This is a genomic window from Wukongibacter baidiensis, assembly GCF_050888315.1.
In the GTDB taxonomy this organism is placed as follows: domain Bacteria; phylum Bacillota; class Clostridia; order Peptostreptococcales; family Caminicellaceae; genus Wukongibacter; species Wukongibacter baidiensis.
Window position 1 is genome coordinate 6055499 of sequence record NZ_CP138202.1, and the last position, 328137, is coordinate 6383635.

The 328137-nt window shown below is 32.3% G+C and carries 310 protein-coding genes, 1 tRNA gene, 1 other RNA gene, 3 pseudogenes and 1 other annotated feature (1 of these 316 running past the window's edge); of the genes and pseudogenes, 262 read left to right on the plus strand and 53 right to left on the minus strand.

The annotated features are described in order from the left end of the window. Positions 1-293, plus strand: the 3' end of a protein-coding gene (locus R9X47_RS27735; protein WP_432664298.1) for a winged helix-turn-helix domain-containing protein. 928 nt of this gene lie to the left of the window's left edge; only the last 293 of its 1221 coding nucleotides appear in the window; its start codon lies beyond the left edge, outside the window; it ends in the stop codon at positions 291-293. 353 nt (positions 294-646) lie between these two features. Here R9X47_RS27735 and R9X47_RS27740 read toward each other — a convergent pair whose 3' ends face one another. The 3 genes from R9X47_RS27740 to R9X47_RS27750 form a co-directional block, all read right to left on the minus strand. After that, positions 647-1018 (minus strand): VOC family protein, encoded by a 372-nt coding sequence (locus tag R9X47_RS27740; RefSeq protein WP_432664299.1) that lies wholly within the window; start codon positions 1016-1018, stop codon positions 647-649. A gap of 94 nt (positions 1019-1112) precedes the next feature. Continuing rightward, the gene (locus R9X47_RS27745) at positions 1113-2291 is read right to left on the minus strand and encodes a DEAD/DEAH box helicase (protein WP_432664300.1); all 1179 of its coding nucleotides are present in this window, start codon (positions 2289-2291) and stop codon (positions 1113-1115) included. Positions 2292-2586: 295 nt separating this feature from the next. Continuing rightward, a complete protein-coding gene (locus R9X47_RS27750) occupies positions 2587-3069 on the minus strand; it encodes a hypothetical protein (protein WP_432664301.1) in 483 nt (160 codons plus the stop codon). Between the two features lie 217 nt (positions 3070-3286). Here R9X47_RS27750 and R9X47_RS27755 point away from each other — a divergent pair, with 217 nt between their 5' ends. The 10 genes from R9X47_RS27755 to R9X47_RS27800 all read left to right on the plus strand — a co-directional run bounded on the left by R9X47_RS27755 (position 3287) and on the right by R9X47_RS27800 (position 16073). Further along, positions 3287-5197 (plus strand): ABC-F family ATP-binding cassette domain-containing protein, encoded by a 1911-nt coding sequence (locus R9X47_RS27755; RefSeq protein WP_432664302.1) that lies wholly within the window; start codon positions 3287-3289, stop codon positions 5195-5197. A gap of 193 nt (positions 5198-5390) precedes the next feature. Further along, positions 5391-6401 (plus strand): hypothetical protein, encoded by a 1011-nt coding sequence (locus R9X47_RS27760; RefSeq protein ID WP_432664303.1) that lies wholly within the window; start codon positions 5391-5393, stop codon positions 6399-6401. A gap of 181 nt (positions 6402-6582) precedes the next feature. Then, positions 6583-7176, plus strand: coding sequence for a DUF4230 domain-containing protein (locus tag R9X47_RS27765; RefSeq protein ID WP_432664304.1), 594 nt, complete (start codon positions 6583-6585; stop codon positions 7174-7176). 131 nt (positions 7177-7307) lie between these two features. Continuing rightward, on the plus strand, positions 7308-7808 hold the full coding sequence (locus R9X47_RS27770; protein WP_432664305.1) for a hypothetical protein: 501 nt from the start codon (positions 7308-7310) through the stop codon (positions 7806-7808). Positions 7809-8073: 265 nt separating this feature from the next. Next, a complete protein-coding gene (locus R9X47_RS27775; RefSeq protein WP_432664306.1) occupies positions 8074-9537 on the plus strand; it encodes an ABC transporter permease in 1464 nt (487 codons plus the stop codon). Between the two features lie 11 nt (positions 9538-9548). Then, on the plus strand, positions 9549-11063 hold the full coding sequence (locus R9X47_RS27780) for an ABC transporter permease (protein WP_432664307.1): 1515 nt from the start codon (positions 9549-9551) through the stop codon (positions 11061-11063). A 10-nt stretch (positions 11064-11073) separates the two neighbouring features. Then, a complete protein-coding gene (locus R9X47_RS27785; RefSeq protein WP_432664308.1) occupies positions 11074-12033 on the plus strand; it encodes an ABC transporter ATP-binding protein in 960 nt (319 codons plus the stop codon). 12 nt (positions 12034-12045) lie between these two features. Further along, positions 12046-13026: an ABC transporter ATP-binding protein gene (locus R9X47_RS27790; RefSeq protein ID WP_432664309.1), complete on the plus strand. Its 981-nt coding sequence runs from the start codon at positions 12046-12048 to the stop codon at positions 13024-13026. Between the two features lie 57 nt (positions 13027-13083). Further along, positions 13084-14895, plus strand: coding sequence for an ABC transporter substrate-binding protein (locus tag R9X47_RS27795; protein ID WP_432664310.1), 1812 nt, complete (start codon positions 13084-13086; stop codon positions 14893-14895). Between the two features lie 206 nt (positions 14896-15101). Further along, positions 15102-16073, plus strand: a complete 972-nt coding sequence (locus R9X47_RS27800) for a M23 family metallopeptidase (protein WP_432664311.1) — start codon at positions 15102-15104, stop codon at positions 16071-16073. 33 nt (positions 16074-16106) lie between these two features. Here the strand turns inward: R9X47_RS27800 and R9X47_RS27805 are convergent, their stop codons facing one another. Further along, positions 16107-17012: a LysR family transcriptional regulator gene (locus R9X47_RS27805; RefSeq protein ID WP_432664312.1), complete on the minus strand. Its 906-nt coding sequence runs from the start codon at positions 17010-17012 to the stop codon at positions 16107-16109. A gap of 604 nt (positions 17013-17616) precedes the next feature. Here R9X47_RS27805 and R9X47_RS27810 point away from each other — a divergent pair. Genes R9X47_RS27810 through R9X47_RS27825 form a run of 4 tightly spaced genes read left to right on the plus strand, consistent with a single transcriptional unit; the run spans position 17617 to position 20204 of the window. After that, positions 17617-17820, plus strand: a complete 204-nt coding sequence (locus R9X47_RS27810) for an indolepyruvate ferredoxin oxidoreductase subunit alpha (RefSeq protein ID WP_432664313.1) — start codon at positions 17617-17619, stop codon at positions 17818-17820. 24 nt (positions 17821-17844) lie between these two features. Continuing rightward, positions 17845-18915, plus strand: a complete 1071-nt coding sequence (gene vorB, locus R9X47_RS27815) for a 3-methyl-2-oxobutanoate dehydrogenase subunit VorB (RefSeq protein WP_432664314.1) — start codon at positions 17845-17847, stop codon at positions 18913-18915. Between the two features lie 3 nt (positions 18916-18918). After that, the gene (locus R9X47_RS27820; RefSeq protein WP_432664315.1) at positions 18919-19671 is read left to right on the plus strand and encodes a thiamine pyrophosphate-dependent enzyme; all 753 of its coding nucleotides are present in this window, start codon (positions 18919-18921) and stop codon (positions 19669-19671) included. Beyond that, complete coding sequence (locus tag R9X47_RS27825) at positions 19668-20204, plus strand: 2-oxoacid:acceptor oxidoreductase family protein (RefSeq protein WP_432664316.1); 537 nt, start codon at positions 19668-19670, stop codon at positions 20202-20204. Before R9X47_RS27820 ends, R9X47_RS27825 begins: the two co-directional genes overlap by 4 nt. Before the next feature lie 231 nt (positions 20205-20435). Here the strand turns inward: R9X47_RS27825 and R9X47_RS27830 are convergent, their stop codons facing one another. Together R9X47_RS27830 and R9X47_RS27835 are read right to left on the minus strand one after the other, a co-directional pair. Continuing rightward, entirely contained in the window at positions 20436-20597 is a 162-nt protein-coding gene (locus R9X47_RS27830; RefSeq protein ID WP_432664317.1) for a hypothetical protein, read from the minus strand. A 114-nt stretch (positions 20598-20711) separates the two neighbouring features. Then, positions 20712-21362: a LysE family transporter gene (locus tag R9X47_RS27835; RefSeq protein WP_432664318.1), complete on the minus strand. Its 651-nt coding sequence runs from the start codon at positions 21360-21362 to the stop codon at positions 20712-20714. 107 nt (positions 21363-21469) lie between these two features. Here R9X47_RS27835 and R9X47_RS27840 point away from each other — a divergent pair, with 107 nt between their 5' ends. The 5 genes from R9X47_RS27840 to R9X47_RS27860 all read left to right on the plus strand — a co-directional run bounded on the left by R9X47_RS27840 (position 21470) and on the right by R9X47_RS27860 (position 25373). Continuing rightward, a complete protein-coding gene (locus R9X47_RS27840; protein ID WP_432664319.1) occupies positions 21470-22033 on the plus strand; it encodes a helix-turn-helix domain-containing protein in 564 nt (187 codons plus the stop codon). Positions 22034-22341: 308 nt separating this feature from the next. Beyond that, positions 22342-22833 (plus strand): GNAT family N-acetyltransferase, encoded by a 492-nt coding sequence (locus R9X47_RS27845; protein WP_432664320.1) that lies wholly within the window; start codon positions 22342-22344, stop codon positions 22831-22833. Positions 22834-23225: 392 nt separating this feature from the next. After that, positions 23226-23789, plus strand: coding sequence for a LemA family protein (locus R9X47_RS27850; protein WP_432664321.1), 564 nt, complete (start codon positions 23226-23228; stop codon positions 23787-23789). 51 nt (positions 23790-23840) lie between these two features. Then, entirely contained in the window at positions 23841-24632 is a 792-nt protein-coding gene (locus R9X47_RS27855; RefSeq protein WP_432664322.1) for a TPM domain-containing protein, read from the plus strand. Between the two features lie 258 nt (positions 24633-24890). Further along, positions 24891-25373 (plus strand): GNAT family N-acetyltransferase, encoded by a 483-nt coding sequence (locus tag R9X47_RS27860; protein ID WP_432664323.1) that lies wholly within the window; start codon positions 24891-24893, stop codon positions 25371-25373. Positions 25374-25513: 140 nt separating this feature from the next. Here the strand turns inward: R9X47_RS27860 and R9X47_RS27865 are convergent, their stop codons facing one another. Next, complete coding sequence (locus R9X47_RS27865) at positions 25514-26452, minus strand: AEC family transporter (protein WP_432664324.1); 939 nt, start codon at positions 26450-26452, stop codon at positions 25514-25516. A 299-nt stretch (positions 26453-26751) separates the two neighbouring features. Between R9X47_RS27865 and rluF the strand changes: the two genes are divergently transcribed. Further along, on the plus strand, positions 26752-27585 hold the full coding sequence (gene rluF, locus R9X47_RS27870) for a 23S rRNA pseudouridine(2604) synthase RluF (protein WP_432664325.1): 834 nt from the start codon (positions 26752-26754) through the stop codon (positions 27583-27585). Between the two features lie 82 nt (positions 27586-27667). Here rluF and R9X47_RS27875 read toward each other — a convergent pair whose 3' ends face one another. Next, the gene (locus tag R9X47_RS27875) at positions 27668-28117 is read right to left on the minus strand and encodes a MarR family winged helix-turn-helix transcriptional regulator (RefSeq protein WP_432664326.1); all 450 of its coding nucleotides are present in this window, start codon (positions 28115-28117) and stop codon (positions 27668-27670) included. 306 nt (positions 28118-28423) lie between these two features. On the opposite strand from R9X47_RS27875, the gene kynU reads away from it, so the two are divergent. The 3 genes from kynU to R9X47_RS27890 all read left to right on the plus strand — a co-directional run bounded on the left by kynU (position 28424) and on the right by R9X47_RS27890 (position 31334). Beyond that, positions 28424-29707, plus strand: coding sequence for a kynureninase (kynU, locus tag R9X47_RS27880; protein ID WP_432664327.1), 1284 nt, complete (start codon positions 28424-28426; stop codon positions 29705-29707). Positions 29708-29995: 288 nt separating this feature from the next. Beyond that, positions 29996-30265 (plus strand): CD3324 family protein, encoded by a 270-nt coding sequence (locus tag R9X47_RS27885; protein ID WP_432664328.1) that lies wholly within the window; start codon positions 29996-29998, stop codon positions 30263-30265. Between the two features lie 157 nt (positions 30266-30422). Further along, positions 30423-31334 (plus strand): GNAT family N-acetyltransferase, encoded by a 912-nt coding sequence (locus R9X47_RS27890; RefSeq protein WP_432667704.1) that lies wholly within the window; start codon positions 30423-30425, stop codon positions 31332-31334. A gap of 209 nt (positions 31335-31543) precedes the next feature. On the opposite strand, the gene R9X47_RS27895 is transcribed toward R9X47_RS27890, so the two are convergent. Beyond that, complete coding sequence (locus tag R9X47_RS27895; protein WP_432664329.1) at positions 31544-32647, minus strand: GerAB/ArcD/ProY family transporter; 1104 nt, start codon at positions 32645-32647, stop codon at positions 31544-31546. Positions 32648-33499: 852 nt separating this feature from the next. Here R9X47_RS27895 and R9X47_RS27900 point away from each other — a divergent pair. From R9X47_RS27900 to R9X47_RS27925, 6 genes are all read left to right on the plus strand, one after another. After that, a complete protein-coding gene (locus R9X47_RS27900) occupies positions 33500-35152 on the plus strand; it encodes a sensor histidine kinase (protein WP_432664330.1) in 1653 nt (550 codons plus the stop codon). Further along, positions 35142-36515 carry a sigma-54-dependent transcriptional regulator gene (locus R9X47_RS27905; RefSeq protein WP_432664331.1) on the plus strand — a complete coding sequence of 458 codons (1374 nt, stop codon included), beginning with the start codon at positions 35142-35144 and terminating at the stop codon, positions 36513-36515. Before R9X47_RS27900 ends, R9X47_RS27905 begins: the two co-directional genes overlap by 11 nt. Positions 36516-36543: 28 nt before the next feature. After that, entirely contained in the window at positions 36544-38061 is a 1518-nt protein-coding gene (locus tag R9X47_RS27910) for a sodium/proline symporter (protein ID WP_432664332.1), read from the plus strand. A 554-nt stretch (positions 38062-38615) separates the two neighbouring features. After that, positions 38616-39428 (plus strand): nitrilase-related carbon-nitrogen hydrolase, encoded by an 813-nt coding sequence (locus tag R9X47_RS27915; protein WP_432664333.1) that lies wholly within the window; start codon positions 38616-38618, stop codon positions 39426-39428. A 70-nt stretch (positions 39429-39498) separates the two neighbouring features. Further along, a complete protein-coding gene (locus tag R9X47_RS27920; protein ID WP_432664334.1) occupies positions 39499-40740 on the plus strand; it encodes an aromatic amino acid transport family protein in 1242 nt (413 codons plus the stop codon). A gap of 173 nt (positions 40741-40913) precedes the next feature. Continuing rightward, positions 40914-41010, plus strand: a tRNA-Sec gene (locus tag R9X47_RS27925). 101 nt (positions 41011-41111) lie between these two features. On the opposite strand, the gene plsY is transcribed toward R9X47_RS27925, so the two are convergent. Together plsY and R9X47_RS27935 are read right to left on the minus strand one after the other, a co-directional pair. Beyond that, positions 41112-41714, minus strand: coding sequence for a glycerol-3-phosphate 1-O-acyltransferase PlsY (gene plsY, locus R9X47_RS27930; protein WP_432664335.1), 603 nt, complete (start codon positions 41712-41714; stop codon positions 41112-41114). A gap of 279 nt (positions 41715-41993) precedes the next feature. After that, positions 41994-42983, minus strand: a complete 990-nt coding sequence (locus tag R9X47_RS27935) for a hypothetical protein (RefSeq protein ID WP_432664336.1) — start codon at positions 42981-42983, stop codon at positions 41994-41996. Positions 42984-43152: 169 nt separating this feature from the next. Here R9X47_RS27935 and R9X47_RS27940 point away from each other — a divergent pair, with 169 nt between their 5' ends. The 9 genes from R9X47_RS27940 (at position 43153) to R9X47_RS27980 (ending at position 53305) form a co-directional block, all read left to right on the plus strand. Beyond that, positions 43153-44118 carry a 2-hydroxyacid dehydrogenase gene (locus tag R9X47_RS27940; protein ID WP_432664337.1) on the plus strand — a complete coding sequence of 322 codons (966 nt, stop codon included), beginning with the start codon at positions 43153-43155 and terminating at the stop codon, positions 44116-44118. A 48-nt stretch (positions 44119-44166) separates the two neighbouring features. After that, entirely contained in the window at positions 44167-44784 is a 618-nt protein-coding gene (locus R9X47_RS27945; RefSeq protein ID WP_432664338.1) for a metallophosphoesterase, read from the plus strand. Positions 44785-44800: 16 nt separating this feature from the next. Then, positions 44801-45802: a hypothetical protein gene (locus R9X47_RS27950; RefSeq protein WP_432664339.1), complete on the plus strand. Its 1002-nt coding sequence runs from the start codon at positions 44801-44803 to the stop codon at positions 45800-45802. A 213-nt stretch (positions 45803-46015) separates the two neighbouring features. Next, a complete protein-coding gene (locus tag R9X47_RS27955) occupies positions 46016-47380 on the plus strand; it encodes a PepSY1/2 domain-containing protein (RefSeq protein ID WP_432664340.1) in 1365 nt (454 codons plus the stop codon). A gap of 10 nt (positions 47381-47390) precedes the next feature. Then, entirely contained in the window at positions 47391-48230 is an 840-nt protein-coding gene (locus tag R9X47_RS27960) for a hypothetical protein (protein WP_432664341.1), read from the plus strand. 128 nt (positions 48231-48358) lie between these two features. Next, positions 48359-48580: a hypothetical protein gene (locus tag R9X47_RS27965; protein ID WP_432664342.1), complete on the plus strand. Its 222-nt coding sequence runs from the start codon at positions 48359-48361 to the stop codon at positions 48578-48580. A gap of 351 nt (positions 48581-48931) precedes the next feature. Beyond that, a complete protein-coding gene (locus R9X47_RS27970; RefSeq protein WP_432664343.1) occupies positions 48932-50695 on the plus strand; it encodes an ABC transporter ATP-binding protein in 1764 nt (587 codons plus the stop codon). Continuing rightward, positions 50688-52475 carry an ABC transporter ATP-binding protein gene (locus R9X47_RS27975; RefSeq protein ID WP_432664344.1) on the plus strand — a complete coding sequence of 596 codons (1788 nt, stop codon included), beginning with the start codon at positions 50688-50690 and terminating at the stop codon, positions 52473-52475. Before R9X47_RS27970 ends, R9X47_RS27975 begins: the two co-directional genes overlap by 8 nt. Before the next feature lie 326 nt (positions 52476-52801). Continuing rightward, positions 52802-53305 (plus strand): hypothetical protein, encoded by a 504-nt coding sequence (locus tag R9X47_RS27980; RefSeq protein WP_432664345.1) that lies wholly within the window; start codon positions 52802-52804, stop codon positions 53303-53305. Between the two features lie 162 nt (positions 53306-53467). Here the strand turns inward: R9X47_RS27980 and R9X47_RS27985 are convergent, their stop codons facing one another. After that, positions 53468-53665: a hypothetical protein gene (locus R9X47_RS27985; protein WP_432664346.1), complete on the minus strand. Its 198-nt coding sequence runs from the start codon at positions 53663-53665 to the stop codon at positions 53468-53470. A 240-nt stretch (positions 53666-53905) separates the two neighbouring features. Between R9X47_RS27985 and R9X47_RS27990 the strand changes: the two genes are divergently transcribed. From R9X47_RS27990 to R9X47_RS28005, 4 genes are all read left to right on the plus strand, one after another. Continuing rightward, on the plus strand, positions 53906-54769 hold the full coding sequence (locus tag R9X47_RS27990) for a tyrosine-type recombinase/integrase (RefSeq protein WP_432664347.1): 864 nt from the start codon (positions 53906-53908) through the stop codon (positions 54767-54769). 32 nt (positions 54770-54801) lie between these two features. Continuing rightward, positions 54802-55725: a hypothetical protein gene (locus tag R9X47_RS27995; protein ID WP_432664348.1), complete on the plus strand. Its 924-nt coding sequence runs from the start codon at positions 54802-54804 to the stop codon at positions 55723-55725. A 454-nt stretch (positions 55726-56179) separates the two neighbouring features. Then, positions 56180-57319, plus strand: a complete 1140-nt coding sequence (locus R9X47_RS28000) for a glycerate kinase family protein (protein ID WP_432664349.1) — start codon at positions 56180-56182, stop codon at positions 57317-57319. Between the two features lie 38 nt (positions 57320-57357). Next, the gene (locus R9X47_RS28005) at positions 57358-58257 is read left to right on the plus strand and encodes a GNAT family N-acetyltransferase (protein ID WP_432664350.1); all 900 of its coding nucleotides are present in this window, start codon (positions 57358-57360) and stop codon (positions 58255-58257) included. A 58-nt stretch (positions 58258-58315) separates the two neighbouring features. Here R9X47_RS28005 and R9X47_RS28010 read toward each other — a convergent pair whose 3' ends face one another. After that, positions 58316-59104, minus strand: coding sequence for an alpha/beta fold hydrolase (locus R9X47_RS28010; RefSeq protein WP_432664351.1), 789 nt, complete (start codon positions 59102-59104; stop codon positions 58316-58318). 462 nt (positions 59105-59566) lie between these two features. Here R9X47_RS28010 and R9X47_RS28015 point away from each other — a divergent pair, with 462 nt between their 5' ends. The 15 genes from R9X47_RS28015 (at position 59567) to R9X47_RS28085 (ending at position 76092) form a co-directional block, all read left to right on the plus strand. Beyond that, positions 59567-60133 carry an exonuclease domain-containing protein gene (locus tag R9X47_RS28015; protein WP_432664352.1) on the plus strand — a complete coding sequence of 189 codons (567 nt, stop codon included), beginning with the start codon at positions 59567-59569 and terminating at the stop codon, positions 60131-60133. A 46-nt stretch (positions 60134-60179) separates the two neighbouring features. Further along, complete coding sequence (locus R9X47_RS28020) at positions 60180-60926, plus strand: metallophosphoesterase family protein (RefSeq protein ID WP_432664353.1); 747 nt, start codon at positions 60180-60182, stop codon at positions 60924-60926. Between the two features lie 462 nt (positions 60927-61388). Continuing rightward, positions 61389-61598: a hypothetical protein gene (locus R9X47_RS28025; protein ID WP_432664354.1), complete on the plus strand. Its 210-nt coding sequence runs from the start codon at positions 61389-61391 to the stop codon at positions 61596-61598. A gap of 360 nt (positions 61599-61958) precedes the next feature. After that, on the plus strand, positions 61959-63932 hold the full coding sequence (locus R9X47_RS28030) for a methyl-accepting chemotaxis protein (RefSeq protein WP_432664355.1): 1974 nt from the start codon (positions 61959-61961) through the stop codon (positions 63930-63932). Between the two features lie 140 nt (positions 63933-64072). Then, entirely contained in the window at positions 64073-65164 is a 1092-nt protein-coding gene (locus R9X47_RS28035; protein ID WP_432664356.1) for a GerAB/ArcD/ProY family transporter, read from the plus strand. Between the two features lie 170 nt (positions 65165-65334). After that, the gene (locus R9X47_RS28040; RefSeq protein ID WP_432664357.1) at positions 65335-65745 is read left to right on the plus strand and encodes a hypothetical protein; all 411 of its coding nucleotides are present in this window, start codon (positions 65335-65337) and stop codon (positions 65743-65745) included. 309 nt (positions 65746-66054) lie between these two features. Beyond that, positions 66055-67566, plus strand: a complete 1512-nt coding sequence (locus R9X47_RS28045; RefSeq protein WP_432664358.1) for a DUF4489 domain-containing protein — start codon at positions 66055-66057, stop codon at positions 67564-67566. Positions 67567-67817: 251 nt separating this feature from the next. After that, positions 67818-68570, plus strand: coding sequence for an IclR family transcriptional regulator (locus R9X47_RS28050; RefSeq protein ID WP_432664359.1), 753 nt, complete (start codon positions 67818-67820; stop codon positions 68568-68570). Positions 68571-68620: 50 nt separating this feature from the next. Then, positions 68621-70048: a YfcC family protein gene (locus R9X47_RS28055; RefSeq protein ID WP_432664360.1), complete on the plus strand. Its 1428-nt coding sequence runs from the start codon at positions 68621-68623 to the stop codon at positions 70046-70048. Positions 70049-70387: 339 nt separating this feature from the next. After that, entirely contained in the window at positions 70388-71746 is a 1359-nt protein-coding gene (locus R9X47_RS28060; RefSeq protein ID WP_432664361.1) for an amidohydrolase family protein, read from the plus strand. A 270-nt stretch (positions 71747-72016) separates the two neighbouring features. After that, positions 72017-72898: a helix-turn-helix transcriptional regulator gene (locus tag R9X47_RS28065; protein WP_432664362.1), complete on the plus strand. Its 882-nt coding sequence runs from the start codon at positions 72017-72019 to the stop codon at positions 72896-72898. Between the two features lie 112 nt (positions 72899-73010). Next, positions 73011-73445 carry a pyridoxamine 5'-phosphate oxidase family protein gene (locus tag R9X47_RS28070; protein ID WP_432664363.1) on the plus strand — a complete coding sequence of 145 codons (435 nt, stop codon included), beginning with the start codon at positions 73011-73013 and terminating at the stop codon, positions 73443-73445. Between the two features lie 297 nt (positions 73446-73742). Continuing rightward, entirely contained in the window at positions 73743-74396 is a 654-nt protein-coding gene (locus R9X47_RS28075) for a helix-turn-helix transcriptional regulator (RefSeq protein ID WP_432664364.1), read from the plus strand. Then, positions 74393-75601 carry a threonine synthase gene (thrC, locus tag R9X47_RS28080; protein ID WP_432664365.1) on the plus strand — a complete coding sequence of 403 codons (1209 nt, stop codon included), beginning with the start codon at positions 74393-74395 and terminating at the stop codon, positions 75599-75601. The genes R9X47_RS28075 and thrC overlap by 4 nt, the downstream gene beginning before the upstream one ends. A 20-nt stretch (positions 75602-75621) precedes the next feature. After that, on the plus strand, positions 75622-76092 hold the full coding sequence (locus R9X47_RS28085; RefSeq protein WP_432664366.1) for a RidA family protein: 471 nt from the start codon (positions 75622-75624) through the stop codon (positions 76090-76092). A 127-nt stretch (positions 76093-76219) separates the two neighbouring features. On the opposite strand, the gene R9X47_RS28090 is transcribed toward R9X47_RS28085, so the two are convergent. Further along, on the minus strand, positions 76220-77464 hold the full coding sequence (locus R9X47_RS28090) for a DEAD/DEAH box helicase (protein ID WP_432664367.1): 1245 nt from the start codon (positions 77462-77464) through the stop codon (positions 76220-76222). 651 nt (positions 77465-78115) lie between these two features. On the opposite strand from R9X47_RS28090, the gene R9X47_RS28095 reads away from it, so the two are divergent. Both R9X47_RS28095 and R9X47_RS28100 read left to right on the plus strand, forming a co-directional pair. Continuing rightward, positions 78116-79348 carry a LysM peptidoglycan-binding domain-containing protein gene (locus R9X47_RS28095; RefSeq protein WP_432664368.1) on the plus strand — a complete coding sequence of 411 codons (1233 nt, stop codon included), beginning with the start codon at positions 78116-78118 and terminating at the stop codon, positions 79346-79348. Between the two features lie 308 nt (positions 79349-79656). Then, complete coding sequence (locus tag R9X47_RS28100) at positions 79657-80376, plus strand: EcsC family protein (protein ID WP_432664369.1); 720 nt, start codon at positions 79657-79659, stop codon at positions 80374-80376. Positions 80377-80385: 9 nt separating this feature from the next. On the opposite strand, the gene R9X47_RS28105 is transcribed toward R9X47_RS28100, so the two are convergent. Next, positions 80386-81108 (minus strand): DUF421 domain-containing protein, encoded by a 723-nt coding sequence (locus R9X47_RS28105; protein ID WP_432664370.1) that lies wholly within the window; start codon positions 81106-81108, stop codon positions 80386-80388. A 237-nt stretch (positions 81109-81345) separates the two neighbouring features. Between R9X47_RS28105 and R9X47_RS28110 the strand changes: the two genes are divergently transcribed. After that, positions 81346-81660: a hypothetical protein gene (locus R9X47_RS28110; protein WP_432664371.1), complete on the plus strand. Its 315-nt coding sequence runs from the start codon at positions 81346-81348 to the stop codon at positions 81658-81660. A gap of 127 nt (positions 81661-81787) precedes the next feature. On the opposite strand, the gene R9X47_RS28115 is transcribed toward R9X47_RS28110, so the two are convergent. Together R9X47_RS28115 and ffs are read right to left on the minus strand one after the other, a co-directional pair. Continuing rightward, entirely contained in the window at positions 81788-82879 is a 1092-nt protein-coding gene (locus R9X47_RS28115; RefSeq protein WP_432664372.1) for a GerAB/ArcD/ProY family transporter, read from the minus strand. A 297-nt stretch (positions 82880-83176) separates the two neighbouring features. Beyond that, positions 83177-83442: signal recognition particle sRNA large type (gene ffs / locus R9X47_RS28120), an RNA gene on the minus strand. Positions 83443-83620: 178 nt separating this feature from the next. Between ffs and R9X47_RS28125 the strand changes: the two genes are divergently transcribed. Continuing rightward, complete coding sequence (locus tag R9X47_RS28125) at positions 83621-84586, plus strand: adenosine deaminase (protein ID WP_432664373.1); 966 nt, start codon at positions 83621-83623, stop codon at positions 84584-84586. Positions 84587-84761: 175 nt separating this feature from the next. Here the strand turns inward: R9X47_RS28125 and R9X47_RS28130 are convergent, their stop codons facing one another. Next, positions 84762-85655, minus strand: coding sequence for a LysR family transcriptional regulator (locus tag R9X47_RS28130; RefSeq protein WP_432664374.1), 894 nt, complete (start codon positions 85653-85655; stop codon positions 84762-84764). Between the two features lie 180 nt (positions 85656-85835). Here R9X47_RS28130 and R9X47_RS28135 point away from each other — a divergent pair, with 180 nt between their 5' ends. The 3 genes from R9X47_RS28135 to R9X47_RS28145 all read left to right on the plus strand — a co-directional run bounded on the left by R9X47_RS28135 (position 85836) and on the right by R9X47_RS28145 (position 88099). After that, positions 85836-86735: a DMT family transporter gene (locus tag R9X47_RS28135; RefSeq protein ID WP_432664375.1), complete on the plus strand. Its 900-nt coding sequence runs from the start codon at positions 85836-85838 to the stop codon at positions 86733-86735. A 38-nt stretch (positions 86736-86773) separates the two neighbouring features. After that, entirely contained in the window at positions 86774-87355 is a 582-nt protein-coding gene (locus tag R9X47_RS28140) for a GNAT family acetyltransferase (RefSeq protein ID WP_432664376.1), read from the plus strand. Positions 87356-87601: 246 nt separating this feature from the next. Further along, positions 87602-88099, plus strand: coding sequence for an isochorismatase family protein (locus tag R9X47_RS28145; RefSeq protein WP_432664377.1), 498 nt, complete (start codon positions 87602-87604; stop codon positions 88097-88099). A gap of 89 nt (positions 88100-88188) precedes the next feature. Here R9X47_RS28145 and R9X47_RS28150 read toward each other — a convergent pair whose 3' ends face one another. Together R9X47_RS28150 and R9X47_RS28155 are read right to left on the minus strand one after the other, a co-directional pair. Next, complete coding sequence (locus R9X47_RS28150; protein WP_432664378.1) at positions 88189-88371, minus strand: hypothetical protein; 183 nt, start codon at positions 88369-88371, stop codon at positions 88189-88191. A 206-nt stretch (positions 88372-88577) separates the two neighbouring features. Beyond that, positions 88578-89024 (minus strand): DUF6144 family protein, encoded by a 447-nt coding sequence (locus R9X47_RS28155; protein WP_432664379.1) that lies wholly within the window; start codon positions 89022-89024, stop codon positions 88578-88580. 130 nt (positions 89025-89154) lie between these two features. On the opposite strand from R9X47_RS28155, the gene R9X47_RS28160 reads away from it, so the two are divergent. Then, positions 89155-89700 (plus strand): CGNR zinc finger domain-containing protein, encoded by a 546-nt coding sequence (locus R9X47_RS28160; protein ID WP_432664380.1) that lies wholly within the window; start codon positions 89155-89157, stop codon positions 89698-89700. A 158-nt stretch (positions 89701-89858) separates the two neighbouring features. Here R9X47_RS28160 and R9X47_RS28165 read toward each other — a convergent pair whose 3' ends face one another. After that, complete coding sequence (locus tag R9X47_RS28165) at positions 89859-91106, minus strand: YncE family protein (protein ID WP_432664381.1); 1248 nt, start codon at positions 91104-91106, stop codon at positions 89859-89861. A gap of 249 nt (positions 91107-91355) precedes the next feature. Here R9X47_RS28165 and R9X47_RS28170 point away from each other — a divergent pair, with 249 nt between their 5' ends. From R9X47_RS28170 to R9X47_RS28185, 4 genes are all read left to right on the plus strand, one after another. After that, positions 91356-92897 (plus strand): DUF4489 domain-containing protein, encoded by a 1542-nt coding sequence (locus tag R9X47_RS28170; protein WP_432664382.1) that lies wholly within the window; start codon positions 91356-91358, stop codon positions 92895-92897. A 130-nt stretch (positions 92898-93027) separates the two neighbouring features. Then, positions 93028-93435 carry an ArsR/SmtB family transcription factor gene (locus tag R9X47_RS28175; RefSeq protein ID WP_432664383.1) on the plus strand — a complete coding sequence of 136 codons (408 nt, stop codon included), beginning with the start codon at positions 93028-93030 and terminating at the stop codon, positions 93433-93435. Positions 93436-93803: 368 nt separating this feature from the next. Beyond that, entirely contained in the window at positions 93804-94133 is a 330-nt protein-coding gene (locus R9X47_RS28180) for a PadR family transcriptional regulator (RefSeq protein ID WP_432664384.1), read from the plus strand. Between the two features lies 1 nt (position 94134). Next, a complete protein-coding gene (locus R9X47_RS28185; protein WP_432664385.1) occupies positions 94135-95100 on the plus strand; it encodes a permease prefix domain 1-containing protein in 966 nt (321 codons plus the stop codon). 90 nt (positions 95101-95190) lie between these two features. Here R9X47_RS28185 and R9X47_RS28190 read toward each other — a convergent pair whose 3' ends face one another. Then, positions 95191-96093, minus strand: coding sequence for a hypothetical protein (locus R9X47_RS28190; RefSeq protein WP_432664387.1), 903 nt, complete (start codon positions 96091-96093; stop codon positions 95191-95193). Positions 96094-96273: 180 nt separating this feature from the next. Here R9X47_RS28190 and R9X47_RS28195 point away from each other — a divergent pair, with 180 nt between their 5' ends. The 7 genes from R9X47_RS28195 (at position 96274) to R9X47_RS28225 (ending at position 100851) form a co-directional block, all read left to right on the plus strand. Beyond that, a complete protein-coding gene (locus R9X47_RS28195; protein WP_432664388.1) occupies positions 96274-96741 on the plus strand; it encodes a GNAT family N-acetyltransferase in 468 nt (155 codons plus the stop codon). Between the two features lie 135 nt (positions 96742-96876). Then, positions 96877-98130: an MFS transporter gene (locus tag R9X47_RS28200; RefSeq protein ID WP_432664389.1), complete on the plus strand. Its 1254-nt coding sequence runs from the start codon at positions 96877-96879 to the stop codon at positions 98128-98130. A gap of 95 nt (positions 98131-98225) precedes the next feature. Next, positions 98226-98645 carry a MarR family winged helix-turn-helix transcriptional regulator gene (locus R9X47_RS28205; protein ID WP_432664390.1) on the plus strand — a complete coding sequence of 140 codons (420 nt, stop codon included), beginning with the start codon at positions 98226-98228 and terminating at the stop codon, positions 98643-98645. A gap of 6 nt (positions 98646-98651) precedes the next feature. Further along, complete coding sequence (locus tag R9X47_RS28210; RefSeq protein ID WP_432664391.1) at positions 98652-98885, plus strand: PF20097 family protein; 234 nt, start codon at positions 98652-98654, stop codon at positions 98883-98885. Positions 98886-98983: 98 nt separating this feature from the next. Continuing rightward, positions 98984-99469, plus strand: coding sequence for a GyrI-like domain-containing protein (locus R9X47_RS28215; protein ID WP_432664392.1), 486 nt, complete (start codon positions 98984-98986; stop codon positions 99467-99469). Positions 99470-99501: 32 nt separating this feature from the next. Further along, positions 99502-99825 carry a DUF3795 domain-containing protein gene (locus tag R9X47_RS28220; protein WP_432664393.1) on the plus strand — a complete coding sequence of 108 codons (324 nt, stop codon included), beginning with the start codon at positions 99502-99504 and terminating at the stop codon, positions 99823-99825. 33 nt (positions 99826-99858) lie between these two features. Then, positions 99859-100851, plus strand: a complete 993-nt coding sequence (locus R9X47_RS28225) for a Gfo/Idh/MocA family protein (protein WP_432664394.1) — start codon at positions 99859-99861, stop codon at positions 100849-100851. Positions 100852-100999: 148 nt separating this feature from the next. On the opposite strand, the gene R9X47_RS28230 is transcribed toward R9X47_RS28225, so the two are convergent. Then, positions 101000-102175 (minus strand): adenosylhomocysteinase, encoded by a 1176-nt coding sequence (locus R9X47_RS28230; RefSeq protein WP_432664395.1) that lies wholly within the window; start codon positions 102173-102175, stop codon positions 101000-101002. Between the two features lie 200 nt (positions 102176-102375). On the opposite strand from R9X47_RS28230, the gene R9X47_RS28235 reads away from it, so the two are divergent. The 6 genes and pseudogenes from R9X47_RS28235 (at position 102376) to R9X47_RS28260 (ending at position 105399) form a co-directional block, all read left to right on the plus strand. Then, positions 102376-103047: a Crp/Fnr family transcriptional regulator gene (locus R9X47_RS28235; protein ID WP_432664396.1), complete on the plus strand. Its 672-nt coding sequence runs from the start codon at positions 102376-102378 to the stop codon at positions 103045-103047. 351 nt (positions 103048-103398) lie between these two features. Next, positions 103399-104400 (plus strand): permease, encoded by a 1002-nt coding sequence (locus R9X47_RS28240; protein ID WP_432667705.1) that lies wholly within the window; start codon positions 103399-103401, stop codon positions 104398-104400. A gap of 43 nt (positions 104401-104443) precedes the next feature. Beyond that, positions 104444-104677: a thioredoxin family protein gene (locus tag R9X47_RS28245; protein ID WP_432664397.1), complete on the plus strand. Its 234-nt coding sequence runs from the start codon at positions 104444-104446 to the stop codon at positions 104675-104677. A 108-nt stretch (positions 104678-104785) separates the two neighbouring features. Further along, positions 104786-104941: pseudogene (locus R9X47_RS28250) on the plus strand (arsenical-resistance protein); the annotation flags it as partial. A gap of 36 nt (positions 104942-104977) precedes the next feature. After that, positions 104978-105136 (plus strand): hypothetical protein, encoded by a 159-nt coding sequence (locus R9X47_RS28255; RefSeq protein WP_432664398.1) that lies wholly within the window; start codon positions 104978-104980, stop codon positions 105134-105136. Positions 105137-105168: 32 nt separating this feature from the next. After that, positions 105169-105399, plus strand: a complete 231-nt coding sequence (locus tag R9X47_RS28260; protein ID WP_432664399.1) for a hypothetical protein — start codon at positions 105169-105171, stop codon at positions 105397-105399. A gap of 154 nt (positions 105400-105553) precedes the next feature. Here R9X47_RS28260 and R9X47_RS28265 read toward each other — a convergent pair whose 3' ends face one another. Beyond that, positions 105554-107833, minus strand: a complete 2280-nt coding sequence (locus R9X47_RS28265; protein WP_432664400.1) for an ATP-binding cassette domain-containing protein — start codon at positions 107831-107833, stop codon at positions 105554-105556. A 326-nt stretch (positions 107834-108159) separates the two neighbouring features. On the opposite strand from R9X47_RS28265, the gene R9X47_RS28270 reads away from it, so the two are divergent. Continuing rightward, positions 108160-108930 carry a GNAT family N-acetyltransferase gene (locus R9X47_RS28270; RefSeq protein ID WP_432664401.1) on the plus strand — a complete coding sequence of 257 codons (771 nt, stop codon included), beginning with the start codon at positions 108160-108162 and terminating at the stop codon, positions 108928-108930. Here R9X47_RS28270 and R9X47_RS28275 read toward each other — a convergent pair. After that, complete coding sequence (locus R9X47_RS28275) at positions 108891-109154, minus strand: hypothetical protein (RefSeq protein ID WP_432664402.1); 264 nt, start codon at positions 109152-109154, stop codon at positions 108891-108893. The two genes, R9X47_RS28270 and R9X47_RS28275, sit on opposite strands and share 40 nt — an antisense overlap. A 297-nt stretch (positions 109155-109451) precedes the next feature. On the opposite strand from R9X47_RS28275, the gene R9X47_RS28280 reads away from it, so the two are divergent. Continuing rightward, positions 109452-110381, plus strand: a complete 930-nt coding sequence (locus tag R9X47_RS28280; RefSeq protein ID WP_432664403.1) for a sulfurtransferase — start codon at positions 109452-109454, stop codon at positions 110379-110381. Between the two features lie 172 nt (positions 110382-110553). Here the strand turns inward: R9X47_RS28280 and R9X47_RS28285 are convergent, their stop codons facing one another. Beyond that, the gene (locus tag R9X47_RS28285) at positions 110554-112002 is read right to left on the minus strand and encodes an NAD(P)/FAD-dependent oxidoreductase (protein WP_432664404.1); all 1449 of its coding nucleotides are present in this window, start codon (positions 112000-112002) and stop codon (positions 110554-110556) included. A gap of 241 nt (positions 112003-112243) precedes the next feature. Continuing rightward, complete coding sequence (locus R9X47_RS28290) at positions 112244-113626, minus strand: hypothetical protein (RefSeq protein ID WP_432664405.1); 1383 nt, start codon at positions 113624-113626, stop codon at positions 112244-112246. A gap of 289 nt (positions 113627-113915) precedes the next feature. Between R9X47_RS28290 and R9X47_RS28295 the strand changes: the two genes are divergently transcribed. The 16 genes from R9X47_RS28295 to R9X47_RS28370 all read left to right on the plus strand — a co-directional run bounded on the left by R9X47_RS28295 (position 113916) and on the right by R9X47_RS28370 (position 130714). Next, complete coding sequence (locus R9X47_RS28295) at positions 113916-114839, plus strand: DUF1848 domain-containing protein (protein ID WP_432664406.1); 924 nt, start codon at positions 113916-113918, stop codon at positions 114837-114839. A gap of 50 nt (positions 114840-114889) precedes the next feature. Continuing rightward, the gene (locus tag R9X47_RS28300; RefSeq protein ID WP_432664407.1) at positions 114890-115759 is read left to right on the plus strand and encodes an NADAR family protein; all 870 of its coding nucleotides are present in this window, start codon (positions 114890-114892) and stop codon (positions 115757-115759) included. Positions 115760-116427: 668 nt separating this feature from the next. Further along, positions 116428-116976, plus strand: a complete 549-nt coding sequence (locus tag R9X47_RS28305) for a GNAT family N-acetyltransferase (RefSeq protein ID WP_432664408.1) — start codon at positions 116428-116430, stop codon at positions 116974-116976. Positions 116977-117236: 260 nt separating this feature from the next. Further along, the gene (locus R9X47_RS28310) at positions 117237-117845 is read left to right on the plus strand and encodes a DMP19 family protein (protein WP_432664409.1); all 609 of its coding nucleotides are present in this window, start codon (positions 117237-117239) and stop codon (positions 117843-117845) included. Between the two features lie 129 nt (positions 117846-117974). Further along, positions 117975-118430 carry a DUF2691 family protein gene (locus tag R9X47_RS28315; protein WP_432664410.1) on the plus strand — a complete coding sequence of 152 codons (456 nt, stop codon included), beginning with the start codon at positions 117975-117977 and terminating at the stop codon, positions 118428-118430. A gap of 262 nt (positions 118431-118692) precedes the next feature. Continuing rightward, positions 118693-119313 carry a TetR/AcrR family transcriptional regulator gene (locus R9X47_RS28320; RefSeq protein ID WP_432664411.1) on the plus strand — a complete coding sequence of 207 codons (621 nt, stop codon included), beginning with the start codon at positions 118693-118695 and terminating at the stop codon, positions 119311-119313. 44 nt (positions 119314-119357) lie between these two features. Beyond that, positions 119358-120659: an MFS transporter gene (locus R9X47_RS28325; protein ID WP_432664412.1), complete on the plus strand. Its 1302-nt coding sequence runs from the start codon at positions 119358-119360 to the stop codon at positions 120657-120659. 20 nt (positions 120660-120679) lie between these two features. After that, positions 120680-123244, plus strand: a complete 2565-nt coding sequence (locus R9X47_RS28330; RefSeq protein WP_432664413.1) for a PEP/pyruvate-binding domain-containing protein — start codon at positions 120680-120682, stop codon at positions 123242-123244. A gap of 269 nt (positions 123245-123513) precedes the next feature. Further along, complete coding sequence (locus R9X47_RS28335) at positions 123514-124548, plus strand: hypothetical protein (protein WP_432664414.1); 1035 nt, start codon at positions 123514-123516, stop codon at positions 124546-124548. A 262-nt stretch (positions 124549-124810) separates the two neighbouring features. Further along, positions 124811-125170 carry a GntR family transcriptional regulator gene (locus R9X47_RS28340; protein WP_432664415.1) on the plus strand — a complete coding sequence of 120 codons (360 nt, stop codon included), beginning with the start codon at positions 124811-124813 and terminating at the stop codon, positions 125168-125170. Positions 125171-125185: 15 nt separating this feature from the next. Next, positions 125186-125878: an ABC transporter ATP-binding protein gene (locus R9X47_RS28345; protein WP_432664416.1), complete on the plus strand. Its 693-nt coding sequence runs from the start codon at positions 125186-125188 to the stop codon at positions 125876-125878. A gap of 2 nt (positions 125879-125880) precedes the next feature. Beyond that, entirely contained in the window at positions 125881-126630 is a 750-nt protein-coding gene (locus R9X47_RS28350; protein ID WP_432664417.1) for a hypothetical protein, read from the plus strand. A gap of 107 nt (positions 126631-126737) precedes the next feature. After that, the gene (locus tag R9X47_RS28355; protein WP_432664418.1) at positions 126738-127073 is read left to right on the plus strand and encodes a hypothetical protein; all 336 of its coding nucleotides are present in this window, start codon (positions 126738-126740) and stop codon (positions 127071-127073) included. Between the two features lie 297 nt (positions 127074-127370). Beyond that, positions 127371-128039, plus strand: a complete 669-nt coding sequence (locus R9X47_RS28360) for a cysteine hydrolase family protein (protein ID WP_432664419.1) — start codon at positions 127371-127373, stop codon at positions 128037-128039. A 69-nt stretch (positions 128040-128108) separates the two neighbouring features. Then, positions 128109-128723 carry a nicotinate (nicotinamide) nucleotide adenylyltransferase gene (gene nadD, locus R9X47_RS28365; protein ID WP_432664420.1) on the plus strand — a complete coding sequence of 205 codons (615 nt, stop codon included), beginning with the start codon at positions 128109-128111 and terminating at the stop codon, positions 128721-128723. A 461-nt stretch (positions 128724-129184) separates the two neighbouring features. After that, a complete protein-coding gene (locus R9X47_RS28370) occupies positions 129185-130714 on the plus strand; it encodes a DUF4489 domain-containing protein (RefSeq protein WP_432664421.1) in 1530 nt (509 codons plus the stop codon). A 350-nt stretch (positions 130715-131064) separates the two neighbouring features. Here R9X47_RS28370 and R9X47_RS28375 read toward each other — a convergent pair whose 3' ends face one another. Further along, positions 131065-131922, minus strand: coding sequence for a DUF2268 domain-containing protein (locus R9X47_RS28375; RefSeq protein ID WP_432664422.1), 858 nt, complete (start codon positions 131920-131922; stop codon positions 131065-131067). Positions 131923-132317: 395 nt separating this feature from the next. Between R9X47_RS28375 and R9X47_RS28380 the strand changes: the two are divergent. Together R9X47_RS28380 and R9X47_RS28385 are read left to right on the plus strand one after the other, a co-directional pair. Continuing rightward, positions 132318-132878: pseudogene (locus R9X47_RS28380) on the plus strand (class I SAM-dependent methyltransferase); the annotation flags it as partial. Positions 132879-133141: 263 nt separating this feature from the next. After that, positions 133142-133738: a DUF4386 domain-containing protein gene (locus R9X47_RS28385; protein ID WP_432664423.1), complete on the plus strand. Its 597-nt coding sequence runs from the start codon at positions 133142-133144 to the stop codon at positions 133736-133738. 283 nt (positions 133739-134021) lie between these two features. On the opposite strand, the gene R9X47_RS28390 is transcribed toward R9X47_RS28385, so the two are convergent. Beyond that, complete coding sequence (locus tag R9X47_RS28390; protein WP_432664424.1) at positions 134022-134672, minus strand: TetR family transcriptional regulator; 651 nt, start codon at positions 134670-134672, stop codon at positions 134022-134024. 201 nt (positions 134673-134873) lie between these two features. Here R9X47_RS28390 and R9X47_RS28395 point away from each other — a divergent pair, with 201 nt between their 5' ends. The 3 genes from R9X47_RS28395 (at position 134874) to R9X47_RS28405 (ending at position 138899) form a co-directional block, all read left to right on the plus strand. After that, positions 134874-135698: an SDR family oxidoreductase gene (locus R9X47_RS28395; RefSeq protein WP_432664425.1), complete on the plus strand. Its 825-nt coding sequence runs from the start codon at positions 134874-134876 to the stop codon at positions 135696-135698. A 243-nt stretch (positions 135699-135941) separates the two neighbouring features. Beyond that, positions 135942-137906 carry a DUF5050 domain-containing protein gene (locus R9X47_RS28400; RefSeq protein WP_432664426.1) on the plus strand — a complete coding sequence of 655 codons (1965 nt, stop codon included), beginning with the start codon at positions 135942-135944 and terminating at the stop codon, positions 137904-137906. A 189-nt stretch (positions 137907-138095) separates the two neighbouring features. Continuing rightward, positions 138096-138899 (plus strand): patatin-like phospholipase family protein, encoded by an 804-nt coding sequence (locus R9X47_RS28405; protein ID WP_432664427.1) that lies wholly within the window; start codon positions 138096-138098, stop codon positions 138897-138899. A gap of 147 nt (positions 138900-139046) precedes the next feature. Here the strand turns inward: R9X47_RS28405 and R9X47_RS28410 are convergent, their stop codons facing one another. Further along, positions 139047-139760 carry a hypothetical protein gene (locus R9X47_RS28410; protein WP_432664428.1) on the minus strand — a complete coding sequence of 238 codons (714 nt, stop codon included), beginning with the start codon at positions 139758-139760 and terminating at the stop codon, positions 139047-139049. Positions 139761-140017: 257 nt separating this feature from the next. On the opposite strand from R9X47_RS28410, the gene R9X47_RS28415 reads away from it, so the two are divergent. The 4 genes from R9X47_RS28415 (at position 140018) to R9X47_RS28430 (ending at position 143563) form a co-directional block, all read left to right on the plus strand. Further along, positions 140018-141334, plus strand: coding sequence for a hypothetical protein (locus tag R9X47_RS28415; RefSeq protein WP_432664429.1), 1317 nt, complete (start codon positions 140018-140020; stop codon positions 141332-141334). A 77-nt stretch (positions 141335-141411) separates the two neighbouring features. Then, positions 141412-142101: a hypothetical protein gene (locus tag R9X47_RS28420; RefSeq protein WP_432664430.1), complete on the plus strand. Its 690-nt coding sequence runs from the start codon at positions 141412-141414 to the stop codon at positions 142099-142101. Positions 142102-142196: 95 nt separating this feature from the next. Beyond that, complete coding sequence (locus R9X47_RS28425) at positions 142197-142724, plus strand: histidine phosphatase family protein (protein ID WP_432664431.1); 528 nt, start codon at positions 142197-142199, stop codon at positions 142722-142724. A 23-nt stretch (positions 142725-142747) separates the two neighbouring features. After that, the gene (locus R9X47_RS28430) at positions 142748-143563 is read left to right on the plus strand and encodes an EFR1 family ferrodoxin (protein WP_432664432.1); all 816 of its coding nucleotides are present in this window, start codon (positions 142748-142750) and stop codon (positions 143561-143563) included. A gap of 147 nt (positions 143564-143710) precedes the next feature. On the opposite strand, the gene R9X47_RS28435 is transcribed toward R9X47_RS28430, so the two are convergent. Next, positions 143711-144292: a hypothetical protein gene (locus R9X47_RS28435; protein ID WP_432664433.1), complete on the minus strand. Its 582-nt coding sequence runs from the start codon at positions 144290-144292 to the stop codon at positions 143711-143713. 271 nt (positions 144293-144563) lie between these two features. On the opposite strand from R9X47_RS28435, the gene R9X47_RS28440 reads away from it, so the two are divergent. Further along, on the plus strand, positions 144564-146618 hold the full coding sequence (locus tag R9X47_RS28440) for a hypothetical protein (protein ID WP_432664434.1): 2055 nt from the start codon (positions 144564-144566) through the stop codon (positions 146616-146618). 192 nt (positions 146619-146810) lie between these two features. On the opposite strand, the gene R9X47_RS28445 is transcribed toward R9X47_RS28440, so the two are convergent. After that, on the minus strand, positions 146811-146999 hold the full coding sequence (locus R9X47_RS28445; protein ID WP_432667706.1) for a DUF4489 domain-containing protein: 189 nt from the start codon (positions 146997-146999) through the stop codon (positions 146811-146813). Between the two features lie 324 nt (positions 147000-147323). Here R9X47_RS28445 and R9X47_RS28450 point away from each other — a divergent pair, with 324 nt between their 5' ends. The 3 genes from R9X47_RS28450 to R9X47_RS28460 all read left to right on the plus strand — a co-directional run bounded on the left by R9X47_RS28450 (position 147324) and on the right by R9X47_RS28460 (position 150104). Further along, a complete protein-coding gene (locus R9X47_RS28450) occupies positions 147324-147881 on the plus strand; it encodes a DUF4489 domain-containing protein (RefSeq protein ID WP_432664435.1) in 558 nt (185 codons plus the stop codon). Positions 147882-147891: 10 nt separating this feature from the next. Continuing rightward, positions 147892-148755, plus strand: coding sequence for a phosphotransferase (locus R9X47_RS28455; RefSeq protein ID WP_432664436.1), 864 nt, complete (start codon positions 147892-147894; stop codon positions 148753-148755). A 239-nt stretch (positions 148756-148994) separates the two neighbouring features. Beyond that, a complete protein-coding gene (locus R9X47_RS28460; protein ID WP_432664437.1) occupies positions 148995-150104 on the plus strand; it encodes a hypothetical protein in 1110 nt (369 codons plus the stop codon). A gap of 194 nt (positions 150105-150298) precedes the next feature. On the opposite strand, the gene R9X47_RS28465 is transcribed toward R9X47_RS28460, so the two are convergent. Further along, complete coding sequence (locus tag R9X47_RS28465; RefSeq protein ID WP_432664438.1) at positions 150299-150904, minus strand: GNAT family N-acetyltransferase; 606 nt, start codon at positions 150902-150904, stop codon at positions 150299-150301. A 237-nt stretch (positions 150905-151141) separates the two neighbouring features. On the opposite strand from R9X47_RS28465, the gene R9X47_RS28470 reads away from it, so the two are divergent. The 17 genes from R9X47_RS28470 (at position 151142) to R9X47_RS28550 (ending at position 168091) form a co-directional block, all read left to right on the plus strand. Beyond that, on the plus strand, positions 151142-151327 hold the full coding sequence (locus R9X47_RS28470; RefSeq protein ID WP_432664439.1) for a hypothetical protein: 186 nt from the start codon (positions 151142-151144) through the stop codon (positions 151325-151327). A 277-nt stretch (positions 151328-151604) separates the two neighbouring features. Continuing rightward, positions 151605-152987, plus strand: a complete 1383-nt coding sequence (gene rlmD, locus R9X47_RS28475; protein ID WP_432664440.1) for a 23S rRNA (uracil(1939)-C(5))-methyltransferase RlmD — start codon at positions 151605-151607, stop codon at positions 152985-152987. A gap of 65 nt (positions 152988-153052) precedes the next feature. Beyond that, positions 153053-154498, plus strand: coding sequence for a DEAD/DEAH box helicase (locus R9X47_RS28480; RefSeq protein ID WP_432664441.1), 1446 nt, complete (start codon positions 153053-153055; stop codon positions 154496-154498). Between the two features lie 307 nt (positions 154499-154805). Further along, positions 154806-155669, plus strand: coding sequence for a nucleoside monophosphate kinase (locus tag R9X47_RS28485; protein WP_432664442.1), 864 nt, complete (start codon positions 154806-154808; stop codon positions 155667-155669). 119 nt (positions 155670-155788) lie between these two features. Continuing rightward, positions 155789-156310: a cysteine hydrolase family protein gene (locus R9X47_RS28490; RefSeq protein WP_432667707.1), complete on the plus strand. Its 522-nt coding sequence runs from the start codon at positions 155789-155791 to the stop codon at positions 156308-156310. A 74-nt stretch (positions 156311-156384) separates the two neighbouring features. Further along, positions 156385-157212, plus strand: coding sequence for a hypothetical protein (locus tag R9X47_RS28495; RefSeq protein WP_432664443.1), 828 nt, complete (start codon positions 156385-156387; stop codon positions 157210-157212). A 575-nt stretch (positions 157213-157787) separates the two neighbouring features. Beyond that, positions 157788-159797 carry a BglG family transcription antiterminator gene (locus tag R9X47_RS28500; protein WP_432664444.1) on the plus strand — a complete coding sequence of 670 codons (2010 nt, stop codon included), beginning with the start codon at positions 157788-157790 and terminating at the stop codon, positions 159795-159797. Positions 159798-159812: 15 nt separating this feature from the next. Then, positions 159813-161237: a PTS ascorbate transporter subunit IIC gene (locus R9X47_RS28505; RefSeq protein ID WP_432664445.1), complete on the plus strand. Its 1425-nt coding sequence runs from the start codon at positions 159813-159815 to the stop codon at positions 161235-161237. 25 nt (positions 161238-161262) lie between these two features. Next, positions 161263-161544: a PTS sugar transporter subunit IIB gene (locus R9X47_RS28510; RefSeq protein ID WP_432664446.1), complete on the plus strand. Its 282-nt coding sequence runs from the start codon at positions 161263-161265 to the stop codon at positions 161542-161544. 56 nt (positions 161545-161600) lie between these two features. Next, positions 161601-162053 carry a PTS sugar transporter subunit IIA gene (locus R9X47_RS28515; RefSeq protein ID WP_432664447.1) on the plus strand — a complete coding sequence of 151 codons (453 nt, stop codon included), beginning with the start codon at positions 161601-161603 and terminating at the stop codon, positions 162051-162053. A 28-nt stretch (positions 162054-162081) separates the two neighbouring features. Continuing rightward, entirely contained in the window at positions 162082-163104 is a 1023-nt protein-coding gene (locus R9X47_RS28520) for a uroporphyrinogen decarboxylase family protein (protein WP_432664448.1), read from the plus strand. Positions 163105-163139: 35 nt separating this feature from the next. Next, entirely contained in the window at positions 163140-163400 is a 261-nt protein-coding gene (locus tag R9X47_RS28525; RefSeq protein WP_432664449.1) for an HPr family phosphocarrier protein, read from the plus strand. A 57-nt stretch (positions 163401-163457) separates the two neighbouring features. After that, positions 163458-164522, plus strand: coding sequence for an L-ascorbate 6-phosphate lactonase (gene ulaG, locus R9X47_RS28530; RefSeq protein WP_432664450.1), 1065 nt, complete (start codon positions 163458-163460; stop codon positions 164520-164522). A gap of 13 nt (positions 164523-164535) precedes the next feature. Beyond that, complete coding sequence (locus tag R9X47_RS28535; protein ID WP_432664451.1) at positions 164536-165579, plus strand: hypothetical protein; 1044 nt, start codon at positions 164536-164538, stop codon at positions 165577-165579. Between the two features lie 13 nt (positions 165580-165592). Next, positions 165593-166309 carry an L-ribulose-5-phosphate 4-epimerase gene (locus tag R9X47_RS28540; RefSeq protein ID WP_432664452.1) on the plus strand — a complete coding sequence of 239 codons (717 nt, stop codon included), beginning with the start codon at positions 165593-165595 and terminating at the stop codon, positions 166307-166309. Positions 166310-166315: 6 nt separating this feature from the next. Then, complete coding sequence (locus tag R9X47_RS28545; RefSeq protein WP_432664453.1) at positions 166316-167158, plus strand: L-ribulose-5-phosphate 3-epimerase; 843 nt, start codon at positions 166316-166318, stop codon at positions 167156-167158. A 402-nt stretch (positions 167159-167560) separates the two neighbouring features. Further along, positions 167561-168091: a DUF6512 family protein gene (locus R9X47_RS28550; RefSeq protein ID WP_432664454.1), complete on the plus strand. Its 531-nt coding sequence runs from the start codon at positions 167561-167563 to the stop codon at positions 168089-168091. Between the two features lie 146 nt (positions 168092-168237). Here R9X47_RS28550 and R9X47_RS28555 read toward each other — a convergent pair whose 3' ends face one another. Together R9X47_RS28555 and R9X47_RS28560 are read right to left on the minus strand one after the other, a co-directional pair. Next, positions 168238-168864 carry a DJ-1/PfpI family protein gene (locus R9X47_RS28555; protein ID WP_432664455.1) on the minus strand — a complete coding sequence of 209 codons (627 nt, stop codon included), beginning with the start codon at positions 168862-168864 and terminating at the stop codon, positions 168238-168240. A gap of 53 nt (positions 168865-168917) precedes the next feature. Then, on the minus strand, positions 168918-169847 hold the full coding sequence (locus R9X47_RS28560) for a helix-turn-helix transcriptional regulator (protein ID WP_432664456.1): 930 nt from the start codon (positions 169845-169847) through the stop codon (positions 168918-168920). Between the two features lie 489 nt (positions 169848-170336). On the opposite strand from R9X47_RS28560, the gene R9X47_RS28565 reads away from it, so the two are divergent. The 12 genes from R9X47_RS28565 (at position 170337) to R9X47_RS28620 (ending at position 182420) form a co-directional block, all read left to right on the plus strand. Further along, positions 170337-171224 carry a foldase protein PrsA gene (locus R9X47_RS28565; RefSeq protein WP_432667708.1) on the plus strand — a complete coding sequence of 296 codons (888 nt, stop codon included), beginning with the start codon at positions 170337-170339 and terminating at the stop codon, positions 171222-171224. 392 nt (positions 171225-171616) lie between these two features. Beyond that, complete coding sequence (locus R9X47_RS28570) at positions 171617-172774, plus strand: serine hydrolase domain-containing protein (RefSeq protein WP_432664457.1); 1158 nt, start codon at positions 171617-171619, stop codon at positions 172772-172774. Positions 172775-173089: 315 nt separating this feature from the next. Beyond that, positions 173090-173869, plus strand: a complete 780-nt coding sequence (locus R9X47_RS28575) for an aminoglycoside adenylyltransferase domain-containing protein (protein WP_432664458.1) — start codon at positions 173090-173092, stop codon at positions 173867-173869. Between the two features lie 132 nt (positions 173870-174001). Continuing rightward, entirely contained in the window at positions 174002-174853 is an 852-nt protein-coding gene (locus R9X47_RS28580) for a hypothetical protein (RefSeq protein ID WP_432664459.1), read from the plus strand. A gap of 51 nt (positions 174854-174904) precedes the next feature. Continuing rightward, complete coding sequence (locus tag R9X47_RS28585; protein ID WP_432664460.1) at positions 174905-175351, plus strand: hypothetical protein; 447 nt, start codon at positions 174905-174907, stop codon at positions 175349-175351. Between the two features lie 168 nt (positions 175352-175519). Then, positions 175520-176161, plus strand: coding sequence for a HEAT repeat domain-containing protein (locus R9X47_RS28590; protein WP_432664461.1), 642 nt, complete (start codon positions 175520-175522; stop codon positions 176159-176161). Between the two features lie 273 nt (positions 176162-176434). After that, on the plus strand, positions 176435-179128 hold the full coding sequence (locus R9X47_RS28595) for a leucine-rich repeat domain-containing protein (RefSeq protein WP_432664462.1): 2694 nt from the start codon (positions 176435-176437) through the stop codon (positions 179126-179128). Positions 179129-179208: 80 nt separating this feature from the next. Further along, a complete protein-coding gene (locus R9X47_RS28600) occupies positions 179209-179916 on the plus strand; it encodes an endonuclease V (protein ID WP_432664463.1) in 708 nt (235 codons plus the stop codon). 322 nt (positions 179917-180238) lie between these two features. Continuing rightward, positions 180239-180736 carry an AAA family ATPase gene (locus R9X47_RS28605; protein WP_432664464.1) on the plus strand — a complete coding sequence of 166 codons (498 nt, stop codon included), beginning with the start codon at positions 180239-180241 and terminating at the stop codon, positions 180734-180736. 66 nt (positions 180737-180802) lie between these two features. Beyond that, on the plus strand, positions 180803-181303 hold the full coding sequence (locus R9X47_RS28610) for a hypothetical protein (protein WP_432664465.1): 501 nt from the start codon (positions 180803-180805) through the stop codon (positions 181301-181303). After that, on the plus strand, positions 181296-181718 hold the full coding sequence (locus R9X47_RS28615; RefSeq protein ID WP_432664466.1) for a hypothetical protein: 423 nt from the start codon (positions 181296-181298) through the stop codon (positions 181716-181718). The genes R9X47_RS28610 and R9X47_RS28615 overlap by 8 nt, the downstream gene beginning before the upstream one ends. 177 nt (positions 181719-181895) lie before the next feature. Beyond that, complete coding sequence (locus tag R9X47_RS28620) at positions 181896-182420, plus strand: GNAT family N-acetyltransferase (protein ID WP_432664467.1); 525 nt, start codon at positions 181896-181898, stop codon at positions 182418-182420. Positions 182421-182532: 112 nt separating this feature from the next. On the opposite strand, the gene R9X47_RS28625 is transcribed toward R9X47_RS28620, so the two are convergent. The 3 genes from R9X47_RS28625 to R9X47_RS28635 all read right to left on the minus strand — a co-directional run bounded on the left by R9X47_RS28625 (position 182533) and on the right by R9X47_RS28635 (position 184975). After that, complete coding sequence (locus R9X47_RS28625; RefSeq protein ID WP_432664468.1) at positions 182533-183330, minus strand: EFR1 family ferrodoxin; 798 nt, start codon at positions 183328-183330, stop codon at positions 182533-182535. A 49-nt stretch (positions 183331-183379) separates the two neighbouring features. Next, the gene (locus R9X47_RS28630) at positions 183380-184327 is read right to left on the minus strand and encodes a hypothetical protein (RefSeq protein ID WP_432664469.1); all 948 of its coding nucleotides are present in this window, start codon (positions 184325-184327) and stop codon (positions 183380-183382) included. Between the two features lie 69 nt (positions 184328-184396). Next, the gene (locus R9X47_RS28635; protein ID WP_432664470.1) at positions 184397-184975 is read right to left on the minus strand and encodes a TetR/AcrR family transcriptional regulator; all 579 of its coding nucleotides are present in this window, start codon (positions 184973-184975) and stop codon (positions 184397-184399) included. Between the two features lie 320 nt (positions 184976-185295). On the opposite strand from R9X47_RS28635, the gene R9X47_RS28640 reads away from it, so the two are divergent. From R9X47_RS28640 to R9X47_RS28675, 8 genes are all read left to right on the plus strand, one after another. Next, positions 185296-185745 (plus strand): pyridoxamine 5'-phosphate oxidase family protein, encoded by a 450-nt coding sequence (locus R9X47_RS28640; protein ID WP_432664471.1) that lies wholly within the window; start codon positions 185296-185298, stop codon positions 185743-185745. A gap of 94 nt (positions 185746-185839) precedes the next feature. Next, the gene (locus R9X47_RS28645) at positions 185840-186001 is read left to right on the plus strand and encodes a hypothetical protein (RefSeq protein WP_432664472.1); all 162 of its coding nucleotides are present in this window, start codon (positions 185840-185842) and stop codon (positions 185999-186001) included. A 71-nt stretch (positions 186002-186072) separates the two neighbouring features. Next, positions 186073-187170 carry a hypothetical protein gene (locus R9X47_RS28650; RefSeq protein WP_432664473.1) on the plus strand — a complete coding sequence of 366 codons (1098 nt, stop codon included), beginning with the start codon at positions 186073-186075 and terminating at the stop codon, positions 187168-187170. A 347-nt stretch (positions 187171-187517) separates the two neighbouring features. After that, positions 187518-188183 carry a hypothetical protein gene (locus tag R9X47_RS28655; protein WP_432664474.1) on the plus strand — a complete coding sequence of 222 codons (666 nt, stop codon included), beginning with the start codon at positions 187518-187520 and terminating at the stop codon, positions 188181-188183. A gap of 101 nt (positions 188184-188284) precedes the next feature. Beyond that, positions 188285-188752, plus strand: coding sequence for an NUDIX hydrolase (locus R9X47_RS28660; protein ID WP_432664475.1), 468 nt, complete (start codon positions 188285-188287; stop codon positions 188750-188752). Positions 188753-188778: 26 nt separating this feature from the next. Beyond that, complete coding sequence (locus R9X47_RS28665) at positions 188779-189003, plus strand: PF20097 family protein (RefSeq protein WP_432664476.1); 225 nt, start codon at positions 188779-188781, stop codon at positions 189001-189003. Positions 189004-189044: 41 nt separating this feature from the next. After that, entirely contained in the window at positions 189045-189440 is a 396-nt protein-coding gene (locus tag R9X47_RS28670; RefSeq protein ID WP_432664477.1) for a GNAT family N-acetyltransferase, read from the plus strand. A 208-nt stretch (positions 189441-189648) separates the two neighbouring features. Then, a complete protein-coding gene (locus tag R9X47_RS28675) occupies positions 189649-189873 on the plus strand; it encodes a PF20097 family protein (RefSeq protein ID WP_432664478.1) in 225 nt (74 codons plus the stop codon). 128 nt (positions 189874-190001) lie between these two features. Here the strand turns inward: R9X47_RS28675 and R9X47_RS28680 are convergent, their stop codons facing one another. Then, positions 190002-191138 (minus strand): DUF6348 family protein, encoded by a 1137-nt coding sequence (locus R9X47_RS28680; RefSeq protein WP_432664479.1) that lies wholly within the window; start codon positions 191136-191138, stop codon positions 190002-190004. Between the two features lie 500 nt (positions 191139-191638). Here R9X47_RS28680 and R9X47_RS28685 point away from each other — a divergent pair, with 500 nt between their 5' ends. The 12 genes from R9X47_RS28685 to R9X47_RS28740 all read left to right on the plus strand — a co-directional run bounded on the left by R9X47_RS28685 (position 191639) and on the right by R9X47_RS28740 (position 203230). Continuing rightward, positions 191639-192760 (plus strand): hypothetical protein, encoded by a 1122-nt coding sequence (locus R9X47_RS28685; protein ID WP_432664480.1) that lies wholly within the window; start codon positions 191639-191641, stop codon positions 192758-192760. 425 nt (positions 192761-193185) lie between these two features. Further along, positions 193186-194730, plus strand: a complete 1545-nt coding sequence (locus R9X47_RS28690) for a hypothetical protein (protein ID WP_432664481.1) — start codon at positions 193186-193188, stop codon at positions 194728-194730. 826 nt (positions 194731-195556) lie between these two features. Beyond that, positions 195557-196654, plus strand: a complete 1098-nt coding sequence (locus tag R9X47_RS28695) for a radical SAM/SPASM domain-containing protein (RefSeq protein ID WP_432664482.1) — start codon at positions 195557-195559, stop codon at positions 196652-196654. Between the two features lie 39 nt (positions 196655-196693). Then, entirely contained in the window at positions 196694-197797 is a 1104-nt protein-coding gene (locus R9X47_RS28700) for a DegT/DnrJ/EryC1/StrS family aminotransferase (protein WP_432664483.1), read from the plus strand. Positions 197798-198181: 384 nt separating this feature from the next. Further along, positions 198182-198397, plus strand: coding sequence for a GNAT family N-acetyltransferase (locus R9X47_RS28705; RefSeq protein ID WP_432664485.1), 216 nt, complete (start codon positions 198182-198184; stop codon positions 198395-198397). A 258-nt stretch (positions 198398-198655) separates the two neighbouring features. Further along, positions 198656-198904 (plus strand): hypothetical protein, encoded by a 249-nt coding sequence (locus R9X47_RS28710; RefSeq protein WP_432664486.1) that lies wholly within the window; start codon positions 198656-198658, stop codon positions 198902-198904. Positions 198905-199007: 103 nt separating this feature from the next. Beyond that, the gene (locus R9X47_RS28715; protein WP_432664487.1) at positions 199008-199739 is read left to right on the plus strand and encodes a hypothetical protein; all 732 of its coding nucleotides are present in this window, start codon (positions 199008-199010) and stop codon (positions 199737-199739) included. 356 nt (positions 199740-200095) lie between these two features. Continuing rightward, positions 200096-200446 carry a hypothetical protein gene (locus R9X47_RS28720; RefSeq protein WP_432664489.1) on the plus strand — a complete coding sequence of 117 codons (351 nt, stop codon included), beginning with the start codon at positions 200096-200098 and terminating at the stop codon, positions 200444-200446. A gap of 91 nt (positions 200447-200537) precedes the next feature. After that, complete coding sequence (locus tag R9X47_RS28725; RefSeq protein ID WP_432664490.1) at positions 200538-201536, plus strand: hypothetical protein; 999 nt, start codon at positions 200538-200540, stop codon at positions 201534-201536. Between the two features lie 213 nt (positions 201537-201749). Further along, a complete protein-coding gene (locus tag R9X47_RS28730; protein ID WP_432664491.1) occupies positions 201750-201983 on the plus strand; it encodes a hypothetical protein in 234 nt (77 codons plus the stop codon). Positions 201984-202187: 204 nt separating this feature from the next. Beyond that, positions 202188-202736, plus strand: a complete 549-nt coding sequence (locus R9X47_RS28735; RefSeq protein WP_432664492.1) for a hypothetical protein — start codon at positions 202188-202190, stop codon at positions 202734-202736. 95 nt (positions 202737-202831) lie between these two features. Continuing rightward, positions 202832-203230, plus strand: a complete 399-nt coding sequence (locus R9X47_RS28740) for a DUF4279 domain-containing protein (protein WP_432664493.1) — start codon at positions 202832-202834, stop codon at positions 203228-203230. A gap of 376 nt (positions 203231-203606) precedes the next feature. On the opposite strand, the gene R9X47_RS28745 is transcribed toward R9X47_RS28740, so the two are convergent. Genes R9X47_RS28745 through R9X47_RS28765 form a run of 5 tightly spaced genes read right to left on the minus strand, consistent with a single transcriptional unit; the run spans position 203607 to position 208836 of the window. Further along, a complete protein-coding gene (locus R9X47_RS28745) occupies positions 203607-204809 on the minus strand; it encodes an aldo/keto reductase (protein WP_432664494.1) in 1203 nt (400 codons plus the stop codon). A 4-nt stretch (positions 204810-204813) separates the two neighbouring features. After that, complete coding sequence (locus R9X47_RS28750) at positions 204814-205353, minus strand: Pycsar system effector family protein (protein ID WP_432664495.1); 540 nt, start codon at positions 205351-205353, stop codon at positions 204814-204816. 22 nt (positions 205354-205375) lie between these two features. Beyond that, complete coding sequence (locus R9X47_RS28755) at positions 205376-206053, minus strand: YjjG family noncanonical pyrimidine nucleotidase (RefSeq protein ID WP_432664496.1); 678 nt, start codon at positions 206051-206053, stop codon at positions 205376-205378. Further along, positions 206050-206697, minus strand: coding sequence for a thymidylate synthase (locus R9X47_RS28760; protein WP_432664497.1), 648 nt, complete (start codon positions 206695-206697; stop codon positions 206050-206052). Before R9X47_RS28760 ends, R9X47_RS28755 begins: the two co-directional genes overlap by 4 nt. 12 nt (positions 206698-206709) lie before the next feature. After that, positions 206710-208836, minus strand: coding sequence for a hypothetical protein (locus R9X47_RS28765; RefSeq protein ID WP_432664498.1), 2127 nt, complete (start codon positions 208834-208836; stop codon positions 206710-206712). A gap of 874 nt (positions 208837-209710) precedes the next feature. Here R9X47_RS28765 and R9X47_RS28770 point away from each other — a divergent pair. Then, positions 209711-209935, plus strand: a complete 225-nt coding sequence (locus tag R9X47_RS28770; protein WP_432664499.1) for a hypothetical protein — start codon at positions 209711-209713, stop codon at positions 209933-209935. Between the two features lie 460 nt (positions 209936-210395). Here the strand turns inward: R9X47_RS28770 and R9X47_RS28775 are convergent, their stop codons facing one another. Further along, positions 210396-210803 (minus strand): hypothetical protein, encoded by a 408-nt coding sequence (locus R9X47_RS28775; protein WP_432664500.1) that lies wholly within the window; start codon positions 210801-210803, stop codon positions 210396-210398. A 476-nt stretch (positions 210804-211279) separates the two neighbouring features. On the opposite strand from R9X47_RS28775, the gene R9X47_RS28780 reads away from it, so the two are divergent. The 4 genes from R9X47_RS28780 (at position 211280) to R9X47_RS28795 (ending at position 214927) form a co-directional block, all read left to right on the plus strand. Next, entirely contained in the window at positions 211280-211960 is a 681-nt protein-coding gene (locus R9X47_RS28780; RefSeq protein WP_432664501.1) for a hypothetical protein, read from the plus strand. A 969-nt stretch (positions 211961-212929) separates the two neighbouring features. Beyond that, the gene (locus R9X47_RS28785) at positions 212930-213463 is read left to right on the plus strand and encodes a hypothetical protein (RefSeq protein WP_432664502.1); all 534 of its coding nucleotides are present in this window, start codon (positions 212930-212932) and stop codon (positions 213461-213463) included. A 243-nt stretch (positions 213464-213706) separates the two neighbouring features. Beyond that, a complete protein-coding gene (locus R9X47_RS28790; protein ID WP_432664503.1) occupies positions 213707-213946 on the plus strand; it encodes a hypothetical protein in 240 nt (79 codons plus the stop codon). Between the two features lie 63 nt (positions 213947-214009). After that, positions 214010-214927: a hypothetical protein gene (locus R9X47_RS28795; RefSeq protein WP_432664504.1), complete on the plus strand. Its 918-nt coding sequence runs from the start codon at positions 214010-214012 to the stop codon at positions 214925-214927. Between the two features lie 403 nt (positions 214928-215330). Here R9X47_RS28795 and R9X47_RS28800 read toward each other — a convergent pair whose 3' ends face one another. Next, complete coding sequence (locus R9X47_RS28800; RefSeq protein WP_432664505.1) at positions 215331-216122, minus strand: aminoglycoside phosphotransferase family protein; 792 nt, start codon at positions 216120-216122, stop codon at positions 215331-215333. Between the two features lie 355 nt (positions 216123-216477). Between R9X47_RS28800 and R9X47_RS28805 the strand changes: the two genes are divergently transcribed. The 13 genes from R9X47_RS28805 (at position 216478) to R9X47_RS28865 (ending at position 233119) form a co-directional block, all read left to right on the plus strand. Then, on the plus strand, positions 216478-216924 hold the full coding sequence (locus R9X47_RS28805; protein ID WP_432664506.1) for a GyrI-like domain-containing protein: 447 nt from the start codon (positions 216478-216480) through the stop codon (positions 216922-216924). A 265-nt stretch (positions 216925-217189) separates the two neighbouring features. Further along, positions 217190-218443 (plus strand): hypothetical protein, encoded by a 1254-nt coding sequence (locus R9X47_RS28810; RefSeq protein ID WP_432664507.1) that lies wholly within the window; start codon positions 217190-217192, stop codon positions 218441-218443. Between the two features lie 24 nt (positions 218444-218467). Further along, a complete protein-coding gene (locus tag R9X47_RS28815; protein ID WP_432664508.1) occupies positions 218468-219646 on the plus strand; it encodes an SPL family radical SAM protein in 1179 nt (392 codons plus the stop codon). Between the two features lie 130 nt (positions 219647-219776). Continuing rightward, a complete protein-coding gene (locus tag R9X47_RS28820) occupies positions 219777-220289 on the plus strand; it encodes a hypothetical protein (RefSeq protein ID WP_432664509.1) in 513 nt (170 codons plus the stop codon). Between the two features lie 411 nt (positions 220290-220700). Further along, complete coding sequence (locus tag R9X47_RS28825) at positions 220701-221225, plus strand: DUF5946 family protein (protein ID WP_432664510.1); 525 nt, start codon at positions 220701-220703, stop codon at positions 221223-221225. A gap of 280 nt (positions 221226-221505) precedes the next feature. After that, positions 221506-222186 carry an HIT domain-containing protein gene (locus R9X47_RS28830; protein ID WP_432664511.1) on the plus strand — a complete coding sequence of 227 codons (681 nt, stop codon included), beginning with the start codon at positions 221506-221508 and terminating at the stop codon, positions 222184-222186. A 242-nt stretch (positions 222187-222428) separates the two neighbouring features. Further along, a complete protein-coding gene (locus R9X47_RS28835; protein WP_432664512.1) occupies positions 222429-222836 on the plus strand; it encodes a hypothetical protein in 408 nt (135 codons plus the stop codon). Between the two features lie 212 nt (positions 222837-223048). Continuing rightward, positions 223049-226393, plus strand: a complete 3345-nt coding sequence (locus tag R9X47_RS28840; RefSeq protein WP_432664513.1) for a DUF6612 family protein — start codon at positions 223049-223051, stop codon at positions 226391-226393. Between the two features lie 108 nt (positions 226394-226501). Further along, positions 226502-227173, plus strand: a complete 672-nt coding sequence (locus R9X47_RS28845) for a UDP-N-acetylglucosamine pyrophosphorylase (RefSeq protein ID WP_432664514.1) — start codon at positions 226502-226504, stop codon at positions 227171-227173. A 242-nt stretch (positions 227174-227415) separates the two neighbouring features. Beyond that, positions 227416-228210: an inositol monophosphatase family protein gene (locus R9X47_RS28850; RefSeq protein WP_432664515.1), complete on the plus strand. Its 795-nt coding sequence runs from the start codon at positions 227416-227418 to the stop codon at positions 228208-228210. Positions 228211-228433: 223 nt separating this feature from the next. Next, on the plus strand, positions 228434-229462 hold the full coding sequence (locus R9X47_RS28855) for an alpha/beta fold hydrolase (protein ID WP_432664516.1): 1029 nt from the start codon (positions 228434-228436) through the stop codon (positions 229460-229462). 248 nt (positions 229463-229710) lie between these two features. Beyond that, a complete protein-coding gene (locus R9X47_RS28860; protein WP_432664517.1) occupies positions 229711-230622 on the plus strand; it encodes an aminoglycoside phosphotransferase family protein in 912 nt (303 codons plus the stop codon). 844 nt (positions 230623-231466) lie between these two features. Further along, positions 231467-233119, plus strand: coding sequence for a MutS-related protein (locus tag R9X47_RS28865; protein ID WP_432664518.1), 1653 nt, complete (start codon positions 231467-231469; stop codon positions 233117-233119). Positions 233120-233899: 780 nt separating this feature from the next. Here R9X47_RS28865 and R9X47_RS28870 read toward each other — a convergent pair. Both R9X47_RS28870 and R9X47_RS28875 read right to left on the minus strand, forming a co-directional pair. Then, the gene (locus R9X47_RS28870) at positions 233900-234601 is read right to left on the minus strand and encodes a DUF421 domain-containing protein (protein ID WP_432664519.1); all 702 of its coding nucleotides are present in this window, start codon (positions 234599-234601) and stop codon (positions 233900-233902) included. A 433-nt stretch (positions 234602-235034) separates the two neighbouring features. Next, positions 235035-236414, minus strand: a complete 1380-nt coding sequence (locus tag R9X47_RS28875; protein ID WP_432664520.1) for an IS110 family transposase — start codon at positions 236412-236414, stop codon at positions 235035-235037. 656 nt (positions 236415-237070) lie between these two features. On the opposite strand from R9X47_RS28875, the gene R9X47_RS28880 reads away from it, so the two are divergent. The 7 genes and pseudogenes from R9X47_RS28880 (at position 237071) to R9X47_RS28910 (ending at position 243373) form a co-directional block, all read left to right on the plus strand. Continuing rightward, positions 237071-237907: a helix-turn-helix domain-containing protein gene (locus R9X47_RS28880; RefSeq protein WP_432664521.1), complete on the plus strand. Its 837-nt coding sequence runs from the start codon at positions 237071-237073 to the stop codon at positions 237905-237907. Between the two features lie 35 nt (positions 237908-237942). Next, on the plus strand, positions 237943-238398 hold the full coding sequence (locus R9X47_RS28885; protein WP_432664522.1) for a VOC family protein: 456 nt from the start codon (positions 237943-237945) through the stop codon (positions 238396-238398). Between the two features lie 21 nt (positions 238399-238419). Then, complete coding sequence (locus R9X47_RS28890) at positions 238420-239142, plus strand: DUF5131 family protein (RefSeq protein WP_432664523.1); 723 nt, start codon at positions 238420-238422, stop codon at positions 239140-239142. A gap of 416 nt (positions 239143-239558) precedes the next feature. After that, positions 239559-239810, plus strand: a pseudogene (locus tag R9X47_RS28895) (IS110 family transposase); the annotation flags it as partial. 323 nt (positions 239811-240133) lie between these two features. Continuing rightward, positions 240134-241603, plus strand: coding sequence for a DNA methyltransferase (locus R9X47_RS28900; RefSeq protein ID WP_432664524.1), 1470 nt, complete (start codon positions 240134-240136; stop codon positions 241601-241603). A 185-nt stretch (positions 241604-241788) separates the two neighbouring features. Further along, positions 241789-242433 (plus strand): hypothetical protein, encoded by a 645-nt coding sequence (locus R9X47_RS28905; protein WP_432664526.1) that lies wholly within the window; start codon positions 241789-241791, stop codon positions 242431-242433. A 97-nt stretch (positions 242434-242530) separates the two neighbouring features. Beyond that, positions 242531-243373: a DUF5677 domain-containing protein gene (locus tag R9X47_RS28910; RefSeq protein ID WP_432664527.1), complete on the plus strand. Its 843-nt coding sequence runs from the start codon at positions 242531-242533 to the stop codon at positions 243371-243373. A 538-nt stretch (positions 243374-243911) separates the two neighbouring features. Here R9X47_RS28910 and R9X47_RS28915 read toward each other — a convergent pair. Then, positions 243912-244244 (minus strand): helix-turn-helix domain-containing protein, encoded by a 333-nt coding sequence (locus R9X47_RS28915; protein WP_432664528.1) that lies wholly within the window; start codon positions 244242-244244, stop codon positions 243912-243914. Between the two features lie 160 nt (positions 244245-244404). On the opposite strand from R9X47_RS28915, the gene R9X47_RS28920 reads away from it, so the two are divergent. The 27 genes from R9X47_RS28920 to gdhA all read left to right on the plus strand — a co-directional run bounded on the left by R9X47_RS28920 (position 244405) and on the right by gdhA (position 273571). Further along, positions 244405-244605 (plus strand): helix-turn-helix transcriptional regulator, encoded by a 201-nt coding sequence (locus R9X47_RS28920; RefSeq protein WP_432664529.1) that lies wholly within the window; start codon positions 244405-244407, stop codon positions 244603-244605. Positions 244606-244689: 84 nt separating this feature from the next. Then, the gene (locus R9X47_RS28925) at positions 244690-244863 is read left to right on the plus strand and encodes a hypothetical protein (protein ID WP_432664530.1); all 174 of its coding nucleotides are present in this window, start codon (positions 244690-244692) and stop codon (positions 244861-244863) included. Positions 244864-244991: 128 nt separating this feature from the next. After that, on the plus strand, positions 244992-246083 hold the full coding sequence (locus R9X47_RS28930; RefSeq protein WP_432664531.1) for a PRK06851 family protein: 1092 nt from the start codon (positions 244992-244994) through the stop codon (positions 246081-246083). Between the two features lie 136 nt (positions 246084-246219). Then, positions 246220-246444, plus strand: coding sequence for a hypothetical protein (locus R9X47_RS28935; RefSeq protein ID WP_432664532.1), 225 nt, complete (start codon positions 246220-246222; stop codon positions 246442-246444). Positions 246445-246690: 246 nt separating this feature from the next. Further along, positions 246691-248619: a heavy metal translocating P-type ATPase gene (locus R9X47_RS28940; protein WP_432664533.1), complete on the plus strand. Its 1929-nt coding sequence runs from the start codon at positions 246691-246693 to the stop codon at positions 248617-248619. Between the two features lie 17 nt (positions 248620-248636). After that, positions 248637-249824 (plus strand): M20/M25/M40 family metallo-hydrolase, encoded by a 1188-nt coding sequence (locus R9X47_RS28945; RefSeq protein WP_432664534.1) that lies wholly within the window; start codon positions 248637-248639, stop codon positions 249822-249824. A 205-nt stretch (positions 249825-250029) separates the two neighbouring features. Further along, positions 250030-250779 (plus strand): PIG-L deacetylase family protein, encoded by a 750-nt coding sequence (locus R9X47_RS28950; protein ID WP_432664535.1) that lies wholly within the window; start codon positions 250030-250032, stop codon positions 250777-250779. 128 nt (positions 250780-250907) lie between these two features. Further along, positions 250908-252713: an ABC transporter substrate-binding protein gene (locus R9X47_RS28955; RefSeq protein ID WP_432664536.1), complete on the plus strand. Its 1806-nt coding sequence runs from the start codon at positions 250908-250910 to the stop codon at positions 252711-252713. 29 nt (positions 252714-252742) lie between these two features. Beyond that, positions 252743-253708, plus strand: a complete 966-nt coding sequence (locus tag R9X47_RS28960; RefSeq protein ID WP_432664537.1) for an ABC transporter permease — start codon at positions 252743-252745, stop codon at positions 253706-253708. Positions 253709-253710: 2 nt separating this feature from the next. Beyond that, positions 253711-254559, plus strand: coding sequence for an ABC transporter permease (locus tag R9X47_RS28965; RefSeq protein ID WP_432664538.1), 849 nt, complete (start codon positions 253711-253713; stop codon positions 254557-254559). A 1-nt stretch (position 254560) separates the two neighbouring features. Continuing rightward, on the plus strand, positions 254561-255526 hold the full coding sequence (locus R9X47_RS28970) for an ABC transporter ATP-binding protein (RefSeq protein WP_432664539.1): 966 nt from the start codon (positions 254561-254563) through the stop codon (positions 255524-255526). Continuing rightward, positions 255526-256524: an ABC transporter ATP-binding protein gene (locus R9X47_RS28975; RefSeq protein WP_432664540.1), complete on the plus strand. Its 999-nt coding sequence runs from the start codon at positions 255526-255528 to the stop codon at positions 256522-256524. The genes R9X47_RS28970 and R9X47_RS28975 overlap by 1 nt, the downstream gene beginning before the upstream one ends. Before the next feature lie 59 nt (positions 256525-256583). After that, a complete protein-coding gene (locus R9X47_RS28980) occupies positions 256584-256865 on the plus strand; it encodes a metal-sensing transcriptional repressor (RefSeq protein ID WP_432664541.1) in 282 nt (93 codons plus the stop codon). A 381-nt stretch (positions 256866-257246) separates the two neighbouring features. Next, entirely contained in the window at positions 257247-258605 is a 1359-nt protein-coding gene (locus tag R9X47_RS28985; protein WP_432664542.1) for an aspartate aminotransferase family protein, read from the plus strand. Between the two features lie 47 nt (positions 258606-258652). Further along, a complete protein-coding gene (locus R9X47_RS28990; protein WP_432664543.1) occupies positions 258653-259468 on the plus strand; it encodes a 3-keto-5-aminohexanoate cleavage protein in 816 nt (271 codons plus the stop codon). A gap of 303 nt (positions 259469-259771) precedes the next feature. Then, a complete protein-coding gene (locus R9X47_RS28995) occupies positions 259772-261409 on the plus strand; it encodes a sensor histidine kinase (protein ID WP_432664544.1) in 1638 nt (545 codons plus the stop codon). A 309-nt stretch (positions 261410-261718) separates the two neighbouring features. Then, positions 261719-262285 (plus strand): glycerol-3-phosphate responsive antiterminator, encoded by a 567-nt coding sequence (locus tag R9X47_RS29000; protein WP_432664545.1) that lies wholly within the window; start codon positions 261719-261721, stop codon positions 262283-262285. A 356-nt stretch (positions 262286-262641) separates the two neighbouring features. Next, complete coding sequence (locus R9X47_RS29005; RefSeq protein ID WP_432664546.1) at positions 262642-263004, plus strand: Lin0368 family putative glycerol transporter subunit; 363 nt, start codon at positions 262642-262644, stop codon at positions 263002-263004. 50 nt (positions 263005-263054) lie between these two features. Continuing rightward, positions 263055-263390: a Lin0368 family putative glycerol transporter subunit gene (locus R9X47_RS29010; RefSeq protein WP_432664547.1), complete on the plus strand. Its 336-nt coding sequence runs from the start codon at positions 263055-263057 to the stop codon at positions 263388-263390. Between the two features lie 375 nt (positions 263391-263765). Further along, the gene (gene glpK / locus R9X47_RS29015) at positions 263766-265268 is read left to right on the plus strand and encodes a glycerol kinase GlpK (RefSeq protein WP_432664548.1); all 1503 of its coding nucleotides are present in this window, start codon (positions 263766-263768) and stop codon (positions 265266-265268) included. Between the two features lie 375 nt (positions 265269-265643). Continuing rightward, on the plus strand, positions 265644-267125 hold the full coding sequence (locus R9X47_RS29020) for an NAD(P)/FAD-dependent oxidoreductase (RefSeq protein ID WP_432664549.1): 1482 nt from the start codon (positions 265644-265646) through the stop codon (positions 267123-267125). A gap of 17 nt (positions 267126-267142) precedes the next feature. Next, positions 267143-268405 (plus strand): NAD(P)/FAD-dependent oxidoreductase, encoded by a 1263-nt coding sequence (locus R9X47_RS29025; protein WP_432667709.1) that lies wholly within the window; start codon positions 267143-267145, stop codon positions 268403-268405. Between the two features lie 2 nt (positions 268406-268407). Beyond that, on the plus strand, positions 268408-268770 hold the full coding sequence (locus R9X47_RS29030; RefSeq protein ID WP_432664550.1) for a DUF1667 domain-containing protein: 363 nt from the start codon (positions 268408-268410) through the stop codon (positions 268768-268770). Positions 268771-268783: 13 nt separating this feature from the next. Next, positions 268784-270199 carry a sigma-54 interaction domain-containing protein gene (locus R9X47_RS29035; protein WP_432664551.1) on the plus strand — a complete coding sequence of 472 codons (1416 nt, stop codon included), beginning with the start codon at positions 268784-268786 and terminating at the stop codon, positions 270197-270199. A gap of 219 nt (positions 270200-270418) precedes the next feature. Then, a complete protein-coding gene (locus R9X47_RS29040) occupies positions 270419-270979 on the plus strand; it encodes a GNAT family N-acetyltransferase (protein ID WP_432664552.1) in 561 nt (186 codons plus the stop codon). A 163-nt stretch (positions 270980-271142) separates the two neighbouring features. After that, positions 271143-271547: a GNAT family N-acetyltransferase gene (locus tag R9X47_RS29045; RefSeq protein WP_432664553.1), complete on the plus strand. Its 405-nt coding sequence runs from the start codon at positions 271143-271145 to the stop codon at positions 271545-271547. A 686-nt stretch (positions 271548-272233) separates the two neighbouring features. Then, positions 272234-273571 carry an NADP-specific glutamate dehydrogenase gene (gdhA, locus tag R9X47_RS29050; RefSeq protein WP_432664555.1) on the plus strand — a complete coding sequence of 446 codons (1338 nt, stop codon included), beginning with the start codon at positions 272234-272236 and terminating at the stop codon, positions 273569-273571. A gap of 64 nt (positions 273572-273635) precedes the next feature. Here the strand turns inward: gdhA and R9X47_RS29055 are convergent, their stop codons facing one another. From R9X47_RS29055 to R9X47_RS29065, 3 genes are all read right to left on the minus strand, one after another. Continuing rightward, on the minus strand, positions 273636-274019 hold the full coding sequence (locus R9X47_RS29055; protein ID WP_432664556.1) for a hypothetical protein: 384 nt from the start codon (positions 274017-274019) through the stop codon (positions 273636-273638). Between the two features lie 217 nt (positions 274020-274236). Beyond that, on the minus strand, positions 274237-275436 hold the full coding sequence (locus R9X47_RS29060) for an alanyl-tRNA editing protein (RefSeq protein ID WP_432664557.1): 1200 nt from the start codon (positions 275434-275436) through the stop codon (positions 274237-274239). Positions 275437-275462: 26 nt separating this feature from the next. After that, positions 275463-276455, minus strand: a complete 993-nt coding sequence (locus R9X47_RS29065; RefSeq protein ID WP_432664558.1) for a hypothetical protein — start codon at positions 276453-276455, stop codon at positions 275463-275465. 143 nt (positions 276456-276598) lie between these two features. Between R9X47_RS29065 and R9X47_RS29070 the strand changes: the two genes are divergently transcribed. The 13 genes from R9X47_RS29070 to holA all read left to right on the plus strand — a co-directional run bounded on the left by R9X47_RS29070 (position 276599) and on the right by holA (position 291503). Beyond that, a complete protein-coding gene (locus R9X47_RS29070) occupies positions 276599-277180 on the plus strand; it encodes a hypothetical protein (RefSeq protein ID WP_432664559.1) in 582 nt (193 codons plus the stop codon). A gap of 244 nt (positions 277181-277424) precedes the next feature. Next, the gene (locus tag R9X47_RS29075) at positions 277425-278369 is read left to right on the plus strand and encodes a hypothetical protein (protein WP_432664560.1); all 945 of its coding nucleotides are present in this window, start codon (positions 277425-277427) and stop codon (positions 278367-278369) included. Positions 278370-278577: 208 nt separating this feature from the next. Continuing rightward, positions 278578-279015: a hypothetical protein gene (locus tag R9X47_RS29080; RefSeq protein WP_432664561.1), complete on the plus strand. Its 438-nt coding sequence runs from the start codon at positions 278578-278580 to the stop codon at positions 279013-279015. A 259-nt stretch (positions 279016-279274) separates the two neighbouring features. Continuing rightward, positions 279275-281494 carry an Eco57I restriction-modification methylase domain-containing protein gene (locus R9X47_RS29085; protein WP_432664562.1) on the plus strand — a complete coding sequence of 740 codons (2220 nt, stop codon included), beginning with the start codon at positions 279275-279277 and terminating at the stop codon, positions 281492-281494. A 141-nt stretch (positions 281495-281635) separates the two neighbouring features. Further along, positions 281636-282265, plus strand: a complete 630-nt coding sequence (locus tag R9X47_RS29090) for a hypothetical protein (protein ID WP_432664563.1) — start codon at positions 281636-281638, stop codon at positions 282263-282265. After that, positions 282255-283712 (plus strand): hypothetical protein, encoded by a 1458-nt coding sequence (locus R9X47_RS29095; protein ID WP_432664564.1) that lies wholly within the window; start codon positions 282255-282257, stop codon positions 283710-283712. Before R9X47_RS29090 ends, R9X47_RS29095 begins: the two co-directional genes overlap by 11 nt. A gap of 66 nt (positions 283713-283778) precedes the next feature. Next, on the plus strand, positions 283779-284456 hold the full coding sequence (locus R9X47_RS29100; protein WP_432664565.1) for a Crp/Fnr family transcriptional regulator: 678 nt from the start codon (positions 283779-283781) through the stop codon (positions 284454-284456). Positions 284457-284708: 252 nt separating this feature from the next. Next, positions 284709-285230, plus strand: a complete 522-nt coding sequence (locus R9X47_RS29105) for an ECF transporter S component (RefSeq protein ID WP_432664566.1) — start codon at positions 284709-284711, stop codon at positions 285228-285230. A gap of 173 nt (positions 285231-285403) precedes the next feature. Continuing rightward, positions 285404-286141, plus strand: coding sequence for an MBL fold metallo-hydrolase (locus R9X47_RS29110; protein ID WP_432664567.1), 738 nt, complete (start codon positions 285404-285406; stop codon positions 286139-286141). A gap of 104 nt (positions 286142-286245) precedes the next feature. Further along, positions 286246-286536 (plus strand): hypothetical protein, encoded by a 291-nt coding sequence (locus tag R9X47_RS29115; protein WP_432664568.1) that lies wholly within the window; start codon positions 286246-286248, stop codon positions 286534-286536. A gap of 149 nt (positions 286537-286685) precedes the next feature. Then, complete coding sequence (locus R9X47_RS29120) at positions 286686-287792, plus strand: YibE/F family protein (protein ID WP_432664569.1); 1107 nt, start codon at positions 286686-286688, stop codon at positions 287790-287792. 329 nt (positions 287793-288121) lie between these two features. Next, positions 288122-290443, plus strand: coding sequence for a DNA internalization-related competence protein ComEC/Rec2 (locus tag R9X47_RS29125; protein ID WP_432664570.1), 2322 nt, complete (start codon positions 288122-288124; stop codon positions 290441-290443). 22 nt (positions 290444-290465) lie between these two features. Beyond that, entirely contained in the window at positions 290466-291503 is a 1038-nt protein-coding gene (gene holA / locus R9X47_RS29130; protein ID WP_432664571.1) for a DNA polymerase III subunit delta, read from the plus strand. A 266-nt stretch (positions 291504-291769) separates the two neighbouring features. On the opposite strand, the gene rpsT is transcribed toward holA, so the two are convergent. Beyond that, entirely contained in the window at positions 291770-292045 is a 276-nt protein-coding gene (rpsT, locus tag R9X47_RS29135) for a 30S ribosomal protein S20 (RefSeq protein WP_432664572.1), read from the minus strand. A 394-nt stretch (positions 292046-292439) separates the two neighbouring features. On the opposite strand from rpsT, the gene gpr reads away from it, so the two are divergent. From gpr to R9X47_RS29305, 34 genes are all read left to right on the plus strand, one after another. Further along, on the plus strand, positions 292440-293417 hold the full coding sequence (gene gpr / locus R9X47_RS29140) for a GPR endopeptidase (protein ID WP_432664573.1): 978 nt from the start codon (positions 292440-292442) through the stop codon (positions 293415-293417). A 192-nt stretch (positions 293418-293609) separates the two neighbouring features. Next, entirely contained in the window at positions 293610-294872 is a 1263-nt protein-coding gene (spoIIP, locus tag R9X47_RS29145; protein ID WP_432664574.1) for a stage II sporulation protein P, read from the plus strand. 104 nt (positions 294873-294976) lie between these two features. Continuing rightward, the gene (locus tag R9X47_RS29150) at positions 294977-295342 is read left to right on the plus strand and encodes a hypothetical protein (protein WP_432664575.1); all 366 of its coding nucleotides are present in this window, start codon (positions 294977-294979) and stop codon (positions 295340-295342) included. A 258-nt stretch (positions 295343-295600) separates the two neighbouring features. After that, on the plus strand, positions 295601-297409 hold the full coding sequence (gene lepA, locus R9X47_RS29155) for a translation elongation factor 4 (RefSeq protein WP_432664576.1): 1809 nt from the start codon (positions 295601-295603) through the stop codon (positions 297407-297409). A gap of 92 nt (positions 297410-297501) precedes the next feature. After that, a complete protein-coding gene (gene hemW, locus R9X47_RS29160; RefSeq protein WP_432664577.1) occupies positions 297502-298635 on the plus strand; it encodes a radical SAM family heme chaperone HemW in 1134 nt (377 codons plus the stop codon). 151 nt (positions 298636-298786) lie between these two features. Then, entirely contained in the window at positions 298787-299824 is a 1038-nt protein-coding gene (hrcA, locus tag R9X47_RS29165) for a heat-inducible transcriptional repressor HrcA (protein WP_432664578.1), read from the plus strand. 19 nt (positions 299825-299843) lie between these two features. Then, positions 299844-301370, plus strand: a complete 1527-nt coding sequence (locus tag R9X47_RS29170) for a TCP-1/cpn60 chaperonin family protein (protein ID WP_432664579.1) — start codon at positions 299844-299846, stop codon at positions 301368-301370. A 28-nt stretch (positions 301371-301398) separates the two neighbouring features. Then, complete coding sequence (grpE, locus tag R9X47_RS29175) at positions 301399-301971, plus strand: nucleotide exchange factor GrpE (protein WP_432664580.1); 573 nt, start codon at positions 301399-301401, stop codon at positions 301969-301971. A gap of 68 nt (positions 301972-302039) precedes the next feature. After that, positions 302040-303878, plus strand: coding sequence for a molecular chaperone DnaK (dnaK, locus tag R9X47_RS29180; RefSeq protein WP_432664581.1), 1839 nt, complete (start codon positions 302040-302042; stop codon positions 303876-303878). 225 nt (positions 303879-304103) lie between these two features. Continuing rightward, entirely contained in the window at positions 304104-305252 is a 1149-nt protein-coding gene (gene dnaJ, locus R9X47_RS29185; RefSeq protein WP_432664582.1) for a molecular chaperone DnaJ, read from the plus strand. A 128-nt stretch (positions 305253-305380) separates the two neighbouring features. After that, entirely contained in the window at positions 305381-306334 is a 954-nt protein-coding gene (gene prmA, locus R9X47_RS29190) for a 50S ribosomal protein L11 methyltransferase (protein WP_432664583.1), read from the plus strand. Continuing rightward, complete coding sequence (locus R9X47_RS29195; RefSeq protein ID WP_432664584.1) at positions 306327-307085, plus strand: 16S rRNA (uracil(1498)-N(3))-methyltransferase; 759 nt, start codon at positions 306327-306329, stop codon at positions 307083-307085. The genes prmA and R9X47_RS29195 overlap by 8 nt, the downstream gene beginning before the upstream one ends. After that, positions 307086-308396 (plus strand): tRNA (N(6)-L-threonylcarbamoyladenosine(37)-C(2))-methylthiotransferase MtaB, encoded by a 1311-nt coding sequence (gene mtaB, locus R9X47_RS29200; RefSeq protein WP_432664585.1) that lies wholly within the window; start codon positions 307086-307088, stop codon positions 308394-308396. Between the two features lie 119 nt (positions 308397-308515). Next, positions 308516-308857 carry a histidine triad nucleotide-binding protein gene (locus R9X47_RS29205; RefSeq protein WP_432664586.1) on the plus strand — a complete coding sequence of 114 codons (342 nt, stop codon included), beginning with the start codon at positions 308516-308518 and terminating at the stop codon, positions 308855-308857. Positions 308858-309162: 305 nt separating this feature from the next. After that, positions 309163-309345, plus strand: coding sequence for a 30S ribosomal protein S21 (gene rpsU, locus R9X47_RS29210; protein WP_432409277.1), 183 nt, complete (start codon positions 309163-309165; stop codon positions 309343-309345). A gap of 22 nt (positions 309346-309367) precedes the next feature. Beyond that, positions 309368-309808 carry a GatB/YqeY domain-containing protein gene (locus R9X47_RS29215; protein WP_432664587.1) on the plus strand — a complete coding sequence of 147 codons (441 nt, stop codon included), beginning with the start codon at positions 309368-309370 and terminating at the stop codon, positions 309806-309808. A gap of 145 nt (positions 309809-309953) precedes the next feature. After that, positions 309954-311069, plus strand: coding sequence for an amidase domain-containing protein (locus tag R9X47_RS29220; RefSeq protein WP_432664588.1), 1116 nt, complete (start codon positions 309954-309956; stop codon positions 311067-311069). A 382-nt stretch (positions 311070-311451) separates the two neighbouring features. Beyond that, positions 311452-311733 (plus strand): sporulation protein YqfC, encoded by a 282-nt coding sequence (gene yqfC / locus R9X47_RS29225; RefSeq protein ID WP_432664589.1) that lies wholly within the window; start codon positions 311452-311454, stop codon positions 311731-311733. A gap of 17 nt (positions 311734-311750) precedes the next feature. Next, a complete protein-coding gene (yqfD, locus tag R9X47_RS29230; protein WP_432664590.1) occupies positions 311751-312947 on the plus strand; it encodes a sporulation protein YqfD in 1197 nt (398 codons plus the stop codon). Positions 312948-312949: 2 nt separating this feature from the next. Further along, the gene (locus tag R9X47_RS29235) at positions 312950-313930 is read left to right on the plus strand and encodes a PhoH family protein (protein WP_432664591.1); all 981 of its coding nucleotides are present in this window, start codon (positions 312950-312952) and stop codon (positions 313928-313930) included. A gap of 386 nt (positions 313931-314316) precedes the next feature. Beyond that, positions 314317-316425 (plus strand): HD family phosphohydrolase, encoded by a 2109-nt coding sequence (locus R9X47_RS29240; RefSeq protein ID WP_432664592.1) that lies wholly within the window; start codon positions 314317-314319, stop codon positions 316423-316425. Then, positions 316422-316892 (plus strand): rRNA maturation RNase YbeY, encoded by a 471-nt coding sequence (gene ybeY / locus R9X47_RS29245; RefSeq protein WP_432664593.1) that lies wholly within the window; start codon positions 316422-316424, stop codon positions 316890-316892. The genes R9X47_RS29240 and ybeY overlap by 4 nt, the downstream gene beginning before the upstream one ends. A 37-nt stretch (positions 316893-316929) precedes the next feature. Continuing rightward, positions 316930-317628, plus strand: coding sequence for a diacylglycerol kinase (locus tag R9X47_RS29250; protein WP_432664594.1), 699 nt, complete (start codon positions 316930-316932; stop codon positions 317626-317628). Positions 317629-317787: 159 nt separating this feature from the next. Beyond that, positions 317788-319053, plus strand: a complete 1266-nt coding sequence (locus tag R9X47_RS29255) for a hemolysin family protein (protein ID WP_432664595.1) — start codon at positions 317788-317790, stop codon at positions 319051-319053. A gap of 22 nt (positions 319054-319075) precedes the next feature. Next, positions 319076-320188 (plus strand): DUF3048 domain-containing protein, encoded by a 1113-nt coding sequence (locus tag R9X47_RS29260; protein WP_432664596.1) that lies wholly within the window; start codon positions 319076-319078, stop codon positions 320186-320188. A gap of 123 nt (positions 320189-320311) precedes the next feature. Next, the gene (gene era, locus R9X47_RS29265) at positions 320312-321199 is read left to right on the plus strand and encodes a GTPase Era (RefSeq protein WP_432664597.1); all 888 of its coding nucleotides are present in this window, start codon (positions 320312-320314) and stop codon (positions 321197-321199) included. A 32-nt stretch (positions 321200-321231) separates the two neighbouring features. Continuing rightward, positions 321232-322617 (plus strand): magnesium transporter, encoded by a 1386-nt coding sequence (gene mgtE, locus R9X47_RS29270; protein WP_432664598.1) that lies wholly within the window; start codon positions 321232-321234, stop codon positions 322615-322617. A gap of 91 nt (positions 322618-322708) precedes the next feature. Continuing rightward, positions 322709-322861 (plus strand): hypothetical protein, encoded by a 153-nt coding sequence (locus R9X47_RS29275; protein WP_432664599.1) that lies wholly within the window; start codon positions 322709-322711, stop codon positions 322859-322861. 4 nt (positions 322862-322865) lie between these two features. Next, positions 322866-323621 (plus strand): DNA repair protein RecO, encoded by a 756-nt coding sequence (gene recO / locus R9X47_RS29280; protein WP_432664600.1) that lies wholly within the window; start codon positions 322866-322868, stop codon positions 323619-323621. A 61-nt stretch (positions 323622-323682) separates the two neighbouring features. Further along, positions 323683-324207 (plus strand): DUF4342 domain-containing protein, encoded by a 525-nt coding sequence (locus R9X47_RS29285; RefSeq protein ID WP_432664601.1) that lies wholly within the window; start codon positions 323683-323685, stop codon positions 324205-324207. Positions 324208-324305: 98 nt separating this feature from the next. Further along, positions 324306-324477: a binding site (T-box leader), on the plus strand. A 124-nt stretch (positions 324478-324601) separates the two neighbouring features. Continuing rightward, entirely contained in the window at positions 324602-325999 is a 1398-nt protein-coding gene (locus R9X47_RS29290; RefSeq protein WP_432664602.1) for a glycine--tRNA ligase, read from the plus strand. Positions 326000-326234: 235 nt separating this feature from the next. After that, on the plus strand, positions 326235-326864 hold the full coding sequence (locus tag R9X47_RS29295; protein ID WP_432667710.1) for a helix-turn-helix transcriptional regulator: 630 nt from the start codon (positions 326235-326237) through the stop codon (positions 326862-326864). A 36-nt stretch (positions 326865-326900) separates the two neighbouring features. After that, positions 326901-327716 carry a pyruvate, water dikinase regulatory protein gene (locus R9X47_RS29300; RefSeq protein ID WP_432664603.1) on the plus strand — a complete coding sequence of 272 codons (816 nt, stop codon included), beginning with the start codon at positions 326901-326903 and terminating at the stop codon, positions 327714-327716. Positions 327717-327771: 55 nt separating this feature from the next. Then, positions 327772-328137, plus strand: a 366-nt coding sequence (locus R9X47_RS29305) for a PEP/pyruvate-binding domain-containing protein (protein WP_432664604.1), incomplete at its 3' end; no start/stop codon positions are given.

Genomic DNA, 328137 nt, shown 5'->3' on the forward strand with positions numbered 1-328137 from the left:
GGGAAGTATATAAGCCTATTGATAAGCGTGAATTTGGATACTATGTATTGCCTGTTTTATATGGAGATAGATTTGTCGCACGATTTGAGCCTAGATTTAATAGAAAAACTGGAAAGCTAGAGTTGATTAACTGGTGGTGGGAGTCGGATGTTGTAGTTACAGCTCAGATGAAAAAAGCTTTAAATAAATGTTTTGAACATTTTATGAACTATTTAGGTACTAGTGAGTTTGTTATAGATAGTGACAGTAAAACTACAAAAGACTTAAGATTGATAGAGGAAATAATTAATTGAAAAGCATCTAAATAGTAACATAATCTAACCTCCTGGAATACTATACTACTGAAAAAAGACAAACTATAGAAGGAGAAGGAGGTGAGATATATGTTTGGTTGCTTATTCCCATTTGGAGGATTGCTTCCGTTACTTTTTTTATTAGATGGAGGTCGTGGTTGTCGTAGAAGATGTTATCCTAGAAGACGCTGTTATTGGTAATAGAAAAGGTTAAAGAAGTGGTTTTTGCTCCGAAAATTGTAAATGATTATTTTATAAACTAAATTCTCTTTTTCTTTCATTTGAAGCTGTTACAGTTTCAAATGTTTTTTTGTACAATAAAAACCACCAGAAGGTGGTTTTAAATTATATAACTATCCAATTCTCTCAACAAATTCAAATTTTTCATTATTAGGGCCTCTAAAGAACAAGATTCTCGCTTTTCCAACAATCCTTGGATCTCTTAAAATTTCTATATTGTTCTCATTAAGCTTTTCAATAAGAGAATCAAGATCAGGGACTTTAAACGCTAAGTGATCTATTGGAGAAGGATTTTCGCTTTTAGTTTTTTCAATATTTTTTTTATATATAAGCTCAATATATGTACCGCCACCATCTAAGAAAACTAATGTCATTTCAGGATAATCATATTCCTTTACTATCTTACATTCAAGTATCTCTGTATAAAATTTCTTAGATTCTTCTAAATCCGTTACAGGGATTCCTATATGACCAAATTTAAACATGTTATATACCTCCTTAGATTTTACTATAAACAACATAAACGGTTGTTTGTCTCTAACATTATACAATCTTCAACTAAGAAAGTAAAATAAGCATTTAGTTCTTTTTATTCTTCTTAGGATAAGCTTTCTTAACCTTACCTAGATCTAAGATAGATCCTTTATATATTTCCTTTGGCCAAATTTTTATATTGAAATGTTTTGCAAACCTTCTAATTGAAGGGATTTCTTTTTCTGTAACTATAGAAATGGCAGTGCCTGATTTTCCAGCTCTTCCAGTTCTACCGACTCTATGTAGGTACTCCTTTGAATCCTTTGGTAGATCTAAATTAATTATATGAGTTACATCCTTTACATCAAGTCCTCTTGCCGCTATATCAGATGCAATCAGAAGCTTGTATTTTCCGGTTCTAAACCCGTTTAAAGCTTTCTTTCGCTCTTCCTTAGAAGCATTACCATATATTCCGAATGCATTAATATGATGAAATTGAAGCTTTGCTGTAAGCTCTTGAATTTGAGAGTCCTTATTGATAAATACTATGGCTTTCTTAGGTTTTATTGAGGCTACTAGCTTTCTTAAGATCTTAATTTTATCTCGTCTCTCAGCAACAAAGTACATATGGTTTATATTTGGGTTAACTTTCTTTTCTTCGATCTTTATAATTTCTGGATCCTTCATCAAATCCTTTGCAATATTAATAGTAGGATCATTAATTGTAGCTGAAAAAACCATTAATTGTCGATCCTTTAAAGTAGTCTTAATAACATCCTGTACTCCTAATAGATTGTTTTTGTCAAGTAATCTATCGCCTTCATCTATAATAATGGTTTTAACAGTATGGGCTTTTATCTTTTTCTTCTTTATAAGTTCCAATATTCTTCCTGTAGAGCCTACAATTATATGGGGTTTTGTCTTTAGCTTTTCAATTTGTCTGTTTATATTAGCCTTGCCAATTATAGGTGTAGACGTAACAGGGATTTCTGAGTTTTGCGATAAAAGCTTAATTTGTTTATCTATTTGCAAGACTAGTTCATGGGTAGGTGCAAGTATGATAGCTTGCATTTCCTTAATAGAGCTATCTATCTTTTCATATAAAGGTAGTAAATAAGCCAGTGTTTTTCCACTTCCTGTTATAGACTGTCCGATTATATCCTTATTTTCTAGTGCTAAAGGTATCGCTTTGGATTGAATATCTGTTGGTTTAGTTATACCTTGTTTTTTCAAGCCTTCTATTAGATTTGGGTTTAAATTTAACTTATCAAATGAAGTTGTCATATGTATCTCCTTTATATTTTAATAGGTTTATGAGCAATTTTTAAAGCGAAAAACTTCTCTAATTCTATACCTAGAGCTTAGATTTGTCAATAATATAGAAGAATTTATATTTAGTATACCCTAATATAGAGAGTTCCAAGTAAATCTTAAATTATACATATCAAAATATCCGATGCTTATATGAAATTGTGAATCAAAAAAACAATCAAAGCATCTTCCTAGTAAGGAATACTCTGATTGTCTTTTGGTTTTAAATCACTAATTTACTTCATATATGTTTAGAAGTATTTGCTTATTACTTTTGACTGTCTGCAGTACCCATTTCAATTGGATCAATTTGAATAACTTGATCCTTTTCAACTGAGCTTAATACCTTTGCAGTAATTGTTGTCATCTCACCAGTTTTGCCCTCTTTTAAATCTTCATGGTCATAAAAGATGCTTATTAAATAATCCTTTGGAAAGCCTATTGTTTCATCGTTTTCTAATTCAGTGTCTTTATCAATGATAATATCTACTAAACCATTGGTTCCAAAGATACCTTCTGCTTTAACTATGCGAACTTCTTTCCCGTCCTCACCTTTTTTAATTTCAGAAGAAATAATTTTACCTATAAATAGTTCTCCCTCATTAACATCTTCTACAACTTGACCTGAATCAGCTAACATTGTAGTTTCTTGAACACTAGATTTTTTGATTTCCTCAGCACCTGAAGTTGCACACCCAATCATACTTATTGCCATTCCACCGATCAATAATGTTGCAATTAATTTTTTCATTTATAATTACCTCCTAAGTCAAAATAAATTTTTATTATGTTCCATTTTATTGGTTACACTTTTTTAGACGACGGTGTAAAAATTTTAGTTCCATTTTTTGATTATTTTTTTTTAGAAAACTACTATTAATTTTTTCTTTCATTATAATGTGATAAAATATATAGCATAGCTAATTTTGTAATCAGGTTTAAATAATTTTGTAAAAAGGATGATAGGAATGAACATTGTATCAATTGAGAATGTATCTAAACACTATGGAGATAAAGCACTTTTTGATGAAGTTTCCTTTAATATAAATGATATTGATAAGATGGGGCTAATAGGAATAAACGGAACAGGGAAATCGACTCTTTTGAAAATTATAGCTGGGGTTGAGACTCCTGACTCTGGAAGTATAACTATACCAAGGGGAATGAGGATAGAGTACCTTCCTCAAAATCCTGAGTTTGATCCAGATGTAACTGTTTTAGAACAGGTATTTAAAGGTGATTCACCATCTATGAAGGTTATAAGAGAATATGAGAAGACAGTTGAAGATATCTCTAGAGGATCAGATGATTCTGCATTGCAAGAGAAACTAATAAAGCTTTCTCAGGATATGGACTCTCAAAACGCTTGGGAACTTGAAAGTCAAGTAAAAATGGTTCTTACAAAGCTTGGAATATCAAATTTTGATTCAAAGATTGGCACTCTGTCAGGTGGGCAGAGAAAAAGAGTCGCCCTTGCTGGCGCTTTAATAACCCCATGCGACCTGCTAATTCTTGATGAGCCTACAAACCATATGGATAATTCTACGATAGAATGGTTGGAGGAATATCTTAAAAATAGAAAGGGAGCTCTCCTATTAATAACCCATGATAGATACTTTTTAGATAGAGTTGTTAATAGAACAATAGAGCTTGATAAGGGCAGATTATACACGTATACTGGTAATTACTCTGAGTTTTTAGAGAAGAAGATGGAGAGAAAAAATTTAGAAACCGCAATGGAAAAAAAGCGCCAAAACCTTTATAGGAAAGAGCTCGAGTGGATAAGAACTGGTGCAAAGGCAAGAACTACAAAACAGAAGGCCAGAATTCAAAGGTTTGAAGAAATTAAAGAGTCTAAGATTGATATAGATGATTCAAATGTAGAAATATCAGTGGGACATTCAAGACTTGGTAAGAAGATAATTGAAATTAAGGATATATCTAAAAGTTTTGGTGAAAACCACTTGATAAAAAACTTCAATTATACCTTGCTAAGAGATGATCGTATAGGAATAATTGGAGACAATGGAATTGGGAAATCGACATTATTAAATGTGATAACTGGAAAGCTGAAAATAGATAGTGGAAGTATTGATGTAGGTACTACAGTAAAAATAGGTTATTTCTCTCAGGAGTCTGAAGGTATGGATGAAAGCTTAAGGGCCATAGAGTATATTAGAGAGGGAGCTGAGTATATTACTACATCCGATGGGAGTAAGATAAGTGCATCTCAGATGATGGAAAGATTCCTCTTTAACCAGGATATGCAGTGGGTTTATATATCAAGGTTATCGGGGGGTGAGAAAAGGAGATTACATCTTTTGAGGGTACTTATGGAGGCTCCAAATGTACTTATACTAGATGAGCCGACGAACGATCTCGATATAGATACCTTGAAGGTCCTTGAAAGCTATATAGATGAGTTTAAAGGAGCTGTAATAACTGTATCACATGATAGATATTTCTTAGATCGAATATGTACTAGGATATTCTCCTTTGAAGGTAATGGAAAAATTGTAGAGCATACTGGAAATTACTCCGACTTTGTAGTATATAAGAAGAAATATATGAGGAATGAAGTGGAGGAGCAAAAATCAGAAAAGAAGAAAGATACAGGGGCTAAGAGAAAGAAAGAGCCTCAATTAAAGTTTTCCTATAAGGAAAAGCTTGAATACGAAACTATAGAGGCTGATATAGAGGCTCTAGAAAACAAAATATCTGAACTTGAAAATGAAATTGCCATAAATTCAAGTAACTTCTTAACTCTTCAAGAACTTACAGAGGAAAAGGAAAAGATAGAAGAGAAACTTACCCTTAAGATGGAGCGTTGGGAGTATTTAAGTGAACTAGCTGAAAAAATAGAAAGTTCAAAGATATAGGTGTTTCCAATTTAAGTAAAATCACAAATATACGCTAATGTTATCATATAAATAATGGACAAGTACGTTGGAAATACAAGTTTATAGCTAAGTTATTAATATTTTATGAATAATGGAGACCATACATTGTAGTTTTCATTTAACAGTGTTATACTGTTATAGATTTAAAAAAATACAGCAGGGGGAAAAGAACGTGAAAAAAATATTATCTTTATTATTAGTTTTTGTTGTAGCAATGTCTCTTTTTACTGGATGTAAAAAGGAAACACCGAAGGAAGCCCTTAAAAAAGGTTTTGAGAATTCATTAAATCTCAAAACAGCTAAGTCAAATTTTGATATGACAGTTAATTTTGAACTTGATGAAGCAGAGGCTTCTAACGAAGCATTTTTACTACAGATGATAAATGGTTCTAAGATAAGTGGTGAATTTACAAGTGATGTAGAAAAAATAGCATCTTCAGGTGAATTAGTTTTAGACATGAATGGAATGGCATATAAGGCTGATTTCTATTCAACACCTGAAAAGCTTGCATTCAAAATGCCTATGATTAACAAATATATAGTTATGGATCAAACGGCATTAAACAATGATCCTGCTAAGCAAAAAGAGGAAATGAAAAAGCTTAATACTGAGGTTATGGATGTACTTTTAAAGAACATAAAAGACGAGAGTATAAAGGTACTTGAAAAAGAAAAGATTTCTACACCAGAAGGAGATGTGGAGATAACTGGATACGAAATAGCCTTCAACAATGATGAAGCAATGAAGATTGCAGAAGAACTATTTTCTTTCATTTTCAAAAACGAAACGTTTAAAAACAGTATGAAAACTAATTTAAAAAACCAAGCAAAGCTTGAAGGCAAAGAAGAGTTAAGCGATGAAGAGATTGAAGCTAAGCTAGAAGAAGCTCAAAAAGAGATGGACGAAGCTATAGTAAAAATGAAGGAAAATTTAGCATTTGATAGCTTAGTAGTGACATATGGATTAGATAAGAACTACAATATTGTAAGCTCTAAAGCAAATGTAGCAGTTACTGCAAAGATTAGTGAAACTGAAGAAAAGACTATATCTTTTAGCTTTGACATTAATAGCAAGGTTTGGGATATAAATAAGCCAGTTACAATAGAAATGCCAGAATTAAACGAGGAAAATTCAGTTAAGTTTGAAGACTTAGCTAATGAATTTCCACTTGGAATGCAGTAATAGAAGTAATAACTGAATAAGCTATGATTTTTTAGGAGAATCCTTAATTAAAAGGGTTCTCCTTATTTATTAGTCATATTAATCAAAAAAGAATTAGAAATCGACAAAAATCAACACAACATCCTCTATTAAATATGTATAATTAAGAAAAACATTAATAAGATTTTATTGAGGTGATAATTTGAAGACCATAAAGACAGTACTAATTACAATTTTAATAATGGGTGTTATTATTATAGGTGTAGTGAGTTATAAAAATTTTAGTATTGAACATCAAGAAAAAATAGGGACCTCTACAATTGAAGAAAAAATTGCTGGGATTTCTGAGTTGGCAGTTGTCAAATATAATTATAAGGATATAGCAACATTTAAAGATGCAAAGAAAGTAAATGGATTGAACGTGCCTTTTGGTGAAAAATCTTTTATTATAGTGTTTTCAGGTTATGTAAAAGCTGGGGTAGACTTAAATAACATCGACATTGAAATAGATGAAGAGAATAATAAAAATGTAATTGTAAGAATTGATAATGCGAAGATAATTGATAATGTTATTAATGAAGAGGATGCTAAGGTATATGATGAGAAATCAAATGTATTTAATAGCCTGAGCTTAGAGGATCTATTAAAGGTACTCGCGCAAAAGAAGGTCGATGTAGAAGAAGAGTTACAGGAGAATGGATTTATGGAAGAAGCAAATAAACGCTGTGAAAGGCTTATAGAAGGATTGTTAATTGGTATGGGATTTGAAGAAGTGAAGGTAGAGTTTAGAAATTAATCAACAGAGTTTAAGATTAGGATTCCTCATCGGTCAGGTGAGGTTACAGAGCCTTACACCTGTATTAAAGGTGCGAAACTAACTGCAAATATATTTTGAAAATTCTAGAAAGGGGTTTTGATAATATTACTATGGAAAGAGGAAAAGTCTATTTTACAGAAAGAAAAGAGAAATTTAAGAGTATTTCAATAAACTTAAGCATTGTTTTTGGTAGTTTAATGTTTATTGTTGGAGCACATTTTAATGATCTAGATCTAAATGACCTAAATCTAGCACTTATCATTCCTAGTATTGTCTATTTATTTATTATGACTATGATATTCTTCACCACATCTCCGACATTAAGAGTCACAAAAATTGTCCTGAATGAAGAGAAGATAATGATTAAACCATTTTTAGATTCGGAATCATATGAGATTAAATGGAGCGAAATAGAATTAGTTCTATTAGGAGATATGCAATTAAAGAATGATAGATTTGGGAGAGTGGTTTATGGTTTTGAGTTTAGAGGTTATAGAACATCAGATGTAGTTAAAATATCCCATATAGAGTATAAGGAGCAATTAATATCTGATGTTATAAACTATTGCGAAATGAAGAACATAGATTTTAAAGATTTAAGTGAAAGATAGAAAGATTTTTCAGAATTGGAGAGTAGAAGTGCTAATAGGAGAGGTCTTATGATATATGTCGTAAGACCTCTCTTAACTTATTTTTGATAAGTAATTCAAGATATATAGGTTTGGTAATGTAAGCACTATTTAAGGGATTAAAATTTTTGGAACCATATGGAATAAGTTGTCTCAAAAATCATATTATTCTATATACCTATAAAATAGCAATATAATAGGAAAGATATATCATTATGTAAATCACTACTAATAAGGAGGTGGATTTTTGATAAAAGAATTACATGATTCTGATGGTGCATATCTTAATGGGTTTCAAAGTCTATTTACTGGATTTGATAGGGCTTTTGCTAAAGCTATGAGATATCCTCTATATAAATACTTGGCACTTATATTGGGATTACCAGTTACAGTGATTGTATTGATTAAATACTATCTAAATCAAAGGCATAGCTATCAGGCTGTATTAAGAAGAGAGATAATACAGGAATTTGATAAGAAAAAAACATATGAAAAATTGAAGGAAGAAACCCAATTCCGATTAGAAAGAAAATATGAGTATTTTTATAGGAAAATTGAAAAAGATGGTTTTCAAAAAGAGCTGGAACAAATTGTTAAAAAGGATTACGAGAGGATGCTTAATAATAAAGTGATTGAAAGAATGGCTAAAATGAATAAGAAGTCTAATTCTTTAGCTAATACCTTTATCCAGCTATATCAAAACAATATTTTTAGGTATCTATCCTATGTGTTAGGATTTTTTATGTACATAGTACTATTCATTTTTAAGAACCCATATCTAAAATATATCTTTGAAAGAATTCTAATGTTACTTTTCGTAATCTTTGGTGTTACATTCGTTGTATTCACAATCTTATATTTTTCACCGATGGATCCAGCCAGAAACATACTAGGCAAACTTGCAACTGAGGAACAGGTTATGGCATGGAAAGAATTATATGGCTTAAATGCTCCCTATCATGTTAGGTTATTTAACGCCTTTAAGAATGTTCTAACCTTTGATTTTGGAAATTCCTATGTAGGAAACGAACCTGTTATGGAAGGTATACTTAGAAAATTTCCAATAACCTTAAAGGTTACATCGGCTTCACTTCTACTATCAATTATTATTGCTGTGCCTGCAGGGATAATATCTTCAATAAAGCAATATTCGGCTTTTGACTTTGCTTCTATGATAATCGCACTTATTGGTATATCGATACCAAACTTTTGGTTAGGTCTAATGCTTATACTATTATTTTCGGTAAAACTAGGATGGCTAAATGTAATATATTCTAATACAGAGTGGACATCACTAATCATGCCTGCAATTGTTCTTGGGACGGCGCTTGCGGCTTCCTGCGCACGTATGACACGTTCATCTATGCTTGAGGTTATAAAATCGGACTACATAATTACTGCTAGGGCTAAGGGTCTGAAAGAAAGTGCAGTTATCTTAAAGCATGGACTTAGAAATGCAATAATTCCAATCATCACAATTATTGGATTACAATTTGGAGGTATGCTTGGAGGCTCAGCAGTTACAGAAAAAGTATTTACGATACCTGGCCTCGGATCACATATAGTTTCTAAGCAAATGATACCCGATGTACCGGTAGTTTTAGCTGGAGTGGTATACATTGCAATTATAATTAGTTTAGCTAATCTATTTGTAGATATCCTATATGCATTTTTCGATCCTCGAATAAAAGCAAAACTAAAAAAATATTAGGGGCTTTTACTATGATTGATATAAAAAAAAGAAATAAAAGATTGATAAAAAAGTCTGGTGAGCGTAGCATAAGTCGTTTTACCATATGGTTTTCCTTAGCCTTTGCAGGATTTTTTTCGGTAATATATATATTAAATGCATCAAAGGAAGAGGTAAATTCTATATTTCTAGGTACAACATTAGCTCTGGCGATAGTATATTATCTAACGTCAATTTACTGTATTGTTTTAAAAAAAAGAGTTGAAAGTGACATAGAATGCTTTGGACATATTAGCGGCAAAACTAGAAAATTAAGTTTACTCTTATTCATTTGTGGAGCCTTTGGAAATATCTTTGCAGTCATTACTGCGCTAAATTTTATTAAGGAAGAGAAATCCTTAGAGTATAAGCTATCATATTTTACAGCATTAATTACATCTTTTTTGTTGTTAATTTCTGTACTAAACCTATTTAAAGAAAGTCCTTCCAGCATTCAACATATGGGGGTTGTATTACTAGCTATCATATCCATTACTCAATGGATATGTGTTTTCCTTGTAGGAAAATACTCTACCATAAAAACATTGAATCCTAGATTAAAGTATATAGGTTACATTTTCATAGTCCTGACAATAAGCGGCAATGTACTATCTTTGATTACAGGAATAGTAATAATTGTTAAGGTTAGAAATGTTGGTTCAAGCAGAAATATTATGTGGATTGATATATTGAGAAGATTGTTTAGAAATCCAACAGCTGTAGCTGGTCTATTCTATATAGTATTTCTAATTGCAGTGTCTATATATAGCTTCTTCATTTTTGATTACAGCCTAGCAGTAGAAAATGACTATTCTCATCTTTTTGAAAAACCTAGCTTAGCATATCCCTTTGGAACAGATGAGTTTGGCCGTGATGTTTTTGTAAGAATAATCTTTGGCGCAAGAATATCACTTGCAGTCGGTTTTGTTGCAACTATGATTCCAATAATCTTCGGTGGCTGTTTTGGCGCCATAGCCGGATATTATGGGAAGGATGTAGACAATATAATCATGCGTCTTTTAGATGTTTTATATGCCATACCAGGTATTTTACTTGCAATAGCAATCGTTGCCTCTTTTGGAGCTAATACATTTAATCTAATTATGGCTCTGAGTATTGGAGGAATTCCAGGATATGCAAGAACCGTTAGAGCACAGGTGATGCAGCTAGCCGATGCAGAGTTTATAGAAGCTGCAAGGGCCTGTGGTACTAGTAATATCAGAATCATATTTGAAGATATTATTCCAAATTCTTTGTCGCCGGTTATTGTTCGTGCAACCCTTAGTATAGGTTTTGCAGTTCTTTCTACCTCTGCTTTAAGCTTTTTAGGTTTAGGTGTGCAGCCGCCGACGCCCGAGTGGGGAAACGTCCTGAAAGCGGGTAGCGAATATTTAGAGTTTTATCCACATTTAGCTATCTTTCCAGGATTAGCTATTGTTTCTGTCGTGCTATCATTTAACTTCTTTGGTGATGGACTACGTGATGCATTAGATCCGAAATTAAAATAGGAGTAATGATATGGAAAAAATATTAGAAGTGAAAAACTTACATATACATTATGTAACTGAGGATGAAATCGTAAAGGCCGTGAACGGGCTAAACTTTACTCTAAATAAGGGAGAAAGTCTGGGGTTAGTTGGTGAAACCGGTGCGGGAAAAACTACGACGGCCCTGTCAATATTACAACTTATACCTAATCCACCGGGTGAGATTATTGATGGTGAAATAATTTATAGAGGGAAAGATATTAATAAAATATCAGAATCCCAGAAAAGAAAAATAAGAGGAAATGAGATTTCTATGATTTTTCAAGACCCAATGACTGCTTTAAATCCCGTTTTTACAGTGGGAAGTCAGATTGCTGAGACTATAAAAAATCATCAGAGTGTCTCTAATGTTGATGCTAGTAAAAGAGCAAAGGATATGCTGAAGGTAGTTGGGATTGAGGAATCAAGATTTTATGATTATCCACATCAATTTTCAGGAGGCATGAAACAAAGAGTAATAATAGCAATGGCACTAGCTTGTAATCCTGCTCTGTTGATTGCTGATGAGCCTACCACAGCACTTGATGTAACAATTCAAGCACAGGTTCTAGAATTAATAGAGGAGCTAAGGGAAAAATACCAAACCTCTTTAATATTGATTACCCATGATTTAGGAGTTGTGGCTGAAACCTGCGATAAGGTAGCTATAATGTATGCAGGAGAAATTGTTGAATATGGACCAATTGAAGACTTATATACAAAGACAAAGCATCCATATACCCAGGGCCTTTTCAATTCTATTCCTTCACTGGATGAAGATATTGAAAGATTATCGCCAATCAAAGGCCTTACACCGGATCCAACAAATTTACCAGTTGGGTGTTCATTCCATCCAAGATGTCCGTGGGTAAGTGAAGTATGCAGGAAGGAAGAACCTAATTTAGTTGGTAAAATACATATTGTGAAATGTCACCATCCATTAAACAAATAAGGAGAAGGATCTATGGGAGATAAGGTGATTTTAGAAGTAAAAAATCTTAAGAAATACTTTACTTCACCATTTGGACTACTACATGCTGTTGACGATGTCTCCTTTAAAATCGAAGAGGGGAAGACACTTGGAATAGTCGGAGAAAGCGGATGTGGTAAATCCACATGTGGTAAAGCCATTATAAGATTGCACGAACCAACTGCAGGGAAGATTTACTACGATGGGGTTGATATTACCAGTCTTAATAAAGATGAGATGAGGATTATGCGTAGAGAGCTGCAGATTATTTTTCAAGATCCATACGCATCCCTAAATCCACGTAAGACTATGGCTCAGATCATAGAAGGACCCCTTGTGGTACATAGGATGTATAAAAATAAGGGAGATAGGATGAAAAAGGTTAAAAAACTTATGGAGCTAGTTGGTTTATCAAAGCGTCTTTACAATACATATCCCCACGAGCTTGATGGAGGCAGAAGGCAAAGAGCAGTAATTGCTAGGGCCCTTGCAGTTGATCCAAAATTTATTGTATGTGATGAACCTGTAAGTGCCCTTGATGTATCGATTCAAGCTCAAATATTGAATCTATTACAGGATTTACAAGAGCAAATTGGACTAACATATATGTTTATTACCCATGATTTATCGGTGGTTAAGCATATTTCAAATGAAATTGGAGTAATGTATTTAGGTAAACTTATTGAAAAAGCACCTAAAAAAGCTATCTTTGAAAAACCTCTTCACCCATATACTAAAGCTTTATTATCTGCAATTCCAGCTCCGAATATAGGCAAGAAAAAGAAAAGAATAATATTAAAGGGGGAGATTACTTCTCCAATAAATCCTAAACCGGGATGTAGGTTTGCAGCACGATGTAGATTCAAAAATGACCTATGTATAAGTCAAGATCCAGAACTAATAGAAGTACAAGAACAGCATTTTGTGGCGTGTCATAGGATTGATGAAATAATAACTGGATCCTTATGTTATTAATTGTTAACTCTCATCAATCTAACCAATATTACAATAGAAATTTTAAGGGGGGTATTTATGAAAATCAAAAAGATTCTGACACTGTTTTTAGTTTTAGTTCTTCTTATGGCTGGCTGTAGTAGCAATCAAGAAGAGCCAAAGGAAGTTGCTAAAGAAAATGAAAAGGAAACTACACCATTAGATGTGGAACTTGATATTGTTTTTATGACAGGTTGGGGGGATAAAGATTGTACAATAGTAAAGGATCAATTAGAAAAACTTGGTTTAAAGGTTAACCTAGTTCAAACACCTGACTATGCTACATATTTAGAAAGAGTTTCTAGCGGGAATTTTGACTTAGCATTCACTAGCTGGACTACAGTTACAGGTAATCCAGATTATGCAGTACGTTCACTGTTTACGTCAGGAGGAGATTATAATAATTCAGGTTTAGCCGATCAAAGGGTCGAAGAACTTATATTAAAGGCTGGAACTGAAACTCCAGAACAGTATGTCAAGACCTATGGTGAATTTGAGAAGCATATGATGGAAAATGCCTATAATGTTCCCCTATATTCAAAAAATAAAATACAGGCCTATAATAAAGCAGTTTTAAAGCCCGGTCGTGAGAATGTAAGATTGTCAAAGTCTCGATCAATGGTTTGGGAAAAGTTAGATTTTAATGATGTTTCAAAACGAAAAACAGATCCTATAATAACGCAGCAGCGTTTAGGAAACTTAACATCATTTGATCCAATTAAGGGTAATGACGGTTCTATTAATATGCTTAATACAAACATGTATGTAAGATTAGTTAATTTAACCGATGATGATGTCGTAACTTCGGAAGGATCGTTGAGCTACGAACATGCAATTGCAGAAGGAAATACTTACTATTACTTTATTTTAAGAGATGATATTAATTTTGCTAAGGTTCAAAATGGTAATGTAGTTGATTCTGGTGAATTAGTAGGTGGGGAAGATGTAGTTTACCATCTTGGTCGTGCAAAGGACAAAAACTCAGTTCCTGAACACAGAACCTATACTCTACATGGAAATATGAAGGAAATATCTATTGTAACAGATTTAAATGAACTTGAGAGTACTAAGATTGCTTCAGGAAAGACAATTAAAGAAGTACTGGAAAGCAAAGTTCCAAGTGGTTCAATATCGGAGCTTGTTGAGTCTAAAGAAGATGTTGACAATTCTAATGGAAAATATCAAGTTGTACGTGTTGAAACGAAGGAAGCATTTCCACAGGTACTAAATTTCTTAGCCCATCAATCTGCAGGTATTACTAGTAAAGCTCAGGTATCAAAGATTAACGATAATGGTGGAATGTATGGAGATCAAAATGAATCCCTAAAGGACGATCACCTACGCACAAGTGGTCCATATTGCATGTACTACAAGGATGATCAAGTAGTTAAGTTCAAGAAGAATCCGGCGTATATGGTTGGTACTGATCATGAACCTAGGGCAGAGGAGATTCATGTTAAGATAATTCCCGACGCCAATGCAGCTGTTCAAGCCTTATTCAGCGGTGAGATCCATGTTTTATATGCTGTTTCTTCACTTCACTATGATAAGGTAAAGAATGATCCAAATCTAGATATTATTGAGATAGAGTCAAATAGTGCATATTATTTGATATTTAACCTAGATGAAAAATATCAAAGTAAAGTATTAGATAAGAATTTACGTAAAGCAATTTTAAATGCCATAGACCCTAAAGCCTATATCACGATTGTTCAATCTGGTAGAGCAGTGGGAATTACATCAACTGTTACTCCTCTTATAAAGAATATAGACGGGTATACAAGGGTTGAAAAGCCTACCAGTATTGAAAAGGCGAAGGAATATCTTAAGGCTTATGGTGAAAGCAAATAGTTATATTGTGAGAATCTATCTAGAAGCAAACTTTTGTTTCTAGATAGATTTTTTATAGCATTAGATGAAAAAAATCGTATTTGCAAAAGTAAAAAATCCTTGTTCTTTATTTCTGTATTTATGCATATAACAGATAATAAGTAAAGTCCTTTGATGAATCTATAAAGAGGTGAAGTTGTTTAACTGACAGAAAAAGGAGGACAAAGATGACAAGTAGACAAAGGTACTTAATGAGAGCTAGATTAAAGGGGATATTAATTAAGAGAAGGAAAAGGAAGATGAGGAAAAGGTCTTCGGAGCTAAAAGCTCTAATGATCTTTTTCCTATTTATATTTATATTAGTATTTGTAGCTCCCGTAGTGATTATTATGCTAGTAGACTCCGATGTGGAAGAAAAGGATTTGTCTAAGGAAATATATGTACCCTATAAGTACTTAAAAAGCGCTTATATAAAAGCTAATAAAGAGGAAATATCATTTTCAAAGCTTCTTACTTACTCAGCTTGTGAGGCAGGATTCCTTGCAGATGGGTATTCGCATAGTGTATTGAGGAGAGCAGTGAAAGCTGCTAAGGAAAATCAAGAGATGACCGAGTATCAGAAAAAACTTTTTAGGATTTACTCTAAAGTCTTCGATGACATAAAGGTAGGTCCAATACCTGAGAAGAGTGATATATATATATGGGATGTCAAGAAGGGAAAGTGGAAGAAGCAAGAGAGTAAGAGTTATAGCTATACATCTACAAACGATTTTGGTGCTGCTAGAACCTATGGAGGAGATAGAAAGCATGAGGGAAATGATATAATTGCCGACATGAGTACTCCGATTGTTACCATGACCGATGGAGAAATAACTAGACTAGGATGGAACGAGTACGGAGGACAGAGGGTAGGTATTACCTCGAGTAAAGGCACATATTTTTATTATGCACATATGTCGAGGTATGCCGATGGAATAGTGAAGGGAAAAAGGGTTAAAGCTGGCGATGTAATAGGATACGTAGGAGATACAGGTTATGGCCCTCCAGGTACTAGGGGACAAATTATACCACATCTACATGTACAGATAGGCTATAAGCTTGAAAATTCATCTAAAGGATATACGTGGTTTAATCCTTACGATGTAGTAAAATTCTTAGATGATTATAGAGTGACTTTAATTGAAAAAATAGAGGAATAAAAATAGCTACTAAGAGTATCTTAGTAGCTAACATCACTTTAACAAGTAATGCTGTGATTTTGCCAATTCAAGCTCATTTAGAAATAGGGAAATAGATGGATTCGTATTACTCTTTTTCCAGGCTACTACTAGCTCATTATCATCTTTCTCTCCTTCGATATCCACAAAACGAAGACTAGGGCTTGAATTAAGTTGTAGACTTTTCGGTAAAATTGCTATTCCCATTCCTGCATCAACTAACATCAATACTGTACTTAGAAGTCTAGGTTCACTAACTATATTTGGCGAAAAACCATTATTAGCACAGATTAATAATGTTTGGTTGAAACCCTGGGGAGATTCTTTTCGATTAAGTACTATAAAACTCTCATCAGTTAGATCTGAGATTTTTATACTAGATTTATCTGCTAAAGGATGATCACAATACATAACTATTGAAAGTTTTTCTGTGAGAATACTTTTTCTTTCAAGCCCACCAATTTTATCAACACCAAATCCAAGGGTAAATACCATGTCTAGTTCACCTGTATTAAGTGCTTCGATTAGCATACCATGATTGTATTGATCTATATGCAAATCAATTTTGGGATAGTTACTACGAAAACGTCTGATTAAATAAGGTAAAAAAATCTTTTCTGTATAACCTAAAAATCCAATGCTGAGATTTCCTATTATGCCCAATTCAGCTTGACGGGTTTTTTTTATTGCTTCTTCAGACCTGCTTATTAAGTGGATAGCTTCCTGCAAAAGTACATTACCAGCATTTGTTAATTGAACAGAACGCTTATTACGAATGAATAACTGTACACCTAACTTTTTCTCTAGATCTGCAATTTGTTGACTAACAGCTGATTGTGCTATATATAACTCCTTAGCTGCTTCAGTAAAATTTAAATGTTCTGCAACTGCAATAAAATAGCGTAATTGTCGTAAATCCATATGTATCCCTCCGCCTCACGGTGTACCAACAAGTATATATAAAAAACGAAATAAAGCAATTACCTTTTTATTAACGCGATAAGTAAAGACTTTAATTTATAATTGTCCAAAACTCCAACTAAGGATTAATAATTGTACATGTATAAATTAAGTTTTACTATGTAAATCATATATATAGAAATCGCAAAAGATCTTTTACATTTTGATTCCTCAAATAGCCATAAAGCGTTGGCTATTTAAGAAATAGAAATGTAGATTTATAAGTTGGTTCTATATATGAATAATAACATTTATATCTTTTTAATTCAATATAAATAAGTTTTACTTATTACTGATATAGAAATATTATGTTTCACAATACACGAAATATTCAGTATTCTATAATTAGAATGGAATTGTTAAAAAAATGTTGAAAAGTTTAAAAAAGTAGAAAAGTTCTGAACTATTAAAAGAGAAAAGAATTGAGATGGTTGACGAGAATGATGTTAAGGCAAAAATCACGTTTTTAGTATATTGATGTGGTGGATTGTCAGTAGATCAGTTAGGAAGTATACATCTAAACCTATTCTAGTCTTAGAAAAAAATAGAAAAAGGAGGGACTATTATGGCAAAGGTTGATGTGATAGAGAAATACTGTAAAAGTTGTGGTCTGTGTATCGAGGTATGTCCTAAAAAGATATTAGCAATAGGGGATAAAACAAACGAAAAGGGATACTTTACAGTGGTATGTACAGATCAAGACAAATGTATAGGTTGCACCCTATGTGCAAAAATGTGTCCTGATGTAGCGATTGAAGTATACAAATAGATAATAGGAAGGGAGATGATTTATTTGGAAAGAAAATTAATGAAGGGTAATGAAATAATTGGCGAAGCTGCTATTCGTTCGGGTTGCAAATTATTTTTTGGTTATCCTATTACCCCATCAACAGAAGTTATAGAATATTTATCAGCGAATTTCCCTAAGGTTGGTGGAACAGTACTACAGGCTGAAGATGAAATTGGAGCTATTAATATGTGTTACGGTGCTGCCTGTACAGGAACAAGAGTTATGACTGCATCATCAAGTCCTGGAATCAGTTTAAAACAAGAGGGGATTTCTTATAGTGCGGCCGTAGAATTACCTATGGTTATTGTTAATGTTAACCGTTGTGGTCCAGGTCTAGGCGGATTAGGACCTGCTCAATCTGACTATTTCCAATCTACCAAGGGCGGAGGTCACGGAGATTACCGTGTCATAACTCTTGCACCTTCTACTGCTCAGGAACTTTATGACTTTACGATGAAAGCGTTTGACTTAGCGGATAAACATCGTAATCCTGTATTGATATTATCAGACGGTTTCTTAGGTCAGACTATGGAGCCTGTAATCTTAAAAGAAAGACCTGAAGCACCTGAATACGACAAAAGTTGGATTGTAAATGGCGCAAAGGGCAGAGAAAAACGTATTCTTGCAAGTTATTCATTAACTAATGAAATTGGTGAAAAGAATAATCTATATTGGGAAAAGAAATATAATGGCATTCAAGAGACGGAGCAGCAATGGGAGGAATTCCATACAGAGGATGCAGAATATCTACTAGTGAGTTACGGTACAACGGGAAGAATATGTAAGAGTACTGTACTAAATGCTAGAAAAAAAGGTATTAAGTTAGGCTTAATCCGTCCAATAACTCTATGGCCATTCCCTGATAAGGCATTTATTCCTTACAAAGAGAAAGTAAAAGGAATGGTAACTGTTGAGTTAAATACTGGTCAGATGATCGAAGATGTTAAGCTAGCTGTTGAGTGTAAGATGCCAGTACATCTTTATAGGAGACAGGGCGGTATGCTACCAACAGAAAATGAAATATTAAAATATGTTGAAGATAAATTCGGTTTATCTGAAGTAGGGGAGGCGTAGGTTATGGAAAAAGTTTTTGCTAGATCTAAAGGACTAACAGATGTACCTTTTTCATTCTGTCCGGGCTGTACCCATGGAATTATTATGAGATTAATTGCAGAGGTACTTGAAGAATTAGATATTATTGATGAAACTATTGGAGTTTCTCCTGTAGGATGTGCAGGATTCTGTCAGGACTTTTTTAGCTGTGACTTTATAGGGGCTGCCCATGGTAGAGCACAAGCTGTAGGAATAGGAGCAAAGAGAGCATTACCAGATAAGATGGTATTTACTTATCAAGGTGATGGGGATATTGCTGCCATAGGAACGCAACATGCGATTCATGCTGCTGCTAGGGGTGAAAAAATCACTTCTATTATGGTTAATAACGCTATTTTTGGAATGACTGGTGGACAAATGGCACCTACTACACTTGAAGGAATGAAGACAGTAACGAGTCCTTATGGTAAGGATGTTTCAACTACTGGTTATCCTATAGATATGCCATCACTTGTAGCTAATCTTCCAGGTGCAGTATATGTAGCTTCTGTGTCTGTAGATTCACCTAAAAATATTGCTGAGGCTAAAAAAGCAATTAAGAAAGCCTTCAAGGTTCAACAGGCTGGACTGGGCTTTGCACTAGTAAGTGTATTATCTACATGTCCAACTAACTGGAACATGTCACCTGCGGATAGTTTAAAGTGGCTTAGAGAAAACATGATGCCTGTTTATAAAATGGGTGAACTAAAGGTGGCTGAGGAGGTAAAGAGCTTATGATGGATAAAATAATAATTGCGGGATTTGGTGGTCAAGGTGTAATGTTTTTAGGTAAGGTTTTAGCATATGCTGGAATGGGTTCTGATTTAGAGCTTCTTTGGATTCCGTCATATGGACCTGAAATGCGTGGAGGTACGGCAAACTGTTCTGTTATTCTGTCGGATGAAGAAATCAATTCTCCCGTTATTGACTATTCAGATGCAGCTATTGTACTAAATAAACCAGCATATGATAAATTTGCTCCTCGCGTAAAACCAGGAGGGATATTAATTGTAAATTCTTCATTAGCTAAATTAGAGGAGGTTAGGGATGATATAACCATAATTGAGATTCCTGCTACTGATATTGCTAATGAATTAGGTAATACAAGTATTGCCAATATGGTTTGTCTAGGAGCTTTGCTTCCAAGTCTAGAGTTAGTTGATTATGATAAAGTATCGAAAACTATGGAAAAACTAACAAAGAAAAGACCTCAACTACTTGAAGTGAATTTAACTGCAATAGAAAAAGGAATGTCTTTTGTTAATGATTAATAGATAAATTTAGGAGACGGATAATAATCTGTCTCCTGAGACTGCCCGGAAACCCGAATTTCTTCGTTGTTGTTTCAAGCAAGAACCCTTACGTATGTCTATATACGCTGCGGTCTCTTGCTTTCATCACGCCTCGAACTTCAGCTTTCCGGGCAGTCTGTCATCTTGTTGACTTTGTCAACAATCTGAGGAGACGGGTAATAATCTGTCTCCTTTTTTATTTGAGTATTTTTATGGTTTTTGCTCTTTACTATCAGATTTTTTTTCTTTATACTCAGGCCTATAGACCTCAGCGGCCTTCTTTATTATGTCATAAGATTTGTCAAAAATAGTTGATGTAGAATACTCACTCTTTTCAAATATATTTCCTGACTTTTTCTTTTCCTTATTCAAATCAGTTACCCCCTTCATATAATATATATTATTGCAAACTAAGGATATTGAGCATTCTTTTTAGGAATTTGTACAAAACAATACAAGGACTCATTTTCAAAGAGTAGTGTTCGACTAATGAAACAAATTCATGATGCCAGATATAGATAGTGCACTATAAATTAAAAGTAGTCCCATAGCTATATTAAATTGCTTTCTATATTTTGAAAGAAATTTCTTAAATAAAGAACCGAATATTGCCCAACATGAAGTTGCTATAAAAGCCACAAATGCTAAAAAAACTGAGAAAAAAACTAGAGTGATATTAGATTGGTAGTAAGGTATGACAAAATTAGAAATTACAGTTATACCATAAAGTATTACCTTGGGATTAACAAACTGCATTGTCATGCCTGTGAAAAATGAGTTTAAATCTTTTCTACCTTTGCTAGGCTCATTGTCTTTGTTCTCATCAGCAACATCTTCATCACAAAAATCATTAATATCTTCTTTAATTTTCATGACCTTAATAGCTAGGTATATCATATATACCGACCCTAATATACCCATAAAAATTTTGATTCTAGGAATTACATTAAAAAGCAAAAGATTGAAATAACTACAGAGAAGCATAATTATGAAAAAGCCTGTAGAAACACCTGAAATAAATTTTAATGTTTTTTTATAACCAAATCTACTAGCATTTGATATAGACATAATGTTATTTGGTCCAGGTGTAAAGGTTACTACAAAAACATAAGATAAGAATGCACCCAAATTAAACATGAAATATCTCCCCTTTTCAACTTGTATGTTATAATATACAAAACGTACATTATAAAAGTTATGATTATATTATACAATATGTGCTGTATAACGCACAAGAGGATGAGGTGATCTTTTTGGAAAATTTAAATCTGCTTATTTCGATGAATTTAAGACGTATTCGTGAAGAGAAGAAACTGAGCCTTGATAAAGTAGCGAAAATGACAGGAGTTAGCAAAAGTATGTTAGGCCAGATCGAAAGAGGGGAATCAAATCCAACTATTACAACGGTATGGAAAATAGCAAATGGTCTTAAAGTATCCTTTACATCACTTTTAAGTCAGCCGCAATCCGATACCGTTATAGTCACTGAAGATGATGTGGAACCTTTGATTGCAGACAATGGAAAGTATAAACTATACCCATTTTTCCCTTATGAAGATGGAAGAAGATTTGAAATGTATAAAGTAGAAATAGAAAGAGGCGGGTATTTAAGCGCTGAACCCCATGGACAAGAAACCTATGAGTTTATTACTGTATTTCAAGGTGAGATTACGATAAGAGTAGATGATGAGGAATACACAGTAAAACAAGGAGATTCAATAAGGTTTAGAGCAGATAAACCCCATGCATATCATAATTCGGGTAAGGAATTGACAAGGGTGAGTATGGTCATATATTATCCAGAATAAAGTTGGTGGATAAAAAAAAGAATCTATAGCAATGATCAAAATATGATTGACAATATTTTGATGTCCAAGTATAATTGTTTTATGCAAATTTACTTTGATGTCCAATCAAAATAGAAATAGTAACTATGTTCTTAAGTAATTATTTCTAGATAAATAAAACTCTACTTTATGAGAAAGTAATTAAAATCGAATAAAAGAAATTTAAAGAGGGTATAAGAAAAAAGAATCTGAAAAGATCTAGAATGTTTACTACTTGGAATGATACAGTAAAATACAAAATTTTAGGATGAAGGGAGTGATGTTTAGCAATGATTAGGATAGCCACATCACAAGATTTAAACGATATTATGATTATCGTAGATGAGATAAAGGAAGAAGTGAAGATAACGGATATCTTAAAATGGGATGATGAATACCCAACTAGGGAAGACTTTCAAAGAGATATGGATAAAAAAACTCTATATATAACAGAAGAGGAAGTATTAAAGGGATTTATGTGTGCAAACAAACATGAGCATGAAGAATTCAAAGATGTTAAATGGAGTAATAATGATGGTATTATTGTACATCGATTAGGGATTGGAACGAAGTATAGGAACTTAAAAAGGGCACTTGAGTTATTAGAATATGCCGATGAATTAGCTATAAAAGATGGCTGTAGATATTTAAAAACATGTATTTATGAAAAAAATTACAAGTCACAAAATCTATTTAAAAAAGCGGGATATACCTATGTAGGAGACATATCATTAGAAGAATACGAAGGTAAATTCTATTGTTATGAAAAATTTGTAAAGTAAATATTATAAATTTAATTTCTAAGAAAATGATATGAACATATGATATATAAGAATGTAATCTCTATAAGAACAAACCTAGGATTTATTAATAAAGTAAGTATAAACAGAAAACAAAATCATTTAAAACGACATGATGAAAGCAGAAAGAAATTGCTATCATACATGTCTTTTTTATTCTTCTTAACACAACAAATTAATTACTATCATCAACAGTTTCTAGCTGTATGATTTCCAGATATTAAAAGTTTGATGTAGATATGCTAGAATTGTAAATTGATGAACTGACTAATGAATGTATTATTGTAAATACTAACAATAGAGAAATTATTTTTGGGAATATAGAAATAATTGAGGAAATCTAATAATACCTATAATACATAAGGAGGTAGATTATGAGTAGAGCTTTGATAGTAGTTATTGCAATAGTTGCAATAATTGGACTAGTAGGGATGTACTTTGTGGGAATTTACAACGGTATGGTGACCATGTCTGAGAATGTAGATGCACAATGGGCTGTTGTTGAAAGTAAGCTTCAAAGAAGATATGATCTTATCCCGAATCTAGTTAACTCCGTTAAAGGGATAATGAGTCAAGAAAAGGAAGTATTTAAGAATATTGCCGATGCGAGAGCTAAATTAGCAGGTGCTGCAACTACATCCGAGGAGGTTGCTGCTTCAAGTGAACTGGAGGGTGCTTTAAGTAGACTGTTGGTTGTGATGGAAAATTATCCAGAGCTCAGGTCTGTGGAAAGTGTAAATAATCTTATGGACGAACTAGCTGGAACAGAGAATAGGATATCCGTTGAAAGGGATAGATACAATGGGGTAGTTAGAGAGTATAACAGCTCCATTAAACGATTTCCAAGGAGCATACTAGCGGGAATGTTTGGTTTTGCGGCTAAACCATATTTTGAGGCCACAGAAGGAGCTGAAACAGCGCCAGAAGTACAGCTATAATATTTGTAAGGTAGTAGCGTATTATTCAAGTGTCGATTAGAGGGTGATTTTATGGTTAAAAGGAACGCCTGGTCTGTATTCATACTAATAGCTATATTGCTATGTCCCGTTTTTGCTTTTGCACAGCCAGAGCTGCCAGAGCCAACTCGAGAGTTCTATGTGGCTGATTATGCTAGAGTACTGTCGCAGGACGTAAAAAACATAATAATAAGTGTAAATAAAAACTATGAAAAAACCGAGGAGTCTCCCCAACTTGTGGTGGCTACCGTTCCAAATATGCAAGGAATGGATATAGTAGATTATTCAGTTAGACTTTTTGAAAAATGGGAAATAGGTAAGAAGAAGTATGATAACGGAATACTATTACTACTCAGTACTGAGGAGAGAAGAGTTAGGATTGAGGTAGGTTATGGTCTTGAAGGTGCTATAACCGACAGCAAGGCAGGAGATATACTAGATAATGTACTTCCACAATTATCTGAGGAGAATTATTCAGAAGGACTTTTAAATGCTTTTTATCAGATAGTTCAAGAGGTAAATAGTGAATATGGCTACGATGATTCCACTATAATGCAAAACTTTCAGGAATATAACTTTACTCCTAGTACAAATAGAAATACTAGGACTCCCCTTTTCACAGTTAGAAGGATTATTATAGCTATTGGAGTGATATTTTTAATATGGTTTGATAGTAGATTTCTTGGAGGTTTTATATTTAGAACGATTTTATGGATGCTTTTCTTTGGCCGAGGCGGTGGCCGTGGTGGCGGAGGTGGCTACGGTGGGGGAAGCTTTGGAGGTGGAGGTAGCTCTGGAGGCGGAGGTGCCGATAGAGGATTTTAAAGTCCATTCATGATACAATTAAAAAGGAAGAAGATGCATAAAAGTATAGAGTTGCGTCATAAAGATTTATTATGAGTTAAGCCGAGGGGTATTTTAGAATGAGTGAAATTCACTATTTTGAAATCCTCTTTTATTTTGCGATTATTTTAATGTTGAATTATACGTCAATTATGTAAAAAAATTTATTATATGGTAATAGTCATAGATGCTATACTGTAATAGAGGAAATTTATTAAATAAAAACTTGGAGGTAAATCATTGCAAGATAAAAATATTAGGATCATAGAGTATAGTCCCAAATATGCTACTGATACAGTTAAAATGTGGAGAGAAAGTAAGGAAAGAGCTATAGGACAAAAGGAAATGCATTCCTTCGAAGATCATGTATATTTCTTAAATCATATATTGAATAAAGACAACAAGATATATATTGCTATTGACGTATATAATAATAAAGTTGCGGGTATATTAGCCTTTAATGAGAATGAAATAAATCAATTATACATTAACAATGACTATCAAGGAAAGGGTTTAGGCAAAAGGTTCCTTGAGATTGCTAAAAATAATTCAAAAGGGAGACTAACATTATACACCTTTGAAGTCAATGAAAAGGCACAACGGTTCTATGAGAATAATGGATTTAAAATAATCGGTAGGGGAAATGACAACGAAGAGAACCTTAATGATATTAAGTATGAATGGGTTAGATGTGAGGAGAGTATGCATATAAAAAATATTTAGAATTTGCAGGCAAAAAATATGAATGTAGTAAATAGCTTGTTCTATGGCTATTAGAAATGATAAAGCTCCTAAAAATTAGGGGCTTTTGATGCGTACTTTTTATCTGATTATATTAATTATGATTAAGAAAGTTAGCTATATTATAGTATCCATATAAAAAAGGGAATAGTTACAATAGAAAATAATGTACTTATAAAAACTACTTTAGAAGCTAAGTAATAGTCATTTCCATATTTTGCGGCTACAATTGATGAGCCAACGGCTACAGGTAATGCAGTGGCAAGCACTGGTACACTGAATAATAGCCCATTAATATTAAAAAACTTGAGAATACCTAGGACAATTAATGGTAAGACAATCAACCTTATTAAAGTACATTGAAGTACCTTAGTATCAGCAATAATATCCTTAAACTCTAGATCCCCAAGCATAGATCCAATAAAAATCATAGCTAAAGGAGTTGTAACACCTCCGACTAATTCTAATGAATTATGAATAGGGAGAGGTAATTTAACTGAAGTCAAAAATAGTACAATCCCAATTAAGACAGCAACAATACATGGATTCATCAATTGCTTCAATAAAGAGGTACTTTGGACACTTAAATCCTCTTTGTTAGATGTCCTAAGTGGCCTACTCATAACTTTAACTCCGAATGTCCACAGAAATATGTCACTCAGCATATTAAATATAGCAATATAAAACACTCCTATTTCACCGAAAACAACATAGGCAATAGGAAATCCCATAAAACCTGCATTTGTAAATACTAGTGCAAATTGTAATACATCCTTAGTAGTATCTTTCACTCCCAGTATTTTGGTAAAAATATAAGACATTATAATATATAAGATGTTTAAAACTAAACATATTATGAAAAGCCTACTACCATCTTTTAGCATTGCATCCGAGAATTCAAAACTACTAAAGGAGACTATAATTAGAGCAGGTAGTGATACGTATACGAGCAAATTACTTACGTCATTATTCATATTATTACTAATAATTTTCAGCTTTTTACAGATATATCCTACCCCTACTAATGAAAATAGGATCACAACTTGGATTAGTGCCTTCATAATAATCCCCCACAATTAAAATAACTATATCTGTTTCTTTATCCCTGTAATTAGTTCCTGATTATTAAATATATTTAATATTTTCTTTATAGTAAAATTATAATCTTTTAGTGAGAATATGTAAATAAACAGCAAGAAGTCGTTATGGAAACCTAAGGAAAAATGACAGCTTAAAAATTTTGAACTTAATGTTTAACTGTGGTATTATTTAGGGAAGAATATAATAAATCCATAAGTTATAATTAAAATACTATATAAATCAGCAGACTAAAAATTCACAGTTATAGAAGAGGTGCGTTTTGAAAAGAAAGAGGAATTTAAAGAAGAACAACTTAAAGAAGAGGAGTAGTAGCTTAAAGAAAAATGACCCAAAGAAAAGTCAGAAATTAGAAGGTTCTCAAAATCATAATGAACAAGTAAGATTAAATAAATTTATAAGCAGTACTGGGTTTTGCTCTAGGAGAGAAGCCGATAAATTCATAGAACAAGGTAGAGTTACAGTTAATGGTATGAAGGCGGAAGTCGGTACCAAAGTTAGTTCTATGGATAATATTAAAATCAACGGAAAATCTTTGAAGTCTAAGGATAAGTCTATTTATATGGCTTTTAATAAGCCAGTAGGGATTACTTGTACTACTGAACACAAAGTTAAGGATAATATAATTGATTATATTAATTATCCAAAGAGGATTTTTCCTATTGGACGTTTAGATAAGCCCTCTGAGGGGCTAATATTTTTAACTAACGATGGAGATATAGTAAACAAAATTTTAAGGGCAGGCAATAATCATGAAAAAGAATACATAGTTAGAGTAGACAAGCCTATAACCCATGAATTTATAAAGAAAATGCAAAATGGGATTCCAATTTTGAATACCGTAACGAAAAAATGTTTTGTAAGAAAAGAAAGCAAATTTGTATTTACAATAATTTTGACTCAAGGGTTAAATAGACAGATAAGAAGAATGTGCGAGTATCTAGGCTATAATGTTGTAAAGCTTAAGCGTGTAAGGATTATGAATATAAATCTTGGAAATTTACCAGTTGGAAAATGGCGACATTTTACCAAAGAAGAAATAAAAATAATTAATAGATTAGTTTCAGATTCAATCAAAACTGAAGATGCATTTTAATGATATAATCCCCTATCCAAAGGTATTTCTGGCAGGGGATTGTTTTATATGATATACGATATATTTATTTATACCCTCTGGCTTAAAGATTCTTAATTAATTTATCAAGACACTTTAAGGTTGTACTATACTCATCATCTGTAAGGATTTTTCTGATTCTATTATCAAAACCATCGATAATATGCCATGCTTCTTTTTCAATTGCCTTTGATTTATCAGTTAATACTATTTTTCTAACTCTAGCATCATCAATATCAAATTTTCTTACTACAAGTCCCTTTTTTATTAGGACATTTAATAAACTTGTAAGGGAAGAGGGTTTTATTTGTATTAATTCATGAATCTCTTTTTGAGAAAGCTCACCTTTTCTCCATAACCAATTTAACACCCTAAATTGAGAAAGGGTTATACCTATTTTTTCGAATTCCGCATTCAAAATTTTCTTTTCAATTTTTTCTAACTGATCTATATAATAGCCTAGCTTTGTTTTTGACATATCACTTCCTAAATTTTTCTCAAATTCTTTTGTCATAGTTCTTTTCTCCTTATTAGGTTCTTGATATATTATCTTTTAATATCAAAATATTTTTTCCGATAGAAGCTGAGTCATTGGTTTGTTTTGGTCTTTAATGTTTAGTATATACTTTAATAATACAATGTTCAAGGTTTGATAGCATTGGCCTATCCTATTTATAGTCTTAAATAGCTTTGGAGATTGAATAAGTGTTGACAATATTCAGAAAATATAATAATACTTAGATATCTAATAATTAGATACCTAAGTATTATTGCGATTAAAGTAAAGTCATTTAGTATTTAAAGATAAAGGGGAGATATTATGAATTATGATTTTAAGAATGGAAGGGAGTCTGCACAAGAGCTTGATAAAGCCGACAAGATGAGGATGTATAGGGAGAGATTTTACTTAAACGAAGGTGAAATCTACATGGATGGTAATTCATTAGGACTGTGCTCTAAAGACGCTGAGAAAACTTTACTTAGGGTGTTAGATGAATGGAAGAAGTATGGTATAGGATGTTGGTCAGAACCCGATATAAAGCTATTTTTATATCAAGATTATTTAGGAGAGCTTCTAGCTCCTCTGATTGGAGCTGAACCAAAAGAGGTTACAGTTCATACAAATACTACTATGAATATTCATACCTCCATTGGAACTTTTTATAAACCAACGAAAAAAAGATACAAAATCTTAGTAGATGATCTCAATTTTCCAACAGATAGGCATGCTATTGATGGTCAGATAAAACTTAAGGGGTTAGATCCTGAAAAGTGTGTTAAGGTTGTAAAGAGCAGAGATGGTAAGATGATCTATGAAGAAGATGTAGTAGAAGCCATGACAGATGATGTATGTATAGTGTTCTTGCCGTCCGTTCTATATAGAAGTGGTCAATTAGTGGATATGGAATATATCACCAAAGAAGCTCATAAGAGAGATATTATTGTAGGCTGGGATTTGTGTCACTCAATTGGCGCAGTTCCCCATGACTTCAAAAGGATAGACCCAGATTTTGCTGTCTGGTGTAACTATAAATACTTAAATGGTGGACCTGGTGCAGTTGCAGGACTCTTTATTAATAAGAAGCACTTCGATAAAGAAGCAGGACTTCCAGGTTGGCATGCTAATGTAAAAGAAACACAATTTGAGTTAAACCATAGGCTAGACAAAGCTAAATATGCTGGAGGATGGCAGTCTGGAACTCAATCTATTTTAAGTATGGCTCCTCTCGAAGGATCGCTAAAAATGTATGCAGAGGCAGGTATAGACAACCTAAGGGAAAAGTCACTAAAGATAACAGAATACTTAATGTATTTGATAGAGATTAAACTGGTGAAATATGGTTTTAGTATTGGAAACCCAAGAGAAGATAGTAAAAGGGGAGGACACGTTGCCTTGGAGCATGATGATGCTATAAGAATTAACGAAGCATTAAAATCAGAAAAAGTTATACCTGATTTTAGATATCCTAATGTTATAAGACTAGCTCCTGTACCTCTATACGTATCTTATGGGGATGTATATGAATTAGTGGAAAGAATTGTTGATATTATGGAAAATAAAAAATATGATAATTTCGAGAACAAGATAGGGGCTATTGCATAATAAAGAATGCTTCGGACAACTCCGTTTTGGAAATTGATCATTTGATAGCATAGGTAAGATTTGATATAATTAAAATTAACAAAGTTTACTAGGAGTGTGAGAATATGAGATTTAATCTCAAAAAGCGAGAATTACTCAGAATACTCTGTGCAAAGTCTGTTGGTATGGCTAATGGCGACAATTTGCACAGAGGAAACGATATTCTCTAGTCGCCTGCACTAATAAAATTCATACCTTGACAGGCTTTGCTTCCTTAATTTGATATTTTAATTTAAGGAGCTGAGCTTAGTGAGATATGTAAAAGCAGAAACAATACTACCGGATAATCTAGTAAAAGAAATTCAAAAGTATGTACAAGGTCAATATATATATGTTTCATCTCAACAATCAACGCGAAAGAAATGGGGAGAAAAATCCGGGAGTAGAGAGTTTATACGAAATAGAAATCAAGATATACGTAAAAAGCATAAAAGCGGATATACAATAGCAGAGTTGGCGGAAGAATTTTTTCTATCAATTCACAGCATAAAAAAAATTGTATATACAAAAAGCAAGTAAGTTAGGGGGTGTCTCATAAAATTTTCTTATGAGACATCCCATTTTTACGTGTAAAGAACATTACAGAAATGTCTTTTACATACTATTCTAGTATAAATCTATATTAAAATTATATTATAATTATAAGAATTTATCATTATAGGAGAGTGTGATTAGAATGAAAACAATTTGCAGACCATTTAATTTGCATAATAATGATTTTGAAAAAATGTGGAGGTTATTAAAAGATGATTATTCACAGAAGCAAGATGCATTTATCTGGCTTTTTAGCAGGCTTGAATATTGGCGCTTTGGAATTTGGCATGAAAAGAAATATGTTCCTACTTTTTGGGAGAAAAATGTTCAACTATGGTTAAACTCTTTCGGGGATCTTCTAGGTTTTGCTATAAGTGAAGAAGGTGATGAGACATTTACGATTATTGTTAAGCCATCTTATGAATACTTATATGATGACATCTTAAATTGGGTTAAAGAAAACTGGGGTGACAGAGGAAAATTAAATATAGAGATTAATTCTTTGGAATTGTGGAAAAGTGATATTTTGGAAAAAAACGGATTTGATCAAAAAAAGTTAACTTGTACTACTAGAAGATATGATCTCCAAAAAGCGATGAAAGGAGAGGTTGCAATGAAACCAAACTTTAAGATATTTGACATGGCAACTAATCCCGATTATGCTGGTAAGTTAAGGTGCACTAGAAATGCCTTTAAAAATAGGGAAGTTATAGATTTTGATTTTTTAGTTAATGAATACTTCATTCAATCCCCTAGTTATAATCCATACCTTGATATTTCAGTAGTTAGTGAAGAAGGAACTCATGTTTCTTCATGTATAGGATGGGCTGACTATGAAAATGGTGTTGCTGAAATAGAAACAATATGTACCCACAGCGATTACCGGCGTATGGGATTTGCAGAAGCTGTTATTAGAGAATGTATGAGGAGATTATATTCTTTAGGTATTAAATATGCTTATATAACAGGGTGGAATGAGATTACAAATGGATTATATGGAAAAATTGGCTCAGAGAGTAAAACTGAGTGGTATAGATACGAGATAAACAAATAGTGAAAGAAATTTTTGAATAGTTTTAGTAGTGACGATTAATTATAAATGACATCAAGAAATGGCCACTTGAGGCAGGTTAGAGTTTCAAGTGGTTTTAGTTGTGTTTTGATAGTTTTATGTATTATAACTATATGGCGGCCGAGAGGACGTTGGTGACAGCGAGGATAATATTGATATAAAAGTAAAAACTGCTTGTGGTGAAAGAGTTGTTAGAATTTTTGCATTAAACTGTTCTTTAAAGTCCTCATTTTTATCTCAGCTACGATAAGAATAATGATAGGAAAAATTGCCTGCAATAGAAAAGCAAAGGGTGGCCATATATCTATACCCCATTCAAGCCATCCCATTACACTTTCATGTAAAAAATAGGATAAATTAAGCATTAGTAAAGAAATAGGTACTACTATAAACCTATATTCATCAAAATTAAATATTTTACTAATACCTATGCATGTTGCCAATAGGCATATACAAAACTTTGCAAAGGTCCCAATACTGAACAGAATAATTACAACTGCTTCTGCTCTTTGGAGCAATTTCCCAATGGATATCCTTGAAGCAGCAAGATGAGCAGGAAAATACTGGGTTGAAGCTGTATTGATCCCGAGAACTAGAATATATGCCATTCCCAATATAAGCAGTAAAACTCCAGAAATTAGTAATCCTATAGTGTATATCTTATAAGGAGACTTTCTAGTTTCAAAACTATTAAATACCATTGTAAAAATTACGATTTCTGCAAAGGGGAAAGAAAATGCTGAAAAAGCACCCTTAATAATTGGACCAATTTCACTTGAGAATGTGGGACGGATATTAGCAATTTTCATCTCTGGAATTGAGAGCAATACAAAAATAGTAATTATAAATACAAGTATATGAAGGAAGAGTTTTCCCCAACGTGCTAATACCTCAATGCCTAATTTTACAGCATATGTTCCTATTACGACACAAAGAGTATTAAAGGCTATTCCAGGTGTTTCAGGAAATGTAACAGTTGTAAAGACAAAATCAATGTATGTTAGTATCAGAGCATTTAGGTGAAAGGCAAACCATATATATAGTAGACCTATTATCTTTCCAATAAGCTTTCCAAAACAAATTTCAAGAATATCAAACAAATCCTTGTGCGGGAAAAGATAGTGAAGCCTAGCGAATACAAGACATACTGCTAATGTCATAAGCACTGCTAAAATAATAGATAACCATAAATCCTGTTTAGCTTCAATTCCACGTATTAAAATAGTAGCTGTACCTACAATGAACATAATTATGAGATAGATACTTTGCTTATCGGTAATAATTTCCTTGTTCACTAGCAAGTCCTCCAAGCATTTTGATAAATAGAACTGGTATAATTACTATAGTTTAACCAAATATTTCTTTTCTAATAAATTTTGTCACAGTACTTATTATGCTAAAGGATAAGGGGGTGCAGGTGATCTGTCGAACTAGTTCATTTTATCTTACCGCTTCATCGCCGTTATAAGGCGTCGAAAATTGAAAAAAATCTTTTTAAACTCTAAATATGTTACAATGTTCCAAGGATAAGGAACTATATGGAAGTATATAGGTGTTGATGAGCCCAATTGCCTTCAAAGTTTGAATATGACTTTGAAAGCTCTCTCTTTTTTATTCGTATGAAGAATGATGCAGTAGCTATGAAAATAATTTCATAGTTACTGCATCATTCTTATCTAGAGGCTTAATAAAAGTTGATCATATCCTTACTTGATGCACTATGAAATTATTTTCATAGAAAAGGATTATTGATAAATGCTATTTACAACAAGCGAAACATGTAACGTGTTTTTTAATAAGTGAATATGGTTCATGTTTTAATATGAATATTTCAAACAGTTGAAACGGAGCCAGAAGGAGAATTATAAGTAATTAAATAAATCCTCTTGAGATTAACATCAGGAATATTTAGAGAAAACTTAAAGTTTTGGCTTGAAATTTGCTATTATTAAAAGTGGATGACTATTTATATTTTCTTATACTAATTTATATTGCAGACAATATTAGTGATGAAGTTTGAACTCTGCTGAATAAATCAGAAAGATAAAATAGTTGTTGTAAATTGCTTGTAGATTAATTTTATTTTTATTAATATTAAGTTTAAAGAGTATAATACATAAAGATGACATATAAAAAAGGATAAAAAAATGTACAAAGAAGATAGAGAACTAAAGAAAGAATTAACTCGGCATATTTCTATTATTATGATTGGGATATTATGTATTCCGGTAATCGTGATTTTTCTTTTGATTCAGCAATCTATATACTACAATAGTTTGTATAAAGAAAACATTGGTAAAGATACGGAGCGGGTTGCAGCTGCAGTGTCTGCTGAAATACAAGAAAGTTTAGAGAAATATACTCAATTGATGAGCATATGGCCTTCATCTAAAGAGAAATCGAAAGATAGTGATTTTTATAATCTAATGAACGTTGAAGATGTTTATTTTTTCAAAAATAAAGTGGACGAGAAAAATCAATTGAGTAAACTTTGTGATGACATTAAATACAAAAAATCATTCAAAGAAGGAATCAATCTCATTACTTCTGATTTAGGTGGTAAAATCATTATAAAACAATCATTTAATACTCAAAAGACTGGATCTATAAGTGTATTAGGTGAATCCTATTTCAAAACTCTAGATAAAAATAAAAAATTCCAAATATATATTTTTAATGAAGATAAAGAGTTGATCTATAATAACAATTCCTTAGAAAAAGATAGAATAATACAAAATATTATTAACAAAGATAAATTTGATAATTATTTCAATGAAAAGATCTTAGGAAAACAGGGCTATTCATATTATGACAGTTATGGAAAATATGGAAGGCAAACGATTATAAGTTATGCGCCTTTAAAAAATCATATTTCTTCATCTATCATAGGAAGCGTTGTGGTTTTCAGAGAAACTTCAAAGCTAATTCCAGAAGAAAAAAATGTAAAGATAGCCTTGTTTATTGCTATGTTCGTTGGAGGGACGATTTTAATAAAATTAATTTTCAAATTTTCGGAGATTATTATAGTACAATTTATCAAAATAACTGAACGATTCAATCAAGCATCTAAAGAAAAGGAAGCTATTCGTAAAAAATTACTGATTTCAGAGAAGTTGGCATCACTAGGGCGTATTACCTCTGGTATTGCTCATGAAATTGGAAACCCATTATCATCAATATTAAGTATTACACAAATTTTGATGAGTTACGATCTTTCGAAAGAAAAGAGTAGAGAATTTATAGCAAGGATTCAAAAGGATGTTCTTAGGATTGACAGTTTGATCAAAGAATTTCTTTATTTTCATAGGAATAGAAAAGAAAATTATGAACTCTTAAATATGAATGAGTTATTAGAAAGTGCTATTGTATCAATTCCTGATAATAGAAAAGATGAAAATGTTAAGTTGTACAAAGATTTTTCAAAGAACTTACCAGATATTTTAGGGAGTAAGAAAAAACTTGAAATTGCGCTTACAAATGTTATTCTAAATGCTTTCCAGGCAACTGAAAGAGGAGGAATGATCTATTTAAGAACTACTAAACAAAACGCTATGGTTTGCATAAGGATCAAAGACACTGGGAGCGGAATAGGAGAGCAGGAAATTAACAAGATATTTGATCCATTCTATACAACAAAAGAAGTAGGTCAGGGCTTTGGATTGGGGTTATTTATATGTCAACAAATCATTGAGGCACATAATGGAAATATTGAAGTACTTAGTGAAGAGGGAAAAGGAACGGAATTTATTATTCGGTTACCTTTTGCAGAAAATGGAGGAGAGGGAATCAATGATGGCTAAAATTCTTGTAATAGAGGATGAAATTAACTTAAGAGATAGTCTAGAATTTCTTTTAGAGCAGGAAAGCTATGCTGTTGACACTGTGTCAGATGGAAATGAAGCTATGAAAATGTTAGAAGCAGATATCTATGATGTTGTTATTTGTGATATTAGGTTACCAGGAAAAGATGGATATTCTCTATTGGCCCTTAAAGAAGAAATGAAACTAAAAGCTGACTTTATAATGATTACCGCTTATGGTAGCGTTGAATCTGCTGTTGAGGCAATTAAAAAAGGAGCGGAAGAATATATTATAAAGCCATTTTTAAATGAAGACTTGTTGAGAACTGTAAAAAAGATAATAAAATTTAGACATATTCAAAAAGAAAATGAAGTTTTTAGAAAAGAAGTTGCAGAAAAATATAGTTTTTCCAACAAAATTATTGGAAAAAGTATATTGATGCAGGAATTATTTGGGTTGGTGGAAAAAATTTCAAAATACGATTCACCAGTACTAATTACTGGTGATAGTGGAACAGGAAAAGAATTGATTGCAAAAGCTATTCACTTTCATAGTTCAAGAAATAATTATCCTTTTGTACCGATAAATTGTGGAGCCATACCTGAAGGTCTTATTGAGTCAGAATTTTTTGGACATGCTAAAGGAGCTTTTACTGGCTCGAATGGTGTGAAAAAAGGATTGCTTGAGCAGGGAGAAGGAGGAACAATCTTTCTTGATGAAGTTGGCGAAATGAGCTTGAACGTACAGGTGAAATTGTTGAGAGCACTTCAGGAAAAAGAGATTCGAAGAGTTGGAGATGTTCAACCGAGAAAAATAAATGTTAGAGTCATTGCCGCAACCAATAAAGATTTAGAACAAGAGATTCAAAATGGTACGTTTCGAGAAGATTTATACTATCGCTTAAATGTTATTGAAATTAAAAATCCTTCATTGACAGAAAGGAAAGAAGATATTCCATTATTGGTTGAACATTTTATTCAGCAATATAATAAAAACTTTGGAAGAAATGTTCAAGGAATAGAGAAGGAGGCCCTTGAAAGTTTAATGAATTATTATTGGCCTGGAAATGTGAGAGAACTTGAACATGTTATACAAAGAGCCATTATATTGTGCGATGGATTTAAAATTAAACTACGGGATTTAGAAAATAAAATAAGAAAAAATGAAAAAGATCTAGAGGTTCATTTACCAGAAGATGTTTATGATTTAAAAATGATCCTAAGCAAAGCAAAAACAATAATTGAAAAAGAGTTAATTCAAAAATCCCTTCAACAGAAAAATAATAACCGTACTGCAGCAGCAAAACTTTTAGGAATTAGTCATCGTTCATTAATGTATAAAATGAATGAATATGATTTGTAATTAAATCTAAAGACTGGGTGAAGATAATATGGAAATTCATTATATGATCATTGGGATGTTGCTATTATACTTTTTTGTTCTAATTATTGTTGGACTTATTACATCAAAGAATTTTAATAGCTTGGAAGAATATTTTCTCGGGGGCAGAAAACTATCGTCCTATATTATGGCATTATCTTTCAGTTCAACAGGTATGAGCGGCTGGCTAACTTTAGGATTTGCTGGATACACTTATGAAAATGGTTTTCAGAGTTTATGGATAATGATTCCTAGTATAACCGTAGGGATCATTATCTGCTATAAGATGGTGAGTAAAAGACTGAGATATTATTCAGAACAAATTGGGGCAATTACTGTAATTGAGTTAATCAAGAAAAGATTTTATGACAATACAAATATTCTAACTATTATTACAGAAATTATGATCTGTGCAGCTACTATTGCTTACGTAAGTGGTCAATTAATTGCATCAGGAAAACTCTTGAACATTATCTTGCATTGGAATTATCAAGTATCAGTTTTTGTTACTGCGATTGTCATGGTGGTGTATACTGTTTTAGGTGGATTTATTGCTGTGTGTTGGACAGACGTAATTCAAGGAATATTAATGATTGTTGGAAGTTTTCTTGCTGGAATATTTGCTTGGATGTATTCTGGCGGATTTGAAAAACTTTCTTATGAATTAATTCAAACTAGTCATTCAAATCCAGACTTTCTTATTACACCTTTTGCAGGAGTAGGAGCAATTGTTATGGGGATGAGCTTGTTTATTGGAGATGGGATTTTCAATTGGGTTGGACAGCCTACACTCATGGTAAAATATATGGCAGCAAAAGATTCAAAGACTTTATCACAGGCAGCTATAATCAATATAATCATTCAATTTGTTTTATTTGGAGGAGTGTTTTTAGCCTCTGTATATATGAGAACACAATTTCCTGATGCCTCTACCCTTCCATATAGTGGAGATACTGAAACAGTCCTTATTCAATTTTTTATCACAATGACGCATCCAATGATTGTAGGAATTATAATTGCAGCTATTATAGCAGCCATCATGTCTACCTCAGATTCCCTTTTAATGATGGCAACATCTGTTTTAGTTAATGATATTTATAATACATTATATCCAAAAGCATCTCAGAAGCATCTTATATTTGTTAGTAGAATAACAACAATACTATTAGGAATTATATCAGTGATTATTTCTTTAAATAAGAGCTCGGTTCTTTGGAGCTCATGGTTTGGGTGGACAACTCTGGGAATTGTCGGAGCACCTATTGTAATTGGTTTATATTGGAAAAGGGCGACGAAGGAAGGAGCAATTGTAGGGATTTTAAGTGGATTTATTGTATTAATTGTATGGAATGTCTTTGGATTGACACAGATATTAAATATCTTCCATGGTCTATCCGCGTGTGGAACGGCTTATATTATGACAATACTCGTAAGCTTGTTCACGCCAAAACCTCCTGCACATTTGATGCGAGAGATAGATGACTTGAAAAATAGGAGAAATAATCTAAACAAGGTGGAGTTAGATTAAGTTTCATAGTAAATCCAAGTTATTAAGTAATTTATTGATGTAAAGGAGACGGTTAAGTAATCTTGTTATAGAATAATTTAAATTACATACACGTATGAATCAAATTGCATGAGCTATGAATTTTCTTTCTAAGCTCATGCAATTATTCTTTTTGCAAAATAAGTTCTATATTTCAGTTTTTGGCTATGAATCAATTTTCATAAAAACATACCAGATTAGCATTAAATTACTAGAGAATCAAAAAAAAATTTTGACTAAAAATAAAATGTCTACTCATTTTGCCTATCCATGCTTGAAAGTTAAAACTCTAGATATAGGTCATAACAAAGTATTAAAAGCAAATGGAGCGCTTTCTTATTTAAATTACTATAATGTTTTAAATTTTGGCATAAGTTTTGCGAAATAAAATTGGTGTAATTCATTGCATAATGCTTCATCAAAAAAATAGTGAGGAGGATGAGAACCATAAGAAATTAGTGCCAAGACTAGAGAAAAACTAAATTTTGATGAATCAAGAACGATTTAAAACTATTAAAAAGTAAAGGAAGGTGCTTATGAAAAAAGAGAGAACTATCAAAATGGCTCTTGTACAGATGCGTTCAATACAAGGTGATACAGTTAAAAACTTATCTAAAGCAGTAGAGTATATATCACAGGCTGCAGAAAAGGGCGCAGATATTGTATGTTTTCCAGAACTATTTTACTCTGGATATCACCTATCATCTTTTGAGCTACAGTCACTAGCTGAACCAATAGACGGGCCAATGGTGCAAAAACTAAGTAAAGTTGCAAAAGAAAAAAACGTTTTCATTATAGCTGGTTTTGCAGAATCAACTGAAATAATTGGGAGAATGTACAATTCTGCTGTATTGATAAATAATAGTGGTGAAGTTGTTGGAAGTACAAGGAAAGTTTACGCATGGGGAGATGAGAAATTTAAATTTAGAGAAGGAGACAAATTTAAAGTTTTTGATACTCCACTTGGTAAGATTGGCATTATGATCTGTTATGACATGGAATTTCCTGAGCCCATGAGAATTATGGCTTTAAAAGGAGCTGAAATAGTCTTTGTGCCTTCTGTATGGAGTTTTGAAGCTGAAAGAAGATGGCATGTTGATCTTGCCGGAGGTGCTTTATATAATCTAATGTATACAGCAGGGATTAATCCTTGGGGAGACGGTGCTTGTGGATCGACAATGGTTGTAGGTCCAGATGGTGAGGTAATAGATATGGCACCACGTGAGGAAGAGCATGTACTATATTGTGAGGTAGATCTAAATAGAATTATTGAAATGAGGAGTAAGATTCCATATCTAAATGATTTCAAAGAGAGTACATTTTCTATGGATGCAATTCATAAATACTAATCTAAATTAATTCATAAAGAAGATAAATATAGGCATGGAAAAAAACTTATTTTAAAGGAGGAAAATTGTAATGACTTTAGCAGATAAAGTTACAAACAATGAAAGTGTATATAAAGAAGGTGCACTTAAGATAACGAAAATGACTCCAGCAGAAGTAACGTTTACTGTTATCGGCGCTGTTATTGGGTCAGGTTGTCTTGGTACGGCTTATGCATCAAGACTAGCGGGTTGGCCTGTTATTGCACTTTGGTTCATTTTAGCTGGATTTTTAACTGTTTGCTCAATGCTGTATGTAGCAGAGACTTCTTTAAGAACTAAAAATCTTGTTCAATTACCTGGGCTTGCTGAAAGATATGTTGGCAAAGTTGGTTCGATAATAATTTTTGCTTCTGTTGCTGTCAACTCTATAGGCTGCCTAATAGCTTATTTTAATGGTAGTGGTGATATTTTGGCTCAAATGCTAGGTGTATCTAGAGAAATTGGAATGATTATTTTCTTAATACCAGCAGTTGGAGTTTCTTGGTTTGGTCTTAAAGCTACTGGTGCAGGTGCTAAATTACTTAGCATAGGCATGATTACATTACTTGTAGTATTATGCATAGCATCATTCTTATCAGATAAGGTTGATGTTAACAATGTAGTATTCGTAAACTGGAGATTTGCAGTACCTCTATTTAGTGTTGCAGCATTTAGTTATATCGGGCAATATTTAGTACCTGATCTTGTTAGGGGGATGTCACATGATCCTAAGAAACTTGCTCCGGCAATAGTAAAAGGTATGGTTATTTCTGCTGTTCTTCTTATTATGATTCCACTAAGTGTAATGCTTATTAATAAACCAGATGAGATTACTCAGGTTGCAACATTGTCTTGGGGTCAAGCACTGGGAGATTGGGCATTTTTTACCTCTAATATATTTGCACTTATAGCAATGTTAACATCATATTGGGCCATCAAGACCACCTTTGTTACTAATGTTGTTGATGTACTCAAGCTTAAATCGGAATGGGATATAAAGACAAGAGTAGTTATAACTGCAGTAATTGTAGCAATACCACTTTACCTTTCTATGGGAGGCCTTGTAGGATTCGTTGACGCCATATGGGCAGCAGGTACATTTGGTGGTGTAGTAATGGCAATTATTCCAGTTATGATGCTAAGAAGCTCAAGAAAAACTGGGGATATTGATCCTGAGTGGAAATGTGGCTGGTACTCACATGCATTCTTCCAATGGGCGTTAATAATTATTTACTCTAGTGTAGCAGTATATGCAGTATTTGGCATGTTAGGGTACCTGCCTGCGGGATGGTAAAATCAAATGCTGTGTCAAAGGGATATTTTGATTGATGAGATTGGATCGAGCTTATGAATTACATATATTTCCATTTTGCGATTATATAACGTCGAAAAATGTAAAAATTATCCCTTGACAGAAATTGCAGATATGCTATAATGTAGTAGTGCCAAAGAGAAAGGGCACTACATGGGAGTAGATGGGTGCTGGTGTGCCCTCTGGTCTTCAAAACCAGTTTGAGGGGTTAGGAGCCTCTTAGGTGGGTTCGATTCCCACATACTCCCGCCAGTCTCCAAGTATTTAAAATAGGGTAGATTAGAATTAGAGAATCCCATCGATAGGATTCTCTTTTTTTAGTTTTAATAAAAGGAAGACCGACTAAACTGCTTTTAGTCGGTCTTCTTTTTATTAAAATTAATCTTTGATTCATTACCGGATAGTAGTCTTCTGATGTTGGATTTATGTCTATAAATAACGAACAGACCAATAAAAATAGAAAAAATTAAGAAATACTCATGGGTATTCATGAAATACGAAAGTATTGGGAATAGCACAGCTGCTGTAATAGAAGCCAAAGAAACAATACGAGATATTGCAACTATCAAAATAACAGTACTAAGTAGTATTATTCCGACTAATGGATAAAGGGCAAAAACTGTACCTCCAGCTGTGGCAACACCCTTTCCACCTCTAAATCTTAGGAAGATTGGATAACAATGTCCTAATATAGCAAAAACAGAGCAAATTACTGCTACATCAATTCCAATAAGATTTTTAACCATAATTGCTACTATAAAGCCCTTTAGGAAATCTCCTGTGAAGGCAACGGCACCAGCTTTTTTCCCAAGGGTACGGAGAACGTTTGTAGCACCGGTATTACCGCTCCCATAATCTCGAATATCAATTCCGCCTAAATATTTTCCTGTAAGTAATGAGAAAGGAATACTACCAATTAAATAACTAATAATAGCGGGTATTAAATACTCACTCATTAAAACTCCCCTTTCAAAGAAATCATATTAATTTAATAATACGGGTTTAATTATAATTATAAAGAAGGTATCGAATTGAAGCAATACAATTAGAGCATTTATTTATAGTATATTCATAGAAATTATAGCTAGAAGATATTATTATAGTCATGTGGTACTGAAACTTGATAAACGAAAGTATCTGTGAGAGTTTCGTCCAAAATTTTTATAACACATAGGAAATTATAGGATTATCAACTTAATTGATAAATATAATTTCCTATGTGTTATAAAAGAGTTTTACTTAGCAACTTCTTCCTTAATGGCCTCTATATTACTCATAAGTACACTTGCTTTAATTTTAATAATATTTAAATCCTGCAACTTTAATGCCGCCTCAAGATCCTTGACAGAAGTATTTAATTTATTAGCTAGTTCTGTCAACTTCTTTTCTACTAATTGAGACACCAAAGCATCCTTATATATTACCAATTTACTATAGTTTTTTCCTGCCTTTTCATAATCTTTGATTCTACAGTCTAAAATTATCTGTCTAAGGTGATACTTCATGAAATATATTGGACTCGGAACCTTTTTCTTAAAATTATTAATTAAATCAGGAATATAGGATGTCAATTTATTAGCATAAAAAAGACTATCCAAATAATTATATTGAGAAGCGGAAATAGTTAAATTATTTAGTGTGTTCTCAAATCCTTTTATTGCCTCTGGAGAGGCTCCAGATTTAGTAACATGAGATTCAAGCATGTTCCATTTTTTATGTAGCCCTGTTACCTTAGTATTAATACCATGCCAAATAAATACAATATCAGTAGGTATTTCCTTAGAGCCATTTTCCTTTTTATCGGTGGCTTCCGCCTTCAGAACCTCAGATAATAATATATCATTAATAGTTATAGGATCCGGTTCGAACTTTATCAACGAGTCCACTTGACTAGTTGAAGCTTCTTTTTCCTTCTCCTTACCCTCTTCTTCTTTTCCTTGACTACTCTCCTGTGCCCCAGTACCTAACTTAATAGCAAGGTCTTTCTTTTCTTTTTCCTTTTCTTTCTGCATATCGATTTGTCTTCTGTAATAGGAAACCATATCTATTTCAGACATAATGCTAATAATTTCGCCTTCAATTTCATCGACTACTGGAGGCATTTGTTTTGGTTCATTTTCAGATTTAGGAGCTGGTTTCTCCTGTTTTTTTGCACAGGAAGACATCAACATAACAGACAAAAGAATTATTAAAGCATATATTAATAAGATTTTTATTTTTTTCATAATATCACCTCAAAAATATTATTTCCATAGTCTATTTAAACGATACTTTTAAAATGACTTTTTTAAGATTTTTAGGTTATAATTATTTTAGGGACATTTAGTTTTGAATATACATTGAATCTTTATAGCAAAATTAAGAATATATTATATATACATTTGGAGGGTAAATATGGAACAAAAAAAGGTTTTAATTACTAGAATGATACCTGAGGAAGGAATAAACAAGCTTAGAGAATATTTTGAAGTTGAAGTAAATGAACTTGATAGAGCTTATACATATGAAGAATTGAAGGAAAAGGTTAAAGGAAAAGATGGAGTTTTATGTCTGCTATCGGACCAAATTGATGGAGAAATAATGGATGTTGAAGATAGAGTAAAAATCTTTGCTAACTATGCAGTGGGATACAATAACATGGATGTTGAAGCTGCAAAGGCTAGGGATATATACCTTAGCAATACACCAGGTGTTTTAACTGATGCTACAGCTGATATTGCATGGGCTTTACTATTTGCTACGGCAAGGAGAGTAGTTGAAGGGGATAGGTATATTCGAGATGGAAAATTTCTAGGATGGTCTCCTAAATTACTTTTAGGTAGAGACGTAAGCGGTAAAACCATTGGAATTATTGGAGCTGGGAGAATTGGAAGAGCAGTGGCTTTAAGGGCGATGGCATTTAATATGAAAATTCTATACTATAATAGGTCAAGGAAAGAGAACTTTGAAAAAGAGACAGGTGCGGAGTACGTTACTTTTAAGGAACTTCTAGAAAAATCCGACTATGTATCTATACATACACCACTTACTAAGGAAACCACCCATATGATTAGCGATAAGGAATTTGATATGATGAAGGATACAGCAATATTGATTAATACTTCAAGAGGACCAGTAGTAGATGAAAAAGCATTGGTAAGAGCATTGAAAGATAAGAAGATATGGGGTGCTGGATTGGATGTATACGAAAAGGAGCCAGAGGTTGAAGAAGGACTTAAAGATTTGAGTAATGTGGTACTTTGTCCCCACCTAGGTAGCGCCACAGATGAAACAAGGATTAAAATGGCAGTTATGGCAGCAGATAATATTATAGCCGTTTTAAGAGATGGAAAAGTACCTCATAACTGCGTTAGTCTATAGGAGAAAAGATGGTTTTCCACACAATAATATTTAGGGGTTAGAATGAATATGAAAAACATTAGAAGAGGTTTATATTATTTCTTTGGGAAAGTATATATTCCAGAAGAAATAATGAACTGTAAGGAAGAGAAATTATTGCATATCTCAGATACACCATCTAGTTTTTATTCGGGGTTAAACCAATTAATACAGAAGTTGAATCCCAAATATATAGTACATACTGGAGATATGGTTGACAATATAAAGCTAGAGTTGTATCCATCGAAACGAAAGCTATATAGAGATAAGGTTAAGATACTGATAGATATGTTGGAGGATTCTTCTGCCGATAGAATATATATAGTGATGGGTAACCACGATGACTATGAGATTGTTAGCGATTATGCTAAAAGAAGTACTATTATTAAGGAAAGTAGTATTATTGATATCGATAACATACAATATAAGGTCAGTCATTTCTCAAAGGATGTAGCTAACACATCAGCTAAATATAATTTATTTGGACATGATCTGGCAATGATTTCAAGAATAGAGAAAGATAAAGTATACTTGAATGGAATTACTGGGATAAATATAATAGCCCTTAAAAGTGGAAAAATTTTCGTTTTGCCTTATCCTTACGGTACAAACGATGATAGAATGTGTAAATCAAATATAGGGTTATAAAATCGGAGGGATTCATATGCTGTCAATTTTCCGTAGTGGTCCAAAGATTATTATTTTAGAAGGTCCAGCAATTTCTAAAATAAGAGAATATATAATAGAGAATTTTAAGGCAAAGGATTATGATATACATACGGCCTTTGAGAAATCAACAGAAAATACGACGATTATATTTATGACTAATAAGAAAAAGGATCTGATAAAGGATAAAGATATAGGTAAGGTTTTGTTCCTTGAGAATCAAGCTGAGGATGTGCTATGTAGAATAATAAATGATAAGAAATGTGATGTGATTTCCTATTCAAGGATGGCACCGCGAATAATAATTATGAAGACCTTTGGAAATACGGATAAGGTCATAGATCAACTTGTAAAAGATTATGGGGGAGAAGCAGGAGATTTCAACGAGATGCTGGAAAACACTAATAAAGGTACGGTTATAACCTTTACTCAAAAGAAAATTGGTGAGCCAATAAGCATTTCAGATTTGCATGGAAGATCTGTCCATATTAATAGTGATTATCCAAGGGTAATGAGACAACTAAAAATTCATGACTTAAAGTATCTAAACATGGGATTTGATAATAAAGACTGGTATGAGTTAGTTATAAAAATCTATGATAGCTATGGAGAATATATGCTTCACTATCAAAGGCTACTTAAAGTACTTGAACATTTGGAGGTTGGTTTTATACTGGGAGAAGCTTGGGGGAAGGATGCAGCAACAGTATTTTTATCTGTAGGTGTATATCGAATTAGATTCTTTACATATCATGAGCCTAAATATATAAAGAAAATACTACTAGGCCTTGAATACCTTGATGATGGCACTAGAATAGTTGACCTGGATCTATATCATAAAAGAAGAAAGATATACTGGACTGACATTATGCAAAAGGGTTTAAGGGATAAAGAAGAATTAAGTAAAATATATAGAGATGAAGTTTTTTCCCAGCTTAATAAGACTACAAAGGAAGAAATAATTGAAATGGAAAAGGAGATTCTTAATACAAGATCATAGAAAAAGAATAGACTTTAAAGATATATTTTTATATTATTACCGGGGAAATGAACAAGTAATGACACTAATACCTAATATTAGTGTTATTTTTCTTTTGAATATGAAAGATAAATGTTAAAATATTAGATGAATTAACTAATTTTGGAAGAGAAATTTAAGGGAGTAACAAAACAGTTATGTTTTATATAATTATTTACCAGGGGGATTGTGGATATGAAAATTGAAGATGGATATAAGAAAAAAATTATTTCAATATTATTGATTGTAGCACTTTCTTTTTCAGCCATATGGGCATATAGGCAATGGAGGCTCTTGCAAAACTTTATTGAAGAAAAAAGCGGGTATATGTTGAAGCGATATCAGCAACAAAATAGATGCTTAAGAGAGCTAGAAAAGATTACTACCGAGATAATTTTATTAAATGAGATTTCAGAAGAAGTAATAGAAGATATCCAATATTTTAAGGACGAATATTTTAGATACGAAGCATTACCAGATTATTATAGACATGGATATTCAAAAAACAGAATAGATGATTCTGAGTTGGAAACGCTTATTTGGGAGACAAACAGATTTCTACGGTATGCATCTAGTGGCAAGGTAAAGCTTACAGAAAAGAATAAAGAATTTTTAAGAAAGATAAACAATAAGGTCCAAGAGATAAACTCAATTAAAGAAAAATATGAGTTTGCAATTGAGGCAGAAGAATATGAAAGATTATTTTATAGTAAGGTTTTAGCAGATGCTATTAATGAAATGAACGATTCGATTGATATAGCTTGGTTAAGAGAATTAGATTATGAAACAGAATATAGGAAAAAAAGTAATACTAAGAAACCTAACCCAGAAAAGGTTTATGGCGAAAAAGTTTTTTCGGAGGATGAAGCGAAGGAAGTTGCCCAAAGGTTCTTAGGTGATTTAGGTAATATTGAGAGAAAATCTGGTGGCGGTGAAAGCCGATACGATGATGAAAAGATGATAGAGCGTGTTAGGTTTAGGTCTGACAATGGCTATGCAGTAGAAGTGTATATTCAAGGAGGAAAGATAAAAAGTATATCAGATAGGGAATGGGATGATTTCATTGAAGAGAATGGAAAAGAATTTAATGAGTCGAAAATTAATATTTCTGAGGAAGAAGCAATAAATAAGCTTATGGACTTTCTTAAGCAACGAGGCTTTAACTCATTAGAAGTAATTGAAGTAGATAAGTATGGTCCTGAACTAGAGGTTCGGTTTGCAGAGAATAACGGAAGATATATTAATATGGTTGCAGATATCGATAGTAAAGTTAACCTTATAGACGAAGGAAGGCTATTGGAGTTATCCTTTTATGGATATTGGGAAGGATTAGCCTATGATGACTCTGGGTATGATGAGGCTCTAAAGGGCTATGAGACGGCAAAGAGTGAGTTAGATACTGAAACAGCTATTATTGATGAAAAGCTTGTTGGACGAAGGGGAGAAGGGTTTGCGTTAGACTTCTATTGGAGGTTCACAATAGAAGACGAAGGTGAGCAATACCATATATATATTAATCCTGAGACGGGAAAGAAAGATGTTAGAAAGATAAAAAGATAGTGGGGTGCCAATGATTAAATCTATATATAAAGTAGCGATATTTATAGTTACAATAACTTTGTTGATAGCCACCACAGCGGGATGTAAATCAGAACCAAAGCATTTCAGTGCAAACTTTCCAGAAAAAGAAATAGACTTTACTGAAAAGGACGTGTACGATAATAAATTTATTAGAGTTGAACCAATTAAAGTCAATACGAAAGATGATGAAATCAAAATTCTATTAAGGATGGGACCATCTGAAAAGCTTTTAAGTATGGGATTTGATGAGTTCAAGCTTCCAAACCTTTTATTAAAGATTAGTAAAGATGGAGAGAACTTTGAAGATATACAGACCTCGGAAATTAAAGAGGAAACGGGAAACGATGAAAAAGGAGATTATAGGATTATAACCTATAAAGTTCAAGACTTCGTATATGATAAGAAAACAAAATTTAGAATGTGTCTAAGTGGAGGAAGTGCTTGGAGGAGTGAAGATAGATACTACTCCTATGATAAGGACGATAGCATGGTATTAAAGAAATACGATGATTTAGGCATTTTTAAGCTTCGAAGTATAGAAGAAGTGAATAGGAAAAAGAAAAATATTGTAGTTAAGGTCGAATTCATTACAAAGCATAGATATCCCATTATACCCTATTTTAATCTAGTAAAAGAGAGTGGTGAAGAGCTAGAGATGCAAAGTTATAGTGGATATTCAACATATGAACAGGGTATGATAGAAGGTAGGACATATTATTTTGAATCTGAATCAGGCCTTGCTGATGGACGTGAAGTGAAGCTGCATATGTATAAGCTGTTTATGTACTTTGTACATTCAAGTTCGAGGTATTTAGAATTTGAAATATAGAGGCTGATTTTGAGAAAATGATTAATTCCTATATCAAAAATCTATATCAACTATTAAAATCCTTTATGCATGTTCAAAAACTAAATATGCTATAATGACAAATAAAAAGGCTTATTAGGAGGACTAGCATGTTTAAGTTTGTTGACAGCCTATCATTTACAATGCTTATTTTTATATCTATATTGATGTTATTAGCGCCATTTAAACCAATGCCCCATGTCGTTGAGAAAATAATTATGCTTAAAAATGGTGAATTAAAAAAAGGTATAGACATTCTTGATTTATTTTACCATTTTGTACCGACTTTTTTACTTATTATAAAAACTTATAGGTTTTATAAAGCTAATTAAGAAATAAATATTTTGAGATTATACTTAAGAGAACTGATGAAGAGAGAGTAATAAACAAGACTTTATCATAGTAGATTTAAAATCTATTATGATAAAGTCTTGTTTATTTTTATCAGATTAAAATCTAGTCCTATAAGCCTTTCATAATATGTTCCTTGTGAAATAGCATGTAACAATAGGATTTGAAAGGAAAATCTTTGAAATCATTTTTTCACAACCTACAGGAAAGACTAAAAATGAATATATTTCAGCCTTTGTAGAAATTACCAAACTCATCATCATAAAAATCTATGGAACAAATCAAGGCATAAGAGAATATTTAGTATATATCAGAAAGTTAGGGAGGAAGAAATGAAAAATCTATTAAGATTATCTAACTATATTAAGAAGTACTCCATGTATTCACTACTAGCTATCATATCTATGTTTGTTGAGGTTGTAGCGGGACTTTATATTCCTTTTTTGATGACGAAGATTATTGATGAGGCTTTACCGTCAGGAGATTTGAATTTGCTAAGAAATACAGCATTGATGATGATTTTTATGGCGTTAGGAACGATAATAGCTGGCCTTATAAACAACTATTGTGCTCAATATATTGCACAATATGCAACTGCAAATTTGCGACTAGATTTGTTTAAAAAAATTCAAACACTATCCTTTGTAAATGTTGATAAGTTTAAAACAGGTAGGTTAATTACATCATCAACAAACGACATGCTACAAATAAAAACATTGTTTATGCTCATGTTTAGGTCAATTATTAGAGGACCATTAATGTTAATAGGTGGTTTGATTCTAGCTATTAGGACATCGATGAATTTGTCAGGCATATATTTAATTATCATTCCTGCTCTGATAATTGGGATTGGTATTATTATGGCAAAGGCACTTCCTAAGTTCACCCAGGTACAGAAGGAATTAGATGATGTTAATAATATTGTATTGGAGAGTGTTAACGCACCTAGAGTAATTAAGTCTTTCGTAAATATGGAGTATGAAAATAAACGTTTTACTGAGAAAAATGAAAACTATAGAAAAATTTCCACAAGTGCAAATAAGATCATAGCATTCGCAATGCCCGTTATAACAATTGTAGTTAATCTAGGAATAGCAAGTATTTTGTTTTTAAGTGCAAGCCTTATTGAGAAAGGGATCTTAGTATCAAATGGAGTTGCAGATGCAGGTATAATAATGGCTTTTTTCAATTATACAATGCAGATCCTTATGGGGCTTCTTATGCTTGCCATGATGCTAATATTTGTTTCTCGTGCAGAAGTTAGTGCAAAGCGTGTTAATGAGATATTTGATGAAATAAGCGACCTCACTAATAGTCCATGGGCCATTAAAGACTTTAAATTAACCGGAAAAGTAGAATTCAGAAATGTTGACTTTTCATATTCACGTGACGGAAACAATGTTTTGAGTGATATTTCCTTTAAAGTGGAACCAGGAGAAACTATAGGAATCATTGGTTCAACAGGTACAGGTAAATCAACACTAGTACAATTACTCCCAAGGCTATATGATGCTAAAAATGGAGAAGTATTACTTGATGGACATAATGTTAAAGATTTAGATATCGAATCACTAAGAGAGCAAGTTAGTATGGCGTCCCAAAAACCGATTATATTTTCTGGGAGCATAAAGAGTAATATCTTGCAGGGCAACGAAAATGCAAGCTATGAAGAAATAAGAGAAGCATCAAAAAGAGCTGCGGCCTTAGAATTTATTGAAAAACTTGAGAAGCAATTTGACTCAGAGGTTCATCAAAAAGGAGCGAATCTTTCAGGAGGGCAAAAACAAAGATTATCACTTACAAGGGCATTTATTAGAAAACCAGCAATTATGATTTTAGATGATGTAACCAGCGCAGTAGATGCTAAAAGTGAAGAGCAGATAAAAAGTAATATAGAGAAACTAAGTAAAAACATGACAACCTTTATTATTTCACAGAAAATATCTACAATAATTGATGCAGATAAGATAATTGTACTAAACAATTATGGTAAGCTTGATGGGTTTGGAACTCACGATGAAATGCTAAAGTCCAGTAAAGTATATCAAGAAATTTATAACTCTCAATTTGGAATTGGAGGTTCTGTAAATGAGTAGAGGACCAGGACGGGGACAAGATGTTTATACAGGAAAGGGTGCCAAGGATTTTAAAGGGACTCTTGTAAGAATTCTCTCGTACCTACTAAAATATAAGGTTGGCTTGATTGTCGTATTTTTTTCAACCATAGCAGGGGCTTTATTTAATCTTGCTATTCCATATATATTTAGTATCACAATTGATCGATACATACTTAAACTCGATTATGATGGCATTTTAAGGATGTCTATAATACTAGTGGTCATTGGAATATTTGGAGGCTTTTTCAGCTGGCTTCAATCCTATATGATGGCAGTAATTTCACAAAAAACCGTTAGGGATATTAGACAGGATGCCTTTGATCAATTACAAGTATTACCCCTTAAATATTATGATATGAACCAAAGCGGTGCCATTATGAGTCGATTGACCAATGACATGGAGCTTATTAGCTCAGCACTTAGCCAAACCGTCGTACAACTTGTAACAAGTGTGATTACAGTTATTGGCTCTGTAATAATGATGTTTATTGCAAGCTGGCAATTGGCAATAATCACAATAATATTTATACCACCGATGATTATATTTACAATTATAATTGCTAAAAGAACCTTTAAAAACTTTAAGGAGCAACAGAAGCATTTAGCATCTATAAATGGAATAGTCGAAGAGTCTATAGGCGGTCTAAATGCAGTCAAACTTTATAATCAAGAAGAAAATGTAATTAAAGAGTTTGAGAAGAAAAACGAAGCCCTTAAAAAAGCCGGCTTTAAGGCACAACTTTACTCGGGAGTTGTAATGCCAGTTATTAATTTTATTAATAATTTTGTTTATGTCGTTATAGTTGTTGCAGGTGGCTATATGGCGATCAGGTTTAACACTGTATCGGTTGGACAAATAGCTGCTGTGTCTGCATATGCAAGACAATTTACGAGACCAATCAGTCAACTTGCCCAATTATTCAATACATTACAGCAAGCTGTTGCTGGAGCTGAAAGAGTTTTTGAAATCATTGATGAGAAGAATGAATATATTAATGACACTGGTATTAGGATAGAGGAAATAGAGGGAAACGTTGAATTTAGAAATGTTTATTTCGGATACGCTAAGGAGAAAAAAGTATTAAAGGACATAACCTTTGAAGCAAGTGCAGGAGAAACCATTGCAATTGTTGGACCCACAGGAAGTGGAAAGACTACGATAATCAATTTGATCAATCGATTTTATGATGTCGACGAAGGCGAGATATTTGTGGATGGTCGCAATATCAATGATATCAAGAAGGATAACTTAAGATCTAAGGTCGGAGTAGTTTTACAAGATACAAACCTTTTTAGTGGAACTGTCTATGATAATATAAAGTACGGGAAAATGGATGCTACCGATGAGGAAATAATGGAGGCAGCACGTCTTGCTAATGCAGATGGATTTATTTCAAGATTACCTGAAGGTTATAAAACCGATGTATATGAAGGCGGTCAGAATTTTTCACAGGGTGAAAGGCAATTAATCTCTATTGCAAGAACGATCCTCTCTAATCCAGATATATTGATTCTTGATGAGGCAACATCAAATGTTGATACTAGAACAGAATCTAAGATTCAAGAGAGTATGGACTATCTAATGGAGGGAAGAACAAGCTTTGTAATTGCCCATAGACTTCAAACAATTAGAAATGCAGATAAGATACTAGTTATAAAGGACGGTAGAATTATTGAGAAAGGAAGTCATAAAGAGTTGTTAAGTCAAAAAGGTTTTTACTATGATTTATACACAACGCAATTTAAGGATGCGGGTTAATAAAGCATCTGTCATATAGAAGATGGATTTATAAATAAAAGTCGATTATGATTCCGTTCTATGGGTGTTTCAGATATTTGTTATTCTGATGCACTCCTATTTTTTATAAATTGCTAGGTAAATCAGCGTAATGATATGTTAAAATAATGAATCAACCACACGAAAAATAGAGGAAATTTAAAATATTGGTAGAATTCTCTAAAGATGTCGCTTTTTTCATAGGGATTAGTACTTATGTTGAAATAAATAGAACAGATTATTAAGCAAGTCGAATTTATTATGGAACTATACAACAGAATATTTTATAGATTTTAAGGGGGCTAACAATGGATCCAGTAAACAAGCAAATAGTAGAAAGTGTTTTTTTAGCTAATAGAACTGAAATATTAAATAGTACTAAAAAAACTGCAATTATAGCAATGGCATGTATGTTGTTTTTCCTATTTACCGAGAGGATATTTTCATTCGCATCGATAATTTATATTTCTATAGTTAGTATAATCATAGCAGTAATACAATTTTTAGTTATGAAAAGATATAAAGCTAGCATATTTGAAAACAAAATTGTATTTGAAAAGTATGGTGAATACGAATATAGTTACGATAATATCAGCATGATAATAGTTGGAGATGTTGAAGTAAAAGGTTCAAGATTTGCTCATAGAGTTTTTGGAATAGAAGTATTTTATTCAGAGCAGGGATATGATGGGAAACAGATTAGTTCAGATGTGTTTAAGTTAAAATATTTTAAGAACTATGATGCTTTGATAGATGAGATTAAGAAAAAGTGTGATATACACAATATAAAGCTTGAAGATACAAGAGAGTAAAATTTGTGATCGTTTAACTAAGATGGTGTTTTTAGCAGAAGCACCATCTTTTTTATATTCCAAATATAACCATGTCTCTAATCATTGACAGAAATATTAAATAGAAATATAATAGACTTACAAGTCTAGACTTTGAGGTCTAGACTCTGGAGTCGAAAAAAGCTACATTTTTTTATTATTTGATTCTTCCTTTGGTGTTTGAACTACGCCTTTATTGATGAGACTTGCGTCATAGTGTGACAAATAGCCACCAAAGTCGTCGTCATCATCAGCTGTACCTAGTTTGTGAGCGATTTTAGACTCAACTTCATCTAAGGCAACTTTCTTTCTAAAAGCATGTAACCTTTTTTCTTTAGACATGAAATCAACTCCTTACATTAAGGTGTATTTATAGTATATCTAGATTAAATAAATTTATGAGCCAATTAAAAAGATATGAGACTAAACATTTAAAATATAGAAAGTTTTATTTGAAAATTATTTAAAGATTGACTTTAACTATTTTGCAAATAATTAGAGAATCATTAAAAGTGAGAAGCCAGGCAGTAATTCAGTAATATTATTGAGGTTAGGAATAATAGGGGAGAAAGGTGAGAGAAAATGTTGCTTCATGAAGCCATAGAAAAATTCAAACAATACCTAATTACGATGGATAAAAGTACAGAAACTATAAGGAGTTACATGTCAGATCTATGCTCTTTTGAATATTTCCTTGAAAAAAAACACAACTGCCCCTTATATATAGATGAAATACAAACTGAAGATATAGAAGACTATCTCTACTGGCTAAAGGAGAAAAGAGCTTTAAAAGCAGTTAGTAGAAGCAGAAATCTTTATACCATTAGATCATTTTGGAAATATACACATAACAAAGGACTTTGCCCTAGAAATATAACTGTATCATTAGAACCAATTAGATCACAGAAGAAAGAAAGAACTTATTTATCGATAGATGAAGCAGATCAATTTATAGGAGCCATAAAACACTCGTTAATCAAAGTAGTTGCGCAGACTTTGTACTATACAGGTATGAGAATTAGTGAATGTCTTAATCTAAAGTTAATGGATGTGGATATTGATAATCAAATAATCCATGTAATCAATGGAAAGGGGAAAAAGGATAGACAAATACCTATTAGTAAAAACTTACTTACAATATTTAAAAATTACTTAGACAATCTACGTCCTAAGGTTGACAGCAATAACTTTTTTGCTACGAAAAAAACTGGACGTTTAAGTTCCACGTACGTAAATAGAGTATTCCAGGAGATTACCTTAGAACTTGGCTGGAAAAAGCGTGTTACTGCTCATATATTGCGTCACAGCTTTGCTTCAAACCTAATTAAAAATGGGGTGAATCTGGTTCACGTGCAAAAGCTATTAGGTCATTCTAACCTAAAAGTAACCTCTGTATATACCCATGCAAACATGGATGACTTAAGTGAGGCTATAAATGTATTGTAAAGGATCAATTTAAATCGAAAGGTGGTTTTTTTATGTCTACAGACTTTCAAAAAAATGGCTATCCTGAAGAGGAGCTATACAATGATGATGCTGGTTATGCCGACGAAGTATATACATCGAAAGATCTGACAAGAGACATATCATCAGAAGAAATATCTGCTGCTTTACAAAACGGTAGAGCAGCTGATTATGATGACAAATATATACTAAAAAAATTAATGGAAGGCTTATCTAGAGAAGAATTGGCTCTTAAACTTGATCATAAAAGCTATAGAACCTTGGATATGTATATGCGACGCCGAGGTTATAAATGGGATGGCATCAGGCAGATATATGTATTAAGGCCAGAAACGAATGTAACGTCGCCATCATCTTTTGGTACTGCTAAGGCAGAGCGAGTGGTATCCTTATTTAAGGCAGGTATTGATCCAAGAGAAATAGCTAAGAGAGTTGGTATGAAAGATCATAGGGCAATGGCAATGTATATGAAATCTAAGGGATATATATGGTCAAGCGAAAAACAGACATATGTATTGCTGAAAGGTGAGATCTCTACAACAAACAATAATAAGAATACCGAAGTAATGGCTACAGAAAAAGCATTTATACTAGAATCTGAGCAATATACTGAAGAAAATAGAAATATTTCTCTTGAAGAAAAATTTAAGGGTGAAAGATGGGAAAAACTTGTCCCAATGCTGGAAATGCTCGACCGAAACAAAGATAAGCTAATTCAGCTTCTTGCTATTAACGAAGGTGGAACTATTCCACGCTATGTTGTAGGTGGAATAACTATAACTAAATCTCTCTGTATTTCCCATTCTTTAGGAGAGTTAATCAAGGATTTCAGTAAAGAGAAGAATATCAGTCAGAAAGAAATCTTTGAAGTTGCAATTATTGAATTTCTAAAAAAATATGGCTATGAAAATGAAATCAATGCTCTTTTTGTACCTTAAACATTAATATCACGTCATGTGAAGATTTGGCAGTTTTTCTATCTTACTAAAAAATAATGATATAGATTTTGAGAACAGATCTTTATGATCCTATTATCTGAATAATAGAATCATAAAGATCTGATTTTTTTTATGTAAGAGAAAATTCTTTGAAATGATATCACGACTACTATAGTGGGAGAAGAAGGAATAATATTTAATTATGATTATATAAAGTAGCGAAGCCAAAATAGGCATATACATTACAAAAATAGAGGAATGAAGAAATAATAGTAGAATTATCAATCGTATACAACTAAATGGAAACACATTTATATATTATAAAGGCTACAGGATTATTGTATATGAACTTAATGGAGATAAAATAGAGACTGTAATATTAAATGCTGATGGAGTATAGGGGAATTATTAACTATATAGTAAAAAATAATTTTCAGAAAAGGAGCATAATTCAATGAACATTCTGGTGGCACCGGATTCTTTTAAAGGAAGCTTAAGTGCTAAAGAGTTTTGTGATATTGCTGAAAGGGCAATAAAGAGAATTCTACCTAATGCCAATGTTATCAAGGTACCCTTGGCAGATGGTGGAGAAGGAACTGTGGAAGCCCTTGTGCTTAATACTTGCGGAAAGATTATTAATAAAACTGTGACGGGTCCATTGGGAGAAAAGGTCGAGGCAGTGTTTGGTGTCTTAGGAGATGGAAAAACTGCGGTTTTAGAAATGGCAAGTGCTTCTGGTCTCCCCTTAGTACCGAAGGATAAAAGAAACCCGATGATTACTACAACCTTTGGAACGGGCGAGCTTGTCCAGGAAGCACTAGACATGGGCTGTGATAAAATCATTCTAGGAATAGGAGGAAGCGCAACAAATGATGGTGGTGCAGGAATGCTTCAAGCATTGGGATATAAACTATTAAATGATAAAGGAGACCCGATACATAAAGGAGCTCGGGGTCTTTTAGAACTTAATTATATAGATATGTATGGATTAGATTCAAGAATTGAAGATATAGACTTTTTAGTAGCATGTGATGTAGAGAATCCTCTCTATGGTAAGAATGGAGCAGCTTATGTATATGGTCCCCAAAAGGGAGCTGAAGAAGAGATGGTTCCTATTCTAGATGAAGCATTAAAGAATTTTGATAAGATTATACAAAAAGATCTTAAAAAGCAAGTAGCTTATGTTCCTGGGGCGGGAGCTGCAGGAGGCTTTGGAGCAGGACTATTGGCATTTTTAGATGCAGAACTGAAACCAGGACTTGAAATCATTATGAATACTATCAACTTGGAAGAAATCTTTTATAAAAATAAGATTGATCTCGTTATAACTGGAGAAGGAGAAATTAATTACCAGACAATCAATGGGAAACTTCCTGTGGGCATAGCTAAACTTGCAAAAAAATATGATGTACCTGTTGTTGCAATTGTAGGATCTATTGGAGAAGGTTTTGAAAAAGTATATGAAAAGGGAATAGATAGTGTGATTAGCATCATAAATCGTCCTATGAGTTTAGATAAAGCTATGGAGAAGGCTCCAGAACTTTTAGAAGATGTAATATCTAGGATAATGAAGTTGCTAACAATATTAAACTAAGCTAAGTAGAATGTTATGCTTTCTAAGGGGGAAAGTACATGAAGATATATCCATTTACAGACTTAAAAGAGGAACAAACAAAAGAACTATACGATTTTATTATGAGCTTTGGTTCAAACTCCTATTTTGACAGTTACGATGAAATGATTAGGGATTATAATGGCCCCGTATTTAATAAGGGAACAACTTACTTTTCTTTATGGGATGGGAATTTATTAAAGGGTACAATTGGCATCATAACTAAGGATGTAGAAGAAAAAGGAGAAGTTTTTATTACATCAATAAACGTATTAGAGGAAGATAAAATAGTCTTCAAAAAACTTTTGAAGAAGGGGATAGAAGAATCTATAAAGATAAGTCCTCAAAAGATGAAAATTGGAATTCATTCAAATAAGAAGTACTTAATACCTTTTGTAGAAGAATCAGACTTCAAAGGTGTATATGAAGCTGTTATTTTAAGATTAAAATCATATGATGATTTGAATGAGATTGAAACACATGATGAAATTTCCTTTGAAAATCTTTCTGAAAAAAATAAAATGCATTTCAAAGATGTACATAATGAAGGTTTTTTAAATTCTCCTAATGGTGCGATGCTAACTGATGAGCAAATTGATGAAATGCTACAAAAGAATGGCGAGAAGCCTAATATAGTAAAAATATGCTATATGAATGACGAACCTGTAGGGATATATGAGTTGATACTTAAAAGGCATGTGGGCTGGATTGAAGCAATAGCTATATCATCAAAATGGCAAGGAAAAGGCCTTGGTAAGTTATTGCTAAAAGAAGCTGTGGACAATTTACTTAATATTGGAGCAACGGAAATAAAGTTATTTGTAATTAGCTCGAATGAAAAAGCTTATAAATTATATTTAAAGTATGGATTTGAAATAGAAAAGATTACAAGTCATTGGTTTGAAAAAGATATAAAATAATATATATGAGACTAAAAAGGAGGATTCTTTAGAACAAAGAGTTCTCCTTTCTATATGGCTAATTTGTGGCACTTAACTCCTCAAATAGTATTTCAAAAAACTTGTCTTTAGCATATTTTTCGTTCCAAGGGCTATGGCCACAATTCTCCAATAGTATGAACTTAAAATCTGCAATAACCTCTGATAAAGGCTCTTTTACTCCCTGATAAGGATGTGAATCATGATCACCATGAATTGCAATAACTGGACATTTTATATCTCGTCCCATCTCTAAAAGCTCAAAGCTTTTTCTTAGCTCATTTACTTCAGACATTATTTTACTAAAGGTGTCAGGCTGAAATTCAATTGTGCCATCATCATAGGATATTGGTTCATAGGAATCGGCTTTAATTATTAATTTTAGGAAATCACGTAAAACTTTATCAGAGCACTGTTCTTTATCACGTAATTGATTCCACAGACCTTCTATTTTTCTATTTTCTTCTTCATTAAGACGACTATCTCTAGTACTATTTAATAGTTTAAGGTATTTTGTGTCATATGATCCACTACCTATTAATATTATTCTCTTAACGTAGCTAGGAAACTTAGCCGCAAACATATAGGATAGCCATGCGCCCCAAGAATGTCCAATCAGAGTGATTGGTAGGGCAGCGGACTCATCTAAGAGATTGGCTAATTCAGAAAGCTGTCCCTCTATAGTATCCTTTGATTGTAAGGGCTCTAATACACCACAATCTTTTGATAATACCTCTGCTACTGGTGCCATGCTGCCAGGACCACCTGGGCCACCATGAATAACAGCTATATTATAAGGCGCCTTACCGTATATTCGTAGGTTTTTCATAACATGTATCCTCCTAAATCTTTATTTGAAATCTTATAACTTTGATATTTATGGTGCGACTTATATTAACTTATCTTATTTAGTTTATCACTTACATATAATAAACCAAACTGAAGGGTATGTTTATGGATTTTTTTACCATATACTTATCATCTATTTTAACTCAAATGGAAACAATATACCAAGAACATTTTTATGGAAAGAATCTTCAGATTTTCTCTTATGCATTGCGATATTTCTATTATATTGATATTATATTATCATGTAAGCTTTAGTAATAAGGGGATAAAAAGAATAAAAATTTTTATTGATACTAAAAGCCATATGAAAAGCCAGTAGAAAAATAGGAACTCTTTTGGATATCAGGACCGATTAAGGGGGATATTGTATATGAATAAATAGTTGCTATTTTGGTCGTATACAGAATAAGATGTATTGTTGATATAAGGAAAGGAAGTTAATATGAATTATATAGTATTGGATACTGAATTTAATCAGCCATCACCTCAATTATTTAATCCTAAAACAAAATTCAAGCCTAATAAAATATGTCCCTTCGAGCTCATCGAAATTGGTGCTGTGAAGCTAAATGAGAGATTTGAGCAAATAGATACCTTCAAGATATTTATTAAGCCAGTAATCTACTATAGCCTATGTCCAATAATTAAAAGAAAAACAAAGATTTCATCGAAAGATTTAAAAAACGGAATACCATTTGAAATTGCGGTAAAGAATTTTAGAACATGGATTGGTGATGAGGATTATGTACTATCTGTATGGTCAAACCATGACATCATAGAATTAAAACGTAACTGTAATTACCACAATTTAAAGAATGACTGGTTGAACAACTATTTAGATGTTCAGGCCGAAGCAGGGAAATTTTTTGATTTACCTAAGGGTCAGCAAATTGGATTAAAAAATGCAATAAAAAAACTTAACATTGAAATAGATATGAAGTTTCACAGAGCTTTAAATGATGCTATTTATACTGCCGAAGTATTTAAACTTATTAGACAGGATAAATAAGATTATACTATAGAGAAATATTGAACAAAAGTAAAGGGGAACTGTAATGGAGAAAGTAGCTATTATTTCAGATATTCATGGAAATATACCGGCATTAGAAGCAGTTTTAAAGGATATAAAGGATCGATCTTGCGATAAAATTATCTGTCTAGGTGATATTGTAGGTAAGGGCCCTAATTCGTCAGAAGCCTTAGATATTTGTAAAGAGGAATGTGATGTTATAGTATTAGGTAACTGGGATAAATATGTAGCGAATAACGATGTGGCAGGGAATATTGGATGGTATAGAGAAGAAATTGGTAAAGAAAGATTAGAATATTTAAAGGGCTTACCTGAAGCCGTAGGTTTTTATTTGAGTGGAAGGTATGTAAGACTTTTTCATGCACATCCCCATGATGTATTTAGCAGGCTATGGCCAAATAGTCCAAGGGAAGAGAAGCTTAAAATGTTTGAGGTACCTAAAATCATTAGCTTGGATAATGAAATATGTGAATCAGATATAGTAGGATATGGAGACATCCATGGTGCATTTATGGAACCCTTATTTGGTGGAAAATTATTATTCAACGTGGGTAGCATTGGTAACCCATGCGATCATATTACGATGGCTTCATATGCAATACTGGAGGGAGATCTAGAGAGTAGGGAAATATCTAATTTTTCAGTCCAATTTCAAAGGGTGATATATGATATTGAAGAGGCTGTTCAGTTGGCTAAGAACAGCAGCTTACCTACAATAGAAACATACATAAAAGAATTAACCACAGCAATTTATAGTGGGAATAGAGAATAATATATTGGTGGTACGTCGTGACCATTAAGTACAAGAAAAAGTCGCATGTAGAATTGGGGCTTTTCTTTTGTAGGAGAACAAGGTTTGTGAAATTATATCTTAAACTGATAATATAGATAAGGCTATTGATTGTTTCCATAGACTAGGAACTAAAATTGCAGCTACTACTTTAGGAAAAGAAGAATAGCAGTTATGATAATTCGTTTTCTTATATCCTAAGGTATAAATGAATATGAATAGTACAAATGGGGTGTTTCATAAAAGTATATTATGAGATAATCCTATTTTTTATTAATGTCACTAGACTTCAATATATGGGTATATAGCAATATCTCACATGTTTGCAAATTATGGTATAATTGATATGCGATTGAAATTGACACTTGAATCATTTAAAATGTATTGATTTAATATAAAATAGAAGATACTATTTATTGAAGAGCTAAAGATGGAGGAATAGATATGAAATGGTATGCAGTTGCAGTATGCAATATGCTTAATGATGAAAATGAAGTGAAAATTGTACATGCCCAAAATGAGATTGATGCTATGATTATTGCTGTACAGGGTGAGGATTCATGTAAAATAAGTGTTAGTACTATGGATGAGTTAAAGCAATATTATCTTGATTTAGATTTTTCCGTATCAAAACCTGTAGAGATTAAGAAATAGAAAAACATATTAAGTGAGACTCTTTTGCCCTTAACATAACACCGTGATATAAAGCACGGTGTTTTTTGAACAAAAAACGACAAAACAATTAAAAAACTCACAAAATATTACGAAAATGTAACAAAATTATGATATAATTATTAGTAATAAACAATTCAATCTATAAATTGTCAGGTGTAAACACTCCTTGAAACTATTGTATTTATTCTAATACTAAAGTTCCTTTATTATATAACCATAACAGTAACAAACGAATTAACTACAAAAAGCTAAATAAAAGAAGATCGATGATAAAAAAGTTATGCAATCTTAGTTGTATGATTTTTTTGTTATAATCAAAAAAATACTGGAGGGAAGCTAATGAGATTAAAGACAAAAATAGTACTAATTCTCCTATGTTCTACCATACTCTCTATTCTTAGTGTTTCTGCAATAGGATTTGTGAACGTGAGAAAAGAAATTAGTAACTCTATTGATTCAGAAATGGCAGTTACTGTAGATGGAATAAGGGACGAGTTTGAACAATGGCTAAATGCAAAAGCAAAAATTGTGGATACTACAAGATTGTTAATAGAGAACAATGTAAATAAGCAAGATATACGGAAGCAACATTTACAAGGTTGGAAGACAGATGATAGTTTGTTTGACATTTACATAGGTTATGAAGAAAGTGGAAAAATTCTTGATGGAAATAAATGGACACCTTCGCCTGGATTTGATGCTAGAGTAAGGCCTTGGTATAAAAAGGCCATGAGTGAAAATGGAATTATATTTACAAATCCTTATATCGATGACGGAACAGGAGAGTATGTTGTATCTGTTGCTACGCCAATTAAAAATCCCTCGAGTAGTGGCAAGCTAGGAGTTATTTCAGGCGATCTATTTATAACAAGTTTAAAGGATAAAGTTCTAGATATGAATATTAAAGGTTTAGGTTATGGATTCCTAATTGATAGTACAGGTGTTATTGTCGCCCACCCTAATGAGGAAGTTATGGGTAAGAATGGTCTTGATATACCTGGAAGAGAATCTATGACGAAAGAAATGCTTACGAACAGAAATGGGAAAATGACTAAAACAGTAGATGGATCAGAAGTTTTGACAGTATACAGAGAAATTCCTCTTACTAGTTGGATACTAGGTATTTCAGTGCCTGAAAAGGATATCTATGCACCGATATGGAATGTAGCAAAATTATTTATTATTATTGGTTTAATTGTTGCAGTGATTTTATCGATGGTTGCATGGACGTTTGCTAATAAGATGACAAAATCTTTAAAGATACTTTCAATAGATGCTGAAAAAATTGGAAATGGTGATTTAACTGTTGTTTCAGAAGTCAAAAGTAAAGATGAGATTGGTATGCTAGGTAAGGTTTTGAAGAAAATGACTCAAAATATAAGAAATATAGTCATGAAGAATCAAAGTACTGCTGAACTAGTTCATACTACATCTGAACAAATGAATGAGATGATAAATGAAATTTCAATAGCCAGCGACGAAGTATCAAGAACTGTTCAAGAATTGGCATTAGGAGCAAGTGATCAGGCTGCAGAAGCTGGAAAATGTAAGGATAAAACAATGGAATTAGATGAGAAGATAAACAATATGACAACAGTTCTTGACAATGTTGTTGAAAGCACATTGTTTGTGAAAAATAAAAACCAAAATGGAATAGAAGCAATTAAAAACTTAAATCATAAGTTTACGGAAAGTACAAACTCATCAATGAAGGTAGCCGAAAATATAAAGGAATTAGAAGAAAAATCAAACTCTATCAGTACAATTATTGAGACAATAAAATCAATTGCTGACCAAACCAATCTTTTAGCACTGAATGCTGCCATTGAAGCAGCTCGAGCAGGCGAGATGGGAAAAGGGTTTGCAGTTGTAGCTGATGAAGTTAGGGTATTGGCTGAGCAATCAACTAAGGCAACAGAAGATATTAATAATATTATAGAAGAGATTATTAACGTTATTAACTATACTAATGAATCTATGGAAGAATCTACTGCAATTGTGAAAAATGCAAATGAATATTTACAAGATACAACTAAAGAATTTATGGATATAGGGAATTTAGTAGATGATGTTGCAAATCAAATGCAAAATATTGATAGAGAAATTAAACAAGTGAGGCTCGTTAAAGAAGAGGTAATGAGTGCTACTGAAAACATTTCTTCAATTACAGAAGAGTCTGCTGCAGCTACTGAGCAAATAAGTGCATCGGTTGAAGAACAGACAGCTTCGATGATAGAAGTAAGATCTTTCATAGAACATCTAAATGAAATGATTCAAGAGTTGTCAGATTCAATGAAGATATTTAAAGTGTAAATACTAGTAATAGTTAAGCTAACCTACGCTCAATAGTATATTGCTCATAAAAAAGATTTGAAGTAAATACTTGGATTTATTAGTATGAATATAGCAATAAGTACAAAACCTAATAGAAAATAACTTTGGAGGATCAAAGTGTGAATAAAGGAGCTATTTCTGATAGAGAAGGTATATCTCTTATTGTTCTTTTTCTAATAGGCTCATCTTCTGTATTTGTCATGGGGCTAGAAGCAAAAAAAGATTTATGGCTAGCCGATATAATTGCTATGTTAATGGCCCTTGCAATGGCCTATATATATGCTAGACTTCATTATTTATTTCCAAAGAAAGACTTGTATGATATTTTAGAATTATGTTTTGGCAAACTTATTGGAAGAGCTATACAACTAATTCTTATTTTTTTCTTTTACTATTGGACCGCTGATGTTATGGTGAACTATGGAAGCTTCATCAATGCAGTTAGTCTTGATGAAACACCGAAAATTATTCCAATGATGGTGTTAGCAGTTTTATGTGCATGGGGAATAAGTAATGGGATTAAGGTGATGGGGAGATGGAGTGAGCTTTTTTTAATAATGCCTTGCTTTATTTTACTTATTCTCACATTGTCTCTAATACCTAAAATGAATTATAGAAACCTTTTACCGATAATGGGTGAAGGAATAAAACCTGTTTTGGCAGGTGCCTTCGATGCATTTTCCTTTCCTTTTGGACAGATATTTGCTTTCTCAATAGTATTCACAAATTTTAAGTCAAGGAAATCACCATATAAGGTATATTTCTCAGGATTAATATTTGCAGGTATAATTCTATTAATAACAGCTCTAATTGGCATTTTGGTATTAGGAGCAGAAGATGCTGGAAGTACCCATTATCCAACTTATGCTACAGCTTCAAGGGTAGAAATAGGCGATCTTTTTCAAAGGATAGAAGTTTTAGTTGCCATTAGTTTTGTTTTAGGAGGATTTATAAAAGTAGGAATATTGCTGCAATGTACATGTGTAGGAATAAGTAAAGCATTTGATTTTAATGATTATAAATTTCTTATAATTCCTATCATGCTATTAGTAATTAATCTATCATATTTTCAATATGATAGCATAATACATTATAATAGGTTTCAAGCTGATACTTGGTTGTACTTTACATTTCCATTTCAAGTAATTCTTCCTATTATTATATGGATAGCTGCTGAAATAAGGAAAAAAAGAATAGTTGAGGTGAAGTAAATATAAAGGTTTTAATAAAAATAAACTGCCGAGACATAGTTCTCGGTGGTTTGTTTTTGCATATTTTACCTGATTACGAAATTCGGAGTTAGTGATATGATTATCTAGATAAAAGATCAAGGTTTAGCTATCTTAAGAGGGATTTTGAAAAACAAGGAGAGTGTTATTTAGTGAAGAAAGCTTCTAATATTATAATAGTTTCGGCAATATTATTGGTTCTCATTATTACAGATAGAATGTATATAGATCTGTTTGAGTGGTTCTTTATTTTATTTTCATGCTTAACTTTAACATCAATCTTGGGTCGGAGAATTGCTAAGAATAAAAATAAAATTTCATGGGGATTACTTACAATAGTAGCATTTTGCCTATATATAGGACTTACATTATTCGATATAGTTGGTGATTATGTAATTTCTAAACTGACACTAGTTGGACCTCAAGATGGAATTGCTCCCCCTTTGTCCTATGTAATAAAAGAAACCTATGATGATTTTATGTTATTAAATCTAATTGCTCCTATTTTGATAGGTCTTGTTGCAGCATCTATTTCTGAAATCAAAGTACGTAAATCAGTTTAAATCAATATACTGACAAATATATAAATCATATTATTTATTAAAAGTCTACTTTTTCATATGTAGGCTTTTTATTGTACTTATAGGAATATAGGTTTTTGAAGATGACAAAAACGTGTGAAACGATGGCATATAAATACTCTAGGACAAAATCTATCACGGGTTTGATAAAAGAACATATGATGTAGTGAAAATAGAAATGAAATAAGTATAAATTTTATTTGGCCTCGCAAAATTAATGCTTAGTTCCTGATGTTTTATCCTTATGTTAAAGGAATAAAAGTTTATTAAAATGATAGGAGGTAATACTTAGTGACCTATAAAGTCTGTAAACCAGATAGTGAGTCTATTAAGTGTAAAACAAAGTACAAAAAAGCCAAGAAAATACTATTAGAGTGTGGCGAGGGAACTGGAAGTAGAACCTTTACTTCATTTAATGATGCCCCGTTTCAGTTAGCTAATGTTATTATCGATAAAACCTGTTTAAATAGATCGGAAATGCTAATAAAGTTTTCTAGTCTAGTTAGAGTGGAAAGATTAGATGATGGAGCAACGGCAAGGTTACAATATGAATTATCAAGGATATGTGAAGATGGCGCCCTTGCATCTTTAGGAATCTGGAGGTTTGAGAAGATTAATATTGCGCTAAGAGAATTTAGCCGTGTTGCAGAGGAGTCTTTTAATTTCATTTTCTGTGATTCGAATGCATGCAAAGGCTGTTGTGAATATTTAGTAACGATTATGCCACTGGAAATAACTAATGCAAGAGCAACGATTAGTAATGGAAAAATGGCAACACTAAATCAGTCTTTAGATTATAGAAGAGAAATGTATGACTCAAAATCAGATCCTGCTAACTTGGCACAAAACTGTCCTAAGGAAAAAGAAATAATTTTGGAAAGCGGACAAGAAACTGGAAGTATTACTTTCGTTAGAGGGAATGAACTACCAGTGCAAATAGCTGATGTTACAATTGATGCTTCGTGCTTATGCAAATCTGAAGTTTTAGTTGAATTTTCCAGTATTGTCAGTTATGCATCAGCTTTTAGTCCAGCAAGTACTATTCAATTACAATTTGAACTCTTTAGAATATGTGCTAAGGGAGAGCCAGTCTCACGAGGAATTTGGACATTTGAAGTGGATTCTGTAGAAGGTGTATTATCTTCAAAATCATTCAGCTTTATTTCCTGTGACTTGGCTACTTTCTCAGGATGCTGTGAATACTTTGTAATAGTAACGCCTATTGAAGTATTTGAAGGAACTCAAGGATTTGGTGAAAGTATAACGATTTCAGACTCAAGAGTAAGTGCAGTTGTCCAATCAGATGGAGTCGGTGACAAAAAAACTGATATATTAGACGATAATCGAAAGAATCCTAAGCCTAAATGGCTATTATTAGAATGTGGCCAGGGAACGGGAAGCAGTACTTTTACTACATCAAATAATGAGGGATTTCAACTAACACAGCTTACGATAGACATCAAAGGTTTATGTAAGCCTAAGGTGAATATTGAGTTTTCAAGCATTGTAAGTTTGGAACCAGGTTTTACTGGTTATGATGCTCTACTAAGATATGAATTGCTTAGGATTTGCGATGATGGTATGCTTGAATCCCGAGGAATCTGGACATTTAGAAGAGGAAATGGAGATGATGCTCCTGCTACTACGACCACAGAATCCTTTGATTTCACTTTCTGTGAAACTATAAAATGCAAGTCAGACTGCTGTACTTATATTGTAAAGGTTACACCGATTGGAATAATAGGGAGTCAAGTAACAGTTAGTAATGGAAGAATGGCTGCATTGGTTCAAGGAGGTTATTAGAATAGCGGAAATTTTGAGTTTAGTAATAATAAGGCGACTTTGGTCGTCTTTTTTTTATGAGTAATTTTTATAATTTCATTTATAATACTACTGTATATCCAGGCTGCTTTACAAAGAATTTGATGAATAAGGAGTAAATCTCTTGAAAGGCATATTTACCATTGACATTTTCAGAAAATTATAATATATTCTATATAAGTCCATAATATGATTATGTAGTCCATAATATGGACTGGACGAGGAGGTATAATATGTCAACAAATCCTAATGCAATAGAAAAAACACTTTTGATAATGAAGGCCTTTACAGAAGAGCCATTTGAATATACGGCTAAAGAATTAAGCGATAAGCTTAAGATAAGTAAACCGACTGTGCATAGAATTTTGAACATTTTAGAAAAAGACAAATTTGTTAAAAGAACACTGGACATGACCAAGTATACAGTTGGTTATGCGAGTTATATAGTGGGAATGCAATATGCCAAAAGACAGGACGTTTATTCAGAAGTTAGAAGAGTAGTAGATAAGGTTGCTAAATCCACAGGACAGCAGGTAGGCTATACAGTTATGGAGGGAGAAAATGTTATTAGTATTTATGAATCAGAATTCTTCAATAGAAGAATAAATTATATGCCGGGAGAGATTTATACTGTCAATTGTGGAGTATATGGAAAAGTTCTTATGTCCTATTCTCATTCAATTAAAGAACTAGAAAAATTAGTTTATGAAATAGAGTTAAAGCAAGTTACCCCCAATGCAATTATGGAGCCAGAAAAACTACTTGAGGAATACAAAAAAGTTAGGATAAATGGATACGCCGAGAGTGATGGAGAACATATAGAAGGTACTCTTGGAATAGGGGCACCAACATTTTACTCCAATGGAAAGATACATGGATGTATCGGTCTGTCAGGAATTAAGTCAGAGACATTTAAGTTAAACAAACCCAATTATATAAAAGAGGTGTTAAAAGGAGCTGAAGAAATAAGTAGGCTCTTGATATAGAGAAAGGAGGGCAGGGTTAATTACTTTAAAAACTATATAGGGGGGAAAAAATGAGTGAATTGAATGAAAAGAAAGCTAACAATGCTCAAAACAAATCTAAGCTAAAGGTACCGCATGTTTATGTAATACTACTCACTGTAGTGGCAATTTGTGCTATTCTGACGTATATTGTTCCGGCAGGACGATATGAAATGATGGAAAGCGCTAGTGGTAGAATGGTAGTAAACCCAGAATCATTTCAATTTACGGAAAACACTCCAGTAGGTCTTCTGGACTTTTTGAAGGCTGTTCCCGATGGAATGGTTGAGACTGCATCGATTATATTCTTTATTTTTATGGTAGGAGGGGCTTTTGCGGTAGTTGAAGCTACTGGTGCTATTGAAGCAGGTATAGGAAGAATAACCTTTATGATGAAGGGGAAGGAAAGAGCTATAATTCCAATTATTGTTATCGTTTTTTCTCTTGGTGGAGCAGTATTTGGAATGGCTGAGGAAACTCTTCCATTTATTCCAATAATGGTAACCTTGGCAATTGCACTTGGCTTTGACTCTCTTACTGGAATAGGAATGGTATTGGCAGGAGCAGGAGCCGGATTTGCGGGAGCATTCATGAATCCATTTACAGTTGGTGTAGCACAGGGGATAGCAGAACTTCCGATGTTTTCAGGTATGGGATTAAGAATTGTTGGATATGTAGTAATGGTAAGCCTCGTAATAGTATTTTTATACAGATATGCAGGTAAAGTTAAGAAGAATCCAAGACTTAGTTCAATGTATGAAGTTGATATTAATAGAGATGATGTTCTTGATTTAGACTCTCTCAAAGAATTAACAAATAGTAGAAAACTTGTTTTAATAACTGTAGCAGGAACAATTGCTTTACTGATATTTGGAGTTATCAAATATGGATGGTATATACAGGAGATAGCAGCACTATTTATGGGAATGGCAATAGTTACTGCCATAGTGGGAAAGCTTGGATTCAATGGATTTGCAGAGAATCTAGTAAAAGGATTTGCCAATCTTGCAGGTGGTGCATTAGTTGTAGGATTTGCTAGAGCAATACTAGTAGTACTTACAAAAGGACAAATACTTGATACGATATTGTATTCATCGTCAAATGTACTTTTACAGCTCCCTTCAGCTGTATCGGCCTTTGGAATGTATGCCTTCCAGTGTCTATTGAACTTTATTGTACCTTCGGGAAGTGGGCAGGCTGCAGTTTCAATACCAATACTGGCTCCTCTATCTGACTTGGTTGGAGTAACAAGACAAACGGCAGTCCTTGCCTATCAGTTTGGTGATGGGATATCAAATATCTTTACACCTACTTCTGGGTACTTTATGGCTGGTTTAGCACTAGCTAAAATACCATGGCAAAAATGGGCTAAATGGATATTACCACTTATATTATTGGAGTATCTATTTGCAGGAATACTTGTACTTGTAGCTCATATGATTAATTATGGACCATTTTAAAAAGTTACAGTTATTAAAACAAAGACAAGGATCAAATATCTAAGGAAAAATCGCGAAATAAAACCAAAGATAAAGACCCTTAATAGAAGTATATAAACAAAGCAATAAAAAGTCAAACATATAAGGCAGTCGAAATGACTGCCTGAGGCTGTTAACAAACCCGAATTTCTTCGTTGTTGATTCACTCAAGAACCCTTACGTATGTCTATATACGCTGCGGTCTCTTGATTTCAGAACGCCTCGAACTTCGACTTTCTTAACAGCCTGTCATCTTGTTAACTTTGTTAACAATCTGAGGCAGTCAAAATGACTGCCTTATAATTTAGGAGGCACTATTCAATGTACGATATAAAAATACTCAATGCAAAGTTCCCAGATTATGATTCGAATGAATTTAAAGTCAGTGATATATGTATAAAGAATGGTAAAATCGATTATATAGGAATGAATTCCAAGGAAGCAAAACTTGAAATAGACGCAGAAAACTATATAACATCACCAGGGTTCATTGATATTCACATGCATGAAGAAGAACTTGAAAAATATCCGTCAATTGGAAGGTTCTATATAGCTGAAAGAATGCTGAAAATGGGAGTAACAACAGCCCTTGGAGGCAATTGTGGTATAAATTATCAAGCTCCAGAAACATTTATAAACTACATCAAGAAGTACAACTCTCCAATAAATTATATGTTAAAAATAGGATATAATACTTTTAGAAAAAAGATTGGTCTGAACTCTCCATATGATAGAATATCAGATCATGAATTAGATATTATGGAAAAAGAAATTGTTGAAAATATACCTTTAGGAATAAAAGGTATATCCTTCGGCATAGAATATTCACCGGGAATTGAGTATAAGGAAATGCTTAGGGCTTCTCGCCTGCTCAATCCAGAAAAACATTTAATTTCAGCACATTATAGAAATGATGGAGAGGAAAGTATATCTTCAATTGAAGAAATGATCTCACTTTCAGAAGAATCATCAGTACCTATGCAGATTTCACATATAGGAAGCTGCAGCGCCTATGGCTATATGGATAAGGCTCTGGTTAAGATAAGAGAGGCAAGGGAGAAGAACTTATCAATAATGGCTGACTGTTATCCATATAATGCTTTTTGTACCTATATAGGTTCTACCGTATTTGATGATGGATGTCTTGAGAGATGGAATGTAGATTATTCAAGCATAATGTTAACGCAAGAACCTTATAAAAATATTCGTTGTACAAAAGAAATCTTTGAAGATGCAAGAAAAAATCATCCCAATATGCTTGCCGTGGCATTTGTGATGAATGATACGGAGATAATAGAGGCAATGAAGTCTCCTTTCATAATGATTGGTAGTGATGAAATCTATAATGGTAATCAGGGTCATCCTAGAGGAGCAGGAACCTTTCCAAGGGTTCTAGGAAAATACGTAAGAGAAGAGAAACATCTTGAGCTAATAGAAGCATTATATAAAATGACAAAGATGCCTGGAGAAAGGCTTATGCTCAGTCAAAAAGGGCAGATCAAAGAAGGATATGATGCTGATATTACAATCTTTGATGAAAGAAGTATCATTGATAGGGCAGATTTTATTAATGACCCTATTGCTCCGCCTTGCGGAATTAAGTATGTAATGATAAATGGAAAGCTTGTATTAAAAAATAATATTATCCTAAGCGATAACTTGGGAGTGTTTATAAAGTAAAAAGAAGCTGTGCTGATTAAGCACAGCTTCATCTTGTTGACAAAGTCAACAAGATGATAGGCTGCCTGAAAATCTGAAGTTCGAGGCGTGCTGAAATCAAGAGACCGCAGCGTATACAGATATACGTAAGGGTTCTTGATTGAAGCAACAGCGAAGAAATTCGGATTTTCGGGCAGTCTCAAGCTGTGCTGATTAAGCACAGCTTCGTTTATAGATTCTCGCTTTTATGCTATAATTAGTAAAATCATTTAAGCACCTGAGGTGGGAATAATGAAAATAGATGATAAAGTTCTTTTGATGATCAGAAACCTTGTAGGAGAAATAAATGAGAATGACCTTAAATATGTAGATTACTACGTTACTGAAAACTTTGGTATTTTTATACCTACTGTGGGCTTTTGCGAGTGTGCAATTAGACCACAGCATACACACCCTTCCTATTCATTCGCTATGTTTTTTTCAGAGGATCAAAGTATTTTTCCTGTAGAAATTGAGATGAAACCAAATCATTATTTAGCTGTGGCGATCTCTCCAGAAGTGACACATGAAGAAGAGAGAACAGATATGTTCACACGATACATTGCTATATTTATTTCAACGGAATACTATGAAAAGCAACACGCTGTGTACAATAATAGAAGACCCGATGAATATTTGCTAAACCAGTTTCTTATTGAACAAGATATCATGCTTTATATAAAAAAATATATAAGTGAGTATGAAAATAATATTCCAGGTAGAGAAAGTTTGCTTGAGGCGTTTGTTCTAATTATCTCAAATTATATAATTAGAAGCATCTTAGATGTAAGTAACAAAGGGGATATAACATCTGAACGGTTTGAAATAGAAGAGATTGTAGGATATATGCATCAACATTTTGGGAAGAAATTATCGAATCTAGAGTTAGCAAAGGCCATCAACATGTCTGAATCACACTTCATTCGTATTTTCAAAAAGGAAACCGGAATGACCCCGATGCAGTACTTAACAAATGTGAGGATTGAAAAGGCGAAGAAATTACTTAAGATTGATAGGAAGAATATTACTGAGATTTCTTTGATATGTGGATTCAACAGTACCTCGCACTTTTCATCGAGCTTTACGAAATATGTTGGAATGACTCCATCAAACTATAGAAATATATATTTATAACTAATAATGAGAGCAGAATTCTTAAAAGAAATGATTATAAGTTGAAAGCAATTGATATGAAATCCATTTATACTGGTGATACAGATATAAAAGTATGAATGGAGGAGAGAACATGACTAAACAAGAAATATTTGAATTAATGAATAATAATCCCGTTTTCTTTTTAGCAACAATTGAAGAAAATGAGCCGAGAGTCAGAGGGATGTTACTTTATAAAGCAGATGAAGAAGGAGTTATTTTTCATACTGGGACAATGAAAGATGTATATCAGCAGATCACTAAAAACTCCAAAGTGGAGATGTGCTTTAACGATCTTAAACTTGGTGTTCAGGTTCGTGTAAAGGGTGAATTAGAGTCCATTGATGATAATAGTATGAAGGATGAAATTTCTGAGCATCCTACTCGCGAGTTTTTAAAGCCTTGGAAACATAGTGTATCATCGGAAGACTTCTATAAAACATTTGTAGTATTTAAGATGAGAAATGGAATAGCTAATGTTTGGACTTTTGAGAAAAACCTATTGCCTAAGGAACAGATTAAACTTTAAGAGAGGAAAAATTACCAATTTTTAATAAGTACAAAAAGCTGGTTAATCAATGGAACTTCATTAGTTATATTGATTAACCAGCTTTTTTTTATTTATTAGCTGGTATATAACTGGAAGAGATTTAAGTCCAAAATGATTCCGCATAGTGAATTAGTTTACCTCATTTTCATTAAGTCTAAGAATACTTGTGTGTTTATAGATTTCTTGAAAAAGTATTGATAATGTATAAAAATATATATATAATACAAAATATAAGCAAAATATATAAAAAATTATATAAATGGAGCTGTTTTTTTCATGAAGGTTAACAAAGATTTAAAAAGATATTTTCCCATAGCAAACTTGGTTGCTAAAACTTTCGGTAAGAATTGTGAAGTAGTAATACATGATCTAACCCATCCACAGAATTCAGTAGTTTATGTAGTCAATAATCATGTAACAGGGAGGGAAGTTGGGGAGACCTTTAACATCTTAATTAAGCAAGTATTGCTATCTAAGGATTTTGATAGAGATATCACTGCAAATTACAAAACAATAACAAAGGATGGAAGAGAGATAAAATCTTCAACTGCTTTTATAAGAAACTCTAAAAATGAAGTAATCGGTGCAATATGCATAAATTATGATTTAGAAAAAATGAAGGACATGAAGGATTTCTTAGATGATTTTATGAAGGTAAAAGAAGAAACGATTGAAGATGAAGTAGAACCTATTAGTAGTGTGATGGATATAGCTGATGATATTATCAATAAAATTATTGGTGATGTAAATACACACAATTTAAAAAGAACAAAAAAGATAGAATTAATTGAATTCATGGAAAAGAAAGGGATTTTCTTAATAAAAGGAGGCGTTGAGAAAGTAGCTGAAAAATTAAATATTTCAAAGGTAACGGTATATAGTTATATAGATGAAATAAGAAAAAATAAAGCTAGGGGGAATAAACAATGAGCGATGTAAAGTTATTTTGTACGAAATGTAATAAGGAATTTTCAGCAGATAAGGTTCATATTCTTTGTGATGTTTGTAATGAAGCCCTAGAGGTAGAAACAATAAAACGAGGAAAAATCTGTGATGGAAATGCGCTTGAGCAAAGTATTATGGAGAGATATAGGGAATTCTATCCTTTCCTACCTATAGATAAAGATACTTCTCTTGGAGAGGGATTTACCCCTTTAGTAGAATCAAAAAAACTTGCAGAAGAGTTGGGAGTAAGGAAACTATATTTTAAAAATGAAACTCAAAATCCTACATGGTCCTTTAAAGATAGAGGGACCTTAACTGGTGTCTTACATGCAATAAAGCTGGGATATAAAAAAATAGGTACAGTATCTACGGGGAATATGGCTGTATCTGTAGCTGCATATGGAAGTAAAGCTAATTTAGAGACCTTTATATTTGTAAAGAAGACCATGGCATCTGAAAAGTTAAATCCTGTGGCTATTTACGGACCTCATCTTATAAAAGTAGATGGTGATTATGGGAATCTATATTTTGAAAGTTTAAAAATAGGAAAAGAAAATGATATATACTTTATTAATTCAGATGTTCCCTTTAGGGTTGAGGGATACAAAACCTTAGCCTATGAAATTTGTGAGCAGTTAAACTTTGAGATTCCAGATTATGTAGTTGTACCAACTAGTGCAGGTGGAAATATAAGGGGCATAGAAAAGGGATTTGAGGAATTTAAGAATAGTGGATACATAGATAAAGTTCCTAAGATGATTTGTGCTCAAGCAAGTGGCTGTTCTCCAATTGATAGAGCATACCATAATGACGAAGAAAATATATCGAGATTTGAAAATCCCAATACTATTGCCCATGCTATTGAAAACCCATTTCCCCCAAGTGGAAACCAAGTACTAAGAAAACTAAGGCAAAAGGATGGCGTATTTATATCTGTCTCAGATGAGGAAATAGTGAAAGCTCAGGATATACTTGCAAGGGAAGGAATATTTGCACAGCCAGCTTCTGCAGTACCCTTAGCAGCCGTAAAGAAATTAAAGGAAGAAAATAAATTAAATGGCGATGAAAAAATTGCTTGTGTAGTAACGGGAAGTGGACTTAAATACACTGCTGCATTTGAAAAACATGATCTAAAATCTAAGGAGTGTAAATTAGAAGAGCTGGGGAATTTTATAGCAAAGAATTATTAATCTTCTGGGGGAATGAAGGCATGAATATTGAAAAAAGACTAAAAGAATTAAATATAAGGCTGCCTGAATGTCCGAAACCTGCAGCAATATATGTACCTGTAGTTTTATCAGACAAATTCATCTTTGTATCGGGTCAAACTCCTAAGGATGGGAGTACTTTACTCTATAAAGGAAAACTAGGAAGAGATTTAACTGTAGAAGAGGGATATGAAGCTTCAAGGATATGTGCACTGAGGTGTATTAGCGCATTAAAATCTGAGGCTGGTGATCTAGATAATATTGAAGGAATAGTTAAGTTAACTGGATATGTAAATAGCAGTGATGACTTTTATAATCAATCACAGGTAATCAATGGAGCATCGGAGCTCATTGAAAAAATATTTGGGTATAAAGGAAAGCATGCAAGGGTAGCTGTAGGTGTAAATACGTTACCTGGTAATGCAGCAGTAGAAATTGAAGTTATAGCTAAGGTTAAGGAATTAACTGCCTGACAAAAGTACCTTTTGAGTTCAACTAATACGGTGTTTCACAATGAATGAAGTTCAAATAACATGAAATTCATCATTGTGAGACTTACACCTTTAAATGTTTTCACCTTACTATTTAAAGCATTTTTTTCTATTTTGGAAACTTATTTTTTCTTCTACGAGAGTTTTTATTTTGGCTATATTTTTTAGTAGAAGTATTTTTAACAGTTTTTTTCTTCACTATTGGTGTAGTACCAGGGATCATTTTGTGAGGATGTTCTTCTATTGCTGGTATTGTCTTACGGATAAGTTTTTCAATATTAGTAAGGTAAGCATTTTCTTCCTCATCACAGAAGGAAAGTGCAACTCCTTTAGATCCAGCTCTTCCAGTACGTCCAATTCTATGAACATAAGTTTCTGGTACTTCAGGCAAATCAAAATTAATTACATGAGATAATTCATTCACATCAATACCTCTTGCTGCTATATCCGTTGCTACCAAAACCTTTGTCTTTCCTTCTTTAAAATTATTTAAGGCACGTTGTCGTGCATTCTGTGATTTATTTCCATGAATGGCTTCAGCATCTATCCCTGCTTTAATAAGACCATTTGTAATTGCATTTGCACCACGTTTTGTTCTTGAAAACACCAAAACAGAATCTATAGATTCGTTTTTCAATAAATGCTTTAGTAAAGACTTTTTATGTCTTTTACGAACAAAATATACTTTTTGTGAAATAGCATCTACCGTAGATGAAACAGGTGTAACTTTTATTTTTACCGGATTTTTAACAACAGAATTTACTAGTTTTGTGATTTCTGCTGGCATAGTTGCAGAGAATAACATAGTTTGTCTAACTCTGGGTAGTTGTGCTATTATTCTTTTTACATCATGAATCATTCCCATGTCCAACATGCGATCTGCCTCATCAAGTACAAAATATTTTACATTACGTAAGTCAATATATTTCTGATTAAATAGATCAAGCATTCTTCCTGGCGTTGCAACTAGTATATCCACTCCTGCTTTGAGTGCATTTGTTTGAGGTCTTTGTGATACTCCACCAAAAATAACCACATTTTTAAGGTTCGTGTATTTACCATACGTAGTAAAACTTTCTCCTATCTGAATGGCCAATTCTCTAGTAGGAGCTAATACCAAAGCTCTAATAGGTCTAGGACCTTTTGCAACTCTTTTCTCAATAAAAAGATTTTGTAATACTGGAATAGCAAAAGCTGCTGTTTTTCCAGTACCAGTCTGCGCACAACCCACAAAATCCTTTCTACTTAGTATAGTTGGAATAGACTTTTCTTGTATTGGAGTAGTTTCTGTATATCCTTGTTCTTTTAATGCCTTTTGAATGGGTTTGATTATATCTAAGTTTTCAAATAACATTTTTTCTCCTTTTTGATTTCAAATTTTAGTTTATTCTTTCTATTTTATAAGAAAAATATAACAAGAAGCTTCCTACTAAAAATATACTCAACCTTCGTATATGTTTGTTGAAACGGTAGCTTGCGATATTAACACTCATGGTTCTAAAAGAATAAAAAGACATTTCCTTGTTCAGCATAATCTAATCACTACAAAACAACAAGCAACAAAGGAATGCTCTTCATGAGTACAATTATAACAAAGAAAGATACGAAAAAACAGTTTAAATCAATCATAGGTAATCTTTTTTAAGAGCCATCTAAAAGTAAACCCTTAGAAACAGACCTCTAACTTTTAACAGCCTCAGCATCTACTATTTAATGGTAGGTGCTTTTTACTCTATAAAAGAAAATACTGAAGAAACTTATCAGGTGATGATTTTCTATTGGATTTGTGAATTGAGTCATCTATATAGTAGGTTAGCATGATAATTTAATAAAACTATAGAAACCTATCCCAACATTTCTGAATTGCTATTCTAAATCCATATTTTACATAAAGGAAATACGACAAAAATATCTAATTAAGCATTTATAGAAAATTTATGTAAACTAATGTATGCTTTTGAAGTAGCAGATACCTAAAGAACAAAAGAAGAAAAGGAGAAGATGTATGCGATTAAAAAAGTTATTACTTTCAACAGCAATAGGGATAGGCATGATCTCTGGTGGCCTAATGGTGGGCCATGCACAAAATCTGAATTATACAGTAAAGGCAGGAGAGACATTCTGGATAATTAGTCAGAGTCATAATGTAGATTTAAATGAATTAATGGCAATCAATAATGCCGATGAAAATACAGTGTTATATGTTGGACAAAACATACTAATACCACAGGAGAATAGCGAAAGTAAAATACATATTGTAAAGTCAGGAGATACATTTTGGATAATTAGCGAAAAATATGGAGTAGATATATACGAACTGATGAAGATAAATAACGCAACAGAAAATACAGTTTTGAACATAGGAGATGAAGTAATAATCCCTAATAGTTCATCAAATGAAGATCCTCAAAAATATACAGTTCAATCTGGAGATACATATTGGATTATAAGTCAGAAGCTCGGAGTATCCTTAGATGATTTATTGGAAGTTAATAATGCTAATGAAAACTCTATGCTATTGATAGGACAAGAGATTATAATTCCTAATTCCGCAGATAACGGCGACCCTGACAAACCATACATAAGCTACGAGTCGTATACAGTACAAAAAGGAGATGACCCATGGAAGATTGCACTCAAGTTTGGAATTCCCTACAGTGAGTTGCTTAAGGTGAATAATATAAATGAAAATACAATGCTTAACATTGGAGATACTTTGAAAATACCAGTTTATAATATTCCTGTAAAGGAAACACCAGGTCCTGAGTATGGAGAGTATCTAGACTGGTGGAATGAAGCTCAATATGTACTTCCTACTAATGCGGTATTTAAAGTAATTGACTTTTATACCGGAAAATCCTTTATGGTTAAAAGGACAACAGGAGCAAATCATGCAGATGCAGAAACCTTGACGGTAGAAGAGACAAATAAGATGAAGGAAATCTGGGGTGGGAGTTTAAGTTGGGTACGCAGACCAGTAATTATTGAATACAATGGAAGAAGAATTGCAGCCAGTGTTTCAAGTATGCCCCATGCAGGAAATGATAATGCTCCTGGAGGATTATATACTACATGGAGAAGTGATGATTATGGACCAGGGTATAATTTGGATTGGGTAAAAGGTAATGGAATTGATGGTGTGTTTGATATTCACTTTTTAAATAGCACAAGACATAAGGATGGACAAATAGACAGCGAACATCAGGAAAACATTAAAATAGCTGCTGGAATTAAATAATATTTCACTCTTAAAATAATACTTACATAAATTATTTTTAAGGCAAAATTATGAGAGCATCTACTATTTACTTAATGGTAGGTGCTTTAAATGTTGCATCCATTCTATGTTAAAGAGCATATCTAAATAAAGCTTACTATTTTATCATATAATTAGGGAGTAGAATAGTGATTATCTTTGACTAGACTCTTATGAGTGTCATATTGTTATAAGAACAAATTTTACTAATAATGGGCTTGTTTTAAATACACAATGGCATTATTATAAGAAGAAAGGAATACTAGAAACAATATAGATAGGTGGTTATAATGGATTACTATAATGAAATGGCTATGAAAGAACTGAATAGATGGAAGAGAAAAATGAGGAGAAAACCTTCATTACCTGGAAAAATATCGAAGGGTGTTCAGAATAAAATTAATGGAATATTACCTGAAAAATATCATGAAATAGTTACTGCGGCTATAAAAAACATGACTAAAGCAGTTCTATTTGGTTCTAAATATATTACTAAGACACCTTATGCAAATTTAACCTTGAGGGAAAGAGAAAAATTAGTCGCGAAAAAAGTTAAGATATATAAGGCAACTGCTTTAATAGAAGGTGCAGGAACTGGCGCTGGTGGAATAATTCTAGGTCTCACTGACTTACCTTTACTTTTAGGTATTAAAATCAAGTTACTTTATGATATTGCTGCTATATATGGCTTTGATGTTAACGACTATAAAGAAAGAATTTATATACTAAATATATTCCAACTTGCTTTTTCAAGCAAAAGCAATGTAAATAAGGTATTTGCCAAAATGGAAAACATTGAAGAATATTTTTCCACATTACCTGATGACATCAACGCTTTTGATTGGAGAACCTTTCAACTGGAGTATAGGGACTATATTGATTTGGCAAAACTATTGCAGATGATTCCTGGAATTGGCGCTTTTGTAGGTGCCTATGTCAATTCTAAGCTTGTAAAAAGGCTTAGTAAAACTGCTGTACAGGCCTATAGAATGAGATTGTTGAATACTTAAATTAGATTCTTATCTGATAGGAGGGATCACTATGTCACTATCATCCTTTAAAGAAACGTGTAAGTTAAGATCTGAATTTATAGAGGCATAAAAAACTCTTTCTATGTTACTAATTCCTTGGTGTGATAATTCTTGATATAACCATGCTTCATTCAAATTGAATTTTTTTAAAACATTTGAATAAATTGTTCCGTCCATAATGATAGGAAAAGCAATAGGCGAAGATGCCCTTAGAATTCCCATATCTTCTAATGTAACTGGATTTTTCTGCGCTTTCTTTAAAACACTCAAATTTCCAGTTGCTTCTATAATTGCTGTTTCCACTTCACTAATGTCAAATATATCTTTTTCTCTAAGCTTATTAAGTATATTATCAATAGAATAGCGATTTTTTTTCAGATTTTTATTAATGAATTTACCATCTTGTATAACTACAGTAGGCTCGAACGTTATCAAATGGCCAATCTTACGATTAGAAATTTTTAAATTTGCAACTAAACGTTGAAGAAGACCAATAGATATTATTGCTACTATAGTAGGTATCTGCTTAACATCAGGATCTGCAATGTCTGCTCCAGTAACCGATCCTAAAGTAATAATAATTAGGTAATCAAATACTGGCAATTCACCTATTGCACGTTTTCCCATGAATAATGTGACGAATAATAACAAGGGCAGTATAGTAACTATTCTTATTAGAACGATTGATATCTCTTTCATTATTTCAGTCATTTTATCTTCTCCTCACAATTATTTATATAGTATTTTCATTTAGAATATATTTTAGTAAAAATCTCAAGCAAAAAATTTAGGGTATTATGGTAGTATGAATAAAGGTATATTTGATATAGAGGTAAAGAGCGAGCTTAATAGTAAAATGTTTGAATAAAGAAAAAACTATAGAACTAATAATATATATAGGGTTTTATCATGACTCATTAAATTATTATATGGGGTGAGATTTTCAGAATGGATAATGAGAAGGTACGCATTTCTAAACTAAGTATTATTGCCTTTTGCTTATTTTTACTTGGCACAATAAGCTTTTTTGGTGGCGCAAGTCTATTCAATACCGGATTTATTCCTGAAGACAAAGGATTCCTCATTTCCGGTACTTCAATACTATTGCAATTATCAGCATTTACTTTGGGGATAATAGATCTATTTAAGAAGAATAGAAAGAAAATACTATCAGTCATAACTGTTATTTTTAGTGGATTACCAACTATAGTTTTTCTTTTAATCCTTATAATAGTTCAATTATATGCCAAAACGCCAAAGTAACGTATTCTTTTATTAGTAGAGAATAAAGTGTTTAAGAGCTGAACCATAGGTTTATGGAGTTTGTTGAAAATAGGATAAAATTTTTTACAACCCCTTTTGAAATATTTTTGTTTTTGAGAAGGGGTTTTTATAATTCGGTCACCAATTTCTTTTTCTTTATTTCAGCAACAATTAGAATAATAATAGGGAGAATTACTTGGAAAGGAAACTTATAATATGGGGATACTGTAGAAGCAAATTCTATAACTTCCATGGTACTATCATATATAATAACAGATAAATTATTCATTAGTAAAGCAATGGGTGCCACTATAAAACGGTAATCAGCGCAACCAAAAATTTTAGCAATTCCCTTACAAGCTGCTAATAAAGATATACTCATCTTCACAAAGCCTCCTAATATAAATATAATAGCTGAAATTATTTCTATCCTTTGAAAAAAAACTCCAATGTTTATCCTTGTTGCGATAGAATGAGTAGGAAAATAAAGACTCAATGATGTATTTATGCCTAAGACAAGAAGAATTGTTAAATTAAGAGAAACTAAAATAAATCCTCCTAATAATAGACCAACTAGATAAATCTTATAAGGAGATCTTTTTGATTGAAAATCTGAAAAAAACATAGTAAGGATTACTGTCTCAGCAAAAGGAAATGCAAAGGAATAAAACGCTCCCTTTATAACAGGCCTTATACCATTACTTAACACAGGACGAATATTATTTATGTTCATATGAGGAATTAATAATAAGATAATTGTAAATATAAATAACATAATAAAAGGAGCAAAAAGTGTTGTCCATCTACCTAATAATTCGACTCCTTTCTTGACTGCCCAAATTCCCAGAACTATAATAACCAACATGAGTGTAAATTCAGGAGTTTCAGGTAAAGAAACTGAAGTTATAAAGGTTCCAAAATCGTGTGTTATTAAGGCTCCTATATGAAATGTAAACCAAATATACAATATACTAATCACTGTACCAAAGAGTTTTCCAAAACAAATAAAAAGTATATCAAATAAATCCTTGCCTGTAAAAATATGATGTAAACGAGCATATATGGTCACCAGAGGTAATGCCATGAATATTGATAGAATATTGGCTATCCATAAATCTTTTTTAGCACTCAATCCCATTACGATTATCACAGAGGTTCCTATTATTGCTAGGATTGTAAGAAATATTCCTTGCTTATCCGAGATAACTTCCTTTTTCACTATTTTTTCCTCCAGAATAATATAACAGTCGATAAAAATGTTAGCTGAATGTTCAAATTAAATGAAATATTATATAGTTTATCCATATAATGCAAATTTATATAAGAACCTATTTAAAATATTAGCAAAAAAGCAAAACTTAGGGGGATAAAGACAAATCTTATTAAGACTTACGAAGAGGATTAAATTTATTAGAGGCAAGTAGATCAAGGTTTGCATCAAGAAATTTGAGAAGTTTTAAGCAATTAAAAAAGCACATGGACTTTATAAGCCACGTGCTTAAATATCAATATGTAGTCGCGCACCCATCCTTGACAAGCTGCCACAGACGTTACCTAAACAGTTAGCTCAAACCAGGCTACCTCACGGCACACGAGAGGGCTTACTTACCGTTGCTTCCTTCCGGACCTGGCGGGGTTCACAAGTTCCCGTTGCGTAAGACCCAATTATCCTCACCACTTATTCAGGGCAGACTCTACAAACATCATGCCTAAGATAGGAATTCAATCCTGCTATAGCGGATTGCAGGTTACAGGACACCGCTACCTCCCCATCTAGTGCGACATATATTATGTTAACATAAAAATCACATTAAAACAAGGTTGAAATAATGCTATATGTGGTAAAATTATGTAAGATTGGAGCTGATGTAAGATTTTTAGAACTCTATTAACATATAATCTAGTAAAGAGTGTTATTTCCTTGATTAAGTTAGTACTTAAAAGAATAGGGGGAAGAAGTATGAATTATAGTGAGAAGTTTATTAATGCGTTGAAAATGAATGATATAGAATCCTTAAGAAAAATACCAAAGGCTGATCTACACAATCACTTTTACCTTGGCGGGAATAGAGAATACATATTTGAAAGGACAGGAATAAAGATTCCTTTCTTGAATCATAAACTTAATAATATGGATGAAATGCACAGTTGGGTTAATAAGCATTTAGGAAAAGCATTTGAAGGGAAGAAAGGTCGGAGATTAGCATTAGAAGCTAGCTTAGCTCAAGCTAAATATGATGGAGTTACGATTTTAGAAGTAGGGGAAGATATTTGGGCTAATAGCTACTTTTATAATAACAATGTTGAAGAATTATTGAGTATTTTCGACTCTGCACATAATATGATTGCACCTGATATGGAGTTAAGGTTACAAATAGGGTTATCACGGCATTGTGAAGTTAGAAAATTGGAAGAATGGATAGGGCCATTCTGGGATTACGAATGTTTTTATTCCATTGATCTATATGGAGATGAACTGGCTCAACCCATTGAGAATTTTAAAGGGATTTATCGTAGGGCTAAAGAAAAAGGACTGATATTGAAAGCTCATGTTGGCGAATGGGGAGATGCGGACTCTGTGAAAAGAGCTGTTTCGGAATTAGAGCTTAATGAAGTTCAGCATGGAATAGCTGCTAGTCAATCACTTCAGGTTATGAACTGGTTATCTGAGAACAACATACAACTTAACATTTGTCCTACAAGTAATGTAATGCTAGGTAGGGTGGAGTCAATTAAGAATCATCCTATTCGAAGGTTATTCGATAATGGTATTAAGGTGACTGTAAATTCAGATGATGTCTTAATATTTGATAGTCCTGTTTCAGGAGAATATTTAAAACTATTTAATGAGGGGGTATTTGATGCTAAAGAATTAGATACTATTCGTAAGAATGGACTAGTTAATAGTAAGAAGGAACTTATATAATAGCGAAATATTTAATAAACCTTTTATTTAATCAAAAAAAACACTCCTATAGAGTAAAATATGTCAGGTCTATATAGGATTGGTTTTGTATAATATTCCTATGCAAGTTGAAATTTAGATAATAGTTTTTGCTATATATTAATTAATGAACGATGATAAATAAGCCAGTCTTTTGCTATATATTTGGAGCTGTCCATTGCTTAGAGTGTTGTAATGTAAGTTCAATAAATTTTTTTAATGCTGGTGAAATCCACTTATTTTTATGATATGCAATTTGAGATATCATTTTCTTTTGCTCAAGCTCTAATAGAGAGACAGAAACATTATTGGCTTTTAAATCATCAATAATTGTAATCAAAGGCAATAAAGATATGGCTATACCGTTCATTGCGCACTTCTTTATTGTTTCTATACTCCAGGTTTCCATAACATTTTCTGTAGATATGGCATTACTTTGTAAATATTCTTCGAAAATATACCTATAACTACATCCTTTTTCAGTAAAGAAGGCTGCAAGGTTTTCGGAAATAGAATCCTTGTCATCTAAAGAGTAATCTGGAGGAAGTACAAGACACATTTTCTCTTCTATTAATTCTTCAATTATCAAATCGGAATCAGAAATTTTACTATCCAAAATAAAAGCCAAATCTAATTCCCCTTTATGAAGAGCTTCCCTTAATTTAGCATGAGATACATCTTTTATAATTATCTTTACCTGCGGGAATTCCTTTTTATATTGTTTGAAGATAGAGTTTAGCCTATATATCAATAAAGTTTCTGGTGCACCTATTTTGATGGTGCCACTAGGGTTATTCTGATCATATTTCATGTGCTCGATTTTTTCATAGGTACTTAGAAGCTCATTCGTATACTTTAACAATTGATTTCCAGTATCAGTTAAGGATATGTTTTTTCCGACTCTATCAAATAGCTGTGCTCCTAAGTTAGACTCTAGTGCCTGAATATGTGAAGTGATACTTGATTGAGCATATCCCAAATGCTCAGAAGCTCGAGTAAAGCTCCCTAGCTCAACTATCGTTCTAAATGTAATGAAATGTCTGATTTCCACTTTACTCCTCCTCGATATGAATATATAGTATAAGATTAGTATATCAAAAAAACTGATAGATGCATTCAGTTATTTCAATTTTACAGATGATAAAATCGCATGTATAATTCTTTCTAACAAAGACTTATTGGATTTTAAGATTTTAGAATTCAAAGGAACTTGATAGGAGGAGTAAAAAGTATGAAGGGTAGAATTAAAATAGTAATTGCCATGCTCATATATGGAAGCATAGGAGTTTTTGTTAGAAATATTAATCTTTCTCCGATAGAAATAGCTTTTTTAAGAGCTTTTATAGGAAGTATGTTCTTGTTAGTTGCTGGCTTTTTTATAAAAGAGAAATACTCTATTCAAGCACTGAAGCAAAACATTCTTTTGCTAATAATTTCAGGATCGGCACTTGGGATCAATTGGGTATTATTATTCAGAGCCTATGAATATGTTTCTGTGTCTAGTGCTACTTTAGTCTATTATTTGGCTCCGGTATTCGTGATTCTTCTATCACCAGTAGTTCTAAAGGAAAGATTAAATATTGTTAAGTTGATTTGTGTTATTGTTGCTATGATTGGATTAGTACTAATCATTAACGATAAGTCTGTTGTTTTACAAAATTCTAAGAATTATGCAAAAGGAATAATTTATAGTCTATCAGCTGCTGTATTTTACTCAAGTGTAATCTTAATGAATAAGAAAATAAAGAATTTGACAGGATTCCAGACAACATTGATTCAACTGATATTTTCTTTAATTGTATTACTTCCAGTTATTCTGTATCAAAGCAATATCCAGATAGCAAAATTAAATCCTATATCAATAATCTTTATCCTTGTTCTTGGGATAGTTCATACAGGAGTAGCATATCTATTGTATTTTTCCTCAATGAAAGAGTTAGAAGCCCAATCAATTGCAATATTCTGTTATGTTGATCCTATTTCCGCTATATTCTTTGCCTCAATCTTTTTAAAGGAGAATATAAGTGTTTATGAGATAATTGGAGGTATTCTAATTTTAGGTTCTACCTTTTTAAGTGAAAGAGAATTTCAATCATTAAAAGGAATAAAAGAAGGAAAAATAAAAAATTAATAGAACAACTAACTAAGAAATAAAAAGGAGGAATATAAATGCAGTTAAAAATTGCTGAACTTACTGATATAGATGGAATCTTAGAACTCCATAGCAAATATCAAGTCGATACAATCGCTGAAGAAGATAAGAAAGATGGATTCGTAACAACTTCTTTTACGAAGGAACTGTTATCAGATTTAATTAACGAAGAAAAAGGTATAGCCATAGCAAAAATAGATAAGAAAGTTATAGCCTATGCTATGTCAGCATCTTGGCAGTTTTGGTCTAAGTGGCCAATGTTCCAACACATGATAGCGGATTTACCTAACTTAGAATATCTTGGGAGAAAACTTAGCGTCGATAATTCATACCAATATGGACCAGTGTGTGTAGATAAAAGTGTCAGAGGAACTGGCGTGCTAGAAAAAGTTTTTGATTTTGCCATTGAGCAAATGTCAGAAAGGTATCCAATTATGGTTACATTTATAAACAAAATAAATCCAAGGTCATATGAAGCACATACAAGAAAGTTGGGACTTGAGGTTATACAAGAATTTGAATATAACAATAATAACTATTATGAATTAGTTTATGATACATCAAAGAATCCAAAGAGATATTTATCTCATCATGGATAGAGTTGCATAGAGATGTTTTAACATTGACAGAGTTTACTAGATGTTATGAAAATCTAATTTTACATGTTATAATATCTTTAGATTATAATTACTATTTATGAGTATCATCAATAACAATTATAATCTAATCATTACAGAGGAGGTGGCTTCTATGAAAAATAAACTTAGTAACGCGCAATTAGAAACCAAGGCTGGTGGTTTCTTCTAGAGAAGCGACCCGGCCGAAAATATGAAAGGTGATGTGTAATGAGTATAGCGTTATTAATTATTGATATGCAAAAGGCATTTAAGAATGTTGAGAAATGTAGAGAATCTATAGATGATGCTCTAGAGTATATCAATGAAACCAGCAATATTTTTCGAAATGCGGGAAAACCAGTGATTATTATTCAGGATGAGGAAGTTTCAGAAGGTCCTGGTTCTGATGATTATGACCTAATGGAAGACTTAATAGTAGAAGATTCAGATTATAGAATATCTAAGTTCTATTCTAATGCTTTTTGGAAAACGGACTTAGAGAAGATTTTGAGAGACTTAGATGTTGAATTTGTAGTTATAAGTGGATTTGCAGCAGAACATTGTGTGTTATTTACATACAATGGAGCATTGGAAAGGGGTATAGGTGCCTCTCTTTTACAGCATGGTATAGCGGGATTTGATAAAAATCAAATCAAAGAAACTCAAAATTTAAGAGCAGTTATTAGTATTGAAGCAATTGATTATTTATTAAGGAAGCTAACATAGTAACTAATAAATTTAAGTTGTAAATACTTAAATCCAAAAGTTTAGGGGTGTCTCATAAAACCATATTATGAGACACTCCTATTTTATTATTACATCAATTCTTTACATATCCCATCTTCACAGTAAGGAACACAAAGAATCACATTTAGAAAACTTGCAGTTTCTTCAGTTATGCGAACCTCAGCTTCAGTATCACCACGTTTTACTCTAGCTAAAAATATAGTTTCTTCGCCACATTCCATTTTATTAATACAAACATGTTCTAGATTCATTAATTTATCTATCCTTTCATTTCTCAATCTATACTTTTTGCTTTACAGTATGCAACAGTATATATAAATGTGTCCAGATAGAAAGTTATGATAGAAATGAAAGGCTATTTCTTAAATAGGTTAAAAAAGGTGACAGGAAACTATATTAGCTGTCACCTTATCAGTTATTAAAAAAATCAGACCGCTAACTATGTAATGTAAAGTATCTAACGAACTTTGATTGTCAGCTTACATATTTCATCTCCATTTAATATGGATTTTAGTATTTGAACATCAACTGGTTTATCAAACAATGTTTCAAATATAGCCTTAGAGTATCCTTTCGTGCAATTACATAGGAATGGATCAATATTTTTCATAGTCTCAACCATAGAACACCCACAACGGTGATATTCAAGGTAAATGATATCATTTTCTTTATAAAGTAGTGGAGAGTTATTATATACTTCCTTTTTATAAGTTTCAAATAGAAGATCGATATTATCTTTTTCCGCTATATTATCCCTGATTTCCTTAGCTGACTGGCGAGAACCAGTTAAGTTTGAACATGATCTTCCGCATTTTTCTAATATTTTTTCTCCCTGACTCTCATTTAGATTGCTAATTTCAGATAAAACAGTATTAATCCAATTTCTTGTTTCGTTTGCATCCAAATCAATCACCTCACACATTATTATCCTTAAATTTGTAACCATCAAGTTGACTAAAAGTGGTTACGCAATTACAATTAAAGTATAACATAGCGTGGTGTAATGGTCAATTGATTTTATGGAGGTTACGTATATGGAATTTTTATGTATCGATTTTGTGAATAGCCAATGGTACAATACGCATAAAACATATGTAGAGCCATTAAAGGATCACAAATGGATGGATGAATTTTTGAGGCAATGGAATTTGGAGACTGAACTTGAATTAACTGAAGATACGATTAATGTACTTTTAGATTTACGTTTGAAACTAACAAATTACTTTGAAAAAATATTTTACAATAGAGAAATAGATCAAAAAGATGTTGATCAAATAAATGATTACCTTGCTTTATCTAAGGTCAAGCGCAAATTATTGTATAGTAGCGGAGAATATTTAAGCCAATTAACAACTGTAACAAAGGATTTAAACTGGATTGTTTCTGAAATAGTAGCATCTTTCGTTATGTTACTCACTGAATACGATGATGAACGAATAAAAATTTGTGAGAATCCAGAATGTAAATGGGTTTTCTACGATGAGAGTAGAAGTAGGACAAGGCGATGGTGTGATTCTAAATGTGGAAATCTTATGAAAGTACGTAGGTTTAGAGAAAAGCAAAAAAACAAAAAAGACTAGAATAGTAAGTTTGTACGATATTTGAAATTTAGGGAGCTCGACATGTACGTCAATACTAGCTAAAACACCGGCATTTCAAAATACTGAGGTGCATTCGTATAAAGTATCCAGGAGCTGAACTCATGAGAGATCTTTATGAGACAGCTCCAACTAAAGGATTAGTTATTATCATCGTAGTCATCTGATAAATTATCTATCTTGTCGTTCTCAACTATTTGCACTTCTGAAATAGATTTTAGTGGTTGTATGTGGGAACTATCAACAACTAAAAGCGTATCAGGATATTTTCTTAATCTTATTATCCCTTCGGATTTGAATGACTCAGCATCAACATAACTAATACTATTTCTATATGGATTAGCAGTTACTATATATTTGCTATCATGGGTCATTGCAAAGAAACCGTTAAATTCATTAGAGAATTCTCGAGAATTTTTAAGTATAAAGCTATTAACATGTATATCTCTAACTATCTTATAGAGATATACTTTTTTATGACTGTATTCTGCTGAAACAAATATAGAGGTAAAGTCATCATCATTCTTACACTCTATAATCATCCGTGGATCAGTACTTTTATCGTTAAGAGTCATGACACGAACAAAACGAAAGCCATTAGAAATATCATATATTCTTAGTTCTGTCTTATCTTGACCTTTATCTGAGGTACTTCTTTTTCCGCACACATACAACAATGTTCCATCCATTGATATAGCAAGACAATGAGTTTTTGCCTTGTTGCTATAAATACTCTTTATGACGCTATCCGTTTGTATATCTCCGACATGAAGTTTACCACTGGATTTGTAACCAATAATGAAATATTTATTATCAGGAGTTATGGTTAAATTTTGTGGCTCATCTAGTGATAAGAAAAAAGATTTAAGAACCTCTTCGTTGGATGTATCTATGATAGATAAAGAATGAGCCCCCTTGCTAATTACATATAACTTTTCGGTACCTTCATATTCACCATGGGTTAGTGAAAGACCTATAGGGTTTCCTTTTACTTGGATAGAGTTTTTTAGGGTATGCTGCCTAATGTCAATAACTGATATCCATCCTCCAGTTCCTGAATCAGGATTGGAATTGGCTACATAGAGGGTAGATTGATTGTGACTTAAGGCAATGTTATGGTTATTATGATTATCTAATAAGCCAGGTAACTTAATGGTTCCATGAATTTGATTATCTTCTACGTTGATGATATATATAATACTGTCTTTACTGAATACGTATATAAAATTGCCAGATTCGTTGTTAATCTGTACCATGCCAATGGGAACCATTTCAATTGTAATGTTATTCTCTACTGAATCATTGTGAATATGTGAAACAATGTTCATTCTTGAACTACCTACATAGACGTCATAGTTATCTAACAATTCACTTTTGTTATTACTCAATATAAACATTCCTTTCCAATAATTATCTTTTTTGCTGTACAATATGCAAGTGTTTTTATGAATGTGCGTTTATAAAAAGTAATCGGAATATGAGAAATCTAGTTAGTGTGGGTGTCGCATAAAGAGTGTATGATATTTTGGACAAAATTTATCACAGATGTTAATAAAAAACATATGATGTAGTGAGAACGGAGCATAATTCTGAAAAAATTTTGCATTTAAAGCTTCATATTGTTAGGAGGTATGACAGTGAACAATGATCAAGGCTGTCAAGATTGTAAATCCTGTGAGCCTGTGAATAAATTTGCCAAGTGTAAAGCAAAACACCCAAATCATCAAAAAATATTACTAGAATGTGGAGAAGGAACGGGAAGTAGAGTCTTCACATCAACTAACGATGCTCCATTTCAATTAGCCTATGTTACCCTTGATACGACCTGTCTGAATAGACCTGAAGTTTTAGTCAAGTTCTCTAGCATAGTTGATATTGTGGGACTATCTAGCATTGGAAGTGTTAGGTTACAATACGAATTGTTTAGAGTATGTGGAGATGCTGAACCAAAATTATTAGGAGTTTGGAGGTTTGAAAAAGTTAATTTCAGATCAGCAGCATTTGATCGTCTAGAAGAATCATTTAGTTTTATCTTTTGTGAGTGTACAAATTGTCCAAGATGCTGTGAATATTTTGTGACTGTTACACCAATCGAAATAACAGAAGCAACGGCAACAGTTAGTAATGGAAGAATGTCAGCATTATCCCAACCTTTATGTGATTCTTTAAAGGGTGAAAATAAGACCTATTTGCCAAACTATGATGACACTAAATTCAAACTAAAACATCCCAGGCCTAAAGAAGTATTGCTTGCATGTGGTCAAGGAAATGGAAGCGTAACTTTTAGAGCAGAACAACCATCAGTTAATATAGCCCATGTTACCATTGATACTAGTTGTTTAAGTAAGCCTAAAGTTCTAATTGAGTTTTCAAGTATTATAAAAATTGATGAAGATGTGAGAGATGTCAGTTTACAATTTGAATTGCTTAGAGTCTGTGGTGACAAGGAACCACTATCACTTGGTATTTGGAACTTCAAGAGAATAGATAATAATGACGCTTCGGAAGTAAATAAAACCTTCGATTTCACTTTTTGTGAATGTAAAGCCCCTGAAGGATGCTGTGAATACTTTGTAATGATTACCCCCCTTGAAGTAAATATTGATGATGCTAGAGCGGATGTAGTAGTGGATAATGTTAGAATGGTTGCACTTGCCCAGTTATCAGGTGGATCGAATGATTGTAAAATCCTTGATAGAGAAATCGAATGTATTGATTGCGTACCAAAGCATCCTACAGCGAAAAAAATATTACTTGAATGCGGTGAGGGGACCGGAAGTAAAACCTTTACGTCATCAAATGACCCAGCATTTCTATTAGCATGGGTTACCATAGATACCACTTGTTTGTGTAAGCCAATGATAAATATTGAGTTTTCAAGTCTTGTAAGTTTTGAAGTACTTGTTGACAATGCTGTTGATGGTATAATTCTTTACGAATTGTTCAGAGTTTGTGACAATAGAAAAGCTATATCAATAGGGACCTGGGTATTGGAAAGAATAGAATTTGAGACCATTGGAAGATCAACAAACATATTTAATTTTACCTTTTGCGATTGTATAACCTGTCCTGGTTGTTGTGAGTATTTTGTAACCGCTAAGCCTATTGAAATATCGGCAGAAGGCATTACAGCAACGGTCTCTAATGGTAGAATGGCTGCATTGGCTCAGGAAGGATAGTGAATGATTAAAATATTGAAGCTTAAGGACGACTTTAGTCGTCTTTGTTTTTGATTAAATATTGACAAATTCTCAAGAATAAATTATTATATGATCAAATAGTAATATGATTAAGCGGTAGGAGGTTGCTATGGAACTTATTGATATTTTTAAAGCTCTTGGAGATGAGAATAGACTTAGAATATTTAATCTATTATCCAGACAAAAACTTTGTGTTTGTGAATTAGAAGTGTTACTGCAGATTAAACAGTCAAATTTATCTAGGCATTTAAACAAGTTAAAAACAGAAAAAATTATAATTAGTGAAAAAGTTTCGCAATGGGTGTATTATAGTATTGATGAGAGGTTTATGAATGAAAAAAGAGCCTTCTATGATTGGGTTCTGTTAGAAATCAAAGGGCAGAATAAACATTCAGAAGATGTCAAAAGGCTTAATAGGTATAAAGCAAATAATTTTAACTGCAATGAAATAAAGAATAATCTAGATAAAGTTTTGCAAAAACTAGGAAAAGATAGAGATTTTGAAATGTTATTCTAAAAATAGAGACATTATATGATTATATTACTATATAATCATATAATGTCTACGATTGATAATTTCATTCCTATTGTGAGAAGAATCTACTAAAATAGTTCTTTCTTTAATCTGAAAAAACTATCCAAATATTGGAAATAACAATCTAGTAATCTTATAAAAGCCTCTAAACATCAAATAATGAGGCTTTTTTATTTATGTACATAAATATATTCGTTTGGCAAAAAATAAAATTATTACTACACCTGTCGTAGTAATTGTGCTATAATAAAATTACTACGACAGATGTAGTACGACTGACGGAGTAAAACTAATATAACTATCATTTTAAATCTAAAGTAGTGGTAAGAATGAGAGGAGGGAGAATATATTTGATTAGCAGTGATGTTATTCGAGGGTATAATGATACGATTATTCTGTATATGCTATTAGACAATGATTCCTATGGATATGAGATATCAAAGAATATCAAAGAACTTTCAGATGAAAAATACATCATGAAGGAGACAACATTATATTCTGCTTTCAATCGTTTGATGAAAAACGGATATATTGAATCATTTTTTAAGGAAGAAACCCATGGGAAAAGGCGTAAGTATTATAGTATAACTGAAGCAGGGATAAACTATTACAAGGAAAAGTGCAAAGAATGGGAGGTAACAAAGGAAGTTATTAATCGATTTATAAAGGAGGAGTTGTAAAATGGATACAATTATTAATTACTTAGATAATATGTTTGCAACTTTACCAAAAACAAAACAAATAAAAGACTTGAGAGAAGACATATTATCCAATATGGAAGAGAAATACAATGAGCTTAAAAGAGATGGTAAGTCAGAAAATGAAGCAATAGGTATTGTAATTTCAGAATTTGGGAATATTGATGAATTAATAAAAGAATTTGACATAGAGATTAAAGACGAAAAAGAAGAACTTCCTATTCTAACTGAAGATGAAGTGAATGAATACTTGAGAGTAAACAAAAAAATTAGTAACTTCATTGGAATTGGTGTGTTTTTATGCTTGCTTGGAGCATCTCTACTAATTCTAGTTCCACAATTAATAGAGGATGGCTTCATAACTGGTTTTTCAGAGGGTTCAGTAAGGATGATTAGTCTCATTCCTTTCTTTTCACTTATTGCGATAGCTGTTGGTATGTTTGTATATGCTGGACTGACCATTGATAAATATAAGCATATAGGTAATGGCTTTGAACTACAAGCTCATGTAAGAAAGTCTATTGAGTACAAAAAAGATTCTTCTCATTCGACCTATATACTATCAGTAATTATTGGTGTAATGATGTGTATTCTATCACCAGTGGCATTATTTATAACATCGGTGATAAACGACAATGCATCAAGTTATGGAGTAGTTCTCCTGTTGCTTATCATTTCTGTAGCAGTATATATTTTCATATACTTTGGATGGATTCAAATAAGCTATAAAAAATTATTAAAAATTGAGGACTATCCAAATCTCAGCAAGGAAAACAACAAAGTAATTAGTGCTGTTGCTGCAATTGTGTGGCCACTTGCTGTTATCATCTTTTTGATTACTGGTTTGATTTTTAATCAATGGCATATTAATTGGATTGTGTTCCCAATTACAGGGCTATTGTTTGCAATGTTTAGTGGCGCATATACCAGTATCAAAGAAAAAAATTGATAGATAGCCACAGGGTGTCTCAGAAATTCATCATTCTGTGACACCCTTTATACTATCTAGAAAATCCAATTAATAGATCGTGAAGGAACATTAATTCTGTATATAGTTAGATAGAAACTTATGTTCCATCCAGTTCACATCAATCCAGCCTTTATCTTCATCTTTACCATTATAATATACATATTCTTGATAGATATTTTTTGAAGCTTCAAATTGTAGTACTATCCCTAGATATTGAGAATTAGTACCATACTTATCAAGGGTTTCTTTTTCTAAGGCCGGTGCTAGGTCATTTTCTATTTTTTCTTTCATTTTATTTATATACCTATCGCTGTACATTTTATTATTCTTTACATTTACTATAATAACTCCATCATTTTTAAAGGTTTTTCTAATATTGATAGTACTACGCAGGTCTCCATTTTTCTTAATAAAGTCTTCAACAGACTTACTTTTAAGGGTTTTGAAGGTATAGTTATTATAAACATTTTCCCAATATTTGCACGATGTTAGCTTTAAATCTTTAAATGTGTAGTCATATCTAAAGGCCTTAACATCATTAATATATACTCTTAAGCTCAATTTTTCAAAAGGTTTATCCTCGGACTTAAGTATGTCCGTTAATTGAGACTGATAAGGAGATGTTCCTATTGGAGCTGGATGCATGCTAATAAATGAGTTAGAAAAGTATGACATGAATTCATCAATTTCTAAGCTAGTTACTGAGCTATCGAAATTAACCACAAAATTATATTGTCCTGGGGAGTAATATAGTATATGGCTAGTTAGACTTTTTAGCTTAAACACTTTTTTGAAAATAGCATCAGCAGATTCAGGGTCTCCAATAACATCAGTATATGAAAGTGCATCCTCTTGAAAATATGGATCTATTTGTGAAGAGGTTTCGTTAGTCCCGTTTGTATAGGTGGTACAACTACATAAGAATAAGCTAAGGGAAAATATGATTATGAAACGAATTAATCTTTCTTTCATCTATAAAACCTCCTATTATAACAAGAATAAATTTAAAATATTTATAAAAATAATAATATACATCAGCAGTGTGTTTGTTAGGTACTATTTTACAATTATGTAATTATTATAACATAATGAGTTGAATAGTGAATGATTAGGGCGACTAAAGTAGTTAAAAAATTTCTAGGGGGTCAAATAATGTTTATACGTGAAGCTGTTTTAGAAGATATGGAAAGTATAAAAATTCTACTCGATGAACTAAACCACTCAAGTGCAGAACTTTTACCCAGCTTTTTTAAGATTGCTGAGACTACCAATGAAGAAATTAAAAAATTAATAAATAATGAAAGTTGTGAACTGATAATAGCAGAAGAATATAGGAAAATCGTTGGATTGATTGAAATTCATTTAAATGAGACAAAAAATATACCAGTTTTAATTAAAAAGAGATACATATACATTCAGAACTTAATAGTTCAAGAATCTTTTCAAAGAAAAGGAGTAGGAAAAGCTTTAATTGATGCTGCTAAGAAATGGGGCTCTGAGCGTGGGATTAAGTATTACAGATTATCGGTAATACCAAGCAATAATTCCGCTATATCATTTTATATCAATGAAGGCTTTGAGCCAATTATGTATAATATGGAAATGGAGATAAAAGATTAAATAAGTATAACAAGTACAGAGTTTGAACAATAAAATTGACAAAATTATTACCCTGTTATAGAATATAGCCATATAATTAGTTAGCTATAACTAACTAATTATATGGCTATTATTTTTTTATAAGGTGGGGTATTTATGAAAGGTATATTTAGAAACAAGAATATAATGTTACTTATTTTTGGAAGAAGTACTTCAATTTTTGGAGATGTAATGCTTATGACAGCCCTAGCTTTACACGTGTTAAAGATTACAAATTCACCGAAAGCTTTTGGTACAATTATGGCAATCGCTTATATTCCAAGATTAATTTTCAGTTCTTTTTCAGGAGCAATAGTAGATAGAATTCCCAAAAAGAAATTAATGATACTTTTGGATTTTGCAAGGGGTGTAGCCCTGATAGGAATATTAATATTCAATAATTACAGTCTTCCGATTATATATTTAGTTATTCTTACATTTGCAATAGCCGATACTTTTTTTATACCAGCTTCAGTGTCAGTCATCCCCAAAATTGTTCCTCTGGAGGATAGAAAGGATGTCAACTCCATTGATCAGACTATAGACAACTCACTTAACGTTATTTCACCGCTAATAGCCAGTGCGTTGTATGTATCTGGTGGGCTTTTTGTTATCGTTTTAGTTGACGCTATAACTTTTATTGTCTCAGCAATTTCTGAAATGCTATTGACGTTTGATGATACCATATCTGAGAAAAAAGGAAAAATTGCTAAAGATATGCTAAGTGTATTCAAGTTATTAAAAGAAGATATAAGAGTTGGTTCCTTGGTGGTAAATGGAGCATTAACACATCTTTTTTTAATACCATTTATAGAAGTTGGGATCATTTCTTTACTTCTAGTAACCTTTAAATCTCCAGAGATACATTATGGAATAGTTAGAGCAACAATATCTGTTGCAACAATCCTTGCTGGATTCTTGGCATTTGCAATCAAAGATAAGGATGTATCAAAAAATATTAATATAGGGATTCTAGGAATATTGACATCGGTATTTTTCTTCGCTATTGTGATTTTTACTCCAGTTGTAGACCTTATGAGTAGATCAGTAAATCTGCCAGTAATATACCTTTCAATGGCATGTTTTGTAATGTTTCTTTCATTTGGTTTTTATGCAGTTTTTTTCAGAACCTTTTATCAGACAGAAGTTCCAGAAAATATGTTAGGACGATTTATTTCCGTATTTATTATCTTTATTTCTCTCTCAAGAATTATTGGGATGTATGTCTATGGAATCCTTTTCGAAAGTTATCCAGTATGGATACCAATACTGATTCTAGGTGTAGGTATGCTATTGAAGTTGATAGTTCATATCCCATTTTTAAAAGAAGAGCAGAGGATTAATAGAGGCAATATAGATTTGAATATATGATAGTTCAATTCTATTACTCTCAAACCTCCTTGAGTCATTGGATGTTCAATGATAAAATTACAATAATAAAGACTAAGACACAATGAGGTGTTAGAATGGAACTATATGAGATAATTGATAAGTTAACCGATAAAATGAGTGAAATGGTAAGAGATGAAAAGATAAAACTTATTGGTCAAGAAGAGCTCGAAAAAATAAGTTACGGAAGTTTTAGAGTATTAGAAGTTGTAGCAAATTCTGAGGATGCAACCATAAGCTCAATTGCCAAGGCCCTAAATATAACTAAGGCATCTACTTCAGTTGCCGTACGAAAAATGGAGTCAGAGGGACTTGTATACAAAGAACAGTCATCAGAAGATAAAAGAGTGTATTTTATTAGATTAAGCGAAAAGGGGAAGGCGATCAAGAAAGGTGAAATTAATTCACTCAAGAGAATGGGAATGTATGTGGAAAGCAAACTATCAGAAGAAGAAGCAAAAAAGTTTAAAGAATATATGATAAAGCTGCTGAGGTGATTAGATATGAAATGTCCTTATTGTAATAAACCTATGGCTTATGGAACTATAAAGGGAGATAGAGGAGATCTGAGATGGTATAGCTCAGAAGAGAAGGGTAATAAGTTTATTGAGTTTCTGGGTTATGGTGGAGAGGTTGTAAGTACAAGACCTGGCTTTAGACCAGTTATTGAAGGTTTTAGATGTAATGATTGTAGTAAGATTATAATAGAAGTTTATGATGAGGAAAAAGATACGTAAGTGATATTAAGAAGAATTATATATATGCTTATTTAATAAGATGATCCGGAAAGAACGTGTAGAGTCGATCAGTATATACCTATAAAGGAGAAAGAAGAATGGTAAGAATAGAAAATTTACAAGAAAAAAAGCTTATAGGAATGAGTAAAGAGATGAGTTTCATGAACGATAAAACATTTGAGTTGTGGAATGGTTTTATGAAGAAACATAGTAACATAAAAAATAGAGTAGATTCTAATTTCATATCTATGAATGTATACGGTAAGAAGCATACTCCCGATACTGAGTTTGAAAAGTGGGCAGTTGTGGAAGTCACAGATTTCGATGATGTGCCTAATGAAATGCTAACCTACGTCTTACAAGGCGGTTTGTATGCAGTTTTCATACATAAAGGACCTGCAAATGCCTTTCACTTAACTCAGCAATATATATTTGAAAAATGGTTGCCAAGTTCACAGTATGAACTAGATCATAGAGAACATTTTGAAGTTCTAAAGAAGAATTATAGGCCTGATGATCCAAATGCGGAAGAGGAGGTTTGGATACCTATAAAGCCGAAGAATAATGAGTCAAAAAATAGGTAGCCTGTATCTATATGAAGGGAATTGGGGGATATATGAGAAAGTATGATGGGTATATACCACCATGTGGTATTTACTGCGGTGGATGTCCAAACTATGTAAGAGAAAAAAATCCTTGTTTAGGCGCAGGAGAGCATTGTAAGAAAAGAAGATGTAAAGGTATTTATGTATGTTGCGTAGAAAAAAAGGGATATAGATATTGCTACGAATGCAAATCATTTCCCTGTAGTCGATTCAAGAAATTTTCTGAGACCTGGTTAAAGCTAGATCAGGATCTAATTCTAAATCAGGAGAAGCTAAAGGAGTTAGGTGAAAAGAAATGGCTGCAAATGTGGCAAGATTATATAACAACTGACTAAGTAGAAAATGTAATACTTAAGGAGGTAACTCACATGAGACCTATAGACTTATGCTTTATTGGGGCAGGTTTTCACGCTTCAACAAATATTTATCCATCAGCAATTGAAGCGGGAATAAAAATCAAAGCTATCGCAACGCGAAATATAGAAAACTCCAGGAAAGCTTTGATTAGATTTGGGAGCGAAGGCAATCCATATGATGACTATAAGAAAATGCTTGCATCTGAACCATGTGACGGTGTTATTATTGTGGCTCAGCCTAAAGATCAGTTTCAAATTGCACAGGAATGTATAAAATTAGGGAAAAATATATTTGTCGATAAGCCATTAGGATGGACTGAAGAAGAAGCTAGAATCATACATGAACTAGCCAAAGAAAATGGAGTTTTTGCCATGGTTGGATTTATGAAGAGATTTGCTCCATGCTATGAAAAAGTAAAAGAAATGATTGCATCCAAAGAGTTAGGTGAAGTACGTTCTTTTACTGTTAATTTTGCAGTGGATGGTACACCTTTTTGCAAAGATGAAGAAAGCTTTATTAAACTTGCAGCAATTCACATCATCGATTTAGTAAGGTATTTGTTTGGTGAAGTTAAGGATGTTACTGGATTTAGTAACAGTCATAATGAAAATATATCCCAGTGTTTTTCTATAAAATTTGAGTCAGGCGTAGTGGGTAGTTTTTACTTTTCTAGTATGACGGCTTGGTCAAGGGAGAGTGAAAACTTAACAGTAACGTTTGATGATGGTTTTGTACAAACTGAGGAGATTAATAAGGTTATTATACATAAAAGCAAGCAAAATGATAAAGTATCTTATGCAGCCCATACTGAAGAAGATCGCATATTTACCCCATCCATGACACCAATGTCAGGTACTTTGCGGGACATATATCTTAGAGGGTTTGTTGGAGAAATGAATCATTTATCTACATGCTTAAGGGATGGAGTAATACCATCTTCTAATGATAAGGATAATGTAGAAACCATGAGACTCTGTGATCTCATTTTAAATGCTTTGAAGTAGAGGAAATTAATGTACATATGAAAGTGATTTACCTGAACTGTATATAATATTGAAATTGGATGCAATAAAAGAAGCTTTTTTTCCTTAATTGCATCCAATAAGAATGATGCTGTACAACTTATGATAAATTTAATCAATGTCAGTAATCTTAAATACTTTTAAGGGATATTTCACTAATGGCTTGATTAATGTCATCTGGTACCGTTTGCATTCCATTAACTAAGGTATCATGATTGTTAATTATTTTAGCAGCAGATGCTGACTGAAGTCCTAGTCCTAAGTCCATAATTTCTATTGGATTGCCATCTCCTGCTGATAGATTAATAGGGCTGGCATTCTCCAATATATAAAGTGTTTTAGAGTCAACAGTAAGTTTTGTAATGCCTTTTTTTACATCTAACACTTCAGAAGAAGCTTCTTTCAAGCCTTGTACATCTATTTCAAAGCCATAATGACCCGAATTAGCAAGAATTACTCCATCTTTTATTAATGCAACGTGTTCAGGTCTAATAACATCAAATCTACCTGTTACAGTAATAATGACATCAGCCATAGGAATAAGTTCTTCTAGTTCTCCAACGAAGTGACCTTCAGCCTTTGCTTTAAGACTATATAAAGGGTCAATATCATAAACCATTGTCGTAGCACCCATTCCTTTAAACTTAGTTGCAACACCACTGCCGCACCAACCGTAACCTATAACTAACACTTTTTTTCCACCTAGTAGTAAACTGGTACATCTCATAAAGCCATCTACTACCGACTGGCCAACACCAATTGCATTCTCTAACATTTTTTTTAGAGGAGAATCATCGATAACAATGATTGGAAAATCTATATCTAACTTTGCATCTTCAATAAGAAGCTTGCCGGAACGAGTTTCCTCATTGGCTCCAAGCGGTTTCCAGTTTGGCTTGGCTTCATAGTATGCAAGGGTCAAGCTACCTCCGTTGTCTAAGAAAAGATCACATTTATGTTTCATTACTTCCTTAAGATATTTTTTATGATCTTCTAAGGTATCGTTTTCCTTTGCTAAAACAATTACTTTATCTAAAGTAGCTAAATAAGCTGCCGTATCCTTTTTGGTAGTTCCAAGACAACCAACTAGATAAATATGCTCAGCACCACCCTTTAATAGACCCTCTATCCAAAATGCAGTTTTAGGTTCTACATGCATACATATTGCTAGAGTTGTTCCTTTAAAAGTTTGTTCCTTAACAAATGTTTCTTCAAGACTCCTTAAAATAGGCATTTGAGCTCTAAACCATTCAATACGATCTTTACCAGATTCTGATAAGTTAATATCATCAATAATTGACTTCATATATCGAGTCCACCTTTCTTTTTACTTTCAATATTTAATAACAGTATAAATTAATATTTTTTCATTAAGTGAGGACAATTGTCCGGGGAAGTATAAAAAAAATTTGGTAAAATAAAATTAGAGTCACATAGTAATAATGAAAAGAAAGATGTTAATAGAAAAGTTTTATAAAAGACTTTTTTATTCTAGAGGTGATAGCTTTGGAAAAAGTAGGTAGGATAGAGGTATTAAAAAAATATATAGATAAATACTCCCTGAGCAATATATTTGATGATCATAGTATCGAAGAAATTGAACTACATCGGTATGAGGCAGATGAAATGATTCTAATAGAAAATAGCGAGCGGAATTATTTTTATATATTAGTAGAGGGAAGAGCTAGAGTTTCTCCTTCATCAGAAGAGGGGAAATTTGTGTTGCTAGATTATTTGCAGCCAATTGATATACTTGGTGATATTGAATATATATTTAATGACAAATATTATCATAACGTAAAAGCTTTAGTTAAAACTACCCTAATTGCAATTCCTATTAAAACACTTGAATCGTATCTTAGCAATAACATTTACTTTTACAAATTTATATGTGAAAGAATGGCTTGCAAAATTAGAAGTACTTCTATTAAGTATTCTAGAGCATTGCTGTATCCATTAAAAAGTAGATTAGCTAAGTATTTTTATGATTTGGCCGATGGTACTAATGGAGCTATTAAGGTAAAGTTTAAACAAACAGCTGAGTACTTTGGTATTTCACCACGTCATTTGAGAAGAATTGTTGTTGAACTAGAGGAAACAGGTATTATTAAGCGTTCCAATGGCAAAATCATAGTGTTAGATAGTGAGAGGTTAAAAGATGAAGCCTCTTATTTATAAGAAAAAATAAAATTGAATATATTTGGCTACCAAGGTATCATTGGTAGCTTTTTTTTGTGAAAAAAGCAAATATCATTTGGTTTTGATTCTGTAAAGCCATAAAAAAACATGCTTCCGTGTATTAACTCGTTTTTATTAAAGTTGTTTTTCTGGGAGAAATTTTACTTTAATTATTGACAAATAGAAAAAACAGGAATATTATATTAGTAAATTAGTATATTAGAATTTTATAATATACTAACTTTAATATAGAAAATTTATACAAAGGGGTGGTTTGAGAATTATCATAATATCAAAAATAAAAAAGTTATACAAAGAAATAAACAAGTTAACTTGGAAGATAAGGAGTTGATTAAATTGATAGAATGGCTAAATAATATATTGCAATTTAAATGGCTTTACAATATAGTAGAGAGTCTAGTTGAGAATGTATTTGGTATATCCATGGCTACAAAGTTAGGTTCGAGTATACATTTTTTTATCTATGATACGATCAAAATACTTATTTTACTTGGTTTCATGATTTTTACAATTTCCTATATAAGAAGTTATTTTCCACCGGAAAGAACTAAAAAGATATTAAGTAGATTCAGTGGCATTACAGGAAATATTATGGCATCACTCTTAGGATTAGTAACTCCGTTTTGCTCATGTTCATCGGTTCCGATTTTTATCGGTTTTGTTGAAGCCGGTGTACCTCTTGGAGTAACTTTTTCATTTCTAATAACATCACCTATAGCAAATGAAGCAGCTTTTGCGATACTTCTAGCATCCTTTGGATGGAAGATAGCTGTAGCATATATTATAACAGCAGTTATAGTAGGTGTAGCAGGAGGTTTATTAATAGGAGCATTAGGATTAGAAAAGGAAGTCGAGGAATATGTATATGAGATACAAATGGGTGAAGTAGCAATTGAAGATCTGAGTAATCAGGATAGAGTTAAATTCGCATTAGACAATGTCAAAGAGATTATTAAGAGAATATGGTTATATCTAGTAGCCGGGATTGCTATTGGAGCAACTATTCACGGATGGGCTCCAGCTCCGGTATTAGCTAAGTATGCAGGGCCAAATAATCCTCTAGCAGTACTTGTAGGAGTTTTAGTTGGAATTCCACTATATTCAAATGCATTAGGTACTATACCAATTGCGGAGGCACTAATTAACAAAGGTGTAGGAATAGGAACTGCTCTATCATTTATGATGGCAACCACTGCACTATCTCTTCCAGAGATGATACTTTTGAGGAAGGTTATAAAACCTAAACTTATAACTACTTTTGTAATTATTACTGGTATTGGTATTATTGGAGTCGGATATTTATTTAATGGAGTAGCTCACTTGTTAATTTAATTTAGAAGACTCAAAACATATATTAATTAAAGGAGGAGTTTAAATGATAATCAAGGTTTTAGGCTCAGGATGCACAAACTGTAAAAAACTTGAGGAAAATGCTAAGAAGGCTGTAGAAGGATTAGGTGTTAATGCAACTATCGAAAAAATTCAAGATTTTAAGGAAATAATGAAGTATGGTGTAATGAAGACACCGGCATTAGTAGTTGATGAAAAGGTAGTAGTTATGGGAAAGGTGGCCAAGGTTGATGAAATAAGGAAACATCTTAGTAAATGATAGATGTTATTAAGAAAAAATTTTTTTTGCTCTTCACATAGATGAATATCGATGTGTTTAATGAAAAAGGCGATTGAGGATAAATGAGTAGATAAAGGAGAAATAATACTTGACGTTGCTGTAGCAATATCATTGTTTGGGCTTAAATCAGGTGCAACCCTAGCCACTGTAGTTGGTGTATTAGTAGAAGTGCCATTAATGCTTACACTTGTTAAAATAGCAAATAATATAAGACATTGGTTTGTAGATGATTGTTGGGATTAGTTATCAATAAAAATCATATTAAAAGGGGGATAAGTTATGAGCTATTATAACAATCCATATGGTATAGACCGTATGAAGGAGAAAGAAAAACTGGAGAATGAAAGAATGAAGAAAATGGAAAGTGCAATGATGGAAATAGTGGCTCAACTAAGGAATATTGGAGAACGTCTAGAAAAAATTGAGAAGAAAATATAAAGAAGGCGTAAAAAAACTAAAAAAGTGAAGTTTTGGCTGGTTTTACTAACCAGCTATTTTTTTCTTTAAGAAAAATTAGTGTTTATCTTATGGAGGCTACTGCATTTGCTTTAACTGGTGGAGAACTAGACCACTCTTTTGAAAAATGGGTGGCCAGTAAAACATTATTTGAAGTTGCTTCAAAAGCAGTACGTAAAGATAGAAAAGAACGATTTCAATCAATCGATGAATTTATCTTAGCTTGGAGCGCTACTAAAAGGTAGGTAAATATAGAAAGGCTTACAGTTAGACAAGCTAGTAAAGACCTATGCAACTAGACTAGCTTGTCTTGCCTGAATAAAATCCAAGTCATATAAACACTGTTAGATAGTAGGGAAGTTATATCTAGCAAAAATATTTAAAGAATTATAAAAGCTTCTATTGTGACTTTAACATATCTGGCAAACTATCAATTAAATAAGGACGTGTTATTGATACTTCTGAATTTAGCATTTCTCCAGGCTTTCCTGAAAAGAGTATACTACCGCCAGTCATTCCACCACTAGGACCAAGCTCTATAATATAATCAGCATCTTTCATTACATTAATGTTGTGTGAAATAAGAAAAAGGCTATTTCCTTCATCCACAAGCTGATTAAAGAGCTTCATGAGTTTTTTAACGTCGTTGAGATGGAGTCCATCAGTTGGCTCATCAAGTATAAATACTGTTCCTCTTTGATTAAGCTGACTTGCGAGCTTAACTCGTTGGAGTTCACCTCCTGATAAAGTTGTAATTGACTGATTAAGATGAAGGTAGCCAAGGCCTACCCTTTCAAGAGAATGTAGTTTCTCAGTAAAATCTTCCCCTTTGAAAAATTCAATAGCCTCATCAACAGTAAGATTCATTACCTCTGCAATGTTTTTACCATGATAGGTATATTTAAGAACTTCCATAGAGAAGCGATTTCCGTGGCAAACATCACACACTGTTTCAATCGAATCCATAAAGGACATATCAGAAATGATAATTCCTTTACCACCACATGCGGGACAGCCTCCCTTTGAGTTGAAACTAAACAATGTATGGCTTACTTTGTTTGACTTTGAAAAAAGCTGTCTTATAGGATCTGAAATATCTAGGTATGTAGCAGGCGTTGACCGAGAACTTTTTCCGATATTTTTTTGATTTATAGAAACTATCTCTTTATGATAAACACTTTGAAAAAAATCCATGAGAGAACTTTTTCCTGAACCTGCCACGCCTGCAATAACCGTTAAAACCCCCAAAGGAAGCTTGAGAGAGAGATTTTTTAAATTGTGATAATTAGCATTACTAATTGAGAACCAATCAGTAGGCTTCCTAAGGTACGTTTTAAAGGATTTTCTGTGTTTTAATGATTTTCCAGTAAGATTATCGGAATCTATAAGATCCTCGTAGGAACCTGTAAAGATTATTTCTCCTCCCTTAGAACCTGACTTTGGTCCCATATCAATAATAAAGTCTGCCATTTTTATGATTTCTTTGTGATGCTCAACGATCAAAATCGTGTTTCCGTTATTTCTCAGCTTAATCAGAGATTCTTTTAAAAGCTTTATGTCGTGGGGATGGAGTCCAGCACTAGGTTCATCAAGGACATAAACTACATCAGTTAAGGCCGAGTTTATATATTTTGCAATTTTTATCCTTTGTGCTTCGCCTCCTGATAGGGTTCCAATGCCCCTATTTAGAGAAAGGTAGCCAAGGCCTATTTCAGTCAATGCAGTAAGACGCTTTATGAGCTCTCTTTTTAAATCCTGTGCTAAATGATGATCAATGGATTTAATAAATTTTATTGCTTCAGGTATATGCATATCCGTAACATCGGCTATATTTTTATGGTTTATTCTACAGCTCCTTATTTTGTCGTTTACCCTTGAGCCGCTACACTCTGGACAAATAGAGGTTGTTATCATCTTATCAAGTATTTTTTGATGCCTCTTTCCTTCTTTTTTGTGTATTATGCTTCTGTACATTCTTGGGTATATACCTTCAAACTTAGCAGATTTTGGCCAGTGAGGAGGCGGGTTTTTTAGCTTTATCTGAGGCGAATAAAGGAACAAATCAAGTTCGTCTTTAGAATAATCCTTGATTTTTTTATCAAGGTCAAATAGACCACTGTAAGCATATCTTTTCCATCGCCACGCACCTGTTGTAAAAGCAGGAAAACTTATAACACCTTCATCGTTTAAGGATTTATTAAAATCCACAAGTTTATGGATGTTTAGATCGGTTACAACTCCTAATCCATCGCAGCGAAGGCATTTTCCCGATGGGTGATTGAAAGAAAAGCTATCGGAATATCCCACAAAGGGTTCACCTACTCTTGAAAACAAAAGCCTTAAAAGAGAATAAATGTCTGTATATGTACCTACAGTAGAACGGGAATTAGCTGTTGGCTTTTTTTGATCTAAAACTATAGCAATAGGAAGGTTTTCTATTCTTTCAACATCAGGCCTCCCGTATTTAGGAAGATATTGCTGAACGAAGCTTGGAAAAGTTTCATTTAGCTCTCTTCTTGATTCCGCAGCTATTGTATCAATACATAGAGAGGATTTTCCAGAGCCTGAAACACCTGTAAAGACTGTTATCTGTTTTTTAGGGATCTTCACTGATACATTTTTTAAATTATTTTCATAGGCATTTATTATATGTATAACTTCGGTTTCAACTATTGACACCAAATCACCCCATTAAAGTAAATAAAATGACTATATAAGATTTTGCTAATGATAAATAAAGAATCTATAGTTATTCTAATAAAATATATCATAAAATTCAATTTTTTCAACCATTTTACTTAGAATATAATTGAAAATAGATAAAACTAGTTAAAGGAATTTCACAAAATTTGCTTAAGTAGTATAGTTGTCGATGAATTTATCTTAGCATGGAGCTATGCAAACAAAATTCGCATAGCTAATATAGTTGACTATAAACTGTAATTAAATAAAAAGGTGATAGTAATTATATACTTATACATCTTATATATTAAGGAGGTTCTAACTTGATAGAGCTATTAAATAAGGAGATGTACTATCTTCGTCCTCTGTGCAAAGGAAAGAAGAATATTGACCTTTGGTCTTGTATTGAAGGAAAAATGGGAAAAGCGTGGGTTGATAGTAAGAAAGACCCTACAATTGCAATAGTTGTTGTTGCTGATTTCTGTCACTTGCTTGGGTCTATTAAAGATAAGAGGGATGAAACTAAAATATCAGGTTTACTTGATAAGTGTAAAAGAAAAATCATCGTAGCCGATGACGTCTCCTGGGTTTCAATTCTTGAAAAGTACTATCCCAATAGTTTTAAAAGATTCAGTCGATTTTCTATCAAAAGGGAACCAGATATATTTCAAAAAAATATTCTCAATGATTTTATTTCTGCTGTAGAGCAAGAGTTTAAAATACAAAGAATTGACGAAGTCCTGTACTATAAGGTTATAGAGGACAAATTCATGGCAGACTGCTGTTCGAATTTTTCGTCACTAAAAGAATTCTTAAAGTATGGAATGGGATATGTAATAGTACACAATGAAGAGATAATTTCAGGAGCATCTTCATACAGCTCTTGTGAAGGCTTCATTGATATTACTATCGGAACGAAGGAAGAATATAGACAAAAGGGACTAGCGTTGGCCTGTGCTTCAAAGTTGATACTAGAATGCCTAGAAAAAAATATATACCCTGTTTGGGATGCTGTAGATTTAAGGTCTGTGGCTCTTGCAGAAAAATTAGGGTATCACCTTGATAAAGAGTATGAGGTATATTCTATTTCATAGGGAATAGATTTAGGATTTGTGATTATACCTTGTATAATATTTGTTAGTCCTCCTGAAATAGCTCCATAAAAAGGTCCTAGAACCACTGCTACAAAAATAGTACCGATAGTATCTAGAAATAATAGCGGGATTTTCAACATTGATACTATGGTGCCAAATACAATATTAATCACAATACCCATAGAAGCAAAGATTAGTGCATATGTAGTCTTGTTGCTATTCATTCATATAACCTCCTCAGATTTCTTTATTCGCATAAAGTATATTAATTAATTTCTTTAAAGTACAATAGTAATTTTCAATGAAAGAACTGCGGCTATAGAAAAAAATAATAAATTGCATCTAAATATATAAATTACTTCTTTAAGCAAATTAAAGAGGTAGAACTATAGACAATATTTATAATGAACCTGAAACCATTAAATATTTCAATTAGTTTTTCAAATACAAATATAATAATATAGATAGTGTTGAACTTGGTTATATATTTATCAATCTTATTATCACAGAGGAGGAAAAGAATGAATAAGAAGGTTTTAAAGGTTCTACTAATTTCAGTAATATCATTATTTATGTTGGTCGGATGTGCTAAAGGAGCTAACAATACTAGTCAAATAAGTAATGGAACCTACGCTGATCCGAGCTACATAGAAGGTGTTGATTGGCTTAATGAGAATATAGGAAAAGATAATATACTTATTCTTGATGCAAGGGGAGAAAAGGAGTATGAAAAGGGACATATACCAGGGGCTGTTAACGTTGCTTGGCAAAGCTTTGCTAATATGGATGGGAAGCCAGGAGATAAAGGCTGGGGAGTAGTGTTAGATGCACAAAGGTTATCTAAAGCCCTTTCTAATATCGGTGTTGATAAGGAGAGAACTATAATAGTTTATAGTGATACAAAGAACGGTTGGGGAGAAGATGGTAGATTTGTATGGCTGATGAGAATGGCTGGCCTTGAAAACTCCAAAATTTTAAATGGTGGATTTAATCTATGGAAAGAGAAAGGATATGAAGTTTCAAAGGAAAGAACTAACCCTAAAGCAAGTGATTTTACAGTAGAAGAGTTAAATTTAGATTATACAGCTGATACTGACTGGGTTAAAAGTAATATAGAAACAGCTAAAGTATTAGATAGTAGAAGTAAAGAGGAGTATAATGGAGCAACTAAATTTGGTGAAGCCAGAGGCGGTCATCTCTCAGGGGCTATTCACATGCCATATACTAGTTTACTCAATGAAGATGGAACACTTAAGTCTCAAAAGGAATTAGACTCCATGTTTAGCGAAGCTGGAATCAATAAGGATGATGAGATTGCTACATACTGTACAGCCGGGATTAGATCAGCTCATTTAGCCATTGTATTAAGAATGGTTGGATATGTAAAAGCTAGAAATTATGACGAGTCATTCTATACTTGGGCTGCAGAGAAAAGCTTAGATTTGGAGTAGCTTGGAGAAACTTTTCTAATAATATTATCAAAAAAAATAGGATTTAAGATTGAGAGTAGGACGGTTTGAAGTATTTATCGATAGATACCTCAAACCGTCCTAATATATTACCAGTACAATATTCCTTTTATTAACATAATATATCTTCTAAGTTCTAATTCACTAAACTATCTTACTGTTCATTATAAAAATTCCTTTTAACTCTTTGACCTAATATAGAAGAACCTGGTCCTCTTTCAGTTACGAACTCTTCAGGCATATGATTCTCTCTAGCTATTATTTTTTTTACTCTCTTTCCACAAAATGCCCCTTGGCATTTTCCCATACCAGCTCTTGTTCTCTTTTTTATACCATCAATTGAGGTGATTTTTATTCCTCGATTTAATGCATCTACAATCTCACCCTCTGTAACTTGCTCACATCTACATATTATTTTTTCTGGACTAGATTCTATGTTTATCAGCTTATTTACTTCTTCGTTATTTAACTCCTTTTTCTTAATAATGGCTTTTCTGTAGGGATTAAAATTATCTTTCAGATTTAAATCTAATCCTGCGTTTTTTAAGATTTCAACTACCTTGAGGGCAATGGCTGGTGATGAAGTAAGACCCGGTGAATCAATTCCGGATACATTTATGAAACCATCTACTTTACTTTCTTCTATTATAAAATCCCTAGTGCTACTTGTTGATCTAATCCCAGAAAATGAAGTTATAATCTTTTTCATATCAAATTCTTCTATAGATTTTTTAGCAGTGTCTATTATATAATTAAGAACTTCCTTATTTGTACTCACATCATCTTTATCACCGATCTCTTCTGCATTAGGGCCTATCATTAAGTTTCCGTGATAAGTACTTGTTACTAAAACTCCTTTTCCTTTTTTTGTTGGAACCTGGAAGATTACTCTATTTACAAGCTTACCATAGCCTTTTTCAAATAAAACATATTGTCCTTTTCTAGGAATAATATGAAAATCATATATGCCGACCATATTAGCAATTTTATCACTGTATACTCCAGCTGCATTAATTATATATTTGGATTTCACATGTTCTTTAGTAGTTATTATTGTAAAATGGTTATCATCAATTAAAATATCTTTTACTTCATTTTCTAATCTAAGTTCTACTCCATTTTCACAAGCATTTTCTGCAAGGGCTATAACCATTTCATAAGGGGATGTAATACCCGTATGTTCACTCAAAAGAGCACAGGTGACTTTAGAACTTATATTAGGTTCGATCTTCCTTACTTCTTCTCCATCAATTATCTTTAGGTCATTAACACCGTTCTTAAGGCCATTTTCAATAAGCTCTTCTAATACGATTCTGTCTTCTTCAGAGAAGCCCAATACTAATGATCCCGTTTCTTTATATCCAAAATTTAATTCATCATTTAACTTCTTAAACATGCGATTACCCTTATAAGAAAGCTCACCCTTTAAAGTTCCATGCTTAGCCGTATATCCTCCGTGGACAATGCCACTATTAGCCTTAGATGCTCCATTACTTACATCATCGCTTTTTTCTAATAAGACAATACTTTTGTCGTATTTAGATAATTCTCTAGCTATAGAACATCCTACTACACCTGATCCAATGATGCATACATCGTACATTTGAACTCCACCTTTTCAACAGGATTAATTACTTTTAAAATACCCATACTTACTAAATTTAAATCAGTAAAAAAGACGTACTCAACTGTTGTTACAGTTTAAAACTTGATATTTTAAACAGTTAGCCCAGGAAGGATAAAAACTCTAAAGAAGTAAGGTGATTGAAGAACATAAAGAATGAACAGTCCTTGTATAGCTTGGCAAGGGCTGTTCATAGTTGTTTTGTCGATTTCAAGCATCATCAAGGTGTAACACTTATTGCTACACCACCATTTCCTCCTGCATTTACAGAGGTTACAAGCGTATTGTCAGAGGTCTGAATGACTTCTACGATATCAGGATTTGAGTTGGACACATAAACTCTGCTTCCGTCGGTATTAATCGCCAGTCTCTGAGGTGAATTAGCAAGGCTTAATTGTTTAATGACCTTATTGCTTGCTACATCAATGACATTTAGAGCGCCGAAGGCCTCAAAGACTTGATTAGAAGTTACATAGACGAAATCTGATGATGGAGAGATGACAATATCAGTTTCAAAGTTAGCACGGGTTAGTTCTATATTTGCAAAATTTGAATTATCCGATGTTCTGATAACATTTATAAACTGTGTGTTTCCAATTACATAAACAAATGCTCCATCTGGAGTAATGGCTAAATTCTGAGGGTTTAGCCCTAAATTTACGGTATCACTTATTGTTTGGTCCGATGTTCGTATAACGTTTACTGCGCCAAATGCAGTTACAACATATACAAAAGCACTATCAGGTGTGCTGGCGACAGAAAGTGGGGAAGTATCTACATCGATGGTCTTGATAACTGTATTGTCTGAAGTTCGGATGACGGAGACCGTACTATCGCTTGTATTCGTGACATAAACAAATTGACCATTCGGGGTAATGGTGATATTCCTATACACATTGGCCCTATTACCTTTACCCATACCAATTGTTTCAATAACAGTGTTATCAGACACACGTATAACAGAAACAGTGCGAGCATCAATATTGTAGACATAAACAAATTGACTGTCTGGAGTGATGACTAGATTCTGCGATCCTCCCTGTACATTTACAGTATCTATGACTGTATTATCGGATACACGAACTACAGTAACCGATGCGCTGTTAAAATTGGCTATATAAACAAAGTTTCCATCAGGGGTAATGGCTAAGTTAAGGGGAAAACGCTGAACAGGAAAAGATGTGATCAGCGTGTTGCTCTGACCATCTATTGCCGATGCATTATCTGAACCTTGATTAGCGACATAAATTGTTTCGGGTATAGCCGTGCATCCTGCAACTGTGAATTGTGTATCAGAAATTGGCGTGTTATTAACTTCTGTACTGGCCACGAAAGTGACAACTGTGGCAACTGTAGATGTGGTCACAGTAACACTTGATGTATACTCTCCATTCTCATTTGTTACTGCTGGGTTAGGATCAAAACTTATACTATTAGGTTCTGAACTAGCAAAACTTACCTGAGCTCCTTCAACTGGAGATACTCCATCGGAGGTTACTAATCCACTGATAGAACCTTGGCAATTGATTTCCATGGGAACTTCCAAAGAAATCGTTGGGGTTGGACAAATTTTAGAGGGTTCTATCAGTAAGGTTTTATACATAAAATCAACTCCTTTTAAGTAGTTGGAAGTAGTAAAAGACATATCCTATTTCCAGTACATACTATTCAAGTGTCCAATATATGTTACTAGAAACGCAGACTGCCAGGACAGTAATATCTGAGAAATGATATAGATCCACCAGATAAGAATCCGTATACAAATTAAAATTGCTACAGGTAAGTTGAGTGGATAAAAGAAGAATGATATATTGATATAGAAGTGATAAAAAAGAAAGTTTTTTTATAGGTTGCTAAAGAGATAAATATAGAAACTATTGGAGAGTGATTTAATGATTATAAGTGCCAGTAGAAGAACTGACATTCCAGCATACTATTCAGACTGGTTTATAAGGAGACTTAAAGAAAAATATGTACTGGTAAGAAATCCAATGAATTATAACCAAGTAAGTGAAGTTTCACTAGACAGAGAGACTTTGGAGTGCATAGTTTTTTGGACAAAAAATCCTTATCCAATATTAAAATATATTGATCTATTAGAAGATTATAATTATTACTTTCAATTCACTCTAACCTCATATGATCATCAGATAGAAAGAGGGTTACCGCCAAAAAGTAAACTAGTACCTATATTCAAAAAGCTATCTAGTATGATAGGTAAAGAGAAGGTTATATGGAGGTATGATCCAATACTGCTATCGGATAATATTTGCCTTGAGGATCATTTTGAGAAATTTAATCTACTAGCTAGTAAATTAAAGAATAGTACTCAGAAATGTGTTATTAGCTTTCTAGATATATATCCAAAGATTAGTAAAGGAATTCAGTCAGAAAATACTAGAGCCTTAGAACATCATGAGATGATAAGCATTGCAAAAACATTCTCTGAAATTGCAAAGAGCTATAGCCTTGATATTGAGACTTGTTCAGAAAAAATAAATCTTGAAGAATTTGGGATAAAGCATAGCAAGTGTATTGATGATGGTTTGATTAAAAGACTATTTAATTACAGCGGAATGGGACCTAAAGATTCAAATCAAAGGTCTGAATGTGGCTGTGTAAAGAGTGTTGATATTGGGGCATATAACACATGTAGCAATGGATGTGTGTATTGCTATGCAAATTCTCAAAAGAATATTAAAAGTAAGCAGCATATTGATTCACCGTTTATAACAGGAGAATTGGATCAAAATGATAAAGTTATAAAGAGGAAGATCGACATGGTGTTTTCAAATCAAATTGAGTTAATGATCTAATAAAAAAGCTAGAGATCGTTAATTTGTATATAGGAAAGGAATAAAAACAGATGAAAAAAACATATAGTTTAAGTAAGCCAATGCCACCTTTATGGCTGATGTATCCAAGTATTACTAGGTATAGTATTGGTTGGAGAATGGGATATGGAGAAGGATATGCTAATGAATATTTTAGATGGTATTCTAGTTTAAGTACGGAGGAAAAACAGAAATACCAACAAATGTTCCCAGAACCGAAGGGATGGCTCGGTTGGTATAAGGATACAGATGAAGATATTTATGATGATGGGACATTATTTTGGAGTAAAGATCATAAATTGAAATATTCTCTTGATAGCCTACAAAAGGATTTTAGGAAGGGTAAAAAGACAAAATATATATTTTTCTGGGGTCATCAACCATCTAGTGATGGAAAGATTACAAAGAGTTGCATGAGCCAATGGTGGAAATCAAAGTTTACAATTGATACTAGTCATTATTGCTGTATGGAACAGTATATGATGGCTGAGAAGGCAAGAATATTTAATGATCAAGATATGTTAGATGCTATATTAAAAAGTAATAGCCCTAAGCAAATAAAGGAATTTGGAAGAAAAGTTAGGCATTTTGATGAGGAGATATGGAGGAGAAAACGTAGTGCAATTATACTCAATGGTAATTTCGCAAAATTTCTACAGGATAATGAGCTAAAGCAATACTTAATACAGACAAAGGGTAAAGTGCTTGTTGAAGCAAGTCCATTTGATAAGATATGGGGAATAGGACTATCAGTAGATGATGAAAATATAAAAAATCCTCTATTGTGGAAGGGTCAGAACCTTTTAGGATTTGCTTTAATGGAAGTGAGAGATGAACTTATAAAAATTTGTGAGAATGAGAATAGAATAGATTATGAAAGTCTATATAAACAATATGGATAACATTAGCTTGCTAGCAAGAGTCTTACATAATTTCACATAATCCTATGACAATTCTTACACATTTCATATATATACTAAACCCATAGTTAAGATTCTAACTGACCTATAATTTATAAGTGATTACATAGGTAAATAAGAAGAAGTAAAGTTAAAGAACAATATGGAGGTTATAGTATGTCAATGAAAAAAATAGTACCATTGGGATTAAGTCTTGTATTATCGGTGGGCTTGTTAATACTTGTTAATGATCGAGTGCCGTTAAAACGTATCAAACTGAATTAAAGGAGTAAGTAAAAGAAAGAATGATCTGATATAATCATGACAGATATTTATAAATCAAAGGAGGCGTAGGATAAAAAAGAAACAATCTAGGGAAAGAAAGTTAATGGCTTATTGCATTAGCATTAAGAGCTTTTGTACCAGCCTTTGCTTTAGAAGGAAAGGCTGAGAATAAAGCAAATAACAGAGTTTAAAGAAGAAAAAGGGCTATTAAAGTAGCTCTTTTTCTATCTAAAAGATCAAAATGATTGTCGACAAAATTAGACAAAGGGATTTCTTTAAATTTAAATAACTAATATACTTGAGTGTAAATTGATTAAATAATAAGGTGACAGTAAATAAAGAAATGTTCCATAACATACATTATAATACTGTGGGGGTAATATAATATGATTATTGAAAACAAAACAATAGAAGGTAAAAGTCTAACATGGGTACTTCGCTCTCCAACAAAACAAGATGCAATTGAGTTATCTAAATTAAGAGTTAAAATTGATGGTGAAACAGAAAATCTTGACAGAGAACCTGGTGAAGGTCTATTGACGCCAGAGGATTTTGAGAAACTAATTTATGAAGATTCAATAGATGAAAGAACCATATTTTTAGTTGCAGATATAGACGGAAAAATTGTTGGCTTTACTCGTTGTGAAGGAAGTAAACTAAGTAGATTTAGACATAAAGCAGAGTTTGGAATATGCGTGTCAAAGGAATACTGGGGTCATGGAATTGGTAGAGTACTACTAGAAAATGTATTAAAGTGGGCAGATACTGTGGGAATTGAGAAGATTTCATTAAATGTGGTACAAACCAATTCAAAAGCAATCCAATTATATGAAAAATATGGATTTGTAGAAGAAGGAGTATTAATAAAGGACCGCCTTCATAAAGATGGAAAATATTACAATACAGTTGTAATGGGAAGACTATTGAAGAAATAGATATTAACAATCCAAATGCAATATTCTTATATTTTAATTAAGAGCCTAGGTATAAAACTGTAGGTTCTTTTGTTGCTTGTTTTTTAGTATAGTTCTTTCATATTTTACCTGAATACTAACTTAGAAAATAGTGCTATGATTAAAGTATACATAAAAGATGAACTGATACTATAATATGAGAGAAAATAGTGTTAGGGAAGGTACTATATTGTGTAACTGCAGAATATGCAACTTTACAAAAAATTTGGAGAGATAATTAAATGAAAAGTGTAATTTATATATTAATTGTTTTAGGGCTTCAAATGCTATTATTTTCAGGTTGTAAAAATGTTGGACTAGAGGAGAATGAAATGACTAAAAAAGAGTTGGTTGAAATAACAATCGATGATGAAGTTATAAATTCTAATGATGTATTTAGAATTATTGAACCTTTATGGTGGAATGTTAGTATTTATGATGGAGAAGAACAATACTTTAGGGATTTACAACCGTTTACAGATTCTCAAAGATATGTTTTTGCAATAATATGGTATTTAAGTGAAGTTAATAATGGAGGACATGACCAATTCTATTTTAATTCAACAGGCATTGTTTGGGAAGATGCTATGAAAGGATTTGAAGTTATCGGATTGAAAAAAAACTACGAGATTATTAAAGAATCTACAATGCGGTTAGGAGGCTATCCTAGTAAAGATAGAATTGAAAGAAATAATCAATTAGAAAAACTTGAACCTGAGTTTGATGATTTAGATGATAGACTTTATAAATTGGAAAAAGACATTGATGAAGAGTTATTGGAATATATCAAGAATAATAGAGAAGAATTCTATTTTAAAGGTGATGTTGAAAAGCCAAGTGATTTTGACTAATTAACTAAAATGAAAGGCAATAAATATTATGTTTGAAAATGCAGAAATGATTGTGAATGGAACGATAGAATTTGTGAACTAATACAGAAGAGATTAATAGATTGCAAAAAGTTGTGAGGATGATGATTTATGGAAAAAAGAGGAGTAAGATTTAGAATTCATAATGAACTTAATATAATAGATGCTTTAAAACCTGTGAATATTGAAGAATATGTTTGGCATTTGGAGAATATTGAATTTGTTGAGATGGACGATAATAAAAAATACTGGAATATTGAGCAACCATTTATTGAAAGAGGATCTAGCTTTAAAGAGAGATTAGATAACAGTGAGTATTATGCAATCTTTGGTGAGATTATCGCTTTTCCATTAAAATCTAAACCTTGTAAGGTACATAGCTATGAAGAATTTCTATCAAGTGATGCAGAGCTAGTTTTACTAATCGTTGACGTAACTTATATTGATATTTATTGTAAGGATTTAAGACTAGTTGAACTACTTTATCAAAATGCAGAAAGAAATTCTTATGAAAAAGTTGAATTTATTGACGAAAATGACCCCAGATATAAGTTATCCGTGTGGTAAGTTATTGATACAGGCGAACTATAGAATGAGGTCTTCTTTTCAGCTTATGTAAATGAATAAAAAAAGTTCGAAAAGCCAATAAGATAATTAGATCTTGTTGGTTTTTTTGAGCTCATTTATCGAAGATAAATCTGACCAAAATGAAAGGATTTGATGCTGTTAAGGCGTTATTGTGCAAAAAATGGAATTGACAACTTCTGCCGGTTTGATGTATAATTAAAACAGACAGAAGTTGTCGGTCGGAAGAAAGGGCGCGAAATGAATGGAGAAAACATATGACCATATAGATATAAACAATGAAAAGGTGAATAAAATAATAAACGCTGCTTTTGAAGTATTTACCAAGAATGATTTAGAAAAGGCTTCTACAAACAGTGTTGTTAAACTAGCCGGTGTCTCTAGAGGGCTGCTGTATCATTATTTTAAAGATAAGCAAGATCTATTTGAGTTTCTAATTTATTTTTCTATAAAAGCTATTGCTATTGATATGGAGAAGAGAGTCGACTGGGAAGATTCTGATCTCATGAATCGTATGCGACAAGCCATTTTTTTGAAATTTGAAATAATGAGCAAGTATCCATATGTCATTGATTTTTTCGATAAATATTCTTACCAAGTAACTCGTACAGACATAAGAAAGCAAACAGAAGAAATTGCTCCAGGAATAAGAGCAAAATTCTATAAGCACAACTTAGATTTCAGTTTGGTAAAAGAAGGCATTGATATTAAAAAAATGATTAATGTTGTCAAATTGACTTTAGGAGGAATAGTAAGAGAGCACTTGGATAAAGCAAAAATAAATAATGAACCATTTGAATTAAACAAATTAATTGAGGAATGTGATGAATATATCAAATTCTTCAGAAATCAGTTTTATAAATAGAAGAAATTAACTTAGGGCAGATGTAAGCATAGTGAGGTGATGAGATGAAAATTAAAGGCCAAAAATTAAACATGAATCTTATCCTATTGCTTATGGGACGAATGGTATCTGATATAGGATCAAGTATACAAATGTTGATTATGCCTCTATACATCATTGACATAGGCGGATCAGCAGCGACAATAGGACTATTTTCATTTCTTTCATTGATTCCAGTAATCCTTGCTTATCCATTTGCAGGAGTTATCGGTGATCGGTTGAACAGAAAAAAGATTATGGTGATTGCAGATTTTTCAAGTGCAGTTATTGTGTTGACTCTAGCCTATGTATCTTATCTAGACAGGATGAATCTTAGCCTATTGTTGATCACTCAAGTATTTGTATCACTGTTATATGGTTTCTTTGATCCAGCTACTAAAGGAATGATACCTAGACTTGTAGCAGAGGATGAACTTAATAAGACCAATTCAAGAGTTGCTACCTTACGGATTCTATCAGGGGTGGTTGCCCCTTTAATAGCAGTTGCATTATACACGAAGTATGGTATTACCTTGCTCTTTCTGATTAACGGAATCTCCTTCCTGATTTCTGGATGTAGCGAGATGCTCATCAAATACAAGCATATTAAAAAAGAATCTATTAAAGGCTTCAAAGGAGTATTGCATGATATGTCAGAAGGGGCTCACTTCATTAAGGAGAGTCCACTTATTAGACGATTAAGCGTTTATTTCTTGATAGTATTCGCATTTATTCAGCCAGTGTTCAGCGTTATTCTGCCTTTGTTTTTTAGAACAAAGCTCAATTATTCTGATACTCAATATGGGTATATACAAGTAGTATTGCTCATGGGGGCATTGCTGGGCAGCATACTTGTAGGAGTAATTGGTAAAGATAAAGATAAAGATTTAAAGAGGCCGATGATTATAGGTATTATATCGATGGTTATCACGATGTTTGCCTTCACAGGATTATTGTTTCCTGGCGTAGTTTCTTACTTGGGGAATGATAGTCTATTCTACTTCATTCTATTTTCGGCGGTGATGTTCATGTTATATAACGCTATCATGTTCATCAGTATTCCAGTACAGACAATTATTCAGAAGAAAACCCCCAACGATTATATGTCCCGAGTATTTTCTATAGTGGGATTGATTAGCAAAGGGGGTATGCCACTTGGGGCATTGCTATATGGAATGGTTCTTAATAAGATAGAGATACACATAACTATAATTATTACAGCAATGATGGTCATGATTGTATCTATAATGTTTTTGAAGTCGATGAATAAAATAAATGATTTTAAGTCTAAAGAAGTTAATTTTAAAAGTAATTCAATTACAAACTAAACCAAAGGGAGGGTTCTTGTATGATTTACGGATTTAAAACAAAAAAAGTACCATCACTGTCTCAAGTAGGTGGGAAAGCAAAAGCACTGATTGAAACAACTAAGGCAGGATTCGAAGTACCCGAAGGCTTTGTATTGTCAGTTGAGTTTTTTGATTCGTGGATACAAGAAATTAAATCAACTGACCAATGGAAAGGGTTTTTAACTTCGCCGACAAAGCAAATGTGTGATGAGCTCAAGAGACGAGCAAGTAAGCTTGAATTTAACGAGGTACAAAGGAAAGCTCTCCAAAAAGAATTTGCTGCTTTATCAGAAAAAACAGTTTTTGCAGTACGTTCTTCATCACCGGAGGAAGATCTAGAAGATACCAGCTTTGCTGGGCAATATGAGACTATTTTAGGCGTTACCCACGGTAAGCTTGAAAGTGCAATTGTTGAGGCTTTTACTTCGATGTTGGATACAAGAGTTGTTGAATATAAAAAACTAAATGATATACCTCTGGATAATCCGAGGATTGCTATTATCGTGCAAAAACAAATTGCTTCAGATGTAAGTGGTATTGCTTTTTCTCTAAATCCTTCAAACAATTGCTATGATGAAGCGATGATCAATGCTAGTTTTGGACTTGGTGAGACCATTGTATCTGGCCAGGTGACTCCGGACACATATATTGTAGAAAAGGTAAAAAGACAGATTCTTGATAAAAAGGTTATGGAAAAATCCTTTGGTCTATGGTTAAAAGATGATGGAGGAACTATAAAAAGAGTTAATAAGAAGCCAAAAGAACAGGCACTAACGAATAAACAGATTCTAATGGTGGCAGAACTTGCGTCAAGATGTGAAGCACACTACGGTAAGCCAATGGATATCGAGTGGGCAATAGAAGATGGGAAGCTTTATCTTTTACAATCAAGGCCCATAACTACCTATTTGCCGCTATTTCCAGAATTGATAACAAAACCCGAAGAAGAAAAGTACCTATATATAGATATCATGGGACTAACCCAAGGCTTTACCGAATCTATGTCGGTACTTGGTCTGGATATATGGGAGAAAATGCTGGAGATAGCTAAGGCAGGAACTATGCCGACGGGATTCGATGGTGCTGTTGTTGCCATTCATGGACGACAATACATGCATATATCAAACTTACTCAAAGGACTGGGTTTCAAATCAGTTAATAAAATCTTCCAAGGTTATGATGCGCCAACTAGACGTGCTCTTGAGTCTGTGGACTTAAATGACTATCTGCCTACTAAAAAAACAGATAAGATGAAGAAAGTTTATGGTTCAATGCTAAAAATGGCATTAAATATTGGACCTGGAGCTATTAAGGCTACATTTTCAGATCATAGGAAAATAAGAGATGAATATATCAAAATATCTGACAAATCAAAAGCTGAGTTAAGATTGGAGTTGAGCACGTGTACACCCTTTGACCAATCTATACGCAAAGGGCTGAGTCATTTCGAGAAGATGATGGGTTCAATTGGTATCCTAATAGCGGGAATGACTTCCTTGGCTAAGATAAAGAAATTATTTAAAGGTCAAGATATAGAAGATTTGGTTATTAGCCTTGGTATGGATTTAGATGGAAACCCCACAAGTGCTATGGGGCATTATATGTATAAACTGGCATGTTATGACGAAATAAAGAAAACTAAGTCTGGTGAAGAGTTCGCGAGAAGAATAGCAGATAGAAATTATTCAAAGGAGTTCTTGGAGGATTACGACAGCTACATGGAGCTTTATGGCAGTCGAGGATTCAAAGAAATTGATATTGCATCACCAAGAACCTATGATGACCCAGAGTCATTTTTTAATCAACTTGCCCATATTAACACTGAGAAGAATCATCTACAAGGTGTAAAAGAAAGAAGAAAAAAAGCATATAATCAATTATTAGAGAAGGCAATAGAAGGGGGATTTGAGAAAAAGTTTATCAAATATGCTACAAAGTATCAGGAGACCTTCGGTTTCAGGGAAGATCCAAAGTTTGTGTACGTAATGGTGGTAGATCAACTTAGGAGACTGGCACTCCAGATAGGGGATCAATTTGTTAGAGAAGGTAGACTGGAAACTAAAGAGCAGGTATTTGACTTAACTTCAGCTCAAATAGTTAATGCTCAAAAGAATAAATCTTTTGACCTTATGAAGTCCAGAGAAGAAAACGTGAAGCCATATAAATTAGTTGAACATATTAAGAACTGGCCAAATATTATCGATAGTAGAGGAAAGATTATAAGACCAATAAGTACCGGTGAAGAGGGAGATATTATTGGTGATCCTATTGCACCAGGTATCGTTAGAGGAAAAGCTAAGGTTCTTCATGGACCGTACGAAAAGCCCCTTGAGCCAGGTGAAATCCTAGTTACAAAAGCAACTGAGCCAGCTTGGACACCGATATTTGTGAACGCTGCCGGTGTTGTCCTAGAAGTAGGAGGACCCCTTCAGCATGGAGCGATTATCGCTAGGGAATATGGTATTCCTTGTGTGAGTGGAATATATAATGCTCAGAGCATCATCAAGGATGGTGATATGCTAGAAGTTGACGGTTCTAGTGGAATAGTGAGAATAATTGGATAGGAAAGATAGATATACATTTTAAAATTAATAAAACACACAGATAGACCCATGGGTTGTCTGTGTATTTTTATTGAGGTCATTTTTGAAGAAAAATCTGACTAAAACTCTAGGACGCGATGTCCAAGCGTTCAAGACACAAGTTTAAAATTGATTTTACGAAATACTTACCATACCTGATATTACCAAATTAATGATATAATATGTAATGAAGTATTAGCATTTAATTAAACTTGGGGGAACTAACTTTTTAAAAGGGATGGAAGACAAAAATGTTATTAAAAAATTTAAAACAGCAAATGTTGTTGCCAAAGGAAGAATATATTATCAACCAACGTGTAAATATCCGTGGGTTAGATGTCTTGTTGTTGAGTTTTACAATAGATAAGGACAAAAATCGTATGTGGATGATGTATGAGAATAAGGAACTGCTTAAGGATAATTTCGATAATGAATACCGGAAGGAGTTTATGACTAATCGCGAGAGATTATTGCATAGCCTTGAGTGGAATAGTAGGGATAAAAATTTCTATATAAGAGAGATGGAAATACAGGGACAAACTGTTAGATTTGGCTCATCAATTAGTGGCCCGATTGATGATATGAACAAGGAAAGACTAATGCAGTTACAGCATTTTACTGAAAACGGTTTAATTTTTGATGAATGGGATGATGCTAAATTAGAAAGCCTTGTAATTGCCGAATATACACAAAGGGATGGTGACGTAGCGCCTAGTATAAGTAGTGCTGAGGAGCTATCAGTTGTGTTACATATTAGCAAAAGCTCAAGAGAAGTAGCGATTCAACGTCCTTTTAAAGTGAAGTTTGGTAAACAAAAAGTTGGAACAAAAGTTACCTATTATGATGATACACTTGGAACGGACAATTATTTCTTTATAAACGAAATTTGTTCTTATGATATCTATGAGGACGTTGTAAAAAAGGCAGAACAAATTGAAGATACTAATACTAGGGAAAAAATGCTTAAGCATTTTAATGAGGCAATGGAAAGTATATGTCCTAGAGATAAGAAGCTGCTCGTTATAAGATACGAAACTGTAGATAATATTCAGCTCAAATTTATGATGAGAAATTACCTAGAAGCAAAGCCAGTATATAATAGCTCTGCTTCTGCAATTGGATTTATCGGTAAATCTGACGAAACCGGAATCAATGGCTACAAGCTGAGGGAATGTATGTTACGGCCAGTGGATAAAGATTTTGACGGAGAATTAGAGGTTGAGTTGTTTACACGGTTTCTTGAGATCCCGGAGGAAATTGTGGGGAGTTTTGTGAGGAAAGAATAAGACTATAAAAAATAATGCAAGTCAAAGGAGTACAGTCAGAGGTATTTCAGAATGAAAGATTTCAAATAACTTTGAAATTTTTCATTCTGAAGTACCTCTATTTTTATATACCAGATACATTAAGGGTGTAAACATAAGCCTTTAATACAAAATATGATATGTTTTACTTAAGTTAAAAATTGGAAACAATAAAATCTCTTTACAAACTCATAGACATAGTGTACTATATAACTAGTTCACTATATGAATGCGAGGTGAGGCGATGAATTTTAACAATAATATTCCGATTTACTTACAAGTAATCAATAAAATAAAGTCAGATATTATAACTGGTAAACTGAACCCTGGAGATAAGATGCCATCAACTAGAGATTTAGCGAAAGAACTTGGTATTAATCCTAATACAGCATCAAGGGTATATAAAGAGATGGAATCGTTAGGTCTGTGTTTTAAAAAGAGGGGCTTGGGGACATTTATTACAGAGTCCGGTGAGATTGTTGAAACAATAAAAGATGATATGGCTGAGCAATTGGTAGGAAATTTTGTAGAAGGCATGAAAAAATTAGGATTTTCATTTGATGAGATGGTAGACATGATCTTAATAAAGAAAGAGAAAAAATAATTAGGAGGTAAAGTAATGGAGCATATTTTAAAAATTGATGGACTTACTAAGAAGTATTTTAATAAAGTGGCTTTGGATGAGATATCCATTTCTTTTGATAAGGGAAAAATTTATGGTTTATTAGGCCCAAACGGTAGTGGTAAAACAACATTTATGAAGATAGTAGCTGGCTTACACAAACAAACATCAGGAAATGTATTGGTTAAAGGCAGACCTTTATCATATAGAACAAAAAGTGATGTAGTGTTTATGCCAACAGAAGACTTTTTATATCCTTGGATGAAGATCAAAACACTGATCAAATATTTCAGTGACATGTATTCAGATTTTGATAGTAAAAGGGCTAATGAACTTATTAAAGAGTTTGAGCTAAATCAAGACAGCAAGATCTCAGAGCTGTCTACAGGATTAAAAGGAAGAGTGAAGGTGGCATTGACTATCTCCAGAAATGCATCTATATATATGTTTGATGAACCATTAAATGGTCTTGATCCTATATCGAGGGAAATGATACTACGTTTAATTTCTGAAACATTTAATGAGAATAAAGTAATTATTGTTTCCAGTCACTTGGTTAGTGAGCTAGAAACATGTTTAGACGAAGTTATATTCTTGAAAAATGGAGTGATTGAACTTCAAGGAGATGCTGAAGAGATACGCTTAGAAAAGCAAAAATCTATTGAAGCCTTATATAAGGAGGTGTATTAAAAATGCTAAATTTAATCAAGTATGAATTTATAAAAAAATATAGAATGTTTATAGCAGTTATAGTTACAACCATTTTAGCAAGTGTATTTATGAGCTCCAAATTTGGAGAATCAGGCTTACCTGTGTTTGCTATAATACTTTCCATTGGACTGTTTATACTTTATGCAGTAGATGTTGTTCAGATGTACAGTCAAGATATTAATAGAAAAACAGGTTACATGATTTTTATGACACCAAATAGTGGTTATACAGTTGTTGGGTCTAAAGTTATAACGGCATTATTGGAAGGACTGGGTATGTTAATATTCTTTATATTAATTGTTACTTTAAATAGTGCAATTATTTATGGACCGAGCAATCTTTTGGAAATGGGCTTTTTAAATGGTGGCCTTGCGTTTAATAAGGTTATGCTCAATATATTCATAGTCTTGACGGCGGTCTTATTGTTCGCCATCCAATTTCTATTGACTATTTACTCATCTATTACAATAAGAAAAAGTGTTTTAGCTAATGTAAAGCTAAAAGGTTTAATCAGCTTCGGTATTTTTATTCTGCTCAATTATATTGTCGGAAAGGCATCTGATATTCCATATAATGTGTTAGATTATTCTGTCGATATAACTGTTATTAATATACCTATGGCCAGTGAGACACTTAAAATGTTAGCACCAGCAATGATAACATCGATTATCATATGTGGATTACTAACTTTTTTATCAGGATATTTGTTGGAAAAGAAAATCAACTTATAAAAAGAAAATTTCTTAGCCTCTTAAAACTCAGGGATTCGATGATTCCCTGAGTTTTTATTATAAAAAACAGTAAATCTGTAAATAAAACAATGAAGTGGGCTTTATATTTGGAATATTACGATGTTATAGATTGTAAAATTAGGGAGAAGAAAACTTTACTTGCATGTGGTGAAGGAAATGGAAACAGGACATTTACTCCATTATCGCGGGGAGTTTGGATGTTTCAAAAATTTGTTAATGCGAGTGATAGCGAAATAGCTCGTATTGAAACTAGTTCCTTTGGGTTTGATTTTTGCGAATGTTTTACTTGTTGTTCTGGATACCTTGAATATTTTGTTTTAGTAAAACCAGTTCAAGTTGAAGTGTTAGTTGCTCCTAGCGATTCTGAAATTAAAGCAACTGTTAGTGACGGTAGAATTGCTGTATTATTTCAAGAATTGTAGCAGAATGTCTAAAATATTGAACTATAATGACGACTTTGGTCGTCTTATTTTTTTTATATAAAGATTAAACAACATTGAAAAAAAATAATCTTGGCATTATACTATAAGAAACTATTAGTTAATAACTTGTAATTGGTCAAAAATAAACAAAATATCTACTTAATTGCTGGGAAGGTTAAAAATAGATCACGAGGTGGGAAACCATGACTAAGAAAATAAGGAATGGTCCAAGGTCTGCAAAACTCTACAAATTAAACATTCATTGGGAGGACCATGAAGATTAGAGGAGGTAATAAAATGAAAAAGGATTTCGTTATAAACGCAGATACAACAAAGGCTCTAATGAAGATAGGGGAAATGATAAATAATGTGCCTAACATTAATCTAAATAATTTAATTGCTGATGAAACCATATTGATTATTGTAGACTTAATAAATGGGTTTGCTATTAAGGGAGCTCTAAGTAGTCCAAGGGTTGGTGAGTTAATAAATCCAATAGCAAATTTTATTTTAAAAGCAAAGGAAGCTGGAATTAAAACAATGGCCTTTAAGGATGCTCATACGAAAAACTCCAAAGAGTTTGATTCTTTTCCAGAGCATTGCCTAGATGGAACATATGAAAGTGAGATAGTGGAAGAGGTTAATAAATTAGGAATTGATATTATAGTTCCTAAGAATTCAACCAATGGATTTGTAGCCAGAGATTTTGAAGAATTAAAAGAAGAGATACTCTCAAAGTATAAAAACTTCATAATAGTTGGTGATTGTACAGATATTTGCGTAATACAGTTCGCGCAAACACTTAAAGCCTATTTCAATGAATATGATTTCGAAAAAAGAATTATAGTTCCTACTACATTAGTTGATACCTTTGAATTTGATATGCATGATGCAACCCTTACGAATGTAATGTCACTATATTTGATGAAGAGCATGGGAATCGAGATCGTGAAAGAAATAGTTTAATAGATGAGAGCTAATAAAAATGAGTATATTTGATAACTAAATAGACTAAAATCTAGGAGGCTTTAAGCTATGAAATCAATAGTTGTCTTTGGAGGAGCATTTAATCCTGTAACAAATGCTCATCTACAGGTAGCAGAGCAGATTGTAAATGAATACGAGATTGATATGATGCTTTTTCTTCCGGTTGGAAATATGTATGAAAAAAAGGGGTTGCTAGATGCATCTATAAGAGTTGATATGCTTAAAGCCACCTGTATAAATAATATAAAATTTGAGGTTTCTACAATAGAAGTATCCTCAGATAAACGTCTATATACCGTAGATACTTTAAGTATATTAAAAAATCAATATCCAGGAGACGATATATACTTTCTGATGGGTACCGACAATTTAAAAGAAATTCACACATGGAAGGGTGCAGATGAAATACTAAAGAACTTTAAAATTATGAGTATTTCGAGAAATGGCGACAGCGTAAATGAAATAATTGAAAATGACCATCTACTATCTAGTAATAAAGATAGTATTATAGAGGTCAAAGAAAAAATAAGGAACGATAATAGCTCTACCTATGTTAGAGAACTCAGAAAACAAGGGAAAAGTATACGTTACTTAGTGCCTGAAGAAGTAAGAAAATATATTGAAAAGTATGACTTGTATAAAGATGATGATAGTAATGAGTAGAAATTGGAATGATGAACTAATAATAGAGTAAAACTGAATTTGACAAAGGATAGGGAGCTATTAAAAATAGTTCCTTTTTATATTCTAAAAAATTTAACTAAATATCGGCAAAACTAGTAAAACGAATTTTACTAAATGTGCACAGCTAATATGGTTATTTATTAATTAGAAGAAATGATGACGGTAAACTACCCAGAGGTATCAAGAAAATGGGACATAAAACTAACGTCTTAAATTCTGGAAGTAAGGAAGGGGAAGACGCAATTTTTTTCTTCTGTTGAGAAAATAAGATTTGTAGGACAAAATATGTCACGTATTTAATAAAACAACATATGATGTAGTGAAAATGGAGTATATGTGCTTTTAGAGTATTACAGATATAGAGCATATATTTCAAAAGTATACTCTAGATCTAGTAGTATAAAACGAAAAACTACTGAAATATAGATGGAGGTATATAAATGACTAATAATCATGGTTACGGAGATAATAAAGTCTGTGAACCGGATATAGATTGTGCTAAATGTGAATCAAAGCATCCTAAACCAAAGAAAATATTATTAGAATGTGGTGAAGGAGCCGGAAGTAGAACCTTTATATCGTCGAATGATGCACCATTCCAATTAGCTCATGTTACCATAGATACAACCTGTTTAAACAGATCTGAAGTTTTAACAAAATTTTCTAGTCTTGTTAGAGTGGAAAGATTAGGTGGTGGAGCAACGGTAAGGTTGCAATACGAATTATCAAGAGCATGTGAAGATGGATCACCCATATCATTAGGAACTTGGATATTTGAAAAAGTTAATATTTCTACTGCTGATTTTGACCGAGCTGCCGAGGAATCCTTCAATTTCATCTTCTGTGAATGTTCAGCTTGTCCTGGGTGTTGTGATTATTTTGTGACAGTTACACCTATGGAAATTACTAATGCTACTGCAACGATTAGCAATGGGAGAATGGCAGCCTTGAGCCAATCTGTAAAGGATAGTTCAAAGGATAAATGCAAAATATATGAGACCAAAGATGAGTATGGTAAATCTAGAACTAAGCTATTTGAATCAAAAAAGACAGTTTTAGAGTGTGGAACAGGAGATGGGAGTGTTATTTTCAGAACAGAGAACCAGCCACCCGTGAGAATAGCAAATGTTATAATTGATACATCACGTTTACGTAAACCTAAAGTTTTAATTGAGTTCTCTACCATTGTTGATTACTTTGAAGGGTCAACACCTGATTCTACTGTTCGCTTTCAATTTGAATTGTTTAAAGTGTGCGATGGTGAAGAAGCAATATCTCGAGGTGTGTGGAATTATGAGGTTGGAGTTATACAGGGATTAATTAAAGCTACACAAGGATTCGGATTTACATTCTGTGAATGTTTGGATTTTTCAGGTTGCTGTGAGTATTTTGTAACAGTAACAGCTATTGAAGTACCGATGGGAGGGTTGGATAATTCGACGATTAATAATTCAAGAATGACTGCACTTGCCCAATCATCTAAAACCGGTGATAAGATATGTAACACAACAGATTGTAAACTAAAGAACTCAGGGACTAATGAAGTGTTATTAGAATGTGGTAGTGGAACTGGAAGTAGAACCTTTACTTCACCTAATGACTCTGCCTTTCAACTTGCACAGGTTACGGTAGATACCAAAGGTCTATGCAAGCCTACAGTGAATATTGAGTTTTCTAGCATTGTGAGCTTTGAGGAATTAGATGGTGATTTGAATGCTTTACTGAGGTATGAATTATTTAGAGTATGCGAAGATGGGAGAGCTGAATCGAAAGGAGTCTGGACGCTTGCAAAATTAAGCCAAAATAGTACAAAGATTACAGAATCATTTGATTTTACTTTCTGTGAACCTACAAAATGCAAGTCAGACTGTTGCACATATTTTGTAGAAGTTACGCCAGTTGAAATAAGTGATGGGCAAGTGACAGTGAGTAATGGTGAAATGGCTGCATTGGTGGGGGAAAGACAGTAGAAATGCTGTAGGTAAGTATAAATGAGACTAGGTTGTTTATGAACAGCCTAGTTTTTTATAGTTTTGCAAAATATAGAAGGAGAAAGAAGGATTATATAAAAAATATATAGTTTAAGGTAATGATTAAATGGGTGATGAGTAATTAAATTCTTACTGATACCCTTCAGAAGGGGTAAAGTACTAAAGCAATAATGGCGACTTTGGTTGTCTTATTTTTTTGATTATAAAAGTGAGGAGACGGAGACATTTCATTGTGTCTATCTATGCAATTATGTTCATCAATTATATAAGAACATGGAAAAAATTATATCTCTTAAAAATCTTGAAACGGTGCTTTAGCACCGTTTCCCTTAAAAATATCGAGATTCATCTATAATTTCGTCTGGGCTTTTTACCATAGCTTCTAAAGTGGACTGACCTGTCTGTTTACGATAGGCTTTTACTATATGGTATCCTGCCGCATATCCACCGGAAGCTGGCATGATGGTTGAGTTACCTTTAGGATCTGATACAGACTGACCACCAAAAATATATGGGGCTACAGCTTGAAAACCTTGTAGATTCAGCTTAGGCTTTATTAGAGCTTTTGAAAGCTCAAGATTTTCCTTAGATATATTAGTTACCCAAGGACCAATCATATCCTCACCACACATTTCTTCAGCGAAATTCTCAGCCAAGCCTTCATACAGAATATATTCCTTTAAAGTAACAGCTGTAAAATCAAATGGCTTTAAAAGAAACATACTGTTATGATGTAATTCATGACAAACAGCTGCTGGAAGCTTTTGTAGATTCTTTAGTGTTGGAGCAATAACCATTTGTATATAGCCTGGAATTCCTCCAAAACCGGTATATCCTTCACTATGGGCTAAGGCATGGGGATTACCAAGGTAAATACCTAGAATTAAATGCTTAGGAAGTGGAATACCGCTTTTTTCAAATTCTAGCATAGATTTTTTTAAAACACTTAGGCACTTCGCTTCTATATCTTCTTGCTCTAATAAATTTAGGTAGTTAAGATATGTCTCTTCACTTTCAGTAATGGGTAATAAACTATTTAGAAGCTGGTCTATAGGCATACCAATTCTTTTAAATATAGGGATAAAATCTTTTAAAAGCTCATTTCTTAAATAGTCCTCTTTTTCAGAGGAGGCCTTTTTTAGCATTTTCCTATAGCCCTTTATCGTATCGAGTATTTTTATGTTCATGTTTACTTCCTCCTTTCTAGTTTGAGTATAAGCTATACCGTAACGTTAGGGTCAAGGAATTTTTTCATAAGGAAAAAATCGCTATCTGATAGAGAAGAATAAGAGGAACTGCTCCATAAAGACAAGAGGAGAGGCACTTATCTGATGGCGAGAATACAACATAATCCTACAACTGTGGTATAATATACCAAAACATATTATGAGTGGAGCTGATAGCTTGGATAAAAAATACTTATTTGATGAAGTGGTCTTAAATTATGAAAAAAGACGTCCAAACTATGGAGTACAATTATTTAAAGATATCATAAAATATGCAGGTATTAATATAGACAGTTCAAGTTACAAAACCATTTCTAAAAACAAAATGTAAAGTAACAGCAGTCGAATTAGGTGAAAATCTTGCTTCATATACAAGAAAAAAATTCAAGGATTATGAAAAATTCGAGGTTATTAGGTCAGCTTTTGAAGATTATGTGTGTGAAGACAATAAGTTTGATATGTTGTATTCAGCTACAGCTTTCCATTGGATACCAGCTGAAATTGGATTTAAAAAGGCATATAGAATCATTAAGAAGGGTGGTACACTTGCTTTATTTTGGAATAGACCATCTGTAAATAGCAAAGAAGATCCATTACATCAAAAAATACAATCCGTTTATAATAAGTTTTTACCAGAATGGAGTCACAAAGCAGACAATACATCTCGATATTCGAGTGCAATGAATGAAATAAAGAATTATGGATTTATCAACATGGAGTTAAAAACATACCATAATACTCGAACAATGACTGGCCTTGAATATGTAGAATTACTAAATACATATTCAGACCATAGAGCTTTGAGCAAATCAATACAATTGTCATTTTTCAATGCAATTAGGGAATCAATCGAAGAATTTGGCAATGAAGTGATTATTGATGATACAGTGGATCTATATCTTGCACGAAAGCCATAAATACTTTTTGAATATTTTGTAGTGTCGGGGAGAAGTAAGGACAAAGTCAATAAACTATAATGTTAAAAATTTACAATCATCTAAATACCAAAAAAATTAATAAAATCACTGGAAATACCTAACAATGGAATTAGATACTATTAACTATCATATCAACTTCTATTAAGGGTGAACTTCATGAAAAAAAGTTTTTTAGATGCAGTAAGAAAGATAATATTGCTTTGTTGATGGCATAGCATTTAGTCGATTGGAGGTATGAAAATATGAAAAATGGTGCAAACAAAATGAATAAGAATAGAAAAACTGCAATAATAGTAGGTGTACTTATATTAATTGCATATTGTGTTTTAGCTAGTACTATAATAGAATCAAAACTATTAGTGATGTTTTTTGAGGGGATTAGTGGTATTTCAGTTATAGGAATTGCAGTTCTAATGTTTCCAATCTTTAAACATTATAACCATAGAGTAACTTTCAGTTACCTTATTTTCAAAATCATTGAGGGAGCACTTATGATTATTGCAGGGATTTTATTCTTGTCTTCCAGTGATGTATTACTCAAGGTGCGAGATTCAATTTATGTAAGTCATACATACATCTTTGTCATAAGTGCTTTCATGTTTTATTATTTATTGTATAAATCAAAAATTATTCCCAAGTGGGTATCAGTCTGGGGTATTATTGCAGTCATATTATTACTGATAGTAAACTTGCTAGAAGTAACAAATAACACTATTCCAAAGTTAATATTAGGTTTGGGCTATTCTCAAATAATGTTGAACGAGGTATTTCTAGCAATATGGTTTCTGCTTAAAGGATTTAGTTCAGCTTCAATTGGGTCTGACAAAACAGATAGTTAGGATTTTGATAAATATGCTGCACAGCTCAATAATAGAAGCAGGTTGTGGAGCATGCCAAGCTACAGAACCATTTTTAAAAGCAAAATGAAAAGCAACAGCAGTTGAATCGAGTGAGAATCTTGCTGTTGATTTGTATCTTGCACGAGAGTCATAAATGATTTTGAATATTTTATTAACATAGATTTAATTAAATAGTATATAGAAGATAAACCAGGTATGAGAAGTAACTCATATCTGGTTTATTATATTGTTTAATATAAATGTAGAGTCCTATATTAGACCACTACATCTTCGATAGTTTAATACCATTGATTATAAACACAAGGGCTTCAGAATAACTTTCTACAAAATCAGGAAATACATAGTTGTAATTAGAACGTTTAGTGGCTTCTATCTGAATATCAGTAGGATTACAAAGTGGATACTTTCCAATTACAAAGGAGAAAGATAAATCCAGCAATTTCTTGATATCTTCATCAGTGAATTCGGGAATATTATGTTTAATCACATTGAACATTCTAGTTGTAATGATTAATAATTGATTTTTAAAGTCAGTCAGTACATCAATGTTAGAATTTTGCTCTAACATAGTAAATAATATGGAAATAAGTTTTAAATATCTAGGGTGTCCTGAGATGATAGTAGCCCATTTGAGAGCTAAAGTTTTTGTGTTGAACTTTTCTTCTTTTACTAGATTAAGTTCAAGCTCTTCAATAAAATCAGTCATCTCATCAAGCATTACATATAAATAAATATCTTCTTTAGATGTGATATATTTGTAAAGATTTCCGCGAGTAAAGTTAATCTCTTTAGCGATTTTAGATAAGGAAATCTCATGATATTCCATTTCGTCAAAAAGTTTTATTGCTGCTGTCTTGATTTGTTCTAATCGTATCTTTTTATTCTCTTCATTTCTAGCTCGTTCAAATGTCATATTGCTCACCTACCTTTTGTTGAACTATATTATAGCATAAGAAATAGAAATAGACAACGCTATGATACTTAAAAATCTACTTCGGATAAAAAGAGTAAGAAAATATAAAAAAATACACTTGACAATTAACAACGTGTTACTTATAATGAATGATATAAGAAACACATTGTTAATTAAAAACAAATTGAAAGGATTGATATTATGAATAAAACAATTGTTATCACAGGAGCATCAACAGGTATAGGTAGGGCAACAGCAATATACTTTGCAGAAAAAGGTTGGAACGTAGCAGCTACAATGCGTAGTCCAGAAAAAGAGAGAAAATTACAAACTATTGATAATATTAAAGTTTATAAACTAGATGTTACTAAACAACAATCTATTAATGATGCATACAAAGCTATCGTTGCCGACTATGGTAAGGTGGATGTATTACTAAACAATGCAGGTTATGCGCTTAACGGACCATTTGAAGTATGCACTGATGAACAAATTCGCGCCCAGTTTGATGTAAATGTTTTTGGTCTTATGAATACAACTAGAGCATTCATCCCGCATTTTAGAGAGAACAAAGGTGGTATCATACTAAATATATCTTCTATGGGTGGTAAAATTACATTCCCATTATTAACCTCATATCATGCGACGAAGTTTGCAGTAGAAGGATTTTCAGAGGTTCTTGGTTATGAGCTAGATGAATTCGGAATTAAGGTTAAATTGATTGAACCAGGTAATATAGCAACGGATTTTGGAACAAGATCAATGGTTATGGCTGATACTGGGGATAACAGAGCTTATGATAAATTATTAGGACATTTTATGAATCTACTTAACAACGTTAATCCTGACGAATTTTACAGTTCTCCAGAGATGGTTGCAGAAGTTATCTATACAGCAGCAACCGACGGGAAAAATCAAAGCCGTTACATTGCTGGTGATGATGCAAAGCAACTTATTGAGCTAAAACAAACTCAAGGTGATGATGCATACATTGAATTTACTAAAAAACAATTTCTTCCTAAATAGAGTTTTATAAAGTGAAATGTCAAGAGTGATCAGTAAGTGACCATTACAATTCTCTTTCTGATATCATAGGGAATCACCAAAAATAATTCAAGAAGTTCAATTCTTGGATTATTTTTTTATTCAGACAAAATGATAGCATTTACTTGAATAAAAAATTTAATATAACCTTGTAGAAATGGTATAATATTACAAGAAAAGCTCGTGAAAGATTAATCTTGATTTAAAAGGAAAAGAGGTCTGTATATGATTGTAAAGAAAAAACTTTCTTTAATAGCAGTATCAATATTATTACTGATAATCTTAACTATATTTGCTACTAGTGATAAAAACTCAAGTAGTAAGCCGATACATTTAGGAGAAATTAACGTTGGAACAGGATTTAGAACTACTGAACATGCAGCAAAAAGTGAGAATAATATATATCTTTATAAAAACACATTTTCACCAAAAGTAAGATGTGTTTCGCTAAAAGATAGTAGCTCAAAGCTATATGACACTTTACCACTAACTGATTTTTTAGTTACCAATGATTGGATTTACTATGTAAATACGGATAACTATGGTCCTTCGTTTACTTTACTAACTGGTCCAATTTATAGGATTTCAAAAGATGGTACTGTTAATGAAAAAATTAGTGATGAGGATGTAAGTTTAGTAGCGGCTGATAGTGAGTGGCTCTATTATACTGATACTAAAGTTGGGAACTTACATAAAATGTCTTATGACGGTATGAAAAGAATAGAGTTATCAGCCTATAGCGGTGCAAATTATACTTTAATAGACAATCAGATATATTATAGAAGTATGGAAGATGAGTCTAGTTTATATAGGTTTAACATAAATACTGAAGAAAATACTAAGATAGTAGACGAAGGCGTTAATGGCTACTATATTAGTGAAGGCTACATTTACTATATGAATTCAAGTGATGAGAAGATATATCGTGTTAACCTTGATGGGAGAAATAAAGAAAAAATAACTGATCAGAAGCTATATTCATTTATAGTAAAGGATGATTGGATTTATGGCGTAGATTTAGACTTTAACAAAGGCTCTAAACTATATAGGGTTAAAACAAATGGAACTGAACTTAGAAAAATAGCAGATAACGCGAATTTAAGTATAAGTAATATTTTTGCCTATGAAGATTGGATATTTTATATCAATTCAAAGGATAATAGAACATTATATAAAGTTAAAATGGATGGTTCAGAAAATGTAAGGGTAACAAATAGTATTAATATTAAAACTTTTAGATATAGTAATGATTCTGTTTACTTTATTGATGAATGTAGAGATAATTATTTATATGGAATAGATGAAAATAGCTCAAATATTTCTTTGCTATCTAATGAGAAGATGAGACATATTACTATCACTGATGACTGGATTTTCTACACAAATCCTATTGATAGTAACAAGCTTTATAAGGTTAAAAAAGACGGGACAAAGAAAACAAAGATTACAAATGACAATCTCCCTATAGGATTTATGATTGATGGAGATTGGATATACTATACTAATCATGGTGAAAGGGGTAGAAAATATAAGATTAAAGTCGATGGTTCTAACAGAAGCATTATTAAAAACGAACCTATATTTAGTCTATCTGTTAATAAGGGCTGGATTTACTTTGTGAAGGGTGACTCCGATAGAGATGGGACCATACATAAAATGAAAGCTGATGGGTCAAATGAAAAGAAACTTGGAAATGACCTTGTACCTACAATAGGGATCAATGGCATACAGATAATCGATGATTGGATATACTATATAAACAAAAGCGACAATGGAAATCTTTATAGAATGAAAATAGATGGCAGTGACAGAACAAAAATAACAGATAGATTTGTATCAGGAATGATTATAATAGACGACTGGATATACTACTATCAAAAAGAAGCAGATGACTTTGACTTTAACACATATAAAATCAGGACTAATGGTAAAGATGAGACTAAAATAGACGATTACAAATGGCTTGAATTGCTTCGTAGTAAAATTTATAATGGATGTGTATATTACAAAAAATACTCCGATGGCAATCTGTATAAAATGAAAACTGATGGAACTGAAGAAACTATGATATTAAATGATAGCATAAATGCCTTTAGTATAGTGGATGACTGGATTTACTACTCGCTTAGTAATGAATCCAATGTATATAGAATAAAGATTGATGGAACTTCAAAAGAATTAATAGAATAACATGACAAGTTTATAAACTTAAACTATTAGACTAGGAAACTACTTCAAGCAGTTTTCTAGTTCTATTATTTTTTTGAAATATTGACTCTATAGCATATAGAAATATCATTATAATTCAAACAGATTTGTATAATACTAAATGATATATAATATGTTCTCCCTTTAATATAAAAAACAGAGGTGAAAAATATGAGAATAGGTTTAGTTTTATCAGGTGGCGGTGGAATGGGAGCTTATCAAATAGGTGCATGGAAGGCTTTTGATGAGTTTAATATAAAATTTGATGTAATATCAGGAACATCAATTGGAGCTATAAATGGACTGCTTATGTCGTCAGTTGACCTCAACAGTGCAACAAATATTTGGTTAACCATGGAAGAGAAAATAGGTATTGACTCTGCTAAGTTGATATCAGAGCTTACTTTGAACGACTATAATTCTATATATGCAGCATTTATGGACCCAAGTTTTTGTGAAAAGCTAGTCCAATATGGAGGGAAAATTGATGAAAGACTTATAGAGGATGGTATTAATAAACTTTTGGATACAGCAAATAAATGTGAGAGTCTTTTCGTTTGTTCAACCCAAGTTACAAAAACTCCAAGTGGAGAATTTTTTAATATAATGAAAATGGATAAAGAAGAGGGTAAAAAAGCTATTCTTTCCTCAACATCAATACCCGTTATTTTTAATCCTGTTAACATTGGTAGTCATTATTACTATGATGGTGGATTATCTAACAATGTACCAATAGAGCCAGTTATACAAAGTGACTGTGACTTGATAATTGCAGTATTGTTAGATTTAAAAGATATCAATAAATTGAAAATTAATACAACAGTGCCGATCGTTCCAATTATACCATCACAGAGTCTAGGGGATTTTAAAACAGGCGTATTAGATCTTAAAAGACAAGATGTGGAGAAAAAAATGGAGTTAGGATACACAGACACACATGGACTTTTAAGTAGCATGAAAGGCTTAATGCATTAAGTTACTAAAACTCTGCACTTGATATATAAGTTCAGCATTGCTATTTTCTATTCAATAAAGGATGATCTTAGGCTAGAATACATAAATTTTGACGTATTCTGGCCTGACACTTTTTGTCCTCTTTTTTGTTTTTTCAATCATAAGCATTTAGCGTAAGGAATTGATCCCTTTAAACACCACTTCTTCCTTGTCATTGAATAATATAAAATCAAAATTATTTGTACGCCTACTATTATATGCATATGAACTACTTTTACATGTTATTGTAGCTTCAATTCTAAAATTTCTGCTTTCATTTTTATCCATGTAGATTTTATTGCTTGGCTTTGAGTGTACCTCTTTAGCAAGTATCTCATCTTCTATAATAGAATCCTTCCATTCTTCTGGAGTTTTTATCTTTATATAGAACTCTTGTTTTTCAGAACTACAATTTTCAAGATTAATAATAACAGATAGCTTTACTTCATTTTCATTAACCTTGCGGGCGTGTAACCATAAATCTTCTCTATCGCAATAAATAGAATCTAAACCACCAACAAAACCCTTAAAAGTTTTCAAACCAAAAATCCAGCAATTAGAGAATATAACTATCAGAACAATCGTTGCAATTATTCTCTTACATCTTGTACCTAAAATTTTTGCTTTGTTGCATGTGTAAATTCCTTTTAAGCCTTTATATATGATAATTAATGGAATTAATCCAGCATAAAAGAAGGTAACATCTCCAAATTTAAGAGGCCTAAATACTCTTTGTACAAAGATTTCAGGATTATTGTTAGTATTGCCTAGAATAATTAATCCAAATATTACAAGTAATATGTATTTAATAGAGTCTTTTTTATATAAGCTATTTTCCGTCATTAAATTTCTCCTTTCAAACCCATCGGTTCATCAAACATAAAGTCACTTTATAATATGCAGTGATATTTCCAAATAGTTCTCTTACTTCTTATAGGTATCCTTTAGATTTTATCTTAATAATTTCTTAAATTTAAAGCATATAAATTTTAATCAAATATTAATGTTGAATATATGGTTATACTAGAAAATCATGGTATTATATAATGGATAGGATCATGAAGATTGTTTTAAGCTATCATGTGGATGGTGAGATATAAATGCAAGGTTTGAACTTGGAAGAAAAAAATGATAATAAAAGTTATAGCACAAAGGACTTTAATGATTTTGTAGAGTTCCTTAAGTTTAAATACTTATCATTATGGTGGAGCTGTAAAACTGATTTTCCTCAGGGCAAAACGGATATTAGTTTTCTAAATAAATTTACTAATGAAAGGAAAGTAGAAGGATTTAGAAAAAAACTTCGCAGTGAACTGAGACAAACACCTAAAGAAGAATTTGAAAGAACTGATTTATATGATAAAATCATTTCTTTAATAGCAGAAATAGAAAATGGAATAATCGGATATGAAAATAGATGTCTAGATTTCTTCGTTGAGAAGGGGTATATAGATGTTACAGATGAGTTTTTAAAAGAAGCTACAATTTTTGATCCTGATATTGAAGTTTACGACATTTTTCAAGCTATTAGAAATGTATGGATTATGAATAGTATTCAAATACTGCTCGATACTCAAGTAAGATTAACACCTTCTATTTTCTCCTACAGTATGCTATATCCATATAGCGACAACTATCTAGATAACACTGATATAATAATTAAGGAAAAAATTGATTTCAACAATAAATTCAGGAAATGTTTATCAGGAAAAGAAGTTGAAGCGTCAAATTCCAATGAGAAACATGTATTTGATCTTGTTAGAAAAATTGAAGATGAGTTTCCAAGAGATAGATATCCTAAGGTTTTTGAAAGTCTATTATCTATACATAGTGCACAAGAGAAAAGTCTTGCCCAACAAAAAGGAAAAAGCCTTCCCCATGAAAATGATATTTTAGGAATTAGCTTTGAAAAGGGAGGAACCTCCGTATTGACAGACGGTTTCTTGATAAAGGGAGAACTGTTAAAAGAAGAAGCCGTTTTTATGTTTGGCTATGGAGTATTTTTACAATTAATTGATGACCTTCAAGATGTGCAGGTAGATTTAGAAAATCAGCATATGACTGTATTTTCTCAGGTTGCAGGCAAATGGCCTTTAGATATATTAGTAAATAAATTATTTTGGTTCATTGAGTCGGTGTTGGAGTCCTGTGATACCTTTGATTCACAGGACTCACCAAAGCTTAAGAAAGTCATACATGATAGCTGCATTATTATGATTTTGGAAGCTATATCAAAGAACAAGAAAATGTTTAGTAGAAAATACATAAAAGAAATTGAAAAGATTTCAATGTTTAGATTTTCATATTATAAAAAACTTAAAATGAGATTTCAAAGAGATTATTCATCTAAGGAGATTCAAAGTATTTGTAAAATATTAAGTAAGAAATCCTTGGGGAGTAAATTTAGTCAAATGTGACATGCTTGATATGTCAGTCCACTAGGTTTAAAGGCAGAAGTATAACAATTTTTATGTTGGTATTTGGGGGATATAATATGAGAAAGATACTTATAATAGGAACAGTTTCTATTGGAGTAATATTAGTAGCCTTATTTTTTTATGACGGTATTGAGAATGACAGTGCATCTATAGATAACACAGGATTATTAGTTACAGACTTTATTCCAAGTAAGCCTATGATTAAAGTCTATAAGAACGATTCTGGAGGTGTCACCAATATAGATTTTGTAGATATTGTTTCAGAAAATAAGGTACAAATAAGAAGTATTAGTAATGATGATAAAGAAATTAAAGTTGAGGCACTTGGAAAAACCTTTAACTTTATTGGGAATCTTATGGTTTATGAAAAAAGTGGCGAATACTTTAAACTTATATATATGGATCTTGGGGTTGGTCTTTTGGCAGAGAGTTATATTAATGAACAACAAGAAATGGACTTAATATTTTTAAAAGGGCCGATAAAAGAGGGGACTGAATGGAGTAATGAGTTAGGAAACAATAAAATAACAGATGATAGTGTAAAAGTGGAAACTCCTATAGGTGATTTTGAAGCAATAGAAGTAACACATAAGAAAAGGGGAGAAACTTCAAAATCGTATTTTGCAAGAGGACTTGGACTCGTAAAGGGAAAAGGGAAGAATTACTCCTTTGTGTTAAGCGAGTTAGACTATGATGTAAGTAGAATTAAGAGTGTAGATGATTTAAGAGAGATTTTGCAAAAATAATGAGCATTAACCAGAAGTATTTTAAGAGATTTGTAGTGATTGTATAACTACAGGAAGAAAGAATCAATAATGGTTTTGAATAGGATGGATAATTAATGAGAATTGGTTTAGTTAGACATTTCAAAGTTAAAATGAAATTACCTAAGAAGGCATTTATATCACGAGATGAACTATCTACATGGCTTGATGAATACGATAAAGCTGATGTTGAATGTGAGCAAGTTGACTTATGTAATGTCTCGTGGAAAAGTTGTTATTCAAGTGATATGCCTAGAGCAGTAAAAACTGCTGAGAACATTTATAGTGGAAACATTACTATTCTACAAGGATTAAGAGAGTTTAATCCAATACCTCTTTTTGAAAGAAATCATAGGTTGCCTTTTTTATTCTGGGTAGTTTTGATACAATTTGAAAAGTTGAAATCAAATCGATGTCTTTCTGAATACAAAAACCAGATAGAATCTTGTTTAAATGAAATACTATTAGAATCCGATGAAGATATTCTTATTGTAAGTCATGGATTTGCAATGATTTGTCTTAAAGAAGAATTGAAAAAGCGAGGCTTCAAAGGAGTAAACTTTAAGCTACCAGCAAATGGTAAGCTTTATATTTTTGAAAAGTGATACATAATGGAGAGGAATTTTATATGGAGAATAAGCGTAAATTATTAATATTGTATCATTCAGGAGCAGGAAGTACTAAAACAATTGCAGAGATTTACTATAAAAAGTTAGCTTCACATTCTATAGATATAACTTCAATTGATTTAGAGTATGATTATAAAAAACTTATGACTTATGAGTTCTTAATTTTTGCGTTTCCTACATATCATTGTAGCCCTTCTCATTCTATGATGGAGTTTATTAAAAATATGCCAGTATTTGATGAGCCCAAAAAAGCTTTTGTATTCACTACATGCGGACTATACTCAGGAAATGCATTAAGGGAATTTATAAAGAAATGTTCATCCAAGAACTTGAATATAAATGGATACTCAGTATATAGAGCACCTGCTACCGATGGAGCATTACTTCTACCGTCAATACCATTTATGTTTAATTATGAGAAAAATATAGACTATAAAATAAATACAGATATAAAAAAAATAGAAATGATTATTAAAAATGATATTGATGAACTTAAATGTCCGCCATTTAAATTATACACAATACTGAATTACCCTAATAAAGTTTTAGGAAAAGCTTTTAAGCATAAATTAAGATTACTAAAAGAATATTGTATTAATTGCAACAAGTGCGCTAATGACTGTATAAGAAAATGCTGGAGTGTGATTGGAGAATATCCTCATCATGAAATGGAAAAATGTGAATTTTGTTTTCGGTGTGTACATCATTGTCCAAATGGAGCAATAATACTATCTAAGAAAACTAGAAGAAAGCTTAAATTAGATGAAAAGTTTTATGAAAATTTAAAAGAAAAAATAACCCAGAAAGCATTATGACGCAATAGTCTTATAATACATAATAGCAATAGACCCTCATTCAAGTGGATGCAACATCTAGTCGTAATTGTACAGATGCAGCCTTTTCTATTACTGAATTGGCTTCTGTTATCAAACATATTTTTTATCAAAGATAATTTTTTCTTATTACTGCTTTTTCTTCTTCTCAAGCTTTCTAAATCCCAAATAAATTACACCTATGCAAATAACCAGACCTATAATTGCTGGTACAAAAATAGATTTTCCCGATTCTCCGCCGCTTGCTACACTCCAAATCATTTTACCCACAGCCATAAAAATAACAACTGCTAATCCAAACCACAAACTACGCTTCCACAGAGCTACTCCAAGAGCAGCGAATGAAATTGGTATGAGGAGTGTCATCAAAATTTTAGCTATTCCCCACTCACCACTCAAATATTCCATCTCCATTGCTAGAAATTGATTTACCATTTCACTCGAAGTTTCAGGTTTTGGAAACCAGAACATGCTTGTTAACAGTAGAAAAATCGTTCCAGAAATACCACCCCAGCTCCTTTTGTACGCAAAATAGCAAAAAGGTATTAGAAACAATGGTCTAATATACCAGCTTAACAGGTTGTGATGTCGTTCAAAAGCCCAATTGAAAAACTCTTTGCTAGCAAATGATAAAATAATAAATAATACTGTCAATACAGCAAAAATTATAGCTAGAATTTTATCATTGCGTTTACGCTTGTTATTTTCCATATTGCTAATCCTCCTAAAGTGTGTGGATAGTTTTGTACTTTAAAGAAAGTAAAATTCTCCTCTGATAGGAATTAACTTGATTTTAAAAGTAAATTAATAGTTTTATATAAATATATATTAACCTCAATCACACAAGAGCATGCATAAACTTTGTATGATTGGAATTATTAGCTCAAATTACAGTCTGCCGTTAATATTCAAGATTTAGACAAGCAACCTTGTATTTGGTATAATATGGGTGAAAATCATTAATTAATTGGAGGAATAGATAATGAAATTGATGAAGAATATTATACTTACATTTTTATGCCTTATAATATTATTTTCAGTGAAAGTGACATCAAGTTTTACCGACGATGACAATGATATGATTAAAGGAAAATGTTATACAACAAATATAAAAGCATATGTAAATGGAAAATACATAGAATCCTACAATATAAATGGAAATACATATGTAGATATTGACCAATTATCCAACTATGGCTATGATGTTGTGAAAAATGATGAAACCTCTGTTACAAGTATACTTACAAACTATTATCCAGATAAAGAATCAGTTGTAAATGAAAGTATATCGTATCCGGTGTATGAAAATCATAAAGAAGATGACTATAAGGACTTCATAGACTATGTTGAGCCAAGCTATGATACAGTTTCAACTATACATGGAACAACTAAATTAATGGGAACAGTTAAGGACACTGTAACTGTACATTTCTCCAAGAACTTTAAAAAGGAATATATCAATCCTAAATATGTACCAATATATTATAGAGATAAGAACGTCTCCAATTATTTCTTATATACATATGATGAAGATTCTAAACAATTAACCATAAAAATGAAACCAGAAAGCTTTAGTAACTATAAATTTGATGATGAGAATTTCACTCGAAAAGATTATCATAATAATAGAGAGATATTTACAGTATACTTCTTGAATGGCATTAAAGATCAATCTGGAGCAACGACAAAAAAGGTATTCAAATATTGTGTAGAATTTGATTTAGATGCGAGTGCTAGAGCGGAAATACCTAATAAACTTATAGGAGAATATACATCTACTAAAGATGAGGTATATGTAGTAGATGAAAGCGGTTCAGTAGAACATAATATTTATAGTTTAAATGGAAAGAGACTAATCTGTATAGAAGCATTAGGAGATTTTTATTGGGACGGTACAAGAAAGAATATTTATGCGTACTCAATAACATATCGTAATAACTTAGATAGAGAATATATCTCAAAGCTAAAAGAAGCTTCCAAGGCACTAACAACAGACACATACAACAATTTGATAAAGTCTACAAACCCTATTATGGAGTTAGAGAAAACAGTACATAGTGAAGCTGTGGAGAAAATTTCAGGTAGCATGAATGAGATAGTTATAAGTTTTAATAAAGCTATTAAAGAAGAATATATAAATGAAAAATACATTCCAATATACATGAAAGATGAGTATGTAGGATACTGGTTTGAGCGTAATTATGACAGAGAGACTAATACATTAAAGCTTACTCTAAGAAAGATTAATGATAAGATAAACTTAGGTAATGATTTTTCCCGTGTCTTATATGACCAAGATGATAATATCATTGATAATTATATAGGTAGCAGATTTGACGTATATCTTATGGAAGGAATCGCCTCTGAAGATGGTGATATGCTTAAGGATACATTGAGATTAACTTGCGATGTGTCATGGCGTCTCGACGAAGATGAAAATGCATTAATAAAAACGGTAAGCTCTGATTTAAAACAAAAAGTAAAAGAAGTTACTACCTGGAATATAAATGGAACTGAAATGATAAGCTTTAGAGAATATGATGCTGATAGTCTTAAGGAAGAATATGAAAATACATCTTCATTAATTAAGCCATTAGAAGAAATGGAATGGAGTTACTATAGACGTATTGCTAAACCATTGTATAAAGGCTTTGTGGATGATTGGATAGCAGATGTAACACCGACCACAGAGCTTATAAAGAGAGAAAATGATAGTGTAGTTCAAAAGGTTGGCAACACAAACTCAGAAGTTACCATTGTATTTAAAAAGGATATAGACGAAAGTTATATTAATAGTGAGTATATAAAGATATTTGAAGATAGTAATAAGATTTCATATCGATATGAGAAGAATCATAGCGACTTTATATTTGTATATGACAAAGATAATAAAAAGCTTGTCATCAAGACGAAAGACAGTGATAAAGTATCTGGAACATATGATATATACTTAATGAAGGGTATAGCTTCAGACACAGGAGAGAAATTGACAGAGATAATTAGATTAACAGTAGGGATTGCTGGAAAAGAAAAATAATCTACTTTTTATTATAACTTAGCAGAGGAACAGAGAACTGCTCTTGAGAAGGAGCAGTTCTTTTTTTGTTCGATAAAACTAATTAAAAGTATAAAAGCCTTTAAGAAGCATTTCTTTTCCCTTATCTTGTAACAAAGACGAACTGAATCGTCTTTATATTTTTTGTCTAATATTTTAACCAAGATTATTCGGTTAACCTTCCTGAGCCAAAGCCGCTATTGTACCATTGCTAACTGTCACTATTGCATTTTCTATCCTAATAGGTGTAACGGTTACGAAATAATCACAGCATTCGGGACAAGTCATACAGTCACAAAAAGTAAAATTAAAAATGTTTGTGTTCCCATTAATAATGGATAAATTAATGTTTTTCGACTCTATTTGATTGAAGCTCGCTCAAGAAAAATAAGCTCTATATTGGCTATATCGTAACAACGTATATACTCCATTTTCATTACATCATATGATGTTATATTGAATCTGTGATAAATTTGATAGCATGGTTAGAAGAGTTAAGGTGACAGTAAATATGTTCACTTTTACTTGAATATACAATTTAGAAAAAAATATGGATTTGGCATAAAACTATAAAATCTGATATCAGACAATCTAAGGTGAGCACATGATTTTAAGTACTGCATAGTATGAACTGGAAGAAGTATAGATATAAAACTGAAATTCAATATAGAAAAAGGGAATGATTTTATGACAGATTCAATTAAAAGAGATTACAGTTTGAATAAAAAGGAGTGTGATAGAAGGATGCATTGTGATTGTGGAAAAAATATGAACTGTGCTAAAGATGATGTACTCAGCCCTTGTCCTAAGGGGATATTAATAGAATGTGGTATACCCGGTAGTGAAACAAGCTTTTTTACTACTGGTCAAACAACTAATACGACCCTTGTAACTGTTGACGTCTCATGTTTTATTAAACCAGTAGTTGATATTCGATTTTCTAATGAAATTTCAGTAATATTACAGCCCGATGATGGTGTTACTCCTCCGGGTACTGCCGAAGTAGTACTTCGGTATGATTTGATGTGTAGACCCGATGGAGGAAGTGAGACAGCTGTAGGGAGTTGGACATATAAAAGACTTCTAACTGCAAATACATCGACTACTACTCCTACTCAGCGTTTAGAGACCACAGATACCTTTAGCTTCAACAAATGTTTATTCCCAAAACCTTGTAATGGATGTATTGACTACTTTGTTAAAATAACAGCCATTACTATAAGTGTTAATAATGAAATAATATAAGGGGGAAGAAATGAGTAGAAAATTGGGTAGAAGAATTAATAAAGGAATTACTGCTGAAATTTTTGAGTGGGGAGATAATGGAAAAGTAATTAAACTGGCAAGAACCCAAAAATCTCATCAAGCAATGTTAACAGAGTATTTAAGCAGTCAATTTGCTTGGGATAATGGACTATCTGTACCCCAGCCTTTTGAATTAGTAGAGGTTGATGGTCGACTAGGAATTGTATTTGAACGTATATATGGGCATACATTGATGGAACGTTTTAAAAATCAATTCCTTAAGCCTTATAATGCTAAAGAGAATATAAAAAAAATCAATTATGAAGATATGGCGCGAATATCAGCTAAGCTTCTAAGTGAAACACATAGAAAATCAAATCAGAATATGCCATCACAAAGAAAGGCTATTATAGATTCTATAAAGAGGGTAAAGCATCTAAGAATTTTAGAGAAGAAGTTAGTTATTGATATTTTAAATAGCATACCGCTAAAACAACAATTGTGCCACGGTGACCCTAATATGAACAATATATTAATTAGAGACAGAGACAATAAAGCTCTATTAATTGATTGGACGTACGCTTCAATAGGTAATCCGGAAGCTGACTTAGCAGAATATATTATTACAATTAGGTATTCAAGATTACAAAGAAATGTTCCTAGTGAATTTGAAGACTATATTAATTCAATTAGAGAGGAAATAATTAAAGTCTTTATAGATGAATATAAGAAACTATCAGATATTACTTATGAGGATATAGAATCTTGGATGATACCCATGGAAGCTCGCAGATTGTCTGCGGAAATAATAAACGAACCTGAAAAGAAACTAATTGTTTATGACATTAGAAAAAGACTGAAAAAATACAAGTAGGTAATGCTCAAATTTTTTATTTTGCTAAAACTGTATTTAACGAATAAGAGAGAACTGCTTTCGATTAGGAGTAGTTCTTTTTAGTTCGAGAAAACTAGTCAAATTAAAATAAATTTTATGAATTGAGACATAATGGTGTCCACATTGATAGTGCATAATAGACTCATACTAAAATCTTAGGAGGTTTGTTATGAGTAAAATTTATGAAGTAGTAAGATATCTAGGAAGTAGGTGTTATAATGGCAGAAAAAACTACATTATTGCTTAAAGATCAGTTATTTAATGAAGAAACAGTCGGTATAGTAGCAGATTGCATTGTTAACGCATACCCAGACCTTGATAAACGTAGCTTTACAGATGATATTGTTAGGGGATTTCCTAATCGTGAACTCAAGGAGCGTATGTCATGGATGCGTGAAATAATAGAGAAGTATTTACCGGATAACTATGAGACGACAATTGCTATTTTACTGAACTCCCTAAAAAATGTAACGGCAGCTGGTGATTTTACTTTTTCATCCTATACCGACTATGTCATGGCAAATGGCTGTAAAAGAGAGCACTTGGAACTGTCGTTAAATACAATTGGAGAGTTTACAAAGTTTTTTTCAGGCGAATTTGCCATCAGGAGATTTATTAATGAGTTCCCAGAGGAAACCTATGAGAAGATGGAGGAATGGTCACTCAGTGATAATGTAGATCAGAGAAGGTTAGCCAGTGAAGGTCTAAGGCCTAAGTTACCATGGGCTATTGGCATAAACTTTGATTATAAAAAGGGAGCACAAGTGTTAGACAATCTCTATTATGACAATGAGAGGTATGTGACAAGATCTGTAGCCAATCATTTGAATGATTTGTCTAAGATAGATCCCGATTATGTAGTTGAGATATTGGATAAGTGGCAAAAATCTAAGAAGCAAACGGATAAAGAGATGTCTTATATTATTGGACATGCGCTAAGAACTTCAATTAAGAGAGGGCATATAAATACCTTGGAGTTTTTAGGTTATAATCGTGAACCAGAGATAGAAGTAAAGCAATTAAAGATTTTGAAAAAAGATTTAAAACTAGGAGAATATTTAGAGTTCTCATTTGATATCATAGCTATGAAAAAAGAGAGCCTCATCATAGATTACAAAATAACCTACCCAATGGCGAATAATAAAACATCTGAAAAAGTATTCAAAATAAAGAAAGCCGTGATTAAAAAAGGGGATCCATTGACAGTAGAGAAAAGGCATCTATTTAAGAAAATGACCACAAAAAAATTATATAGTGGTGACTACAAAATAGAAATACAGATCAACGGAAAAATCTATGAGGGTGGTAGATTTAATTTAAAGGTTTAATTTTAAGGTGAGAATAGAAACAAACTTAGTACAGAGGTGAAGAAATGAAGATTTATTGCTTCAAATTGTTATTCTGTTTATTAACAAAAAAAGCTGACAGCACAGCAATTATCAGATAAATTTCAAGGGAAGCCATTTTGACTTCCCTTCATCAGTTCTTTAAGAATTAACTATTTAATAGTTTGTTACACCTATTATAATTGTTTATCGGAAAAATGTTTTTCCTTATTTGGAAACTGTTTTTCGAAAATATTCAATTCGTCCTTATCTATTTCAAAAACAGAATCTGCATAAAACTTGCCAGAAATTCCGTCAAGCGAACCTTCATATAATTCCAATGCCATGAAAGCTTCAAAATTATCTCCTTGTGATGTTAGAATATTATGATTCTTAGCATTTTCAAAGCCAAAGCGATGATAATAGTTTGGATTACCAAAAATTATTACTGCATTATAACCTAGTGCTTTTGCAACTGTGATAGAATGTTTCATAAGTAGAGTTCCAATTCCTTTACCTTGATAAGAAGGTAATACCCCAAGAGGTCCCATGCATAGAACTTCAAACTCATCATTATTTTCACTAATTACCTTTGCCTTTGAATAAATCACATTACCAACCACTTTTTCTTCATCACATGCAACAAAATCTAACTCTTTGATAAATGCCTTTGTCTTTCTAATTTTATGAACTACTAAATGTTCATCACAACCAGGCTTATACATATCCCAAAATGCTTCTCTTGTCATGTTTTCTACATTTCTAAAATCATTTTTATTTTCTAATCTAATTGATATATTCATCTTTAATATACTCCTTTGATATGTTATTTTTTTACTCAACCAATTGTATGGTGATAAAAGAATAACACGCAAAGTGATAATATATGTTCAAATAGTATCTAAGGCGTGTTATTCAAATACCACCCTTGATACAATGCTCTTTTTGCTCATAAAAAAATACTTCCTTTCTTTATATAGTATTGTCATTATAATATATATTGTGCAATAATACAATTTATTAATCCATAATAGATGAGGATGAAAAAAAGTAGTTTAAGAGAAGATATCGCTGAACTATCAAGAGTAATTGGATATTTTTATAGGATTGATATTAGCTATATTTATATAAAAGACATAGAAAGTAGGGAGAACCATAGTAGTGAATTTTTTACATATAAGCTCTATAAAAGTGGAAACAAAGATATAAAGAATATGCTTATTTAGTCATGGAAAAGCTATAAATAATCATAAAATTATCCTCTTAAATTTCAAATAAAGATTTATAGGGATTTTTTTAATTAAATTGTATTGATCTAAAGCTAATAATATTATTAACTGATCTATTTTACGCTTGTAACCAAGCAATGACATATAGAAATTTTCATAACCTGTACATAATTATTGAAATCACTAACCATTGGACTTGTGCAAAAAATATCTGGTAATGATTTGATTTTATGATACAATTAATCGTTAAGAATAAGAATTGGAGGAAAATATAATGGAACTAGTTAAAAAGAATGACGTTATAGAAGTTGAGATAATAGATATGGGTGATTCAGGTGAAGGTATAGGTAGATACGAAGGTCTAACCATTTTTGCTGAGGGTGCTATTCTAGGTGATATTGTAAAAGTTCAAATTAATAAGGTAAAGAAACGTTTTGCACTAGGAGAAACAGTTGAAACTATAGAACCTTCTAAAAATAGGATAGAATCAGATTGTAAGTATAGTAAAGACTGTGGAGGATGTCAGCTGAGAGAGATGAACTACGAAACGACGCTAAAATTAAAAGAGAAGCAAGTAAAGGATGCTTTAGAAAGAATAGGAGGTCTAACAGATGTTAATGTGAAAAACATTATCGGTATGGATGATCCTAATAGATATAGAAATAAAGTGTTATATCCCATTGCTAAGGATGGAATAACTGATAATCCAATGATGCCTAGCATAGGCTTTTATAAAAAGAAGACTCACAATATTGTAAATGTAAATACGTGTCTTCTTCAAAATGAGGTAAATGACGTTATCATTCAAACTATAAGAGAGTTTATTAAAGAAAATGAAATAAGAATGTATAATACTCAGACTAAAAAGGGTGTTATTAGAAAAGTAATGATTAGAAACTCCAGTGCTAATGGTGACGTTATGGTTATTATCGTTACAAATGGAAAGCACTTCGACTGGGAAGAGGCACTAGTTACAGCGCTGACTTCAAAGGTAGATAAGATTAAGAGTATAGTTATAAATGTAAACAAATCACCTATCAATACAGGTTTAGCTAAGGGTAGTTATTTTATCTATGGTAGCGAAACTATTACTGATAAAATTGGAGATTTTGAATTTGCAATATCGCCACGTTCATTCTTCCAAGTGAATCCTGTACAAACAGAGAAGCTTTATAAGAAGGCTATTGAGTATGCAGGACTTACAGGAAATGAAACTGTATTCGATGTGTACTGTGGCGCAGGTACTATATCACTTTTCTTAGCACAAAGTGCAAAGACGGTATATGGTATTGAAAGCGTAGAACCAGCTGTAATGGATGCAGATAAAAACGCTACTACAAATGGAATTACAAATATAGAATTCTGTCTAGGTGAAGCAGAGGTAGTAATGCCAAAGCTTAATGAAGAAAGAATAACTGCTGATGTAGTTGTTATAGACCCACCTAGAAAAGGGTGTGAGCAAATAGTGCTAGATACTATTATTAAGATGGCTCCAAAGACAGTGGTATACGTATCTTGCAAACCTTCTACCCTAGCAAGAGATCTAAAGATCTTAACTGACGGCGGGTATTCTTTAGAAGAAGTACAACCAGTAGATATGTTTCCATGGACAACTCATGTGGAGTGCTGTTCATTGCTTGTAAGGAAAGATAAATAAGAACTAAAAGTTGTTATTAACTATAATATGATATGCAGGAATATAGTGGAGAAAGAGATGATTGAATGACAAAAGTTAAATTTAATGATTATCCATTAGGAAGTGATTTATTAAAAGCAATCAGCATGTTAAACTTCGAAAGCCCTACAAAAGTTCAAGAACAGGTCATCCCTGTTGTATTAAATCAAAAGGATATCATAGTAAAGTCTCAAACTGGAAGTGGAAAGACTGCGGCGTTTGCCATTCCAATTTGTGAATTAGTAGACTGGGATGAAAATAAACCTCAAGCATTAGTCCTTACACCAACAAGAGAACTGGCCATCCAGGTCAAAGAAGATATTTTTAATATAGGTAGGTTTAAAAGGATTAAAGTACCTGCAATTTACGGCAAGTCTTCTTTTTATAAACAAGAAAAGGAACTGAAACAAAAAACACATGTGGTGGTGGGGACGCCAGGTCGTATTATAGACCATATGGAAAGAGGAACATTTGATACATCAAAAATAAAATATCTTGTAATAGATGAAGCCGATGAAATGCTTAATATGGGATTTATGGAGCAAGTAGAGACCATAATAACTAGTTTGCCAAAAGAACGTGTGACCATTTTATTATCAGCTACAATGCCAAGCGATATAGAAACTTTATGTAATAAATACATGAAAGAGCCTACTTTTATTGAAATAGAAGATGAAAATTCAGCAGCAGACAGGATATCTCAAGAAAGATATACCGTTGATCAAAGAGAGAAGATGAAACTTCTAAAAGATATTATGATAGTGGAAAATCCAGATAGTTGTATGATATTTTGCAATACAAGACAAAAGGTTGAGGAAGTTTATGATGAACTGGCAAGTTTGAAGTATAGTTGTGAAAAGATTCATGGTGGAATGGAACAGCGTGCACGCCTAAGAGTGATGAATGATTTCAGGCAGGGTTATTTTAGATATTTGATAGCTACAGACGTTGCAGCGAGAGGAATAGATGTAGATAACATTTCACTTGTTATCAATTACGATATACCAGAAGATAGTGAAAGCTATGTACATAGGATTGGAAGAACTGGACGTAAAAGTAGACAAGGGCGAGCAATTACATTTGTAGCACAAAAAGAAAGTAAATTTCTAGAGGATATACATCAATATATTGATAAAGAAATTCCTTTGAAAGAAAGACCAAATCAAGAAACTGTAAAAAATTCCAAACAGGAATTTATCAAAAAAATAAACACCGCTCCTGAGATTAAGGAAACAAAAGGAGCGCAATTAAGCAAAGAAATTATGAAATTACATATCAATGCAGGCAAGAAAACTAAGATGAGACCAGTAGATATCGTAGGTACGCTTTGTAATCTTGATGGTATGACAGCGGATGATATAGGTATCATCAATGTACTTGATATATCTACCTTTGTAGAGATACTAAACAATAAAGGTGAGTTGGTTTTTCAGGCATTACAACATACACCCATTAAGGGTAGACTTCGAAAGGTAAGTAAAGTAGAGATGTAGACGGGATAAGGGACGGAGTGGGACAGTCACAATTCCCTACTGCAATTAAATCTAGATAGTGTAAAACTATTTAGATTTAATTCTCTAAAATTGCATTTAATGAATAATAGAGAACTGCTCTCGATTTGGAGTAGTTCTTTTTAGTTCGACAAAACTAGTTAGAGGGATTTTACAAAATTTGCATAACTAATATAGTAAGTAATTAATTTGAGTTAGAAGAAACGTAGCATACTGTGGTTAGATAATAAACCTTTCAAAATAGGATTTTACTGGCATAGTCCAGAATTAGTAATTGGAGGGAAGTGGAATGGATAATTGGATAGACAGCGGTAAGATTAACATTATTGTTCAAAAAGTACTGGTAGAAGGTTGTGGAGCAATTATACTTACAGGTCCTTCAAGTTGTGGGAAAGGTCAAATTGCAAATGAACTTAGAAATTTTCTATCAATACCTAAAGAAAGACATCTCTCTATGGGCGATATTTTGCGTACTACTATAAAAAGAGCTCGTAGTGACGCAGATTTCAGAGATCGATTATCTGACAAATACAAGATAAGTGATAATGTATCAGTATTTGATTATAATCAAAATAGAGAGGAACTAATTTTAAAAGTTAAAAAATATGAGGATAAGTTAATGTTCTTCTATTCTGATAAAGATATAATAAGTCAATTGGATTGGTTAGAATTCTGTGTTAGGGAAGGGCTATTAGTACCTGATGAGTGGACAGTTAATCTTATTAATGCAACATTTGAATACTATGATGAATTTCAGAAAGAGATATTTATTTTAGATGGATACCCAAGAACAACAAAGGCAGCAGAAGAATTAATTAGGACATTTGAGATGTTCAACATTCCCATTATTAAGGTGATACACCTATCAATAACTAAGGAAGAAATGATTAGAAGAGCTTTAAATAGAAAAAGATTGGATGATAACAGAGAGAGTTTAGAGAGAAGGTATCAGTTCTATGTAGAGAATGTACAACCGAGTATCGACTTCCTAAAACTTCGACTAGGTTCAAATAAAGTTACATTGATTGATGCCCATCAACCCGTATATAATGATGCCGGGGATGTAGATATAGAAAAATCTATAAAACAAGTTACCCTAAGTGTATTACAGTCATTGGGACTACCTAGATATCTTTTAGATATAAAGAAATAAGTGAGCGTATCATTTAAGCAATACATTAGCTCAGAAGTTTAGGGACGGTTGATAAGCCTACAATGTGGCTATTACATACACTAATTGAGGAGAATATATATGGGGGGGTGAATGTAGTGATGTCAAATGCAGCGTTAATTGTAATTGATGTACAACAAGGATTATTTAATAAAACAACGCAAGTATTTAAGGGACAAGAATTAATTCAAACCATAAATAGTTTAATTGAGAAGTTTAGAGATAAAAGGCGTCCTATTATATTTATTCGTCATACAAATAAAAGTATACTTAAAGAAAACTCAACTGAATGGCAAATACACTCAGAACTTGATAGTAGAGATAGTGATGTCAAAATAAACAAAACTAAAAGTAATGTATTTGATGAAGATTTATTACCTAACTTTCTTAAGCAAAATAATATTTCAACCATAGTTATTACAGGTTTGGTAACACATGGATGCGTAAAGGCAGCATGTCTTGGTGGAATAAAGTTTTGTAATGAAGTTGTACTAGTTGAAAATGGACATAGTAGCTTTAATAAAAAAGCAGAAGATCTAATTAATGAATGGAACAAAAAGTTAGAAGATGAAGGAATACAAGTAATTAGTTCAAATAAGATAAATATTGAATGTATGAGATAGTTTTGTGACTTCAGATAATAAAATTATAAAAGCCTGACCATCTCGGATTTCTGAAATTTGAAGGAGGTTAAAAGATGAAAAGAAATCTGTCAATATTCATTTTTATAATAATGATAATGAACACTATCTTATCTGGATGTGCTGATCAAATTACAGCTAATAAAAGTGATAGTTTGGTAAAAAAAGAAACTGAAATAAATACCTATACTAATGAAATGAAAGATGGAAAAGTAGAAATAGATGGCATTTGGTATGATATCAGATCAGTTTCAAAGACCACAAATACATACGATGATAATGAGAATGCTATAGAAAAAGTCACTATACATGATGATGATTCTGAAATGCGTTTTGAGTATTTATATGAAAATAATCAACTAATTGAAAATAGGTCATACTCAAATGGGGAAGTATCATTTACTACGTACTACTATTATGAAGATGACTTGATGATAAAAAGGAAATCCGTTTCTAAAGGCGGTTTAGAAGTCGTTACTGAGTATTCTTATGGAAATAAGATTAAAAAACAAACACATTACGCTTCAGACGGTCGCATAACCTTTATCGCAATCGCATACTTAGATGATGATAATAAGATATTGAAAGCCATTGATACTACAGCAGACGGAGAGGTTATGACTTCGAGCACCTTCCATTACGAAAATGATCTATTAACAAAGGTCATTAGCGAGAAAGATGGTGTTATTGTTAAGACATTTAATTATGAGTACAATAATGTTGGTGACAAAATTATGGAGTACATTATTTTTTATGGTAAAGTAAATACATTAGTAGCCGTTTTTTATGATTATGAATATGATGAGAATTTATTGCCTAAAACTGTTACTGTCTATCGAGTACAGTCACCAATAGCAGATGAAGATATTAGGGATTATCAGTAATCTAGCTAAGCTCCACCAGAAATAGATCAATTTGAAATTTGGATACCTATATGAAAAATGGTTCATGAATCTTAGTTCATGAACCATTTTGTTTGATTAACCCGTGATTTTGTATTTGTTTTTTCTGTTTTGAGCCTCAAAACAGAAGCCGTTGACGTTTTATTTCTAGTCTTTTTTATATATTATACATGTATAGTTTATACGTCTTTTAGCTTACCCCTTTCGATTTCTTAAGAATATAAATATATATAAGTCATAGACATTTGCAAAATGGTGGTTATGATTTATTTTGATGGAATAAAAATCCTATTAAATACAGCTTGCACATAATTATTTTTAGAATCTTATAAAAATTAAAACAATTACAAATTTTGCTGAAATTATAATTTTAAGTGACAAAAATTGTGCTATAATTTGAATCAAATCATATTTTACAAGTAATTTTCTAAATGATCAGTGAATGTAATATAAAAAATGTCACTTACATTCAAATTGATAACAATAATATTGATTTTTTGCTGACAAAAATGGTGCTATACTGATGTCAGTAAAAAGAAGTTAGGGGAGGTGAGAAAATGCCTGTAAAAGTGGTTGTGAATGATAGAATTAATAGACTTATGGAGTATCTTGTACCTCAAGAATCATATGTAACTACAAAGGAATTAACTAATAACTTATCAGTGACTTCTAGAAGTGTTAGATATGATTTGAGTAAGATTAATGATTTGATGGAAAATGATTGTGTTAAGCCTATTAAAATCGTAAGAGGTAGAGGAATATTGATTGATGAAGATCATAGAAGATGGTGGATGCAATTTAGTAGTAAGAATAATCTTGAATATGTATATGAACAGGATATAAGGATTTCAATAATAATATCGGAAATAATTCTAAGAAAAAATGTACATATTAATTATCTTGTTGAAAAACTAAATGTCAGCAAAAATACAATATTCTTAGATCTTAAAGCTGTAAAAGAGATCGTAAGCAATAGCAAGGCAGAACTTAAATACAATAATTCAAGAGGCTACTATATCGAAAGTGAATTATTAGTAAGACGTCAATTATATATGATTAACATTGTGAAAATATTTAGGATAGTAAAAGAAGGTGTATTAGATTATCTTTCTAATGAAAGAGTAACCGATGTCCAAAATAAGCTTAGAGAATTTAGATATGAACTAGATGTAAGGTATGTTCTAAGTATGTGCAATATTATTTCAATATACATGGGGATGATTGATGACTACCATCTATTTGTAGAAAGTATAGATAAAGAAAAATATGACTTTATTTTATCTTCTGCAAAATTCAATATTGTAGACAGAATCTTTGTTGGCTATACTACGGAGTTTAAATTGTACCTTACGGCTCAATTAATGTGCCTAGATTTTAAACCATCAATGGATCATTATGACGTGACAAATATTAGCCCCCATATTAGAGATGGAGTAGCAAAGTTTGTTACGAGCTTCGAAAAGTTTACTAGTATAACCTTTGTAAACAAGAGTAGATTATTCGATATCGTTATGGTATTTATGCAAAAGGTTGAATATAGAAGAATGTTTAATATCGATTATGACTATAACATCGCTGAATACGTAAAAAGTAATTATCATTCTTTATACAACATAGTACAAATCGTATTAAAAGAATATTTCAATAAGAGTTTTACTATCATTAAGGAAAACGATATCTGCATATTGACACAAATGATAGGGATACATTTACGAAGATTTGTTACAGCTAGTAAGAAGATTAATGTTGTCTTTGTCTCTGCTACAAACCTCAAAAAAACTAAGATTCTAGTGGATAAAATAAATGCTTACTTTAATATGATTCATATTAGCAGGATTGTTGAACCTAAGGAGATATACTACCTTGAGGATGATTATGATTTTATTATTACAGATCTTGTTGAGCTCAATGCTAGTATACCTGTAGTCTGTATAAATATGGTTCTAGATGATAAGACAAAGGAAGATATTTTATCTCAAATAATCGTAGTAAAAACAAATTCTTCGAGGGGACAAAGTAATGAAATCTTTCAAATCGTTAAGAATTACATTCCAAAGGAAAATCAATATGAAGCAAAGGAAGCAATAGATAGATACTTTAGAAATACCTCTCCAAAGATGGCACAAATCTTAAAAAAAGAGTTTGTTCAAATAATAGATAGTGTCAAGGATTGGAAAAGAGGAGTTGAGCTATCGGCCCTACCACTTCTTCAGAAAGGCTATATAACCAGTGAGTATATAGAAGCATTAACTATCAACATAGAGATATATCCTTCTTATGCTTATATAGCTAAAGGTGTTGTTCTCGCCCACGCTAGACCTGAATTTGGGTGTAATAAATTAGGGGTATCCATCTTAAAGGTCAATCATCCAATAGAATTCTTGGATGATAATATCAACTACATAATTACACTCGCACCAGTAGATAGTACATCTCATTTTAAAATTATCCAAGAGATTATTGTTATATGTCACGCCGTGGAGTTTTTACAGGAAATGAGAAGTGTGACATCTACTAGTGTACTTCATGATAAAATACTAACTTTTCTTTTTAACAAAAAAATATAATTCCAGGAGGGTAATATGAATACAGCTCAATTATTTACAATTATTGTTAATAAGTTTTTAGCGCAAGCACCTCTATTACTAGGAACAATAGCATTTATTGGTTACATATTATTGGGTAGAAAAATATATGAAGCTCTTAGTGGATTCATAAAGGCATATGTAGGCTTTCGTATACTTCAAGTAGCTACTGGAGGTATAGTAGGCGTATTTAGACCTATCCTTCAAGCCTTAAGATCAACCTTTGGAATAGATGGATATGTAATCGATCCATATTCAGCATTACCAAGTGCGATTGAAGGTTTAGATGCGATAAATGGTGCATCCTTTGTTGGATATACGATGCTTATAGCATTTGCCATTAATATTTTATTAGTACTGTTTAGAAAAGTTACTAAGATTAGAACACTTATGATTACTGGTCATGTAATGTATATTCAATCTGCGGTACTGCTTTATGGACTTCACTGTGCCTTAGTTGGTATAGATGTAAAGGTCGGTATGTATGTGACTGTTATTACAGGGATAATCCTTGGACTGTATTGGTCAGTATTCTCTAACTTAACTGTTGAGGCCTCTAATCATGTAACCGGTGGAGCGGGATTTGCTATAGGCCATCAGCAAATGCTTGGAGACTGGCTGGCATACAAACTAGGTAAATATTTCGGTAAACCTGAGGATTCAGTAGATGATGTAAAGCTACCTGGATGGTTATCTATGTTCAATGACAACGTTGTTTCAAACACTTTGGTTATGACAGCCTTTATCGGAATAATTATGCTTATCATCGGTAAGGATGCTTTTGAATACAACACTGGCAAGTTCACATGGGGTACATATATTTTCTATCAAACAGCTAGTTTCCCTGTATATGTAACCATATTATTAACTGGTGTTAGAATGTTTGTTGCGGAATTAACTGCTTCGTTTGAAGGTATCTCAAATAAAATATTGCCGGGTTCAGTACCAGCCGTTGACTGTGCCGTTATATTTGGATTTGCTCCAGGTGCAGTTACATATGGGTTTATATTTGGATTGTTAGGGCAGCTTGTAGCAATTGGAATCTTAATACTGATTAAATCTCCTGTATTGATTTTAACAGGATTCATACCAGTATTCTTTGATAATGCCACAATAGCTGTTTATGCAAATAAATCAGGGGGGAAAAGGGCTGCCGCTATTATGCCATTCTGCTCTGGATTGGTGCAGGTTTTCGGATCTGCTATAGTTCTTAGCCTTGGCTATTATTCTCTAGGCTTTATGGGAAGCTTTGACTGGGCAGCAATGTGGTCGCCACTAGTATATTTCTCAAAGATGATGGGTATTGTAGCGCCTGGTATTGCAATAGTAGTGATGCTTGTAATACCTCAGCTACAGTATAGAAGATATAAAAACAAGGATAATTACTTTACAGTAATGATGGATGAGAAGTGTGAAGCATAATCGTTAGTAAAAAGGGGAGATTGAGATGATTAAGGTTTTAGCTGCATGTGGTAATGGAATGGGATCTAGTATGATTATAAAAATGAAGATTGATAAGATACTTAAGGAAATGAATATACCTGCGGAGATTCATCACGCAAGTGTCGGTCAGGCTAAATCAGATGCAAAAAATTACGATTTGATTTTAGTATCAAAGGTATTTGAAAAGGAATTTAATATCAAAGGCAATACAAAGGTTGTAGGATTAGTTAATATGCTATCCGATGAAGAGATTAAAAATAGCGTAAGTGAGGCACTAGGATTATAAAATATTGCTTATTAAGGGGCGTTAAAGCCCCTTAATAAGGTGACGAAGGAGTTAATATGTTAAAAGACTTATTTTTAAATAATGATTTGGTTCTTTGCAATTATGATGCTAAGGATTGGAAGGATGCAGTAACAAAAAGCATTAATTTGCTAGAGGAAAATGGATTTACTGAAAAGGATACTTATCTTGAGTCTGTATTCTCAAATACTGAGAAAAATGGGCCATATTATGTCATAAGCCCTGGCGTAGCTATTCCTCATGCAAGACCAGAGGATGGAGTAAAAGATCTGGCGTTATCTATTATTACTCTAAAGACGCCGATTGAATTTAACCATGAAGCAAACGACCCAGTGGAGATAATTATAGGTCTTGCAGCAAAGGATGGAGCTTCACATCTAGAATTAATGCAGCAGGTTGGAAAAATCCTTTTCGAAGAAGTTAATATAGAGGCTATAAGGAAGGCAAATAGTAACGAAGAGTTGAAAAATTGTTTGTTAGATATGCTATAAATTATAAAGAAATGAGAGTGTATTTAAGATGACAGGATATGAGATTATTAAAAAGAATATCAAGTTTGATAGTCCAGAGAGAATCGGTCTTAGATTTGATAGAATTGCTGGAGAAAGCGACGTATATAGAATATTTGTTCTTCCCAGTAAGGAGAGTAGAGATAATTCAATTGATTATACTGTAAAGAAAAAATTTAAAACTCTTCCGGGACATTACGATGAATGGGGTTGCTTTTGGCATTCTGAGGACCCAACAGCCGGGGACATGGGACAGGTGACAAATATACCTTTAGAGGATTGGTCAAAGCTCGAAGATTATATTATTCCAGACCCCTATGCAGATGGAAGATTTGATGGCTTGGAAGAGGCCTTAGATGAGGCAGAAAGGCTAGGGAAATACGTTCAGCTTAATAGCCCTCAATGTATCTTTGAGCGTCTCCACTTTATAAGAGGCTTTACTAACGTATTAATGGATACAGTCGTAGAGATAGAAAATGTTAAAAAGCTAATACGAAAGCTAGCAGATTATCAAATAGGGATAATAAAGGCTGCCCATAAAGCTTCAGGTGGAAGAATACATTGCTATGATACAACCGATGATTGGGGAATGCAAAGTGGACTAATGATTTCACCAGACTCCTTTAGAGCGCTGTTTAAGCCAGAATACAAGAGGATTATTGATACCGCCCATGAATGCGGTATGGATGTTAGATTTCATACCGATGGAAAGATAAATGATATATTGGATGATTTTATAGAACTGGGAGTTGACATTATAAATATTCATCAACCTAGGTTAGTAGGAATAGATGAAATATCAAAACAGGCTAGAGGTAGAATATGCTTTGAGGTGGCGGTAGATATACAATCTACGTTACCTACAGGAGACAAAGATCTTATTGAACAAGAGGTAAAAGAGCTTTGTGAAAAATGGACTACAGACAAAGGCGGTCTGATAGCCGTTGAATATGGTTATTTAGATGCGATAGGAACCACTAAAGAGTCTATGCTGTATGCCCTAGAATGTTTTAAAAAGTATGGAAACTATTAGAGTATATAAAGAACTTTTTAGAGAGGGTGTACTAAATGATAGAAAGAAAAATAAAAATTATAAATCCAACTGGCCTTCATGCAAGGCCAGCGGCGGTATTAAATAAGCTTGCAGCAAAATTTAAAAGTGATATAAAACTTGTAGTAGAAGATAAGGAAGCTAATATAAAAAGTATATTAGCAATCCTCGCTGCTGGTGTAGGCTGTGGAACAGATATAGTATTAAAGGCTGATGGAAACGATGAAAAAGAAGCTATAGAAGAAATAGGAAGTTATTTAGCAACTTTAAAGGAATAGGTGAAAAGATAAAGGCTATAAGAGATGAATTAAAACAGCTTATGGAGAGTGGTAATTATGAGTAATGTATATACATTAACAAAGGAAGAGTGGATATTAAGTAATTTCCCGGAATGGGGTACATGGTTAAATGAGGAAATAGAGAGTACAGTAGTAGAAAAGGGTACATTTGCAATGTGGTGGTTAGGATGTACTGGGATATGGCTAAAGTCAGAAGGAGACGCCAATATACTTGTTGATTTGTGGTGTAAGAGTGGAAAGAGAACACATGGTGACGGTCTCATGAGAAAGGGACATCAACATCAAAAGATGATTGGTTGTGTTGCTGTGCAGCCAAATCTAAGAAATGTACCTTGTGTTATTGATCCCTTTGAAATAAGAACGGTAGATGCTGTCCTTGCAACTCACGATCATGGAGACCATATTGATATTAATGTTGCAGCTGCAGTTATACAAAATTGTCCAGATACCGTACCTTTTATAGGACCTAAGGCTTGTGTTGATCTTTGGATAAAATGGGGTGTTCCAAAGGAGCGTTGTATTGTCGTTAAGCCTGGGGATAGTGTTACGATAAAGGATACAGAAATAGTTGTTCTTGAATCATTTGATAGAACAGAGCTTGTTACAGCACCAGCAGAAAAGGTGCTTAAAGATAAAATGCCTCAGGATATGGATATCCTTGCTGTTAACTACCTATTTAAGACTCCCGGTGGAAGTCTGTACCATAGTGGAGATTCACACTACTCAAATTACTTTGCTAAGCATGGTAATGATCATGAAGTAGACGTAGCACTAGGCTCTTACGGAGAAAATCCAAGGGGGATGACAGATAAGCTTACTCCTATGGGGATACTTAGAATGGCTGAAAGCTTAAAAGCCAAGGTAATAATACCATTCCACCATGATATATGGACTAACTTTAAGGCTGATCCAAAGGAGATTACTACTCTATGGGGAATGAAAAGATATAGATTACAATATAAGTTTAAGCCTTTTATATGGGAAGTTGGTGGTAAATTCGTATGGCCAAATGATAAGGATAAGATGGAATATATGTATGATAGAGGTTTCCATGATGCTTTTACAATAGAGCCAGATTTACCATTTAAGTCTTTATTATAAGGAGTAGTTGAACATGAAATTTAAGAAAAGATTCCTTAAGGATATATTTAAATGCTATGCTGTGTCCAGTGTTAAGATAGACGGTAAAACTAACCTGATTTTTGCTGGAGAAGGTAAGGACGCTGGACTATACGTTTTCAGTGGTAACGACTTTGAGGATGTAACTATGGTTTGGGAAAACAGTGGCGGTACTATGTCCATATGCCCTATACCAAAAAAGGACGGATATTTTCTTGCATCTAAGGGCTTTGTCTCCATGGTAGAAGCCAAGGATAGTCATGTAGTAATAGTACGCCATAATGACGGAGAGTTTAGATACAGTAAAATAGCTGACTTACCTTATTTACATAGATTTGATATGATTACAGGCAAAGATGGCATCAGCTATTTTATAGGTGCGACTATAGCCGAACATAAAAGCTCTAAAGAGGACTGGTCACATCCAGGTAAGCTTTATGTTGGAGAGTTTCCAGAGAATTTAGATGAGGATTTTGAACTAAATCTTAATGTAATTAAGGAGCAGCTAACCATCAATCATGGCTATTGTAGAGGGGAATATGATGGCTTTGAGGCAGGGTATATTGGATCGAGAGAGGGCATCTTTGTAGCAATACCACCTGAGAAAAAGGGGTGGAGCTGGCGAATCGAAAAGCTATTAGATATACCAACAAGTGATATGGCAGTAATCGATATTGATGGAGATGGAGAGATGGAAATCGCAGTTATATCACCATTTCATGGAGATGAATTTAAAATATACAAGAGAATTGATGGTGAATATAAGGCTGTATACCAATATCCTGTATATCAAGACTTTTATCATACCGTTCTGTCGTGCACATTAAAAGGAAAGACTTACTTCCTTGGAGGTGCAAGGAGAAATAGAATGCAGTTATTTGCTATTACCTATGATAAAGAATCTAACAAATTTATATCTGAAGTGATAGATGAAGGCGTAGGGCCTAGTAATGCATATGTTGTATATGAGAAGGATAGAGAGATTATATTATCGGCAAATCGTCAAATAGGCCATGCAACAATATATTATGTAGAATAGTTGGGGGCAGAAAATGAGTAGATATATGGAGCTTAAAGAAAGAGTTCTTCAGGCTAACTTAGAGCTAGTAAAAAATGATCTAGTCGTATTAACCTGGGGGAATGTAAGTGAATACGATAGGGATTTGGGAGCTATAGCTATCAAGCCTAGTGGTGTTTCATATGAATCTATGAAGGTGGAAGATATAGTTGTAGTTGATATAGATGGTGAAGTGATTGAGGGTAATCTGAATCCTTCTTCAGATACTCCAACTCATTTAGAAATATATAGAAGCTTTCCAAAGGTAAATGGTATAGCTCATACCCATTCACGATGGGCAACAATATGGGCCCAGGCCGGCAGAGATATTCCAGCCCTTGGAACAACACATGCAGATTATTTTTATGGAGCCATACCTTGTACAGATAGAATGACCGATGATGAAATTGACGACGAGTATGAGCTCAATACTGGAAAGGTTATCGTGCGAACCTTTAGTGAAAGGGGAATAGATCCAAGTGATATTCCAGCTGTAATCTGCTATTCTCATGGTCCCTTTTCATGGGGCAAGGATGGTTTTGATGCTGTGCACAATGCATTGGTTATGGAATATATAGCGATGATGGCAAAGGAAACGGAAGCTTTAAGACATATGGGGCAGCAGGAATTTAAAATAGATCAGACTTTACTTGATAAGCATTTTCTTAGAAAGCATGGTGAAGCTGCTTATTATGGACAGGCGAAAGGATAGATAAAAATGAAATACATGTTAGGCTTATATGAGAAATCTATGCCAAATACTCTTAGTATAAGAGCAAAGCTTATGTATGCTAAAGATGCTGGATATGATTTTTTAGAGATAAGTATTGATGAAAGCATGGAAAAGTTATCTAGACTAGATATGAACTTAAAGGAAAGACAAGATATAGTTAATGCATGCTATGAGACTGGAATATTTATTCGTACCATGTGTTTAAGTGGGCATAGAAAATATCCTCTAGGTACTCAAGATTATGATGATGAGCAAACTTCTCTCGAAATAATGAGGAAGGCTATTGATCTAGCTTATGATTTGGGAATTAGAATAATTCAGATAGCAGGTTACGATGAGTATTATAGAGAATCTAATGAAAACACTAAAGAAAAGTTTAGAGAGAACCTAAAGAAGAGTGTTGAAATGGCAAGCATCAAAGGGGTAATATTAGCCTTTGAAACCATGGAGACTGAGTTTATGAATACAATTAGAAAAGCCATGGATTATGTCCAGGAGGTAAACTCACCATTTTTAAAGGTTTATCCTGATTTAGGAAATATAACTAATGCGTGTAAGCTTTATAATGAAGAGGTTGAGGACGATATAAAGGCTGGTATCGGTAATATTGCTGCCTGTCACATAAAGGAGACTGTACCTGGAGTCTTTAGAGAGGTACCCTTTGGAACGGGCCACGTAGATTTTAAAAAGTGCATTAGTGCCATGCTTGATTGCGGTGTTAGAATGTTTGTAGCTGAATTTTGGCATACCGATGATGAGTGGAAATCCATATTAAAATCAAACAATACCTTTATTAGAAGCATCTTTAGTGAGTTAGGATATGATTAGTTAAGGTTGCTGTAGATTCATAGAATGTTATGCAATTACTCCTAATCTAAAATACCAAGCTAAAATACCAAGAAATATTGACAAAATGATTATCCATTTAAGTAGTTTTTTACTCATATTTTCTCCTCTCAAACTTAAAATCTTAAGTGGTCATAAATAATTGTTGACATTATTATAACACAGTATTTAAAAGGATAGTGTCAGTCTAGAATACATGATTTTATTATGTCATTTTTACGTGTTCTAGTCTGACACTTTTCCTTCTCCATTGTTATTTAAGCTTTCAAGATAGTATATAGCTATTTATTTTTAGCAATTCTATAGATAAATTGTGTACCCAAGCCTTATATCAATCATATTACAAATAAGTACCTCATAATCATAATTATGAGGTGATAGCTGATGAATGAAAATATTAAAAAGTGGTACATTGTAGGGAGCGTATTTATTATATTGCTTGGTACGTTGCTTCACTTTACCTATGAATGCTCAGGTAATAATACTCTCGTTGGAATCTTTAGTGCAGTGAATGAAAGTACTTGGGAACATCTAAAGTTATTGTTTTGGCCAGCATTTATCTTTTCAATTATAGAATACATATTTATAGGAAAAGATTATAATAACTATATTACTGCAAAGGCTATTTCATTTTATGTAGGTATATTTTTAATAATTTCCTTGTTTTACACATACACAGGAGTTCTTGGAGATAACTGCCTTGTAATGGATGTATCAATATTTATAATCAGCGTAATCATCAGTCAATATATTGGATATAAAATTACAACAGCTAACTCAGATGTTAGTAGGGGAGTAAACACGATTTCGTTTATAGCAATAGTACTTCTTGTTTTATCATTTGTGATTTTTACCTTTAGTCCTCCTCGAATACCACTTTTCAAAGATCCAATTACTGGAGGTTATGGGATATAGAGTGAAAAAAGTTTTAAAGCAGCAGGTAAAGTGACTTGCTGCTATTACTTTAAAAAGATGAAAAGGCGGTATCAGGCTAAAACACATAATTCTATTAGATTATATGTTCTAGCCTGTGATACCTTTCATACCTAATGCTACTTAGGTTAAATGCTTTGTGAAATAAGATCTGTATAGTATTTAGGATCACCGGTAGAATAATAGTTGTACCATGATTCAATGGTCTTACAAGGGAAAACATTCAAATACTGTATAATGTGTTTAGCCCAAAGCAAACCTCCTGCTGAACTTGCAGTTGTCAAGTTACGATCTATAATAGCTGGAGTATTAACATATAGCCCTTTACCACCATATTGTTTTGAAAATAATGTTAGGTAATCTAAAGAATTACTTGTATGATTGAATTTATCTAAAACTTTTAAATCAGCCAAAGCAAGTGTCGCTCCACAAATAGCCCCTATAAGAATACCCTGATTTATATATGATAAGGCTTTTTGTAAAATCTGATTATTTTCTTCACTGTTCCATGTCTCTGCACCAGGCAAAAGCAAGGCAACCATATTATTTTCATCTATTTCATCCAATAAACAGTCTGGCGTGATAGTTAACCCACCGATCGTTTTTATTGGATTCTTACTAGTGCTAACAGTTTTAACTACAAATTCTCTATTTTGCTTTTTTAGCATAGATTCCATACTAATAGCCTGTAGAATATAGCCAACTTCCCATTCTGCCATAGATTCTAAAATGTAAAGGTATATAATTTTCTTCATACTGTTCCTCCTTAAATTAATCTAGAGACATTATATAATAAAAACAGTGACACCTATATGTCACTATTATCATAATTTTTTATTAAAGTATTTTTCAAATGTTCCTTAATTCTTTGCTGATAAGATAAGGGGGAAAGAACTTTAATTTTTTCTCCAAAACCTAAGATGATAGAAAACATAATAAAGTCATCTTCTTTTATGACCATTTTTTTAACTATAGATGTTTCTAACACATTGATAACATCACCATGAAAATATTCATTAATCAAAGTTTCGATTTCTTTAGAATATTCAATAGTAACATATATATTATCCTTATCTCTTTTTTCTTCATATTCATCAAGCAGCCTTGTTACATCATAATCATTATCAAAATACTCTTCACTTATTTCTAAATTTCTCATTCTTACTATCTTAAACATGCGGAAATCACTTTTCTCTAAATCATAACCAAAAGCATACCAAGAGTACCATTTATAGAAAACGTGTATGATATTGAACTTAACTATTCGAGTATTACTATTGCGGTTAGTATATTGAAATAGGACTGTTTTATTATGATGAATGGCTTCCCTTAACATAGAAACATAGGAAGTTATATTTCCGTTTTCGTTTACTACAGAAAAATCAATATCTAGTGCATGATCATTGTCCTTATCAGAATATATATGTTTTACTTTTTCATAGGTTTCATGAACCTTTTTTTCACCATAGACACTTTTCAAGCTTTGCAAAGCAAGTAGAATATATTCAGAGTTGGCCTTATCAATTATTTTTTCATTTAACTTATAATCACGATGAATTGAGTAACCACCCTTAGAGCCTATTTCAGAATAGATTGGGATACCTGCTAATGTCAATGTATCTATATCACGAATAATTGTTCTTCGAGAAACATTAAAATGCTCTGCTAGAGTATTTGCACTAACTTTATCTCTATTTATTATATAAAATAATATTCCTAACAATCTTTCAATCTTCATTATTTCACCTCGATTCAACATATATAGATTTTATAATGTTACTCAACAAATGGCAACGAATTTCAGTAAATTAGAACTTCTTATTTATTATTTGTGATTTTTCAATGATTATATTTTACAAGTGTTAAGGTGAGTTGTGATAGATGGGTTAACTTTGAAAAAAGGAAAGTGTCATAGGCTGGAATACATAATTCCATTATGTTGTTTTTTTACATGTTTTGGCCTGAAGCTATAGAGGTTTTCACCTCTGCTTGTTCATAAATAGTTTACATTTTATTTATAAATTTATGGTAATATAGATTAGAAGAATATAGAAAGAAAGGAAAAGTAGTACACTATTTAATAGATGGTGACCATAAACACAATATCTTAGTTTTAAATGTAGTACATTGAATAGGAGTGATACAGCTAAAGATAAACTTAAAAAACAGAAGCAATTGTTTGTGGCAGAAAATTAGGGGCTCTAAATAGAGAGGGGATTTGAACTTGATGAAAAAAATAATGTACAAAAGAAACTATAAAATTTTATTGGCGATTTCTTTATTATTAGTAATTGTAAGTGTAACTGGTTGCCAAAGCAAGGATATTGTAGCTAGTGTAGGGGAAGAAGAGATTACTAAAGAAGAACTATATCAAAGCCTAGTTGATCAAAATGGAATAGAAGCATTAGAAGCATTAATAACAGAAAAAATAGTTGAGCTAGAAGCTAAAAAGGAAAATATTGAAATTACTGAAGAAGATATAGGAAAAGAAATGAAAAAAATCATAGATTATTATGGTAATGAAGATGCCTTTAATCAGGTACTAGAAAATGCTGGATATACAAATGATGATGTGATAAAGAATATTAAAACAAGTATAGAAATAGAAAAATTACTTGTACCTTCTTTAAATATAACAGAAGATGAAATGAAACAATACTTCAATGATAATAAAGCGAGTTTTGCTACACAAGAACAGGTGAAGACTAGTCATATCTTGGTTGACAGTGAAGAAAAGGCTGGGGAAGTTAAAAATAAGTTGTTAGCAGGTGAAGATTTTAGTAAGTTAGCAAAAGAATATTCATTAGACCCAGGCAGCAAAGAAAATGGTGGAGATCTTGGATATGTGGTAAGAGGACAGATGGTACCAGAGTTTGAGGATGCAGTTTTTACTTTAGAGGTAGGGAAAATTAGTGACCCTGTTAAAACTCAATATGGATACCATATTATAAAGGTTGAAGAAATTAAAGAGGCAAAGGAAGCAAATTATGATGAAAGTAAGGAAGAAATCAAAGAAACTTTAATTGAGCAACTGATGCCAACAGCCTATGATGAGTGGCTTCAAAAGAAACGAGAAGAATACAATGTAACAAACTTTCTTGAAAAAAAGGAATAGACTCAATATAGGTAAAATCTTAAATCTCCTTTTCTATAACAGTAAAATGTTATGGAAAGGAGATTTTCTTTTTCTATAATATTACGCAATTACCCCTAATCTAAAATACCAAGCTAAAACAACAAGGAATATAGCCAAAATAATTATCAATTTAAATAATCTTTTATTCAGATCTTTCCATTTCCGCCTTAAAATCTTAGATGATTATAGATAAATAATTCTTGATATTATTATAAAACAGTAAAAGTATGAAAGTTTAACATTGACGCCTAATAACTGTACGTATTGTAATAATTTGAGAAAAAATATTGGATATAATTAACAGTAGATGTATAATGAATTTATAGTATACTAGGTGATTCAAATTGATTGAGAAACAAGGGGGGATTATATTGTATAAAGAACAACTTGAATGGAATAAGTGGGGAAATCGAGTATCTAAAACCAATATAATGATAATTATCTTGTCTATTATACTAAGCTTTACTTTTTTAGGCTGTAGTGATCAAACTACTGAAGAGGAACAATTAGACAAACATATGGACAAAGTCGTTTACTCAAGCGATTTGCCATCTATATCTATACTGGTAGTTGATAATGGTAAACCTGTTTATAAAAAATCTTTCGGATGTGCTAATATGGAAACATTAGAGAAAGCTACGCCAAGTACTAATTACAGACTTGCTTCTGTTTCAAAAATGTTTACAGCAATGAGTATCATGATTTTAAAAGATAGAGGGCAATTAGATTATGATATGCGAGTAAAAGATATTTTAAAAGATTTTCCTGAGTATGGTAAAGATATTACTATAAGACACCTTCTTAACCACACCTCAGGACTTCGTAGTTTTTATGATTTGACAGATCTATTAGATGAAGAATTTAGCGTAGAAAATCAGCTTTTGGATTCCGATGTTTATGAGATTGTAAAAAGAACGGATTCTACCTATTTCACTCCAGGATCTATCTTTAAATATTCTGATACCGGGTATGTCATTCTAGGTCTTGTAGTAGAAGAAGTTTCTGGGATGAAGCTTCCAGATTTCATGAGAGAAAATATATTTATACCTTTAAACATGGATAATACGGTTGTTTTTGATAAAACCTTAAATATGTCAATCAATAATAGAGCATATGGGACTGAATCCGATGGTACAAAATTTATTACAAAAGATCAAAGTTATTCAAGTGCTACACGTGGTGATGGAAGTATTTACTCATCATTAGAAGATTTGTATAAATGGGACCAGGCCTTATATAGTGATATACTGGTAAGTAAAGAGACGATGCAAGAAGCATATACACCTCCCAACCATTTAAATTCCCTTTTTGAGAATTATACCTGTGGATGGATTTTCAGAAAAAATGGTGAAGACCAGCTTGAGCAAGTTCATGCTGGCGGTACTCAAGGATTTTCAACTATATATTTTAGGATTCCGGAAAAAAAGCAGTCAATTATTATCTTAAGCAATAGGAATGAATCTAATACAGTTTATGAACTAGATGATCCAATTCGAAAAATCTATGATTTTGCAAAGGAATCTTATTGAATACTTTGCTTTAATAGTTTTAAATAGATAGAGATAAGTTTGTGATAGGTATGTAAACATGAAAGGAAGTTTGCATTTTGCTTCATGATTTTTAACGAAGAATAGAGAACTGCTCGAGTGAGAGTAGTTCTTTTAAATTCGACAAAATTAGTCAAAGGGATTTTACTAATTTTGAGTAAATAATATAGTGATTTAAAAGCTGTGAACATATAAGAAGGTGAAAGTACAAAGGCTTGGATCTCTTGTTTTTTTAGCACAGGATGCCTTTATTTCAGAGTTGGATTATATAGAAAACTGCATAAGGAAGTGATATGAATGGAAAGAGTTCCTAAGATATTGACTCCATTACTTTATGATTATGGAGATTCAATATTTTCGCTACTAGGTAGTAAAATATACGGGATATATTTGTACAATTCCATTGCCCTTGAGGACTTTGATGGAGTAAAAAGTGATATAGATTTTGTGACTGTTTTAAATCATAAATTAGATGATAATGACATAAAGAAAATTGAGTCAATTCATCATAGCTTAATTAATAATTTTGACTATGCTCATAAGATGGAAGGTATGTATTTACTAAAGAAAGATTTAAATAAGAGTAGCGGTGAAATGGAGAAATACCCTTATTTCGCAAATGGAAATCTTATCAAAGGATATTATGATTTCAATAATGTAACAAGGTGGGTACTCAAGAATTATGGAGTTGAAATTATGAGTCCATCTAAAGAAACTTTAGAAATACATGTTGAATGGAAAGATATAATTGAAACAATGGAATACAACCTTTTCAACTACTGGGAGAGTAAAATAGTTTCAAATGAAATACAGGATAAAAGTGATGAATTTATTGAATGGGCAGTTTTAACCATCAGTCGAATCATCAATACGTTAAATGAGAAGAAGATAGATTCAAAGTGTGCATCAGGTCAGTATATATTAAGAAAGTATCCAGGCAAGTGGGATAAACTAGTGACTGAGGCGCTATTAATAAGAAAGGATAAATTAGAAGAATCCTTGTTTGAAGATGAAGAAAAAAGGTCTAGAGAACTTGTAAGGTTTATTAGATACGCTCAAAGCTTTATTAAGAGATAATAGAGGCTTAAAACATATTTCTTGATAATACTTAGTAAAATTTAAAAGCTAAGTTCTATCAGGATTCTAAACTTAAGATTACTCACTATTAGGACTACTTAGTAGAAATCAACATAAAGAGGTGATGTAACAATGGATGAAAAAATTGCTGCATTTCACATATTGTCAAGGAAATATTTAATTGAGATACTCCAAAATCTGAAAAATGAGTTATTAGAATTATCAAAAAAAGTTGAGAAAATCCTTGAGGAAACCGATGATTATCAAGATAAACGAATAATGGATTTAAATATGGATTTAAACATAAGATATCCCTATTGGTATGTTAGAAGAGATATATTAAGTGTTATTCTTATTAGGATAGAAAGCATATCTCCTAAAGACTTTAATTCATTAGATGAAATTAAGAAAATAGTGATACAAGAATATGAAAAAGCTAATATAAGTGAAAGAAAGCACTATTCTGATATCTCTAAAGAACTTAGAATCAGCATTTGTAATGAAGAAAAGCAAAAATTTTATGATTATATAAGCAATATTGATGAAAATAGTTTAAAGGAAGTAGATGAATTATTTTATAGAAGGGTAATATCAGACGAAAAGATAAAAGAAATTAAGAAAAGAATAAATGAAAAAAGGAACAATGTGGAATTCGAAGGTAAAGATTTTATGTGGTTCAATAGAGAGTATTTTCGAAACGAGATTAACATAAATGATTTATTAGATATTTTTAGGAGAAAGAAAATTGAAAGGATCTATGAAATAAATACTGGAGGGATAGATTCAGCATCATATTTAATGGATTTATCAGCATTAGACTTTTATTTTACAGATGGATTTAATATATACTGGTGTTCGGATGAAATGAATTGGATGATAGAAGAAAATCATGAAGATTTTTATTTGATTTACGGTGAGTGGTTAATCAAAGAGATAAAAAGAATAAGACCAAATTGGAAAGAAGGAATTTTTGATCGATTGTAGCTTAATTTTGGTGCGAACTTTGGAAAACTAAATATCATATAGGAGGGGAAAATGAAGAAAAACTTGCTTTTAATTGGATTAACTCTATTTTTTTTGATTATCCTATCAGGATGTAAGGAAGAAGTAGACAAGATTTATGACAATGATGTAAATATAGTGGTAGAACAAGTTGCAAAATCAGAATTACCTGAAGGAATTGGCTATGCAATTAAATTGAAAAATGATAGTAAACACGTAATAAAACAAAATAATGTATATCTTTATTTTCCGATAGTTAAAAATAACGGAAACTTGAAAAGTTATAATCCTATGAAAGTAGAAGCAAAAGGAAACAAGTTAAATATACAGCAAAATGAAGAAGTTTTATTAAATGTATTTGTACCAATTGAATGTATTACACCTGAGTTGAAAGATGTTGAGCCGGAGTTAGAAATAAAAGGGTATATAGAAGAGGTAAAGGATGAGAGGCGTTTTCATATTATGGGTTTAAGTTTATAAAAGTATAAAAGCCTGTGATAGTTTTTCTAATTGAGTAAGGTTAAATATAGCTAACTATAAGAGGCGTGAGGGGTATGTCCAGAGATTATATTGGGATTTCCCTTGATAATTATCATATTATCTCTACTGATAGATGAGTAAATAAATAGAAGATAGGCGTGAAAATTTATGGACACATTCATAAATAGATTAAAAAAGGAATTAGATTTATATTGGAAATGGTCCAGGATAGATGAAGAAAAATATTCAAACAATGAATGGATTATTGAATTTGAAGAATGGGAATATCCAAATTGGAATAGGTTAATGGAATTAGCTTCAAAGGCTATAAGTAACATAGAAAATGGAGAGGCTTCAAAAAACTTAGTTGTAGATGTGCTAACGGTAATGGCATTAGATAATGAGGTTGAAAATCTACTTGATGAATGTGAACTTATATTATCGGATAAGGCATTGGAATGTGTAGCACAGTGTGCATTAGAACATTGTCAATGGCAAGCGAGATGGCAAGTTGCGGAGTTGTTGGGGAGAAAAAATGATATCTTTTGGGAAAAATTTTTATTGAAGTTTATCAATGACCCCAACAAATATGTCGAAAGAAGAGCCTTAATATCTTTAAGTAGACTGAGCCCAAATATAGCTCAAGAGATAGCATTTGAAAAAATAAAAGATGAAGATGATTATTTAAGATTGGTTGCATTAAGGACTTTGAAAGAACTTTCTTCACCTAAATTAAAAGAAGCTGTTGAAATATTGAAGGATGATAGTTTTACCTATATACAAAATGAAATCAATATTATAAGGGGTTAGAGCTTGTAGTATCAAATAACAATTCATAGACTAGTTGTAGAAGGTATTAACGATAGGTTGTAATGGTATAAAGAGAATCCTAAGAAGTGGATAGGAAAAGTCTATTTCTTAGGATTTTTTTATACTCTGGTTATCCTTAGCAAAATTAACAAATATGTTATACTTTAGATATAAGACGACGGAATATAATGGTAAGTTTGCGTTAATCCCTTATTTGGGATTTGAATATTTGACTGTATATGCATTGAGAAATGGTTAATAGGGGGGAGTCAAATGGAAGAATACCAACAAACAATGCTACTCACATTGCCAGATAAAAAGTTTAAAGGTGTTATTAGAGAAAAGATAGGAAAACCATCTGGTAGATTGATGATTGAAGATGTTCAGAAGATATATACCCTTCGTATATTTGATGAAGATATTAGATCTATCGAAGGAATACAGTATTTTAAAAACCTATTTTCCCTAACATTTGCAAGAAATACTATACAGGATTTAAGCCTTTTAGGTCAACTAAAGGGTCTATCAACTTTATATTTATTCAATAATAATGCTAGTGATTTTAGTTTTTTATGTGAGCTAAGCAATTTAGAAAGGCTAGCTATAAGCGAAAAAGAAATAAGAGATATAACTTACATAAAAGATTTAACTAAGCTAAAGTATTTAAGCATATCTGATAGTAATCTACAAGATATATCATTTATAAAAAACTTATCTAACTTAGAGAGACTAGAGTTATATAGCAATAATATATCTGACATTAATGTTCTTCAATATTTAAAAAATCTCGAAGCAATAAACTTAAGTAATAATAAAATAATAGACATTACCCCTATAAGTGGATTACCCAAGCTAAAGGAATTATACATACAAGGTAATAAAGTTTCAGACATAAATTCTATTATGAATTTATCGGTGTTTACTAAACTAGAAAAATTAAATCTAGAATATAATGAGTTTAATCTAAAACCAGTATGGCAGCAATTAACTGAGCTTGATATGAGGTTTAGGAAACAAGAAGATTATTTAGAAAAATTATTAGCACTAATAAAATTTGCAAAGCTCATAAAAGAATCCTTAAATCCAGATCGCTACAAAATACGCTATGGTGATGAATCATACCTGCATAAACTATCTAACCCACAAAGGGAGTTGTCAGATTCTAAATGTTATCAAGAATATAACGTTAAAATAGAGGAATGGATAGCGAAAAAAACACAGGAAGCTGAAGAACTGAGGATCGGAATAGAGTTTGAAGATGAGAATCTTGAATCCATAATAAGAAAAGAGATCGGGAAAAACAGTGGCAAGATAGCTAAAGAAGATGTAAAGGATATAGAATACTTGAATTTAAATCATAAAAATATTAGTGCTATAGAAGGCATTCAGTATTTAACAAGTCTCTCTACCTTATATTTAGGTAGTAATGGTATAAGCGATATAAGTCCATTGAAGGGACTAACACAGCTAACTCGCTTGAGTCTATCCTATAATAAAATAAGGGATATTAGCCCTTTAAAAGAATTAAAAAATCTGACTAGCTTAGAGCTTTCAGGAAACTGTATAAAAGATATAAGTAATATAGCAGGATTAAGGAAATTGATTTGCTTAAAATTAAATAATAACCGTATAAAAAATATAAGTGATTTAAGAGGTCTAATTAACTTAGAAGAATTAAGAATAAGCGATAATAAAGTTAAAGACATAGGTATTATTAATGAATTTAAGAGTTTGACGACCTTGGAGCTATCCAACAATAAAATAGCTGATATAAGTGCTCTAAAAGAACTAACCAATTTGAGATACTTGTTATTAGAAAAGAATAATATATGCAATATAGAACCATTAAAAAAGCTCAACAATTTATATTCTTTAAATCTATGCTCTAATAATATAGAAACTATAGATCCACTACAAGAGCTTAACGACCTAGCATATTTAACGCTTTCAAACAATGATATATGTGACCTAACTCCCATAGTTGGTTTAGAGAAATTAGTGTCGCTATATCTACGCAATATCAACATAACAAATCTACTGCCATTAAGAGAGCTTACTAAATTAAAAAGCTTAGACCTAAGAGACAATAATGTAAAGGATATAAAAGCTTTAAGTAATATGATATCCCTAGAGAGATTAGATCTAAGCAATAACTGCATTGAAGAAATACTTATTAATAATGGATTGAATGAATTAACTGATCTCAGAATATGTAACAACAAAATTAATAATATAACTATAAAAAATGGATTAAAGAATATAAGAATATTGATGATGGATAACAATAGAATCAGTAGTTTAGATTGGATATCAAACCTAAGTAAACTATGGAGACTTCACCTTGATAATAATAATATAAGTAATGTAAAACCCTTAGAAAAACTGAGTGATTTAAGTGGTCTTAGTCTAAATGATAATAATATTAAGGATATAAGTCCTATAGGGAAATTAGTGAGAATAGGATATTTACATCTAAATAATAACGTTATAAAGAAAGTAAAAGATATTAGTACTATTAGACAGCTAAAGGGATTGAAATTAAGTAATAATCAGATAAAGACTATCAAAGGGTTAGAGGGTCATAGAGAACTCGAATACCTTGATCTAAGTCATAATAATATAAGAAATATAAGCAGCATAAAGTATTTAGAGAATTTAAAGTATCTTTACATAAAAAGCAATAGGATTAGTGACTTAGGTGCTTTAAGATGTCTTTCAAAACTGAAGAAGTTAAACCTAAATAATAATAAAATAAGGAATATCAGTAAAATAAACACACTAAAAAGTTTAGTCAATTTAAATATTGAGTCAAACAAAATCAAAGATATTAATATCATTATGGATTTAATAAATTTGAAAAGGATTCAGCTAAGAAATAATCTGATAAAGGATTTTACTCCTATTGAAGAGCATATACATTTTAAGAAGTTATATAAGAAGATGGGATTAAAAGAATTAAAGAATTAGTTAAAAAAATATATTTAAAAAAGACATAGATAATGGGTTTTGAAATAAATGATAATAGAACTATTTAGGAGGAGACAAGGATGGAAATAAAAGAAATCCATGACTTTAAAGCAACTTCTGAAGATGAATTTATAGCTATTCAGAAAAGTCTTGTAAACGAGATTAAATTAGTTACTACATTTAATGAAGAAAATATAAAGCTTTGTGCTGGAGTAGATTTAGCCTATTGGGAAGAAAAAGGGGAGCAATTCGGTGTATGCAGTATTGTTGTTATTGATTATCATACAAAAGAAGAAGTTGAAAAAGTATATAGCCACGGTAAAATCATGACACCCTATATACCTGGATTTTTAGCTTTTAGAGAGTTGCCACTAGTTGTTGAAGCTGTAAAAAAACTTGAATCAGAGCCAGATATATTTCTTTTTGATGGAAACGGATACTTACATTTTAGTCATATGGGTATAGCTACCCACGCATCCTTGTTTCTTAATAAGCCAACCATAGGTGTAGCTAAAAGCTATTTAAAGATAAAGGGTGTAGACTTTGAGATGCCAGAGAGAGAAAAAGGAAGCCATAGTGATATTGTTATTGATGATGAAATCTATGGTAGAGCATTGAGGACAAGAACAGATGTAAAACCCATATTTATATCATGTGGTAATTATATTGATTTGAAAACATCTACAGATATAGTATTTGAACTAATTGATAAAGAGAGCCGATTACCTATTCCTGTTCGATTAGCTGATTTGCAAACACATGAATTAAGAAATACTTTAAGAAATTGATGAGATGATAGAAATGGAGAGAAGACAGGGCACAGAGTTACCGACACCTAAATTCAGATAGTGCTGAGCTATCTATTTGCACTTCACTAAAACTGTATTTAATGTAGAATAAGGAACTGCTCTAGAAAAAGAGTAGTTCTTTTAAATTCGACAAAACTAGTCAAAGGGATTTTACAAAATTTGCGTAACTAATATAGTGAATTGTGAGTCGTAAACATATAAGAAGATAACAGTAAATTTGTCTCCTACTATCTTTATACGAATTCACTATGCTATTGAAATAGACACAGATTGTATTAAGTTGACTACTAGGAGGGGTATAATGAAAAAATTAGTTTTCATTCATGGACCAAATGGTGTTGGTAAAAGTACAACATGTGAGTTGTTACATAGAAAAATCGAGAACTCAGCATGGTTAGAAAGTGAGTGGACTAGAAGAATAAATCCGTTCACGTTTTCACCTGAAATTGAACGAGCTACTGAAGAAAATATGACTACAGTACTTAAAAATTATCTTAAGCTACCATCTATAAATACAGTGATTTTTAATTGGGGTCTACATGGACCCAGAGAAAAAATATTCAATAAAGTATTAGACAATTTAAAGTCAGTTGAATTTGAATATGTACCAATTATTATTAATTGTAGTGAAGAGGAAAACATAAAACGGATGAAAGAAGATCAACGTAGCGAATTAAGAATTGAGCGTGCAATAGGAATTAGAAAAATATATGAGAATCTATTACATTTTAAAATTGACTCCACAGATATGAGTCCTAATGAGGTCGCAGACCATATTATAGAGCACTTGAATTTGTAATCAGTATATCGAGAGAACCGTATCGTTGGTATACGTAAATTACTTATTAATACGGAGGGATTTATTATGGAGATATTAAAAATTGACCATGGTAAAGGAATAGGGCCAATAAAACTAGGAATGAGTAGAGATGAAGTATATAAGATTTTAGGACATCCTAAAAATCCTAAAGAAGTTTGTGAGTGGGTAGGTGACTACCATATTTCATATAAAGATAATAAAGTAAATTTTATTGAAATACCAAGTAGCTTTATGGATACACACTTTGTTTTATTTAACGAAGTAGATGTATTTAGGACTGAGGCGAAATTACTAGTAAGATATATATCTGATTATGGTAGATATGATGAAAAGGATTGGGAACTAGGATATAGTTATAAATTCCCAACATTGGGAATGGGTTTTTGGAGACCGACAATATTTGAATACGAAATGGTTAATGATCCTGAATTTAAAGAAATGGATGAAGAGATACAGCGTGATGAGATAAAATACTTATACTTTGAATCTGTTTGTGTATATACAAATGATTATTATAAAAAAGAACAAGAGGGATTATATGAGTAAAATTAATAGTCTTATTGAGGAAATGAATAAAATAAAAACGAGTGAGTACTTTTATGCTGATTTTGATGATATAGTTGTTAATTATGATATCCAATCAATAACAGAAGAAGAATTTGATATGATTTTTAAATTTATTGAAGAAAATCCTTATATTGATTATGGAGGACCAGGTAGCTTAGTTCATTTTATTGAGTATTTTTATGGTCTAGAGTATGAATCATCATTAAAGAAATCTATATTAAGAAAACCAACATGTCAAACACTATTAATGCTCAATAGAGTGATTAATGCATTAGAAGGAAATAAAAAAGAAGAATTTATTAATCTATATAAATTAGTATTAGAGATGGATATACCTAAGAATGTACTCGACGAAGCATTACATTATTTAAATTACCAGAAAGACCAGATATAAAACCTTATTATTGTTAAAAAAATGATTGAAGTCATGAAAGACGTCTGCAGATAAAAGCGTATAGTAAATCTATTCAAATTAAATAATTGAGTTCATTTCAAAATTATCGTAGAAGGGGATGAATACTATTATTGTTGGAATAGATTAATATTTTAAGAAAGGGAATAAGGTGAAAGTATGAAGATAGAGACAGAACGATTACTACTAAGAGAATTAAAAATGGATGATGTGGATGACTTACATATTATTCTATCAGATCCAGAATCAATGAAGCACTATCCACAACCCTATTCATTAGAGAAATCAGAGGGATGGGTAAAATGGAATATGAATAATTATGCTACCTATGGCTTCGGTATATGGGCAGTTATTCTTAAGGAAGAAAATAAATTAATTGGTGATTGTGGCATTACCATGCAGACTATTAACGGCAAGAAGGTACCAGAAATTGGCTATCATATTAATAAAAAATATACTCAAAAAGGCTATGCAACAGAAGCAGCAAGAGCTTGTCGAGATTATGCTTTTAATCATCTAGGTCTTGAAAAGGTATATTCTTATATGAAATACACTAATAAGGCCTCATCAAGAGTAGCCGAAAAAAATGGCATGACATTTATTATGGAATACGAAGATGATGTTAATACAATAACCAAAGTATATGCTATTACTCGGGAAGAATATACAAATCTAAAGAAATAAGAGGAGAAATAGCATGATAAAACAACATTAGGAAACTAATAAAATACGCCCTGTGTTGTATATTCTAGGGCGTATTGTGAATTGGCATGTTAAAAATAATGTACTGATCATTCTAAATCAACTCAATTATCGGCTTTTGAATCCCTTCATATTGTTCAAATGACTTATTAGATAGTAAATATGCGTTTCGAGGACAAACGTTAAAACAACGACCACATGCTAAACACTGATTAGAAAACTGGATTCTATTATCAGTGAGTACTATATTGCTATTAGGACATTTGTTGACACAAACTTTGCATTTAGAACATTTATCAGAGTCAACCTTCAACATCATTTTTGCAAACCTACTGAAAACTGTGTACTTAACCAAAAGCGAACGAGCTTTCCACAGATTTTTTCTAATCATTGATCGTTGGTCTATTTGCACCTGTCCATCTGTGAAGGACTCCATTAAACTCCATACACCATCATGAATATTTCGAAGTGCTTGCTCGAACTTCTCTTTATCGAATTTAGGTTCATCTTTTCTAAACATATAGAAATTATTTGGTGCAATGAATGCTCGAGCACCTACAACTTTGAAACCTCTTCTAGATATGAAATCTTTTAGAGTCAAGTGCCCAAATGCCGTTCCCCAACTGTGTGTAACATAAGTAATAAACCGTGCTTTGGGATTATTGCCCTTAGATATATACTTCACGATAAAATCGTTCATATTAAAAGTGGATATCGAGTTTTGTGTTGGTGTCCCTGTTATAATGAGATCATAGTTTTTTAGATTGCTGCTATGCTTCGTAATATCAATCATGTCAACATTATAATCAATGTTTTCTAAATAAGCTTTAAAAACTTCCCCAACCCTTAGGGTATTGCCCGTACCAGTAAAGTAAACAACTGCTGCTTTCATGATAAACCTCCTGTAAGTATAAGAAATATTGTAAAACGTCTTGATTAGACTAATCAACTGTGTTAGTTCTTTTTAAATGCACTTCACGAACCTTATGATAATCTGACTTATTAAAAATACATTCCTTAATGCATACTGAACATCCGAATGATGTCGCAAATGATTTTGCACATTTAGGTAATTCAATATACTCGTTGGTCATACTAGCCTTTTCAATACCTACTATCGCGTCTGCTGGACAACGCTTAGAGCAAATCTGGCAAGTACTACAAAAGTCCTTAATCCAATTATGGGGATTTGACTCTGGGAATGGTAAGTTCTCAATACTTGTATAAATAGCTGTTATTCTTTGTCTTGGACCAACAACTGGAGATATTAAAAGTCCATGATTTCCTATCGCACCCATAGCAGCTTCCTCTGCAAGATGCTTATAGTCAACATCACCACCCAAAGCCGGACCTGCCTGAGCGCTAAAGCCTTTCGTTCTGAGATGATCAGCAATTTTATTTGAAATACGTCCCAATTTATTGTATGTGAAGTGTACCTCATGCCCCGTATCTCGTGATGGTGCTAATGCGATTTGCTCAGGGTCCATTTCCATAGTGAGTACTATTGCATTATCGTGGAGTATTGCACGATTTTTGAAAATCAATTTTGAGTTAACCTTTGTAAATCCTACATCATTAACACCTAGTGAGTTTGCATACTCAACTAGATCTGATAATTCTTTTAAAGAGATGGTTGTTTTTGCCTCTGACGGATTCGTTGAAACACTTTCATAACTTAATTTTGCCTGTTGGCCAGTATCGATCATTACTTCAAAAGTCTTAGGATAGAAATCTGGTGGTCCTTCACCATATTTTCTAACTAAAACACCAATATTGTGTGATACTTTAGACTCATCTGAATATCTGAATAGAACCGTATCCTTTGGGACGTATTCCCCGACGTTAATATCTACCTTGATTTGTTTTGCTAATTGCTCTGGTCTACTCATACTAATCCTCACCTTTATTTTATATTTTTCACCTTGTGCAAGTGACACTTGCATAAGATGTAAAAAAAATTACTTTGATATTCCTCTTGCAAAAATTTCTGCATTCTTTCTTATGAATTCTTCATTTGATAATTTTATTATGGCTTTGTTTGTCATTGTTTTTGTTACTGCTAAACCTACAATTAAAGTGCTAAATGACAATGCTAGAAATTCAGTATCCTGTTCAATGATTACTCCACGTTTATGCATTTCGTCAAAGTATGATTTATATGTTTCCTTGATACGCGTAGGTAGTTTTGAGAAAATACGTTCAAAATCTTCACCCAATTCTTCAAGCAAAGTCAGCATAAGAGGTAGATTTTTCGACATTGAGTTAAAATACAGTACACCTGACTTGTAAAGATCTTCACTCAAGTTAAATTTCGCGTCATTCTTAAAATAGCTTGTTAAAGGATCTATATTACCCATTTTATACTTGATAATTTCCTCTATTATTGATTTCTTTTTTCCAAACAACCTAAAGATGGTTACTTCATTGACGCCTGCTTTATTTGCAATTAATTTTGTCGTTGTCTTCTTGTAGCCGTTTCTAACAAACAAATCCATACTTGCCTGAAGAATCTTTTCTTTAGATGATCTTGAGTCCATCAAATTCCTCCTTTGTTATGCAAGTGACACTTACATGGTAACATCAAGATTCTGGTTTGTCAAGTACAATTGGGATGAGCTTTACTATTAGTGGTGGAATAGCAATATAATTATGTGATCCAAAGCAAAGAAAACATCATAGGTAGTTATGGAACTTATGGCATGAAAAGAGTAGTTCTTTTAAATTCGACAAAACTAGTCAAAGGAATTTTACAAAATCTGCATAATTAGAATTTATAGTTTATTTAGGATAGCTTTAAGCAGGGGGATATATAATTTATTAAATTGAATTTAAATAAGATTATGAAAGGGGATATACCATGAAGGAATTAGAATATGATTTATTTGAAAAAGAAGTCATACAATTATTAAGTAAAAAAACACAAATGGCAGTAGCTACATGTAATAAGAATAGAGTTACTGTTAGAACGGTATATGTGATTTGTCAAGGTACGAAGGTATTCTTTATAACAAAGAAAGCCTATACGAAGTACAAGCAAATTATTAAAAATCCTAATGTTGCATTATGTGTAGATAATATTCAAATTGAAGGTGTTGCCCAAATTAAGGGACATCCAAACGATGATCAAAATAAAGAGATTATTGATTTTTGCTTAAAGCATGGTTATGAAGATTTTAAAAGATATATGAGATATAAAAACATTGTATTGATACAAGTAGAACCTAGTTTGATTACTCTATGGAGAAATAATGGTAGAGAATATTTAGATATAGACAAGGTAAAAGCGTATAGAGTAGGTAAAGGTTAATCACAATTTATGTAAATCATTTAAAGGCAACGAAAGAGAAGGGGTTATAATGAGTTTTATAGACATTATATATTGGGATTAGGGAGGAAAATTAATGAGAAAGATTGCATACATTATTGCGACAATTTCATTTTATATTGGTTCAATATGTTTCTTTTCATCAGGTAATAAAATTGCAGGAGTTCTGGATTTATTTTCAGGCACATGCTTTCTAATTCTTTACATAAAAACATTTAAAAAGCATAATATAGGTTAAAATTCTTTGGTTTTTAAAATTATAAAAGCTGACCCTTTATACTGCATATAAACAAGAGGGAGAGAGAATATATGAAAAGATTAATAGCAGCTACACTATTACTATTCTTACTATGTGGTTGTAGTAAAGCTAGTAGCAGTGAATTAACAGTATCAGAAGATATTTCATATGAAATCAAGGTAGATAATTTAGTCGATACAGAGCTAAACGCAATATTGTACTATCAGATAGGTGCTGGGAAGTCTTCAAAAGAGGAGAACTTCTATTGGAAGGATAAGGTAGTATATGACCAAAGCCCCACTGTAGGAGGGTTTGGTAGATTAACTTATCCTAAGAGTTCCTTTAATAAGCTTGCTGAGCTTGGTAAAAAACAAGGACTTTTTGATAAGCTATTGCCTATGGAGCTTGATGAATACTATTGCAATGAACGTTATGAGGTCTTCGTAGGTAATGATAACAAGGTCAGTGAATTATATTTTCTTATAGATGGAGAGCTAAAGACTCTTTCTTTTGCGCCAGATACTAAAGAGAAACTTCACATACTAGATGCTACTGATAGTAACTTAATAATTGGAGATAAGATTTTATATAATATTGATATTGAATCAATGACATATACAACTATTAGACTACCCTTTATGTCACCTGATCTAATTGATAATAATATGATCTATAGAGCCTATATCAAGGACAATATAATGCATGTAAATCAATATGATATAAATACTGATGAGGCAAAGAAATTATCAATCTCTGTAGAACATATTACAAGCCTAGAAAAGCTAGCTAAGCTCGGTGACACAATTGTAGCACTTTGTACAGAGGAGAAGACCTATAAGCCTATTCTTCTGTATTTTGATACTGATTTTAATATTAAGGATAGAAAGAAGATTTCGGTAAACTCTGAATACGATTATGTATCGTCCTATTCCGAAGGTAGAAGCTTTAAGCAGCATGGAGATAAGCTCTATGGAACCTTTGGGGTTAACGGAAAACATATCAGTGAATTGGTTATAATAGATATACCTACTGGTGAACTTTTATTTCAAGCTGAAATATTTCATAAAAAGAAAAAAGGAAGAAGTTTAGCCAATATAACTTTTATCAAAGAAGAAAATGGCAAGCTAATAACTCTACCACAGTATGATAAAAGTGGTGAAGATATATAACACAACTACCATAAGATTAGTAAAATATATGAATCTTGGTTTTTATCAGTTGGTATGATATCTTTCTTTTGCTTCAACGTAGAATAAGGAACTGCTCTTAAAAAAGAGTAGTTCTTTTAAATTCGACAAAACTAGTCAAAGGTATTTTACAGAATTTGCATAATTAGTATAATGATTCAAAAACTGTGGACGGCGGTGACATTATAGGTATTTTTTCACTTTATATGAGTATATATTGAGGAAAGAAAAGAGGTGAAATATTTTAACGAATTTCCTATGTCTATAGATGGAACTTCTATGGCCTTAGATAATGATAGGAATTAGTATGATTATACGAGGAGGTATATATGGTTTATAAATTATTGAAAGAATATGAATTACTATTTGATTTTAGTGAGAATTTCTACAAACATTTTGATAAAAAGAAATCAATTACTGTAGGCATTGTTTCAATTACTATATTTATATTGTCGATTTTTTTGAGTATGTATTCTAATAATCCGGTATTTTATTTATTAGATATTATACCAGCCTATCTACTTTTTGATTTACATAAAAAAGAAGTCAATAGAACATTAAAATATCTCTATAATGATATTTCTAGAAACGATTTTTATAAAAATAGAGAAAAAGAATTTTATAATAAAGTAAAAGCACATAAAATTGACTTTGAAAATAAAGAACAGATGGATATGTTGTTAAGTTTAATAGACAATGAATTAAATGAATTACGTTCTAAGAAATTAATTAATGAGGGGATAACTATAGGATTATTTGCAGCAACTTGGATAGGTTTCATTACATATACATTTGGCAAGGGAGTTAGAACAATAACTGAAGCACTTACGTGGCTAATAGTAATATCATTTTTAATAGCTACAGCATTATTTCTAACATGGATATTAAAAATGTCTTTAATAGATAGTGGTAATAATGGCTATGATAAACTGAAACGTATGAAAAGACTATTAGTAGATAAGTATTTAGTTACAAATTCAAGTAGCATAGCTTAGATATGCAAATTAAAGATGTAAAATTATTGTGAAACACTTAGGATACTAAAAGAATAAAGATTAAGCGTGGAAAAATATAATAGTTAGCTCGGGAGGCAAAAATGAACTATATAAAGGAAATGAGAAAGCTTATTGGTAATAAGCCATTAATGCTGGTTGGAACAAGTATTATTGCTTACATAGACGGAAAAGTACTACTACAGAAAAGAGCTGATAATGGATTGTGGGGATATCCCGGTGGGTGTATGGAGATATTCGAGACACCAGAAGAGTCTGCAAAAAGAGAATTTACTGAAGAGACAGGATATATTGCAAAAAACATTAAGTTGTTTGGTGTTTTTGCAGGTGAAAGACGACATTACACATATCCTAATGGGCATGAAGTCTATATAACAGATATAGTCTATACCTGTAATGAAGTTGAAAAGACCAATGCATCATTTGATGAAGAAGTGTTAGAAATTGGTTGGTTTCCAATAGACCAGTTACCACTAGAATTAACAGTTACAACAGAAGATGTTCTTGAAGAATTCAAAATAAAATATTACGATAATATTATCAGCGGTTAAAAGTATAGAATATTGGGGGAATGATTTTGAAATGTCCTTATTGTAATAAAGATATGATATCTGGAACTGTAAAGTCAAGCAGGGGATTAACATGGCAAGGATCGGAAGATAAGACTAACAAAATCTTAGACTTTATTTTCGTGACCGGTGAGCCTATTGTTAGAGCAGGGTTAGATGGCTTAAATGTAGAAGGGTATAGATGTCTTGAATGTAAGAAATTGATTATTGATCTAAAGGATGAAGAATGCTAAGTAAAACTAGAATTTTATCTGCATAACAGGAGGCTGAATTTATGGATTTAATATATACTACCGAGTTCCCTATGAAAGAAGATTTATATACACTTTATGATAACCTAGGGTGGAATGATGAACTAAAATTATCTCCCGAACAACTATTAGCTGCAATGAAACAAAGTTGGTATTCTATATACGTATATAGTGATAAGAAACTTGTTGCAACAGGGAGAGTCGTTTCAGATGGCATTACAGATGCCTATGTATGTGGATTAGGAGTCAATTCAAATTTTAGAAGTCAGAGAATCGGAATAGAAATATGTAGAAGATTAGTGGAGCATTGTATAGATAATAATTTACACATACAACTTTTCTGTGAAGAGAATTTAGTTCCATATTATGAAAAAATGGGATTTGAAAAATTTGCAATGGGTATGCGAGTAAAGAAATAACTTCAAAATTATGTAAGCCTATGATCCTATTGAGGATATAATGAATTTATAGACATTATATATTCGTACTAGGGAGGAAAATTAATGAGAAAGATTTCGAGTATTCTATGCTTATAAACTGATTAAAAAGGGAGACAAAGTATTTAAATCTAAATAAAACCATAATTTCAGTTAAAATTTAGTAATAGGTTAGATGAGGTGAATAAACATGAAATGTCCTTATTGTAATAAAGATATGGCTTATGGAACTTTAGTCGGAAGTAGAGGAGATATGACGTGGTATAAGTTAGAAGAAAGAACTGATTTTATGCATAGAATTTTTACTTCCAGTGGAGAAACCATTGCAAGGGTGGAATTGACAAGTTCAAAAGTAAAGGGTTATAGATGTTATAAGTGCAAAAAATTGATCATTGATCTAAAGGATGAAGAATGATATTCAAGAGTATACGCATGATAGATAATGAAAATCTGTAATAGAAGTAATAACATAAAGTGACATGCCTATAACCCGGTAATTATATTAAATAAACTTACTTGTAAGAAGAGCTAAAGATTCTCTCTTTAAATGGGCATATATTTACTAGGTACGTCAATTTCTAGAGGTTTCATTTTGAAATCATTCATTTTTCCACCTTGCTGTAAAGCACTATAGATAGCTTTGTAGCTAGAACTACATAACAAAATATGTTTAATTTGCTTCTGATCCAGTTTACCAGTATTAATCATTTCATAAACACATTCCAATATTGTATTATATGATGTAATTTGTTCTTTGTACATAGTAATTTGGCTATTATTCTTAAAGATAACTACGCTATCAACAAATGTAGCATCATCGCATATCAATTCACATACTATTTCAGGTATAAAAAGATATAGCTCACATGCTAGACTCAAGTCCTTAGTTGATTTATATAATTCTTCATTGTAATCCCGATGTTTCTCATATGTATCACATTTGGTATAATCAATTATAGCTTTTTCAGTTATGATTTTAAGCTCTTGTTTTGAATATTTGTAGGGTTTATATGTAGCATTATCGTGAATTAAAACAAAGCACTGCTTTTCAGAATACAGTATATCATTTGTATTCCACATACTTGCATTATCATTTAATAGTGAGGTGATTTCTTTATTAACAATTCCATTTATTCTACACTCGCAAATAATAGAAGATTGGCTTTTAGAAGCGTATATTTTTATATAATATATTTTTTTGTTACCCATTCTCTTTGATATTTCTGAACCTATCATATCCCAATAATCTTTAACCTCATATCCTTGTTGATCGCCTAGAGTAGATAAGCAGCTTTTGAATAGCTTGAATTTGTTAACTCTATCGTAGTATGTTATATCAATCATTTCACCTTCTTCATCTCTTAATGCTTTTGTTATAGCGCATAAAGATGAAAAAGAAAAGTTAGAGACAATCTGCTCTATTTTATCTTCTTTAGAATGACCAATACCTGTAAGAGATTCAAAGATATTTTCTTCAAAGATATCATGATGTATAATTATATCTGCTTGTATAAAGGGACCCTTATCAACTGCACTTTCTACACTTACCCAGAGGTCTATATCTTTTATAAGAAGCTTTCCGTCTACAATCTCTCCATTAGGAACAACATTTGCAAGAGTCTCGATTATCATATAAGCATCACTTTTATTAGGCGTTTTTTTTCTTTTGAATGGCCACATATTACTACCTCCATATTTTATATAGTGAGATTAGATAATATGAAAATTATACCATTATTGTATTAGAATAAGCAATGCTATTTTGTTACATAAATGTCGGTGGAAGTTGTTGATGATGTAAGAAGTCATTACATTGACTTATACCAAGTTTAAAATTATAAAATCCTGCCCCTCTTAGGGTTTCACTGGCTCAAGAAGGATAGATAGTATAAGTAACTTTATAGTTGATATCTTTACTCTATTAAAACTGTATTTAAAGTAGAATAAGAAACTGCTCTTGAAAAAGAGTAGTTCTTTTAAATTCGACAAAACTAGTCAAAGGAATTTTACAAAATATGCATAATTAGTATAGTGGACTGAATAATAAACCAGTAACAAAGTGAAAAGTAAATACGCCTCCTATTGCTTCTACTGGAAGAAGTAGCTGAGGGTACGGTTTAGGAGCATATGAAACGAGGTACGCTACATAAAATTTTTATATTAAATATGAGGTGAACAAAATGAACAAACTTGACATCCTTGGAAGTAATCTTTTAAACCTTCCACTAAAGAGTAACGAAGAAGATTTTTTAGATTTTATTATTAAAATTAATTCTGAGTACATAGATTTAGTTCGTAAATTGAATGACCAATCTGTGTTTGACAATGTCGTGAGAATGACAAAAGCGATCGAGTCTACAATTTCGTATACGTATAAAGGAATGTCAAATAAGGCATACGAAGTTATGTCTACTATGCTAAATGAGATTGAGTTAGAACTAATAAATTTGAATAGCGAGTTGAGTCAACCTTATAATCAAACATACTATAGAATTCGTAAATTAGAGCCCACAAAGAAAAAGTCGACGAAAGAGTGGAAACTTGAAGACAATTTTCATCTTCCTTTTGAATTAAGACATATAGCAAAGAATCAAAGATATAGTATATCAGGATATCCTTGCTTATACCTAGCAAGGACGATTTATACATGTTGGGAAGAATTTGATAGACCACAAGTGAATGAATTTATAGCATCTAGATATGAAATTCCAGTTGATTATAATCTATTATACTTAAGCTATTTACCATATCAACTAAAACATGAGTATCATAAAGAGGCTAGACGATCAAATCTAAAGATAGATCAATTCATCAAAGAAAAGGAAGAATATTTGAATAGTTATTTAATGATGATACCACTTATAATTGCAAGTTCTATTAGAAGAAAGAATGATGATGCAATTTTTCACGCTGAATATATAATTCCGCAAATAATCACCCAGTGGGTAAGGAACAATAGTAAGTTTGACGGAATATTATATTTCTCAACTAAAACATATACTAAATCCAAGAAGAACTCTTCTTTATATGAAAATTTGGTTATACCTGTGAAAACATTTGAAAAACAAGGGTTTTGTAAAGAAATGGCAGATGACATTAAAATGACTGTTCCCGTAACATTTTCAGATATTAAAAACCAAAAGTACTTTAATATTGACGAGATTAATAAATGCCAACACTATAATATTGGGGAAATTATCAGAGATTACAATAATTCGAATTATATTAAGTATTGTGAATCAGATTTACATGAGTTTGAAAAGTTATTAAGTCTGCTTCCGTTGAATACTATCACATGTTGATTTGAATCCGAAATTATAAAAGTATAATCCAAACTTTTGACATATTATACCTTCCTAAAAACTAGAAAATAATTTAAAGAAGATGAATGAACTGCTTTATAGTAAAAGTAGTTCATTTTCTATCCAACAAAGCTAGTTAAATATTGACAAAGAAGTCAAAGAGATTTTACAAAATCTGCATAATTAGTATAGTGGAATACGAGGGTGACAATAAATACGTTTCCTGACACGTTGAAGGCAAACAAAAAAAGTCAAAGTATTAATTAGTAGTTATGAAGATAATAAGCAAATTAGTGAAGCCTGAGCCTTGTAATACTGTAATGTGGAGCAACTAGATAAGATTAATTTAAATGTAAGTTATTATTTTTAAAATATAATCATTGAGGACACAAATTAATATATTTTGAAGGGGGGAGTCAAATCTTATGCGATTTGATGATGAAGTTGGTAAAGGAAAAAAGCAATCAAGGGAGATAAGTATTAATGGGGTATCATTAGTCTTTTATTCGATTAGGATGCTAGACAAGCCTCTTAAGCAAGAAAGCTTAGAATTTCTTGGTAAAAGAGAAGAATTCAGACAAATTAGAGCTGAAAATGGGTATGTAGAGAACGTTTTCAAATTTATTGATCCTGACAGAATCGAGGAAAATAGGATATTTATATATGATAAAACGACACAGCTACCAAAAATAGAATTGTCAAATAATGATATAGTAACACCATTAATGACACACTATATTTGCATATATGCAAAAAGCGTCGTATTAGTTCAATCTGTTTTAATGTTTGATAGAAATAATATTACTAATTATCCTAATGTAACACATATAGATAGAGAAATAACTATTGATGATCTTTTAACAATCATAAGTAAGATAAAGAACAAAGAAAAAAAATACTATAGTTATCTTGAAAAATGCGAAAATCAAGCAATAGACTTATTTTTAAGTGAACTTAATGAAAATGATAAAATTATTTCTAATTATTCCCCTAAAGATTTTAAAGATATAATAGATATGCTCTTATCTGTACAAATTTGGGATGTCTCAAATGTAGAATTATCAGTAGAAAATAAAAATTTAAATAGGTCGCTTTTAGAGTGTTATGAAGTAGAGCTAGCAACTATTTTATCTTGTCACAATAAGCATATAGTAGGGTCATGGAGAAGCAATATTGCTGATCTTAAAACAGAATGGGATAAAATAAAGACTTTAAATGATCAACAAGTTATAATAAATGAAAATGTTTGCATAGAGATATCACAAGTTAACATACCCGAATACACAGATATATCTGCTGAAAGACTATTACAATATGGTTATGATAGTACATCAATATTTCTATGGAGTTATATGGTAATGGTCAAATTGATTTACAATATTTCTAGAGAGCAAGTTGTAAGCTTATATAGAAGGATTAATAGATGTGACAATAATCTTATTGATATTGAGACAATAGTAAATGAAGAAATACTTATCAGTATGCAGTTAGATATATACGGAGATCTAGAGTTTGATTGTATTAAAAAAAGGCACAGGGATTTTATTAGAGAAATATTAAAACGTAATGATTTAGAAGATGAAATTAAGAAGATAAGAGAATTATTACAGAAAATTAGAAATAAATCTACCGAAAAATATAATGCTAATACTTCACAAACCAGCTCTCAAATAAAAAAAATGCTTAAAGAGCAAAGCAAAGCATCTGGCCGCTTATCAATGCTTAGTTTAATACTGAGCTTTTCAGCTGTTATTCCAGTTACAGAATTTTTTCTTCAAGTTTGGCCTCATTTGCAAAAGCATAGATTGCGTACTTTATCTGGAGTAGCTGTAGTACTACTTGTAACGACGTGGTTAATCTTATTTTTATCTAGTGTTCGTAGTAGCAGAATAGAGGAGCAAAACACTGGACGAAATGAAGAATCAAGAGAAGAATCAGGTGAAGAATCGATTGCACAAACAAATGTGTAAGATAACTTATATAGACAAGATCAATAGTAATATATGTTTAATAGAGACACTTTAGATAAAATGAATTGATTTCTTCCCAAAATAGAAAAATCATACATCTGAGCCCGTGATATACTAATAGTAAGGAAAATAATCTTCTGAAGAAGAAGTCTAAATTATTATTAGTGCATCTATAAGCTCAGTGACTCAAAACAGTAGATAAAGATTGATTTCAAATCTTTTTTAACTTATACTATTAATAAAATGTTTAGAGGAATTTTACTTTGTAAAAATTGCACAGCAAAGCTTTGAGTTTAATATATTTCTTATTATCATATGTTAATTATTCTATTTACTTCGTTAATAAGTATAACTGTAAGTATTGCATTATCTTTAATATTAGAGAATCCTAAAATCTGTACTACTTTTATATCTACCGATATATATTATACGATAGAAGAAAACTAAATCAAAGATCATTTGTGAAATTACTGATAATGTACTACATTCTTTAAAGGATTATAACTTGCCTCCGTGCTTGAGAACAGCATAATCTATCTGAGTATTGTAAACCCAGATTATTCATAGAAGATTTCAAAAACTGTTGAGTCCTTAACTTCCTGACGAACTGCCTAATATTTCTTCAGAATCAATAAATGTATCAGAAACAAAACTACTTTTTCAAATTTTTCATAGATAATTTGGAGTTAAATATATTAACTGCTTTCTTTCAAAAAATCTTGTTACTTGGTTAACTTGTAAACCGATGCTTACTAGAGCTAACTAACAAAAAATTATTATATTGCAGTAAATAAACGTGACTTATATATATGAGGAGTTGAGTAATATGCTTACAAGAGCAAAAACAAAAGAACTATTTACTGGTAAGCTATTAACTGATGATCAAAAATTAAATACTGAATTAAATCTAAAAGAAATAAATGAAAGAAAGATTGTATTAAAATCAATACCTCGTAGATTAGTATTCGAATTGACTAATACATGTAATATGAATTGTATAATGTGTGGACGTAACACAGAAAACTTCAAACCCAGTTATTTAAATATGGATGACTTTATGTGGTTCAAACCATTATTTGATAAAATAGAAGAAGTAACATTTATGGGATGGGGAGAACCAACAATGCATCCTAATTTTTATGATATGCTAAAAATTCTAGATAAATATAGTGCAAGAAAGTATATTTGTACTAATGGAGTCAAACTAAATGAATTGAAAGAAGTAATCTTTGATGCTCATGTAGATATGCTAGCAATTAGTATTAACGGGGTTACTTCACAAACTAATAATTATATACGTAGAGGCAGCGATTTAAATAAAATTGTGGCATCACTAAGAGATATCATAAGGATGAAAAAAGAAAAGGATTTAAAGTGGCCATATATGTCTTTTGTATTTTGTGCTATGCGTTCTAATTTGCATGAATTACCATTGGTAATTGACTTAGCTGCTGATATAGGTTTACAGAGAGTAAAGGTAGTGTATCTTACTGCATTTTCTAAAAATATGATAAATGAAACGTTATGGGGATATGAGGATGAAGTAAAGTCTATATTTGATAAAAGTATTGTCCAAGCACAAGTTCACGGAATTGAGATAGAATTACCTTATATTAGCGGTGAAGATCCTTCAGGGGATAAATATCACAAAGACTGTTTTGTAGGTTGGAGAGATTTTTTCTTAGGTTCTGATAGGTTTATTAGACCTTGTATGTCAACATCAGAGAAATTATTAAAGCTTGATAAAATGAAAGAGTTTAATGATATTTGGAATTCAGAAGAGTTTAAACAACATCGATTACATGTAAACTCCGAAAGCATGAAATTAAATTGCAAAAGATGCTATCAGTCTACTTACTGTAATTGGAACCATAAAAATGCATTTATTCAGGTTGGAGAAGAATTTTCACCTAGTTGGGAATAATTACATAAGAATATTTGAGTTATTAATAGAGGAGGCAATATGGGAAATAAACCTATTTACGTGTCTAAACCATCTGCACCTTCATTTGAAGAATATGTAAATGAAATAAAAGATATTTGGGATACGCGAATGTTCACAAACATAGGAAAAAAGCATCTACAATTAGAAAAGAGTTTAGGTGAATATCTTAACGTACCAAATATTTCATTATTTACAAATGGTCACTTAGCGCTTGAATCTGCAATTGATATATTACAGCTTGAAGGAGAAGTAATTACTACTCCATTTACTTTTGCATCAACTGTTTTAGCTATATTGCACAGAGGATTAACACCAGTTTTCTGCGATATTAAAGAGACAGATTATACTATTGATCCCAGCTTAATAGAGGATCTTATAACCGATAAAACTTGTGCAATAATGCCAGTACATGTTTATGGTAATGTCTGTGACGTAAATGAAATAGAGAGAGTGGCTCAAAAATATAATTTACCTGTCATTTATGATGCCGCACATGCTTTTGGAGTTACTAAAGATGGTATAGGGATAGGCAATTTTGGGACAATTTCAATGTTTAGTTTTCATGCAACTAAAGTATTTCACACTGTTGAAGGTGGTGCATTAACATATACTAATAGTATATTGAACAGTACTTGTTCTAAGATACGTAATTTTGGAATTGCTAATAATCAAGTATCACTAATAGGTACTAATGCTAAAATGTCGGAAATACATGCAGCAATGGGTCTATGCAACTTACGTCATATTGATGAATATATTCAGAAACGTAGCGATTGCATTAATAATTATAAAGAGCAACTTAGAGGATATCCAGGGCTTATTCTTAATAGTGCTCAAGAAGGAGTTAAGAGTAATAATAGTTATTTTCCAATTAGAGTTATACCTGAAGCATTTGGTAAATCCCGGGACAATGTAATTAAGAAGCTGGAACAACATAACATATATCCACGAAAATACTATTACCCGCTTGTATCAGATTTTCCTATATATAATGAGAAATTTACTAAATATAGAACTCCCGTAGCTGCTAAAATAGCTGATCAAATTATTACATTACCACTTTATTCAGATTTGCAAAAAAAAGATATTAAGCGTATATGTGAAATAATTGTAGGTAATTAATAATCTAATTTTATGTTATGACTAGAAAAAATAATATAAGTGAGTGGTGAATAAAATCTATATGCTGATTTCAGAAAATTATCTGAGGTTTAGCTTTTATAATTTTGTTAATTCGATTCAAATAGAACTGTATTTAAAGTATAACAAAGAACTGCTCTTTATGAAGAGTAGTTCTTTTATTTAACAAAACTGAGCAAAGGAATTTTTCAAAATTTGCATAATTAATATACTGATTCAAAACTTGTGGGAAGATAAGAAGGTGATAGTAAAATGTCTACTTTAATATATGCTCTTAAAATAACAAAATTATAAAAGCCTGACCCTCACGTGGTTCTTGGATGGAATGATGACCTAAAATTATCTCACGAGCAATTATTAACAGCAATGAAACAAAGTTGGTGTTCTATATACGCACACTGTGATAATAAACTTGTTGCAATAGAGAGAGTTGTTTCAGATGGAATTACAGATGCTTATATATGTGGATTAGGAGTCAATTCAAATTTTAGAAGTCAGGGAATTGGAATAGAAATATGTAGAAGATTAGTGGAGCATTGTATTGATAATAATTTACACATACAGCTTTTCTGCTGTTGTTAAAATTTCCTCCACATTACTTTTCAACATGTAATACATAATATGCTGTAGAGTTTGTAATTGTTAATTCAAATGTTTGCTTAAGAATGTGCGAGAATTGAGGGTTAACGAAGAAAGGGCATGATAAAATGAACTGTCCAGTTAGAGTTTGTGTGGGAGAATGCCGAAAATTCGTAATTAAAGATAGTAAGGATAAAATTTTAGTTCGAGATTTAAACAGACATCATTCGTTTTTTGTCAATGCTTAGGAGGCGTTAAAACTTGAAGAAAGCTATAGCATATACAATTATTAATGGGATTGCCATGTCAGCTATATGGGTATTAATATATATGCAATGGAAACATGATGCTAGTATTGGAAATCAATATGCAGCAAGTAGATTATTTCATATTCTAGCATTTTTAATATTTTTTTCAATAATTGGTTTAACAATTTCAATATGGTATATTAAAAATCTATGGAAGTATGAGAAACTAGTCAAAAAAGATGAAAAGAGACAAAAGGAATAGCCATAAGAAACAACTGGAGAAAAATATAAAAAAATAGGAAATCCTGTAATATATATTGAAAATCAAAGTATCTATTAAATGAAACTCAATTTGAGGTGGTATAGTGATTAAAAAAGGAAATATAAAAGAATATGAATGGATTAAGAATGGAATAAAACCACTATTAAGAGTTGACGATACAAGATGGAAAGGAAATACAGTAGGTAATTTATTACCCAATGTATTTGAAAAATATATAAAAATATTACACCCTATGTACAAAGACAAATTCTTTACTGATAAAAGTATACTTTGGTCCGAAACAGTTGATGATGAAGTAGTTTGCGGTGACAGAATATTGTGGAAAGAATTAGCTAGGGAATATGATGTTCAGTATAAGCCTGAAATAAATATTCATGCATTTTTTAAAGCAAAGAATAGAGGATGGCCAAGATATCTTATCTCAGCTGATGAAGGTACACTAGACAAGGATCATGTTTCTGAGATAGTTGATATTTTAAAACAAATTAATTGTGGAAGGTATTTTTACTACTACGACTTTTTAAAAACATCTGATTGGTTGGCTGGAGATAAATTATATGAGGGAGATTTAGAAGGTATTTTTGAACTAACAAAACTAGAAGATATTAGAGATTATTTTGAAGGTGATTGGAAGTTTTCACCTTCATATTGGTGGCTGGAAAACAGAGAAGTATGTATATGTACAGATTACGATCTTCATTTTACTATTGTTGGCTGTAATAAAGAAATAATGAATAGCTTTATGGAGCGTAGTTTGCTTGAGTGTATAGAAGTATTTTATGATACAAGAATTGACTATAAAGCTATGGAATGATGCTAAAAGAGTTGAATATAATAGTTGCACTGAATTGAGGACATGGAAGGATATTATAATAAAATTATAAAAGCCTGACCCTTAAGACTTAAGAGGTTCCTTACTGGTATAGCAGATAATAACTGGTTACAGTTAGAGCTCTTATTATCCTATTGTAGACATTTTGGAGTTGAATGGGACAAGGCTGAACCGGATTTAGAAGAAATATCTTATATCATAAATACACAGATAAGTTTCTATCCCTTTGTCAGCGTTTATAATTAATTATGCTATCAATTTAAATTGGGACCATACTAAAGCAAAAAATATAAAGCATATTGAAGTCGAAAATAGTTTAATATTAGAATTACAAAGAATTGATGTTGGAGGTTTTACTGTATGACGATATTGGAACCGAACTACAAAATGCTGAACCACAAGAAATTGATGATCAAGATAACAACTTTCAAGTTTTTAAAGATACAATATTATTTCAAATTAACGATTTGAATTGTATGGAAAAGGATGAGGGTATACTTAATAATGATCTCATATATTTTGGTGTAGATTCGCCTACGGGAAATAGGTGGTACAATTTTGATCCATTAACATATTTAGAATGTGCATCGGCATGGTTAGAAGATTGCTACGGTGAAGATAATCATATAGAGTATATTAGTTGGGGATTATTTGCTAGATTTCTTAAAATGGGAAGATTATATGAATAGTTGATTAACGTTCTCTAACATAGCAGTTACCTATATATAAAAATATAAAAGCCTACAACACCTTTTTCTTTCTACTTTTGGGGGGAGCAAATTGTACGATAAAAAAAATGATATATATAATGAGAAAACTAAAAAAAACCTTAGAATTATTAAAGAGGCTCGTAAAAAGAATGAATGTCTATTTAAGAATGTTAAAATCAAATGTGATTGTAACAATGACAAACTTAAAACACAAGGGAATCATTTAATTGCAAAATCAAAGTATTTGGAATGTATTTCTCAAAATGACGAAGTTATGATATTTAATATTGAATCAGCTGATTATTATAGGTTGGGAAGGAAACTATTAAGATGTAATATAAAGAAAGCTCATAAGTACAGAGTGCTTTGTGGTCAACATGATAAAGGCTTATTTGAAAAAATTGAAAATGGGAATGAGTTTGATGAAAAGAACAAGCAACAATGTTTTGAATTTGCACTTAGAGCATTTATATTCTACTATTCTGAACAACTGATTAAAAATAATGTGCAAACTATGAATCAAATATTCGAAGCAAGGGCAAAACTGTCATTAAATTATCATGCATCAACCTTAGACAAATTTAAATATTGTTATGAAAATAGTGTATGGGATGCCTTAGAAACATATTCAATTGTTTTAGATAAGAAAATAGAGTTTATTTCTTGTTCTTGCTTTTATCCAATTATAGACATAAATAATAGATACAAAGGTTATGTTAAAGACAATATATTTTTTAATATTTTTCCTAGAAATGAAGATTCAATTATCTTAATTTCATACTTTAAAGACTCATCTAAGCATTGTAAGAACCTATGTAAGGAAATAGATAAATATGTTAACCGAAAACAATATAAACAACTGGAACGTTATCTAAGCAAGATGATTATTGCACAAGATAAAAGTATTACGTTGAATCCTTTATTATGGGAAAAGTGGTCTGAGAAGCAACAGAACAATTTTTATAAATATGCTCATTTATTTAAAAAAGGGAAAATCAGAGAAGTTATAAAAGATGCATTATATTTTAAATTTTCAAAGCCAAAATTTAATTTATTCGATGAATTGTAGCTTATTATTACATAGAAGAAATTCCTAGATACAGCGGTACAGTTCTAGTTTTGCTTAATGACAGATAAGACATAAGACAGGACCGTTTTCACTATCTTTAAATTGATTAGACGATAAGGCGGCAAGTATGTACGTGCGTCACCTACTATTTCTCAATAATTATCTAACTCTAGGCTTTTAGGAGCAAGTTACTTTATTATGAGGGACGCCAATATGATTTATTTTGATAAAGAAGATAGGCTGTCATTTAGAATTAAATTTAATGATAAGGGGATAGAAGATTTAATTAATGTTTTGGAGATCGTAATGAATATAGGCGTTACTAATGTAGACACAGAAAACTTACTGAAATTAAATTTTGTAAAGATAGAAGAAAATAGTTGTATTAGAAGCTTAAAAAAAATTATGTTGATATATGTATATCCGATGAAGATATCCAACTTTTAAAGTTTGGATTGAAAGAGTGCTATAAATTAAGGTATTTATTTTCTGCTGAACTTTTTATGATGGATTATAAAAATAAATGTATGTATTTATATGGTTTATATGAGAGCAACAAGTAATACGTATTCTAGCCAAACATCCTAGGTTCACAGTAAACTATCACTTGTATCATTGGAGATAAAAGTAAGAAATACAAGGGGAGATTTTATGATTGAGTTAGATAAGGAATCATTAATTTTATATGATGAAAACAATTATACTCTTGATTCTACGGATAATATTAGAATGTACAATAACTTTTATTATGGAGTAAATTGCAATAAAAGTAATGTTGTTACTAAAATAGGAATAAGGTACACAGTTACAGGTACAAATATATTGTTAATGGCAACGGGTGGAGCTAGTGGGTTACATGATACATGTTATGTTATTGATCAAGATAATCTTATAATATGTGTAAGTGATAGCATATTTTCTATTAATATCATTGATTTATCACCAAATTGGGTAATACAAGGAGATAGTGCATCGTGTATTCAACTTTTTAAAACAAATGATATATACATAGTACATGGTGAACTAGGAGTATCTGCAATAACTTCAAGTGGGGAAATACTATGGTGTTTTAGAGGAAGAGACATATTTGTTACACCTGATGGTAGGTATAAATTTCAAATAGTGGATAATAAAATTTATCTGACTGATTGGGAAAGAAATGAATATGTCTTAGATCTAGAAGGAAATTTGATAAATTAAGTAGTCGAAGTTTGGATATGTATAGATATGATTTTTTTGAAGACATTTTGAAATATTTACTTAGAATATTAAAAATTGAATGAGAGGGAATATGAGTGGATACAAATGTAAATGTTGAATTTGTAATAACTGGGGAGCTATTTAACCCTAAACATATAACTCAGCAGTTAAACATTCACCCAACTGTAGAATGGATAAAAGGGGATAAAGCTCCAAATGGAAAAATTGCTAGAAGTTATACCTGTTGGTGCTATGGAGTAGGTGTAGAAGAGTCAATTGATATTAATGATCAATTAGTTAAAATACTTGGAATATTAAATCCAAAAAGGCAGATTTTAAAAGAAATGAAAAAAGAGTATGACGTTGAATATCTGGTGCTAATTACAATTAAGATAGAGGATGACATAAAACCTATAATGTCTATAAAATCACCGATTATTGAAATGATGAGCGATATTGATTCAGAATTTGACATTGATTTATATATATATTAAAATAACTGAATTGTTCAAATGGACTTGCTACAAAAATTTGTATACACTTACTACAAAACAATAACCAAAATGGTTGATGGAGAAAAAATCAAGTTACTAATCATCTAGGATTTTTAGAAAGGACTGGGACATTTAGACTAAGACAGTATAGAGCTATCTAGATTTAATTCATTAAAACTGTATTTAATGTAAAATAGGGAACTGTTCTTGAAAAAGAGTAATTCCTTTGACTGCGAGAAAACTAGTCAAAAGAACTTCACAAAATTTGCTGACAGATGTATAAAAGCCTGATCATTGTAATATTTGTAATATAATATGTTATAGCATTTTTACGTGTTCTAGCCTGACACTCTCATTTTCTCCCCAATAGTGTATGTTATTTACGCTGTTGCATTCTTTTTTTTAACTCGTATCGTTCAGGCCATTTCATCTTTAAGGCATCCCAATTAATATCAGGAATTGACTTTGAAAATGCTTCTTCTATTATTGGTAGTAGATTACTAATATTGATATTTTGTGGACAAATTTCATTGCATTTATCACATAATTGACAACTGCTTTGACTTATTGTTAATATATCATAATGTTGTTTGGCTTTTGTATAATCTTTTGAAAATATCATATTATATGCTTCAATGATTTTCGGTATTTTTATTTTGGAAGGGCACGAAATGCAATAATTGCATTTTGTACAGTAAATCATTGGTGAGTCATCAAAAATTTGCTTTGCTTGTAAAAGTAATTGCTTATGATAATTTGATAACATTCCAACTGATGATCTATTAGCATACTCTACATTTTTTTCTATTTCTGCAATCGAACTCATTCCACTAAGAACTAGATTGATTTCTGGTTTGTCCCACAAAAAATCTAACCCCCACTCAACTGAATTTTTATTTTGAGGCAAAAAATCCGCAACACGTTTAGGTAGATGAACTAGTTCCCCGCCACGTAGAGGTTCCATGACAATTATACCGAGTCCCTTTTCATATGCATACTCTAACCCCTTAGTCCCTGCTTGTTTATCGATATCACGGTAATTATACTGTATTTGGCAAAAATCCCATTGATCAAAATCATCAATTATTCGTTTAAACATATCAAGATTATCATGAAACGAAAATCCAATGTGCTTAACACGCCCATCTTTTTTTGCATCCTGCATGGCTTGTAAAAGATTGTTGCTAAGTATGTTTTGCCACCTACGGTTTCCAAGAGCATGAAACATATAGAAATCTATATAGTCAGTTTCAAGTTTTTCTAATTGCTGATTTAATATACGATTAAAATCTTCTGTTGAACTTATTTCCCAAGTAGGTGATTTAGTTGCAATATATAAATCGGTTCTTTTTTGGTTTTTAATAACCTTACCTAAAATGACTTCACTCATGCCACCATGATAAGGCCAAGCGGTATCAAAGTAATTAATTCCCTTACTAACGGCTACCTCAATTAAATTGATTGATTCGCTTTCATTTATACTCTCAATACCTTTAATATTTTTACTAGGAAGTCGCATAGTACCCATTCCTAAAATAGGTAATTTAATATTAGTATTGCCAAATTTTCTGTAAATCACTGTTTTATATACACTCCATTCGTGAAATAATAGTAAGAAGTATGCAAAAAATTGATGAAACCAAACCTACTCTAAATACAGCATATTTCCAAACTGCAATTTTAGCATTGGTAACTATTTCTTGTGCATAGTCAAAAATAATATTGGGATACTTGTCATCTATCATTTCAATATTTAGTTGATATCTAGAATCTATTTTTCTAATATAATTTTCAGGGCTATACTTTGATATGTCTTTATAAAATAAAAGATTATCTTTATCCAATGTTATTTCATTTTGGTTTTTCATAAAAACTCTAAACTTTGGTAAAAACGAAATTAGTGGTGATACAATCGCGATAACATAGAAAATTAGTAGTATATAGTTTATAAAAAAAAACTGAAATCGAGTAACCGCAGCGATAGTTGTAACATTAAAGGCAAGTAGTGCTGCATTCTTAGTTTCAGCATATACAAGCCAGTTATTAACATTTTGATAGGATTCCTTCATAAATTCAATCTGATGGGATTCCTTCATAAATTCAATCTGATAATTATTATCCATGGTTAACCTCATTTCATTTTTTTTACAAAATATTTTTAAGTTCAGCCAAATTAGCTATCTCAAAATTGACCGTTGCATTTGTGCTATTAATTTCATTATCGGGATTAAACCAGCAAGTATCAATACCTGCATTATTTCCACCCAAAATATCAGAAGTCAATGAGTCACCAATTATAATAGAGTGTTGACGGTCATTCAGTATCTTATCAAAGCAATAGTTAAAAAATTCTTTATTTGGTTTTTGGCATCCTATAGCTTCAGAGATAAAAATGTCCGAAAAATAGCTTATCACACCTGTCTTTTTGAGTCGTAGCATTTGAGTTTTTATTAATCCATTAGTAACAACATATAGCTTATATTTAGGATACAGATATTTCAAGATATCTCTAGCTCCATCTATCAAGTTATAGCTATTGGATAATTCATTTTGATATTTTCTATTAAAAATTGATGGTTCAATATCGTAATTTAAAGATTTAAATAAAAGTTCAAATCTACCAACCAATACTTCAGTTTTTGAAATTTCATCATTCTCAAATTTTCTCCACAAATCTCTGTTTATGGAAATATACTTCTTATACAATTTATCATCAAAAGGATACTGAAACTTTTTTAAGCAGACCTGTAATGCTATTTCTTCACTTTTTCGAAAGTCAAAAATAGTGCCATCTAAGTCAACTAGTATTGTAGTATATTTCATATTATTTCACCATCACAATAAGTATCATATTGTTTAACTATCTTCTCAGCCATATCAAGATCATTTTCATAAATGTGAGCAGAAAAAACAATCAATTCTATAGACCCTACTTTCTTATTTAATTCTTTTGCAACATAACTTTGTATCTGTCGCAAAGATATCAAATTTCCAGGTTGACTAGAAAAGACATTCTGACTTCTATATACAACATTCATATTTAAATATTCATCCCTACATTTAAAATCTAACAATGATAGACAACTTAATTCAGAGTCGCCAGCGATATGCATTGAAATCGTTGCAGATTTTGATTCGATTTTCATCTTGAGTCGGTTTACTATCCATTCAATTTGATTAATTCCATTATTATCATATAAGAGTTTACCGTAACTAATTTTATAATCAGGAAGCACATCACAGCTTGAATATTTCTTTTTCATGTGTGCAATGCGCTTTTGATTAGCATAAGTAGTAAGAATATGATCAGTTTCATCCACTGACAATATTTCAGCATAGTAATTTGTCAACTCGAGTATAACATCATTTTCATCATGATTTGCATTTCCATGAGATAAAATATCACGCATGCACTGTATCCAAAGTTGGCCTAAAGAATTAAAAGGTTCCTTATTTGATATAAACATAGTTCCACTCCTTTAAATATCCATAAGGGATTTAATTGTTTTTTTTATATTAGTATTCAATTTTTGAGTTACTCTGTATTTGTCAAATCCAGATAAGTACATTTCTTTCTCAAGTATTCTTAAATAACTGTATTGCATTTTAAATTTGTTCCACATTCGTGTTTTCTTTCGAATAGAAATAATTTGATTTGATCCAAGTAAGCCATCTACACGCAAGTATTCTGAAAAAAACTTATATAATACTGATAAATCAAAAAAACTATTTTTAAGTCGTATAGGTAAATATTCCATATATAAATTTCTACCTGTATTCACTTGACCATATAAGAAATTTGCTCTATTTACAAGAGCCTGATACCATCTGTAGTATTTTTCTTGAAGAAATTGATCAATCTTATCAAAAAAAATATTTTTTACTATACCAGCAGAAATCACACCATTTACATGTTTGTCTATCAAATCGATGATTTCAAATTGGATTTCTCTTGGAATAATATCATATATCTCATCATTCACAATAATTTTAATGGACAGTAGCTGTTTTATAGTGTAGTTTTTAAGAAGTATACTAGGTTCATTTATCTTATCTTCTCTAATATAAACACTTTCAATTGCATTATGTAAGTCCTTATTGATGAGTTCTTCGAGTGTGTTTGTTCCGTCAATGTCACGCTTTAGAACATTTGGAGAAGATGATATAAGTTTAATAGCTTTGTGATAATGTTTGCTTTTTAAAGCTTTTTTTAATGACATTGCATCGTCTTTACCATAGTTACTATAATCATATTCAGCTATCTTCTCTTCTATGTAATTATAAAAATCTCTTTCGATATCATTGACTTTAGAGCTAAATAGTAAATTAATACTTCCATCACTAATAAGGTTCTTATATTTATAAAGTACATCATAGACAAGATTATTTCTTAATATTTCAGCTGCATGTACTATAACGTGATCAGATAGTAATAATGCTACTTCCAATTGTTGAGATATATGCTTAGCAATATTGATGTTTAATGAAAAATCTTCTAATGACTTTTGAACACTATAATCAAATGAGTGTAAATATATACTTGTATCCTTGATTTGTGAATACTTCAGTATTTTCTTATTTGAATTATTATTTCTACAATCTAAATAGTAAGCACGGAGTTTATCACTGAGAGGAAGTTTTCTATAATATTTTTCTTCACTTTTAAATTTTTTAAGATTTCTAAATTTATCTAAGCACACATCGGACCATACTAGATAATTTTTAAATTCTAAATCTAAACCAATGTGACGTTCAAATATATCCTTTAAGTTATAGTCGTCTATTTCTTGGTCAGCGTATTCAAGGTTAATTGATGTTAATAAATATTTACAATTATGTTTTTCACCATATATATATGATTTGCTTGACAAATCATTAAAAAAATCATATATATCGGGAATGTTTTCGGTATATTTGATAATATATTTATCTAATTGTTCATTATGTATTAAATTTATACGATACTTGCTACTTAATGTGGTTACAACATCGCTTGGTATAATTAGATGATCATCTGAACTATAAATTTTAAAAGATATATTCTGAATCTCAAATTCTTTTTTAAAATATTCTTTACCAGCAATAGTAGTCTTTTTAAAGTCCTCATCTTGTAAAATAGTAGAAGAATTGTGAAATGATTGCGTAGTAATCAGAACAGTACTATATTGTTTTTTTAACACATATCGTTCATTTGATTTGTTATCAATTAAACTACAAAAAGTGTCTATGCTCTTTCCAGTAAGAGTTATTTCGTTGTCTTTCATTTCGGAAACTGTTAACTCAAAAAAGTCCATATAAGTACGAATTCGAAAATTATCCTTAATCTCATGGCATTGTACCGCTTTATTTATTTCTTTGCAAAAAAAAGTAGCAAATTGTATTAAAGAGCTTCTTGCATTTTTAGCATCAAAAGCAACTAAATAACCATCGCCTCTAAATTGATAACCTAAAATTTTTGCAGAAGTTTTTGCTACAATAGCATCGACTTTATTTTTTAAAAAATTTACATAACGAGATTTTTGTGAATCGTCAAGGGACTTTGAGGATATCAAATCGCATCCCCAGACGCCAGTAGCGATATTATAAGTATTAAGAACTTCCATCATTTATTTTATTCTCCCTTATCCTTACAAAATAATTTAATATACTTTGCTATTATGTAATTATACAGTAAATTCAGAATATTGTAAACAATATCCTGATATTGAAAAAAGAGGATTGGAAGAATTTTTTTTAAGATATATCAAGTTATCAAATTCTATTTTATTATATTATGTTGTTTTGCTTTCTTGAGGGTTTTACTTTTGAACCATTTTTCTTTCGATTGAGTATTCAAGAATAAATTTGTGATTACGTTCTTTAAGTGAATAGAAAGTAGATTATTATTAAATACGATAAATGCATCTACTAATTCGTATTTATATCCATTTTTATCAACTAGGATATTATGAAAAGAAGACTCTCTGAAAGAGAGACAGGAATTTATAAAGGTAATAATTTTCAGATGTAGTCATCTATATTATAGTCCTACTCTCCTTAGTAAAATAACCTTCAAACTTGCAATCTAGAGAGTATACAACTCACTCATTGAGAAGTTATCACGCTTAAGCTTGTTTGTCATGTTCCGATTTGAGATTTAAAGACTTTTGCTAAGTTTTATAATCGTTACAATCTCTCTTTTTCGTAAAATTAGTATTTTTTCATGCTTTATTAAATTCATAAAACATTAAAAGATGATATCTATGATATCTTTTTTGTAAAAGAGTAATCACAACCATGACGGAATAAAAAATAAAGGAGTTGTGATTATCATAGGAAAAAACAAACAAATGATTGACTTCTTAAAAAAGTATGTACGTGAAAATGTAATGTTCGTAAGGATTGATGTATCAAAAAATTCTCACATGATAGCACTAGTTGACCGAGAATATGAAGTAATAATGAGATCAAGGTTATTTGAAATAATATGGAAGTGATTTTGTGAAGCTAACAGAAATAATAAATAAAGCAATAGAAGAAAGAAGAATAAGGAAACTAGTATTCGGGTGTGAACCATCGGGCCATTACTATCTAAGTATAATGATCAAATTTAAAGAAATATATCCTGATGAAACGTTTAGGCTGATAAGCCCTAAAGCTACAACGTCAAATAGAGATCAAATGATGCAATCAAATAAGACAGACCCAATAGACACTATGCAATAATTGACTTGTTAATTAGAGGAGAAGGATATGAGTTTAGTAAGGAAGATAGCATTTACAAAGGAGCAAACAAGAAATGCTAGATTCATTGATTCAGGGTATAACAGATATACATCTTAAGTCAATGAATCTAGCCCTACATCAGTATAATTATTATATCATAAATATAAAGTAAGGAAAATTCGATTAAAGACCTTGAGTTTAAAAGCTCGTGGGTCAGATTGGTCTAAACCCTTCTTTATAGATCAAAATTAAAATAGTATGATAGGTCACTGTATAGGCAAACCAGTATTCACAGGATAAATGGTTTATAAAGTAAGGAGCTGAATGATCATTTTAAGTTAGAATATGTCCTTTAAAAATGATAGTAATACCATCTTTAGGATGATCTTTTTTTGTAAAAAATAGATTGAGAAGTCATGGTATCTGACCCTGTAATATCCTTCCTGTGTCGCCTTATAAATTAACAATCTACAATAGACTTAACTACTCTTTGAGTTTCATTACCAGTATAAACATAAGATTTTGTTGTTACAAAGTAAATAAGATTTAATTTTCTAGACAAAGGGCGCTTGTGTTTGGGAGTATAACCAAAGGGCGCCATCGAAGAACTAACCATACGACCAATAGTTTGTTTAACAGTATCATTACAAAGATCTAAATCACAACTAGGGAGTGATGTGCAATATTTTTCTATTTCCTTTACACAAGCTGCTAATGCAGGTAATCCTGATTCAGACAATTCGACCATCTTGATCCTAACACTATCATTCCAAATAATATTATTGTAAATGTGTCGAGCTACTGAACTGTTTTCAACAACCTTGTTTACATGAAATGAAGCTACAAAATCATCAAAACTTTGTCTCATTATAACACCTCCGGATGAATTATAAGGTAATAATTAGAACCTTATAAACATGGTAACATTTATGACCTTACATTACAATAGGTAAAATGTATTTTTTATAAGAATTATTAATTGATATGTTGCTAACATTATTTGAACTATCGTAATTTATGATAGTGCTTCGTAGATTAGTTACTGGACCAGAAATTGTAAAAGCTTTCCCCTGTAGCTCACTGTATTTAACAAATAATAGAGAACGACTCAGAAGAGTGGTTCGTTTTGATTCGACAAAACTAGTCAAAGGAATTTTACAAAATTTGCGTAATTTATATAGTAGATTACGAATTGCAAACAGATAAGAAGGTGACAGTGAGTAGGCATTTGCATATGTTTTAAAGGAAAATAATAAAAGACTAACCCTTTCAGGGTACTTTTATCTAGCTGTCATAAATACCATGGTTAAGCAAATTAATTATACATATATTGGAGGCATGATTGTGAAAAAGAGAGTTTTGTGTTTTGGGTGTGCAGAAATTTATAAAATTCATAATACTAAAGAGCTATGCTGTCCAGAATGTGGATATAGTATTGGGTATGAAAGTTATAAAAAAATATATGATTACGCAGCTGATGCCGTGGAATTTGGATATCAATACAGGCTTACTTATGAAAAGGAATATGAACGATATGGTGAGATAAAATATCATTATTGCCTTAAAAGTATGGGGGAAGTAGCACACTTTTTATCAATAGCCGCACTATCTGGAATAATTGGGAACTTGTCAACTGATAGTGTTAAAAGAATTATATTAGTTATTAAAAGTAAAATTAGGCGGAAGAAGTTGGATACGCATGACTTAATAAATATTATAGATAATGAAGACAAATTAGACGAATTCTTAGAATATATAGAGGACTTCTATAATGAATTCTATAGTTTAAAGCCAGAAATTAGAGAGGCTATATACGAAGAAATGATTGTGCATAGTACAACTAATATTATGAAAAATATTATGTTTAATAAAGAGGAAAAACTAAAAGAGCTAATGACTAAGTATGATATTGATATGAGGAGTATAATGGAATATATTGTTCATACTCATGAAAAGATGAACAAGCATAAGGATATTTGCGAAGAATATTTTGATAATATGTGGGAGAATATTGAACATCTGTAGCTTTACATAATACAGCGGTTCTCGACACAATCTATAATTAGAAAAGAGGTTTCAAAATTGCTACGTGGACTGTTGGATAGTTATTATTCTAAGCGAAGTTTTGTTTATATGAACATGAAGTAAAGACAGGTAATAAAAAACTTGAAATAAGTCATGCCGTAATAACGGAATAGCAAGTAACACTCTTTTTTTCGAACATTTAAGAAAGGGCTAAGGTGAAATATTTAAATAGAAGTTTTAATTTAAGAAGCTATTTTCATATTGGACTGATACTTTCCAACTGTTCTTTGGGTGTGATTAGGATAAACTTATATTGATTTTTTAAGGGGGGTTATGTCAGAGTAGAATATGTAAAAGTGAACAGCGGATACATTCACTCTTAAATGTCTTTAAAAAACAATAATAAAACTTTAGAAGACTGATCGTTTGAGGTAAATTTCGGATTAATGTATAACATTTTCAAATAGTAAAATTATGGGGACGAAGTGACCGTCACCTCGTTCTTGATTTATGAAATGTTCTTTAGTTCCAGAGAATTAGTTAAAAGATTTTTGCCAAATTCACATAATAATTTCTAGTGAATGGAAATTAGACTTAGCGAGGAGACAGTAAATACGTACCCTGTCTCCGTTAAGAATGAAATAAGCTATGAAGATCTAAAAAAGGGGTGTGTAAATTAACAGGTATAAGTAAAGCTGAAATAATAATAAGGAATCGAGTTCCAAGGTTTGTAGATGCAAGAAAAGCTCTAGTGATATTAAGTAAGAAATATTGTAATATATCAAATAGAGGAATAGCAAATGACTTAAATTTTTTCGAATCAAGTCAATAATTAATGGTTTTGAAGATAAGAAATAAATTAGTAAAGTCTGACCCTGTAATTTAAATTTTGGAAATAGTAATTAATCTATAGATACCTATATTTCATATAGTATAAGATGAAATAACTATCTAAATAAAGAGGTGTTGATGTTGAGTAATAGAGAAAAAAGTATTTTAATTATAGTAGTTATTTTGGCTGTAGTGTTTATACCTTTGATGTTCAATATTATAAATTATATTACTGAGTACGAAATAATTTTTAATATATTTTTTCCTAAAGGATGGAAATTACTAAAAGTGGATTTAAATAAAGCTATTGAAATTGGAGATTTAATATATTACTTTGCTACAGGTCTTTCTATAGGTATTACTTCAATATTTTCCTACATGATATATAAAGCAAGTGCTAAAAGCAACAATTTAGCTGAAGAAATAAAAAGAAAGGAAGAGAATAGAGATAGAGAGATTGTTAGAGAAAATGCATTAATACTATACTACGATTTGCTTTTAGGACTAAATGATTTAAAAAATCTATATATAAATAGAAGAATATATGATTCTATTCCTGAACCAAAAAAAATGCTTGTTAGAGAGGATTTCATAAAAAATGTTGCCATTCTTAAAAATGAACTTTCTATAGATGAGATGGAGAAAATATATAGATTGTATAGCTCTTTATGAACAATAAAAGAACTTTCTGATGATGTAAGGAAATTAGAGCAAAGTAAAGCGGAGACATCTTCTAATAAATCAGATCTGTCACAAAGTAAGAATAAGACGGATAGTCGAACCCTGATTGAAAAAAACTTAGACGATGAAATTGATAACTTAGTTTCAAAAGTTTTCAAGGTTATCCTTATTGACTATTTAATGTGTAATTTAACAGATGATATAACTGTTTTGTTGAACTTGGAATATTTTGAATTGCTTGACAAAATAAAGCAACTAACTTATAAAGAAAAACTATATAACAACAGTATTATTAAAGCTGATAAAGATATAATTTTCCAAGGAAAAGTGAATAATAAAAATCAATTTCATGATCATGATGGTGCACTATACCCAGAAGAGGTTGAAAAATATAGGTTTAAAGGCAAATTTGAGAATGGTAAGTTTGTTTCTGGTATTGAAAGAGCATACCATAATAGGGTTAAGCTATTCTAATTTCAATATGAAGATAGTAAAATTATTAGTGGTAAACTATTTCGGCATGATAAAAAAATATGCTTGGATTTAGAGCTGGACAAAGCAAGTATAAAACCAAAAGATATTATTATCGAAGATTTTTACTTTGATATTATTAAATTTGATGATGATTGTAAACCAATGGAAGGATATATTGAAGAATATAATGTAAAAGTTAACACTATTGGGTGTTTCAAAAATAGTAAAGAGGTATTTATTGGTAGTTTGAAAGATGGGAACTACAATGGAATGGGTATGAGAATAGTTTACGATGGAGGTTCTGAATGGATAAAAATAGGTGAATTTGCTAATGGAAATTTATGTAATGGAGATGAAATGATAAAAAAAGGAGATAGAATTGAAGAATTTAAGAAAATTGCCAATGGAATAATTATAAAAGAATGGATAGATCTTGAAGAAAGTGGACGGAATGTAAAAATAGTATTCGAAGATGAAGCAAAACTAGGAAATGGTGAAATTAGAGAGAATGGAAAAGTTCAATATAAAGGTGAAATGAGTAAGAGCCATATTAAGGAAGGTGTGGGAACTCTTTTTCATCCAAATGAGAAAAAAATGTATGTTGGGGAATTTAAAAATGGAAAATTTGAGGGGGAGGGGGAGTTATATACAGAAGAAGGCGATTTAGTATTCAAAGGAATTTTTATTAATGATGAACCATGGGATGGTTGTATGTATGAATTTGAACATAAATATACTAGAGGCATAAGATTAGGAATTGCTAATGTAATAATAGCTCAGGCAAGTGAGTTATTAAGTAGTGAATTAGAAGCATATTTATATGAGTGTTTATTTAGAGGCAAACTTGAAGAAGGGAAGCCAAATGGTGAATGTAAAATTAATATTAATGGAAAAGATTATGATGTAAAATACGAGAACGGACGTTTAATCAACTTTAAAAAATTTATAGTAGAAGTAAAAAAGGATGTGGAAACAAGCTAAATGTTCTACTGATGCTTAAATCTAGATAGTATAGAACTATCTAGATTTAATTGACTAAAACTGTATTTACTGTATTTCATGTAGAATAATGAACTGCTCTTGAAAAAGAGTGGTTCTTTTAAATTCGATAAAACTAGTCAGAGGAGTTTTACAAAATTTGCATAATTAATATAGTGATTCCAAAGCTGTTGACGTAGAAGAAGCTGACTGTAAAAATGTCTATTTTTATATGTGCTTAATGTAAAATAATAAAATTATAAAAGCCTGATTCTCTTGTGCACTTACTTTTTAGTTTGGCAACAGATTAATTTAAGATTAAACTATATTCCAAGTTGAAACCAGGAGAGTTTTGAATTAATCATCGAAAATTGAAAATAGCTATATACTCAAGAAAATTAATGTATTATATATTACTAGCCAGATCTTTTATTTTCCTTATTAAATCATCTCTTTCTTCAGAAATACCATGACTTAATCTATATACTAAGATAGGCAGTTTCCATCTATAGACATCTTCCTTAGTAATATCTGAGTTTTGAAGATAATGCTCAAGATATTCTGCTGATAATTCCATCCGCATAGTATTAATTAGATTCTCAACTTCTTTCGGAGTCCCAGGGGGAACCGTACCTGAGGATATTGTAAGAATAGTATTATAAACATCGGCTGCTTTGCATCCTTTAGTAGCATTTGCCCAATCAATAACAGTAAAGTTATCTTTATTTTTAATAAGATTATCTGGATGAAAATCTAAATGACAGACCGTGTCTCCATTAGGGAGCCTTTCTAAATAGTTTATTAGTTTTTCTTTTATATCTTCATCAATATCAACGACTCTTATAGATTCCTTGATTATATCCTTAAGATCTTTAAGTACAGTTGATTTTGAGTTATGTATGTTTAAATGCTCATTCGCCATTTCTGCCCCAGGATTGCCATCCACTTGTCCATTTGACATGAGAATATCAAGATATGTTTTTCCTGGTATAAACTCATACAATATGCCTTTTTGACCATCTTTCTCAATAATATCATAAACTTTAGGCGAGGATACCCCCAGTTCATTAACATGTTTACATATACTATACTCATCCATAATAAACTCCATAGGGACTTTTTTGTTGAACAATTTTAATGCCTGATGATCATTGAGTTTATATACTACAGCCATTCTTCCATTACCGATTCTTTTCATATGTATCCTCCTGTGAGCAATAATACTTAATAATAGAGATAGTAGTATTATATAACATAATTAATTATGGTACTTAATAATCATGAAATTAAAATCTACTAATGAGATTTTAAGTCAAAAGTATAGAAGATATATAAAATTATAAAAGCCTTAATTATAAAAGCCTGTCCCTCTCGTGCAGAAACACTTATAAGTGGAATAGAAAAAAATACTTAACTATGACATAATGCTGTCATAATATCCTCCGTATAATATAAATGTAACAGCAAATAGGATGATTCATGAATACTTGCTAAGTCAGCAATATGTTTAAGGAGAATCATTAGTAAATCAAAAGAAAGTGAGAGGTGGATATATGAACTATTCAATTGGTGAAAAAAAAGAAATTATTTTAATTGGTATGAAATACTATGGAGATAACTCGAATAATGAAATAAGGGAGTTATGGGATGAATTTAAAGATCGAATTGGTGAAATAGAAAATAGAGTTAATGTTGATATAAATTATGGCTATGACACTTGGACAGAGGAGATCAATATTAATGGTAAATTTACTTATGTTGCAGGAGTTGAAGTATCAGATGATTCATGCATTCCAAATGGGATGGAACTGATAAATATTCCTTCTAATAAATATGCAATATTCAAAATTGATAATTATAAAGATTATCCCAATTTTGACAAAGTAGTTAAACACATATATAAAGAAATAATTCCAAAAGAAGGATTACAGGTTAGTAGTAACTATGATTTTGAGATCTTTGATGATCAAGATATGTATTTTCATGTACCTGTTAAGTAAATCTAAAACTCATCTACCCACCACTAAAAGAAGTATGCTTTGCATAGTTGAGTGGACTAAGAAACCTGAATTAGTAACTTAATTCAGGTTTTTTGTACGTGTCCTGGCTTGATATTTGTGACTTCTCTTTATCGAGAATTTTGGAAGGAAATATATTTATGCTTTTACCGTGTATGGGCTATATGGTGATGTTGCATACTGTTAAGGGTTACTGTACAATTGTATATATATGGGATTTTTAAAAAGGGGTTTAAGTGGTATGGGAATGCGTTGTTATATAAAAAGAATTATATTAGTAGTAGTGTTTTTAAATCTGTTTTTGATAGATGGATTTGCAGATGAGAATGAAGTCCTTGAAGTCGAATATGATGATAAACTTAATAGTGATATTGTTGCTAAGAGTATAGAGGAGTTTATACCAAAGGGATGGGCAATTTTAGACTTAGCAGAAGGAGATTTGAACAAAGATGGTATAAACGATAAAGCCTTTATAATTGAGCCAATTGATAAATCGACTTTGCAAAGAAATTTATTAATTGTTTTTGGAAATAAAGATGGTACATATACCTTGTCAATAAGTTCAAAACAGGCAATACTTCTCTCAAATGAAGGAGGAACCTTTGGCGATCCTTTTCTAGACATATGTGTAGATAGAGGGTCTGTTTTAATTAAGTTTATGGGTGGCTCTATTAGATGGCATCAGTATTATAGATTTAGATATCAAGATGGTGACTGGTATTTAATTGGATTTACGGAAGGTGGGTATGAGCGTATTGGTGATGCAATGTGTCTTCTTCAAAGAAATTTTAATTTAATTACAGGTGATTACATAGAGGATAAAATAGAGAATGGTAGGATTATAGCTAGCAAAAGAATATTACCGAAAAAACAGCTTTGGAAATTAAAAGATTTCGTTGCAAATGAATTTAGTGCGTATTCTCTAATGGGATACCTGAGCAACCAAGATATTAAAGATGTGAGTTCATTTATACCAAAGGGATGGAATATTATAAAAAAATACAATGGTGAATTTGCTTTAGCAGAAGGAGATTTGAATAAAGATGGGATAAACGATAAAGCCTTTATAATTGAGCCGATTGATAAACCAAGCTCACAAGGAAATTTACTAATTGTTTTTGGAAATGAAGATGGTACATACACCTTGTCAATAAGTTCAAAAAATGATGAGTGGGGCTATGAATTTGAAGACATATACATAGATAGAGGGTCTGTTTTAATTAAGTTTAGGAGTGGATACTATTATGATACTTACTACCAGTATTATAGATTTAGATATCAAGATAGTGACTGGTATTTAATTGGATTTACAAAACTCGAACATAAAGGGATCGAAGGTTCAATATATAGTCTTAAAGATGATTACAATTTAATTACAGGTGATTATATAGGAAAAAAACTAGAGAACGGAAAAATTAAAACTATAAAGAAAAATATAGGAAAAAAACAACTTGTAAAGCTAAAAGATTTTGTTGTAAATGAATACCATATACAACCTTAACATATAGAACGGAGTGTATCAACTATGAGAAACCCACATTATAAAGATGTAAAAAAAATAATAAACAAAGGTAAAAGTCCTGATAGTTGGTATACTGGACTATACGGTTTATCTCCATATATTGCCTGTGAACATGGATGCTTATACTGCGATGGACGGGCTGAAAGATATCGTATAGAAGGTGATTTTGAGAAGGACATCATCGTTAAAAACAACACAATTGATCTATTGAAAAAGGAATTGCCTAAGCTTAGAGAGTATGCTACTATAGCTATTTCTTCAGGAATTAGCGATTCATATCAGCCTTTGGAGAAAGAACTTGAAATCACTCGAGAAACTCTTAAACTCATCAGAGATATTAAATATCCAGTAACCTTACTTACAAAATCAACGCTTATTGAAAGAGATATTGATATACTTAAGGAAATGAAAGATTATGCTAATATCCATGTTCACTTTACTTTAACCACTCTTGATGAAAATATTAGCTCAATTTTCGAACCCAATGCTCCTAGTGTTATGGAAAGGCTTGAAGCTATAAAACTATTAAAATCATATGGAATTGGGGTTGGGATATCAGCAATGCCTTTCCTTCCATATATAACCGAAACAAAGGACAACATAATTAATTTACTAGATAAATTAAAAGAATTAGATGTTGATTTTTTAGTCCCTATGGTACTAGCACTACGTCCTGGTCGACTCAAAGAACTATATTTTAATATAATTGCAAAAAATTATCCACATTTACTAAAAAAATATGAGGATTTATACTCAAACAATACAGATTATGGTGGACCAAGATACAGTAATTACAATCTTTATAAGCAAATAAGAGAGTACATGGATGCAATTGGTTTTTCGCAGAGATTACCTTTAAAATACTATAGAACACAACTTAATAACTATCACACAATAGAACTCCTGTTAGATCATATGATGACACTTTATCGAAATAAGAATATTGATATTTCAAGATTAAAAGAAGCTAATCTAAATTACATGACATGGCTTAAAAATGAAAGAAGTTATATAGCTAGAAGAAGAAATCTAGACTTTGAAGAATTAGACAGTAAACTAGATTCAATCCTGAAAAATGATGAGTTTGATAAAATAATCAAAAATAAAAAACTCTCCCATTTCATGAGAGAGATTATAATTGATGGTGCAGATTATGATTATTGTACTCTTAAACTAAAATAACAATAGGAGTACCCTTTATTATGAACCATGTGAAATATAGAAAAGGATAGTGTCAGTATAGAACACGTATAGATTAGAGCAATATCGAACAAGAGTTGGTAATTTTAGATGTTTTTTTGGGGGAAGATGTATGAATAGAGTCATAGCAAAAATATTGAATCATATAAAGAAGCAATTATGGCTTATTATAATATCACTTTTGATTATTTTAATATTGCCTTCAAGAAAGATCATAAATGAAGATTTTAGAGTTTATAATTATTCTAATGGTATAGAGGAAAATAGAACAATAAATTTAAATATCGACATTACTAAACATAACAAAATACCATTTATATCTAATAAACATGATATCTTGCTTGAAGTTAATGGAAGAAAGTATAGGTATGTTGCATCTAACTATAGTGGCAGGAATGCATCATATGTACCTTTTAGTAGTAATATCTTTGAATTTGGTGTCCTGTTACCAAATGAAGATTTTTCAGAATTTGCAATACTGTTTGATGAGAAGCATCATTTTGATGTAAGTGATGAACTCAAATTTGTTGTTTATCCACAGAGAAACGAGTCAGAATCATTAAAACTATTGAAAGAATTACTTGATTACAATAATTACGATACCGAACAACGACCTATGTATTAAAGAAGGATGTATTTACGAGACATCCTTTTCAAGTATTATATAACAACACTATTATCTAACAGAGCCAATTATAAAAAACTTACCCTCTCTAGGTTTAGTGGTATCAAGGAAATTGTACCTGTTTTTTGGTAGGGGGCAAGTTTTAATACAAATTTAAAGTAAAATCAATAGCTTGATTCAAAGATTATGTTTAAATCTTTGACGAAATGTCAATAATTCCGACCCCTTGACACTTCTAAAATGATTTATAGTCACACGATATAGCATGGATAGCGGATGGGTATACTTTAATTAACACTAATAAATTATAGTAGAAGAATGTATTATTACTATGGAAATATATCTTACTAGCAGATATGTTGCTAATTATTTTTAAAAAACATATTGAATAATTATAGGGAGGCAGAATGAATGCAAGACTGGAAGGATCAAGCTGAAAAGAATAATTTAGTTATTAGAGATAATGGAAAATGTCAACTCTGTGGTTCAGAGACAAAAAAAGGTCTATTTGAATGTGTTGAAAAATCAAATTATATTACACATAAACTAAATCATGACGATGGGATTCGGTTTATGACAATATTTCTTTGTGTCGACGCACATGCTTTACAACATTCAGAAATTCATGGTCGTTGGAATAATCATTTTCATCTAACCCGACTAAACTTAATGTTAAATGTGAACATAAAATGGAATTATAAATTATCACCTCTTTTAAGTGAAGTAGTTAATTCATATAAAATTATACATCCAGATGAAAGAATTAAAGCACCAGAAAAAGAAAAAAGAGGTGTTGTGACAATAACAGATGTAGAGAAATCGGAAACAGATGCTGAATATATAGAACTCGTTACAAAATGGGCAAAAGGGGTTTATAACAGTTTTAATGAGGGACATGAAATAGCTAGTAGAATTTCTCATCTATTTATAAAATAAATACAAAGACAAATTATTTTCTTAATACAATAAAGTTTTATAAAACATAAAGAAAGGCAGAGAGTCAGGCTTCTATTTGGACTTCACTAAAACTGTATTTAACGAATAATAGAGAACTTCTCGAGTAAGAGAGGTTCTTTTTGATTCGACAAAACTAGTCAAAGGGATTTTACAAAATTTGCGTAATTAATTTAGTGATGTAAAAAATGTGGATAGATAATATATCGAAAGAACCGTCCCGACGGTATATTAAGCGCGTAGTGATGGAGGAACTATAATTATGAAAAAATTTATGTTTTGGATTGCTAGAAGAAACTTCATGGGAAAAATTATTGGCTTAATAATTAGTAAAGTACCGCTATTGGTACCAGCTAAATATGTTAATTGCAATGAAAAGGTAGCTGGATTCTACCATCCAGTTCCATCCTATAAAAAGCATATTCTATTCATACCTAGAAAGATAATTTCGACTTTATTAGATGTTAAAAAAGATAGTGATGTGTTAATCATTAAGAATCTGCTTGATATCGCAAGTTTGACGGCAAAAGAGCTAGGTATGGAAAAGGAAGGATTCGTTATTTGTGCTAATGGAGGTAAGCGTCAAGATGTTATGCAACTTCATTTTCATTTATATGTTGGAAAGGTTATAAATATCAGTAATAGAAAGTGTAGTGGATATGCTGAAGTTATTAATGACGAGCAAATTATTGTTAGATATTATGAGGATGAAGATTCTCGGTTAAATATTCATATCAAATTAAAATCAATTATACCTGAGAATGATGAAATATCAGAAGTCTTACTATACAGGGTTATTGAGCTTATGCCAGAAATGAATAAGAAGTTTGATTTAGTAGATAGAGGATACTCAATAATTCTTCAATATGAAGAAGAAGCAGAAAATGATTACTACAGAGAACTTTTTATTACCACTGGAAAAGCAATTAAAAAGTCGGTATAAATCAGAACTGTTGAAAAAAATTATAAAAGCCAGACCCTGTAATATGTTCTTAATTAAAGAGTAAAAGAACACTAGATAAAACTAGAATTTTAGAAGAAAAGAATTGAGAATAGATTTTTATGAATGATAGTAAGTTGCTGGACTTTTTATGATATTAAACTATTTTCAGAAGAAAAGTAATCGACGTGGAACTTAGGTAATGTTTAGTTAAGCATACATAATAAATTTATCGAGGGGATATTATGCAGAAAAAATATTTAACAATTTTAGTTTTTATAATAGGACTTTTAGCAATTGTATTTACTACTAGAGGTGATAATGACAAGTATTTTCCAGAAGTATCTTATGAGATATTATCTTACAAAGAAGTTCCACAGTCTATAAAAGACACAATAGACGATAGAATACAACCAAACAGCAATAGCATTATTTCTATTTTGGGGAGTGGAGAATCATATATTATATTGACGCCTCCTGTAAACAAATCAGTTGAAATTTTATCAGTGGAAAAAAATAAGAATGTAGTTAATGACGTGATATATAGATATAAACACGTAGATAAAGTTAGTGATAATATATTAGATAATATTATGATAATAAAAGTAAGTAATTTCAATGGTAGTTTCACTAGTAGTCGTATTAATGATTAAAAAAAGATGATGACTACCATAATTATATCTTATTCTTTATGTTCCGATTTAATGATCAATCAATCCTAATGGGACGACAATCTCAAATAAAGTATATATTATAAATAACTGAACCCAAATTATTAAAGCCTGATTTTGAGGTTGAATTTGAAATCAGTATATCGAAAGAATCGTCCCGATGGTATATTAGTCGCAATGAAATGAGGTGTAATATGATAGAAAAAAATAATAATAACCAAAGTAAAAATGAAATAGATAATAACTGTATTAGTTATAAACAGAATGTTATAAACAAAATATATGAACAAGCTAAGAATATTAAAAGCTGTCATATATCTAAAAAACATTATATATCAGATAGTAATGAACAATCAAATAATGAGAGTAATACAGAAATAGATTTAATCTTTAATCCAATTAAAATGTATCAGAAATATACTTCCACTTATAGCGAAATACCAATAGAAATTTATATAACTGATGATGGTTGTTATGAAAAAGGATTAGATAAGAATATGTGGTATACATTAAATAATGATAGAGTTGATTATGCTATAGAAGAAGTATATATGACATTTGCTACAACAATTTTAGATAGGTTTATTAATTATAAGGAAAATTTTCAAGTTGTAGTAGATGAAGATAGTTATATTATTACTATTGATGCAACTAAACAACCGCTTTTAGATGTAGCTTTACAGCTAATGAATAGAAACTACTCATATTCACCAAATAGGTCTTTAAAAGATATGAAAGAAAATACTAATTATAAAATTTTAAGTTATAAGCTTGTAGCTGATAACAAAACATATAATGTAAATGAAATCCAAATAGAAATTGTGGCTGAAGTCTTAATTTATGGAATATATCAAAAAAATACTATTAAGGACCATATTAAGATTTCAAATCATAACAATATAGATAAAATTATAGTATCTGATGATATAAAAGAAGAAGTTAAGATAGATAGTAAAAACTCGCTAATAACAAGTAGATTAGTAAAAGATACTAAACCTAGAAAGAAGATTATTGATGATAAACCATCAAAATCATATACTATAAAAAATAATGCTGTATACTACGGTAATACAAAAATTAAAATGGCAGATAGTGATAGTTTCAAGATTATAAATAATAATTTTGGTATAGACAAAAAAAGTATGTTTTTTAAAGGTAAAAAAACTAACTTGGATATAAGTACATTTACTATATTTAATGATACGTTCGTAAAAGACAATAAGCAGGTATATTTCATTATGCAATCAAAACTAAAGGCTATAAAAACTGATGCTAATAGCTTTATAGCTTTAAATGAGTATTTTGGAAAGGATAAATCTTATATATATTATTGTAGTAAAAGAATGAAAGTTAATGATAGAGAAAGTTTCAAGGTTATTAAAGAATGTTTTGCATATGACAAAAATTATATATATGTAGAGAATAGTAGGTTTAAGCATAATATTAAGAATAAAATAGAACAATGTGAAATCAGAATTTATGATAAAGAAAAAAAGAATGTTTTAATTATTTTAAATGACAATATATTTTTTTTAGATCATTGTTACAAAGAGCAGCCAATTATTATTAAGGATGCTGATCCTTTAACAATTAAGTTTTTAAATGGAGACTATTTAGTTGATAAGAATCATTTTTACTATCAGAATAGAATAATTGAAAACTATAGATCTCAAACGGTTAAAGAAATGGATAGTAATAGTGGGATAATAATGCTGAACAATAAGGTCTTTTCATTTGGTAAAGAAATAGCAGATGTTGATGTTGAGACTTTTAGGTCTATGGGATATTATTACTTTGATAAAAATAATATTTATGACCTTATAGATCGTGAAGAGGTTATTACACGAGAAATAAGCCCGTTATCTTATTATTATAATGAACTAAAACAAGCGCTAGATTTAATTTTAAAAGAATTATTTTATTTTTATGACCATTATGCTCCAGTTGAATTATTTAATGCAAAAAAGGACGACAATTATATTATAGAGTTACCTGATTACGAGTTAGTAATAGAAGGGGCTAATGTAACAATTATATATGGAAAAACAAAAATTAGTGGTAAAATATCAGCCTTTACATTATTAGGAGCTAAGCTGTGGTCTTTAACAAGAGATGTTACAATAGATGGTGAACCTTTTAGTAGAATACTATTTTATAAACAAAGTTATGAAGATGGCTACAGACTTATAGATATTATACAGCAAAGATGTTTTAAAGAGTTTATAAAATTTGCACTTTACTTTTATAATAATAATGAAATTGATGAAGCTATTATTATTATGTACAAGTTGATACATAAAGCTCATGAGTTTGATCGGCCAGATGTAGCTGTAGAGATGCTATCATGCTGTTCATATGAGTTGTTAAATCTAGTTTTTATTGAAGACGAGGAATATATGACCAAGACAACATATCTGGCACTAGCTAAAGAAGCAATTAGTTTATATAATAATGACAATTGTTTAGTTAGACTAAAATATGTGAAGAAATTAATAGGAGTTATTGCTTGTACATCTGAAATAGAGAAATTCTATGAGCCAGTAATTTTATATCTAATAAATATGATAGAAAATGAAAAAGTTGATCATATAAGAGAGCTCTTGTATCAAGCTTTAGAAATGGCCATTTATATGCTGTATATAAGAATAAAGGATGATAGGGGATTATGGTATAAAAGGATATATTCTTTGGTAAAATTTCAGGTATCCAAGGGTATTAATATGGATTTAAACCTTGCAAGATTATGGGAATGTGCACATGTAGCAGGGACAGTTGAAGAAATACAGCAGTTAGAAGAAAAATTAGTAGAGATAATTAATGCTAAAATCAAAGGGGCTCCCATTAACACGTTAGGACCAAACTATCCTAATTATGCTGTATGGCTATTACATGCATCTGTTAGAATAGCATATCTTGGTACTAAAGAATATGCTACTAAGATGGTCAAGCATATAGTTGAACAACTCAATGTGGTTAGAAAATCTTTCCCCATAAGTAGTGTGGGGTGCTATATAATGTTACAACAAGAAATAATAAGCTTATGCAAATACAGAAATATACCATTGCCATTTGAGAACTATACAAATAATGAGACATTATCTCATTTTAGTAATAGGTATAAAACAATGGTTAAATCAGATTTTATTATAACTGATGTAGAAATATTAGAGCAAGGAAGCTATATAGTAGGTAATAATCCACTTAAGCCAATATTAAGTATAAGTAAATTGTGTAGTGGAAAAAATTTAAAGCTATCTCTAGGGCAAAGTATAGGAATAGAGTATTTTATTGAAGGGCAGCCTTGGGGAAGACAGATTAATGCAGAAATAAAAGTATACCATCCTAAAGAAATAAATGGAAGCAAGATGACTTGCTATAATTATAATAACTATATAGGTTTAAGAAATTCGTTTTATTGGATAATGGAAGAGCCAGAAGAATTACAGGAGGGTAAATGGACAATTATCATCTCTTATCCTGAGCTAGAGGTTAAGGATATAACTATTGACTTTGAAATGTCAATAACTCCGGCCCCTTGACACCTATTTCAGTGTAGTATTACTAACATATGTATTGAATACCATAGTTAAGTGACATTATTCTCTAGTTATCTGAGATGTATAAACCTATTTTTTAGGAGGAAGTTTATGGGTGTAAGTACACTGATGGTTACAGAGTTACTAGACTTGAACGAGACAATAGCTGCCAGTATCTTTGAAGGTCTGACATACGCTTGGGAGATTTTGCCTAGAATTCAAGATTACATTATTGAGCTTGGAGCAACTCTATCAGAGAGCGAATATACAAAGGTTGCTGATGATATATGGATATCAAAAACTGCAATAGTAGCTCCAACAGCGTCGATTACAGGACCCACTATCATAGGGCATAATGCTGAAGTACGACATTGCGCCTTTATCCGTGGAAGTGCTATAGTTGGAGAGTCAGCGATCATAGGAAACTCAACAGAGATTAAAAATGTCCTACTTTTTAATCAAGTGCAGGTTCCACACTTCAATTATGTGGGTGATTCTGTACTTGGATACAAAGCACATATGGGTGCAGGTTGTATAACTTCAAACGTAAAGTCGGATAAGACGCCTATTTCAGTTACGATCGAAAGCGAACGTATTGATACAGAACTTAGGAAATTTGGTGCAATATTAGGTGATAACGTTGAGGTTGGTAGCAACACTGTACTCAATCCAGGTTCAGTAGTAGGCCGCAACGTTAATATTTATCCGCTGTCTATGGTAAGAAAGTTCATCCCTCAGAACAGCATTTATAAGAAGCAAGGAGAAGTAGTAGAAAAGCGCTAATCAGTATGTGAAAAAATCAAGTCGCTATTAAGCCCTCACACATTCCCCAGCTAACTGAGTCGGCAGTAAGATAGGAGGCTATCTAAGGTTAGAGTCCTACCTGTAACGCTGGGAAACGTCGTAAATACGTGTTCTATCCTGACCCTTTTGATCCTTCTATAATAAGAATATAAACTATTGAGCAATTGTATTTTAAAGTGAATTAAAGGTAATTTATATAATGCATAGGAGGTAGATTTTGAATGGACATAATATTGAGCGAAGCAATTAGAATAGCGAAACTTGCTGGAACGAAAATCAAGGAACTACGAAAAGCAAAACAATATACTGAATCTGTAAAAGATGGCTATGAACTTGTTACAACCGCAGATTTAGTCTCAAATGATATCATTAAAGCAGAGATTCATAAGATATTTTGTGATCATGAAATTCTATCCGAAGAAGATAATGGGAATAAAAATCAATCTTTGCAGCAGCCTACATGGATTATTGATCCTATTGATGGTACTGTTGGATATGCAAACGACCACTATCAAGTTGCTGTATCAATTGCTTATGCAGTTGATTGCAAAGTCCGCTATGGAGTTGTTTATAATCCATTCCTTGATGAAATGTATTATGCTTCAGAAAATTCAGGGGCGTTTCTCAATGGCAATAAGATTAGTGTTAAAGACGTTTCAGAATTAAAAAGTTGTGTGATTGGAACTGGTTTTCCACATAGGAAAGATGAAGATGATATTCAAGAAATAATAAGCCGATTAGGGCGTGTTCTACCTCATATAAGAGATTTGAGAAGATTAGGTTCACCTACTTTAGATATATGTTGGGTAGCATGTGGAAGAATGCAAGGATTTTATGAGGGAAAGTTATCTCCTTGGGATGTTGCTGCTGCAAAATTAATTGCTATTGAAGCTGGAGCAGAGGTAGGCTACTATAAAAAAGAAGATAATTACCCTGTTCTTGAATGTATTAATGGAAACAATATAATCGTATCAAGTCCTAAAGTGTTCGATGAGCTGAAACACATTCTTGCATAACTCTCAGTATAATCATAATATGATATTGTGCTACTTCGTCATATTCATATTAGACGAACTAAATAATAAGAGTGGACAAATCAAGTTGTCCATTCTTATTATGCTCATATATCAACATTAGTTTAAAACAGAGCCTAATTTCCAATCATGCTTGTGTATTTGGTTTTGGATTAAACACATTTAACGAGGTGATAATATCAAGGTATTTAAACATAAGAAAAAAATGATTGCACTTATATTAATAGTAGTTATAATACTCTTTCCAACATATACACCTAAGATAAGAGATAATAATTTTAAAGTGATTGAGAATAGTATTACAGAGTTATCAACTATTAAATTAGGTGGCATAAATCAAACAATAATGATTAGAGGAGTAGATAAAAATAAACCTATTATGCTATTTCTTCATGGTGGACCGGGGTATTCATTTATAAGCTATGCAAGAAAATATCAAAGTAAGCTAGAAAAGAATTTCGTAGTTGTTAATTGGGATCAAAGAGGTTCGGGTAAATCCTATTCACCTAATATGAATAGGGAGAAAATGACACAAGAACAATTAGAAAAGGATACACAAGAATTAATAGAATATTTATGTGATAGGTTTAATAAAGATAAAATATTTATTGTGGGACACTCATGGGGGACTGTACTTGGAATAGAAGCAATAAAGAAGTCACCTAATAGAGTTATTGCTTACGTAGGAATAGGGCAAGTAATTGATGATGTTGAAGGAGAACAGCTATCGTATAGGTATGTATATAATAAAGCTATTGAAGAACATAACGAAAAAGCCATCAAAGAATTGGAACAAATAGGACAACCTCCATATAAAAATAGTAGAAAAGATACATTTATTCAAAGAAAGTGGTTAAAGAAATATGGAGGCTTTGAATTAGATGTTATAACACAAAATGAAATGATTAAAGGAGTATTATTTTCACCAGAATATTCTTTAGTAGATGGGATTAAATTGTTAGTAGGAAATATATTTTCTATTAATACATTATTTATTAATCGTGAAAAAGCAGATTTTAGAGAAAAGTATCAAGAATTTGATGTACCTATTTACTTTATAGCTGGAAGACATGATTATAATACACCTTCAGAATTAGTTGAGCAATATTATAATACTATAAAAGCTCCTAAAAAGAATTTTTATTGGTTTGAAGAATCTGCTCATGAACCTCATTTAGTTGAGGAAGGTAAATTTGCCAAGATCATGATGGAAATATATAACGAAACAAAATAAGTGTACATTTTAATTAGTAAAAGATTAGAGGGAAATGTCAATAACCCCGACCACTTGACACTTTTAGTGTTTTCATCGGATTTTTTATAATGAGTTTTGCATATTTAGTTCATTGTACGGATTCTGAAGCTTACTTTAATCTAAATAAGAACAACCCCCTTAATAGTTAAATACTAAAGTAAATAGATTATGTGTGATTACTTAGCCGATACTTTAGTAAAAAAGCTTAAAAAATGAGGTGATATTTAATGATTGATAATAATGATTTATTCCGTAAATTCATTGGCAACTATTTTAATTATGAAATTGATATGACCTACATAGGGCATAAAGAACTTGGAAGAAATAATGTTTATTTAATACCCAATACAAAACAAGTATTAAAGGTATATAGTGATAAAAGACGGTGGGCAGCTGAAGTAGCATCATTAAAATTTCTAAGGAACAAAGAAGTTATTACTCCTCAGTTAGTTGATTATGGAATATTTGAAGATAGCTTATGTTGGGTAATAATGAGTAAGTTAGAAGGGATTACACTGTCAGAAATATCTAATGAAATTACTCCAAGTCAATATAAAGAGATAATTTATGATATGGGTCATGTATTATCAAACCTTCATAAAACTAGTAGGATAAACCAGTTTGGTGAATGGGATGAAAACATGAATAATAAAAGGTCTTGGTTGACCTTTGCAGATTTTGAAATTGAAAAAAATAGAAGAAGAGGACATGTATTATTATCACAAAACTTTCCTGAAAATAATTTATTTAAATTAGGATACTCAAAGATGGTTGATTTTGAAGACACTTTATCATCTGTAAATACATTTACTCTATGTCATAATGATTTTAGTGATAGAAATATTTTGATAGAGAGGTCAGGAAATGATATAAAGATTGTTGGTATAATTGATTTTGAGTTGAGCTATCCAAGTGATGCAGAATGTGATTTGACAAAAATGGTATTAAAAAACTACTTTAACAAAGATATTAATCTTTTCATTTCTGGATATCGTAATAGCTTAGGTTTGAGTGAGGACTTTGAAAGCAAGCATAAGTATTATATGATATCATTATGTTTAGAAATTTGTTCTTGGGCTCGTAAGAATGCTTTTGATTTTTATAAACAGGCTGTAAATGTATTAGAGCAATTAGTTTAGTTAATGGAGCGGTTATAAATATGGGTGAAAACTAGGGAGAAGAATTGTTGATTATGGTGATTATACAAATGCTTCTGAGGGAGAAATTGACGATACAATAGTTGATGTTTTAGTTGATGATATTGAAGATTCAATTAATGAGACAGTAGATACATATAAAAAACTATATCACCTTTCTGAGAGAATTATGGAAGAATTATAGAATTGAACTATGAAGGAGCTATTTCCCGATAGTCCTTTAAAAGTTATCCCCTTAAATAACCAAGGTGACCCGCATCACATACCAAACCGAATTTTAAGAATGATAGAGGGCTACTAAATGAACTGACCCTTGCCAAGTAGATTGTAGAAATAGTTAGTAAAAATGTAAAATTATAAAAGCTTGACCCTCTCAGTGTTTCCATAAGGCGTGTTTATGAACTAAATGAAGATAATAAAGCGAAATTAAATAGTAAGATATTTAGACAGATGGATGAGATATCGTATTTACCAGGTAACGTTATTAAGTTGATCCAAAGCAGATATATAGAAAAAATCGAGAAAATATCAAAGAATAATTAATGGATTTGCATTACTGGGAATGTTTTACCACACATAACGCAGTAGAGTGTGATTCAAATAAAGAACTACTCTTAAACCAGAGTAGTTTTTCTATTCGACAAAACTAGTCAAAGGGATTTTACAAAATTTGCGTAATTAAGTTAGTGATGTAAAAAATGTGGATAGATAATATATCGAAAGAACCGTCCCGACGGTATATAATATAGTTGGTTATAAATTGATTAGATAGTAAGGTGATAGTATACGTACCCTGTCACCTCCAAGATTATGAGGAGGTCAAAACATGCAAATAATAACTATAGTGATTATACTTATTTTGGTGTATTTTGTAAACATATTTGTACAAAAAACTAATATTAGAAAACTACGTGCTAGGATAAGAGGAGAATTTGGCAAAAAGCCTATAATAGCGAAATACAACTGTGAAAAAATTGGATATCATTGGAGTAAATATACAGAATCAATATCAAATGATGAAAAGATAGATGATGTAACATGGAACGATTTGGAAATGGATAATGTATTTTGCCGAATTAATAATTGCAATTCTTTTGTGGGTGAGCAAATATTGTATTCTAAACTCCATTGTCTGCCTAAAAATAATTTATATAGAGACTTATTTGAAAAGAAAGTTTCATTTTTTACATCTAATGATAAGGAAAGAGAAGAAATACAGCTCTTGCTGTGTAGTCTTGGAAAAGATGATAGCGCCTATTATTTACCAATATTTATGGACAATTTGGATTTAAATAGAATTTCAGGTATATGGAGATACTGGACAATGCAGATACTATTAGCATTATCAGTTCTTCCGGCAATTGTTTTACAAGATTCAAAACTCCTTTTTATTACTGTGGGCGTATTTCTTATTAATATGATAATTTATGCCATAGGCAAGATTAAGTATGAGGTTAATCTTGATATGCTTAATAGTATCATTGGGGTTATAAATATTGGAAATAAAATTGCTGATACTAGTAGATTGTCATATGAAAATGAATTTTCTGACTTGAAGAAAGTAGCTGTTCCGTTTAAAAAGGTATCATATATGATTAGCATAATTCAAAGGAAAAAGGAAGCTGCGTTCTCGGGAGATATCGTAGGTCTAATATACGATTATCTAATTGGTGCGACTTTATGGGACTTTGTAAAATATGACCAAATTATACGCACGGTGAAGGATAGACGAAATGAGTTTATGGAGTTATATAAAATGCTTGGTGAGATTGATATGGCAATAACTATATCTTCATTCCGAGAGAGTCTTCCTCAATATTGTACGCCGATATTTAGCGAAGAACATGAATTACAAATTAAGCAAATATATCACCCGTTAATTGATGAGCCTGTTTGTAACACAGTCAGTTTAGACAATAGTTGTATTATTACCGGTTCAAATGCATCAGGTAAATCGACTTATATAAAAGCGATTGCAATAAATGTAATTCTTGCACAAAGTATACACACATGTATGGCTAAGCAGATGATTTTACCCTACGCAAGAGTTATTACTTCAATGGCTGTACGTGATGATTTAATGGCCGGAGAAAGTTATTACATTAAAGAAATTAAGTATTTAAAACGAATTATTCAAAACTTAAGTGAAGAAAGATTGGTTATATGCGTAATCGATGAGATTCTACGGGGAACCAATACTGAGGAAAGAATTGCGGCTTCCGCTTCTATATTAAGGTTTTTAAGCAAAAAGAATTGCATTGCCATTGTTGCTTCCCATGACATTGAGTTAACACAAATCTTAGACAACTTATATGATAATTATCACTTCACTGAGCAAATGCAAGAAAAAGATATTATTTTTGATTATAAGATATATAAAGGAGCATCAAATTCAAAAAATGCAATAAAACTTCTGAAATATGTGGGATTTCCTGATGAAATAATTGCAGAAGCTAGAAATATTGATGTCGGAAGATGAAGACAGACAAGGGGACGGAGTAGAGTGACCCCATTCTAGTGCAGACTTTGGGTACGGTAAATTTATAAGATTTTTCGAAGGTTATGAAGATAAGAGTTAACTGAGAGCTTAGCGGAGAAATTATTCATATTTAGATAATTTCTCGGTAAGCTCATTTATACGAGAATCTAATTTTTCAATTGTACATTCTAATCTAGTAAATCTTCTATTGTTAAGAAGGTTATTAAGCAAAATTAAAAAAATAAAAGTTGCTATTAATCCCATAAGTATTCAAATCCTTTCCATAAATGATATTTAGAGTATATCAAAATAAAGAAAGGACATCAATTAAGTAGCAAACTTGAGGATTAGCGACTAAGATATACTGATGTTAGAAATATCTATAAATCAACATTGTCTGAACGATTGTAGATGCAGTAAATTTAACCAAATGCCAATCTTCTTTAGGAAAGGAGAGTATCAGGCTAGAACACGTAATTTTAGTGTACTATTTTTACGTATTCTTGTCTGACCCTACCCTCTGCTTAAAGTAAAATAATAAAATTATAAAAGCCTGACCCTGTTCTGTTTTAAATGGGCACTAAAATTTCTTTATTTTCTAGATCTACTATTTAAAAAGTAGCCCAGTACTTATATCTGGACGGCTAAAATTGTTTTATATCAAGATAAGAACCTTACAATAAATGCAAAGTGGTCAAGAACAAAAAACTGGAGACAAACATTGTCATCTCATTTTCCAAGTTAGCAAATCTTATTGAGAAATAAGTAGAGTAGAAATGATTATTTATAGAAAACCTGAAGACTATAGCTATCATCTACGGTAGCCATTAAAATATCCTTAGCCTCTGCATTATAAGTGTTTTTAAGCAAATCCGTAAGCCAGTCTTTAGTCCTATCGATTTTATTAAGAGCATCCAAATCAATATCCCCTTCTTTTATAACTATTGTTGGCAGTGAAAAAGGAGGAGGAACTAATTGCATATCACTAGGTGTGAGCGGCTGATGGCTTGAGACCATAAATACAGAAATCTTACCCCCAGGCTCCCAAAAGGCAGCAGCAACTTTTTTAATGTCAGCTATCTGTTGAAGCCTAAGCTCTGATAGCAAAAAATCCAGAGGAATTTTAGCTTTAACCAAATTTTGATATATAATCTCCCCATTCTTTACAATAGGAATAGGTGCAGGAGAAAAAAACTTTTCAACCACCTTAAATCTTAACTTAATCAGTAAAGATAAAATATATAAAACCACTAATGAAAATGTAGTAGTAATGGAGCCAGTCATACCTAATCCTTCGTCAGAAAGAGGATGGGCAAGGATATTACCTAAAATAATAGCAATAATAAAATCCAAAAGCCTCAACTGAGAAATAGACCGCTGACCCAAAAGCTTTACAGCAATAAGCAGTATGATATAAGCAAAAACAGCCCGTAAAATCCATTGAATAATAGTAAGTGATTCCTGACTATAAAAAAATTCCAAAGCCTAATACCTCCATAACAAGTCGTATGTTTTGCGATTCTAAAAACACTTATTTCTAGTATGGCAAGATTTAGAGGTATTATTTATTAACGTTAAATTAAGTTATTATTTTTAAAACAAGAAGAGTGGGGTCAGATACTATAGAAAGTCAAGTGATTTTTGACAAAAAAGAACCCCTAGTAAGAATGTGAAATGTAAAATTTAAACAGTAATGTATGATTCAAGTACCTATCATATCCTATATCATCCTGTGTGCTACTAGTTTGCTCTATGGCAGTGACTTAATATACTATTCAATATTTATATAGATATGAAGGTTAAGACAATCTGACCCACGTGTTTTTAAACACAAGGCTTGAAACGAATTCCTTCATAATCTGTTTAAATTATTTATTTAATGATATAATATAACTATCTGTGAAGAGAAAGCCTATCAAACTCGTGTTAAATATGTCTCTAGCATATTTTGAGTCCCTGATTGGGCCTTTCTCATTTTTTGATATGCCATTTTCTTTGCTTTAGTAAATCTATGAATTCTGGAATTTGCTAATTCCAGGTCTTTAGCTGTTGGTGGATTAAACACTTCACCGGAATGCATCATTTTAATTATTACCCTCAAGATTTTATGAGCAGTAGCAGTGACAGCTAAATTTATATCTTTTCCTTTTTCAATTACTAATCTATTATAAAAAGCTGTAAAGTAAGCAGTTGAGCTTATAAGTTGATATGCTAGCTGTATCATTACACTTCTTAATGCCTTATGCCCCATTCTTGAGATTTTCTCCCTTTTTTCGCTGATTCCACTTTGGGATTTTGATGGTGTTAATCCAGCGAATTGTGCAGCCTTACTACCATTCTCAAATCTAAATGGGTTGTTAAGATAAGCTATAATCCTACTCAAAGTTACTACTCCCATACCTCTTAGGCCTAGGATGTTTTCAGTAAAATGAAAGTGAGAGAGTAGCGATCTTAGCACAAGTTGTGATCGTATCATAAATGTATCTAGTAGCATATATTGCTCGATAAGCTCTTTAAGGGTATCAATCTTAGACTTTATTATTGATTTTTGAGGAATTAACATTTCTCTTGCTCTTTCTATGAACTTCTTTGCGTAAGCAGATTTTAATGTATAGCCATGCTCTTTGAATAATATAATTAATTCTTCATATGTCATAGTTTTAAGTATCTTTGGATCAGGTAATATCGTTAGAAATTGCTTACCAGATTTAGTATTTATTAAGCTAGTCCCTTTTTTCTCAAACTGTGGATATAACTCATCTAAATATACATGTATTCTATTCTTTAATGCTGTAAATTCCTTTGTATACCTATCAATTCTACGCACAACTTCCTTTATTTCATCAAACACATGGTCATTAACAGGCATTTCATATGAGTTTCCTTGGATTAATAGTTCCAGAATTGCTGTAGTATCAATTGGATCGGTTTTATCTCTTTCCATTGCCATTTCTCTCTGTGACTTAGTTGCTCTTGGATTGATTAATCTAAAGTGTGCTTCTTTGTAATCTTCATACAGCTTATTCATTAGATTCAGATAGTAGTGACCTGATGGTTCACAGCCAAAGTATATATGTTCTGGTTTAGCTTTATGAATAACTTGATTTATCACATGAGTCAACATTGTATAACCAGATTCATCTGCGCTGAAGGTGTAAGGCGATAACAACGTATCTTTGTAACCGTTCCAAATGCTTGCTACATGATAATATTTGCCAATATCAAATCCAATAAACAATATCTTCTCATGACCATACTCTTTAAACAAGGCTTTCAATATTTCATAATTCATCATACGATACAACTCCTTTTTATCTTTATAGTATCGTATGTGATGGCTATATCAAAAACCTATCACAGGGTTGAAAAGTTGTTACAAAATTTGCGTAATTAATTTAGTGATGTAAAAAATGTGGATAGATAATATATCGAAAGAACCGTCCCGACGGTATACATAAAAGTTATAAAGGCGCAATACGAGATTTATGTAGATTTTTAGATAAAATAGATGGTATACATGTAGAATTAAGATAAATTATTAATGTTATAAAACTTCACTTAACACAGCAGTTCCTAACACACCCTTTTGACACCGATTTTGCTACGCTAGTTAAGGGTTTAGACATTGGGGCAGACAAGGGGACGGAGTGGAGTTACTGACACCTCAATTCAGATAGTGTTATGCTATCTATTGGTACTTCGCTAAAACTGTATTTAACGAATAATAGAGAACTTCTTGAGTAAGAGAGGTTCTTTTTGATTCGACAAAACTAGTCAAAGGAATTTTACAAAATATGCTTAATTAATTTAGTGATGTAAAAACTGTGGATAGATAATAAGATGACAGTAAAAATACCTACTTCATTATATCGCAAGAACCGTCCCGATGGTATATTTATTTTGAGTACATTACACTTGAATCACAAATGTTAAAGGGGAGGAGGTCGTGCTATGCTTACAAAAGATTCAATTCAGAACTATATGAATTATAGCCGTGTACTAATTCGAGGTGTTGATTTTATATATATTCAACCACATTTAGAGCTTAGAAATTTTATTTCCAATTATACGATCACTTTTCCGAGTAAAGGTATGATGTCAGATAATTACGCTGTTGTGCCCCATGGGAGCGCTACACTTGTGCTATCATGTACTGACAGCCACATCCACGGCAACTTGTTTGGTCCCATCACGAAACCCTCATATGTTGGCAAGTCAGCCAATAATTTTACCCTCTTGTTTATTATAGAGTTTCAACCGGCGGGTTATTATGCCTTTAGCGGAATGCCGCAAAAAGAAATAACAGATTGTGTAATTGACTTTGAAGATGTTAATCCCTCAATGAACCGCCTGATGGCAAATGAACTGGAAACGTCGTTAAGTATCCATAACCTAATTACTAAAATAGACAGGCTCTTTCTGGCACACTTGAAAGGTGCATTTTATCGCCAGGAATTTTCACAAGCAAATAATTTGATTATAAATAGCGGAGGGACTCTTTCAGTGAAAGAGCTTTCAAACAATGTTTTTTATAGCGAACGTCATTTAAGACGACTTTTTGACGAATATATGGGCGTGGGTATAAAATCGTTCTCTCGCCTTGTACGTGTAAACAAGTCTATACGGCTTTTACAGCGACACAACTATGGCTTAACACAGGTTTTTATGGAAACTGGTTTTTATGATATGCCTCACTTCATCAATGATTTTAAGGCCATTTGCGGTATCACTCCGCAGGAGTATCGGGATAATATGTCCGATTTTTACAGCGAGATAGCCAAATTCTAATATATAATTAAGTAAAACTAATGAGGAGTGATAGTATGCAATATCAAGGCACTTTGATTGCCGTATCTGATATGGAGAAAGCAAAGCATTTTTACGAAACTGTAATGGAACAAAAGATTATGATGGATTTGGGGGTACATGTGTCTTTTGAAAGAGGGCTTTCCCTGCAATCCAATTACGCCGAACTTGTTGGTGCAGATTTGCCCAGCAAGGCGCAGCCGAACAACTTTCAGCTTTACTTTGAAGTGGAAGATTTGGATTATTGGCAAGATAAAATCAGCAACATAGAAGGAATTGAATTTATTCACAAGGCTAAAGAATATCCGTGGGGACAGCGTGTTATAAGGTTTTATGACTATGATAAATTTATAGTTGAAGTGGCTGAAAGCATGGCAAGTGTAGCAAAACGTTTTTTAGCACAAGGACTTAGCATTGAGGAAACTGCAGAGAGAACCATGTTCCCTGTAGAATTTGTTAAAAGCCTTATGTAAAGAGTTATTAGGGGTGAAAATATGAATTGGGAGCCATGGACAGGCTGCTATAAAGTGAGCGATGGTTGCACATATTGTTATTTTTATGGCCCATTCTCTAAACGATATGGACAGAATACCATTTTTAAAACAGAAGAATTTAATAAACCGATAGCTAAATCAGCTAATGGTGTGACTAAAATATCTAGCGGAAAAATTGTGGCTACATGCTTTGCTTCTGATTTCTTTCTCGCCGAGGCAGATGAATGGCGTACCGAGGCATGGGCTATGATAAAAAGTCGCCCAGATCTTGAATTTTTAATTTTAACCAAACGTATTGACCGTTTCAATGTATCACTGCCTGCTGATTGGGGAGATGGATATGATAACGTAAATATAGGATGCACTGTTGAAAATCAAGAAATTGCGGACTATCGACTACCGATATTTTTGTCATACCCAATTAAAAAGCGTTTTGTTGCTTGCGCTCCATTGCTTGGTGCGATTGATTTAAGTAAGTATTTAGGCGGTATTGAACACGTTAGCGTTGGAGGCGAAACAGGTCGAGAAGCCCGAGAATGCGATTATGAGTGGGTTCTGGATATACGTAAACAATGCGAAATCGCCGGTATAACATTTTGGTTTAAAAACACCGGCTCATTTTTTAAGCGTGACGGAGTTGTTCAAAAGGTTAATCCGTTCAAGCAAAATAGCCTCGCAAAAGAATTAGGAATCAATATCTTAGGCGATAAGAAGCTTTTTTGATATAAATGAAACATAACACACTTTTGTGACTTCAGCGTAAAATGTCAATAACCCCGACCCATTGACACATATGAAACTCAACGTTTATCAGAGTTAGAGTATTCCAAAATTTTAAAAACGGAAACGGGAAGAACTGCATATGAATACGCAAAAAAATATTTTAATAGCTGATATTATGTTGTCTAACAAGGCAGTTGTTGACATGATTACTTATCAAGGCTGAAAGTTTAAAATCACATCATGAAATGTGAAGACTTTAACCTAAATTTATAAAAGGGGATAACATAGTATGAAAGGAGAGTGTCAGGCTAGAACACGTAATTTTAGTGTACTATTTTTACGTATTCTTGTCTGACCCTACCTTCTGCTTAAAGTAAAATAATAAAATTATAAAGGCCTGACCCTGTTCTGTTGGAAGAGTACTATTCACAATAGCTGTAGCTGCTATAAGGCGCAATAACCAAGGAGAAGCGATTAATCCTGTATTAAGAGAATACTATGATAAAAAGCTTATTTCAAAAGTTAAAAAAGTAGCACTTGGTGCAATAATGAGAAAGATGACGAATATAATATTTGCAGTTCTCAGGAACAATAAGGAATATGAAATAAGAACTCCACAGGATCATATAAAAAAATATAATAAAAAAGCACTTAAGGTTGTAGCATAAGGCTACAATCAGCCATCTAGCCAATTGTTCGGGCTTTCAATTGGTTTGTTTGCAATGCCCAGAATCATATATTAAAAAAAACAACACAGCTAGTAAAAATTTCTTGACTGTTACTAGCTGGTCTGACCCTCTTTGAGTTTCACTCAAATAAAGAACTGCTCTAAAACAAGGGTAGTTTTTTTATTCGACAAAACTAGTCAAAGGAGTTTGACAGGACTTGCGTAATTAGTATTATAACTTAGAAATAAATTTAAGATAGAGGCGACAGTAAATGCGTTTTCTGTCACACAAATATAAGATTTTAGATGAAACGAGGTTAAGAAATGAACAGATTTTTATATGGTGACTGTGTTAAAGCAATGGAAAGATTTGAATCAAATAGATATGATCTAATAATATTAGATCCACCTTGGTTCAACGATAAAGATAGCAAGCTATCAGATCTTGAAAAATATGGATGTATGATTACGAAAGTCATTCAGCAATCTAAAAGATTGCTGAATGACACTGGGAACCTGATGATGATAGCATCTATCTATAACTTATCTAATTACTTGTATATATTAAATAATGTTTATGATGCGATTAATTTTAAAAATATAATTATAGTAAAAAAAAGAAATATAACAAATAAAAGAAATAATGGTTATAAGGATGGTTATGATTGCGTAATTCATTATACAAAATATGGGAATTCTTTTTTTGGTAACGTACCTGTATTTGATAGCGATATACTTAATAGATACTCAGATAGCGACAAAACTGGAAAATATTTATTAAACCCGGCCTACATTAAAAGACATAATTCAATGCAATTTTCATTTAGTTGGAAAGGTCTAACTCCGCCAGTAGGTTATGGTTGGAGGTACTCACAAGACAGAATGGAAGAAATGTATGAAAAAGGAAAAATTTCAATAAGAAATAATAAAGCTTTCGTTAAAAGATATTTGAATGAATATGAAAGAAATATAGAGAATATTTGGGATGATATTACTTTAATTGATCAAAAAAGTTCTAGAGAGTGGAAAAGACCTGTGCTTAGTCAAGAATTATTAGAAAAATTAATAAAAATTGGATCACCTGAATTTGGTGAAGTCTTAGATCCGTTTGGTGGTTTAGGAAGCACTTATTTAGCTACACATAAATTAAAAAGAAACATCACAATAATAGAAAAAGATGAAAAAACTTTTCAAAACATGATTGACAGAATACAGATGCATAGTAAAGAAGTAATCACTTATGAACTTGTTAATTCGATGAAAAACCAGTGTTTTGACAGTTTTAGGTATGAGTATATTGATCTAGATTACACTGTAAAAAATGAGTATTTATTTATAAAAGGGTCGAGAAGTGATTTTATTGAAGAAGATTCCCAACATGAGTTTAAAGATATAAGTAGGAGTGAAAAACCAATAAAAAGAATTTTAGAAGAAGTAGGAAAATATTCTGTTGCATTCAAAAATAATAAGGGTGGAAGTTTATTCTTTGGTATAAATGATACTGGAAAGATAATTGGAGTAAAGCTATCTTCAAAAGAACGTGATTTGACTCGAAGAGAAATAGAAGCAAAATTGAAGCGAACTAAGCCTTCACTTTTACCAGGTGAATTTGATATAGAATTTCATCAGATATATGATAGCGAAAGACATGAGATTAATGAACTTTTTATTGTTGAATTGATAATATATGTATCAATTCATAGAGAGGCATTTTATAAGTCACAAAACGGGAGCTATTATATTAAAGCTCCTGCAGCACTGAGAAAGATAAAATCTGAGCAAATTTGTGAATAAAGCGTGAGCTTATAGTGTGATTGTGCTGTTTAAAAAACAAGTTAAAGGAGTTTTACAAAATTTGCATAATTAGCATAGTAAGCAAAGAAGTTGAAATAGGGGATAGATAATTTTAGGTGGCAGGTGAACATATTACTTTCGCATAAATTGTATTATTAATTAATTTGCATAGAGGTGTTATGTTAATGCAGTCATTAATGAAAGGTAATAAAGATAGAATACTGATAATAGCAATATTTATGATAATATCAGGAGTTTCAGTGTTTAGGAATTTAGAAGGAAAAGCTATAGTGATTATTGCTTTTTTAATGATTTTACCATTTATGAGGTACATAAGTGGTGTTGTATATAAATTTACTGTTGGAGATCAATATAAGATTGAACTAGATATTGAGCAATTATACAAAGATTGCGAATGGGATATTAAGGTAGCTGTAAAAAGAATTGACAAATACTATTTACAAGATATTAGTCTAGAAATATTAGCTTCAAGATTAAACAGATTAAAGCATGATAGTGATATCGTAAAGAATACAATAATTGGAGTAATGTCAGGTTGTATGGTAGCAATTATGACAGATGCTAGGCTAAGAGAGATAATAAAAAAGTATTCTGAGAATCTAAGTAATGAAAATTTATTGATTACTTTGATTTTATGGGCGTTATATCTTATATTAGGAATTATGATTGCATTGATATTTCTTTTAATTTATCTATCTGTTAGATGGATTTTTCTTAGACCTGATAAAAATGAAGTAGTAAAAAAGTACTTACAAGAATATGAGGTTGGTATTATCGAAAGTAAAATTAAGGAAGTCATTGAGAGCTAATAAGCATGAAGCAGAGAATAGAGAGGAATCATAAGGTGTTAATGAATTGATATAGATTTATTAAAATTAAACTTACAGTAAATTTGAGGTGATACCTATGATTAAACAAGGCTATTTTGAAATTATAAAGGAGTTTGACGATGCATTAGCATTTTTAGGTTATGTTGTTGATGAATTTGGAGATCCCATTGGATTAGAGATGGATGCAAAAGATGAATTATTTAATGAGGGAGTGCATCATGATTATGTCTATTTTTGTTTTACGAAGATGTTAAGAAGTGCTTGTGCTTATAATGAGTTAGCAAAACAAGGATTTAGAGAAGATTGTATGGCTATAGGTAGGACTATTTATGAAACATATCTACAAGTTTCAAATGCCTTAAAAAATCCAGATTTCATAAGTACAGCAGTTTTTCAATCATTAAAACTAAAAGTTGGACTTGTTGAATTTGCAAAGGAAAATGGGAGAGTTAATAGAAATAAAATTTATGATCCTAAAGAAAATAAAATATACAAACATGATTTGAGAACAACGACTCTAGTGAGGAGAACTCTTGCACCTGTTGATAGGAAGCTTCACAAATTTTTCTACGAGTTTATGTCAGAGCTAATACACAGCAATTTTATTTCAGTAGGTAATTATAGAACAGAAGACAACTCAAAGTATAACGTGGACACGAATAATCCACATGCTGATGTTATATTTACGCTTGGATATTTACTATTTATTATATGTGAACATATGGAATATTATCATATTAAATATGAGGTATTTAGAGAAACATCTTTGACCATCCCTGTTATGTGGGAGTTTATATGCATAAAAGAAAAATTGAGAAGAAAATTAAAAGAACTAGTAGAGATAATTGAAATACCAGGAGACATAGACGCTGTAAGACAGTTGTTCTTGGACAGAATCAAATTGAACTTAATCCAATAATATTTAGAAGTATGTAAGAAATGTTAATAATCTAGCTTCTAAAGAAACACAAATATTTTCATATCTAATAAAACTAGTACAACAATGACAAAGTCAGTCGAAGGTGATTACAAAATTTATGTAATTAATATTATTGATTAGAAATTAAACTTTAGAGTTAGATAGCAATAGATATGCTCCTTGACTGCTTCTGTTCAATGAACTTTCAAATCTATAAGATGATGAGGGTTTGTCTTTTCAAACATAAATATAATAGTGCGGTGATTTTATTGAGAGAATGGTTTAAATTCTTAGAAAGTGTTAGTGAATACCTAGAACATTCTGATGATGAAGGATGTGATATTCCCTTTTTTAGGGTCATGCATGTAGTGATTGGGAATTAAAGCCAACTTTACATAGAGAAAGGGATACTAAGAAAAAAATTGAACATCTAGAGTCAATAAGTGGAATAGGGATGTTTCGTTTGCCGCTATAAAATGGTATCATCATTTTGCACCATAAAAAAGCTCAAATACAATAACTGAATTTGAGCTAATCATTACTTTTTAAGATTTTCATTTCTATCATATTTTAACTTAATAAGCTCAACATACTTTTTAACTTCCTCAACAGCCTCATCCGTAAGCCCGTCCAAATTAATACCATGAGATCCTTTTCTATTTACATGACTTCTCACTTCTGTTCTGCCAAGGAGGTAGTCTACTGATACGTTAAAATAATCAGCAAGCATTTCAAGAATATCCTGACTCGGTCTTCTAGCACCTGATTCATAATGACCTACGGCTCTATCTGTAACGCCAAGAACTTTCGCAATATCCTTTTGCTTTAAATCTTTTTCTTCACGTAGGTTTTTTAATATTTTACCAAACAAATTGTTCGACCTCCTTCAACTTATTTTACCATATTAATCCTTTTATTAGAATGAATCCGAACAAAAAGTACGATTTAGATAAACAAGGTATTGACACAGAACAAAAAGTAGGATAAACTGGAAATAATTAGTGAACAAAATGTACTATAAGGGGGCCGAAATGAAAAAGCAAAACTTTAGATTACATGAATTTAGAAGAAAAGAAAATATGACTCAGGAAGAGCTGGCCAAGCTACTTGGAATCAGCAAAGACTATCTTTCTATGATAGAAAGAGGTGTGAGGAATCCAAGCTTCAAGCTGGCTAAAAAAATAGCTGATGTATTTTCCGCAACAGTAGATGATATTTTTTTTGAAAAATAAGAGAACAAAATGTTCGGTATTGAAAAGGTATGTAGCTAAAATTACATGTAAATAACAGTAATTTCTTAAAGAGGAGCTGATAAAATGACCTTAAATCATAAATCCAAACACTCCATAAAGAAATACAACAAAGACATCCTAAAACTAAACGAAGAAGAACAACAACTCATGAAAAGACTTAACGAAATAAACAAAGAAAGAGCCAAAAAGCAAATATACATAGCAGAAATATATCTAAATAGAGTAAAAGAGAGTTAGCTAAAATTTTTTTAGCATCAACTGAAAAATTTCCCAAATAGAACAATTTCTCCTTATATTACCCAAGCCCCTAGGAATATACATATAAAGATACCTATAAAATATGCTAATTAAGGAGTGGTAGCGATATGGGCAAAGAAGGTAATGTGAGAAGAGTATATCCTGGAGGAAATACATATAAGGGTTTTTATTCGTTTTATGACTACATTCTTGATCAGCAAAGTGCTAAGAGAATCATAGTTATAAAGGGTGGCCCGGGAGTTGGAAAATCATCCTTTATGAAGAAGCTTGGAGCGGATATGCTTGATAAGGGATTTGATGTAGAGTATCACCATTGTTCGTCTGATAATAACTCCGTAGATGGAGTAGTATTCCCAGCGGTTGGAGTAGCACTTATTGATGGTACAGCACCCCATGTAGTAGATCCTAAAAACCCAGGTGGTGTGGACGAAATAATTCACCTTGGAGATTACTGGGATGAGGAAGCTATGATGAAAAGCAAAGACCTTATAATCAAAGACAATACTGAGGTTGGTAGATTATTTAGAAGGGCCTATGGATTCTTGGCTGGTGCTAAGGGGATATATGATAATATCAAGAAAAATCTAGATGAAGCAACGGATTTTGCTAGAGTAAATATGGTAGCTGGAGAACTTATTAATGATATATTTACCGATAGAAAGTATAGCGATAGTCTAGGTAAGGAAAGACACCTATTCAGTAGCGCTATAACCCCTGATGGTATAAAGGATCATTTGGAGACGTTGATCGAGCCTAATGAAAGGGTATATGTACTTAAGGGTAAGTATGACATCGGAAAGTCAGAGATCCTTGATAAGGTAGCAAAGCTAGCTATTGAGAAGGGCCATGATGTAGAGGTATTCCATAATCACTTTATTCCTGAGCAGATCGATAATGTAGTTATTAAGGATATGAAAGTAGCTGTAACTACCTCCGACAGATTTGAGAATGTGAAGAAGGTTTATGATCTAGACCAATGCTTAAATCATGGGCTCATTAAGGTAAGGGAAGAGGAGTTAATATCAGACAAGGAAAAGTTTGATGAGCTAATTAATCTAGCTGTAAAGAATGTAGGTAGGGCTAAGAAGCTCCACGACCATATGGAAAGATACTATATTCCAAATATGGACTTTGAGGCTATTGATTTCCTAAGGGAGAATACCCTTGAGAGGATTTTATGCTGGGCTGAGGAGAAGTAGATAGTTTTTATAAGGCTGTTGGCACTTTGTCAACAGCCTTATATTTTTTGAAAAAACATTCATAATATCCTATGGTGGGGCATAGGATATATAAATTTGAATAACCACTACTAATAAAAAAAGGAGGCTGTTAAGAATGCATGAAGGAAAACACGGAATTTTAGACGATCATGATGATTTAGATGCTATATTTGGAAAGAAGAAGAAGCGTAGAAAGGATCACGACCATGACCACGATCATCATCATGACCATGATCATGACCACGATCATCATCATGACCATGATCATGACCACGATCACGATCATCATCACGACCACTGCCATAAGGATGATAAGAAATGTGGGTGTGATAAAGAATAGGGAGTCGGAGATTTCCTATGAAGAATAAGGTTACGTTTTTAAGCTAGTTGTGCCTAAGTACATATTGTGAAGTCTAATCCTCTTTTTGCATAATCTTTTATGTACAGAAGGGGATGTTTTTATTTTTAAGGAACTAATATTATTTTAAAAACTAGAATATATTTGTTCTAATTAACCCCTCCTAGGGCATAGGATGATAGTAGAATATCATGTGATATTAATCAGTAATCCATAAGGAGGTATAGAATGGGTAATAGAACGTTGAAAGAGCTAAACAAGAAGCAGGGATTCTTTGCTGGACACCCTATGTTAAAGAAATACAAGAAGTTTATATTTCCCGGTGTAATTGCAGTACTTATACTACTTGCAATTATATTTGAATATCTTTGGGAGGTTCTGCCATTTAACTTTTCAATAATCCCACTGATAATTGCGGGAGTATTTGTTACAAAGTCAACTGTAGAAGCGGTAGTTCATTTAAAGAAGGTAACGGCAGGGATATTAGTTGTTATGGCGCTAATTGGAACAACCTATGTTGGTGAATATTTAGCCGGTGCTATAGTAGCCTTCATGATGATCTTTGGGGAGTTCTTAGAGGAAGTAACCTTAGATAAAACTAGAAATGCTGTCAAAGAGCTTATAAAGCTAGTTCCGGATACTGTAAGGATAAAGATTAATGGAAAGTATGAAGAGTATCCTATTAGTGAGACAGAAGAGGGAGATTTAGTATTAGTAAAGCCTGGGGAAAGAATACCCGTTGATGGTGTAATCATCTCAGGTCAGGCGGCCATAAATGAATCATCGATTACGGGGGAATCAATGCCCGTAGATAAGACGATTGGAGATCAAGTATTTGTAGGTACCTTCAATGAAAATGGTGTACTAGAGATTGAGACTGAGAAGATCGGTAGTGATACGGTACTTGGAAAGATTATTAGAACCGTGCATCAGGCTCAAAACAATAAGGGTGAGGCTCAAAAGGCCGCAGATAAGTTTGCAAAGTATTTTGTACCAATTATTTTAGTTATTTGTGCAGTAGTATGGTTCTTAACCTATGATTTGATGAGGGTTATGACAATACTAGTTATTGCTTGTCCTTGTGCATTGGTGTTAGCAACACCTACGGCCGTAGTAGCCAGTGTAGGTAATGCAGCTAAAAAGGGGATTTTGATCAAGGGCGGAGTAACAATTGAAAAGTCAGCTAAAATAACTACCCTATGTTTAGATAAGACAGGTACAATAACCGAGGGAAAACCGGTCTTAGTTAACTTAACAAGCTTTGATTCATCGACTGATGAGGAAGTTCTAAGGCTTGCCGCCATAGCTGAAAAGAATTCACAGCATCCTATTGCAAGGGCAGTCTTAGAGTATGCTGAGTCAAAGGGAATAGATGAGATCCCAGATTCAGAGAGCTTCCAAATTCTCTTTGGTAAGGGTATAAGGGTAAAGTTTGATGATGGGGATATAGAGGTTTCTAATGCAAAGGTGCTAAAGGACCCAGAGTTTGAAGTAGATGAGGTAATAACTAAATACTTAGAGGACCAAGAGAATAAGGGTAGAACTGCATTGCTTGTTATAAAGAACAACACTGCCGTTGGTGGGATTGCAATAGCTGACACCGTTAGGAGTAATATGGCTGATACAATAGCGGAGATTAAGAAAACTGGAATCAAGAGAATATTGATGTTAACTGGAGATAATGAGGTAACGGCAAGATCTATAGCCGAACAGGTTGGGATTACAGAATATCATGCAAATCTATTGCCTAATGAGAAGCTTAATATAACTAAGAAGCTACAAAGTGAGGGTGAAGTAGTTGCAATGGTAGGAGATGGTGTAAATGATGCTCCAGCACTTGCCTTAGCCGATGTTGGTATAGCTATGGGAGCTATAGGTACCGATGTTGCCATCGAAGCTGCTGATATTGCATTGATGGCAGATAGCTTAGAGATGATACCAGAAACATTAGGCTTGAGTAGAAGGACATATACGATTATAAAGCAGAATATTTGGTTCTTTGCGGTATTGGTAAATGTGGTTGGGATATATCTTTCTGGAGTAGGGTTTTTAAACCCAATAATGGCTGCAATAGTTCATAACGCAGCGTCTATATTAGTTGTAGTGAATTCAGCAAGACTGTTAACATATAGTTACTCTAAAGCGAAAAATATGTAGTTAAATAGGATGGTCAAATGATTAAGTATATTATTAAAACACTGGTTGATCTATTATCTATTGATACGAGAACAAAGAAAAATAATGAAACTGAGGCAGCTATCTATATAAAGAAGAAACTTGATGAGTATAATATCTGGTCGGAGATTATAGAACCGATAACGGGCAAGGGTAGTGTTATAGGATATATACCCGGTAGAAACAAGGAGAAAAGGAACCTATTGCTGCTATCCCACTTAGATACATGTTACTATGGAAATCTAGAAGACTGGTTTATGGACCCTAGGAGAGGAACGGAATATGAGGGTAGAGTCTTTGGAAGGGGAGCAATTGATTGTAAAGGGTTAGTGGCGTTATGTATGGGGATATTAGTTTATCTTAAAACCAATAACATAATTCTCGAAAGGGGTATAGTATTTGCAGGTACTGCAGATGAAGAAAGTGGAGGCCACTTTGGGAGTAAATACTTGCTTTCTAATCATCACCTGATTAAGGAAAGTGGATATGTTTTGAGTGAAGGTGGTGGCTTTCCTATAAAGGTTGATGAAGGTCTGTATTATCTTTGTCAGTATGGCGAGAGAGGAAAACTAAGATACTGCCTTTTAGAGGATGATGGTCGGAAATTACTTATGGATAAGAAAAGAATTGTAGGTAGATTAGATAAGGAGTTGATCGAGGGATCGAAAAATCTATCAGATAGTTATAGGCTGTTTGATAGTCTATATCAAAAATCTACTGTGAATCACTCAAGAAGAATAGATTACGAAGATATATTTTCTAACTCAGTATCTATATATATGCAGGAAGAAAAATCTATTTTAGAGATAGATTATCTTCCTGAGATTAAAAAGGTCTCAATTATAGATGCAGTAAGAAATATGTACGATATCGAGCTATCGGATAATAATCTGATTAAAGATGTTCCAGCTTATTTATCTAACACTGATACAGGACTGTATAAAATCATAGAGAATGAGACTTCAAAGTATTTGCCGGAAGCGAAGGTGATCCCATATATAACACCTGGATATAGTGATAATAGACTTTTTAGAGAGCAGGGGAAGGTTACCTATGGATATTTTCCAATGGATATTAATAATTCGCTTTCGGGGATACATGGCTACAACGAATATATAAGTTACAAGAGCTTGGAAATCGGATTTCAAATATTGAAAAATATAATTATGAAATTTTGCTTAGATTAGTTGGAGTAGCTGCGTATAAAATTATTAATATACTATATGATGCATAAAAATAAATTCTTATAGAATATTTAGGAAAAGCTTAAATATACTTATATAAATCACTAAAGGGATTGTCTTTTTAATTAATAAAACCCTTGGGTAGGGAAGGGATTAGGTTAATAAGTATTAATTATTAATTTTAAAATAGTTTTAAGGGGGAATAGAGATGTCTAAAGCTAAGAAAATGTTGTTACTAGGTGTTTATGGTATGGAGGCAGTTGAGTGTGGGGGAGCATTAGCAATCAATGTAAAAAATGGGGGAGAATCCTATGCTTCTATAATGCTTTCAAGCGAGAAAAGCCGGGAACAGGTAGAAAAGGCAGGGGAAATATTGGGTCTTAAAAAGGTTTATTTCAATAACTTTGAGGCGGGAACGGTAGACCTTAGTCGCGAGAAAAAGGTAGAACTCATTAGGGTAATAAGGGAAGTAAAGCCCGACGTAATAATTACTCAAGATCCTGAGCACAGCTACCATGACCTTGATCCCGATAGACGTCCTGCAATGCTCTTATTACTTGAGGTTATTGCCCTTGCTTCAAGAAGGTTTGCATTAGAAGATATGCCAGAGCTAGAACCACATCCAATTCCTAAGATTTATTACATGTCGCCTGAAAATCCAAATTGCATTTTAAACATTGCTTCTGTATGGGATTTAAAGGATAAGGCTATGGATGTTCTAGAGAGTCAAATGGAATTCAGTGGTCGACACTTTGAGCATGGGCTTAATGATGATGAGCTAGATGCCATAGTTCCTGGTTTTAAAGACCTAGAAACATATTATGAGAAGGGACGTTATGTCCATAGAGAAATTGATAAGGCGCTACATATGTATCATGGAGTATGCGGTCATGGACACTTTGCATTGGCTGAAGCATATAGGTTTGAAGGTAAATTTGAGTTTTATGAATTAGATTAATTTGTTTATAATAAAGGACTCTGCTAATAAATGTGATAGGGGGTGCATTAGTAAAAAGCGTAATACTAATGTGCCCTAGGATATCACCTTGTTTTGCAGAGTTTTTATGAAAAAAGGAGGGAATTTAAATGAAAAGAACTATAAGAGCTTTTTCCTTACTCCTTGGTGTAATCTTAATCATTAATCTTATGGCCGTAACGGGCTTAGCTGAAGTGAAGGATCAGTTAAAGATTGGTCTACACAGTGATGAAAGTACATTAACGCCCTACAGCTATGTGACGGGTTCACCGGGCCATGATCTAATGAACTTAGTGTACGACTGTCTATTTCAATTAGATGAAAACAATGTGCCTCAGCCTCTATTGGTAAAGGAATATACCCTAAGTGAAGATAAATTAGTATATACCTTTAAGCTGCATGAAAATGTAACATGGCATGACGGAACACCCTTTACTGCTGAGGACGTTAAATTTACATATGACTATATTATGAAGTATCCCAAGTCAAGATTTACAAGGCCATCTAAGGCAATAGAAAAGATTGAGGTTGTTGACAAGTACACTTTAAAATTTGCACTTAGCTCAGTTCAGCCATATTTCTTGATACAACCTATTGCAGACCTACCTATAATGCCTAAACACATTTGGGATGGAATCGACAAACCCGATGAAGCCAGTGAAAAGATTGGTACTGGACCATATATGTTAGAGGAGTATATTCCAGGTCAATTCTATAAATTCAAGGCAAATGATAATTACTTTATGGGAATTGTAACGGTTAAAGAATTAATTCTACCAATAATTAAGGATACTACATCTCTATTTACGGCCCTAAAGGCTAAGGATATTGATGCTGTAACTAATGGGCTGCCTCCAGAGCTTGTTAAGATATTTGATGGAGCTAAATCAATCAAGCTCGATAAGGGTCCCGGTTATTCCACAACCCTACTTCAATTTAACAATGAAGCTGCACCACTAAATATAAAGGAATTTAGAAAGGCCATTGCCCTAGCTATAGATAAGGAAAATATTATTGATACTGTATTATTAGGCTATGGTACACCGGGCAGCAATGGATTTTTACATCCATCATCATCGGGATTTAATCCTAACCTACCGGAGCATGTTCAGAATTTAGATGAGGCCAAGGCTATACTTGATAATTTGAACTTCAAAGACCTTGATAATGACGGATATAGGGAAGATGACAAGGGAGAGAAGATTGAGTTAGATCTATTGGTATATGCAAATAATCCCCTTAGGATTAGAATAGCTGAGTTAATCCAATCATGGTCTAAGGAAATTGGTGTGAAAATAAATCTAAAGGCCATGGATATGAATACGGTGGACTCCTTAGTTTGGCCGGGATTTGATGTATCTAAGGGTAGAGATTATGATATGTCCATGTGGGGTTGGTCACCTTCGATTCAGATATTCCCAGCTAGATTGGTGGAGCTTTACCATTCGAGTACCGACAAGGGAACCCTTAATATTGGAGCATATAGTAATCCTGAGTTTGATGCTGAAGCAGATAAGCTCGATGAAGAGTTTGAGCCTGAAGCAAGACAAGAGATTTTAAATAAAATGCAAAAAGTTGTTAGCGAGGATTATCCATTTATACCTTTATATTATCCTGAAATAGTATTTGCCTATAACCAAGAGGCCTATGATGGATGGACTTTTATAGCTGGTAAAGGGATCATAAACAAATTATCCTTTGTCTCTGTAGAAGATAAGGAAGAGAAAGCTGCTGAGGTAAAGGAAGAAGAGAAGAAGGAAGAACCTGCTAAAGAGGAAAAGAGTGAGAAAGAAGAAAAAGATACTCCGGCGCCTCAAGAAACTACTGAAACACAAGCTTCCTATTCATGGGTAATTATAGTTCTAATCATTGCGGTAGTTGCCTTCTTCTTTAGGAAAAAAGGCAGCAAGGAATAGAATCTAGTATATAAAGGCAGGTTTTGTATATGTTTAAATTCTACTCAGCAAAGATGTCTCAGTATTTACTACTTATCGTATTTACCATAACACTTAACTTTTTCCTCCCAAGGTTAATGCCAGGAAGCCCTCTGCGCTTCCTGGGGGGAGAAGATGTTATATTAATGACTACCGAGGAAAAGGAGTTAATACTTGAAAAGCATGGATTGGATAAGCCAGTGCATGAGCAATATTTTATGTATATTAGATCGCTATTAAAGGGGGATATTGGATACTCCTATCAACAAAAAATGCCCGTGATGGATATCATTAAAAGTAGACTTCCATGGACCTTGATTTTGACTGGACTAAATTTGATTATAACTACTATATTAGGAATTACACTCGGTACTATTGCGGCATGGAAGAGGGGTTCGAAACAGGATATTGCTTTAATAAATGTCTTTGCCTTTTTAAAATCGATGCCCTCATTTTGGATAGGGATGATATTAGTTTCTATATTTGGAGCACAGCTTGGTGTATTGCCCATATACGGAGCATATACAATGTGGGGTAATTATACGGGATTAGCAAGAATCATTGATATAGCAAAACACTTGGTGCTCCCAGTTACTACTCTAGTATTTTTGTCTATAAGTTCAATTTTCCTGACGATGCGCTACTCAATGATAGATGTTTTAGGTGAAGACTACATCTTTATGGCAAAGGTTAAGGGACTGGATGAAGGGACTATAAAGTATAAGCATGCGATGCGAAATGCTCTGATTCCCGTTGTTACAATAGTTATGCTTAACCTTGGTTATATGGTTGGAGGAGCGACGGTGGTGGAAACTGTATTTTCATATCCCGGCATAGGTAGAATGATGTTTGAGGCAGTAATAAACAGAGATTATCCTGTATTACAGGCAGGCTTTTTAATAATAACTATAAGTGTTATATTAGCAAACTTTATAGCCGATATGATTTATCCATTATTTGATCCGAAGGTGGTTTGATAATGAAAAAGAAGATTAGCACATGGAAGATGTTTATAAATAGCAGGTTAGGAAGAATCGGATTTGCAATTATGATTATATTTATCTTGATGGCATTGTTTGCTCCAATAATTGCCCCATTTAATCCCTATGAACGGGTTGCGGAATCCTTCCTTAAACCAAGTTCTGTACATCTTTTGGGAACTAACGATATAGGCCAAGACATATTCAGTGAAATTATTTATGGTACAAGAATTTCATTACTAATAGGACTATTATCAGCCATAGTAGCAATTATCATTGGCTCTACAATAGGCATAGTTTCTGGTTATTTTGGAGGTAAGGTAGATATCCTTTTAATGAGGGTAGTTGATTTGACACTAGTTTTACCGATGCTACCTTTGATGATCTTGCTGGCCGCTTTTTTAGGACCAAGCTTTTGGAATATAATCATGGTAATTGGAGTACTCTCATGGGCTAGGCCTGCTAGGGTAATTAGGGCACAGGTGTTAACTACAAAAACGAAGGGATATATAGAGTCGGTGAAGGTTGCAGGTGGTGGGCATGTCTATACTATGATAAAGCACATATTACCGCCGACGATGTCAATAATTATCTCTCAATTTATATTAGTTGCCAGTCATTCGATTTTGGTTGAGGCTTCTCTAAGCTTCCTAGGAATGGGAGATCCCACTAAGAAGAGCTGGGGCATAATACTTTACTATGCACAGGCAAGGGGAGCGTTTTTAAATGAGGCATGGATATGGTGGATATTACCGCCGGGACTATTGATTACATTCCTAGTTATAAGCTTTGCATATACAGGAAACTCATTAGAAGAGATTGTTAATCCACGGCTAAGGAGGTCTTGATATGTCTATACCAGTAAACTTAGAGGTTGAAAACCTACAAACATTCTATAATACAAAGGAAGGGCAGGTAAAGGCCGTCGATGGAGTTAGTTTTAAGCTGATGAAGGGTGAGATGCTTGGACTAATAGGTGAGTCAGGATGTGGAAAGTCAACGGTTGCATTGTCTCTGCTAAATGTGATTCAACCTCCGGGGAAGGTAGTTGGTGGCAGGGTAAAAATAGATGACAAGGATTTGATAAAGCTAAAGGAAAAGGAGATCATGAAGATTCGCTGGAAGGACATAGCATTGATACCTCAAAGTGCTATGAATGCCTTGAATCCAGTTTATAAGATAGGGAAGCAAATAAAGGAAGCCATATTGCGGCATGAAAATATAAGTAATAAAGAAGCTATAGAGAAGACTAAGCAATTGTTACAATCCGTTGGCATAGACGAAAAGTGGTATGATAGCTATCCTCACAAGTTAAGTGGAGGGATGAAGCAAAGGGTTATAATAGCCATGGCTTTGGCATGTGATCCCAAGGTGATCATATCCGATGAGTCGACTACTGGCTTGGATGTTTTGATACAGGCACAGATACTAGGTCTATTGAAGAATCTACAAAGAGATAGAGGTCTTTCGATAATACTGATATCCCACGATCTTTTGATGGTAACATCAATATGTGAAAGGATAGGCATTATGTACGCTGGTAAATTAGTGGAGATAGGTTCTACGGAAGAAATAATGAATAATCCTAGACATCCATATACAAAGGCTTTACTCAACTCACAGATTCAACTAGAGGATTATGATAAAAAGTGCAAGCCTATCCCGGGCTTTGTACCAAGTTTAGTGTCACCTCCACAGCAGTGCAGGTTCTATACTAGATGTGATCACTGCATGGAAGAATGTAGAGTTTCTGAACCTTATTATACGGAAGTAAGTGAAAATCATTTGGTAGCATGTTTTTTGGAGGGTAAGTGATGGTTAAAAAAGATGATGTGCTAATTTCGGTTAATAATCTGGAAAAGAGCTTTTCTAGTAAGGGTATTATGAGCAAATTCAAAAAAGAAAATAATAAGGTTTATGCAGTTGATAATGTAAGCTTTCAAATCAAGAAGGGTGAAATCCTAGGTTTAATCGGCGAAAGTGGCTGTGGGAAGACGACTACGGCGAGGTTGATTCTACGTTTATTAGAGCCCGATGGAGGAGATATTTATTTTGACAATACTAATCTTTCGAAGCTAAAGGGTAGGGAGTTAAAAGAGATTAGAAAAAAGATACAGATAATTTTTCAAGACCCCTATGAATATTTAAACCCTAGAATGACAATATTTGAAATAATAAGTGAACCACTAGTGATAAATAAGGTTATAAAGGACAAGGAAAGGATTAAGAAGAAAATCATTGATTTGCTAAATGATATAGATCTAAAACCGGCAGAACAATATCTCCATAGGTATCCCCATGAATTAAGTGGAGGTCAGAGACAGAGAGTTGCCATAGCAAGGGCATTGATTTTAGACCCAGAGTTTATTGTGGCTGATGAACCTACTTCTATGTTGGATGTGTCAGTTAGAGCAGGGATATTGAATATTCTATTATCCTTAAAGGAAAAGTATGGCCTAACAATGATATTTATTACCCATGATTTGACTACTGCTGCCTATATGTGTGATAGGATAGCAGTTATGTATAAGGGGAAGATAGTTGAGATAGGTAGTAAAAATGAAGTCATATTTAACCCTGTCCACCCATATACTAAAGCATTAGTAGGTGTGGTATCGAATTTAAAGGGATTTTTACAGGAGAGAGAAAAGAAGATTAAGGATGGTGAAGTAAATAATTATATAAAAACGAAATGTTGCGCATTTATTGATAGATGTGTTTGCAAAGAGGATTGCTGTAGTGATTCAGAAGTAATATTAAAGGAAGTTTCCAATGATCATTATGTTGCTTGTATAAAGGGTCACCATGCTTAGAGGATACAAATTTTGTAGTTGCATATATGTAGGGTGCTTTTAAAAATAAACGAGGAGGAATGATAAAGTTGAACCATCATTTTCATCCCCAGGAAAAAAAGATTATAAATAGGTTAGCTCGGATTGAAGGTCATACGAAGGCAATTAAGAGAATGGCTGAGGAAGGAAAGGAATGTAGTGAGATACTTATACAGATAGCTGCTGTTAGGTCAGCACTGAACAATGTTGGGAAGCTTATTTTGCAGGATCATATTAATCACTGTATAATACATGCCATAGAGAATGATGATAGGGAAGTGTTGGATAGTTTGAATGATGCGATAAATAAGTTTGTGAAATGATAGTGTTTTAACAAAAACTTTTTGAATTGAAAAAATAGTCTTGCAAACTTTATAAAGTTGATGTAGAATCAAGATATAAGATGAAATTAAATATTGAAATGGTTTACTGCTTTATTTGCAGTGGTGCTCTAACCAGACATTACTTAGTGAATAAAATCCAGTACAGTATGAATACCCTAAGTGGGACTTCGTATTTGTGCTGGATTTTTTAGTTTTATGAATTGATACAATTGCGTAATTCTAACTTGGCAGAATTGCATAATAAATATGGTATGGCTCTAGGGCTTTTAAGACTATATTTAGTAGTAGACTTTTTCAGAGTGTAATTATGCAATTTGCTCAATTTAAAAAAATGTTGAGATGAGAATGGGGGAATAAAAGATGAGTTTAAACAAAGCTCCTAAGAATCATGTATTTTACAGAAACCAAAATTGGAATTATCCAAAGATCGAAAAGGGCGAGGGAATCTACTTGTTTGATGAAGATGGTAACAAGTATATCGATGGTTGCTCTGGTTCTGCAGTTGCTAATATCGGTCATGGTAATAAGGAAGTAGCTGAGTTTACTAAAGACCACATGGAGAGGATAGCTTTCACTCATCTTTCCAGATGGACAGTTGACTCTATAGAGAAGTGTGCTGAGAAGGTTGCTGAGTGGGCACCTGGAGATTTAAATCATGTGTACTTTGTTTCAGGTGGTTCTGAATCAACTGAAACGGCTATAAAGATGGCTAGACAATACTTTGTTGAGAGAGATGGCAGTAAGACTACTAAGTGGAAGACTATATCTAAGTGGAATTCATTCCATGGTAATACAATGGGTTCTCTTTCTATGACAGGTATAACTGGTAGAAGAAAAATATATGATCCAATGTTAATAAACTTCCCTAAGATTCCTCAATTTTATCACTATAGAAATCCATGGGGATGCGAGACTTTAGAAGAATCTAGTATTAAGGCTGCTGAGGCTTTAGAAGCTGAGATAATCAGACAGGGTCCAGATAATATAGCTGCATTTATCACTGAACCTGTGGTTGGTTCCGCTGCTCCTGGTGTACATCCTGATAAGATATACTTTAAAATGGTTAGAGAGATTTGTGACAAATACGATGTACTGTTGATTGTAGATGAGGTAATGGCTGGCTTCGGAAGAACTGGTAAGAAGTTTGCTATAGAGCATTTTGATATAGTACCTGATATCGTAACATGTGCTAAGGGAATGAGCTGTGGATACACTCCTATGGGAGCTGCTATAGCTAGTGACAAGATTTTCAATACTATAATGGTTGAAGGTTCTGGACACTTTGTTCATGGACACACATATGCAGGTAACCCATTATCATGTGGTATAGCTCATAAGGTTATCGAGATAATGGAGAGAGAAGGATACGTTGAAAATGCTGAGAAGCAAGGAAACTACTTAATAGAGAAGCTTCAAAAGCTTTATGATTATCCAATAGTAGGTGAGATCAGAGGTAAGGGTCTCATGATAGGTATTGAGTTTGTTAAGAATCAAGAAACTAAGGAGCCATTTGATACTAGTGTAGCTGTGAAGAATAAGGTAATGGCTAATTGTTTAGACAAAGGTTTAGTTATATATCCTGGTGGAGGGTCAGTTGATGGCGTTAGAGGAGATCATTTACTAATTGCACCACCGGTTAATATTACTAGTGAAGAGATAGATCTATTATTCGATGCATTAGAAGCTGGAATTAAGAAGACTTGTGAAGAAGTGTTATAGGAAGCTTAGAACTTAATAAATAGAAAAAATAGAAAGGGAGTTGTGAGATGGAAAAGCTGATAATCACCGTTGCGCCAACGGGTAACGTGCCTACTAAAGAGTTAAATCCCCATTCACCCTTAACCATAGATGAGATTGTGGAAGATATAAGAAAATGTCATGACCTTGGGGCTGCCATAGCTCATATCCATGTTAGAGATGAGAAGTTAATGCCTACAAGTGATAGGGAATTATTTAAGCAGGTTGTAAACAGATTAGATGAAGAAAAAATAGGGATTATAAAGCAGCTTTCTACGGGAGCCCGTGGAGGAGAAAATACTGTTGACTGGAGAGGCCAGATGCTAGATTTAAATGTTGAAATGGCCAGCCTTGCAACGGGGTCTTCTAACTTTGCTACCAGTGTTAATGCCAATTCTCCTGGATTAATTAAGGCTTTAGCTGAGAAAATGTATGACAATAATATCAAACCAGAAATTGAAGCCTTTGATGTTGCCATGATCAACAATGCTGTAAAGTTTGCTAAGAAGGGTATACTAAAGGGACCAATGCATTTTAACCTTGTTATGAATGTACCTGGGTCTATACCTGGAACACCAAAGAATCTAATGTTTATGGTGGATAGCTTACCACCGGGATCTACATGGACTGTATCTGGTATAGGATACTCACAGGTTCCAATGATTACTATGGCTATACTACTTGGAGGACATGTTAGAACGGGAGTAGAGGATGTACTAAAAATGTCCGATGGAAGCCATGCAACAAATGAATTGCTTGTAAAGAGAGTTGTAAGAATTGCTAAGGAAATGGGAAGAGAAATAGCAACTGTTGACGAAGCTAAGAAGATTTTAAACTTAGTTTAATTAAAAGATAAATAGAATATGAAATATCAAAAAAATAGGGCTTATGGCTCTATTTTTTTATTGAGATGATTTGTCGATGATAAATATAAGCAAAGGAATGGAGCTCAATGTCAATAAGTCCCGATGCTAAAAATTTTTTTAGTTAAGATAAGGAAATGAAAAGGATATTGCATATTTATGTAGAAATCTTAATGAGAATAAGAAAGAAAAATATGTAAAATTTAGAATTTTTTAATTGTTATGACAATAGGGGAGAATGTCATATATCTTAGCTAGGGGTATCGTTTTGGGGAGGCTGTAAACATGACAACATCAATTGTGAAGAAAATATGCGGAGTAGAGTATTACAGACTAAAGGAAGAAGAAAGACATGAATTAAATGTTAAACAGATAGAGGCTAATTTGATTATTGAGAAAAAATTGGTTACTATCCTATTTTTTATTGGAGTAGTATTATTATATTTTGATATTACAAAATTTCAAAGACTTTGGTATCAAAATCCAGCCTACAAGAGGTTGTTTTATCTTCATATCGCTATAATGATAGTATTCTCAATTTTTTTAGTACTGGTTCGTTTAAGAAATAGATCATTAAAAAAAAGGAGTATAAGATTTGATAAGGCTTTAAGTTATGGGGTAATTGTATCTGTGTTGGTATGGTGTGCTTTATTGTCTATTAATGCTCAGTTTATGCATGGGCAGATGTCAGCATATATTATAGGGGCATTTTGCATATCCTCTACTATAAGGATGAATCCCCGCAGCAATTTTATCATCTATAGCTTTTCCTATATTGTCTTTGTTACAGGTTTGCTTATTTATCAGCATGACTTTAACCAAATTGTAGGTAGCATAATTAATTCTTCTTTCTTGATCGTTTTAGCTATTGTGACGGCTAATATTCACTTTTCAAATTATATAAATGATTTTATAAATAAGAAGATTATTTTCCAAAAAAATCAAGAGTTGGAGAACTCTCAAAAAAATCTTGAGGATTCATTGAAGAGTAGGTCAGATAAGTTATATCGATATAATAAGATTTTGATTGATGAGATTAACAAGAGACATGAACTAGAGATGGATGCTCTTAAGAATAAGCTTAAATATGAGCAAGAGAAGGGTTTTTTAAATGAAAAAATTGAGTACGAGAAACTCAGGACGGAGTTCTTTGCAAACTTATCCCATGAACTAAGAACCCCGTTAAATGTTATTTTCAGTGCTCAACAAATTTTATCCTTATTTGTACAGGATTGCTTTGAAAAGGATAAAAGTGAGAAGGCGAATAAGTATCTTAAGATAATTAAGCAAAATTGCTATAGGTTAATAAGATTGATAGGAAACCTTATAGATATTACCAAGATAGATGTAGGGAGTTTCAATATAGAATTTCAGAACCATGATATTGTAAATTTAATAGAGAGTATAGCCCTATCTGTAAGCGATTTCATCAAGGATAAGGAAATAAGTCTAATATTTAAGTCTTCTATAGATGAAAGGATAATTGCCTGTGATCCCGATAAGATAGAAAGAATGATATTAAATCTACTATCTAACGCTGTAAAGTTTACACCAAAGGATGGGAAGATATTTGTCAATATCGATGAAGAAGACGACAGGGTGATCATATCTGTAAAGGATACGGGAATAGGAATACCTAAGGAAAAGCATGATTCAATATTTGAAAGGTTTGTACAGGTAGATAAATCCACCATGAGAAAAAGTGAAGGTAGTGGAATTGGATTAGCCCTAGTCAAATCTCTTGTTGAGATGCATGGCGGAATTATTAGATTAGAGAGTATAGAGGGAGAGGGTAGTGAATTTATAATTGAGTTACCAATTAGAATTTTAGAGGATGCAAATGAATATCATAGTGAGATAGCTTGTACAAAGCATGAAAAAGTTGAGAAAATAGATGTTGAGTTTTCAGATATATATCTTTAAACCGTATTGCTATATAAGTTACGAAAAATCTATTACATTCCGAAGATTTAACATCCCCAAAAACTCTGGATGTTAAATCTCCAGAATGTGAGATGTTTATCGTATTATATATAATCAGCCGGCTTTGAGTATTTTCCTGTTTCGATGTAAAACAGTTTTCATTTAACTTAATAAGTGAAGGCCTAGTTTTTTAGATTGTTAATAGGATAGCTCAAGGCCGGTTTGATTTTATAATAATAATTAGGGGCCATAAGACATATTATATGGTAATACCTTTAGTTATAAAATTGATTGTTTAGGAGGAATTGTATGGGATCGGAGTTTTATAAAAGAGTACATGAGAATCCAATAATTTGTGCAATTAGTGACCTGGGTAAATTAGATTTTGCAGTTAAGTCACCCAGCGAAGTAATTTTTCTTTTGAACGGGGATATATTTAATTTGAAAAATACTGTATCTAAGGTTAAGGAGAATAATAAGTTGATATTTATCCACTTAGACCTAATGGACGGATTTTCTAAGGATGTTATTGCACTTAAGTATATAAGCAAGAATATTAAGCCCGATGGTATAATTACTACAAAAAGTAACTTAATAAGGATAGCAAAGGATATGAATATTTTCGCTATTCAAAGGTTATTTCTACTGGATTCTTTGTCTCTTGAATCAGGTATTAAGTCGGTTAGAGCTACAAGACCTGATGCCGTTGAGATTTTGCCTGGAATAATGCACAAGACTACAAAGTATATTACTACCCAAATTAAGACACCGGTTATAACTGGGGGCCTTATAAAGGATAAGGAAGATGTTGTATTAAGTATCAAGGCTGGAGCGGTTGCAATCTCATCGAGCAATGAAAAGGTATGGTATATGTAAAATAATAAAAAAAAAGTTGTATATACTTGGACAAGATATCATATTAATTATATAGGGATTTTAGTAAAGACTTTAAAGAAGTCTAGGTTGATACTTTTTATCAAAATACATGATAGGCTAGTATGATCTCTTGGTAAAAAATATCAACAACAAAGGATTAAATACACACAATTCTGAAAATTTCCAACGGGATTCAGTGTTTCCTTTGTTGGCATGATACTTGCTACATTTTATATGTAACAGGTATCATATAGCTTTGTTTTTATTGAGGTCATTTTTCGCAGAAAAATCTGACCAAAACGAAGAGGCTCGATGCCTCTGAGTTTTTATTAAAAAATAAGGGAGGGGGTGTCTTAATGAAGCATTTAGGTACTGTACTTGGAACAGCTATTGCAGGTATGTTTGTAATGAGTGTTTGGGGTAAATTTGTAGAGGCATATGGTATAGGTGGAGGATGGTTTGCAGGATTGATAATCATCGGAACAATGTGGTTTTTAAATCACTTTATTGGAATCCACAACAATGATGGAGCTTGGGTTGATATGGCACTAGGTATAGGTGTAGCTGGAACAATGAGAGGAGTATTTGAAGGCGGAGCTGCGGCCGGTATCGCATCTTTACCAACTTTAGGTGTTGCTATATTAGGCGGTATAGCTGGTGGATTTGCAGCTTATAAGCTTGAGGTATACTTAGCGAAGAAGGCAGAAGCAGAGGCATAGGAGTCTAGAGCATTTATGTAGAATATATATGGAAAGGGGGAAGAAGATAGATGTCAGGTGGCGCTATAATAACAACATTCGCAGGTGCATTTATATTCCCGTTTTTAATTAGATTATGTTGGGGAAAAATGTGTGATGCTTGGGGACCTATCGGTGGTTGGATGGCAGCAGGATTTATAGTTGGTACTGCTTGGACCCTAAACCATGGTGTAGGTTTCATGGTACAGTCAGGTCCAGCTTGGATAGATATGGCTTGGGCAGCAGGAGCAGGTTTATTTGTAGCATCGGCGGCTTCCGGCGATGATGTAGGAAAGGGAGTAGTAAACGCAATATTTGCAATTTTAGGTGGAGTACTTGGAGGATTTATACTTTCTTGTTTAGGTTAGTTTAAAATAATAAGTTATAACTGTGGAGATTATAAGTAAAGGCATTAATTTATACATGTGCAAAGTTTCTAAAAAGCTAAGTATTTGTACATGTATAAATTAAGCTTTACTATGTGAATTCTATATATAGTCCTACGCTTGTAAAGTTTAACTTACTCAAGTAGTCACTGAGAATCCTTTTGGCTCATCATATCAACCTGTTTTTTCTATATGATTTTAAAGGAAAAAAAGGTTAATAAAAATCGCTCAAAAGGAAATCTCAGAGCCTACTTTCGTTCCTTAAGTTCTATTGGCGTAGAACTGTACTACAATTTGGGACATTTAGTCCCTTGTTTTTAGTCATAATAAGAATGAAAATTAGGAGGGGGAAAAACTGTGCAAAAAAAATACATATTAGCTTTAGACCAAGGAACTACAAGCTCAAGGGCAATCATATTCAATCATGACGGTGAGATAGTAAAGGTAGCTCAAAAAGAGTTTACTCAAATCTACCCTAAGGCTGGCTGGGTAGAGCATGATCCAATGGAGATATGGGGATCTCAAAGTGGAGTTGCTAGAGAAGTTTTAGAAACTGCTGGTATTAGACCAGAAGAGATAGCAGCAATTGGTATTACAAACCAAAGAGAGACGACTGTAGTATGGGATAAAAATACTGGAAAACCTGTGTATAACGCTATAGTATGGCAGTGTAGAAGAACTGCAAGTATCTGTGATGAGTTAAAGGAACGTGGACTTGAAAGTTATATTCGAGAAAATACTGGACTTGTTGTTGATGCTTACTTCTCAGGTACTAAGGTTAAGTGGATACTTGACAACGTTGAGGGAGCAAGGGAAAAGGCTGAAAATGGCGAATTATTATTCGGTAATATAGATACTTGGTTAATATGGAACCTTACAAGGGGAGAGAAGTTTGTAACTGACTATACAAATGCTTCTAGAACTATGCTATACAACATCAAGGAGCTTAAGTGGGATGAAAAAATCCTTAAGGAATTAGGAATACCTGCTTCAATGCTTCCTGAGGTTAAGCAGTCAAGTGAAGTATACGGATACACTGATCCTAAGACCTTTGGTGGGGCAGAAATTCCTATAGCTGGTATAGCAGGAGACCAACAGGCAGCTTTATTCGGTCAAGCGTGTTATGAACCAGGTATGGCTAAGAACACCTATGGAACAGGCTGCTTCATGCTTATGAATACAGGAGAAGAAATGGTTCCTTCAAATAATGGATTATTAACTACAATCGCTTGGGGTGTAGATGGCAAGGTAGAATATGCATTAGAAGGAAGTATATTTGTAGCAGGTGCATCTGTACAGTGGCTTCGTGATGAATTAAAATTAATCGATGATGCGAAAGACAGTGAGTACTTTGCAACTCAAGTAGAGGATACAAATGGTGTATACGTAGTACCGGCATTTGTTGGTCTTGGAGCACCGTATTGGGATATGTATGCTAGGGGAACAATAGTAGGTCTTACCCGTGGAGCAAATAGAAACCACATAATTAGAGCGACACTTGAGTCAATTGCTTATCAGACTAGGGACGTACTAGAAGCGATGCAGGAAGATTCCGGGATTGATCTTCAAGCCCTTAATGTAGATGGTGGAGCAGTTGCAAACAACTTCTTAATGCAGTTCCAATCAGATGTACTTGGGGTATCTGTAGATAGACCAGTGGTTGCAGAGACTACAGCACTTGGTGCGGCATACTTGGCTGGTTTAGCAGTTGGATTCTGGAATAGCAAGGAAGAGATAGGTAAGAAGTGGGCCGTAGACAAACATTTCGAACCTGCAATGGAGAATGAACTTAAGGAAAAGAAATATGCAGGATGGAAGAAAGCAGTTGAGAGAGCATGCAAGTGGGAAGATGCTGAATAATTCAAAAAATTCTGTATACATTATAACATTTTTAGTGTTCCATGATATAATAGTATTAAACCCGGATCATTCATAGAAAATTCAAAATTCTGCTGCGTCCTTTTGATTCTAAGACGTCCATCAAATTCTCGACGTACCGTATGGGTAGGCCTTCGAACTTGACGAAAGTCTTAGAAATCAAAATTACTTGCACCATTTCAAACTTTCCATGAATAATCCGTGTTAAGAACTGAATAAATAGGCATGAGACTTGGAGAGCCGTACTAGTTAATCCTATGGGAAGATAGGATTAGCTAAGTACGGCTTTTTTGTTTGACTGCTAATTGACAGTTTATGAAGTTAAGGGAGATTCCAACTAAAAAAGGTGGGATAGTAATGTATGATGTGGCTATAATTGGTGCTGGGGTTATGGGTACTTTTATAGCGAGGGAGTTATCCAGATTTAAACTGGATATAGCTCTAATTGATAAAGAGAATGATGTATCAAATGGAACAACTAAAGCTAATAGTGCCATAGTCCATGCAGGTTACGATGCGAAATTTGGTACGAATAAAGGAAAATTTAATGCCTTAGGAAACCCTATGTTTGATAAAATCTGTGAGGAGCTTGATGTGCCTCTAAAGAGAATTGGATCGCTGGTTGTGGGATTTGATAAGGATGATCTAGAAACGATTAAGGGGCTTTACAAGAATGGTGTAAAGCTAGGAATACCAGGGATGGAAATTTTAGATTCCAAGGGAGTTAAGGATAAGGAACCTAATATTAGTGATATGGTTGCAGGTGCTCTGTATGCGCCTACCTGTGGGATTGTGGGACCATGGGAGCTAGCCATAGCCCTTGCTGAAAATGCTGTAGATAATGGAGCAGAGTTATTATTAAACTGTGAAGTAATTGATATAAGGAAGGAAAAAGATCAATACAGAATTATTACTAAGGATCAGGAAATCCTTTGCAGATACATTGTCAACTGTGCAGGTGTATATGCGGATAGGATAAGCAACATGGTGGCATCACCATATTTTAAGATAACACCGAGAAGAGGGCAATACTATATACTTGATAAGAGCGCTGGGGGACTGGTTAATACTGTAGTATTCCAATGTCCAACGAAATTGGGCAAGGGTGTACTAGTGGCTCCTACGGTACATGGAAATATAATTATTGGTCCCGATGCTGAGAATCTAGAGGATAGAGAGGATTTCAGTACGACGGCTGAAAGGTTACAGTTTGTAAGGAACTCAGCTATGAGAAGTATTTCAAATATACCATTTAATAAGATAATTACCTCCTTTGCAGGGCTCAGAGCAGAACCGAGTACCGGTGATTTTATCATTGAGGAACTGAAGGATGCAAAGGGTTTTATAAATGTTGCAGGGATAAAATCTCCCGGCCTATCGTCTTCACCGGCTATTGCAGAGTATGTTGTAGAGTTAATTAAGAAAATAGCTGGAGGCTTAGAAGAGAGGACTGATTTCAACCCAAGAAGAAAGGGAATTGTACACTTTGAAATCTTAAGTGATCAGGAGAAGGCTAAGCTGATAAAGGAAGACCCTAGATATGGAAGAATCATCTGTAGATGTGAAAACGTAACAGAGAGAGAAATAGTCGATGCAATAAATAGAAGTGCAGGAGCCACAACTGTAGATGGAGTTAAAAGAAGGGTAAGACCAGGAACTGGAAGGTGTCAAGGAGGCTTCTGTGGACCAAGGGTTGTGGAGATACTGGCAAGAGAGTTAGGTAAGAGTATAAATGAGATCCATAAGGATGGAGAAGGCTCATATATTCTTACGAAGGAAACAAAGGGAAAGATTATATATAATGCTGACAAATTAGTAGCAGTGTCAAATGAAGAGTGAAGGGAGTGAAAGTGGTGATGAAATATGACATTGTAGTTGTTGGCGGAGGACCTGCAGGACTGGCGGCGGCAATCGAAGCCAAGCGCAGTGGTGTAGACAGCATACTAGTTATTGAAAGAGATAGAGAGTTAGGTGGGATTTTACAGCAGTGCATCCACAATGGATTTGGACTCCATATATTTAAGGAAGAGCTGACTGGGCCTGAATATGCAGAAAGATTTATAGATGAGTTATTTGAACTGGGAATAGAGTATAAATTAGACACTATGGTTTTAGATATTACTGAAGATAGAGAACTGAGTGCTGTAAATTCAATCGATGGATTTATCAAAATTAGTGCAAAGGCAATAATCTTAGCAATGGGCTGTAGGGAAAGAACCAGAGGAGCCATTAATATACCCGGTACTAGACCATCAGGGGTTTTAACCGCTGGTACAGCTCAAAGATATATCAATATGGAAGGTTATATGGTAGGCAGAAAGGTGTTTATACTTGGTTCTGGGGATATAGGGCTAATTATGGCGAGGCGAATGACACTGGAGGGTGCCGAGGTCAAAGCCGTGGCAGAGTTAATGCCATATTCAGGAGGTCTGACGAGAAACATAGTTCAGTGTCTAGATGACTATGATATTCCTTTACTATTAAATCATACGGTAGTTGAAATAATGGGAAAGGAAAGAATTGAGGGTGTATTAGTTGCTCAGGTTGATGAAAATAGAAGGCCAATAAAGGGATCTGAGAAACATTATGAGTGTGATACTTTGCTATTGTCAGTTGGATTGATACCAGAGAATGAGCTATCCATGGGTGTAGGAATCCAAATCGACGGCACAACAGGTGGTCCGATAGTTAATGAATCAATGGAAACATCGGTTGAAGGGATATTTGGATGCGGTAATGTTGTACACGTCCACGATTTAGTAGACTTTGTTACGGAAGAGAGTAGAAGGGCAGGGAAAAACGCTGCTAAGTTTGTAAGGGGAGAGCTCAAAGTCGATGGGTCTTTAATTGAAACAAAGCCGGGCAATGGTATAAGTTATATAGTACCGCATAAAATAAGGACTTTAAATTTAGAAGATAAGCTGGACCTATTTATGAGGGTTAAGGATATATATGTGGGTGCTAAGATTGTGGTAGAGTCCGATAAAGGAATAATTAAGAAATTGAAAAGACCTCATATGGCACCGGGAGAGATGGAGCATTTAGTTTTGGATGCAGAAATATTGAAAGAAAAGAAGGTATCAGAGCTATTAATTTATGTTGAAAGTGAGGGGACCTAGAAATGGATAAAAAAGAAATGGTCTGCATTGTATGCCCTATAGGTTGCCACCTTACTGTGACAAAGGATGATGGTGAGCCCTTAGGCTACTCTGTTACAGGTAATAAATGCAAGAGAGGAATTGAATACGGGATAAAGGAACTAACGAATCCAACTAGGGTTATAACGTCTACGGTAAAAATTAAAAATGCTCATTTGAGAAGGCTTCCTGTAAAGACAAATGGAGCTATTCCAAAGGATTTAAATTTTGAATGTATGAGGCTTATTAATTCTATAGAAGTAGTGGCTCCTATCAAGATGGGAGATGTCATCGTGAAAAATATCTTAGGCACAGGTGTTGATTTAGTAGCATCAAGAAGTATGTAAAGGTGTGTGAGAGATGAGAATAGCAAAGATTAATGATATGAGCAAAACCACCAAGTTTGTGAAAATGGATAATCATGAATATAATTATTCTCATTTATTTTGCAATATGTGTGATGGGATATGTATAATTAACGAATATGGATATGTCGAATATGTCAATAGCGCTTATGAGAAAATATTTCATGTGGATAGAAATGATCTAGTTGGAAAAAGCATCTTTATGACTCAGAATGACGATATTATTCTGACCTCGTTTAGGGAAAAAAGGGCTGTCAGAGGGAAGCTAAAGTACTTCAATGGTAACAGCCAGATCTCTGCATCGACCACAGTGATAGATCAAAATAAAAGCTTTTTCGGTGTGATTGCAATGTACTCAAAATGCCATGCCGATACTAAGGGCAACATGATAAAAATATCGACTAATAGAGTAGTTTCAGACAAGGAAAGACAATATAAGTTTGATGGCGCTTTTAATGACATTATTGGGGAGAGTGAAGTCTTTAAGAAGGTCATGTATAGAGCTCAGAAGGCTTCAAAAACCTCTTCCACTGTACTTGTAAGAGGCGAGAGCGGCACTGGAAAGGAACTGATTGCTAAAGCGATTCATAAAAACAGTAAGAGGTGGGGTGAGCCCTTTATAACTATAAATTGTGGGGCGATACCTTCAAACTTACTTGAGTCAGAATTGTTTGGCCACGAGCAGGGTTCTTTTACAGGTGCAGTTAAAAGGAAGATTGGTAAGTTTGAGCAAGCAGGGAAGGGAACAATATTTCTAGATGAGGTTGGAGATCTTCCATTAGATATGCAGGTGAAATTACTAAGGGTGTTACAAGAAAAGGAATTTGTAAGGGTGGGTGGAAATCAAACGATAGAGGTAGGTGCCAGAATAATAGCGGCTACAAATAGAAACCTAGAAGAAATGGTAGAGCGACAAGAGTATAGAGAGGACTTATATTATAGATTAAATGTTATTCCACTATATCTACCGGCCCTACGGGAGCGTAAAAAGGATTTACCACTACTTATTAATCATTTCATTGATAAATTATCAAAAAAAATTGGGATTCATTCTATAACTTTTACTAAGGAAGCGAAAAAGTGCCTCTGCAATTATGATTGGCCTGGAAATATACGAGAACTAGAAAATATTATTGAGCAATTAATCGTTTTGTCTGACGATAATACTATAGATATAGATGATATACCGGGAAGGATTTCAAGGTTTTACGATGTAAATAGACCTAGTGTCCAGAGCTCTTCTCTTATAAATCTGAAGGTAAATGGAGACTTAGCTACTATGGAGGATTATGAAAGAGAAATAATAAGGCATGCTATTAAAAGGTTTGGAAGCTTTAATGCGGCTGGGAAGGCTCTAGGTGTTACCCATAAAACGGTGGCAACTAAGGCCCGAAAATATAATCTAGTGTAGGGGGCGTCTCAGAATGGCGAATTTCTGCGTTATTTAAAATTTAGTCGACTTGGCACGTACGTTAGTACTAGCCAAACCTCCTAAATTTTAAAACCTTGAACTTCACTCATTCTGAAACACCCCTGGGGCTGAACTCATAAGAAATTTTTATGAGACAGCCTTATTTTTTATGGAAAATGTGATAAACTAGATAGTACTGATGAGAAGGAGGAGTTGTAGATGAATAGGGAGATAGTAAGTGAGAGGCTTGTACTAAAGGTACTAGATGAGACCTTCGCCGATAGGGTTTTGAAATATAATGTTAGAAACAAGGACTTTCTTGGTCAATGGGAGCCTGTTAGATCTGAGGAGTTTTACACAGAAGAGTTTCATAGAAAACAACTTCAGGATGAACTAATAAAAATCAAAGAGGGTAAGCTCTTCAAAGTTTGGATTTTCGAAAAATCCGACAAGAACTTTGAAAAGGTACTTGGATCTATTGCACTGAGTGAGATAATCATGGGATGTTTTTGCTCATGCTTTATAGGATACAAGCTGGATAAGGATAAAGTAAACAAAGGATACATGACAGAGGCATTGAAGAGGGTAATTCAGTATGCCTTTGATGAATTAGGACTTCATAGGATTGAAGCAAATATCATACCGAAGAATGGTCCGTCCTTAAAGGTTGTAGAAAAGGTTGGCTTTTATAATGAAGGTACGGCAAAGAAATATCTAAGAATCAATGGAGTGTGGGAAGATCATATACATATGGTTATTAGGAATGAAGCTATGGAGTAGATTTTAAGTAACGCAGAAATTTGTCATTCTGAGACGCCTTCTTTTTTGTACCGGTACAGTTGAGAATAAAGCAGATTGATGTAACTTACCCTATAACTTAAAATTAAAGTGAAATAAGAATATTAGACGAATATAAACATACATCTATAAGGGGGTTACAAAAATGGAGACAAGAAGAGGCGAATTCCTATTGAGCAATGATAAAGAATTAATAGATATCGAGGCTGTATATATTATGTTATCAAAAACATATTGGGCGGCTAGTAGGCCTAAAGAAAAGGTTGAAAAGGCTATAAAAAATTCTATATGCTATGGTATTTATCTGGATGGAAGACAGATCGGATTTACGAGAATTGTTACGGACGAAGCTTCCTTTGCGTGGATATGTGATGTAGTAGTTGATGAGGAGTATAGAGGTAAGGGACTAGGAAAATGGATGTTTGGTTACGCTGTTGAAGATGAAAGAATAAAGGGAACCTTACAATTATTAGCTACAAAGGATGCCCATGAGTTATATAAGAAGTTTGGATTTGATTATAAAGAATGCATGTTTAAACCGCGTGACTAAGAATAACGAAGATAAGGGCTATTACACAAAGGTTATATTTGTGTGGTAGCCCTTTAAAACTTTAGCAAGCAAAACTGCTTGCATAATTTCGAATTTTCTGTTAATAATTGCGAAAAAAATTTAATAATATTTCACAATTATTAGTTTATATATGTTATAATAGTGACGAAGTCGAGGGTAATCATGATTATGGTTTTACTATTATTAAAAAAAATGAAAAAAATTGGATTGAAAATCTAGACTTTATAGTAAAAAAATGGATAAAACAAAGTGAAATTATCGAAAATGGCAGAAAACTTTCAAAAAAAGCTTGATAAAAAAATATTTTTCTTTTAATATTTACTAATATAAGATAAAATTAGTAGGTGGGGAATGTTAATTTAAAAACTATAGCTGGAAAACGTTTCATTACGTATAATTATTATACTTTGGTTAAAAAGTTAGTATATATATGCAATAGTGTTAAAAAATAATTTCCCTGTTTTTATTGGGGTGTAAGTTGTTTTCGATCATTGTTAATTTACATAAACAAGTATCATGATGGCAATAATTTAAACTGTAGGTCATGTTAGAGAGAGGACTGAACTTAAAGTTTTTACAAACCCAAATTTTTTTTGTGAATAAAGGAAAGTATTATAAGGTCTGCTTTTCTTTATCATATATATTTAACAAAAGGAGAGATGTATATGTCTTATATTCAAGAGGTGTTAGAAAAGGTTAAAGCAAGAAATGGTAGCGAACCTGAATTTATTCAAGCAGTAGAGGAAGTTCTTCATTCGCTTGAGCCAGTTATTGAGAGACATCCTGAGTATAAAGAAGCTGGAATCTTAGAGAGACTTGTAGAACCTGAAAGACAAATTATTTTCAGAGTACCATGGGTTGATGACAGCGGAAAAGTTCAAGTAAATCGTGGATTTAGAGTACAATTCAATGGAGCTATTGGACCATACAAAGGTGGTTTAAGATTCCATCCATCTGTTTATGTTGGAATTATTAAGTTCTTAGGATTTGAGCAAATCTTCAAGAATTCTTTAACTGGTCTTCCAATAGGTGGAGGTAAAGGTGGTTCTGACTTCAATCCTAAAGGAAAATCTGATGGAGAAATCATGAGATTCTGCCAAAGCTTTATGACTGAATTATATAGACACATTGGTCCTGACATAGATGTTCCAGCTGGTGACATCGGTGTTGGTGGAAGAGAAATAGGCTTCATGTATGGACAATACAGAAGAATTAGAGGAGCCTTCGAAAATGGAGTATTAACTGGTAAAGGATTAATGTATGGCGGTAGCTTAGTAAGAACTGAAGCAACTGGATACGGATTACTTTACTTTGTAGACGAAATGTTAAAAGCTAATGGACATTCAATGGAAGGTAAACTTGTTGCAATGTCTGGTTCAGGAAACGTTGCAATCTACGCTAACGAAAAAGCTACTCAATTAGGAGCTAAAGTAGTTGCTATGTCTGATTCAGCTGGTTACATATACGATGCTAACGGTATCAACTTAGAGACTGTTAAGAGATTAAAAGAAGTTGAAAGAAAGAGAATTAAAGAGTACGTTAAAGAGCATCCAGAAGCAGAATACCATGAAGGTAATGTTTGGGAAGGTAAATTCAAGTATGATATCGCACTTCCTTGCTCGACTCAAAATGATATCGATATGGATAGAGCAAAGAACATCATCGAAAATGGTGCTATTGCAGTAGGTGAAGGTGCTAACATGCCTACATCTAACGATGCAATAAACTTCTTCTTAGAAAAAGGTATTCTTATGGCTCCAGCTAAGGCTGCTAATGCAGGTGGAGTTGCTACATCAGCTTTAGAAATGTCTCAAAACAGCATGAGATACTCATGGACATTTGAAGAAGTTGACGCTAAATTAAAGGATATCATGGTAAACATCCATAAGAATGCTATGGAAGCTTCTCAAGAATATGGATTAGGATATAACCTAGTTGCAGGTGCAAACATTGCTGGATACAAGAAAGTTGCAGCTGCAATGTTAGCTCAAGGTGTTTACTAGAATTTTATAGATATAAAAACAATAAGGAGTCTTCAGTAGAAGACTCCTTTATTATTTTGTGCTATTACTTGTAATAATACTTGTTGTTGTTATCAGGGGCCTTTTTAATGCGCTGTCCCCAAAGGTCCTTAGCAAGATCATCTGAACAACATACACTGCAAATCTTGTTCATAGGAATTAGACAAACTTCTGCACAGTCATTTTTTCTTACAGCGATGTAATCTCTGTTAACCTCGTCTAAAGTAACATTGTCATAGGTGTCACCATTTGTTAAAGAAACGTTCACTTTTTGGCACTCTAGATCCTTTAATGCATCCTTAAAACACTCTGGATATCTGTTATCATAGTAAACTTTCTCTTTTTCATAATAAAGACATAAATCTTCATCATAATTTTTACCGTAACCTCTCATCATTGGTGGATAATATCCGAATTGATTGTTCCACATAAGGAAAGTCCTCCTTTATATTAATTATTGATACTGATAAAATTCTAACCTTAATATCAATATATGAAGAGATACATGAATTTGTTATAAAAAATTTAGAAAAATTTAACCCGGGTTTAAGAGAAATATATTGGAAGTATAACGAAAGGAGAGACTAGCTAAACAGGAAAAGACCCTGATAACTCAGAGTCTTTTGTACTATGTTACTTAAATGAAATTAGCAGAAATTTTTAACTCTATTATAAGCTAAATCAATGGCCGAGTGAATACCATCAACATTTTTTCCTCCTCCTTGAGAAGAGAAGGGACTTCCACCGCCCTTTCCATCAATCAAAGTAATGGATTCCTTCAAAATATCATTCATTTTAATAGCGTCTAAATCCTTTGAACGACTAAAAATAAGCTGAGCCTTATCATCGCTAACTAATCCAAATATAACAGCGGTTCCGTCGTTATTAATCAGAGTAGTTGATAATTGTTTTACTTCATTAAAGTCTCTATCGTAGAATATTTTCTTTATAATCCTTGAATTGTTGATAGTAGAGCTATTATTAAGTAGATCGATTGCTTCAAATGAAATAAGCTGCTCTTTTAAAGCTTTATTCTCTTTCTTCATATTAAGCAATTCTTCGTTAATTCTCTTTATACTGCTTAGAATCTCATCGGATTTTACAGAAAGATTTGCTGAAAGCTGATTAACTACATTATTCTTAAGCAGATAGTCATCTAAAGCTCTATTTCCACATGCAAACTCTATTCTTAAGCCAGATTTATGCTTTTCAAACTTTTTAATCTTTATTAGACCTACTTCTCCAGTTCTATTTGGATGGGTTCCACAGCAAGGAGAATAATCCAAATCATCTAATTTTACTATTCGAACATTTTCAAGTACAGTTGGTGGCTTCCTAAGGGGTAAACTAGCTAACTCCTCCTCAGTGGGATATAGAATATCAACTGTAAAGTCATTAAAAACTAATTGATTTGCAAAATATTCAACCTTGGTTATATCGTGGTAGGATAAAACTTTATCTATATCAATAGTCAAAGTATTGGGGCTCAAATGAAAGCCTACTGTATTTGCATCATAAAGCTTCTCGAAGGCAGCAGATAAAATATGCTGGCCTAGATGTTGCTGCATATGATCAAATCTTCGTTCCCAGTTAATATGACATCTAACATTGTCTAAGGCAGATGGCAGCTGATTAACTACGTGATATATTTTTTCTCCAGCTTCATAAACCTCTAAAACTTCTATATCACCAATGAAGCCTGTATCCGTTGGCTGTCCACCGCCTTCAGGGTAAAAGGCTGTCTGATTAAGTTCTAAGTGAAGCATATCATCCTTCTCTACTATTTTTAAAATATTCGCATTAAATTCTTTTATGTAGGGGTTCTTATAAAATAATTTTATCGTCAAGTACATCCACTCCTTATTTATCAATCCTATTGTTGTTCGTCAATTACTTCTTTGTCTATATACAATATTTTATCAGAAGTAGTCACTAACTTATATTTATTTTTCGAAAAACCACATAAATTTTTACTATCGGTCTCGCTATCACTATGAACAAAGACTGGAACATCGTTAAATGTCACTACATCTTCCTTTCTACTGAACTTTTCAAATTCTTTATTCCAGAAATATCTATACTTATAGGAAGTACTATTTTCTATTTTAAATTCATTACTCTTAGGGATGGTATTATCGCCCTTGGCTTTATATTTATTTTTTGTACCTGAAACATCAATATATAGATCTGAGTTTTCAATAAAAAGTATATTGTTTTTAATTGTATTTTTATTCCATTCGTCCTTAGGGGCAGACTCATCTATCCATACACTTTTATATATCTCTTCATAAAAGGTAGTTTCTTTCAGCTTCTCTTTAAAGATATTTTTTTCAAACATGTAGATTTCTAGAAATTTCTCATAATAAAATGCTCCAAGTCTTTCATCGGCAATCTGATGGATTACTAAAAAATCGTAGTCTTTATCAGGGATTTTAACAAATTGAATTGTTTCGATTGGAAGTAGATTCTCAATCTTCTGAGCAAAACTATAGTTTTGCCCCGTATCGCTGAATACGCATACTGTTGCCAAGTCTTTTGACAAGTTTAAAGCAACTATAAGCTCATCGCTACCACCGGGCAGAACATTTCCTTTATAGGTTTCGAGATTGATATAATCTATGTAATTTTGCCAATTTGTATAGTCAAGAATATCGAGGCAGATTTTCTTTAGTTCGGTTTCAGCTTCTTTTTGTTTGACTATATTACTGCTATCAAGCTGTTCAATTAGGCTGTAAGGGATAGAGCTGTTAATAGCATTGAAGCTATCGATGGCAGAAGTATATATCGTTGTTAGATGTCCTTGGTTTAACGATATTGTGGAAGCTACAAGTAAAATAACTAGTACAAATATGAGTTTTCTTTTCAATGTGATCCCTCCTTTGTATAAATATATGAAGATAATTAGAAAATACTTCACAATATTAAAAAATAAGCTGACAAATATGGACCCGAAGCAATATTATATAGTAAGGACTAGTGTGCCTAGAATTTAAGAAAGGAGGAAGAGATTTGCATGAAGTACAAAATATATCAGAAGTACTAGAAAGATTTAAGAAGACCTTCATGATTAAATATGAATACGAGAATATTGGTATAGTAAAAAAATTTAGAATAGACAGCAGAAAAAATCTCGAGTATGAGGAAGTTAAATGGTGTAAACTATTTTTAAATAAAGCATGTTTCAACTATTGTGCAAAATTATTACTCTTAAGAGTATTTGAAGATAAAGGTAAAATAGCAAGCAAATTTAATAAAAAAGGTATAGAAGTTTGGAATAAGCTAGTAAAAAATATTAAGGATAGATATGATAAGCTTTACGATATCGCAATAATCGATATTAAAAATGATGGAGAAATGAGTTTTTTTAAGCATATATTCGCTGAAAGCGATTATGATATATATGATATTGATAAAGAACTTGCTGACATAATTGTAGGCGGGTTATCGAATATAGATCTGAAAGATATTACAGACGATGAGATAAAATTAATTTTTAGAAAATTATATCCTTTAGATATAAGAGAAGAGTATAGATTTAATGAATTTTATAAAAAGGCTCCGGCCTTAGAATATATATTTAGTTTGAAATAGAGGAGAATACAATAACTTTTTAAAGTTTTAATATATAGAGTTCCTAGTGAAATCTAATTTATATGTATCAAAATATCTGATGCTTCTGAAGATTTTTGATGTGTATAAATTAAAGTTTTCACTGGAATCTCTATAATATTGAAAGAAAAGTTGAATGTTGAATGCTATTAAGGTAGAATCATAGGGGGAGACTAGATTATTCCCCTTTGAGATTCACCGTAAACATTTATATGGGAGTGAAAAGATGAATATGTCATATGATGAATTTAAGAAATTGGAAAACAAACTTACAGATAAAGTATTATATTTCGCCTTGAGTCCAGATTATAAAACTGAGGTAGAGCGAGCAAAGAATTTTTTTACAGAGGTATTGAATGAAAACAATTATTCCTATGATGAGAAGAATTTTGTTTCTTGGTTATTATGGGATTATAGCTTAGAAAATGGAAGGACTTTTTTTCAGGAATATATACATATAAAAGGTAGTGAACTAACCGACGAGGAAAATATTATTATTGAAGGGCTTTCAAATACATATTTATCTATATATGAGAGCAATATATTGAACGGTAAAAAGAAGCTTACTGATGTTTTCTTAAAAGAAGAATTTCTATTAGAAGAAAGTAAAGAAGTTATAAATATGAATGAACTTATAATAGGAAGGGTTATAAGCTTTAATGGTCAGAATTATTTACTGGACGACTATCTGAAGTTAGATAAAAGATTCCAAGGAGGAATCGAAAAAATCTTCCATGAAAAACATGAAATGGATAGAAATAGAGATAAGTTTTACACAGTAAAGAAGTTTCTTGAAAATAATCCTATATTACTATATAGCTTTGCCAATATTATTGATGATCTAACAAGGAAACAGATAGAGGACAATAATGACTATACAGTTTATCAAAGCACCTATGTAGTTATAAACTACAAGAGATTGTATGATATTTTATACAACAACGGAGAGATAGATTTAGAGGATAAAGAAGACAACATTCTCTATTTTACTATGTATGATGAAGGCAGGAACAGAATACTGTGTGAGATTGTATTGTATAAAGAGAAATTGGAAATAGAATGTATATCTGAAATAGATAAGACGAAAGCTAAAAGAACACTTGAGAAATTATCGCGTGATCTAATAAAACATGTAAAGGATGAGATTTTAACAATAGAGGATATATTATAGTACTATAAAAATTTAAATAAATTCTGATTAACTATGGTGGAAATAGCACAAACTATTATTACATAGGATTAAGACTGGTGACGATGAGCTTAAACCGAGAAATGGCAAGGGAAACAGCCATATAACTACTCTTGTCCATTTGACAGTTTTCTATTATGGTAGTAAAATAAATTGTATTACTATTATTTGAAAGGGGTACATTTTCTTTATGGAAACTGCTACGGCTGATTTATCTGAGCCCTACGAGGGGGAAAATGACAAAAAGACTATGGAACCATCATCGAGCAATATTAAAATGGAAAGTATTATAGAAGACATTAGGGGATTGCTTAATAAATATAATGATCCTAAGGAACATGTAAATAATTATTTAAGCAAGGTTGAGAAAAAGATTGAGGATAATGGTATTGATACTAAGTATCTTATTGACAGAAAGAAAATAAGAAAGTATATTGAAAAGCATCCTTATTTTAAGAACCCTTGTAACTACCATATTAGGTTACTGACAATAATGAAATATTTAAAGAAAAAGGGAATAGATATAAATATTAATGATATTGATTTAGTTGTGGATGAAATAATCCAAGAAATAGATGGTGTAAAGAAGGTTGGAGAAGGAAAATATGTAAGAACTTTAAAAGGTTAGTAAAATCCCAGCACGTTGTGTGCTGGGATTTTTTATTGGATATGTCAGTTTAGGTCTGTCGATTGATGTCTTTTTCCTTTAAAACTTGTAACTTAGACCACTATAAAATATAATTTAAAGAGGAGATAAGATTTTAGCTTATCATATAAGTTACGAAAAATCTATTACATTCCGAAGATTTAACATCCCCAGAAACGCTGGATGTCAAATCTCCAGAATGTGAGATGTTTATCGTATTATATGCAGAAAGGAATCTTTTATGGAAAAAAGTTTAGTAAAAGCTTTAGACAAGATTTTAGAAAATATGGATAAAGGGCAGAGCAATAAAGAAGCAGCGTTTATTAATTTGATAAGAGAAAATGTCCTGAGGAAAAATGGGATCAAATTTTATGACTATATTGACTTTGTAAACAGGAATTTTGAAACTACGAATCAAATCACTGAAGAGAATTCATATTTTGAAGAGATTTCTAAAGAGCTTCCTGAGGAAATGGATCTAATGGCGCTCTGTGGCATCCTGGAAGAATACATGAACAATCAAAAAAGAGAGTTGACAGGAAGCTATTACACGCCTGGATTTATAATTGAGTTTATCGTTTCGAATTCAATTATACTTTATATAGAAGATAATATAGAGATAGATAGAACTAGTCTTGAGAAGCTCGTTAAGGATAAGGCTATCATTAACATAAGGGAATCTCAATTACTAGAGATATTGAATCTATTAAAGAAAATAAAGATAATTGATATTGCCTGTGGTTCAGGGCTATTTTTACATCATACCCTAGAGATGATTTATGATATAAAGGCGTCTATATACAGAGAACTAAAGCTTGATATTAACGAATATAAGGAAAAGAAATGGATACTTGAAAATAATATATTTGGAATAGACATTCAGCTGAGTCCTCTTGAAATGGTTGCTTTAAAGTACATAGACATGTTTGCAGGTTATGAAGAGTTTAATATTGATTCTTTGAGGTTAAATTTCTACCTAAGAAATAGTATCCTTGGAGAAGAAATTTTCACGGCATCAGAAATCAAGAGGGTGATAGATAACGGTGGATTTGATATAGTTATTGGAAATCCTCCCTATGTTGGAGAAAAGGGGAACAAGGAGCTATTTGAGAATATAAAGAAATATGAGTTTGGAAAGAGCTACTATGAAGCTAAGATGGACTATTTTTATTATTTTATTTATAGAGGCATAGATATACTTAAAGATGGTGGCGTGCTTTCATATATAACCACAAACTATTTTATCACCGCCGATGGGGCTAAGAAGCTCCGAAGATTCTTCAAGGACGAGGTTAGCTTTAGGGAAATTATAAACTTCAATGAATATGAAGTTTTTAAAGCCGCAAAGGGTCAGCACAATATTATTTTTACTATAACAAAGGGGGCCGAGGAAAACAGGCCTATAAATGTAAAGTACATAAAAAATCACAGAGTAAAAACATCTGAGATTACTGATCTGATAAATAGTAAGGAAGTCAGTAATGACGACGTATCTAACTATATATTAGAAAATCAAAGAAATTTATATGAATCAAATGGAAATATAATGATTTTTCCGAATGGTGAGTACTCTAGGATCATAAAGAAAATAAAATCCCATTGCGGCTTAAATCTAGGGGATCTCTGCAATGTTAATCAAGGGATTGTTAGTGGAGCCGATAAGGTAACCGGTAGAATGTTGGATGTGAAGCTTGAAAAGGAGATAATAGAAAAATATAACATTAATAATAATGAAGGAATTTTTGTACTGAACAAAGAAGAGGTATCTAATGCTAGTATGGATATCTGTAGGCTTTTAAAACCCTTTTATAAAAATAGCGACATTAAGAAGTATTTTACAAATAAATCTACAAATAAATTTATCTTATACTTTACTGATAAGAATATCTCTAATAGTGAAAATTGCTTTGTTATACAAGAACATCTCAAAAAGTATAAGAATATTATGGACATGAGAAGAGAGACAAAAAAAGGGATTAGAAACTGGTTTGCCCTGCAATGGAGCAGAGAACAGAGTATATTTGAAGGACCTAAGATAGTTGTGCCCCAGAGGGCCAATAAGAATAATTTTGGTTATAATGAAGACCCGTGGTATGCTAGTGCAGATGTATATTTCATCACTACAAAGGATGAAGAGGTAGATCTTAAGCTGTTATTGGGTATACTAAACTCAAATGTAACCTATTTCTGGCTGTATAATATGGGAAAAAGAAAGGGGAACTACCTTGAATTGTACTCTAGTCCTTTAGCTGGAATTCCTATAAATCTAAACCTTGATTGTGATATTAGAGAAAACATAATAAGTATTACAAATAGAATATTAGATTGTTGTGATAGGGGTTATGACAGGGAATTGATAGACAAGTATCAAAGAAAAATTGATGAAGAAATTTATAAAGCCTTTTATTTTACTAGGGAGGAAATTGAGATTATAGAGGAACTATATATAGAGAGTTCCTAGTGAAACTTAATTTATACATATCAAAATATCCGATGATTCTGGGGATTTTTGATGTGTAGAAGTTAAAGCTTTCACTGAAAGCTCTATATTAGATAATACTTATGTAGGATACAAATTATCCAGATCCAATGGGGTGAGCATATGAGATTTTATGTTGTGGCCAAGTGTAGAAATGAACAAAATGAAGACCTGACTTTAAATCTTGAGAATATGACCTTCGATAAGCTAAAAGTTGATGAAAAGATTGAAGAAGATAAAACCTATGTTTGGGCAAATGGACAAATAATTGAAATAAGAAATGTGGACTTTAACATGAAGTATCTCTATTTGGAAGCCTTCGGTAAAGCTAGAAGGATAAAAAGAGGAGATTTCAGATTTTCAAAGATAAAAAGAGGTAGTAATGTCTACATTAATGAAAATTACTTTTTATTTAACGGAGAAAAGCTCATTGGTAGGATAATCAATTTGGGAGAAATTGAAGAAATAGATAATAAAGGCATTGAAAATTTTAATATGCTTTTAAAAAAGTTATTATTGAATGATATAGTAGTACTAGTAAAGGGCAAGAAGATATATAGAATATTTACCTATGCTAAACTAAACAATCTTTTAAATGATAATAATCAAATAGATATATTTCAGTTCATGAATCGAAATTATACTAGTGATTTACTTACTGAGTTAAAGAAAATGATTGATGCAGCCTATAATAATCTAGATGAGGCAAGACAACGAATGGATGAGGAGTTGAACAAAAACAATGAAAAGTAATAAGAATGTATTAATTTTTTGTGGAATATTACTTACAGCATTTCTTTTAACTAAAATGATGAGTGATGACATAAAGGTTACGAGTCTATTAAAACAAAGCTATGAAAGTAAAAATGTAGAGGTTGTTGAAGGCGATAATTTTATAAAGTATGTATCAGATGTTAAAGATGCCCATGATGTTAAATGGATAGATGATAATGTTGTAAGCTTCAAAGGTTTAGCTGATAACAACAAAACAGAACTTTTCCAATTTGACTATAATTCAAAGAAATTGTCACAGAATCATGAAAATGGCGAGGCGTTCTACAAGAAAGAGTTCAAGGAAAATATTGAATTGATTGTAGAAATAGATGGAGATAGTTATCTTATCTATAGCGAAGCTGCGAAGAAGAAGGGACTTTTTCATGTAAGAAAAGACAAGGAATCTAAATTGTTGAGTGATAGTATAAAATTAAATGATCAGCTATTAGTTAAGGTATCTGGTAATAAGAAAAAAGTTGCTTTTTATGATACTAATGATAAAAAAATAAAGGTTTATAATTTTTCAAGCAAAAAGGTAGCCAGCATTGATAAGGAAATAGGAAATGAAGCTTTAAAGAACTTCGAGAACAATGTTAGTTTTTCATACGAAGCCGGTTACTTAGCTGTAGCCAATATAAATAAAGAAGACTTTAAGGAAAGCTACTTTTCAGTATTTGGAGCTGATTCGGGTAAGGTTTATGCTGAAGAGATTCTGGGTATAAATCCTAGTTGGGGTAAGGAGAACCTTACAGTTGCATTTTCACATATGGAAAATAACTCTGTTACAAATACAAAAGATGTGAGCGTAGAAAATCTAGCTAGTGATAGAGTAGGTTTCTATAATCTTAAGACGAGAAAAATTAAATACACTCAGAAGATGGGGAAGGGATACAAGGTAATAAGACCTGCTATTTGGAAGGATAATAGTGAGGCCTTAATAGTTGTAGGTAAGTATGTCGAGGACGATAATAAATACTATTTTAATAAAATTTATTCCTATGGGCTTAAAAATAATACTCTTTCTGATTTACAGAGCTATTTTAAGGATATAAATAGTACTGGAGAAGATTATAAATTTGATTTGATTGAGAACAATATACATGTATCTTCTCTTGGTAACGACGAAAAAAATAATATTAGGATTATTAATCTTAATAAACGTAGTGTAAAGGAGTATAATAATCTTCAAGAATTTACTTCTAAAAAGGAAGGTAAGGAAGATCCAATGCTTTACAAGTACCTAGATTCAAACAAACTCTTATATGTTCTTAATAATGGTGTATATATAACTGATTTTGAATCTAACTATCTTAAGTATAGGGCTAGTGAAGCAGTTACTGGTATTTATGAATCTCCAAGTAAGGATAAACTACTGATACTATCTAACAATGGAGAAAAGCTAGAGCTTGCAATTATTAATCTTTAAATAAGGATAAGCGACTTTAAGATTTAATAAATGTTAATGTTGCTATCTATAAAAGAGGGGAAAAAGATGGACAATATCGAAGCGCTAAAGAAGGTTCCTATATTTTCACAATTGAAGGACGATGATCTAAATAAGATTTTATCTATTACTATTCAGAAAAAATATAAAAAGGGCAGTGTAATTTTCATGGAGGGAGATAAAGGGGAGGCCTTTTATTTCATAAAGTCCGGAAAGATAAAGATATCTAAATCTTCGAAGGATGGAAAGGAGCTTATTCTTAACATTTATGGTGAAAACCATGTCTTTGCTGAGGTGACTATCTTTAATGATATAAGCTATCCTGCAACGGCTGAAGTTATAGAAGATGCTGTTGTTGGTGTGATTAGGAACTATGATCTAGAGAAGCTGATAAAATCAAATACAGAGCTTGGTTTTAATTTGATAAAAATATTGAGTAAGAGGTTATTTAATGCTCAGATGAAGTTAAAACAACTAGCTTTAAATGATACCTACTCTAGAACTGCCGATACGCTTATAAGACTATCTAAAAATGTTGGAATAGAAAGAAATGGACAAATCGAATTTGATTTAGATCTTTCAAGACAGGAATTAGCTAATATGATAGGGACAGCCAGAGAAACGGTAAGTAGAATCTTGAGTCGTTTTAAGAAAGAGGGGTCAATCGATATCTCTGGAAAGAAAATGGTAATAAAGGATATTGAAAAGCTGGAAAGCTGGTTATAGGGAATGATATAAAATTAGGTCATAAGAGGCTGAATTCATAAGAGAATTTTATGAGACAGCCTCTTTTCATGTTTTTGGTGAATATTTTAGTCTGTAGGTAAAAAATAGGTGCTAGAAAGTTGTATTGTACCGGTACAATTGTATTGAAAAACGAGAAAATTATGTTTGAATACCATTTACAATAGATACAATTTATATTATAATAGAATAAAAGTAATACATAACAATACAATTTATAGGAAGGTGAATACAATGGGTAATTTTAAAACTAGAGATTTAACAATCATGGGACTTTTAGTAGCATTAGTAGCTATGTCAACTATGTCATTTAGAGTACCTATACCTGCTACAAGTGGATATATTCATTTAGGTGATAGTATGATCTTTCTAGCGGCTGTCTTATTTGGAAGGAAACATGGTGCAATCGCCGGGGGGTTAGGTTCAGCATTAGCTGATATACTAAGTGGTTATGCACATTGGGCCTTACCTACTCTTATAATAAAGGGACTTATGGGATATATAGTAGGGAGAATAGCTGAAGGTGAAAATAGTAATAGAAAAATTATGTCAATAGTAGTGGGTGCGCTTTGGATGGTTACAGGGTATTATTTCGCAGCTTCACTTATGCAAGGAAGCTTCATAGTTCCACTACAATCAATACCTGGAAACTTGATTCAAGGTTTTGGAGGAGCAGCTATATTTGCTCCAATTGGTGCAGCCCTTAGCAGAACAAATCTTTTTAAAAAAAGAACTATAAATAGTCAAAAAGCCTAGAAATAGGCTTTTTTAGATTGTTAACAGCCTTGAAAAAGCCTAGAGATAGGCTTTTTGATATTTTTTGGCATATTAAATAAATTTTGTGGTAGAATCTTAAGTATATAAGCAATTTAATGAAAAAAATTCCCAAAGACATCTTTGGTTAATTAAAAATAGAGGAGGACTAACTTATGAAAATCACCATCTTAGGAAATTCAGGACCCTATCCGCGAGCTGGAGGCGCTTGTTCTGGGTATTTATTAGAGACTAAAAATCATAAAATTTTAATTGACTGCGGTAATGGAACACTTAGCAGACTCCTTAGTATCATAGGAAGCTTAAGTGAACTAGATGCAATAATATTAAGTCACCTACATAGTGATCACATTTCAGATATAATGGTTATGCGTTATGCTTTAGGTATAAATCAGGAGAAGGGTGCCATAACACGAAGTATACCTTTATATGCACCAAAGGATCCAGAGGATACATACAATAAATTGCAGTTTAAAAATGCTTTTATTCAAGAGGAATTGATGGATCATACTATGCTAACCTTCGGGGATATAAGGATAACATTTAAGCTCATGTCCCATCCGATTAAAACTTATAGTGTGATAGTCGAAGAAAAAGGTAAAAAATTTGTTTATTCCGCCGATACAAAATACTGTGATGCAGTAAATGAAATATCTGATAATAGTGATTTGTTCTTATGTGAATGCAATCTACTAGAAAAGGACAGAACTGAAGATGCATATCATTTATCTGCAAAGCAAGTTGGTGAAATCGCAACAAATGCAGGAGTGAAAAAGCTTTTATTAACCCATTTATGGCCTGAGTATGATACAAATGAACTTTTGAATGAAGCTAAAGCTTATTTTTCTGGCGATGTAGAAATTGCCACAGAATTAAAAAGTTACGAGATATAGATTTAGTATTACTATTGCAATTTTTACACATAATATAGGTATTAAAGTGTCTTTAAATACATTATTTACATGTGAGGCACGGAAAATTAAGGAGTGTGAAAAAATTGCTAAATAGTATATCTGAAAGAAGAATAAAGCTAAAAGACAAATATAAATTATATCTAGAGGTTCCTGAGGATGAATATATGTTGGCATATAATGATGAAGTCAGTGTAAATAATGCAAGGGATATATTAACACAATTTCTAAACTATCATCAGGATGATGGAAGAATAGAAAATGCAGAAATAAAACATGATAAAAACAATCACAGCATAAATATTGAAGCCGATTTACTTTATGTAGGTAATAAACATACTGATCCTGAAACTGTACCTGATTATTTAAACCATTAAGGACAATTGATATAGATTGTAGTTAAGTATAGAGACCTTCTAAGGGATTAGAGGGTCTTTTTGAATTTTATGGACTAGCACGTATTTTTATGCCATAAAAGAATTGTATGTTATAATTATTGAGACAATATTTAGACGAGGTGATAAATATGGCAAAAAAAGTTCTAGCAATATCCCTACTAGTATTTTTACTATTTAGTTTCTGTTCCTATGGAGAAGGAGAAGATGAGATACCATCTCTTTACGAAAGAGCCGTTATTTTAGAAACTTTTGATGGTGGAGATGTGAGTAACGACAATATTGAATCTATTCAATACGTGGAATTAAAAGTAACAACGGGGAAATATAAAGGCGAGGTCTTCAATATAGAGAATACCCTATCTGGTCATCCTGTATATGACATACCTGTAAAGCCAGGGGATAAGGTACTTGTACTGATTGAAGAGTATGAAGATGGAAGTTTAGTAGTCAATATAGCAGATTATATTAGAGATTTTTACATATATATACTTGCTGGTGTTTTTGCACTGAGTCTTTTGGTGATTGGAAAAAGCAAGGGATTGAAAACAATTATTACTTTAGTATTTACAATGTTCATGATATTTAAAGTGCTTTTACCTTTGATGTTAAGAGGTTATAATCCAGTGGCTATAACCATACTAATATCCGTTGTTATTACGGTTTTAACGATTTTATTGATCTCTGGTATAACAAAAAAGAGCTTTGCTGCAATACTTGGAACTGTATCTGGAGTACTAATTGCGGGCTTTTTGGCATTTGTAATTGGGACAAAGGTTAGATTGACGGGTATGACAAGTGAAGAGGCTGTGATGCTGCTTTATATACCGCAGAATATAAAGTTTAACTTTAAGGAGTTACTTTTCTCTGGGATTTTACTAGGAGCTCTGGGAGCTGTTATGGACGTATGTATGTCAATTGCTTCATCAATAGAAGAGGTAAATCGTGCTAATACGGATTTAACTATGAAGGAGTTATTCCTGTCAGGTATGAACGTAGGTAAGGATATAATGGGAACGATGTCAAATACATTGATACTGGCATACACAGGAAGTGCCGTTCCATTACTATTGCTATTTATGGCCTATGAGACATCAATACTTAGGATCATAAATCTAGATATTATAGCTACTGAGGTAGTCCGTTCACTTGCTGGAAGTATTGGGCTTATATTATCAATACCTATAACAGCCATTTTAGCTGCTGTATTAATAAAAAGAGAAGGTAAAGGACAGTAGAAAATAATCAAGAAAAACTCAGATGTTATTTCTGAATGAAGATATAACCTATGGAAAGCTATATGATTTCCATAGGTTATTTTTAGTTATTTAAAGAAAAAAGAAGGGAAATGGATTTATGAGAAGAATTGTAGAAAAATGACAGAAATTATAGTTATCGACAATTCTAAACTCTTTAAAAGTTCCTATGGGTTATAGGGATTCCAGTCAAAGCTTTAATTTATACACATCAAAAATCCCCAGAAACATCAGATATTTTGATATGTGTAAATTAAGACTTACTTGGAACTCTCTATATATGAAAAAAAGGTCAAAGGTGGAAATTGAGCATGTATAGAAGACCTCTAGCAGGGATAACCATAGCTGTTATTCTAGGAAGCATAATTCAATACTATTTAAGGTTACCAATACAAGTTTTACTGGTAGCTATATGCATTAATATAATAGTAGTAATATTTTTTTTATATAGGAAAAACAGAATGGTTATAACTAGCGTACTTTTAGCTATGACGATTTTGGGAGCACTAAATCTGGAATACAATTATATCACCGAAAATCCCGCAAAGATATTTATTGATAAAGATGTTGAGATAATAGGAGATTGCATCCAGAAGGAGGTGACCGATAAAAGTACATATGTGCTAATTATTAGGGAAATTCGCCATGATGGAAGGAGCTATAGCTTAGAGGATAAATCTATATTGAGAATTTATAAATATAAAGGCAAAAGCTTAAACAATAAGAGAGTGAAGGTTAAGGGGAAGCTTCAGATACCTGATGCTGCTAGAAACCCAAGAATGTTTGATTATAATCTTTATTTAAGGACTCAGGGTATTTATACCATTACGAAGGCTAAAAAACATGGTGTAGAGGTTATAGGACCGGCAGATTTGCCATATTTTATAGACCTTAGGCATAAAATAAAAAGTTGTATCTACAAAGGGACCTTCGAGAACTTTCCCGGTGAAGAAGGTAAGGTTGCCCTTAGTATTACCTTTGGCGATAAGAAAATTATCGATGAGGATATATACGAGAATTTTAAAACAAATGGCACTGCCCACGCTTTAGCTGTATCGGGACTGCACTTTGGAATTTTGTTTATGTTCATTAATTTCATACTGAATCTGTTAAGGACGACTGAAAAATATAAAGTCACAATTTCAATACTTTTAATTTGGTTTTTTGCACTTATTGTAGGATTTACACCATCTGTGATAAGAGCATCATCGATGATAACTCTTCTTTCAATATCAAATCATCTAGATAGAAGATATGACCTATTTACGGCATTAGCATTTATTTGTTTAGCTAACATTGTAGTTAATCCATTTATGATATTTAATATTGGGTTTCAACTTTCTTTTTCAGCAGTAATAGCTATAGGTCTATTTTATAGACCTATTTATAAAGGTCTAAGTTTATTACCTGATTTTCTTAGACAGATGGTTGCCGTTACACTGGCTGCACAAATCGGAACTGCTCCAATAATTGCGTATTACTTTAATATGTTTTCTCCTATTGCCCTGATAATAAATATACCTGTAGTTTTATTGATGGGTATTGTTCTTCCAGTGAATTTAGTATTTTTTATCACATTGTTTATAAACGCAAGCCTTTCACAGTACGTTGCCTATGTTGATGGTATGCTAATAAAATTACTGGTATGGATAAATTCATTGTCTTCATATGTTTCATTTAGTAAATTTAGCGTTGCATCTCCAAACTTTACAGTTATAATACTATTTTATATCTTTTTAATACTAATTTGTTATAAAGAGAAAATACCTTATATAAAGGAAATAAAAACTAAAAATATAGTGGCAATACTGTTTGTTGTTATCCTATGTATGAATGTATTTGAAATCCTTCGTCCTAAGGATTTAAGACTTACCTTTGTTGACGTAGGCCAGGGGGATTGCATACTTATTGAGACCCCAAAGGGTAAACGGATACTGGTAGACGGAGGGAAGGAACAAGAAGATTTCCTATCGGGCTTCCTATTAAAGAATGGTATTTCATATATAGACTTAATATGTGTAAGTCATATTCATAATGATCACATCGGAGGAATTGCAAATGTCCTTGAAAATATAAAAACAGGACAGATGGTTATAGGCACAAAGGAGTATACATCTGAAGAGTGGCAAGAAATAGAGAGGATATGCTTGGAAAATAAGATTCCTATAATGGAATTCAGTAAGGGTAAAATAATAAGATTGGAAAAAGACTTAACATTGACTGCAGTATACCCTAAGGCAGAACTTATAGAAAATACTAACGAAGATACAAACAACAACTCCTTGGTTCTTATTTTAGAATACAAAGACTTTGAAGTGGTTTTAACCGGTGATATTGAGAAGGAAGCAGAGATGGATATTGTAAGGGGTGGATTTAAAAGAGATGTAGACGTTTTAAAGGTAGGCCACCATGGAAGTAAAACATCGAGCACACCGGAATTTTTAGATTCTTTTACCCCGGAAATAGCAGTAATACAAGTTGGAAAGAATGTTTTTGGCCACCCACATGGTGATACTCTAAATAAATTGAAGGAAAGAGAAATAAAAATATATAGAAATGATAAGAATGGTGCTGTTATAATAGAAACAGACGGAAAGAATATTGAGGTTAAAACAATGCTTAGCCATGAGTAGTTTATAGCCTGAGGAGGAAAAAATGTCGTATAAGAGTTTACTAAAGGATATTAAAGAGAATAATGTTTCAAGTGTATATTTGTTTTTTGGCAAGGAAAAATACCTTATTAATAAAGGAATGGATCTTGTAAAGGATAGATATTTTAGTAGTGCTAATGATGAGAGCTTTAATTATAATTTTTATGATGGTATTAAAGATGATATTGATGTGGTATTGAATTCCTGTGAGACCCTTCCTTTTATGGGTGAAAAGAGGATTGTTATAGTTAAGTCCAAGGAAGCTTTTAGTGGTAATAAAAGTGTTATGAGTAAGGATGACGAAGAGAAGTTAATTAAGTATATTTCAAATATTCCTGAGACTACATGCCTTATTTTTATTGCAGGTGATAAAATAGATAAGAGAAAGAAGCTTGTAAAAGAAATAAAGTCAAATGGTAAGATACTTGAATTTGATAAACTAGATAGAACGTCTTTTGTAAAATGGATTCAAAAGATACTTAAAAGTAACCATAAAGGAGTATCAAATACTGCTCTGGAAGGGCTTATTGATTCTTTGAGATACCTAGAGAGAGACTCAAGTTCAACACTTTACGATGTTGAAAATGAAATAAAGAAGTTATGTAATTATATAGCTGACAAAGAAATGATTGAACTTAGTGACATAGAAAAAATAATGACTAAGCCACTAGAAAATAATATTTTCTTATTAGTGGACTCTGTTGCAAATAAAAATAGCAATCTAGCTTTAAAAATGTTTAATCAAATGTTAATTGGTGGAGAGCCTGAAGGTAGAATATTACATATGATTGTTAGACAATTTAAGATTTTAAATAAAGTTAAGATTATGATAGACAGAGGTTATACTGCTAGTGCAATAGCTCCTAAAATATCATTGCCTCAATATATCGCTAAGAAATATGTAAAGCAATCCAATGGTTTTAGCGCTAAGGATATACTAAATATATTAAATTTAGCTGCTGAGAGTGAAAGAAAAATTAAGACAGGCAAGATGCCAGCTAAGTTGGCTATAGAAATGTTGATAACGGGACTATGTAGGTAAGGGGGCGTCTCAGAATGGCGAATTTCTGCGTTATTTGAAATGTTCACCGACTTGGCACGTACGTTAGTACTAGCCAAACCGTTGAAATTTCAAAACCTTGAACTTCACTCATTCTGAAACACCCCCGGAGGATCCTCTTAAGAGAGGTTTATGAGGATCCTCCGTTCTTTTTTTGCTAAAAAATTCTCAAAAACAGTAAAAAAGCGTACAGTGTACGCTTTTTTGCAGTGGGTTTTTAACGACGGGGTTTTTGGGTGAAAACCTTATTATTCAGCAGCTTCTTGAAGTTGCTTTAATTGCTTTGCTAATTTAGAAACTTTTCTAGCAGCATTTTTCTTGTGAAGAGTATTCTTCGCCGCTACTTGGTTAAGCTTCTTCTGAGCGTAACGGAACTTTTCAGTAGCAAGTGTTACATCTCCAGCTTCGATTGCTTCATCAAATCTTCTGATAGCAGTCTTTACTATAGACTTTCTTCTCTTGCTTTGCTCAGTTTTCTTAGCGATAACCTTAATTCTTTTCTTAGCAGATTTAATATTAGCCAATATTTTCACCCCCTCGTTTGCTCTTTAACACGTGTAATTTTATCATGTTTATAATCAAAATGCAAGAAAAATAATTACTTAAAAAATCTACATTTTGACTTTTAGAATAATGACAGTTTTAAGAATATTCCACAAATCAAAATGAAGAAGGTTATTGTTATTTCTATACAATTCTTATTTCCGAAAAACTTCAGAAATATTCTTTTTGAATAGCTCAAGCAGTTTATAGAGAAAATAGTATTGATGGGAAAACTTATTATGTAGATTTACAGCAATTTTTATATCAATACTTTTGTATTATGAACAAAAAAACTATAAGTATACATAGTTTTGTTCCAGAATCTCAAAGCAAAAATATCTACAGGGAAAACAATATTAATATTGGAGGTGTCTTATGTTTCAAGTAAGAACAGATTTAGCTGTTGAATCTAGAGAGTTATATCAAGAGAATAAAAGACAGGAAATTCCAGGTGTTGAAGTAGAACAGTCTGGAGAAGGTAGTGATGTCGAGATAACAAGGGTAAACGTACTTGATGACAATGGAAGTCAACTGATGGGTAGACCTAAGGGAAGTTATATAACACTTGAAGCCAGAGGTTTAAAAAGTGCCGATGCAGACCTTAAGGACAATGTTAGTAAAGCCTTGGCTAAGGAATTGGTTAATTTATTGCCTAAAAAAGAGAATATAAGTACTCTTGTAGTTGGACTAGGTAATTGGGATGTAACGCCTGACGCCCTAGGTCCTCAGGTAATATCTAAAATACTTATAACAAGACATTTCTTTAAAATGTACAATAAAACTGATGACCCAACCATGTCTGCGGTTAGTGGCGTTTCTCCAGGTGTTATGGGAACCACTGGAATTGAGACCACTGACATTATAAAGGGAATTGTTGAGAAATCTTCCCCTGATTTAGTTATAGCTATAGATGCATTAGCATCAAGGAAAATGGAAAGAGTTAGTACTACTATTCAAATAGCCACTACAGGAATTAGTCCGGGCTCTGGAGTAGGAAACTCAAGAAAGCAAGTAAACGAGGAGACCCTTGGCGTACCTGTAATAGCCATTGGTGTACCTACTGTAGTAGATGCTGCAACAATGACAAATGACACTATAAGTATGGTTGTTAAGGCTTTAAAAAGCCATTCAGAAAAGGGCTCTGAGTTTTTTAAGCTACTTGAGGATATGAAAGAAGAAGAGAAGTATGCATTGATTAAGGAAGTTTTGGAACCCTATGGAGCAAATGTTATTGTTACAACGAAGGAAATAGATAAGATTATAACTGATATATCTCAGATTATAGCAAATGGAATAAATATTGCACTTCATCCAGGCGTTGATTTAAAGGATGTAAATAGATATCTAAATTAACAGATTAGTTTCTGAGGCACCCCGGGGCTGAACTCATAAGATACCTTTGTGAGACAGCCCCTATTATCTTGTTTAAAAGTTAAAAATACGGATAGATTACTAAAAGAAAATTCATCATATAAACTTCCTTATATACATATAATTAATAAGGATAACATGGACATCAAATGAAAAGGGAAGTGGGGGCATAAGATGAATAGGGACAATAGAAAATATGATGCTATAGGTCTTTTGGTCATGTTAATAACACTAATGATGTTAATTTTAGCAGGAAACATTTTTATTATAAATAGTAAAGTTGTTATAGCTAGGGCCGAAAGTCAGATAAATAAACAAGAAAGTCAAATAAAAGAAAGAAAAGACAGTTTTTTTCTACATGTACTCAACAAATCCATGTCTATGCTTGAAATAAATTATAAAGAAAATGGTGGGAAAGATACTGGAACACTAGTTAAAGAGTTTTTTGGCAAGACAGTAGATGTTAGTTACAAAAATCCCAAATCATTAATAAAGGCTCAGATATCTATGATAAAGGATGTTGAGAATGATATAGAAACCAGTGTAGAGGCTAGTGTGGAGACTGAAGATAATGATACAAGTGATATCTATATCGCTAAGCCTAGTTATGTAAACAACAACCAGCCAATTATAAATGATGGAGAGAGCCTATATGAGGATGACATAGAGGTAATAAACGAGGAGGAAAATGCTAGTAATGAAGATACTAATGATCAGAAAAAACAAGGGTTAACGAGTGAAATAGAAATAATAAGTACTCCTGTGCCATCGCCTATGAAAATCGTACACTCTATGGAAGATCCTTTGATATTTGTGTATCATACCCATGGTACAGAATCCTATAAACCAGAGACCGTTGGGAATTATCACTCGCTCAATAGGAAATATACTGTTGTAAAGGTCGGAGAGGATGTGACTGGATATCTAAGAAATAGCGGCTTCAAAGTAGTCCACGACGATACCATTCATGATTATCCGTCCTATCAAGGCTCATACACACGCTCTTTGCAAACCTTAAGTAAGAATTTAAAATCGGATCCAACCCTAAAGGTAGTCTTCGATATACATAGAGATGCTATTGACAAGGTTGATGAGTTAAATACCAAAGATTATGAGGAGATAAGAAAAAGAAGCTATGTTGAAATAAATGGAGAAAAGGTAGCTAGGTTTGCAATAGTTCTTGGTGGAGGTAATGATAATATCGAAGAGTTAAAGGAGTTTGCTTATTACATTAAAGCCGTAAGTGACGAATTATATCCCGGTCTAGCAAGGCCTATAATATTAAAGAAGTTTAAGTATAATCAGTACAAAAGTGATTACTATGCGCTATTAGAGGTAGGAAACAATACTAATACAATAGAAGAGGCAAGAAGAACAAGTAAATATATTGGTGAGGTAATCAATCAGGCATTAAGAAAATGTATAGAAAGTCCTTAGGAGTAGATTTGATTTTAAAGAGATTTCATGCGATGAAATCTCTTTTTTTATGTATTTAAGGAATAAAATAATTTCATGTGTCAAAAATATAAATGGTGAGGAAAATGAATAGAGTAGAAAAAATGAAAACGAAAAAACAAAATAGAGCTAGGAGAATAAAAAGCTTTTTTATCGGTATGGTATCATTTATCTTGTTACTTACGTTATTATACATAGGCCTAGAGATTGTAGATGAGACAAATCGTAGTATGATGTCTATGGAAGATGCTAGTTTTTTTAACTATAAAAGGCTGGATAAGGATAATGTAGAGGTCGTCTTTTGTGGAGATAGATATTTAGTAAATGTAGAAAAAGTCGATGCTTTTATTCTTAGCGCCAAGGAGAAATCAAACTATGCTCTAGAAAAAGCAAAGGAATTTGCTGAGGATAAAGGTAAAATTGTTGCAAAGCTAGTTGAGGATATATTTTAGTACTGTAAGTTTAATATTGTAAGCTCCTTATTAAATAAAGCTGGGTTAAACTCAGCTGAAGGTACATGAAAAAAATAAACAAGTCAGGTTGCGAAGTGACTAGTTTATTTTTTGAATGTACCTTATATACTTTATTTCTGTACTACTAATTTGGATTATGTTATAATTGTTAAAGATTATTTAAGTGTATAGAGATTCAAGTAAAACTAATATTTTATACTATATTGAACTCTATATAAAAGGGAGGAAAAAATATTCATGTCAAAGAACCGTCAAGACAATATACGAAATTTCTGTATAATTGCACATATAGATCACGGAAAATCAACTTTAGCAGATAGATTGATTGAAAAAACTGGACTTCTTACTGAGAGAGAGATGAAGGAACAGATATTAGACACTATGGATTTGGAAAGAGAAAGAGGTATAACTATCAAGCTTCAGGCTACAAGGCTAGTGTACAATAAAGATGGAGAAGAATATGTATTAAATCTTATAGATACCCCAGGTCATGTGGACTTTACATACGAGGTATCCCGTAGTCTTGCTGCATGTGAAGGTGCTATCTTAGTAGTAGATGCTACTCAAGGGGTTGAAGCACAGACCCTAGCCAATGTATATTTAGCTGTAAATCAAGATCTAGAAATTTTACCGGTTATAAATAAAATTGACTTGCCTAGTGCAAGACCCGATGAAGTAAAGAAAGAAATTGAAGATGTTATTGGAATAGATGCAGAATATGCACCTCTTATATCAGCTAAGAATGGCATAAATATTGAAGATGTTTTAGAAGCAATCGTAGAGTATGTTCCGCAGCCAAGCGGAGATGAAGAGGCGCCACTTAAGGCACTTATTTTTGACTCTTACTATGACAGTTATAAAGGTGCTGTTGCCTATGTAAGAATTAAAGAGGGTACGGTAAAGCGTGGAGATAAAATGATGATGATGTCTTCTGGAAAGACATTTGAAGTTGTTGAAGTAGGAGTATTATCACCGGGGCCAAGACCTGTAAGTGAACTTAAGGCGGGAGATGTTGGTTATATAACTGCAAGTATTAAAGATGTAAAGAACTGTAGAGTTGGAGATACAATAACAAATGCAGATAATCCATCTGAGGAGCCGTTACCTGGATATAAAAAGGCTACTCCAATGGTTTATTGTGGTATATACCCTGCTGAAGGAGAAAAGTATGAAAGCATTAGGGACGCCTTGGAAAAACTGCAATTGAATGATGCTGCATTAGAATTCGAGCCTGAGACTTCAGTAGCCCTTGGATTTGGATTTAGATGTGGGTTCTTAGGTCTTCTTCATATGGAAATAATCCAACAAAGATTAGACAGAGAATTTGATTTAGATATTATCACAACGTCACCTGGAGTTATTTATAAGGTTACAAAAACTAATGGTGAGGTTCTAATGATTCAAAATCCAAGTAATCTGCCTGATCAAAGTGAAATTGACTATATGGAAGAACCTATAGTTGATGCAAAGATAATGGTCAATACTGAATTTGTAGGAAACGTAATGGAGCTTTGTCAAGATAGAAGAGGTAATATGATCAACATGGAATATATTGATGATAGAAGACTTATCTTAAATTATGAGCTTCCGCTAAATGAAGTAATATATGATTTCTTTGATGCCTTAAAATCTAAAACAAGGGGCTATGGATCATTAGATTATGAATTTAAAAAGTATGTTAAATCTGATCTAGTAAAACTAGACATATTGTTAAATAAAGATATTATCGATGCCTTTTCTCTTATAGTACATGAAAGCAAGGCGTATTCTAGAGGTAGAATAATTTGTGAGAGACTTAGAGAAGTAATTCCGAGACATATGTTTGCTATACCTGTCCAAGCATCAATAGGTAATAAGGTAATTGCTCGTGAAACCATAAAGGCCCTGAGAAAGGACGTTTTAGCTAAGTGTTATGGTGGAGATATATCTAGGAAGAGAAAACTTCTAGAGAAGCAAAAAGAAGGTAAGAAGAAAATGAGACAGCTTGGAAGTGTTGAAGTACCACAAGAGGCATTTTTATCAGTCTTGAAATATGATGAAAAATAAATCGTTAGTCACCCTTTTGGGGTGGCTAACTTATATTATATGTGATGTTTGGTAAAAAACATCACATGAGCGAATAGCTTAGGAGTGTTATTATGAAGGAAATAGGATTATATCTGCATATACCATTCTGTATTCAAAAGTGTAAGTACTGCGACTTTGTTTCCGACAGGCAAAATAATGAGACTATTGACTCATATGTTGAGGCTCTTAAAAAGGAAATAAATATGTATAGTGATAGACTATCGGATTACAGAGTAGAAACGATATTCATTGGTGGAGGTACCCCTTCGATATTAGAAACAGAAAAGATGGATAAGATTGTAAAAGAACTTTTTAGAAACTTTAATATTTCAAAAAATGTAGAGTTTAGTATAGAATCTAATCCAGGAACTTTAACAAAAGATAAACTTAAAAAATATAATGATATAGGAATCAATCGATTAAGTATGGGCCTTCAAAGCTTTAATAATGATGTATTAAAGGAAATTGGAAGAATACACACTAAAGAAGATTTCATTCATAATTATGATGCTGCCAGAGAAGCAGGATGCAAAAACATTAATATTGACTTGATATACGGGTTGCCGAATCAGGATCTAAAGGATTGGGAACATACCCTTAGGGAAGTAATAAAATTGAATCCAGAGCATATATCGGCCTACTCATTAAAGATTGAAGAGGGGACAGCCTTCAAAAGGTTATTTGATGAAAACAAGTTAAATCTGCCCGGGGACGAAGAGGATAGGAAGATGTATGATCTAGCAATTAAGTTACTTGAGCAGCATGGGATAATTCAGTATGAGATATCAAATTTCTCCAAAAAGGAATATGAGTGTAAGCATAATTTAATATATTGGAACAATAAAGAGTACCTAGGATTAGGAGTATCGGCCCATTCCTATATGGATTCCTGTAGGTATGCTAATACAGGGGATATTAATGAATATATAAGGCTTATGAATGAAAAAAAGACCGCTGTGATAAGTGAAGAGCACAAAGACGAAAAGGACGAGATAGTAGAAACGATATTTTTGGGTCTCAGATTAAACAAGGGATTAGATTTAGAGATGTTTGAAAATAGATTTAAGATTTCTATTTATGACATGTATGGTGAGAAGATAAAGAGTTTAGTAGAGCTAGGTCTTTTGTATGAAGATAAGAATCATATTAGATTAACAAGATATGGCATGGATGTTTCAAATCAGGTCTTTATCGAGTTTCTGTAGGCCTATTAAGTAGGTCTGTATTAAATACAAATATTAATATAGACTAAAAAAATTAAAAAGATTATTGACAAAATTCAAATTAAGTGTTAATTTAAAATCAAGAATGTTTAGCACTCGCTTTAAGAGAGTGCTAACAATGGAGAGTGGTAGTATGACTTTAGTTGATAGAAAACTAAGAATATTACAGGCAATAATCAATGATTTTATTGGCACTGCTCAGCCAGTTGGTTCAAGAACTATTGCCAAAAAATATGATTTGGGAATTAGTTCTGCCACTATCAGGAATGAAATGTCAGATCTTGAAGAATTAGGATATTTGGTTCAGCCCCACACCTCAGCAGGTAGAATACCATCGGACTTAGCTTACAGACTTTATGTAGATAGTTTGATGAGAAAGTATGAGGTTGAGAAGAAGCACAAGAAAATAGTAAGTGAATTGTTATTAGAAAAGATAGTAGAAATAGATGATGTAATAAAAAACACATCTGGTATACTATCTCAGTTAACGAACCTAACCTGTGTTGGCTTGTCACCTCAGTTTAGGAAAAGTAAACTAAAAAATATAAAACTGGTTCAGGTTGACAATGATAAGGTTCTTTTAATTTTAGTGTCAAATTCTGGGGTTATTAAGAATATTATATTGAGAATGCAAAATATTTCTCAAGCTGCTCTAGATGAGGTTTCGAATTTATTGCAGGAGAATTTAAGAGGACATACAATAGATCATTTAGATGAAGATCTAATAAATAGAATTAAAAATGAGCTAATTCAGTATAGTTCTACAATTGATGCAATAATTCCAAAGCTCAATAATTCTTTCAGTGACATAGATGATACTAAGATTTATTTAGATGGAATAACAAACATATTCAATTTGCCAGAGTATACAGATATAAATAAGGCGAAGAAGTTTATTTCAATTATTGAAAAGAAAGAATTAATGTATGATCTTTTGAGAAGTGGTACAGATGATGACATCTGTATAAAAATAGGATGTGAAAATGAGATTGATGAAATCAAGGATTGTAGTATTATAACTGCAACCTATAGATTGAATGGAAGAGTAATTGGTAAACTTGGGGTAATTGGACCAACTAGGATGGACTATTCAAAAGTTGTAGGCGTTATTAATTATCTGAATAAAACGTTAACAGATAATATAAAGGACATTTTGCCTGAAATCTTTTGATATAGTGAAAGGATAAAATATGAGAAGCAATTCAAATGATTTTGAAAATAGCGAGCCTAGGTTATCAGCTTTAAACAATAATATTAATGCAGTAAATTCTACTGTTTCTGCAGTTAAGGGGACACTTGGACCACAAGGAATGGACTGCATGATAGTAGATGACTATGGCAATGCTATTATTACAAATGATGGTGTAACAATACTAAGCGAAATAAACACATCTCATCCTGCTGCTAGATTATTGATAAATGCTGTTATGAGTCAAGAAAAGGAAGTTGGAGATGGGACTACTACGTTAACTATTTTAACTGGTGCACTTTTAGACTCGGCCCAGAAAATGGCTGAGTTAGGTGTGCCTGTACATAAGATTATAGAAGGAATTAAAATAGGAATCTCCAAGGCTCTAGAAATCATAGAGGCTGAAAAAGTAAGCATAACAGAAGACAATTATCATCTGATGTCAAGGGTGGCATATATTTCAGCTAGAGAAGATGAAGAAATTTCGAACTTGATTTGTAAGGCTGCGAAGCTAGTTGGCAACAAAATGATTGAAAGTGATAATTTTAGGTTGAGTGATTGTGTTGAGTCTATGGAAGGGACTAAGAGTAATGTGTTCAGCGGTGTGGTAGTAGATAAGAAACCGCTACACTTTTATGAGAATAATGCAATAAATAATGCTAAAATCATGGTACTTGATGACTCCCTCGATGTAGATGAAAACATAAATGAACTCTTAAAAACTGAGGCTGGACTTAATAGTTATCTTGAAAAGGTAGAAATTATAAAATCATGGGCTGAAAAGATTGCTCTTATGAAGGTTGATTTTCTATTGTGTGATAGGAATATCAATCAGGCGGCGATGCAAATACTTTCAGATGGAAATGTTTGTGTTGCAAATCAAGTCTTAAATAGCCAGCTAGAAAAGGTATCTAGACATTGTGGATGTAAAATGTTGAAAAAATCTGCATTACATAAGAATGCGTTAGACTTAGATAAGTACTGTGGTATGGCTGATAAGGTAGAGTATGATGCTGAAAAGGAGCAACTATCAATTAGGGATGGTCATGGTGAGCCCTATGCAACCGTAATGATTTCTTCTTCTACGGGTGAAATAACTAGGGAAAGGGAAAGAATAGCTAAGGATGCCGCGTCTTCTCTTCAATTTGCAATTAAAGATGGAGTCGTTGCAGGTGGTGGAGCTCTAGATATATATATTTCAACCCTATTGGAAAAATATCGAGAAGAAGTTGTTGGAATGGAGAAGTACGGCTTTGACTGTGTTATTGAGGCACTTAAACGACCTTTCTTACAGATGGTTGAAAATAGCGGGTTCAATTCTCTAGAAGTTTTAGAAAAAGTAATAGCCGCTGGGAGACTAGAGGAAAAGAAGTTTCTTTCAATAGATTTTAACAGTGGAAATATAAAAGATATGGAATTAGAGGAGATTTTTGACCCAGCTTATGTTAAAATAAGTGCGTTAAAGAAAGCTGAGGAAATATCTAAAGCTATACTTAGAATAAATTTAATTTTAAGAGGAAAAAAATAATTATGATTTAGATCAGGTGGGTGGTATTATGGAGAATACAGTTAATGAAAAGGATTTAAATACTCAAGATGAAATGAAGGAAGAGATTGATAGTAACCTTGAGGCAACTAAAGATGAAATGGAAGATCAAGCAAAAGTAGAAAATGAATCAAAGGATTCTGGAGTTCTAAACAAAGAACTTGAAGATTACAAAACTAGATTCACAAGATTATCAGCAGATTTTCAAAATTACAAAAGAAGAATTGAAAAGGAAAAGGGTGAAATATTTAAGTTTGGAAGTGAAAAAATAGTAAATGATATTTTACCTGTAATTGATAATTTTGAAAGGGCTATACAGTCAGCTGGAAGCAATAATGAAGAATCTGAAGGTCTTTTAGATGGAATCCAACTTATTTTCAAACAGCTTGTTGATGTTCTTGGTAAACATGGAGTTGAAGAAATAGAAGCCATAGAAAAGGAATTTGATCCAAATCTTCATCACGCTGTAATGCAAGATGAATGTGAAGATGTTGAAGCAAATACTATTACAGAGGTATTCCAAAAGGGATATACACTAAATTCAAAGGTTATAAGACCTAGTATGGTAAAGGTAGCAAAATAATTTAAATAAATAATTTAAAAATAAAATTTAAAAAATTATATTATACTTTTTTGTAAGGAGGAAATAACATGGGAAAGGTTATAGGAATTGATTTAGGTACTACAAACTCATGCGTTTCAGTTTTAGAAGGAGGAGAGCCAGTAGTAATTCCTAATGCTGAAGGAAATAGGACTACACCTTCGATTGTAGCGTTTGCAAAGAATGGAGAAAGATTAGTTGGTGAAACTGCTAAAAGACAAGCGATAACAAATCCAGATAGAACAATCGCTTCAATTAAAAGACATATGGGAACAGACTATAGCGTGAAAATTGACGATAAAGATTATTCGCCTCAAGATATTTCCGCTATGATACTTATGAAATTAAAGACTGATGCAGAGAGTTATCTTGGAGAAACTGTTACAGATGCTGTTATTACAGTTCCAGCATATTTTACTGATAGTCAAAGACAGGCTACTAAGGATGCAGGTAAAATAGCAGGCTTAAACGTTAGAAGAATCATCAACGAGCCTACGGCAGCTTCTTTAGCATACGGTATAGATAAAGAAACAGAGAGTCAAAAAATACTAGTATTTGACTTAGGTGGAGGAACATTTGACGTATCGATACTAGAGCTAGGAGATGGAGTATTTGAGGTTCTAGCTACAAATGGTAACAATCACCTAGGTGGAGATGACTTTGATGAAGTAGTAATTAACTTCCTAGCTGAAGAGTTTAAAAAGGAACACGGAGTAGACTTACGTAATGACAATATGTCTCTACAAAGATTAAAGGACGCAGCTGAAAAAGCTAAAAAGGAATTATCATCAGTTCAAACAACGAATGTTAATCTACCTTTTATTACTGCTTCAGCAGCAGGACCACTTCATCTAAATATTGACCTAACAAGAGCTAAATTTGAGCAATTAGCATCATCTCTTGTGGAAGCAACTTTAGAGCCAACTAGAAAGGCATTAAATGATGCAGGACTGTCATCTTCAGGGGTTGATAGAGTTATATTAGTTGGTGGTTCTACAAGAATCCCTGCAGTACAAAAAGCGATTAAGAACATTATTAATAAGGATCCATATAAGGGAGTAAACCCTGATGAATGTGTTGCGGTTGGAGCAGCTATTCAAGCTGGTGTATTAACTGGTGAAGTAAAAGATTTATTATTACTAGATGTTACTCCATTATCATTAGGTATTGAAACTTTAGGTGGAGTATTTACTAAACTTATTGAAAGAAATACAACTATACCTTCTAAGAAGAGTCAGATATTCTCTACTGCAGCAGATAACCAAACAGCTGTTGATATCCACGTTCTTCAAGGTGAGAGACAAATGGCTGGCGACAATACAACTCTTGGTAGATTCCAGCTTACAGGTATTCCACCGGCTCCAAGAGGAATTCCTCAAGTTGAAGTTACATTTGATATAGATGCAAACGGTATTGCTCACGTATCTGCTAAGGATCTTGGAACTGGAACGGAGCAAAATATTACAATTACTGCATCTACTAACCTTTCTGACGACGAAATAGAAAAGAAGGTTAAGGAAGCTGAAAAGTTTGCTGAAGAAGATAAGAAGAAGAAAGAATCTATTGAAGCTAAAAATAAAGCTGATTCATTATTATATGAAACTGAGAAAGCTCTAAAAGAACATGGTGACAAGGCTTCTCCAGAAGAAAAGGCACAAATCGAAGAAAAGCATGAAGCTTTAAAGAAAGCTTTAGAGTCAGATAATACTGAAGAAATCAATAAAGCAGCTGAAGAGCTTACAAATGCTTTCCATGCTTTAGCTCAAAAAATGTATCAAGCAGCAGGTCCTCAAGGTGAAGCAGAGGGAGCAAACCCAGGAGAGCAGACAGAACAAGCTAATGATGATGTTGTTGATGCGGATTATGAAGTTGTAGATGACGATAAATAAGATTTAGGCACTTAGCAACTTGAAATCTGAGGCACCCAAAAGGGTGCCTTATGGTTGTAATAATAGACTGCTTTAATATATAATAGCTTTAGTGATATAGAAATAAAAGTACAGTGAAAAAAATTCAAGAGTTTATTTACTTTTTAAGAGTGTTTCTTGAAACTTGGAGACTGTTGCTTGAAACTCTATAAATACTCACAACCATAAAAGAAAGGCGGTAAAGAAGTGAGTAAGAGAGATTATTATGAAATATTAGGTGTAGATAAAGGCTCCGATGATGCAGCCATTAAAAAGGCTTTTAGAAAGCTTGCAATGAAGTATCATCCTGATAGAAACCCAGATAACGAAGAAGCTGAGCAAAAATTCAAAGAACTGAATGAGGCCTATGAAGTTTTAAGTAACAAAGAAAAGAGAAATATGTACGATCAGTTTGGCCATGCAGGAGTAAACGGAAATGGCCAAGGTGGTTTTGGAGGCGGAGGCTTCTCAGGTTTCGGCGGGTTTGAAGATATATTTGGTGATATTTTTGACATGTTTGGTGGTGGTGGCGGTGGATTCTCATCCGGTAGAAGGAGAAACCGACCACAAAAAGGTCCTGATATAAAGGTTCAAGTTACTCTTACCTTTGAAGAAGCTGCCTTTGGAGCTGAAAAAGAGATCGAAATCTCTAGACATGAAGAATGTGAAAAATGTAATGGAACAGGTGCTAAGGCTGGAGCAGGAAAAAGGACCTGCCATAAGTGTAATGGTACTGGAGAAGTAAGATATACTCAAAGAACACCTCTAGGCTCCTTTGTAAATGTTAGAACCTGTGATACGTGCCATGGTGAGGGTGTAATAATAGAATCTCCATGTGAGGAATGTAATGGCCAAGGCAAGATTAGGAAAAACAAAAAAATAAACGTAAAAATCCCAGCTGGTGTAGATAGCAATTCAGTTATAACCCTTAGAGGTGAAGGGGAGCCTGGAATCAAAGGAGGTCCTCCTGGAGACCTATATATTGTAGTTAGAATGCTTTCACATAAGATTTTCAAAAGAGATGGCTATGACATAATATGTGAAATGCCTATTACCTTTGTTCAAGCTGCACTGGGAGATGAAATAGTAGTTCCAACTCTGGATGGAAGAGTAAAATATAACATTGCAGAGGGAACACAAAGTGGTACAGTATTTAGATTAAAGGGTAAGGGCGTTCATGTTCTAAATGGAAACGGAAGAGGAGATCAATATGTTAAGGTAGTAGTTGAGACTCCTAAGAGGTTAAATGATGAACAAAAAGATATACTAAGGAAGTTTGCTGAAGTAATGGGAGAAGATGTTCATGAACAAAGAAAATCTTTCTTTGATAAAGTAAAAGATGTTTTTGGAATATAATTATTATGAATCACCTAGTTTTCTAGGTGATTTACTAATTTAAACCAACTTTTTGTCAAATATCTTTGTAATACGTCAATCCTTCGGGTATAATAAACTTTGAAAAAGCTTGCTATGGAGGGTAAAAAATGAAATGGTATGAAGTTAAGATTAAAACATCAAGTGAAAAAGTAGATGCTATATGCGATATTCTTTATGATGTAGGTGTCGGTGGAGTAGCTATTGAAGATCCAAAGGATATAATGAAAAACATGAAAGAAGAAACTAGTTGGGACTATTTTGATATAAATTCGTTGAACATTGATCAAGAATGTGCTGTTGTAAAGGGGTATCTTCCAGAAAGTGAAAACTTTGAAGGAAACGTAGAATTTATTAAAGAAAAAGTACATAATCTTGATATTGATGGTGAAGAAAAGGAAGTAGACGAAATAACAGTTGCAGAGGTTTATGAAGAGGATTGGGCAAATTCTTGGAAAAAATACTATAAGCCTAAGAAAATCGGTCAGAGGATTGTTGTAAAGCCAACATGGGAAGAATATACAGCTAATGAAGGTGAAGAAATAGTTGAACTAGACCCTGGCATGGCCTTTGGGACAGGCACTCATGAAACTACAACGATGTGTACTAGATTATTAGAGATCTATGTAAAGGATGAGAGTACCGTTTATGATATCGGGTGTGGTAGTGGAATTCTCTCTATAGTAGCTGCTAAGCTCGGAGCAAAGGAAGTAACTGCGGTAGACATTGATGAAGTGGCCTATAAGGTTTCTAAGTCGAATGTGGAATTAAATTCTGTAGATGATATTGTTGAAGTTAAGCATGGAAATTTAATGGATGTTATCGATGGAAAGGCTGATATTGTAGTTGCTAATATTATTGCGGAGATAATAAAGCTTCTATCGAAGGATATCGGTAAATTTATGAAGCCAGAAGCAAAATTTATCGCTTCGGGTATAATATTAGATAAAGTTGATGAAGTAGCTGAAGAGTTAGATAAAAACGGATTGAAGGTAATGACAATTGAAAGACTTGGTGAGTGGGCGGCTATAGTGTCTAAAAAAGCAGGGGATAAGAATGAATAGATTTTTCGTAAACAGTGAAAATATTTTAGAAGATGAGCAAAAGATAGTAATAGATGAGATAGAAGATATAAAGCACATTACTAAGGTGCTTAGACTTAGTGTAGGTGATGAGATAGAGATATGCAATAAGGCCAAGGTTGACTATAAAGCAGCTATCTCAAGTTTGAATAAAAATGAAGTTGTATGTGAGATATTAGAAAAAAATCTATCTAGAACTGAGGCACCGGTAGAAATAACCTTGTTTCAGGGAATTCCTAAAGGAAGTAAAATGGACCTGATTATTCAAAAGGGTGTTGAAGTAGGGGTTAGTAAGATAGTACCCTTTACTTCCGAGCGCTGTGTTGTTAAGATTAAGGATAGAAAGTCTGAAGATAAGAAGATAGAAAGATGGCAAAAAATAGCCAATGAGGCCGCAAAACAATGTAAAAGGGGTATAATACCTCGAATCGGAAATGTCGTTGATATTTCAAATCTGAGAGATATTTTGAGTGGTCTTGACATGGTGGTTATGCCATATGAAGAAGAAAAGATTAGTGGTATAAGAAAAGCTATCACTAGTAGAGAAAACGTAAAAAAAATAGGTATAATTATTGGGCCAGAAGGTGGCTTTGCAAGTGAAGAGGTTTTAATGGCTAAAGAGTGGGGATCTATTCCAGTTAGTTTAGGACCAAGAATACTTAGAACCGAAACAGCAGGGTTGGTTACTGCCAGTATAATTATGTACGAATTAGGAGACCTAGGAGGTAATTAAGTGAAAAAAGTAGCTTTTTATACTTTAGGGTGCAAGGTCAATCAATATGATACTGAGGCTATGATAGAGATTTTTGAGAAAAAAGACTATGAAGTAGTCGAAAACGATGAAGTAGCAGATGTATATGTTATTAATACTTGTACGGTAACAAACTTAGGAGATAGAAAATCAAGACAATTTATTAGAAGGTCAAAGAAAAAGAACCCTGACTCAATAATAGTAGTTGTCGGGTGCTATGCTCAAACGGCTTCTGAAGAGGTTATGAATATTGAAGGTGTAAACCTAGTACTTGGGACTAACGAGCGTAATAAGATTGCTGAGTTAGTTGAATCAATTAAGATGAATGAGAAAATTAATTATGTAGATAATATTATGGAAGTTAAAGAATTTGAAGAACTGTCTATAGAAAAGGTTATGGGAAAAACCAGAGCATTTTTAAAGATTCAAGAGGGCTGTAATCAATACTGCTCATATTGTATAATACCATATGCTAGAGGACCGATAAGAAGTAGAAAATTGGAGAATATAATATCCGAAGTAAAAAGACTGTCGGGTAATGGATTTAAAGAGATAGTTCTAACAGGTATTCATATAGCATCCTATGGAAAGGATCTAGAGGATGTTTCTCTTATAGATGTAATAAAAGAGGTGCACAAGGTTGAGGGCATCGAAAGAATAAGACTGAGTTCTGTGGAACCAAACCTTCTAAGTGATGACTTTATACGTGAGATAAAAACTCTTCCAAAGTTTTGTGAGCACCTGCATATGTCCTTGCAAAGTGGTGCAGATGAAACCTTAAAAAGAATGAATAGAAAATATGATACAGCTGGATATAGAAAGATAGTGGAAAAACTAAGGAGAGAAATACCAGATATAGCAATTACGACTGATATTATAGTAGGTTTCCCAGGTGAAACTGAAGAGGAGTTCAATAATACATTTGATTTTGTCAAGGAAATGGCATTTAGTCAAATCCATGTTTTCAAGTACTCACCTAGAAAGGGAACTCCTGCGGCCAAATTTGTAGATCAGGTTCCTGGAGATATTAAGAGCATCAGAAGTGAGAAAATGATAACACTGGGTAATGAGCTAATGGATTCATATAGAAGCAGATTCGTTGATAAAGAATTAGATGTGCTGTTTGAAAATCACTATGGAGATGACAAAAATATGATTGAGGGATTAACTGAAAATTATATTAGAGTTGCTGCATCCGGTGAAGAAAATTATATAGGGAAAATAATTAAAACGAAGATTACTAAATTGGACACCGATATAATGACAGGTGAAATTATGAAGAAAAAAATTTAACTCAAGGCATCTTTTTGCCGATACTTTATTAGCAAATTTTTCTAAGTAATTGCAGGAATTTATAATTTCCTGTTGAATTATATGTTGAAGCATATAAAGCAGCGAAGGAGGTGCTAAACATGGACTGTATTTTCTGTAAAATAGTAAATAAAGAGATTCCAGCAGAAATAGTATATGAAGACGACAAAATCATAGCATTTAAGGACATTTCTCCTGCTGCACCGACTCACATATTATTTATTCCAAAAAAACACGTAGAATCTGTAAACTTTTTAAATAACGAACATATAGATTTAGTAGGAGAGATATTTCTTAAGATAAAAGAAGTAGCAAAGGAACTTAAAATAGCTGATGATGGATATAGAATAGTTAATAATTGTGGCGATTTAGGTGGTCAAACAGTAAATCATTTACACTTTCATTTAATTGGTGGGAGACAAATGCAATGGCCTCCAGGCTAAACTCAGATTATCAACAGGTGATCTAAGTCTTCGCTGTAGCCTAGTGTTTCCAAAGGATTTATAAATGCTGAGCGGGGAATTGATGCTTGTTTTATGATTTGGTGAAGCTTCTTTAAAATAAAGTTGTGTGAATAATTTCAAACATAAAATGAATAATATGGTTAAACCTTATTCAAAATGTGTTGAAATATTTATGATATTAATGTATAATAGCTTAGTACACGAGTACTCCTCTGTGATTTATAGCCGAAGATGCTATAGACACAGCAACATTGTACTTTATCAGAGGAGGGGGGGAAATTTAGATGTCAAAGGTAAAAGTAAGAGATAATGAATCATTAGATCAAGCACTTAGAAGATTTAAAAGAGAATGCTCTAAATCTGGAGTTATGTCTGAGGTTAAGAAAAGAAGACATTACGAAAAGCCTAGTGTAAAACGTAAAAAGAAAGCGGAAGCTGCAAAGAGAAAAAAGACTAAAAGATTCTAAGTAGATTTAAAGAGGTGAGAGAATGTCCCTCAAAGATAAATTGATGCAAGATCTGAAAGCTGCTATGAAGGAGAAGGATAAGGTTAAAAAATCCGTTATTACTATGATAAGAGCTTCTATTAAACAATATGAGGTTGATAATAGAACTGATATTGATGAAGCAGGAATCATGGAATTAATCTCTAAACAGTTAAAGCAAAGAAGGGATGCCATTTCAGAATTTGAAAAAGGCAACCGTCAAGATTTGGTAGATGAAACTCAAAAAGAAATTGAAGTTCTTTTAGGGTATCTTCCAAAACAGCTGACAGAAGATGAAATCAGAGAAATTGTAAAGGCTACCATTGAAGAAGTAGGAGCCCAGAGTCCTAAGGATATGGGTAAGGTTATGGGTGCCTTAATGCCTAAGGTTAAAGGAAAAGCCGATGGCAAATTAGTTTCAAAAGCAGTTAAAGAATTACTATAAAGGCAAACTGTCTATATTTTATATAGGCAGTTTTTTTATGTATATGGAACATTTTTTAATTTCCTATTAATAATCTGGGTTCAAATAAGTCTATTTTAAAAGTAAACTACATATAATTTTATGAATAACCTTAAGGAGGAAGCTTATGATAATAGTTGTGTCCAGAAAGAAGTTCCTTCTTTTTTTAGTTGGAATAGTATTCTTGATTGCTATTTTACTACTAATTTATGGTATCTGGGGTTCTTCTATTGTAGAGACTTTTAATCCAGGCGATGATGAGGTAGATTTAATAATAAAGGACTATTTCGATTTAAGAAATAATGCATTAATAGAAGGAGATATCGATACCGTTGCCTCATTATACGACAGAAGCCATAGATATGGTGTATGGGCTTATGAGCATGAAAAGAAAAAGCTTAAATACATAGAAAAATGGACTGCCAAGCAGGGCGTTAAGATGTACGATGTGAAGAGCTTAATAAAGGTTACAAGCAAAAAGAAGAGAGAGAATGGGTACAGGGTTAATTTTACGGCGTCTACTGAGTACTGGTATTATTATAATAATCAATTTCAAAAAAGAAATATGTTTAGGATAGGTACATACCACTCTATTGATATAAAAAAAGTTGATGGTGTGTGGAAGATATCACGTGAATGGTATACAGACCCATTTGCCGACTCATTACATATTAATGGAATGAAGAGTGACGAGATCACAGAATATATTTTAAGTCAAAATAAAAGCGATTATAAGGTTACTAATGAAAGAAGATTGAAGGCAATGGAATATGCAGATAGGTATTGTGGTGCTGCATCCGATGAAGAGTATGGAATGAAATATAATAAGAAGTATAAAAACTATAACCCTCTCGGCGGTGATTGTGCAAATTTTGCCTCGCAGATTTTATATGAGGGTGGTAAGTTTAGAATGACAGGCTCATGGAAGTATGGTAGAGGTGCTACAAAGGCCTGGGTCAATGCACAGGGTTTTAAAAACTATATGCTCTATAGTGGTAGGGCATCTAAGATAGCCTATGGAAGCTATGAAAAGGTATTAAAGGCTTCATATAAATTGCTTCCCGGTGACTTTATAGCCTATGAAAAGAATGGAAAGGTGACACATATATCTGTGGTATCTGGAGCAGATTCGAGGGGATACGCTTATGTACATAGTCATAACACCGACAGATATAAAGTTCCATGGGACCTTGGGTGGAGCAATAAGGGTATTAAGTTTTGGCTTGTTCGAGTGCATTATTAATATAATAAAAAAATATATATGAAAAATTTCGACCTCTAAAGAGGTTTATTTTTTTCGAGGTCATTACTCGAAGAGAAATCTGACCAAAAAGGGTGTTTCATAATAATGAATTTCTGCGTTATTTAAAATACCGGCGACTTGGCACGTACGTTAGTACTAGCCAAACCACCTGCATTTTAAAACCTTGAACTTCATTCATTCTGAAACACCCTGGGGGCTGAGCTCATAAGTTGCCTTTATGAGGCAGCCCCACTTATTATTGGACTATAGTTTTAATACAAGTAATAGAGATATACTTGTAGGCATACAATTAATTATAGGAATCTAGCTGGGACAGAATCTCAATGAAGCAAAAGGGCTTTTCGCTTGGGGGGATAGCAGTATGAAGGAAGGAAGAATGGAAAACTTAAAGGCAAATATTTCCGAAGCTTTGGAAATACCTAAGGATATTTTATTGGATCTACCTAAGGTTACTTTTATAGGTAACTTACAAGTAAACATTGAAAATCATAAAGGCATCGTAGAGTATTCCAATGATAATGTTCGGATTAAAATTAAGGATGGAATTCTTAAGGTGTCCGGTATGGATTTAGTTATAAAAACCATAGTTACTGAAGAAATTATTATTTCAGGAAAAATAGCATCTATTGATTTTTTTAGGTAGGTGAGGGGTGTTATAAATTGTTGATCTTAAGAATATGGAATTTTTTTAGAGGATATGTTCTTTTTAGACTTGAAGGACTTAACTTAGAAAGAACATTGAACTTGGCTATTGAAGATGGAATCTATTTATGGGACATTCGCAGAATAAATTATACTACTATTGAAGGTAAGGTAGGTGGGAGAGGATACAAAGAGCTTAGAAAAGTATTGAAAAAAACAGGATGTAGGTCAAAAATAAAGATGAAGATAGGTTTTCCTTTTTTCATTTTTAAGCTAAAAAGGAAAAAAATAGTTGCAGTAGGTCTAGTGTTAAGTGTATTATTAATTATTGGCTTCACTTCCTTTGTATGGGACGTAGAAATTCAAGGCAATAATAATGTATCGAAGAGAGAAATATTAGAGTCATTAGAAAGTATAGGAGTTAAAGCAGGCGTATTTAAATATACATTGAATAAATCGGAAATAAAGGATGGTTTACTCATCACCCATGATAGATTGGCTTGGGTAGGCGTAGAAGTTAAAGGGACAAAAATTAGAATTGAGGTAGTAGAGAAGGATGAACGGCCTGAGAAGGTTGAAAAGGATACACCATGTCATATAGTAGCAACAAAGAATGGAGTAATCGAAAAAATAATTGCAAAAAGCGGAGATGCTGCCGTAAAAAAAGGAGATATAGTAAAACAAAACCAGATACTTATTGATGGTAAAATTGAAAGAGAAGGGCTTCCGCCGCGTTTTGTACACTCCATGGGGGAAGTATATGCTAGAACGTATTATGAGAAGTCTAAAGTAATGCCAATCTATAAAGTAAAAAAAATAAAGACCGGTAGAAAATTTACTAGAAGGATCTTTAAAATTGGTGATACGTCATTTACAGTTTCTAAAGGATCGGTTCCCTTTGATAAATATGTAATTGAAGTAAAAAATAAAAGTCTAACAAAATGGAGGAATATTAAGTTTCCTGTAGAAATTGTTATTGAGCAGTACTTTGAAATAGTTGAGCAGAAGAAGAAAGTTCCTGAGGATGTTATAAGAAAATCTTTAAAGGATTTTCTACTAGTGAATGTAATAAAGGATATTCCAGAGGATGGGAAAATTATTAAACGGTCAATTGATTATAAAAAACAAGGAAGTGTTATCAAGGGTCATTTAATAGTAGAGGTATTAGAATCGATAGGTATGGAAAAAATATTTAGTATACATGAGGAGGAGTAATATTGCAGGAGCAAAACGAAATAAGGATAAAAATTGAAAATATAAATTTTTTAGATGAACTATTTGGAAATCTAGACGAAAATATTAAAATAATTGAAGAAAAGTATGATGTTCACGTTGTATCGAGGAATGGCGATTTAATAGTCCTTGGGGATGAATCGAAAATACAATCAGCAAGTAAAGTACTAAAAAAAATGATAGAGATAATAAAGGCTGGCGAAAGCTTAGATAGGCAAAAAATAATGTATACAATAGGCTTATTTAACAATGGTGAAGGAGATAAAATAGATGAGATACTTGGTGATATTGTTTGTATAACAGCTAGAGGAAAGCAGATTAAACCTAAAACCCTGGGGCAAAAGAAGTATATTGAGGCTATCAAAAAGAGAGACGTTGTGTTTGGAGTAGGTCCTGCTGGGACGGGGAAAAGTTATCTGGCAGTAGCTATGGCTGTAAAAGCCTTTAAAAATAAAGAGGTAAATAGAATAATTTTAACTAGACCAGCAGTTGAGGCCGGAGAAAGTCTTGGATTTTTACCAGGAGATCTTCAGATGAAGGTAGATCCATACCTTAGGCCATTATATGATGCCCTCTATGATATATTAGGCGGAGAGACTTACTTGAAATATAAAGAAAGAGGAATGATTGAGGTAGCTCCCTTGGCATATATGAGAGGTAGGACCCTTGATGATTCTTTTATAATTTTGGATGAGGCTCAGAATACTACTAGGGCTCAAATGAAGATGTTTCTGACTAGAATAGGTATTGGATCAAAGGCTGTTATAAATGGAGATATTACGCAGATCGACTTACCAAAGGGGAAACAATCTGGGCTTGAGCATGCTATGCAGGTTTTGAAAGGAGTAAATGGGATTGATTTTATACGCCTTTCGGATAAAGACGTTGTAAGACATGGACTAGTACAAAAAATAATAAAGGCCTATGATGCATTTGGAAATAAACCGAATAAAAGGAAGAAATAGAGAGGGGGACATAGAGCCCCTCATTTTTAAGTCTTTTAACATTGTAAAATACATAGAAATCATAAAAGTGAATTTTATCTGTTTCTTTGTTTTAATCATTTTATGGAAATTCGAAGCAAATAAATTTTCTGTAGGGTTTCTAGTGAAGGCTTTTTTGAGTTATAATATATATATGGTCATAAAAAAACTTGTTTAATCATTACTCAAGAAAATTAATCTTGAATCAGAATGCAACCTATATAAGTTACGAAAAAATCTATTACATTCCTAAGATGTAACATCTCCAGAAACGCTAGATGTCAAATATCCAGAATGTGAGATGTTTATCGTACTATATATAGTAAGTGCCTTTGGCACATTTGTTATGAAAAGAGGGGGGAAGCTTTGTGGCTTTTCTACAAAGTTTGGACAGGCTTTTTAGAAGGATCTTTGAAAATAAAATCGCTAAGAACAAAACATTTAATGTTGTAATTCTATCTTTACTATTTTTTGTAGTAATATTCTCAAGCTTTTACACTACAGTCTCACCCAAAAAATATGACTTAAAGGTAGGAGAAGTTGCACCGGCCGATATCAAGGCTCCACAAGATATAGAGGATAAGGAGGCCACTGCTAAGGCAATTGAAAAGGCAATTCAAGCAGTTGAGCCTAAGGAAGAAGTAGATCCTACAATACAAATAAATATAAAGAATAAGATAGAAACATTCTTTAAGAATTTATATGAATTAAAGGAAGTACGTGAAGAAACGAAAAGTAACTATAATGAGATTGTTGAATCACTAAATAAATATAATGAATTTGATCTTAGCAAGCGTGACCTAGGTATATTACTAAATTCAAAGGAAGATACTCTAAAGAATTTCGAAGGATATACCCATGATTTTATTGTACAGGTGATGACAACAGGTATAAAAAAAGAAGAATTAGACAATAAAAAAGAAAAGATTGAGGAATACTTTATGGCTTTAGAAGGAATATCTGACAATCTAAAGACCATAGGAATAAAAATAGTAAACAATTCAATTAAAGAAAATATTTATTTAGATAAAAAATTAACACAGGAAAAAATTAATGATGCAATTAAAAAAGTGGACAAGGTTTATATTTATAAGGGTCAGATTATAGTAGGTGAAGGAGAAGTAATAACCGAAAAGGATTTTAAATTTTTAACTGAGGCAGGGCTTATCCATAAAGAAAACAACAGGGATGTAAAGCCATTGTTAGGAGTAGTTCTTATTATTGTGCTCCTTGAGTTAATTCTTATCGCTTATATATACTTCTTTAATAATGAGCTAACAAACAAGATTTCAAACTTATACCTTATTACTATAGTATTCCTGATGGCCTTTGTTTTAGCGAAGCCTTTTAATAGTATATCGAGCTATCTAATACCGATTGCATCTTCTTCGATGTTGATCGGAATACTTATCAATCCGATTGTGGCGATTGTTTTAAATATATTCTTGTCGATATTGATTACATTAGCAACGGGTAATAGTCTCATGGTATTTGTAATGCTATTGACTGCTGGTACTGTTGCAGCTATTAGTGCATCCAATACCCATCAAAGGTCAGGAATCTTTGTGTCTGGCTTGTTAGTTAGTTTAACAAACTTGATTCTTATTTTAGGCTTTGGCTTAATTAAAGGATTTGGTGCAAAAGATATTCTAATAAATGGTTTTTATGGTATACTAAATGGGGTGTTTTGTTCAATACTAACAATAGGTTCATTGCCTTTATGGGAATATATTTTTAACATTTTGACTCCTATAAAGCTTCTAGAATTATCGAACCCGAATCATCCGATTCTTAAAAGACTGTTAGTTGAGGCACCGGGGACTTATCACCATAGTATAATCGTTGGAAACCTAAGCGAAGCTGCTGCTCAAGCCATAGGCTGCAATAGCCTTTTAGCTAGAGTTGGATCATATTATCATGATATAGGGAAACTAAAAAGACCTTACTTCTTTAAGGAAAATCAATTGACATCGGATAATCCCCATGATAAGATTTCTCCTTATTTGAGCTCTAATATAATCCGAAGTCATGTTCAAGATGGAGTAAAACTTGCACATGAACATAAGATCCCTAATGACATAATTGATATTATTGAGCAGCATCATGGTGATACACTGGTTAAATATTTTTATCATAAGGCTATGAATGAAAATGATGAGATAAATGATGTTGATCCTAAAGACTTTAAATATAAAGGTCCTACTCCACAATCTAAGGAAGCAGCAATTGTAATGCTAGCTGACTCAGTTGAAGCTGCTGTAAGGAGTCTATCCGAACCAACAAAGGATAATATCGAGGACCTTGTTAAAAAGATTATTGAAGGAAAACATAATGAAGGTCAATTACACGATTGTGACTTAACCTTTAAGGATTTAGAAACAATCAGAAAAACATTTGTAAACATTTTAATGGGTATATTCCATGAGAGAATAGAATATCCAGAAATCAACAATGAAGAATTGGAGGCATCTAAGTGATAGATTTAGATATAATAAATAATCAGGATATTATTGAATATAAGGAGGAGCTAATCGAACTTCTAAATAAAGTTGTAGAGAAGTCTTTAGAAGTTGAAAATATTGGCAATGATATAGAAGTAAGCTTATCCTTTGTTGATAATAATGAAATAAAAGTATTAAACAGAGATTTTAGAGGAAAAGACAAGGAGACAGATGTCTTATCCTTTCCTCAATATGAAAATCAAGAATTAATTAAAGAAGAGAATAATATAGTTGTATTAGGAGACATAGTTATATCCTTAGAAAAAGCTAAGGAGCAAGCCGAAGAATATGGACACTCCTTTGAAAGAGAAGTTGCTTTTCTAACTAGCCACAGTATGTTTCATCTACTTGGTTATGACCATGACACTGAGGAAAATACAAAGTTGATGAGGCAGAAAGAGGAAAAAGTATTGGAACTATTGGGTATACTAAGAGAATCCTAAATAATCCAGGGTTATGGGATAATAATGGTGGAATATTATGAAAGCAAAAAAATTATTGGACAGCTTTAATTATGCTTTTGAAGGTATTATTTATACCTTAAAGACTCAAAGAAACATGAGAATACACTTTGTAATTGCGGTTCTAGTTTTATTTGGCAGTGTTTTTTTTCACTTGTCGAAGGTAGAGACTCTAGTGCTATTCATTACAATAGCCTTAGTAATCATTGCTGAGATGATAAATACATCCATAGAGGCTACCATTGATTTAATAACAGATAAATATCATGAATTGGCTAAAATAGCTAAGAATGTAGCTGCAGGGGCTGTTTTGGTTTCTGCAGTGAATTCAATTATTGTTGCCTATATAATATTTTATGATAAACTAGACGAAATTTCTCTTATATTAATATACAAGGTAAGGGCTATGCCAATACATATTACCTTTATAAGTCTTATAATAGTAATATTTGTTTCTATAGGAGTCAAAGCTTACTTTGGAAAAGGGACTCCTTTAAGAGGAGGAATGCCTAGTGGCCATGCTGCTGTATCCTTTTCAATTTTTATGGCAGTGGTTTTCCTGTCAAAAAATACCTTAATAATTACTTTGGCATTTATTTTAGCTCTTTTAGTAGTCCAAAGCCGCATTGAAGCAGGAATACATTCTTTTATGCAGGTTTTAGTAGGTGCGTTTCTTGGAGCACTAATTACTTTGTTTATATTTCAGTTAATTTATTAATACTATAGGTATAGAGTGCTACTATACGAACTCTATATAAGCAATCAAAAATTCAAACAATTAAGAGGGGGTGGTATTTACTACTCCCTTTTAGAGGCCTAAAAGTATTTTTGAGTTTTTAGTCTGAAGTATATGTCTGTATATATAGGAGGAAGGGTAGTGGATTACGCTATAATGATTAGATTAGTCATTTTAGTAATTTTACTTTGTTTATCGGGTTTATTCTCTAGTGCTGAAACTTCTTTATCATCATTAAATATAATAAAAATAAAGCAATTAAAGAAGAAGGGTGTAAAGAAAGCAGAGATTTTAGATAGATTGTTAGATAAATCGTCTAAGATTTTAGCTACTATACTTATTGGCAATAATATTGTTAATATTGCAGCTACAGCCATTGCTACTGAGCTTACTCTTAGTATTGTCACTGGTGAACAGGCTACACTTTTAGTTACAGTAACTATGACCATCTTAATTTTGGTGTTTGGTGAAATTACGCCAAAAACCTATTCATCCTATAATCCAGAAAAGGTCGCTATGAAACTGGGGAGACCTTTAGAAATTCTTTCAACGATATTTAGTCCTATTCTATTTATTTTAAATAAGATAACCCAGGTCCTTATCAGAAGCTTAGGAGGAAATATATCGGGTAATAGAAATACCGTATCTGAGGAAGAAATAAAAACCTTAGTTGATGTAGGTGAAGAAGCAGGAATTATAGAAAAGCAAGAGAGGGATATGATTGAAAGTATTTTTGAGATAGGTGATATCAAGGTTACAGAGGTAATGGTTCCTAGAATAGATACTGTGTACTTAGAAGAAGATACATCAATTGAAAATGCAATAAAAAAGGTAATAGAATATGGCTACTCAAGAATCCCTATTATTGACGAGTCAATTGATAATATTATTGGAGTCGTTTATGCTAAAGACCTTCTAGCATGTTATTTGAGTGAAGGTAAAGAAAATCTTAAGATAAGTAGCTTCATTCGCCCTGCATACTATGTACCCCAGAGCAAGAAGGCAATTGACTTGTTAACCGAAATGCAGCTGGAGAAGGTGCATATGGCAATAGTTTTAGATGAATATGGAGGGACATTAGGGCTTGTGACAATCGAAGACATCTTAGAAGAAATAGTTGGCGACATATTAGATGAATACGATGATGAGAAAGACTTAATAGAGTTTATCGACGAAAATATTGTGATAGTTAATTCAACAATATCAATAGAAGAAACCAATGAAATTCTAGGAGAGAATATACCATTGGATGACTATGAGTCCCTTGGTGGATTTGTTTTTAACCTACTTGGGAGAATACCTAAGGTAGGAGATGTTATAGAGTATAACAATATAATATTTAAGGTTTTAGAAGTACAAAACAGAAGGGTAAAGAAAATCGAACTTAGTAAAAAAAATCAAACTTAGTAAAAGACAAGGGGGACAAAAAATGAAAAAAGTATTAGTTGTAGTATTGATTCTTGCGTTATTAGTTGGTTGTAAAAATACTGAAGTTTCTACAGATACTCCTTCTGAAACGGAAGTGGTTTCAAGCGAAACAGGGAAAGACGATAAGGACAGTATAGAAATCGTTGTAGACGATAGTAGTGAGATTAAAGAGGATGAAGAGGACAAGGATACAGAGGAAGAAATTATTGACTTAGAAAATAAAGTTAAGTCACCTTTAACAGGAATGTACATAGATAAGGAAAGATTAAATGATAGACCTATTGCAGTTATGCTTGATAACTACTATAAAGCTAGACCACAAGCTGGACTAAGTGAAGCGGATATTGTATATGAGATATTGGCTGAAGGTAATATTACTCGTTATTTAGCAATTATATACACAAATAAGCCTGAAACAATTGGACCAGTAAGAAGTGCTAGACCGTACTTTTTAGATAAGGCATTGGAATACGATCCACTGTATGTTCACGTTGGTGGAAGTGAGCAAGCCAAGTCTGACATAAAATCTTTAAAAATGGCAGATATCGATGGTTTATCGAGTGGTGGAGATATATTCTGGAGAAAGAAGCACAAGCCAATACCAAACAATATGTATACAAACTACGCAGCAATTATGAAGCAATCTAAAAGAAGAAAGTACAATAAAAATGGTAACTTTGAAACACTACAATTTAATGAAAAAGACATGGAGATTGAAGGAAAGGAATTAAACGAAATAAAAATTCCTTATAGAGATAAAAAGTATTCTTCAGGATTCAAGTACAACAAAGAAGATGGCTTATACTATAGATATGTAAATAATAAACCACATTTAGATGAGACATCAAAAATTCATCTAACAGCGAAAAATGTAATTGTTCAATATGCTGGACAAAGGGTTATTGACAGTGTAGGAAGACTTGAAATGAACTTAATAGGAAGTGGAAAAGGTCTTTATATAACTAATGGGAAAGCTATGGAGGTAAGTTGGAAAAAGCCTTCTAGAAGAGAGCTTACAAGATTCTATGATTCTAATGGAAATGAAATAAGCTTAAATCCGGGAATTACATGGTTCCAAGTGGTTCCAAACGGTTTAAATATAGTTACTAAGTAAGAAAGTTTATTATAAAGAAATTTGTTTATACAAAATAGAAAATATAGTAAAATTTTAGTAAAGGTATAAGCTATTTAAAAACAAGAAGTTGAAAATAATAAAAATACATAGGTGGTGAATATTTTGGCCTTCAAATCAGGATTTGTAACAATAATCGGAAGACCAAATGTAGGAAAATCTACATTGATAAATAATATAGTTGGACAGAAAATATTAATAATGTCGAATAAGCCTCAAACTACTAGAAACAAGATTCAAACAATATACAATGGTGATGAGTCTCAAATAGTGTTTCTAGATACTCCAGGTATCCATAAGCCTAAAAATAAATTAGGTGAGAATATGGTAAAGGCTGCAAAGGATACATTGAATGAAGTAGATGTTATAGTTTTCATGGTAGATGAATCTACACAAATAGGTCCTGGAGATAGGTATATACTTGAGATGTTAAAGGATGTAAAAACACCGGTTATACTTGGTATAAACAAAATTGATATTTTGGGACCCGATGAATATAAGAAGCTTTATGAAGCCTACAGTGAGTATGGTATATTTGATGAAATAATGGGTCTATCAGCTATAAATGGTAAAAACGTTGATAAGCTTATTGATAAACTTATTGATAGATTGCCAGATGGACCTCAATATTTCCCTTCAGATATGATAACCGATCAGCCCGAAAGATTTGTAGTTTCGGAAATAGTAAGGGAGAAGCTTCTCCATTATCTTCATGAGGAAGTGCCGCATGGAGTAGCCGTAGTTGTTAACTTTATGAGACAAAGGGAAGATAAGGATATAATTGATGTAGATGTTACTATATACTGCGAGAGAAATTCCCATAAAGCAATAATTATTGGGAAAAACGGAAAGAAAATAAAAGGTGTCGGAAAGAGTTCAAGGGAAGAGATTGAAAGACTCCTTGGATCAAAGGTATTTATGGAAATATGGGTAAAGGTTAAAAAAGATTGGAGAGATAAGGAAAGTATGTTAAGGAATCTTGGATACATGTAGTTACCGCGTCCTTAACTAAAGGGGGTGTGAGTATGACAAAGCCTAGCAGTGAAAAATTTATAGATAGATTAAATATAGTAGAAGATTTTTTAGAAAATGGTGAAGACTTAAAGTTAAGTGAATATATTGAAGAACTCCACCCTGCAGATGTAGCTGAAATCCTACTCGAGCTTGATGATGACAGACAAGAGAAGTTTTTCAGCATTCTTTCCTGGGAACAGGCTAGTAAGGTACTTGAGGAAGTTGACTCAGATACCTTCGTTGAGCTTTTGGAAATTTTCAAGAGAGAGCAAAAAATACTTATTCTTGACCAAATGGCTCAGGATGATATAGTTGATCAACTAGCAGAGCTTAGTGAAGAAAAGCGTAAAGAAATAATTTCGTTACTAGATTTAGAAGACGCTAAGGATGTAAGAGAACTCCTTATTTATGAAGAAGATACCGCTGGTGGTATCATGACCAAGGAGTATATTACAGTTAGAAAAGATATAACAATCTATCAAGCAATTGAAGATCTTAGAGAAAAATCCAGTGATGCAGAGACAATATACTATGTCTATGTTGTAGATCAAAAAGAGAGACTAGTAGGAGTTTTGTCATTAAGGGAGTTAATCGTTAGCAAGCCAAATAGCATTATTGGAGAAATAATGCATGAGAAGGTCATTAGTGTTAACCTAAGAACGGATCAAGAGGATGTAGCACGAAAGGTTTCAAAATATGACCTTTTAGCGATACCAGTTGTTGATGATGGTAATAGAATAATGGGTATAATAACAGTAGATGATATTATAGATGTTATTGAAGAAGAAGCTACTGAGGATATCTACAAATTTGCCGGTACTTCTGAAACAGAAGATATTGAAGAAGATAATATTTTTGCAAGAATATTCGCCTCAGTAAAATCTAGATTACCCTGGCTCATAGTCACTTTATTTGGTGGATTGTTATCTGCCCAGATAATAGGAGGATTTCAAACAGTAATAGACAAAAACGCAACATTAGCTTTATTTATGCCTCTGCTTGCTGGAATGGGAGGAAATGTTGGGACTCAGTCATCAACTCTAACCGTAAGAGGGATTGCAGTAGGTAATATTCATGGAAAAGAGGTATTTAAGACCTTAATTCAAGAAATATGTGTTGGGTTCCTGGTTGGTCTTTGCTGTAGTATAATAGCAGCTATTGTAACTTTGTTTCTACAAAGAGGAGAGCTGGTTTTAAGCTTTGTAGTTGGAATTTCAATGTGGGCAAATATGCTAACGGCTGCCACCATAGGAACCTTGGTTCCACTTATATTCAAAAGGATTGGTGTAGATCCAGCTGTGGCATCGGCTCCTTTTATAACTACTACAATTGATATAACAGGTTTATCAATATATTTTACACTTACTTCTATATTATTGAATAAACTAGTTATGTAGACAATTTTTTTTCCTCTAACAAAAATTTCTAGTATATACACCTCCCCATTGCAAAAAATAAGAGTACAATACTTAGAAGGGGGTATAAAAGGTGTATAAAGAAAACTTATGGAACTTATTTTTGACAACAGGGGATTTAAGTTTTTATTTAGAGTTAAGGAAAATGGAAGCTGAAGGCTCCGGCTTCAGTGAACAAAGTGAAGAAGCTGAAATTGGGGGAACGCAGAATATTTCGCTGAGGTGATGCAATGATTTATAAGACCGATGCTGTGGTCTTAAGAAAAAATAAGATTTCAGAGTCAGATGTTATATTAACCTTATTTTCTAGAAAGCTTGGAAAAATAAGAGCAGTCTCAAAGGGTGGAAGAAGACCTAAGTCGAAGTTGTCTCCAGCTTCACATATTTTTGTTTTTGGTGAGTTTGTTATTTCAAGGGGTAAGAATTTAGACAATATCTCATCGGCAGATATCCATGAGTCTTTTTACAAAATAAGAGAAGATTTGTCAAAGCTGGCATATGCCTCATACTTCTCAGAGTTATGTGATTCTGTCATAGTTGAAGGAGTAACCAATAACAGACTATTTGATACATTTTTAAAGACACTGAGTGTTATTACAGAAAATGATCAAGACCTTGAATTGATCAAACTTGGATTTCAGCTAAAGCTATTGGATTACTCCGGGTTTAGGCCCGAGTTAAATAAGTGTGTAGGCTGTGGAAGTGGGAGCTTTGATAAAATACGATTCAACATTCCTCAAGGTGGTCTAATATGTGATAATTGTATAGGAAAATACGGAGCTAACACTTTCTTACTAAATGAGACTATGCTTAAGGTTATGAAATACATACTTCAAACTGATATTGTAACAATTTCAAAAATAAAACTAAATCCTAAGATAACCAATAGGTTGAACTATGTTATAGATAGTTATATTAAATTTCACCTTGAAAGAAAAAACTTTAAGAGCTTAGAGTTTCTAAATAGTTTGAAGGAAATAAAATGAAAACTCAAGGGGCATTGAACCCTTTCGTTTGACTTTAATAAAAATAAAGAGGTGATGGGTAATGGAATTTACTTTAGAGCAAGTAGATGAGGTTAGAGAAAGAACTGGTGTATCCTACCAGGAAGCTAAGGAAGCTTTAGAAGAAGCAGATGGTGATGTTTTAGAGGCAATAATTTATCTAGAAGCAAAGGAAAAAAATGATGATCATGTTAGAAACAACTTTTCTGATATGGGAAATGATGTTGTTGAAAAACTAAAGGAACTTGTTAGAATGGGTAATGTGACAAGAATATACTTAAGAAAAGATGGAGAAACGGTAATGAATATACCAATTACGGCAGGAGCCTTTGGAGCACTATTTTTCCCACCTGCAACTATAGCTGGTATTGTAGCTGCACTTGCTACAGGATGCAGATTAGAAATAGTTAAAGACGACGGTGAAGTTATTGACATACAGGATATAACAGAGGATGCTTTTCAAAATGTTAAAGAGAAAGTAGAAACTGCAAGAGATAGACTTGCAAAGATGAACAATAAGGAAAATGTTATTTATCAAGAAAGTAATGAGCAAGATATAGAAGAATAAGTAGGTATAAGTATGAAAAATTTTGATTAAATCTAGAAATTTTGTTGTCAAACTGTTTACAAATGGAATACAGTATGGTAAAATCAATAAAAAAATATTGAAATGCTTTGACGGAGAAGAGTAACTAAGAATGTTATCAAAGAGAGTCGGTGATGCTGGAAATCCGATATAATAGCTTGGTGAAGGGAGCTCCTGAGCAATACTAGCTTAAGAGGACGTTTTATACGTCAATCAGGGTGGAACCGCGGAAGTATACCTTTCGTCCCTTTTCAGGGATGAAGGGTTTTTTTATTTTTGAAAACAAAACGACGATGTCGTTTTTGTTGATAGACCTTTCAAGCAATTAAACTTATAATTAAAAGTTTAAAACTATAGAATATTAGGAGGTATCATTATGGCGAAAAAAGAACGTTCAACAATGGATAAGGTAGTATCGTTGTCGAAATCAAGAGGATTTATTTTCTCAGGTTCAGAGATTTATGGTGGATTAGCTAATACTTGGGACTATGGTCCATTAGGTGTTGAATTAAAGAATAATGTAAAAAAGGCATGGTGGAAAAAATTCATACAAGAAAGTCCTTATAACGTAGGATTAGATGCTGCAATACTAATGAATCCTGAGACATGGGTTGCATCTGGTCACGTTGGAGGTTTTAATGATCCTCTTATGGATTGTAAAAAGTGTAGAGCTAGATTTAGAGCTGATAAATTAATAGAAGATAATTTAGCAGAGAATAATGAAGCTGAACAAGTTGTTGATGGATGGTCAAATGAAAGAATGGAAAAATATATAAGCGATAAGGATATTAAATGTCCTGAATGTGGTGAAGCAGACTTTACGAACATAAGACAGTTCAACCTTATGTTTAAAACATTCCAAGGTGTTGTAGAGGACTCTCAGGCAGAAATATTCTTAAGACCAGAAACTGCACAGGGTATCTTTGTAAACTTTAAGAACGTGCAAAGATCATCAAGAAAGAAGATTCCATTTGGAATTGGTCAAATAGGTAAATCATTCAGAAACGAAATAACTCCTGGAAACTTTACATTCAGAACTAGAGAATTTGAGCAAATGGAATTAGAGTTTTTCTGCGAGCCAGGTGAAGATTTAAAATGGTTTAGCTACTGGAAGGATTTCTGTAATAATTGGCTTTTAAGCCTTAACATGAAGGAAGAAAATATTAGACTTAGAGATCATGAACAAGATGAGCTATCACACTATAGTAATGCAACTACCGATGTGGAATACAGATTCCCATTTGGATGGGGAGAATTATGGGGTATTGCTGATAGAACTGACTTTGATCTTAAGCAGCATATAGAGCAGTCTGGTGTTGATTTGAGCTATCAAGATCCTGTTACAAATGAAAAATACGTTCCTTATTGTATAGAGCCATCTCTTGGAGCAGACAGAGTAACATTAGCATTCTTAGTTGATGCATATGAAGAAGAGCAATTAGAAGACGGTTCAGAAAGGGTAGTTCTTAAACTGCACCCAGCATTAGCGCCATTTAAGGCAGCGATATTCCCTCTTACTAAGAAACTTAGGGAGCCAGCTGAAGAACTATACAGCAAGCTTGCAAAGAAGTTTATGGTGGATTATGACGAATCAGGTAGTATCGGTAAGAGATATAGAAGACATGATGAAGCTGGAACACCATTATGTATAACAGTAGATTTTGATACATTAGAAGATAACACTGTAACTGTAAGAGATAGAGATACAATGGAGCAGGTTAGAATAAAAATTGATGAACTAGAAGATTATATTAATAATAAAATAGAATTCTAATAACAAAAGAATGACATATAATATGGATAGCGATTATGCTATCCATTTATATTTAGCTATGAGTTCAAACATTTTTTAGTAGTTAAAACCCCCTATTTTCACAAATGTGTTATGCTGTTTGTTGAAAAATTAAAAATTTTTATAAAAATTTCTAAAATTAGAGACAAATTTAAATAAATAGTATATAATATTGCAGTAATAGTATAACACATTTAGCTTAAACGAGGTGATTATTATAGAATTTAATAGTCGACAGAGAAGAATAATTGAAATAGTAAAGGATAACGAGCCAATTACAAGCGAACATATTGCCGATGAATTGAACCTTACCAGGGCTACATTAAGACCTGACCTTGCAATATTGACTATGTCTGGAGTTCTTGAAGCCAGACCTAAGGTTGGATATTTTTATACTGGTAAAGGAGAAAAGGAAGAAATATCTTATAAGGTGAATGAGATTAAGGCCAATGATATAAAATCAGTGCCTATTGTGGTAGATGAAAAAACATCTGTATATGATGCAATAGTGTCAATGTTTTTAGAGGATGTAGGAACAATATTTGTTGTATCAGATGGTTTTCTTACTGGGGTGGTATCCAGGAAGGATTTTTTAAAAAGCTGTATAGGTGGAATGGATATAAATAAGATTCCTGTTGGAGTCATAATGACAAGAATGCCTAATATTATTACGGTTTTTCCTAATGAGACTGTGCTTGAAGCGGCCCAGAAAATAATTGAACATGAAGTGGATAGCTTACCAATTGTTGAAAAGGATCTAATTGAAGGAAAAGAGTACCTTAAGGTTTTAGGCAGAATATCAAAAACTAATATTACTAAGCTATTAATAGAAATAGCAGATTCATAGAATTGGACTATATCTGTAAATGGGAGGAAATGAAATATGGATGAAAGATTATTTGTTTATATTTTATCAGATTCAATAGGAGAAACTGGTGAGCAAGTTGCAAAGGCAGCGGCAGCACAATTTAAAGATGTTGACTATGTGCTAAAGAGATTTCCATATATCTCTGAAAAAGAGCAGATCGAAAATATAATTGAAAGAGCATCTAACCTAAAATCAATAGTTATTTTCACAACTGTTATTGAAGAGTTAAAGCAAACGATAATTATTGAGTGTGAAAAGAATAACATACAATATGTGGATATAATGTCTCCACTTCTAAGTTCATTTCATAATGTCGTTGGAAATGAACCAGTACATGTTCCTGGTACCATGAGACGTCTAGATGAAAGATATTTTAAAAGAGTGGCTGCGATTGAATTTGCAGTAAAATATGACGATGGTAAAGATTCTAGGGGAATAAAGAAGGCTGATATAGTACTTATTGGGGTTTCAAGGACTTCAAAAACGCCTTTAAGTATGTATTTAGCCCATAAAAATATAAAGGTTGCTAATGTACCTTTAGTGCCTGAAGCACCGCTACCACAAGAGCTTTTTGAAATACCACCAAAAAAGATCATGGGATTAACAGCGAATCCAATCAAACTAAATGAAATTAGGCAAGAAAGATTAAAGGCATTAGGATTGAGTAACAATGCATCCTATGCAAATCTAGAGAGGATTTTAGAGGAATTGGAGTATGCAGAAAAGATTATGAAGAAGCTTGGTTGTCCAGTTATTGATGTCTCCAGTAAGGCTGTTGAAGAGAGTGCTAGCATTATCATGGAGATAATGAGAGAGAATGGTCTTATATAAAAATTAGAAATTATTAATCTAAATATATATTAAGCAAAAATAGGGGGAGAAAATAATGAAGAAATTTGTTTACTCTTTTGATGAAGGAAATAAAGAAATGAAGGCCCTTCTAGGCGGGAAAGGCGCCAATCTTGCTGAAATGAGCAAAATTGGTTTACCTGTTCCAGCAGGATTCACCATAACAACTGAGGCTTGCAACAAATACTATGAAGATGGAAAAAAGATTGATTCAGCAGTAAAAGAAATGATTTTTGAAAATCTTGATAAGTTAGAAAAAACAACCAATAAAAAATTAGGAGACTTAAACAATCCATTATTAGTATCTGTAAGGTCTGGAGCAGTCATCTCCATGCCAGGAATGATGGATACAGTTCTTAACCTAGGATTAAATGATGAAGCAACCGAGGGGTTAGGTAAACTA

Bases quoted from the DNA above. Each gene is read 5' to 3' on its own strand.
- R9X47_RS27740 (WP_432664299.1), bottom strand. From the start codon at position 1,018: ATGTTTAAATTTGGTCATATAGGAATCCCTGTAACGGATTTAGAAGAA.
- R9X47_RS27745 (WP_432664300.1), bottom strand. From the start codon at position 2,291: ATGACAACTTCATTTGATAAGTTAAATTTAAACCCAAATCTAATAGAA.
- R9X47_RS27750 (WP_432664301.1), bottom strand. From the start codon at position 3,069: ATGAAAAAATTAATTGCAACATTATTGATCGGTGGAATGGCAATAAGT.
- R9X47_RS27755 (WP_432664302.1), top strand. From the start codon at position 3,287: ATGAACATTGTATCAATTGAGAATGTATCTAAACACTATGGAGATAAA.
- R9X47_RS27770 (WP_432664305.1), top strand. From the start codon at position 7,308: ATGGAAAGAGGAAAAGTCTATTTTACAGAAAGAAAAGAGAAATTTAAG.
- R9X47_RS27780 (WP_432664307.1), top strand. From the start codon at position 9,549: ATGATTGATATAAAAAAAAGAAATAAAAGATTGATAAAAAAGTCTGGT.
- R9X47_RS27785 (WP_432664308.1), top strand. From the start codon at position 11,074: ATGGAAAAAATATTAGAAGTGAAAAACTTACATATACATTATGTAACT.
- R9X47_RS27790 (WP_432664309.1), top strand. From the start codon at position 12,046: ATGGGAGATAAGGTGATTTTAGAAGTAAAAAATCTTAAGAAATACTTT.
- R9X47_RS27795 (WP_432664310.1), top strand. From the start codon at position 13,084: ATGAAAATCAAAAAGATTCTGACACTGTTTTTAGTTTTAGTTCTTCTT.
- R9X47_RS27800 (WP_432664311.1), top strand. From the start codon at position 15,102: ATGACAAGTAGACAAAGGTACTTAATGAGAGCTAGATTAAAGGGGATA.
- R9X47_RS27805 (WP_432664312.1), bottom strand. From the start codon at position 17,012: ATGGATTTACGACAATTACGCTATTTTATTGCAGTTGCAGAACATTTA.
- R9X47_RS27810 (WP_432664313.1), top strand. From the start codon at position 17,617: ATGGCAAAGGTTGATGTGATAGAGAAATACTGTAAAAGTTGTGGTCTG.
- R9X47_RS27820 (WP_432664315.1), top strand. From the start codon at position 18,919: ATGGAAAAAGTTTTTGCTAGATCTAAAGGACTAACAGATGTACCTTTT.
- R9X47_RS27825 (WP_432664316.1), top strand. From the start codon at position 19,668: ATGATGGATAAAATAATAATTGCGGGATTTGGTGGTCAAGGTGTAATG.
- R9X47_RS27835 (WP_432664318.1), bottom strand. From the start codon at position 21,362: ATGTTTAATTTGGGTGCATTCTTATCTTATGTTTTTGTAGTAACCTTT.
- R9X47_RS27845 (WP_432664320.1), top strand. From the start codon at position 22,342: ATGATTAGGATAGCCACATCACAAGATTTAAACGATATTATGATTATC.
- R9X47_RS27850 (WP_432664321.1), top strand. From the start codon at position 23,226: ATGAGTAGAGCTTTGATAGTAGTTATTGCAATAGTTGCAATAATTGGA.
- R9X47_RS27855 (WP_432664322.1), top strand. From the start codon at position 23,841: ATGGTTAAAAGGAACGCCTGGTCTGTATTCATACTAATAGCTATATTG.
- R9X47_RS27865 (WP_432664324.1), bottom strand. From the start codon at position 26,452: ATGAAGGCACTAATCCAAGTTGTGATCCTATTTTCATTAGTAGGGGTA.
- R9X47_RS27875 (WP_432664326.1), bottom strand. From the start codon at position 28,117: ATGACAAAAGAATTTGAGAAAAATTTAGGAAGTGATATGTCAAAAACA.
- kynU (WP_432664327.1), top strand. From the start codon at position 28,424: ATGAATTATGATTTTAAGAATGGAAGGGAGTCTGCACAAGAGCTTGAT.
- R9X47_RS27890 (WP_432667704.1), top strand. From the start codon at position 30,423: ATGAAAACAATTTGCAGACCATTTAATTTGCATAATAATGATTTTGAA.
- R9X47_RS27900 (WP_432664330.1), top strand. From the start codon at position 33,500: ATGTACAAAGAAGATAGAGAACTAAAGAAAGAATTAACTCGGCATATT.
- R9X47_RS27905 (WP_432664331.1), top strand. From the start codon at position 35,142: ATGATGGCTAAAATTCTTGTAATAGAGGATGAAATTAACTTAAGAGAT.
- R9X47_RS27910 (WP_432664332.1), top strand. From the start codon at position 36,544: ATGGAAATTCATTATATGATCATTGGGATGTTGCTATTATACTTTTTT.
- R9X47_RS27915 (WP_432664333.1), top strand. From the start codon at position 38,616: ATGAAAAAAGAGAGAACTATCAAAATGGCTCTTGTACAGATGCGTTCA.
- R9X47_RS27920 (WP_432664334.1), top strand. From the start codon at position 39,499: ATGACTTTAGCAGATAAAGTTACAAACAATGAAAGTGTATATAAAGAA.
- plsY (WP_432664335.1), bottom strand. From the start codon at position 41,714: ATGAGTGAGTATTTAATACCCGCTATTATTAGTTATTTAATTGGTAGT.
- R9X47_RS27935 (WP_432664336.1), bottom strand. From the start codon at position 42,983: ATGAAAAAAATAAAAATCTTATTAATATATGCTTTAATAATTCTTTTG.
- R9X47_RS27940 (WP_432664337.1), top strand. From the start codon at position 43,153: ATGGAACAAAAAAAGGTTTTAATTACTAGAATGATACCTGAGGAAGGA.
- R9X47_RS27945 (WP_432664338.1), top strand. From the start codon at position 44,167: ATGAAAAACATTAGAAGAGGTTTATATTATTTCTTTGGGAAAGTATAT.
- R9X47_RS27950 (WP_432664339.1), top strand. From the start codon at position 44,801: ATGCTGTCAATTTTCCGTAGTGGTCCAAAGATTATTATTTTAGAAGGT.
- R9X47_RS27955 (WP_432664340.1), top strand. From the start codon at position 46,016: ATGAAAATTGAAGATGGATATAAGAAAAAAATTATTTCAATATTATTG.
- R9X47_RS27960 (WP_432664341.1), top strand. From the start codon at position 47,391: ATGATTAAATCTATATATAAAGTAGCGATATTTATAGTTACAATAACT.
- R9X47_RS27965 (WP_432664342.1), top strand. From the start codon at position 48,359: ATGTTTAAGTTTGTTGACAGCCTATCATTTACAATGCTTATTTTTATA.
- R9X47_RS27970 (WP_432664343.1), top strand. From the start codon at position 48,932: ATGAAAAATCTATTAAGATTATCTAACTATATTAAGAAGTACTCCATG.
- R9X47_RS27975 (WP_432664344.1), top strand. From the start codon at position 50,688: ATGAGTAGAGGACCAGGACGGGGACAAGATGTTTATACAGGAAAGGGT.
- R9X47_RS27980 (WP_432664345.1), top strand. From the start codon at position 52,802: ATGGATCCAGTAAACAAGCAAATAGTAGAAAGTGTTTTTTTAGCTAAT.
- R9X47_RS27985 (WP_432664346.1), bottom strand. From the start codon at position 53,665: ATGTCTAAAGAAAAAAGGTTACATGCTTTTAGAAAGAAAGTTGCCTTA.
- R9X47_RS27990 (WP_432664347.1), top strand. From the start codon at position 53,906: ATGTTGCTTCATGAAGCCATAGAAAAATTCAAACAATACCTAATTACG.
- R9X47_RS27995 (WP_432664348.1), top strand. From the start codon at position 54,802: ATGTCTACAGACTTTCAAAAAAATGGCTATCCTGAAGAGGAGCTATAC.
- R9X47_RS28000 (WP_432664349.1), top strand. From the start codon at position 56,180: ATGAACATTCTGGTGGCACCGGATTCTTTTAAAGGAAGCTTAAGTGCT.
- R9X47_RS28005 (WP_432664350.1), top strand. From the start codon at position 57,358: ATGAAGATATATCCATTTACAGACTTAAAAGAGGAACAAACAAAAGAA.
- R9X47_RS28010 (WP_432664351.1), bottom strand. From the start codon at position 59,104: ATGAAAAACCTACGAATATACGGTAAGGCGCCTTATAATATAGCTGTT.
- R9X47_RS28015 (WP_432664352.1), top strand. From the start codon at position 59,567: ATGAATTATATAGTATTGGATACTGAATTTAATCAGCCATCACCTCAA.
- R9X47_RS28020 (WP_432664353.1), top strand. From the start codon at position 60,180: ATGGAGAAAGTAGCTATTATTTCAGATATTCATGGAAATATACCGGCA.
- R9X47_RS28025 (WP_432664354.1), top strand. From the start codon at position 61,389: ATGAAATGGTATGCAGTTGCAGTATGCAATATGCTTAATGATGAAAAT.
- R9X47_RS28030 (WP_432664355.1), top strand. From the start codon at position 61,959: ATGAGATTAAAGACAAAAATAGTACTAATTCTCCTATGTTCTACCATA.
- R9X47_RS28050 (WP_432664359.1), top strand. From the start codon at position 67,818: ATGTCAACAAATCCTAATGCAATAGAAAAAACACTTTTGATAATGAAG.
- R9X47_RS28055 (WP_432664360.1), top strand. From the start codon at position 68,621: ATGAGTGAATTGAATGAAAAGAAAGCTAACAATGCTCAAAACAAATCT.
- R9X47_RS28060 (WP_432664361.1), top strand. From the start codon at position 70,388: ATGTACGATATAAAAATACTCAATGCAAAGTTCCCAGATTATGATTCG.
- R9X47_RS28065 (WP_432664362.1), top strand. From the start codon at position 72,017: ATGAAAATAGATGATAAAGTTCTTTTGATGATCAGAAACCTTGTAGGA.
- R9X47_RS28070 (WP_432664363.1), top strand. From the start codon at position 73,011: ATGACTAAACAAGAAATATTTGAATTAATGAATAATAATCCCGTTTTC.
- R9X47_RS28075 (WP_432664364.1), top strand. From the start codon at position 73,743: ATGAAGGTTAACAAAGATTTAAAAAGATATTTTCCCATAGCAAACTTG.
- thrC (WP_432664365.1), top strand. From the start codon at position 74,393: ATGAGCGATGTAAAGTTATTTTGTACGAAATGTAATAAGGAATTTTCA.
- R9X47_RS28085 (WP_432664366.1), top strand. From the start codon at position 75,622: ATGAATATTGAAAAAAGACTAAAAGAATTAAATATAAGGCTGCCTGAA.
- R9X47_RS28090 (WP_432664367.1), bottom strand. From the start codon at position 77,464: ATGTTATTTGAAAACTTAGATATAATCAAACCCATTCAAAAGGCATTA.
- R9X47_RS28095 (WP_432664368.1), top strand. From the start codon at position 78,116: ATGCGATTAAAAAAGTTATTACTTTCAACAGCAATAGGGATAGGCATG.
- R9X47_RS28100 (WP_432664369.1), top strand. From the start codon at position 79,657: ATGGATTACTATAATGAAATGGCTATGAAAGAACTGAATAGATGGAAG.
- R9X47_RS28105 (WP_432664370.1), bottom strand. From the start codon at position 81,108: ATGACTGAAATAATGAAAGAGATATCAATCGTTCTAATAAGAATAGTT.
- R9X47_RS28110 (WP_432664371.1), top strand. From the start codon at position 81,346: ATGGATAATGAGAAGGTACGCATTTCTAAACTAAGTATTATTGCCTTT.
- R9X47_RS28125 (WP_432664373.1), top strand. From the start codon at position 83,621: ATGAATTATAGTGAGAAGTTTATTAATGCGTTGAAAATGAATGATATA.
- R9X47_RS28135 (WP_432664375.1), top strand. From the start codon at position 85,836: ATGAAGGGTAGAATTAAAATAGTAATTGCCATGCTCATATATGGAAGC.
- R9X47_RS28140 (WP_432664376.1), top strand. From the start codon at position 86,774: ATGCAGTTAAAAATTGCTGAACTTACTGATATAGATGGAATCTTAGAA.
- R9X47_RS28145 (WP_432664377.1), top strand. From the start codon at position 87,602: ATGAGTATAGCGTTATTAATTATTGATATGCAAAAGGCATTTAAGAAT.
- R9X47_RS28150 (WP_432664378.1), bottom strand. From the start codon at position 88,371: ATGAATCTAGAACATGTTTGTATTAATAAAATGGAATGTGGCGAAGAA.
- R9X47_RS28160 (WP_432664380.1), top strand. From the start codon at position 89,155: ATGGAATTTTTATGTATCGATTTTGTGAATAGCCAATGGTACAATACG.
- R9X47_RS28175 (WP_432664383.1), top strand. From the start codon at position 93,028: ATGGAACTTATTGATATTTTTAAAGCTCTTGGAGATGAGAATAGACTT.
- R9X47_RS28185 (WP_432664385.1), top strand. From the start codon at position 94,135: ATGGATACAATTATTAATTACTTAGATAATATGTTTGCAACTTTACCA.
- R9X47_RS28190 (WP_432664387.1), bottom strand. From the start codon at position 96,093: ATGAAAGAAAGATTAATTCGTTTCATAATCATATTTTCCCTTAGCTTA.
- R9X47_RS28195 (WP_432664388.1), top strand. From the start codon at position 96,274: ATGTTTATACGTGAAGCTGTTTTAGAAGATATGGAAAGTATAAAAATT.
- R9X47_RS28200 (WP_432664389.1), top strand. From the start codon at position 96,877: ATGAAAGGTATATTTAGAAACAAGAATATAATGTTACTTATTTTTGGA.
- R9X47_RS28205 (WP_432664390.1), top strand. From the start codon at position 98,226: ATGGAACTATATGAGATAATTGATAAGTTAACCGATAAAATGAGTGAA.
- R9X47_RS28210 (WP_432664391.1), top strand. From the start codon at position 98,652: ATGAAATGTCCTTATTGTAATAAACCTATGGCTTATGGAACTATAAAG.
- R9X47_RS28215 (WP_432664392.1), top strand. From the start codon at position 98,984: ATGGTAAGAATAGAAAATTTACAAGAAAAAAAGCTTATAGGAATGAGT.
- R9X47_RS28220 (WP_432664393.1), top strand. From the start codon at position 99,502: ATGAGAAAGTATGATGGGTATATACCACCATGTGGTATTTACTGCGGT.
- R9X47_RS28225 (WP_432664394.1), top strand. From the start codon at position 99,859: ATGAGACCTATAGACTTATGCTTTATTGGGGCAGGTTTTCACGCTTCA.
- R9X47_RS28230 (WP_432664395.1), bottom strand. From the start codon at position 102,175: ATGAAGTCAATTATTGATGATATTAACTTATCAGAATCTGGTAAAGAT.
- R9X47_RS28245 (WP_432664397.1), top strand. From the start codon at position 104,444: ATGATAATCAAGGTTTTAGGCTCAGGATGCACAAACTGTAAAAAACTT.
- R9X47_RS28255 (WP_432664398.1), top strand. From the start codon at position 104,978: ATGAGCTATTATAACAATCCATATGGTATAGACCGTATGAAGGAGAAA.
- R9X47_RS28275 (WP_432664402.1), bottom strand. From the start codon at position 109,154: ATGAATAGCAACAAGACTACATATGCACTAATCTTTGCTTCTATGGGT.
- R9X47_RS28280 (WP_432664403.1), top strand. From the start codon at position 109,452: ATGAATAAGAAGGTTTTAAAGGTTCTACTAATTTCAGTAATATCATTA.
- R9X47_RS28285 (WP_432664404.1), bottom strand. From the start codon at position 112,002: ATGTACGATGTATGCATCATTGGATCAGGTGTAGTAGGATGTTCTATA.
- R9X47_RS28290 (WP_432664405.1), bottom strand. From the start codon at position 113,626: ATGTATAAAACCTTACTGATAGAACCCTCTAAAATTTGTCCAACCCCA.
- R9X47_RS28295 (WP_432664406.1), top strand. From the start codon at position 113,916: ATGATTATAAGTGCCAGTAGAAGAACTGACATTCCAGCATACTATTCA.
- R9X47_RS28300 (WP_432664407.1), top strand. From the start codon at position 114,890: ATGAAAAAAACATATAGTTTAAGTAAGCCAATGCCACCTTTATGGCTG.
- R9X47_RS28305 (WP_432664408.1), top strand. From the start codon at position 116,428: ATGATTATTGAAAACAAAACAATAGAAGGTAAAAGTCTAACATGGGTA.
- R9X47_RS28310 (WP_432664409.1), top strand. From the start codon at position 117,237: ATGAAAAGTGTAATTTATATATTAATTGTTTTAGGGCTTCAAATGCTA.
- R9X47_RS28315 (WP_432664410.1), top strand. From the start codon at position 117,975: ATGGAAAAAAGAGGAGTAAGATTTAGAATTCATAATGAACTTAATATA.
- R9X47_RS28320 (WP_432664411.1), top strand. From the start codon at position 118,693: ATGGAGAAAACATATGACCATATAGATATAAACAATGAAAAGGTGAAT.
- R9X47_RS28325 (WP_432664412.1), top strand. From the start codon at position 119,358: ATGAAAATTAAAGGCCAAAAATTAAACATGAATCTTATCCTATTGCTT.
- R9X47_RS28330 (WP_432664413.1), top strand. From the start codon at position 120,680: ATGATTTACGGATTTAAAACAAAAAAAGTACCATCACTGTCTCAAGTA.
- R9X47_RS28335 (WP_432664414.1), top strand. From the start codon at position 123,514: ATGTTATTAAAAAATTTAAAACAGCAAATGTTGTTGCCAAAGGAAGAA.
- R9X47_RS28340 (WP_432664415.1), top strand. From the start codon at position 124,811: ATGAATTTTAACAATAATATTCCGATTTACTTACAAGTAATCAATAAA.
- R9X47_RS28345 (WP_432664416.1), top strand. From the start codon at position 125,186: ATGGAGCATATTTTAAAAATTGATGGACTTACTAAGAAGTATTTTAAT.
- R9X47_RS28350 (WP_432664417.1), top strand. From the start codon at position 125,881: ATGCTAAATTTAATCAAGTATGAATTTATAAAAAAATATAGAATGTTT.
- R9X47_RS28360 (WP_432664419.1), top strand. From the start codon at position 127,371: ATGAAAAAGGATTTCGTTATAAACGCAGATACAACAAAGGCTCTAATG.
- nadD (WP_432664420.1), top strand. From the start codon at position 128,109: ATGAAATCAATAGTTGTCTTTGGAGGAGCATTTAATCCTGTAACAAAT.
- R9X47_RS28370 (WP_432664421.1), top strand. From the start codon at position 129,185: ATGACTAATAATCATGGTTACGGAGATAATAAAGTCTGTGAACCGGAT.
- R9X47_RS28375 (WP_432664422.1), bottom strand. From the start codon at position 131,922: ATGAACATAAAAATACTCGATACGATAAAGGGCTATAGGAAAATGCTA.
- R9X47_RS28385 (WP_432664423.1), top strand. From the start codon at position 133,142: ATGAAAAATGGTGCAAACAAAATGAATAAGAATAGAAAAACTGCAATA.
- R9X47_RS28390 (WP_432664424.1), bottom strand. From the start codon at position 134,672: ATGACATTTGAACGAGCTAGAAATGAAGAGAATAAAAAGATACGATTA.
- R9X47_RS28395 (WP_432664425.1), top strand. From the start codon at position 134,874: ATGAATAAAACAATTGTTATCACAGGAGCATCAACAGGTATAGGTAGG.
- R9X47_RS28400 (WP_432664426.1), top strand. From the start codon at position 135,942: ATGATTGTAAAGAAAAAACTTTCTTTAATAGCAGTATCAATATTATTA.
- R9X47_RS28405 (WP_432664427.1), top strand. From the start codon at position 138,096: ATGAGAATAGGTTTAGTTTTATCAGGTGGCGGTGGAATGGGAGCTTAT.
- R9X47_RS28410 (WP_432664428.1), bottom strand. From the start codon at position 139,760: ATGACGGAAAATAGCTTATATAAAAAAGACTCTATTAAATACATATTA.
- R9X47_RS28415 (WP_432664429.1), top strand. From the start codon at position 140,018: ATGCAAGGTTTGAACTTGGAAGAAAAAAATGATAATAAAAGTTATAGC.
- R9X47_RS28420 (WP_432664430.1), top strand. From the start codon at position 141,412: ATGAGAAAGATACTTATAATAGGAACAGTTTCTATTGGAGTAATATTA.
- R9X47_RS28425 (WP_432664431.1), top strand. From the start codon at position 142,197: ATGAGAATTGGTTTAGTTAGACATTTCAAAGTTAAAATGAAATTACCT.
- R9X47_RS28430 (WP_432664432.1), top strand. From the start codon at position 142,748: ATGGAGAATAAGCGTAAATTATTAATATTGTATCATTCAGGAGCAGGA.
- R9X47_RS28435 (WP_432664433.1), bottom strand. From the start codon at position 144,292: ATGGAAAATAACAAGCGTAAACGCAATGATAAAATTCTAGCTATAATT.
- R9X47_RS28440 (WP_432664434.1), top strand. From the start codon at position 144,564: ATGAAATTGATGAAGAATATTATACTTACATTTTTATGCCTTATAATA.
- R9X47_RS28450 (WP_432664435.1), top strand. From the start codon at position 147,324: ATGACAGATTCAATTAAAAGAGATTACAGTTTGAATAAAAAGGAGTGT.
- R9X47_RS28455 (WP_432664436.1), top strand. From the start codon at position 147,892: ATGAGTAGAAAATTGGGTAGAAGAATTAATAAAGGAATTACTGCTGAA.
- R9X47_RS28460 (WP_432664437.1), top strand. From the start codon at position 148,995: ATGGCAGAAAAAACTACATTATTGCTTAAAGATCAGTTATTTAATGAA.
- R9X47_RS28465 (WP_432664438.1), bottom strand. From the start codon at position 150,904: ATGAATATATCAATTAGATTAGAAAATAAAAATGATTTTAGAAATGTA.
- R9X47_RS28470 (WP_432664439.1), top strand. From the start codon at position 151,142: ATGAAAAAAAGTAGTTTAAGAGAAGATATCGCTGAACTATCAAGAGTA.
- rlmD (WP_432664440.1), top strand. From the start codon at position 151,605: ATGGAACTAGTTAAAAAGAATGACGTTATAGAAGTTGAGATAATAGAT.
- R9X47_RS28480 (WP_432664441.1), top strand. From the start codon at position 153,053: ATGACAAAAGTTAAATTTAATGATTATCCATTAGGAAGTGATTTATTA.
- R9X47_RS28485 (WP_432664442.1), top strand. From the start codon at position 154,806: ATGGATAATTGGATAGACAGCGGTAAGATTAACATTATTGTTCAAAAA.
- R9X47_RS28490 (WP_432667707.1), top strand. From the start codon at position 155,789: ATGTCAAATGCAGCGTTAATTGTAATTGATGTACAACAAGGATTATTT.
- R9X47_RS28495 (WP_432664443.1), top strand. From the start codon at position 156,385: ATGAAAAGAAATCTGTCAATATTCATTTTTATAATAATGATAATGAAC.
- R9X47_RS28500 (WP_432664444.1), top strand. From the start codon at position 157,788: ATGCCTGTAAAAGTGGTTGTGAATGATAGAATTAATAGACTTATGGAG.
- R9X47_RS28505 (WP_432664445.1), top strand. From the start codon at position 159,813: ATGAATACAGCTCAATTATTTACAATTATTGTTAATAAGTTTTTAGCG.
- R9X47_RS28510 (WP_432664446.1), top strand. From the start codon at position 161,263: ATGATTAAGGTTTTAGCTGCATGTGGTAATGGAATGGGATCTAGTATG.
- R9X47_RS28515 (WP_432664447.1), top strand. From the start codon at position 161,601: ATGTTAAAAGACTTATTTTTAAATAATGATTTGGTTCTTTGCAATTAT.
- R9X47_RS28520 (WP_432664448.1), top strand. From the start codon at position 162,082: ATGACAGGATATGAGATTATTAAAAAGAATATCAAGTTTGATAGTCCA.
- R9X47_RS28525 (WP_432664449.1), top strand. From the start codon at position 163,140: ATGATAGAAAGAAAAATAAAAATTATAAATCCAACTGGCCTTCATGCA.
- ulaG (WP_432664450.1), top strand. From the start codon at position 163,458: ATGAGTAATGTATATACATTAACAAAGGAAGAGTGGATATTAAGTAAT.
- R9X47_RS28535 (WP_432664451.1), top strand. From the start codon at position 164,536: ATGAAATTTAAGAAAAGATTCCTTAAGGATATATTTAAATGCTATGCT.
- R9X47_RS28540 (WP_432664452.1), top strand. From the start codon at position 165,593: ATGAGTAGATATATGGAGCTTAAAGAAAGAGTTCTTCAGGCTAACTTA.
- R9X47_RS28545 (WP_432664453.1), top strand. From the start codon at position 166,316: ATGAAATACATGTTAGGCTTATATGAGAAATCTATGCCAAATACTCTT.
- R9X47_RS28550 (WP_432664454.1), top strand. From the start codon at position 167,561: ATGAATGAAAATATTAAAAAGTGGTACATTGTAGGGAGCGTATTTATT.
- R9X47_RS28555 (WP_432664455.1), bottom strand. From the start codon at position 168,864: ATGAAGAAAATTATATACCTTTACATTTTAGAATCTATGGCAGAATGG.
- R9X47_RS28560 (WP_432664456.1), bottom strand. From the start codon at position 169,847: ATGAAGATTGAAAGATTGTTAGGAATATTATTTTATATAATAAATAGA.
- R9X47_RS28565 (WP_432667708.1), top strand. From the start codon at position 170,337: ATGAAAAAAATAATGTACAAAAGAAACTATAAAATTTTATTGGCGATT.
- R9X47_RS28575 (WP_432664458.1), top strand. From the start codon at position 173,090: ATGGAAAGAGTTCCTAAGATATTGACTCCATTACTTTATGATTATGGA.
- R9X47_RS28580 (WP_432664459.1), top strand. From the start codon at position 174,002: ATGGATGAAAAAATTGCTGCATTTCACATATTGTCAAGGAAATATTTA.
- R9X47_RS28585 (WP_432664460.1), top strand. From the start codon at position 174,905: ATGAAGAAAAACTTGCTTTTAATTGGATTAACTCTATTTTTTTTGATT.
- R9X47_RS28590 (WP_432664461.1), top strand. From the start codon at position 175,520: ATGGACACATTCATAAATAGATTAAAAAAGGAATTAGATTTATATTGG.
- R9X47_RS28595 (WP_432664462.1), top strand. From the start codon at position 176,435: ATGGAAGAATACCAACAAACAATGCTACTCACATTGCCAGATAAAAAG.
- R9X47_RS28600 (WP_432664463.1), top strand. From the start codon at position 179,209: ATGGAAATAAAAGAAATCCATGACTTTAAAGCAACTTCTGAAGATGAA.
- R9X47_RS28605 (WP_432664464.1), top strand. From the start codon at position 180,239: ATGAAAAAATTAGTTTTCATTCATGGACCAAATGGTGTTGGTAAAAGT.
- R9X47_RS28610 (WP_432664465.1), top strand. From the start codon at position 180,803: ATGGAGATATTAAAAATTGACCATGGTAAAGGAATAGGGCCAATAAAA.
- R9X47_RS28615 (WP_432664466.1), top strand. From the start codon at position 181,296: ATGAGTAAAATTAATAGTCTTATTGAGGAAATGAATAAAATAAAAACG.
- R9X47_RS28620 (WP_432664467.1), top strand. From the start codon at position 181,896: ATGAAGATAGAGACAGAACGATTACTACTAAGAGAATTAAAAATGGAT.
- R9X47_RS28625 (WP_432664468.1), bottom strand. From the start codon at position 183,330: ATGAAAGCAGCAGTTGTTTACTTTACTGGTACGGGCAATACCCTAAGG.
- R9X47_RS28630 (WP_432664469.1), bottom strand. From the start codon at position 184,327: ATGAGTAGACCAGAGCAATTAGCAAAACAAATCAAGGTAGATATTAAC.
- R9X47_RS28635 (WP_432664470.1), bottom strand. From the start codon at position 184,975: ATGGACTCAAGATCATCTAAAGAAAAGATTCTTCAGGCAAGTATGGAT.
- R9X47_RS28640 (WP_432664471.1), top strand. From the start codon at position 185,296: ATGAAGGAATTAGAATATGATTTATTTGAAAAAGAAGTCATACAATTA.
- R9X47_RS28645 (WP_432664472.1), top strand. From the start codon at position 185,840: ATGAGAAAGATTGCATACATTATTGCGACAATTTCATTTTATATTGGT.
- R9X47_RS28650 (WP_432664473.1), top strand. From the start codon at position 186,073: ATGAAAAGATTAATAGCAGCTACACTATTACTATTCTTACTATGTGGT.
- R9X47_RS28655 (WP_432664474.1), top strand. From the start codon at position 187,518: ATGGTTTATAAATTATTGAAAGAATATGAATTACTATTTGATTTTAGT.
- R9X47_RS28660 (WP_432664475.1), top strand. From the start codon at position 188,285: ATGAACTATATAAAGGAAATGAGAAAGCTTATTGGTAATAAGCCATTA.
- R9X47_RS28670 (WP_432664477.1), top strand. From the start codon at position 189,045: ATGGATTTAATATATACTACCGAGTTCCCTATGAAAGAAGATTTATAT.
- R9X47_RS28675 (WP_432664478.1), top strand. From the start codon at position 189,649: ATGAAATGTCCTTATTGTAATAAAGATATGGCTTATGGAACTTTAGTC.
- R9X47_RS28680 (WP_432664479.1), bottom strand. From the start codon at position 191,138: ATGTGGCCATTCAAAAGAAAAAAAACGCCTAATAAAAGTGATGCTTAT.
- R9X47_RS28685 (WP_432664480.1), top strand. From the start codon at position 191,639: ATGAACAAACTTGACATCCTTGGAAGTAATCTTTTAAACCTTCCACTA.
- R9X47_RS28690 (WP_432664481.1), top strand. From the start codon at position 193,186: ATGCGATTTGATGATGAAGTTGGTAAAGGAAAAAAGCAATCAAGGGAG.
- R9X47_RS28695 (WP_432664482.1), top strand. From the start codon at position 195,557: ATGCTTACAAGAGCAAAAACAAAAGAACTATTTACTGGTAAGCTATTA.
- R9X47_RS28700 (WP_432664483.1), top strand. From the start codon at position 196,694: ATGGGAAATAAACCTATTTACGTGTCTAAACCATCTGCACCTTCATTT.
- R9X47_RS28705 (WP_432664485.1), top strand. From the start codon at position 198,182: ATGAAACAAAGTTGGTGTTCTATATACGCACACTGTGATAATAAACTT.
- R9X47_RS28730 (WP_432664491.1), top strand. From the start codon at position 201,750: ATGATTTATTTTGATAAAGAAGATAGGCTGTCATTTAGAATTAAATTT.
- R9X47_RS28735 (WP_432664492.1), top strand. From the start codon at position 202,188: ATGATTGAGTTAGATAAGGAATCATTAATTTTATATGATGAAAACAAT.
- R9X47_RS28750 (WP_432664495.1), bottom strand. From the start codon at position 205,353: ATGGATAATAATTATCAGATTGAATTTATGAAGGAATCCCATCAGATT.
- R9X47_RS28755 (WP_432664496.1), bottom strand. From the start codon at position 206,053: ATGAAATATACTACAATACTAGTTGACTTAGATGGCACTATTTTTGAC.
- R9X47_RS28760 (WP_432664497.1), bottom strand. From the start codon at position 206,697: ATGTTTATATCAAATAAGGAACCTTTTAATTCTTTAGGCCAACTTTGG.
- R9X47_RS28765 (WP_432664498.1), bottom strand. From the start codon at position 208,836: ATGATGGAAGTTCTTAATACTTATAATATCGCTACTGGCGTCTGGGGA.
- R9X47_RS28775 (WP_432664500.1), bottom strand. From the start codon at position 210,803: ATGAGACAAAGTTTTGATGATTTTGTAGCTTCATTTCATGTAAACAAG.
- R9X47_RS28785 (WP_432664502.1), top strand. From the start codon at position 212,930: ATGTTGAGTAATAGAGAAAAAAGTATTTTAATTATAGTAGTTATTTTG.
- R9X47_RS28800 (WP_432664505.1), bottom strand. From the start codon at position 216,122: ATGAAAAGAATCGGTAATGGAAGAATGGCTGTAGTATATAAACTCAAT.
- R9X47_RS28805 (WP_432664506.1), top strand. From the start codon at position 216,478: ATGAACTATTCAATTGGTGAAAAAAAAGAAATTATTTTAATTGGTATG.
- R9X47_RS28810 (WP_432664507.1), top strand. From the start codon at position 217,190: ATGCGTTGTTATATAAAAAGAATTATATTAGTAGTAGTGTTTTTAAAT.
- R9X47_RS28815 (WP_432664508.1), top strand. From the start codon at position 218,468: ATGAGAAACCCACATTATAAAGATGTAAAAAAAATAATAAACAAAGGT.
- R9X47_RS28820 (WP_432664509.1), top strand. From the start codon at position 219,777: ATGAATAGAGTCATAGCAAAAATATTGAATCATATAAAGAAGCAATTA.
- R9X47_RS28825 (WP_432664510.1), top strand. From the start codon at position 220,701: ATGCAAGACTGGAAGGATCAAGCTGAAAAGAATAATTTAGTTATTAGA.
- R9X47_RS28830 (WP_432664511.1), top strand. From the start codon at position 221,506: ATGAAAAAATTTATGTTTTGGATTGCTAGAAGAAACTTCATGGGAAAA.
- R9X47_RS28835 (WP_432664512.1), top strand. From the start codon at position 222,429: ATGCAGAAAAAATATTTAACAATTTTAGTTTTTATAATAGGACTTTTA.
- R9X47_RS28840 (WP_432664513.1), top strand. From the start codon at position 223,049: ATGATAGAAAAAAATAATAATAACCAAAGTAAAAATGAAATAGATAAT.
- R9X47_RS28845 (WP_432664514.1), top strand. From the start codon at position 226,502: ATGGGTGTAAGTACACTGATGGTTACAGAGTTACTAGACTTGAACGAG.
- R9X47_RS28850 (WP_432664515.1), top strand. From the start codon at position 227,416: ATGGACATAATATTGAGCGAAGCAATTAGAATAGCGAAACTTGCTGGA.
- R9X47_RS28855 (WP_432664516.1), top strand. From the start codon at position 228,434: ATGATTGCACTTATATTAATAGTAGTTATAATACTCTTTCCAACATAT.
- R9X47_RS28860 (WP_432664517.1), top strand. From the start codon at position 229,711: ATGATTGATAATAATGATTTATTCCGTAAATTCATTGGCAACTATTTT.
- R9X47_RS28865 (WP_432664518.1), top strand. From the start codon at position 231,467: ATGCAAATAATAACTATAGTGATTATACTTATTTTGGTGTATTTTGTA.
- R9X47_RS28875 (WP_432664520.1), bottom strand. From the start codon at position 236,414: ATGATGAATTATGAAATATTGAAAGCCTTGTTTAAAGAGTATGGTCAT.
- R9X47_RS28880 (WP_432664521.1), top strand. From the start codon at position 237,071: ATGCTTACAAAAGATTCAATTCAGAACTATATGAATTATAGCCGTGTA.
- R9X47_RS28885 (WP_432664522.1), top strand. From the start codon at position 237,943: ATGCAATATCAAGGCACTTTGATTGCCGTATCTGATATGGAGAAAGCA.
- R9X47_RS28890 (WP_432664523.1), top strand. From the start codon at position 238,420: ATGAATTGGGAGCCATGGACAGGCTGCTATAAAGTGAGCGATGGTTGC.
- R9X47_RS28900 (WP_432664524.1), top strand. From the start codon at position 240,134: ATGAACAGATTTTTATATGGTGACTGTGTTAAAGCAATGGAAAGATTT.
- R9X47_RS28905 (WP_432664526.1), top strand. From the start codon at position 241,789: ATGCAGTCATTAATGAAAGGTAATAAAGATAGAATACTGATAATAGCA.
- R9X47_RS28910 (WP_432664527.1), top strand. From the start codon at position 242,531: ATGATTAAACAAGGCTATTTTGAAATTATAAAGGAGTTTGACGATGCA.
- R9X47_RS28920 (WP_432664529.1), top strand. From the start codon at position 244,405: ATGAAAAAGCAAAACTTTAGATTACATGAATTTAGAAGAAAAGAAAAT.
- R9X47_RS28925 (WP_432664530.1), top strand. From the start codon at position 244,690: ATGACCTTAAATCATAAATCCAAACACTCCATAAAGAAATACAACAAA.
- R9X47_RS28930 (WP_432664531.1), top strand. From the start codon at position 244,992: ATGGGCAAAGAAGGTAATGTGAGAAGAGTATATCCTGGAGGAAATACA.
- R9X47_RS28935 (WP_432664532.1), top strand. From the start codon at position 246,220: ATGCATGAAGGAAAACACGGAATTTTAGACGATCATGATGATTTAGAT.
- R9X47_RS28940 (WP_432664533.1), top strand. From the start codon at position 246,691: ATGGGTAATAGAACGTTGAAAGAGCTAAACAAGAAGCAGGGATTCTTT.
- R9X47_RS28945 (WP_432664534.1), top strand. From the start codon at position 248,637: ATGATTAAGTATATTATTAAAACACTGGTTGATCTATTATCTATTGAT.
- R9X47_RS28950 (WP_432664535.1), top strand. From the start codon at position 250,030: ATGTCTAAAGCTAAGAAAATGTTGTTACTAGGTGTTTATGGTATGGAG.
- R9X47_RS28955 (WP_432664536.1), top strand. From the start codon at position 250,908: ATGAAAAGAACTATAAGAGCTTTTTCCTTACTCCTTGGTGTAATCTTA.
- R9X47_RS28960 (WP_432664537.1), top strand. From the start codon at position 252,743: ATGTTTAAATTCTACTCAGCAAAGATGTCTCAGTATTTACTACTTATC.
- R9X47_RS28965 (WP_432664538.1), top strand. From the start codon at position 253,711: ATGAAAAAGAAGATTAGCACATGGAAGATGTTTATAAATAGCAGGTTA.
- R9X47_RS28970 (WP_432664539.1), top strand. From the start codon at position 254,561: ATGTCTATACCAGTAAACTTAGAGGTTGAAAACCTACAAACATTCTAT.
- R9X47_RS28975 (WP_432664540.1), top strand. From the start codon at position 255,526: ATGGTTAAAAAAGATGATGTGCTAATTTCGGTTAATAATCTGGAAAAG.
- R9X47_RS28980 (WP_432664541.1), top strand. From the start codon at position 256,584: ATGATAAAGTTGAACCATCATTTTCATCCCCAGGAAAAAAAGATTATA.
- R9X47_RS28985 (WP_432664542.1), top strand. From the start codon at position 257,247: ATGAGTTTAAACAAAGCTCCTAAGAATCATGTATTTTACAGAAACCAA.
- R9X47_RS28990 (WP_432664543.1), top strand. From the start codon at position 258,653: ATGGAAAAGCTGATAATCACCGTTGCGCCAACGGGTAACGTGCCTACT.
- R9X47_RS28995 (WP_432664544.1), top strand. From the start codon at position 259,772: ATGACAACATCAATTGTGAAGAAAATATGCGGAGTAGAGTATTACAGA.
- R9X47_RS29000 (WP_432664545.1), top strand. From the start codon at position 261,719: ATGGGATCGGAGTTTTATAAAAGAGTACATGAGAATCCAATAATTTGT.
- R9X47_RS29005 (WP_432664546.1), top strand. From the start codon at position 262,642: ATGAAGCATTTAGGTACTGTACTTGGAACAGCTATTGCAGGTATGTTT.
- R9X47_RS29010 (WP_432664547.1), top strand. From the start codon at position 263,055: ATGTCAGGTGGCGCTATAATAACAACATTCGCAGGTGCATTTATATTC.
- R9X47_RS29020 (WP_432664549.1), top strand. From the start codon at position 265,644: ATGTATGATGTGGCTATAATTGGTGCTGGGGTTATGGGTACTTTTATA.
- R9X47_RS29025 (WP_432667709.1), top strand. From the start codon at position 267,143: ATGAAATATGACATTGTAGTTGTTGGCGGAGGACCTGCAGGACTGGCG.
- R9X47_RS29030 (WP_432664550.1), top strand. From the start codon at position 268,408: ATGGATAAAAAAGAAATGGTCTGCATTGTATGCCCTATAGGTTGCCAC.
- R9X47_RS29035 (WP_432664551.1), top strand. From the start codon at position 268,784: ATGAGAATAGCAAAGATTAATGATATGAGCAAAACCACCAAGTTTGTG.
- R9X47_RS29040 (WP_432664552.1), top strand. From the start codon at position 270,419: ATGAATAGGGAGATAGTAAGTGAGAGGCTTGTACTAAAGGTACTAGAT.
- R9X47_RS29045 (WP_432664553.1), top strand. From the start codon at position 271,143: ATGGAGACAAGAAGAGGCGAATTCCTATTGAGCAATGATAAAGAATTA.
- gdhA (WP_432664555.1), top strand. From the start codon at position 272,234: ATGTCTTATATTCAAGAGGTGTTAGAAAAGGTTAAAGCAAGAAATGGT.
- R9X47_RS29055 (WP_432664556.1), bottom strand. From the start codon at position 274,019: ATGTGGAACAATCAATTCGGATATTATCCACCAATGATGAGAGGTTAC.
- R9X47_RS29075 (WP_432664560.1), top strand. From the start codon at position 277,425: ATGAATATGTCATATGATGAATTTAAGAAATTGGAAAACAAACTTACA.
- R9X47_RS29080 (WP_432664561.1), top strand. From the start codon at position 278,578: ATGGAAACTGCTACGGCTGATTTATCTGAGCCCTACGAGGGGGAAAAT.
- R9X47_RS29085 (WP_432664562.1), top strand. From the start codon at position 279,275: ATGGAAAAAAGTTTAGTAAAAGCTTTAGACAAGATTTTAGAAAATATG.
- R9X47_RS29090 (WP_432664563.1), top strand. From the start codon at position 281,636: ATGAGATTTTATGTTGTGGCCAAGTGTAGAAATGAACAAAATGAAGAC.
- R9X47_RS29095 (WP_432664564.1), top strand. From the start codon at position 282,255: ATGAAAAGTAATAAGAATGTATTAATTTTTTGTGGAATATTACTTACA.
- R9X47_RS29100 (WP_432664565.1), top strand. From the start codon at position 283,779: ATGGACAATATCGAAGCGCTAAAGAAGGTTCCTATATTTTCACAATTG.
- R9X47_RS29105 (WP_432664566.1), top strand. From the start codon at position 284,709: ATGGGTAATTTTAAAACTAGAGATTTAACAATCATGGGACTTTTAGTA.
- R9X47_RS29110 (WP_432664567.1), top strand. From the start codon at position 285,404: ATGAAAATCACCATCTTAGGAAATTCAGGACCCTATCCGCGAGCTGGA.
- R9X47_RS29120 (WP_432664569.1), top strand. From the start codon at position 286,686: ATGGCAAAAAAAGTTCTAGCAATATCCCTACTAGTATTTTTACTATTT.
- R9X47_RS29125 (WP_432664570.1), top strand. From the start codon at position 288,122: ATGTATAGAAGACCTCTAGCAGGGATAACCATAGCTGTTATTCTAGGA.
- holA (WP_432664571.1), top strand. From the start codon at position 290,466: ATGTCGTATAAGAGTTTACTAAAGGATATTAAAGAGAATAATGTTTCA.
- gpr (WP_432664573.1), top strand. From the start codon at position 292,440: ATGTTTCAAGTAAGAACAGATTTAGCTGTTGAATCTAGAGAGTTATAT.
- spoIIP (WP_432664574.1), top strand. From the start codon at position 293,610: ATGAATAGGGACAATAGAAAATATGATGCTATAGGTCTTTTGGTCATG.
- R9X47_RS29150 (WP_432664575.1), top strand. From the start codon at position 294,977: ATGAATAGAGTAGAAAAAATGAAAACGAAAAAACAAAATAGAGCTAGG.
- lepA (WP_432664576.1), top strand. From the start codon at position 295,601: ATGTCAAAGAACCGTCAAGACAATATACGAAATTTCTGTATAATTGCA.
- hemW (WP_432664577.1), top strand. From the start codon at position 297,502: ATGAAGGAAATAGGATTATATCTGCATATACCATTCTGTATTCAAAAG.
- hrcA (WP_432664578.1), top strand. From the start codon at position 298,787: ATGACTTTAGTTGATAGAAAACTAAGAATATTACAGGCAATAATCAAT.
- R9X47_RS29170 (WP_432664579.1), top strand. From the start codon at position 299,844: ATGAGAAGCAATTCAAATGATTTTGAAAATAGCGAGCCTAGGTTATCA.
- grpE (WP_432664580.1), top strand. From the start codon at position 301,399: ATGGAGAATACAGTTAATGAAAAGGATTTAAATACTCAAGATGAAATG.
- dnaK (WP_432664581.1), top strand. From the start codon at position 302,040: ATGGGAAAGGTTATAGGAATTGATTTAGGTACTACAAACTCATGCGTT.
- prmA (WP_432664583.1), top strand. From the start codon at position 305,381: ATGAAATGGTATGAAGTTAAGATTAAAACATCAAGTGAAAAAGTAGAT.
- R9X47_RS29195 (WP_432664584.1), top strand. From the start codon at position 306,327: ATGAATAGATTTTTCGTAAACAGTGAAAATATTTTAGAAGATGAGCAA.
- R9X47_RS29205 (WP_432664586.1), top strand. From the start codon at position 308,516: ATGGACTGTATTTTCTGTAAAATAGTAAATAAAGAGATTCCAGCAGAA.
- rpsU (WP_432409277.1), top strand. From the start codon at position 309,163: ATGTCAAAGGTAAAAGTAAGAGATAATGAATCATTAGATCAAGCACTT.
- R9X47_RS29215 (WP_432664587.1), top strand. From the start codon at position 309,368: ATGTCCCTCAAAGATAAATTGATGCAAGATCTGAAAGCTGCTATGAAG.
- R9X47_RS29220 (WP_432664588.1), top strand. From the start codon at position 309,954: ATGATAATAGTTGTGTCCAGAAAGAAGTTCCTTCTTTTTTTAGTTGGA.
- yqfC (WP_432664589.1), top strand. From the start codon at position 311,452: ATGAAGGAAGGAAGAATGGAAAACTTAAAGGCAAATATTTCCGAAGCT.
- R9X47_RS29250 (WP_432664594.1), top strand. From the start codon at position 316,930: ATGAAAGCAAAAAAATTATTGGACAGCTTTAATTATGCTTTTGAAGGT.
- R9X47_RS29260 (WP_432664596.1), top strand. From the start codon at position 319,076: ATGAAAAAAGTATTAGTTGTAGTATTGATTCTTGCGTTATTAGTTGGT.
- mgtE (WP_432664598.1), top strand. From the start codon at position 321,232: ATGACAAAGCCTAGCAGTGAAAAATTTATAGATAGATTAAATATAGTA.
- recO (WP_432664600.1), top strand. From the start codon at position 322,866: ATGATTTATAAGACCGATGCTGTGGTCTTAAGAAAAAATAAGATTTCA.
- R9X47_RS29285 (WP_432664601.1), top strand. From the start codon at position 323,683: ATGGAATTTACTTTAGAGCAAGTAGATGAGGTTAGAGAAAGAACTGGT.
- R9X47_RS29290 (WP_432664602.1), top strand. From the start codon at position 324,602: ATGGCGAAAAAAGAACGTTCAACAATGGATAAGGTAGTATCGTTGTCG.
- R9X47_RS29300 (WP_432664603.1), top strand. From the start codon at position 326,901: ATGGATGAAAGATTATTTGTTTATATTTTATCAGATTCAATAGGAGAA.